The following is a 461373-nucleotide window of genomic DNA, read 5'->3' on the forward strand; positions in this document are numbered from 1 at the left end:
GCAAAGCTTGCTCTTCGACCACAGCTGATAGCTCGGTAATAGCGTCGGCCGTTATTTCAACTAGCTGTATTTCTGGAGTTGAAGCGGCATTCGTTTCCGTTGGCTCTGCCGAAGGGGGTAGGGGCCGGCCACCCCGCCGGTCCTGGCTGGGGCGGTCAGCCCGGCGGCCATCGCGGCGATTATCCTGGCGGCCGTTGCGGCGCTCCGATTGCCTGTTGGCAATGTCTGCCGGAGGAGTGGCTGCTTTTTCAGCACTCGCTACCGCGTCATCACCAATATCAATGCGCTCCTCCTCATCCAGCGCCACTTCGGGCACATACGCTGCCTTGGGGGGGGGTAGGGATACCAGTTGGCGCTGCACGTCGCGCAGCTCCTGGCGCACATCCACGCCTTGGCTGTTGAGGCGCTCCAGCCGCTCGGCCGTTTGGTCCAGGAAGATGCGGTGCTCAGGAGCACCCAGGTGCAGCGGTCGGTGGCCCAGCGACTGGCGCACTGCCGCCCATTCCTTGCGGAAGCGCCCAAAGTCGGCGTCGAAATAAGCCCGCGCAAATTTGTCCCAGATGTAGTCCTCAGCCACTTCCGAAGGGTGCAGCATATCGCTGGCGTAGAAGCGGTAGTCGCGCAGCTCATCCGTCAGCAGCTCATAAGCCGGAAAATAGCTAACCCCCGGCAACAGCTCGCTCAGGTAATGACAAGCCACGCGCAGCACCGACTTGCTCACCGCATTGAGGGGTAGGGTATCCTTAATATGACGCACGGGGCTCACCGTCAATACGATGCGCATCTCCGGGTTGAGGTGCCGTAACAGTGCGTGCACCTCCGCCAAGCCGTTCACAATCTCATCGGCGGTCAGCAGCTCCTTCTCAAATAGTGCCGCCGGCAGCTTGTGCAGGTTGCTGACCAACTCGCCGGTTTCGCGCAGGCGATAGGCCCAGGCAGTACCGAGGGTCAGCACTACGGTGTCGGCGGTGCGCACGAAATCACCCACGCGCTGCACCGTCTCCTGAATAAGCTGCAGCAGCTCAACCGGCGATTCAGCCCCAATAGTGCTATGAAAGTCGTAGCTCTGCCAGCGGCCGCGCGCTTCCACCACGTGCTGCTGCCAGTCTTGCTCTTCGCCCGCCGCCGCCCGTAGCAGCTGTGCCAGCGCTAAGGGCTGAAACACGGTCCCAAACGGGTTAACCAACGTTGTTACCTTATTCAGCCGTAGCCGCTCGCCGATGCTGTCGGCAAAACACGAGCCTACCGTGAGTATCCGCGCCGTGCGCGCCAATTGCCGCTCCTGCGGCGCAATAGTTAATTCAGTCCGAAACATGAATTGCAAAGGTAGGCCCAAAAAAAGACGCCCCACCTCGCGGCAGGGCGTCTTCCTAACAAACTGATAGTAAGCACCTAGGCAGCTACCACACGGAACTTAACCGTGTGCTTCACTTCCTTATGCAGGTTGAGGGTAGCAGTATAGTCGCCAGCGGTAGCCGGCTCCTGGTCGAAGCTCAGGCGCTTGCGGTCCACATCGATACCCTTGTTTTTCAGCGCTTCAGCCAATTGCAGGGTAGTTACGCGGCCGAAGATTTTGCCGGTTTCACCCACTTTAGCGGGCAGGTCAAATACCTGGTCGCCCACCTGGTCAGCAATAGCCTGAGCGTCGGCTTTCACCTTCTCCGCCTTGTGAGCTGCCTGGCGTACGTTCTCCGCTACGATTTTCTTAGCTGATTTGTCAGCCAGCATTGCCAAGCCCTGGGGCAACAGGTAGTTGCGGCCGTAGCCGGATTTTACTGTTACGAGGTCGTTCTTGTAGCCCAGCCCCTTAACGTCGTCTTTCAGAATGATTTCCATGTCAGATGTGAAATTATGAACTATAAGGTATGAATTATGAATCGCACCAAGGGCAGTTCTGATAACTCATACTTCATAATTCCTCATTCATAATTTATTTAAGGGCGTCGGTTACGTAGGGCATCAGGGCCAGGTGACGGGCTTTTGCCACGGCCTGGGCCACTTTGCGCTGGAATTTCAGGCTGGTGCCGGTGATGCGGCGGGGCAGCAAGCGGCCCTGCTCGTTCACGAACTTCAGCAGGAAGTTCGGGTCCTTGTAGTCCACGTACTTGATGCCGTTCTTCTTGAAGCGGCAGTACTTGTTGCGCGTGTCAACAGGCTTGTTGCCGTTGTTGCGGTCGTTGTTGCGGTTATTATTCTTCGTAGCCATCGTATTGCTTGCTAGAGGGTTACTGAGCTACCGCTTCGGCCGCCTGGGGCGCCTTCTGCTGGTTCATCTCACCATTGCGGCGGCGCTCGTTGTAGGTCACGGAATGCTTATCGAGCACCGTGGTCAAAAAGCGAATAATGCGCTCGTCGCGGCGGAAAGCCAGCTCGAGTACATCTACGATGTTACCTTCCCCGCTGTGATTGTAGGTCAGCGTGAAATAATAACCAGTGGATTTCTTTTGAATCGGGTAAGCCAGCTTGCGCAAGCCCCAGGCTTCAGTAGAAATGAGGTCGGCGCTATTTTCCTTAAGCACCTGCGAGAACTTCTCGACCGTCTCTTGCACCTGGCCCTCGTTCAGCACGGGGGTAAGGATGAAGACCGTCTCGTAATTTCTTACGTCCATTGACGGGGTTGATTTTAAAAGTGAAAAAATGAATTGGGGGGCAAAGGTACTAATTTTTCGTGATATTACCAAGCTTGCGTGTCAGTGCTATCATTAGGGTCGTTGGTGCCGATGGTACCCACTACCCCTCTACACTTGCCAGGACGCTAAAAATCTCAACTTATTTTTAAGGCAAAAAAACCAAAGCCATTGGTAGCAGGTTGGTCAAACAACCAATACCTTAGTAATAATCGACGTTAAAATAAGACCCTGGTTACCTGTTTGGTTTGCTTCCAAATAAGCGTGAGCACACTTAAAATGGCTTTCTGACCTTTGTCGCCCACGATTCCTAGACTACATTTGTGCCCCGGAAAGGGTACGCCCGCAATCCGTTTTTACCGGTTCGTTTGGATGATGAATAGCTTTGTATCACGCACCAGTTCTTGGGTGCTCGCACTATTTCTAGCCGTGGCGGGCCCGGCCCTGGCCCAGCAGGCAGTTGCTGTCGATAAACACGGAGTGGCACCGGGCGGCACTGCGGGGGCTACCCCCAGCATGGCCGCCGCACCGGCAGCCGCTGCGCCAGGTTCGGGTGGCGGCGATGCCGCTGCCATTGCCGCCGGCGATGCGCTGTTTAAAAACAACTGCGCCCAGTGCCACGCGGTCAATGAAAAGGTAGTTGGCCCGGCCCTTGGTGGTATCACTAAGCGCCGCTCCATCTCCTGGATTATTCCGTGGGTTCACAACTCGGCCAAGGTTATCGCCAGCGGCGACGACTACGCGGTGAAACTCTACAACGACAACGGAAAGCAGCAAATGCCTGCTTTCCCGCAGTTGACGGACAAGGATATTACCAGCATTATCGCCTGGGTTACTTCGCAGGAAGGTGGCGCAACCGCTACTGCTGGTGGAGTAACTGCTGGCAACGCGGCCGCAGTAGATGGTGGCAAAGTTGGTGATACAGCTGGTGCCGCTGGTGGCTACACCGACATGCTACTCATCGTGTTGGTTGTAGTGTTGATTGTCTTAGTAGTAACTCTTGCTATTATCGCCAACCTGATGAAGGATGTGCTCCAGGGTCGCAAAGACCTGGATGGCCGCGACATTGAGGTTCTGGAGCAACGTTTTGACTGGGCCAAGCTCTACCAATCACCCGCTTTGCGCGGAATAGTGGGGGTAGTATTCGCCTTGGTGCTACTCTATGTTGGGGTGCAAAGCGTGATGGCCGTTGGCCTCACGCAGGGCTACCAGCCCACGCAGCCTATTGCTTTCTCGCACAAGATTCACGCGGGTGAAAACCAGATAAACTGCGCTTACTGCCATACTTCGGTTTACAAAGGCAAGTCAGCTAACATTCCTTCGGCCAACATCTGTATGAACTGCCACTCGCAGATTAAGACGGAATCGCCCGAAATCAAGAAAATCTACCGCGCTATCGAGCGCAAGCAGCCGATTCAGTGGGTGCGTATTCACAACCTGCCTGACCTAGCTTACTTCAACCACTCGCAGCACACGCAGGTAGGTGGTATTCAGTGTCAGACGTGCCACGGCCCCATCCAAAATATGGAAGTGGTGTATCAATACTCGGCTCTTACGATGGGCTGGTGCATCAACTGCCACCGCGAAACGCCGCTCAACACGAAAGGCAACGCCTATTACGACAACCTCGTGAAACTGCACGATAAGTCAAACAATGCAGTTCCCTTCACCGTGTCATCGAACGGGGGCACTGAGTGCGCCAAGTGCCACTACTAAATTTTTCTTAGCCAAGCCTTTATAAAAGACATGAGCGGTTTGTCGGGGGGATAGCACTAGTAGTTGCTACCCCCCGACACTACCTCAACCTAAATGTCTCATTACTGATAAAATGAAATACTGGAAGGGAATTGAAGAGCTGGACAACTCACCGGAGTTTGTAAAAAATGCTTTTGCTGAGTTTCCCGACTTTCTGCCGGTGAAGGAAGGCCGCGCGGGTAGCGCTGATGACGCATCAGTGGCACCGCGCCGTGACTTTCTCAAGCTTATGGGCTTTAGCGTAGCTGCCGCTACATTGGCCGCGTGCGAAACGCCCGTTCACAAAGCAATTCCCTACCTCAATAAGCCGGAAGAAGTAGACCCTACTATTTCTAACTTTTACGCTTCGACTTATTTCACGGGCTCGGACTACAATGCTGTTTTGGTTAAAAACCGGGACGGCCGCCCCATCAAGCTGGAAGGCAACCCTGAGTCGCCCGTAACGCGCGGTGGTCTTTCAGCTCGTGCTCAGGCAGCAGTTTTGAATCTGTACGATGGTGGAAGGCTGCGGCAATTTGCTATTAAAGGCAAGGCGGCGGATTACGACCAACTCGACCAAGCAGTGCGGGCAGGCCTCGCTGGGACGACCGGCAAGATTGCGCTTGTTTCGCATACTATTATTAGCCCTGGCACCAAGCGCGCCATCGCAGCCTTGGCCGGACGTTACCGCAACGTCGAGCACATCATGTATGATGTGAACTCGGCTTCTGGTTTGATTCAGGCTAATGGGGGCGTACTTCCCGCGTATGATTTTAGCCGTGCCAACGTAATCGTTAGCTTAGGTGCCGACTTTCTGGGCACGTGGATATCGCCGGTTGAGTATTCCCGGCAGTATGTCACCAACCGGAAAATAAGCACTGAAAAGCGCACGATGTCGCGCCACTTTCAGTTTGAAACCGCACTTTCCCTAACGGGTTCGAATGCTGACGTACGGGTAGCAGTGAAGCCCTCGGAGATGGGCACTGTCGCGCTGGCTCTGTATAATGCGGTGGCTGGCGGTGGTGCTACCGCTGGCCTGTCGGCTCTTGCCCAAAAGCAGATAGCTCAGGCCGCAAAAGAACTGCAGGCTAACCGGGGTACCTCTTTGGTAGTAGCTGGCTCTAATGACCCTGCCGTGCAGGCTATCGTGGCGGCTACCAACCAAGCGCTTGGTAACGTTGGTACTACCATCGATTTGGCCGCGCCTTCGTTCGTTCGTCAGGGCGATGATATTCGGATGGCTCAGTTTATCGATGAGCTGAAAAGCGGTACTATCGGGGCAGTTATTTTTTACAATGCTAACCCCGTCTATAACCATCCGCGCGGAGCAGAAATTGAGGCGGCATTGCCTAAAGTCCCCCTTAGCATCTCGCTCAATGACCGCCTTGATGAAACTGGTTTCCTTTGTCAGTACCAGGCACCCGATAGCCACTGGCTGGAATCCTGGAACGACTATGAGCCGAAGCGTGGCACCTTAAGCTTAGCGCAGCCTGCAATTACTCCGCTATTCAAAACTCGCCAAGCTCAGGAAACTTTCCTGCGTTGGGCTGGCTCGAATGAGTCGTACTATAACTTTCTCAAAGATGGATGGCGCACCATATTAGGTGCCAATGCCGGATTCCAGGGTGCTTGGGATAAGGCAGTGCATGATGGCGTAGCTATGGGTTCGGCGCTCATTACGACTCCGTTCACGGGGCGCGCAATGAGCGTATCTGAAGCTACCGGTAGCATTGGTAGCGGAGTTAAGAGTGGTATCGAAGCTGTCCTCTACGAAAAAGTTGGTATTGGTCAGGGTGGGGTAGAGGCTAATAACCCTTTCTTGCACGAACTGCCCGACCCAATTTCTAAAGCCACTTGGGGTAACTACGTTGCTGTGCCTCGCAAAATGGCAGAGGAGCAGAAGTGGAGTCAGGGTGATGTTGTTAAAGTAACAGCCAACGGTAAAAGTATCGAATTGCCGGTGTTAGTACAGCCCGGCCAGGCAGAAGGTACGGTGAGCATAGCGCTGGGCTATGGTCGTACCAGAGCTGGTAAAGTAGGCGACTCAGTTGGTGCAAATGCCTTTATCCTGGCTCAGTCAACTTCTAACGGGATAGTGTATAGCACTATCGTTACGCTCGAAAAGACGGGTGCTACCAACCCGATTGCTCAGACTCAGACTCATCACACCATCATGGACCGCCATGAAGTGGTGCAGGAGAATACGCTGGCTAAGTATCGCGAGGACCCCAAAGAGGTAACCGAATATGAGCTTATCGCTACCCCCGACGGATTGGAGAAGCCTAACAAGGTTTCCCTGTGGCAAGACTATCAGTATAATGACCATCACTGGGGGATGGCTATTGACCTTAACTCCTGCATCGGTTGCGGCTCGTGCGTGATTGGGTGTCAAGCAGAAAATAACATCGCGGTAGTAGGTAAGCAGCAGGTTATCAACCGCCGCGAAATGCACTGGATGCGCATTGACCGCTACTATAGCTCGGCGCATCACGAAGATGAGTTCGAGAAGAATGGTAAGCTGAAAACGTACGCGGCAATGGAAGACCCTGCTGATAATCCGCAGGTAATTTTCCAGCCCATGATGTGCCAGCACTGCAACCATGCTCCGTGCGAAACAGTGTGCCCGGTACTTGCTACTACTCACAGCTCGGAAGGTCTGAACCAAATGACCTATAACCGTTGCGTAGGTACCCGTTATTGCGCCAACAACTGCCCATATAAGGTGCGTCGCTTCAACTGGTTTTCTTACTATTCCAACGAGAAGTTCGAAGATGTAAACGGCCATATGTTCACCGACATCGGCCGTATGGTGCTCAATCCCGACGTTACCGTCCGCGCTCGCGGGGTGATGGAGAAGTGTTCGCTTTGTGTGCAGCGGATTCAATTGGGTAAGCTAGAAGCCAAGAAACAAAAGCGTCGTCCAAAAGATGGGGAAATAGTTACCGCCTGCGCGCAGTCTTGCCCCACCGAGGCTATCCTTTTTGGTGATATGCGCGACCCCAGCAGCCGCTTGAGTCAATTGCTACGGCGTGAGGATGGGGAGCGGGCCTTCCATGTGCTCGACTCTATCAATGTGCAGCCCAACATCACGTACCTGACCAAGATTCGGAATGGTGCGGCTGAATTCTTTCCCAACGAGAAGGCAGAGGAAAGCGTGTAAGAAAAGTTTTTTGTCAGTAATAAGTTAAGTCACTAATATTCATCATTATGCAGCACGTATCACCAGTACGCGAACCGCTCGTAACGGGTGGCAAAACGTACCACGACGTCACTCAGGATATCTGCTACCAAGTAGAAGCTGCGCCGAACATCCGGTGGATGGGCGCATTAGGTGTTGCGTTGGTCCTGCTTGGAGTATTTTTCTATTCAGTTTACCGTACGCTTTGGTATGGTATCGGTGAGTGGGGATTGAACAAGACTATTGGTTGGGCCTGGGACATTACAAACTTCGTGTGGTGGGTAGGAATCGGCCACGCAGGTACGCTCATCTCGGCTGTGTTGCTCCTGTTTCGCCAGAAATGGCGCTCGTCCATTAACCGGGCCGCAGAAGCTATGACGATTTTCGCCGTAATATGCGCTGCTATGTTCCCAGTGCTCCACATGGGGCGTCCTTGGTTGGCTTTTTACGTGTTTCCGCTTCAGAATACACTTGGTTCGCTGTGGACAAATTTTAACTCGCCCCTGTTGTGGGACGTGTTCGCTATTTCTACTTATTTCACTGTATCACTGGTTTTCTGGTACACGGGCTTGGTGCCAGACTTCGCTACTATCCGCGACCGTGCTAAGGGGAAAATTGCAAAATTTAGCTACTCCATGCTCAGCATGGGCTGGACAGGTTCGGCCAAACATTGGTCGCGCTACGAAACAGTATCACTGATTCTAGCAGGTGTGTCAACTCCACTAGTACTATCGGTGCACACTATCGTATCGATGGACTTTGCAACTTCAATAGTTCCAGGCTGGCACACCACAATATTTCCTCCTTACTTCGTTGCGGGTGCTATTTTCTCGGGCTTTGCGATGGTGTTGACCCTGATGCTAATTACTCGAGTAGTCTTTAAGCTGGAGGATTATATCACCTTGGAGCACATTGCCCTCATGAATAAAATCATGATGGTTACGGGCTCAATTGTAGGGGTAGCGTATATCACCGAGTTTTTTATTGCTTGGTATTCGCAGGTTGAGTATGAGCAATACGCCTTCATCAATCGCGCTACCGGACCATACTGGTGGGCTTACGCCTGCATGATGAGTTGCAATGTGCTTTCGCCACAGGTAGTATGGTTCCGCCGGGTGCGCTACAGCATTACGTTCACGTTCATTCTATCTATTATTGTTAATATTGGGATGTGGTTCGAGCGTTTCGTAATCATCGTGACTTCTCTACACCGTGACTACCTACCCTCTTCTTGGGCAATGTTCTCCCCTACCCGCATTGATGTTGGTATTTATGTAGGAACCATTGGCTTGTTCTTCACGCTATTCCTGCTGTTCGCCAAGTTCTTCCCGGTTATCAATATGGCAGAAATTAAAGCCATATTGAAATACACCGTGAATGATGGACCGACTTATGGTGGCGCAAACGTAGGAGGTGGCCGCTCAGGCACTCATGCTTCCCCTGCGCCATATGCTACCCCCGGTGTTCCCGCTTCTGCCCCAGTAAACTACGACAAGCAAAATGACTAGCCCCGCTATTACCGCTGCGCCAGTTGCCACTGTCTCGGCCCCTACCACTTCCACCAAGCGCTTTGCCCTCGGAGTTTTCGAAGATGAAGAAGTATTGTTGCATGCCGTTGATAACGTGCGCGCAGCCGGTGTAAAAATTTACGAGGTTTTCTCGCCCTTTCCTATTCATGGGATTGATGATGCCTTAGGAATTGAACGCTCACGCTTGCCAATCGCAGCCTTTTTCTATGGTTTGTGCGGGCTGTCATTCGCGCTCTGGATGCAGATTTATATGCTGGGATTTGACTGGCCGATGATTATTGGTGGTAAGCCTGCTATTTCATTGCCAGCTTGGATTCCGGTTAGCTTTGAGTTGACGGTATTTTTTACCTGTCACGGAATGGTAATTACCTTTTATACCATCTCTAAGCTCTACCCGCGTTTTAAAACGCCCATGCTGGATGTCCGCTCTACTGACGATAAATTCGTAATGGCCATTGAGTTGGATGAGAACAGTTCGCAATTGCCAAAACTGACCCAGTTGCTCCGCGAGAATGGCGCAAGTGAAGTCAATCAAAAGGAAATGACCAAATTCTAATGATGTCGCTTTCCCTCAAATACGGGCTGTCTGTGGCCTCCTTAGCACTTAGCCTAGGACTGGTTTCTTGTTCGCCTGAAGCTAATGACCCTGGTGTAGAATACGCACCTGAGATGTACGAGTCGATTCCTTACGAGCCACTACGGCAAATAAGTTACAACAAGGTTAATTCCTTTGGAATTAATGAGCGTACCCCGGCTCTTGGCACTGTGCCTAGGGGTAAGCTTGCCTATTTCGACCACATTCCAAAGGACAGTGTTGATTTGGCATCGCGTGTCCTTCACAATCCCTACGCTTATACCAAAGCTAATATAGAAGAGGGTCAAACGCTCTTCACACGCTATTGCCAACACTGTCATGGTGAAAAGGGTAATGGTCAGGGGCCAGTGGGAATGAAATTCAAGGGTGTTCCCAACTATTCCGCCGGAGCATACAAGACGATGAATGATGGCCACATCTATCACGTCATCGAATGGGGGCGTAACCGCATGATGCCACACGGCTCACAGGTTAATCCAGAAGAGCGTTGGAAAATCGCGATGTACGTACACGTACTTCAAATCAATAATGACCCTGCCGACCTGCCTAAGGTCGTGAAGGTTACTGGCCCAGCTTCGGTAACGGATGATACGATGGGTGACGCTTCCGCTATGACGGATGGTAGCAACCAAAAAGCTGAGGGTAAGGCTGGCTCGCACACTATGTCTAACGCCCCCGGCCAAGGCACCAAAGCCCGCAACGGCTCTATGTAATTTATGGCAACTCTGATTCATCATCACGAACCCGCCGCCGTTGAGCAGCTTGAATTGAGCCCTAGGACTCAACGAACATTCTTTACTATTATCGGAGTAGGAGTACTATTGTTGATAATCGGTATTGTAGCGGCAATGCTGCAAGTTGGTCAACACCATGAAGTAGTAGCAGTCCACACGGGTTTTGTGCCTGGGGAAACGCATTCAGTGCTGGTTCGCCGCATAGTAGTTAGTCTTTGGCATAGCAACCTATTTTTTGTGGGTGTGTCAGCTATTGGAACCGTTTTTATGGCCATCCAGTACGTAGCATACGCAGGCTGGTCAGTGGTTGTAAAGCGCATCAACGAAGCGCTTGCCGTCTGGCTGATTCCTGGGGGAATCATTATGGTGTTGCTCTTCATCTTGGGACGCCACGATATATTTCAGTGGACGCACGATGGAGTAATGACCAAGGGTTCACCCGTCTACGATAAGATTATTGCTGGTAAGTCAGGTTTCCTTTCCTTCTGGTTCTACCTGATTCGAATGGTCTCTTACCTCACCATCTGGGCGGTTTTTTCCTGGCGCCTGCGTCAATTGTCTTTGCAAGAGGACCTGTATGGTGGCACTCGTTACTTCCATGCCAGTATCAATACCTCAGCACTATTCATAGTGCTGTATGCTGTTACATCCTCTATGTCAGCTTGGGACTGGGTTATGTCAGTTGACGTTCACTGGTTTAGTACTATGTTTGGCTGGTATGTATTTGCTTCCTGGTGGGTATCAGGTATTGCTGCTACCGCGCTGATAGCCATCTTCCTAAAGCAAGCAGGTTACTTGCGTTTCATGAATGCAAACCACTTTCATGACCTAGGCAAGTTGATATTTGGCTTTAGCATTTTTTGGACGTATGTATGGTTCTCGCAATTCATGCTTATCTGGTATGCAAACCTGCCCGAAGAAGCAGTTTATTTCAATCAGCGTTTGGGAGGGTTTGAAGGGCGTTATACCTGGATATTTTACTTTAACCTGGTAATAAACTTCGCTTTCCCCTTTTTGGTTCTAATGACCCGCGACGCTAAGCGGCAAATGATTATTATGAAAATCGTTTGCATAGCCATACTAGTTGGACACTGGTCGGACTTTTATTTAATGCTTATGCCGGGCACTTTGAAAGGCGACAACGGGTTTCTCATAGAGATTGGTATCGCGATGATTTTTCTCGGTACTTTCCTAATTCTGCTTACTCGCCGCCTCTGTGAAGCGTCGCTCATTCCCGTCAACCACCCCTTTGTTGAGGAGAGCGTTCACCACACTACCTAATAAGAGCTGAGATTTTTTAGAACTTAGCGCTTGAGCGACGGTTTCAAGTGAGTACTAAGTTCTGGCTTCTACTTATATCAAATGACTACCCTAACCATTCTGCTGGTCCTGGCATTGTTGCTGGTTGTTTTTGGCCTGCTATTTCGCCTCCAGATATTAACTGCTATCTTCTCTGGCTCATACGTGCGCCAGATTGGTACCAGCAATCGGGTTAATGCCTTCCTAATGTTGGTGTTTATGGTGGTCGGTGGGGCTGCGTTTTTCTGGTCATTCTCCGAAAACTATGGGAAGATGAACCCACCCATTGCTTCAGTGCATGGGCACGCAATGGAGCGGATGTTCTGGACTACGATGATTATCATAGGTATTGCTTTTGTGCTTACGCACGTTGCGCTTTTTACTTATGCTTATCGGTATCAGTATAAAGAGGGTCGCCGCGCATATTTCTTTTCGCATAACAATAAACTTGAAGTTATCTGGACTATCATTCCTGCTATCGTAATGGCGGCCTTGATATTCTCGGGTTGGAAGGCTTGGACTCGCATCACTGGTCCGGCACCAAAAGACGCCGTTGTGCTTGAGGTGATGGGGAAACAGTTCAACTGGTTAGTTCGTTATCCTGGTCGCGATATGAAACTGGGGGTAGTGAATTATCGTCTTATCGATGCATCTAACGATTTTGGGTTTGATTTGAGTGATAAAGCAGCGCTTGATGACTTTACCGCTTCTGAAATCCACGTCCCGAAAGGGCATCCAGTACTAATAAAAATTCGTTCGCGCGACGTATTGCACGCCGTGTATATGCCGCAGTTCCGCGTGCAGATGTACGCGGTGCCAGGTATGCCCACTCGCTTCTGGTTTACGCCTACTACAACTACGGACGAGATGCGCGCCAGGCTTGGCAATCCGAATTTTAACTACGAGCTTGCTTGTAATCAAATTTGCGGTCAGGGGCACTTCGCTATGAAGTTCAATATCGTAGTTGACGAACCTGACGATTACGTAGCTTGGTACGCCGCTCAAACGCCTGTTTCTAAAAATGCTGACCTTATGGCTTCTTTCAAGCAAATGAGTAAGCAAACCGGGCTTGGTCAAGGAAATAGCAAAGGCGCTAGGGCTAGTTCTATTGAAGAAACTGGTGAAACTCCTGCTCCGCCGCTGGCTGCTCAGTCATCGCTTTAAGCTGTACTTCTAAGTAATTCTACCATAATATGGCTACTAATCTTCCAGCTTCTACGCAGGCTCAGGGCGGGATAGGTACCGCTGCGGGACCTCATACCGAGCACGACGAGCACCTGCACGACCACGAGCATCACGACCAGCATTGGCTGTGGAAATACGTTTTCAGCCAAGACCACAAAATCATAGCCCGGCAATTTCTGATTTCAGGAATGATGTGGGCTATCGTAGGCGGCTTGCTTTCCAGTCTCTTCCGCCTGCAATTGGGCTGGCCGCAAGCTACAATGAGTTGGTTGCAGCCTTTACTCGGCAAATGGGTAGAGGGAGGGAAGCTGGCTCCAGAGTTTTACCTGGCCCTCGTAACGATGCACGGCACTATTATGGTGTTCTTTGTGCTAACTGCTGGCTTGTCTGGTACTTTTTCTAACTTCCTTATTCCGCTGCAAGTTGGTGCCCGCGATATGGCTTCCGGGTTTATGAATATGCTCTCGTACTGGTTTTTCTTCGTATCGAGCATTATCATGTTTTCCTCCCTGTTTCTGGAAACTGGCCCAGCCTCCGCGGGCTGGACTATCTATCCTCCTCTGAGTGCATTGCCACAAGCCATTCCAGGCTCTGGTATGGGTATGACGATGTGGCTGGTGAGCATGGTATTCTTTATCATTTCACAATTGCTTGGCGGTGTTAACTACGTGACGACGGTTATTAACCTTCGCACTCGTGGAATGAGCATGAGTAAGCTGCCGCTTACTATTTGGGCTTTCTTTTTGACCGCAATCCTGGGTATTTTAGCGTTCCCAGTGTTATTTGCGGCCGCGCTGCTGCTGGTGTTTGACCGCTCGTTTGGCACCTCGTTCTTTCTTTCGGACATATATATTGCCGGCCAGGCATTGCATAATCAGGGTGGTTCGCCAGTACTGTTCCAGCACTTGTTCTGGTTCCTGGGTCACCCCGAAGTATATATTGTAATCATGCCTGCGATGGGTATGGTGTCGGAAATCTTGGCTACCAATGCTCGTAAGCCAATCTTCGGCTACCGTGCTATGATTGGCTCCCTGATTGGCATTTCCTTGCTGTCGTTCGTCGTGTGGGCTCACCATATGTTTGTGACGGGCATGAATCCTTTCCTGGGGTCAGTATTTATGTTCCTGACACTGATTATTGCGGTGCCTTCAGGGGTTAAGGTATTTAACTGGTTAGCTACGTTGTGGCGCGGCAATATTCGCTTCACGTCGGCAATGCTCTTCGCTATTGGTTTCGTGTCACTGTTTATTTCGGGTGGTTTGACGGGTATTATTCTTGGTAATGCTACGCTCGACATTCAGATGCACAACACATATTTCGTGGTGGCTCACTTCCACTTGGTAATGGGCTCGGCAGCATTCTTCGGGTTGTTTGCTGGTATTTATCACTGGTTCCCTAAAATGTTTGGCCGCATGATGGACGAGAAGCTTGGATACATCCACTTTTGGCTGACCTTCACGGGCGTTTACTTGGTGTTTATGCCAATGCACTACGTAGGTATTGCTGGTTTTCCGCGTCGTTATTACTCTTGGACGGGCTTTGATGCCTTCTCGCAGTTTGCTGACCTGAACAAGTTCATTTCAACTGCTGCGATTCTGGCCTTCCTGGCTCAGTTCATCTTCATCTTTAACTTCTTCTACAGCATTTTCCGCGGCCGTCGCGCTACGCAGAACCCGTGGAACTCGACTACGCTGGAGTGGACTACCCCCATTGTACCCGGTCACGGTAACTGGCCTGGTGAAATCCCAGCTGTTTATCGCTGGCCCTACGATTACAGCAAGCCCGGTGCAGAAGCTGACTTTATTCCGCAGAACGTACCGTATTCGCAAACACCTTCTTCCAACCTTCCCTACGAGCGGGAATTGGCTGAGTAGTTTACTGACCACCTATTTGCCTGAACGGGCCGCCGTACCACGGCGGCCCGTTCTTTTTGACCACTGATTAGCACATATTTTAACGGATTGCACGGATTTTGTGGGCGATTTTGGCGTTAGGTAATGATGAATACGATGAGCGAACCTGGATTTGTGCGGCGCTTCCGGTTTTGGAGCGTGCTGACGATTGTTAGTATCTACTTATTGATTTTGGTGGGTGGCATTGTCCGAGCTACTGGTTCAGGAATGGGTTGCCCTGACTGGCCCAAGTGCTTCGGGCAATGGGTACCGCCGACTGAGGTCAGCCAATTGCCTACCGATTATAAACAAGTGTACTTGGCGCAGCGGGTTGCTAAAAATCAGAAACTGGCTCGCACGCTGGCGAGCCTGGGATTTCGGCAGGTGGCGGGGGAGATTTTTGCTCACCCGACGCAGTACGTGGAAACCGATTTTAACGCGACCAAAACCTGGATTGAATACCTGAACCGATTGCTGGGGGCGCTCATTGGTATTTTCGTTTTTGTGAATGCGTTGGTAGCGTTGCCCTATTGGCGACGCGACCGGCCGGTATTCTGGCTGGCAGTAGCTGGCTGGCTGCTCACCGGGGTGCAGGGATGGCTGGGGTCATTGGTAGTTTCGACGAATCTGCTGCCCATTATGGTAACTATCCACATGGGGTTGGCGCTGCTTATCGTGGCCATCCTGCTCTACGCGGTGCAACGGGCACGCTGGGGGAAGGCCAATGACGAGATTGAAAATGCCCGATTAGCGAACCTAAGCCTGATTGGGCCGCACGAGGCTGCTACTGCCAATGCGAGCTTGCGCTGGCTACTAGGGGGCGTATTATTGCTCACGTTCACGCAGATTATCATGGGCACGCAGGTGCGGGAAGAGATTGACCGCATTGCCTCTGCTGCCGATTATGGCCGTCGTGACACCTGGGTGGCTGCTCTCGGGAGCATTTTTGAAGCGCACCGGACTCTATCAGCCATTGTGGTGCTGGCCAACGTGGTGGTGGGTTATCGGCTGTGGCAGCTGGCGATTCCGCGCTTGCAGCGGCTTGTTGCGGCCACCTGGCTGGTGCTGGCACTGGAGATGGTCGCGGGTATTACGCTCGCCTACCGGGCCTTGCCAGCATTTGTGCAGCCCATTCACCTGACGCTGGCTACCCTGCTCTTCGGCACGCAGTTTCTGACGCTGCTGGCTTTGCGGCCGCAGCGGGGGGTAGGGGACAGGCTGCCAGTTGCGCAGCCTTCGCAGCAAGCGCATTCATACCACGCCTAGCCTTGGTCGGGCGTACCTTTGGGGTAGTAATTATATCAGGTTAATGACGAAGGCCCGCGCCTATTTCCAGCTGCTCAAGTTTCGGCTTTCCTTCACAGTGGCATTTTCCAGTGCGCTGGGCTACTTGTTGGGCCTAGCTACGCCAAACTGGGGCCGGGCACTGCTGGTGCTGCTCGGTGGGTTGCTGGTGACCGGTGCCGCTAACATCATCAATCAGGTTTTCGAGAAAGACCTGGATAAGCTGATGCGCCGCACCGAAAACCGGCCGCTTCCTACTGGGCGCATCTCACCGGGCGAAGCCTGGGTATTTTGCGTGGTGCTGGCGGTGCTGGGGCTGGGGCTGCTGGCCTACTACTTCAATCCGCTGACGGCGGCCTTGTCGCTGTTTTCGCTCATCCTGTACGGTTTTATTTACACGCCCCTCAAAACGGTATCGCCGGTGTGCGTGGCTGTGGGGGCCATTCCGGGTGGCCTACCCCCCCTCATTGGCTGGGTAGCGGCAACGGGCTACGTGGGCGAGGCCGCGTGGGTGTTGTTCGGCATTCAGTTTATGTGGCAGTTTCCGCACTTCTGGGCCATTGCCTGGGTGGCCGACGACGACTACAAGCGGGCGGGCTTCAAGATGCTGCCTACCCCCGGCAACCGCGACCTCCGCACCGCTTTTCAGATAATGACCTACACCGTGCTGCTCATCCCGGTGTCGCTGCTGCCGCTGGTGCTGGGTATTTCAGGGCGCGTGTCGGCGGGGGTGGCGCTGGTTTGCGGCGTGCTCTTTACCCTGCTCACCGTGCGGCTCATGCGCACGCAGGACCGCAAGGCGGCGCTCAACATCATGTTTGCCTCGTTCCTGTATTTACCCATCGTACAAATCGCGCTTCTTTTAGACAAAGTTTGAGTGTTAGCTGTTGATTTCGTGTTGTATTTAATGCTGGGAAGCGCGGGTAGTAGCTGCGCTTCCCAGCATTAAATACAGCAACTACTATTAGATAATTAATTTACTATGAAAACCTCGGAAGCTACGTTTGCCGATAAGGAAATGGGCCTGGGCTGGCACCCCAAGCGCGTGTTGCTTATCCTGTTGATTTTCAGTATTGTGATGATGTTCGCGGCTTTTACCAGCGGCTACATCGTGCGGCGCGACGAGGGCAACTGGCGCGAATTTGACCTGCCCGTTAGCCTGCTCATAAATTCGATTATTATTGTACTTAGCAGCGCTGCCATGCAGTGGGCCTATTACTCGGCCAAACACGACGAGATAAAGCGCGCCAACCTGGGCCTGCTCCTGACGCTGGGGCTGGGGGTAGCGTTCTTGTTTGGCCAGCTGCATGCGTGGAGCGTGCTGGTAGCGGGCCACACATTCTTCGGGGGTGCCGATGCCAATCCGTCGGGCTCTTTCGTCTATGTGCTCATGGGTGTGCACGCTTTCCACTTAGTTACGGGACTCGTTTTTGTAGCAGTGGTACTCAAGCGAAGCCTTAACTATCAGGTGCATTCGCGCGCTACGCTCTCGATTGGCAACGCTACCTTATACTGGCACTTCCTGGGTGCGCTTTGGCTGTACCTGTATTTGTTCCTACTTTTGAACCATTAAACGGGAATCTGGCGTAAAGCCCGCTTGTCCATCTGTTGTCCGTTATGGCCCAATCTACCACTTTGCAGCCCACTGCTGCTCCTGCCGCCTACGCCGATGCGCCCCGCTCCGGCACCTGGGACGGCGGCAACGAACCCTTTAAGGCGAGCTACGGCAAGCTGATGATGTGGTTCTTTCTACTCTCGGACACCTTTACGTTCGGGGCTTTCCTGACGGCTTACGGCCTCATTCGCCACAAGCACGGCGTGTATGAGGGCACGGCCAAGGCGTTCCATTTCAGCACCGCCTACTGGCCTACCCCTGAGAAAGTATTCAATGCTTTCCCCGGCCTGCACGGCCTGGACCTGCCGCTGGCTTTCGTGGCGTTGATGACGATGATTCTCATCTTCAGCTCCGTGACGATGGTGCTGGCCGTTGAAGCCGGCCACCGCATGGACAAGGCCGATGTGCAGAAATGGCTCTTGTGGACCATCTTGTTTGGCTCTATGTTCCTCAGCAGTCAGGCCTGGGAGTGGAGTCACTTCATCGGCGGCCACGAAGAGGGCACCCTTATGGCAAACGGCACGGTGCTGCACGGGGCCAGTTTAACGGCCAATCAATACGGCCCGCCTCTATTTGCCGACTTGTTTTTCTTCATCACGGGCTTTCATGGCACGCACGTTTTCTCGGGCGTCTGCCTGTTGGTGTGGTGCTTTATCGCTACCACAAACGGCACGTTTGAGAAGCGCGGCCACTACGAGATGATTGAGAAAATCGGCCTCTACTGGCACTTCGTTGACTTGGTGTGGGTATTCGTTTTCACCTTCTTCTATCTCGTTTAAGGGTAAGTGAGCAACAGTAGATGAGTGGTGAGTAGAGGCGTAATTTGCTCGTCTGTTCACCTGCTTGCTGCCCGATACACTACTTCTTTATTTACTTACCCACCTACCAATCATGGCTAACCACGCGGAAGAACTTTCCCTTCACCCCGGCGAAATCGCCAAGCCAAACGTGGCCTGGATTTGGCGCACCTTCTGGGTCCTGGTTATTATCACGGCTGTAGAATTCGTCATTGCCTTCACCATGACCTCGCCCGGCCTGCGCACGCTGCGCAACAGCATCTTCATCGTGATGACGATTCTGAAAGCCTTCTTCATCGTGGGCGAGTTTATGCACCTCAAGCACGAGGCCAAAAGCCTCATTTGGACCATCCTCATTCCTACCGCGCTGCTCATCTGGCTGGTAGTAGCCCTCGTAACCGAAGGCTCGTACGTGGGCGAAGCGCTCTCGCACATGTTCAGCAACTAAGTATAGAATGCGACCACGCCAGACTATTTTGCTGGGCCTGCTTCTGCTGGTGCCGGTGCTGGCGTTCCTGTTTCTCTACGGCTTCGGCCGCAATCATTACGCGCTGCCAACCTACTTGCCCGAACGCGTGGACTCCGTCCGCACCTCGGCCGGGGGGTGGCAGCGCGATACTGTTTTTCATAGGGTTCGGCCGTTTCAGCTGCTGACGGCCGCCGGCCGCCAGCTCACGAGCGCCGAGCTGGGTAAGGGCCTGTACGTGGTGCAGTTCTACGCGCCGGGGGGGGTAGGGGAGCCGGCAAGCCGCGCGCTGGCCCGCATTCAGGAGCGCTTTCGGCCCGAGCCGCGGGTGCGGCTGGTCACGCTGGTTGCCTCCGGCGCAACCGCAGCCGCCACGGAGGCCAACTTGGAAAAGCTAAGTGAGCAGCGCGGCACCATTAACGGGAAGTGGTTTTTTGGCGCGGCCCCAGCCGACACGCTGCGGCGGCTGGCGCAGTATGAGTTTGGGCAAACCGCACTGCGGCCCGCGCATTATCCGTTTCGCCCGGCTACCGAGCCGGGGAACCTGCTGCCCGGTCAGCTGTTGTTAGTGGACGAAGCGCAGCATGTGCGCGGCTACTACGACGCGGCCGACAAGTATGAGGTCGAGCGGCTTATTACGGAGATTAACGTTTTGCTTTATACCTATGACGACCGCCACTGAGCAGCTGCATCCGCCCATGCTGGAGCCGGGCGACTACACCAAGTACAAGATTATCCTGGGGACGCTGGGGGCGGTGGTGCCGCTGCTGGTGGCCGTGATTTTCTATTACAAGACTATCTTCCGCATCGACGGCGCCGGCCCCTACCTGCACGCCCTGCCGGCCGTGAACGCGGTTCTAAACTCGCTGACGGCCGTGGCGCTGCTGATGGGCTACTACTTCATCCGGCACAAGAATGTGCTGGCGCACCGCGCCGCAATGGGCACCGCGTTCGCGCTGGGCGGGTTGTTTCTGATTTTCTACGTGGCCTACCACTCGCAGGTCGAGAGCACCCATTTTGGGGGGGTAGGCGCGGCGCGGGCGTTTTATTTTTTCCTGTTGCTGACCCACATCAGCCTAGCGGCGGTGACGGTGGCGCTGGTGCTCTTTACGCTGTACTTTGCCCTCACCGGGCAATACACCAAGCATAAGCGCATTGCCCGCTGGACCTTTCCGGTGTGGCTCTACGTTTCGGTGACGGGCGTTATCGTGTACTTGATGATTGCTCCGTATTATCCGGCCGGCTAGTGCCGCAACATTCTGACTACCTAACCGTTTTGCTTGTATGAAAAAGCTGATTTTTGGATTGCTGCTGAGCTTTGGACTGCTCTTTACGCTGCTGCCGGCTAAGGCGCAGTGCGTGATGTGCGCCAGCCAGGTGGAAGCCGCCCGGCAGGAGCGCGACGACTACGACGTGTCGGGCCTCAACAAAGGCATTGTGTACATGATGACCGCGCCCTACATCCTGATGGGGGCCGTGGGCTTCGTCTGGTACCGGCGCACGCACCCCAAGCGCCCCACCAAAATGTAGGCTCACCCCGCCCGCGGTGAAAGCCGCCGCTGCTGCCCCACCGGGCAGTGGCGGCGGCTTTCGCGTGCGCATAGGGGGTAGGAACCCGGCCCGCGTAGTAGCTTGCGGGGAGTGGGCGGCTTGGTTTTTGTCCGCTCCAGAGCGCGTTTGCATTCGTTTTCAGCCCTGTCCTTGTTACTTCCCGCCCGCCCTTCCTTCTTTCGCTTCTGGCCCCTGGCCTGCCTGTTGCTGGCCCTGGTGAGCTTTGGGGCCTGCTGGGTGGTCTATACGTATGGGCAGCTGAGCGGCACCAGCCCCATCTACCCCAACGCCGCGCGCCTGCAAAGCCTGGTGACGCAGGCCGCCGCCACGGCCGGCCGCGAAGCCGACCGCGTGGCCCTGGAGTGCCAGCCGCCCCACGCGCCCCAGTTCAGCCGCCTGCTGGCCGAGTGTTCCTACCCCACCTTCGTGGCCGAAGCGGGCAAGGTGGTGGGCTGGTCGGCGTCGGGGCCCGAGCCCACGGCCGCCGAGCTAGCCGACCTCACCCCCGAGCGCCTGTCGCAAACCGCGCTGGGCGAGTTTTTGGTGGTGCGCCGGGCGCTGGGACCGGTGGTGGTGCTCACGTACGTGCCGCTGGCGCGGCACTACGGCATCAGCAACCGCTATTTGCGGGAGGGGGCCGAGCCCGCGCTGCTGCAAGGGCTGCAGGTGCAGGTGCGGGCGGCGCGCGTGCTGCCCGGCGAAACCAAGGGGCTGATAGCGGCGCTGGTCGATGCGCGCGGGCACTACCTGTTTTCGGTGGTGCAGCTGCCGGGCAGCGTGGTGGCGGGGCGGCTGCTGCCGCTGCTGCTGCTGCTGCTGGGCATCGCCTTCTACACGGCGGGGTGGCTGGGCCTGGCCTGGCGCTGGTGGCAGCAGGGGCGGGTAGGGCTGGCGATGCTGGCGCTGGCGGGCACCCCGCTGGCCTTGCGCGCGGCGCTGCTCTACCTCAGCCTGCCCTATGCCTGGCTGGAGCTGCCGCTGTTCGACCCGCGCCTGTACGCCGTGTCGGGCCTGGCCCCGTCGCTGGGCGACCTGCTACTCAATGGCGTGCTGGCGCTGCTGCTGGCCGGCGCCGCAGTGGTGGTCAACCGCCACTACCGGCTGCCCTTGCGGGCGCAGCAGGCGCCAGGGGGCCGCTGGGGCATCCCGGCGCTGCTGGGGCTGGTAGCAACGGTGGTAGGGCTTTATAGTTACTACGCCAGCGCGTTCAGCAATACCCAGCTCAGCCTCGACATCACCCAGAGCATGCAGGTGAGCAGCTTCCGACTGGTGCTGGTGCTAGCCGTGCTGCTGCACACGGCGGCCTTCGTAACAGTCTTTTACCTATGCACGGTCCTGCTGGCACCCGACCTGCGCCGCCTGCCGCGCCGGCCGCTGCTGTGGGGCGGCCTGGTGTTGGCGGCCGCGCTGCTGGGGCTGGGGGCGCTGTTGCACCAGGTGCTGCTGCTGCTGCCGGGCATGGCCTGCGCCTATTTAACGCTGGTGCGGCTGGGTGAGCTGCACTACCGGCCGACCCAGGGGCCGCCGCGCTATTTGCTGCTGCTGCTGCTGCTGGGCTTGGCGTCGGCATTGGGGGCCACGGCGCTGTATGGGCAGTTTGAGCACCAATTGCTGCTCGATAAGCAGCGGCTGGCGGGCAATTTATTGGTCGATAATGATTTGCAGGGCGAATTCCTGCTGGGTCAGCGGCTGAAACAGCTCGCGGCCGACCCCGTGATTGCCCGCCTGCTCCTGAGCAAGCCCGTGCGCACCGAAACCCTGCGCCGCCGCATCGAGCGCCAATACCTGCGCACGTACTTCGACAAGTACGAGGAATCGGTGGACCTTTTTGACCCCGAGGGCGAGCCCGTGGGCGGCGAGGCCGACGATACGCTGACCTTCAACCAAACCCGCGCCGAGCTTTCGCGCACGGCCACCGCCACCGACCAGCCGGGCGTGTATTTGCTGAAATCGGACAACTCGTTTAGTTCGCGGCGCTACGTGGCGGTGGTGCCCATCGTGCTGCCCGCGCATGGCGGCCGCGGGCGGCCCACGCCGGCGGGCACCATCCTGCTCACGCTCAGCCTCAAGCAGCTGGCCAGCTACAGCGTGCTGCCCGAGCTGCTCGTGGACCAGAAGTTCTTTCAGCCCGGCCTGGCTACCGACCTCAGCTACGCGGGCTATGCGCAGGGCCGGCTGGTGTATAGCGCGGGTGATTTTGACTACGCCAACCTTCTGCCCCCCGCGCTGCTGCGCGACCCGCGCATCTACGAGGATGGCCTGGTCGTGAGCGATTTTCACCACCTGGCCATGCGCGATGCCAGCGGCCGGCGCATTGTGGTGGTCACGACGGCCACCTATTCGCTGGCCGACTGGTTTTCCAACTTCTCCTTTCAGCTGCTGCTCAACGTGCTGGTGTGGCTGCTGGCGGGCGGGGCCTACCTGCTGCGGCGGCGCGGCGGCTGGGGCGTGCGCTTCAATTTCAGCGCCCGCATTCAGCTGCTGCTCAACCTGGGCATTCTCATTCCGCTGCTGGTGGTGAGCGTGGCCACGGCCAGCCAGGTCATTTCGGGCTACCGCCGCGACCTGCGCCGCACCTACGAGCGCCGGGGCCACATTGCCCTCGAAAGCCTGCTGCGCCGCCGCGACCAGCTCAGCGACACCACCGCCCGGCCGGTGCTCACGGCGCTGGCCCGCAACGTGGCCGCCCTCACCGAAACCGACCTCAACCTCTACGACGCGCGCGGGCAGCTGCTGGTCAGCTCGCAGCCGCTCATCTTTGAGGCGGGCCTGCTGGGGCCGCTGCTCAATCCGCAGGCCGTGATTGACCTGCGCGAGCGCGGCCTGAGCCGCACGCTGCTCACCGAGCGGGCCGGCACGCTCTCGTTCAGCTCGCTCTACCTGCCGGTGCGGGCAGCCAGCGTCGATGGGCCGGCCGGGCCGGTGCTGGGCTACGTGGGCATCCCGTTTTTTGACTCGCAGAAGGAGCTGGATAGCAAGCTGACGGAGCTGTTTACGACCATTCTCAACATCTTCACGCTCATGTTTCTGGTGTTTCTGGGGCTGGCCTTCGTGGCCACGCGCCAGCTCACGGCCCCGCTCAAGCTGCTGACGCAGCGCCTGCGCCGCACCACCCTCACCGGCCGCAACGAGGTGCTCGACTACCGCAGCAGCGACGATGAAATTGGTCTGCTCGTGCGCGAATACAACGACATGCTGGGCAAGCTCGAAGCCAGCAAGCGCGAGCTGGCCGCCCAGGAAAAAGAAGCCGCCTGGCGCGAAATGGCCCGCCAGGTGGCCCATGAAATCAAGAACCCGCTCACGCCCATGAAGCTGAGCCTGCAATACCTGCAAAAGGCCATTGCCGAGCGCCGCCCCAACGCCGAGGCCCTGATTGGCCGCATTTCCCAAACGCTCATCACCCAGATTGACGTGCTTTCGGACATCGCCACCTCGTTCAGCACCTTCACCAACCTGCCCACCATGCGGCCCGCGCGCCTCGACATCACGGCCGTGCTGCGGCAGTGCGCCGAGCTGTTTCGGGAGCAGGATGGCGACGAGCACGGCGCGCTGGACCTGGCCCTACCCCCCGACGGCACCTACGTCGTCTTTGCCGACGAAAGCCTGCTGGTGCGCACCTTCAACAACCTGCTCCTGAATGCCAAGCAGGCCGTGCCGCCCGGCCGCGCGCCCCGCCAGCGCGTGGCCCTGCGCCCCGAAGGCCCCGGCCACGTGCTCCTCACCATCACCGACAACGGCGCGGGCATCCCGGAGGAAGTGCGCGAAAATATCTTCCGGCCCAACTTCACCACCAAAGCCACCGGCTCGGGCATTGGCCTGGCGGTGGCCCGGCGCGGCATCGAGAGCGCCGGCGGCCGCATCTGGTTCGAGACGGAAGTAGGGGTAGGGACCACGTTTTTTATCGAGCTGCCGCTGGCGGGGTAGGGGGGGTAGGCGCGTTGGGATAGGCGGGGGCGGGCTGCCGGCTTTTTGGCCGGCTGTCCGCTCGTCGGGCGCGCCGGTCGGGGTTGGCACGGGGGCGGGCTGCCGGCTTTTTGGCCGGCTGTCCGCTCGTCGTCAGAACGAGCAGCCCGAACGAGCCCCGGCGGCGCGAACGACGAGCGGACAGCCGGCCAAAAAGCCGGCAGCCGGCCCCGCCTATCCCAACGCCCCACAATTCTTCATGCTTAGCTCATCATCCTTAACTTGCATCCCGGTTCCGCTTGCTAACAACGTGTTAGCGGCGTGGCCCGTGGGCCTGGCAATCGCGGGGCTTTTCCTTTCTCTTTCTTGCCCTATGGCAGACCTTATTACCCAAGCCGTGCTGGCCAAAGCGCTGGCCGATGCGCTGGCCGCCATTCGCCAGGCGCGCCAGGCGCTGGCCCCTTACCTGGTGGCCCTCACCCCGGAGGAGCGCGCCAGCCTGCCCAAGATGGGCGACAAATCGGTGGCCTTCGTGACCAAAGCCGCCGAGTTTGCCCAGAGCCTGCCCACCCTCATGCCGCAGTATCTGGACGTGGCCGGCCTGGTCGTGGACGCGGGCGTGAACGCCGACCTGCTGCCCCTGTATCTGGAGCTGAACAGCTTCGCCACCGACGTGGACAGCACCCGCATGGAAGCGGGCTCCGAGGGCTACTCGTCGGCCCTGGTGGCGTATAGCGCCCTCAAAATCGCCGCCTCGCTCAACCAGCCAGGGGCGCAGGCCGCCGTGGCCGAGCTGGAGCCCCGCTTCGCCAGCCAGGGCAAGCGCAAAGCCGCCCCCGCGACCCTCGCGAAGTAGGGTGCGGGGCTTGCCCCCGCCCGTCGTTGAACGAAACCAATACGAATCGTTCAACGATGGGCGGGGGCAAGCCCCGCACCCTACTCCGCGACGGATACAACTGAGTTGAGTGCCTAAAAAGGGGAGTGAGTTGGGGTCCGACCCTAACTCACTCCCCTTTTTGGGCACTCGGGTTCGCTTTGTAGGCACTCGGGTTCGCTTTTTTGGCACTCGGGTTCACTTTTTGGGCACTCGGGTTCGCTTTGTGGGCACTCGGGTTCGCTAAAAGGGCACTCGGGTTCACTTTTAGGGTAGCTGGGTGCTCTTGGAGGGCACTGGGGCGGGCTGCCGGCTTTTGGGCCGGCTGTCCGCTCGCCGGGAGAACGAACGGCGCGCCCGACGAGCGGACAGCCGGCCAAAAAGCCGGCAGCCCGCCCCCGCGCCAACCCCAACCGGCGCGCCCGACGAGCGGACAGCCGGCCAAAAAGCCGGCAGCCCGCCCCACCCGCTCCCGCCGAGCCGGCGCGCCGCTCTACCTTGCGGGCATGAATGAATTAATACTCGGGGATAACCTGGAAGTGCTGCGCCACCTGCCCGCCGAATCGGTGGATTTAATTTACCTCGACCCGCCCTTTTTCTCCAACCGCACCTACGAAGTCATCTGGGGCGATGCCGGCGAGCGCCGCTCGTTTGAGGACCGCTGGAGCGGCGGCATCATGCAGTACATCGACTGGCTCAACGAGCGCGTGCGCGAGCTGCACCGCCTCCTCAAGCCCACCGGCTCGCTGTTTCTGCACTGCGACTGGCACGCCGATGCTTATATCAAGATTTTTATTCTGGATAAAATCTTTGGGGAGGAGAATTTTCGGGCTGAGATTGTGTGGCAACGAACCAATGCGCATTCGGACGCTAAAAACAAGCTGGGCGTATTGAATGATGCCATTTATTATTATGCGAAGTCTAGCAAAAACACCTACCATCCGGTTTATGGTGGTCATGCGGAATCGTATATCGCTAGTCATTACACAAACGACGACAACGACGGGCGGGGGCCTTACCAAACGGATAACATGACCAGTCCGAATGCCCGGCCGAATATGACTTATGAATGGCAGGGGTTCGCGCCGCCAGTATTAGGTTGGCGTTACAAGCGTGAGACTATGCAGCAGCTTCACGATGAAAGCCGCATTTATTACCCTCGCAAAAAAGATGGCACCTTTGATTTAAGCCGCCGCCCGCGTCTTAAGCGGTACCTGAATGAACAAAAAGGTACCATAATGGGGAATATGTGGCTAGACATTCCCGCGCTTAATTCTCAGGCCAAAGAGCGCATCGGCTACCCCACCCAAAAGCCGTTAGCCTTGCTGGAGCGCATCATTGCGATGGCCTCGAACGAGGGCGACGTGGTGCTGGACCCCTTCGTGGGCGGGGGCACGACGGTGGTCGCGGCCGAGCGGCTGAAGCGCCGCTGGCTGGGCATTGACCAGAGCGTGCAGGCCGTGAAGGTGACCGAGCTGCGCCTGAAGCTGGGCAGCGACCTGTTCAGCCAGGATTTCGCGGTGCGCCTGCACAAGTACGACGTGGAGGCCCTCAAAGCGCAGAACCCCTACGCCTTCGAGGGCTGGCTGGTGACGCAGTTTGGCGGCACGCCCAACGTGAAGCGGCGCGGCGACCTGGGCCTCGACGGCAGCAGCCGCGAGGGCCTACCCCTGCAAGTGAAGCAGAGCGAGGGCGTGGGCCGCAACGTGGTCGATAATTTCCGGGCCGCCGCTGAGCGCCACGACGCGGCGCTTTTTGCGCGGCAGCGCGCCAGCGGCGAGCCGGTGGGCTTCATTCTGGCCTTCAGCTTCGGCCGCGGCGCGGTGGAGGAAGTGGCCCGCCTGCGCACCAAGGAAGGCATCCGCATCGAACTGGTGCCCGTGAGCGCCATCGTGGAGCTGGCCCACAAGCCCCGCCTCACGGTGCAGGTGGAGGCGCTGGCCGCCGCCGGCGCGGGCACCAAGCGGGCCGTGCGCCTCACCGCCACCGGCGAGAGCCCCGCCGGCCTCGAATTCTACGCCTGGGATGCCCACTACGACCCCGCCCAGGGCTTCCGCCCCAGCATTTTGCTCGATAAGGCCGGCGTGCAAACGCTACAGCTCAAGCCCGGCGCGCACGTCATCGCCGTGCAGGTGGTGGACAATGACGGCCTGAGCGCGCTGGAAGTGGTGCGCCTGCACGTGAACGGGGAGGTAAAGGTGGGGTAGGGGCGGGGCTTGCCCCCGCCCGTCGTTGAACGACTTGCGCCTGTTTCGTTCAACGACGGGCGGGGGCAAGCCCCGCACCCTACTTCGCCCGTCGTTGAACGCCTTGCGCTTGTTTCGTTCAACGACGGGCGGGGGCAAGCCCCGCACCCTACTTCACCCGTCGTTGAACGACTTGCGCTTGTTTCGTTCAACGACGGGCGGGGGCAAGCCCCGCCCCTACTTCGCCCGTCGTTGAACGACTTGCGCTTGTTTCGTTCAACGACGGGCGGGGGCAAGCCCCGCACCCTACTTCGCCCGTCGTTGAACGACTTGCGCTTGTTTCGTTCAACGACGGGCGGGGGCAAGCCCCGCACCCTACTTCGGCCAGGCACCAAAATTGCCGCCCCTCGCGTTGTGCCGGCACTCTTGCCGAACTTTGCCTGATGACCCACTGCTACCGTTTTTGCGTTGCCCTCGTGGCCCTGCTGGCGGTGGCGTGGGGCGGCGGGCAGCGGGCGTGGGCGCAGGCCGTCCCTACCCCGCCGCCCGCCGCCAAGGTTGCCCCCGCCCTACCCCCCGCCCCCGAGCCGATGCCGCCCAGCACCCGGCGCTGCCGCTACGTGCGCCTGGCCCTGGGCCACGACACGACGAGCTTCGCGCTCAGCGACACGCTCACCATCGTGCCGGCCTCGGTGGCGGCCACCGGGCAGCCAGTGACCTACGATGCGCGGCGGGACCGCTACCAGCTGGTGCGGCCCGCCCCGCGCGATAGCCTGGGCGCGCCGCGCGCCGACTCGGTGCTGCTTTGCTACCGGGTGCTGCCGCTGCCGCTGCTGCGCGCCCGCTACCGCCGCCCGCGGGGCCTCATGGACACCCTCGATTTCCGGGACCGGCCCATGCTGCGGGTGGAAGACTTTTCGCAGAAAGAGCAGATTCTCAGCACGCCCGGCATCAGCAAAACGGGCAACCTGAGCCGGGGCATTTCCTTTGGCAACACGCAGAACGTGTTTGTGAACTCGGCGCTCAACTTGCAGCTGGAAGGGCAGCTGACGGAGAATATTCGCCTCACGGCGGCTATTTCGGACCAGAACGTGCCGTTCCAGCCCGAGGGCAATACGCAGACGCTTCAGCAGTTCGACAAAATATACATCACCCTCACCGGCCCGCAGTGGAACCTGACGGCCGGCGACGTGGTGCTGCGCAACAAGCCCGACTACTTTTTGCGGTATTATAAAAACATCCAGGGCGCGGCCATCGAGGCCAATTTGGGCGCGCCCGGCCCGCAGCCGCTGGCGGCCGGCACCACCACCAACAGCGTGAGCAACGCGCCGCCCTCCTCGTTCACGACCTACACCAACGGCGTGACCACCAACAGCGCCGCGCCGGCCGGCACCTACGTGGCCCCGTTGCGGCCGCCCACGGCCGCCGTGCCGGGCGGCCAGCCGCTGCCCGGCGCGCCGCCCGCCGGCCCCACCGGCACCGGCAGCGTGACGGTGCTCAACAAATTGGGCCAGATTCGGTCCTCGACGCTGGTGGCGGGGGGGGTAGCGAAGGGCAAGTTCGCCAGCATCGACCTCACCCCGATTGACAACGTGCAGGGGCCGTACCGCCTCACGGGGCCAAATGGTGAGCAGTTTATCATCGTGCTGGCCGGCTCGGAGCGCGTGTACCTCGATGGCCGCCTGCAAACGCGGGGCTTCGATTTTGACTACGTGGTGGATTATAACCTGGCGGAAATCACGTTCTCGCCCCGCCACCTCATCACGGCCAACTCGCGCCTGAAAGTTGATTTTGAATATTCTGACCTCAATTACTCGCGCTCGCTCTACACGCTGAGCCACTACCAGCAAATCGGGCGGCTGAACCTGCGCGGCAACTTCTACCAAGAGTCGGACAACCCCGACGCCACGGCCAACCTCACGCTCTCGTACCAGGACCGCCAGCTGCTGCGCGGGGCGGGCAACGTGTCGGTGGTGTCGGCACCGGGGGCCGACTCGGCGGCCTTCAACCGCACGATAGTGCAGTATCACCGCGTGGCCCAGCTCAACCCGACCACCGGCCTGCGCGAGTACGTGTACGTGTATGCAAACCGGGATTCCCTGAGTGGGGTGTACACGGTGCGCTTCACGCAGGTGGGGGCGGGGCTGGGCGACTATATTTTGAGCACGGCCAACGTGAACGCCAACGGCCGGGTGTATGCCTACGCGGGCCACAACCAGGGCGACTACCGGCCGGTGCGCCTGCTGCCTACCCCCTTGCTCAAGCAGATGGCCACGGCCGGGGCCACGTTTCAGCTCGACCCCACCGCGGCCGTGTTCGTGGACCTGGCCACCTCGCAACTCCAGCGCAACCGCTTCGACAGCACCGGCACGCGCACCCAAAGCGGCGGGGCCATGCGCGTGGGCTACACCGTGCAGGACCGCGCCCTCCCCACCTGGGCCCCGGCCGCGTTGCAGAAATACCGCCTGCGCTCGGCCCTCGACTACGAATACACGCAGGCCGGCTTTTCGCCGATTGACCGCTACCGCGACATCGAATTCGACCGCAACTGGAGCGCCCCCAGCACCGCCAACGCCACCACCACGGCCGCCCGCGAGGACAATATTTTCAACTTCGCGGTGGGCCTGAGCCGCGACGCCACCCACGCCATCAACTACCGCGTGAGCCGGCGCTACCGGCCCAGCGAGGTCAGCGGCGTGCAGCAGTGGCTGGACGTGGCCCAGCAGGTGGGCCGGCTGGACGTGCGCGGCTCGTTGTTCCTGCTCAATTCGCAGGCCGGGCGCTACCACTCCGACTGGGCGCGGGGCGAGGCCATCGTGCGCTACGGGGGGGGTAGGGTTATTCCGAGCTACACCTACCGGTTTGATAAAAACCGGGTCGTCTCGCCGCTGGGCGACACCATCCGGTCGGCCAATTATTTCGACGAGCACACCTTCGCCCTGCAAAGCCCCGACACCGGCCGCACGCGCTACGGCCTCAGCTACGGCTTCCGGCAGGACCGCACGCCCACCGCCGAGCAGAACAACCTGCGCGTGCATACCCAGGCGCAGACCCTGCAGGGCAACCTCAGCACTCGCCTCAGCAAAAACCAGGACCTGCGCATCGTGGCCACCTACCGCGACGTGAACCTGGTGAGCCAGCCCGACAGCGCCCGCCAGCGCAACATTCTGGGCAAGCTCGACCACTCGCTCAGCCTGCTCCAGAACCAGATTCGCTCCGAGCTGACATACAGCGTGCAAACCGGCCGCGAGCTGCGGCGCGACTTTTCTTTCGTGGCCGTGCCCGCCGGCCAGGGCACCCACTACTACGCTGGCGACCTCAACCACAACGGCGTGCAGGACAAGGACGAGTTTCTGGAAGCCCAAACCCCCGACGCGCAGTACCGCACCTACATCAAGGTGTATCTGCCCACCAACGACTACATCACCGCCTACCAGAACCGCCTCAGCTACCGCCTCACCGTGAACGCGCCCCGCGGCTGGCGCGAGGCCGGCAGCTGGCGCGCCGCCGTGGCGCGCCTCAGCAGCATCAGCAGCGTCACGGTGGACCGGCGCACCACCAGCCCGAGTCTTGGCAACCGGCTCAGCCCGTTCAGCTACGGCAAGGGCGATGACAAGCTGCTGGCGTTTAACCAGCTGCTGCGCAACACGCTGTATTTCAACCGGGCCAACCCGATTTTTGGGGCGGAGTTAACCGTGCAGCAAACCCAGCAGAAGACGTTGCTCACCGAGGGCTTCGACCTGCGCAACCTCCAGACCCAGAGTCTGCTGCTGCGCCGCACGCTGGCACAGTCGTTCACGGGCCGCTTCACCGTGGCCCGCGACATTCGGGAGGCCCAGGCCACGTATTCCATCGACCCGGCCAGCTCCGGCTACCGCAATTTCGACCTGCTCATCTACACCGTGCAGCCCGAAATCAGCTACCAGCCCAGCCCCGCGCTGCGCCTCACCGGCTCGCTGCTGCACACCGCCAAAGCCAACACCTGGGCCGCCCGCGTGAGCGACACCAACGGCACCTTCGACGACCTGGGCCTCGAAGCCCGCGTGAGCCAGGTGAGCAAGCGCACCATCACGGCCGCTACCCACGTCACGCGCGTCAGCTTCGCCGGCGACCAGTCTTCCGTGGTGGCCCTCGAAGTGTTGCAGGCCCTGCGCCCCGGCACCAACTACACCTGGAACCTCAACCTGGAGCAGCGCCTCACCAATGGCCTGAACATCAACGTGGCCTACGACGGCCGCAAAGCCAGCGGCAGCAACATCGTAAACACGGGCCGGATGCAGGTGGCGGTGTTGTTTTAGGGCTTTTTGACGCGCACGAGTTGATAACGCAGGCGGCCGCGCGTAAATATTTCGGTGGTATCGGTTTCGCCAGGCGGCACGCCAATAACCGAATGGATGGTATATAACTTTAGCGTATCCCGACCGAAAGAGGCAGATAATTGCTGTTGTTGCTCGGTGTACACATCAAAGTAGATGGCGTTACCGGGGTTCGGCCCAGTGAAGTCAGTTTGAACAGAATACTTGTGGAATGATAAACCTTTGACCAAGCCGCTGGTCGAAAATTGCGCGTGAACTGGTTGCTTAAGCGAATCTATTCCGTTGTACTGGCCGGTCATCAGCAAATTATTTACTCCCCGCTCAACCCCAACTTCAAGGTCAGGATTTTTACTTGGCATACCAGTACGGCGATAATCTATTTTGCTGACTATCCGATGCGTTTTGCTGTTGCGCGTTATGTAAAAAAGAGTAGTGTCAGTGGTAGTTATCTGAAAGGTAAGTTCGTTGGTCGTACCAGCTTCATTCCTGTAAAGCACCTTTACTTGCAGTGTGTCAGCCTGGGTGGTAGGCCGCAGCAAAAGCGTCAGGCTGCCACCTTCATGCAGGCCATACGAGGCTCCAATTTCTACGCTGTCTCTTTGGTCGGTAAATGGGCTGATTGCCAAAGAAGCTGGGCTTGCAACCTAGTCAAATGAAGCTTTGGGCGACCGGGTATGTGCTACCTCTTTCAGATAATCAGCACTCACCCAATACCCGCTGATAATAGGGCTGACTCGCTGAGCCACCGTGGGCGCTGCCGCAGGCGCAACGGCGGTAGTCGGGGGGAGTAGCAGCCGTCGCCGGTTGCGCCATGCCCGCCGTCTCGGCTGGTTTTTGCTGGCAAGCTGCGGCCAGCACAAGTAGCAGGCAAAAAGCAAGACTTCTCATAAGTGGAAGTACTCAGTGCTTAACCACTCGCAAGCCGATAGAGCCGAGGTGGTCGAAATTGTTGTCTGAGGTGTGCAGCTCAAAGCCTTAACTTAACTGAGCAATAGCATCCTTTATTCGACGCGCCTTAGCCAAAATTTCGTCCATTATTCGGTTCTCCTCTTCGGTAAAATGCAGTTTTGGCAACTGCAAAGGTCCTCGTGCTTCTTGCTCATCCAGAAAGCGCTTTACCCCATAAGCCCTGATATCTTCCGGGCGCAACGAGGTGCGGCCCTCGGCGCGCATCCGCTGAATAGGGTTGGGTGCAAAGCTCATAATATTTCTGTAATAAATTGATTAGTAAAACAACGCACTAAGTCTAGCGCAAGTTTACGCCACTTCAAATGAAATGAAGCGGTTGCTTACGAGGCGGTAATTGTCACAATGTTATTCCACCCTTATCTTACCCATCCGTTTATTCCCTCAGAATAGCGACGCAGGCCATGATTACCTTCTTTCTCAACGACCAACTCCTCCACACCGCCGAGCCGGCCGCCAGCGCCCTGCTCGATTTCGTACGCTACCACGAGCGCCTGATGGGCACCAAAATCGGCTGCCGCGAGGGTGACTGCGGGGCCTGCACCGTGCTGGTGGGCGAGCTGGCCGAAGGCGGCCAACGCATTGCCTACCAGAGCATGACGAGCTGCCTTACTCCCCTCGGCAACTGCCAGGGCAAGCACGTGGTCACGGTGGAGGGCATCAACCGGGCCGGCGGCCAGCTCACGCCGGTGCAGCGCGCCATCGTGGACCACCACGGCGCGCAGTGCGGCTTCTGCACCGTGGGCTTCGTGATGTCGCTAACCGGGCACAGCCTGGGCGAAAAGCCGGCCACCGAAGCCAGCACCCGCGCCGCCATCGACGGCAACATCTGCCGCTGCACCGGCTACAAGTCGCTGGAGCGCGCCGCCGCCGCCCTCACCGCCGAGCTGGCCGAGCGCCCCACCACCAACAGCGTAAAGTGGCTGAGCGAAAAGCAGTTCGTGCCCGCCTATTTCGAAGAAATGCCGGCCCGGCTGGCCGCCCTGCGCGCCGAAACGGCCACTACCGAAATAGCGCCTACCCCCTCCGCCAACGGCCACCCCGCATCGACCTCGCCCAGCGGCCACGCCCAGAGCCAGAACGGCCACGACCATTCGCCCATTCCGCCATTCACCCATCCGCTTCTGAGCGGCGGCACCGACCTGCTGGTGCAGCGTCTCGCTGAGCTGCGCCAGCAGCCCGTGCGCCTGCTCTTCGACCAAAGCGGCCGGCGCGGCGTGCGCCAGCAGGGCGGGCGCGTGGTGCTGGGTGCCGCCACCACGGCGGGCCAGCTGCTGGAATCGGAGCTGCTGCGCGGCTTGCTGCCGCGCCTGCCCGACTACCTCAAGCTGGTGTCGAGCACGCCCATCCGCAACATGGGCACGGTGGCCGGCAACTTCGTAAACGCCTCGCCCATTGGCGATTTAACGATATTATTCCTGGCCCTGGGCGCGGATGTGACGTTGGCCGACGCCAGGGGGGTAGGGCGGGTTTTGCCGCTGGCTAAGCTATACTTGGATTACAAAAAGCTGGCGAAAGCGGCCGACGAGCAGGTAACCGAAATCAGTTTCCCCGCCCCGCGGGCCGGCGATTTTTTCAACTTCGAGAAGGTATCCAAGCGCACGCACCTCGACATTGCCAGCGTGAACACCGCCGCCTGGCTGCGCCTCGAAAACGGCGTGATAACGGCCGCTCGCGTCTCGGCCGGGGGGGTAGGGCCGGTGCCGCTGCTGCTGCGCCGCACCAGCGACTACCTGCTGGGCCGCGCGCTGAGCGCCGAAACGGTGGCCGGGGTCAATGAGGTGATGCAGACGGAAATAAGCCCCATCGGCGACGTGCGCGGCACGGCGGCTTATAAGCGCCTGCTGCTGCGGCAGTTGCTGTTTGCGCATTTTCTGCGCTTCGCGCCGGAACTGACGCTGGCGGAGCTGCTGTAAAACGGAGTGGCACTCCGTTAATCGTCCGCGCCATTAGGGCGCAAAAATCTATTCTATTGCTTTGCCCGGTGCTCACGGAAACGGAGTGCCACTCCGTTTTACAAGCCAATGAACCACCTTGACCCCCAGCGCCACGTGCGCGGCGAATCGCAATACCTCGACGATGTGCCGGCGCAGCAGGGCACGCTCTACGCGGCCGTGTACGAGTCGCCGCTGGCCCACGGCGTGCTTAATAGCCTGGATTTGAGCGCTGCTAAAAAAGCGCCCGGCGTGGTGCGCATCTTCACCGCCGCCGACATTCCCGGCCGCAACCAGATTGGCGGCATCGTGCCCGATGAGCCGCTGCTGGCCGAGGGCCACATGCATTTTCGGGGGCAGCCGGTGGCGCTGGTGCTGGCCCGCACCGAGGCCCAGGCGCACGCGGCGCTCAAGCTCATTAGGGCCGATATTGAGCCGCTGCCCATCCTCACTGACCCGCGCCGGGCCGCCGCGCGGGGCGAGCTGATTGTGCCGCCGCGCACGTTTCGCATCGGCGACTCGGCCGGCGCGTTCGTGGGCTGCGCGCACGTGTTTGAGGGGGTAGCGGCGAGCGGCGGGCAGGAGCATTTGTACATTGAAACCCAGGGCGCTTATGCTTTTCCAACCGAGCTGGGCGGGGTAAAAATCATCTCCTCGACCCAGGGGCCGACGGCCGTGCAGCGCCACTGCGCCGTGGTGCTGGGGGTAGGGATGCACCAGATTGAGGTGGACGTGACGCGCCTCGGCGGCGGCTTTGGCGGTAAGGAAGACCAGGCCACGCCCTGGGCCTGCCTGGCCGCGCTGGGCGCTTTTCTGGTCAAAAAACCGGTGAAGCTCGTGCTCGACCGCATGGCCGACATGCGCATGACCGGCAAGCGCCACCCGTACTCGTCCGACTTCAAAATCGGGCTGAGCAAAGAGCTGAAAATCATCGCTTATGAGGTGACTTATTACCAGAATGCCGGCGCGGCGGCCGACCTCTCGCCGGCCGTACTGGAGCGCACGCTGTTCCACACCACCAACGCGTATTTTATCCCGAATGTGACGGCCACGGCCAACTCCTGCCGTACCAACCTGCTGCCCAACACGGCCTTTCGCGGCTTTGGCGGGCCGCAGGGCATGTTCGTCATCGAGTCGGCCATTACCAAAGCAGCTGAGGAACTGGGGGTAACACCGGCCGAGATTCAGCGGCGCAATTTGCTGCGCGAGGGCGACTTGTTTCCCTACCGCCAGCCGGCCGAACTGTGCCATGCTGCGCAAGCCTGGGACACGGCCGCCGAGCTGTTTGACCTGGCCGGGCAGCGGGCCGCAGTAGTCAGATTCAACCAAGAGAATCAGCTTTTTAAGAAAGGCCTGGCGGTAATGCCCATCTGCTTCGGCATCTCGTTTACCAAGACGTTTATGAACCAGACGCGGGCGCTGGTGCACATCTACACCGACGGCTCGGTAGGTATCAGCACCGGCGCGGTGGAGATGGGCCAAGGCGTGAACACCAAAATCGCGCAGGTGGCGGCCCGCACGCTGGGCATCTCGATTCATCGCATCAAAATCGAAACCACCAACACCACGCGCGTCGCCAACACCTCGCCCAGCGCTGCCAGCGCCACCGCCGACCTCAACGGCAAGGCCACCGAGCTGGCCTGCCAGGCTCTGCGCGAACGCCTGCTGCGCCACGCCAGCACCGAATTTACGGTTGATTACGAAGGTATTACCATCGAAAACGAGCAGGTGCTGGCCGCCGGCATTCCGGCCGAAACCACCTGGGAAAAGCTGGTGAGCAGCGCCTTCGTGCGGCGCGTGGCGCTCACCGAAAATGCCCATTACGCTACCCCCGGCGTGCATTTCGATGCCAGCACCGAAAGCGGCCACCCCTTCGCCTACCACGTGTATGGCACGGCCCTGACCACCGCCACCGTCGATTGCCTGCGCGGCACCTACACCATTGATGGCGTGCAGATTGCCCACGATTTTGGCCAGAGCTTCAGCCCCGCCATCGACCGCGGCCAAGTGGAGGGCGGCGTGGTGCAGGGCATCGGCTGGATGACCTTGGAAGAAGTGAGCTACAACGACGAAGGTCGCCTGCTCAGCAATTCGCTGAATAGCTACAAGATACCCGACCTGTATTCGGTGCCGCAGGTGTTCGACGTGCACTTCCTCGACACGCCCGGCCACCCCAACGCCATCCTGCGCTCCAAAGCCGTGGGCGAGCCGCCGCTCATGTACGGCATTGGTGCCTACTTCGCCCTGCGCGCCGCCGTGCGGGCTTTCCGCCCCAGCCTTTCCCTACCCCTCGTGGCACCCATGACGCCCGAGCGGGTGCTCGGCGGGCTATACCCGGCGTTTGTGGCAGCGCCGGCCGTCAGCAAGTAGCGCGAAGTTTTCACTTCGTGCGCGAGCAAAGCGAGCAGATGGAACCGCCCGGCGCGAACGACGATGCGCGCTTTGCTCGCGCACGAAGTGAAAACTTCGCGCTACTTGCTGCTAGCCCTTGGGTTTTTTGGGTGGTGCGGCTTGGGCGTTTAGAAGCCGCAACAGGTCGTCGGGGGTAGGAAGCTGGCGGGTGGGCCGGAGCCTGGCCGCGAACTGCCGCTGGTGGCTTTCCAGCAGGGCGCTTTGTTCGGCGGCGATGGCCGGGAGATATTCCAGGTGCTCGTTCACGATGTCCAGCTCGGGCAGGTCGGGGTCATACTTACCCAGGCCGGCGAAGTGGCCAGGCATTCGCTTGCGGGTGCCGGCGGCTTTTTCGGCCAGGGCGGCCAGCAGCATCTCGTAGCCCGGCGTGCCACCGATGTCTTCGGGCGGGCCGGCGCGGCGGCCCGCCGGGCAGCGGGCGGGGGGTAGGGGCTGGCCGGGGGGTAGGGGCGCGGTTTTTTCCAGCACCAGCTGGTGCTCCCAGTTGTCGCCCATGTCGTACACATAGCTGACTTTATTTTTCGGCTCCCGCAAAAACTCGCTTAGCGGCACCTGGCGCGGGTCGCGCCACCATTCACCGATAAAGTCTTCCTCGCCGGGCTGCACGGGTGGCGTGCCGGTCAGCAGCTGGCCGGGGCTGCCGCGCCCGGTGCTGAACTCGAACAAGTGGGAGTTTTCCCAGCCAAAAGCAATTTGCAGGGCAAAATGCAGCTCCCAAAACGTGAGCGTGTCGGGCAGCTCCAGCCGCCGCCACACGGCGGGGCTGGTGTCGGCCAGCGTTGCCTTGATGGTGAGTAAGTTAGCCATGCGGCGAAAGTAAGCCTGAAAGCCGGCCCCGGCCAGCGGCGCGGGCTAGGCGGCCGGCGCGGCGGCCTTGTCGGGCTGGGTGGGGGCAGGCGTAGGAGCAGGGCTAGGCGCAGGGGCAGGCGCGGCGTGGTCGGCCTCCGCTTTGGCGTTCTCCGCTTCAAGGGCTTTCTGCGCCTCGGCCCGGCGCAACTCCTGGCGCGACTTGGGCACGTCGCCTTTGCCGGCGGACCAGCCTTCGCGCTGGGTTTTGCGGTTGCCGTCGGTTTCCTCGGTTTGGTCGTGCAGCAGGATTTGCTGGGTCGGGAAGGGCAGGTCCACGCCGTTGGCGACGAGCTTGTTTTTGATGGCTTCGAGCACCTGGTCCTGGGCTTCCATGAAGTCGGCGCGGCGCGGCGGGTTTATCCACCAGCGGGCGCGGATGTTGACTGTGCTGCCGGCCAGGGCCACCACCAGGGCCTCCGGGGCGGGGTCGGCCATCACGCCCTTCACCTCGTGCATGGCTTCGAGTATCAGCTTGCGGGCGTTGGCGATATCGTCGCCGTAGCCGATGCCGACATCGTACTGCAAGCGGCGCTTTTCGTAGGCCGTGTTCACGGTTACGGCATTGATAAACAGCTCCGCGTTCGGAATAACTACCCGGCGGCCATCGTAGGTCATGATGGTCGTGGCGCGGGTCTGAATAGATTCCACGGTGCCTTCGTAGTCTTTATACTGTATCTGGTCGTTAATCTTGAACGGCTCCGTGAGCAGCAGCAGCACGCCGGCCAGGAAGTTCTGAAAAATATCCTTGAACGCGAAGCCGATGGCCACGCCGCCAATTCCGAGCGCGCTCACCAGGCTGGCCGGCGTGAAGCTGGGCACGATGATGGTAACCGTGACCAGAATACCCATGATGAGCGTGGCCACGTAGGCCAGACGGCTCAGCAGCACCCGCAGGCTCTGGCTGTCCTGGCGGTGCTGGGTCAGGCGCTCCACCAGCGAGCGCACCCCGCGGGCGGCGAACAGGAAGGCCACGAAGATAACAAAACCAAAAACCAGGTTGGGCAGCAGCGCCATAAACTCGCGGCCTATGTGGTTGATTTGCTGCCAGGCTATTGAAAAATCCATGCGGGAAGTAAAAGAGTAAAGCAGGAGCGCTACCGCCCCGCTATCCCCAACACGCAATTAGCCGGTTAAGGGTTGTCATTCTGAGGTTATTGGCTCGCCCTTACCCCCGCCGCCACCGAGCGGCATCCAGGCCCAGCGTCACGAGCAGCGCGTGGGGCAGGGTCACCACCGAAGCCACCAGCAGCGCCAGGCTGATGAGCACCGGCCCGCTCGCCGCCCGCGCCCATGCCAGGCCGTAGAGCACTGCCAGCGCCGCCACGCTAATGGCCAGCAGCGGGGCCGAGCGCCTCAAAAAAAAGCTCAGCCCGGCCCACAGCGAGTGCCCGGCCAGGGGGTAGCCCATCAGGGCGTTCATGCGCAGCACGTGCTGCAGGCTGTGCCAGAACACGAAGTACACGCCCGCCGACAACACCGGCGGCAGCGCCGCCAGCAAGAGGCCCAGCAGCAGCACTTCCCGCACATCAGTCAGCGCCAGCTGGCGCTGACTGGTCAAAAAATAGCTAACCCACAGCAGCGCGTGGCCGGCCAGCACCAGCGCGCCCAACCAGTGCGCCACCGCCAGCAAGGCCGCCGCGCTCACTGGCGCGGCCCCGGCCAGGGCCAGCAGGCCGTTGGTGAGGGCGCGCGTTTCGGCGGGCCAAAACCAGAGCGGCACCGCAAAGATGAGCCCACCCCGCAAAAGGCTGTGCGCCAGCCACTGCGCCCGGTAGCGCGCCGCCGCCGGCGCATCGCCCGAGCCCCAGTGCCAGGCCGACAAGCCAAAGAAAAACGCCACCGCCAGCGCCGGCTGCCACCACCACAGCAGCCCTACCCCCGCCGCCAGCCCCAGGTAGCCGCTTAAAAACACCGCCCAATAGCGCACCCGGTCGCGGGCCAGCGCGGGGTGGGTGGCGGGCACCACGTACTGGTCGCAGGCACCGTGGGCCACGCCCAGCAGCAGCAGCCCCAACAGCAGCACCGGCCCTAGCACCCAACTGGCCCAGCCGGGCAGCAGCCAGCCCACGGCCACGGCCACCAGCACCACCCCGTAGGAGTAGAGCTGGGGCCGCACCGTGGGCTGGCGCAGACTACCGGCCAAGCTAGGCCGTGGCATAGCCATCGAGCACCTTCTTCTCGTTGAGGCGCTCGTCGAGCAGGCGTTTGCCCACCAGGTAAGCCACTACCGAAATACCTACTTTATTGAACACGTCGAAGATGCTGAACGCGATGTGGATGTAGTTCAGGTCGATGCTTGTCATGGTCAGCATGTAGCCCAGCGGATACACGCCCCAGGTCGTAACGGTGGTGATGCCGATAAACTTGAAGCCCCAGCGCTCGGTGTCGTTGGCGCGCGCCGAGAATTTCTTGTATAGCCCATATAGCGCCACGATGGCCACCACGTAGCCCACCGTTGAGATAGCGCCCCATAGCAGCTTGCCGCTGGTGATAATCTCGCCGGCCGCCGTCAATTGCTGCTCCCCGATGTAGCCCGTCACCACCATAAACAAGTCGGCCAGCAGCATCACCAGGATGGCCGTAGCCGCTTCCTGGTACTGAATGCGCAGCATCGACGAAGCTTTCAGCAGCAGCAGGGGAGTAGTCACGGCCCAGTCCATGTAGCGATACTGCCCAATGGCCTGGTAGCTGTGGCGGATGAGGGCCGTCCGCGCCTCGGGTGAAGTCAAGTGGCTGAGGTCTTGCAGCATCCCGTGGTAAAACCGCGTGATGAGCAAATACGACACGCCCGCCACGATGGCGATGACCCCGCCATAAGCCCGCGAAATGCGGTGCTCGGGTGCCACACTCTGGTTGGTAAGAAAGCTAAAAATAACGTTGCCCAGAAAGCAGTAGGCCGCAAAAGTCATGAAGAAATAAGTAAGCATCGGTATGATGCCTACTTCCCCGGCGGTCGGAACGAATGAGTCAGCGAAGGTCATTGGAAAAGGAGTTAGAAAGTGAAAAACAAGCTGTTAAGCTGGCCCTTTCCTACGCATTAAGCTAATTAAGCGTTGGTAAATAACTGCTTCATAATGTGTTCATTATAAATGCACTTTGTGAATTAGCCCGACTATAAAAGAAGTTTAAATAATTGTTATTCAAGAAGATTTAAACTAAAATAAGCTTCTGGCCTGGCAAGCCGGCAGTAGTAGGAAGCTAAAGCAGGGCAATCAAATGCCGGAATTATGTACGATTGACGGCTAAATACCTCCGGCCTACCCCTACGCTTTACGGCGGCCTTGCAGGATGCGGTAAAAGGAGCGCGTCTCGATTTCCTCAATCGTGAGGCCGGTGGGCACGATGTCTTCTTCCGAAATGGCCCCGCAGTTCAGCGCGCGCAGGAAAAAATTGAGCAAGCCCTGACCAGTGGCGGCATCGTCGAAAATGTCGCCGGTGAGGGTCGAAATCGCGGCCCGGTCCACGAAGGTTTTGAGGCGGTGCACGGCGCTTTCGTAGGCGCTGAGGAAGAAATTGTAGGTGGCCGCGTAGCGCATGGGCAGCTGCGCGGGGTTCAGGTCCCAGCCCTGGTAAAAGCCGTTGATGAGCGAGTGTGTGGTGTGGTGGTAGGCCTGGCGCCAGCCGCTATGCACGGCCTCCTGGTTTTCGCGCAGCTGCGCAAAGCTCAGGTCATCGCCTCGGTGCGGACCAATGGGCATCACGTTGGTGGCCCCGTCGCTCAGCCAAATGCCGGTGCCGCCCAGCGCTACCTTGGTCATGTGGTGGGCAAAGTCGCACACCGGGTGCGCCATCGTCTGGTACCGGGCCGTGATGCCGGCCGAAGCCGTGTAGTCATACGTGCCAAAGTGCGCCGCGATGCAGCGCCCCTCGCTGGCCCGAACGATGCGCAGGAGCGGGTTGCGCCCCTCGTCGTCCATAATAATCTGGGTGGCTTCCACCATCGTTTCCATTTTCAAGATGCCGGGTGCCAGGTTGTTAGCCTTTTCCAGCAGCTCCAGCAGGCGCACCATCGTGGTCATCTGCTCGGGTATCGTCACCTTGGGCAGCATGATGACGAAGTTGGGGGGTAGGGCACCGCCAGTGGCTTCGAGCAGGGTGCTCAGGAAGATGTCGAGGGTGCGCACGCCGCGCGCCTTCAGGTCTTCGGTGAAGGGCTTGATGCGGATGCCGATGAAGGGCGATAAGGTAGTAGCAGCCATGCCTTTGGCCACTTCCTGGGCGGCCTGCACGGCGGTGGCGTCTTCCTCGGCATCGGGCCGGTTGCCGAAGCCATCCTCAAAATCGATGCGAAAATCTTCCACGGCCTCGGTTTTGAGCTTCTGCACTAGCTTGTTATACACGGTGTAGGCCAGCCAGGCGGGCTCCTGGCGGCGCTGGTCGGCGGGCAGCTTGTCGAGGTAGTCGGTGAGGTTGTGGATGTCGGTTGAGAGGGTAGGCAGGTGTTCGTGGCCGGCCAGGCTCAGCACCCGCGCCAACTCCACGAAGTTGGGCGCGTAGGTCTGCAGGTTGCGCAGCGCGATTTCGCCCATTCGCCCGCAGGTATCGGCCTTAAAAAGGTTGGCCCCGCCATAGACGGTGTGCACGGGCTGGCGGTCGGGCCGGTCGCCGGGGTAGGTTTTTTGGAACGCTAGATTGGCCTCGCCGAGCTGGTCGAGCAAAGCGGTTTTATCGGAGTCCTGAAGGCTGAGTTTCATGGGGTAGCAAAAGAGTTGAATAGATAAGTAGCGCGAAGTTTCCCCTTCGTGCGCGAGCGCAGCGAGCAGGCGGCACTGGGCGGCGCGCCCAACTATGCTCGCTGCGCTCGCGCACGAAGGGGAAACTTCGCGCTACGGCTCACGAGCCGCGGTAGGTGCTGTAGCCGAAGGGGTTAAGCAGCAGCGGCACGTGGTAATGCGCCGCATCGGCCACGGTGAAGCAGATTTCCACGAAGGGGTAAAAATGGATTAGCCCGTCGCGCTCAAAATATTCCTGGGTGAAAAATTTGAGCTTATACATGCCCGGAGCCAGGATTTTAGCCTTGGGCAGTAAATCCGGAATGCGGCCATCGGCATTGGTAGCGCCGCGCGCGATTTCGCGCCAGTCGCCGCCGGCCGGCTCAAATAGCGCGATGGTGACGCCCGCCGCCGGCCGGCCCTTGGTCGTGTCGAGAATGTGGGTGGTAAGTTGGCTCATGCAAGTAGTTTTTCGAGGCGAAGGTGCGTGATTTTGGCCTGCTCGCCCATCGCAACTTGGATTTCAGTGGCCGGCTCATTCGGCAGCCGGGCTTGCAGCAGCGCCAGCATCTCCGCCGCCGACTTACCCGTGGCGCACACGATAAAGATGTAGCCAAATTTTGCTTCGTAAGCCGCATTGCCCGCCGCCAGCGCCGCCAGCGTTTCATCCGAAGCCTGCCGCACCGCGCCCTGCTCGCCCGCCGCCCAGGTGGCCGTGCTGGCAAATTTCTCGCGCAGCGCGCCCACATCCCCGATTTTAGGATGGTGCAAAAAAGCCTCGCGCCAGTCGGCCTCGGCCAGGTTGTACCACGTGCGCCCGGCCGCTTCGTAAAGCGCCGTCGCCGAGGCGAAGGGAAACTGCTGGCTCAGGGTAGCGACCCAGGCAGTGGCCCCGCAGCAGGTAGCTAGCGCCTCGGCGCGGGCGGGGGGGGTAGGGCGTTGAGGTCAGCGAGGGGCATAAGCAGTAGCGCGGACTCTGCGAGTCCGCGCGTAGAACGATAATGAAAAGGCAGCGTGCAGGCTGTGCAATGCGCGGACTCGCAGCGTCCGCGCTACACCACCGTCGGAAACCGGTTCACATTCTTATAGTAGATATACACCGACGGCTCCTTGCCAATCGAAGCGGCCCACTGCTGGCAGAACGGCGCCATCCAGATGGAGTCGCCCTTCTGCACCGGGTACCACTGCTGGTCAAGCATATAGATGGCCTGGCCCTGCAAATAGAGCAGGCCGTGCTCCATGATGTGCGTCTCGACCATCGGCAGGTTGCCGCCGGGCTGGTAAGTGAAAATGTTGACGGCCATATCGAAACCCAGCTCATTGGGCAGTAATTCCTGGATGCGCAGTGCCTCGTCGTTCATGTAAATGGGCGCTTTGCTATCGTCCTTTTCGCCCCAATGCACACCCGGCACGGCGTGGCCCGCCAGCGGCTCATACACTTTGTGGAAGGTGAGAATCTGCGTGTTAGCTGTGGGGTTTTTGAAAACGTAGGACTGCCCCACGGGCACGTACACGAACTTGCCCACCGTCAGAATCCGGCTATCGTCGCCGATGGTGGCCTGCACCTGGCCCTGCACCACGTAGAAGAAAAGCTGGCTGGCCTCGGTGCGGCCCGTCAGCTGCCCGGCCTCGGTGAGTGTCACGAGCATCTGGCAAAGCCGCGCGCCCATCTGCTCATTAATGAGGACGTTGACGGTGCCGCCCGTCCAGCCGGGCACGTTGCTATTGATGTAGCCATCGGGCGCGATAATGGCGTGGTTGCGCCGGGTAACGGAGCGGGTGGTCGAGCCTAGTTGCATAAGGTGAGGTAAAGAAAGGGGGGTAGGAAAAGAGGTAAAAATCGTTTGTCATTGCGAGCGCAACGAAGTGGAGCGCGGCAATCTTTCCTTGGTCGTCCGTTTCACCAGTTTAGTAATCCTGACGTGAAGGAAAGATTGCCGCGCTCCACTTCGTTGCGCTCGCAATGACAAGATGGCTTAACTATGCGCGTCTTTTACTTCCAATAAAAATCGCTCGGCCACTGCCAGCGCCGCCGCCACGTCGGCCGCTTCCACATTCTCCAACGGGTTGTGGCTGATGCCTTTGTAGCAGCGAATAAACGCCATCGTGGCCGGTGCCACGGCCGATGCGGGCACCGCGTCGTGGCCCGCGCCGCTCACCAGGCCCACCACTTGGTGGCCGCCGGCCGCGATGGCCTGGCCCAGCAGACGGTTCAGCTCGCGGTCGCACCGCACGGGCGCGGTGGCTTGCACCAGCTGCCAGGTCAGCCCTACCCCCCGCCGGGCGGCCAAGGCTTCGGCCTGGCCCTGCAAGTCGGCGTAGGCCGCCGCGAGCTGGTCGGCGTCGGGGCTGCGCAGGTCGAGGCTGTGGATGACCTGGCCGGGGATGATATTGCTGGCCGCGTGCACCAGGCGCAGCTGGCCCACCGTGGCTACCAGCCCCCGGCCGTGGGCCAGCGCAAAGGCTTCGGTGGCCAGCACAAACTCGGCGGCGGCGGCCAGCGCATCCTGGCGCATGGCCATCGGCACGGTGCCGGCGTGGCCGGCCATGCCCAGCCAGGTCAGCTCCACGCGCTGCTGCCCAGCGATGGCCGTGACCAGCGCCACCGGCACGCCGCTTTCCCACAGCACCGGCCCCTGCTCGATGTGCAGCTCGAAGTAGCCGAGCCACTCGGCGGGGGGTAGAGCGTCGGCAGCGAGCGTAGCGGCGTTGCCGCCTATCTCAGCAATGGCCTGGGCCAGGGTAATGCCATCGGCATCGGTGCGCTGCAACAGCGCTGGGTCAAAGGCACCCGTCACCACTTTGCTACCCAGGTAGGTGGTGTGAAAACGCACGCCTTCCTCGTCGCTGAAAGCAATTAATTCCAGATGAAACGGTAAGTCAAGCCCTTGCTGAATAATGCTTTCCACCAAATTCAATCCCATCAGCACGCCCAGCGGCCCGTCGTATTTGCCGGCGTTCACCACCGTGTCGATGTGCGAGGCCAGCACGAACGTCTTAGCCCCCGGCCGCTGGCTGCGCAGCCGCCCGCGCAGGTTGCCGATGCCATCGAGGCGGGTTTCGAGGCCGGCGGCCTCAAACCAACTCTGCACCAAATCGCGGCCCTTTAGAAAAGCCGGCGTGCCAAACCGGCGCGTCAAGGTCGCGCCCGTGGCATCTTCGCTGATGGCGGCCAGCTCGTGGATACGGCTGAGAATGTGGGCGGTGCGGGTGGAATAGTCGGGCATTAGAACAAAATTTACTTCGCCTTCCACGCGTCACCTCACCCCCTAGCCCCCTCTCCTGCGGAGAGGGGGAACCAGTTTCTAGTTCTAATTTCTAGTCTAAAAACTACGCTAGAGCTAGTTCCCCCTCTCCGCAGGAGAGGGGGCTAGGGGGTGAGGTGACGCGTGAGGCGAAACCGCAAACATACGCGCTTACCGCGTCAGCATTTGCCCCCGGTTCAAATGCAAAAAATCGGGGTGCCGAAAAACTTCCTCGCCCGCCAGGAAAGTATGCGTGACCACGCCCGCCAGCTCGCGGCCCAGGTAAGGCGACACCTTGTGGCGGTGGTGCAGCAACTCCTCCGTCACCACAAATTTCTCCTCGGCGGCCAGCACCAGCAGGTCGGCGTCGTAGCCGCTGGTAATCTGGCCTTTGCGGTGGCTTTGGCCAATGAGCCGGGCGGGGTTCTGGCTCAGCCAGCGGGCCAGGTCGGGCAGGGTAGCGCCGCGCGGGCGGGCGGCGGTCCAGAGTACGGGTAGGGCCAGCTGCAGCGAAGCGATGCCGCCCCAGGCGGTAGCAAAGTCACCGCTGGCCAGCTGCTTGAGGTCGGGCGGGGCGGGCGAGTGGTCGGTGGCCACGAAGTCGATGAGGCCGCTTTGCAGCGCCTGCCACAGCTGCTCGTTGTTGGCCCGCTCCCGGATGGGCGGCGCGCACTTGAACTGCGTCTGGCCGTCGGCAATGTCTTCGGCGTTGAAAAACAGGTAGTGCTGGCCGGTTTCCACCGTCAGGGGCAGGCCGCTGGCCTTGGCCTCGGCGAGGAGGGGTAGGGAATTGGCCGACGACAAATGCACGATGTGGACCGGGCAGCGGTACTCGGCGCAGAGCCGAATCATCAAGTTAATGGCCTCATCCTCCCAGCTTTTGGGCCGTGAGGCCAGGTAGTTGGGGTAGGCGCGGGTGTCGCCTTTTTTCCACTCATCGTTATCCTCGCTCAGCTCGCAATGTACCAGCAGCGGCCGGCCGTGGCTGGCCAGTAGCGGCATCACTTTGCGCAAGTCGGCCTCCGTAGCATTGGGAAAATCATCGATGCCTGAGTGCGTCAAAAATGCCTTAAACCCCAGCACGCCGGCCGCGATAAGCGGTCCCACTTCGGCCGCGTTGCCGGGCACAATGCCGCCCCAGAAGCCCACGTTCGTGTGCAGCTGACCCTGCGTAGCGGCCTGTTTGAGGCGCAGATTTGCCACCGAAGTCGTAACCGGGGCCGAGTTCAACGGCATGTCAACCAGCGTGGTGAGGCCGCCGGCCAGCGCGGCGCGGGTGCCGGTGTCGAAGCCTTCCCACTCGGTGCGGCCCGGCTCGTTAAGGTGCACGTGCGGGTCGATGACGCCGGGCAAAATGGCCGCATCGCCGAGGTCGAACACGGGGCCGGCCACGGGCGCGTCGTGGGGCAGCACGGCGGCAATGCGGCCGTTTTGCAGCACCAGTTGCGCCGGGCGCTGGCCTTCGGGCGTGACGACGGCGGTGCTCTTTAAAAATAATGGAGCCATAGGGTAGCGACTGGCGACTATCTTGCCGCTCTTTTTTTGCCCCGCAATCTACACGCCGATGAGCTTTAAGCCCAGTTGATAGCGTGCCCAATGGCAGCAATAAACCCCGATGTCTCATGAATGCCGCTCAGCAAACTATCAGCGCGCTTTTGACTGAATTGGTGGCTGAGCAGCCAGACTATTACCTCATTCAGCCAGCCAGCGAGCTAGCCCTTGCCACGTTTGAGCAGCAGGCCATTGCCCAAGGGGTGCCGCCCGAGGTAACGCAGCAATTGGCAGATTTCTACCAGGTCGCCAATGCCTTTTCCTATGAGTTTTGCCTGGGATTCTTTTCGTGCGACGACGTAGTGCTTTTTGAGTGGTGGCCGCAAAAAGAGCTATGGCTGAGCTTATCTCATATGGATGTAATACGCTGGTCAGCAGGTAAGTTTTGCGTGGGCGATGCGAGTAACGTGTCGTATTCCCCCGCCGACGAATACGACACGCTACTCGATTTACTTATAGGTTGCGGCCGCTACATCAAAGAGACGGAAGCTGCGGCCCCGGAGGAAGACGACGATAGTTAGCCCTGATTTTTTCGAAAATAATCGCCCCTTTTCACGCAAAAAATGCCCATCAAACTCGCCGCCAACGCCTACGGTAAAAATGCCGTCAACCTCTCGCGCGTCATTCGTCACGCTGGCCACCACGAGTTTCGGCAGGTGTCGGTGAGCGTGCGGCTGACCGGCGACTTCGACGCCGCCCACACCCTGGGCGACAACGCCCACATTCTGCCCACTGATACCCAGAAAAACACCGTCTATGCGCTTGCCAAAGAGCATTTCACGGGCACCATCGAGGCGTTTGGGCTGGTGCTGGCGCGGCATTTCGTGTCGCGCAATCCGCAGGTGAGCCAGGCCCGCATCGAAATTCTGGAGCACGCCTGGCAGCGCATGCGCTTTGACGGCCAAGACCACCCGCACGCCTTCGTGGGCGGCAGCAACGAGAAGCGCCGCGCCGTGGTGGAGCTGCCCGCCGACGGCCCCGCCACCGTCTGGGCCGGCCTGAAAGGCCTGCTGCTGCTCAAAACTGCCGATTCAGGCTTCGTGGGCTACCCCAAAGACGAGTACACGGTGCTGCCCGAAACCACCGACCGCATCCTGGCCACCGAGTGCGAGGCCGAGTGGGAATACACCAGCGCCGACCTCGATTTTGAGGCGCTGTACGGGCAAATTCGCACCTCGCTGCTGCGCACGTTCTCCGAACACCAGAGCCTCTCGGTGCAGCACACGCTCTACGCCATCGGCGAAAAAATCCTGGAAGAAACCGCTGAGGTGAAGGAAATCAGCCTCATCATGCCCAACAAGCACCACATTCCCTTCAACCTGGAGCCCTTCGGCCAGCCGAATACGAATGAGGTTTTCGTGGCCACTGATGCGCCGTTTGGCTACATCACCGGCACGCTGGTGCGGGGGTAGGTAGTAGCGCGAACTTTGTAGTTCGTGTCCCCGCGCCATTGTAATCGTTCTGGGCCGCGAACTACAAAGTTCGCGCTACTATTTCGCTGCCTTCCTAAATGCCTACCCCTCCCCGCGACCTCCCCGCCTGGACCCTCGCCGCCGCCGCCCTGCGCGCCGGCCGGCCGGCCGCGCTGCTGTGCGTGGTGCGCAGCGAGGGCAGCAGCCCCGGCCGCCAGGGCTTCAAAATGGTGGTAACAGCCGAGGCCGTGGCCGGTTCCATCGGCGGCGGCATCATGGAGCACAAGTGGGTGGAGCTGGCCCGTCAGCGCCTGCGCGAGGCCGACCCTACCCCCCTGCTACGCCCCCAGGTTCACCGGCGCGAGGCGCCCGCCGACCGCTCGGGCCTGATGTGCGCCGGCGAGCAGGAAATCCTGCTGTGGCCCCTGCGCCCGCATGATTTGCCAGTGGTAGCGGCCATCGAAACAGCGCTGCAAAGCCTCAGCGGGGGCGCGTGGGAGGTGAGCGAAGTCACCGGCCTGCGCCTGCTGGCAGCCGCGCCGGCTGGCTTCTACGCCTACCACCCCGGCCCGGCCTGGGCCTACCGCGAGCAGTTGGGCTTCCGCGACCAGCTCACGATTGTGGGCGGCGGGCACGTCAGCCTGGCGCTGTCACAAATTGCTAGTAGTCTGCAATTCGAGATAACCGTGCTCGACAACCGCGCCGACCTGCCGACCCTCGACGCCAATCCCTACGCCCACCACCGCCGCCGCGTGCCCTACGAAACTCTGGCCCTACCCCCCGGCCCGCACCACTACGTAGTGGTCATGACCGTGGGCTACCGCACTGACGCCGTAGTCCTGCGCCGCCTGCTGGGAAAAAGCTTCGCTTACCTCGGCGTTATGGGCAGCGCCACCAAAGTAGCCGAGCTACGCCGGGTGCTGCTGGAAGAAGGCTTTAGCCTGGACGGCTTGCTCGGCCCCATCGGCGTGCCGATAAACAGCCGCCTGCCGGAGGAAATCGCGGTGAGCGTGGCGGCGGAGTTGATTCGGGTGCGGAATCAGTAGCGCGAAGTTTCCACTTCGTGCGCGAGCGCAGCGAGCAGGCGGCACTACGCGGCGCGCCCGACCATGCTCGCTGCGCTCGCGCACGAAGTGGAAACTTCGCGCTACAGCCCCACCAGCCGGCGCGCCGGGCCGATAATCGCCAGCTCGGCTTGGCCGGCGGGCTTTTGGGCGGCGTCGAGCTGGAGCTTGGCGGCGGCTTGCCAGCCGGGCGGCGGGGCCTGGCCCTGCCCCAGCTGCGTGAGGCGCTCGCTGAGCAGGTTGGCCACGATGCTGAGCTGGGCGGCCAGCGGCGAATATTCGGCCAGGCTGGGATTCAGCACAAACAAGGGGGGTAGGGCCTCGGTGGCGCGCTGCCAGCCGGTGAGCTGGCTTTGCAGGCTGGCCAGCTGGCGCCGGGCGGCCGGCGAGAGGGTAGGGGGCGCGGCCGGAAACTTGGGCACCGCGATGCTCAGCTCGGCCATCAGGCTATCGGCGGTGGCACCGAAGCGGCGGGCCACGTCCGACTCGGCCGGGGCGGCGTCCACGAGGCGGGTCAGCGGGGTTTCGGTGGTGTATTTAAAGCCCTGGAAATGACGCTTGTACTCTTTCACCGGTTCTATCACCGAGGCCAGGGTTTGCAGGGAGGGTAGGGCGGCCGGGTAGGGCGCGGCCAGCTGGCGCAGCAGCGCGGCCGGGGCGCGGCGGTGGCGCAGGCCCAGCGCCTCCAGCTCCTCGCTCACGAAGGCCAGGCGGCGGTACATATCGGGCACGTCCTGGCTCAGGGCGGCGGGGCTCCAGAGGCGCTCGGCCACGGCGGCGGCGCGGGGCCACACCCGGCTCTCGTAGATGACGCTGTCGGCAAATTCGCTCCACATTTCGGCCTCGCCGCCCAGCACCCGGCTTTGCAGCGAGTCCGGGATGCCTTGCAGCGGGTCGGCGGCGTAGTGGCTGGCAGCCGTGAAATAGAGGTCGATATAGTAGCCGTTGGCGCGCAGGGCCGGGTGGCGCTGGCTCACGGCCTCCAGCACGCCCTTGGGGCCGCGCCAGCTCTCAATCACGACCGGCGCGGGTAGGTCGGGACCCAGAATCTCATCCCAGCCTACCATCGTCTTGCCCAGCCGCTGTAAAATGGTCAGCATCCGGCGGTTGAAGTAGTTCTGGAGCAGGTGCTTATCCACTACCCCCTTCGCCGTGACGAAGCCTTTTTCCTTCATAAAGGCCGCAATGCGCGGGTTGCGGCGCCACTGCCGGCCATCGTTCTCATCGCCGCCGATGTGAAAATATTTATCGGGAAACAATCCGCTCATCTCCGTCAGCACCGAGTCGAGCATGGTGTAAGTTCCCTCGCGGGTAGGGTCGAGGGCGATGTTGAGCACGCCCCATTTAATGGGCACCGCCTTAATGGAATCGTTGGTGGCCAGGCGGGGGTAGGCGGCCAGCAGCGCGCCGGTGTGGCCCGGCATATCAAACTCGGGCACCACCCGAATGCCGTGCTGCGTGGCGTAGCGCACCACCTCGCGCACCTCGGCCTGAGTGTAGTAGCCGGTGGCCCCGCCCACGGTGTGCAGGCGCGGAAACAGCTTGCTCTCCACGCGCCAGCCCTGGTCGTCGCTCAGGTGCCAGTGCAGCACGTTGAGCTTCACGGCGGCCATGCCGTCGATATTGCGCTTGATAACGGCCACCGGCAAAAAGTGCCGCGCCGGGTCAATCAGCAGCCCGCGCCAGGCAAAGCGCGGCTGGTCATGGATGTCGCAAAACTGCGCCCGCCAGCCGTGCGGCGTGCGCTCCAGCACCTGCCGAAACGTGGCCAGCCCGCGCTGAATCCCCAGCGGGGAGGCTGCCGTGAGGCTCGCGCCAGTGGCCGTGATATGCAGGTGGTAGCTCTCGTCCTGTGAGCCGGCCGGGCCGGTAAGCTGGCGGCGCAGGGCCAGCAGCGGCGCGGTGGCAAAACGGTAGTGGCCGGCCTGCCAGGTAGCCTGCGCGGGCACCGGCAGCAGCGGGCGCTGGGCGTGGGCGGCGAAGCCGCAGAAAGCCAGTAAAATCTGAGCGCAGAGTTTCGCAAAGTTGGCAGAGTTTCGCAGGGGCGAACGGGAGAAAACTTTGCGAAACTCTGCCAACTTTGCGAAACTCTGCGTTATCATATTAGTCCCCTGGCCTTGAATTCCAGGTATTTATTTATCGTGTTCACCGTTAGCAATTGCGGCGGGGTAAGGAGCGCCTGAATGCCGTAGCGCTGCAATTCGAGCACAATCTGGCGCTTTTCCTGCTGAAATTTCTCGGCGATGGTTTGGTTATACACGTCGGCCGTGGTGTCGGCCGGCGCGTCGAGAAAGGTGCGCAGCTCGGTGTTTTCGAAGAAAACGACCAGCAGCAAATGCGCCTTGCTCAGGGCGCGCAGGTAGGGCAATTGCCGCTCCATTCCCTGCAAGGTCTCAAAGTTGGTGAACAAAATTAGTAAGCTGCGCTGCTTAATCTTGGCGCGCACCGTGGCGTAGAGGCGCTCGTAGTCGGTTTCGAGGTACTGCGTTTTCTGGCGATAAAGCACTTCCATGATGGTGCGCAAGTGGCCCGGCCGACGCTCGGCGGCCACCAGCGCGCCCGGCTTATTCGAGAACGTAATCAGCCCCGCCTTGTCGTGCTTGATGAGGGCAATGTTGCTCATGACCAGCGTGGCGTTGATGGCGTAGTCGAGCAGGCTCAGGCCCGCAAAGGGCATCCGCATCACCCGGCCCTTGTCGATGAGGCAGTACACTTGCTGGGCGCGCTCGTCCTGGAAGTGATTGACTACCAGCGTGTCGCTGCCCCCGCCGGCGCGCCGGGCGCTGGCCTTCCAGTTGATGGTGCGCGGGTCGTCGCCCGCCGCATAGGGCCGGATTTGCTCAAACTCCATGCTTTGCCCCACCCGCCGGATGCGCTTCACGCCCACCTCCGTCAGCCGGTTGTGAATGGCCAGCAGCTCATACTGCCGCATCTGCAAAAACGACGGGTACACCGGCACCACCCGCGCTTGGTCGAAGCGAAACCGCCGCCGCACCAGCCGCAGCGGCGACGCCGCGTACACGTTCAGCGCCCCAAACTCGTACTCGCCGCGCTTCACGGGCCGCAGCTGGTAGGTGATAACCTGCGTCTGCCCCGACGCGATGCTAGCCTCAAACAGCACGTCGCGCCGCTGAAACTGGTGCGGAATCTCATCAATCACTTCTGCCTGAATACCAAACCGATAGCGGCTTTCCAGAAAGAGCTTCACCTCATTGTCGTCGCCGTTCGAGAGCTTGTCGCCCAGCACCCGCCGCCCGAAGAGGGGGGTAGGGCTGCCCTTGGCCGGCGCGTAGAGCAGCGCCGCGTCGAGCAGCGTCAGCAGCCCCGCCGCGCTGAGCAGGAGTTCCATCGGCCCCAGCAGCCAGGGTAGGAAGAAGGCCACCACGAAGCCCGCGATGAGGGTGGCAAAGAGGTAGAAAAAGCGGCGGGTGAGGAAGAAGGACAAGAATTTTTAATTAAAAATGATAAATTAAAAATTAAAAATGGTTACTTAGACTGGTTTTGGGAGGAGATAATAATGGCTGCCAATATGCGCTTTAGCTCTTCAACATCGTTGAGCAACGAGTCGGCTAATTTAGACTCTACGCAGTCTGTATCGCGCAGCAGGCGCAGCCAGTAATGCGCTTCGCGGGCTTCTTTGTAGGCAATGCTGCATTTTGCCGTAAAGTCCCGGCGTGAAAATCCACCTACTGCTTCTTCCACATTCGCGCCTACTGAAGTGCCGCAACGCAGCAACTGGTCAGCCAGAGAACGAGGCTGTTTATTCTTCAGTAAGAATTTATAAAGCAGCACGGTACGCTTGGAAAACGCATAGCTTTTCGTCAAAATAACGTTCCCCTCCTTCATAAATCGCCTAATTTTTAATTTATCATTTTTAATTTTTAATTCAACTCCTACCGTGGCACCTCCACACTCTGCACAATGGCCCGCACCACCTCATCGGCCGTGCCGCCTTCCATCTCGCGCTCCGGCGTGAGCAGGACGCGGTGCCGCAGCACCGGCGCGGCCAGAAACTGCACGTCCTCGGGCGTCACGAAGTCGCGGCCGCGCAACGCCGCCAGGGCCTTCGCACCGTTGAGCAGCGCGATGCTGGCGCGGGGCGACGCGCCCAGGTACAGCGCCTTGTGCGCCCGCGTCTGGCCCACGATTTTGGCGATGTATTCGAGCACATTGGCCTCCACGCGCTGCCGGCCCACCTGCTGGCGCAACTCGGCCAGGTCGGTGGCGGAAAGCACCGCTTTCACCTTCTCCAGCGGCGTGCCGCCGAAGCCGCTGTGGTGGCCCTGCAAAATCTGGATTTCCTCGGCCAACGTGGGGTAGCCCACGTTCAGCTTGAACAGAAAACGGTCGAGCTGCGCCTCGGGCAGGCGGTAGGTACCTTCCTGTTCGATAGGGTTTTGCGTGGCCAGCACCACGAAGGGCGTCGTCATGCGGCGCGTGGTGCCGTCCTGGGTCACGGTGCGCTCCTCCATCACCTCAAACAGCGCCGATTGGGTCTTGGCCGGGGCGCGGTTGATTTCGTCAATCAAGACCACGCTGGCAAAAATGGGGCCGGGCCGAAACTCAAAATCGCCCTGCGCCGGCCGGAAAATGCTGGTGCCCAGCACGTCGGCCGGCATCAGGTCGGGCGTGAACTGGATGCGGCTGAATGGTACGTCGAGGGTGCGGGCCAGGAGCTTGGCGGTAAGCGTTTTGGCCACGCCCGGCACGCCCTCCAGCAGCACGTGGCCATCGGCGAGCAGGGCCGTGAGCAGCAGCTCCAGCAAGTCCTGCTGGCCCACGATTACCTGGCCAATCTGCTCGCGCACGGCCTGGGTGCGCTCCGTGAGTTGCGCTAGGTCGGTGCGCGGGGCAAAGGTTTCGGCCGGCGCATCGGGGGCCGGCCCGGCGGCTTCGGCCGCGAGGGGGGGGGTAGGACTGGTAGGGTCGGGTAGGTAATCAGGTTCCATAAAACGTGGCGAAGCCGGGGAGAATTAAGTAGCAAATAAGAGATGCTGCCCACCGCGCCCGGCCTTACCTTGCGGACCGGCAAGCGCGCGAAACAGCCGAAAAAGCGCGTAAAAAGGGCCTTAATTTAGCTTTAAAGACAGTTTATTAGTAAAATACAATTTATCGAAAAAGGCATTTCCCGGCACAGTGCAAAAGTACTTTTTCAGCGGCTTTCGCGCTTGAAATCCTGGATGGCGCGGCTCAAGATAAGCAGCTCGCGGTCCGTGACGGCGGGCGCGGTGCGGGCGAAGTTGATGAGCCGCACCAGCTCGTCCACCCGCGGCCGGGGCACGCCCGCCTTCTGGCTCAGGCGCTCGCGGAAGGCGTCGTCAGCCAGGTCGGGGGTAGGTTCCTGGAAGCGGGTGCGCAGAAAATCTAAAAAGAGGGCGGTTTTCTTCTCCGCAATGCGGGCGTGGTTGCGGCCCTGCTGGTAGAGGCCCGCCACGGTGCGCGTAAACAGCAGCGTAGTATTGGGCAAAGGCTTGAGGGTGGGAATGATACGCTGCCGCCGTCGCGCCTCCACCAGCACAAACAGCAGGCCCGTGGCCAGCAATAAGTAATAAGCCGTGCGCAGCGCCGGGTGGCCCATCACCACCCGTAGCACCGACTGCTCGCCGGCGCGGCCCTGCTTCTGGTACTCATCCCACCACACCGGCCGGCCAGCTGGCAGCGCCGAGAGCGCAGCCAGCGCAAAATCGGCGGTGCGGGGCCGCAGCAACCAGTAGTTTCCGAACGCCAGCGGCACCGAGCACAGGTAAAAATGCCCGCGCCCGTGGTCGAGGCGCAGCAGCACCGGCCGGCCCTGGGCATCGGCGGCGAGGGTAGCGCCCCGGTGCGCCCGCCGCTTGGTGAGGGCCAGCCGGTAGCTCGCCGCCGAGGCATTGAACCAGAACGGCGCGGCCGCCGCGCCCGCGCCCAGCAGGTGCAGCGCCACCGAGTCATGCCGCCCCAGGCCGGGGGCCAGCACGCGCGCCAGCGTCGAGTCGGCCGGGTAGGTGCGGAAACCCAGCGTGTCGGCCAGCGAGCCCGCGCGGCCGTTCGCCGGGAAATCCTCGGCCGCGATGAACACGTCGTGGCCCTGCGCCACGAAGCGCAGCAAGGCGTTCACTTCTAGTTTGCTAGCCGTAAATTCTTGATTAATAAATATATACTGCGCGTGGGTCGTGGCCAGGGGTAGGGCCTCCGCTTCGAGCGTAGTGGCGGCCGCGTCGTTGGCGGTATCTGTCGAGTCGTCGTCAAACGTGACGTTGGTGGGCCGGCCTTTGCGCAGCTGCGGCTCCTCGCTGCCCAGCAGCTGATTGAAGATGGGCAGGCGCACGTTGGCCACCGAGTCGGTGCCCAGCACCTCGGGCAGCACGTCATACAGCACGTAGGTGCCGTACGGAATCTTGTCCTTGCTGCTGAGCGTGGGCGACCAATCAAGCGGCTTGGGGCGGTAATATTCCAGCGCCACGTAGGCCCCGAACAGGGCCAGGATACAGAGCAGATACCAGCGAAAAGTAGTCAAGTGCGTAGCGGATTAACGGCCCAGTAATTCATCATAAATAGCTAAATACCCGGCCGCCGCCCGCGCCCAGCCAAACTGCCCGGCCTGCGCCCGCGCCGCCGCGGCCCGCGCGGGCGAGTGCCCGGCCAGCCCGGCGGCCAGCGCGCGGCGCATGGTTTCGGCCGAAAAATCGTCGAAGTAATACGCCGCGTCGCCGCCCACCTCGGGCAGCGAGGTGAGGCGGCTCAGAAAAACGGGCTTGCCCAGCTGCATGGCCTCCACCACCGGCAGGCCAAAACCCTCGGCCAACGAGGGCTGCAAATAGGCCGCGCAGTGCTGATAATACCAAGTTTTGTCGGCCTCACTGATGCCGGTGAGCACCGTGAGGCGGTCGGCCACGCCGGCCTGCGCGGCAGCGGCGCGCATAGCGGCCACGTAATCGGCCTCGGCAAAGCTGCCGGCAATAATCAGCTCATAGTCAGTGCCCGGCAGCAGCGCGAGCAGCGTGTGAAAGTTCTTCTTGCTGTTAATTGTGCCCAGCCCAAACAAAAAGGGCCGGCGCGGCGCGTAGGCCGGCGCGTGGCGGGGGGGTAGGGGTGCCAGCGCCTCCACGCCGCGCGGCACGTAGCGCAGCGGCTGGCGGCCCCGGTAGCCCAGCAGGTCGGCGTGGCGCAGCACGTCCTGGCGCACGAAGTCGGAGATAGTTACCAAATAGTCAGCTCGTTGCATATTGCGACGCACCATCGCCAGTTGCCGCACGTAGGTGCGCTCGTCGGGGTTTTCGTGCAAAAAATTGAGGTCGTGAATCGTTAAAACCACCTTCGTGAACGGGCTGGTGGGCACGTACCAGCTCAGCTGCGAGGTGGCGTGCCACAGCCGAAAGCCGTAGCTGGGCGGGTTCAGATACTTGTGAAAGCTGCGCTGCGTGAGGTAGCGCACGCCCGCGCTCCCCAGCCCGCCCACCTCGCCCGGCGGCACGTAGCAATAGAGCCGGTAGCGGTGGTTCTGCCGGATAAGCTCGTGGGCCAGCGGCACCACGAAGTGACTGAAGCCGCTGTTCCGGTCTTTGAGCGGCTCACAATCGAGTAAAATACGGGGCAACGGCATCGGGCAGAGCGGGGCAGAAAAATCAGGCGGGCTGCGGGCGGCCCGGTGCCGCGCGCGCGAGCTGCCCGGCCAGTTGCTGCTGGGCGGCCCGCGCCTCCTGGTAAAGGTCGGCCGAGAGAGGCAGCTCGCCATACCAGCTGTAGTCAAACTGCCGCGTGAGCTCGGCAAAAGCCGGGCGGGCGGCGGGGTGGGTGGCGGCCAGCTCGCGCAGGTAGGTCTGGTTGGTTTTGTCGGGCTGCCAGGCGATGAAGTCGCGGTCGGTGAGCTGCTTGAGCAGCTGCAGGTAGCCCAGGCGCAGCGCCAGGCGGCGGTTGCCGGTGGCCTCGGCCTGGGCAATGGCCTCGCCAAAATTCAGCTCGTGAATATTTTCCTGGCCCACCTCATAGGCGAGGGGTAGGCCGCGCGGCGCGCGGCCAAACGCGCGGGTAATATCCACCTGCAACAATTTCAGCACCGCGAACACCAGCACCGCCGCCAGCAGGCCGTAGAAAAATACGTCCCAGGCCACCCGGCCGCCCTTCGTGTCTTGCGTGCCGGCCAGCTGCCGCCACAGCCAGGCCAGCAGCCGCTGCCAGAAGCTGGGCGTCGTCGGCTCCTCGCGCACCTCCACGTACTGCAAGTCGTGCTGGCCTCGCAGCTCGCGCAGGCGGGCCGCCGCCGGGCGGCGCACCACGACCGGCGCGGCGGGGGGGGGTAGGGGCGCGGCCAGGCTGGTGTCGGCGCGCGGCTGGGCCAAGCGGTGCCACGCGGGCGGCCTTTGCGCCGGGGCGGGGCCGGCCGCCAGCAGCAGCACGGGCAAAAAGAACAGGGGTAGGCGGCGCATAAGCAAGCCGGAAGTCGGGAAGAAAGGGCGGGGCGGCGGTTAGTACTCGCCCTGCTCGTCGGGCTGGTAATGGCCCGATTGAGCCGTGGGCGCGGGCTGGCCCAACTGGCTCACCAGCAGGCTCGTGCCATAGCCCTCCCGCTTCTCCACGAGATTGAAATACTGAAAGACCAGCACCAGCAGCGGCAGAGAATACGTGAACATGATACCCACCGCATATAGGCACTGCGCCACCAGCCCCAGCACGTCGGAGCTCAGCCCCGGCAGCTGAAGCATCTTGCCAAACATGACAACATACTGCGGAATGGCAAACACAATGGCCAGCATCGATTGCAGAAACGTGGCCACCAGCAGCAGCCCAAACGTGGCCCACCAGTGCCCCTTAATCAGCTGAAAGCACCGGCCCACGCTCGCAAACAGGCCCCGGTCTTCGAGCCACAGCACCGGGAATAGCAGGCTCAGGGCAATGCTCGCGTAAATCAGCAGGCAATAAAAAATCGGGATGAGGATAAACCCGAACGCCAGCCTCGAACCGCTGCTTCCCAGCACTTTACCAGCACCCACCAGGCCGCCAATCACCAGCACCACGACCAGGGCCAGCACCACGTAGCCGCCGATGAACAGCCCCACCATGCTGAGCATCCGGCCCAGGCGGGCGCGCAGCTCGGCCCACACGTCGGTGGGCGTGACGGGGGTAGTGGCCGGCAGCCGCAGCCGCGCCCGCACGTAGGCATGCACCGTGCTTACGAGCAGCAGAAAGGCCAGTATCGCGCCCAGCACCGCTACTCCTAGCCCCAGCCCGCCGAGGCCCAGCGCGTTAAACGCGGCGAAAGGGTTGCCTGCCTTCGGCCCGGCCCCGGCCCGTTGGGCCGCCAGCGCGTCGCCCGACAGGTTAAACATGGTGTTGGTAAACATACCCAGGCCAATGCCCAGCAGCAGCGCGCCCGGCAATACAAAGTATACCAGGCACTTACCCAGGGAACGCCAGTGGGCCCCGATAAAGTCAAAGGCTGCCGAAATTTTGGCCCCAAAGTCGCGCTCCTGCCAAAAGTCGGCCGGCGTAGTGTAAGTGTTTTTCATAGGTGGTGGTTAAAGGTTAATTATTGCCCGTTAAGCGTTTGTCATTGCGAGCCTGCGAAGCAATCGCACCAGAACGAGTCGTTCGAATATCGTGCGGGTGCGATTGCTTCGCAGGCTCGCAATGACAGTTTTATTACTCACTACTCATTGCTCATTACCCACCACCCGCCGCGGGTAAATGCCAAAGTACCAGATGATAAACGCCGCCGAGCCGCCGATGATACTCAGGCTCAGGGCCACCGGCATCTCGGTGTGGCGCGTCACGAAGCTTTCCAGAAAAGCGGCCACTACGATAATCGGCACCAGGCCCAGCGCCAGCTTAATGGCGTCGCGCGCGGCGCGGGCCAGCGACTCGCGCCGCCCGTAGGTGCCCGGAAACAGCAGCCCGCCACCCAGAATAAACCCCGCCCCGCCGGCTAGCACAATGCTCGGAATTTCGAGCGTGCCGTGAATCCAGATGGTGAGCAGCGAGGGCAAAAGCACGTGCTGCTGGTAAAAAAAATACTGGAACGAGCCCAGCATCAGGCCGTTAAAAAAGAGCGAATACAACGTCCCTACCCCCAGCGTGAGGCCCCAGGCGAAGGTGCGCAGCGCCACGTATAGGTTGTTGCCCGCGATGCCCAGAAACATCACCCCCGAGCCGCCCGACTTATAAACGGCCATCGGGTCGCCGCGCCGGATGTTGGCCAGCGTCTGGTTCACGTAGTCGTCGCCGAGCACTACCCGGACAAAATCAGTATCATACGCCGCCGAGAGTGCGCCCAGCGCCGTGAACAGCACGAACAGGCCCATCGCCCAGGCCAGCGCCGCCTGGTGCCGGGCCACCACCAGCGGCACCTCCACGGCCCAGAAGTGGCCCAGGCGGCGCGGCTGCTCGGCCTGGTTGCGGTAGAGCGACTGGTGCAGCTTGCCAGCCAGCGTGTTGAGGTAGGCCGTGGTGGGCGAGGCGGGGTAGAAGGTCTGGGCGTAGGCCAGGTCGTCGGTGAGGGCCACGAAGCGGGCGGCCAGCTCGTCAGGATTGGTGGCCGGGCGCGCCTCGTACTGCTGCCAACGGGCCTGGTTTTGACGCAGAAAAGCGGCTTCGCGCATAAGTTAACTAAGATTAGGCCTTAAAGATAGGCCGCCGCCGCATAGCTACTTAGCCGGGCCGGTGTATTTTTCGGTCCGATATCCTTTGCCCCGGCTTTATGGCGACCATTCGCATTCACACCACCCAAAACGTGACCCTCGAATACGAGGTAGCCAGCCTCGGCGACCGCATCGTGGCCACGCTCATCGACTACTTCGTGCTCATTGCCTGGGGCGTGCTGTGGGCGGTGCTGGTCACCACACTGGCCTCGGGCAGCCACGAGAGCCGCCCCACCGACTGGAGCAGCGCCGTTGGCATAGCCGTTATCATTATCCTGGTGATTATTATCGCGCCCTACGTGCTCTATTTTTTGCTGAGCGAAATCTTCTTCAACGGCCAGACCATTGGCAAAAAAGCGCGCGACCTGCGCGTGGTGCGCCTCGACGGCACCGCGCCGCGCGTGGGCGACTACTTGTTGCGCTGGCTGCTGCGGCTGGTCGATTTTGGGTTTGGCGGCGGTATCGTGGCCGTGTTGGCCATCGCCGTCAGCGGCAAGGGGCAGCGCCTCGGCGACATGGCGGCCGGCACCAGCGTCATCAGCCTGCGGCCCCGGCCCGAGGTGTTGGCCAGCCTGTCCAGCCCGGCCGCACTGGCCGGCTACCAAGCCGTTTTTCCGCAGGCCGCCGACCTCAGCGACCACGACGTGACCCTGCTGCGCCAGCTGCTGGGCCGCTCCGTGCAGCAAGGCAACTATCTGCTGCTCAACGAAACGGCCACCAAAATAAAGCAGCTGCTCAGCATCCACACCGACCTGGCCGACGAGGCTTTTCTGCAAACCATTCTGCGCGACCACGCCTACCTCGTGGCGCAGGGGTAGGGCCGCTAACGCCGCACGCCGCGCTCCACGCCGACGGCCGTCACGACTACGCGGTCGGAGTAGGGGGGTAGGGGCGGTGCCGGCGGGGCCGGGGCCAACTCCCGCGCGTCCTTCATCTCAAAATGCACGGCCAGGTAAAACCGGGCCGTCGTCGGCTGGCCCCGGTACACGGCCGGAATCCAGCGGTCGGGCAGCTGCTGCAACGCGCGCCACACTTCCTGGTCACAGGCCGGCGACAGGCCATGCTCGATGATGTAGTGGCTGGTATGGCCATCGGGGTCCACGAGGTACGACAAGAGCACGTCGCCCTGCACCTGCTGCTGAAGCGCCGCAACGGGGTAGCGCAGCTGCTTTTGCAGCTCGTGCCGCCGGCCGGCGCGGCTGCCAATGGGGCCGGGTGCCCGGTCGGGGCGCACGAGCTGCCAGGCATCGCCCACCCGCAGCTCATAGCGGGCCGGGTCGGGCCGCCGGTAGCTGATGCGGCTCGAATCGTAATTCATGCGCAACTCCAGCTGGCCGGCCTCGTCAAAATAGTCCCACACGCCGGTGGGCTGGCCTTTCGTCAGCGTGCCGCGCTCAAGCGGGGCCGGGGCCGGCCGCTGAGCCAGCGCCGGGCCGGCGGCCAGCAGCGCCAGGGCCAGCAAAAAAGGCTGGTAGTTCATGCGGTATAGCCAAGTAAGAATGAAGGCCGCAAGATGCGAAGAAGTTTCGTGCAATCAAGGGGTCGTGGGCATTAGCTACCCCCGCCGCGGCGGTCGCATTATAACCTAGCGCACAGAGTGTAGTGGTGGCCGGCCGCACGTCGCGGCCGGCCAGCGCCTGGGTCGCGTCGAACTAACAGGCCAATACAAAAAAGCCGCCCCTTGCGGAACGGCTCCTAACTCTTAAAAAATGTATGGTACCCGAAGGCCCTACCCCGCCGCGATGGCCTTGCGGCGGCTGGGCTTGGTGGCGGGCTGGCGCTCCTCGCCCTGGGCCAGCAATTCTTCGTCGCGCTCGGCTTTCTTGGCAATCCAGCTCACGCTGTAGAGGTCCTTGCGGCGGTCGCGTAGGTTGCGCACCGCGCCGCTGGTGTTCAGGTCTTTGAGTAGGTCCAGGTCGAGGTCGGCGATGAGGGTCATCTCCGTGTTGGGGGTAGCCTCGGCCACGATGGCATCGTGCGGAAACGCGAAGTCGCTGGGGCTGAACACGGCCGACTGCGAGTACTGAATATCCATGTTCTCGACGCGCGGCAGGTTGCCCACCGAGCCCGTAATGGCCACGTAGCACTCGTTTTCGATGGCGCGGGCCTGGGCGCAGATGCGTACGCGCTGGTAGGAGTTCTTGGTGTCGGTCCAGAAGGGCACGAACAGGATTTTCATGCCTTCGTCGCTCAAAATGCGCGCCAGCTCCGGGAACTCCACATCGTAGCACACCAGGATGCCGATTTTGCCAAAATCGGTGTCGAAACATTTGATTTTGTCGCCGCCGCGCATGCCCCAGTAGCTGGCCTCGTCGGGCGTCACGTGCAGCTTATACTGCTCGTCCACGGTGCCGTCGCGCCGGCATAAGTAGCTGACGTTGTAGAGCATCCCATCCTCATACACTGGCATCGAGCCCGCGATTACGTTGATGTTGTGGCTCACGGCCAGCTCCATCATGCGCGTCTTGATGGGCTCGGTAAACGCCGCCATGCCCCGAATAGCTGCCGAAGCCGCCTTCTCGCCGGTGAGGGCCATCATGGGGGCGTTGAAAAACTCTGGAAACAGCACGCAGTCAGCCTTGTAGCCGCTCACGGTGTCCACAAAAAACTCAATTTGCTGGAAAAAGTCCTCCAGGCTGGCCGTAGCCCGCATCTGCCACTGCACGATGCCAATGCGCACGTTCGACTTCTGGTTGCCGATGAGCTTGTCAAATTCCTCGTCGTAGTACACGTTAATCCACTCCAGCAGCGTCGCATAAGCCTTTGACTCCGAGTCATAAGGCAAGTAGCCGCGGATGATTTTGCGCACGTGAAACTCGTTCGAGAGCTGAAAAGTCAGAATCGGGTCCACCAGCTCCTTGTTGCGCACTAGCTCCACGTACTTGGCGGGCGTCATCTCGCCCGCATAGGCGGCGTAGCCGGGGATGCGGCCGCCGGCCACCATCGCGCGCAGGTTCAGGTTCTCGCACAGCTCTTTGCGGGCGTCGTAGAGGCGGCGGCCCAGGCGCAGGCTGCGGTATTCGGGGTCCACGAATACGTCCACGCCGTAGAGCGTGTCGCCGTCGGCGTCGTGAGTATCGAACTTGCCGTTGCCGGTGATTTTGGCATACGTGTGCTTATCGCCAAACTTGGTGTAATCCACGATGATAGCCAGCGCCGCGGCCACCAGCCGGCCGTTGTCCTCAATACCAATCTGGCCCTCGGGAAACTTGCGGATGAGCGCCGCGAACTCGTCGGCTTTCCACGCGCCTTCCATATTAGAATATACCTTGTCCATGATTTCCTCAATGGCTTTGAAGTCGGCGCGGCGCAGCTGGCGCAGCACCAGCTTGTGGGCCGGCACGGCAGTGGGTGTCAGGAGCTCGTCGAGGGCCATTTTGCCGTTTTTCTTGGGGTGATGTGCGCCGCCGGATGCGGTTTTGCTGCTAGCAGAAGTAGCCATAAATAGAGGGAAATCAAACAAAAATAAGTGGCCGGCCACGGGGCCAGCCACTTATATAAACCGCAGTCAGGCTAAAAAAGATGCGTCGGCCCCGCGTGGGGCCAACGCCCTACCCCCCCTGCGGGGGCTAAACGCCGCTCATTTCGGGCACCTCCTCGTCGGTGCCGTGCACCACCAGCCGGCCCGCCGTGGCGGCCCGAATCTGGGCCACCGACACGCCCGGCGCGCGCTCGCGCAGCACAAAGCCGTCGGGCGTCACGTCGAGCACGGCCAGCTCGGTCACTATTTTCTTCACGCAGCGCAGGCCCGTAATGGGCAACGTGCAGTCGGGGAGCAGCTTGCTGGAGCCGTCACGGGCCACGTGCTGCATGGCCACGATGATATTCTTGGCCGAGGCCACGAGGTCCATCGCGCCACCCATGCCCTTCACCAGCTTGCCGGGAATCTTCCAGTTGGCGATGTCGCCGCGTTCGCTCACCTCCATCGCGCCCAAAATGGTCAGGTCCACGTGCTCGCCGCGAATCATGCCAAACGAGTCGGCCGACGAAAACAGGCTGGAGCCCGGCAGTGTCGTCACCGTCTGCTTGCCGGCGTTGATGAGGTCGGGGTCCACCTCCGCTTCGGTCGGAAATGGCCCCATGCCGAGCAAGCCGTTTTCGCTTTGCAACTCGACGTTAATACCTTGAGGAATATAGTTGGCCACCAGCGTCGGAATGCCGATGCCGAGGTTGACGTAGGAGTTGTTTTCTACTTCTTGCGCGATGCGCTTGGCGATGCCGTGTTTGTCGAGAGCCATAGGTGGGAATGAAGGGGGTAGGAATACTTATGCTGCTCAGCAAGTGAGCAGTGTAGCGCGAACTGGAAAGTTCGCGCTACTTGGCCAGCGCCGCGTACACGGCCTTGCGGAAGCGGGGCACCAGGTCGGGCGTGTTGTTATGCGGAAATTTCTGGGTGTAAAGCAGCACTACCAGGTGCTTTTTGGGGTCAACCCAGTAGTCGGTGCCGAACGCGCCGCCCCACTCGTAGCTGCCCACCGACTGCCCGGTTTGGGCCGCGCCGGCCGGCGTCACGATGCTGAAACCAAGGCCAAACTTGTTCAGCCCCTGGCTCACGTCGCCAATCTGGTTTTGCGTCATTAGGGCTACCGTGCTGGGTTTCAGCAGGCGGTGGCCGGCGTAGGTGCCGCCATTGAGCATCATTTGCAGGAAAACGGCGTAGTCGTCGATAGTTGACGACAGCCCGCCGCCGCCCGAAAAGTACGTGCCCGCCTGGTTCGGGAAGTCGGGCCGCAGCCCCAGCATACCGGTCGTTGGCATGGCCACGGTGTGGTGGGCCGCGTCTTCGCTATAAAGCGGCGCGAGGCGGCTTTGGCGGTCGGTGGGCAGGTAGAAATAGGTGTCGCGCATGCCCAGCGGCTCAAACACGCGGGCGCGCAGATATTGGTCGAGCGGCTGCCCGCTCAGCACCTCAATCAGGCGACCCAGCACGTCCACGCTCAGTCCGTAGGTGAAGCGCTCGCCGGGCTGGTGCATCAGCGGCTGCCGGGCCAGCGCGTCGATGGCCGGCCCCAGCGTGCCCGCCGGCGACCCTACCCCCGACGGAATGTGCGCCTTCGCATAAATAGCCCGCGCCTCGGCCGAGCCAATCACCGCGTAGCCAATGCCCGAAGTGTGCGTCAGCAGCTGCCGAATGGTAATCTCGCCGCGCGCCGGCACCGTCGTAAACGTCGAGTCCTTGGGGTTGAAGCTGGCCAGCACCTTCGGGTGCGCAAACGCCGGCAAATACTTGGCAATGGGGTCATCGAGCTGAAACTTGCCCTGGTCATACAGCTCCATCAGCCCCACGCTCGTGATGGCCTTGGTTTGCGAGGCAATGCGCTCGATGGCGTCGGGCCGCAACGGCGTCTTGGCCGCCGCGTCGGCGTAACCCAACGCCTTGCGGTACACCACCTTGCCATCGCGGGCCACCAGGGCAATGACGCCTGGCAGCCGGCCATCGTCCACGTAGCCTTGCAGCAGCTGGTCGAGTTGTTTGAGACCCTCCGCACTGACCCCCACGCTGGCGGGCGCCGCAGCCGGCAGCATCGCCGCAGCCGGCTGGCCCAGCGCTGGCCCAGCAGCGCCAAGCGCCAGCACCAAAACCAAGATAGTATTTCTCATTGCTGTTTTTTAATCCTTTAGGAAATTCAAAAAAGCGATACTGACTAAACGTCATTCCGAGCTTGCCGAGGAATCTCGCTCGTAATCGTTCGGGTTTCGTCCGACGACGCGAGCGAGATTCCTCGGCAAGCTCGGAATGACGGGCTGACGACTTCCTAAACAGCCTCGCCTACTAAATCCGACCAATCCGACCAATCCGAAAAATCCGTGGTTCAGACAAGTACCGTGCGCTGCTCGATGCGCTTCTCATACTGCTCCCCCTGAAAAATACGCTGCACGAAAATTCCCGGCGTGTGAATCTGGTTGGGGTCGAGCGCGCCCGCGGGAACCAATTCCTCCACCTCCGCCACGGTAATCTTGCCGGCCGTAGCCATCATCGGGTTGAAATTACGGGCCGTGCCCTTGTAAATGAGGTTGCCCGCCGTGTCGCCCTTCCAAGCTTTGACGAACGCAAAATCGGCGGTGAGGCCGGTTTCGAGCAGGTACATCTTGCCGTTGAACTCGCGGCTTTCCTTCCCTACTCCCACCTCCGTGCCGTAACCGGCCGGGGTGAAAAATGCCGGAATGCCCGCCCCGCCGGCCCGGCAGCGCTCGGCCAGCGTGCCCTGCGGAATCAGTTCCACCTCCAGCTCACCGGCTAATAATTGCCGCTCAAACTCGGCATTCTCGCCCACGTAGCTCGAAATCATCTTGCGCACCTGCCGCTTTTGCAAGAGCAGCCCAATGCCAAAATCATCGACGCCCGCGTTGTTCGAGATGCAGGTTAAGTCCTTCACGCCCAGGCGTAAAATCCCTTGAATGGCGTTTTCAGGGATGCCGCAGAGGCCAAAGCCGCCCAGCATCAGGGTCATGCCGTTGGCCAGGCCCGCGAGGGCGGCCCGGACATCGGGAACAGTCTTATCAATCATAGGTGAATATTTCGCGGGCGAAATCAGTGGGTGGGAAAAGCGGGCGGAAGATAGTCAAGGGGCAGGAGCTCGCCGATTTTCTCGAAGCTCCAGTAGCCCTCCGTGAGCAGCGCCAGCGGCTCGGTGGGCACGCCATTCGGCTCCACTTCGGCGGCCGGGGGCGGCCGCAAGTGCAACACCGATTCCTGGTAGCGGGGTAGGGGCCGGCCCGACACCGAGCCCGGCAGCCGGAAGTTAGGGTCGGGCCGCTCGCCATCGTAGGTCACGGCCAGCAGGTCGCGAAAGCGCAGCCACACCCGGCCGTTGGCGTCGGTGCGGCGCATGCTGTCGGGCGGCAGGTAGGGCTCGTAGAGAATCGAAACCAGGTGCGGCTCAGCCAGCTGCTTCCATATCGAGGGGGGTAGGCTATTCTGATTGAGGATGGCGCCCGAGGCCTGGCGGGCGCGCACCAGGCTGTCGGCGGCGGCCCAGCGGCGGTTGGGCAGGCGCTGCAAGCGTTGCAGCCGGAAGCCCTGCTGCACCACGTCGCCCACGTAGGCACTACGCAAAAAGTGCATAAACGACCCCTGATAGGCCCGCAGGCGGTTAGCGGCCCACCGCTTTTGTTGCTTGTTGGTACCAGTCAGCTCCTTGAAAACCACCTGGCTAAGCGTAGTAAGCATGGCCGACTGGTCGGCAAAATCGGCCCGGAAATACAGGTTGTAAAACGTGAGGCGGTAGCCCAGCGCCAGGTTATCGACCAGCAGCGGCTGCCGCGCCGCGCCGGCCGTGAGCGCCCGCGTAGTGGGGTCATAATCGACCTGCACATCGGTCGGGTTGCGCACCTGGCACTGGCGCGCGAAGCTGGACGTGCCCAGAAATAATTCCAGAAAGCGCTGGTAGTCATCGGCCAGCGCCGGCCGCGGCCGCACCACTACCTCGCCCAGCGCCTGCGCGGCGGGGGGTAGGGCCAGGTCAACGGTCAGCGGCGCGCTGCCCACCACCACCGACTGCTGCCGCAGCCGGTGGCCCAGGTACGTGGCGGCCACCTCGTAGCGGCCCGCCGGCACGGCTGGCAGCACATAATGCCCCTGCTCATTGGTCGTCGCGCCCAGCGTGGTATTCACCAGAAACACGCTGGCAAACGCCAGCGGCTGCCGCGTCACGGAGTCGCGCACCGTGCCGCTGAGGCTAGCTTGCGCCAACGCCAGCCCCGGCAGCAGCCAAAGTAGGAAAGCCCAAATGGCGCGCATATTTCAGTAGGAAAGCCCGGAATGAAAAGAGCTTTCCGCAAAAATAGGCGCATTCCCTACCCCCTGTTAGGTTAGTAGCACGAACTTTCCAGTTCGTGCGCGAGCAAAGCGAGCATCGTCGTGCGCACCGCGTGGTCCCGGCTGCTCGCTGCGCTCGCGCACGAACTGGAAAGTTCGCGCTACTGGTGGCCTACCGCAGTTGGGCGCGGCCCGTGGCCGGCGCGCTACGCGCCGGAGCGGGGGTAGGCGCGGCCGGCGCAGTAGTCAGCGGCTCGTAGTCGAGAGGCATAAACTCGCCGATTTTCTCGAAGCCCCAGTACTCGCCCAGCGCTACGGCTTCGGAATCGTGGAGCGAGCCGTTGGGCAAAATCTCGACCTGAGGAGCCAGCAGGCGCACCTTCGATACCTCGCGCTCGGTGGGGTAGGGCGTGCGCGAGTAGCCCAGCGGCGACATCGGCTGGCTGTAGGCCGGGTCGGGCGTTTCGCCAAAATAAGCCACCTGCAGGTCGCCCGTGAAGCGCAGATACACGTGCTGCCGGTCGGCCGATACCCGCCGAATGCTGTCGATGGGCCGCGCGCCGGGATACACCACGGCCGAGCTGCCGTCGGGCGTCAAGCGCACGAGCTGCGCCAAAAAGCCCTGCTTCTTCAAGTCGTTGCGGTACACGCTGCGCAAGAAGTGCGTGAATGAGCCCGCGTAGGCCCTGGCGCGGTTGGCGGCCCACTGCTGCCGCTGCTGGTCGTCCTGCGGCGTCATTTCCTCAAACACCGGCTGGCCGTCAAAGCTGCCGGCGCTGCCGTCGGGGGTAAAGCGGAAGCTCATGCCGTAGTATTTCAGGCGGTAGCCCAAGGCGTCGTTTTCCACCTCTACGAAGTTTTTGGCCGAGGCCACCAGCTCCTGCGTCGAGTCGTTAACGAACACCACCACGTTCTTCGGATTGGTGATGCGGCACTGCTGCGAAAACGCGGTTTGCCCCAGAAAAAGGCCCGAAAATTTGTCATAATCTTCCTGGCTGTGGGGGCTGGCCTGCACCATTACCTCGCCCAGCGCCGGCCCCGCCGCGCTCAGCAGCAGCGTCAGGCTCTGGGGCGCGGCCGCCTTGCCTATCGTAATGGATTGCTTGCTCAAATTGTAGCCTACGTAGGAGCCCACCAGCTCGTAGCTGCCCGCCGGTACCTTCGGAAATACGAATTCGCCCTGCTCGGTAGTAGTCGCGCCCAGCGTCGTATTGGCCAAAAACACGCTGGCAAACGCCAGCGGCTGGTGAGTGGCCGAGTCCTGCACCACGCCCGTCAGCTTGCCCTGCGCCAGGGCCAGCCCCGGCAGCAAGCAAAGTAAAAACGCCAGTATCTTCTGCATAAGTCAGTTAGTAGGGAAGAGGTCGCCTTCGCCGGCGAGCGAGGGGGTAGGGCAAGAAAAGTGCCTAAGCGCCCAGCGCCGCCCGCGTGGCCTGCGCATCGAGCGCCAGCTGGGCTGTGAGGGCAGGCAGGCCATCATACTTTTCTTCGCCCCGCAGCCAGGCAACGAACTCCAGCGTCAGTAATTGCCCGTATAGGTCACCGCTAAAGTCAAGTAGATTAACCTCAATGGTTTGCGCCAGACCTTCGCCAATGGTCGGCCGCACCCCAATGGCCAGCATGCCGGGGTGCCGGGTGCCCGCCGCCGTGGTCGCCCACACCGCATAAATGCCGATGGCCGGCACCAGCTTCAGCGGCTCGGGCACGGCCAGGTTGGCCGTGGGGTAGCCGATGGTGCGGCCCAGCTGCTGGCCCGTCACCACGCGCCCGGTGAGGGGGTAGTGATAACCCAGATAGGCCGTGGCAGTAGCCACATCGCCGGCCCGCAGCGCCCGCCGAATGCGCGTGCTGCTCACGCCCACCGCGTCCACGTCCTGCCGCGAAATTTCCTCCACCGTGAAGCCGTAGCGCGCCGCGTGCTGGCTGAGGTAGTCGAAGCCACCCTCCCGGTTTTTGCCGAAGCGGTGGTCGTAGCCAATCACCAAGTGCCTGGTGCCCACCGTTTTTACTAGCAATTCCTGAATGTATTCCTCCGAGGTCCACTGCGCAAACTCGCGGGTGAAGGGCATCACCAGCAGGTAGTCCACGCCGTGCTCGGCCAGCCGGGCCGCGCGCTCATCCAGGGTGTTGAGCAGCTGCAACTCCAGCAGCTCGGGATGCGAGGGCGGCGGCCCCAGCACCAGGCGCGGGTGCGGCCAATAGGTGACGACCACCGTGGGGCCGCCCACCGCGTCGGCTACCTGCCGCAGCCGCGCCAAAATGCGCTGGTGCCCCAGGTGCACCCCATCGAAGGTGCCGCTCGTCACCACGGCATTGGGCAGGCGCGGAAAGTCGGCGGGGTCAGTAATACAAATCACGGATTACGCGGATTTTAGACGGATTTCACGGATTTTGTAGACGGCGCGGGGGGCTCTGGCTTGGCCTACGCGGATTCGGCTGATTGTGCTGAATCTGGAGTGGCGGGCAAGCTGGAATTTTCGGCCTGCTGGGCGGCGAAATAGTCGAGGCCGGCGCGGGGTGCCGGGTGGCGCTCGCGCGGGCGGGGGGGGGTAGGGGCCGCGCCATCGGCGGCGGCGGCCTCGGGGCGGGGCGGGCGCAGGGCCTGCACCTCGGCCACGGTCCAGGCGTCGGCTAGTTTATAGTCGCCGATGCGGGTGCGCACCAGGCGCGTGAGGTGCGCGCCTACCCCCAGCGCCGCGCCCAGGTCGCGGGCCAGGCTGCGGATGTAGGTACCCTTCGAGCACACCACCCGAAAATCAATTTCCGGCAGCTCGATGCGCGTAATATCAAACGCCTTTATCTCCACCGTTTTGGGCTTGATTTCGGCTTCCTGGCCTTTGCGCGCCAGCTCGTAGGCGCGCTGGCCGTCCACTTTCACCGCCGAAAACAGCGGGGGTATCTGCTCAATTTTACCCAGAAAGGGTAGCACGGCGGCCCGGATTTCCGCCTCCGTCAGGTGCGCGTAGGGCAGCTCGGCGTCCACGGCCGTTTCGCGGTCGAAGCTGGGGGTAGTCTGGCCCAGGCGGAAGGTGCCTTCATACTCTTTTTCCTGGGCCTGAATCTGGTCTATGTCCTTGGTTTTTTTGCCGGTGCAGAGAATAAGCAAGCCGGTCGCCAGCGGGTCGAGGGTGCCGGCGTGGCCGATTTTGCGCGGGCGCAACGTGTTTTTCACCTTGCGCACGATATCAAATGAAGTCCAGGTCAGCGGCTTGTCGAGCAGCAGCACTTCGCCCGTTTCAAAGTCAAAGTCTGCCAGCTGTTTTTTCTCGCTCATCCTAAACCAGTTGCAGATTGAGGCCCAGCCCAATCATCACTAAAAGCAGTCCGCCCACGATGATGCGGTAGATGCCGAACGCCCGAAAGCCGTACTTCGCCACGAAGCCCACAAACAGCCGAATTGCCAGCAGCGCCACCACAAAGGCCACCACGTTGCCGAGCACCAGCAGCTTCACCTCCTGCCCCGAGAATAAGTGGCCCAGGTCAACACCCTGACTGTGAGCTTCTTTGTAATAATCGTACAAGTCCTTGGCCGCCGCCGCCGCCATCGTGGGCATGGCCAGGAAGAACGCAAACTCGGCCGCCGCCCGGCGCGTCAGCTTCTGCGTGAGGCCGCCGATAATGGTGGCCGCCGAGCGGCTCACGCCCGGCACCACGGCCAGGCACTGAAACCAGCCGATGACAAACGCCTCCTTGTAGCTCGGGTTCGTGACCGGGTGGCCGCCGTGCTGCGAGTCTTCCTGCGGATAGAGCTTATCAATGAATACCAGCACGATACCGCCCAGCAGCAGCATCACGGCCACCGTCGTCACCGACTCCAGCAGGGCGTCGATGTGCTTTTTGAGCAGCAGCCCCACCACCACGATGGGCAGAAAAGCCACCAGCAGTTTCAGGTAAAAATCAATATTCTGAAAAAATCGCTTCCAGTACACCACCAGCACCGACAGGATGGCCCCGAGCTGAATCACCACCAAAAAGAGTTTCACAAAAGGGGTAGCCGCGATGCCCAGCAGCTTGGAGGCGATAATCATGTGGCCAGTGCTCGATACGGGCAGAAATTCGGTGATTCCTTCCACAATCGCCAGCAGCAGCGCTTGCCAGTAAGTCATTTTTGGTGCTTGTTAGTTGTTGATTGTTAAGCGTTTGTCATTGCGAGCCTGCGAAGCAATCGCACCAGAACGAAGCCAGCGCCGGTCGTTCTGGTGCGATTGCTTCGCAGGCTCGCAATGACGGATAACACACTAAAACCTAGCTCGGCCGCTTATACGCCGGCTTGGCCGGGCGGGGGGGGGTAGGGGCCGCCGTGGGCGCGGCTGCCGGCGCGGCCGGCTTGAGGCCCGCCACGAAGGGCGCGGCGACCACTGGCTCAGCGGCGGGCACTAATTCGCCGGGATTGCTGCGCACCATAATGGCCGCAAACTCAATGAGAAAGCCCAAAAAAAGCAAAATCGGCCCCAGCGTGAGTCCCAGAAAGCCCTCGCCATAATCGGCCTTGTCGAGCATCATCGTGATGAAGCCCACGGCCAGCACGGCCAAGCCCGCCCACATCAGGCGGTAGTTGCGCGGCCCAAAGGCGAAGCGAATCGTTGGTTGCATAAGGTTCTGGTTCTTAGTTTTTGGTTCCTGGTTCCTGGTTTCTAGTCTGAACGACAACTAGGAACCAGAAACCAGGAACAAGGAACTCAATAAAGCTCGTCGAGCGACACGTTTAAGTATTTATTAACTGCCCAATACGAGCTGAAAAAGCCGATGGCCGTGCCCAGCCCCAGCACCCCCAGCAGCAGCAGGCCAATGAGGTAGTCGTCGCGCAGCAGGCGCAGCTGCGTGATTTCCAGATACGCATATTGCAGCAGCCCCAGCAGCACCAGCGCGGCCAGCAAGCCGCTGGCCAGGCCCTGCCAGGTGGCGCGCCGAATAAACGGCTGCCGGATAAAGAACCGCGTTGCGCCCACCAGTTGCATCGACCGGATAAGCAGCCGCTGCGAAAACATGGCTAGCTTAATGGTATTGTTAATCAAAATAACCACCACCAGCACCAGCACCGCCGCGAAGCCCAGCAGCAGCAGGCTCACCCGCGCCAGATTTTGGTTAATGCTGGTGAACAGGCTCTTCGGATACTGCACCTCAAACACGCCGCGCATCTGGCCCAGGCTGCGGCCCAGCCGGCGCAGGCTGGCCGTGTCGGTGTGGGTGGAGTTTATCTTAATAGCGTAGGCGTCGCGCAAAGGATTGTCATCCAAAAAGTTATGATAATCCTCGCCGGTGCTTTCGAGTAGTTGGCGGGCACCTTCTTCCTTGCTCACGAAGCGCACCTGGGCGCGGCCGTTGCGCACGGCTACATCGGGTTGGTTTTCCAGGTCTTGCTGCAGGCGCAGCAGCTCGGTTTCGGGCAGGTTGCGCTCCAGGTACACCTGCACCTCCAGGTTTTCGCGCACCGACTCGCCCAGCTTGTGGGCGTGCAGCAGCAGCAGGCCAAACAACCCAATCACCACCAGCGCCAGCGTCACGCTGAACACCACCAGCAGGGTAGGGTAGGAGCCAAGTTTCTTTTTGCGGGGCCGGGCCATAGAAGCGCAAAGGTACACGTAGCTTTAATTGGAATAACGCGCCTACCACCTGTCATTGTGAGCACAGCGAAGCAATCGCACCCGCCCGATACCCGAACGAGTCGTTCTACAATCGTTCTGGTGCGATTGCTTCGCTGTGCTCGCAATGACAAACGACGACCTGCAAATTCTACAAAGTCGTCCTTTTGTCCTCGTCCACCGTCAGCACCTCGCGGGCGCGCTGGGTGTCGCGCTGGCGGCGGCTGGGGTTTTCGCGGCCGAAAAGCTCACTCAGGTTGTTGAATTCTTTGGTATGCAGCAGCGAGATGCCGGCGCGCGGCTGGTTCACGGTGGTCACGATGTTGTCGCGCGGGGTGGTTTCGTAGCGCAGCTTTGCCCGGAACTTGCCGTCGGGCCGCAGGAAATATTCGAGGCTGAAATCGCCAATCAGCGACGACTGCGTGTAGGGTAGGCCGGTGGCCGGGTTGATGGTCGAGGTGTTGGCCGAGTTGCTGATGCCGCCCTCGCGGGTGAGGCGCAGGCGGCCGTTCAGGAACGAGTAGCTGAGGCGCACTTGCAGCGCCTGGAGCTGGTCGGCGGTGAGGCCGTTGATATTGAAGTCGATTTCGAGGTTCTGGTCAATCTGCGAAGTCAGCAGGCCGAGCTGCGACGAGATAATCTGGCCCAGGCTGTTCTGCACCGCGTTGCCCTGCCCCGTGAGCGAAACGCCGCTGAAATTACTGTTGTTGGTCGGCGACAATGTTCTGAAAACCAGCAAGCTGAATACCTGTCGGTTTAGCTCCTGCTCGTCGTTGCGCAGCAGCGCGATGAACGCGGCCAGGTCGTTTTGCAGCGAGCTGGGCGCGTCGTCAAACTCCAAAGCCAGCTTGATAACCGGCAGCAGCAACGGCCCGGTCAGGTTCATTACGGCCGTGACGGGCACCACCGCGCCGCTCGTGCCCGCGCCGGTGCTCGACAAAATCGGGGCCAGCGAGGTGCGTTGGGTGTAAGTAGCCGTCACGTTCATCTGGCCATCGAGCGGGTCGCCGTTCCAAGTAATAATGCCGCCCGGCCGCACCACAAACTCCTTGTTTACCAGTCCTTGCAGCGTGAAATTATACGCCCCGCGCACAATCTCGACCTGCCCATACATGTTAAAATCGCCCCGCGTGTCGATGTTCAAACGCAGCTGGCCGGTGGCAGTGCCCCGAATCACGTCGCCGGTGGCCTCGTCCAGCAAAATCTCCAGGTAGGCATCGGGCGTCACCGTCAGGTTCATGTTCAGCCGGATGCCCGAGAGGTCCACCTTGTCCTGCGCCGCCACCACGGCCGTCCGCCGCGTCTGGCGGCGCAGCATCGAGTCGGGCAGGTTGTGGTTCACAAATTTGATGTAGCTGGCCTGCTCCGCCTTGGCCGCGTTATCGAGGGGTAGGGCTAGGCGGGTGCCGGCCTCGGAAGTGGCCTGCACGTCCACCACCAGGTCGTCGGCGGGGCCGCGCACGGTGGCCGTGCCCGTGGCGTAGGCTGTGCCGAAATACAGGTCATTGTCGCGCCGCGTGGTGTGCAGCACCTGAAACTTGCGGAAGCTGGCATTCATGCTCAGCACCATGTTCTGAAAGCCCTGGTGCCGGATGAGGCCCGTCACGGTGCCCAGGTTGCCCTGCTGGTCACGCAGCTGCACATTGTTAAAGCTTATCGAGGTAGTAGTGAAGCTGATGCGGTCGGCAAACTTATACGTTGTGCCCAGGTAGCCGAAGGTGAAGCGGCCATCCGTGACATCGACCGCGCCGGCCAGGGTAGGGGCACCGAACATGCCGCCGAGCTGCAGCTGGCCCCGCCCGGTGCCGCCCAGGTTTTGCAGAATGCTCCCCAAAAACGGCTGGGCCAGCACCACCGGCGCGTCGTTCAGCTCGCCGGTCAGGTTGAGTTGCTGCGTCGCGGAGCCAGGCGCCAGGTAGCCCGTCACCGTCAGTACGCGCTGCTGCTGGCGGGCCACGTCGAGGTTCACGCGCAGCTGGCCGCTGGGGTTGTCCCAGTCGCCGCGCCCCGCCACCTGCCCGATGGGCGTGCCCTCGTACACGAGCGAATCGACGGCTAGCGTGCTATTGATAGCCAGCTGGTTATACACGCCGCTCACGGCCGCCTGCATGTTTAGCCGCCCGCCCAGCCGCTGCCCGATAACGGAGGTCAGCGCCGACAAATCGAAGTTGGTCACGTCGAGCTTGAGCGGCGGCTTGCGCGCATCGGGCGAGATAACTCCCTGCGCGCTAATGCGTTCGTTGCCGCTGGTGAGCGAGAAGTTCTGAATATCAAATTCCCTACCCCCCCCGCTGATGCGCACCGAGTTATCGGCCGCAATCGTGTATTCCTGGTCCAGCAGGTGCAGGCCGCTTTTGCGGAAAATGACTTGCACCGCATTAGGCAAAAACTCCAGCGCCCCGTTGATGGTGGCCCGGTTGGTGGTGCCCGTCTGCGCCAGCGAGGTCGAAAAATTGATACGCTGCTGGTCCCACACGCCTTCCACCACGAATTTCTCGGTACGGCCCAGCCCTGGCAGCAGCTGTTGCGCCGAGGTTACGCTGGCCTGCGCCAGCACTTCGGGCTGGTAAGGCAGCTTGGAAGTGGTGAAGTCAAACTCGGTGGCCACCGTATGCACCGGCCCGTACCAGATGCTGTCAAACTTGCCGCCAAGCTGCAAAATCGACGTTTCGCCCTGCCGGAACGAGCCGTCGAGGTGGCTGTGGTCGGCCAACTGCAAGTCGGGCATAAACAGGTTCAGCACGGGGTTAAGGTGCTTCATATTCACCTCCAGCTCAATGGCATAGGTGGGCTGATGCACCTGGCGCTTGCGCCGGTAGTAGTCGGCCGTGGCAGCGGCGTTACTCTCAAAATTGAGCCGGTACTCGTGCCACAGCGTCTGCAAGTCGCGCGAGACCGTGGCAAACTCAAAGGCACCGTTGGCCACCACATCCACCAGCTCCGAGCGCAGACTCACCGCGCGCTGGCCGCGGCGGCTGCGGGTGCTCAGCACGTCGAGCGTGTCGAGGTCGAGGCGCTGGCCGCGCAGCGCAAAGTGCGAGCCGCGCAGCTGCACGGTGCCCAGCAGCGAGTCAAGCTGGGTGCCGCGCAGGTTCACGCGGGCCGTAGTGCTCAGGGTCAGCGGCACGCTCAACAGGCCCAGCGTGCCCAGGTTGGCGTGGGCCACGTTGGCCAGCACGTCGATGTGCTGGTGCTTGGGGTCGAGGTTGAAATCGCCGTTGGCGGTGAGGCGCACGGCCGGGTCGGCGGCGGTTACTTTCCCCTTAAAGCCCTGCCCGGCAAAGTCGCCGTCGAGGCTCAGGTTGTGGTAGCGGTAGCCGGCCAGCCAAATGGCGGGCACCGTCACCACGGCGTGGCCCTTGGCCACGGGCGGCTGAAAGCCGGTCCCCTGCACCTTGCCACTCAGCGTCACGTCGCGGATAAACGACTCATCACCAATGAATTTGCCCACGTTGAAGGCCGTGCTGCGAATAGTACCTTCATACACGGCGTGGTCAAAGTCGCTCTTGGTTTTCAGGTTCACGTCGGTCGAAACCGCGCCCAGCGCCGTGTCGAAGTTGGCCTTGCCCACGAAGTCGTTGTAGAAACCCAGGAACTGCCCGTCCAGCTTTATCAACCCCAGCCGCTGCACTATCTTATTAGCCGAAGGGTCCAGGAAGCGGCGCAAATCGGCGGCATCCACCTGCGAAGGTTTCAGACGCAGGTCAAGGAAGCTTTCGCGCCAGTGGGGCAGATTGTCAGCGTGAGCGCGGGTAGCAAAAATGTGCGTGCGCTGGCCGTAGCGCAGGTCCAGGTTCTTAATCTGGAAGTCGCGCACGTAGCCTTTCGCATCGCCCGAGATGAAAACGGAATCTTTCAGCGCCGCTAAATCGGGAGCAAATTTGGCAATGTCGTCGCTATAGAGCCGGGTGCCGCGCAGTCGGGCTACTACCCGCATCGAGTCATTAAAATCCGAAAAATTGTCGAAGCGCCGGTATTCAAACCGCACGAAATTTTGCAGCACCGAGCGCCCCACCCGCAGTTTCAGCCCCCCAAACTCCCAGAAGTGCCGCTGAAAAATAATGTGCGCTGTCAGTTCCTGAATGCGCGTGTGCGAGGGCGTGTCCACGAGGCGCAGGTTCGTCACCTGCACGGCCGTGGTGTCGCCGTGGGTGGTCAGGTTGGAGATGTCGGCGTAGATGCTGTCGGCCCGGATGTGGCCGTAATCGACGCTGCGGCCGTAGTGCGGCTTGCGGGGCTCATCCACCAAATCACGCACGAAGCTGCCGTTGCGAATCGCCACGTCATGCAGCTGAAAATCAAATGGCTGGGAGGTTGTGCGAGTCGTGTCGGGCGGCCCGCTCAGCCGCCTGATGGCCGCCAGAAACTGGTCCAAAGTGGTCGAATCGGGCTGCCCCGCCACGGTGCGCAGCACGAAGCGCGGCTCGGTGAGCGTGAGCGTGCCCACGTGCAGGTGCCGCGGGTCAAATATTGAAAACAGCTTAATGTCCGCATCGGCCCTACCCACCCCAAACAGCTCGCCGCCGCGCCGGTCCAGCACCCGCACGCCCTCCAGCAGCACGTGCGAAAAGGGCCGCACATCGACGCTGCCAATCGTCACGGACTGGCCCAGTTTCGTGCTCAGCACGTCGGCAATCTCGTGCGCCACCCGCGTTTGCACGCTCGGCACGCGCAGCGCCAGCAGCGCCCCGCCCACCACCAGCACCAGCACCACGGCCAGCCCAAGCAAGATTCGGAACAGAATACGAAGGACGCGACGCACGAAAAAGGGCGAAAGCAGGTTAAAAAAAACGCCCAGGCGAGCCGGTACTAACGCAAAGGTGCAGCTTTTCGCGCGTACCAGTCGGCCCAACGTAGCCCACGGCCCGTGGGTTCGCCCGACCTTTGCGGAGGCTTCGCCAATTGAAAATAAAGAATTTCAGACCTGATATTCTGCATTAACTCATGTTGTTACAAAATGAGTCGCAAAAAAGAACGTCATTCCGAGCTTGCCGAGGAATCTCGTTCGCACCGTTGCGGTAGTAACCCAATGATGCAAGCAAGATTCCTCGGCAAGCTCGGAATGACGTTCTTTTTTGCGGTTCACAACCAATGATTTCTCATTCCGAATTCTAAATTCAAAAAATGACCCTTCTCGCCATCGAATCGAGCTGCGACGACACCGGCGCGGCGGTGTTCCAAAACGGCCAGCTGCTGAGCAACGTGGTGGCCGGCCAGGCCGTGCACGAGCAGTATGGGGGGGTAGTGCCCGAGCTGGCCTCGCGCGCGCACCAGCAGCATTTGCTACCCGTCGTCACGGCCGCGCTGCGCCGGGCGGGCATCACGAAGGATGACCTCGACGCCGTGGCCGTGACCCAGGGGCCGGGCCTGCTTGGCTCCTTATTAGTAGGAAATTTATTTGCCAAGAGCCTGGCGCTGGCGCTGGGCAAGCCGCTGCTGGCCGTGAACCACATGCGGGCGCACATTCTGGCGCATTTCATCCGCGAGCCCAAGCCGGTTTTCCCGTTTCTGTGCCTCACCGTGAGCGGCGGCCACACGCAGCTGGTGGTGGTGCGCGGCGCGGCCGAGATGGAAATTCTGGGCCAGACCATCGACGACGCGGCCGGCGAGGCGTTCGACAAAACGGCCAAGCTGCTCGGCCTGCCCTACCCCGGCGGCCCGCGCCTCGACAAGCTGGCCCAAACCGGCAACCCGCGCCGCTTCGACTTTCCGTTGGGCGCGCTCGATGGCTACAATTTCTCCTTCAGCGGCTTGAAAACATCGGTGCTCTATTTTCTGAAAAAGGAAACCGCCGCCTACCCCCCCTTTATCGCAGAAAACCTGGCCGACCTCTGCGCCAGCATCCAGCACACCATCGTGCAAACGCTGCTGCGCCAGCTCAAAAAAGCGGCCCAGGCCACCGGCCTGCGGCAAGTGGCGCTGGCCGGGGGGGTAGCGGCCAACTCGGGCCTGCGCCAGGGCCTGCAAGCGCTGGCCGAAACCGAAGGTTGGGAAGTATTTATTCCTGACTTCGAATTCTGCACCGACAACGCGGCGATGGTGGGCCAGGCGGCCATTTTTCAATACGAAGCCGGCGACTTCGCCAGCCAGCTCACTAGCCCTGACCCACGCCTGAAACTGACGTAAACAGTGTAAGATAAGCTTTAGCTTGCCGTATCATTGACCAAATAGATGCCAAAACGGCAAGCTGAAGCTTATCCTACACGCGCAATACCTTTACGCCCGCGCCGATTAAATCCGCGTAATCTGCAGTAATCTGCGATTTATGAAAGACAAGACCCCCGCCAACGTCAACATCAAAAACCGCCGCGCCAGCCATGAATACACCTTCCTGGCCAAGTACGACGCGGGCATGATGCTGCAAGGAACCGAGATAAAGAGCGTGCGCGCCGCCGAAGTCAACCTCCAGGACGGCTACTGCACCTTCGACCACAAAGGCGACCTGTGGGTGCACAGCGTGCGCATAGCCCCCTACACGCCAGGTACTTACAACAACCATGACGCCATGCGCGCCCGCAAGCTGCTGCTCAACAAGCGTGAGCTGCGGCAGCTGGCCGGCAAAATGGATACCGGCCTCACCATCATCCCGTTGCGCCTCTTCGTAACGGACCGCGGCTTTGCGAAACTCGAAATCGCGCTGGCCCAGGGTAAAAAGCTCTTTGATAAGCGCGAAGACCTCAAGGCCAAAGACCAGAAGCGCGAAATGGAGCGCTTCCGGTGAGGAGAATTAAAATTGTCCGTCATTGCGAGCTTGCGAAGCAATCGCACCTAAACGATGGACGAACGGACGCGAACGTGCCGATGCGATTGCTTCGCAAGCTCGCAATGACAGACGTTTACTTTTCAGGTACGCTAGTTAAAGCTATGCCCTTTAGGGCAAGACTTTAGTTGCTACTCACTTTTGCCGGTCTTGTTCAGGCAAGGCTGTTTAATTTTTGATTGTCAGTTAGTTACTGCTATTTGCTCAATGACCGACGCCAGCGTTTAGCCAGCAGAATTTCATTCTAAAGCGACCCACTTTCAGTGGCTTCTTTCAGTCGGCTTTAGCCGAAACCGCCGAATTCCATTCGCTTTCAAACCTATGGACTTACAGTCCATAGTCGTTTAGTCTATTTCATCTTACTGATTTTGAACCACGGTATTTGCGCGCTCAGCGCCGTTCCGGTTCGCGCCGAGCCCACCGACCGCGCCGAGCTGGTCACCGAATTATTGTTTGGCGAGTGCTACACGGTGCTGCAAACCCAGGGCAACTGGCTGCGCATCGAAGCCGCCGCCGATACTTATCTGGGCTGGATTGACCTCAAGCAGCACCGGCCCGTGAGCGCCGCCTACTTCGCCGCCTGGCGCGGCCAGGACCACCCGCGCGTGCTCGACGTAGTGCAAGTGGTGTCGAGCGCCGACCGCCGCCAACCCATTACGCTGGGCTGCCGCCTACCCTTTTTCGACGGCATGACGTTGCGGCTGGGTGATGATAACCCGCTGTTTTTCAACGGTGCGGCTACCAACTTGGCGCAGTCGTGCCTGCCCGAGCGCCAGCTGGTGCTGCTGCGCAAGATGGGCCAGCATTTCCTGCAAGCGCCCTACGTGTGGGGGGGTAAGAATATTTTTGGCATCGACTGCTCGGGGCTGATGCAGACGCTGTTTGGCCTCATTGGCGTGCAGTTGCCGCGTGATGCCCGCCAGCAGATTACGCTGGGTGAGCCCGTCGATTTTGTGACCCAGGCTCAGCTCGGCGACCTGGCTTTTTTCGATAATGCCGACGGTGCCATCGTCCACGTGGGCATGGTTTTCGACGACGGCCTCATCCTGCACGCCTCGGGCGAAGTGCGCCTCGACCCGCTCGACCACCACGGCATCTTCAACCGCGAGCGCCAGAAATACGGCCACAAGCTGCGCCTAATCAAGCGGTTGTTGTAGCGCGAAGTTTCCACTTCGTGCGCGAACGCAGCGAGCAGGCGGCACCACGCGGGGCGAACGACGATGTTCGCTGCGCTCGCGCACGAACTGGAAAGTCCGTGCTACTTACCACCCAACCGGCTGCTCGCCGTGCTTCTCCAACCACGCATTGGCCTGGCTGAAAGGCTTGGAGCCGAAAAAGCCGCGGTCGGCGGAGTAGGGCGAAGGGTGGGCGGCCTTCAAAATCAGGTGCTTACTGGCGTCAATCAGTTCTTCTTTCTTCTGCGCATAGGCTCCCCACAAGATAAAAACCACGTGCGGCCGGCCCGCCGACACCCGCCGGATAACTTCATCCGTGAATTCTTCCCAGCCTTTTTTCTGGTGCGAGCCGGGGGTAGCGGCCCGCACCGTGAGGGTAGCATTCAGCAGTAAAACGCCCTGCTGAGCCCAGCGGTCGAGGTTGCCGTTGGCGGGCGCGGGCGTGCCGGGCAGGTCATCTTGCAGCTCTTTAAAAATATTTTGCAGCGACGGCGGGGTGCGCACGCCCTCATTCACCGAAAAAGCCAAGCCGTGGGCCTGATTTTTGCCGTGGTAAGGGTCTTGTCCCAGGATAACCACTTTCACTTCCTCAAATGGGCACGCGTCGAAGGCATGAAAGATTTGCGAGCCCAGCGGGTACACGGTGGTGGTGGCATATTCGCCCCGCACCCAGGCCGTGAGCTTTTGAAAATAGGGTTTTTCAAATTCGGCGGCGAGCACCGGCCGCCAGCTTTCGGCAATTTTGACCATGAGAAAGAAAAGTAGGAAATGGAAAAAAGTAGCTAACAACTAAACCACGAAGCCTCGCGTTGAGGCCTCAAAACCAAACTCGCGGGGCCACTGTTGCCCCGCGAACGTAATTTCGCCGGCCGCCGCTATGCCAACTACCACTACGCAAGGCGTAACCGTTACGGTTACGACCAATTACCTGCCCGATTACTCCAGCCCCGCTCAGGAGCACTTCGTATTTGCTTATCGCATTGATATTCGAAATGATAGCGAGTTTACCATCAAGCTTTTGCGGCGGCACTGGTACATTTCCGATGTCAATACCGGCCAGCGCGAAGTGGAGGGCGAGGGCGTGGTAGGCCGCCAGCCCGTGCTGGAGCCCGGCGAGGCCCACCAGTATATGAGCGGTTGCAACTTAAAGTCGGGGGTAGGGAAAATGCGCGGCACCTACCTTATGGAGCGCGTGGCCAACGGCGAGCATTTTCGGGTCAATATTCCCGAATTTACTCTCATGGTGCCGTTTCGGATGAACTAGGAGTTGGTGCCTGGTGCGTAGTGCCTGGTGCTTGGGTCGTTCAATCGAACCATAATCCCAAGCACCAGGCACTACGCACCAGGCACCAAATCTATGCACCAACTACTCGCTTACCTTCGCCACTGGCTGTTGCGCTCGGGCAATGCTCATGGGCTGCATTCGCCCTTCGTGTTTGGGCTCTACACTACCGTTATTCGCCACGACGGCGAATTTCGCGCCTACCCCCTCGTTGAGAAGCGAAGGCAGGAGCTGCTGGCCAGCGACCAGGTGCTGGAAGTTACTGATTTCGGGGCCGGCTCGCAGGTGGCCGGGGCCGGCGGGCGCCGCCGGGCGGTGCGCGACATTGCGCGCCACGCGGCCAAGTCACCGCGCCTGGCGCAGCTGCTGTTTCGGCTGGTCAACCACTTTCAGCCCGCCACTATTTTAGAGCTGGGCACCTCGCTGGGCCTCACCACGGCCTACCTGGCGCTGGCCAGCTCGCGCAGTCAGGTCATCACTTTCGAGGGCTGTCCCAACACGGCCGCCGTGGCCCGCGAAACGTTTGAGCAGCTGAAAATCAAGAACGTGCGCCTAGTGGAAGGCAACCTCGACCAGACGCTACCCGCCACGCTGGCCGACTTGGATAAGCCGCTCGATTTCGTGTTTTTCGACGGCAACCACCGCTACGAGCCTACGCTACGCTACTTCGAAGCGTGCTTGGCTAAGGCCCACGAAAACAGCGTGTTCGTGCTGGATGATATCCATTGGTCGGCCGAGATGGAGCAGGCGTGGGCCGCCATTAAGGCTCATCCGGCCGTGACGGTGACGGTCGATTTATTCTACGTGGGGCTGGTATTTTTCAGAAAGCAGCCCCGCCAGGATTTCTGGCTGCGGTATTGACCACAAGTGCTTGGTAGCATCGGTGGAAGCTGAAATAGCACTTTGTGTTACGCATCCAGCCCGTTAAGCTCAATGTCGCCGCTGGGGCGCACAGCCTCGCGCACGCGGGTGAGGCGTTGAAGCAGGGCTTCGAGTTGGTCGAGGGGCAGCATGTTGGCCCCGTCGGAGAGGGCGGTGGCGGGGGTCGGGTGCGTTTCGATGAACAGGCCGTCAGCGCCCACGGCGATGGCGGCCTTGGCGATGGTTTCGATGAGGGCGGGCTGGCCACCCGTCACGCCGCTGGCCTGGTTGGGCTGCTGCAAGGAGTGCGTCACGTCCATCACCACGGGCACGCCGAAGCTGCGCATGGTGGGCAGGTTGCGGAAGTCCACTACTAAGTCGCTGTAGCCAAACGAGTTGCCGCGGTCGGTAAGGATGACGTGCGGGTTGCCGGCACCCTGCACCTTGTCCAGTGCCCAGCGCATGGCCTCGCCATTGAGAAACTGGCCCTTCTTGATATTCACCACCTTGCCGGTTTTGGCGGCGGCTACCAGCAGCTCGGTCTGGCGGCAGAGGAAGGCCGGAATTTGCAGCACGTCCACGTACTCGGCGGCCAGCGCGGCCTCATCCGATTCGTGAATATCCGTGACGGTAGGCACGCCGATTTCGCGCCCCACTTTTTGCAGAATGCGCAGCGCCGTTTCGTCGCCAATGCCCGTGAACGAGTCGAGCCGCGAGCGGTTGGCCTTGCGGTATGAGCCCTTGAAAATGTAGGGAATCTGGAGTTTATCGGTGATGTGCTTGATGCGTTCGGCAATGCGCAGGGCCATGTCTTCGCCCTCGATAACGCAGGGCCCGGCCATCAAAAAAAACTGGCCCGAGTTGGTGTTGCGGAAGTGGGGTAGGGCCTGGGCGAGGGAGGTGAGCATGGGTAGATGAGTAGTTAAAAAAAGAACGTCATGCTGAGCTTGTCGAAGCATCTCGCTCGCATCGTTGGACGATTAAATTAGTGTTGCAAGCGAGATGCTTCGGCAAGCTCAGCATGACGTTCTTTTTAAGTTAAAAGATTAGTAACAGGTTTTCGCAGGCAAATAAACAGCTCGCGGCCGGCGCGGGCCGTCAGCGAGTTATACGCCGTTTCGAAATGCACGAACTCAAAATACGGCGCGAAATAAGCCCGGTATTCTTCGCGGCTGCCGCCGAAGGGCGGCTCGGCGGCGTTGGGAAACTCAGTGTCGAAGAGCAGGCCCACTAGCTTGCCGCCGGGCCGCAGCAGCGCGGCGCACTGCCGGGCGTAGGCGGGGCGCAGGCTCGGGTCGAGGGCGCAGAAAAACGTTTGTTCGATGAGCAGGTCAAAGGTTTTGGTGGGGGGTAGGGCGAAGAAATCGGCTAGCCAGAGGTTTTCTTTGGGAAAGTCGGGCACGCGGGCGGCCAGCGCCGCCAGGGGCTCGGGGGCCAGGTCGGCTACCACCACATTGCGGAAGCCCAGGCGGTGCAAATATTCGGCCTCGTAGGCCCGGCCGGCCCCCGGAATCAGGATGCGGGGCTGCTGAGCTACAGGCAGTTGGTCGAAGTAGGCGCGCAGGGGAGGGGTAGGGCGGCCAGCGTCCCAGCTGGCGCGGCCGGGGGTGGCGTAGCGGGCCTGCCAATAGGCCGCATCGAAGGGCGGGAAAACCGTTTGCACAGGAGCCAAGTATAAAGAGAGCCGCAGCCGATTGGAAATTTCGCCTATTTTTACCCGCGGCAAAGGTAAGTAGCGACCAGGCCGGCCCTGGTTAGCAGCTTTGCATTCTGCCACTTCATCCACTCAGCCCCCCTTTTTTATGGAGCCTAAACAGGAATATCCCGAACCCCGTCAAAACAACAGCCGCGTACTTTTGTGGGTCGCCCTCGTGCTCGTGCTGCTGGGCATCAACGGGGTGCTATTTTACCTGAATTCGCAGAAAAAGACTGAAAATGAGCAGCTTACCACGCAAGTGCAAGCGAAAGACACCAAGCTGCAAGCGCAGATAAAGGAGTACGAAGATTTGAAATCCAGCTATGAGCGCCAGAGCCAGGACCTGCAAAAGCTGGGCCTGAGCAACGACTCGCTCAATGCCCGCATTTCCGGCATCAATGCCGATTTGCTGAAGCTGCGCTCGTTTAAGGCGGGTTCGTTTTCGCTGGCGCAACAGCAGATTTTCAAGCAGCGCGCCCTCAATCTGGAGAGTCAGCTCAAGAAAAAGGATGAGCAGATTGCCGATTTGAAAAAGTCGAACGAAAATCTGTACACCGAGACTACGACCCTGAAGGAGCGGCAAAACAAGCTGACCGATACCATCAGCACCATCGCCAAATCTAACCGCGACCTGAGCGATAAAGTGACGACGGCCTCGCGCGTGCAGGCCAGCAACATTCACGTGAGCGTGCTCAACAAGCGCGACAAGGAGAAGGACGACGCCAAGGAGGAGTTTAAGGCCCGCAAGGTGGACCGCGTGAAGGTGACGTTCAGCCTGGGCCGCAACGACGTGACGCCCAAGGACACCAAAACCATTTACATGCGCATTCTGGAGCCCGACGGCGCAGCCCTCTACAACCTGAGCACGGGCGGCGGCACCTTCACCGTGGATGGCCAGGAAGCTTTCTACACCATGAAGCAGGACGTGGTGTTTGACAACACCAAGCAGGCGCTCAACTTCGTGTATGCCAAGGGCAGCGACTACAAAATCGGCCAGCACACGGTCGAGCTGTACGAAGGTGGCGCGTTGATGGGCAAGACTACTTTCACGCTGAAATAAAGCGCGTTAGTAGTTTAGTTGTACTAATAAAGAACGTCATGCTGAGCTTGTCGAAGCATCTCGCTCGCCCAGTTTGGTTGCTAACCTGACGGCGCTGGCAAGATGCTTCGACAAGCTCAGCATGACGTTCTTTTTTAACCGTTTCGTATTCCTGACAAGCCCCTACCCCCTATTATGCCCGCCCAAGCGCTGTTGAGCTGGAGCGGCGGCAAAGACTCGGCCCTGGCCCTGCACCACGCCCGGCGCGACCCGCGCTATCACGTAGCGCATCTGCTCACGAGCGTGAACGCCCACTACGAGCGCGTGTCGATGCACGGCGTGCGGGTGGCACTGCTCGAAGCGCAGGCGGCACGCATTGGCCTGTCCCTCACCCAGTTGCGCCTGCCCGAAACGCCCTCGATGGTGGAGTACGACCAGGCGCAGCAAGCAACGCTGGCCGGCCTGCGGGCGCAGGGCGTGGAGGCTGCTTTTTACGGTGATATTTTTCTGGAAGACCTGCGGGCCTACCGCGAGCAGCAGCTGACGCGGGCGGGGCTGCGCGGCGAGTTTCCGCTGTGGCAGCGGCCGGGTGCCGAGTTGTTGCGCGAGTTTCTGGACTTGGGTTTTCAAGCGATAACCGTGTGCGTGAACGAGCGCTGGCTCGACGCCAGCTTCTGCGGCCGGCTGCTCGATGCCGATTTTTTGCGCGACCTGCCGCCCGGTGTGGACCCCTGCGGCGAAAACGGCGAATACCACAGCTTTGTGTTCGACGCGCCGTATTTCAGCGCGCCCATTCCGTTTGAGAAAGGCGAACTGGTGCGCCGCTTATATGCGCCGGTTGCGGATAGCCCGGCCTTCTGGTACCAGGATTTATTAGCAGTGTAGGGTAGGCTTTAGCTTGCCGTGAAGGGAAATGTGCGGTAAGCTTTAGCTTGCCGTTTTTTAAAAGCAAAAGCCAAATTTGCGGGCTGCTTCACGGCAAGCTAAAGCTTACCGCACATCTGCTACCCTACATTTCGGGCGACTTTGCAGCCCTTCCTTTCATTTCTCCTTCGCTTGCTCACTAAAAAATACCTGTGGCTGCTGCTGTTGCTGTCGGCCCCGCTGCTGGCCCCGGCCCAGCGCCGCCCGGCTGCTCGGCCGCACTTGCGCCACGCGGCCCCTACCCCCCCTAAAAAGGCCGAAGCGGGGCAGGCACCCGCATTTTTGCGCTACCTGCACTCAAGCTGGGTCGATAGCCTGATGCGCGTGCTCACGCCCCGGCAGCGGGTGGCGCAGCTTTTCATGCTGGCCGCATATTCCAACAAACCCGCTATTTACCAGGACTCGATTTCGACGCTGATACGCGACTATGGCATTGGCGGGCTGATATATTTTCAGGGTGGGCCGGTGCGGCAAACGCGGCTGCTGAACCGTTTTCAGCGCGAAAGCCGAGTGCCGCTGCTGGTGGCGATGGATGGCGAGTGGGGCGCGGGCATGCGCCTCGACAGCGTGCTGAAATTCCCGTACCAGATGACGTTGGGCGCGGCCCCGGTGGCCGACTCGCTGCTGATTTATGACATGGGCCGCGAGGTGGCGCGGCAGTTTCGGCGGCTGGGCATGCAAGTCAATTTTGCGCCCGTGGTGGATGTTAATAACAACCCTAATAACCCGGTAATCGGCTTCCGCTCGTGGGGCGAAAACCCGGCCGCCGTGGCGCGCCTGAGCCGCCTCTACATGCGCGGGATGCAGCACGCGGGCGTGCTGGCCGTGGCCAAGCACTTTCCCGGCCACGGCGACGTGGATGCTGACTCGCACCTGGGCCTGCCGGTGGTGCGCGTGGACCGCCAGCGCCTCGATACGCTGGAGCTGCCGCCCTTCAAAAGCATGATTGCCAACGGAATAGGCGGCATAATGGTGGCTCACCTCAACGTGTCGGCCCTCGATACCGTGCGCGGCCCCAGCACCTTGTCGAAGCCCATCGTGACGGGCTTGCTGCGCCAGCAGCTGGGTTTTCGGGGGGTAGTGTTTACCGATGCCATGAACATGAAGGGCCTCACCAACCTGGTGCCGCCCGGCGAGGCCGAGGTGCGCGCGCTGCTGGCCGGCAACGACGTGCTGGAGTTCAGCAAAAACGTGCCGCTGGCCCTCACCAGCGTGCTGGCCGCCGTAGACAGCGGGCGCATTTCGCAGGCGCGCATTGATGAAAGCTGCCGGCGCGTGCTGGCGCTCAAGCAGTGGGCCGGCCTGCGCCATTACCAACCCATCGCGGAGCAAAACCTGTTTGCCGACCTCAACCCGCCGCACGCCCGCTACCTGGCCCACCGCCTCACCGCGCGCAGCCTCACGCTGCTGCGCAACCAGCGGGATTTCCTGCCCTTGCAGCGCCTCGATACGTTGCGCCTCGCAACCCTGGTGCTGGGCGGCGAGCCGGCCGACACCACGGAATTTCAGCGCGCCGTGACGGATTACGACGCCCAGGTGGCGCACTTTCACCTGCCGGCCGCGCCTACCCTCGATGAGCTGACCGACATGCGCGCCCGGCTTTTTGGCTACGATGTGGTGCTGGTGGCGCTGCAAAACCTGGGCCGCCTGCCCGCCACCAACTTCGGCATCGCGCCCGAGGCCAACGTGCTGCTACGCGAGCTGACCAAGCCCGGCCAGCGGGTGATTCTGAGCATCTTCGGCTCGGCCTATGCAGCGGCCAAGGTGCGCGACTTTGACCGGGCCAGCGCCGTGGTCATGGCTTACCAGGAAAGCCCCGACGCGCAGCAGCTGGCGGCGCAGCTCATTTTTGGAGGGGTAGGGGCCGTTGGTAAATTGCCCGTGACCGCGGCGAATAGCCTGCCCGCTGGCTTCGGCCTGACAACCCAGCCCGGCCTACGCCTGGCCTATGCCCACCCTGAGGATACGGGCATGAACAACCGCCTGGAGGCGCGGGTGGACAGCATTATGCGGCAGGCGCTGGCGGCCGGGGCCACGCCCGGCGGGCAGGTGCTCATTGCCCGGCGCGGGGTAGTGGTGCTACGCAAAAGCTACGGCTACCAGCAATACGCCGGGGCTGGGCCAGCCCCTACCCCCCCGCCAGCGGGGAAAGCTGCCTTACTAGCCGCAAGCAGCATGGCCAGCGAGCCCGGCGCGCAAGCCGCCAGCGTGGCGGCCGCGCCCCGCGCGCTGCCCGCCGCCGGTCCCCGGCCAGTGCAAAACACCGACCTCTACGACCTCGCCTCGCTCACCAAAGTGCTGGCCGCCACGCCCGCGCTGCTTAAGCTGCAGGAGCAGGGCAAATTCAGCCCTAATAGCACGCTAGGGCAGTTTTTTCCCTTCCTGAAAAAGACCAATAAGGCTAGCTTGAAGCTGCGCGACGTGCTGGCCCACCAGGCCGGCCTGCCCGCCTGGATTCCGTTCTGGAAAGCCTTTGCCAAGGCTGATGGCAGCCTGCGGCGGCGCTGGTTTCGGGCCGATTCGTCGCGGCGCTTTCCGCTGCCGGTGGCGCGCGGGCTGTGGGGAAGTCGTCGGCTGCCCCAGTATATCTACCAAAAAATCGGGGCCGCGCCGCTCAACGCCAAGCCGGGTTACGTGTATTCGGATTTGTCTTTTTACCTCTACCCCGAACTGGTGCGGCGGCGCACGGGGCAGCCTTTTGAGCAGTTTTTGGCGAAGGAAGTGTACCGGCCGCTGGGCTCGGGGCTGCACTTTCAGCCGCTGCACCACGCGCCATTGCGCCGCATCGTGCCCACGGAGTACGACTCGCTTTTTCGGCACCAGCTGCTGCACGGCTTCGTCGATGACGAGGGCGCGGCGCTGCTGGGCGGCATCTCGGGCCACGCGGGCCTTTTTGGCTCCGCCAACGACGTGGCGCAGCTGGCGCAGGCCTACGCCTGGGGCGGGCGTTACGGCGGCCAGCAGCTTTTCAGCCGGGAAATTCTGGCTGACTGGACGCGCCAGCAGTCGGCCGGCAACCGGCGCGCGCTGGCCTTTGACCGGCCCGCCAGCCCGGCCGCCGGCAACACCGCGCCGGGCGCTTCGGCGGGCAGCTTCGGGCATTCGGGCTTCACGGGCACGTATTTCTGGGTTGACCCCGAACGGGAATTGGTGGTCATCGTGCTCACCAACCGCGTCAATCCCTCGCGGCGCAACAATAAGCTGAGTGAACTGAATGTGCGGACCCAGATTCAGCAGGTGGCGATTGAAGCGCTGCGATAGGGGTAGGAATTTTTCGCGCAGTCGTTCGGGCTTCGTTCAACGAGGCGAGCGAGATTCCTCGGCAAGCTCGCAAGGACGTTCTTTCTGGCAGTTTACTTCATAACGAGTATAATACCCTGCAACACTGCGCGAAAAATTCCTACCCCCTCGCCTGCTCGGCCATCAGCCAACTCATGGCCTCAGCTTCGGTGATGCACTGGTTCATGCGGAAGGGCTCGTGGTGGGCATAGTCAGTAGGCTCGGGCACGAGGCCATCCTGCTGAAACTCCTGGCGCAGGCCGGGGGCCATAAAATATACCAGGCGCACGGGTGCGCCCAGCTCGCGCACCGCCTGGTCGTAGTAGGTATTAAGCAACCAAGCTAGGGTAGGGTCCGCGCTGCGGCCACGCCGCCGGATGTCGAGCAGCCAATAGTGGGCCTCGAAGTGCCGGGCGGCGGCCAGCAGGTCGACGTAGTCACGAAGGGCTTCGGCCTCCATAACGGGGCGGAGCCAGCGGCCCACCAATACCCGAAAATCGGGCTGATAGCTTATTTCAAGGTGTTCGGAAGCGGCGTACTGGTCGGGCATGAAAACGGTATTCCTGGTGGACCAGGCAGGTGCTTTTTAGCTGGCCTAACGAATGGCGCGCGCGAAGTGTTCGGTTGGCTTTAAAAGAAGCGTGGGGGGTAGGGCCGGGCAGCCCCTGGCCCCTATCTTCCGGACACTATCTTAATTCCTACCCTACCCCCCGCTTATGCTCGGACTAATGATGCAAACGCCCCTGCGCATCGCGGGGCTGATTGAACACGCCGCCAAATGGCACGGCACCACCGAAATCGTGTCGCGCCTGCCCGAGGGCGGCCCGCTGCACCGCTACACCTACGCCGCCGCCCACCAGCGCGCCAAGCAGCTGGCCAATGCTCTCAGGCGCCTGGGTATAAAAGAAGGCGACCGGGTGGGCACGCTGGCTTGGAATACGCACCGGCATTTCGAACTGTACTACGGCATCTCGGGCCTCGCGGCGGTGTGCCACACCATCAATCCGCGGCTGTTTTTTGAGCAGTTGGTGTACATTATCAACCACGCCCAGGACCGGCTGCTGTTCTTCGATAGCACCTTCCTACCCCTCGTTAATAAGCTGGCGCCGCACTGCCCTACCGTTGAGAAATGGATTCTGATGACCGGCCCCGAACACCTGCCCGCCGACTCGGCCCTGCCCGGCTTGGCCAGCTACGAAAGTCTGCTGGCTGCTGAAAGCACTGATTTTGAGTGGCCGGTCTTCGATGAAAACACGGCTTCGTCGCTCTGCTACACCTCCGGCACCACCGACGAGCCCAAGGGCGTGCTCTACTCGCACCGCTCCACGCTGCTGCACAGCTACGCCGCCTCGCTGCCCGACTGCTTCAATTGCGGCGCGCGCGACGTGATTTTGCCCGTCGTGCCCATGTTCCACGTCAATGCCTGGGGCGTGCCCTACCTGGCGGCGCTCAACGGCTGCAAGCTGGTGCTGCCCGGCCCCGCGCTCGACGCGGCCAGCTTATATGAATTATTTGAAAGCGAGAAGGTTACGTTCTCGGCTGGCGTGCCCACCATCTGGTTTGGGCTGCTGACCTACATGCGCGAGGGCCAGCGCCGGTTTTCCACGCTGCGCAAGATGATAGTGGGCGGCGCGTCGTGCCCGCCGGCCCTGCTGCGGGCCTTCGACGAAGAGCTGGGGGTAGAGATTCGGCACGCCTGGGGCATGTCCGAAACCTCGCCGCTGGGCACTGTTAGCACCCTCAAGGCCAGCCAGCTGGAGCTGCCTGAGGAGGCGCGGTTCTTCTATAAAATCAAGCAGGGCCGCGTCATTTTTGGCATCGACATGGAAATCGTGGACGGCGAGGGCCAGCCGCTGCCGCACGACGGCGTGGCCTTTGGCGACCTGCTGGTGCGCGGGCCGTTTGTGGTGAGTGACTATTTCGGCTCGCCTACCCCCGGCCAGCTCACCGCCGATGGCTGGTTTCGCACCGGCGATGTGGGCACCATCGACCCCGAAGGCTTCCTCAACATCACCGACCGCTCGAAGGACGTGATAAAGTCGGGCGGCGAATGGATTTCGAGCATTGACCTCGAAAACCTGGCCATCGCCCACCCCGGCATCGCCGAGGCCGCCGTTATTGGCGTGCCGCACCCCAAGTGGAGCGAGCGCCCACTGCTGGTAGCCGTGCGCAAGCCCGGCCACGAGGTAACCGGCGAAGAATTACTGGCCTTTTTGGACGGTAAAATCGCCCCCTGGTGGCGGCCCGACGCCGTGGAATTCGTGGCTTCCCTACCCCACACTGCCACCGGCAAGCTGCTCAAAACGCAGCTGCGCAAGGACTTTGCGGGCTACGAGTTGAAGGGCTGAGAAGAGTAAACTGGTGCCAGAAGAACGTCATTCCGAGCTTGCCGAGGAATCTCGCTCGCGCCGTTCGGGTATCGTTCAACGGTGCGAGCGAGATTCCTCGGCAAGCTCGGAATGACGTTCTGTTTGCCCGATTGTTTTTGCCCGATTATTAAAAATAAAAAGCCCCGCTGGCGTCAACCAGCGGGGCTTTTTTATAAAATCCGAAACCCTACTGCCGCTCCTGCAAATAAGGCGCGAGCACCTCGTAGGCTTTCTTGGCGCGGGCCTCGTCGTGGACTTGAGCCGCCGCCTGGTACACGCTCTGCAGGGTGAGCAGGTAGCCGCGCTGCGAGTCGTCAAACAGCGCGCCGTCGTGGGTCTGGTAGTAGCTCAGGATGTTGATGCTGCGGGTCGTGAGCTTGTCCAGGATGGCGTTGGCCTTGTCCTTTTCGCCCACGGCGTAGAGCACCGGCACCAGCTGCGGCGTGTAGTAGTCGAAGGGCACCGCGCTGTCGGGCATCACGGCCAGGCATTTGTTGGCTACTTCCTTGGCCTTGGCCAGGTCGCCGGCGGCCACGTAGGCATTGGCGAGGCGGGCAAATTTATCGCGGTAGTTGGCCGGGAAACGCAGGTTGTTTTCGTCGTAGAACACGCTGGCGTTGTCGAGGCCGCGGTACCGGAATTTGTTCATCAGGTCATCATAGCAGATGGATTTCTCCACGTAGCCCTCGTCGGCGCGGCGGTCGTAGTGCGGGTCGCGTAGCGGCAGCAGGCGGTAGGCCATGCCTTCGAGCTGGAAGTAGGGCTGCAGGTTCATGTAGTCTGCCGGGGCCACCGTGGAGCTGAAATAAATGGGCCGCTTCCAGTTGTTGGTGGCAATCATGTCCAGAATCACCAGGTTTTTCTTCTCGATGGCGCGCTTGCCCATGCTCCATTCCAGGTGGCTCACAAGCTGGTGCTGGCGGTCTTTCGGGATGATACCCAGCGCTTTCACCGCCGTCGTATCCACGTTCAAATAAAACTTGGGGGTAGGGAAGGTCATGGTCGAGTAGTTGCCTTCGGTGTATTTCAGCAGCGGGCTACCCTGGCCCACGAGGCTGATGAACTGCTTGAGGTCGAGGCTGTCCACGGCCGGGTTGGGCGAGAAGGGCAGCATGTCGTTGTTGCCTTGCGCGTAGGTCGCGTCGCTCATCGAGATGGGCACCGGCTGCGAGAGGTAGGCGCGGCGCTTCATCTGCTGAATGTACCAGTCGGTGTTCAGGTACGAGAGCACGGCCACGCGCACGTCGGTGCGCACGCCTTCCACCTCCTGAATGTACCAGAGCGGGAAAGTGTCGTTGTCGCCGTTGGTGAACAGGATGGCGTTCGGCGCGCAGCTATTGAGCAGGTTGCGGGCCGAGTCCACCGAGTTGAAGCGGTCGGTGCGGTTGTGGTCGTCCCAGCCCTGCGCCACCAGAATCGTCGGCGAAATCAGGCCCAGCAAGATGGCCACGGTGGCGCGGGTATTCTCGGCCCGAAGTACCGAGGCCAGTACCTGGCCCAGCCCAATCACGCCCAGGCCAATCCAGATGGCAAACGCAAACGTGGCCCCGCAGAAGGTGTAGTCACGCTCGCGCGGCTCCAGCGGCGGCTGGTTGAGGTACACCACAATAGCGATGCCCGTGAACAGGAACAGCAGGCCCACGATAAGCGCGTCGTGCCCGCGCCGCCGAATCTGCACAAACAAGCCAATAAGGCCCAGAATGAAGGGAATGGCGTAAAAATTATTGTGCGCGAAGCTGCCGCCGATGCGGTCGGGCAGCGTGCTCTTGGGCGGGCTGAAGGGCGTCACCACGCCCGCCTGCTGCACATCGGACTCGCGCCCGATGTAGTTCCAGCCGAAATAGCGCCAGAACATGTGCCCAATCTGGTACTGGAACAGGAAGCCCAGGTTCTGGCCCATCGTGGGCTTCACGCCCTCCTGCAAGTCAGGTACCCACTTCTTATACTCCTGAATATGAGCCGGTTCGTAGCTGTAGATGCGGGGTAAGAGCATCTTGTCGGCGTCGTTGTAGCCGGGCTCCTGGGCGCGGGGCAGGATTTCGACGTAGCGGCCATCCTGGCGCTTGTAGCGCGGGGCGCCTTCCTCGTAGTGGTCGGGCTGGGCGTTGAACTGCGGGCCGTAGAGCAAGGGCCGCGAGCCGTACTGCTCGCGCTTGAGGTAGCTCACGAAGCTCAGCACGTCCTCGGGGTCGTTCTCGTTGATGGTGGGGTGAAACGACGAGCGAATCGGCACAATCAGATAAGTCGAGTAGCCGATGAGGATAAAGGTGAAGCACAGCATGGCCGTGTTCAGCAGCTGGCTGCGGCGCTGGTACGAGAGCCGAAAGCCCAGCCAAATCAGCGCCACGAACAGTAGCAGGAAGATAACCAGGCCCGAATCGAAGGGTAGGCCCAGCGTATTGACGAAGAACACCTCAAACCAGCCCGCCAGCGTGGGCAGGCCCGGAATGATGCCTACCAGCACCGAACTCACAATGATGAGACTGATTACCAGCGTAATAATACCGCCCACCACCGTAGGGTTGGCCGAGCGGCGGTAGTAGTAGATGAACGCCAGCGCCGGCACGGCCAGTAAATTCAGCAAGTGCACCCCGATGCTGAGGCCGATGACGTAGGCAATGAGGATGAGCCACTTATCGGAGTCGGCGTCGCGGGCGTGCTCCTCCCACTTCATCATTATCCAGACCACGGCGGCCGTGCACAGCGATGACATGGCGTACACCTCGCCTTCCTCGGCATTGAACCAGAACGAGTCGGAAAACGCGAACGAGAGCGCGCCCACTACCCCCGCGCCCAGAATGAGCAGCGTTTGGTAGCTGGTCGGCTCGGGCGTTTCGGTCTCAAACTCGGTGCGGGCCACCAACAACTTGCGCCCCATGCGGGTAATAATCCAGAACAGGAACAGCACCGTAAACGCGCTGCTAAGCCCCGACAAGGCATTTACCAGCACTGGCACCTTGGTTACATCGCCGAAGCTAAGCAAGGACATCAACCGGCCCAAAATGAGGAAGGTCGGCGCGCCCGGCGGGTGCGGCACCAGCAGCTTGTAGGAGCAGGCAATGAACTCGCCGCAGTCCCAGAAAGAGGCCGTGGGCTCCAGCGTGAGCATAAAGACGACAGCAGCGATGGCAAATACCACCCAGCCGACTAGGTTATTCAACCGTTGAAAAGAACGCATACGGGACAAAAAGGGCCGGTCGCCACTGCCAGAAGCAGCCGCCAGCCAACCAGAGGGAAATTCCGTTATAGCTAAACCATTGCCATTCGGCAAGAAGCCCCCAAAAGTAGGCAACAACCGCCGAGGGTTGCGTGGAGGGGGTAGGGCTGACGCATAAAAACGTCTGTCATTGCGAGCGTAACGAAGTGAAGCGCGGCAATCTTTCCTGCTTGTTGGGCTGGTAACCCAAATAACAAGGAAAGATTGCCGCGCTTCACTTCGTTACGCTCGCAATGACAACTGAAGTTTTACAGCAGCGTGAGCCGATTGGTGCTCACGGCCTTGTCGTTCACCAGCAGCGAGCAGAAATACAGCCCGGCCGGCAAGCCGGTTACATCGAGGGGTAGGCCGCTGGCGGCGGTGGCAAGCGGCAGCGGCAACAGGCGCACCTCGCGGCCCAGCACATTGCTCAGGCGCAGCTTGTAGTCGGGCCCAACCTGGGCCGAAAGCTGCACCGTGAGCTGCCCGCGAGCCGGGTTCGGAAACAGGCTCAAGGTCGGGTTAAAGCCCTGGAGCGGCATGGGAGTCAGCACTGAGTGCAGGGCGCGGGTGCCACGCAACGCGGCATAAATATTTGTTTTAGTAATAGTAGCGACCGGCATCGCCACGTAGCTGCCCAGCATAGGCAGAGTCCAAGCGGTATGCGCGCTCTCGCCCATAGTGGGGTAGGCCTCCGAAGTCCAGCCCAGGTCAGAATGACCGCTGGTGTGCTGGCGCTGTGGCAGGAAAGCGAGGGAGCTGCCCGGTGTGCGCTGGGCGGCAAAAGCAGTGGCCCCAACGGCCGCCGGCAGCAAGGCCAGGGCGGCTAAAGCCAGTGATAAAATACGAGTAGCAAGGCGCATGGGGAGGAAAAGTAGGGGGCGCAGCCGCAAAGGCCGTGCAAGTTAGCAGAATATCCGCAGGTTACCTACAAATACAAGCGACGTGCCGAAGTATAAGTTTCTGAGAGTCTGAGTAAAGTCTGCCAAAGCAGCGCTTTACCGGACGAAAGGGGGGTAGGAGCGTGAGAAAATGCGGTACCTGGCGATAAATATATTTTTCGCTCTGGAAAGAAGCGCAAAAAAGAACGTCATTCCGAGCTTGCCGAGGAATCTCGCTCGCGTCGTTGAACGCGGCCCGAACGATTACGGGCAAGATTCCTCGGCAAGCTCGGAATGACGTTCTTTTTTGCGCTTCTTTCCAGAGCGAATACTATCAGCCAACCGTTACCGTACCCGCACCACGCCCGCGCCGCTCACCGAGCGGTACTCGCCGTTATACATGGCCTCGGCGCTGACCGGGCCGAGCTTGAAGGTGCCCTTGCTCACGGCGCGGGCCAGGTAGGCAAAGAGTTTGACCTGGGGCGTGGCGGTGGTGAAGATGTTGAGGCGGTCGTCGCGCACGTCGAGGTAGTCGGGTTGGGCTAGGTTGGCTAGCGCGGGCAGGTCGCGCTGCACGCCGAGGCGCGGGTTTTCGATTTCCAGGCCCGCGGGCAGCAGGTCGGTGATGGCTACGTTCTTGACCTCGCCGGCCGCGTCGCCGCTTTGCAGCGCGATGACGACCAGCACCAGGTCGTTTTGCTGGAAGGTGCTTTGCGACAAGGTTTTACCGTCGCGGGTGGCGAAGTAGCGGCGCACTTTCAGGTAGTGGTCCTCCTCGGGCACGCGGCCGGTGACGCTCACGCCCTGCGCCTGCCAGAAGTAGTAGAGCGCCCCCGCGCCGCTCGGCTGCACGCGCACGGTGCGGTTGGCCACGTTGTTCACCGTCAGGTCTTTGCCTGAGAATTTGCCGATTAGCTTGCCGTCAGCCAGCAGGTCGGCCACGGCCGTGCTGGCCTGGGCGCGGCGGGCTATTTTGCCCAATGCCAGCAGGGAGAAGGCCCGCTCCTGGGTGTTGAGGTAGGGCGCGTCGTGGACCTGGCGGCTCAGTTGCCGGGCCAGGGCGTTGACCTGCGGGTTGGTGGGGTCGGCGCTCAGCAAGGCATTGAGGGCCAGCGCTTCATCGCGGATGGGCGAGGCGAACGAGCCGCCCAGCTCCCGCTGCGCGCGCTCCGGGGTGAATTGCCGGGGTAGGGTTTCCTGGAACGCCCGCTGCTGGCCGCCCAGCGCGTAGGTGCAGGCCAGCAGGAAGCGCGCGTCGGGCGTGAGCAGCGGCCGGTTGGCCTTGTAGTAGTTCAGGGCCACGGCATCCTGGCGGCCGGCCAGGGCCAGCACGTAGAGCGAGTAGGCGATTTCGCGCGGGGCGATGACCCGCTCGCGGGCCAGGTTATTCGCGTCGAAATACTGGTACTTCTCCGTCTCGCGCTTCTTGAGGCGCAACTGCAAGTAAAGCAGCGTTTTATCTAAAATGCCCTGGTTCACGGCGAAGCCGGCTTGCTTGGCTTCGAGCAGAAAATGCGCGGCGTAGGCAGTGGCCCACCAGTTGTCGTAGTCGCCGCCCGGCCAGTAGCTGAGGCTGCCGTTGTAGAGCTGCATACTCTCGGTTTTGCGGATGGCCTCCTGCACGTTATAGTTCGGGTTGTAGCGCTGGGCCTTGGCCGCCGCGCCGGTTTGCTGCCGCAGCGTGGCCGCTAAATCGCCGAAATACAGCTGCGGAAACGCCGCCGACACGGTTTGCTCCAGGCAGCCGTAGGGATAATTGAGCAGATAATTCAGGCTGCCGGCAAACTGCGTGAGCGGCGAGCGGCTTAGCACCAGCTTGCTACGCAACGTGCTGGGTAGGAAGTCGGTCCGCAGATTGAGCGTGGCCGGCGCGGCGGCCGTGGCCTCCCCGCTGCCCGTGCGCGAAGCCAGCGGCGCGGCCGGGCGGACGGGGATTTCGGTAGTTTCGGTATTGATGATTTTCTCCGTTTCCTTGGACTTTACAAAAACAGTCACTTTGCCATTACCAATCTGTTGCAAGGCATTTATATGAAATGCTATCCTTTGCTCAGTATTTGGTTTGAGAGTAATTATGCGGACTACGGGTAGCACATCCTTGGTGCCGGGGGTAGCTGCTTCACGAGAATAAATAGGACCGCTGACTTCGTTGCCTACAATTACTTGCAGCGGCTTACCCGTCGTATTCGTCAGCGTCACCGGCACGTCAACTGTATCACCTGGCGACATAAACCGGGGTAGGGCGGTGCTGATAACCACCGGGTCGGCCACTTTCATCGTCTGCTCGGCGTTGGCAAAAGCGTCGTCTTTATAGGCCACGGCCATCACGCGCAGCGCCCCGCTGAACTGCGGCACCCGCACCCGGTAGCGCACCCGGCCGGCGGCATCGGCGGTGAGAATACCGCTCCACTTCGCCACCAGCTGCACGCGGCGGCTCGGCACGGGCGAGGTGCGGCGGGCCAGCTCGGCCGCGTCGCCGCCCGAACTACTCGTACTGCTGGTGCCCAGCTCGGGCAGCAAGAACGGATAGACATCGAAGGCACTCACTTCGAGCGCCCGCTTCTGGTAGAAGTAGCCGTAGGGGTCGGGCGTCTGGTAGTTTTTGCGCTGCAAAATGCCCTCGTCCACCACCGCCAGCGTCACCTGGGCGCGCGGAGCCGTGCGCACCTCAATGGTCTGGAAGGTTTGGGAGCGGCTGAGCGCGGCCACCGCCAGGGTGAGGGGTAGGTGGGTGCCGGGCTTCTCCACGGTCAGCGGCACGAAGCCCCGCGCCACGGTAAGGGGTAGGCCATTGTCGGTAATGGGCCGGATGGCGGTGGCCGTCACGTACACGTTGGGCACGTGCCCGGCGCGGATGGGCACGCTCACCCGCGCCGATTTCTGGTCGGTATCCACGTAAAAATGGTCGAACACGTGGTCGCGCTCCACCGTCACCAGCACCCGGCCGGCGAAGGGCGTTTTGAGCAGCAGCTGCGCCGTTTCGCCCGGCTCGTACTTCGGCTTGTCGGCCTCAATGGTCACCTGGCCCTCGGTGCTCACCTCGAAGGCGTTGCCGGCCGTGTCGCCGCTGCCGTAGGCGTAAAAGTGCGTCGCCACGTAGCTGGCCGCGCCCGGCCGGCTCACCCGCACCTCGTACTCGCCCGAGTAAGTAGGGGTGAAGCTGAAGCCCGTCCCTACCCCCACGTTCAGCGTCTGCGCGCTCAGCGTCTGCTCGCGCTGCTGCGAATTATAGACGTAGCGCCCGCCCTGGCGCTCCAGCACGGTTTCCCAGAGCAGCCGCACCACGCGCACCTGCGCCGCCGCCGTGGTGGGCCGCCCGCCCGGCGTGAGCGCCGCCAGCTTTATCGGCAGCGCCTGCCGCGTGCTCACCAATTCGGGCAGGTTCTGGATGCCAAACATCGCCGCCTGCGTTTGCACCGCGAAGGTGGCCAGGCGGTTCACCGGCCGGCCGGTTTCGTCAAAAATCGTGGCGAACGCTACCCCCTCCAACGTGCCCAGGTCGCGGGCATCGGGCAACTCGTAGGCGGCGGTGCCGCGCCCGGCGGCGTCGGTTTCGCCCTGCCGCACCTCCTTCTGGAAGCGCGCCGCGATGCCGGTCGGCGGCGTGCTGCCACCGTAATTAGTGCGCTGCGGCCGCTCGCCGGTGCTGAGGTCGAAGTTGTAATCGGGGTAATTCTTGGGCGAAAACTTCTTCTCTTTCAGCGAAAACTCGACCTCAAACTTGCGGCCGGCGGCCGGCGGGCCAAACAGGTTTTGGGCCAGAATATTCGCCGTCACGGTCTGGCCCGGCCCCAGCACGGCGGGCGCGGCGGTCACGGTCACCTTCAGCCGGTCGGGGATAAACTCTTCTACACTTATTGATTTCGAGCTGAGCAGCACGTCGTTGCCGGTCAATACTTCCAGCGAGTAGAGGCCCGTCATGGCCGTAGCCGGCAGGATAAAGCGCGAGGCGACCGCGCCGGCCGCGTTCAGCTTTTCGCCCAGGCTGGCGTATTCCTGGCCGGTGGGCAGCAGCAGGCGCACCTTCACGGGCAGGCCGGCGGGGGGCGTCGCCCAATCATCGGCGCGCACCACGGTATTCGTGTAAATGGTGTCGCCGGGCCGGTACAAATCGCGGTCGCCGTACAAAAATGCCTGGTAGTGCGCCGCGTTGCTGGTGAGCCCGCCCACCTCGAAGCGCGAGGTTTCCACCTGGCTGTTTTTCAGATTGATAAACGAAAAATCGCTGCCGCTGGTGGCCGTTACTAGGCCCAGTTTCAGCGGCGAACCCAGCACGCTGTCGAGCCGCGCCACGCCCTGGCCGTTGCTGGTGGCCGTGCCCATGAGCTGGTTATTGGTCGAGATGAAGCGTACCGTGGCCCCGCCCACCGGCCGCGCCGTGCGCAGCGAGTTTAGAAACACCACCGCGTTGCCGCCTACCCCTTGCTTGGCGATGAGTCCCAAATCGGTGAGCGCCACCAGCTTGTCCTGGCGCAGCCATTGGCGCTCGGTGTCCTGCACCCGCACCACGTACAGGCCCTTGAGCGGCGCGCTGAATTCCAGCTCTTTAAGACTGAGATTTAGCAAGCGCTGGCCATTCACTTTACTGAGGCCGGCCGTGGCGTAGCGCCGGGTAAAGAGCACGTCGCCCCGGTTTTCGAGGTCGTAGTAGCGGTAGCTGCGGTCCACGTACTCGCCGTTTTCATCGCGCCCGCCGCCTTCTTCGTCGTTGTCGTAGCCGTACTGCTTTTCGCCGCGCAGCAAATCCTGAATATTGCTGGCGTACACCTTCGCCACCGTCACCTGCACGTTTTCCACCTCGTTCAGCCGCAACGCTAGGTTACGGTTACCATTGGCCTGCAAGTACATGGCCTTGTCGGCGCTGGCAAACTCAATGCTCGGTTGGCTGTCGCCGAAGCTTACGGCCTGGTCAAATTTCTCGGTTAATTGCCCGCCCAACGCCCCGCGCACGCCGGGGTTCAGGGTTATTTGGTAGGTCTTGCCCACCTCGAAGCCGCCGCGCAGCAACAGTCCGCTTTCCAGCGCCTCGATTTCGTAGGGCACGGCGGGCGTCACCTTTAATAGGGGCTGAATGTCGGCCACCGACACGGGCTGGTTGGTGAGCAGCGTTACCACGGCTTTGCCGTCGAGCACCTGGCCGGTCAGCTCGCGCACTTGCAGGGTTTGCTGGTCGGGCACCGCGACCTCGGCCGTTAGCGGGGCGGTGGTGGCCTGGCTGCCGGCCAGCGCCTTCAGCCCCGCCGCTATCTCGAATTGCAGCGGCTGGTCGGGCTTGAGTTCCTGGTTGATGGTGAGGCCCAGCGTTTTATCGGGCTCGGCGGCGGTGAGCGTGAAGGCCACCGGCCTACCCCCCTGGCTGAGGCGCAGGCGCGGCCGCAGGTCCGCTGGCCGCACGGGGTAGTTGAACAGCACATTGGCGCGCATTTCGGCGGTGCCCGCCGCCCGGCTGCTGCGCCCGTAAAACACCTGCGCTCCGCCTAGCTGCAAAAACGGCGTGTGAAATTTCGCCCGGCTCAAGGTCAATTTTTGCTTGCCCGAAGGCAGCGTAGCCGGCCGCAGACTGGCTGAAAACGCGGTGCTCGGCCGAAACGGCTCCAGCGGCGAAAACACCAGCTCACGCCCGTCGTTCAGCCACTTAAACTTGCCCCGAATGGCCGGCTCAAACTGCACGTAGCGCGTGGTGTCCCAGCGCCCCGCCTGGCCGGCCGGCACCACCGGCTCGTCGAAGTTGAACACCAAATTCTGGTACGGGTCAATCTCCTCGCCGGCCGCCTGCGCGGCCGTATCCTGCTCCGTATCAGCTTTTTTAGAACAGGAAAACGCGGCGCATAAGCTCAGCAGCAAGAGCAGGGGTAGGGGGCGTAGGCGCATAGCGAAGGAAGAGAGTGAGCGGCGCGTGAAAGGTAGCTCACCGCCCACGCTAATGCACTATTTCCAAGCAGGCATTCATTGCTGGTAGGCAAAATGAGACTTGGCAGGCTAGCTCTACGGCCCGGCGCAGGGCCAGCTTATACTGGCGCTTGCGCAGGGTACGGGCCCGGTGGTTGGGCTTAAGACTTCCCAGGGGCTTTTCGGGGGGCGGTATGCTAAGTAGAAAGAGCTGATTAGCCATTCGCTCGCCCCCAAGTTGGGCCCAAAAAGCATCGTAGTCAAAGCAATTGCCCGCGCCCTGGCTCAGTTGCTCGGCCGTGCTGACGCCCACCGCGTACTGCACGCCCAGCGCGGCGGCCAGCCCATAAGCGGCATGCACGAGCAAAGCAGCCGGCGTAATGTCGAGTAGGGTTTTGGTGGCGTGTTTATAGAGGATGGGTAGGTGCGTGCCTTGCACTTGGCTAAAGAGCAGGGCTTGCCCCCCGCCAGCGCCTACCAGCTGGCCAGGAACAATCACAAACGACACTACTTGCGTATATACCTCATTGACCCGCAGGCTTAGCGATAGTTCACCTTCGAAACCCACCAGAGCGGGGTAGGAAAGCACAATGGTGAAGGTGTCAGCCCCGCGCTGTTCTTGCCAAAGGATAGGTTTAGACGCCACCAGCCCGAAAAAATCCGTGCCGACGGTAGCCATCAGAAAATCATAATGGTTGAGAATAGCGGCCAGCCGCTCGCGCCGCGAAAAGCTGGCCGCCGTGTAGCGCGACAAATACTTATGTGTAAAGCGCGGTTGCCGCTCCAACAGTTGCTCCAGATGCAGCGTAGCGGCTAATTGCTTGATACGCTGAAAGCCGCCATAATCCAGCATGGTTTGGAGGCTCCGTAACGAGTGCTTAATCGTCAGTAAGCCAGGCTGATTGAGAATGTGGCGCAAAATGGCCGGCAACTGCTCCACAAAAAGGAAGGAGGTAGGGAATATTGATAAAAGGCGAATGACTACCGCCGGCTAAAGATAGAGATTAGATGAATAATTTGGATTAAAAAAAGACACTCCTGCTACTAATTATTTTATAAATTTTTGATAATGAGAAAGTTACTCTTTTAGTGTTAGATTAACCTGGCACTTACGCAAAGCGTCTGTCATTGCGAGCGAAGCGCGGCAATCGCCCCAGAACGATATGCGCACGACTCGTTCGGGTGCGATTGCTTCGCTTTGCTCGCAATGACAAACGTCTTTTGCGTAAGTCCTATACCCTAGAGCGGTTCCCAAGTCGGCGTACAGCTTGGCTGGTGCGGGCTGCCAGCTTTTCGCCGGCTGTCCACTCTTCAAAAGAACGAGCGGCGCGAACGACAAGCGGATAGCCGGCGAAAAGCCGACAGCCCGTCCCGTACACCGCCTTGGGAACTGCTCTAAATCATCGGCTAAGTCAACCCCAGAATAGCTCGGCCTACCCCATGTAGCTTGGCGTCTGCTCAGGGGTTAGGCTCATCAGAGCAGGTTACTTTTGCCCTACAGTCGGCAAATAAATCATGCTTTCTCATCCCCACGAAGTCTTCCTCGAAGTGGCCCAGCGCCTGAGCTTCACCAAGGCCGGGCAGGCGCTATTTATCAGCCAGTCGGCGGTGAGTAAGCAAATAAAGGCGCTGGAAGAGCACTACCAAACCGGCCTCTTCGAGCGCCTCGGCGGCAGCGTGCAGCTGACCCCGGCCGGCCAGAAGTTATATCAAAAGCTTTTGCAAGCCAAGCAGTTGCAGCAGGAATTGCAGCAGGAGATGAGCGAGCTGAGCCCGGCTTTCGCGCCGGCCGTGCATCTGCTCATCGGGGCCAGCACCACTATTTCGCTCTACGTGCTGCCGCCCGTGGTGGCGGCCTACCTACGCCAGCACCCACAACACCAACTCAGCCTCAAAAACCGGAATAGTGATAATATTCTGAAAGCCCTGCTCGACCACGAAATCGAGCTGGGCATTATCGAAGGCATTCATAAAGTTAGCAACGTGACCTACACGCCGCTGCTCACCGATGCCGTGGTGGCGGTGTGCGCCGCCGACAACCCGCTGGCCGGCCGTGAGCTGGTAGTCAGCGACTTGCTGAGCGTGCCACTGGCCCTGCGCGAGGTGGGCTCCGGCACGCTGGCCGTGCTGGAAGAGGCGCTGGCGCGGCACCACATCCGGCTGGCCGCCCTACCCGTGCGGGTGCGCCTGGGCGGCACCGAGGCGCTGAAGAATTTCGTGCGGGTCGAGACGACTTGCCTGGCCTTCCTACCTCGCCAAGCAGTAGTGAAAGAGCTAGCCAGTGGCGAGTTAAGAGAAGTGATAATCAAAGATTTGCCTCTAAAAAGGCAGTTCAGCTTTATTCAGCGGCGGGGTACGGAAAACAACGGCCCTTACCGCGATTTTCTGCGCTTCACCCAGCGCTACTATTCCGGCAAGGAATAGGCTATGCGAAAATCCCATTTCGCAAAGGCATAGCAACTGGTGGTTGGCCACCGGACCTTTGCCACATGAACTCCGTCGCCACCCTACCCCTCTCGCGCATTCAAGCCTTGCACTGCGCCCAGTGCGGCGCTGAATACTCGGCTTTCCAGCTACAGGCTGTGTCGGCTTGCTGCCAGCAGCCACTCGTGGCCGCTTACGACCTGCATGAGCCGTTGAGCCGCAAGGCTGGTATCAACCTGGCCGACAGCTCGATGTGGCGCTATGGCGCGCTCTTACCCCTGCTCGATGAGGCCAACAAGGTAACCCTGGGCGAGGGCATGACGCCCCTGCTGGCCCTACCCCGGCTGGCAGCTCACTACGGCCTCAACAACTTGCTGCTCAAGGATGAAGGCCAGAACCCGACCGGCTCCTTCAAGGCGCGCGGCCTGAGCATGGCTATTTCCAAGGCCAAGGAGCTGGGCACCACCGGCTGCATCATCCCCACGGCCGGCAACGCGGGGGTGGCGATGGCCGCCTACTGCGCCCGCGGCGGCCTGGCCGCCACCGTAGTGATGCCGCGCCACACGCCGGAGGCATTCAAGGAAGAATGCTATTGGTACGGCGCGCGGGTGGAGCTGGTAGATGGCCTCATCAGCGACTGCGGAGCCCGCGTGCGCCAGCTCAACGCCGGCGGCGAATTGCTCGATATCTCGACCCTCAAGGAGCCCTACCGCCTCGAAGGCAAGAAAACGATGGGCTACGAAATCGCGGAGCAGCTCAACTGGCAGCTGCCCGACGTGCTGCTCTACCCCGCTGGCGGCGGCACCGGCCTCATCGGTATCTGGAAGGCGTTTCAGGAAATGAAAGCCCTGGGCTGGCTCGCGCCCGAAACCCAGCTGCCGCGCATGGTGGCTGTGCAGGCCGAAAACTGCTGCCCACTGCTCGAAACCTACCTCGGCCGCCAGCCCAACTGCCACAACTATCAGGGCCGCCCCACGCTGGCCAACGGCCTGGCCGTGCCGCACCCCCTGGGCGAGCCGCAGATGCTGCAAGTGCTCCGCGAGTCGCACGGCACGGTAGTGGCTGTCAGCGAGGAAGATATGCTGGAAGGGATGCGCGAGCTGGGCCGCCACGAGGGCCTGTTCGTGGCTCCTGAGGGCGCGGCCGTCTGGATGGCCGCCCGCCAATTGCTGGCCGCCGGCTGGCTGCGCGCCGACGAGCGCATCCTGCTTTTAAACACTGGCAATGGCCAGAAATACATGAGTAACGTGGCTGGGCGGGCGGGAGGGTAATTGCCCCCGACCTTTGCGCCATGCGCATTCTGCACGTTCTGTCCGCCAACTTTTTCGCTGGCTCGGTGGCCTACGCCGTGGCCCTGGCCGAGGCCCACCACCGTGAGGGTCATCAGGTGTGGCTGGCCTCCGACGCGGCAGTTTTACCCACGGTGGCGGCGCAGGTGCAGCTGCCCATCAGCCAGCGCAAATACGGCCAGCGACTGCGCAATATTCAGGCCCTGCGCCAATTGGTAACAACCCACCAAATTGACGTGGTGCACGCCCACTCGCGGGCCGCGAGCTGGGTTAGCTACTTCGCTCTCAAGGGCTTGCTGGTGCCGCTGGTAAGCACCGTGCACGGCCGCCAGCACCTGCATACATCTACTTCGCTGTTTGATATTTATGGCCAGAAGGTCATCGCCATCTGCGAAAACCTGGCCGAGCACCTACGGGAAGAGGTGCAGATGGACCCGGCCAAAATTGTAATGGTGCCGAATGGAGTGGCGTTCACGCCAACGATTACAGCGGAGTCCCGTGAGGTAAGCCGCCTGGCCTTCATCGGCCGCTTCAACGGCCCGAAAGGCGAGCGCGCCGCCGCGCTGCTCCAGCACGTTTTCCCGCCGCTGCTGGCGGAGTTTTCGCAGCTGCGCGTGGCCCTTATTGGGGGGGAAATGGAGCAGCTGCCCGCAGCCGGTAAAACGGCCCTCGCGCAGCTGCAAAGCCAATATGGCGAGCGGTTGGAAGTCATTGGCTTTACGGATGACGTGGCGGGCTGGCTCCTGAAAACCGACCTCGTTATTGGGGCCGGGCGGGTGGTGATGGAGGCCCTGGGCGCGGGCCGCGCCGTGCTGGCGCTGGGCGAGGCGCTGTACGTGGGGCCGGTTACGCTGGAAAACTACGCTGAGGCGGCTGCCTCCAACTTCGGCGACATCTCGGCTCGATTAGGGGGGGTAGGGAAATTTGACCCCGCGCCGGTGCTGGCTGATGCGCGGGCCTTTCTGGCGCGGCCGCACCGGGTAGCGCCGGCCCTGGCGGCGCAAGTGCGCCACGACTACGACCTGGCCCGCGTGGCGGCGCGGGTGCTAGGCGTGTACGAATCGGCGCGCATGGCGCGGGCCGTGCCAGAGTTTATTCCGGTGCTCATGTACCACAAAATTCCCGACGCGCCCATCGCCACCAAGCACCAGATTTTCGTCACGAAGGAAAATTTTGCGAAGCATCTGGCGTATTTCAAAAGCCACGCTATCACACCGATAACCTTCCGCGACTACCAGGATTTTGCCAGCGGCCGGCGGCCGCTGGCCGAGTTTCCCAAGCGGCCCATCGTGCTGACATTTGACGACGGCTACACCGATAACTACACCAACCTGCTGCCGCTCATGCAACAGTACGGCTACCGGGGCGTGCTCTACCTGCTCGGCGATTTTGAGGTGCGCCACAACCAGTGGGACCTCGCCGTGGACCCCACCGAGCCCCGTGCCGATATCATGAACGAAGCCCAGAAGCGCGCTTTCGTGGCCGCTGGCTGGGAAATCGGCGCGCACACCCAAACTCACCCGCGCCTGGCCGCCCTACCCCCCGCCGAAGCCGCCGCCGAAATCAGCCAGAGCAAAGCCGAATTGGAACGCCGGTTAGGAATTGAAATCCAGTCTTTTGCCTATCCCTACGGCGACTTTAGTCCCGAAACCAAGCGCCTCGTGGCCGAGGCCGGCTTTCGCTTCGCCGTGGCCACAGACAGCGGCGGCCTGCACCTGGAAGACGACCGTCTGCAAATCTTCCGCATCAATATGTTTCCGCACGAAACGGGGGGTAGCCTGTTCAAGAAAACCGCGCCCTGGTACCGCCGCTACTACCGCTGGAAACGGGGGAGGTAAGGCCGGGAATGATTCGTCAGGCGGCCACGTAGCCGGGTACGTCCGCCAGGCGATAGTACACGGGCAGGCCCCGCGCCAGGGCCAGGCGCACGTCTTCGTCGGCTCCGGCCGAGGCCCCTTTGAGGCGCAGTATGGCTTCGCAATGGGCCAGCAGCCGGTGGGCGGCGGGGTAGAGAATTTCCTCGTAGGCTGCATCGCCGGGCCGGGCCGAGCCCGCCAGCCGCAGCAGCGGCAGGGCCAGCCACTCGCCGATGACGGGCAGGTGGCCGGCGCGGAACAGGGGTAGGGCGGCGGCTTCGAGGCGAGCGAGGTTGGCCGCCATGCGGGCGGGGTCGTCGTGGGTGCCGCTGCGGTAGGGTCCGGCAATCAGAATGAGCATTTGGGAAATGACGTAAGTAGTTGAAAATAAGTTATTTTTCTAATTGCAGTAAGCGCAGGTGCTGCAAGAGAATAATCGTTTTGCCGTCCTGGATTTCGCCGCTCGCCACCATTGCCAGAGCTTGAGTTAATGGCAGTTCCAGCACCTCAATCTCCTCTTCGTCAATGCCGCCGCCAGCCCGCCGCTCGGTGGCGGCCGAATACTCGGCCAGGTAAAAAAACAGCCGCTCCGTTACCGAGCCGGGGCTCATGTAGGCTTCCAGCACGCGGCGCACGGCGGTGAGACGGTAGCCGGTTTCCTCCTGCGTTTCGCGCACGATGGCCGCGTCGGGGTGCTCCTGGTCGAGCAGGCCGGCGCAGGTTTCAATGAGCATTCCCGACGGATTACCGTTGACGAAGGTGGGTAGGCGAAACTGCCGGGTCAGGATAACCGTGTCGGCCGCCGGGTTGTGTAGCAGGATGGTGGCCCCATTGCCCCGGTCGTAGGCTTCGCGGGAGTGGGTTTCCCACGCGCCGTTTTTGCGTTGATAATCAAAAGTGATTTTGCGCAGGGTATACCAGTCATCGGCTAAAACTGTCTGTTCCCGCAGGCGAATTCGTTCGTTCATGCTTGAAAAATTGTTCGTTTGGGTTCTAATGAGTTTCTTTGTGTTCTTTTAACGCAAGGTAGGCTTTCCGCATGAATTTCCAACTCCGTAAGCACTACATTCTGACCACTTTGGAGCAGCAGCGCAGCCTGAGCGTGGCCGTCGTGGCCGCGCACCTGGGCACCACGCCCATCACCGTGCGCCGCGATTTGGCCGAGCTGGAAAGCCAGGGGCTAGTGGTGCGCACGCACGGCGGGGCCGTGCTGCCGAGCGTGGCCCGGCACCCGGTCGCCTTCGCCCGCAAAGCCGCCGTCAACCTGCCGCAGAAAGCGCACATCTGCCAGCTGGCTGCCCGGCAGGTGGCCGAGGGCGACACCATTTTTATGGACTGCGGCAGCACCACGTTTCCCTTGTGCGCCCTGATTCGGCATTTGCGCATCCGCGTGATTACCAATTCGCTACCTGTGCTGTTTGAGCTGGTCGGCTCGGCCGCGCAGGTGGTCATCGCCGGGGGCGAGGTGGATGCCGGGCGGCAGGCCGTGCACGGCGCGCTGGCCGCGGAGCACCTGCGCCGCTACACCTTCGACCAGGCTTTTCTGGGTGTCGATGGCCTGTCGCTGAGCCGGGGCCTGAGCGCCAACGGCGAGCCCGAAGCCAGTATCAGCCAAGCCGTGCTGGCCGGAGCCCGCCGCGCGTTCCTGCTCTGCGATTCCAGCAAGCTGGAGCAGGATAAGTACCTGCAATTTGCCCCGCTCAGCGCCATTCATACCCTCATCACCGATGCGCAGGCCGACCCGGCCATACTGGCCCGCTACGAAGAAGCCGGCCTGCGCGTCCTGCGCTGAGCGGCCACCAAACGTAGCGGCTGGCAGGGCAGGCTGGTTTGAAAGCGGTAGTCAGCGCGGCGCGTTATCCCCAACGAACAACCAAAAACGACTAATGAAACTACCGCAGCGCGAACACCCAGGTGTAGGCCACCGTGGCGTATAAGAATATCATCGTCAGCTGGTTAGGAATACCGAGCATGGCCAGCGCCACGGCCGCCGCGCCGACGGCGGCCAGCGCCCAGCCGGCCCAGCGCGAGTAGCCGTGCTGCTTGGGTTGCCCGTGCCCGGCCAGCCGCTCGGTGCCCACCAGCGGAAACAACAGCCCCAGCGCCACCAGCGCCAGCGTGCCCAGGCCCGGCACGGGGGCTCCTAACAACATTCCTAATCCAGCCGCCAGTCCTACCCCCAGCAAGGCCAGGAAGTGGGTCGAGTGCAGCGTCTGGGCCGGGCTGAGGGCGTAGCGCCCGTAGCGGTTCAGGCGCAGCAACGAATTGAAAATGGGGTCTTTGAACCAGCTCAAATAAGCAAAAACCAGGTAGAAGGGCAGCAGCCAGGGCACGAAGCGCGCCACCACGTAGGCACCCAGCAGCAGCCCGCGCCGCAGCCCCGCGCTCAAGGAATTGACCCAATACATGAAGCGCATAAACGTGCGATATACCCAGTGGCGGGCCTTGAGGGCCTCCACCAGCCCGGCGCGGGCAAAGTCGGAAGTAGGGTCGAGGCGCAGGGCTTCGCGGAAGTGGTCGAGGGCCTCTCCGGAGCGGTTGGTTTCGAGGGCTACCCAGCCGGCCTGGGCTTGGATGCTGCTGCTTTCGGCCCCGCGGCCCAGGGCGGCGCGGGCGGCGGCGCGGGCTTCCTGGCCCCGGCCCTGGCGGGCCAGGGCGCGGGCCTCCAGGCCGTGCAGGTCGGCGTGCTCGCTGTCGAAGCCCAGGCCGGTGCGGGCGGCTTGCAGGGCCGCCTGCCACTGGCCGCTTTCCAGGCGCAATTGGCCCAGCAAGTGGTAGTAGTTGGCATCGGCGGGGTCGAGGGCCAGCGCCTGGTTGATGGCCGCCAGCGCCGCCGCCGGCCGGTGCTGCCGGTGCTGCACCAGCGCCAGCACGTAGAAGGCAAAGTCATACTCCGGGGCCAGGTGAATGGCCAGCTCGGCTTCTTCCTGGGCCTGGGGTAGGCGTTGCGCGTCTTCCAGCAGGCACAGGGCCAGCAGGGAGTGCGCCACCGGCTCGTGCGGGTCGAGGCGCAGCTGTTGGCGCAGCTCATCGGCGGCCTGGGGTAGGCGGTTTTGCTGCATCAGCAGCTGCACGCGGGGCAGCCAGTCGGTAGAGTAGTTCACGGGGACAAATTACTGAGCAGCTTAGTCTTGCTGGTCTTTAATGAACGCGGCTTTAGCGCGGGCAAGCATAGTTCTGCTTATAAAGAAGATAGGGATAATCGACAAGAGTGGTGGTATGCCGAGCCGCAGATATTAGGTAGCTGAAGAAGCAAGCTACCAGCAGGTCCCAGTCAGCTATCAAGTTCCCGTATTGCGCTGGGCGGACAGCTCATGCTGAAAAATGGGGTCTTGCCGAGTCAGCCACCATGCTGGCTCAGCAGCTCTTCAATCACCACGAAGGCGGCCAACGTTTTGCCCAGCGCAAAAATAAGCCTCGGCGAGGCCCGGTTATAGGGCAGGGGCGGTGGGGCGGTAGCGCAGGCCCTCGCGGTATAATTCTTCGGCGGCTTGCGCTTGGCTGGCCTAGTATAGCAGTCCGCTCAGGTGCTGACGCAACGGCAGGTTGTCGGGCGAAAATTGCAAAACGGTAAGCAGCGGTTGCAGCGTGGCGTTGGACATAAAATCGGGGAAGTACAAAAGCTGGTCAGTGAAAGTACGGCTGGCCGCCACTAGTTCAGCCCCGGTAGCGGACTGGAATGGCCGCGCCGTTGGCCACTATCAGCCCGACTAACTTCATTTTTTTGAACGGCCTACCCCCGCGCCCCTACCCCCGCGGCCGGGCGCGGGGGTAGGGGACAAAATTAACCCCAGGAGAATCGGTTGGCTCCTTCTGGCCGGAGTAGGGTTCGCGACGGACATTTGTCAAAATATTTAGCGAAAAAAAACGATGAACTACCGACTATTTGGCACCCGTACCGGGCTGCGCGTGAGTGAATTGGTATTGGGCACCGGCCTGTTTGGCAACACGACCGGCCTCGGGGCCAGCCCCGAGGCGGCGCGCGATATTCTGCGCGCCTACGTCGAGGCCGGGGGCAACTTCTTCGACACCTCCGACGCCTACCAGCACGGCGCGGCCGAGCGTCAGCTGGGCGAGTTTATCGCGCCCAACCGGGGCGACTTCGTGCTGGCTTCCAAGTACACCCGCACGGCGGCGGCCGCGCCCGCCCTGGCCCCGCTCGGCAACCACCGTAAGGCCATGCGCCAAGCCGTAGAGGCCAGCCTCCAGCGCCTGGGCACCGACTACCTCGACATATACCTGGCCCACCTGCCCGACGAAGTGACCCCGGTGGAAGAAATAGTGCGCGGCTTTGAGGACCTGACGCGGGCCGGCAAAATCCTCTACGGCGGCCTGTCCAACTTCCCGGCCTGGCGGGTCGCCACTGCCGCCACCATCGCCGAGCTGCGCGGCTGGGCTCCGCTCACGGCGCTGCAAGTCGAATACAATCTGGTGCAGCGCGAGGCCGAGCGCGAGCTGTTGCCAATGGCCGAAGGTTTTGGCCTGGGCGTGATGGGCTACTCCACGCTGGCGGGCGGCGTGCTCACTGGCAAGTACCAGCGTGGCGAAACCGGCCGCGCTACCATCATCCAGGGCGGGCCGCCCGCCGCCTCGCCCCACGTCGATGCCGTGCTCGATACCCTGCTGGCCTTGGCCGAAGAGCTGGCCGCCCCGGCCGGGCAGGTCGCCACGGCCTGGGTCAGCGCTAAGGGCGTGTTTCCCATCGCTGGCCCCCGCACGCACGCCCAGCTGGCCGACTACCTGGCCGCCACCGCGCTCACCCTGAGCCCGGCCCAAATCGAGCGCCTCGATGCCGCTTCGGCCGTGCCCCGCGGCTACCCGCACGACCTGCTGGCCCAGCAGCGCGGCGCGCTCACCGGCAACCGGGCTGACCAGGTAACCTGGCCCGCCCGGACCGTTAAGTAACGGCGGGAGCTGACTCGGGCACCAGCCCCAATACGCGGTGTAACTGCGCTTTGTGGGTTTCTCCCCATTCGCCCAAGGCAGCAATCAGGGGTAGGAACGACTCGCCGAAGGCAGTGAGATGGTACTCCACGCGGGGCGGCAGCTCGGCAAAAATCGTCCTGGTCACCAGCTCATGGGCTTCCAACTCCCTGAGCTGCGCGTAGAGAACGCGCCGGGCCGCGCCGGGTAGTTTCTGCTGAAGCTGGTAGGGCCGCCGCACGCCCTGGCTGATGAGGTAGAGCAGGCTGATTTTCCACTTGCCGCCCACTACCTCCCGTACCAAATTCAGTCCGCAATGCAGCGAAATGGGAATTTTGCGTGGAGGCATAAAATAGTAAAATTTAAGGTAAAATGATAAATAACTTACTCTTCCTTAACCGCCGCCTGCCCAACCGGGCACACGTCCAGCATCACGCACCGGCCGCAGGCAGGCCGATGATAGAAGCAGCATTTCTGCCCGTGAAACATCAGCGCCTCGTGGTGGTCATAGACCTGCTGCGCCGTCCAATCCGGGGGTAGGAGGGCGGCCAGCAGGGCGTGGGCCGGCCCTTCGCCCACCTTCGGGCCGATGAGACCCAGGCGCTGCGCCACCCGGTGGTGGTGGCTATCGACGGGCATAGCTGGCAGGCGCAAGGTGCTGAAGAGCAGCGTGGCGGCGCTGGTTTTGGGCCCTACCCCCGTAATGCTTTCGAGCCAGGCGCGGGCCTCCGGGATGGGCCGGTCGGCCAGGAAATCGAGCGAGCAGGGCGGCAGGTTTTCGTCGCCGCAGCGGCGGCTGATTTCGTGCAGCACGGCCTGAATGCGCGGGGCCTTTTGCTCGGGCCAGGTGCAGGCGCTCAGGGCGCGCTGCACGTCGAGGGTAGGGGCGTCGCGCACGGCCTCCCAGGTCGGGAACGTGGCGCGCAGCTGCTGGTAAGCGCGGTGCGAGTCGGCGTTCTTGGTGCGGTGCGAAAGCAAGGCACTTATCAGCTCGCTCAGCGGGTCTTTATCGCTGAAAAACAGGAAGGGCGCGCCGTACTCGGCGCATAGTCGCTGGTGAGCCAGCAGCGCCAGCGCCTGGCGGGCAGCAAAATCGGTAGCGGGCGCGGCAGCGGGGGTAGGCATAAAAAAGGGTACTGCCAATCCTGGGTTCAGGTTGGCCGTACCCTTGAAAATTGGTTGCTGAGTGGTATATGGGTCGAATAGTTTTTAGCCCGCAGAGGACGCCGAGGTTTTCGCAGAAGACGCAGAAGCAGACGACCCCTCTTAAACTATCCGTTTAGTCGGTCATCGAAACGCTAGCGGTAGCCCGTGCTGTTGTAGAGCGCGATGGCCTGGCGCTGGGCTGAGGACTGCTTGCCTTGGAGCACCAGCGGCACGATGAGCACCGGAATGGCCGCGTAGAACAGCGGCGAAATGCCGGGGCTGGTAGGTTGCAGCGATTGCAACAGGCCGGCTACTAGCAGGCCGCCGCCCACCACGTATGCCCCCACCACGAAGGTTTGGTAGCGCCGGGCCTGGGACAGCAGCTCCTGCGCGCCCGCATTGTCGGTGGTGGCCAGGGCCAGATTGCGCGAGTTCAGGTTTTGAATCGGGCCGTTGTCTTTCGAAAAATACTCGGTTTTGGTGGTGCGGTAGCCGTTGCCGTAGGGGTAGCCACCAAAGCCGCCGTAGCCCATGCCGCCATAGCCCATGCCGGGCATGCCGTAGCCGCCGGGCGCATAGCTGGTGCTATACGTGGCATAAAGGCTGATGCGGCCGGTTTTTTCGCGGCGCAGCGTGGCCTCGCGCGACGAGCCGGGCAGGGTCGTGCGCACGAAGTGACCCGTCTCGTTTTCGTAGAAGCCCACCTCGCTCAGCTCCACGCGGCGCTGGCCATCGAGCAGCAGGAAATTGCGCCCGAACAGCGGCTGCTTGACCTGCACATCGTACACATTGTACACGGCCCCGTTCTTGAGGCCCACCTGGTAGCGGGCCGGCTGCGTCGAGCCGCCCATGATGTAGGGCCGGTTGAAGGGCGAAGTGCCACCGGGCGCGGGCTGGGCCGCCGGGGCGGGCTGGGGCTGTGCGGCGGGGGTAGTGGCTATCTGAGCCGGCTGGGTCGCCCGCGTCGAGTCGGGGGGGGTAGGCGTGGCGGCCGCGGCGGGCGCAGCCGTCGGCACTGGTTCGAGCTGCCGGGGCGCTGGCGCTGCCTGGCGAGGGGCAGGCGCGGGCGCCACGGGGGCGCCGCCCAGCTGCCGGGGAGCTTCCTGCGCCAGCACCGGCGCCCAGGCGGCGCTCAGCCCCAGGCCTAGCACCACAACGAACAAGAATTTCATGCGGGCAAATAAAAGCGATTTTGGCCAATCGCGGCCACTGCGCAGCTAACGCCGCTACCCCCCGCGAAAGTGCCCACGCCACTGGCCAGCTTTTGGGCGCGGTTAAGGGCACGCGGTCAGTAAGTTAAGTTGGCGAGCCTACTTACTTCAATAATTTTTCGAGCAAGCTCAGGCTGTCGGCCAGGTCGTCGCCGGAGGCAAAGTCTAGGGGCTTCAGAATGTAGCCGCTCACGCCCAGGCGCTCGGCCTCGGCGCGGTCGAGGTCCATGCTCGACGTGGTGGTCACGAACACCGGCAGGTGCGCCAGCTGGGGCGTGCCGCGCAACACTTCCAGAAACTCGACGCCGTTCATGCGGGGCATGTTCAGGTCAAGCAAAATGACTTCGGGCAGCGGGTCGATAGCGGGGGTTCCGAAGCGGCCCAGCAGCATATCCAGGGCTTCTTCGCCGTTGAAAGCGGTGAGCAGCTGGTGCGGCACGTTGAAGCGCTCGAAGGACTTTTGCGCCGTCATCGTGTCAAAAACATCATCTTCTATCAGCAATACGGAGCGCATGGGGGGGTAGGGAAAAGGTGAGCGTGGGCAGCTTCGGCGGCGGCAGGCGCGGGGCCGGAGAGCATGGCGAATCAGGAGAAAGCGGTTTCCGGAACGGCAGCCGCCGTAGGTTCTTTCAGCCAGGTGAAGATAAAAGTTGCGCCCTGGCCCAGCGCCGACTCAACGCGGACGGTGCCCTGTTGGTCTTCAACCAGCTTCTTTACGATGCTTAGACCAATACCGGTGCTTTCGGCGGTATCACGGTCACGTAGGGTCTGGAAGAGCAGAAATATTTTATGGTGGTGCTCGGGCGCAATGCCGGGGCCATTGTCCTGAATCCGAAACTCATAGTGCGTCCCCAGGTCCTGGCCCGTAACGGTAATCTGGCCCTGGCCCTCGCCGGCGTAATATTTTACGGCATTGCTGAGCAGGTTGGTAAATACCTGCTGCAAGCTCAGGCGGTCGGCCACGAAGGTAGGCAGGCCGGGGGCCAGCGTCAGGGCAAAGCCGGGCGGCACCACCAGGTCGGCCACCTCGCGCACCAGCTGGGCCACGTCCACGGGTTCGAGCGCACGCTCGGCGCGGCTGGCGCGGGCGTAGGTCAGCAGCCCGTCAATGAGGTCGTCGAGGCGGCTGAGGCGGCCCTTGAGCTGGTCGAGGTAGGTGCGCAGCCGCGGCGACAGCTCCTCGGGCAGCTCTTCTTCTATCCATTGCACGATGGTGCGCAGGCCGCGCAGGGGGGCCTTGAGGTCGTGCGAGGCCACGTAGGCAAACTGGTCAAGCTCCTTGTTGCGGTTTTCGAGCGCTCCGAAGGCCGTGTCCAGGGCCTGGGTCATCTGGTTGAGCAGCGTGGCCAGTGAGGCCAGGCGGTCGTGCTGCTGGCCGGGGTCCGTGATTTTGACCTGGTAATCGCCCTGCACCACCTGCCGAGCCAGGTATTCCATCGCCCGAATGCGGCGGGCCATGTCGAGGTTGGTGCGCGTGAGTTGGAGGCGCAGGTCGTCGTTGGCGTGTAGTTCGCCCGCGATTTTGCGAAACAGCCACAGCACGATAATGACCGCTAGCATAGCCGACACCACCACGGCCGACGGGGCCAGCTTCTGAAACAGGGTTTGCTGGCGGTTGCGGGCGCGCAGCAGCTCATCTTCGTGCCGCCGCAGCCGCAGCAGCACCCCTTTGAGCGTGCGCAGCGGCCTTTGCTCGCGCAGCAGCAGCGACTGGGCGGCCGGGGGGGTAGGGGCAAAATCGCGGTAGATAGCCAGCTCGCGCAGCTGCCCGGCCACAAAATGGCGCAGCGTGTCGGCGCGGGCGTGCTGCCCGGCATCGTCGGCTACCAGGTCGTGCAGCACGTTGGCCTCGGTCTGCATCAGGGCCGCGTTGCGGCGGTAGGAGTTCAGGAAGGAGGTGTCGGCCAGCAGCAGGTAGTTGCGCACGCCCCCTTGGGCGTCGCGCACGCTGATGCGCAGGTCACTGGTTTGCTGCAACACCCGGTAGGAGTGCTCCACCAGCTGCGTGTAGCGGCTCAGCTGCTGCATCACCACGTAGGAAATAATGGAGGTCGCCATCAGCACCGTGAGGGCAATGGTAAATCCAAGTAAAATCTTGGTATTAAGCCGAATAGCCAATGCGGGTGGGAAAAGTTGCGGTAATTCTCAGGTTCGTGAACAGAGTTAAAGGTGGAGAATTAAAAGTCAAGCGTATGGTATTTTAACTTTTAGCTCTCCACTTTTAACTCTGTCCACGAACTTCAAACCTCAGTAAGATAAATTTTACGTGAATTAATTGCACGCGCCAAGTCCGGCAAAGGTACGCCAACGGCCCGGCCAGCCTGCCAAGTGCGCCGGCTCTTGGCAGGCGCACTACCCTGGCCCAGTACCTTCGCGCCATGTTTGCTGCCCGCCCTACCCCCCCCGACCGCATCACCAGCATGCACAACCCGCGCATCAGGGATGTGCTGCGCTTGCAGGAAAAATCGGCCGAGCGCCGCCGCCAGGGCCTCACGCTGGTGGAGGGCTACCGCGAGCTGACCAATGCCCGCCAGGCCGGCTGGGCCGTGGCCACGCTGCTGGTGTGCGAAGAGCTAGCCGGCCCCGCTATTACGCAGCTCCTCCTCACGCCCGCGCAGCAAGTGCCGCGCCCCTACGAATACCTGCTCGTGAGCGCCGCCGTGTTTGCCAGGCTGGCCGTGCGCGAGCGCTCCGATGGCGTGCTGGCCGTGCTGCACACCCCGCGCCGCACGCTGGCCGACCTCGCTCTACCCCCCCAGCCGCTGGTCATCGTGCTCGAAGCCGTGGAGAAGCCCGGCAACCTCGGCGCCATCCTGCGCACCGCCGACGCCGCGCCCGCCCACGCCGTGCTGGTCGGCGACCCGCGCACCGACCTCTACAATCCCAACGTCATCCGGGCCAGCCTGGGCGGCATTTTCACGGTGCCCACCGTGGCCGCGCCGATGGTCGAAATCCTGGCTTTTCTCGCAGAGAAAGGCATCCGCACCTTCGCCGCCGCCCTCGCCGACGGGGCCAAAGACTACACTGCCAGCGATTTCAGCGGCCCCACGGCGCTAGTGCTCGGCACCGAGGCCGACGGCCTCACGCTCGCCACCCGCGCCGCCTGCGACGAAACCGTCATCATCCCCATGCGCGGCGTGCTCGACTCGCTCAACGTGAGCGTGGCCGCCGCCGTGCTTACCTTCGAGGCCGTGCGCCAGCGGAGGGGTAGGGATTAGTAAACCGTCAGTGTAAAGCCCAGCTCTTTAGCTAGTTGGCGAACTTCTTCGGCTTGCGCATCGGCCACCACGCTCAGCGGGTAGGCATCGCTGTCCAGCGCCAGCAGCACCAGCGCCAGGCCCAGCGGCTCCAGCGCATCCTGCAAAGCGTCGAGCTGCTCGGGGCCGCTGGTGGTGCGGGCAGCGGCCAGGCGCAGGCACCCGGCGCGACCCTGCTGCGCCAGAATGTCATTCAGCCCCTCAGCGGTTTCAGCAATTGGGTCCTGCGCGTCGCTTTCCCACAACAGGTCCTCACTCAGCAGCGCGTCGATAAGAGCCACGTCGCGCAGTTCCTGGGGGGGTAGGGCGGCCTCCATGCCCCGCTCGGTCAACTCTTCGGCATACTTCGTCTGGTAGCCGGCCGGGTCGCTAAGCGCTAAAGCCAGCCGCTCACTAACGCGCTGGTCAGCAGCCGCATCGGCAAGCGTAAAAAGCTTAATAAATTGAGTTAAGGCCAACGTATCCATAAAAAAGAACTCAAAAACAAAGTAAAAAAGAAATAAAAAAGGCGCGACCAAAGCCGCGCCTTTCTCAAAATTAAACTGACGTCCGAATCCGCGAAATCGCGAAAATCCGCGATTTATTCGGCCGTTTTGGCGTAACGCAGCCGCTCGTTCTCATCAAGCAGAATCTTGCGCATCCGCACCGACTTGGGCGTCACTTCCAGGTATTCGTCCTTCTGGATATACTCCATCGCTTCTTCCAGCGAAAACTGGCGCTTGGGGACGATTTTGGCGTTGTCATCCGTGCCCGAGGCCCGCATATTGGTCAATTTCTTGCCCTTCTGAATGTTGATGGTCAGGTCGTTAGGCCGCGTGTGCTCGCCAATAACCTGGCCGGCGTACACTTCCTCACCGGGGTCCACGAAGAACGAGCCGCGGTCCTGCATCTTGTCGATGGTGTAAGCCGTGCCGGGGCCGGTTTCCAGCGAAATCAGCGAACCCGCGATGCGGCCCGGAATCGGACCTTTGTGCTCCTCATAGTCCATGAAGCGGTGGTTCATGATGGCCTCGCCGCCGGTGGCCGTCAGCACGTTGTTACGCAAGCCAATGAGGCCGCGGCTCGGAATGCTGAATTCCAGGTGCTGCAAGTCGCCCTTGGGCTCCATGATGGTCATTTCGCCCTTGCGCATGCTCACCAGCTCGATAACCTTGCCGGCCGATTCCTCGGGCACGTCCACCACCAGCAGCTCGATGGGCTCCAGGCGCTTGCCTTTCTCATCTTCCTTGAACAGCACCTGGGGCTGGCCCACCTGCAGCTCGTAGCCTTCGCGGCGCATGGTTTCAATCAGCACCGACAAGTGCAGAATGCCGCGGCCAAACACGAGGAAGGTGTCCTCCTTATCGGTCGCCTCCACGCGCAGGGCGAGGTTTTTCTCGGTTTCCTTAAACAAACGGTCGCGCAAGTGACGCGAGGTCACGAATTTACCTTCCTTGCCGAAAAACGGCGAGTTGTTGATGGTGAACAGCATGTTCATCGTCGGCTCGTCGATGCTGATGCGCTCCAGCTGCTCGGGGTTTTCGAAGTCGGCCAGCGTATCGCCGATGTCGAAGCCTTCGATGCCCGACACGGCGCAGATTTCGCCGCTGCTCACCTGGTCCACCTTCACGCGGCCCAGTCCTTCAAACACGTGCAGCTCGCGGATTTTTACCTTTCTGATGCTGCCATCAGCCTTCATCAGGCTCATGTTGGCACCTTCTTTCAGGGTGCCGCGGTGCACGCGGCCAATGGCGATGCGGCCTACGAACGCCGAGTAATCGAGCGACGTAATCTGCATCTGGGGCGTGCCTTCCAGCACCGGCGCGGGCGGAATGGACGACAGCACCGCGTCGAGCAGCGGAATGAGGTTGTCGGTCCTTTCTTTCCAATCGGTGCTCATCCAGCCCTGCTTCGAGGAGCCGTACAGCGTCACGAAATCAAGCTGGTCTTCGCTAGCCCCTAGGTTGAACATGAGGTCGAAAACCTGCTCGTGCACCTCATCGGGGCGGCAGTTTTCCTTGTCCACCTTGTTCACCACCACGATGGGTTTCAGGCCCAGGTCGATGGCTTTGCCCAACACGAAGCGGGTCTGCGGCATGGCACCTTCGAAGGCATCCACGAGCAGCAAAACGCCGTCGGCCAGCTTCAACACGCGCTCTACCTCGCCGCCGAAGTCGGCGTGACCAGGCGTGTCGATGATGTTGATTTTCACGCCATTATAGCGTACTGACACGTTCTTCGAGACGATAGTAATGCCACGCTCGCGCTCCAGGGGGTTGTCGTCGAGGATGAGGTCGTCGAAGTGCTGGTGCGCGTCGAAAATCTTAGAGGCGTGGATAATCTTATCCACCAAAGTCGTCTTGCCGTGGTCAACGTGGGCAATGATGGCGATATTCCGAATGTTCTGGCTCATACGTAAGTTTTTGCGGCCGCAAAGGTACGGATTTTCAACTAGAAAACCGAGTTGCGTTTTTATTATCCTGAAAACCAACACCGCGCGGCCGCTCAGCGTTCCGCCGAAAGCGGGGGGTAGGACGGTTGTAAGGCCCACCGCCCGGCCGCGTCTAACCCAGCAGCATCCGAACGCCCCGGCTTTTTCGTTTGTTGAGCTATCACACAACCACCTGCTTATCCCTACCCCCCATGCGCCTTTCCATGCTTTCCCTGTTGCTGAGCGTCGCCGCCCTGTCGCCCGCCTGCTCGCAAAGCCACGCCGACCAGGGCAAAACCGTAGCTGCCGTGCCCGCCGGCCCCCACGGCGCTTCCGTAACCACCGATAAATACCCGCAGCCCCAGCCCGTCACGGGCAAGCCCGGCGAGTTTCCGGTGGTTAAAACCGATGCCGAGTGGAAAAAACAGCTCACGCCCGACCAATATTACATCCTGCGCGAAGAGGGCACCGAGCGGCCCTTCACCGGCAAATACCACGACAACCACGCGGCCGGCACCTACTACTGCGCCGCCGACCACAGCCTATTGTTTTCCAGCGACACCAAGTTCGATTCGGGCACCGGCTGGCCCAGCTTTTGGGCACCGGCCACCAACGCCAGCCTCAAGGTAAAATCGGATAAAACCTTCGGCATGAGCCGCGACGAGATTGTGTGCGACAAGTGCGGCGGTCACCTCGGCCACGTGTTCGACGACGGCCCCCAGCCCACCGGCGAGCGCTACTGCATGGACGGCAACGCGCTGGTGTTTGAGCCCAAAAAATAGCGACGGCCAACCGCCCGGCGCGGAATCCGTTTAAGCAAGGCGGCCCACCACGGGCCGCTTTTTTGCTGATACTCATGCTCTTCCGCCTCACCTGCCGCGCTGTGGCCCTGGCCCTACCCCCTCTGCTGCTGGCCGCGTGCTCGGCCACCGAGCGCACCGCCGAAAACGCCGCCCCCCGCTCCGTGCCCACCGAAGTAGTGACCGACGCCGACCGCCGCGCCATCTACAACGCGAACGCGCCGGCCGGTGCCGCCTCCCGCGCCGCCGTGCCCGACGCTACCCCTAATACCCAGCGCCTCGGCGAGCAGGCGTCCGACATCAACCGCCTCAAGCGGCCCGAAACGCTCAACACCAACGACGCCAACATCACCACCAATGAAACCCGGATGCGGCGCATCGACCAGTCGATTCCCGATACGCTACGCCGCCCGTAGCCGTCAAGTAGCGCGAACTTTCCAGTTCGTGCGCGAGCACAGCGAGCAAGTGGGGCCGCGCGGCGCGAACGACCATGCTCGCTGTGCTCGCGCACGAACTGGAAAGTTCGCGCTACTTGACGGCTACGGGCAACTAAAAAAGCCGGCCCATTTCCAATATTGGAAACGGGCCGGCTTTTTAGAATATTACTGATTATCTACACGTTGTCCACGGCTACGCTGTCATTGGTCGTGCCGGCCGGCGTGCTGAGCTCCGGCGCGGCGGCGGACTGGCGCTTGGGGCGGCCGGGGCCGGGGCGGCTGGTCGATTTGCTGGTGGAGCCAACCGGGCGGCCGGCACCTTTGTGGGGCGCGGCGGCGGGGGTAGGAGCCGTGGCTTTGCTGGTTTTGCGCGCCGAACTGTCTTTGTTAACCGCCGGCTTTCTGGCGCTGCTGCGGGCCGGGGCCGGCTCGGTGGCGACGTTGGCTTCGGGAGTGGGGGTAGGGGCTTCCGGCATGGCGGCGTCATAGTGGCGCACGATGTTGTGCAGCGCCTGCTCAAACATGCGCTCCGTATCGCCATCGAGGCGGCGGGTGGCGTCCTTCACCACTTCTTTCAGCTTGGCCTTCGTTTCTTTGCGGATGCGCGTGACCACCTCCTTCATGCGCGTGTCCAACTCCTTTTGCAGCTGCTTGGCGGCCGCCTTCAGGGTCTGTTTCTGGCTGGCTTTTTTCTCGGCGCGCTCGTCAGTCAGGCCTTTGGTCGCCTTCGCTGCCCGCTTGCTGGCTTTTTGAGATTTGCGCTCCTCTTTTTCCAGTGGGGTACGCTTCAATTTAGAGGCGGCGGCTTCGGGCGAAGGCGTAGCGTTTTTCTTGGCCATGAGTAAAAGAAGTTAGTAGGTGTGAAAAAGGTGAAAGAGTGAAAGTTAAAGCCGCTCACCGCTCGCAATTAATTACGCTTCGCACAAACGGTAGCGCGCCCGTTTTGTTAGCATATCTCCATTTTCCCACCGCTAGTAATTCCCAATAAATAGGGTTTCAATCGGCGGTTTCTACAAGTTTCAGCCAAGCTACTGATAATTTTCGCAATTCCTTCGTTTTCAGCAGCGAAATAATTAGCAGCCAGTTCATTTTCCTAATGACCTTACTCCCTCAGCGCTACACGGTTACGGCCGCTTTGCCCTACGCCAACGGCCCCGTGCACATTGGCCATTTAGCGGGCGTTTATTTGCCCGCCGACATTTACGTGCGCTACCTACGCGCCCAAAACCGCGACGTAAAATTTATCTGCGGCTCCGACGAGCACGGCGTGCCCATCACTATTCGGGCGCAGAAAGAAGGCGTTACGCCGCAGCAAATAGTCGATAAATACCACAAGATAATCGGCGATTCTTTCCGCGATTTCAACGTGTCGTTCGACGTGTATTCGCGCACTTCCTCGAAAACGCACGCTGAGGTTTCAAGCGAATTTTTTGAGAAATTAAATGCCGACGGCAAATTCATCGAGCAAACCACGCAGCAGCTCTACGACGAGCAGGCGGGCCAGTTTCTGGCTGACCGCTACGTGGTGGGCACCTGCCCCAACTGCGGCAACGAGAACGCCTACGGCGACCAGTGCGAGCGCTGCGGCACCTCGCTCAGCCCGACCGAATTAATTAATCCACGCTCCATGCTCAGCGGCAACACGCCGGTGCTGCGCGACACGCGCCACTGGTTTTTGCCCCTGAACGAGTACGAGCCCTGGCTGCGCGAATGGATAATTGAGGGCCACAAAAACGACTGGAAAACTAACGTTTACGGCCAGTGCAAATCCTGGATTGACCAGGGCCTGCACGCCCGCGCCGTGACCCGCGACCTCGACTGGGGCGTACCCGTGCCGGTGCCCGGCGCCGAAGGTAAAGTGCTGTACGTCTGGTTCGATGCGCCCATCGGCTACATCTCGGCCACCAAGGAAGGCTTCCCCGACGAGTGGGAGAAATACTGGAAAGACCCGGCGACCAAGCTGGTGCATTTTATTGGCAAGGATAACATCGTTTTCCACTGCATTATTTTCCCGGTAATGCTGAAGGCGCACGGCGAATTTATTCTGCCCGATAACGTGCCGGCCAATGAATTTCTAAACCTGGAAGGCGACAAAATCAGCACCTCGCGCAATTGGGCGGTGTGGCTGCACGAATATTTGCAGGATTTCCCCGGCCAGGCCGACGTGCTGCGCTACGTGCTCTGCGCCAACGCCCCCGAAACCAAGGATAACGACTTCACCTGGAAGGACTTCCAGGCGCGCAACAACAACGAGCTGGTTGCTACCCTCGGTAATTTCGTGAACCGCGCTGCCGTGCTCACCCAGAAGTTTTTTGACGGCCAAGTGCCGGTGCGCGGCGAATTATCGGAAGTGGACGAAGAGGTATTTCGGCAGCTGGCCGAATTTCCGGCGCGCGTCGGCGACCTCATCGAAAATTACCGCTTTCGCGACGCGCTGGCGGAGGTGATGAGCCTGGCGCGCCTCGGCAATAAATACCTCGCCGATACGCAGCCCTGGCACCTTATCAAAACCGACGCGGTCCGCACCGGCACGGTGCTGCACGTGGCGCTGCAAGTGGCGGCCGCGCTGGTTCCATTGCTCACGCCCTTCCTGCCCGAATCGGCCGAAAAGCTGGCGAAAATGCTGAATTTTGAGCCCGGCGACTGGCCGAGCGCGGCCCGCGCCGAGCAGTTGCCGGCCGGCCATCAATTGCAGGAACCCGCGCTGTTATTTGCCAAAATTGACGATGCCGTGGTGCAAACGCAAGTGCAGAAATTGCTCGATACCAAGCAGGCCAACGCGCTGGCCGCTACCCCCGTCGCGCCGGCCAAAGAGAACGTGAGCTTCGACGAATTCGGCAAAATGGATTTGCGAGTGGGAACCATCGTGGCCGCCGAAAAAATCGCCAAAACCAAGAAATTACTCAAGCTCACCATCGAAGTTGGCCTGGAGCAGCGCACCATCGTGAGCGGCATCGCCGAGTCGTTTATTCCCGAGGCGCTGATTGGCCAGCAGGCGATGGTACTGTTGAATTTAGCGCCCCGCGAAATTAAAGGAATTCAAAGCCAGGGCATGTTATTGCTGGCCGAAAGTGCCGACGGTAGCCTGGCGCTGATGCAGCCCGGCAGCGCCGTGCGCAACGGCAGCCCGGTTTTGTAATTAATAACGAGTTAAAAGAGAACGTCATGCTGAGCCTGCCGAAGCATCTCGCTCACATCGTTGGACTAACCCGAACGATGCGAGCGAGATGCTTCGGCAGGCTCAGCATGACGTTCTCTTTATGATACTATCTACTTCACATTCACCACGTTCATCGCGCGCTCCAAACCCAGACTGCCGAAGGCCAGCACGGCCTCGCCAGCCTTTTCAATCCGCGTAGGCAGGTCAATGCGCTCATCGGCCGAGAAGGGGTCGAGGACGTAATCGACCTGCCTACCCTTCGGAAAATTGGCATCAACGCCGAAGCGCAGCCGGGCGTACATGTCATTGCCCAGCGTGGCCTGAATATCCTTAAGGCCGTTGTGGCCGCCGGCTGAGCCCTGGCCTTTTAGGCGCAGCTTGCCAAAGGGGAGGGCCAGGTCGTCGGTGACGACCAGCATATTTTCGGCCGTAATTTTCAGCGTGCTCAACCAGTGCGCGGCGGCCTTGCCACTGAGATTCATAAACGTGGTGGGCTTCACCAGCACGTAGCGGTGGCCTTTGTTCTTGAATTCGGTGGTGAAAGCGTGGCGGCCCAGCTCAAAGCGCGGTGCCTCGAATTTAGCGGCCAAATAATCGGCTACCATGAAGCCAATATTATGGCGCGTATCGGCATATTCGGGGCCGATATTACCCAGGCAAAGTACTAAGAAAATCACGGATTACGCGGATTTAAACGGATTTCACGGATTTTGTGGACGAGATAAATTCCCTGGCTGTACGACCAGGCTTCAGGCAATTCGTCTCTATTTACCTCTACTTAACAAAAAAGAAAGCCACCCCAAAAAGGTGGCTTTCCGGTACGAATTGACGGTGCCGTTCACAAAATCCGTGAAATCCGCTAAAATCCGCGTAATCCGTGGTTCTATTTGGTCGCGGCTATTTCGCCTTTCAGGGCGCGCGGGATGGTGACGGTGGCAATCGGGGCCTGGTCGCTGGTGAGGATGACGTAGTTGGTGGGCTTCACCGCGCCTACTTTCACCGACTTGCCCAGCTCCAGGGTGCTGATGTCCACTTCCACGTAGTCGGGCAGGTTTTCGGGCGTAGCCTTCACCTTTACTTTACGGATTTTGCTGGCTAGCTTGCCACCGGCCAATACGCCCGGCGATACGCCGACGTACTTCACGGGGATGTCCATTTTCACTTCTTTGCCGTCGGCAATTTCCAGGAAGTCAACGTGCAGCAGCATTTCGTTAACGGGGTGGAACTGAGCTTCCTGCACGATGGCGCGGTACGTGGCGCCCTCTACGTTCAGGTCCACGATGTGGGCTTCGGGGGTATATAGCAACTCGCGAAACAGGATGGCGGGCACCGCGAAATGCACCGTTTCCTGGCCGCCGTACAGCACGCACGGCACCTGCGCGTCGAGGCGCAGCGCCTTAGCGTCCGTCTTGCCGAGATTCGCTCTTTTAAACCCTACAATCTCCAGGCTTTTCATAAAAGAAGTTGATTTGGAATGAATTGACCGCTCGGCAACCCTTGCCGAAACGGGCCGCAAAGGTAGGCATTTTTAGGCAAATTTGCCAGGGCTGCCGCGAGATTAGGCTGGTGCCGGCCGAAGCCAACGGCGGCGGCCTTACGGGGACTATTCCAGTATCTTGTAGCACTTTTCAGCCTACCCATACCCCTTCCCCACCTCATGACCAAAATTTTCGCCCTCACCTGGCTGGTGCTGCTGTGCGGCGGCTCCCTGCTAGCCCAAACTCCCGCCCCGGCCCCGGCCGATTATGCCCCACAGCACTACACCAAGCAGGAAGTGTACGTGACCATGCGCGATGGCGTGAAGCTCTTCACGGCCATTTACACGCCCAAAGACGCGAGCGCCGGGAAGAAATATCCGATACTGATGCAGCGCACCTGCTACAGCATCGCGCCCTACGGCGTGGGCCACTACCCGGCCCGCCTCGGCCCGTCCGAAACGATGATGAAGCAGGGCTACATATTTGTGTATCAGGACGTGCGGGGTCGCTGGAAAAGCCAGGGCACCTGGACCAACATGACGCCCGAAATCGACCACAAAAAGGGTAAAAAAGAAGTGGACGAGGGCTCCGACACCTACGACACCATCGACTGGCTGGTGAAAAAAGTGGCCAGCAACAACGGCCGCGTGGGGCAGTGGGGCATTTCTTACCCCGGCTTCTACACGGCGGCCGGCATCCTGTCGAACCACCCGGCGCTGAAAGCGTCGTCGCCCCAGGCCCCGGTGTCGGACTTCTTCTTTGATGACTTCCACCACAACGGCGCGTTTTTGGAATCGTACCTGTTTGCCTACCCCGTGTTTGGCTTGCAGAAGCAGGACACGACCAGCAAGGCTTGGTACGGGGCGCAAAATATCAAGGCGGGCACGCAGGATGGCTACCAGTTTTTGCTGGACCTGGGGCCGCTGAAAAATGTGGATAAGTACTACGCCAACAATTTTTTCTGGCAGGAAACCATCAACCATCCCAATTACGATGACTTCTGGCAGAAGCGCGCCCTACCCCCCCACTACACGGCCGGCGTGAAACCCGCCGTGATGACGGTGGGCGGCTGGTTTGACGCCGAGGACCTGCGCGGCCCGCTCACCATCTACAAAACCATTGAGAAGAAGAGCCCCGGCACCTACAACACGCTGGTAATGGGGCCGTTCGGGCACGGACGCTGGTCGCGCGAAACCGGCCACACCATGCACAGCAACGTGTATTTTGGCGACAGCATCGCCACGTTTTACCAGCGCAATATTGAGGCGAAATTCTTCGAGCATTTCCTGAAAGGCTCAGGTGATAAAAACTCGGGCCTGCCCGAAGCCTACCTGTTCGACACCGGCAAAAAGCAGTGGGAAACCTTCGATAAGTGGCCCGCCGCCACCGCCACCCACCAAAAGCTGTACCTGAGCGCCAACGGTAAGCTGGACCAGCAAGCCGCCGCGCCCGGCACCATGAGCTTCGTGAGCGACCCGCTGAAACCCGTGCCCTACACCGAGGACAACACGACCACGATGGGCTTCACGCCGCACAACTACATGAGTGAGGACCAGCGCTTTGCCGGCCGCCGGCCCGACGTGCTGGTGTACCAGACCGACGTGCTGACCGACGACGTGACGCTGGGCGGCGAAATTATGGCCAACTTGAAAGTGGCCAGCACCGGCACCGACGCCGATTGGGTGGTGAAGCTCATCGACGTGTATCCGGCCGATGAGCCCAACAATGCCTACATGCCCAACAAGAACATCATCCTTAGCAACTACTGGCAAATGGTGCGCTCGGAGGTGATGCCGGCCCGCTTCCGCAACAGCTTTGAGAAGCCCGAGGCAATGGTGCCCAACCAGAAAACTGACGTGGATTTCCGGCTGCAAGACGTGTTGCACACCTTCAAAAAAGGCCACCGCATCATGGTGCAGGTGCAGAGCACGTGGTTCCCGTTCATTGCCCGCAACCCGCAAACCTTCGTGCCTAACCCGTATAAAGCCAGCGAAAGCGACTACGTGAAAGCCACGCACAGCGTGTACGGCGACAGCTTTCTGGACGTGGAAGTGCTGCCGGCGGGCAAGTAAGCCGCCGCTGATATAGTCGCAAAAAAGGACGTGTCATGCTGAGCTTGTCGAAGCATCTCTACCGCGCCGTTCGAGTTTCGTTCGGTAGAGATGCTTCGACAAGCTCAGCATGACACGTCCTTTTTGTAAACAGATGCCTAGCCAAACAGCGAGCTTATGCTCTCGTGCGTGACCACATTGCGGATGGCGGCGGCGAAGAGCGGGGCCAGCGAAATTACCCGCACTTTATCGTTCTCCTCGCGTTGCGGAATGGTGTCGGTCGTAATCAGCTCCGTTAGCACCGAGGCGCGGAGGCGGGCGTGGGCCGGGCCGCTGAGCAGCGGGTGCGTGATAACGGCGCGCACCGAGTTGGCCCCGCGCTCCATCACCAGCTCGGCGGCCTTGCAGATGGTGCCGGCGGTGTCCACCATGTCATCCACGAAAACCACGTCCATGCCCTTCACGTCGCCGATTATCTGCATGGAGGCAATTTCGTTGGCCCGCAGGCGCATCTTGTCACACACCACGATTTCGGCCCCGAATTTCTTGGCGAAGGCGCGCGTGCGCACTACCCCTCCCACATCGGGCGAAGCGAACAGTAGGTTTTTCAGGTTCAACGACTGAATGTAAGGAGCCGTGACGGTGGCCCCGTCGAGGTGGTCCACCGGAATGTCAAAAAAGCCCTGAATCTGGCCGGCGTGCAGGTCGCAGGTCATCAGGCGGTCGGTGCCCACGCTCTGAATGATGTTGGCCACCACCTTGGCCCCGATGCTCACGCGCGGCTTGTCCTTGCGGTCCTGGCGGGCGTAGCCCATGTAGGGCATCACAATGTTGACCTTGTGGGCCGAGGCGCGCTTGCAGGCGTCCACCATCAGCATCAGCTCCATCAGGTGTTCGGAGGGGGGGTAGGTGCTCTGGATGAGGAACACCTCGCAGCCGCGCACGCTCTCGTCGAAGCTGGGACCCAGCTCGCTGTCGGCGAAGCGCTGGATGGTGAGGTCGCCCAGGGGCTGGCCGTAGGCTTCGGCAATTTTGCGGCCCAGCTCCTGCGAGGCGCTGCCGGCGAATAGTTTAACGTGCGGGTCCATACAAGAAAGTGCGGTAAGCGTTAGCTCGCCGGGTAGAGGGTGAGGTAAGCGTTAGTTCGCCGGCTTACGGTTTAAGATAAAAATCAAGGCCCCAAACGGCAAGCTAAAGCTTACCGCACGGGCAGCGCCATAAAGCGAAAGGCGCCGGCCCGCTCCCAAAAGGGAGAAGCCAGCGCCTCGAAATCGGTCAAAAAGCAAGGTCGTCGGTGTTCGGTCGGGACTACTCAGGTCGCGGGCTTTCGGGGGAAAATCCCCCCGCAGATTGGCAGGCCGGTAGTCCATAGAGTTACGCGCAGGTTTCCGAATCAGCCCGCAAGGTAAACCTGCTTTCGCCAAACCGGGTTGGCGGCGGTGCCGTTGGCCCGGATATTCGCTGAAAAGCGCGGCCGCGTCGCCCGCCGCCGCCAGCGTGCCAGCCAGGTCATAAGAGATTTAGGCAGAAAGCATTAGCGCAGGTCGGCCAACGCCACGGCGTCCATGTCGGTGTATTCGAGGTTTTCGCCGGCCATGCCCCAGATGAAGGCGTAGGCCGCGCTGCCGCAGCCGGTGTGAATGGACCACGGCGGCGACAGAATCGCCTGTTCGTTGCTCACCCACAGCGGGCGCGTCTCCTGCGGCTCGCCCAGCATATGCAGCACGCGCTGGCCCTGGGGCAGGTTGAAGTAGAGGTAGGCTTCCATGCGCCGGTCGTGGACGTGCGAAGGCATGGTGTTCCACACCGAGCCGGGCTTGAGCTGCGTGAGGCCCATCACGAGCTGACAGCTGGGCAGGCCCTCGTTGAAAATGTACTTGTAGATGGTGCGCGCGTTGGCCGTTTCCTGGCTGCCCATTTCCACGGGCGTAGCCTCGGCCTGGGTGCGGCGCGCGGTCGGATATTCCTTATGAGCCGGGGCAGAGAGCAGGTAAAACTTGGCCGGATTGGCCGCGTCGGTGCTCTCAAAAAATACTTGCTGGCTGCCTTTGCCCACGTAGAGGCAGTCCTGCGTGCCCAGCTCGTAGGTGGTGCCATCGACCACGATGCGGCCCGGCCCGCCCACGTTGAGCGCGCCCAGCTCGCGGCGCTCCAGAAAATAATTGGCCTTCAGCCCGTCGGGGCAGGGTAGGGGCAGCGGCGCGGCGGTGGGCATGGCTCCGCCCACTATCATGCGGTCGTAGTGGGTGTAAGTCAGCTCGATAGCGCCGGGCGTGAAGATATTCTCAATCAGAAAATGCGCGCGCAGGCCGGCCGTGTTCAGGCTGGCGGTTTCGCGGGGGCCAATGGCAAAGCGGGAATTCATAAATCGCAGATTTAACGGATTTAACGGCTGGCGCAGATACGCCTGCTACGCCGGCTGGCTAGCACCTTTTACTTCAGGCAGTTTGATAACCAGCTAATGAGTAGTTAAATTGACTTTTTAATTACATACAGGGAGCCGTTTGCTTCTGCGTCTTCTGCGGAAACCTCTGCGTCTTCTGCGGGCTAAAAACTCCTGACACTGTATGCCAATTCAATTAATCATTACTTATCGTCCCATCCAGCCGCCATCGACAGTGAGGATGGTGCCGTGTACGTAGTCGCTGGCGGCCGAGGCCAGGAACACGATGGGGCCTTTGAAATCGGCGGGCTGACCCCAGCGGCCGGCCGGAATGCGGCTCAGAATGGCGGCCGAGCGGTTTTCGTCCTGGCGCAGGGCCTCGGTGTTGTCGGTGGCGACGTAGCCGGGGGCGATGGCATTTACGTTCACGCCGCGGCCGGCCCACTCGTTGGCCAGGGCCTTCACCAGGCTCCCTACCCCCCCCTTGCTGGCCGCATAGCCCGGCACGTTGATGCCGCCCTGAAAGGTGAGCAGCGAGGCCGTGAAAATGATTTTGCCCCGGCCGCGCGCCAGCATCTGGCCGCCCACGGCGCGGGCCAGCCGAAAAGGCGCGTCAAGGTTGATGCTGAGTACGTTGTCCCAGTCCTCATCTGAATGTTCGGCGGCCGGCGCGCGCCGGATAGTGCCGGCATTATTAACCAGAATATCAATCGCCGGGAAGTCGGCCAGCACTTGCCTGGTGAACGCGTCGGCCGAAGGGCGCTGGCTGAAATCGGCCTGGTAGGCGAAAAACTGCCGACCCAGTGCCCGCACCTGCCGGCCGGTGTCGCCGCCATCGGCGGCCAGCGTGGCCGACACGCCGATGATATCGGCCCCCGCCTCGGCCAGGCCCAGCGCCAGCGCCTGCCCAATGCCCCGGTTGCAGCCCGTGACAAGGGCAGTCTGGCCCGTTAAATCAAAGGGTTGTTGCATAAAAATCGGTAGTGAACGCGCTAAAGGTAGGGCAGTAGTTTGGCGGCATCTACGATAAGTAGCGCGAACTTTCCAGTTCGTGCGCGAGCGAAGCGAGCAGGCGGGACCGGGCGGCGCGAACGACCATGCTCGCTTTGCTCGCGCACGAACTGGAAAGTTCGCGCTACTGCCGATAGCGCACAGACGGTTTTCAGTGGAATATTAAATTTATATAAATTATTGATAATCAACTCGTAATTGGTTCGCTCCGCCCGCAGGGGGTAGGGCGTCTTCCGCGCCGGCCGCCACCGGCTCGCGGCTCGCCCGGTGCTGCTTGGCATATTCGGACGGGGCCATGCCGTAGATTTTCTGGAAGGTTTTGCGGAAGTACTTGGCATCTTCTACCCCCACCTGAAAGGCCACTTCCGAGATGCGCAGCTGGGTGTGGGTCAGCAGTTGGGCCGCCCGCTTCATGCGCACGTCGCGGATAAACTCGACCGCCGTCTGGCCCGTGATGCTCTTGATGCGGCGGTAAAAAACCGACTGGCTCATGGCCACTTCGCGCGCCAGGCCCTGCACGCTAAACTCGGGGTCGTCGAGGTGCTGCTCCACCACGCGCATGGCCTGCTCCAGGAAGTCGCGGTCGGCATCGGCGATAACTATCTCGGTGGGTTCCAGCAGTATCTGGCGCTGGTAATAGGTGCGCAGCTGGTGGCGGTTGCGCAGCAGCGCGGTCGCCTTGGCTTGCAGCACCAGCGGGTTGAAGGGCTTGCTCACGTAGGCATCGGCCCCGGTTTCGAGGCCCTCCACCTCGTGCAAGGCAGCGGTGCGGGCCGTGAGCAGCAGCACCGGAATGTGGGCCGTTTTGGGGTGCTGCTTGAGTTGGCGGCACAGCTCCAGGCCGTCGCTGCGCGGCATCATCACATCGCTGATAATGAGGTCGGGGAGCTGAGCCAGGGCCTGCGCCCAGCCCGCCAGGCCATCGGCGGCGCTGGTCACCTCAAAATCGGCCTGAAAGAGCTGCTGCAAGTACTGGCTCACCTCGTCGTTGTCTTCCACCACCAGCAGGCGCGGGCGGGTGCCCAGCGCGGTGGGCGCGGCCCACTGGGCCAGGGCTTCGGCGCTGGGTGGGGGGGTAGGGTCTTGCAAATCAAGGTTTTCGGCGTCGGGGAGCAGGTCGGTGGGCCGCAGGTGGGCCTGCCCAAACGGCAGCCGCAGCCGGAACGTGGTGCCCGCGCCCACCCGGCTCGCCACCTGCACCGTGCCCGCGTGGCGCTCGGCAAACTGCTTGACCAGCGACAGCCCGATGCCGGTGCCCGTCATGCGCAGCGTGTCGGTGTGCGAGGCTTGGTAATAAGGGTCAAAAATGTGGGACAGCTCGTCGGGCTTAATCCCTACCCCCTCGTCAAAGACGCTTACCTCCAGGTAGTTGCCGGTGAGCTGGCCATCCTGAAAAACGGCCTCGCCACCGGGATTGCCTACCACCGTGGCCGCCAGCCCCAGCCGCCCGCCCTCGGGCGTGTACTTGAAAGCATTGGCCAGCAGGTTGGTGAGAATAATCTCCAGCTTGCTGCGGTCAAAGTAGAGCTGCACCGGCTCGGCGGGCACGTCGAGGGTGTAGTCGAGGCGGCGCTCCTCGGCTTTGAGCCTGAATACCTGGTAGATATCGCTGATGAAATGCAGCGCGTCGCCGTAGCTGGCGCGCAGCGGCACGTTGCCGGCCTCCACCTTGCGGAAGTCGAGCAGCTGGTTCACCAGGTCGAGCAGCTTGCGGGTTTGCTTGTGCATCAGCAAGAGCTTGTTGCGCAGGTTATTGACCGGGGCCGGGCTACCGATTATCTCCTCCATCGGCCCCAAAATCAGCGTGAGCGGGGTGCGCAGCTCGTGGCTCACATTGGTGAAAAAGCCCAGCTTGAGGTCGGTCAATTCCTTCTCCTTTTCAGCCTGAAAATGCTCCAGCGCCAGCTTGTTCTTTAGCTCCTGCTGGGCCATCTCGAAGCGCCGGTACAGCACGATGGAGCCCAGCAGCGCGCTGAGGTACAGCAGGTAAGCCCACGGCGACTTGTACCACGGGGCCAGCACGTCGAAGGCCATCGTGGCGGGCCGTTGCGACCACGCGCCCTCGCCGTTGCTGGCCTTCACCTCCAGGGTGTAGTGGCCGGGCGGCAGGTTGGCAAAGCTGGCGGTGCGCTGGCCGGGGCCGGGGTCCACCCAGTCGTGGTTGTAGCCCAGCAGGCGATACAAGTAGCGGTTCTTCTGCGGATTAGCGAAGCTGAGGGCCACGAATTCAACCGAAAAATCGTTCTCCGCCGCCCGAATAGTCACCGTCTGGGGCTGCGACAGGGCTTTTTCGAGCAGCACGCGGCCGTTCAGCTTTTCGCCCACGCTCACCGGCCGGTTCATCACGCGCAGGCCCGTTAGCTGCACCACGGGGGGGTAGGGATTAGGCTGAATGGCCGAGGGCTGGAAGTAATTAATGCCATTGATGCCCCCGAAATATAGCGTGCCATCCTGGGCACGGGTGGCCGAGGCAATCTTAAATGAGTTGCTTTGCAGGCCATCGGCCACGCCGTAGCGCAGGTATTGGCGGGTGCCGGGCGAGTAGCGGTAGAGGCCGGTGCCGCCAATCCAGAGGTTGCCCGCATCGTCGGCCAGCAGGCTTTCTACATCGCTCTCCGGCAAGTATTTAGCTAGTGGCTGAATGATTTCCCGGCCCTGCGCGTCGGTGCCGAGCCGGTGCAGCCCGCCGCCGATGGTGCCAATCCAGAGCATGCCCTGCTCGCCCAGCAGCAGCGGCCACACGTAGTTCACGCGCAGGCCGTCTGCCCGGCCCGGCGCGTAGCGAAAATGCCGCAGCACGGCCAGCGAATCGGGGGTAGGGCGCAGTTTGAGCAGGCCCGCGTCGCGGGTGCTGGCCCACAGCACGTCGCGCCCGCGGTCGTAAAGCAAAAAGGTAAAATTGTTGCTGGGCAGGCGGCTGTTGCGCCGGTCCACGGTGCCCAGGTAGTGCCCGTCGGGACTGAAGCGCAGCAGGCCCGCCGAAAACGTGGCCACCCAGAGCGTGCCGCGGCCATCCTGGGCCAGGTGCTCGACGCTGGTGGTGCTGAGGTCGGGGCCGCCGGGCAGGCGCAGGAAGGTGGTCAGCTTTTCGCGGCCGCCGGTGCGCGTGAGGGCCACCAGGCCGTTGTTGCGGGTGCCAAACCACAGCGTGCCGTTGGCCGCCTGAAAGATGGTGGCCACGTCCACGCCCGGCGCCGCGTCGGCCTGCTGGCTGAGGTAGGTGCGGTAGGTGTGGCGCGCTAAGTCGTAGCTGCTCACCCCATTGCGAGTGCCAAACCACAGCAGCCCCGTGGCTTCCTCCTTATAAATGGTATTAATATAGTTATTGGAAAGGGCCGCCGGACCCGTAAGCTGCCGCCGCAGCCGCCCAAAGGCCTTCTGGCGCAGGTCCACCTTGTTGAGGCCGCCGGCCGAGGCGCAGAGCCACATTATCTGATTGCGGTCCTCAAAAAGCTGGTGCACCCGCTCCGAGTTAATGCTGTACGGCTCGCCATCCTGGGGCAGGAAGAGGGTAGGACGGGCCGCCTGCACGGGCGGGGCGCTGCCCGTCACGGTGCCGGCTTCCCACACGTAGAGGCCGTAGAGCGTGCCCGCCCACAGCCGGCCAAACGAGTCGAGCCGCAGCGATTGCAGCACGGGGCACTGCTGGGGCAGCGGGTGGGCGGCCAGCTCGCGCACGGTGCGGCGGTTGGCGGCGGCCACCCACAGCACCTGGCGGTCGGTGCCCACCCACAGGTCGCCGCGCCGGTCGAGGCACAGCGTCCGAATGGGGGTAGGAGTCAGCTCGGTAGCCTGGGTCTTGAACGTGCTTTCAGTGGAGCGAATCACTACCAGGCCGGCCTCCAGCGTGCCCACCCACACCTTGCCCTCGGCATCAATAACCAGGCTCGTGATGTGGGCCGACGCGGCCTGGCCGGCCACGGGCAGCGGCAGCTGGCGCAGGCTCCGCAACTGGCCCCGCGCATCGAAGGCCAGCACAAACAGGCCGTGCTGGGCCGTGCCCACCCACAGCCGGCCCTGGCCGTCGAAGGCCAGCGCGGCCACGTCGCTCTGGGCCAGCAGGCGCGCCGGGGCGCGGTCGGCGGCCGGCACCAAGTGCTCGTCGTAGCTCACGAACGCGTCGTGGCGGGCGTCGTAGAGGCTGAGGCCCGCGTGCTCGGCGCCCACCCACAGCCGGCCATCAGGCCCCACCAGCAGCACCTCAATGCGGTTGCCCGACAGGCCGTTGAGCGGGTTAACGGGCAGCGTATATTGCTTGAGGCCGTAGCCGTCGTAGCGGTTCAGGCCGCGGTTGGTGCCAATCCAGATGAAGCCGGCCGGGTCTTGCGCCACGGCCATCGCGTCGCTGTGCGACAGGCCCTGGTCCACGCCGATGTGCTCGAAGCGGAACTCGCTGGGCGCGGCGTCCTGGGCGCGAGCCAGCGGGGCCAGCAGCAGCAGCCACAGCCCGGCCGCCGCCCGCAAATAGCCGAAAAATGCCGTCACGGTAAAAATAAAAAAGGGTGGGGTAGGGAAGAAGCAACGCCGCCCAGCCTACAGCGTAGCCAGCCAGCACTCTAAGGTAAGCCGCTGGTAGTAGCAGCGCTACCCCCGCCGCCCGGCCGGGACCCGACGCGCCACTGTTTCGCGGGGACAGTCAATTTCGTCCCCCTTTTCAGCGAAAATACCCCCTCTCGCCGCTGAGAACGGCCGGTACTTTTGTCTGGTAAGGTGGCTGCGCTGGCGCGGCTGCTGGCCCCTGACTTAGCGGCTTCGCTACGCTCGCCCTCTTTTCTCCCATCCCAGCCATGCCCCTCGTGCGGTACCTTTTTCTTTTACTGCTGCTCGGCGGTCTGGGCCGGTGCCCGGCGCGGGCCCAGGCCCAGTCGGCCCCTACCCCCCGCCACACGTTCACCCTCGGCCAGCGCCAGTTTTTGCTCGATGGCAAGCCGCTGCAGCTCATCTCGGGCGAGCTGCACTACCCCCGCATTCCGCGCGAGGCCTGGCGCAGCCGCCTGAAAATGGCGAAGGCGATGGGGCTGAATACCATCGGCACCTACGTTTTCTGGAACACGCACGAGCCCCAGCCGGGCCAGTATGATTTCACGGGGAATAACGACGTGGCGGCCTTCGTGAAGATGGCCCAGGAAGAAGGGCTGTGGGTGATTTTGCGGCCCAGTCCCTACGTGTGCGCCGAGTGGGAATTTGGCGGCTACCCCTACTGGCTCCAGAACGTGCCCGGCCTGAAAGTGCGCAGCGACGAGCTGCAGTACATCGCCGCCTATCGGCGCTACCTGCTGGCCGTGGGCCGGCAGCTGGCCCCGCTGCAAGTCAACCACGGCGGCCCCATCTTGATGGTGCAGGTGGAGAACGAGTACGGCTCCTACGGCGCGGACAAAGCGTACTTAGCGGAGAACAAAAAGATGTTCGAGGAGGCCGGCTTCGATGGGCTGCTCTACACCTGCGACCCAGCCGCCGACGTGGCCAAGGGCCACCTGCCCGGCCTGTTGCCCGCCGTGAACGGCGTGGACAAGCCCGCCCGCATCCGCGAATTGGTGAACGCCAACCACGACGGGCACGGCCCCTACTTCGTGGCCGAATGGTACCCGGCCTGGTTCGACTGGTGGGGCACCAAGCACCACCGGGTGCCGGCCGAGAAGTACACTCCCAGCCTCGACTCGGTGCTGCGGGCAGGTATCTCGCTCAATATGTACATGTTTCACGGCGGCACCACGCGGGGCTTCATGAACGGGGCCAATTTCAAGGGCGACACCTCGCACTACGAGCCGCAGGTGAGCAGCTACGACTACGACGCGCCCCTCGACGAGGCCGGCAACCCCACGGCCAAATTCCGCGCCTTCCGCGAAGTGATTGCCAAATACCGGCCGGCCGGCGCGCCCGCCCTACCCCCCGTGCCCGCCGCCAAGCCTAGCGCCGCCCTGCCCACCGTGCAGCTCACGCGGGCCGTGCGCCTGCTCGACCGCCTACCCCCGCCCGTGGCCAGCGCCCGGCCGCTCACCTTCGAAGACCTCAAGCAGGCTTACGGCTTCGTGCTCTACCGCACCACCGTAGCCAATGCCCGCGCCGGCGAGCAGCTGCTGAAGCTGCGCGACCTGCGCGACTACGCCGTGGTGCTGGTGAACGGCCAGTGCGTGGGCACCCTCGACCGCCGCGAGCGCCAGGACAGTCTGCGGCTCAAGCTGCCCGCTGGCAAGGTGCAGCTGGATATTTTAGTGGAAAACCTCGGCCGCATCAACTTCGGCGAGTATATGCTTCAGAACACGAAGGGCATTACCAAAAGCGTGACGCTCGGCGGCAAGGAGCTGACGGGCTGGCAGCACTACGGCCTACCCTTCGCCCAGGCCCCGGCCGTGGCGGCCGGAGCCGCCGCGCCCACGGCGGGCAGCGGCCCGGCCCTGCGCACGGGCACCTTTACCCTCACTAGGCCCCTCGATTCGTACCTCGATATGCGGCAGTGGGGCAAGGGCGTGGTGTGGATAAATGGCCACAACCTGGGCCGCTACTGGGGCATCGGCCCGCAGCAGACCATCTACGTGCCGGCCGAGTGGCTGCGCAAGGGCCAGAACGAGGTGACAGTGCTGGAGCTACTCAAGCCCCGGCAGGCTACCCTCACCAGCCTCGACCACGCCATTCTCAACGAGCTGCGGCCCAGCGCGGCTATCTCGCTTAATGACTAATGCTATACAGTCAGCGTCGCCCTCCGCGTCAACCTAACCCCCTCTCCTGCGGAGAGGGGGGACTAGCCCTAGCTTAGTTTTATAGTGTAAATCAAGTAGTTAATCTAGAGCTAAAACTAGAAACTAGTTCCCCCTCTCCGCAGGAGAGGGGGCTAGGGGGTGAGGTTGACACGGAGGGCGACGCTGACTGCATAACATCGCTTAATGAGTAGCGCCGCTGCGAGCGACCACGCTGACGCTTAAAGTCTTTTGCCAGGGGTAGGGAGCCGGATTTTATCCCCCTTTTAGGCTAAAAAGGCCCCCATTTCCGGCCGGCCGGCCGGGTACTTTTACTTCCGGGTTTCCCGGCCCATCTTCTTGATTGCCAGGCGACAACTCTGCTGTTTTTTCTTCTTCCCACCCAAGCCGGCCGTAGCTGGCCCCTACCCCCCTTGCTTATGCAAGCCAAATCTTTACTCTTATGCGGAGCCTTACTGCCGCTGGCAGTGGCCGCCGCCCCGGCTGCGCCGGCAGTGGCGGCCCCTACCCCCCGCGCCGCGCGGCACGCCGCCGGCCCCATCACCGGCACCATCACGGACGAGAAGGGCCAGCCGCTGCCCGGCGTGACGATACTGATAAAGGGCACCGGAACCGGGGCCACCACCGACCAGGATGGCCACTTCACGCTGGGCCTGCCCAGCGGGCCGCCCACCGCTAGCACCCTGCTGGTCATCTCCTTCGTGGGCTTCGAGAAGCAGGAAGTGATGGTGACTGACGGGCAGGGTAGTATCAACATCAAGCTGCTGCCCAGCTCTCAGGCGCTGGATGAGGCCGTGGTTATCGGCTACGGCACCCAAGAAAAGCGCAACCTCACCAACGCCGTGACCACGGTGCAGGGCTCGGAGCTGGCGAAGCTGACGGTGAGCGACGTGGGCTCGGCCCTGCAGGGCAAGGCGGCGGGCGTGTCGGTGGTCAGCTCCGGCTCGGAGCCGGGCAGCCAGCCCCAGATTTTGATTCGCGGCATCTCGACCATCAACGGCAACAACCCGCTGTACGTGGTGGACGGCTTGCCAGTGAACGACATCAATTATTTGAACCCCAAAGATATAGCTAATTTGGTGGTACTCAAGGACGCCGCTTCGGCGGCTATCTACGGCTCGCGGGCGGCCAACGGGGTCATTTTGATTACGACCAAGGCCGGGTCGTCGGGCGTGCCCGTGATTACGGTGGATGCCACCACTGGTATCTCAAACCCCACGCGGATACCCAACATGGCCTCGGCCAGCGAATACGCCAACATTATGAACACCGCGGCGGCCAACTCGGGCTTGCCCGCCGTGTATGCCAACCCCAATCAGTTTACCCAAACCACCGACTGGTGGAAGGAGATTTCGCAGCCGGGCCTCACCCAGAACTACGCCGTGGGCCTCTCGGGCGGCAGCGACAAGGTGACGTACTCCACGGGCGTGAGCTATTATAAGGAGCGCGGCCTGGTGCGCGGCTCCGACTTCGACCGCTTCGTGCTGCGCCTCAAAACGCAGTACCAGGCCGCCAAGCACCTGCGGGTAGGCCAGGATTTGAACCTCTCCATGACCAACCAGCACTACCAGAACAGCGGCTCGCTGTTTCGGGATGCTTATAACGACGACCCCATCACGTCGGCCAGGATGGACCGCAACTCGGGCAACCTCTACGATAACTACGGGGCTTCGCCCACCGACATCAACAACCCGCTGGCCGTGGTGGAGCGCAACGACGACCGCCGCAACCAGTACTACTTCGTGGGCAGCGTGTTTGCCAACTACGAGATTGTGCCCGGCCTGCTGCTGGAAACGCGCTTCGGCACCAACACCAACTTTTACCAGCGCAACTCCTTCTCGCCCAACTACCAGATTGACGCCAACGAGCGCAACCCGCTCAACTCGGTGACCCAGGAAAGCAACACGAATATTTACTGGAACAACACCAACACGCTTACTTACAACCACGCTTTCGGCGACCATCACCTCACGGCCCTGGCCGCCGTGACGATGGAGAAGTTCGACAACCGCACCGAGTCGGCCTCGGGCCAGGCCATTCCTAGCAACGACCCCAGCCTGCGCTACCTCGACGCGGCCACGGCCAACTACAACGCCGGCGGCAACCGCTACGTCAACACCATTGCCTCGCTCATCGGGCGCATCAACTACGACTACAAGGGCAAGTACCTGCTGGCGGCCAGCGTGCGCCGCGACGCGGCCTCGGTATTTCCCGAAAACAACCGCTGGGGCACGTTCCCCTCGCTGTCGGCGGGTTAGCTGGTTTCGGAAGAAGAATTTCTGAAAAACCAGAATATTCTGAACTTCCTGAAGGTGCGCGCCAGCGTGGGCCGGGTAGGCAACCAGAACATCCCGAACACGGCCTACATCGGCACGCTGGGCAAGACCTACTACGTAACCGGCGCTGACCGCACGAACCAGCTGGCGGTGGTGCTCAACAACGTGCCCAATGTCAATGTGAAATGGGAAACAGTGGAGGACTACGACCTGGGCACGGACCTCGGCTTTTTGAATAACAAGCTGACGGCCACCTTCGACTTCTTCCGGCGCAACACCTACGACATGCTCATGGCGCAGTCCATCCCCGGCAGCGCGGGCTACGGCTACAACAGCCCCATCACCAACGTGGGCAGCATGCACAGCCAGGGCTTCGACTTCTCGGTGGGCTACGCCCAGAACTCGGGTAAGTTCACCTACGGCATCAGCGCGAACGCGACCCGCGCCATCAGCCGCATCGACCAGCTGGCCAACGGGCAGGCCATCTACTCGGGCAATACGCCCATCTTCGGGCGGCCCAGCAAAACTGAGGAGGGCGGCTACGTAGGCGCTTTCTACGGCTACCAGAACCTGGGCGTATTCCAGAACCAGGGCGATATTGACAACTACAAGTCGGCCAACGGCACCCTGATTCAGCCCAATGCCAAGCCCGGCGACTTCCGCTTCGCGGACCTCAACGGCGACGGCGTGATTGATTCCAACGACCAGAAGTACATCGGCAACCCGCAACCCAAGCTGACCTTCGGCCTGAACCTGACGGCCGCCTACGCCGGCTTCGACCTGCAAGCTTCCCTGGTGGGGAGCCTCGGCAACGACCTGGTGAACGCCAACAAAGGCTGGTGGTATTCGGGCAGCTACAACTACAACAAGATTGCCGGCCTGGAAAACGTGGCCTGGCACGGCGAAGGCACCTCCAACTCGGTGCCGCGCATCACGGCCAACGACAACAACCAAAACCTGACCCGCTTCAGCAACTTCTACGTGGAGAATGGCTCGTACGCCCGCCTGCGTAACCTCCAGCTGGGCTACACCTTCCGCAAGGAATGGCTGAGCTACGTGCGCATGAGCAACCTGCGCATCTACGTGAGCGCCCAGAACCTGCTGACCTTCACCAAGTACACCGGCACCGACCCCGAGGTGGGCTACGGCCGCTCCTACACCGATGCCTCCTCGGCCCTCAACAAGGGCGTGGACCTGGGCAACTACCCCACCGCCCGCACCTACCTGGCCGGCCTCAACATCGCTTTCTAGCCTATCCCACCCATCACTATCATGAAAAAGTACTGCCTCTATCTGACCCTGACCCTGGGCCTGAGCCTGCAAAGCTGCAAGGATTTTCTGACCCAACTACCCAACGGCCAGCAGACTACCGCTAATTTTTATACCAACGCCGACCAGTGCAAAGCTGCCGTCATGGGCTGCTACTCGCTCTCGGACCAGAGCGACTGGTGGATGATTGACCGCTCGCGGATGTTCGGGGATGTCGGCTCGGATGATGCCTGGAAGGGCAACTCCATCGCCGGCGACCAGCACGAGCTGGGCGACTTCTCCCGCTTCTTCTGGCTGCCTAATAACGAGTGGTTCGACAACCGCTACACCTTTATTTTTCAGGCCATTGGCAACTGCAACTCGGCATTGGTAGGCATTGGCGGCGCCAACATCGACGCCACGCTGAAGCAGCAGCTGCTGGGCGAGCTGAAGTTTATCCGGGCCTACAACTACTTCGAGCTGGTGAAGGGCTACGGCGGCGTGCCGCTGGTGCTGACCCCGATAGCGCCGAGCGATGCGGTGTCGCAGCCGCGGGCTTCAACGGCCGACTGCTACGCCCAGATTATCAAAGACTTGCAGGATGCTGCCGCCGCGCTGCCCGAGCGAAGCGCGCAGGCCAGCACCGACCTGGGCCGGGCCACCAAGGGCTCAGCCAATGCCTACCTGGCCAAAGCCTACCTCTACACCGAGCAATGGATGCTCTGCCAGCAGGCCGCCGAAACGGTGATGAATTCCGGCCAGTACAGCCTGGGCGATTTCGACAAGGTGTGGAACGTAAACAACCCGAACGGGGTAGAGTCCATTTTTGAAATCAACTACAACGCCGACCAGACCTTTGCCCTGGGCACCGCGCTCACGGTGGTGATGCGCAGCCGCGCCGACAACGGCTGGGGCTTTGACACGCCCAGCAGCAACCTGGAAAACGCCTTCAAGCAGGAAAATGACCCCCGCCTGAAGTGGACCATTATCAAGCAGGGCGACAACGTGGGGCCGAAAACGCCTTCGTTTGACTACTCGAACTACGATACCGACCTGGCGCAAAACGAGTCGGGCCGCATCAGCCGCAAGATGTTCGTGCAACTAGCCGACCGCCCCGCCAACGAGGAAAACCACTCGCCCCTCAACCGCATCGAGCTGCGCTACGCCGACCTGCTGCTAATGCACGCCGAGGCGTCGTCGAAGCTCGGGCAGGATGCCAAAGCCCTGTCGTCGCTGAACCTGGTGCGCGCCCGCGCCAACCGCCTGCAGCCCGGCACGGTGCTGCCCCGCACCTCCAGCGGCCCGGCCCTGCTCAGCCAAATTTGGCTGGAGCGCCGCCTGGAACTGGCAATGGAAGGCCACCGCTACTACGACCTGGTGCGCCAGCACCGCCTGGTGCCAGTGATTCAGGCTTTCAACACCAGCCAGGCCACCAGCACCGACCCCTACGACAAGGGCAAGGTGAAGGACCAGATTTCGGATAAGAACAACCTCTTCCCGATTCCGACCCCGCAGCTTCAGCTCTCGAACGGAGCTATCGCGCAGAATCCGGGGTATTAGAAAAGGGGCAACCAGCAACGAAGTCCGGGGGGGTAGGCGTAGCCTTACCGCCCCGGACTTCGCTTAGTAAGAGGGGGGTAGGAAATTATGGCTAGACTAATGCACCTATTTGTAGTTCAACGCACTGCTTTACTCACGCTGCTGGTGGCTGCCTCGCTGGCCCGCGCGCAAACCGCGCCTACCCCCGTGGTCGTGCGCATTGACCCCACCCGACCTCAGCAGACCATCGCCAACTTCGCGGCTTCCGATGCCTGGGCAGCGCAGTTTGTGGGCCAGTGGCCCGCGGCCAAGCGCGACGCCATTGCCGACTTGCTATTCAGCACTGCGGCCGGGCCGGGCGGGCAGCCCCAGGGAATTGGCCTTTCCATGTGGCGCTTCAACCTGGGGGCGGGCAGCGCCGAGCAGGGCGCGGGTAGCGGCATCAAGGACGAGTGGCGGCGGGCCGAGTCGTTTATGAAGCCCGACGGCAGCTATGACTTTACCCGACTGGCCGGGCAGCGGTGGTTTTTGCAGGCCGCGCAGCGGCGGGGCGTGCGGCAGTTTCTGGGCTTTCTCAACAGCCCGCCCGTGTCGCTGACCATCAACGGCAAAGCCCACGCCGACAAGGACCAGACCAACCTGGACCCGGCCAACTACGCGGCCCTGGGCACCTACTGCGCCACGGTAGTAGCCGGCGTGCGGCAGGCCACCGGCATCACCTTCGACTACCTCAGCCCCGTCAACGAGCCGCAGTGGGACTGGAGCGGCGACGGCCAGGAGGGCAGCCCTTTTCGCAACGCCGAACTGGCCGGGGTAGCCAGGGCCTTGAGCGCCGCCTTGGTGGCGAAAAAGCTGCCTACCCAGGTGTTAGTGACGGAAGCCGGCAAGCTTACGTATCTCACCGAAACGGCCGACAAGCCTGGGCGGGGCGACCAGCTGGGCGCGTTCTTCGGCAATAAAGTGGCCCCGACCTACCTCGGCAGCACGCCGCAAGTGGCACCAATCATCGCCGGGCACAGCTACTTCACCACCTCGCCTGCCGCGCTGGCGGTGGCCGTGCGCCGGCAGCTGGCGGCGCGGGTGGCGGCCGTGCCGGGCCTCACCTACTGGCAGAGCGAGTACTGCATTCTGGGCGGTAACGAGGGCGAAATCAACGGTGGTCCGCGCGATTTGGGCATGGCCCCGGCCCTGTACCTGGCCCGCGTTATCCACGCCGACCTGGCCGTGGGCAACGCGGCGGCCTGGCAGTGGTGGCTGGCCATTTCGCCCTACGATTATAAAGACGGCCTCGTGTACGTGGACCAGAATAAGACCGACGGCAACTACTACCCCAGCAAAATGCTCTGGGCGCTGGGCAACTACAGCCGCTTCGTGCGGCCGGGGGCCGTGCGCCTCACCGCCGCCCTGGCCGACTCGGCCGGCGGCAACCAGCCGCTAGTATCGGCCTACCGCAGCCCCAATGGCAAGCAGCTGATAACCATTGTGGTGAACGACCACGACGCGCCCGCCAGCGTGCGCCTGGAGCTGGCCGGCCGGCAGCGGCTGGGGGCCGGCCGGGCATACATCACGTCGGCAATGGCCAGCCTGCAGCCAGGGCCGGCGTTGGCTGCTGGTCAGCCGTTGGTCGTGGCCCCACGCTCCATTACTACCTTGGTGAGCGAGCTGCGCTAAGCCGGGGCAACATGCTGGCCGTGAATATTTTGAAAGGATGTCGGCGGCCTGCAAGTGCAGCGCACGGGCGACAAGCTGACCTTCGTGGCCGGCGAGGTGAGCGGCGAGTTCAACACCGCCCAGGGCCACTTCAGCAGCTACCGCCTGCGCAACGAGCCGGTAATCAGCCAGTATCCCGAGCCGTACTTCTGGCGCGCGCCCACCGACAATGACTTTGGCAACCAGATGCCCCAGCGGCTGGGCGCGTGGCGCACGGCCCACGCCCAGCGCCAGGTGCAGCGCGTGGCCGTGCGCGCGCAGTCGGCCGCCGGCCTACCCATCACGGTCGAGTACCTGCTCACCAGCCTCGGCGTGCCCTACACCGTGAGCTACCTCATCGCCCCCGACGGCGCGGTGCAAGTCACGGCCGCCCTCGATATGCGCGGTAAAGAACTGCCCGAGCTGCCCCGTTTCGGCATGCGCCTCGAGCTGCCCGGCCGCTTCGACCAGCTGAGCTACTATGGCCGCGGCCCCCTCGAAAATTACAGCGACCGCCACACCGCCGCCTTCCTGGGCCAGTACCGCGACACCGTGCGCCACCAGTTTGCCAACACCTACATCCGGCCCCAGGAGGGCGGCTACCACACCGATACGCGCTGGCTCACGCTCACCACGCCCACCGGCCAGGGCCTGCGCGTGGAAGGCGCTCAGCCACTGAGCTTCAGCGCCCTCGACGTGCCCACCGAGGGGCTGGACCCAGGCCTCACCAAGAAGCAGCAGCACACCAGCGACGTGCGCCACCACCACGACCGCGTGTACCTGAGCGTGGACCTGGCCCAGCGCGGCGTGGGCGGCGACAACAGTTGGGGCGCCCTGCCCCACGACCAGTACCGCCTGCTGGCCAAGCAGTACAGCTACAGCTATACCTTGCGGCTGGTTGATGGAAAGACCATGCAGCCGTAGAGCCGCTATCTTGAGACTTACCCAAAAGCCATCTGTCATTGCGAGCGAAGCGCGGCAATCGCATCCGAACGACACCCACGCCAGTCGTTCCGCCATCGTTCTGGTGCGATTGCCGCGCTTCGCTCGCAGTGACAGATGGCTTTTGGGTAAGTAAAATATCTTTTAACAACGTGTTGTTCTACAGAGCTTAAAAAAGTATTGTATGCCTGTGAATCAGTCTGTAAAACTGCTGCTGGCCACGGCCGGCTACCTGGCTGGGCAGCCAGCCTGGGCGCAGCGCACCGCCGTGGCGCCGCTCGCGCCCCTACCCCCGGTAGTGCGGCCGATGTCATCCACTGCGCAATTATTGGGAGTGCCGGTCGATACCCAACTCCCACGCGAGGCGCGGACAACTATGTTCCAGGAACGCCTGACCGCCCGGCACTCTTCACCAGAACCCATCTACCTGCTAAGCTCTCATTTTATTATCAGTGAACTGGTCAGCATCAACCCGCGGGATATTGCTGATATACATGTGTATAGAGGGGCTAATGCGCCCGCGCAGTGGCGGAGCCTGACCGAACACGGCCTTATCGACATTACCCTCAAGCCCGGTGTCAAGCTAAAGCTTAAAAGCGAGTCGCTGGCCGCCATTCGCCGGCAAGCCAAGGTATCCGGCGCGGTTAGTTTTCAGCTGAATGGCCTGCGTCTGGAGGACCCCTCACTGCGGATAGGCGCGGCCATAGCGGGGCTCGACGTGTTGCACAGCGACGGGGCAACAGTCATTAATATCCGCTTAGCGCCACCTGAGCCATCGCCGCCCCGCCACGACCCACCCGGCACCATCTATATCCGCGGCGTGGCTAGCCGGTAACTTATATAAGATAATACTTGTTACTCGTGCCGTTCGATTGCTGGTAATTAAGCTGTTAGCGAGTGCGCTAAGTGCCCACGGCCAAGCCGTAGTGGGCCTGGGCTGTGCTCGCAATAATGTGAGCGGAGCGGGCTTTCGCAAAAACCCGGTCGTGACCCAGGGCCTCGGTGGCGCAATGCGCTGACCTGAAGCAGAATAGCTAGCGGCTGAGCGACCTCAGCCCTACCCCCCTCGGCAGCTGGGAGCCCAGCTACGACACCGAGCGCTGGCGGCAGGTGGGCATCCTCAGCCTATTCGTGCAGCGCACGGGCCAGGGCGACGGTGAAACCCTCGAAGCGGTGCCGCCGCAGCCGGTTTCCATCCTCGACTGGCAGCCGGCGGCTCCCAAAGCCAGGTAAGATTAGGCTAAGTTTCGACGCAAAAACGCCCCTTTCAACGAGTTGTGAAAGGGGCGTTTTTTAATTGGGTTGCCTTCGGGAGGCGGTCGTTGTCCGACCAGGGCTCGAACCTGGACTCTCCTGAATCAAAATCAGACGTGTTGCCAGTTACACCATCGGACAATTTCCCGGTGGGCGGTGTGCCGTTCGGGGCTGCAAAGGTACTAAAAGAATGATACGAGGCAAGCGGACCGATAATTTTTTTTGAAAAAAGTGTCGGGGCTGAAACCAGTTGCTCTCGGCCGTGCGGGCGGGGGTAGGGGCCAGATTCACCTTAGCTACAGCTTTGAAAAGCCCGGTCTGAGGCGTACTTTTGCACCCTCAAAAGATAGTAACTTAGTAAAACCCAGTAAAAACCAAGCAAATGGCGAATTCGGGCAAAATCACCCAGGTTATCGGCCCCGTGGTGGACGTGAGCTTCGCGGGCGAAGGCGACCTCCCCAACATCTTCGACGCCCTGGAGGTAACCAAGGAAAACGGCCAGGTAGTGGTGCTGGAGTGCCAGCAGCACCTGGGCGAAGACCGGGTGCGCACCATCGCGATGGACTCGACCGAGGGCATGACCCGTGGGGCCGAAGTGCGTAACCTGGGCCGCCCCATCACGATGCCCACCGGCGACGGCGTGAAAGGCCGCCTGTTCAACGTTATTGGTGAGGCGATTGACGGTATTCCGCAGCCCAAAAGCGCTGGTGGCCTCTCCATTCACCGCCACGCCCCGGCGTTTGAAGAATTGGCTACTTCGTCGGAAGTATTCTTCACCGGCATCAAGGTAATCGACCTGCTCGCTCCGTATGTAAAGGGTGGTAAGATTGGCCTGTTTGGCGGGGCCGGCGTGGGCAAAACCGTTCTCATTCAGGAGCTTATCAACAACGTAGCCAAGGCGTATTCGGGCCTGTCGGTGTTTGCGGGGGTAGGCGAGCGCACCCGCGAGGGCAACGACCTGCTGCGTGAATTCATCGAAGCCAACATCATCCGCTACGGCGAGGCCTTCAAGCACTCGATGGAAGAGGGCGGCTGGGACCTAAGCAAAGTGGACATGGCCGAGATGGAAAAGTCGCAGGCTACCCTCGTGTTTGGCCAGATGAACGAGCCGCCCGGAGCCCGCGCCCGCGTGGCGCTGTCGGGCCTGACTATCGCCGAAAGCTTCCGCGATGGCGACGGCACCGGGGCCGGCCGCGATATTCTGTTCTTTATCGACAACATTTTCCGCTTCACGCAGGCGGGTTCGGAAGTATCGGCGCTGCTGGGCCGGATGCCGTCGGCCGTGGGCTACCAGCCTACGCTGGCCACCGAAATGGGCTCGATGCAGGAGCGCATTACCTCGACCAAGCGCGGCTCAATTACCTCGGTGCAAGCCGTGTACGTGCCCGCCGACGACCTGACCGACCCGGCCCCGGCCAACACGTTTGCCCACCTGGATGCCACTACGGTACTGAGCCGCAAAATTGCTGAGCTGGGTATCTACCCCGCCGTGGACCCGCTCGACTCGACTTCGCGCATCCTGGATGCGACCATCCTCGGCGCTGAGCACTACAACACCGCCCAGCGCGTGAAGGAGATTTTGCAGCGCTACAAAGAGCTGCAAGACATTATCGCCATTCTGGGTATGGACGAGCTTTCGGAAGAGGACAAGCAGACCGTGAACCGCGCCCGCCGCGTGCAGCGCTTCCTGTCGCAGCCCTTCTTCGTGGCCGAGCAGTTCACCGGCCTCAAAGGCGTGCTCGTTGACATCAAGGACACCATCCGCGGCTTCAACGAAATCATCGACGGCAAGTATGACCACCTGCCCGAGTCGGCCTTCAACCTGGTTGGCAACATCGAAGATGCCGTAGCCAAGGGCGAACGCCTGATGGCAGAAGCCAAATAAGTTGAGAGTTGAGAGTTAAGAGTTAAGAGTTGTTGTTCAGCTTTTAACTCTTAACTCTCAACTCTTAACTCTTAACTTAAAAGAGTTATGCATTTAGAAATCATCACCCCCGACCGGAAAGTATATGAGGGCGAGGTAACCGCGGTGCGGTTTCCGGGCACCGATGGCTCGTTTGAGGTGCTTAATAACCACGCGCCGCTGATTGCAGCGCTGCGTGAGGGCGACGTGACGGTGACGGGCGCGGGCGGCGGCACGTTTCACATCAGCGGCGGCATCGTGGAGGTGCTGCGCAATCAAGTGACTGTGCTGGCTGAGTCGGCTTCGGCCTAACGCTTAATGCAGTGGCATACGGAAGCGCCCGCGCTGGCTTTGGCCGGCGCGGGCGCTTTTTTGTGGCGAGTTAGGTGAAAATTGGCTGAGTGCGGCTATATCTTGGAGTGCCGGGCGCACTAGTTGGGCCAGGTATTTACACGTTTAAACCACCCGCGTTATGCGCTTTTTTACCTTGGGCTGGCTGTGGCTGGCAGTTGGACTGTTGAGTTTTGGGCCGGGGCCGGGCTTTTGGACCCGCTACCAGGCGCTGATGCGCCAAAACAAAGTCAAAGAGGCCAGGGCCGTGGTGGCGCAGTGGGAAAAAGCCCAGCCGCAGGACCCTGATGTGTACGTGGCGAAGTTTAACCTTATTCTGAGCGACGCGCAGGCGCTGGTTGTTTCGACCGGCAAGCCAGCTGCTGGGGGAGATTATGTCAGCATCAACGACCCCAAAACCGACAAAGCAGTTGGCAGTATTGGGGAAGGCGGCTACAACCCTTTGAAGGTGCAGGAAGCGATAGCGGTGCTGCGCAAGGGCCTGGCGTTGGCACCCGACCGGCTTGATATCCGGTTTGGGTTGGCAAAGGCGGCCGAATTTATGGACGACGCGCCGCAGCAGTACCAGATTCTGAGTGCGGCGCTGGCGTGGCGGCAATCGGCCGCTGGCAAGCCCTGGCGCTGGCGCGCTGGTGGCCCGCTGCCAGCACCGGAAGACGCTTTTGTGGCGAGCAGTATAGAAGAATATATGGTGCCTTATTGGCAGCGTGGCACCGCCGAAAGCGGCCAAAGCGCTTTGGCGCTGGCTGAGCTGCTGCTGAAATATTATTCGCAAAGCTCATTGGGCTATTTCAACAAGGGCAATTATTACGCTTTCGCTAAGAACGACGCGGAAGCGTATAGGTGGTACGCGCAGGCCGATAAACTGAATCCTGCTGACCCGCAAAACATCAATAATCTGCTGATTATCAGTCTTAGTCTCAAGAACAAAGCCGCCGCCCAAGGTTACCTGGCCCGCCTCTGCAAGTACCCCGATTTTCAAAAGGACTGCCAGCAGCACACCGACGAATTAAAGAAACTGTAACTACTACCCGCTACCCGCCGCGCTATGCCGCAAACTTCTGAAACCAATATTTATTCGCCCCACCAGCGCTTTGTGCTGCTCATCGTTACGCTGGTGATGCTGGGCGCGCTGGCCTTGTTTGGGCTGCTGCAATACCTGACGGCCTTTCTGGGCGCGGGCATTTTATATGTGGTGCTGCGGCCGTGGTTTACGGCGCTGGTGCATCGGCACCACTGGAACCGCACCTTCGTGACGGTGCTGCTGCTGGTGTTCGCGGTGGTGGTGCTGGTGATTCCGTTTTTCGCCCTGTCGTCGCTGCTCATCGACCGCGTGACCGAGCTGGCCAGGCACCCCGACCAGCTGCTGGCCGCCGCGCAGGGCGTGGAGCGCAAAGTGGGAATGCAGGTGACGCAGCAGGACCAGGTGCGCCAACTGCTGCAACAAGGCGCGGCCCGCGTGAGCCAGTGGCTGCCCACGCTGGCCAGCAGCGTGCTCAACGTCATCGTCATCGTGGGCCTCATGCTGTTCACGCTCTACTATCTCTTCACGCAGGAAGAAGCCTTTTTGGCCGGGCTGCACCGCTACCTGCCCTTCCGCGAAAAGACGATGGAAGAGCTGAGCGAGTCGCTGCGCAACAACGTGAATGCCAACGTGCTGGGCTCGGGCCTGGTGGCGCTGGTGCAGGGCCTGCTCACGGGCGCGACGCTCTGGATATTCGGGGTTCCTACCCCCCTGTTCTGGACGGTTATCGCTTTTTTCGTGGCCTTTATTCCGGTGCTGGGCACGCCGCTGGTGTGGGGGCCGGCGGCCATCTACCAGTTCACGCAGGGCCACCCCGGCCAGGCCATTGGTATTGTGCTAGTTGGCAGCGTCATTATTATCAATATTGACAACCTGCTGCGCATCTGGCTGGCCAAATATATGGGCAATATTCACCCTTGGGTAACGCTGGTGGGCCTCACGCTGGGCGTCGAGATTTTTGGCATCGTGGGCCTGGTCATCGGGCCGCTGCTGCTGTCCTATCTCATTGTGCTGATGCAGGTGTTTGCCCGCGAAAACGCGGCCCTGCGCCACTTGCTGCCCGAGGGCGCGGTAGCCAAAGCTGAGCGCGACATGGAGGTGGAAACGCGGATAAAAGAGGCCGCCAGCGAGGTGCGGCGCACCCAGTAGGGTCGCGGCATCAACGGCCCCGGCGCTACCTTCGCCTGCTATATGGACCTGACCTCAATTCACCCCAAAGTCACCCCGATTTACCAGACCTCGGTTTTCAAGTTTGGCTCCCTGGCCGAGCTGGAAACCTACTATACTACCCCCGACCACGGCGGCATGTATGGCTACTCGCGCTCCGAGCACCCCAACTCCGACGAGTTGGTGGCCGAGGTGGCCAAGCTCGAAGGCGCGGCCGGCGGGGGGGTAGCAACCGGCGCGGGCCTGGCCGGCCTGCTGGCCGCCGTGCTGGCCACCTGCCAGGCCGGCGACCATGTGCTGTGCCCCGCCGAGCTCTACGGCGGCTCGGTGGTGCTGCTCTCGAATGAGCTGGCCCGCCTGGGCATCGAAACGAGCTACGTGCCGCTGGCCGACCTATACGACGTGGCCCGCCACCGCCGGCCGAACACCAAACTGGTGCTGGCCGAAGTGCTCAGCAACCCGCTGCTGGTGGTGCTCGACGGCCCGCGCCTGGCCCAGGCCTGCCAGGCCGAAGGCATTTTGCTGCTGATTGACAGCTCGTTCACCTCCCCCATTTTAACGCAGCCGCTGAGCTGGGGAGCCGATATGGTGTGGCACTCGGCCACCAAATACCTGGCCGGACACTCCGACGTGACGGCCGGCGTGGTGGTGGCCCGCGACCCGGCCATCGGCAAGCGCCTGCGCCAAGTAGCTACCAACCTCGGCCTCATGCTGGCCCCGCTCGACAGCTGGCTGGCCGTGCGCGGCCTCAAAACCCTGCGCCTGCGCATGCGCCAGCACTCCGAAAACGCCATGACGCTGGCCCGGTTCCTGGCCGACAGCCCGGCCGTGGCCCAGGTATTCTATCCTGGTCTGGAGAATCATCCTGGCCACGACCTGGCCGCGCACCAGCTGCTGGGCGGTCTCTACGGCGGTATGATGTCCATTCGGCTAGCCGACGACTCGGCGGCGGCCGTCGATGCGTTCATCCAAAAAACCAAGCTCTTCCCGCTGGCCCCGTCGCTGGCGGGCGTGCAGTCGTCGTGCTCCTACCCGGCGGCTACTTCGCACCGGGCCCTCACACCGGCCCAGCGCGCGGCGCTGGGCATCACGCCCGGCGTACTGCGCCTGAGCGTGGGCATTGAGGAAGTAGCCGACCTGCTCGTTGATTTGGAGCACGCGCTGGGCGAAGGCGAAGGCAGTCACTAAGCACCCGGCTTTTTTGCGGAATTTATACGCATTGCGGTAGGGTGCGGGGCTTGCCCCCGCCCGTCGTTGAACAAAACCAATGCGAGTCGTTCAACGACGGGCGGGGACAAGCCCCGCACCCTACTTCTTGTTCGCAAGCTGGGTTGAAGGCGATTAAAGAGCGCTCATAAATAGCATATTCCGTAGGTTTTATAACGCGTGAACAGTACCTTTCGCACGCGTTATGAATAACCCGCCCATCTATGTTGAAGCCCGTATCCGGTGCCCGCTGGAGGCCCTGTGGCAGCACACCCAGCAGCCCGAGCTGCACCAGCAATGGGACCTGCGCTTCACCGAAATAACTTACCTGCCCCGGCCCTCGGAGGCCGCGCCGCAACAGTTTCTGTACGCTACGCGCATCGGCTTCGGGCTAGGCGTGGCGGGTAGGGGCGAGAGCCTGGGCACCCGCGAGAAGAACGGCGAGCGCACCTCCATCCTCAAGTTTTGGTCTGATGAATGGGTGTCGCTCATTCGCGAGGGCGCCGGCTTCTGGAAATACGTGCCGACCGACGACGGCCTGCGGTTTTTCACGAAATATGATTATCAGACGCGCTTCGGGGGGCTAGGGCAGTGGCTCGACCGGCTGGCATTTCGGCCGCTCATCGGCTGGGCCACGGCCTGGAGCTTCGATTGCCTGCGGCTGTGGCTCGAAACCGGCCAGCGCCCTGCCATCTCGCGCCGGCTGGCCCTGGCCGACTGGCTCACGCGGGCCACGCTAGGCGCGGTGTGGGTGTATCAGGGCGTGGTGCCCAAGCTGCTTTTTCCCGACACCGGCGAGCTGCGCATCTTGCAGGGCGTGGGCTTTTCGGCCGGCGCGGCGCACCGCGTGGCGGCGGGGGTAGGGGTGGGCGAAATCCTGTTTGGCCTGCTGTTCTGGCTGTTGCCCGCGCGGCGGCTGCGGCCGGTGTACTGGCTGCACCTCATGGGCCTGCTGGTGCTGGGCGCGGGCGCGCTGTTCAGCCAGCCGGCCGTGTTCGTGGCCCCCTTCAACCCGCTCACTCTCAACGCGTCCCTGATGGCGATGGCCGCCGTGCGTCTGCTGCTCCCCGACGACCTGCTACCCCGCGCCGCCCGCTGCCTGCGCCGCCCGCCTGCGGTAGAACGCACGGCCGCCCCGCCGCGCCCCACGCCGCAAGTGGCCTAAAACCTTGTTCCCTGCTCCTTGCTAACTGTTCATTACCAATGCCTTCCATCTACCAACAGCAGTTGGGTGCCGATTTTCAAAAGCTGCACCCGCGTATTCAGGAGCGACTGGCCTTTAGCAGCCACGACAACCGGGCTTTCGTGGGCGAAGGCACGATGGAGCGGGTCTGGCACGGGCCGTTTTACACGCAGCCGTTTTTGCGCATCGGGCTGCTGCGCAACATTATGTTTCCCGATGCCGGCCGCAACGTGCCGTTTCGCATCGAAAACTACGCCTACCGCGACCCGCTGGGCCGCGAAACCGTGACCTGGATTCGGCGCTTCACCTTCCCGCGCCACGTGCGCTGCTTCGACGCCACCATGATTCGCAGCGTCGAGCGCGACCGCATCGTGGATTACCTGGGCACGCATCAGCACCTGGCCGTGGATATTGACCTGGCCGTGACCGCGCGCGGCGGCCTGCGCCTGCGCTCGGGCGAGCAGCGCTTTTACGAGGGTCGCTTCACGTTCAAATTTCCGATGCTGCTCTCGGGCCTGGCCGACGTGGAGGAATGGTACGACGACGCGGCCGGCTGCTACCGCATTCAGGTGGAGGTGCGCAACAAGCTGTTTGGCAAGCTCTTCGGCTACCACGGCTCCTTCCAGCCCGCGTGGCGCGAGGTAATGCCCGAGGCCATTCCGACTTACGCCCTGCCCGTGCGTCATGAAGGCCGGGAATAGGGGTAGGGGGTAGGGAGGGTGCAAGAAGCAATCAGCTGATTATAAAATTACCAGAACGTCATTCCGAGCTTGCCGAGGAATCTCGCTCGGGCCGTCCGGGCCTCGTTCAACGAACCGAGCGAGATTCCTCGGCAAGCTCGGAATGACGTTCTGGTAATTTCTCTACTTTCTAAACAGCATCAGTTGTCAGAAAAGCCAATTCTCACTTCAATAAGCTATGAATCTCCAACTTACTTCGGCCCAGCGCCGCGTCGAGCTGGCCCGGCCCTGGGTGCTGCTGGCTGGCTACCTTGGGCTGGCGCTGGCCGGCTGGTGGTGGCTGGCCGTGCCGCTGGCGGTGGTGATGTGCCTGGCCGCCTTCGTGCAGATGCACGACGCCATGCACAACTCGCTGGGCCTGAGTAAAATGGCCAATAAGCGCGTGCTCACCCTCAGTGGCCTGCTCATTCTGAAAAGCGGCCACGGCCTGCAAGTGACCCACCTGCGCCACCACGGCCGCTGCCTCACCGAGGCCGACCCCGAGGGCGCGCCCGCCACCTGGAGCTTCGGCCGGGTGCTGTGGCAAGGTCCCTGGCACACGCTGATGCTGCGGCGCGAATCATTGCGCATCGCGCCCAATACCCGGCATATTCAGCTGCTCGAAACCGGCCTCACGCTGGCGCTGCTGGTGGGTTTTGGGGCACTGTACTTTCTTACTGGTTCGCTGGTAGGGCTGGTGTACTGGGGCGTGGCGTTTTTTATGAGCGCGACTATGCCCATCTGGGCTTCTTACGTGCCGCACCACGTGTCGGCGCGCAACCCGGCGGCGCGCGCCGCCGGCGCGCTGGCCCAGGCCTGGACGCCCATCACGGCCTCGTTTGCCTTCCACCACCTGCACCACCACTACCCGCGCGTGCCCACTGCGCTGCTCTCCCGCGCCGCCGCCGAGCTGCCCCCGCCGCCCGAAGAAGCGCACCATCACTAGGCGCGCAGCGGCCGGCGTGCCGACCTTTGCCCCCATGCACACGCTTGAAGAACTACGCGCCGGTAAGCTGGCGGGCCTGCGCCGCCTCAGCCTGGCCGCGGACCTCACCGAATTTCCCGAGGAGATATTTGGCCTGGCCGATACGCTCGAAATCCTCGATTTATCGGGCAACCGGCTTTCGTCCCTACCCCCCGATTTTTATCGGCTGCACCGGCTGCGCATTCTGTTTTGCGCTGATAATCAGTTCACCGCCGTGCCCGAGGTACTGGGCCAGTGTCCGCAGTTGAGCATGGTGGCCTTCAAGGCCAATAAAATTCGCACGCTGCCGGCCGCCGCGCTGCCGCCCAACCTGCGCTGGCTCATTCTGACGGATAACCAGCTCGACGCCCTACCCCCCGAAATTGGCCGGTGCGGGCAGCTGCAAAAGCTGCTGCTGGCCGGCAACCAGTTGCGGCACCTGCCCGCCGAGCTGGCCTACTGCACGCAGCTGGGCCTGCTGCGCATAGCCGCCAACCAGCTCGAAGAGTTGCCCGCCTGGCTCCTCATGATGCCCAACCTAGCCTGGCTGGCCTACGCCGCCAATCCATTTTGCGCGGCGGCTGAGGCGGCTGTGGTGGCGCGCCACCCCATCGGCCGCATTGCCTGGCCCGAGCTGGCCGTGGAGCAGCAACTGGGCGAAGGTGCCTCGGGCGTCATTTACCGCGCGCGTTGGCAGCGGCCCGCCGCGTCGGCTACGGAGGTGGCCGTCAAGCTCTTCAAAGGAGCCGTGACGAGCGACGGCCTGCCCCACAGCGAGATGGCGGCCTGCATCGGCGCGGGCCAGCACCCCAATCTGATTGCGGTTGAAGGCAAAATCAGCCAGCACCCGGCCAGGGCCGAAGGGCTGGTATTGGAGCTGATTGACCCGGCCTACGGCAACCTGGCCGGCCCGCCCAGCCTCGACACCTGCACCCGCGATGTGTACGCGCCCGGTACCATATTTACGCTGGCGGCGGCCCTGCGCCTGGCTCACGGCATGGCGGCGGCAGCGGCGCATTTGCACGCGCAGGGCATTTTGCACGGTGATTTTTACGCCCACAATATCCTGGCTACTCCGGCCGGCGACGCGCTGCTGGGCGACTTTGGCGCCGCCAGCTTCTTCAACGAAGCCGCCCCGCCCGCCCGCAGCTTGCAGCGCCTCGAAGCCCGCGCCTTCGGCTGCCTGCTCGAAGAGCTGCTGGCCCACTGCCCGGCCGGCGACGCCGCCGCGCTGGCCGCGCTGGCCGACTTGCAGCGCCGCTGCACGCAGCCCACGGTGGCCGCGCGGCCGCTGTTTGCGGAGATTGAGCGGGAACTGGCAAGCATAGGGTAAGCTTTAGCCTACCAAGGGATGTGCGGTAAGCTCTAGCTTGCCGTTTTAGCGGTTGCGAACTACTGGTGGCAGGCTAAAGCCTACCCTACGCTGCGCACGGCAAGCTGAAGCTTACCGCACATTCGTTACACTATCTCGCGCAGGGCTTTGGCTACGCGGCGCAGCTCGTCGTCGCCCAGCGCGGTGCCGCTAGGCAGGCACAGGCCGCGGGCGAAAAGGCCCGCGCACACCGCGCCGCCGTACATGGGCGCGTTGGCAAAGAGCGGCTGCAGGTGCATGGGTTTCCAGAGCGGGCGGCTCTCGATATTATGCGTTTCGAGGTGCTGGCGTACGCTTTCGGGGGTAGCGGCGGTGGCTTCCGGGTCGAGCAGGAGGGTCGTGAGCCAGCGGTTGCTGAGGCTGCCGGCGGGCTCGGGACTCGGGGCCAGCGCCAGGCCGGGCAGGCCGGCAAGGTGCTCGCGGTACCAGTTGAAAATCTCGCGGCGACGCTTCACGCGGTCGGGCAGCAATTCCATCTGGCCCCGGCCAATGCCGGCCAACAGGTTGGATAAGCGGTAGTTATAGCCCACCTCCGAGTGCTGATAGTGCGGGGCCGGGTCCTTGGCCTGGGTAGCCAGAAAGCGCGCCCGCGCCGCCAGCTCACGGTCGTGGGTGACGAGCGCGCCGCCGCCGCTGGTCGTCAGTATCTTATTGCCATTAAATGAAAACACGCCTACCCGCCCAAAGCCGCCCAGCGGCTGCTGCTGCCAACTGGAACCCAGCGCCTCGGCCGCGTCCTCCAGGATGGGAATATCGAACTCGGTGGCCAAGGCCAGGATTTCGGCCAGCTTGGCGGGCATGCCATAGAGATGCACCAGCAGCAGCGCCTTCGGCTTTTTGCCCTGCCTGATGCGGTCCACGATGGCTTCGCGCAGGCGCGCGGGGCACAGGTTCCAGGTTTCGGCCTCGCTATCCACAAACACGGGGGTAGCGCCGCAGTACAGAATGGCGTTGGCCGTGGCTACGAACGTGAAAGATGGGCACAGCACCTCATCGCCCGGCCCCACGCCCAGCAGCAGCAGGCCCAGGTGTAGCGCGGCCGTGCCCGAATTCAGCGCCACGCAGTAGGGCACGCCCACCGCCGCGCAAATGTCGGCCTCGAAGCCAGCCAGGTTCGGTCCCACGGGGGCTACCCAGTTGTCTTCCACCGCTTTGTGCAGATAGTTCAGCTCGTGGCGGCCCAGGTGCGGGGGCGAAAGGTAAATACGGTCCAAATCAATGCGCAATTAACAATGAGCAAGTAGCAAGAAACAGCAAGTCCTGGAGCAAAATAATTGCTCACTGTTCCTGGCTAATTATTTTCGCCGGTACGCCCACGGCGGTGCAGCCGGCTGGCAAATGTCGCACCACTACGGCACCGGCGCCCACGGTAGTGCGCGCGCCCACCCGCACCTGGTGGATAACGGTCGCGTTGGTGCCCAGGTAAACGCCGGTTTCGAGGTGAGCGCCGCCACCCACGTTGGCGTGCGGCATCAGCGAACAAAAGTCTTCGAGCACTGCATCGTGGCCCACCGTGCAGCCCAGGTTGAGCAGCACGAAGCGGCCCAGCGTGATATCGCAGGTCAGAATGCAGCCGCGCTGAATGAGGCAGCCCGCGCCGAGGCTAATGCGCTGGTGCGCGCGCAAGGCCACCTGCGGGTGCACCAGCGCCGGAAACGACAGCCGCGCCGACGTGAGCCGGCCCACCACAGCGGCCCGCCCGGTGCTGCTGCCCAAGGCTACGGCCACGGCCAGGGGGGTAGGGGCCGCGGCGAGGTCGGCCACGGTGCCGAGGTAGGGCAGGCCCGATACGGTGGGGGTAGCCGGCACCTTGTCGTCGTAAAAACCCTGCAAATCCCAGTTGCTGCCCGCTTCGTTGAGCTGGGCCACCAGCACGGCTATTTCGCGGCCCAGGCCGCCCGCGCCCACGATAACCAGGGGCCGGGGCGAGCCAGTAGAGGCGTTTAGGTTGTTATCGTCTTGAAATTCTGAGAAAAATAACTGGGTCACGGGGAATTATGAATTACAAATGCTGAATTCTAAATTAGAAATCGAAATTTACCCGTGCTAATTCATAATTCAGCATTTATAACTCATGATTCCCTACGCCGCCAGCATAGTTTCGCCGTGCTGACTGGTGTCGAGGCCGCGGGTTTCATTCTCGGCATTTACCCGGATGGGCACGATAAAGTTAGTAACCCGGTACAAAATCCAGGAGCCGCCGAAGGTAAACACGCCCACCACCACCAGCGTGAGCAGGTGGTAGTAGAGCAGGGTAGGCCCGCCGCCCGTAAACAGGCCGCCTTTCTGGGCGAACAGCGCCGTGGCCAGCATCCCCACCATGCCGCCCACCCCGTGGCACGGAAACACGTCGAGCGTATCGTCGAGGGTAGTGCGGTTTTTTAGAATAACGGCGGCGAAGCTCACGCTCGACGCCAGAATGCCGATGGCAATGGCCGGCCCGTAGGCCACGTAGCCCGCCGCCGGCGTAATGGCCACCAGCCCCACCACCGCGCCCACGGCAGCGCCCATCGCGGAGGGCCGCTGCCCGCGCGCGGCTTCCAGCACCATCCAGGTGAGCATGGCGGCGGCCGAGGCAAAATGCGTGGTCACGAACGCCTGCACGGCCTGGGCATTGGCCCCCATTGCCGAGCCGGCATTGAAGCCAAACCAGCCAAACCACAGCAGCCCGGTGCCCAGAATCACGAACGGAATGTTGACCGGCGCGTGGGCGTGGCCGTCGAGGTGCGAGCGGCGGCGGCCAATGGCCAGCGCCCCGGCCAGCGCCGCGAAACCCGCCGAAATATGCACCACCGTGCCGCCCGCAAAGTCGAGCACGCCCCACTTAAACAGGAAGCCATCGGGGTGCCAGGCCCAGTGCGCCAGCGGGCAGTAGATAAACAGGCTGAAAAAGCAGATAAAAATGAGGTAGCCCCAAAACCGGATGCGCTCGGCAAAACCACCGGTAATGAGCGCCGGCGTGATGATGGCAAACTTGAGCTGAAACGCCGCGAACAGCACCAGCGGCAGCCCCGCGCCCAGCGTAGGGTGGGGCGCGGTGCCCACATTATTAAACATGAAAAACGTGCGCGGGTCCCCAATTACCCCGCCAATGTCATCGCCAAACGCCAGCGAAAAACCCACCACGTACCACAGCAACGAAATGACACCCAGCGAGATAAAGCTTTGCAGCATCGTGGAAATAATGTTGCCCCGGTTGACCATGCCGCCGTAGAAAAATGCTAGCCCCGGCGTCATCAGCAGCACCAGCGCCGTCGAAACCAGCATCCAAGCAATGTCGGCGGCTTGCAGCGAGTTGGGGGCGGCATCGGGGTGGTGATGGGGTAGGAAAGCAGCGCCGAGCGCCAGCACCGCCAGCACCACCAGCGAAGGACGGGCAAGTAGTTGTTTGCGCGACATACGGAAATAATTTAGCTTAATGACCCCTGCGAAGTTAGGGGGCGATGTCGGATTTTAGTTATTTTCCGTCAAAATGGCCTCTAGTTTTAGGGCAGCTTCTAAGAAAATAGAGAAAATAATTTTTGAACCCTATTCAATCTTAACCCATTAATTTTTCTGATAACGAAGAGTAAAGACCCGTAACAACCTCGCTGGCCGCTAGCAAGTATGTAGTAGCCGGGGCGTCGCCTCCTGCTTTCACAAACCGCGCGTTCCTACCTCTACTCATGACACACAAAGAAAAATGGCTGCTTTTCGCGCCCGCTGGGCTGCTCGCTATCGGGGCGGGGGCAAGCTTGGTTGACTGGGCCGGCAGCCTGAAAGCGAAGGGCCGGCCGGCGGGCACCTGGGTGCCCGCCGGCACGGCAGCGCTGGTGGTGCTCAATGCGGGCATGAGCCTCTTTGGCCATGCCGTAGTGGAAAAAACCCTGTACGAGCTGCGCGAAAAAGCCCCTGGTGATGCGGCCGGCAACTAACGCCTACCCCCTCACCAGTCCGTAGCGCACAAAAAAAAGCCCTGGCCGGAGCCAGGGCTTTTTTGAAAAAGTGAGCAAGACTACTGGCTCTTTTTATCCATTTTCTTGGTGTCTTTGCGCAGCTTGCGGCTGGCTTTTTGCGAGCCGTGCTTGATTTTGTGGCCGGCTTTCGAAACTACGTTGCCAGCGGCATCAACCGTGTTTTCGAGGGCCGCGCCGACGTTGGTCTTACCGGTTTTGGTGACGGTCTTCTTGGTGCCGTTGTCGCGAACCTTTGTTTCGGTTTCGGGAGTCTGGGCGAAAGCGGCAGTGGCGAAGGCGCAGGTAACTGCCAGCAGGAATACTTTTTTCATGGCGTTGAGGGGAAAGATATTTTCGAGGTCTTTTACGCGGCAGCCCAACCTGGGTTGTCACTAAAAGATACGAACTGCTTTTCAAAGCCCGTGCCAAAGTCAATTATTCCCCGAAATCATCCTATCAGTTAGGGCAGCAGCAGCGACGAATCGCCATAGCTCAGGAAGCGGTAGCGGTGGGCCAGCGCATGGTCGTACACCGCGCGCCAGCCCGGCCCCAGCAGGGCAGCCACCAGCAGCAGCAGCGTGCTTTCGGGCTGATGAAAGTTGGTAATCAGCCCCTGCACTAGCCGAAAGCGATAGCCCGGCGCAATCAGCAGCCGCGTGCTGGCCTCGATGGCGGCCGAGCCCGATGCCTCCAGGTGCGCCAGCAGCGCGTACAACGCCGTCTCAGCCGAAATTTCGGCTTCGCCGACAGCCAGCGGCTGGTAGGGCTGCCATTGGTCCACTTGCAGCGCGGCGGGGGGGGTAGGGCTGCGCACCAGCGCCGCGCCCAGCCAGTAGAGGCTTTCCAGGGTGCGTAAACTGGTGGTGCCCACCGCGATAACCGGCCGCGGCCGGTGCGCCAGCAGCTGCCGCAGCAGCTTAGCCGACACAATTATCGGCTCGGCGTGCATAGCATGGTCGGCCATCGTATCGGCTTTCACCGGCTGAAAAGTGCCGGCCCCCACGTGCAGCGTTAGCTGGCCGGTGGCGATGCCGCGCCGGCCCAGTTCGGCCAGCAGTGCGGGGGTGAAGTGCAGGCCGGCGGTGGGCGCGGCCACCGCCCCCTCGTGGGCGGCGTACACGGTCTGGTAGCGCACGGCGTCGGCCGCCGTGTCCGTCCGGTGCAGGTAGGGGGGTAGGGGCAGGTGCCCGGCCGCCCGCAGCACCTCAGCAAAGGGTAGCGAAGCGGGTTCCCAGCGGAAATCAAGCAGGCTTTCGCCGCCCGTTTCGGTGGCCTGGCGCTCGGCCCACAGCGTGGCCGGCTGGCCCGCGAAGCGGAATTCCAGGCTTACCGGGCCGCTTTTCCAGCGGCGGCCATTGCCCACCAGGCAGCGCCAGGTGCAGGCCGCCGTTTGCTGCAAGGCCGGCTCCAAGGCCCGGTGCGGGGCCACGGGCTCCAGGCAAAACAGCTCGACCGCGCCGCCCGTGGGCCGCTGGGCCAGCAGCCGCGCCCGCACCACGCGCGTGTCGTTGAAAATCAATAAGCTATCGGCCGGCAGCTCATCGGGCAGGTCCCGGAAAGTCTTGTCCGAAATAACGCCCGCGCGGCTTACCAGCAGGCGGCTGGCGGCGCGGTCGGCCAGCGGCTCGGGCGCGATGCGCCCGGCCGGCAGGTCGTAGTGAAAATCCTGGATGCGAAGCTGGTGCGGGTCGGGGGGGGTAGGCATAGTAGTACAGAGTAGCGCGAACTTTGCAGTTCGCGTCCCCGCGCAGTTTGGTTAGCTCACACGGCGCGGGGACGCGAACTACAAAGTTCGCGCTACGGAGCGCTACCGGCGCATAAGCTGGATTGGGTGCTATTTGCGGCGGCAAATTTCTATTTGGCTTATGCTCTCATTTTTTCTGGCGTTGCTGCTCGTCGCGCCACCCACCCGGCCCGCTCACTCCTACGCCGACGCCACGCGCCGCCGCATCGCCACCGCCCAGGACGAGCGCCGAACGGCCGTTTTGCTGCCTTTTCTGCAAGATAAAACCCCCGCTTACCGCGCCGCCGCCGCCGAGGCCCTCGCCTCGGTGCAGGATAAAAAAGCCACGCCCGCGCTCCTACCCCTGCTCCACGATGCCAACGCCGCCGTGCGCCGCGCGGCGGCCTACGCCCTGGGCCAGAGTGGCGACAGCACCGCCGTGCCCGCCTTGGCCCAGCGCCTGGCCCAGCCCGAAGCCAGCGCCCCCGCCCGCCGCGCCGCCTACGAGGCGCTGGGCCGCTGCGTCACCCGGCGCACGGTCAGTCAGATTTGGGAAATAAAGCCACCCGGCCCCGATTCGGCCGCCGCGCCCGGCCGGGCCTGGGCGCTGTACCGGGCCACGCTGCGCGGCCTCGCCACGCCCGAGGCCGTGCGCCAAACCACGGCGTTGCTGGCGCAAGGGGGGGTAGGGCTGGCCCCGGCGCGGGCCGGCGCGTCGGCCGCCCTGGCGCGGGTGCGCGGCCAGGATTCGACGCTGGCGCAAGTGGCGCTGCCGGTGCTGCTAAAAGTGGTGGCGAATGACCCCGATTATTTCGTGCGCGAAAACTGCGCGTCGGCGCTGGGCCGGGTGGCGCGACCAGCGGCGTATGAAGCGCTGATAAAAACAGCGGGCTCGGATGTTGACCACCGGCCACGCATCGCAGCACTGCGGGCGCTGCCGGCCCGGCCCGCCATTGGCGTAGTCGCCAGCATCGACCAGGGCCTGCTGCGGCCGCTGCCCCAGGAGTCGCTGACGGCAGCGGAATGGCTGCTGCGCGTGCCCACTGACAGCCTGTGGGCCAAGGCCGATTTCCTGGCCTACGTGCAGCGCGCGCCGCACTGGCGCACCCGCGCCACACTGCTGCAAGCGGCGCTGCACCACGCCCAAGCCGCCCGCCGCCCCGTGCTGGCCGATACCATCCGCGCTCGCTATCAGCATACTACCAATCAATACGAGAAAGCCGCGCTGCTCACCGCGCTTAGTGAAGACCCCGCGCAGTTCGATTTTCTAGCGAAAGAAGCCGCGCTGACCACCGGCCCGCCCGTGGTGCCTGGCACGGCGCTGGCGGCGCTGGTGAGCCTGCGCGGCAACAAGAATTTTCCCGCCGCCCGGCAGGCCGATTTCACGGCTGCCCTGCGGCGGGCGCTGGCCGGCGGCGACGTGGCCCAGCTCGCTACCGCCGCCGAGGCGCTGGCCAACCCCGCGCTCGTCCCTACCCCCCAGCCCGAAGACCAAGCCGCCCTGCGCCAGGCCCAAAGCAAGCGCACGCTGCCCCGCGAAATCGAGGCCTGGCTGGGTTTGCAGCAAGCTTTGGACAAGCTCACAAAAGCCCCCAAACCGACGCCCGCGCCGGTGGGGCCGGCGGGCCAGCACCCCATCGACTGGGCGCTGGTGCAGCGCATTCCGGTGGGCCAGCGCGTGCAAATAGCAACCACCAAGGGCGTTATCATCTTAGAATTGAAAGTAGTGGAAGCGCCCGGCTCGGTGGCCAGCTTCGTGAGTTTGGTTACTAAACACTTCTACGACGGGCTGTATTTCCACCGCGTGGTGCCCGATTTCGTGGCCCAGGGCGGCGACCCGCGCGGCGATGGCTCGGGCAGCACGCCGTATAATCTGCGCTCCGAATTTTCGCAGCTCACCTACGGGGCGGGCGCGGTGGGCCTGGCCTCGGCCGGCAAGGACACGGAAAGCTGCCAGTTCTTTTTCACCCATCAGCCGACCCCTCATCTCGACGGCCGCTACACCATCTTCGCCCAGGTGGTGCAGGGCCTGGCCGTGGTGCAGCAGCTTGAAATCGGCGACAAAATGCTGCGCGTCGAGCTGCTGCCCGCCGGGCGCTAAAGGTAACATTCTCTACTTTTGCCCCGCCATTTATCTCACTTATCTCACCGCTCTTTCGCCGTGCCCCTTCCTACCCCCCCCATTTCGCTCAGCAACGTTGATTTTTATGTGGACCACCTGCGCACGCTGGCGGCGTTGTATCTGCCGCGCCTGGCGGCGGCCGTGCTGGTGCTGGTGGTGGGCTGGTGGATTATCAGCTGGCTGAGCCGGCTGGTGGAGGAGGCCACTTCGCGGCTCGATGTGTCGCTCAGCTCGTTTCTGACCAGCATGTTCAGCATCTTGCTCAAGGTGCTGCTGCTCATCTCGGCTGCGGGCATGGTCGGGTTTCAGACTACCTCGTTCGTGGCCATTCTGGGCGCGGCGGGCCTGGCGGTGGGCCTGGCCTTGCAGGGCACGCTGGCCAATTTCGCGGGCGGCGTGCTGATTCTGGTTTTCAAGCCCTTCACCGTGGGCGATGTTATTGAGAGCCAGGGCAAAAGCGGCACCGTGCGGGCCATCCAGATTTTCAATACCATCCTGCTCACTTCGCAGGGCGACACCGTGATTTTGCCCAATGGCGCGACCTCCAACGGCGTCCTGGTCAACAAAGTCAACCCCCAGCAGGCGCTGGTCGAAGTGCCGCTCGACCTGCCCAGCACCACCGACCTCGACGGGCTGCGCCACCGGGTGCTCCCGCTCCTTCAGGCGCTGCCCGATGTGCTCCCTACCCCCCCGCCAGAGGTTGACATCACCACCCTCGCGCCGGGCGCGAATATGACGTTGACCTTCCAGGCGCACACCACGCCGGCCAAGGTAGATGCGGTGCGCAAGGCCATGATAGAGGCGCTACAGCAGTTTTTTGCCCAGGAAAGCGAGAAGAAGTAGGGTGCGGGGCCTTGCCCCCGCCCGGCGTTGAACGAATACGCTACGAATCGTTCAACGCCGGGCGGGGGCAAGCCCCGCACCCTACGCCGGCACTACCACCACTTTCTTCGTCTCGAAAAACGCTTCCTCAAAAAACTCGCTCAGGTCCACAACCCGCGCCACGAGGCCGCTTTCGGCGATTTCTTCTTCTAAATCGCCGCCTTTTAGGTAATATAACCCAGCGCCTTTGGCGGGCTTGGCCTTGTAGCGGTGGGCTATCCAGGGGTGGAAGGTGGCCAGGCGGGCCACGGCGCGGCTCACCACGAAGTCGAATTTTTCGCGCACGTCCTCGGCGCGGATTTGGGCGGCCGTCACGTTGGTCAGGCCCAGGTCGGCGGCCATAAACTGCACGGCGCGAATCTTTTTGCCAATGCTATCGACGAGGTGAAAATTTACCTCGGGAAACATGATGGCCAGCGGCAGGCCGGGCAGGCCGCCGCCGGTGCCCACGTCGAGCACTGCGCTGCCGGCCGGAAACTGCACCACCTTGGACAGGGCCAGCGAGTGCAACAGGTGGCGCTCCACGAGGTTGTCGGCGTCGGGGCGGGCCACCAGGTTTATTTGTGCGTTCCACGCTTTGAACTCGGTTTCGAGGCGCGCAAACTGGGCCAGCTGCTGCTTGGTGAGGGTAGGGAAGTACTTGGTGAGGAGCGACATGCGGAGTGGCAGGGGTGGTAGGAAAATAAATAAGAACGTCATGCTGAGCTTGCCGAAGCATCTCGCTCGCATCGTTGGAGTTCTTAGCCAACGATGCGAGCGAGATGCTTCGGCAAGCTCAGCATGACGTTCTTTTTGTCATGCCGACGGCAAAATTAAATAAACTCCTTCTTGTCCTTCACCATGTCATAGAGCAGTTCGCGGGCGCGGTGTAGCTGCGCTTTCACGGTGCCGAGGGGCGCTTTTAGCTCAGTGGCGATTTCCTCGTAGCTCAGCTCATCAAAATAGCGCAGGCTCACCAGGCGCTGGTATTTATCGGGCAGGCGCGACACGACGTGGCGCATAATTTCGATTTTCTGGTTCTTAATCGTCGTGTCGGCCGGGTTGAGGTCGTTGTCCCGGAATTCGAGCTGAATCTCGTCGCCGTCGCCCATCTTCACGGCCGAGTCAATGCTCATGGTCTTGATTTTATTCTTGCGAATAAAATCGATGCAGTTGTTGGTGGCGATGCGGAACAGCCAGGTGCTGAACGCAAATTCGGGGTTGAATTTATGCAGGTTCTTAAACGCCTTGGCGAAGGCTTCGATGGTGAGGTCCTCGGCGTCGTCGGGGTTGCGCACCATCTTGAGCACCACGTGAAACACGGGCTTTTTGTAGATGTGCATCAGCTCGGCGTAGGCCTTTTCGTCGCCGTGGTCCACGGCGGCCCGAATCAGCTTGAAGTCGTGCTTGGCCTTGGTCGAGAACTGTTTTTGAACGTCAGCGGGGTTTACTTCCATTGGAGCGGGCGGCGCAGAAAAAGGGACAAGCCCCAGGCGCAATAAAGAGCAAAGTAGAGAAAGTCGAGCGCCGGCAGCAGCAACGGCGGGAAAGTGGCGCGCAACCGGCGTGCCAGCGGTACATAAGCGGCCCAAAGCAGCAATGTTCGCGCCAACCAGATTATTGCCAAAGATACCAAGTTTTCGCGGTTCCATCCAACTGCCAAAACGGCCGGTGTCAGCAGGTAAAAAAGCGCGTTGCTGCCCACGAAAAGGCCAATTCGGCGGCGGTCCGCCGCCCGGTAGCGGCTGCCGGCCGAGAGGTGCCGGCGCTTCTGCCGCCACCAGGCGGCCCAGGTTTCGGCGGGCTGGCTCAGGGTGTGGGCGGGCGCGTCGGCCACCACGGCGGCGCGCCCGCCGACGGCCACCGCATCCTGCACCAGCAGGTCGTCGTCGCCGCTCAAGCGCCGCATGTGGCTGGCAAAACCCTTGGTGCTGTGAAAGGTGCTTTTGGTATAGGCCAGGTTGCGCCCCACTCCCATGTAGGGCTTGCCCGCCCAGGCAAAGCTCAAATATTGGCCCGCCGTGAGCAGCGTTTCGTAGCGAATAAGCTGGTTGAGCAGCCCCGGTAATTCGGCGTAGCCTGAGTAGCCGAGCACGATAGCAGCCCCGTTTTTTTGGGCAAAGCCGCGCTGCATCAGGCGCAGCCAGTCGGGGCCGGCGGGCCGGCAGTCGGCGTCGGTGAAAAGCAGCCGCTCGTAGCGCGCCGCCTTGATGCCCAGCGTGAGGGCGTATTTTTTGGGCGCGAAGCCGGCCGGCGTGTGCGCCACCGTCACGAGCCGGAAGCGGCCGGGGTAATACTGGCTCAGCTGCTGGGCGTAGAGGTAGGTGTCGTCCTGGCTGCGGTCGTCAATCAGGACTAGCTCAAAACCAGGGGGGTAGGCCTGGCGCAGCAGCAGCGGCACCAGCTCGCGCAGGTTGTCCAGCTCGTTGTGGGCGCACACGATAATCGATACCGGCTCGGCATCGGGGCCAGGCTCATCGACCGCCGCCTCCGGGGGCCGCCGCGTGAATGGCCGGAAATACCGCAGCCCAAACCACAGCTGCACCGCCAGCAGTGGCATCAGCAAAAGCGCGGGGGGTAGGAAAGTGAAAGAAGGGAAGGACACGGAACTGGTCCGCAAAGGTAAGTCGGCGGTAATTTTGGCAGAATGAAGTTTGACCTCCTGGCCCGCGACCCGGCCACCAAAGCCCGCGCCGGCCGCCTCACCACGGCGCACGGCACCATCGAAACGCCCATTTTTATGCCCGTCGGCACGGCCGGCACCGTGAAAGCCGTGGGCCAGCGCGAACTGAAAAACGACGTGCAGGCCCAGATTATCCTCGGCAATACCTACCACCTCTACTTGCGCCCCGGCCTGGAGGTGCTGCAAGCCGCCGGCGGCCTGCACCAATTCAACGGCTGGGTCGGTCCCATTCTCACCGATAGCGGTGGCTACCAGGTGTTTTCGCTCAGCAACACCCGCAAGATTAAGGAAGAAGGCGTCACGTTTCGCTCGCACATCGACGGCAGCAAGCACCTGTTTTCGCCCGAAGGCGTGATGGATATTCAGCGCCGCATCGGGGCCGATATCGTCATGGCCTTTGACGAATGCACGCCCTGGCCCTGCGAATACGACTACGCCCGCCGCTCCCTGGACATGACGCACCGCTGGCTCCGGCGCTGCATCCAGCGCTTGGACAGCACCGAGCCTCTCTACGGCTACGAGCAGACGCTGTTCCCCATCGTGCAGGGCAGCACCTTCAAGGATTTGCGCGTGCAGTCGGCCGAGTTTATTGCCGCGCAGGGCCGGGCCGGCAACGCCATCGGCGGCCTCAGCGTGGGCGAGCCCGCCGAGCTGATGTACGAGATGACCGAGCTGGTCTGCGACATTCTGCCCGCCGACAAGCCGCGCTACTTGATGGGGGTAGGGACGCCGGCCAACATCTTGGAAAACATCGCGTTGGGCGTCGATATGTTCGACTGCGTGCTGCCCACCCGCAACGCCCGCAACGGAATGCTCTTCACCACGCAAGGCATCATCAACGTGGGCAGTAAGAAGTGGGCCGACGATTTTTCGCCTATTGATGAAGAATTGGGCGGGCACGTCAGCACGTTTTACACCAAGGCTTATTTGCGGCACCTCATTCACTCCAAAGAAATACTGGGCGCGCAAATTGCCTCGCAGCACAATCTTACTTTTTACCTGTGGCTGGTGAAAGAGGCGCGCAAGCAAATCGTGGCCGGCACGTTTGGGGAGTGGAAAAAGGGCATGGTGGAGAAGTTGATGACTAGGTTGTAAATCGCTTGTTATAGAAGACGCTTGTCATTGCGAGCTTGCGAAGCAATCGCACCAGAACGAGCCAATAGAACGACTACAATCCATGCCTTTTGTCATTGCGAGTCCCGCAAAGCAATCGCACCCGAACGAAATCGCATGAATGCCTATTGCGTCTATATTCTCACCAATCCTTATCACACCGTGCTTTACGTCGGTGTGACAAATAACTTGGTGCGTCGGGTAAGCGAGCATAAAACTGGCGCAGTGGAAGGATTTACCAAGAAATACAATGTGAGTAAACTGGTTTATTTTGAAACGTCACCCAGCATCATGCAAGCCATTGAACGTGAAAAGCAGTTGAAAGCTGGCTCGCGGGCGAAAAAGCTGGCACTGATAGAAGAAATGAATCCTGCATGGCGCGACTTACTAGAAGAATAAGCGGGCGGCGCGGGTATCGTTCGGGTGCGATTGCTTCGCAGGCTCGCAATGACAGACGACTTTGTAAAGATAAAATTTGTTAAATGCGCATCCTCGACAAATACATCATCAGCAAGTTTCTCACCGCGTTCTTTTTCACGGTGATAATGCTCGTGTCGGTGATTTGCGTGATTGACTACACGGAAAAAAACGACGACTTCCTGCACCACAACCTCACGTTCTGGCACGTTTTCACGCACTATTATATTTATCTGTTTCCGTATTTTGCCAATTTATTGGCCCCGATTACTATTTTCATCGCGGTGGTGTTCGTGACCTCGCGGCTGGCGGCGCGCACCGAGCTGGTGGCCATGCTGGCCAGCGGCATGAGCTTCGAGCGGTTGCTGCTGCCCTACACGATGGGCGCGAGCGTTATCGGCCTGCTCACGTTTGGGCTCATCAGCTGGGTTATTCCGAAGGGTACCAAGGAGATAGTGAAGTTTGAGAACCTGCACGTGCAGGAGCCCTGGAAGTACGAAGGCCGCAACATTCACGTCAAAATCGGGCCGCGCAGCTACGTATATCTGGAGAGTTACGACGCCGACCGCAACATCGGCTACCGCTTCGCCCTCGAAACCATCGACAGCACGGTGCTGCGCCGCCGCCTCACGGCCGACGCCATCACCTGGGATTCGACCAAGCAGGCCTGGAAAATGACCACCCAAACGGTGCGCACCTTCCGTGGCCAAACCGGCGAATCGCTGCAATCCCTCCCGGCCCGCGACACTACCCTCAACCTCTACCCCAAGGACTTCGCCAGCACCTACCGCCTGGCCGAAACCCTGACTTCACCCCAGCTCAACGACCTGATAAAGACCAAAATAATGCGCGGGGCCAACGACACGGCGCAATTCCTGAGCGTGAAATACGAGCGCTACGCCTACCCATTCGACACCATTATTCTGACCCTCATCGGGGTGGTGCTGAGCGCCCGCAAGAGCCGCGCCGGCGTGGGCGGGCAAATCGCGCTGGGCTTCGTGCTGGCCTTTATTTTCATCATCTTCGTGATGCTGTCCCGCAATCTGGCCTCCGTCGGCAGCGTGCCGCCCATGCTGGCGGCCTGGATTCCGGGCCTGGTCTTTTCAGTTATCGGGCTTTTCCTATATCGCGTGGTGCCGAAGTAAAATTGTCTGTCATGGCGAGCGTAACGAAGTGGAGCGCGGCAATCTTTCCTGGTCGTTCGCTTCACTGAGGTGGTAATCCTGACGTGAAGGAAAGATTGCCGCGCTCCACTTCGTTGCACTCGCCATGAAAAAATAGAATTATGCTCAAAGACTACCTCAAGCTGCATTTTATCGTCCTGCTGTGGGGCTTCACGGCCATTTTGGGCAAGCTGCTGACGGTGCCGCCGGTCGAGCTGGTGTTTTGGCGCACGCTGCTGGCCAGCACCGGGCTGGCGGGGCTGCTGCTGGCGCGCCGCCTGGGCTGGCGCGTGGCCCCGGCCGAGGCGCTGAAATTGCTGGGGGTAGGGGCGCTGGTGGCCGCGCACTGGATTACGTTTTTCCTGGCCGCGCGCTTGTCGTCAGTAAGCGTGTGCCTGGCCGGCCTGGCCACGCTGGCCCTCTGGACCTCGCTGCTGGAGCCGCTGCTGCTGTGGCGGCGGGTGCGGCCCTACGAGGTGGGCCTGGGCCTGCTGGCCATGCTGGGGCTGTATTTGATTTCGCAGGCCGAGTTCAACCAGCTCACCGGCCTGCTGGTGGCGGTGGCTTCGGCGGGCCTGTCGGCGCTGTTTAGCGTGCTCAATTCGCAGCTGGTGAAGCGCCACGCGCCGGTGCGGCTCACGTTTTATGAGATGCTGGGCGCGTGCGGGAGCATCGTGCTGTTCTTCCCAATTTACAGCCGCTACTTCACGCAGGGGGTAGGGCTGCGGCTGGCCTGGCACGGCCTCGACTGGCTGTGGCTGCTGCTGCTGGCCGGCGTCTGCACGGTGTACGCTTTCTCGTCGTCGGTGGAGCTGATGAAGCGGCTTTCGGCCTTCGTCGTCAACCTCACCATCAACCTGGAGCCGGTTTACGGCATCGTGCTGGCGCAGGCGCTGTTTGTGCTGCGCGTGCCGGGCTTTGGGCAGGAAAAGATGGCGGGCGGCTTCTACGCCGGCACGGTGCTCATCCTGGCCAGCGTGCTCGTGCATCCCGTGCTCGACCGCTGGAACCAGCGCCGCGCCCGCAAGCGGCAGGCCGTTGAGGCGGTTGCTTAAGAATTAGCTGGTTTTTAGTATTTTGTCATTGCGAGCCTGCGAAGCAATCGCACCCGCACGATAGCCGCACGTCGTCGTGCGGGTGCGATTGCTTCGCAGGCTCGCCATGACAAACGGCGCTTATAAAACTCCGCGCCACACCAGATACTGCGTCGGCCACACCAAAACCGGCGCCTCGCCTACCCCCTCAAAAAGCCCGTACACCGCCGAGCCCGAGCCCGACAGGCTGGCATAAGTAGCGCCCGCCGCGTAGAGCCGCTGCTTGATATCGGTCAAAACCGGGTGGGTAGGGGCCAGTGATTTTTCAAAATCATTGCCCACGGTGGCGCGCCAGGTGGGCATGGGCTGGGCCAGCGCCGCCCGCAGGGGGTAGGCCGGGGCCTGGGGCACGATGCCCGCAAACGCCTGCGCCGTGCTGATGTGCAGCCCCGGATATACCACCACGCACGCCGTGCCGCTGACGCTCAGCGCAATCGGCTCAAAAATATCGCCCTTGCCGCGCGCCAGCCGGGGCGTGTTTTCGATAAAAAAAGCGCAGTCGGCCCCCAGGTGTCGGGCGTAGTTTTCGAGCTGCTCGGTGGTCAGATTCAGCCCAAACACCTCGCCGATGGCCCGCAGCGCAAACGCCGCGTCGGCCGAGCCGCCGCCCAGCCCCGCGCCGATGGGCACTATTTTGTGCAGCTGCATCTGGGCGGCCGGCAGGTCGGGGAAATCAGCTTTGAGTAGGTCGTAGGCCTTGAGGCACAGGTTAGTAGCCGCCTCGCCGGGAATGGGCCGGCCGGTGAGCGTGAGGTCGGAGGCGGCCTGGCCCTTGGGGGCGGGCAGCACTTCGAGCACGTCGGTCCAGGGCAGGGGTAGGAACACGGTTTCGAGTTCGTGGTAGCCATCGGGCCGCCGCGCCGTCACGTAGAGGCCTAGGTTGAGCTTGGCGTTGGGGAAGGTGAGCACGATTGAATTATAAATTATGAATTAGAAATTATGAATTGAACTTGCAGGGGTTTTCAACTCATCATCGTCTTATTTCGCATCAGGCACAAAGAAACAGCCGATACAACCCGTGTCCAATTCATGATTTCTAATTCATAATTCCCAAAAAAGATGTACCGTGGCAAACGCCTGCTCGACCTGGCCGTGGCCCTGCCGCTGGCGGTGCTCACGGCCCCGCTGCTGGGGCTGGGCGCGGCGCTGGCCGCCGCGCAAAACGGCGGCAGCTGGCTGTTTCGGCAGGCGCGGCCGGGGCTGGGCGGGCGGCTGTTCACGCTCTACAAGCTGCAAACCATGACCAGCGCCCGCGACCCCGCCACTGGCCAGCTGCTGCCCGATGCCCAGCGCCTACCCCCCCTGGGGCGCTGGCTGCGCGCCACGTCGCTCGACGAACTGCCCCAGCTCTGGAACATCGTGCGCGGCGACATGAGCCTGGTGGGTCCGCGCCCGCTGCTGCCCCACTACCTGCCGCTGTACTCGCCGCCGCAGGCGCGCCGCCACCTCGTGCGGCCCGGCCTCACGGGCTGGGCGCAGGTGAATGGCCGCAACGCCATTGGCTGGGAAGAAAAATTTGCCTACGACGTCTGGTACGTCGAGCACGCGAGCTTAGGATTCGACTTGGTTGTCCTGTGGCGGACGCTGGGGCGGGTGCTGCGCCGCCGCGGCATCGCGGCGGCTGGGGCGGCGACGATGCCGCCGTTTCGGGGCAGTGAGGCTGGCGCACTCGCTGAAAAGCAGGTAAATCCGGTCGATGGTCATGGCTCCGGCGGGCTAGGGTAGCGTTAGCTTATCACCAGTGCCGGCCGGCCGCGCGCGGCCGGGCTCCTCCAGATAAGCGACGGCAGTGCGGCGTGCGCGCTTGCGCAATGGCCGCTGGCCCGCCCGGAGGCCGCCAGTTAGTGGTTTGTACATAGCTGAAAAGAAGGGCGGAGGTTTGCGGCAAAGGTCTGGCCGTGAGAGTAATTTACGCAAGCGTATAAATACGCTATTTCGGGCCCCGGCCAGTGGGAGCTGCGGCCCTACCCCCCTTGCCAGCCGCCAACCCTAAATGATGCCCGCCGCAAGCAACGCAAGCAGGACGACTTCGGTGCGGAACAGCTTCAAAACCTGGTTTCTTTGCACGGCGGGCTAGCCCCGGCACTTCATCTCTTCTCCTTCCCTTTTTAGTTAACTACTTTTTATGAAAAATTTACTGCTTCCGGTGCTGTTGTGGCTCGTGGGCGTAGTGCCGACGCTGGCACAGGCGGCCAATGGGCCGCAGGTGCGCGCGCTCGCACCCTTCCACGCCATTACGGTGGGTACCGGAATTGAGTTGCTGCTCACCACCGGCCACGCGCAGCAGGTCGAGGTAAGCGCGAACACGGCCGATTTTCGCGACCATATCCTCACCACGGTGGTCAGCGGCGTGCTTTCCATTCACTACGAAAACCCCGACGACCGGGGCTACAGCAGCGCCAAGCGCGAACGGACTAGCAAGCAGCTGCGCGTGGCCGTAACGGCCGACCAGCTCACGGCCCTCACGGCGGGCAGCGGAGCGCAGGTGCGGGCGTCGGGTAATTTTGCTACCCCCGACTTTCAGCTCGATGTGTCGTCGGGGGCCAGCTGCCAGGCCAGCGACCTGGCGGTGGGCGTGCTCGTGGTGCGCCAAAGCAGCGGCAGCACCGTCACGCTCAGCGGCCGCGCCCCGCGCTTCGACCTGCGCGTGGCCAGCGGCTCCACTTTCGAAGGCGAAAATCTGCAAACCGACCGCGGCCAAATTGAGGCGGCCAACGGCAGCACGGTGCGCCTGGCCGTGCGCGAATCGTTGATGGCCGAAGCGAGCAGCGGCGCCAGTATTCGCTACCTCGGCTCGCCGGAGGTGACCAAAGAAGTGAGCGGCGGCGGCAGTGTAGGGCGGTAGGGAATACTAATGAGCATCATGCTGACGCAGGAAGCATCTCTACCGCGTAAGTAATTCCAACGTTTGAGTTTAGTTGCCCGGTAGAGATGCTTCCTTTGTCAGCATGACGCTCATTAGTAACGACTCGTAATTACCCATTACTTCCCCAGCGCGAACACCGTGGGGCGCTTGTGCAGCGGCGGCAGCTCGGGCAGCTGCCGCCAGGTGGCCACGGACAGCGTGCGCAGAAACTCGGTGGGGGCGGTGAGGTCGGCGGCCACGCACAGGCGGGTGGCGGGCTGAAGGTGCGCGAGCAAGTCGGCCAGCAGCTGGTCGTTGCGATAGGGCGTCTCGATAAAGAGTTGGCTCTGGTCGCGTTGGGCGGCTTCTTTCTCCAGGGTTTTGAGGGCCGCAATGCGGGCCGCCTTCTCGATGGGCAGGTAGCCGTGGAAGGCAAACCGCTGCCCGTTCAGCCCCGAGCCCATGAGCGCCAGCAGGATGGACGACGGCCCCACCAGCGGCCGCACCACCAGCCCCAGCCGGTGCGCCTCCTGGGCCAGCGCCGCGCCGGGGTCGGCAATGCCGGGGCAGCCCGCCTCCGAAAGCACGCCAGCCGCCAGGTTTTGCTGCACCAGCGGCACCAGCGCGGCCTTCACCTGGGCGGGCGTGCTATCCTTGTCAATCAGCTCGAAGCGAATGTCTTCAATGACGCGGTGCGGCGCTACTTCCTTCACGAAGCGGCGCGCCGTGCGCAGGTTTTCGACCAGGAAGTAGGGCAGCCGGGCCACGGCCGCCACCACCTGCGGCGGCAGCACCTGGGCTGCCGTGCCCTCAGCCAGGGGGGTAGGGATGAGGTAGAGCATTTGTTGAAGCGATAATATAAAATACTGGCAAATAGGCAGCCTAGAGATTATGCGGGGGGTAGGGCTGGCGCAGCAGCTAGTCGGTTGGGCGCAGGGTCATCACCAATAACAAAAAAATAACCGCGCCATTACCCAGCCCGGCAAGCCACAAACCCAGGCGCAGCGTGCGCGTGCCGCGCCGCGCAAATGGCGCGCGAATGGGAGCCAGCAGCAGCGGCGAGCCGTAGTAAGGAGCCAGCCGGCTGGCGCGCACGGCCCGGTAGTGGGCGGGGCCGGGATTATCGACCCGCAGCAGATACGTGAAGCGGGCGAGCGGCAGCGAATCGAAGCGGGCATCGGTGCGGGCCACGAAGTTCTGGTAGCGCCAATTGCGCTCGCCGGGCGTGAGGTTATTACCCAGGTCGGCCCGGTAAGAATAGCTCAGCCACGCGGGGGGCGTCAGGCGAAAAAGGCTCGTGTCGGTAGCGTTGGCCAACAAGGGACAGGCAAAATCGTAGGTGGCGAAATAGTTGATGGTGCCTCCCTTCTGCCGGTCAGCGTGCAAGGCGGGATAGCGACCCAAGTGCAGCTGGTCGACGTAAAAAGGACCGTGCAGCCGAAAAAATACCGCATTGCCCGGCTGGGCCAGCTCCCGCACGCTTTGCAGGTCGCGCACCTCGCCCAGCCGGTAGCGCAGGTAGTTGCGCAGGCTCCAGCCCAGCAGCACCAGCACCAGCCACAGTAGCAAGAGGGGTAAGCAGCGTGATTCGCCCCTGGCGTTGGCGGCCAGCAACGCCCAGGGCCGCCACAGCCACCAGCACACCCCAAACGCAGCCAGCGCCGGCACGCCCAGGCTCCACCAGTGGCCCAGTAGCCACGGCCGCCCGGCCGCCGTAGCGCCCGCGTAGCCCACCGTAAAAATGCCCAACGCCTGGCTATAGGGCACTAATAGGCCCCGCCACCGCACGGGCAACGTACCGCGCCAGGAGGTAAAAAAGGCCGGACCCGTCATTTTCAGAGCTGGCCCACGAAGTTTTTCACCAACTCAAACACCTCCGCCGGCTTCTCGGCGTGCAGCCAGTGGCCCGCGTCGGGCACGGTCACCACCTGCGAATTGGGAAACAGCGCCGGGATGCCGTGTAGCTTGTCGTCGGGGGTGATGTAGTCTGACTTGCCGCCGCGCACGAACAGCGCCGGCTTGAGAAAAGGCTGGGCCGAAGTTATCGCCTCGCCCACATCAGCCAGGCGGGCCACCAGCCCCGGCAGGTTGATGCGCCAGGCAAAGGAATTATCCGCGCGCCGGTACAGATTTTTCAGCAAAAACTGCCGCACGCCCACCTGCGGAACGTGGGGCAGCAGCGCCGCCTCGGCCTGCTGGCGGCTCTGGATGGCGCCCAGGTCCACGGCTTGCAGGCCGGCCACGATGTCTTCCTGGTGCTCCATGTTGGAAAAGCGCGGCGCAATGTCCATCACGATAAGCTGGGCCAGGCGCTGGGGGTAGGCCAGGGCCAGCGTCATGGCCACCTTGCCACCCATGCTGTGGCCCAGCACCGTGAGGCGGGAGGGGGGTAGGGCCAGGTGGTCGAGCAGCTCAGCCACATCCTGCGCCATGAGCGCGTAGCTGTGCTCGGGCGAGTGAAACGAGCGCCCGTGGTTGCGCAAATCGGCGCTCACGACGCGCAGGCCGGCCTCATCGGCCCAGCGCCGGGCCAGGGTTTGCCAGTTGTCGAGGGTGCCAAACAGGCCGTGCAGAATCACCAGCGGCGGGGCCGCCGCGTCGCCTTGGTCGAGGTAGTGCAACATCATGTCAAGTATCAGTTAGCCAGGAATAAGCAGGCTGTTTAAGAAGCAGAAAAAATTAATAGAACGTCCTTCCGAGCTTGCCGAGGAATCTCGCCCGCATCGTGGAACGAGGCCCGGACGATTACGGGCGAGATTCCCCGGCAAGCTCGGAAGGACGGGCTGACGACTTGCCGAATAGCGTTAGGGCAAACGCAGCGGATGGCTCGCTAAACGTCACACCCACGCCCAAATGCGCCGCCGCTCCTGCACCACCACGCCGAAGTGGCGCAGGTAGCGCACCAGCGGCTGCATGTCGCTGAGCACGAGGCTGGTGAGCAGGATGTCGCCCTGGGGCAGGGGTAGGCGCAGGTACTCGTAGCGCCGCCAGAACACGCCCGGCCAGCGGCAGCGGCTCCACTCCACGGGCGCGGGGCCGGGCCAGCCGTGCCGGGCCGGGTCGTAGGCCAATATATCATCGAGAGCCACTTGCAGATGGCCGCCAGTGGGGTCAAAAATGAGCGTGGTAGCCGCGTTGAGGGTGTAGTAGCGCAGGTGCAGCAGCAGTGCTGGGGCGGCCAGTGCCAGCACCGCCAGCAGCAGCACCCAGGCCAGGCCGCGCTCCACGGGGGTAGGGGCCAGCAGGCCGGGGCCGGCGGCGGCCAGCGCCGTGCCCACCGTCAGCAGCGGCCACGTGAGCAGCGCCAGCTGCCGGGCCGGGGTAGGGCGGTAATACGTAGATTTCCTGCCAAAAAACGCCAGCGCCCAGCGCGCCAGCCCCAGCAGCACAACCAAAGTAATGGCGGTTTCGAGTAAGGAGCGGAGCGCGTTCATTGCCCCAAAATACGGGCATAGACCGTCCCGAAGGCCCGCCCCACCGCCGGATAGCTGAATTTGGCCACGGCCCGCGCCCGCAGCGCCGCCGCGTCGAAGCGGCCGGCCGGGGCAGTGAGCACGGCGCGCAGGGCCTCGGCCAGGGCCGCTTCGTCGGCGGGCGGCACCAGCAGGCCGGCCTGGTCGTCGGGCAGTAAAAGCTCGGGCACGCCGTTCACGCGGGTGGCCACGGCGGGCAGGCCACTGGCTTGGGCCTCAATGAGCACGCAGGGCAGGTTTTCATAATTGGAGAACAGCACGAAGCAGCTGGCCCGCCGCATCTCCGCCGCCACCTGGGCCGAGGTGAGCTTGCCCAAAAACTCCACCGTGCCATCGGCCAGCAGGCCCAGGTCAGCGGCCAGCTGGTGCATCCGGGCCTCGGCCGGGCCGTAGCCAGCAATGCGCAAGTGCAGGCCGGGTAGGGGGGGGTAGGCGGCCCGCAGCCGGGCCACGGTGCGCAGCAGGCCGCTCAGGTTTTTGGCCCTTTCATTAAAAGCCGCCACGTTGAGCAGCCCGTAGCGGGTAGCGGGGTCAGTAGGCGGGTGAAATAGCTCAGTATCAACCACGTTGGGAATAACCCGCGTATGGGCATTAACGCCGCCCAGCGCCGCCAGCGCCCGCCGCAGGTCGTCCGATACCGGCGTGTAGGCCGCCGCCTGCCGCACCAGAAAGCCCGCCAGCCAGCGCCGCAATCGGCCCAGCCGCTCCACATTGCCGGGCTGAAAAGCTGTCAAGTGCTCGGTTATCAAATAAGGAATGCCGTGCCACCGGCGCAGCCACCACGCCAGCGCGGCGGGCCGAAATAGGATGTGCGTATGCACCACGCTGGGCCGCGCCCCGGCCCAGTGCCGGCGCACCGCCCGCAGCCCACGCCGCTGGCACTCCAGCCACAGCCCCAGCTTCAGCAGCCGGTCGAGGGGGGGTAGGCTGGTGGGGCGGGCGCGGTAGTAGTAGCGCCAGGTGGGCACCGGCCCGCACAGGTCGTGGTCCTCCGCAATAAGGGTAGGGAGCGGGCCGCGCGCCACGGCCGCAAACACCACCGCCGACGCCGCCGGCCCGCCGCCGGGGCCGCCGTGCGCCGCGATAGCCGCCACGTGCCGCGCCACAAAGTCCCCGTCCTGGTCGTCGTAGCGGTGCGGGTACCACTTGGGCAGGTGCAGAATTCTCACGGATTGCCGGCGGTTTGTGAATAAATGGAGACTACTATGTGGAAAACTGCCTTCCACCACCAAAAGTAAAGCCCGCCCTGGGTAGGGCGGGCTTTACAGCGCAAGCAGCGAATTCCCTACCCCTCTAAAACAGGTACCGCACGCCCAACTGCCCCTGCCAGCGCGAGGCCAGCTGGTCGATGGAGTAGGTGGCGGGGTTGCTGAAGGTGAAGGCCGGCCGGTTGAAGGTAGAAGAGTAGGTGCCCGACACGTTGCCGGCGGCATCGGCAAAAGCCACCTGCGTGAGGCCGGTGCCCAGCGTCGAGTTAAACGTGTTGGGCACGAAATACTGGCGGCCCCAGCTGCTGTTGATAAAGTTGCCGAAGTTGATGATATCAAACGAAAGCTGGATGCTGTGGCCGGTGGGCGTCACGCCCGCCTCGTTGGGCGTGAGCTTGCCGAGTTTGGCTTCCACCATCAGGCGCACATCGGCCTGGTTGTTCCAGGGCGTGCGGGCGGCGTTGCGCTCGGCATACTGGCCGCGGCGGGTGCTCAGATACGGGTCGTTGCTGATAAAGCTATTGAGGGCGGCGTACTGCGGGCCGTTATTTTCGGCCACGTAGGCGGCCGCGCTGCTGGCCCGCGACACGAGCACGATGTCATTGGCCGAGCCAGGGATGTAGGCCAGCTGCACGTTTTGCTGGCCGTTGCCCAGGAAGTTGTTGTTATAGACCCAGGTGTAGGGCGCGCCGCTCTGGTAGGTCAGCACCGAGGTCAGGTAGCCCGTGAAGCGCCCGTCGTTGGTCGATTTGTGCAGGTTGAGGCTGGCTACCACGCGGTGGCGCAGGTCGAAGTTGGAGTACGACAGGGCCGGGTTGTTCACGTTCAGGGCCGGGTTTAATTCCCAGTTGCTCTGCGGCGAGTTGCGAATGCCGTTGCTGATGTCGTAGCTCTTGCCGTAGGTGTAGGCCACGTTCACGTCGAGCAGCGTGTTCAAAGTCTGGCCCACCGAGCCGGTCAGCTGGTAGCGGTAGCCCTGGTGGGTGTTGGTCAGGAAAAAGGCGTTCGAGAAGCTGCTATTCACCTTGGTGCCGCCGTAGGGCGCGGCCACGTAGCGGGGGCTTAGGTTGGGGCCGTTGGCGCCGGTGCTGTTGAGCTGCGGACCGCCGTTGAAATACGTCACGTTGTCGGCCAGGTTGATGTTCTCAAACTTCACGTCCTCCAGGGTTTTCGTGTACAGACCCTCCACCGAAAAGCGGGTGCCCGAAGCCAGCTTCACGTCCAGGGCCAGGTTCGAGCGCCACACCTGCGGCATCTTGAAGTTGTTGTCAATCAGGTTCACCTCCGTCGTGCTCTGCGACGAGGCCGGCAGCTGGGCGTAGATGTTGTTGGGGTTCTGGTTGAGGTAATACTTGCCGGCCGTGGCGGCGGTAGTCTGAATGTTGTTTAAATCTACCGAGTTGAAATTCACGCCGTTGTTGTAGTAAGCGTAGCCAAACCAGGCAAACGGCACCCGGCCCGTAAAGATGCCCGAGCCGCCGCGCACCACCACCGAGCCATTGCCGTTCACATCATAGTTGAAGCCCAGGCGCGGCGACACCTGTGGCTTGCCCAAGTAGCCGTTGTTGAGGTCCTGCCAGGCCGTGTGCGAGTAGGTTTGGTTCAGGGTGCGCTGGTCGTTGGCGGGGTTGTTCACCAGGCCCGAGTTCAGGGACGGCTTGGTGGGTAGGGAGGCAATGTCGATGCGGATGCCGGGCGTGATTTTCAGGCGGTCCGTCACGTTCCACTCGTCCTGCAGATAGGCGCTGTAAAAGTTGATATTGAACGCCGCCGACGGGTTATTATAGTTGTAGTCGTATGAGTTATCGGCCTTGTTATACGTGCCGCGAATACGGCTCGGCAGGTCGTTCAAAAAGTCGCTGGGGCTGTTGTACTCAATGCGGCCATTCCAGGAGTTGATGAAGCCGTAGTCGATGTGGTAAAACTCGTTGTGCGTGCCCAGCGTGAGGGCGTGCGAGCCGGCGTAGAAAGTCACGTTATCCGTTACTTCAAACGTTTTCTGGCGCTGGTTGAAAATGCTGGCCTCGCGGTCCGAGCCGAGCAAAATCTGGTTGCTACCCCCCCCGTAATTCTTGGTGGGGTCGGTGCTCACGTTGTTAATCTGCACCGCCGGAAACAGGTTGGCCTGCCCGCCAATCAGGTTGCGATAATCGTGAATGTTGGTGTAGCCCAGGATGAGGTTGTTGGCCAACTGGTTCGAGAAGTTTGACTTTACCTCCAGCACCGTCGAGTTCTGGATGTTGTTCTGCGTAAAGTCCTGCGAGCCAAACTTAAACAAGCTGCCCGAGCGCTCCAGGTTGGTCGCTTCGGCCTTGATGAAATTGTGGCGCAGTGCAATGCTCGTCTTGTCGTTCAGGTTCCAGTCGAGGCGGCCAAAAATCTTGTTGCTGTTGGCGTAGATGTTATAAGCACCGTAATCGCCCACGTTGTAGCTAGCGGTGCCGAGTGTGCCATCGGCGTTCTTAATGGTGTAGCTGTTGAGCTTGGCCGCGATTTGCTGGGCCAGGTCCACCGTCACGGGCGAGCCGGGCGTGCCGGCGGCGTAGAACTGCGGCTCGGTGCGGCGGGCAACCTCAGCATTCACGAAGAAAAACAGCTTGTTCTGAATAATCGGCCCACCCAGGCGGAAGCCCGTCTGGTAGTCATGGTACGACGAGCCGATTTTCGAATTGGTGCCGTCGATGCTCTTGCCCGTAATGGCCTGGTTGCGGCCGTAGCCGTAAATGGAGCCGTGGAAGTCGTTGGTGCCCGAGCGCGTCACGGCGTTTATCGAGCCGCCCGTGAAGTTGCCCAGCTTCACGTCATACGGTGCCACCGAAGCCTGAATTTCCTGGATGGCATCGAGCGAAATCGGGTTCGAGCGGGCCGAGCCGCCGGGCAGGCCGCTGGTGCCGCCCTGCCCGCCCAGCGAGGGCGAAAAACCGATGGCGTCGTTGTTTACGGCCCCGTCGAGGGTGATGTTGTTGTAGCGGAACGAGCTGCCCGCGAACGAGTTGTTCGAGTTGCGCGGGTCGAGGCGGGTAAAGTCCTGGATGCTGCGCGAGATGGTGGGCAGCTGCTGCAACTGCTCGCGGCCGATGTTGGTGCCCGCGCCGGTTTTGGTGGCCTGCGTGCTGCCCACCACCACTACCTCGTTCAGGGCCTGGGCCTCGGCCGCCAGCTCAAAGTTGAGGCGCGTGGTGTTGCCCAGCGTCAGGAATACGTTGTTGATTACCTGCTCCTTATAGCCTACGTAAGTTACCGTTACGGTGTAGGGGCCGCCGGGCGCCAGGTTCGGGATGGTGAAGCGGCCGTCGGTTTCGGTGGCGGTGCCGCGCTTGCTGCCGGTCGGCACGTGGGTGGCCACCACCGTCACGCCAATCAGGTCTTCCTTTTTATCTGAAATGACCTTGCCGCTCAGGGAGGAGGTCGTGACCTGCGCCGAGGCCAGCTTGGCCAGCAGCAGCAGGATAAACAAGATTGCCAACCGCGTAGCGGTCCGGCTCAACGTAAGAGTGCGCATAGAAAGGGGGTTAGGCCAATGCTGCCGCAAAGGTCCCCCGGCTTCTTCACCTGCCAGTCAGGTTGTCGGTTATCAAATCGTTGGTAATCAGCAAGCGACGTAACACTGACGTAACGTTGCGCTGGCTAGCCCGGCCGGCTAGCGCGGTTTCCAAGCTAGGGTGTCTGCGGGCTGCCAGCTTTTGGGCCGGCCGGCATTTACCGTTACTTTTGGCGGCTTGCACCCACACTTCTTAATTAGTGTAGCGTGGCATCCGCCCGGCCCTACCCCCCCTCATCGGGCCGGGTCGCTGGTTGGGCCAAATGTGCCCGTTTGGGTGGTCTGGCCCTTATTTCTTCGTCCTACTTATTCTGGCTGGCGCAGCTAGCTCCCTGATACTCATGCTACTTTCCATGACCGGCTTCGGCCAGGCCCACCGCGACACCGACCGCTACACCGCCACGGCCGAGCTGCGCTCGCTCAATTCCAAAACCCTCGACCTCACGCTGCGCCTACCCCGCTTTCTGCAGGCCCACGAGTTAGAGATTCGCCAGCAAATCACCAAAGCCCTGCTGCGCGGCAAGGTCAATTTTAACCTCGATTTCAGCCGCCCGGCCAGCACCGCCGCCGCGCCGGTCCTCAACCTCGTGGCGCTCAAAGCCGCTTTTCACGAGTTGCAGCGCATCGCCCAAAGCCTGGGCCTGCCCGTGGGCGAAGCGACGCTGCTGGCGGCCCTGCGCCTGCCCGGCGTGGTGCCTACCCCCTCCGAAGCGGCCCAAGCCGCCCAGACCGAGGCCGGCGCCGACGAGCCCACCTGGGCCGAGCTGCAGCCGCTGCTCACCGAAGCGCTGGCCGCCATGCAACAGTTTCGCCAGGATGAGGGCCAGACCTTGCAGCAGGAAATTCTGGGCTACGTGGCCACCATCCGGCAGCAGCTGGCGGCCGTGGAGCTGCACGACCCCCAGCGCGTGGCCAACGTGCGCCAGCGCCTGGCCGCCCACCTCGCCGACCTCACGCAGCACGAGCAGTTCAACGCCACGCGCTTCGAGCAGGAAGTTCTGTATTATATCGAGAAGCTCGACATTGCCGAAGAGAAAGTGCGCCTGGCCGCTCACCTTGATTACTTCGAGCTGGCTACCCGGCAGCCCGACGAGGCCGTGGGCAAGAAGCTGGGCTTCCTAGCCCAGGAAATCGGCCGGGAAATCAACACGATAGGGTCAAAAGCCAATGATGCCACGGTGCAGCATCTGGTAATAGGGATGAAGGAGGAGTTGGAAAAAGTCAAAGAACAACTCAACAATATTCTCTAGGAAAACTAAAAGTGCAAGTTGATTTCGTGAGATTTTCAATAAAAATCACTGTATCTTTCCGCGCCAAAACTGTAATTTTCCGATAAAACCACAAATATTTACACACCTGAAACATCTTGGTTTCATTAATTTATTCTTTAATAAACAACTGATAACTTAGTAATTTTCAGTAGGTTGAATAAATTTAATAATTATCAGAAAGGCCCCTAAGCTACTTTTTTTTAAAGTTGGTCGAGTTAAACAAAAGCTGGATTCCGGGTGTAACTTAGATGCCCAGAAGGCGCTGACAGACCAAAATCTCTTTACCATTTTTATCATACTCTTATGAAGACATTAGTACTTTCATTGCTGACTTGCTGCGCGAGCCTGCTGATGGCAGCCCGCCCGGCCGCAGAGATTGAGTTGATAAAGAAGCGGGTGCTGAGTGAGCGCGTCGAAGTGCTCATTCCGAAAGGCTTTGAGGTGATGACCGAGCAGCAGATGGACTTCACCTATGCGCACGCCAGCAGCCGCCCAAGTGTAGTTTTCACGAACAACAACTTAGTGTCACTGGCCTTCAACTACTCCGATAACGAGGCTGACCAGGACATGGTGGAAGTGTACGAAACCAATTTCGCCAAAGCCTACCACAAGCAGTATAAGCAAGCTACTTTCTTCAGCGAAGGCGTGAAGGAGGTGAGCAGCCGCAAGGTGGGCTTTATCGAGTATATGAAGCCGGAAATGGGCCACGAGGTGTACACGCTCGTGTTTTTCACCGACGTGCAAGGAAAGCTGCTCATCTGCACCTTCAACTGCGCCGACCGCCAGAAGCCCGAATGGGAGCCCCTGGCTAAAAAGATTATGGCCTCGCTGAAAGCCAATAGCTAACCGCCCAAGCAGCCCCGCGTGAACGATTATTTGTGACGAATAGGTTATGAATGGCCGCGCCATCCTGCGAAAGCAGTCCGGCGCAGGTCGAATTAGAAAATTAGTCTATTTTTACGAATAAGATTATTTTATGGGTTGAGCCCCGGCCGATTATCGGCCGGGGTTTTTTATTGGGGCTGGCCGGGCACCCTGGACATCCAGAAAGTCGCGGGCCAGACCGTAGGCCCCGGCAAAGCCCGCCAGCGACAGCGCGGCCGGCCGGTCGTTCACATCGTGGTAGGCGAGGCTGCCGCCGCGGGTGTACATAAAAAAAGCCGGCACCCCGGCTTCCGAAAACGGAAAGTGGTCGGAGTTGGCGGCCGGGCCGCGGGCCGTGAGGCGCGGCAGGTAGCGGCGGGCCTCGTTGAGCGCCGCGAGCTGGCGAAACGCCGCCTCGTACACCCGGCCGTTCACGACGGTCGCGCCTTCTTCGCCGGTGCCCAGCAGGTCAAGATTAAGCAGAAACTTGATGCGCGCCAGCGGCACCAGCGGGTGCCGCACGAAGTAGCTGGAACCCACCAGCCCCGCTTCCTCGGCCCCAAACAGCAGAAACGCGACTGAGTAGGCGGGCCGGTTTTCGGGCCGGGTGTAGTGCGCGGCCAGCTCCAGCAGCAGTGCCACGCCGCTGGCGTTGTCATTGGCACCGGGAAAATAGGTTTTGCTGCCCATCATGCCCAAGTGGTCGTAGTGCGCCGACACCACCAGAAAGCTATCGGGCCGGGCGCTGCCGCGCACCACGGCCGCGAGGTTTTGGGTGGGGTAGGCGTGGAGGAGCTGGGCGTCGAGCTGCCAGTGAACCAAGTTTTTACCTTGTGGCCAGCGGCTAGCGAGTACTTCAAGCCGGGGCTCCGATGCCTGACTGCTTGCTAAAGAGGCCGTTAGTTTCGAAACGAGTACGATTTGCGCGGTTGAATCCAGATGCTGCCGCAACGCTGGCGCTGCTTGCGCTAGCTGGGCCTGGTCGCGGCTGGTAAGCAGCAGCGTGCCACGTAAGGGCCGACGTACCCACGCCGCCGCCGTGTCAGCATTAGAAAAAATAAGCGTATCAAGCGGCCACAAGGAAGAAAACGACAGCTTGATGCTGCCCGAATTAGGGGCCGCGATAAAATCAACTCCTGGCTGAAGCGTTTCCCCTCTAGCCAAGCCTTTCGCATTGGTTACTGCCAGCTCCATCTTCCCCGGAAACGTGTTCACATCCAGCGTAAAGGGCTGGGTATAATTGGGGGCGAGCGGCTGCAGGCCCAGCTCACGCAGGCGGCCGCGCAGGTAGGCGGCGGCCAAGTGCTCACCCTGTTGCACGTAGCCGCGGCCGCGCATGGCCGGGGAAGCCAGCACTTCGATGGTGCGGCGGGCGCGGGCCAGGTCGGGCGCGGTGGGCTGCGCGTGGAGGGGTAGGGCCAGCAGCAGCGCGCCCACGGCCAGCGCCGCCGGCTGCTGCCGCTTCAGCAGCGGGAGCAGCAGCACCAGGCCGGCCCCAATGGTGTCGCTCAGCAGGTCGCTCCATTCGGCGTGGCGGCCCTGGTGCATCACGTATTGCAGCACTTCGATGCTGGCGCCAAATGCGATGCAGCCCACCAGCACCACGCCCGCGGCCCGGCCCCGCAGCCCCGGCTGGTGACGCGCCCACAGCCAGGCCAGGCCGGCCAGCACGGCAAACACGCCCGCGTGCGCCGCCGTGTCGAACGAAAGCAGCTTCCAGGCGGGCGTAACGGGCATGTCCCGCGCCGGGGTGAGCGTGAGCAGCAGCATGACGGAAATCCAGAGCAGCGTCAGGATGCCGTAAAAACGGGGGGTAAGGAAATTCATAGCCAGGCGGAATTACGGAAAGAACGTCATGCGCAGCTGGCGTTCGCCCCGCGCAGCATCGCGCGCGGGGCGAACGCCAGCTGCGCATGACGTTCAAAAAAGGTAGGCTCAGAAAGGGCTACTCGCCAATCAATTCGCCGTAGGCGGCGGCGGCGAGCAGGCCCGCGATTTCGCCCTGGTCCTTGATTTTCATCCTGATAAGCCAGCCCTCGCCGTAGGGGTCGGAATTGACGGTTTCGGGAGCGTCGGCGAGCTTGCTGTTCACTTCCAGCACCGTGCCGCTAATGGGACTAAACAGGTCCGAAACGGTTTTTACGGCCTCCACCGTGCCAAACACGTCGTGCTGGGCAACGTCCTTGTCAACCGTGTCAATGTCCACGTACACGATGTCGCCCAGCTCGCGCTGCGCGTGGTCGGTGATGCCGATGGTGGCCGTGTCGCCGTCCACACGTAGCCATTCGTGGTCTTTCGTGTAGTGCAGGGTGCCGGGAATATTCATGGGTAAAGGAATGTAGGGTAAGCTTTAGCTTGCCGGGTTGAGGAAGTGAGGCAAAAATACGGCGGCGCGCCCGTGTGGTGCTCCTGGCAAGCTAAAGCTTACCCTACACACGGACTATTGCAGGCTGTAGCGCAGCTGCACGCCGCCCTCAGTGGTGGCGTTGCGGAAGGCATTGCTCACGCGCGGCTGGGTGATGGTCTGGGTGAAATAGAACTGGAGGTTGAGGCGCGTGTTGAGCAGATAATCGATGGTGGGGCGCAGCTGCACTTGCAGCGAGCCGTTGGTAATCTGGCTGGTAGAGGTGCCGGGGTCGCCCACGACGGCCGCCGTGCCGAGTATGGTGCCCGAGCCCAGCGCCGCCGGCACGGGGTCAACCGAGCCCAGGATGCTGCGCTGAATAGTGGCATTGTCGCGGATGCTCATATCGAGGCGGGCCGTGAGGTTGTTCTTGAGCGTGCGCTGCTCGCCGCCCACCCGGAAGGGCAGCTTGAGGCCCTTGGCGGCGTAGCCCAGGCCAATAATCAGCTCGGTAGTATGCAGCTCGGTTACCTGGGCGTTGGTCACGTTCAGGGCCACGGCGCGACTGGTGTTATACTGCACCCGGCCGGTTACGTTGTTCACGGTCTGAAAGTTAATCCCAATGAAGGGGGTAAGGCTTTCCACGATGCTCACCTGCCCGATAACGTAGTACGGCACGTATTGCCCGGTCGCGTTCAGCACGTAGGGGAAGGGATTATTAGTGCGGCCAAACTCGGGCTCGGCGGCATACTGCGTCGAGGTGGTGTAGCCGCCCATCGTGTAGAGCGATGAGTAGGCGTGGTTGATGGTGAACGAGCGGAAGACGGCGCGAATGGCCGGTAAATCCGAAAAACCATTGTACTGGATGGTCCAGTTAGGCAGCGGAATCACGCCAAACGGGTTGAATTTCGCCGCCACGTAGCCATCCGACGACTTGCCGTGGTAGGCATCCAGGAAGCTCTGAATCAGCACATCCTGCGAGTTATAGCTGTAGAGGCCCACCGTCTGATTGGTCTGAATCTGGGGGGTAGTAGCCGTGGCCGGCGTGGTCACAGTCTGCGGGGTGGGGGAAACGGGGTTGGCCGCCTGCAATTTCTGCTGCACGAAGCGCCGGTTCTGCACGAAGCGGTCGAAGGCCTTGCTGGTTTCGCCATTGGCCCCCAGGTCACCAAACAGCGTGTTGATGGTAATGGTCGTGGCGCTGTACGAGCCCGTGCCCAGCGCCTGGGTAGCGGCCAGGTAGTTGGGGTCGGTAGCAGGCACATTGAGTGGCACCAGCGTGCCATATTGCTGGTAATACGTATTCGTCGTGTCAATCTGGCGGCGGTAGTAAGCCTCGCTGTTGCGCACTTTCTGCCGCCGCAGGTCGAGCTGAATATTGAAGCCGCGGAACGGCTCCAGGGTGGTGCGGGCCGTCAGGTTTTCGGTCAGGATGTTGGAAATTGGCGTGTTCAGATATTGGCTCTGGCTGGTGTACCAACCGCGCGAATTAGCGTAGCCATACAGCTCGCTGGGCTGGTACTGCTTGCCGATGATGAACGGCAGGCCCGGCGCCAGGCCGCCGAAGCGGTTGTCAAGCCCCAGCAGCTGGGTGGTGGGCAGGTAGCCCGGCAGCAGCGTGCCGTTGGAGCGGGCATAGGTAAAGTTGATGGCGCGGGCCGTCATCACGGCCCGCAGCACGGCCTTCACGAAGCGCAGGGGGTCTTTTTTAGCGGTGTCGGGCGCGATGGGCTTGGGCCGGCCGAGGGGGGTAGGGCTGTTGGGGTCGGCCTGGGCCGGCCGGGGCGGGTTGGCCGGCGGCGCGTTATTAATAATATTGAGAAACTTGACCTTGTTGTAGAGCTTCACCAGGTCAATCTTGCCGTTGGCGCTCAGCTCGGCGTTGTTCTGAATGGTGTTGCCCAGGCGCAGCACCGAGTCAGGAGGGAAAAATTTGGGGTCGGGGTTAGCGACTTTTAAAGCCGTCGAAGCCGCCTGCCAGGTGTAGTGCGCCGAGTAGCGCCCATCGGCCGAAATCCAGTCGGTGAGCGGGAATTTATCCAGCGGCAGGCGGTAGGTAATGGCGGCCGTCTGGTTGAAGTTGGTGGTGCGGCCGCCGCGCTTGAGGTTGTCCCACTGCTGGCTCCGGTTGGCAATGGCCTGGTCGCCGTTGCCGATGCTCTGGCCCGCGCCCTCGTCAATCACGCCGCGGTTGGTGGCGGTGTAGTCGAAGATGAGCGCCTTGGTGATGTCCCACTTCAGGTCGTAAATGCGGCTGATGTAGAACGACTTATAGAATACGCCCGCGATGCCCGCCGTGGTGGGCAGCGTGCCGGGGTCGGTCACGCGCTGCAAAAAGCGCTCGTTGTAGCGCCGGTCGAGGTCGGTGCGAAACGAGAAGCGCGAAGGCAGTGGCGTGAAGTTAATCTGCTGAAAAATCTTGAGATACGGGTTATCCAGCGCCTTCCAGCTGGCCAGGGGCTTGTAGTTGCGCGGGGTGGTCTGATACAAGTAGGCCAGCGCGGCTGTGTACGACTGCGTGTAGTCGCGGGCCGTGTTGACGTCGGTGTGCAGGCGCTCGGTGATGGCATAGCTCACGGCCACGTTCTCAATGTCCCAGGGGTGGGTTTTGGTCTGGGTAGGGCTGCGCTCCTTGCGCATGTTCAGCACCGAAATGCTGCGCGTCGTGGTGCGGTCCACCACCAGCTTCTGGTATTCGGCCGCCGCGCCGGGGTTGTTCTGAAATTTTAGCAGGCTCTGGCTCAGCTTGGTGTCGGGGTCGAGCGGGTCATACTGGGGCGTGATGGTCTGGCGGCCCAGCTGCAGCAGCACCGGCACCTTCAGGTGCGCCTGGGAGGGTAGGAACTTCTCGGCGGCCACCGTCGCGTTGAGGTCGCCGCGCAGCACGTCGCTGGTCGAGCGCTGCTGAGCCTTGTCCTGCAGCCCGCCAAAGCCCACGCCGATAAACGAGCCCGTGGCCGTGATGTTGGCCAGGTCGGCCAGCTTCACGTTCAGGCGGGCGTTGGCCGCCCAGCCGCCCTGGCTGTCAAAGTCAAACACCCGAAACTCGTCGGCCCACAGCGTCACGCTCTTGTCGCTGGCATCCCGGTCCGTCGCATTCGCGGCCGGGTTCAGCACCCCAATCATGCAGCCCTGCACCTGCGAAAAGTCGGGGTTGCCCAGAATGGTGATGACTCCGCCGTGGGCCGTTTTGTACGTATAAGGAATGGTGTAGCTGACCCCCGGCACCCCATTCACGAGGGCTAGGTTGCGCGCCGCCTTGGCGTCGATAAAATCCTGAAATGCCACGTCCACGTTGTTGGCCACAGGCCACACGTCCAGCTGCGCGGTAGCTCCCGGCTTGGTAATGGCCAGCGGCAGCGAATACTCATAGTAGTTCTGGGTGTAGTCGGTGCCGATGCGCAAAAAGGCGCGCACGGTGCTGTCGGCCACGATGTCGGCGCTGTTACTCTCCGCGTGCAGATACATGCGCAGGCGCTTGTAGCGCAGCAGGTTGGTGCTGAGGTTTTTGTAAGCCGCCTTGCCATAACCGTCGTGCAGGTGCGTCACACTTAGGCGCAGGCTCTGCTCGTTTTGCTGGCGCGACACGGCCGTGGAGCCATACTCGATGTCGCGGGTAATATTGGGCGGCACGACGTACGGAATAGCGGAGGTAGTGCTGGAGCTGACCGCCGACGGGCCGTTTTCCTCCACGCTCACCGTCGAGATGCTGAAGGCGTCGGCGTCGGTGACCGCGCCTGGGTTAGGGCCGGCCTTAGGGTCGGCGATAACGCTCGCGAATTGGCGCCACTGGTTGGCCACGAACTGCGGCTGCACCATGCGCAGCACCACCGGCTGCTGCCAGTTGGTCATGTACATCCGCACGAAGCGAATGTTCTTGAAATTCGTAATGGCTCCCTCCGTGCGCGAAGGCTGCCGGATGGGCACCCGGAACTGGTACCACGTCACATTCTCGGGGGTGCCGGCCCCGTTGGCCGTGATGGGGTTGGTTATCTTATCGGTGATGTAGTTCTGACCCACCGTGAACTGGTTCGGCTGGAGCGAAATCTTGTACTCGTAGTATTGCTCGGTGGTCTGAATCGTGTTGTCGCGGTTCAGGTCTTCCTTGTCGGGGTAGGCCGTGGAGCTGAGCTGCGAGTTTTCGGGCGAGTTATTCTCGTAGTTGTCGTAGTTCTTGTAGCGGCCCAGAATCTGGGTGTTGGCCACGTCGTAGCTCGGGTCGAGGTGGTGGCGGAAGTCGTCGTTCGATGGGTCAGCCAGCGCCCCGTAGCCCGGAATGTTATTGAAAAACACCTGCTCATCCGCATCGGCCAGGCCGTCGAGGCCCACGTCCTGGCTGGCCCGCGCGCCGGGGGTAGCGTTGAAGGCGTCGAGCAGAAACTGCTGGGTCGTCACGCGGCCATAAGGAGTTTTAAGGGTCCCGGTGGTGTCGCCCGGCACCGGCAGGCCGTTCTCAAACTCGTGCTGACCCTGGTCGCGCAGCACGTCCTCGCTGATATTGCCCAGGTTGATAAACAGGTCGCCGCCAGTGATTTTGGCGTCGTCGAAAGGCACCGGGTTGTTCGGGTCCAGGTTGGTCGGGTCCGAGTTCAGCGCGGCGGCCAGGCCATTTTTTCCCTTAATGAACGGGTCCATCAGCCAGAACTCCAGGTACTCCACGTTGGCATTGTCGAAGTCCGTATCGAACGTAATGCCCCGCGAAATGCCGCCATACTTACTATCGGGCAGGCCCGCGAGCGGTGTAAAGTGCTTGCCGTCAGCGGTCGCGATATTGGGCGTGTAGTTATACGGCCCGCGCTCACCAGGGAAATACGCCATGTCAAACGTGTACTCGTAGCCGTTGCCCGTCGCGCCCAGGTCTTTGTTCGGAAACACCTCGTTGCGCGGAATGCCCCGCTCGTAGTGGTTGGCCAGCGTCGAGGTCGAAATACTCGTCGGCACGCTGGGGCCGCCCGTGTAGTAGCTCTGGTCCACGGTGTACCAGGATAGCTTGGCACGCTGGTAGCCGTTGGCCAGGCCATTAATCGTGCTGCCCGCGATGGGACTCGGGGTCGCGGCCAGGCGCCACGCCGGAATGGCCGCCAAGCCGCCCAGCGTGTAGGGCGTGCGCGCGTTTTCAAAGTCGTCGAGGTAGCTCACGCCGTTTTCGCCGTTTCCCAGCTGCGCCTGCCCCGCGATGAGCTTGGCCACCTCGCCGCTAAAGGCAATGGTTGAGGTTTCCTTGGTCGAGAGGAAGGGTAGGCGGTCCACCAGCTTGGTCAGCACCCGGCTTTCCTTGCGCAGGCTCACGTCGGCCCCCAGAACGGTGTTGTTGGCCGGCTCGTCGCCGATGTTCACCCGGTTGATGCCAGGAGCCTGGTTTTCCAGAATGTGCATGGCCGTGGCCCCCAGCAGCACGTCCTTGCTCAGGGCGTAGTCGAAGCGCGCGCCCAGCAGCTTGCGCGGCTGCACCTGCACCAGGGCGTTTTTCTCAAAATCGACCCGCAGCTCATTGGCCGAGTTGAGGTAGGCCGGATTCAGAATCTTGACCTTGGCCTGGTCATAAAATACCTGGTAATCTACGCCTTCCGTCAGCAGCGTCGAGCCCGAATACACCTTCACCGAGCCCTGCGCCACCCCAATGCCGGGCAGGCTGATTTCGTCGGTGCTGGTGCCCTGGTAGCGGCCCCGCAGGTAAAACTTATCCTTGGTCTGAATCTGCTGGGCGTCGCTCTGGGTCTGGTTATAAAGCTCCTGGTACACGTATTTCTGCACCAGCGTCTGCTCCGTGGCGGCAAACTGATTTTGCAGATACGTGCCAAACGGCTGAATGCTGGGGAAGATAATCTTGCCCTGGTCGGGGTCGATGGTGATGCCAGGGAAAAAGTCGAAGTTGCCGTCCGGGTTGCGGTCGTTGTTGGCATTCACCCGGTCCAGCCCCAGCACCTGAATCAGCGGAATATTCCGAATATTCTGCCCTTCCTTCAGCGAAATCAAATCGACGCCCGTGATGTCGTCCTTGTAAATAATCTGGAGTTGAAAATTGTCGCGGTTAATCTGCGACGAGTTCAGAGGATAGATGTTTTTCATCATCAAATCCCAGGTTGGCGTGTTGTGCGTCAGCAGGTTCGGGTTGTCCGGGTTCACGTTCGGGTCCGCCACCACGCCCACGCCGGGGTTGGTGGCCTTCAGCATTTTGAGGTAGATAACGTCGCTCTGGTTGGCGTTGCTGCCGTACTCAGTCTGGGTTTCGCCCACCGTGTAAGACTTGCCGTTGTAGAGATATTCGTAGCTCACGGCCAGCACCTGGTCGGGCAGCAGGGCCGTGTTCAGGTTCACGTAGCCGAGCTGGGCGTTGAAGCTATACTCAGAGGGGGTAAGCTTGCGGGCCCGCATCCGCTCATAGTCAATGCCTTTCGTCAGCGATACCGCGCCGCTGGGCGTCGTCAGGTTGCCCAAAAACGTTTCCACCTGCAGGTTGTCGCGGGTGCTGCCGGGGGCAGTCAGGGTTTGGTAAACGTAGTTGGCCTGGTTGCGGGCCGGCGTAGAGGCCGTGGCCACGCTGGCGGCGTTGTAAAACTGCGGCCGGTAGAGGCGCGCCAGGCGCGGCTCGCCAATGTCCATCAGCGACACCACGTTGCGCAGGTTGTCGGTGGTGCGGTTGTCGTTGGTCACCCACACTTCGAGGCGCCGAATCTCGAAGCCGCTCTGCACCGTGGGCAGTCCGCGCAGCGCCTGGTCGTACTTATCCCGGAAAAACTGCGCCAGGAAATAGTGCCGGTCCTTCTCGTACTGGCTCGATTTCAGCTCAAACGTGCGGCTCTGCGCGCCGTTGGTCACCCGCACCTCATCCTGCGAGCCGCGCAGGGTAGCGGCCACCGCCGTCACGCCCAGCCGCCCAAACTGCAACTGCGTCTTGATGCCAAACAGGTTCGAGCCGCCCGTTATCAGCGAGTTGTTCAGGGGCATGCTCACGTTGCCCAGGTCCAGCTTGCGCAGGATGTCGGTGGGTTGCCCGGCGTAGTCAAACTTCATCTGGTTGTCGAAGTCGAACGCCGCCTTGGTGTCGTAGTTGAAGGTGAGCTTGAGCTTGGTGCCGACCTGGCCGCTCAGGCTCAGGTTCATGTTTTGGTCAAAAATGAAGTCACCCACGCTCTGCTGGCGCAGCGTGAGGGCGGGGTTGCGGTTCACGTTGTACTTGGCCCCGAACTTAAACGTGAGCGAGCCCGCGGGCCGAATGTCGATGTACGAGCCGCCAAAAATGCGGTCAGCAATGGGACCAAGGTAGATTTTCGGAATCAAACGCTGGGCCTGCGCGCTGCCGGGCGCGGCCGGCGCGCCGGCCACGCCGCCCATCGCCTTCTGCCGGTAGTAGTCGTTGATGGCCTGCCGCTCCTGGAACTTCAGCAGGTCTTGCTGCGAGATGATGGTGGGGTTGCGGTAGTCAATCTGGCCGCCCACCGTTTCGCGCACATTGTAGTTCTTGAGGCTGTCGTCGGGCGTCACCTGCAACTTCACGTTCTTGGGCAGGGGTAGGATGAGCGACGAGCGCCGCCCGCGCGGCGAAAACCGGCTGCCCTGGCGGTCGCGCACGGTGCGCAGGCGCGGCCGGCGGCTGGGCCGGTAGCGGCCCGTGTCGCCGGGCGCGGTCTGGCTCGGCAAGCCTTGCATCGTCAACCCCAGCCGGCTCACCCACGTACTCCACGCGGCCGGGTAGCGGCGGCCCGCCGCGCCGGCCGGTGCCCACGCGGCCGCCAGCAGCACCGACGCCGACACGGCGGCCGCGAGCAGCACGCCCGGCCAGGTAAATTTAGAACCAACAGACAGTAGAGGCTTCAAGCAGATAGCAGGTGCGGCCGCCAGGCGGCGGCCAACTTAAAGAGTAAGTTCTTGTGGAATTTGGTTGCTTTCGGAATAGTCGTTTGTCATTGCGAGCATGTTGCGCATCAAGCAAGGACGAAGCAATCGCACCAGAACGACACCCGAACGACTCGTTCTGGTGCGATTGCTTCGTCCTTGCTTGATGCGCAACATGCTCGCAATGACAAACGCCCTAATCGGCAATCATGAAAGGCTAGTTTAATGCGACTTCAAGGCGTATTTAATCAATTCCTCCACGCTTAGCTCGTGGCCGTGCTTCTGCTGAATCTGGTCCAGATTCTTTTCTGCGGCGGCTCGGGCAAAGCCTAGCATTACCAGCGCCTGCAACGCCTCCTGGCGCTGGGTATTGTGCTGGCGCGCCAGCGGCACGGTATCTACCCCAGCTTTGGCCAGCAGCTCGTCTTTGCGCAGCTTGTCGCGCAGGTCCAGAATGACGCGCGCGGCCGTCTTCGGCCCTACCCCCTTAATGCTCTGGATAGCCCGCACGTCCTCGTTCACGATGGCCTGCCGGATTTCGCCTACCCCCATGCTGCTCACCATGTTGATGCCCGTGCCTGGCCCAATGCCCGACACCGATATCAGGTGCAGAAACAGCGCCTTCTCGCTGGGGTCCAGAAATCCGTAGAGTGTTTGTCCATCTTCCTTGATGTGCTGGTAGGTATACACCTTCACCTTGTCGTTTTCGCCCGGCAGCTTGGAGTAGGTCGCCAGCGAAATCTTTACTTCGTAGCCCACGCCATTCGTGTCGATAATGGCCTGAGTAGGGTCTTTATAAGCGAGTTTACCGTCGAGGTAAGCAATCATAAGCGCGGCGCAAGCACTAAAAATTTCCGCTGGGCGGGTTTGCTTGCTACTTCAAATCTACTCCGCTTCTGCCCAACTGAAAAGTCCTTTTACTTTACCGCACGGCCTTTTTGGGCCTCAGCACCCCGCATTTGCGTAAACCTCCCGCCTAACTTTTTTCATCAGGAAGCCATTTGTGCTCGCCGCCGCCCGCGCCCTACCCCCGGCAGGCAACTCATAATCCGCCGAACCCCGGATTTTGGCCCACGTGCCGCCCTAAGAAATCGTCGTCCCGCCGGCTGATGATACCGGCCGGGTGCAGTTACCGGCTTCGTTTAGGTGCCGGGCCATAAAAAACACGGGCAGCTTATTCAGGAGAACAAGCTGCCCGTGTTTTCAGGCCGCGCTATTGTTTTCTTCTGCTACTCGATGCTGAGTTGCTGGCGGGTTATCACGTCGCTGCCGCGCAATATGTAAACAAAGTAAATTCCAGGTAGTAGCTTGTTAACTTTCAGGTTAATAGTTGCTGCGTTCGTACTATTTTGCTCCAGGCACAATTGGCCTTTGCTGTCGAAGAGACGCATTGTTGTTGGCCGAGAGGTATCGGCATTATCTAAATCCACATACAAACTTTCGTGGACTGGGTTAGGATAGATGGACGCTGTAACCGAAGCTGATGCAGTAGGCTGGAGTGCCGCTGTAATCGTAGGCTGGGGGGCAGCAATCCGCTGGTTCTCGCAGCCGGCCCCGTGCTCGATAACTACGTTGAGGGTAGAAGACAGCGTGCCCGCGCCCGCACAAGTGCCCGCTACCGTCACCGTCACCGGAATCTGCGTAACGGAAGGGTCACTGGGCAGGGTGTAGGTGATTTGGGCCTGGTCGTTGAATTGCAGCTGGGCCTGCCGGTTGATGGTCCAGCGGTAGTTGGTACCCAGGTTCAGGCCCGAGGCGGTGAAGGTGGCGGGCAGGCCACCGCAGCCGCCGTAGATGCCAATGTACACTTGGCTCGCCCCTACCGTGAGGGCAAGGCTGGGTAGGGGTAGCTCGCAGCTCCCACCAGTAATCAAGGTAGCCTGGATGGTAGCCTGGCCACCCGCCCCGCTCAGTGCCTGTACGGAGAAGGAGTTACCCGTGCCACTATTCGGTGTTACGATGCCGCTCGGCGACACGCTCCACCGCACTTGTGCATTGGCCGGTAAGTTGCTGACGGTGTACGTAGCCGGGGCACCGGGGCAGAGCTGCGTGGGGCCGCTGATGGTGGAAGTGACCGCGCTACACTCGGCGTTGGCGTCGCAAACTGAGTTAGTGTTGCCATTGAAGGGCCGTTCCATCTCATTGTATATCCACTGCGCGAAGCGACCAGTAAAGAAGGGGTGCGGGTAATTGTTAGTATTAGCGCCAATGAAAGAATCATAGTCGCTGCCTTCCGCAATAAACGTCACAGGCTGTGGAGCAGGATTGCTGGTGGCAAGTCCATTTACGTAGCTAGCTTGAGCATTGGCGCTAGTCAGCGGAACATCAAGGGCGCTGGCCGACGGTACAAAACAAAAAGTATTCGCTAACTGGACATTTTTAGCGTAGCCCACTACTACTGGAATAGGTAGAGAAGCTATTGGAACGAATATCAGCAAGCCTCCATATGAACTGCCCGTCTTTAAAGGAATCTGACCTTTAATATACTGTACTCCGCCTGGTAATCCATCCCAGGCAACGGGAATATTGCTGGGAGATTGAAAAGCCAGATTAGAGAAATAAAATTTCTTTGTAAAAATCAATACCCGTATCTGAAACCAGATACGCAGGCTACTAATGCGTTGTACCTGTCCGGCAGGGGGTAGGGCATTAGTAATAATCTCGGTATGCACCCCTATACTAGTTAATCCTGTAGTGGCGTAACCCTCGCCCTCGATGCGCGTCAATTCGGCATAAGGAGAAAGCGTGGTTTTACCGCATTGTGAGCCCAGGCTAGTAGCTACGAAGCGGTAAGGGAAAGACTGCCCGCTAGCGGGCGTTATCATGGAGCGGTATTCATTAGCCAAAAATGAATTATACTCATAGCCATACGTCGAATTGGAGGCATTTGAGCCGCGCTGTACGGTGGCCCGAACCAGCAGCAACTGCTTCGTGGCGGGCTCATCTAGCAAGCGGTTGCCCTCCATCAGTTCAGGAAAAATATCGCTGCCACTTAATAAATGAGGAATGCCGCTGGAATTAATTAAATTAATAGTTTGCCCCAGCCACGTAGAGGCGCCCTCGCGCGTCAAGGCCTGAATGCCCAGCGGGGTATTAGCACCCCGGTGCGGGCTGTCGTGGGTCACGAGCAAGCGAGTGTTCGTGCTGCCCGGCTGTGCTTTCTCCATCTCAGCCAAGCCATAGCGGGCTACCAGACCGCCCATCGAAATACCCAAAACTACATTTTGCTGGCCGCTGGCTGTGCCGCCTAGTTTTTGTTGATTAACATACCTCACGACATCCTCAAACAAGGCTGCATTACGACGAATGTCATCCGTGCCGTTGTTGTAGTCAATGAATATTAGGTCGTATGCGGCAGAACTTGAAGAGCTATAATTATCAGCACCGAATTCATCTCGAACGCTAATGTTATTATTAATCGTATTGATACTTCTTAAGAAAGTTTTTACACTATAATTATCTTGAACATCCGGGGCAATGGTTGAAGGGTCGTATCCCTCCACTACAATTAGGGGTTTAGTAATTTGCCGCCTTGATAACCCGCCATACACAATTGTCACCTTACCGCCAGAGTGCGCTGAGGTTGGATTAAAGGTAACATCTAATGCACCTGCAGGATATACCCAGCCATTGGTACCATAGGCTCCCTGCGGCGTAGGACCCTTTTGTGCCAAGCTTTGGTTTGCTGGGTCAACTGCCAGCACCTGCAAATCAAACTGGCTTTCGTAGGTGCCAGGGCCTACGGTAGCCGTGCCGGCGTAGCTAATCTTAATTTTCACGCGGTATGTGCCAGCTGAACCATACTGAATAGCAAGCGCTGAGTTCCACGTCGCTGCCCGGTAGCCCTGCCCATCACCGAAATCGAGTTAGAGTCCCTGTACGCTACCGCCGCCGCTCTGAATATGCAACTGCTGCGTGAAGATGAATGATACGCTGGCGGTAGGCGAGGAACTGTAGGCGGGTGCGGCCGCAAACATCGTATGCACTACATAAGGGTTTTGGCTACGGCCTGCTACGTCAAATAATTGACCGTTTTGCGCTCGTAGTAGCCCAGCTTGAATGGCATTGGGCCGAAGCGTAGCATAATCAAGCCGCTCTATCAGTAGGGGAATCGCACCGGAAGCATTCTTTTGCTGCGTTAACCGGGTATTGATGTCCGAGAGGGCAGGCAAATCGTCGCTTCCCTTCAGTGTACCGCTGACTACCGTAGCGAACAACTGGCGCCAAACGGGCAGGGAAGTGCGTGCGGAGTCAGACAGCGTGCCATTGAACAAGCGTAGAGGCATAAACCGATAGCCATAGTCTTCCAGATAAGGCGTAGGCAATTGGCTTTTGTCGAGCGGGGCAAAGAGGTTGGATAGGTATTGGCGAGCCGAGTCGGTGGGCTGCGTTTGGGCCACGCCGTGCGTGGTGCTGGCCAGCCAGAGTAGTGTCAGGAGAAAGTAGAAATGTTTCATGGAAAAGAAAGAAAGGGGTTAAATTTTATAGTCGAAGCGACCCTGCGTGACCTTAAGCGTGTCATTTCTTCCTCGTTGCACGGCACTAAACCAGAACGTGCCGGCGATGATGCCTGCCTTTTCGTCTACCCGCGTCAGTACTATTTGGCCAGCTAAGTAAGTAAGATTAGAGCCGCAAAAGCTGGCAGAGCCACCCTCATAACAACCATCAGCTTCAGTTAAGGGTGGTTTGTTCAGGGGTATTGCCATTGTGAAGGTGTTCTTCAGGGGAGTAATTGGGCCACAATACAAATTCATATAGGTATCTGGCGAGCCAATACGATAGGCCGCGATGTTTACCTGAGCCCCACCAGGAGAATTGATACCGGGGTCGTAAAGAGCGACAGAATTAGGCAAACCGTCGTTGCCGCTGGGCGTCCAGGGCTGGCCATTGACGAGGCAGCCGAAGGTATTGGCCCCGGTCTGGGTAGCGGGGGGGAGCTGGCTCACCGGGTCGGGATTGCTTTTTTTGCACTGGCTCAGGCCCAGCAGGGCGGCCAGCAGCAGGGGGGTAGGGGGTAGGCGCATGGGGGAGAGGGGGTTAAGGTTCAGGAAATGTGCAGAAAGATAAATCAACTTCCTGCTAAACTTAGGAATTATTTTTTTATGTCCTTAATTACTTCTGACTTTATAAGCTAAGCTATTGGGGGTTGATAACTAGGAGGTAGGCACCACGCTGCCCTAGTAGCCGGGGATAACAGTTGGACCCGCCGCTACAGCCGCCGCCGTGCGGGCATTGTAATCCTGCATACTTAGCAAGGGATGGGTGCCGTACACATGAGCCGAATAGAGCGTAGCGTAGAGGTAGCGAAAGCCGTCGGGCGAGGTGCGGCTGCTATCGGTGAGGGTGCCGTTGAACACATCGAGCGGCACCAGGGGCAAGGCATCTTCGGCGAGAAAGCCGGTGGGTACCTGACTTTTGTCGAGAGGGGCAAAGAGGTTGTCGAGTGTAGCGCGGGTCGGGTCGCTGACCTGCGCCAGCAGTTGGGTAGGAATCCATAAACCAAGCCATAGAAAGAGGTACAGTTTTTTCATAGTGAAGAGGGAAAAGGAAAAAAGGTGAAAAATTAAAACTTGCCATCAAAACGACCCTTCGTAATCTTGATGGTATCACAGCTAGGTTGAGAAAAGGTATATTCTACTGTCCCCGAGACAATGCCACTGCTTAGGTCCAAGCGAGTTATAGTGAGTTGTCCCTTAACGGTGGCTCCTTGATTGACCGTGTAGTAGTTGCATGGACTAGATAGATTACCATCAGCATAGAGAGCAGTATAAGGGCTAGGAAGAGCCGGACTACCAAGGGCAGTGAAAGAATAAGTACCCGGTTTATTTAGTTGGTCACCCCCAAACCCGATGTATTGAGCCTGCTTCGCGCCGGTGGAGTAACGATACATTGTGACATCTAGATTGCCTCCGTGATAGGTGGGGTCATAACTGACCAAAAAATTAGGATGCCCATTGAACCCACTAGGCGTCCAGGGCTGGCCATTGAGGAGGCAGCCGAAGGTGCCCGCGCCGGTTTGGGTAGCTGGGGGTAGCTGGTCCTCGGGCTTGGAGGGGGTAGGGTCGTTTTTGCACTTGCTGCACTGGGTGAGCAAGGTTAAGGCCAGGTAAAGGGGTAGGCGGGTAAAACAGGCAGGAGATGAACGCATAGCAGAAAAGAGGTTAAAGGGTCTGGAAATGTACAGACCTAAAATGGAAAATCAAGCAAGTTGAAGAATTAAGTTTTTATGTCTAAAGTATGCGATTACTTCGGCGGGTTAGTGCTGGCGCTATTCCGATGGAGGAAAGCATTAATCTTCTTGTGATTAGCTAGTATAAGTTGCGGAATAGCTGGCACCCATTCCGGTTAAAAATAAAAATAAATAATTTTTTAAGATTCAGTTAGTGGCAGTGACCATGTGAATTTGCTTAGGGAAACGGGCGGTCAGTTGCCAGAGCGCGTCGTTTCGATTCCCTTTCTAAACCATTGGATGGTGTTTAGGCTGGCGCCGGCTGTGGCATTGGCCGTGCGGGTGTTATAGTCTTGCAGGCTAAGCAAGGGCTGCGTCCCATATACGCGAGCCGAATAGAGCGTGGCGTAGAGGTAGCGAAAGCCGTCGGGCGAGGTGCGGCTACTATCGGTGAGGGTATCGTTGAATATGTCAAGCGGCACCAAGGGGCAAGGCGTCTTCAGCGAGAAAGCCGGTTGGGACCTGACTTTTGTCGAGCGGGGCAAAGATGTTATCGAGCGTAGCGCGAGTGGGGTCGCTCACCTGCGCCATTAGTTGGGTCGAAACCCACAAAATTAGCCACAAGCAGAAGTACAGTTTTTTCATATTAGAAAGGAAAAGGAAAAGGAAAAGGGGAAAATTAGAGTTTGCTGTCAAATCGGCCTTGTGTCACTTTAATAGTATCACAGCCCGGTTGAGACAAGGTGAAATTGAACGTACCCGAAATGATGCCTTGGACTTTATCTAAGCGCGTAATTGTAAACTGACCCGTTGCTTTAGTACCTGGACTACTTAAGTATTCATCACATGGACTGACCTTGTTTCCATCAGAGAAGTAAGGCGTACGAGATGAAGCAGATGAACTATAAGTTGTCAGTAAGTAATTACCTGTCTGATTAATTTGGTCGCCTCCAAAACCAACGGATTGTTTGATAGTAGTACCGTTAGTATTTCGATAGGCAGTAACGGCAAGATTCCCGCCATGATAGTTTGGGTCGTAAGTAACCAGGAAGTTGGGCATAGCAAACAGGCCACCACCACTCGGGGTCCAAGGCTGGCCATTGAGCAGGCAGCCAAACGTGCCGGCCCCGGTCTGGGTAGCGGGGGGGAGCTGGTCCTCGGGCTTGGCGGGGGTAGGGTTCTTATGCTTGCACTGGCTCAGGCCCAGCAGGGCGGCCAGCAGTAGGGGGGTAGGGGGTAGGCGCATAGGAGAGAGGGGATTAAAGGTTCACGAAATGTACAGAAATACAATGAGAAAGTCAAGCAGCTTGGGTAATATATTTTTTGTACTTGATTACTGCTAATTTTAGGAGCTTAAATTTTTAGTGATTGTTTGGAATTCTGAACTGCTAAATCCCATTGGGTCCGCGCCGGCCAGCGACCCGGCCCGCTCCGCTGCCGCTCGGCCAACAAAAAAGCCTGGTCGGCAGACCAGGCTTTCAAGTAGTTGGGGGGGTAGGGAACCGAGTTTCAGCGCAGACTCGCAGCGTCCGCGCTACCGTCTCACAGCGCCTTGCCGTCGCGCTGCGCATCGACCACCGCGATGGCGGTCATGTTCACGATGTCGCGCACGCTGGCCCCGAGCTGCAGGATGTGCACCGGCTTGCGCATCCCCATCAGCACCGGGCCGATAACCTCAGCCCCGCCGATTTCCTGCATCACCTTGTAGGCAATGTTGCCCGACTCTACGTTGGGAAAAATCAGGGTGTTGGCGCCTTGCTCGGCCAGGGGCGAGAAGCCGTAGTTTTCTTGCAGCAGCTGGGGGCTCAGGGCCACGTTGGCCTGCATTTCGCCGTCGAGGAGCAGGTCGGGGTAGCGGGCTTTGGCCAGCTCGGTGGCGCGGCGGGTTTTGTCGGGCAGCGTGCCGCCGCCCGGCGAGCCAAAGTTGGAGTAGCTGATAACGGCCACCCGCGGCTCGGTGTCGAAAAAGCGCACGGCCTTGGCCGTGAGGCCGATAATCTCGACCATCTCCTCGGCCGTGGGGTCGATGTTCACGGTGGTATCGGCGAAGAAAAACGGCCCGCGCTTGTGCTGAATAATGTACATCGACGACACCCGGCGCACGCCCTCGGCTGGCCCGATTACCTGCAGCGACGGCATCAGGCTCTTGCCGTAGTCCTTGGTGAGGCCCGTGATGCAGGCATCGGCCGCGCCGGTTTCGACCATCATGGCCGCGAAGTAGTTGCGCTCGCGCAGCAGGCGCCGGCCCTCGTAGAGCGTGATGCCCCGGCGCTGACGCTTCTGGTACAGCAGCTCGGCGTAGGCGTTGCGCTGCTCGTCAGCTTTCAGAATATCAATAATCTCGCAACCATCCAGGTCGAGGTTATTGGCCTGGGCGATGGCGTGAATGCGGTCGGGCGCGCCCAGCAGGATGGGGAGCGCGATGCCCTCCTCGCGCACCAGCTGCGCGGCCTTCAGCACTTTGTAGTTGTCGGCCTCGGCAAACACCACCCGGCGTGGGTTGGCGCGGGCCGCCGAGGTAATGCGGTTCATGAGCTTCTGGTCGAGGCCCAGGCGCTGGCGCAGCTGGTCGTCGTAGGCGACCCAGTCGGTGATGGGCAGGCGCGCTACCCCGCTCTCCATCGCCGCCCGCGCCACGGCCGGACTGATGGCCGTTATCAAGCGCGGGTCCAGCGGCTTGGGAATGAGGTAGGTGCGCCCAAACGCCAGCGTGTTGTCGCCGTAGGCATTGTTCACCATATCGGGCACGGGCTCCTTGCTCAGTTCGGCCAGGGCGCGCACGGCAGCCAGCTTCATCGCCTCGTTGATTTCGGTGGCCCGCACGTCCAGCGCGCCCCGAAAAATATAGGGAAAGCCCAGCACGTTGTTCACTTGGTTGGGATGGTCTGAGCGGCCCGTCGCCATAATGAGGTCGGGCCGGGTACTCATGGCCAGCTCGTACTCAATCTCGGGGTTAGGATTGGCCAGCGCAAACACAATTGGGTCATCGGCCATGCTCACCAGCAGCCCGGCGGGCAGCACGTTGGCCGCCGACAGGCCCAGGAACACGTCGGCACCTTGCAGCGCTTCGGCCAGGGTAGTGACCGGCCGCTCGGTGGCAAACTGCATCTGCATATCGGCCAGGTCCGTGCGGGCCGGGTTGATAACGCCGTCTTTATCAAAGACTACCAGGTTTTCCTTGTTCAGGCCCAGCGCCAGATACAGCCGGATGCACGACACGGCCGCCGCGCCCGCGCCGCTCACCACCAGCTGAATATCCTCGATGCGCTTGCCCACGATTTCCAGCGCATTGAGCAGCGCCGCCGCCGTGATGATGGCCGTGCCGTGCTGGTCGTCGTGCATCAGCGGAATATTCATCTTCTCCCGCAGCTCCGTCTCGATGCGGAAGCACTCCGGGGCCTTGATATCCTCCAGGTTGATGCCGCCAAACGTGGGTTCCAGCGCCTTCACGATGCGGATAAACTCGTCGGGGTCGGTGGCGTCAATCTCAATATCGAAGCAATCAATGCCCGCGAACTTCTTGAACAACACGCCCTTACCTTCCATCACCGGCTTGCTGGCGGCCGGCCCGATGTTGCCCAGCCCCAGCACCGCCGTGCCGTTGCTAATCACGGCCACCAGGTTGCCCTTGGCGGTGTAGCGGTACACGTCGTCGGGGTTGGCCGCGATGGCCAGGCACGGCTCGGCCACGCCCGGCGAGTAGGCCAGCGCCAGGTCGAGCTGGGTGCTCACGGGCTTGGTGGGCACCACTTCAATCTTGCCGGCGGGGGCCTGCGAATGGTAGTTGAGCGCGTCTTGGCGGTTGATTTTGAGCATGGGAATTTAAGAAGGGTAGGGCAGCTGTGAGTCTGCAAGTTCCGGCTAAAATGCCGGATTGGTGCCGTCTGAACGGTTTCCAGAGAGATGCACCTGAAACTGACGGGGCGGGCTGCCGGCTTTTCGCCGGCTGTCCGCTCATCGTGCGCGCCGCTCGTTTTGGTAAAGAGCGGCGCGCACGATGAGCGGACAGCCGGCGAAAAGCCGGCAGCCCGCCCCATATGCCAAGCCAAAAACTACCCCACCTGCACCACCAGCTTCTGGCCCAGCTTCACATCATCCGATTTCAGGTGGTTGAGCCGGCGCAGCTCCTGCACGCTCACCTTGAAGCGCCGCGAAATATTGTAGAGCGTGTCGCCCGGCTGCACGGTGTGCGTGCTGAAATTGGGCTCAGGCCGCGCCTCGCGCGCCAGGTGGGGGGTAGGGCGGGTGGCCACCGCATCGGGCACCGGCCCGCCAAAGCGCAGCTTTTGGCCCGCCGCCACCGTTTCGGTCGGGAGCTGGTTCCAGGCCTGCACCTGCACCACCGTTACGCCGCGGGTGCGGGCCAGCCGGGTCAGGTTGTCGCCGGCGCGCACCGTGTACAGCTCCGCCGCTGGGGTAGGGGGTAGGCCGGCCGTCTTGGTAGCAGCTACTTCGTCCGTCACTTCGCGGGAAGTATTGGTAGCCAACGCTTTGCTATGCCGATGGCGAACGGGGGTAGGGGCCACGCTGTCGGTGTCGGCCACTTGCTCAGCAGCAGCAGCCGCGGTTGCGGTGCGGGCTGCCAGAGCGGCCGCTTGCTGCTGAGCCTTCTCCGTAGCGGCGGCCTTCACCAGCGCCGCTGCCCGGAAAATGGCCTGCCGCTGCTGCGCCACCACGCGGGCGGCCTGCTGTCTCTGCACGCGCAGCAGCTCCTGTCCTTGCGCGGTTTCGCGCTGGGCGGCGGCCTGAGCCTCGCGGGCGTAGCGTTGGTTGGACGCTGCCAGGGCCTGGGTGGCGCTATCCGCCGCTGCCGCCGCGTGGCGCGGGGTCAGCAGGGGCGGCGTAGCGGCGGCCACTACCAGTGCCTTGGGCGCGGCGGGGGGGGGTAGGGGCACCAACACCACCAGTTCGCGGCCGGCTTTGAGGGCCGTCGTGTGCTTGGGCAGCTCGTTCCAGCGGCGCATCTGGGCCGGGCTAACGTCAAATTTTTCGGCCACGCTGGCCACCGTCTGGCCCCGGCGCACGGTGTAATATACCCGGCGATAGCGCGGTTTATTCCCCTTAGTAGCTGATTGCGAGTCATTAGCGGCCACCGATTCGCTCGTGGGCCACGGCGCTACCCCTCCCAGCTGGGCCAGGCGGGGCGGCAAGGGCTGCGGCAGGTCGGCCAGCGGCTGGCAGTAGGCCAGCAGTGTGGCGCGGTCCACGTCGCCCAGGTGTTCGCGGGCGGCGGTGGGGTAGCGCAACACATAGGGCCGGTAGCCGGCGGGCAGGCTACCGTGGCGCACCTCGGGGTTGTAGTGGTTCATGGCCAGCGAGTCGTCGTAGCCCAGGGCGCGGCTCAGGCGGCGCAGGTCCAGGGCCTGGCCGCGCACCCCCAGCGTGTCGAGCGGCTCGTAGGCCTGGTAGCGCAGGTTGGGGTCGTTGAGGCCATGCTCGGGCGCATACTTCATGGCGTACATGATGGCCGTGAAGGTGGGCACGTAGTTGCGTGTTTCAGCGGGCAGGTAGGGGTAGAGGTCCCAGAAGCTCTTTTTGCCCGTTTTGCGCATCACGCGGCGCATATTGCCCGCGCCCCAGTTGTAGGCCGCCAGCACTAATTCCCAGTCGTGAAACTCGCCGTAGAGGTAGCGCAAGTGCTTGCAGGCGGCCTCGGTTGCCTTGTCGGGGTGCATGCGCTCGTCCACCCATTCGTCGCGTTTCAGGCGCAGGTCGCTGGCCGTGGGCGGCATAAACTGCCACAGGCCCACCGCGCCCACCGGCGACTTGGCCGTGGGTATCAGCGCCGACTCTACCACCGACAAATACTTCAGCTCAACCGGCAAGTTGTACTGGGTCAGGTATTTCTCAAAAATCGGAAAGTAAAACTGCTCGCGCTCCAGCACCCGCTGCGTGTAGCCGCGCTGCCGCTCCGTAAACAGCCGCACGTAGGCCAGCACCGCCGCGTTGAACTGATGCGGCGCGGCAGTTTCGATGCAGCCCATGCGGTCGCCCACCAGCTCATAAAGCGTGGCGGGCGTTTGCAGCCACACCAGGCGAGCCGAATCCACGGCGGGCTCCGTCAGCGGCACCACGGCCAGCGAGTCGATGGTGGTGGCCGGCAACTCCACCACCTGGCGCACCGTGTCGGCTACGGCCGGCGCGGGGGGGGTAGGGGCTTGCTCTTCGTGCTTATGCCGTGCCCGCTGCGCCATTGCCGGGGCCGCGCCCAGCACCAGAGCCAGCAGCAACAGCCGCCGCGCCAAACGCGGCTTACGCGAACCAGCAGGAGACGCGGGCAGTTGGTGCAAAGCTTTCATTGGGCTAAGGTAAATGACAATTACTGAACTACCTAACCAAAGCGGGGCGCGAACGAACCCGGCCCCACGGCCTCGCTCGTTCGCGCCCCGCGCTTTGCTAAAGAGCCTGGCTAATCTAGTTGTCTGCCTCCGCTACCATCAGCGTGTTGGCAAAAGCCAGTAAATCAGCCTCCCGGAATGCGCCGCTTAGTATCTGCACGCCGATGGGCATGCCGTCATTATCGACCCCCGCCGGTATCGAAATGGCGGGCACTCCGGCCAGCGAAGCCTGCACCGTAAAAATATCAGCCAGGTACATCGACACCGGGTCTTGCTTCTCGCCAATCTTAAACGCGGTGGTGGGGGTAGTGGGCAGCACCAGGAAATCGTACTGCCGCAACAGTTCATCGGTCTTTTCCTTGATGAGCCGGCGCACGCGCTGCGCCTTGGTGTAGTACGCGTCGTAGTAGCTGGCACTCAACACAAAGGTGCCCAGCATGATACGCCGCTTCACTTCGGGCCCAAAGCCCTGCGCCCGTGTCTTCTTGTAAAGCGATTCCAGGTCCGTCACGTCGGGCGCGCGGAAGCCGTACTTCACCCCATCAAAGCGCGACAAATTGGAACTGGCTTCGGCCGTGGTGAGGATATAATAGGTCGGAATCATCTCCTCCAGCAGTGGAAAATCTACCGCCTCCACCACGTGGCCGTGGCCGCGCAGGGTAGTGAGAGTTTGTTCCAAAGCCTCATGCACTTCGGGCTGCAAGCCCGGCCGGTTAATCGCATTTGCCACGTAGCCTATGCGATACTGCGCCGCCGGCGCTAGCAGCGCCGTGTATAACGGCACGGGTTCCTGGCTGGCCGTGCTATCATAGCCATCTGCGCCGGCCATCACTTCGAGCAGCCGCGCGGCATCCTCAACCGAGTGCGTTACCGGCCCAATCTGGTCAAACGACGAGGCAAAGGCCACCAACCCATAGCGCGAAATGCGCGAATAGGTAGGTTTCAGCCCGATAACGCCGCAAAAAGCGGCCGGCTGCCGCACCGAGCCACCCGTGTCGGAGCCAATGGAAGCCAGGCACATATCGGCCTGCACCGCCACCGCCGACCCGCCGCTACTGCCGCCCGGCACCCGGCTGGGGTCCTGGGCATTGCGCACCGGGCCAAAAGCGGAGTTCTCGTTCGAGCCGCCCATCGCAAACTCGTCGCAGTTCTGCCGGCCGATAAAAATGGCGTCCTCCGCCAGCAGCCGCTGCACGGCCGTGCCGGTAAACAGCGACTTGAAGCCATCCAGGATGCGGCTGCTGCTTTGCAGCGAGTGGCCCTGGTAGGCCAGCACGTCCTTGAGGCCGATGACCATGCCGGCCAGCTTCCCGGCCGTGCCCTGGGCCAGCTTTTCGTCAACGGCAAGGGCCTGCTGACGGGCTTCGTCGGCCCACACTTCTAAAAAAACATTCAACTCAGCGTTGCGCTGCGCAATGTTATCGAGGTAATACTCAACGAGCTGGCGGCAGGACGTAGTGCCCGCCGCCAGCTCGCGCTGAATTTCCGAAAGGGAAGCAAACAGAGGTTTCAAATCTTAAACGTCGGTTGATGGCTGGTCGATGCGGGGCCGCGTACCCGGCACGCCCTCCGTGGTGGGCGGAATGGGAGTGCTCTGGTGATGAGTAGGCTGGCTCGCCATCGGCAAATCTACGGCACCGGGTGCAGTATAGTCAGCTATCGGGGCCACGTAGTCGCCCGACATAGGGGCGGGGGGCATATGCGACGGCTGGTAAGAAGCCTGCTGCTGGTCGTAGCCCTGGTTGGGCTGGTTAGGATTGTAGCCTTGGTTGGGGTTATAACCCGGATTTGGGTTGTAGCCCGTATTCGGGTTGTACTGCTGATTAGGATTCTGATTGGGCTGGCCGGCGCGCTCAAACTCATTGCGAATTTCACTGCTGGCATCCTTAAACTCCCGAATGCCCTTGCCCAGGCCACGGGCCAGCTCCGGAATCTTATTGGCACCAAAGAAAATCAGGATGACGACCATAATCAGAATCAGCTCGGAGCCGCCGATGTCGCCTAGAAAAAGCAAGGAAGAATTCATAATTGAAAAAATAAAAACGATGAATAGAAGGTATTAGTCGCTTAGCTAGCGGGCGTGTTATTCGGGTTGTAAGGCTGGTTGGGGTTGTAAGGAGCCTGGGGCATCTGGCCCTGGGCTGGCGGCCCGTATTGCTGCGGCTGCTGGGGATAGCTACCCTGGTTGTTATAGGGCGGCTGCTGCTGGGCATAGCCGTTGGTCTGTTGCGGGTAGCCGTTAGGGTTATAGCCGGGCTGCTGGTTGTAGTTCGGGTTGGCCGGCTGCTCGGGGTTGCTGGCATCTTTGAATTCGCGCACCCCCTGGCCTACCCCCTTGAAAAGCTCAGGAATCCGCTTGGCTCCGAAGAATAATACCAGAATAAAGATGATGAATATGATTGTTCGGGGGTTGCCCAAAAACAGAAAAAGCGTGGTTAGTAGCATGAGTGGGCCGGCCGCGAAGCCGTGTAGGGTGTGAAAACGAAGATACGTAAAAGCCGGGGCTTTGGACGGTAAAGGTACCGGATAACGCAGAAGGCAGCCCGAGCCAGTCTAGCGGATTAGGTAGGCTATGAATCCTGAAAATCAAAATTTGCTCTCGTTCGCTGAGTGTTAACCCTGAGCGTCAGCTAGTTTATGCGAAAATTAAGAGAGCAGAATGACCAATTCGCCGAAAACAAGTAGGAGATAACCGATAGATGATGCACCTTTGTAGTGGTTAGCAGCCTTAACCGAGGTAGTGTTGCATTTGCAGCCTGCCAAGGCAGAGGAAGTTGGCTAAGTTTGTTTTCATAGCTCAGAAAGGCATCGAACATTGTTCGATGCTTTTTTTTGGCTACGCGCGCCGCATTCCGCGCCGCACCTCTACGCCATAGACCGCCGCCACGAAGAGCAGGGGTAGGGCCAGCCCCAGGGCGTAGCCAGCGACACTGCCGGCCGGCAACCTGTGCCCCGCAGCCTGGCCCAGCACCACCAAGGCCACCGCCGCCAGCAGCCACCCCAGCAGCCGCCCCACGGGGTAGGGCACCGGGAAATGCCGCTCGCCCAGCCACCAGCACAGCGCCGCCATCATAAAGTAGCACGCCAGCGTGGCCCAGGCACTACCCAGATAGCCCATAATTGGAATAAGAGCAATGTTCAGGGCAACGGTGAGAACCGCGCCCGCCGCCCCGATATACGTGCCAAAATACGTCTTGTCGGTCAGCTTGAACCACACCGACAGGTTGTAGTACACGCCCAGAAACAGGTTGGCCAGTAGCAGGATGGGTACTACCCCCAGGCCCTGCAGGTATTCGGGACGCCGCAAAAAAAGCGGACCTATCCAACTCAGATTCAGACTGATGCCAACAAAAATGAACGTGCAGCACAGCGTAAACCACTTGAGCACCAGCGCGAAGGTGGCCGGCGAGTTCTTCTCGGTGCTTTGGGCGAAGAAAAAAGGCTCGGCGGCGTAGCGAAACGCTTGAATTATCAGCGACATGAAGATGCTGAGCTTGTAGCAAGCCCCATACACGCCCACCGCGCCCAGCCGGCTTACGCTGGGGTAGAAGCCCTCGGGCAGGTAAGTGGGCAGCAAGATGCGGTCGAGTGTTTCGTTGACCATGCCGGCCAGGCCCATCAACATGAGGGGTAGGGCATAGGCCAGCAGCGGGCGCAGAAAGCCCAGTTGCGGCCAGCGAAAGCGAAAGTCGAGCAGCTCGTGGGCCAGCAGCAGCAGCGTCAGCGCCGAAGCCGCCAGGTTGCTCAAAAACACGTACCCTACCCCCAGGCTAGGGTCGTAAACGGCCTGCACCAGCGGCCGCAGACCCGCCAGCACGCTGCCGGGCTCACTCCGCGATACGGCTGGGCACAACACTACGAAAAACAGGTTCAACCCTACGTATAACAGAATGTTAGTGAGGCGGATAGCGGCAAATCTGCGCGCCTTGTTTTCCAGGCGCAGCCGGGCAAATGGCAGCGCCGCCACCGCATCGAGTCCCAGTATCAACGCTATCCAAATGGCGTATTCGTAGTGGCCCGGCGGCAGCCGCAGCAGCGCCAGCAGCGGCTGAGCCAGCAGCGCCATCAGCACCGTAAGGACCACGCTGGTCAGCAGCAGCAGGCTCAGCGTGCGGTTGTATAGCTCGCGGCGGTCCTCACCGGGCCGGTTGGCAAAGCGGAAAAACGTAGTTTCGAGGCCGTAGGTAAATACCACGTTCAGGAACGAAACATAGGCATACAGCCCAGTCACAATTCCGTACTCAGCCGCCGCGAAATGGCCTGTGTAGATAGGCACCAGCAAGTAGCTGAGCACCCGCCCCACAATACTGCTGACCCCGTAGATAGCCGTTTGCGAGGCCAGCTTTTTCGCAATACTCATCTGGTTGAATTACAAATTTAGAATTATGAATTAAAAATTGATGCTCAAGTACTTACTCCGAAATACTTGGCATTAATTTTTAATTTTCAATCCATAATTTTTAATTACCCCTGAAGCTAGCCGGGCGCTTTTCCAGAAACGCGGCCGTGCCCTCCTTAAAGTCGGCCGTGCCGAAGGCCTGGCCAAAGGCCTCCGCCTCGGCTGTGTAGCCCGCCTCGCCGCCCTCGTCAAAATAGGTATTTACGCAGGCAATTGTGAGCCCCACAGCAACGGGAGCTTTGCTCAAAATTTTGAGTAGCAAACTTTTACAAAAATCTAGCAACTCGGTTTGCGGCACTACGTGGTTGGCCAGGCCCAGGCGCAGGGCTTCGTCGGCTTTCACCTGGTCGGCCGTGAGCAGCAGTTCCAGCGCTTTGCCCTTGCCCACGAGCTGCACCAGGCGCTGCGTGCCGCCATAGCCGGGCAGCAGGCCCAGGTTCACTTCGGGCTGCCCAAAGCGGGCGTTTTCCGAAGCTACCCGCAGGTGGCAGGCCATTGCCAGCTCGCAGCCTCCTCCCAGCGCAAAGCCGTTGACGGCCGCCACGACGGGCTTGGGGCTCGTTTCGTAGCGCCGAAACACGGCCTGGCCCCGCGCGGAGGCGTCTTGCGCGCCTGGCCCGCTCAGCGCTGCCAGCTCGGCGATGTCGGCCCCAGCTACGAATGCTTTTTCGCCGCTGCCAGTGAGCAAAATGCCGCGCACGGCCTCGTCGGCCCGCGCGTGCTCGATGGCCTCGCCAAGCTCGCCAATCGTGGCCGCGTTGAGGGCGTTGAGTTTGGTTGGGCGGTTCACGGTGATGGTCAGAATGCCAGTGGCGGCATCCAGGTCATACAGCAGGTTATCGAAAGAAGCAGTCATCTGCGAAACAACGAAAGAAGCGGGGGTAGGGAAAACAGAGCCCAAAGGTACGTGCCGGCATCAGGCGATAGATTCAGCTGCTCAATGAGTGAGTTGAGGGCTAAAAAGCGGGTATTGGGCTAATTTTTGCAAAATTAACCGGGTATCGTGCAAAACTTTGTGATTACCAATTACATCGGCTTACTTGCGTTGCCATTGGCAAACAGTGGTTTATAGCTAGTAAGCGTTGGTTGTCTAGAAATTTTCCCTCACCCTTTTCCCCTTCTTACTTGTATGGGTTTTGTTTCTGAATTCAAAGAGTTCATTTCCAAGGGCAATGTGCTCGACCTGGCCGTTGGTGTTATCATTGGCGCGGCCTTTGGCAAAATCGTGTCGTCGCTGACCGACGACATCATTATGCCCATCGTGGGTATGGGCCTGGGGCACGTTGATTTTTCCAATATCGTAGCCGGCCCCCTGAAAATCGGTTTGTTTATCAACGCTATCATCAACTTCTTGATTATTGCCTTGATTATCTTCTTCATCGTGAAGGGGGCCAACAGCATAAATAAAAAACCCGAGCCGGTGGTGGTGGTTAACGACCCTCCCGCGCCTTCAAAAGAAGAAGTGCTGCTAACGCAAATCCGCGACGCGCTGCGTAGCCGCGTCTAAGCCGCGCCGCGAGCGGCCGTTGTCGCTACGTTCGGTGCGCACTGCCCGGCCCGGAAATTATTTCGGGCCGGGCAGTGTATTTTGGCTGCTATGTGGCTTGCTGCCCGCTCATTTCTCTCGCCTCTATTTGCCATTCCCGCGTGAAAAAACTTGTTATCGCCGCGCTGTTAACCGGGTCCGCCTGGCTGCTGACTCTGCCAGCCGCGCTGGCCCAAACCACTGCGCCCAACTTTCCGACTCCCGGCAGCCCGGCCCGGCCCGCGCCTACCCCCCCCATCAACGCCGACCGTGCCCGCCGCCAGCAGCAGATGAGCCCTGAAGATGCCGCCCGCGACCAGCAATTACAAGTGCTGGAGGCGCGCACTGGCAACACCAGCCTGGGCGCTGAGCGCGGCGGCCCTTACCGGCAACTCGATAAAAACGGCGGCTCCTTCACGGTGCGCAAGTTTCGGGCGTTGCGGGGGCAGGAGCAGGAGCGGGGCGTATCGCGCCGGGTGCCAATGGGCGCGCGCACCACGGGCAAGCCTCTGGTGCATGACCACGGCCGAAAGAAAAAATTCCTCTTCTTCTAAATCACGGATTACGCAGATTTTAGCGGATTTCACGGATTTTGTGGACGATTTCTGACGGTGACTGGGAGCCGTCTTTATGTCAGCATACTACGCATAGAATAGGAGTTGGCTGAATTCAGCCCAACTAAAAAGGCTGCCCAAAAGGGCAGCCTTTTTTACGTCCACAAAATCCGTGAAATCCGCTAAAATCTGCGTAATCCGTGATTAAAGTTTGCGCTTGATTTCCTGCTCCTCGAAGCCCTCAATGTTGTCACCTTCTTGCAGGTCGTTGAAGTTTTTGACTGAGATACCGCATTCGTAGCCTTGGCGCACTTCCGAGACGTCGTCTTTGAAGCGCTTGAGGTCCTGTATCTCGCCCGTGTACTGCACGATACCGTTGCGCACTACCCGCACGCGGGTTTTGCGGTTAAACGAGCCATCCGTTACCATACAGCCGCCGATAGTACCAACCTTGGTGATGTTGAATACCTGGCGAACTTCGGCGTTGGCCACCACAATTTCGTGCACCGTGGGGGCGAGCATGCCCTCCATAGCGTCTTTCACTTCATTGATGGCGTTGTAGATAATCGAGTACAGGCGCACGTCAATCTGTTCCTGCTCGGCTAGGCGGCGGGCACTCTGCGAGGGCCGAACCTGGAAGCCGACGATAATGGCATCGGAAGCCGAAGCCAGCAGCACATCGCTTTCCGAGATGGCACCCACGCCCTTGCTCAGGATATTCACCTTCACTTCAGGAGTAGAAAGCTTCAGCAGCGAGTCGGAAAGTGCTTCCACCGAGCCGTCCACGTCACCTTTTACCAGAATGTTCAGCTCCTTAAACGAACCGATAGCCAGGCGGCGACCAATCTCATCAAGGGTGATGTGCTTCTTGGTGCGAATGGTTTGCTCACGTGCCAACTGCTGGCGCTGAGTGGCCAGTTCGCGGGCTTCACGCTCCGTTTCCATCACCTGAATGCGGTCACCGGCCTGCGGAGCGCCAGTGAGGCCCAGCACCTGCACGGGGGTAGCGGGGCCCGCCAGCTTCTTCTTTTTGCCGCGGTAGTCGGTCATGGCTTTCACGCGGCCGTAGTGCGGGCCAGCCAGCACAATGTCACCCACGTTCAGCGTACCAGTCTGCACCAGCACGGTAGTCACGTAGCCACGGCCTTTGTCCAACTCGGCTTCGATTACCGTGCCCACCGCGTTGCGGTTAGGATTGGCTTGCAAATCAAGTAGTTCAGCTTCAAGTAGTACCTTCTCAAGCAGCTCATCCACGCCGATGCCCGACTTGGCCGATACTTCCTGGCTCTGGTACTTGCCACCCCACTCTTCCACCAGGATATTCATCTGCGAAAGCTCTTCGCGGATTTTCTCAGGGTTGGCCGTGGGCTTATCTACTTTATTAAGAGCGATGATAATCGGTACCCCCGCCGCCTGGGCGTGGTTGATGGCTTCCCGAGTCTGGGGCATCACCGAGTCGTCGGCCGCAATCACGATAATGGCGATGTCCGTCACCTTGGCACCACGGGCCCGCATGGCCGTAAAGGCTTCGTGACCAGGCGTATCCAGGAACGTAATGGGGTTGCCCGACTTGGTTTTTACTTCGTAGGCACCAATGTGCTGCGTAATACCGCCAGCTTCGCCTTTAGCTACGCTCGCTTCGCGGATGTAGTCCAGCAGCGACGTTTTGCCGTGGTCCACGTGGCCCATGATGGTCACGATGGGCGCGCGGGGTAGCAAGTCTTCGGGCGCATCACTCATGTCGATGGGCTCCTCGTCTTCCTCTGCCGACAGAAATTCTACGTCATAGCCAAACTCGTCGGCAATCACCGTAATGGCTTCGGCATCGAGGCGCTGGTTGATGGAAACGAACATCCCCATACCCAGGCACACCTTGATAACCTCGTTCACGTTCACATCCATCAGCGACGCAAGGTCGTTGGCCGAAATGAACTCGGTGAGCTTGAGGGTTTTGGCATCTAGCTCGTTCTGAGCACGCAGGGCTTCGCGCTCTTCGGCCGCCATGCCCCGCTTGTCGCGGCGATACTTGGCGCGGTTGGCGGCGGCATTGGTTTTGCCACCGCTCAGCTTGGCCAGCGTCGCCTTGATTTGCTCCTGAATCTGCTTATCGTTCTGCTCGGCTGTCAGCGGTACCTGAGGGGTAACGGGGCGGTTGTTGCTCTGGCCGGGGCGGTTGCCGCCGGGGCCCGGACGATTGCCACCTTGGCCGGGACCACCGGGGCGGTTGCCACCGGGGCCACCACTCGGGCGATTGCCCTGGTAGCCACCACCTTGGCCGGTGCTAGTACTGGTGCCCGTAGTGTTGCCACCGCCGGGTTGCCCAGGGGCAGGCAAGCGCTGGCGTTTCTTCTGGTTGTTGGTGCCCACGCCGCTCTTGCGCACGTCGGACGATGCCACGGGGCGCGGCCCACGGCCACCGGGCCCACGACGGCTGGAGTCAACCGGCAGCTGAATCTTGCCCAAAACCGTCAGGCCTTTCAGCTGGTCAGCCTTGGCCGTGATAGTGCCTTCCTCTGTTGCCGGAGCTTCTGGGGCCGCCGGAGCTTCTGGAGTAGCTGGTGCTACTGGCGTTGCTACGACCGCCGGAGCCGCTGCCGCAACGGGTGCTGGCGCGCTGGGAGCCGGTGCGGCCGCCGGAGCACTCGCAACAGGTGCTGGCGTGCTAGGAGCTGGTACCAGCTTGGCTTCGGCCACCGGATTGGGTGCTACCGGAGCCGCTGCTACTGGCGCTGGTATCGGTCGGGGAGCTGGGGTAGGCGCGGGTGCCGCTGCTGCCGGAGCCGGAGCAGCCGGGCGGGCCGGAATAACGCGGCCCTTGCTATCTAACTCGATTTTGCCCAGCACCTTAAGGCCGGGAGCCTTGGGCGCTTCGGAAGAAATAGCGGGTTGGGCGGCGACTGGGGGGGTAGGGGCCACAGGGGCAGCAGCCGGAGCCGCTACTACCGGGGCAGGCGCTACCGCCACCACCGGCGCAGGCGTTGCCACCGGAGCCGGCGCGGGCGCTACTACTACGGGAGCAGCCACTGGAGCAGGAGCAGGCTTAGCCACCGGCGCGGGAGCCGCTACGAGAGCAGGCTTGGCCGCAGCGGCCTGGGACTGAGCGTTTAGCTCACTTTGACGACGGGCCTGGGTGTGGCGCTCGGCATCCTGCTTATCCTGAGCCGAAGCCGCGAATTCTTTCTCCAACAGGCTCACCTGCTCACCAGTGAGCTTGGTTGTGGGCTTGTTTTCTATCGCAATCCCTTTGCGGGAAAGGGCCTCGACAGCCCGGTCGATGCCAATGTTCAGGTCTTTGGCTGCCTGTAAGAGCCGTTTCGGGGTTGCTTCCGCCATTCTAATAAGTCGCGAACGAATACGTTCAGGGTGCAAAGGTAAAGATTAATTCTGGCCAGCAGGCTATAAGTCAAGCCTACTGGCCTGATTTAATAACTTACCTGCTGGCGATTGCCCCCGGCCCTCATTGGGCGGCCGGGGCGCTGTCGGTGTTGGCGTCGGTGGCTGGGGTGGCCGCCTTAGCGTCGGCGTCGGCAGCGGGGGTAGGTTCCGTATCGTCGGCCGGGAGGCTGGCCGCGGCTACGGGGGCACTGCCGGCGTCTTCGGGCAAGTTGTCGTCGTCGGCAAATTCCTGGCGGATAACGCGGTACACATCATCTACCGTTTCTTCCTCCAACTCGGTGCGGCGCACGATGTCGTCCTTTTTCACGGCTAATACGGCGCGGCCGGTGTCGAGGCCGATTTTCTTCAGCTCGGCAATTACCCAGCCTTCGATTTCATCGGTAAACTCGTCGAGCGCGATATCTTCTTCGTAGTCAGTAGCTTCGCGAAACACGTCGATTTCCATTCCCACCAGCCGCGAGGCCAGCTTGATGTTGGCACCGCCCCGGCCAATGGCCAGGCTAACTTGGTCAGGTTTCATGAACACGGAAACCCGGCCCGTTTGTTCACTGATTTTCATCGAGCCAACCTTAGCCGGCGACAAGGCCCGCGAAATGAACAACTCCAGGTTATCGGTGTAGTTGATGATGTCGATGTTCTCGTTCATCAGTTCGCGCACCACGGGGTGAATGCGGCTGCCCTTCATGCCCACGCAGGCACCTACCGGGTCAATGCGCTCGTCGTAGCTTTCCACGGCCACTTTGGCGCGCTCGCCGGGCTCACGCACCACGTTTTTGATGCTGATGAGGCCGTCGAAAATCTCGGGCACTTCCTGCTCAAACAAGCGCTCCAGAAAAGCCGGCGCGGCGCGGCTCAGAATCACTTTAGGTGAGCCGTTTACCACGTCCACGCGGTGCACCACGGCGCGCACGGTGTCGCCCTTGCGGTAGCGGTCCTTCGGGATTTGCTCGCTCTTGGGCAGCACCAGCTCGTTCTCGTCCTTATCCAGAATGAGCGCCTCGCGGCTCCACACCTGGTACACTTCGCCGGTGATAATCTCGCCCACCAGGTCCTTGTATTTCTGGTACAGGTTGTCGCGCTCCATGTCCTTCACCCGCTGAATCAGCGTCTGGCGGGCCAGCAGCACGGCGCGGCGGCCAAAATCCTCAATCTTAATCGGTTCGGCCACCGATTCGCCAATTTCGAAGTCGGGCTCAATCCCTTGGGCCTCGGCCAGCGGAATCTTGTCAAAATCCCAGATATCCTCCGAGTCATCGTCCACGATTTCGCGGTTACGCCATATTTCGAGGTCGCCGTTGTCGGGGTTGATAATCACGTCGAAGTTGGAGTCGTCCTCAAACTTCTTGCGAATCATCGTCCGAAACACGTCATCCAGAATGGACATCATCGTGGGCCGGTCGATGTTGCGGCTCTTGGCAAACTCCTGGAAGTTCTCGATGAGCAGCCGCGCGTTCATATCGGCCGCGGCGGCCGCGACTTCCTGGGGGCTGGGGGTTACTTTTTTAGCCATGATTTTTAGGTTCTTAGTTCCTCTTCAAAAATCGTTTGTCATTGTGAGCGCAGCGCTCGCAATGACAAATGATTTCTAATTAAAACTTACTTAAAAGAGATAACAACGGTGGCCTGCTGAATGTCCCCGAAAGGAATAAAGACGGCCGGGAGCGTGGTTTTTTTGGTTCTGACTTTCACAACTTCTTCCAGCTCAATGCCTTCGGACGTGACGGCGGTGAGCGGGCCGGTTTTCTCGGTGCCGTCCTGCAGCTTCAGCGCGAGGCTGCGGCCGATGTGGCGGTTGTACTGGCGCGGGTCGGTGAGGGGCTGGTCGGCCCCCGGCGAAGTCACTTCGAGCGAGTAGGCCGCCTCTTCGCCGTAGGCCTCTTCGAGGCCGCGGTTGAGGCGGCGCGTCACCTGGGCGCACTCCTGAATGCCGAGGCCGTTAGGCCCGTCGAGGGTAACCGTAATCTTGGGCATCACCGAGTCCGACACGGTGAGGCCGACCACGTATAAGCCGCTGTCGCCCAAAGAGTCGGCGAGCAATTGCTGAATGCGGGTTTGGTCAAATTGAGCCATGACGGGCGGGGTAGGGGGCAAAAAAAGAGGGGACTGCGCGTCCCCTCTTTTCAGATTGAATACCAAATTCTGGCGCAAAGATACGGCTTTTTCCGGCTCAGTGCAAAAAGGCTCAATAGCCCACGGCCGCGTCGTCGCCGCGCGGGTCGGCACCGCCTTCGAGCTGCCCGTTGGGCAGCACCCGAATGAGGTCGAGGCGGCCCCAGGCGTTGCGCGGCTTGGGGTTAAAGCCCTTTTGCTGAAGCGTTTGCTCGGCGGCGGGCGTAAGCGCGCCGGCTTCTACGTCGAGCTGGTCGGGCAGCCACTGGTGATGCAGGCGCGGGGCGGCGGCCGTCTGCTCGGCGTTGGCCCCGTAGTCCACCACGGCCAAAATACTTTGCAACACGGTGGTAATGATAGTGCTACCCCCCGGCGAGCCGGTGACGAGCGCCAGCTTGCCACCTTTGGCCAGGATGGTGGGCGTCATGCTGCTGAGCATGCGCTTGCCGGGCGCGATGGCGTTGGCGGTGCCGCCCACCAGGCCGTACATGTTGGGCACGCCAGCTTTCGAGCTGAAGTCATCCATCTCATTATTAAGCAGAAAGCCCGCGCCGGCCACCACCACTTTGCTGCCGTAGGCCCCGTTGAGGGTAGTGGTGCAGCTCACGGCGTTGCCCTGGGCATCCACGATGTCGTAGTGGGTGGTCTGGTCGCTTTCGTAGCGCGGCAGGCCGGGGCCGGCCGTGATGTCGGCGCTGGGCGTGGCCTGGCCGTCGGGGCGCAGGGTGCTGCTGCGCTGCTTATTATAAGATTTCTCCAACAGCTGGACCACCGGCACCTTGCCAAAGTCAGGGTCACCGAGGTAGGTGGCGCGGTCGGCGTAGGCGCGGCGCTCGGCCTCCGTAATAAGCGCCACGGCGGCCGGCGTGTGGTAGCCGAGCTTGGCCAAGTCGTGGGGTTCCAGCATTTGCAGAATTTGCAGCAGCGCTACCCCCCCGCTGCTGGGCGGTGGCATCGTAATCACGTCGTAGCCCCGGTAGGTGCCGCGCAGCGGGTCGCGCCATTTAGGCTGGTAGCCGTCGAGGTCCTTTTGCGTAACCAAGCCGTCGCCTTTTTTTATTTCCGCCAAAATCAGCTCAGCGGTGCGGCCCTGGTAGAAGCCCGCCCGCCCCTGGCTTTGCACGCGCTGGAGCACGGCCGCCAGCTCGGGCTGCTTGAGCGTATCGCCCTTTTGCCAGGGGGTAGGGCGAACAAATACGGGTGGCGAACCGGGGTTGTATTTAATAAAATCGGCCTGCGTGCGGTTGAGGCCGGCGGCTTCCTTGTCGGTGAGGGCCACGCCGTGGGCGGCTAGGCGCACGGCCGGCGCTACGAGCTTGGCCCAGGGGAGCTTGCCCAGCTTTTTGTGTAGGGCCTCCATGCCGGCCACGGTGCCGGGCGTGCCCACGGCCAGCGCGCCGGCGGTGCTACGGCCGGGCACCACGTTGCCGCTGGCATCGAGGTACATGTCGCGGCTGGCGGCGGCGGGCGCAGTTTCGCGGAAGTCAAGCGTGCCAGCCGGGCCGGCGTGGTCACGGTACACGATGAAGCCGCCACCGCCCACGTTGCCGGCCACCGGCAGCACCACGGCCAGCGCAAACTGCACAGCCACGGCCGCATCGTAAGCATTGCCGCCCTGCTCCATAATGTCGCGGCCTACCCTAGAGGCTATCGGGTGGGCCGACACCACCAGCGCGTGGCGCGCCACCACGGGCGCGGCGGCCGGCGGCAGTTGGTCTTTGGCCAGAGCGGAGGGGGTAGGGCGACTTGGGCGGGCGGGCGCGGCTCGCTGGCCCAGGGCCGGGCCGGCCAGCGCGGTCAGCAGCAGGGCCGCCGCCGAAAAACGAGAAATCGTGTGCATGGCCGCAAAGTAGGCATAAAGCCCCGGCAACCGGGTAGTTGGCTACCTTTGGGCCACTCACCTTGCCCTTTTTCCATGTCTGCCAATACGCTCGCCGCCGCTCCCGCTCCCACGCTGGCCCTCACGCAGGAAGATTCCTGGCTCCAGCCCTACGAACCCATTTTGCTGGCCCGCCAGCAGCGCCTGGCCGACCGCCTGGCCGCCATCACCAAGGAATATAGTTCGCTGAGCAAATTTGCCACCGCTCACCAGCGGCTGGGCCTGCATTATGATACGCGCCGCCGCGGCTACGTGGTGCGCGAGTGGGCGCCCGGTGCCGAATCGGTGAGCCTGGTCGGCGACTTCAATTTCTGGAATCGGGAGGCCGATTATCTGCAAAAAGACGACGCGACGGGCATTTGGGAAGGCTTTATTGCGGATGATACCAACGGCCGCCGCCCCGCCGCCGGCACGCGCTACAAGCTGCACGTGACCGCCCACGGCCAGGGCAAGGACCGCCTGCCCGCCTACCTGCGCCGCGCCGTGCAAGATGAGGATTCTAAAGATTATTCGGCCCAAATCTGGGTGCCCGAAACCCCGTTTAAGTGGACCGACCAGACCTTTCGCATCGCCAACGCCACCAAGGGCCAGCCGCTCATCTACGAGGCGCACGTGGGCATGGCCCAGGAGGAGGGTAGGGTCGGCACCTACCGCGAGTTTGCCGACCACATTCTGCCGCGCATTCAGGCCGATGGCTACAATACCATCCAGCTGATGGCCGTGCTGGAGCATCCGTACTACGGCTCGTTTGGCTACCATGTGGCCAATTTTTTCGCGCCCAGCTCGCGCTTCGGCACGCCCGAGGACTTGAAATACCTCCTGAACGAGGCCCACCAGCGCGGCCTCGCGGTGCTGCTCGACCTAGTGCATTCGCACGCCGTGAAGAACGAGGCCGAGGGCCTGGCCGACTTCGACGGCTCGGGCAACCTGTATTTTCACCAGGGCGAGCGCGGCAACCACCCCGGCTGGGACAGCAAGCTGTTCGACTACGGCCGGCCCGAGGTGCAGCAATTTCTGCTCAGCAACCTGCGCTACTGGCTCGAAGAGTTTCATTTTGACGGGTTTAGGTTCGATGGCGTCACGTCCATGCTCTACCACCACCACGGCGAGGGCCACGCCTTTGGGGGCTACGACAGCTACTTCGGCCCCGAGGCCGACAACGACGCCATTCTGTACCTGATGCTGGCCAGCACGCTGGTGCGCGAGGTGAAAAAATCGGCCCTGCTCATCGCCGAAGACATGAGCGGCCTACCCGGCCTGTGCCGTCCCATCGCCGAGGGGGGGGTAGGGTTCGACTACCGCCTGGCGATGGGCCTGCCCGATTTCTGGATTAAAAACCTCAAGCACCAGCGCGATGAAGACTGGGACCTCGGCGAGCTGTGGCACCAGCTCACCAACCGCCGGGCGGGCGAAAAAACCGTGGCCTACGCCGAAAGCCACGACCAGGCGCTGGTAGGCGATAAAACGCTCAGCCACTGGCTCTATGACGCGGCTATCTACACCAACATGGGCGTGCTCGACGGCGACCCGCGGGTGGCCCGCGCCACGGCGCTGCACAAGCTCATGCGGCTGCTCACGCTCAGCGCGGGCGGCGAGGCCTACCTCAACTTTATGGGCAATGAGTTTGGCCACCCCGAATGGGTCGATTTTCCGCGCGCCGGCAACGACTGGAGCTACCACTTCGCCCGCCGCCAGTGGAGCCTGGCCGACAACCCCGACCTGCGCTTCTCACAGCTGCTGGCCTTCGACCACGCCATGCTGCAAGTGGCCCGCGAGCGCCAGCTGCTCACCAAAGGCCCCGCCACGCTGCTCAACCTCGATTATGAGAACCGCGTCCTCACCTTTGAGCGCGCCGGCCTGGTATTCGTGTTCAGCTTCAACGTGAGCGAAAGCTTTTCCGACTACGGTATTCCGGTGCCGGCCGCGGGCCGCTACCGCCTGCTGCTCAGCACCGACCGCCCCGAATTCGGCGGCTTCGCCCGGCTCGATGCAAAGGTGATTTACGACACCTTCGGCGGCGGCGGCACGGCCGAAGCGCCGCGCCTGCGCCTCTACGTGCCCAGCCGCACGGCCCTGGTGCTGGCGAGGGGGTAGGGATTAATAACTATAGGACTTACGCACTTGGTGGTAACTTGAGAAAAAGCCTAGCCCAATGGTGACGCAAGCAACCTACATCGAGTACCTGCTCAGTACGCCCCGCAATTATACGTGCACGCACCTTGCCGAGCACTTGCCGCAGGTGAGCCACGACCAAGTGAACCGGTTTTTGCGCCGCAGCTCGTTCTCACCCACGCAGTTGCGGGAGTTGGTGCTACCCTTGTTGAGTGACTCGCCCGAGGCCTTTTTGTTCGTCGACGACAGTGTGCAGGACAAGCGCTACAGCCGTTTTATCGAGGTGGCCAAGCGCCAGTACTCCGGCGCCGCCCACGGCTTGGTGACCGGCATCTGCTTGGTCAACCTGGTGCACAGCAGTGGGGAGGCCGGTGATTTTCTGCCCCTGGACTACCGCGTGTACGCCCCGCAGCAGGATGCGCTGAGCAAGAACGAGCATTTCCAGGCCATGTTCGCCCACGTGGTGGCCGAAGACAAAATCCAGGCCCGCACCCTCTTGTTCGATGCCTGGTACAGCGGCAGCGAGAACCTGAAGCGCATTCACCGCGCCGGTTGGACGTTTTTCACGACCCTGAAAAGCAACCGGTTGGTGAGTGCGAACAAGGAGACGGGCTATCAAGCCCTGGACGCAGTGGACCCGCCGCCGGGCGGGTGGAGCACGGGGTTGGAAGTGCGCTTAAAGCAGGTGCCGTTTGCGGTGCGTTTGTTCAAGCTGGTCGCCGCCAACGGCGACATTGAATGGGTCGTGACCAATAACTTCGCCTTCACCCTGACCCAGCAACTCGTCGAAGTCACGACCCGCACGCGCTGGCAGGTGGAAGAGTTTCACCGCAGCTTCAAGCAGCTCACCGGGGCTGAAAAATGCCAGTGCCGCCGTGCCCAGGCCCAGCGCAACCACTTGGCTTGTTGCTACCTGGCCTGGGTGTCCTTGCGCCAGTTTGCCCGCCAAACCGCCCAAACCCTGTACCAAGCCCATCAGCAGCAGTGGGCTCCTTATCTGCGCCAGTTGCTAGCCAAACCCCTCATTCCAGCGCTAATACCGACGAGTGCGTAAGTCCTAAACTAATAACAAGTGACTAATGACCCTTAAATTTATTAGGGGTGTATAGCTCAGGGAGTCAGCTGTTTAAGGTGGGTGCGTGGGGTCAGGTGTTTGCGTTTCAGCTGGCGGTATGCACGGGCTGCCGGCTTTTTGCCCGGTAGCCCGTTGTGCTCAGGCTTTATACCAACCTGTAAATTTCATGCGCCGTTTTACGCGCTCAGTACACGACCCAAAATCCTTGCAATCAGGTTATTGTGTGCTGCTTTGGGCCACGTAGGGGCGGTCGCCCTTCCACTTTACTTTTCAAGTACGCTAGTTAAAGCTATGCCCTTTAGGGCAAGACTTTAGTTGCTACTCACTTTTGCCGGTCTTGTTCAGGCAAGGCTGTTTAATTTTTGATTGTCAGTTAGTTATTGCTATTTGCTCAATGACCGACGCCAGCGTTTAGCCAGCAGAATTTTATTCTAAAGCGACCCACTTTCAGTGGCTTCTTTCAGTCGGCTTTAGCCGAAACCGCCGAATTCCATTCGCTTTCAAACCTATGGACTTACAGTCCATAGTCGTTTAGTTCTACTTTGGAGAGATGCCAGGTTTTGCCGTGGTCGTCGTTGCCCTGGTAAAAAAGGTAGGTCCGCCCGTCGTCATCCCGGAAAATGGCGGGGTGGCCCGACTCGCTGGAATTCCAGCTGCCGGGCGGCCCATTGCGCAAAAAGGGCTCATTGGAGAGGCGGGTCCAGCGCACGCCATCGCGGCTGCGGGCCACGCCAATCTGCTGGGGCTCATTATTATACGCGCCGGCGTAGAACATGTAGAGCCACTTGCCGCGCTTCAGGCACGAGGCTCCTTCCAGGCATTTTTTCTCCCACGGCAGCCGGGGCCGCAGAATGGCCGAGTCGGCCAGCTGCTGCCAGGCAGCGCGCCCAAAATCCGTTTGCAAGCCGGTGGTCGCGGCCACGCCCTGCATCTGAATCTGATAGGAAGGGTCGCGGGTGGCGAAGTACAGGAAGTAGCGGTCTTTAAAAGCCACCACTTCCGCGTCGATGGCGCGGCCGACCGTCCAGGCCCCGGTGGGGTGGAAAATGGGGTTGGAAGCGTCGCGCTCAAATTGCAGGCCGTCAGCCGATATGGCGTGGCAAATAGCGTCTTTGGGGCCGGTGCCGTAGGTCTGGTAAAACAAGTGCATGCGCCCGTCCTTAATCAGCGCGCCGGGCGCGCAGAGGCCCTTTTTCTCGTACTCTTTCTCGGGAGCAATATCGCCGACTTTCGTCCAGTGCGTCAGGTCGGTGGAGGCGGCAATGCCAATGCCCCAGCCCTGCTCCTTGGTTTCGGGCTCAGAATAGTAAAGCAGGTAGCGGCCTTGAAAACGCACCACGCTGGGGTCTTTAGCGATGGGCCGGCCCTGGCGGGTGGTGTCGCTGTAGTACATCGCCGGGTGCGTTTGGGCCGCGGCCGGGCCCGCCAGGGTCAGCAGGAGAAGGAGGGGTAGTAAGCGGTTGAGCATAGTGATGGCAAGATGATTTTAGGATGCTAAACTATGAGCCTGTTTAGCAATTCAGACAAACAAAACAGAACGTCATGCTGACGCCAGGAAGCATCTCTACCGCTTCAGCCGCGCCGTTCAACGAAGCGGTAGAGATGCTTCCTGGCGTCAGCATGACGTTCTTATCAGGTCTTTTCTAAAGTCCCAAACAGCCGCTACTTCAACGCCGCCGCCGGATACGCCGTTTCGGGCGGCCCCAGAAAGCTGGGGGGTAGGGGCCGCGTGCTGAGCACCAGCTTGTCGATGACCACGCCGGGGTCAATCATCCAGATTTTCAGCACCTGGCGGCCGGGCGCGGTCACGCGGGCCTCACTCTGGCCCAAGGCTGCCGTGCGCAGGATATTGCCCGCCCACACCTTGCTGTATTCTTCCGATTCGAGGTCCACGATGCGCGGCTTTTCATCATTCAAGGCAATGGCGTAGCGCAGGCCCCGGCCGGCGTGAATGGGGTGGGTGGGCCGGCAAAAGGCCGTGATGGCCACCGCGCCGGGGGTGAACAGCTGCAAATCGTACTCCAGCCGCGGGGCCTGGCGCAGGGCGGCGGCCGTGGTGTCGAGGCTGGGCGCGGTGGCCGGCAGGGGCGTCACGGCATCACCCTGGCGGCCCAGGCCCGGCACCACCCGCCAGGCGGCGGCCGCGCCCGGCTGGGCGCGCGAAAAGTGCGCGGCTTCGATGGCCACGGCCCCGTTTTCCTCGATAAACCCTTGAAAACCAAATAGTTCGGCCGGGCGCTCGGCGCTGACGTTAATCGTTCGGCTACCCCCCGCGCCGCGCACGGCTACAGTGCCCGCCAGCGTGGCCCCGGCCGGCGCGCGGTTCCAATCTACGCTTACCCACACGCGGGCGTCGTCGGCCGTGGTGCCGCTGGTTTGGCTGAGCTGAATCCAGGGGGCGCTGGTGCTGGCCTGCCAGGCCAGCGGTTGACTGCCCGTATCGAACACGTCGATAAAGTGCCGCTCGGTAGTCCCGACCAGGAAGGGGGGTAGGGCGGCCTGGTCGGCGACCACGGCCGCGGAGCCTTCCACCGCCACGCCCAGGCCCGCGCCCGCGCCGGGCGCCACGTGGCCCACGGGCGGCATTTGGTAGGCGGCCCGGTCGCGGGGCTGGTACGACATAATGTGGTTCCACTTACCGTTGGCTACCTGGGTGTTATAAATCTCCGTCTCCTGCTTAATCTGGGCGAAGGCGGCTTCGGCTTCGGCCGCGTAGCGGTTGGCGCTGGCGCGGCCCTGGGCAGCGTAGAGGCGGCTGCGCTCGGCCTGCAAGGTCTTGATATTCATCAGGCTGGCGGCGCGCACGGGGTAGGCCACCAGCTCGTAAAAAGCATCCTTCAGGCGAGGCTCGGTCTGGTCGTAGAGGGCGTTGGTTTGCCGCACCAGCTGGGCCAGGGCGTCGAGCCGCTGCTGGGCTTCGTCGCCGTAGGCCACCGCGCTGAAGCCGGTTTGGGCGGGCTGCAACATCTCGGGCCGCACCACTGAGTTGAGGCGGTAGTACGTATCGAGCACCTGCCCGATGGCCGGCCCGCGCGCCGCGCCGAAGGTGCGGCCGGCCCACGCCCGCAGGTAATCGAGCTGCTTGAAATCGCGGAATTGCTCCACGTCCCAGGCCAGGCGCATAAAAAACTCGGTGTCGATTTCGGCGGGCTTGAGGTCGCCCACGTTCACCAGCCACACGGTACGAGCCTGGTAGTCATAGGCTTTGGTCATTTCTTCCCACACCAAAGCGGGCGCGGTGGTGCTCAGCCAGAGGTAGTCTTCGGGCTCGCCCCAATACGAGAGGTGGTAGTACACGCCGCTGCCGCCGCTGCGCTTTTGCTCGGCGGGCGTCGAGAGCTGCCGGATGTAGCCGTGGTTATCATCCACCCACATCAGGCTCACGTCGTCGGGCACTTTCAGGCCGTTGCGGTACAGGTTCAGCACTTCCTTATAGGGCACGAACACCTGCGGCACCTTCGTCACGTCGGGGTTGACGTGCTGGGCCAGCATCTGGCGCTGGTCGGCAAATACCTGTTCGAGCACCTTGATTTTGGCCGCCGTGGTGTTTTCGCCGGGCATCTCGCTGTCGTTGAGGCCGCGCATCCCCACGGTGTAGAGGTTTTCGTACTTCCCATTTTCGATAACGCGCTGGTCCCAGAAGTGGTAGATGTGGTCGCGGTTGTGGGCGTAGTTCCACGGCCCCAGCGCTTTTTCATCGTACTCGTAGGTGTTGCGCAGCATGGGTTCGTGGTGCGAAGACCCCATCACGATGGCGTACTGGTCGGCCACCACCTTGTTGCCGGGGTAAAAATTGAACGGTTTGGTGGAGGGGTGCATGGCCGGCCACAGGTAGTTGGCCCGCAGGCGTAGCAGCAGCTCGCACACCTTGGCGTAGGTTTTCGGGCCGATGTCGTTGGTCGCCGGCTCGAAGGTTTTGGCGGCCCAGGGTTGCAGGCCCCAGTCCTCATCATTCAAGAAAACGCCCCGGTATTTCACCGCCGGCGAAGCCTGCTGGTGCGCGCCCGCCCGCACCCACAGCGCCGCCTGCGGGGCCGGCCGCACGTCGGCCCACCACTGCCAGGGCGACACGCCCAGCGCCTCCGCCAGCGTGAAGGCCGCGTAGGCCGTGGCGCGCCGGTCGCTACCCACCAGCACCAGCCCGTGCTTCACGCCCCGCACGGGGGTTTCCACCGTCAGCACGGCGTAGGCTTCCCACTGGCCCCGCAGGGCGGCCACGTCAATCTTGTGTGTCGCTACCAGCTTGTCAATCAACGGACTCTGGCCCAGCGTGCCCATAAACACCGCGTAGTCGGCCGCGCCGGGCGGCTGGGTCGATACGGTGGGCTTGGTGCCCGCCACGCTGGCCACGTCGCTGGCCAGGCACCGCGCGGCAATCCGCACCACTTCCGCGTCGGCCGCCGCCACAAAAATGGGGGCGGCCTGGCCTGCCTGCGCTAAGCGGAAGGCCGTTTTGTCGCCCGTGAGCGTGACCACGATGGGGGCCATTGGCGTGGCGCGCGCTACGCCGGGGCCGGCAATGGTTAATAATAGGGCTAAACCATTGCTGATTAGTAGCTTGCTGCCCGTCCGCCGGGCTGCCGTGGCTAGTTGGCGCAAGCCTTTTGCGGGGTGTTGGGGCGGAAAAGGATTAGGTAAGAGCATCCGTTGGAACAACAGGCAGTGGAAGATGAGGGGGTGAGGTGGGAGTAGGGGGCAGTCGCCCTTCGCGGGGCACCTCACCCCCTAACCCCCTCTCCCGTGGAGAGGGGGAACTAGCTCTAGTCTTAGTCTTCTAAAAGACAGTTGATTAGAGCTAGAGCTAGAGCTAAAAGCTAGTCCCCCCTCTCCACGGGAGAGGGGGCTAGGGGGTGAGGTGCCCGTCCGCGCCGGGCAACCCTACCCCCCAACTACTCAATACCCCGGATTCTGCTTAATTCCCCCACCGGGCTGCCCCAGCGTGCGGTCAACTTCTGGTTGCGGAATGGGCCGGAGCACGTGGAAGGGCTTAATATTAGCCGCTGCCGCCGAGCCGTAGGTGCCGCTCGGGTTGGTGCGGGACATTATGGGGGGCACGTCGGCTTTCACGCGGGCTAGGAGCTGGCCGGTGCGCACCAGGTCGGGCCAGCGGGTGTTTTCACCGGCCAGCTCGCGGGTGCGCTCATCCAGCAGAAAGTCGAGGCTTACCTGGCCGGCGGTGATGTCCATCTGGGCCTTTTTGCCGGGGGCGGCGGCCCGCTCGCGCACCACGTTGAGGTAGGTGGCGGCCTGCGCGCTGTTGCCCAGGTAGAAGTACGCCTCGGCGGCGATGAGGTAGGTTTCGGCCAGCCGGTACACGATGAAGGGCCGGGGCGAGGGGTTATTAACGCCCGTGCGGTTCACGGCGTCGTACTTGTTCATGGTGGGGAAGTACTCCGTAGTGTACTGGCTGGGCGTGATGACCTTGTAGGGAGCCGGCAGGCGCGTGGCGATGCGGGCCAGCTGGGCGGCCGTCAGCTCACGGCCGGGGTACCAGGTGGCCGTGTCGCCTACCACGGCCTTGGTGCTGCCGCCGTTGTTGCCGGGCGTGTTCACGTAGTAAACCGTTGTCCACCACTTATTGTATCGTGTGTCAGTGGTGCGCAGGCTGGCCCCGCTTTCGCCGGGCAGCACAAACGTGTTCAGCACGTAGGGCGTGGGGCAGAAGCGGGCAAAGGGCCGGCCGTTCTTGATGTCGCGCGACATATTGGGCAGGAGGTCGTAGCGGCTGCGAAACAGAAACAGCGACGCATTATTGGCCGTGAAGTTGTTGGGGTCGGTCTGCGAAAAAGTCGCATCGCCGTTGAACTGCACGTTGAACAGCACTTCCGGACCATTTTCGTTACCCTCGGCATGCACGCGGGCCGGGTCGGCTTCCAGGGCTACGCCGTAGCGGCCCTGGTTGTCAATCAGCTCTTTAGCATACTGGGCGGCGCTGGCGTAGTCGCCGGCCTGCTTGGCCGTAGAGGTGGCGCGGGTCAGGTACACCTTGGCCAGCAGGTGCAGGGCGGTGGCGCGCGTCACCCGGCCCGGCTGCGCGGGCTTGTCGGCAATGGTAGCCAGCGCGTCGGTCAGGTCCTTAATAATCTGGGTATACACGTCGGCCACCGGCGCGCGGGTGAGGTCCTTGGTGGGCGAGTCCACGAACGTAATCATCAGAGGCACGTCGCCCCACTGCTGCACCAGCACGAAATAATACTGCGCACGCAACAGCTTGGTTTCGGCCACTATCTGCGTCACGCGGGCCGGGGCAATTCCTTGCACGGTGGCGGCGTATTGCAGCACGCCGTTGGCATCGTTGATGTAGCGGTACAGGTTGTTCCAGACCCCGGCCACCGCACCGGCGTTGGAGGGCGTGAGCAGGCTAGGGTTGTACTCGTCCAGGCCGTCGATGGTGGCTATGCCCCGCATAAACTCGTCTACGCCAGTCGAGGTCATGAACAAATACAGGTCGCTGCCAAATATGTAGCGAAAACCGGAGTATGTGCCCGTCAGGCCCGCCTCTACCCCCTGCGGAGTGCCCAGGAAGGAAGGGGTCAGAATGGAGGTCGGGTTCTCGTTCAGAATATCTTTTTTACAGCCGCTGGCGGCGGCTAACGCGGTCAGACCGAGGGTTAACAGAACATATTTTTTCATCTCGAAGGGTGGGATTTCACTGGAAGAATCGGGCGCGACGCAGGCACGACGCGAGCGGCAGCTGCTTAAAAGCCAAGGTTAACGCCCACGATGTAGGACCGGGTAACCGGGTAGTTTACCCCCGCGTAGTTGAGGCTGGCATTGGAGTAGGAAAGCGCGTCGGGGTCAATGGCTTTGTTGTCCTTAAAAAACTTGACCGGCGACCAGATGTAGGGGTTCTGCACCTGAATGTAGATGCGGGCCGAACTCATCAGCGCGGCCTTGGCCCAGGCCGCCGGAATGGTGTAGCCCAGGTCAATGCTGCGCACCTTGATGAACGTGCCGCTCTGGTAAGCCAGTGAGTTGGAATAAGGGGGGTAGTCGCCGTTGCCCTGGCGCGGCTGCGGAAAGGCGTTGGTTGGGTTGGTCGGCGTCCAGTAATCGAGGTTCACCTGGTTGCGCCGGCCCTCAAACGTGGTGAAGAACGTGCCGCCGGTCAGCAGCGGGTCCAGGATGGTGGCCCCCACGCGGGTCAGGCCCACGGCCGTGATGTCGAAGCCCCGGTAGTGAAAGTGCTGCGTCATGCCGGCCTCAAACTTGGGCTGGCGCGAGCCGATAATCTGGCGGTCGCTGGCGTCAATCTTGCCGTCGCCGTTCACGTCCTCAATCTTAATCTGGCCCACCTTGCTGCCGTAGGCGGCGGCCTGCGCGGCCTCATTGGCCTGCCAGATGCCGGCTTGCTTATAGTCGTAGAACACGAACAACGGCTGGCCGATAAAGCGCTGGTTGCCAATGTCGCTCACGCCGCTACCGTCCGAGTTGGTGCCCAGGCCCAGCGACAGAATGCGCTCGCGGTTCATGGTGAAGTTCCAGTCGGTGCTCCACTCAAAGCCGCTCTTCGTGCGCACGTTCACGGTGGTCAGCGATATTTCCAGGCCCCGGTTCTGGGTCTGGCCCTTGTTGCGCGTAAAGGACGTGTAGCCGCTGGCCCCCGGCAGCGCATCGGGCAGCAGCAAGTCGCTGGTGCGCTGCTGATACACTTCCACGCTCCCCGTGATGCGGTTGTTGAGCACGCCAAAGTCCACGCCGAAGTTGGCGGTCGTGGTGTATTCCCAGCCCAGATTCGGGTTCGGAATGGCGGCCGGCACCACGCCCACCGCCCCCAGCGACCCGTAATTGTAATAGCCATTGCCCAGGCTGGATTGCAGCAGCCCCAGGGTCTGGTAGGGGTTCACGGCGGTGCTGCCCACCCGGCCCAGGCTGGCCCGCAGCTTGAGGTTGCTCACCCAGGTAGCGGGTTTCATAAAGTCCTCATTCACCACGTTCCAGGCCAGGGCCGCCGACGGGAAAGCCTTGTATTTATTGCCGGGCGCGAGGCGCGACGAGCCGTCGGCGCGCACCGTGATGGTGGCCAGGTAGCGGGTATCAAACGAGTAATTCACACGGGCCATGTAGGACACAATATCCCACTGGTTGGCCGTGCTGGTGGTGGAGGTCGGCGTGCCCGCCCCCAGGTTGTTGTCGAGCTGGTAGTTGGTAGGCAGGTTCTGCGACACGGCCCCAAACTCGCTGTAGCTATACTGCTGCGCGCTGTACAAGCCCGTGAAATTAATTTCGTGCTTGCCAAAAGTCTTGTTATAAGTCAACAAGTTTTCAGCCAGCAGATTAAACGCCAAATTCTGGGAGCGGCTAGCCTGGTTCACGCCCGCGATGCGCTGCGGCGTCTGCGAAGCGTAGTAGCTGCCGTTGTTTTCCGAGCGCACGTCCAGGCCCAGGTTCAGGCGGTAATTCAGGCCGGGCAGAATAGTAACTTGCCCGTACAGGCTATTAAAAGTGCGCAGCCGCTGGCGGCTGTCCTTGTGGGCATCCGGCACGTAGAGCGTGAGGGGATTAGGCAGGGCCGTGTCAGTATTAGGGAACAGCACCGGCAAGCCATCAGGGCCGTAGGGCGAGGCCAAGGGGCTGGTAGTCAGCACGTAGTTAATAACGTTGACGTTCGGGTCCGCCTCGTTGGTATACGTGTTCAAAGTGTTGATGCCCATCTTAATACGCTTACCAATCTGCTGGTCGAGGGTAGCGCGCAGCGAGTAGCGCTGAATGCGCTGCACGGGCACGATGCCCGTTTCGTCGTAGTAGCCCAGCGAGGCCGAGTACTTGGTTTGCTCCGTGCCGCCGCTCAGGCTCAGTGAGTGGTTCTGGATGTGGCCCTTCTGGTAAATCAAATCCTGGTAATCCGTCGTATTTCCGGCCGCGTAGTTGGCCCGCTCATCCGCTGTCAGGAAAGAAGCCGTGGTAGTCGGATTGTAGGCCGGGTTTTGCGCCAGAAAGCTCTGGAGGCGAAAGTTGTAGTACTGCTGCCCGTTTTGCAGGTCGAAGCGCCCGTACACGTCTTTCTGACCGTAGTAGCCGCTATAGGTAACCCTGGCAGCCCCCGTTTTGCCGCGCCGGGTCGAGATGAGAATAACCCCGTTGGCCCCCCGCGCCCCATAAATGGCCGTGGACGAAGCATCCTTCAGCACTTCGAGCGAAGAAATATCGTCGGGGTTCAGGTCGTTGAGGCTACCGTCGTAGGGTACGCCATCCACCACCAGCAGCGGGTCGTTGGAACCCGAGACGGAGCGGTTGCCCCGGATGCGGATGATTGGCGACTGCCCCGGCGAGCTGCTGGCGCTCGAAATCGTGACGCCCGCCGCCCGGCCTTGCAGGGCCTGGCCCACGTTGGCCACCGGCACGTCGTGCAGATGCTCATCGGTCACGGTCGAGATGGCCCCCGTCACCTGGCTTTTCTTCTGGGTGCCGTAGCCTACCACCTGCACCTCATCGAGCGCCTGCGGGTTCTCGTCGAGCACCACGGTCATGAGCTCCCTGGTAGCCGCCCGCTCCTGCGACGTAAAGCCTACGAAGCTGAACACCAGCACGCTACCCTCGGGCACGCTGAACGCAAACCGGCCCGTCGCGTCGGTGCCGGTTGCCAGGCTGGAGCCTTTCACAATGACCGTCACGCCGGGCAATCCCTCGCCGGTGGCCTGCGTCACCTGGCCGGTAACGGGAATGGTAGCCGCCGCCCGCGGGGTAGCGAGCGAGAGGCCGGCCAACGTAGCGGGCGGCGCTACCGGCAGCCCCGGCGCTGACTCGGGCAAGATAACGTAGAGCGCATCGGTCACCTTTTTGTATTCTAAGTGACTTTCTGCCAGGATGTAATGCAGCTCTTCCTGCCAGGTGGCGAAGGTCGGCCGGGTTTTAGGCAAGGTTTTTCCCTCCACTAACTGGTCGAGGTAAAAAAAGGTGACGCCCTGCGTGGCTTCCAGCTCCCGCAGCTCGCTCTTGAGCGATTGCGCCGCTAGCGGGGGGGTAGTAACCTGGGTTGCCCCGCCGGCCTGCGGGGGGGCCAAAAGGGCATACTGGCCCTGCGCCTGCGTTGGCCGGGCCTGCACGCCCAGCACGCCCATAGTGACGGTAAAGTTGTGCATGTGGGAAGTAAAAGAAGGATAAAAAAAAGATAAACAAGCAGTTAGCTGCCATCAGGGCTTGCCTTCGCCGGCAGGCGCAGGGGTAGGAGGCGCACGTTCTGGCCGCTGCGCTCGGCGCGCATCCCCAGCGACTCGGCCAGGGTTTGCAGCAGGATATCCGTGTTTTGGCTGGGTAAGGAGCCCGTCACCGTTTGGCGCAACAGCACCGGGTCGGCCACCGTGATGTTCAGCCCGTAGGTATCGTGGAGCAGGTAGATAATATCTGATAGCGGCGTATGGTCAAAGTGCAGCGTGCCGCCTACCCAGGCCGAGTAGCGGGCTGCTACCACGGCACTTTTCCGCAAACGGTGGCCCTGGGCACTGACTTCCACCAGTTCATTGGGAGCCATCAGCGCGGCTTCGTGCCCCAACAAGGTTGGGTAGTCCACCAGCACCCGGCCCGAGTTCAGGGTCACGCGGTTAAGTCCGTTTGAGCGGTTGAGGACGTTAAACGTGGTGCCCAGCACGGCTACTTCCAGCCGGCCGGCGTGGACGATAAACTTGGCATTGCCCCCCGCCTGCCGGATGGCCTGCCCCGGCACGCGGCTCAAGTGGCGAACCTGAAAGTAAGCTTCGCCCTCCAGCCATACTTCGCGCGGCACCTGGGCATTCCAGGTAGCGGCGGTGGTCAGGCGCGAATTGCCGTTGAGCACCACCACCGAGCCATCGGGCAGGCGCACCGTGCGCCGCTGGCCTGCCCCGGTGGCATAGCGCACCGGAGCTAGCCCGTAGGGCGGCCACAGCCAGTAGCCTACCCCCAGCATTATCAATAAAGTCAATAAGCTCGCCAGCAGGTGTTTGCGCCGCCGCGTCCGTAGCTGCGGCGCGGCGGCTGGCCGCCGCATGGCCCGGTGCAGGCGCTGCACATCCGCTTCGATTTGCTGGCTGGCTACCGGCCGCGCCTGGGCCTGGCCCAGCGCCACCACCAGCTGCCGCGCCCGCTCGGCCGCGGGCTGCTGCGGCGGGTGCGCGGCCAGCCAGCCTTGCCAAAACTGCGCGGCGGCCGCATCCGTGCCGGTGGCATACGCCTGAAAGGAGTCATCCAGCACAAAATCCTCCGCCTGAAAGCTAGTGTAGTCGAGGGCTATGCAGAGGGGGTAGGGTGGGAGGGGGTAGTCAGGCTGTTCTCCTACCACGACGCGCTCGGGCAGTTGTACCCACGCGCCGGAAAAAATTTGAGAAATTTTTTCCGGCGGCTATTTTCCGCCGGTGGTATCAGGTGGCAATAGCGCGAACTTTCCCAGCGCGCGCGAGCACCGCGAACAGGCGGCACCACACGATGCGAACGACGATGCTCGCTGCGCTCGCGCACGAACTGGAAAGTTCGCGCTACTGCCTAGCCGCGCGCCAGGAATAACTGGATGAGCATGAAGACCGTCAGCAACGCTTTCAAAGCCTTGATAGCGCGGTAGATAAGGTTGCGCACCGATTGGGCGGTCAGGTTCATTACCTCCGAAGTCTTCTCGTAAGAGAAGTTATCGAAATATTTGAGATACAGCACTTCCCGCTGCCGGCTGGGTAGGGCGTTCAGCAGGGCCAGCAATTGCGCACGTTGCGCGTGGTTGAACTGCTCGGCAAGCAAAAAATCCTCCGGGGAGTAATCTACCTCAAATTCTTCTTCATAGTATAACCGCTGGCGAATATTGCGGCGCTGGCTGCTCTTAAGCGTGTCGCTAATGCCATAGCGCAGAGCCTTAAACAGATAGGGCTTCACGGCCGCCACCGAAGCCAGGGTGGCGCGGCGCTCCCAGAGCTTCTGAAACACTTCCTGGATGCTGTCGCGCACGAGTTCCTCTTCGCCCACCAGCCGCATCCCGTAGTTGTAAAGCGCCGGGTATTGCTCCCGAAACAGCGCGGTAAACGCCCGCTCATCCCCTTGCCGAATGGCAGCCCACAGTGGTAGAGTTGACAAGTAAGGAGCGATTAATGCCTAGTTGGATAATACTTTTTCTTTTTAAAAAAGGTGACGATTTCGCGCTGCTAGTTAGCTAAAAAAGCCAACTTATAGGGCGTTTCGTCTCTAAAGAAAATAAGGGGGGTAGAAAAAGTGAAATCGGATAATTCGTTGGTTAGGCGCATGTTAGCTGCCTGGGCATGCTGCTTCTGGTAGGCTTTGGTTTTAGAATCTTTGATGAGCCGGGCGAATTCGGCCAGCTCCTCCGGGCGGTAGGGCGTTAGGTCGGTATGGTAGAGGTCATGCTGCCACACGGTGGGCTCGGGGCCGCCCGGCCGGTGCCCCCAGGGCAGGTGGGTCTGCGTTTTGCCGTTGACCAGGCCCCAGCCCAGCGCGCCCACTTTGTGCTCGTACAGCACGGGCAGCACGGTTTCCACCACCGAGCCGCGCGGCCGGTTTAGCCACTCGGTGCAAATCATCGGCCGGCGCAATTGCGCGAATTTGGCCACGGCTTGCTGCATACTTTCGGCCTTCCCGTAGTTGTGAAACGTGGTGATGTCAGCGTTCGCCTCAATCAGCCGGGCCAGCGCCGCGTTGTCCGACCAGTAGCCGATGCTAATGGGCTGCACCGGGTTCACGGCGCGCGCCCAGCGAAACACGCCGCGCACCAGCGGCAGGCTCTTGGCCCCCAGGCCGCCATTGGTCGGCTCGTTGTATAAATCCCACACAAACAGCCGCTTATCGGTGCGAAAGGCTCCCATTACGTCCGTCACGTACTTTTCCAGCTGGGGGTAGGAAGTCGTGTCGGCCACCATCGTGTGGCCGGGGCTCGGCGACCACGCCCAGGCGTACCAGCCGATAACCGGCTCGGGCTGCACCCCGATTTTGGGGTCCACCTGGTCGTTGAATACGCAGTCATCAAACAAGGCTGGCATCACCTTAATGTGGTGCTTATCGGCAATGGCCAGGAACCGGCCGAAGGTTTGCTTGAAATAAGCCGGGTCATCAGCCCACACGGCGTATTGCAGCACCACCCGCGCGCAGTTGAAGCCGGTTTTGGCCGCCAGCGCCAGCTCACGGTCAATGACCGCGGGCGAAAAGCTGGTTTTGTCCCACATCGCCGTGTAGTTAATAGCGTTCGCCGGGATGTAATTGAAGCCGCAGGGCCAGGGCTGCTGATTATACCAGGCCCAGGCCTTGGCGGTGGGCCATTGCCCGGCGGCAGCCGGCGGCGGGGCCACTGCCTGCGCCCCGGCCGGCAGTGCGCCGCCGCTCACCAAAAGCACGGCCAGCAGCCCACCGAGGCAGGCCCTTCGCCCGCGGCCGAGGGGGTAGGGAAGATTTGTAAGAACCGATGACGAAAGTTTCGACCAGCGTTTTTTGAGCAGCGTGAGCATTGGGCGGGTGGGATAAAAGGAGAGAAAGAGTAGTGGCAGTTGTGAGGGTAGCGCGGACTGCAAAGTCCGCGCTACCCTCACAATACCAGCGGGTTAAGTTCCGATGCCACTAGCTCCCCGGCGGGCAGGTGCCGGAGCCATTTGGCGTGGTCGTTGTGCTGCCATTTGTGGGCCGGCGCTACCACGCGGGCCCCGTCGGCGACGTAGATAATGGTCATCACCTCGCGCATCTGGGCCGACGCGTTGCCCGGTGCCTGGTGAATAGTGTTGCCGTAGTGCCAGGTAGCGTCGCCGGCCCGCATAGTGGCTGCCTGCGCAATCGGGAAGCCCTGCGCCCGCACGTAGTCCTCATAGGCCGCCGCCGAATCGTCCGAGATTTCGTAGTCGAACACCTCGCCCTGGTGGTGCGAGCCCGAGGCGAAGGTGAGCATCCCCATCGCCACGTCGATATCCACCAGCGGCATCCACATGGTGATGGTGTTGGTCGTGTCCACGGGCCAGTAATACTGGTCCTGGTGCCAGGGGGTAGGGCCGCCGCCGGGCTCTTTGAACAGGGCCTGGTCGTGGTAGATGCGGACGTTTTCGACCCCCAGCAGGTCGGCCGCTAGTTGCGCGAAGCGCCGGGCCAGCACGAACCGACGCACGTCCTCGTCGGCGCGCCACAGGTTCATAATCTGCAAAAAAGCCTTGCCGTAGGTATCGCGCGCCGCCAGCGGCCGGGCCTCGGTGTTGTAGCGGTCGGCGGCCTGCTCAATCACGGCGCGGTAGGCGGCCACCTCGGCCGGCGACAGCACGCCGCGGGTGAGCGTGTGGCCCAGGGTCCGAAATTCCTGAATCTGAGCGGCGGCTAAGGGCTCTATTTCGGCTAGAGTGGGAAGCTTATCGAAGGGAATATTCATAATCAACGAATCGTGTGGGTTTTGTGAAGACAAAGCACCGTCAATTCTTTCCCCAAAAAAATAATTTTATTGGCTACTTTTTGGTTTATATTATCCTACTGCTCCATTCTTGTCCCACTTTCTCACCCATATAAACTCATGCTCAAAGCTGCTTACGAAGCCATCGCCCCCAACCGGGCCTCGTCCTTTTCGGTGCGCACCTTTGAGGAAGAGGCCTTTACGGCCCCCTATCACTACCACCCCGAGTACGAATTGACGCTGATTGTGCAGGGCACCGGCCAGCGCTACGTGGGCAGCCACGTGGCCGACTACGGCCCTGGTGATTTGGTGCTGTTAGGGGCGCAAGTGCCGCACTGCTGGAAAACCGGCCCCGACCCGGTCGGGGGCCAGCAAGCCGTGTCGGTGGTGGTGCAATTCACCCACGAGTGCCTGGGCGAGTCGTTTTTTGGCAAGCCCGAGGTGCAGGCCATTGCCCAACTGCTGCGGCGCAGCGCCAGCGGCCTCCACTTTCCCGATGCCGGCCAGCACCTGCGGGCCGCCCTGCGCCAACTGGGCCAGGAGCCGGACCCTTTTCGCCGCTTGCTGCTGCTACTGAGCCTATTGCAGGAACTGGCCGCCACCCCGGCCTACGAAGTGCTGGATGCGCAGCAACAGACCGGCACCCTCGCGCCCGCCGAGCGCGAGCGCTTTCACCGGGTAATGGCTTATATAGTCGAGCGTTTCCAGGATAACATCACTCTGGCGCAGGCGGCGGGGGTAGCAAACCTGACGCCCAATGCTTTCTGCAAGTATTTTAAGGCCTTAACCCGCAAAACCTTTATCGAAACCGTCATCGAATACCGCTTGCAGTACGCCACGCAGCAGCTGGTAAGCACCAGCAAGCCCGTGGCGGAAGTTTGCTACGACAGCGGCTTTCGGGATGTCTCGTACTTCAACAAGCTCTTCAAAGCCCAGTTGCAGCGCAGTCCGTTGCAATACCGGCGCGCGTTTCAGCAAGGTTTATACTCTTGATAATAACTATACATTGCCGGCAAATCATCGGGCAGGTTTGGCCGCTGACTTTCGCGCCGGTTTATAAAATGTGTCCTCCTGGCCGACTGTCTGCGCTAAAGACGCCCAAAATCCGGGCGTCTTTAAATAGAGGACCCAACCCACGACTTGCCGGAACTATACAGCTAAGCCTTAAAGCACTGGGCTGCTGACTACTAGCCAGCAGCCCAGTGCTTACCACGGACTGATACCCGTTTCCGGCGCGTTGTCATCGCTGAAAAACTGGCTGGTGGGGCCATCGGGGCCGAGCACGGCGGCTTTCACGACGCGGGCGGCGGCATCGGGCACGCTGCCGGGGCCGCTGTGGTGGTTGAAATCGGTGGCGGTGTAGCCGGGGTCCACGGCGTTCACCTTGAAAGGCGTGTCGCGCAGCTCGTAGGCCAGCATAATCGTGTAGGCGTTCAGCGCCGCTTTTGATGGCTGGTACGCAGCGCCTTTCACCTGGTAATACTTCCAGGAAGGGTCGTTGTGCAGCGTGAGCGAGCCCAGGCCCGAAGTGACGTTGACAATCCGGGGCGCGGGCGACTGCCGCAGCAGGTCGATGAATGCCTGCGTCACTTCAATCACGCCAAACAGGTTCGTCCCGAATACCTCTTTAATCATGCCGATGCTACTGGTGAGGGCCGGCTGCGACATAGCGCCCAGAATGCCGGCGTTGTTGATAAGCACGTCCAGCACGTTGGTTTTCCGGCCCAGCGCCTGCCGGGCGGCGGCTATCGAAGCGCCGTCCGTTACGTCAATTTCGAGCGGCTCGACCTGCGTGAGTCCTTCCGATTTCAACTGGTCAACGGCCTGCTGGCCCTTGGCCAGGTCGCGGCTGCCCAGGTACACGTAATAGCCCTGCTGGAGCAGCTGCCGGGCCGTTTCCAGGCCAATGCTTTTGTTGGCCCCGGTGATGAGTGCTCTTTTCATTAAGAATACTAATTGAACAGTAAAAAAATGCCGGGCACCTTTGGCGCGGCAAACGTGCTGCCCCTTTATTGAGCGCTATTCAGCTGCTGAAACAGCGCATCCAGTTCGGGCCGGGAAGCCTGGCTAGCTTTGGCCGAGAACCCGTAGGCGATTTCCAGGTGGCCCGCCGCTAGCTGCCACATTACATCATCGGCGTATTCGGCCAGGGGCACGCCGTGCGAATGGTCGGTGCCGCCCAATTCGGTGTGCACGGCCGGCGGAATAATCTCGATAACCTGGGCCGGAGAGCCGGCTAGTTGCTGGCGCAGTGACTGCGTGAAGGAATGCAGCGCCGCCTTGGTGGCGCTATACACGGGCACCCGCGCCAGCGGCACAAAACCCAGGCCCGACGACACGTTGATGATAACCGGGGCGGCCGCCCGCCGCGCGTGCCAGTAGCCAATCAACAGCAGCGCTAAGTGAATGGGAGCCTCCAGATTGATAGCGATTTCGGCGGCCGTGTCGGCCCAGCTTTCGCTGGTTTCCACCACGTCCACCGTCCGCTGAATGCCCGCGTTGTTGAGCAGCACGTTCACCTCGGGGCACTCGGCGGTGGCCCACTCCACCAGGCGCTGGCGCTCGGCGGCCTGCGCCACGTCGCAGACCAGCGTACGCAGGCCGGGCAGGCGCTCGGCGGCGGCTTGCAGCTTGGCGGCATCGCGGCCACAAATAAGCACGGTGTTGCCCGCCGCGTGCAGGCGTTCGGCCAGGGCCAGGCCGATGCCCGAGCCAGCGCCGGTAAGCAGAATAGTTTGCTGGGTAAGATTCACAATTGAAAGAAAAAGGAGTAGTAGCGCCCCTGGGCCGCAAGCGGCGCGGCCCAGCACCAACGGGTGCGGGGGTAGGGCAAAGGTCGGCCCGCTCTGCGCCTCCTGAATGGTGAAGGTTTCAGAACCTGGCGCGCCGCCCGGTTTAGAAGCTAAGCTACCAGCCTGGCACTGCCTGCTTCTGCGCCCTCTACGCAAGCCTCCGCGCCCTCTGCGGGCTAAAAAATCCAGCATTCACAAGCTTCATCCCCAGCAAACCCAAGCGTATGACTACTCCCGCTTGCGGCCGACGCTGAGGCGGTACACCGTTTCGGTGAGGCGCTTGGCGCGGGCGGCGGGGTTTTTGGCGCCTTTGAGGTAGCGCACGTAGGAGCGCTGCTCAAGCTTGGTCAGGCTTTTGAAGAACTTGAAGGCGGCCTCATCTTCGGCCAGGCCGGCGGTCAGGTCCTCGGGCAAGGTTATCACGCGCTCGCTCAGGTCGTGGCTGAGCTGCACGCGCAACACGTCGCCCAGGGTTTTGCCCACGGCGCGGCGCACCTCGCGCGGAATGCTCAGGCCGTGGTAGCCATCGCCGAGGGGTAGCAGCTCGCCCTGGTAGGGAAAGCCCTCAATGGTCGTTCGCACGAGCAGCTCCTCCGGGGTGCCGTACACGTCGGCTACCGAAAAGGGCACTACTACAAATACGTCGCCCGTGTGCGGGTCAGCTTCCAGCACCGCGTCAAATTCCTGTTCAAATTCTGTCATCGCTCGCAAAATTAACTCAGGTTGGCGGCCGGGCGCGGCCGGGCCGCGTGCAGCGCCTGGGCAATGGCCGTGGCATCGGCGGCGGGCACGGTGTGCACGGTGGCGGCGGGCAGGTCGAGCTCGTGGCGTAGGCGCTGGGTCAGGGCCGGGGTTTCGGCCAGCACCACGTCGGCCCGGCGCAGGGCCTGGCGCTGCAAGTCGGCCATCCAGCCCGTGGCCGTGTCGAGCGATTCATCGGCCCCGGCGGCCAGGGTAGTCACGTGCAGCACCAGCGGCCAGCCCGTGCGCTGGCGCAGCTCTTGGGCGGCCAGCCAGGTGGGCCAGGCCGGCGCATAAATAGCGGCGTAGGGCGCTTCGGCCAGTGCCACCGGCACCGCGAAACGGGCGTATTGAATAATTCTGAAATTCAAATCGGGGACCTCATACCGCGGGGCCACCGGGCGCGTCGGCAGGCCGGCCCCGGCCGCGTGGCCGGTCGGCGGGGGGGTAGGGACTACGGGGGCGGCCGGTTCGGGCTGTTGCAAAGCTGCCAGCGCCCCGGCCCAATTTGCCCGAGGCGCGCTAAAGTCGTCTGCCACAGCGGCGGCATCTTCAAAGCTGGCTAATAAAGCGGGTACTTCCGCCGTGGCCAGCTCAAAATGGGCCAGCTCTTCGGCTTTGCCGGGCAGCAGGTTGGCTTCCAGGTCGGCCCCCTGGGTCAGCGACTCAGCAGATTCATACAGAGCAGAGGGGGTAGGGACAACCAACGGCCCCGCAGCCTGGGCCAGGCTATCGGTTTGAGCTTCCCCAACAGGCACCGACCCTACCCCAGACAACACTAGCAACGAAGCCGAATTGGCTGGTGGGGCAACAGTTGCCCCCTGGTAGGGCGCGGCGGGCGCGGCAGCGGTGCCCGGCCAGATGGGGGAGGGTAGGGGCTGGCCGGCGCGCTGGCTCAACCCAGCTAAGCTCAAATTGCCCAACCGCAGCACCCGCACTGCCGACCAGGCCAGGGAGGCCGGGGCCGCAAGCGCTCCTTCCTTGGCTGCTGCATGAGCTTCGCTCCCGGCCGGGGCCTTGGCGGCTGGCTCGGGCACGGCAGGCATGGCTGGGGGTAGGGCGCTTGGCTCGCTGGACGGCACCTCGTCGGGCGGCGGGGTGGGGGTAGGGGCGGGGGTAAAAACGGGGGCAAGCGGCAGGTATTCTTCCGCGCTCAGCACATCGGGGTGGGCAGCCTGCGGCACCATCACTAGAATAGACTCAACCGCAGGGTCGGGGGCCTGCGTGGCCTCGACCAGGGCGCGCACGGCCGGTGTAGTTTCATCCCAGGCCAGCACGAGCACGGCAATAGAAGGAGCAGAATCGGCGGCAGGCAAAGACATTGGCAAAAATTAACTTTGCGAATAACGGGATGACTACCCCCCGCTCAACTGTTGAGGCTATAAAAAATAATCGTAACCTACGGTATTGAGCCCGCGTTTTCGGCATTTCGTTTGCGCCAGGGTCCTCATCTAAAACGTAACTTGCGGGCTTAAAGCCATGCTAACCGGCTCCGGCCGGTGGTTTTTTACCTGCTCCACTGGATTTTCTTTCGCTGCTTCTCGCTGTTTAGTTTATATGGTTACCAATTCTGCTCAGGATAACAACTACATGGTCAACGACCTGGCGGCCCAGGCCCACCAGGAACACCTGCCCGGCCCCGTGCGGCAGGCCGAGCAAACCGACGACCATCTCTTCACCTTTACCACCGAAAACGGCTCGCGCCTGCTGCTGCACGTGCTTTCGGACAAGATTCTGCGCTTTCGCTATCTTACGCCCGAAAGCGCTAGTGAGCCCGATTTTAGCTACGCCGTGCCCGACCCGGCCACCGAGCACACCACGCGCCCGGCGGTGCCTACCTTCCTGGAATTCAAGGAGAAGAGCGACCACTACCGCCTCACCACGGCTCGCCTCATCTGCATTGTGTGGAAGGATGCGCTGCGCACCCGCGTGCTCGACCGCTCGGGCAACATCCTGAGCGACGACGAAAAAGGCTTTCACTGGCACCACGACTACGAAACCGGCAACGACATCGTGAAGATGAGCCACCAGGTGCCCAGCGGCGTGTGCTACTACGGCCTCGGCGACAAGCCCGCCAACATGAACCTGCGCGGCCAGCGCTTCCTGAACTGGGGCTCCGACACTTACGGCTACACCAAGGGCTCGGACCCGCTGTATAAGAACATTCCGTTCTTTCACGTGCTGCACCAGCGCATCGCGCATGGCATTTTCTTCGATAATACGTTCAAGGCGTTTTTCGATTTTGCGGCCGAGCGGGCCGACGTCACCAGCTTCTGGGCCGAGGGCGGCGAGATGAATTATTATTTTATCTACGGCCCTACCCTGCTCGAAGTCACCGAAGAATATACCCGCCTCACCTGCCCGCCGCCCCTACCCCCCCTCTGGACGCTGGGCTACCACCAGTGCAAGTGGAGCTACTTCCCGGCGAGCAACGTGCAGGCCATTGCCCAGGGCCTGCGTGAGCGCCGCATTCCGTGCGATGCGATATACCTCGACATCGACTACATGGACGGCTACCGCTGCTTTACCTGGCACCCGCAGCACTTCCCCGAGCCCAAGCGCCTGGTGGCCGAGCTGGCCGCCGACGGCTTCAAAACGGTGGTCATTATCGACCCCGGCATCAAGATTGACCCCGAGTACCCGGTGTACCAGGAGGGTATCAAGAACGACTACTTCTGCCGCCGCGCCGATGGCCCGCTTATGAAGGGCTCGGTGTGGCCCGGCCAGTGCAATTTCCCCGACTACACCCGCCCCGAGGTGCGCGAGTGGTGGGCCGGCCTGTTTGAGGGCCTGGTAAAGGACATTGGCGTGAAGGGCGTGTGGAACGACATGAATGAGCCCGCCGTGTTTGAGAAAGGCACCTTCCCCGACGACGTGCGTTTTGGCTACGACGGCCAGCCCGGCTCGCACCGCAAGGCGCACAATATCTATGGCATGCAGATGGCCCGCGCTACCAACGAGGGCGTCAAGCGCTTCAGCTACCCCAACCGGCCGTTTACCATCACGCGCAGCACCTACGCGGGCGGCCAGCGCTATTCGTCGGGCTGGACCGGCGACAACATCGCCAGCTGGGAGCACCTGTGGCTGGCCAATATCCAGAGCCAGCGCCTGAGCATCAGCGGTTTCAGCTTTATTGGCTCCGACATCGGCGGCTTCATCGACACGCCCGACGGCGAGCTGTATTCGCGCTGGATTGCGCTCGGGGCCTTCCACCCGTTTTTTCGCACCCACAGCAGCGGCGACCACGGCGACCAGGAGCCCTGGAGCTTCGGCGAACCCTACACCAGCTTGGCGCGGCACTTCATCGAACTGCGCTACATGCTGCTGCCCTACATGTACACCACGTTCTGGCAGTATAGCACCCACGGCACGCCCATGCTGCGCCCGCTGCCCTTCCTTGACCAGGACGACCCGCAGACCTACCTGCGCATGGCCGAGTTTGCGCTTGGCGACAACCTGCTGGTGTGCCCCATCACGCAGGCCGGCGTGGATGGCCGCTGGATGTACCTGCCCCGCGGCGACTGGTACTACTACTGGACCGACGAATTTAAGTCGGGCGGGGCCGAAACCTGGGCCTCGGCCGACCTCACCCGCATCCCGCTCTTCGTGCGGGCTGGTGCGGTGGTGCCCATGCAGCCGGTGCTGCAATACGTGGGTGAAAAGCCCGTGGAGCAGCTCACCCTGCACGTATACTACAAAAACGGCAGCGCCGAAAGCGTGCTCTACGACGACGGCGGCGAGGGCTACGGCTACCAGCAAGGTCACCAAACTACCCGGCGCTTCACGGTGGCGGGCGCGGCGGCCGGGCTCATCCTCACCCAGCACGTCGAGGGCGACTACCAGCCCGCCTACACCACCTACCGCGTGGTGTTGCACGGCCTGCGTACTCCCCCCACCACGGCCGTAGTCGATGCGGAGACGCTAACGCTCGGTGTATACCCCGCCACCGAAACCACCGTGGCCGCGCCGGCCGTGGTAGTAGGGGTAGGGTTTGGGGAGTTGAGGATTGAGCTGGAAGCGCCGGTAGCGGAGGAGCCGGCGTAGAACTAGTTGAAGCTAAAATAAAGGAAGGCACCCTAACATGAGTTGGGGTGCCTTTCTCTATTTTGTGGCTCGAAAGTCTCAGAGCGTCACATCGAAGTGCCCGTTGGTAATGTGTATCAGCTTGCCTGTTGTGGCCTCGCGGGTAGTGTAGCTGAAGGTTCCAGCGGCCACGTGCGCCACTGTGTCATAGCGGGTTATGCTGACAGTACCCACGGCTGCGCTATCAGTATAGTAGTAAGACCTGGGTAAAAGCGGCCCACTGGCGGGCGCGGGCGGAGTACTGGTATAGGTGGCGTAATTACCCGAGGGCTTCCAATAGGGCGTTTCCTTGCCAAGCTGGTAAGTGCCAGGGGTACGAGCATTTAGGAGTAAAATTGTTAGCTCATCATAGCTGGTTCTTGCCTGGATTGCCAAGCCACCCTTTCGATTGTAGTGGCCAGACTCTAGTGCTTTGGGAGGAGTAATAAAGAGGACAGGTGCGATATAAGGGGTGAAAAATCTTCCCTCAATCTGGCAAGAAAAAGTGTTGGGACCCGCGGGGGTAAGGTCTTCTTTGCGGCAGGCTACTACGAACAGTAAGATGCTTGAGAAAAATAGTTTATTCATAATAATGACAAGCGAGGTGTTAAATATGCCTTTGCAACTACAAAGCACCTAGCTGGGCTACTATTTGCCAACCCAATAGTTGTGGGTAACGGACTTTAAAAAACAGTACGGCTAACTCGTAAGAATCAATAAGAGAAACAGTTGAGAGAAAAAAATAGGACGCCAGGATATTTTGTTCGGGCCAGCTGAAGCTGCCCGTAGCACCTGACTACCGCCCAACCGGATTAGTCATTGCCGACCGGCCCCGACTTGCGCGGCCCGCCCCTCTCGGCCGCGCCGACGGCTCAGGGAAGCTCCTTTGCCACGTCCCCGGCACTCAGCACGCGCGGGTCAGCATACGTGCGCTTGATTTCGGCCTCGCTGTTGTTCTTGAACAACATTTCGCCCCACGACATAAACCAGACGTAGGGCTGCTGCGCCAGCTGGGTGGGGGTAGGGAGCACGCTGTGTTCGGACAAGCCCAGCGGCTTGCCGGCGGCCAGCCGCTGCATGGCCGCGTACCAGCGCTGCGGATACACTGCGGCGGCGCTGTCTTTGCGCGGGTAGATGTCCGTGCCCAGCAAATCCACTTTGTCGCGGCCGGGGAAGAACGTTTCGACGCCCGGTGTGGGTTTGTCGGGCGTCCAGGCCCAGAGAATGTTGTTTAGGTGGTGATGCTCAGTGTAATACGTGTAGAGCTGATTCCAGAGCGCGGCCGCGCCGCGCGGCCCTGGCCGGCCGCCCCACCAGAACCAGCCGCCGTTCATCTCGTGGTAGGGCCGGAAAATGATGGGAATCTTAGCCGCTTGCAACTGCTGCAAGTAGCCGGCCAGCCGGTCCATCTGGGCCGCCCACTTCTGGTAGAGCGGCGTGCCCGGCGTGAGCAGCTCCCGCCACTGCGCATCGGTGAGCTGGCTGATAATGCCGCCCTGGAAGGGGGTAGGCTCGCCCAGCGCCGGGTTGGCCTGGTGGTAGCTGAGCACGATAATGGCCCCGCGCTGGTGCTGCTTCGCTATTTCGGCCACCAGCAGCGGCCGGTACTTGATGTTGTCGATGTCGTGGGTCGAGTCGGCAAAGCCAAAGTCGCCGCCCCAAATGGCCGGGTACTCGCCCGTGAGGCGATGTACCTCATCCGTATTTACCGACATGCGCCCCAGCACGTTGTGCATTCCCGACAAGGTATGCTTGCCGCGCAGGCGGTATAGGTACGTCAGCAGCCGGCGCGCCTCGGGCGTGGCGTGCGGGTTGATGGGGCGCGGCTTGGGCGGGCCGGCAACGAGCGTGAGCGGCCCGCTCAGGCCCAGCAGGCACAGGAAAAGAAGGCGGAGATGACGCATGGGGCAGGGGCAACGATTCTGCGCAATATTAACCTGCCGGGGTGGCCAAAACGTAATAGAATACCAGCGTTCTTTTCCAATCCCTACCCCTCCGTGCCCGACCAACCCGAATCCAAAACCGCCATTATCGCCGCGCTGGCGGCCAACCTGGGCATTGCCGTTATCAAGTTTGTGGCGGCGTGGTTCACGGGCTCGTCGGCGATGCTCTCGGAGGGCATTCACTCGCTCGTGGACACGGCCAACGAGTGGCTGCTGCTGCTGGGGCTGCGCGCCAGCCGGCGGCCGGCCAGCGTGCGGCGGCCGTTTGGCTACGGGCGCGAGCTGTATTTCTGGGCCTTCATGGTGGCGGTGTTCATCTTCACCATCGGCGGCGGGCTATCGCTCTACGAGGGCTACGAGCACCTGCGCCACCCCGCGCCGCTGGGCAGCCCCACCTGGAACTACGTGGTGCTGGCCGCGGCCTTTTGCCTGGATGGCAGCTCGTTTCTGGTGGCGCGGCGCGCCTTCAACGCGCAGCGGGGCCAGCAGCCGTTCTGGGCCGCTTTCCGTGCCAGCAAGGACCCGTCGATTTTCGTCGTGCTCTTCGAGGATGCGTCCGACCTGCTAGGCCTGCTCATCGCCTTTTTGGGCGTTTTCCTGAGTCATTGGCTGAATATGCCCGTGCTGGATGGGGTAGCGTCGCTGCTCATTGGGGTGCTGCTGCTGGTAGTGGCCGTGCTGCTGCTGCGCGAAACCAAGAGCCTGCTGCTGGGCGAGCCCGCCGAAGATGCCCTGCTCCGGCACGTGACGGACCTGGCCTGCGCCGAAAAAATGATTGTGCGCACCGCGCCGCCGCTCTCGTCCTACCTCAGCCCGCACGAGATACTGGTGGTGCTGCCCGTCGAGTTCGTGCCCGACCTGCCCGCCGCCCAGCTCACTGAAGTAGTGGCGCAGCTCTGCGACGCCATCAAGGCCGCCTACCCCGACGTGCAGCACGTGTTTATTCAGCCCGCGGCACTGGGCGGGGCCGCATAGGCGCTTCGCGGAAATGGAGGGGGGTAGGGGGCTGAGCTTAGCGGTGGCGCGGAGATTTCGGCCAATGGCCGGTTCGCTCGAAGCGCGGCCAATAAATTAGTGGCTGTGAAAAGGAGCGCAAACGATTGCGAACACTCCCGGTTAGGGCCGGGCAGAAAGCTGTGCTTACTATTGTCCCCGGCAATGCCCGCCCCAGCTCGGGGCGGGCGTGCCGGCCTGGCCGCGCTCTTTGCGGCCAGGTAGCAAAACCTTCCAAAAGCCCACCGCAGACATGACCAAAATCAACGTAGCGAACCCCGTAGTAGAGCTCGACGGCGACGAGATGACGCGCATCATCTGGAAATTTATCAAAGACAAGCTCATTCTGCCTTATCTGGAACTCGACATCAAGTACTATGACCTGGGTATCGAGCACCGCGACGAAACCAACGACCAGGTAACCATCGACTCGGCCAACGCCATCAAGCAATACGGCGTGGGCATCAAGTGCGCCACCATCACCCCCGACGAGGAGCGCGTGAAGGAGTTCGGTCTCAAGCAGATGTGGAAGTCGCCCAACGGCACCATCCGCAATATTCTGGATGGCACCGTGTTCCGCGAGCCGATTGTGATGCGCAACGTGCCGCGCCTGGTGCCCAACTGGACGGCCCCGATTTGTATTGGCCGCCACGCCTTCGGCGACCAGTACCGCGCCACCGACTTCCTGACCAAGGGCAAGGGTAAGCTCACCATCACTTTCCAGCCCGAAGACGGCGGCGAAACCCAGTCGTTTGAGGTATTCAACTTCAAAAGTGACGGCGTGGCGCTGGCCATGTACAACACCGACGAGTCGATTCGCGGCTTCGCGCACGCCTGCTTCAACCAGGCCCTGATGAAAGGCTGGCCGCTGTACCTGAGCACTAAGAACACGATTCTCAAGAAGTACGATGGCCGCTTCAAGGATATTTTCCAGGAGATTTACGAGCAGGACTACACGGAGAAATTCAAGGCCGCTGGCATCACCTACGAGCACCGCCTCATCGACGACATGGTGGCCTCGGCCCTGAAGTGGCACGGCAACTTCGTGTGGGCCTGCAAAAACTACGACGGCGACGTGCAGAGCGACACCGTGGCCCAGGGCTTCGGCTCGCTCGGCCTGATGACCTCCGTGCTGGTGACGCCCGACGGCGGCACGATGGAGGCCGAAGCCGCCCACGGCACCGTGACGCGCCACTACCGCGACCACCAGAACGGCAAGCCCACTAGCACCAACCCCATCGCCAGCATCTTCGCCTGGACGCGCGGCCTCGAATTTCGGGGCATTCTGGATAAGAACCAGGAACTCATCGACTTCTGCAAAGCCCTCGAAGCCGTGTGCATCGAAACCGTGGAAAGCGGCAAAATGACCAAGGACCTCGCCGTGTGCATTCACGGCAACAAGGTGCAGCACGGCCGCGACTACCTCTATACGGAGGAATTTTTGGAGGCGCTGGATGAGAATTTGAAGAAAAAGCTGAGTAAGTAAGCCCGTTAGCTTCGCACTACTAAAAGCCTTCGTTGCCCTGCGCAACGGAGGCTTTTCAGTTTTATGTCAGGTAAGATGAGTAATGATGGGGTAAACAATGGCTGAATAAGTACTACCCCAACGATAACTAAAAAATCCCGAAAGGCTTAATTTTGGCGTATTTCCGCCGCATGATTTTCGCCTACATCCGAGTAAGTACCGACAAGCAGACCAACGAAAACCAACGTTTCGAGCTAAATCGCTTCGCCGCACAGCGCCAGATTGATGCCTGGACCGAGGAAACCATCAGCGCCCTTAAGAAGCTGGAACACCGCAAGCTAAGCGGCCTGCTGGCCCAGATGCGACGCGGCGACGTGCTGCTGGTTACCGAGCTCTCCCGCGTGGGCCGCAACCTGATGCAGATAATGAGCATCCTCAACCAGTGCATGGAGCGCGACATCCAGGTGTTCACTACCAAGGAAGGCTACGAGTTGGGCAACAACATCAATGCTAAAATCCTGGCCTTCGCCTTCGGCCTCTCCGCCGAGATTGAGCGCAACCTCATTTCGCAACGCACCAAAGAAGCCCTGGCCCGCAAAAAAGCCGAGGGTGTAATCCTTGGCCGCCCCAAAGGCAGCAAGTCGAAGCGCAAGAAGCTCACCGGCAAGGACGAGGAAATTCAGCGGCTGCTGGATAAGAAAATTTCCGTCAGCGGCATCGGCCGGCTGCTGGGAGTGCATCGGCTCACGGTGGCAGCGCACATCGAAAATCATCTGGCCGCACCTGCTGCCAAAGCAGTTGGCTAACTTTGTTGGAATCATCCGCTTTTAGTTATACCCCCTTGCCCCGGCCCTACCTCCTTCAACTGGCTTCGGCCGATACCCCGCAGTACCTGGAATTCGTGCCCGCGCTCACAGAGGCGTACAACGCGCTTTGGGCGGCTGAGCTGCCAACTTCGCTGTTGGTAGATGTCGCCCACTGCGCTTTTCTGGCCCCCGGCCACTTGGTAGCTTTGGCTTGTCTGGTTGATTTTTACCAACTGCGGGGCATTGAAGTAAGCATGAGTTTGAGCGAAAACGAAGCCCATGACTACTTAGCGCGCATCCGTTTTTTCGACTATTGGCAGTCCGGTTTTGACCGGCGGCGCTATACCCCTAATCAGCTCGATACCAATTTGTGTCTGTGGCAGGTAGATGGCCAAATGATTGATGCCTACGCCCACCAAGCTAAAGCCTATTTCGCGCAAAATTTTCTGCCCGACAAAAATCTGGACGTACTTCATACTAGCTTGGCCGAGTTGTTCAACAACATCTGCGACCATGCCCAGTCGCCGGTGCAAGGGTATTGCTTCACGCAGTATTACCCAAAGCGCCAGCAACTGGTGACGGCCGTTTGCGACTTTGGCATGGGCATTCCTGCCTCCATCAACCGGCTTTGGCAGGCAAAAGGGCGGCGCGGCCTACCCGATGCCGATGCCCTGCGAGCGGCGCTCCGCCGAAGGGTTACCACCCAGTCTACACCTCGCAACCGGGGTTTCGGGCTTGACAGCCTAGCGACCAGCACTCGCTCTATGCAAGGTGAACTGACTTTTGTTTCTAACTTTGCCCTGCTGGAACAGTTGGCTACTGGCGAGATAGTTACCAAAAATCCTTCTTGCTTCTTTCCTGGCACGCTCATCGTAGTTACTCTAAATACCGCTACCCTCCCCGCCGTAGAGGAGGAATCAGAGGTCGATGAATTCAGTTTTTAACTTCCTCCGCTATGCTCACTTCCTCACCTCCCACGCTAGTTCTTACTGCCCTCACGGCCGGGACCTCTACCAACGCCGAAGGCAGTAAGCTCTTCGCCGCGCTGGCTCCCTACGTGGCACAGGCAGCAGTAGTGCGGCTTTCGCTGCTGGATGCTTCGCCTATGTCCACTTCATTTCTCAATTCTTCCTTTGGCGAGCTAATTGACGATTTTGGGCTAGCTGCAGTGCGCAGCTCGGTGAAGCTGGTGGATTACCTGCCTTCTCACGCGGCGCGCATCAAGCAGTATATTGATGACTTTAAGCCAGTCGCGCTCTGCTAGCGCGCAGCTGGTTACAAAGTGAGAACTGGTCTAAGGCCGGTTTTTTTGTTCGCATTCAAGCGTAATCCTGGGCCATTCTAAAGGCAGCAAGTTAAAGCACCAGAAGCTCACCAGTAAGGACGAGGAAATTCAGTAGCTGCTGGCTGATAAAATCTCCGTCAGTGACATTAGCCGGCTGCTGGGGGTAGCGGCTCACAGTAGCAGCGCATATCAAGTAACATAACACCTACCAACAACAAGGGGCACAGCAGTTTTCTGCCGCGCCCCCTTGTCAATATGTTACTATAAAGATACTACGCTAAGTTATTCGAGGCAGCCTTGGCTGTCAGGAACTCGCGATTCAAGATAGCGATATTTTCGAGCGAGATGCCTACCGGGCACTCGGCCGCGCACGAGCCGATGTTGGTGCAGGCGCCGAAGCCTTCAATGTCCATCTGGGCCACCATATTTTCGACGCGGGTTTCGCGCTCCACCTGGCCCTGGGGCAGCAGCGCAAGCTGCGACACCTTGGCCGATACGAATAGCATGGCCGACGCATTTTTGCAAGCTGCCACGCACGCGCCGCAGCCGATGCAGGTAGCGGCTTCGAAAGCACGGTCCGAAATCTCTTTCGGAATCGGAATCTCGTTGCCGTCGGGCGTGCCGCCGGTGTTCACGCTCACGTAGCCACCGGCTTGAATGATGCGGTCGAAGGCCGAGCGGTCCACGCTCAGGTCTTTGTTTACCGGGAACGCGTTGGCGCGCCAGGGCTCGACGGTGATGGTGTCGCCATCCGAGAACTTGCGCATGTGCAGCTGGCAGGTGGTCGTGCCCTTCTCAGGGCCATGCGAGCGGCCATTGATGAACAGGTCGCACGAGCCGCAAATGCCCTCGCGGCAGTCGTGGTCGAAGGCCACCGGGTCCTGGCCTTTGTGCAACAGGTCCTCGTTGAGCACGTCGAGCATTTCCAGAAACGACATATCGGGCGATATGTCGTTCACCTTGTAGTCCACAATCCGGCCCTCGGTCTGGCGGTTGGGCTGCCGCCACACGCGCAGCGTCAGGTTCATGGGTTTAGCGTTGGGGTTACTTCCAGCCATTGTAGTAAAACGTCATGCTGAGCTTGCCGAAGCATCTCGCTCGCGTCGTTGTGATGGTAATTAATTACTTCTGCACGCCAGATGCTTCGCTGTGCTCAGCATGACAACCGGATTATTTGTAGCTGCGTTGCGTAAGCTTCACATTTTCGAACACCAGCTCTTCCTTATTAAGACGCTCGGGCTGATTGTCGCCTACGTACTCCCAGGCCGCCACGTAGGCGTACTCGTCGTCGCGGCGCAGGGCCTCGCCTTCCTCCGTGGCATATTCCTCGCGGAAGTGGCCGCCGCAGCTTTCGTTGCGGTCCAGGGCGTCATCTACCATCAGCTCGCCGAGCTCCAGGAAGTCGGCTACGCGGCCGGCTTTTTCCAGCGCCTGGTTCATTTCCTCGCCCGAGCCTACCACTTTTACATCCTGCCAGAACTCTTTGCGCAGCTTAGCGATTTCGGCTTTGGCGTAGCGCAGGCCTTCGGCGTTACGAGCCATACCGCAATACTCCCACATAAGGTGGCCGAGCTTTTTGTGGAACTCGTCAGGCGTGCGGTTGCCCTTGATGCTAAGCAATTGCTCCACGCGGGCCTGCACGCCGGCCTTGGCCTCGGCGAAAGCCGGGTGGTCAGTAGTAACCGGCTTGGGGGGGGTAGCCGCCAACTGGTCACCAATGGTAGCCGGAATCACGAAGTAGCCATCGGCCAGGCCCTGCATCAGGGCCGAAGCGCCGAGGCGGTTGGCACCGTGGTCCGAGAAGTTGCACTCGCCCGCGGCGTAGAGGCCGGGAATGGTGGTTTGCAGATTGTAATCTACCCACAGGCCGCCCATCGTGTAGTGCACAGCTGGGTAAATGCGCATCGGCCGCTCGTAAGGGTTTTCGTCGGTAATCTTCTCGTACATCTCGAAGAGGTTGCCGTACTTCTGACTCACTGCCTCGGCGCTGGTGCGCTTGATAACGTCGGCAAAGTCGAGGTACACGGCCAGGCCCGTCGAGCCTACCCCCTTTCCTTCGTCGCACATCTGCTTGGCGTTGCGCGAGGCTACGTCGCGCGGCACTAGGTTACCGAAAGCCGGATACTTGCGCTCCAGGAAGTAGTCGCGGTCATCTTCCTGGACGTCCTGCGGCTTGATTTCATTGTTGCGCACGCGCTCGGCCAGCTCCTTGGTCTTGGGCACCCACACGCGGCCGTCGTTGCGCAGCGACTCCGACATCAGCGTCAGCTTCGACTGGTAGTCGCCCGATACTGGGATGCAGGTGGGGTGAATTTGGGTAAAGCAAGGGTTGGCGAAATACGCGCCCTTCTTGTGGGCCCGCCACGCCGCCGAGGCGTTGCAATACATAGCATTGGTACTCAGGTAGTACACGTTGCCATAGCCGCCGGTGGCCAGCACCACGGCGTGGCCGGCGTGAGTTTGCACCTCGCCCGTGATGAGGTTGCGGGTCACGATGCCGCGCGCCTGGCCGTCTACTACCACCACATCGAGCAGCTCCGAGCGGGTGTACATTTTCACCTTGCCGTAGGCAATCTGCCGGCTCAGGGCCGAATAGGCACCCAGCAAGAGCTGCTGCCCGGTCTGGCCGCGGGCGTAGAACGTGCGGCTCACCTGCGCCCCCCCGAAGGAGCGGTTAGCCAGCAACCCGCCGTATTCGCGGGCGAAGGGCACGCCCTGGGCCACGCACTGGTCAATAATACTGACCGACACCTGGGCCAAGCGGTACACGTTGGCCTCGCGGGCACGGTAATCGCCGCCTTTAATAGTGTCGTAGAACAGGCGGAACACCGAGTCGCCGTCGTTCTGGTAGTTCTTGGCGGCGTTGATGCCGCCCTGCGCCGCGATGGAGTGCGCCCGGCGCGGCGAGTCGTGGTAGGTAAACGCTTTCACGTTGTAGCCCAGCTCGGCCAGCGAGGCGGCAGCGGCTGCACCGGCCAGGCCGGTGCCCACTACAATCACGTCGTACTTGCGCTTGTTGGCGGGGTTAACGAGCTTGACGTTGAACTTATGCTTGTCCCATTTCTCGGCCAGGGGGCCTTCGGGCGCTTTGGAATTCAAAACCATAGTGGATAGGCTAAGAAACTAATGTTAGTTGAACGCCAGCACCAACTGGTGCAGCACGGCCGGCGCGCTGCTCACCAGCGCTCCTTTCTCGTTGGTAAACAAGAGGAAGTAGAGCGGCATCGAAGCAAAACCAGCTGATACAATGACAGCGAACGCGTAGCCAAAGTTTTTAATCAGCGGCATGTATTTGCGGTGGTTGAGGCCCAACGTCTGGAAGCCCGAGCGGAAGCCGTGCCACAGGTGGTAGCCCAGGCTGGCCTGCGCCGCCACGTACAGCGCCACGTACCACCACTGATGAAACGACGACACCACCAGGCGGTACAGGTCGTCGTTGTGGTTGATGTCCGGGTCGATGGTGCCGAAGCGGGCGCGCCAGAAGAAATTGTACAGATGAACAATCAGAAACACCAGAATAATAGAGCCCAGAATACCCATGTTGCGCGAGGTCCACTCCGAGTTTTGCTTGGCCTCCCACTGCACGTAGCCGTGCGAGCGGGCGCTTTTGTTGCGGCGCGTCAGCATCAGGGCTTCGTAGATGTGGAAGCCGAAGCCCAGCACCAGGCCCCATTCGATGGTGCGAATGACCGGGTTGGTGCCCATGAAATGAGAGTAGGTGTTAAAGGCTACCCCGTCGTCGTGCTTGAAAAGCTGGAGGTTGCCCACGAGGTGCACGACCAGGAAAGTGCAGAGAAAGAGCCCCGTCAGGGACATAATAATCTTGCGCCCAATGCTGCTGGTGAAGGTTTTTGTAAACCAATTCATAGAAATCGTAGCCAAAAAGAAGGTCTCTATTATTGCCCAAAGGTAGGGCCGGTGGTGCCTCAGCCCAAGGCGGCCGGCGCACATAAGCCTTATTTAGAACCGTTAAACCCAGGTGACGACAAACGGCCAGTCGCCGTGAATCAATCCGACCCGAAAGCCGTTAACCAGATTACTGCGTACTTTCCACAACCAAAAGCCCGAAAAAAAGGTTGGGCCGTGGCGTAAAAGGGGCAATAAAGGGTGTTTTTGCGGGTTGTAAGCTGTTACTCAACATTGGTAGATTATGCGACTTTTTTTATCTTCTGGGAAGAATAGCGGGCGCGCGACCTGGCTGGTAGCCTTGCTGCTCATGGGCCTGGGTTGGCTGCGGCCGCAGGTGGCACAAGCCACGCACCTGCGCGCCGGCGACATTCAATCCAGAGTGGATAGTATCACTGGTAATCCGAATCACCTTTTTTTTCGGATGACGATTTATCAGGATAAAACATCGTCGGTGGACCAAACACTGGCTTCCACAACCATTTTCTTCGGTGACGGTACAGAGTTGAATGGTAATGACAAGGATGCTTCCGGCCGGCCCCTTATGACCCGCACGGAGGACCTTACCCGCTCAACGGCGGATACGAAAGTATATCTGTTTGACTTTGACCACTTCTTCTCAGGAGCAGGCAAATACCCAGTCAGCTTTATTGGCGAAAATCGGAATGCTGACATCAAGAATATGGTGAATTCGGTCAATACGACGTTCTATATTGAGTCTGACGTCACGATTGACCCGATTTATGGCCTCAACCACTCACCTGTGCTAAAAGCCCCGGCGCTGGACCGGGCGGGGGTGTCGCAAGTGTTCCTGCACAACCCCGCGGGATACGATGCCGATGGTGACTCGTTGGCGTACAAGCTGATTCCTTGCCAGCAAGTAGTGGGCGGCGTAGCAGCAGCCGAGGCTAATAATAATAAGCCTCTCCCGGTGCAATGTCAAAACTATGTGTATCCTGATAACCAGAGTCTGTTTGCGGGTGCCAAGCAAGTAACCTACAACGGCGTGCCTGCCGGTGACCCAACGAAAAACGCGATTATCGTGCAGGATGTATACACCGGGCAAATAACCTGGAATGCCCCGGCGCTGGCGGGTATTTATAATATTGCTTTTAAAGTGGAGGAGTGGCGCCGCATCAATGGCTTTTACCGGCAGATTGGTTTTGTAATTCGCGATATGCAGATTATCGTGTCGCCCACCAACAACCTGCCCCCTACCCTCACGGTGCCGCCCGACGTGTGCGTGGTGGCTAACCAGACCGTGACCCTAAAGGTGTCGGCCACCGATGGTTCGGGCCCTGGCTCGCAGGCCCCTACCCCCGTTACGTTGTTTGCCTACAGCGGCATTTTGCCGCCGGCCACCTTTGTGCAGACCAACACGGGCACCACCGTAGCGGGCACGTTCACCTGGACGCCCGATTGCAGCAAGGTTTCCAATCAGCCCTATCTGGTGGTATTTAAGGCGCAGGACAGCCCGCCCAACGCGAACGTTTCGACGCCTATTCTTATCGACGAAAAGACCGTGCGCATTACGGTGGTGGGGCCACCGCCGCAGAACGTGCGCGCCGTGTCAAGCTCCTCGGCGGCCGGGCTGGTGAGCTTGCTGAGCTGGGACCGCTACAGCTGCCCGAATGCGAAAAACCTGCTGATTTTCCGGCGCGAAGGCTGCTACCCCTACACGCCCGGTCCCTGCGACACGGGCCTGCCCGCCAGCGCCGGCTACACGCAGATTGGGTCCGTGGACCCCACGGTTACCACTTTTGTCGATGACAACGCCGGCAAGGGCCTGAGCCGGGGCAAAACGTATAGCTACCGCATATACGCCACGTTCCCGCTGCCCTCGGGCGGCCTCAGCATCGTGTCGAACGAGGCTTGCTTGTCGTTTAATGGCCGCTCAGCCATGCTCACCAACGTGGACGTGAACACGACCAATGCCACCACCGGCCAGATTACGGTGAAGTGGACCCGCCCGCGCGCCGACAACGGCGGCACGTTTGGCACGCCTTCGGGCTACCGCCTCAGCCGCAGCGTGGGTGCGGGGCCGCTGGTCCTGGCCACAACCATCACCAACCTCACCGACACCACCTACGTGGACCGCGGCCTGAACACGGTGGCCAACCAGTACACCTACACGCTGGTGTTCTTCAACACGGATAATTCGACGGGCACGGCGGTGGAAAAAACCGAAACCTCGCCCACCGCCACCAGCGTGCGCACCAGCCTGGTGCCCGACGGCCTGGCCAAAACCATCACCGTGAACTGGGCCTACAACGTGCCTTGGGACAACAGCAAGCAGCCCACGATTATCTACCGGCAGGACACGCCCACCGGCACCTTCAACCAGATTGCGAGCGTAACGCCCAGCGCCACCAGCGGCACCTACGTGGATAAGGGCCTGCAAACCGGCCAGCAGTACTGCTACTACGTGCAGACTACGGGCCAGTACGCGGGCATATCTTACCTGCTTAACCTGCTCAATAACAGTCAACAGGTATGCACTACCCTCCAGGCTACGCCCTGCACGCCGGTGCTGAGCGTACAGGCGATTAATTGCGATAGTCTGGCCAACCTGCCGTCCTACCCCTCCCCCGGCCAGCGCTACCAGAACAACCTGCGCTGGACGGTCGGCAACACGCCCGCCGGCTGCGCCACCAACGCCGTGTACTACCGCATTTTCCGCGGCGACACCCAGGCCGGGCCTTTCGTGCTGATTGACTCCACGGCCCAGCTTAGCTACCTGGACCGCAACCTGAGCCGGCCCACCAGCTGCTACCAGGTGCAGGGCGTGGCATCGAGCGGCCAGCGCAGCGCGCTCAGCAACATTGCCTGCCAGAGCGACTGCGTGTTCTTCCTGCTGCCTAACATCTTCACACCCAACGGCGACAACGTGAACGAGGTGTTCCGGCCCAAGACGTCGAGCCCGGTGGCGAGCACGCACATCCAGATTTTCAACCGCTGGGGCGTGAAAGTGTACGAGAGCAGCGCCGACCCCTACATCAACTGGACGGGCGGCGGCGTATCGGGCGAAAGCACCACCAGCGGCCTAGTGTCGAACGGCATCTACTACTACCTGGCCGAGGTGCAGTTTGCCGACGCGGCCAACACCAAGCGCACCTACAAAGGCTGGGTAGAGGTGTCGCGCTAGCGCCTACCCCCCCGCCAACCAGTGAAGCCGCCCCTAGCCGGGGCGGCTTTTTTGGCTTTATTTTGCCGGACCCCGCCGTTGGTGCGGGCTGGTTTTCTGGTTTAAAACAATCGCATCTTGACCCCTACCCCCCCCTCCGAAGCCGTAGTGACGGCCCTTGTATTTCCTGGCCAGGGCTCGCAGTTTCCGGGCATGGCCCGCGAGCTTTTTGAGCAAAACGAGGCCGCCCGCGCCCTGCTCACTCAGGCCAATGATATCCTGGGTTTTGACCTGACCAAGCTCCTATTTGAGGGCAGCGAGGAAGACCTGCGCCGCACCGACGTGACGCAGCCGGCCGTGTTCGTGCACTCGGTGGCGCAGTTCGTGGCCCGGCCCGACTGGCAGCCCGCAATGGTGGCCGGCCACTCGCTGGGCGAGTTTTCGGCGCTGGTAGCGGCTGGCGTGCTCACCTTCGCCGATGCGCTGCCGCTGGTGGCGCGCCGCGCCCAGGCCATGCAGGCCGCCTGCCAGGAGCAGCCCGGCACGATGGCCGCCATTCTGGGCCTGCCCGACGAGGCCGTGGAGCAAGGCTGCCAGCAGGTGAGCGCCAGCGGCGACGTGGTGGTGGCCGCCAACTACAATTGTCCCGGCCAGCTCGTTATCTCCGGCTCCACGGCCGGCATCGCCAAAGCCTGCGAGGTGCTGAAAGCCGCCGGGGCCAAGCGCGCCCTACCCCTGCCAGTGGGCGGAGCCTTCCACTCGCCCCTGATGCAGTCGGCGCAGGCCGCCCTGGCCGAAGCCATCGAGCGCACGACTTTTCACGAGGCCCGCTGCCCGGTGTACCAGAATGTGGATGCCGCCCCGCACCGCGACCCAGCCGAAATCAAAGCCAACCTACTCGCTCAGCTTACCGCCCCCGTGCGCTGGACCCAGAGCGTGCAGGCCATGTTCCGCGACGGCGCGACGCACTTCGTGGAGTGCGGCCCCGGCAAAGTGCTGCAAGGCCTAGTGAAAAAAATCGAGCCCACCGCCACGATTGGGTGAAATGGGGAGGGGTGAGACAATGAGGAGGTAAGAACGTCATTCCGAGCTTGCCGAGGAATCTCGCCCGCGTCGTTGCACGATACCCGAACGATGCGAGCGAGATTCCTCGGCAAGCTCGGAATGACGTTCTTACCCCCTCAACATTTCACTATCTAACCATCTCAGCACTTCGCCACCGCCAACTCGTCCGGGCACTCAGCTAGCAGCTCAGTAATCGTGCGGTGCAGCTGCGGATGCAACAGTTGCGGCGCAAGCTCGGCCAGCGGCACGAGGGCAAAGCGGCGGGCAGGCAGCGCCGGGTGCGGCACCGTGAGGCTGGGGGTAGCAATTATTTCCTGGCCAAAAAGCAGGATGTCCACATCCAGCGTGCGAGCACCCCAATGCACCTGGCGCTCGCGGCCCTGCTGCTGCTCGGCGGCCAGGCAGGCGGCCAGTAGGATAGGGCCGTCCAGTTCGGTTTCGACGGCCAGCACCTGGTTGAGAAAAGCCGGCTGGTCTTCCACGCCCCAGGCTGCCGTTTCGTAGAGCGATGACGCGGCCATAATGCTGCCGGCCGTGGCCGCCAGGTCGGCGCGGGCCTGCTCCAGGCGCGCGGCCCGGTCACCGAGGTTGCTGCCCAGCAGCAGGTAAGCCAGCTTTTTCAATGATGATAGGACTTACGCAAAAGACGTCTGTCATTGCGAGCATGTTGCGCATTAAGCAAGGTCGCGGCAATCGCCCCAGAACGACTGGCGCGGGTGTCGTTCTGGTGCGATTGCTTCGCTTTGCTCGCCATGACAGACGATTTGCGTAAGTCCTATATGAATTAGAGATTATGAATTCAGGGAGATGTAAGCTCAGCAGTTTCGCCGAAATAATTTCAACAGAATTTAGGCAAATCACCAGCTGCGCTCTACGCACCTCCACGGGAACCTGACGTTGCAGGCAATTTGCGTAAGTCCTACTCAATTCATAATTCATAATTTCTAATTCATAATTGAAAAAAACTCCGCCGTGCGCTCGGCGATGAGCTGCGCCGGAGGGGGTAGGGCCGGGCCGGCCCACGGGTGAGCACCGCCAAACATGTGCCCCGCGCCGGGCACTACCAGCACCTCAGCGGCAGGCTGACCGGCGTGCAGCTGGTGCAGAGCCGCCAGCGGCACCGTCTCGTCCTGGTCGCCGTGGATGAGCAGCACCGGCTGGCGCAGGCCGGGCATCAGGGCCGGCAGGTCGAGGCGGGCGCGGTTTTGGAAGAAATTTTCGGCAATCTGGTAGTACATCGGCAGTTGCTGGCCGGTGCGCATATTGGGCACGTAGAGCACGCCGTCGCGCTGCCACTTTTCGACTACTTCGGCGGGCCAGCGTGGGTGCAGGTCGGCCACGGCGGCCCAGGTGGCCACGGCCGCCACGCGCGAGTCTTCGGCGGCTTTGAGGAGCACCAGCGCGCCGCCCCGGCTGTGGCCCACCAGGCCAAGGCGGCGCAGGTCGAGCTGGGCGGCGGGCAGGGGGGTAGTGCCCGGCGTGTGCAGGGCGTCGAGCAGCTGGCCGAGGTCGTCGAGCTCCAGGCTGAAATTATTTTTCCCGAAAGCTTCCAGGTCCTCCAAATCGCCGGTGCCGCCCACCACCACGCCGTTGTGCGAGAGGTTGAGCTTGACGAAAACGAAGCCTTTATTGGCAAAAAACTCGGCCAGCAGCCCGAAGTGGCCCCAATCCTTGAACCCCTTGAACCCGTGCACGAACACCACGATGGGCTGGGGCTGGCCGGTGGGCTGGTAGGTGGCATCGGCGGCAAAAGGGCGGCCGTGCGCGCGGCCAACCAGCGTGAACTCGACAGTACGGAGCATGCGGCTAAGGTAGTGAGTGCGGCCCGGCCGCCGTAATATTGCGCCCGCATGGCAAACCCGCTCGACCAGATTCAGGCTCCTATCACCGCGGAAATGGCGGAGTTCGAAGTCAAGTTTCGGCAGTCGATGCAGACCAAGGTGCTGCTGCTGGACAAGATAATGGGCTACATCGTGCGCCGCAAAGGCAAGCAGGTGCGCCCCATGTTCGTGTTCCTCACGGCCCGCGCCAGCGCCGCCGACCCGGCCAGCCCCTTGCCCGAAGCCGTGTTTCGGGGCGCGGCGCTCATCGAGCTGCTGCACACCGCCACGCTGGTGCACGACGATGTGGTGGACGAGAGCAATTACCGCCGGGGTTTCTTCTCTATCAACGCGCTGTGGAAGAATAAGATAGCTGTGTTAGTAGGAGATTATCTGCTCAGTCGTGGCCTGCTGCTTTCGCTTGAAAACGACGACTTCGACCTGCTCAAAATTGTGAGCAACGCCGTGAAGGAATTGAGCGAAGGTGAGCTGCTGCAAATCGAAAAGGCCCGCAGCCTCGACATCACGGAGGACGTGTATTTCGATATTATTCGCCAAAAAACGGCTTCGCTCATCGCCTCCTGCACGGCCGTGGGCGCGGCGGCGGCCGGGGCCGACAAGGCCACTATCGAAAAAGCCCGGCTTTTTGGCGAGAAAGTCGGCATGGCGTTTCAAATAAAAGACGACCTGTTTGACTACGGTACGGCCGAAATCGGCAAGCCGGTGGGCATCGATATCAAGGAAAAAAAGATGACCCTACCCCTCATCTACGCCTTGCAGCAGGCCAGCTGGCTCGACAAGCGCCGCGTTATCTACAACGTGAAAAACAACGCCGGCCACCGCGACCGCGTGCAGCAGGTTATCGACTTCGTGAAGCAGTCGGGTGGCCTCGACTACGCGATTAAAACGATGGAGCGCTACCGCGACGAGGCGCTGGAGATTCTGCACGAGTTCCCCGAGTCAGCGGCCAGAAATTCGCTGGAAATGCTGATTAACTACACGATAGAGCGCGAGAAGTAGCGCGAAGTTTCCACTTCGTGCGCGAGCGTAGCGAGCAGGCGGAACCGCGCGGCACGAACGACCATGCTCGCTACGCTCGCACACGAAGTGGAAACTTCGCGCTACTTGAGCACCAGCATCGGGTCGGGGCATAATTCCGCCCAATAATTCTGTTCGCTAACTGCGGCTACCCCCGGAAAATCGCCCTGGCGGCCCTGCATGTCGGCCATGAGCTGGCAGTGCAGGTGCGGCGGCCAGTCGCCGTTTTCGGGGTAGGGGCCGACGTGGGCGAAGACCTGGCCGGCGGCCAATGCTTGGCCCACGGCCAGCGGCGGCAGGTCGGTGCGCGTGAGGTGGCCGTAGAGGCTGTAGAAGGTAACGTCTTCTAGCTCATGCTGTAAGATGATGGTCGAACCGTAGTCGCCGAAGTGGTTATTATCGGCCAGACTGTGCACGGTGGCAGGCAGCGGCGCCGCCACCGGCGTGCCGGCCGGCACCCACACATCCACGCCCAGGTGCAGGGAGCGCGGCTCGGTGGCGTCGTCAAAATGTGGACTGCGGCGGTAGATGACCCGGTTTTCGAGGTAGCCGCCGATGCCGGCGGTGGCGTGCTGCTCGGCCAGCATATCGCGTACCAGCGCATCAAAAACCGCCGTGTCGCGCAGGCGCTCGGGGTGGGTCAGGCGCGGGTTGGCGGCCGTGAAATCGAGCGGGGCTATACCAGCGCTGGATAGGGGGTAGGCGGGCAGCACCGGCCGGAAACTGGCCCGGTGGCGGGTGAGCAAGTCAGAAAGTGGAGTCATGGCGAAACGAAGCTAGCGCCGGCCGGTTAATCCCTACCCCCTCAAAAATCGGTAACCTAAACTTCACGTGCCGCAGCTGGCGTAAATTTGTCGCCTTACCCAACTCTACCCTATGTCGTCTTATTTGACGCTCACCGTCGTCGCCCTCACCCAGGAAACCCCGGATACCGTTACCATTCACCTCCAGCGGCCCGATGGCCAGACCGTGCCCAGCAAGCCGGGCCAGTTTTTGACGCTGCTCGTGCCCTGCGGCCCTGGCGGCGGCCGGCCCGAGCGCCGGGCCTACTCGCTCAGCAGCACGCCCGCCGAAGCCCCGCGCCTGTCCGTCACCGTGAAGCGCGTGACGGGCGGCTTGGTGAGCAATCATTTGCTTGATAACGTGAAAGTTGGCCAGCAATACGAAGTGCTACCCCCCCTCGGCAACTTCGTGGTGCAGCCCAGCCCCAAGGCGGCCCGCTCGCTGGTGCTCATCGGGGCCGGCTCGGGCATTACGCCGCTCATGAGTATGCTCAAGGCCGTGCTGGCCCAGGAGCCGCAGAGCCATGTTCTGCTTATTTATGGCAACCGCAACGAGAATACGGTTATTTTCAAGCAGCAGCTCGATGCCCTCGAAGCCGGCAGCCGCGGCCGCCTGCAAGTGGAGCATGTGTACAGCCAGCCGCTGCATGCCACCGGCCCGCATCAACATACCGGCCGCCTCAACCGCACCACTATTTTGCGCATTATGGAGCAGCGGCACCAGTTTCCGGCACCGCAGGCCGAGTATTATATCTGCGGCCCCGAGGGCCTGATGACCGAAGCCCAGGCCGCCCTGGAGCTGCTGAACGTGCCCAGCAGCCGCGTGCGCCGCGAGAGCTTCGTGGCCGCTGCCGACGCGGCCGAAGCCGGCGACGCGCACGGCGACTCGCTGGCCGGCGCCAATGACGGCCCCGTGACCGAGCGCACCGTCACCATTCAGTACGAGGGTAGCGAATACAAGCTGGTGGTGCCCGCCAAAACGACCATTCTCGACGCCGCGCTCGACCAGGATATCGACCTGCCTTATTCGTGCCAGGCGGGCGTGTGCACGGCGTGCCGCGGCAAGTGCCTCAGCGGCAAGGTGCACCTCGATGAGCGCGAAGGTCTGTCGGATGCCGAGCTGGCCAAAGGATATATTCTAACGTGCGTTGCCCACCCGCTGACGGCCGACGTGGTAATTGAAATTTGTTGATAACCAAGCAGTAGGAGGGGGTAGGGAGCTTTCTTAAGGAGGAATTAATCAAACCGCACAAGCTGCTGGTCATTAAATTACGTAACTTGTGTTCTATGGTGATTCCTGAGCTTGATACCTTGGCGGCCTCGCCGGCCACCGACACTGCCCGCCCACCCCGCCACTACTTGCCCGAAGATTTTCAGGTGACCGACTGGGCCATGCTGGAGCCATTCTTTCAAGAATTGCAGCACCGCCCCGTGCGCGACGCCGCCACCTTGGAGCGCTGGCTGCTCGACCGCTCGGAACTGGAATCGGTGCTGAGCGAAGACCTGGCCTGGCGCTACATCCGCATGACCTGCGACACCCAGGACGAAGGCCGCGCCGAGGCGTTTCAGTTTTTTGTGCAGGAAGTGGAGCCGCAAGTAGCCCCCTACGACCATGCCCTCAACGAAAAGCTGCTGGCCAGCCCCTACCTCAGCGAGCTGAGCCCGGAGCGCTACGGCGTGTTTCTGCGCTCGGTGCGCCGGGCTTCGGAGATTTACCGCGAGGAAAATATTGCCCTCAAAACCGATATTTCGACCAAGCAGCAGCAGTATGCGGCCACCGTGGGTGCCATGACCGTGCTGCTCGACGGCGAGGAGCTGACGCTGCCCCGCGCCGCCGACCGCCTCAAAAGCCTGAGCCGCCCGGTGCGCGAGCAGGCCTGGCGCGCCATTCAGGAGCGGCGCTTGCGCGATAGCAAGCCGCTCGACCAGCTCTTTACCGAGCTCGTGGGCCTGCGCCATCAGGTGGCGCTGAACGCGGGTTTTGCCAACTTTCGCGATTACATGTTTGCCGCGCTGGGGCGCTTCGACTACACGGCTGAGGATTGTTTCGACTTCCACTCGGCCATCGGGGCCACGGTGGTGCCGCTCATCAACGAGTTTGATGAAGCCCGCCGCCACGACCTCAAACTGCCCGCCCTGCGGCCCTGGGACCTCGACGTGGACCCCAGCGGCCAGCCGCCGCTACGCCCGTTTCAGATCGGGGCCGAGCTGCTTGAAAAGACCATTGCCGTCTTCCATCAGCTCGACCCTTTTCTGGGCGATTGCCTGCGCACCATGCGCCAGATGGGCCACCTCGACCTCGAAAGCCGCAAGGGCAAAGCGCCCGGCGGCTACAACTACCCGCTGGACGAAACCGGCGTGCCGTTTATTTTTATGAATGCCACTTCGTCGCTGCGCGATGTGGTGACGATGCTGCACGAAGGCGGCCACGCTGTGCATTCGTTTCTGACCCGCCGCCTACCCCTCTCGGCCGACAAGCACCCGCCGAGCGAAGTGGCCGAGCTGGCTTCGATGAGCATGGAATTAATGAGCATGGACCATTGGGACGTGTTTTTTCAGGACCCCGCCGAGCTGCGCCGCGCCAAGAAAACCCACCTCGAAGGCGTGCTCGAAACCTTCCCCTGGGTCGCCACCATCGACAAGTTTCAGCACTGGATTTACGAAAACCCGGACCACACCGAAGCCGAGCGGCACAAGCGCTGGACCGAGATTTTCCAGAATTTCAACCAGCGCACCGTGAGCTGGAGTGGCCTGGAGCAGTTCCGGCCCACGCTCTGGCAAAAGCAGCTGCACCTCTACGAAGTGCCGTTTTACTACATCGAGTACGCGATGGCGCAGCTCGGGGCCATTGCCGTGTGGCGCAATTATCGGCAGGACCCCGCCGCCGCGCTGGCCGGCTACCAGCGGGCGCTGTCGCTGGGCTACACCGTGCCCATTGGCGAGGTGTATGCAGCAGCCGGCATCCGCTTCGACTTCAGCACCGAGTATTTGCGCCAGCTAGCCGACTTCGTGCGCGAAGAGATGGCGGCGCTGTAGTCTTTTAAGTTACGAAATTTGTCATTGCGAGCGCAACGAAGTGGAGCGCGGCAATCTTTCCTAAGCGTAGAGGTACCAACTCTAACGTGAAGGAAAGATTGCCGCGCTCCACTTCGTTGCGCTCGCAATAACAAATATTTTAATTGTTTTCTATGCTCACCATTCCCGTACTAAATTCCTCGCGGCACCCGCTGCCCGAATACCAGACGGCGCACGCCGCCGGCCTTGACCTGCGGGCCGACCTGCCCGATGGCCCGCTCACGCTGGGCCCTTTGGAAAGAGGGCTGGTGCCAACGGGCCTCAGCCTAGCACTACCCCCCGGCTACGAGGCGCAGGTGCGCCCCCGCAGCGGCCTGGCCTACAAGCACGGTATCGGCATCGTCAACAGTCCCGGCACTATCGATGCCGACTATCGGGGCGAGATTAAGGTGCTGCTGGTCAACCTCTCCAACGAAGTATTCACCGTGCGCGACGGCGAGCGCATTGCCCAGTTGGTAGTGGCCCGCCACGAAACCATCGAATGGCAGCCCGTCGAAACGCTGAGCGAAACTGCCCGTGGCGCGGGCGGCTACGGCAGCACCGGAAAGTGAGTTAAGAGTGAAGAGTTATATAAACGAGTAACAGCTCGTAATTTACAACTTTTCCCTCTTCTCTCTACTGCGCCTGCACCGTGCCGGCGGCGCGCTGGCGGGCGATGATTTGGAGGTTGCCGCCGGCGGCGTTGAGCTTTTGGCTCAGCTCGCGAATTTTGTCGCCGGTGCCTTCGAAGCTGTGGATGGGGAGGGCAGCGCGGGCCGTGAGGTTGGCTAGCTTCTGGAACGAGGCACCCATAGCGCCCGCGTCGTTGCGCTGAATGTGGCCATTGAGCTCGTCAAGTTCGGCCACGACGAGCCGCACGGAGGGAATGTCGGTGCCGCGCAGGTGCTGGAGCCAGTTGCCCACTTGCTGCTGGCCCGAGGCAGGGTCTTGCATAAAGCCGTTGTTGATGGTAGCGAACAAGGCCTGAATGCTGGATTCGATTTCGGAGATGAAGTTCATAAGGCAAAAGTAAGAAGTCGCTGGTCTAACGCCGCCGGGCGGCCAGTAGTTATGCCGGGCAACGTTATTCGCGGACCCTACCCCACCTTTGCGGCCCCAAGCTTCTGCTGCCGCCCATGAACCTCATCACCCTCGCCGACCTAGAGCAGGCGCAGCAGCGGCTGCGCGGCCTGGCCCGGCGCACGCCGCTCTTGCCCTTCGACCTGCCCGAGCTGGGCGGCGAGCACGTCTATCTCAAGCCTGAAAGCTTGCAACCCATTGGCTCGTTCAAGATTCGCGGGGCTGGCAACCGCCTCATGGCCCTCACGGAGGCCGAGCGGGCGCGCGGCGTGCTGGCCTACAGCAGCGGCAACCACGCCCAGGGCGTGGCCTACGCGGCGCGGCAGCTGGGCCTGCGCGCCACCATCATTATGCCCACCAACGCGCCGCGGGTAAAAATCGACGCTACCCGTGCCCTGGGGGCCGAAGTCATCCTCTACGACCCGGCCCACGAAAAGCGCGAGGCCGTGGCCGCCCGCCTGCTGGCCGGGGCCGCCGCGCCGCCGGTGCTGGTGCCGCCCTTCGATGATGCTTACGTGATAGCCGGCCAGGGCACCGTGGGCCTGGAAATATTCGAAGACCTGCCGACCGTGGACCTCGTGTTGGCACCCGTGGGCGGGGGCGGCCTGCTGGGGGGGGTAGGGGCCGCGCTAAAACTGCTGAAGCCCGGCGTGAAAATAATCGGCGTAGAGCCTGAGTTCGCCGCCGATGCCCAGGCTTCCCTGCGGGCGGGCCGGGTGGTGGAGTGGCCCGCCGCCGATACTAACCGCACGCTGGCCGATGGCGTGCGCACCTTGTCCGTGAGTGAATTAACGTTTGCCCACTTGCGCCAATACGCCGACGATATTGTGACCGTGAGCGAGGCCGAGCTGCGCGCCGCCGCCCGCCGCCTGCTGCTCGAAGCCCGCCTGGTGGTGGAGCCCACCGCCGCCCTGCCGCTGGCCGCGCTGCTGCGCCACCGCGCCGCCCTACCCCCCAGCCGGCACACGGTGCTCATCCTCACCGGCGGCAACGCCGACCCAGCCACGCTGGCGGAGCTACTGGGAAGCCAGTAGCTTTGCCTTGTAGATACGATTGATAGCTTACTTTTCTGGATGGGTTAGAAAATTCAGTCGAACTACTTGAAAACGAGATACTAATTGAAGAGAATGTGTTGTGCTTTTCCTTTCGGGTGGCAGGTAAGTACCCGTTAGCAAATACTTTATCCTATGTTCAGGTACGCCCTCTAATTTGGGCCAATGAAAGGAAAGGAGCGGAATAAGATTCTAATCTTATGGGGCGTTGGAGCCCGTTTAACATGACAATCCCCGCTCTTTTTTAGGGTCACTTTGGACAGTTCCAGTAGGCCACCGAGCCTGTATCAGGATAGTAAAAGACACCCTAGAAGTCCTTTTTTACTACTTTTTCTCCACTCTTTTACTGCTGTACTTAATGGTTATCGCCTCTTCGTTACCCGTTGTCGGCCTGGACGTGAGCAAAGCCACGCTGGCCGTCTGTTATCAAGTAAATGACCAGATTAAGCACCTGGAAGTCAGCAATACCAAAGCGGGCTTTCAGCAGCTAGTGAAGGCGTGCGGCGGGCAGTACCAGTTTGTGATGGAAGCCACGGGCACCTATAATCTGGCCCTGGCTTACTACCTGCATGAACAGGGCGGACAGGTGGCCGTGCTCAATCCGCTGGTAATTAGACGCTTCATTCAACTGCACTTAGGTAAGGGCAAAAGCGAGCGCAAAGATGCGCAGTGGTTGTTGCGCTATGGTCAGCAACAGCCGTTGAAAGTCTGGCAGCCGGACGAAGCGGTCCTGGTCGAGTGCCGGCACCTAGAACAGGTCAATGAGCAGTTACTCAAGCAAAAAGTGATGATTAGCAACTCGTTGGAAGCCTTACAGCACCAACCTATTGTGAGCAAACTCGCTTTGAAACGGCTTCAGCAGCTGCTCAAGACCTTAACGCAGCAAGTGGAAGCGGTAGAGGCCGAACTACTGGCCCTGTTAGAACGGCGCTTTGCGCAGGAAATGACGCTGTTGTGCTCCATTCCTGGCATTGGGCGCAAAACAGCGGGCATGCTACTGCTCTTTGTCGGCGGCTTCACTCACTTCGATAACTACCGGCAAGTCATTGCCTTAGCCGGTCTCTCCCCCCGCGAGCATACCTCGGGCACGAGTATCCGCGGGAAGGTGCGCATCACCAAAATGGGTGGGGGGCTGATTCGCGGCAAGCTCTTTATGTGCAGCTTTTCGGCCAAGAAAACGAACGTGGCTTGTGCGGCCCTTTTTGACCGCCTAGTGGCCAAAGGCAAGAACAAGAAACTAGCCCTGATTGCCGTCTGCAACAAACTCCTCAAGCAGGCCTTTGCTATTATCAAATCGGGTGTGCCCTACCAAGCTGATTTTTGCTCGAAACTGGCCCAGGCCTCTTAAATTCTAACACAGTTCATGGTAAATCAGACGGTCATGCCGAGCTTGTCGAAGCATCTCTACTGCGTAACTCACTCTAAACGTTGAGATTACTCTCGTGGTAGAGATGCTTCGACAAGCTCAGCATGACGTTCTTTTATAGCAAATTAATTAGCAACGGGTACCTAACCTAGTAGAATGCATAACTAATTTTACTCTGCAACAGCATGAGTTGCACTTGGATAAGCTGCATTTGGAGGGCTCGGCTATTAACCAAGTGGGGCGGCCTGCGTTATGGCAGGTAGCTTATCAACTAGGTCGTTACTTTGGCATGAAAACCCTGCGTATCGAAGGTGGCCGCCGCACGACTGGCCGGTATAGCGGGAAACTGCCAACGCCTTTTATCATTACCATTCCCGACGCCTAATTAGTATCCTTATGGCAACTATCGTTTTAGCAGGCTGGCGCGTAGGCTTACAGAAAATAGCCTTGACCAAACTGCAGCAAGAGCTGCTTCAACTGCCGCTGAAAGAAGCAAAGGAAAATGTTGACCTCTTGCTTGAAGGCGAAAAAAACTTGTTGCGCGCCGGCCGCCCCATAACGTTGAATGTGGCAGATGGGGTAGTGGGCGAATTTATCAATCGCGCTAACAGCTTAGGCGCGCTCGTGGGGTTTATGATAACAGATATTTCCAGCCAACCAACCAATAATTCGGCCGTTGTAATTCAGCAAGCCGCTTAGTCTCCAGACTTTTATCTTTCTACCCTGACTTTTTCTTAACCAACACCCCATGAAAATAATTGTCCCGATGGCTGGCATGGGTAAGCGCATGCGCCCGCACACGCTCACCGTACCCAAACCCCTGATTCCGATTGCCGGCAAGCCCATTGTGCAGCGCCTTGTTGAAGACATTGCCCGCGTGTGCGGCGAGCCCGTGACGGAAGTTGCCTTCATCATCGGCCGCTTTGGGGCGGCCGTGGAAAAAAGCCTCGTGGCCATTGCCGAGTCGGTGGGTGCCAAAGGCTCGATTTACTACCAGGATGAGCCGCTGGGCACCGCCCACGCCATCTTGTGCGCCAAGGAGTCGCTAAGCGGCCCGCTCGTGGTGGCCTTCGCCGACACGCTGTTCAAGGCTGATTTCACGCTCGATAGCTCGGTGCCCGGCACCATCTGGGTGCAGAAAGTGGCCGACCCCAAGCCCTTTGGCGTGGTGAAGCTCAACGAGAAAGGCCAGATTACGGAATTCGTGGAGAAGCCCGAAACCTTCGTGTCGGACCTCGCCATTATCGGCATCTACTACTTCCAGGACGGCGCTTACCTGCGCGAGGAGCTGCAATATTTGCTCGATAACGACATCAAGGACAAAGGCGAGTATCAACTCACCAACGCCCTCGAAAACATGAAGAACAAGGGCACCATCTTCGTGCCCGGCCATGTAACCGAGTGGCTCGACTGCGGCAACAAGGACGCCACCGTGTTCACCAATCAGCGCTACCTCGAATACCTCAAGGAGCGCGGCGAAAAGCTGGTGGCCGACTCGGCCAAAATCACCAACTCGGTCATTATCGAGCCGGTGTATATTGGCGAGAACGCCGTGATTACCAACTCGGTAGTCGGCCCGCACGTGTCGCTGAGCGCCAACGCGGTGGTCGAAGACTCGCGCTTGGCCAACTCCATCGTGCAAACGGCCGCCACCGTGCGCCACGCCAACGTGGCCAACTCCATGATTGGCAACAGCGCCAGCGTCAGCGGCCAGCCTGCCGACCTGAGCGTGGGTGACTTTAATACGCTGCGCGTGTGATAAGTTAAGCCCTGCGTGCGTTACCGAACGGCGCGGCCCCCACGGTGGGGCCGCGCCGTTCGCGCGTAAATCCGCGTACATTCGCCCGTAGGTTTTTGGTTTATTTATTGTGTTTAGGTGTGCTATGCTTATACGTTCGTTCGCGGTTAGTTTATTGCTGGTAGGAGGGCTGGCCACGGCTGGCCGGGCGCAGGGCGTCGAGCCCGCCGGGGGGGGTAGGGCGGCCCCGGAAGTTGCCCCCGCTAAGCTCACGCGCAAGGAGCGCCGCGAGCTGGCCCAGAGTCTCGAAATTGAGGCCAAAAAGCAGGCGTCCCGCCCGCCGCTCTCGGCCAGAGAACGCGAGCTGAGCGAGGCGCTTTATATCGATGGCGTAAAATATGTCATCCTGGAAGACTACCCCAAGGCTCTGGAGCGGCTGCTGAAAGCCTACACGCTGATGCCCGAAAACGCGGCCGTCAACTACAAGCTGGCCGAGGCTAACCTGCTGAGCGGCAACCTGCGCGACGCCACCGGCTACGCCGAAGCCGCCGTGAAGCTTGATGATAAAAATCCGTACTATTATCTGCTGCTGGCCCAGACGCAGGCCAGCCAGAAGCAGTACGAAGCCGCTACCGCCACCTACGCCAGCCTGGTGAAGGAGGTGCCCAACTCGGGCAGCTACCTCTTTCAGCTCGCCGACCTCTACCTGGCTCAGAACAAGCTGCCTGAAGCCCTAGCGACCCTCGATAAAGCCCAGCAGCAATTCGGTAGTCTCGACGAGATTTCCTTTAAGAAGCAGCAGATATATCTGCGCCAGAACAACCTGCCGCTGGCCCTGAAAGAGGGCGAAAGCCTCATCGCGGCCAACCCTACCGAGCCGCGCTTCGTGCTGGCCCAGGCCGAGATGTACGCCGCTAATAACCGCCTGCCCGATGCCCTGCGCGTGGCCGCCCAGGCCCTACGCCTCGACCCTGGCAACCCCTCGGCCCACCTCATTCTGGCCGACGTGTATCGCCAGGAAAACCAGCCTGCCGAGGTCGAAAAGCACCTGCGGCTGGCCTTCGATAGCCCGGCGCTCGAAATTGACCAGGAAGTGCGCATTCTGGTAGGCTATATCAAGCAGCTGCCCGACCCCAAAATCGCGCCTCTGGCCCTCGACCTGGCCGCCGCTGCCGTGCGCAACCACCCGCGCGAGGCCAAGGCCTACAGCGTGGCCGCCGACGTGCAAATGCAGACCGGCCACAAAAAAGAAGCCCGTAATACCTACCTCAAAGCTCTCAAATACGACAAGTCCAAGTTTCAGCTCTGGCAGCAGGTGGTGCTGCTCGATGCCGAGCTGAACCAGACCGACTCGCTGCTGGTGCACAGCGACCAGGGCCTGGAGTTGTTTCCCAACCAGGCACCGTTGTGGTTTTACAAGGGGGTAGGGCACCTGCAAAAAAAGCAGCCCCAGCAGGCGGTGCAGGCCCTGGAGCACGGCCGCCGCCTGGCCGCCGGCAACGTGGAGCAGCAGAGCCAGTTCGACTCGCAGCTCGGCGATGCTTACCAGGAAATGAAGGAGTACGCCAAGTCGGACGCCGCCTACGACGCAGTGCTCACCACCGACCCCAACAACTACGCGGTGCTCAACAACTACAGCTATTACCTGAGCCTGCGCGGCGAAAAGCTCGACAAGGCCAAGGAGATGGCGGGCCGCACGGTGGCCAAATTTCCCGACAACGACACCTACCTCGATACCTACTCCTGGGTGCTCTACAAGCAGAAGGACTACGCCGGCGCGCGCTCAAATCTGGAGAAAGCCGCCAAGGCCACCAAGGACGCAAGCATCCTGGAGCACTACGGCGACGTATTGTGGCAGCTCGGCGACCACGCCGGGGCCGTGGCGGCCTGGCAGCGCGCCCGCAAAGCCGGGCCGGGTGCCTCGCCGCTGCTCGACCGTAAAATAAAAGACCAAAAATTGTATGAATAAATCTGCGCTGCTCCTGGCCGGGCTGGCCCTAGCGGGCTGCCACCGCGTGCCCACTACCAAAGGTTCGATTGGGGCCAATACTTCGACCCCCGTGGCGGCTACTGTCGTGACGCCGGCTGGCGTGAAAGCCACTAATACCAGCTTTCAGTACCTGAATGGGCACGGCAAAGTACATTTCAAAGCCAAGGACACGGAGCAATCGGCCAACTTCGCGCTGCGCGTGCGGCGCGACTCGGCCATCTGGCTCTCGGGCTCGTTGCTGGGCATTGAGGGGGTAAGGGCGCTGCTCACACCCGATTCGGTGCGGGTAGTGAACCGCTTGAAAAAGACCTACTTCGCCGGCGACTACGCCTACCTGAGCCAGCTGCTGAACGTGCCCGTGACCTACCGCCAGATGCAGGACATCCTGCTCGGCGACTACCAGGCGGCCCCCAAGGGCGCGCTGCCCGTCCTCAAAACGGAGGGCGACAACCAGTCCGTCACTTACCCGCAGGCCCCGCTCATCATCGAGCAGCTGCTGAGCCTGAGCACTGGCCGCCTCCAGCAGCTGAAAGTGAGCGAAAGCGCCGCCCAGCGCAGCCTCACGGTGGGCTACGCCGACTTTCAGAAGCCCAGCGGGGCCGACCTGCCCTTCGCCTATTCCACCACCGTGCTGGGCCAGCAGGGCGGCACCGAAAGCACCACCGCCACCCTCAACTATCAAAAAGTCGAAGTCGGCTCGGGGCATCTTGATTTCCCGTTTAGCGTACCGAAGGGCTACGCCAAGCAGACGAAGGTGAAAAAGTAGGGGGTAGGGTTTCGAGCCATTTCTTTGACGTCGAAGCCATAGGATAAAAGTAAACCTGAGTATGCCGGGCTGTTGGTAAAGTAATTCATTCGACTTATTCAACGTGAAAAACCTTCTAATCCTTGCTTTGGCAATACTGACTACTACGTTCGCCACGAGCTGCGGTAAATCAGACACCACTGCTACTCTGAGAGCAGTAGACTCGGCCAAGGTTGAAGTGCTCACGAAGAGTTTTGATAACTGGTACCGCTACACGTACTATAATGTACTGCTGTCCCGCGATTTTAAGGGATTGGACACGGCTGGCCAGTTGCTATCGAAAAGGGCTTTTTTAAGTCAACTCGTTACTGGGAAGGTGCTGGCGCTGGCCCTTGGTACCGACCACAAGCAGCCGGTTTACCAATTGGGCAGCTATCCTGGCAACTCTGACCCAGCTATCCGGACCACTAGTAAGCAATTGGCGGAAGAAGAGCTAAGTAACTATAATCGGGAAGGCCAACGGATGCCTGATTATAAATTCGTTGATTTGAATGGAGTTACCTATACCCAAGCCAGTACTAAGGGGAAAATAGTGGTGCTGAAATTTTGGTACATTGGGTGCATTGCCTGTGTTGATGAATTTCCGGAAATTAATGCACTTGTGGATAAATACCAGCAGAATAAAGACGTGCTATTCGTGAGTTTGGCGATGAACGAGGCGAAGAGCTTACGTAAATTTCTGAAAGGCCAGGAAGTAAAATTTTCTGTAGTGCCGGCCAGCAAATCCTATTTGGTCGATACGCTGCAGGTCAGGGAATATCCCACGCATTTTATCCTGGGCAGAGATGGCAGAATTGCTAAAGTCACCACTAAAGCCAGTGACTTGGCCGTTGCCTTACAGAAAGAAATTCAATCTCACTGAGTATCCGTCACTCGCCGTCCAGCAAAGATTCTGGGCTTGGCCTAGGGCGTAGTAAAGCCGAGGCCCACGGCTAAGCCCCAGATTCGTGCGTTATTTTGTGGGGCGGTGGCTTGCCCGCCGCGCTCGGCTTTGGTTGTGACCTTTTTTCTATCCTTTTTTACGCGGCGCATGGGGCCGGCTCTGCTGTTGCTGGGGCTGCTGGCGGGGCCGGCCCTGGCCCAGCGCCACCGCCCGGCCAAAAAAACCAGTCACGCGGCGAAGTCCCGCCGCGCGCCGCGCCGGGCCGCCGCGCGTCATACCCCCCGACCGCACGGCAAGAGCAAGGCGCAGCTGGAGGGCGAGCGCCAAGCCAACCTGGCGCGCATCCAGGAGGCGGGTAAAGTGTTGACTCAGACCACCCAGAAGAAGCAAGTGTCGCTGGGCCAGCTCAACGTTATCAAGGAAAAGCTGACGGTGAAGCAGGGCCAGATTCAGCACATCTCGACCCAGCTGCAAGGCATCGAAACCAACGTGCATCAGACCGTGCGGCAGGTGCTGAGCACCCAGGAGCAGCTGGCGCGCCTCAAGGCCGAGTATGGCCGGCTGCTCTACACGGCCGCCAAAACGAGCGGCGGCTACAACCAGCTCCTGTTCCTGTTCGCCGCCGAGTCGTTCAACCAATTCGTGCTGCGGCTGCGCTACGTGCGCCAGTACACCGAGGAGCGCCAGCGCCAGGCCCTGCGCATCCTGGGCGCGCAGCAGCAGCTGAGCCACGAGCTGGATGGCCTCACGCAGCAGCGCCAGCGCCAGAAAAGCTTGCTCACCAATCAATTAGTAGAAAGCCGCAACCTGCAAGGCCTGAAAGTGGAGCAGGACGAAGTGGTGCAGCAGCTGAGCCAGCAGGAGCAGGGCCTGCGCCAGGAATTGGTTCAGCGCCAGCAGGCCGTGGCCCGCCTCGACGACCTCATTGCCCAGCGCGTGCGCGAAGAAATAGCCCGCGCCGCCCGCGAGGCCCGCCTCGCCGCCGTGGCCGCCCGCCGCCGCGCCGCCCGCGCCGAAGCCGCTGCCAGCCGCCGCCACTCCGCCACTACCCGCCGCGACGACCCTACCCCCCCAGCGCCGCCGAAGACGATGCCAGCGCCGCCGCCAACCCCGAAAGCGACGCGGAAGAAACCAGCGCTGACCGCCACGCCAGCCGCGTGGCCCTCACGCCCGAAACGGCCCTGCTCTCGTTGGGCTTTGCCGGCAACCGGGGGCGGCTGCCCTGGCCGGTGGCCCGCGGCTTCGTGGCCCAGCACTTTGGCCGGCACCCGCACCCGGTGCTGCACCACGTCATGGTCGATAACCGGGGCGTTGATATTCAGACCAATAATGGCGAGCCAGTGCGCTCCGTGTTCGCGGGCCGGGTGCTCACCGTGGCCCAGGTGCCAGGCATGAACACCATCGTCATGATTCAACACGGCGAATACTTCACGGTGTATGCCAAGCTGCGCTCGGTGAGCGTGCACGAGGGCCAGCAAGTGAGCGCCCGCGAAGAAATCGGCACGGCCGCCCTCGATTCGGAAGGCACCGCGCAGGTGCAGTTTCAAGTGTGGCGCAACTCGGCTAATCTGAACCCGGAGAGCTGGTTGGGCAGGAAATAGGGAGTAAAAAACGGTTAGTCAGGGCTAAAAAAGAACGTCATGCTGAGCTTGTCGAAGCATCTCGTTCGGGGTAGTAATCAATGCCGTTGCAACGATTGATTTACTACCCCACGCGAGATGCTTCGACAAGCTCAGCATGACGTTCTTTTAGGTATCGTTCAGGTGCGATTGCCGCGCTCCACTTCGTTGCGCTCGCAATGACAAACAGCTACTACAGCTCCATAATATCCTCGTTCCAAAGGGTAGGCTCGGCTTCGATAAATTCGCGCATCAGCTCCACGCACTCGGGCGAATTGAGAATTTCGACCTCCACGCCGTGCGCCTGCAGAAACTCCAGCGACTCGCCGAAAGTCTGAGCCTCGCCCACCACCACTTTCGGAATTTTGAACTGCACGATGGTGCCGGCGCACATGTAGCAGGGCATCAGCGTGGTATAGAGCACGGTGTCGCGGTAGGTGCGCTGGCGGCCGGCGTTGCGCAGAGCGTCCATCTCGCCGTGGGCGATGGGGTCGAGGTCCTGCACGCGCTTGTTGTGGCCGCGGCCCACGATATCATCTCCGCGCCGCAGCACCGAGCCAATCGGGATGCCGCCCTCGCGGCGGCCCTGCCGCGCCTCGTCGATAGCGGCTTGCATGAAAATGTCCATTTTTTTAGTTATTGATTGGTGGGTAGTGGGTACTAAAGAACGTCATTCCGAGCTTGCCGAGGAATCTCGCCCGCATAGTTGAACGAAGCCCTAACGACTGCGAGCGAGATTCCTCGGCAAGCTCGGAATGACGTTCTTTAGTATCCACTACCCCAAACTTACCGCACCACTTCCACCCAGCCCTTAATCAAGGCCGAGCCATCGGGCGGCGTGAGCAGGTAGTAATAGACGCCGGCGGCCACGCCCGCGCCGTCCCAGGTGTTTTGGTAGGCGGCGTTTTCGTACACCTGCTGGCCCCAACGCGAGAACACCTGCAGGCGCGGCGGGCAGCCGCCGATGCGCGGGGCAAACCGGTCGTTCTGGCCGTCGCCATTGGGCGTGAATACGTTGGGAATCAACATGCTCTCCACTACTATGGGGGGTAGGGCCAGGGCGTCGCCGCAATGTTTCTGGTTGAAGCTTAGCGTCACGTGCGGCCGGTAGGTGCCGGCTTTCAGGTAGGTATGCGTCACGTCGAAGCCCGTCACCACCGTCGTGCTGTCATCGCCAAAATTCCACGTCAGCACCGCGTCGAGGGGTAGGGAGGCGGGGTCCTGATAAAAACGCACGGTGTACGGTGCGATTGCCGGTATCGCAAAGCCTGCATCATAAACGGTGGCGCATTGCGCCAACTCTGCCCTGACAAGCAGCACCGCTGGGGCCAGCAGCGTAATGCGCCGCGTGCTCACCACCGGGCAGGCCGTGCCCGCGTTCACGGTGTAGGTAAGCAAGAACGTGCCCGGCGCGGCCGGCGGTGTAAATAAGTTGCCTGCCGAAAGGCCCGGCCCCGCCCACGTGCCGCCCGCCGGCGTGGCCCGCAGCCGGAACGCCCGCGTGCTGCCAGGGCACAGCACCGTATCAGCGGATACCGCCACGGTGGCCGTGCCCAGCACCTCAATGGTGCTGCTGGCCTGGCTGCCCCCAGTGCCGCAGGCCAACGCCGGCGCGATGGTGTACGTGAGCCGCTGCGCCCCCACCAGGGCGGCGCTCGGGGTGAAAACGAAGCCGGCCGCCACCGAGCCGCTCACGCCCGGCCCGCTCCAGGTGCCGCCGCCCGGCGTGCCGTTGGTGAGCGGCACGGGGCCGTTGTTGGCGCACACGGTGGGGAGGGCGGCCGCCACGGCTTGCGCCGTGCCGCTCACCGTCACGGTCAGCTGGGCCGCCACGGTGCAGGCCGAGGTGGCGCCCGGCACCGTGTAGGTAAGCTGCTGAATGCCGGCCAGGGCGGGGGTAGGCGTGAAGACGAAGCCCGTTGCTGCCGAGCCGGTTACGCCCGGCCCGGTCCAGGTGCCGCCGCCCGGCGTGCCGCTCAGCCGCACGGGCGGCGAGTTGTCGCACACGGCCTGGCTGGGGCCCACGGCCGCCACGGTGGGCTCAAAATTCAGCTTGAAGGCGGCGTTGTTGCAGGGCGTGTCGTAGCCGGGCAGCGGCACGCCGCCGTTGACGGGCGAGTACGAGTTTGCCCCCGGCGGCACCGGAAAACCGTTGCGATTAAAGCACGAGCACACGGCCGCGTACACGATGCCGCGCGGGTCGAAGCGCGAGGTGCCGCCATCCACGTGGTCGCCTTCTGAGAAGGGGGTAGGGTCGCCGTAGTAGGTGGCGTAGCTCAGGGCGGTGAGGCCGGGCGCGAACTGGGCCAGGTAAAAATCGGAGCCCTGGCCCGGCGTGTCGGGCGTGGTGCGCACGGCATTGGCCGTGGTGGGCATCCCGTCGGTGTAGCCGTTGTTGGAGATGTAGCCGCTGTAATTATAGGCCTGCTGATTGACCGAGCCGCCCCAGCCGCAGGCGTACACCCGGTCGCACTGGTCCACCAAAAAGGCGGTGGGCGAAATATCAATCGTGCTGCGCCCGCTGCCAAACACCGTGCTCAGCAGCATCTTATCCAAATCAGGACTCAGCTTTTGGATAAACTGCCGGCTGCCCGCGTTGCGGTACACGCCCGCTGAAACCGGCCAGGTGCCCAGCGTCTGGCCCAGAATATACACCCCGCCATCGCCCCCCAGCTGCGCGAAAAATGCCTGGTCATAGGCGCTGGTGCCCAGGTAGGTAGCGCGCTGCACGGTGCTGCCATTGGCCGCGATGCGGGCCACGAAGCCATCAACGCTGCCCTGCGCCTGCGCCTGGTAGCCGCCCGCCGTGGCCGGGAAATTGGTGCTGAGCGTGCCGCCCGCCACGTAGGCGTTGCCGCTGGCGTCGAGCTGCACCGAATAAGCCGCGTCGGCGGCGCTGCCGCCCAGGTAGCCGCTCCACACCAGGCTGTTCAGCGCGGGCGAAAGCTTGACCACCACCGCGTCGCAGGTGCCGCCCCGGAAGCTGGTGCCAAAGCTGCCGCTCGTCACCGGAAAGTTGGTTGAGCTGGTCACCGACGCCACGTACACGTTGCCCGCCGCGTCGGTCAGGATGTCGCCGCGCAGCGCGTCGCCGTAGTTTTGCGGCAGCTGCCGGGTGGCCGAAAGCGGGTTGTAGGCCGCCATGCCGTCGTTGCCGCTGCCGCCCAGGTAGGTCGAGGCCAGCAGCGAACGGCCGTCGGCGCTCAGGCGCGAAATCACCAAGTCCGTGCCGTTGCTCACCCGGTAAATGGGCGCGGGCGCGTAGCCAAACGGGTCCACCGACTGCCCGCCCGCGAAGCCGCGCTGCAACGCGCCGCTGGTAGTGGGGTAGTTGGTCGAAGACGTGCTGCCCAGCACCAACAGCTCGCCCTGCGCGTTCACCACCAGGCTGCTCGGAAAGTCGGCGCGATTGCCGCCCAAATAAGTGGCCCACACCCGCGCCGCCGCCCCATTCGCCGCCGGGTTATATTTAATAAGTGCAATGTCGATGATGCCGCCAAACGTGGTCTGAAACGCGCCCGCCGTGACGGGGTAGCTCGGAATGGCCACCATATCATCCAGCACAATACCGCCCGAGTACAGGTTGCCCGCCGCGTCATACGTCGCCGTGAAACCCCAGTTGCTGCCCTTGGCTCCCGAGTAGGTCGAAAACACCACCGTGGGGTCAATCACCAGCGGCCGGCCGTGGTCATACGCCCCCAGCGCGAACGACACCCGCGCCGTCTCCGCGTCCAGGCGGTAGCGGCAGCCCACCGGCTGCCGCGCCCCGGTGGCCGGGTCCAGCTGGTAGGCGTGGGGTAGCAGCTCGGTCAATTCGCCCACCGACGTGCCCACGTGCAGCTGCCCATCGGCGCTGAGCGTGAGGCTCGTAGCGCCTTCGTAAACTAATTGTACCTGACCCGCATCGGCTCCGGTCGCCACTTCAAAATCATACTCTAAGTGCTGGGTCGCGTTCTCATAAAAGCGGGCGGCCACGCCGGGCCACGGTGCTTCGTAGCGCACTTGCCGGTAGCTGGGCACGGCCTGCGCCCACTGGGCGGGGTCGGCACCGTGCAGGAAGTTGCGCACCTCGCCGGTGGCCTGGCTGGGCAGCAGGGGGGTAGCGCTATCGGCCCCCGCGAAGCGCACCCGCAACTGGTGGCCGCGCACCGGCGCGGCGGCCTCGGCGGGGGTAGGGGCCACCGCGGCGGCGCGGGCGCTGGCCTTCGCCGAGGCTTTGGCCGAGGCGCTGTTGCCGTTTTCCAAGTGCGGGTGCGCGATGGGCTCCAGCAAGATGTAGCGCAGGCCGCCCGGCTCCAGGCACAGGTGGCCGCCCGGCACGGCCGCCGCGTAGCGCACGGCGGCGGGCCACTGGCCCCGGTTGGCCACAAATTCCAGGCTGGGGGCCGCTTCGGGCAGGGCCACGGGCGTGGCGGGCCGGCCGGCGGGCAGGTGCTGGCCGTGCGCAACTGCGTTCAAGGCCACTAAGTAGAGACTAGCGTAAAACTTTTTCCACATAAAATAGGCCGTAAGCAATGTAGTTGTAAAGCTAAGCCCTGGCGGCCTATGCTGCAACTGGTCTGCCGCGGCCGGGCGCGGCGGGCGTATTTTTGCCGGGCCGGGGGCCAGTTGGCGCGCCGCCGGCCCTTTGTGCGTCGCTTGCTGTCCTACCGTTTTACCCTGCTGGTGCTGCTGGGCTTGCTGCTGAGCGTGGCTGCCGAGCGGGTGCCGGCCGGCCAGCTGGCGCTGGCCCCGCTGCTGGCCCTCACGGTGCCGCTGTGGCTGGCGCTCACGGCGGGGGTAGGGCTGGGCTGGGCGCTGCGCGGCCGGCGCATCGCGCTGCTGCCGCTGGCGGCGCTGGCGCTCGCCTGGCCGCAGGTGCAGCGCGGCCTGCCGCTTCATTTAACAGGTAATAATTATCAGTTAGCAAGCAATAATCAGAAACCAGGAACCAGCGACCAGAAACCAGGAACCACCCTCCGCCTGCTCTCGGCCAACGTGCGGATTTTCAACGTGTACGCGCAGCTGCGCAAGCCCGACCCGGCGGCCCCAGCCAAGGCTATCGAGTGGCTGGCCGCCAGCCCCGCCGACGTGCTGTGCCTCCAGGAGTTTTACAATGAGCCGGCCGGCACGAAATCCGCCGACGGCGACTTGTTTCGGGTGGGGGAGAAGCTGGGGGTGGACGTTGGCCGGCAGGTTTTTATCTCCAAAAGCCTGACCAACAGTATTGGGGCCGAATTTGGCCTGGCCATTTTTTCGCGGCTGCCCATCGTGGGGCGGGGCGAAATCGCGTTCGGCCGCCTCAGCCAGAATCATGCGATGTGGGTGGATGTGGCCGGCCCCGGCCCGCACGATACGGTGCGGATTTTCAACGCCCACCTCCAGAGCATGAGCCTCGATGAGCGCGACATCGTGACGGCCGGCTCCAGCCAGGCTGGCTTCAAAACCAAGGGTAGGGGCCTGCTCGGGCGCTTTGTGCGCGGCGCGGCGGCCCGCGCCTGGCAGGCCGATACGCTGCTGGCCCACATCGCCCGCTCGCCCTACCCCGTGCTGCTGGCCGGCGACCTCAACGACGTGCCCTATTCCTATGCCTACAACGCGCTGGCTGGCCCGCTCCAAAATGCCTGGGCGACAGTGGGTTTCGGGCCGGGCAACACCTACCACGGCCGCCTACCCCCCCTGCTGCGCATCGACCAGCAGTTTGCCGGCCCGCGCTGGCGGGTGCTGGCCTGCCGCATTCACGACGAAATCCCGTATTCCGACCATTTTCCGGTGGAAGGATTATACCAATTGAAGTAGCGCGAAGTTTCCACTTCGTGCGCGAGCAAAGCGAGTAGGCGGGGCCGGACGGCGCGCACGGTACTGCTCGCTTTGCTCGCGCACGAAGTGGAAACTTCGCGCTACTTGCCCAACTTTGCCGGACCTTTGCCGTTGGCCACGGCCCGCTTATCAACCATCGGAAAAACTGATAGCTGATACTTGATGCCTGATGCCTGATAACTGAAAAAATGCTGACCCTCTATAATACGCTGACCCGTAAAAAGGAATCTTTCGAACCGCTGCACCCGCCGCTGGTGGGCCTCTACCTCTGCGGCCCTACCGTGTATAACGATGCCCACTTGGGCAACGCGCGCGGCCCTATCGTGTTCGACGTGCTCACGCGCTACCTGCGCTATTTGGGCTACCAGGTGCGCTACGTGCGCAACATCACCGACGTGGGTCACCTCGTGGGCGATGGCGACGAGGGCGAGGACAAGCTGGCCAAAGCCGCCCGCGCCCAGCAGCTGGAGCCCATGCAAGTGGCGCAGCACTACACCGTGCGCTACCGCCAGGCGATGGCCGCGCTGGGCTGCTTACCCCCCGACATTGAGCCGCAGGCCAGCGGCCACATCACCGAGCAAATAGCTCTTATTGAGGAGATAATCGGCCGCGGCCTGGCCTATGAGATTAATGGCTCGGTGTATTTCGACGTGCCTAAGTACAACGCCGAGGGCCTGAACTACGGCCGCCTTTCGGGCCGCGTGGTGGAAGAATTGCTGGCGGGCACCCGCGCCGAGCTGGCCGGGCAGGCCGAAAAGCGCTCGCCCCAGGACTTCGCGCTCTGGAAAAACGCCGCGCCCGAGCACCTCATGCGCTGGCCCTCGCCCTGGGGCCTGGGCTTCCCCGGCTGGCACCTCGAATGCTCGGCCATGAGCCGCAAGTACCTCGGCGCTGCGTTCGACATTCACGGTGGCGGGCTCGATTTGATGTTTCCGCACCACGAATGCGAAATCGCGCAGAACGAGGCCAGCGACACGCCCGGCACCGGCGCGCGCTTCTGGCTCCACAACAACATGCTGACCGTGAACGGCCAGAAGATGAGCAAGTCGCTGGGCAACTTCATCACCCTCAACGAGTTTTTTCAGGGGGGTAGCGCGGCGCTCTCGCAGGCCTACTCGCCCATGACGCTGCGCTTCTTCTTCCTGCAAGCCCACTATCGCTCGCCCATCGACCTCAGCGACGATGCCCTGCAAGCCGCCCGCAAAGGCTACCGCAAGCTCATGAATGGGTTGCGGCTTTTGGACAGTGAAAAGTTAAGAGTTCAGAGTGAAGAGTTTGAAATTGACGAGCAAAAGCTAGCCGCTAACAGCCAGCAGCTGATAGCTTTAAGCCAAAAGCCGTTCGAGTTTCTGAACGATGACCTGAACACGCCGCGCGCGCTGGCCGCGCTTTTCGACCTGCTCAAGCGCTTTAACACGCTGGCCACTACCCCCGCCGCGCTGGCTGAAGTCAGCCCCGAGGCCGTGGCGGAGGCCGCCGCGGCCTACCGCGCCGTGGTGGTCGATATTCTGGGCTTGCGCGACGAGCCCCGCGCCAGCGCCGAAGAATTATTGGCGCTCGCGCTGGGTTTCTACCAGGAAGCCAAATCGGCGAAAGCCTACGACAAGGTGGACCAAATTCGCAGCGCCCTCAAAACCCAGGGCATCGTGATTAAGGATACCAAAACCGGCGTCGAGTGGGCGTATAGCGAAGAGTAGTTTATACTTGTTAGGAAATGAGATGCCCCGAGAACGTCCTTCCGAGCTTGCCGAGGAATCTCGCGTGCCGTCGTCCAGGCTGCGTTCCACGACGCGGGCGAGATTCCTCGGCAAGTTCGGAAGGACGTTCTTTTTCGCAATTCATTCCACGAAGAATACTTTAATCCTGCGAGATACCGCGTGAAAAACATCCTTCCCCGCCTGGGCCTGCTGGCCGCCGCGGCCACCCTGCTCACGGCCTGCCCCTCCGAAAAGCCGGCCGAAACCGCTACCCCCCCCGCCGCGACCCAAACCCACCCGACCCCGGTTTTCAACGCCGACTCGGCCTACGCGTTCACGGCCAAGCAGGTGGCCTTCGGGCCGCGCGTGCCCAACTCGAAGGCGCACGTGGCCTGCGGCAACTATTTGGCGGCCACCCTCAAGCGTTTTGGACTGACCGTGCGCGAGCAGCCGTTCGAGGCCATGACCTTTGACGGCACCCAGATTAAGGGCCGCAACATCATCGCGCAGTATCAGCCCAGGGCGGCGCGGCGCGTGGCCCTGTTCGCGCACTGGGACACCCGGCCCTTCGCCGACGCCGACAAGGGAGCCAAGAAAAACAAGCCGATGGACGGCGCCAGCGACGGAGCCAGCGCCGTGGCCACGGCCCTCGAAATAGCGCGCGTGCTCAGCCTCCAGCCCGATAGCCTGGCCCCGAATGTGGGGGTAGATATTATGCTGATGGATGCCGAAGACTGGGGGTATGAGACTGGCACGCAGGCTGATATCAAGGACCAGCTCGACGAAACCAACGGCAACTCGTCGTGGTGCCTGGGCTCGCAATACTGGGCCAAGCACCTGGTGCCCGCCGGCTACAAGGCCGAATACGGCATCCTGTTCGACATGGTGGGGGCCAAGGACGGCCACTTCACCCGCGAAGGCACCTCGCTGAACAAAGCCCGCTCCGTGGTGGATAAAATCTGGAACACGGCCGCCAAGCTGGGTTACTCCGACTACTTTCTGTTCAAGGATACGGGGGCCATTCTCGACGACCACGTGTATGCCAACGAGGCGGGTGTGCCCACGGTGGACATCTACGACCACCCGGCTTTCGGCGAAGAATACTTCCCCGCCTACCACCACACCACGGCCGACAACATGAGCATTATCGACCGCAAAACCCTGAAAGCCGTGGGCCAAACGGTGCTGCAAGTGCTGTATCAGGAGTAGTGGGTAATGGGTACCAAAGAACGTCATTCCGAGCTTGCCGAGGAATCTCGCTCGCATCGTCCGGGCTTCGTTTTACGATGCGAGCGAGATTCCTCGGCAAGCTTGGAATGACGTTCTTTAGTACTCACTAACCATTACCCACTACTGCCCATCTCCTTGGTTACTTGCTCGGCCTGCTTCACGTAGCGCTGGATGTGGGTAACCAGGGCTTCCAGCACGTCGGTGAGGCGCAGGCGCAGCCAGGGGTAGAGCGGGTTGGGAATGCGCACCGCCCCGGCATCGACCTGGCGGGCCAGCAGCAGCAGGCGCAGCAGCTCGTCGAGTTGGCGGTTGAAGGCTTCGACTACGGTGCCGGTGAGGCGCACGCCAGTGGGCGCGAACTGCTTGGGGCGGCGCAACAGATTGTCTCCCAGGCCATTGTTGCGCTGGGCCGTCGCGGTGAAATAGCGGCCCAGCCAGCCGCTGCGCACCCGCGCGCCGGCCGTGGAGCCGCTGGCCTGCGCCAGGCGCAGGCACACCTTGAGGCTGGGCAGGTAGTAGCCACCCACGATATTGAGGTGCTCCAGGCACTGGGCCGCGCTCCACTTGTCATACGCGGGCCGGCGGTTAAGCTGCTCCGAATTGAGCGGCCGCAACCGTTGGTAGGATAGCACCCGCAGGGCCAGCACCTGATTGGTGAGCCGGTCGAAAAACTCGGTGGTATCGCGTGCGGAAGCACTCATAGTAAGATAAACAGCAGCCAACGCGCTAGGTTTGAGTTGTAATATTACGGCGCAGGGTGGGAACCGACCCCACCCGCTCATCGTCTTTCCTCTTGCATTTATGCAAAATCATGCTTCTGCCCTACCTCGCTTCGCGTGCGTGCTCGGGCTGCTGATGAACATAGCCGGGGGCGCGGCCGCGCGGGCTGTTCTCGACCCTGGCGGGAAAATGGGGAGCCTGGTAACCTTCGGCACATAAGCGCCAACTGCGAGTGGCGGCGACGATTTTACGCAGACGCTTTTCTGCCTGGTGTCCACTACCGAGCGCAGGCCTATCTATATAATTTTCTTTTGGCCGACTGCGTTCAACGACTTGGTTTTCTGCGTCACTGACCAGTGCGCTACGGCCCTTGCCTTCTTCGCCGTGCCGCTTGGCGGCCCGCCGCGCTAGGAATACAGTATTAATATAATAAAATTATATATAATTTAAATCAAAAAATTGAACCTGTTCAGGGTTTTGCCAGAACAGTATTAGAACGGGGTAGAGACGCAAAATTTTGCGTCTCTACCCCGTTCAATCGAAGCCCCAAACAGCCTCATTAAATAGGAACGCCTAATTGCTCGTTGATTCGTCTCGTCCGGCGTTGCGGCGTGGGGCGGTGTCATCGGCATTTTGGGGCTTGTCGCCGTCGGCGGGGCGAAAGTCCTCGCGTTTTTCCTGGCCGTAGTTCCGGGCTTTCTCCTGGTCTGTAAAGTTGTCGTGTCCGGGGCCGCGGGCACCGGGGTTCTGGTCGTCGTAGGAGCCGCCTTTGGAGCCGTAGCCCTGGCTCGTATTGCCCTCTTTCGAGCCGGCGGCGCCGAAGCCGTTGCGCGAGTCGCCGGTGTTGGGGTTGCCGGGCTGGGCTTCTTCGCTGCGCTCGTGACCATAGCCATAGCCGGGGTTTTGCGGGGCGTCGGGTGAGTTGACGGGCGCGGGCGCGCCCTGGCCGGCGGGCGCGGTGCCGCCGGGCTGCTGGTCGTGGCTACGGCCGCCCTGGCTGCCCTGGTTGTCATAGCCGCCGCGCGAGGAATGCTGGTCTTCCTGCTGGTTGCGGCCGCCGGGGCCGCCGGCCACATGGTTGTCGGGAGTACTGGCGGGCAGCCCTACCCCCGAGGTGTGGCCGTAGTCGGCGGCATAAGCCGAGCCCACGGTGGGCGAGCCGTTATCGTTCTGAAACGCCGCTACTTCGCCCGTTTTGCCGGGCAGGTTGCGGTTGTCCATTGGGTTGCCCCGGCCGTCGATTGCCGGCGGGCGGTTGGTAGTAGTATCGTTAAAATTCATGGTCGGCGGCGTGGGTGTGTCGCGCACGGCGTGGCCCTGCTGGCTGGGGCGCTCGTCGCGGCCATCGTAGGCGCGGTAGGCATTGTCCTGCATGCCCGGCTCCGAGGCGCCTTGGCCATAATATTTCTCCTCGGTGGCTTCGGCGCTGGGGCGCTCAGCGGCCGTGTCAAACTCGCGATATTGGTTGCCGTAGCCGCCGTGGGTGCCGCCCAGGTCTCCCTGCACGCCAAAAGCGCCCCGGTTGGCATCGCTGGCCTGGTTGTCGGCGCGGTTGCGGTCCTGGAAGCTGCCCTGCACGTCGTTGCCGAAGTTGCCGCCATAAATGTCGGACTGTTTCGAGTCGGTGGGCGGGGCGGGAGCGGCTTCTACGTCGGCAGGGTTGGCCTCGCGGTTATCTTGCTCGCCGCCGGGCTCCACCGCGCCTTTACCGGCGTCCATCTCACTATCAAACAGCTCTTTGCTGCTGGGCGGGGGGGTAGGGACCGGCTCGCCCGACTGCATGGCCGGCGTGGCGGGCTGCAACGAGCTGTTGGCGTTGGTGTTGCGGGCGTCGGCGCCCATCTTGGTGGTTTCGTCGGCGGGCAGGCTGGGGTGGTTGCCGGCGATTTCGTTGGGCTGGTCGTTGAGGCTGGGCATGACAAAAGGCTGAAGATGGTGAAGGGTGGTAAAGGCTGGTCGCTCCTCCTCAGCTATACGCCCCAGCGCGCCCGGCGTTGGGCTGGCCCGGCCCGGCTCAAAAAAATGCCGGCCCCGCGCCTTGGTCCGGCCGGGGCCAGGCTTACATTTGGCAACGCCATCTCTTTGCCTAATAAGCAAAGTTTTACTCCACATTATGCAACGCCGCCAATTCCTTCAGCACGGTACCCAAGCCGCCCTCGCCTCGGCTCTGCTGCCGCTCGCTGCCACCGCCGCCACCGGCACCGCAGTCCCTACCCCCCCGCCCGCGGCCGATGCTGCGCCGGCTGCCGCGCCCGTGGCCGGCTCTTTCGCCCTCAGCGAAACGAGCATCAGCGACTTGCAGGCCCAGCTAGCCAGCGGCAAAGTCACTAGCCGCAGCCTGTGCCAGCAGTATCTGGCTCGCATTGCGGCCATCGACAAGGCTGGCCCTGGCCTGAACGCCATTATTGAGCTGAATCCCGACGCGCTCAGCATTGCCGATGGGCTCGATAAGGAGCGCAAAGCTGGCAAGCTGCGCGGCCCCATGCACGGCATTCCGGTGCTTATAAAGGATAATATTGACACCGGCGACAAGATGCAGACCACCGCCGGCGCGCTGGCAATGGTGGGGCACCACGCCGCTCAGGACTCGCACGTGGCCAAGCAATTGCGCCAGGCCGGGGCCGTTATTCTGGGGAAAACCAACCTGAGCGAGTGGGCCAATTTTCGCTCCACGCACTCGGCCAGCGGCTGGAGCAGCCGCGGCGGCCAGACCCACAACCCCAACGTGCTGGACCGCACGCCCAGCGGCAGCAGCGCCGGCTCGGGCGCGGCGGCTTCGGCCAGCCTGTGCGCGGTGGCCGTGGGCACCGAAACCAACGGCTCCATCGTGTCGCCGTCGTCGGTCAATGGCCTGGTGGGCCTCAAGCCCACCGTGGGCCTGGTGAGCCGCACGGGCATTATTCCTATCTCGGCCACCCAGGACACAGCCGGCCCGATGGCCCGCTGCGTGCGCGACGCGGCCGTGCTGCTGGGCGCGATGGCCGGCCCCGACCCCGCCGATGCCGTGACGGTTTCGGCCAATAATCCGGCGAAAGCCGCCGACTATACGCGCCTGCTGCGCCCCGACGCGCTCAAAGGCCAGAAGCTGGGGGTAGAAAAAAGCCACCTCGCCAACCAGGCCATCGGCGGCGAGCTGCTGCGCAAAGCCGTGGCTGACCTCAAGGCCCAGGGCGCCACGGTGGTGGAAGTGGACGTGCGCACTCCCACCCAGCCCATCGGCGAGGCCGAGTTCGACGTGTTGCTCTACGAGTTCAAGGATGGCCTGAATAAATACCTGGCCAACACCAAAGCCCCCATGAAAACCCTGGCCGACGTGATTGCCTTTAACAAGGCCCACGCCGCCCAGGCCATGCCCTTTTTCCAGCAGGAAATTCTGGAACAAGCTGAAAAAACCGATGGCCTGGCCAGCGAGAAGTACAAAGCCGCGCTGCGCAAAGTGGTCGATATTTCCCGTGCCGCGCTCGATGAGGCCCTGAAAACCGACGGTGGCCTGGCGGGCATCTTGGGCATCACGACCGGACCGGCTGCCTGCATCGACCTCGTAAATGGCGAGTATAACACTGGTCCCGGCTACGCGGGCGCGGCGGCGATGGCGGGCTACCCCCATCTCACGCTGCCGATGGGCTACGTGCACGGCCTGCCCATTGGGTTGTCGTTCGTGGGCGCTCCTTATAAGGAAGCCGAATTGCTGGCGCTCGGCTACGCGTATGAGCAGGCGACCAAGCACCGGAAAGCCCCGGAGTTTAAGGCGGTGATTGGGTAGTAGCGCGAATTTTCCAGTTCGTGCGCGAGCGCAGTGAACAGCTTGCGTGCGGGTCGTCCGGTCCCGCCTGCTCGCTACGCTCGCGCACGAACTGGAAAGTTCGCGCTACTAACCTAAAATATCTTGCCTGGGTTCAGAATCCCGTGCGGGTCAAATACTTGCTTGATGCCGCGCATCAGGTTCAGGTTGGTTTCGGCCAGGGCAATGTGCATAAACGGCTTCTGCACCAGCCCGATGCCGTGCTCGCCCGAAATGGTGCCGCCGAGCTGCACGCAGAGCTGGAAAATCTCCGAGATAGGCTGGCGCAGGCCCACGTTCCACTGCTCGTCGGTGAGGTCGCCGCGGATGATGTTGACGTGCAGATTGCCGTCGCCGGCGTGGCCGTAGCACACGCTTTTGAAGCCGTAGCGCGCGCCAATTTCCTTCACGCCTTTGAGGAGGGTAGGGAGCTCGGCGCGCGGCACCACGGTGTCTTCCTCCTTATACACGGAGTTATAGCGCACCGAATTGCCGATGTTACGCCTAATTTTCCAGAGGTCGTCTTTCTGCCCAGCGGTGTCGGCCAGCAGAATTTCGCCCACGTCGTAGCGTTCCAATACGCCATAAACCTGCTCGGCTTCCTTATAGAGCTCGTCGAGGTCCTGGCCATCGAGCTCGATGAGCAGGTGGGCCGTGATATCCTCGGGCAGCGTGAGCGGAATTTTCAAATAATCCGAAGACCAGGCGATGGCCTCGCGCTCCATAAACTCCATGCCCGAGGGGATGATGCCGGCCCGGAACACCGCCGAAACGGCCTCCGCCGCCTGCGCCTCCCGGCGGAAGGGCACCAGCATCAGGATGTTATGCTGGGGGTAGGGCAGGAGCCGGAACACCGCTTTGGTAATAATACCCAGCGTGCCCTCCGAGCCCACCATGAGCTGCGTGAGGTTGTAGCCGGTGGCGTTTTTGAGGGTGTTGGCCCCGGTCCAGATAATGTCGCCCGTGGGCAGCACTACTTGCAGATTAAGCACGTAGTCGCGGGTGGTGCCGTATTTCACGGCCTTGGGGCCGCCGCTGCTCTGGCTGAGGTTGCCGCCCAAAAAGCACGAGCCCTTGCTGGCCGGGTCGGGGGGGTAGAAGAGGCCGACTTCCTTCACCGCGTTCTGGAATGCCTCCGTCACCACGCCCGGCTCCACGGTGGCTTGCAGGTTGCGCTCGTCAATTTTGATAATCTTATTGAAGCGCTCCATGCTGAGCACCACGCCGTTATGAATGGGCAGCGCACCGCCGCTGAGGCCGGTGCCGGCCCCGCGCGCCGTCACGGGCACCCGGTGTTCATGGCAGAGCTTCATAATGGCGCTGACCTCCTCCACGGTGGCCGGGCGCAGCACCACATCGGGCGCGAAATGCAAGTCCTCGGTGTGGTCGCGGCCGTAGGCGTCGTACTGCTGAGCCTCGGCGGTGGCCGCCGTGAGCACGTGCGCCGGAGTCACGATTTGCTCGAAAGAGGATACCAGCGCGGGGGTAAGGGCGTTGAAGGGCATGAGTGAAAAAACGCGGCCGGGGGCCGCCGGGCTATATTTGCCAGTAATGCAGTGTGAAAGAACGAAGGTACGGCCGAGGCGAAAAGCGCGCTCAGCCGCCGGCCGGCCGGCTGGCCACGGAGTTGGGCGGGGCTATTACGGCCTGGTAATCTTGCTGTTGCTGCTGGGCAGCAGCTGCCAGCGCAAGCTCAACCAGCACAACGGCCGCTACTACTCGGCCCGCGATATGGTGCGCCTCAAGCGCGGCGAGCGGGTAGCGCGGCCCAGCACAAGCAAAACCAAAGTGCGCACCGCCACGCCCAGCGGCAGCACCACCACCAAAACCGTGGTGAAGCGCCCGTTCCGCACCGGCAACGCCACCGGCGTGCTGGCCAATGTGATTGAGAATGCGCGTGGCTACCAGGGCACGCCCTACCTCTTCGGGGGCACTACCCGCATGGGCATCGACTGCTCGGCGCTGCTCCAGCTCTCGTTTGCCGACGCGGGCGTGACCATCCCGCGCTCCTCCAATGAACAAGCCGCCTGGGGCGACCCCGTTAAGCCGACCGAGCTGCGGCCCGGTGATTTTTTATTTTTTGGGGCCTCGCCCGGCTCGCAGGTCATTACCCACGTGGGCATGGTGACGGTGGTCGATGCCGAGGGGGTAGAGTTTATTCACGCCTCTACTTCGCTGGGCGTCATTGAGAACAGCTTCGAGGCCGACTATTACCTCAGTCGGTTCATTCGGGCGGTGCGGCCGCGGCTGTGAGAATAAAATGAGGAACTGATGAGGAAATATGGTCTGTAAACAGCTAACTTTTAGGTTGTTAATATTATCGTAACGCGCGGTTTTCAAAGGAGCGGCTTACCTTTGTGTGCCCATCCGCCGCGCTTTTTTCTCACTTTTTCTTCTTTTTATGAAGTTACTGTACCTACGACACGCTTTTGTGCTGGTAGCCCTGTTACTGTCGGCCCACCTGGGCTGGAGCCAGGGTGCTACCACGGCCGCCATGAGCGGCACCATTACCGACAGCAAGGGGCAGCCGCTACCCGGCGCTACCATAGTGGCGGTGCACACGCCGACCAACACCACTTACGGCAACTCCACGAACGCCGACGGCCGCTTCAACATCCAGAACATGCGGGTAGGCGGCCCCTACACCATTAAGGTGTCGTTCGTGGGCTACCAGGATTATACGCGTACGGGTATCAACCTGACGCTGGCTGAGAACTTTCGCCTCGATGCCAAGCTAGGGGAAGCTTCGACGCAGCTGACGGAAGTGACGATAACCGGCCGCCAGAACCCGGTTATCAACGCCGACCGCACGGGCGCGGCCACCACCATTCAGCGTGCCCAGATTGAGCAGCTGCCGACCATCAACCGCTCGTTCTCGGACTACACGCGCCTTACCCCCCAGGCCAACGGCCAGGGTGGCTTTGGCAGCCGCGACGGCCGCAACAACAACATCACCATCGACGGGGCGCTGTTCAACAACGCTTTTGGCTTGTCGGGCACCATTGGCGGACAGGCCAACGCCCAGCCGATTTCGCTCGATGCCATCGACCAGATTCAGGTGAGCATCGCGCCCTACGACGTGCGCCAGGGCTCTTTCACCGGGGCCAACGTGAACGCCGTAACCCGCTCGGGCACCAACAAGGTGTCGGCTTCGGTCTATGGTTTTTACCGCGACCAGAAGTACGTGGGCAAGCAGATTGGCGACGTGAACAACCCGGTGCCAACCTTCAACCTCAAAAACTTCGGCTTCCGCATTGGCGGGCCCATCATCAAGGATAAGCTGTTTTTCTTTCTGAACGCCGAGCGCGAGCTGCGCACCGACCCGCCTTCCGGCAACTACGCGGCCGCTACCCAGGCTAACCCCGCCAACGGCCAAACGGTGTCGCAGGCATCGAATGCGGACCTGACGACGCTTAGTAACTTTCTGACGACCAAGTACAACTACAATCCCGGTGCCTACCAGGGTTACTCGTTGGCCCAGAACAGTGATAAGATTACGGCCAAAATCGACTGGAACATCAGCTCGAACCACCGCTTCAACATCAAGTATAACTACCTCAAGTCGTACCGCGATGTGCCGCCCAGCCCCTCGGGCTCCATCAGCAACCGGGCGCAGACGATATACGGCCTACCCTTCTACGGTTCGTACTACCGCATCAACAACAACCTCAACTCGTTCATTGCCGAGTTGAACAGCTCGTTCGGGTCGAAGTTTTCCAACAACCTGACCGCTGGCTACATAGCCAATCGGGACACCCGCGAGGCGGGCGGTGGCGGCGCAATTCCGCAGTTTCCGCTGGTGGATATCGGCAACGCTTCGGGCCTGAGCGCCGTGGGTGCCCGGGTTACGGCGCCGCAAACGCTCACCTCGTTTGGCTACGAGCCCTTCTCGGCGTTCAACATCCTAAACACCGACACTTATCAGATTGGCGACAACTTCACTGCCTTCCTGGGCGAGCACAACCTGACGGTAGGTACTTACAACGAGCTGTACAAGTTTACCAACGGCTTCGCGCCGCAGTACTACGGCGCGTACGTATATAACTCACTGCAAGACTTCTACGCTTCGGCGGCCACCGCCGACGCGCCGTATGGCTACAACTACGCCACCGGCGGCACGCCTACCCCCCGCCTCGCGTCTGATGGCCTGCGCTCGGCCCAGCGCTACCAGCTGCGCTACTCGGCGCTGCCTGATGGCTCTTTCCCGTTTGCCGTGACCAACGCGGCGCAGATTGGCCTCTACGTGCAGGATGAGTGGACGCCGAAGAGCAATTTCAAGCTGACCTACGGCCTCCGTGGCGACTTGCCCATCATCTACTCCACTATTCAGCAGAACACCGCGCTGGCCAACCTGACGTTCCGCGACGGAATTCAGATTAATACCAGCCAGACGCCCAAGCGCGCGGTGCTGTTTTCGCCCCGCGTGGGTTTCAACTGGGACGTGAACAACGACCGCAAAACGCAGCTGCGCGGCGGCACGGGTATCTTCACGGGCCGCGTGCCCTACGTGTACCTCTCGAACCAGGCCAGCAACAACGGGGTGCAGTTTGGCTCGATTGACTTGCAGGGTGCGGCCGCTTCGCCCTACACCTTCAGCGGCGACGTGAACAAGTACCGCACGCAGCTGGCGGCGGGCGGGGCCAACACCTCGTACAACATCGCCGTGACGTCGCACGACTTCAAGTTTCCGCAGGTGTGGCGCACCAACCTGGCCGTTGACCACGAGATTGGCGGGGGCATTGTCGCCACCATCGAAGGCTTGTATTCGAAGGATGTGAACGCGGTGTACTTCCAGAACATCGACCTGCCCGTTTCGACGCAGCGCGCAGTGGGTGCGGACAACCGCCCCATTTTCTACACGTCCAACGGCAATGGCGGGGTAAACACCAGCCCGTACAACCGTCTCTACGGCCAAACGACCGATGGCAAGGCTAGCACCGCCACGGTGGCCAATCCGGCTATCACCGACGCCATTCTACTCAATAATACCAACAAGGGGTACTCCTACAGCTTCACGACGCAGTTGCAGAAAACGTTCAGCAACGGCTTCTACGCGATGGCGGCCTACACCTACTCCGATGCCAAGTCGGTGAACGACGGCGGTACCATCTCGCAGTCGGCCTGGGCCGGCCGCCCCGTGTCGGGCGACCCCAACTCGGAATCGCTCGGCTACTCGACCTACCTGGTGTCGCACCGCGTTATCGGCTCGCTCTCGTACCGCTTCAACTACATCGGCCACCTCGGCACTACCCTCTCGCTGTTCTATAACGGCGCGCCCTATGGCCGCTATTCGTACACCTACGGCGGCGACATGAACGGCGACGGTGTATCGGGCAATGACCTGATGTACATCCCGCGCAACGCCAGCGAAATCAACCTGGTGGACCGCAATTTTACGAACAGCGTAACGAAAGCTACTTACTATACTTATACCGCCGCCCAGCAGGCCATTGACCTGGAAAAATATATTCAGGCCGACCCCTACCTGCGTGCGCACCAGGGCCAGTATGCCGAGCGCAACGGCGCTTCGCAGCCTTGGCAGAACCAGGTGGACGTGCGCGTGTTGCAAGACATTTTCACCAACATCGGCGAAAATCGCAACGCCTTGCAATTCAGCATCGACATCTTCAACGTGGGCAACCTGATTAACCGCAACTGGGGCGCCGCGCAGTTCCAGTACACGGCCCAGCCGCTGGCCTTCGCGGGCTACAATGCCCAGGGCGCGCCCACGTTCAATTTTCAGTACATCAATAACCCGTCGCAGACGGCTACCGGTGCAACTACCCCGACGCTGCTCACTACCCCCTTCCGCACCGACGTAACGAGCCTGGCCTCGCGCTGGCAGGCCCAGGTTGGCCTACGCTACCTGTTCAACTAAAAAGCGAAGGCATTTATATAAAGCTCAGGGCCCTAAAAAAAAGGGGGGTAGGAAGCATTCCTACCCCCCTTTTTTTTAGGGCCCTGAGCTTTATTAGCATCAGTCAACTAAAAATTCATCCGGCGGGCGACAAAACTATAACTTTAAGTACTCGTGCAGAAGTAAACGGGTATAAAAAAAACGTCATTCCGAGCTTGCCGAGGAATCTCGCTCGGGCCGTTCGGGCTTCGTGCAGCGACGCACGCGAGATTCCTCGGCAAGCTCGGAATGACGTTTTTTTTATACCCGTTTACTTTTGACTGACTACGCAAATCACTAGTAGTACTCTGCGCACCTCTGCGGAAACCTGACGTTGAAGGCAATTTGCGTAAGTCCTAAACTTATTTTTGAATAGGCTGGGTATTGCTGTTGTAACGCGCAGATTTCTATTAACTAGCGCTGATGTGGTTAGTGTGAAAAAAAGGCGATTTTAATGACGTTAAGGTGAGGAAATGAAAATTCGCTGCGAACTGCCGTGTAACTTTGGGGCATATTGGCAATTGCGAGCCTTTTCACTTTTCTTCATTTTATGAGAAATTTACCTTTACGCCACCTTACGCTGCTTGTGCTGCTGCTGTTGACGGCCCATCTGGGCTGGGGGCAGGGAGCTACTACCGCCGCCATTAACGGCTCCGTAACCGACAGTAAGGGGGAGCCCCTGCCCGGTGCCACCGTGCTGGCTATTCACACGCCAACCGGCACGCAATACGGGGTAGGGACCAACGCCGACGGCCGCTACAACATCCAGGGAATGCGCGTAGGCGGCCCTTACACGATAAAAGTATCGTTCGTGGGCTACCAGGATGCCACCCGCACCAACATCGTGCTGTCGCTGAACGCGAACCTGCGCCTTGACTTTCCGCTCAGCACCTCCAGCACCGAACTGGGCAACGTGGTAGTAACCGGTCGCCCCGACCCCACCATCAACGCCGGCCGCACCGGGGCCGCCACCAACGTGAGCCGCGAGCAGATTATGGAGCTGCCCACGCTGAGCCGCAGCCTCACCGACTTCACCCGCCTTACCCCCCAGGCGGGCGGCGGCGGCAGCTCGTCGTTTGGCGGTGCCAATAACCGCTACAACAACATCACCATCGACGGCGCCGTGAACAACGACGTGTTTGGTCTGGCAGCATCGGGCACGCCCGGCGGGCAGGCAAGCACCAACCCCATCGCCCTCGACGCCATCGACCAGATTCAGGTGGTGCTGGCACCCTACGACGTAACGCTGGGTAACTTCACCGGGGCCGGCGTGAACGCCGTAACCCGTTCGGGTACCAACGACCTGTCGGCCTCCATCTATGGGTTTGGCCGCAACCAGAACACGATTGGCCGCAGCGTAACCGACCGCACGACGGCGGATAAGTTTTCTAACTACCAGACGGGTTTCCGCGTGGGCGGTGCCCTGGTGAAGGACAAGGCGTTCTTCTTCCTCAACGCCGAGATTGCCCGCGTAAACACGCCCCTGGCCTACCTGCCCGGCACCTCCGACTCGCGGGCCAGCCTGGATGTCATCAGCCGCATTACCGCGGCCTCGTTGAAGCCCACGGCCGATGGTGGTTTCTACAATGCCTACGACCCCGGCACGATTGGCAACGTAAACCGCCTCACGGAGAGCAACAAAATCTTTGCCCGCCTGGACTTCAACCTCTCGGAAAACAACACCCTGACGCTGCGCCACAACTTCGTGAAGGCGTTTGATGACAACATCACCCGCACGGGCACCAACGTGCGCTTCAGCAACAACGCCTACCGCTTCAGCAACATCACCAACAGCACGGTAGCCGAGCTCAACAGCCGCTTTGCGGGAGGCTTCTCCAACAAGCTGATTCTGACCTATACCGCCATCCGCGACTCGCGCGATGTGGTGGGCGCAGCCGGCCCGGCCTACCAGGTTTCGGAAGGCGGCGTGACCTATAGCCTCGGCCAGGAGCGCAGCTCGGTTGCCAACCAGCTCGACCAGGATATCGTGGAAATTACGGATAACCTGACCAAGGCATTCGGCAAGCACACCATCACGCTGGGCACGCACAACGAAGGCTTTAAATTCCGCAACCTGTTCCTCAACAACGGGGCGGGCTACTACACGTTCTCTTCGCTGGCCAACTTTGAGGCCGGCAAGGCCACGCAGGTGCAGGCCAGCTACCCCACCGCCAGCGGCGGGGAGGCAAAGTTCAAAGCTGCTCAGCTGGGCTTCTACGCTCAGGATGAATACACGCCCATCGAAAACCTGCGCCTGACCCTGGGCATGCGCATCGACGTGCCCGTGTTCATTGACAAGCCAGGCAACAACGAGGGGGTAGCCACGCAGTTTGGCCAGCAGTACCACACCAGCAACACCCCCAACGGCCAGGTGCTCTACTCGCCCCGCCTGGGCTTCAACTGGGATGTGAACAACGACAGCAAAGTGCAGCTGCGCGGTGGCACGGGCATCTTCTCGGGTCGCGTGCCCTTCGTGTGGATTTCGAACAGCTACACCAACAACGGCCTCATTCAGGGCTCGGTGAGCCAGAACTCTACCGGCTCCGGGGCCAACACGCAGTACCTGCCGGTGTACACGGGTATCGGCGACATCGCTACCAAGTTCAACCCCGTGGCGACCACCCAAATCAACCTGGTGAGCGACAACTTCAAGCTGCCCCAGGTGTGGCGCTCGAACCTGGCCGTGGACTTCCGCCTGCCCGGCGACGTGGTGGCGACCCTGGAAGGTATCTACTCGAAGACCCTCAACGACATCTACTATAAGGACATAAACCTGACTGACCCGGTAGGCCGTCTGGCCGGCCCCGACCAGCGCCCGATATACGCGGCTACTACGGCGTTGCGCCGCGTTAACCAGAGCTACACCAACGTGTACCTACTCGATAACACCAACAAAGGCTACCGCTACAATGCTACCTTCCAGCTGCAAAAGCGGTTTGTGGGCGGGCTCAACACGATGGTGGCCTACACCTACGGCGTATCGAAGGAAATCAATAGCGGCATCAACAGCACGGCTTCATCCAACTTTGGCTTCAACCAGGTAGCGTATAACCCCAACAACCCGGAGCTGGGCTACTCGCGCAACGACCAGCGCCACCGCGTTATCGCCAGCACGGGCTACACCTTCCGCTACGCGAACGACCATCTGGCCACTACCATCAGCTTGTTCTACGAAGGCCTGTCGGGCCAGCCGCTGACCTACATCTACGGCCAGAGCACCGACCTGAACCGCGACGGCAACAACAGCAACGACCTGCTCTACGTGCCCACTGACGTGCGCGACCCCAACCAGATTCGCCTGGTGGCTACCGAAGGCCGCGACCTGGCCACGGTGCAGACGCAGCTCGAAAACTTCATCAACAACGACCCTTACCTGAGCAGCCACCGCGGCCAGGTAGTAGAGCGCTTCGGCGCCCGCCTGCCCTGGACGCACGAGGTTGACCTGCGCGTGTCTCAGGATATCGCCTTCATGGGCGGCAACAAGCGCAACGTGCTGCAAATCACGTTCGATATCTTCAACGTGGGCAACCTGCTCAACAACAACTGGGGCCGCCAGTACGTGGTGTCGAACAACGCCGTGGAGCTGCTGAAAGTAGAATCGACGAACGTGAACGCGCAGCCGACCTTCTCCTTGCCCTCGGCCTACGGCAACAGCGGCCGGTCCTACGACTTTGCCGCGTTTGGCTCGCGCTGGCAGGGGCAGCTGGGCGTGCGCTACAGCTTCAACTAGTATTTGCCACCTGGCGCAAAAAAAAGAGCGGGGAATTTTCCCCACTCTTTTTTTTGCGCCTGATTTCGGGGCAGTTGCGAAGAATGTTGGCCGGAATGCTTGCGCAAGCCAACTGCTGCCGTACTTTTGCAAAACCAAAACGCAAATGGCGGCTTGGTAATTACTAAACGGGGGATTAGCTCAGCTGGCTAGAGCGCTTGCATGGCATGCAAGAGGTCATCGGTTCGACTCCGATATTCTCCACCCTAAAAAAGGCCGCTACGATAATCGTAGCGGCCTTTTTTGTTTTGATGGGGAAAATCAGTCGCTTTCCAGCGCTTCCGGTGCCGCGTCCTCTACTGAAACCGGCGGATGCTCCATCGCGCCGGAAGCGGCTTTAAGCAGCTTGATTTCATAGCCGGGAAACTCCGGGTCGAGGTAGTGCAGCTGGTCGCGCAGGGCTTGGCGCAGCTCGATGGCCGGCCGCAGGCAGTAAGTAGCGAACTCTTCTTCCGTGACGCGGGATAAGTCGGGAAAAAGGAGCTTGAGCAGGCCCGCCGACAAGCGCAGAATGGCCCGCACGTCGCGGAAGTCGCGCGAGCCAATTAGGTGCTGGCGCTGTTCCACAAACTCGTCGTATTCCAGCCGAAAGCGCAGGGCGTGAAATATCTCACCCAGGTAATCCGCTTTCAGGCCCACGCCTTTCGAGAGGGTATCAACGCTCATGCGGGGCAGTTCCCAGCCGGGGAGCAGGCCGTGAATGCGGTCGAGCAGGGCGGTTTCTTGCAGCAGGGCGGGCATTTCGCTGAACAGGTTGCTGGCGTGCGTAGGTTGGCCGTTGCTGCCAATCTGCACGTTGGCCAGGAACACGGCCCCGGCATCGGCCGCCACGGTGAATTTGCCCTTGGAGTACTTGCCCTGTTCCAGGTAGCCCTTGAGCTTGGCTACCGTCACGTCGGGATTGGTGAAGGAGAGCGTTTGAGCCTCATCGAACACTACTAAATCAAACTGCGTGAAGAGGCCCGGAATGCCCGACGTTTCGTTGTAAAACAGCACGGCCGGCGACACCGCGCCGCCCTCAATGAGGCGCGAGTAGCGCGAGAACTGCCCGAACAAAAACGACTTGCCGGTGCCCTTGGGAGCCAGCTCAAACAGATTGACCCGGCGCTGCACGAACGGAATAAGGCGCGTAAGCAGGGCCAGGCGCTTTTTAGGGTCGGTGTATCCTTTACCCTCGGCGTGGTAGCCGAGCGAGTTGATGAGCAGCTGCGTCCACTGCTCCCGGTCGAAGGCCCCGCGCTTGGCTACGTAGGCATCCACATCGATGCGGTCAGCCTGCAGGGGCTTGAAATCGGTGAGCCAGACCTCGCCGCCCTTTTTCTCGTTGCGGCGGTACTGGTAGCTGGCCAGGCCCCACATCCCGCCCTTCAGCAGGCGCGGGTACTTATCGAGCAGGTAGCCCTCTACCTGCACCTTCTGGTTGCCCAGGCTCCCCGATTCGAGGGCAGCCTGGTCGCGCTCCAGGTTCACGCGCGGGCTCACGTATTCGAGCACCAGCACGAGGTCGCCGGTGCGTAGGCGCTGCTTGAGGTCTTCCACCTCGTCTTTGGTCGGAATGTACTTGCGCACGAAATCAATCACTTTCTGGCGCCCCTCGTCGGTCCAGTCGCCGCCTTTGAGCTGGCGGTCAATCAGCCATTCGCCCACGAACACGGGGATGCTTTGCTCATTCAAGCCCGAGCCGCTGTAGAGACTTTTATCAATGCAGGCCGACTCGAAAGTATCAGACTAAATCGGCTACTACGTCCCGAAAATAGCCATCCGTTGGATGGATTACCAATTGCCGGTCCAGAAGAGAGTTAAATTCTTCGCAGGAGGTTTCGGGCAACAGGGTACAAGCAGAACAGGCGGCTAGGTTCAAGCCGCCTACTCCTTGTCCTTGTTCATCAGTGTGCCAGCAGATAGGGTCGGTGGCGCAGTCGGTGGCGCGGCGTAAAGCCGACTGAACAAGGCCGGGTATGCGGCCCGTGCGACCCAGCGATACTAAGCCGCCGTAAGAACCTTCGGAGCCAGCGATGGTGTAAATCAGTAAGCCCTGCATTGTTGGCCCCACGTAAAGTCGCTCTTGCAAAGAAGTTGCTGGGTAGCCGCACTGAAACTCCAACTCTTTTATAAGCAAGTGGCTAAGCGTATGCAGTAGCACGAAGCGGGCAGTAGCGCGACGGGCGGCACCGGGCGAACCTGCTGATAAGGCTCCTTGATTGGCTAGTAAATAATCAAGTCGTTTTAATACAGCAGGCTTGGTTTCCCAGTCGCGTAGCTGTTTAGAGTCGAGGGTAAAAAACAGACCTTCGCCATAACTCTCTACGCCTAATAAGGTATGCGTGCGCAGATTATAGCGGGTGGTGAAACGTCGCCGAATGCTAAGTGGACTACTAGCTTCATCCTGAGCCAGATAAGCATCCCGGTCAAGGGGTTGCTGTCGGGTGTAAGATGTTTGCACAGCTGTCATTTTTAGTCGGTCAAGCTGCCAGGCAGCTCCGAGGCCAGTTATAGTGCTCAAATCAAGGGACCGCAGTTGCAGCGCATGGTTGTCAGCCTGCGCGGCTTCGGTGGTGAGGTAGCGATATTCGGTATGGCGATAATCCTCCTCGCCGGGCAAGCTCGGTTCTGGTACGGGCGGTAGGGGGCAAGCAGCAGCGGGCAACGCAAAATCGGTTGCTACCAACTCTTTAAATTCGTCAGCGCTTAAATCAATACCGTGTTTGACGTGCAGCCGCTTCAGTATTTTATCAGGTAGAGTGTCATCTTCATGCTTTTCCTTTAGTTCAGCTAGTATTGCTGGAGTCAATCCCTGGGGTGGTTGCGAACCGCTTGGGGCTTGGGCCTCTACGACGGGCTGGCTACCCGGTAGATATAGGCTCTGCACGATGTGCGGATAATAAACACTATTGCTGGCTCGTAGTACGGGTTTCATGGGTACCCCTTTGCGCGGGAACTCTACACCGTAGTCTTCCATATCCTTTTCCAGGACGCGCAGGCTAAACAGCCCCGCCAGCGTGGCACTGCCTACGCGCCGGGTGGTGCCGTCAGGTTGGCGCTGGCGGGCTTCTATCGTAATGCCTTTCAAGTCGTTGAGGCGGCCCGAAGTGCGGTAGTATAATTCCGTGCCTTTGGGTAGCTCGTGTTGCATAGCCAGGTTAATCTTGCCATTTTCTTCGGGCTCCTCGGGGGGCGCTTCGCTATCAAAGCTTTCCGCATCAGGGGCCGCGCTACGAAGATGGCGCAAGGCCCACTGCGGCCACGGCACATCGGCCAGGCTGCCCGCCGGGGAAGTCATCACAAAGCGCACCTGCTCAAGCGTTTGCCAGCGGGCGGGGCCGCTCAGCTTGTCGCTGTGGTAGCAGTAGTCGCAACGGGGCGCTTCATCGAAGCGGCTCACCTCGTAGGGCCTTTTGCGGCTGGCAGTCAGGTACCACTGGTTGCGCCAATTAGTATGGTGGTCGAAGCGGGCGCAGTTGGGGCAGTACATCCACTTCGGAAAGAAATCGACTGACACGCGGGGGCGGCTGGTGGCCCCCGCAAAGGGCAGCGGCGGGTTGAACGGCATCCGGGCCAGGCGGCGCAGGTCGGGGAACAGGCAGCGCAGGCGGGCCAGCAGGCGAAAATCGTTGAGGCGGTTTTCCTCGCGGTTTACCCGGGGGTTTTTGCCGCGTAAGTAAGGCCACTCGTTGGCCGGCAGGATGCGCAGCGCCCCCAGGCGGGACTCAATCAGGGAGCCCACGCCGCCGTAGGCGCTGCACAGCTTGCGCGTTTGGAGAGAATCGGTAGCAGACATCACGTAAAAATTAACTTAGTAAGACTGTTAGAGGGTGGGCATCACGGGAGCCGTGGCGGTGGGTTCCACCTCCACCTTAATACCTAGTGTCGTTTCCGTATCTACTTCACGCATAGAGGTAGGTAGGTTCCAGTAGTTGGGCTGCTCGGGAGTGCCAGGCTCTTTGGATAGCAGCGGCGTATTATGCCGCTTGTTTTTGTAATGCAAGGGCTTATCAATAGCTTGAGCGGCTTGTTTCTTGACTTCCCAGTCGTGCGCCAACACTCGTAACCGCTCTTGCAGATTGGCTGATAAGGCCGGGTCTTCGGTAAGCTGTTCGGCTAGTAGCTCACCGAGCGACGTGGCCATTTCCAACTCGAAGGCGCTGGCCGGCTGACCCTTATAGTGGCGCACCCAGGTTACCAGCAGGCTGTTGAGCATCCGGTCCAGGGTTTGGGGCGTAAACGGGGTGAGACTAAGCGGCTCGACGTACTTGTAATAGGATTGGTTGAAGCCGGTATATTGCTCAAAGATGGACTTTTCGCGGGCGCGATTGGCATCTAATAGCGAAAATACCAGCCCTTTGTCGTTGCGGGCCACCCGCGAACTGGCCTGAATGTACTCGGCGCTGTTGCGCGGCTGCCCGCATAGCACCATCAGATTAAGCCGCCCGATGTCAATGCCCACCGACAGCATATTGCTGGCTAGCACCAAATCGACCCCGGCCGCCACGCGGCGCTGCTCGCTACCGGGGGCGTTCAGGCGGAGCGGCTCGCCTAGCTCGTGCAAAGCGTCTTTGATTTTATTGCTTTCTACCCGGCTGGTTAGTTCGCGGGTGCGGCTCATCAGGCCGTAGTAGGGCCACTGGCGGCCGGGGCCATCAAGGTTCCAATGCTGGTGCGCGGCTTGAAGCAGCCCAAAAACCTCGGAGCTGACTTTGTTGTACATTTTGCCCACGTCACGCAAGCTATTGTAGTACAACACCAGGGTCCAATAGCGGTCAAGCTTATCAAGGGCCACACTTTCCGAAGGTGCCGCCGCCCGCAGCGCCTGCCAGGCCTCGGTGCGGGCCAGCAGCAGCAGCGACACCAGTTGCAGCTGCATATCCAGGTTCGTTTTGCCGGTAGCCATGATGCCGACGTGGCGACGCTGGCTATCAGAGGTGTTATAGGCAAAAAATGAGTCGTCGTAGCGGATGCCGGCGGGCGGAAACACTGCCACGGGCCGGTCGTAAAGCGCCCGTACCTGGGCGGTGGTATTGCGCGTGGTAGCCGTGGAGGCAATGATTTTCGGCGGCTTTTGCCCCACCGGGTCAGTGCATAGTTCCTTTACCAAACGCTCAAACAGTCCCGTCAGTGAGCCAAGCGGGCCACTTAGTAAGTGTAACTCATCCTGAATGATGAGGCCAGGCGGCGCAGTAGCCGTTTGCCGGAAAAACTGGCCCGCTTCCGCTTTGTGGGGCAGCATGGCAAACTTATCGACCGTCGCGAAAAGCAGCGTCGGCGGGTGTTTGTATAGCTCCTCGTCCACTACGCTTACTGGCACTGGGTGCCGCGCCTGCCGGGCAGCATCCAACTGCCCGAAATGGCAGCGCTCGTTCAGACACGTCAGGTGGCCGCTGGCATCAAGGCCGGTGGTGTAGCGGCCGTGGCGGATGCTGATGCTTTCGCAGCCGCACCAAGGGCAGGCCGCTACCTGAAAAACGTTCTTCCGAAAAGCGGGCTTGCGGTGGTACTCGTCATCGCTCTTCTTAGGCGGCTTGCTCAGTTGGTCGTTGGCTTGCCGAATTTCTTCCAGCAACTCCTGGTAGGCCTCGCCCGCCTCGGCTCGCGTGTTGGGCGTAGTGGCTTGGCCCACCCATAGGCCCAGCGTAAGCGGCTCGCGCCCTAGTACTTTTTTGCCGGCTGCATCGCGCCAGTTAACCCGCAGAAAATCAAGGGCGCACAGCAAGCGGCTGGCGCGCTCCGATTGCTGGGTAGTGAGCAGCCGCAGCGTGTAGCGCATTAGCACTGCCACGCCCTGCTGCCCCCGTGGCCCCCCGTGCCAGCGCCGCCAGATGATGCTAAGCGCCGTAACGGCCAGGTAAGCCTCCGTTTTACCGCCCCCGGTCGGAAACCAGATTAAATCAACCAACTCCCGGTCGGATAGCGCCGCCTCGGCTGGTTGTTTGTCAGTTGCTGACCGCTCCTCGTTTACCGTAACGGAGTTGAGAGAGAGCAGTAGAAAGGCCAATTGAAAAGGCCGGTAGCGGAACGGCTCGTGCTGGCCGGGCTTGTCGCGCTGCCGCCGCCCTAGGTGCTGTCGGAATCCCTCCAAACTCTGGTAATCGGTGTGGGCGTAGTGCGTGGCAAAGTCGGCGTAGGGTTTGGGTTCGCCAGCATAGGCTGGGTCATCCGATACTATCATTTGCAGCAGCATGGCCGTATTAGCCAGCCGGAAAGCATCTAGCACCCGCTGGTCGCGGCCCAGCAACTGCACCGCGTGACGCATTCGGATTAGTGCTTGGCGCTGCGCCTGGAGCAGCGGGGTATAGCAGGAGGCATCGGCGGGGTTTTGCGCCGCGTCAGTGGCCTGGCGTTCCGTCCAGCCCGCGTACTCATCCAGAAAAGCGTTGAGCAAAGCGGTGAGACGGCTGGTTGGGTACTCCTGCGCGTCCCAGTGCGACAAATGGCGTAGCGTCAGCACCGTGGTTAGCTCTTGCTGGCGAGTGGCACTGGCCCCGGCGGGCAGACGCAGGTGGTTGCTTACCCCCGGCACGTTCACGGTGGGGAAAAAGGTGGAGCGTAAGGTAGTGGGCGGCGAGTCCTTGTTCCCTTCCCAGGTAGCCGCCGCTCCGTGCCCGATGCCGTAGGCAAAGCAGTCGCGGTATTGATAATTCAAAATGGCAGCCTCCTCATCACCCGCCGTAAAACGGTTGAAATCGGGCTTGTAGGGCAATAGTGGGCTGTTATCGGGCAGGCTGGCCGCCACGCTCACCTGGAACCGGCACTTGCCGTTCAAGTCCTCGTTAGCGTTACTGAACTGCTTGGCCGGGTGGCGCTCGACGGCATTATGCACCAGCAGCTTCACGTAGCGCCGGGCCGGCTCGTTATGCTTGGCATTGGCGGTCACTACGTAGGTTTTCACCCAACACGCCAGCCCGGCCGGGCCGGCATTGCCAGCCTCGTAGCGCTGCTCGGGCAGTGGTAGGTCGGCCTCAAAAAGCCAGCTAAAAGGTACGCGCTGCCAGAGGCGGGTGCTGGGTCGCAGCAGCTTTTCGAGGGCGGCCACGCCGGGGCGGCCGTGCAGGTCGTGGGTGCGGCTGCCCAGGCGGTCCACCTCGGCGTAGTCGAGGGTACGGGTGCGGCGGCTCCGGCCTTCGGGTGCGGCCAGCAAGGACAGGGTGCCCGTGGCTTCGTCGTAGGCCAGCTTGCGGCGCAATGTTTCGGAGAGGGCTGGCTGCAAGCGCCCCCATTCGTTGCTGGATAAGGCCACAGCCAGTTGGTCGGTGCCCGGCTGCCACGGCCGGTAGCTGGCCCCGCTCACCACCACTTGGAGCCGGGTGGCAGTGGCCGGCACGCAGCACGTCAGGCCCAGGTTGCTAGGAAAGTAGTGGTTGGCCGCCGCGTACTCGTCGCGGGCTTCGGCGGCTTCGGTGGGGGGCACTGCCGGGCCTGCGCCGGGGGCGGTGCCCGCCTCCGCATGAATTTCGGCTCCGTTGCCTGGCCCCTCAGCTTCGTCGTCCGCTGGCGCATCGGTCAGAGTGTTGCGGGTATATTGGTCGTCGTCCGCGCCGGGGTCTTCTTCGGCAGCCCGGTCAGGGAAAAGAATGCCCGTGTAATACCGCTGCAAGGGAAAGTCGTCTATCACTTCCTGCGCGGGGTCGCCCACGTAGGTGTCGCTGCCCGGCCCCAGCAAGGAGTGTTCGAGGCGGGTAGAAAAGAAGTCGCGGGTAGCATTGGCGGTCATAAACAGCAGAGCAATAAAAGAAAGGCTTACTTTGAACTCCCTGGTTTTTGGTTGATTTCTTTAATCGTGCGCTCTACGGCGCTAAGCAACACCAGCTCTACTGTGTCAGGGTCGAGCTTGCCCAGTAGGTTGCCCTTCGCGCCAGTCAGGCGGAAGCGCAACACCTCGTCGCTCAAACCTTTGCCCAGCGCGATGCTAAGTTGCTGAAATTTGGTGCGGCAGTATTTCACTTCTTCAGCCTCGCCCGGAGCCAGCAGCCGGCACCCCAGCAACTCGTGGCGCTCGGCCAGGTACAGGAGCGCCGGCAGGGTAGTAGGGTCGCCCGGAAAGCGGCGGCGGCCATCCAGGTAGTTGTGCAGCGTTTGGGAGTTTACATCCAGGCCGCCTTGCCGCTGTAGGGCATCGTACAGTGCCTTGGTCGAGGAATAGCACCGGGCCAGTTGTTGCAGCGCCTGCTGCCATATGGCCGAGGCGGTATCAATGCGCTTAACCAAGCCGTTGCGGTCGTTTTGCCGCAGAATCTGGTCAATTAGCTTGGGCTGGTCGTTTTCATAGATAATAACCTGGTCGCCAGCTACTAGCTCATCGACCTGGCAGGGGGTTAGCTCTGGGGCAGCGGTGGGGTCGAGGTTGCTTACTTCGCGCCGCAGTACCCGCGTATGCCCATCCAACTCGGTTCGGTAGCTATCGGTGCAGGCCACTGTGTAGAGCTGTCCGCTGGCGCGGCTGCGCTGCCGCTCGCTGGCGTAGCGCGTTTCGCCCACCGTGTACAGTTCCGCGAAATAATCCTGTTGGCTTTGACTAATGGCAGCTAATCCCGCGCCAGACGGGCGCACGGGCGCGACTTCCCGTGGCATTAGTTGCTCGTAAGTTTGGCCTAGCACGGCCGTACGGCCTCCCGCCTGGCGTTGGGCCAGTTCCTGCTGGTGCAGGCTCTCCTGGGTACGGGCGTACAGTCCGTCTTCCACCTCGGCCAGTAGTACCAGGTGTACGGAGCCGGGCGACTGCTGCAATTCAGCCAGTTGGTCGCGGTTAAACAGAAAAGGCACCAGGAGCACGGTATTAGCTGTAAAGGAGCTTTTGCGCAGGCGCAGGCGCACATTGTCGGGGCCACCCAGCAGCGGCAGCACCGTTACGCCGCGCTCGGTGCGCCACACCGCTTGCACGGCGGCTAGGCTCTCCCGGTCAGCCACTACCACAACCGGCTGCCCATCTTCACTGGCCTCGGCGGCCAACTCCCGCAGCTGGTCATACTTGGGGCTGTACTCCTGAAAATACGCCAGTAGGTTGGCAAATGCTGCTTCCAGGGCTTGGCGGGTGGGCTTCAAGTCGCGCCAACGGTTGGCATCGTCAAAGGCTTCCTCCAGTTCTTCGCCGTCCAGGCAATCCGTAATTTTGCGACTTAGCTCCGCTAGGTAGCTGCGGCTGGTGGCACTGGCCTTGCTGGGCGGCAGGGCATAGCGCAGGCACCGATGCAGCAGGTGCCACACCAGCGGCAGGCACACGGCTAGGGGCACCGTTGGGCTGGTTTGGGTCAGCGCGGTCAGAATATCCCGAATTACCACTACGCGGGCAGCCAAGCCGGTAGTTTCGGGCGGTAGGGGTGGCTCGGCGGCCACCGTCAGGCGCACGGGGTCGGGGGCGGTATGGGGGCCACGGGCTTCCGAGCGCGACCACGGCCACACCACGCAGCCCGGCGTTTCGCCCACGCCCAGGTCGGTGCCCCAAAACGTGAGGCTGGTCCACTGGTTTTGCTCGTAAGCCCGCACCAACTGCGCCACCTTCAACGAGTTGCCTACGGCTGCTTTGCCTACTACGCTTAGGTGCCAACTGGTAATGCCCGCCTTTTTACGTCGCAGTTCCAGCGCCTCATTCAAAGAGGCTACCACGTGTAAAGAAGCTGCGAAAGGCAGGTTCCACCGCTCTTTGGCCGTGCCTCGCCGTCCCCAGCAGGTAGGTGCCCCCGCCAGGCAGTCTAGTACCTCTTCCTCGTAGCGGCTGTAGGCCACGCCCGCTGGCACCAGCAAAATAGTATGCCCGCCCCGCGGCCGGGGCAAACTATCCGGGTCGGCCATGCGAAATACGCGCTGCGCCAAGCGAGTGCCTACCAGTAGCTTATCCAGCCATTCCTGGTAGTGGATGTAGCGAAACCCCGCCCGCTTATCGTCTAACAAACCCGCAAACTCAAAGGGGGCTACCAGCTTGCGGCAATGCACTGCCGACACCGAGCGGCTGCGGTTGTCGCTTATCCGCTTCAGGCTGACCTTGCCTGCCGCATCGGGCCGAGCCTGCACCAGCCAGACTGCCTCTTCGTGAAACACGTGGTCAGCGGCTTGTAACAGTGGCAGGCTGCCATGACCAATAGGCGGCTCGTGGCCAGCCAGCCAAGCAGCGGCCGTGGCCGCCCGTAACCCCACGCTCAAGTCGTCGGTGTGCGAAGGCAAGGCTACAAATAATGGTCGCCCCGGCTTTTGGCGCTGTCGCACTAGTAATCCCGCATTCAACCACTCAAATGCTGATAGGGCCAGCGCGTCAATTTCCCAGCTGTGGCGCAGAGGCTCTACCAGCTGCTTTTGCAAGCCTGCGGTGTAGTGGTCAGACATAGTATCAGGTAGAAGTCAGTTCGATACGGTAAATGTAGAACCCAACGGCGATAGCTAGTAGCTGGACTTCAATAGCTGTACTGATTTCATTGTTTCAAAATATTCCTTACCCCGCCCGCCGGGTTTTTCACGTCGCCCACGTAGCGCGGAATGACGTGGATGCTGGCGTGGCCCATGCGCTGCCCGGCCGCCGCCCCGATGTTGAGGCCCACCGTGAAGCCGGCCGGGGCGTAGCGGTTGGTAAGCATCCGCTGGGCCTGGCCGGCCAGCAGCCAGCAATCGTTTTGCTCGGCCAGGGGCAGGTCGAAGAAGTTGGCGATGTGGGCCTTTGGCAGTATCAGGGCGTGGCCCTGGCTGACGGGGTAGCCATCGAGCACGGCGTAGCTGCGGGTAGTTTCGGTAAGCAGGCGCAGCCTGGGGCTGGGCTGGCAAAAGGGGCAATCCGAAGCCGGGTGCGGGGCCTGGGGGTAGGGCTGGTACTCGTAAAACTCGGTGTTTTCGTTGGCGAAAATGGAGGCAAACGGCAGCGTAACGGCGCACTGGTACACCGGCTTTTTGTGCAGATAGTGCTGCCGGAAACCATCCTGCGCAATGTCGCGCCGCACGGCGAAGTAGGCGCAGCCGGTGGGCTTAAGCAGCCGGGCGATGTCCATGAGCACGGCCGTTTGCTCGTCGGCAAATAGCACGTTGAGCACGTAGAAGCACACGATGGTATCGAAGCGGCGGGCGGGCGCGGTGGGAAAATAGTGCGGGTCGTAGCCCTGCGCGTCGAAGCCCCGGCCGCGCAAAAACTCCACGTCGCGCCCGTAGCCGCAACCATAATCCAGCACGCTGCCGCGCAGTAGCCCGCGCCCGTGCAGCATCCGCACGGGCAGCGAAGGCGCGTCGCGCTCCTTGGCGGTGAGGTGGCTGTGGGGGTTGGCCGGGCTGGTCATCGGTATTGGAAGGGGTGGGGAAAGCCCAGGTTCTGAGCGGTTTGCAGTTGCGGCAGCACCTGCCGCGCTAGCCGTTCCCGAAACCAGGCGTAGGGTTGCGCCCGCAAGGCGCTCAGGCTTTGGGCGAAAAATACGTGGTAGTCTTCCAATAGCTTTTCGTGCCCCTGCGCCGCGTGAAACTGGAAGCCCGCGAATTGCAGCCGGGCGTAAGCCTCAAAGTACAAATCAAACGAAGGCAGCCAGTCGTTTTTGGCTGAGTTCACCGCTTTGGGCGTGGGAATGATGTTCCAAAGCTGGTCGTGGGCCACGAACGACCAGGGTAGAAAATGGTCGAGGCTCACGTTGCCCACCGTCAGCACCTGCCCCGAGTAGATGCACGTCAGGCCCGGCGTGGCGGTCAGGTATTCCTTCCAGAATTTGCCCGCCGTGCTCAGCACCCGCACGGCGGGCTTTTCCAGCTTCTCACTCAGGCCGATGACGTTCGGGTTGTGCTTTTGCAGGAAGCGCACCAAATGCCACTGCGCGAAGCCGCGCAAAATGCCCCGGTGCCGCCGCAGATACGCCGCCCAGGCCGGCCGCACCTCAAGGGCATCACCCACGAACTGATACGGTGCCCGGCTGCTTTGGCCGGCCAGCTCCGCCACGCGGGCGTTCACCTGCTGGTCGGGCAAGCCCCGCGTTTCGAGCGCGAAAAACGGCCGAATAAACCGATACGGCACCCAGTGCAATAGCACGTACATACGCTTGTGCAGTTGCGCCAGCGCATCCGCGCCCAGCTTATTCAACTGCACGAACAGGCTGGGCGCGGTGGGCCGGTTGTCCACCGCCAATTGCTGCGATACAAAATCCGCAATCGGCCGAAACCCGTCTTGCTTGCCAAACGAGAGCTTGAAATAATCGAGTGGGTACCACACCCCCGCCACCATCCGCAACGATAGTTCCCGTAGCGGCAGCCGGTTGCTCTCGCTTTCGCCTAACCCGTCAAGAATTGCCAGCAGCCAGTAGAATTTATAGGAGTTGGTTGTGTCCGCGAAAACGGCCGTGAGCCTGGCAATGTCTAGCTGGTCGTCGTCGGGGAGGTGCATAGGGCGGCTATTGGCACGGCTGACGCATGGCCATTACGGAGACGGTTGAAGTGGCAGCAGCTTGGTTGTTATTGTTTTGTACGCACACGTAGAAACGGCGTAGCGGGACCGTCAGCATGATAGGCCGGGATTCGCTAGTAGGGTTTCCGAGTGGCGCGTGTAACATAGTTTGACTAGCTGGAACTGCTAACCCTTTAGACTGAAACCAGCGTTGCGCTGCCGCCTCATCGGTAGTTAAAAAGTAAACACACTTGGTGCTTGAGGTAGGCGGCGAATTGGCGTTTCCCCACGAACTTGCCGCCGAGGTCAAGGCCGCAATTGGACCGCCGCCGCTGAACGCCAAAGCCATTCCTGCAACGCTTTTGAAGGTTACTGACCCCTGCGATTCGTCCCTAATATCAATCTTAAATACAATTCCAAGTGCGTCTTCCGGTAAATCAACGGGAACTACGGCACGGGAGCTTCCCGTACAGAATTGACAGGTGAGCTTGTCAGTAACGCTTGGTAGTGCGGTGTCGAGTACATAGTCGCAGCCCGGTTTGTTTTCCTTCCACTGCTTCAAAGAGCCGGGTATGGGCTGGCCTTGAGCATCGTAGGCCACTATCTTTTTTTTGTTCTCGTCGCGTGGTGTCCGGTCGTACCAAAGCGTCCAGAAGCCAACCGGAATGTATTTGCCATTGACAAGCAGCTCCTTACCCTCGTCGGCATCGTTTAAAGAAGGCCAATAAACAGTTTTGGTCATTCCTATCGCAGCCTTTGTAATCTTGTCAATGCGAATGTACCGGATGCGCCTAGTGTCGGTCAGCACTATCAACGAGTCCTTTATTAAGGCGTTGGTATCATCGTAGAAAGCGAAGAGGTATTTAAAGGATGCTGTTGGCGGGAGAGTGCTACGGACCTGTCGCATCCAATCCAGTGGGGTAGTTGCTTTCCGGGAAGACGTTTCTTGCGCATTGGCAACTTGCCCCAGCAGGTTAAGCACCAAAAAACACAAGCTGATTTTCAAGTAAAGGTTACGGTGCATAGAAGGTGATTTTGTGGGTGATATGCTTCTTTTGTAAAAAAAGACAGACAAATATAGCTACGCCTGCCCCCAGCTCAAATGCTGCTCCAGCGCCCACAGAAACGCGCTTTTGCCGGTGCCGTAGGAGCCGATGAGCGTGAAGGCCCGCAGCCCGGTTTCGTAGTCGGCCAGCACCTGGGCCACGATGCGGCGGGTGTTGGCGGTCGGGTGGTAGGTGAGGGCGCGGCCGGCATCGCGCACGATGTTGATGGACGGGCTAAACGGCGGCGGGGACGAGGGCATAGTAGTCGCGCAGAATCTGGTATTTGTCGGCCGGCTTGGTGCGGAACTGTAGTTCGCGCACCCCCGCCTGGTCGTTGAAGGTAAGGTAATCGTGCTGGGCCGTGAGCTGCTCCACCTTGCGGCGCAGGCCGGCGCGGTTCATCGCAAACACGGCGCAGGGCATTCCGGGGTCGTTTTCGAGGGTGTCGAGGCTGATGGAAAGGCCCAGCTCGGGCGCATCGAGCAGGGCGTAGAGCAGCCAGGCGGCCGGCACATCGGGGCGCTCGGTGGGGGTAATCACGTACACCGGGGTTTCGGTTTTGCCCTGCTCCGTGCGGCGGCCAAAGGCCGACACCAGCTCCAGCTCGGCCAGAATGCCGGCGAAGCTTTCCTCGCGGTCGCGGGGGCTGTCGCTGCCGCCGGTAGCCGGGCGGTAGTAGAGGCGCAGGAAAACCGCGAAGTCGTCGGCTACCGTTTTCGGGTTCACCGGGAAGTTGTCTTCGCGGCCCTTTTGCTCCACGTAGCGTACATAATCGTCGCGGGTAAACTCAATCTTACGCTTGCGCAGCTCATTGAACACCAGCGAGTAGGTAGAGGCAAACTGCGTGCGCACCAGCTGGTAGTGCAGCAGCCAGAGCGTGGCGCTGTCTTCCAAAAACGGGTCGCAGCCGGGGGCCGCCTCCGTATCGCCAAACAGCAGGTGCGCCAGCTCGTTGGGCTGCTCGGCGGCCTCCTCCAGCAGCCCGAAGGCCCGCAGCCAGAACCGGATGGCCCGCACCATATTATTGCCCACCCCGAGCACTACCGGCGCATCATCGGCCGAGAAGGAGCGCCCGGCTTGCAGGTAATCGTAGCCTTTCTTGAGCCACAGCAGGCGGCACTGAAAGCTGTCGTGCCCGCTAAACGTGTACTTTACTACTGGTTGCATTCCTGATTGTCTGCCCAAGCCCCGCCGGGGAGTCTTCCCGGCCAAACGGCTAGGTAAATGTAGCTGCTTCGCCGCCCTGGCACCAAGCCAAAAGCAGCGGGAAGCGCCTAAGCAGGTGAGTCGGATAAAATAGAAAAATGAGTAGTTGACAGGTGAGTAAGGCTAAGCAGGTGTTTCACTACCAAATGTTTAGCGTGCCTTTTCGCCTCCCGGCGCGCGGCTGGGTAACCAATGCGGTAGGCCTGGTAACCAAGAGGATAGCTAAGTAATAATTTATGCCAAATTACTGGGTGTATGAAAAGTCATCGGTTCGATTCCAATAGCACTTCCGTTGCCATCGAGAGCGTCCGCAGGCCCTGGCTTGCGGACGCTTTCGGCGTTTTGGGGGGGTAGGGGCGGGCAGTGGTCTTCATCCGGCGTTCAAGCTAAGGAGGGAACTTTGCTTCATCTTCACCTTTCCAAACCCTTTCAGTATGACTACCCTCCGTACGCGCGTTTTGTGGCTGGGGCTGCTTGCCGCCGCTGGCACCACCGCTGCCTCGGCGCAGCAAGCGCCGGCCGCCGCTACCCCCGCGTCGATGCCCAATTCGAGCCGCGCGCTCGTGTACAAAGCCGGCCCGCCCGAGCAGCGCGCCGCTAAAATGAGCCAGGAGCTGGCCCGGCAGCTGGGCCTGGACGCCGCGACGACGGCCAAGGTGCAGGCCGCCGCGCTCACCCGCGACCAGAAAATCGACGCCATTCAGAACGGCACGACCAGCAACAAGGACAAGAATACGGCCCTGCAAGCCAACGCCACCGAGTTTAAGACCGCCCTGCAAGGCATCCTGACGCCCGCGCAGTACGCGCAGTATTCGACCCACGGCGGCAAGCACGGGGGCAGTAAAAAGGCGGCCCAGGCCCAGCCAGCTACTACGCCCGCGCAGTAAGGCGGCTTAGCTGAAAAGGAGGGGGTAGGGCCGGCTGGTCCTACCCCCTCCTTTTTTAGAAAATGAGCACCAGCGTGCCGCCGATAATGAGGGCCGCGCCCAGCGCCACCTTCAGCGTGAGGGTTTCACCCAGAAAAACGACCGATAGCAGGATGGCCAGCGCCACGCTCAGCTTATCGACCGGGGCCACCTGCGAGACCTTGCCCAGCTGCAAGGCCCGGAAGTAGCACAGCCACGACAGCCCCGTGGCCACGCCCGAGAGCACCAGAAACAGCCAGGTGCGCGGCTGAAGGGTGAAAATATCGGCCGGGTTATCGCGGGCAAGCACGATGCCCCAGGCCACCACCAGAATCACGACCGTGCGGATGGCCGTCGCCAAATCGGAGCTCACGCCCTTGATGCCGACCTTGGCCAGCACCGCCGTGAGCGCCGCGAACACGGCCGAAAGCAGGGCATAAGTCCACCACATTTTTGAGTTGTATTTTATTAAAAATGTAAAAGAACGTCATGCTGAGCTTGCCGAAGCATCTCGCGTGGGATAGTAATCAAGACTGTTGAATGATTAAGTTAGTGCCGCGAGCGAGATGCTTCGGCAAGCTCAGCATGACGTTCTTTTTTTACTCGTAACTCATTCAAATTTACCCCTGGCAAAACTGGCAGGTGCCGGACAGCAGAAAATCGCGGCGCTGGGCCTGGAAGCCGCCGGGCAATTGCACGGCCGGAATGGCGACCTGGCTTAGGCAGTAGGTGTGGCTGCACACGCCGCACTTGAAATGCACGTGGTTGTCGAAGTGAGCCTCGGCCGAGCACTCGATGGAGCAGGCGGCGTAGCGCAGCACGTCGGTGTCGTCGATGACGCGGTGGATGAGGCCCTGCTGCTCGAAGCTCTTGAGCGTGCGGTAGAGGGTAATGCGGTCAGTATCGGTGCCGATTTCCTGCTCAATCTCGGCCCCGGTGAGGGCGTAGCCTTTGCCGGAGACAGCTTTGAGCACGGCGCGGCGCACGGGCGTTTGGCGCAGGCCGTGGCGCAGCAGCGTTTGGGTGAGGCGGTCGGGAGGGGTCGGGAGGGTGGTAGAAGACGACGACATGGGCCAAACTTACGAAATGATGGGAAGCTGCCGGGCGGCGGGCGGCCTGCTTCGACGTGTACCTTTGCGAGATAGCGGCCCGCGGCCAGATTCTCGCGGCCCGCTACTTCCGAACAACTAACCAAACTTGTGGTAGAATCGTTAGCCCGCCGGGTAATTACTGCCCTCAGTCAGCGTCCGTGGTGGGTGGCGGCGCTCACGCTGGTGCTGGCGCTGCCGGCGCTGCTGCTGCACCTGGGCTGGCAGCCGCTGCTGGTCGATGAGCCCATTCGGGCGCTGGTAGCGCTGGAAATGCACTACTCGGGTCACTTTTTTTCGCCCACGCTCCAGGGCTTTCCCTACTATAATAAGCCGCCGCTGTTCAACTGGCTGCTGGTGGCGCTGTTTCGGCTCACGGGGCGGCAGGATGAGTTTATTCTGCGCCTACCCACCATCGCGGCGCTGTTGTTCTACACCACGGCTCTGTGGCGGGTGCTGCGCCCGCAATTGGGTAGCCGCCTGGCGTTTACGGTGGCGCTGGCCTTTGCCACCACCGGGCGGGTGCTGTTCTACGATTCCTTTCTGGGGCTGATTGACCTTTGGCACGCGGCTTTCACGTGGCTGGCCTTCATGGCCGTGTGGTACCTGGGCCAGCGCGGGCAGTGGACGCGGCTGTTTGTGCTCACCTACGCGCTCACGGCAGTGGGCTTTTTGCTGAAAGGGCTGCCGTCGGTGGTGTTTCAGGGCATTGCGCTGCTCGTGTACTGCCTCGATACCCGGCAGTGGCGGCGCTTATTTAGTTGGCAGCACGTGCTGGGGGTAGGGGTGATGCTGGCCATTCTGGGAACGTACTTCCTGCTTTACAGCCGCCACAACTCGCTCGAAGTAGCTCTCGAAACGCTGTGGTCGCAGTCGAGTCAGCGCACGGTGGCGGCCCAGCCCCTGGCCGATTCTGTCCGGTACATGCTGCTGTTTCCCTTCGATTTTATCAAGCACTTCCTGCCCTGGACGCTGCTGGTGGCCTGCCTGCTGGTGCCGGGCGCGCGCCGCTGGATAATGGCGCAGCCCTTTTTGCGCTACAACGCGCTGCTGTTTCTGGCCATTTTGCCGGTCTATTGGCTGTCGCCGGCCACCATTCCGCGCTACCTGTTTATGCTGGTGCCGCTGGGCCTCACGGTCGTTATTCCGCTCTACAAGCACCAGCGCGCGGCCGGTGCCCGCGTGGTGGGCTGGCTCGATGCCGCACTGCTGGCGCTGCTGCTCGTGAGCACGGCCGCGCTGCTGGGGCCGCTCGCGTTGCGGACCGCCGAGGGGGTAGGGCTGGTTTCGGCGGCGCAGGTGACGTTTTTGCGCGGCGTGCCGGCCTCGTGGCCGCTCAGCCTGGGGCTGTTTGCGGTGCTGGCGCTGGGCACGTATTTATTCTGGAAATTAGTGGATTATCGCCTGCTGGTGCTGGGCTACTACCTGCTGGTGCTGCGGCTGGCGTTCGACGTGTTCATCTTCCCGGCCCGGATGGCGACCTCGGCCGAAGTGCCCTACCGCACCGCCGCCGAGCGCATTGGCCGCGAAACCAGGGGTAGGCCGCTGCTGCTGCTGCCCGGCACCCCGCTCGACAATGTGGAGGCCTTCTACATTGCCCGCGGCCGCGGCCAAACCCTGCGCACCGCCACCCACCCGCCCCACCCCGACACGCTATATCTGGGCGACGAGTACTGGCTCAGCGCCCTGCGCTACCGCACCCTCGACACGATGCGGGTGGACCGCAACATCCACTTCCGGCTGGTGCAGGTTTTATAGGGCTTACGCAAATCATTTGTCATTGCGAGCGAAGCGCGGCAATCGCACCAGAACGATGGATGAACGACTGGCGTGGATGTCGTTCGGGTGCGATTGCTTCGCGTTGCTCGCAATGACAAATAATTCTAAATTTTAAATTAAACCCCCATGCCTACCCCCCCCTGGCGGCGCTACGCGGCCCTGCTGCTCAAGCTGGCCTTCATGGCCGGGGCGCTGTGGCTGGTGGCGCGCCACCTGGATTTGCCCGCGCTGGGCCGCACCCTGCGGCAGGCGCGGCCGGGCTGGCTGGCGCTGGCGGCGGGACTGTTCACGCTTTCGAAACTGATTTCGTCGGTGCGGCTGAACACGTTTTTTCGCACCGTCGATATTCAGCTCACCGAGCGCTACAACCTGCGCCTGTACTGGCTGGGTATGTTCTACAACCTGTTTTTGCCCGGCGGCATTGGCGGCGACGGCTACAAGGTGTACCTGCTGGGCCGCGAGTTTCCAGGGCGGCGGGGGCTCATCTTTCGGGCGTTGCTGCTGGATAGGCTCAGTGGGATGGTGGCGCTGTTGGTGCTGCTGCTGATACTGCTGGCCGCCGTGCCGCCCGCCGAGCTGCGCCCGGCCGGCGCGCTGGCCCTACCCCCCTGGTGGCGGGCGGTGCCGCTGGCGCTGGTGCCGCTGGGCCTGGGCCTGAGCTACGCGCTGGGCCGGCAGCTGTTTAGCGAGTTTCGGCGGGCGTTTGGGCGCACCTCCTGGGAGGCGCTGGGCGTGCAGGGCGCGCAGGTACTGTGCGCCTGGGCGCTGCTGGCGGCCCTGGGCGCGGCCGGCGGGCCGGTGCTGCCCTACCTGTTGGTATTTCTGGCGTCCAGCATCGCGGCGGTGCTGCCGCTCACGGTGGGCGGCCTGGGCGCCCGCGAGCTGACGTTTCTGTATGGCGCGAAGTTGTTCGCGCTGAGTACGCCGGTAGCGGTGAGCGTGAGCGTATTATTCTACGTTATCACGGCACTGGTATCGCTGGTGGGCGCGGCGGTGAAGGCGGAGCGGTAGCGCGACAACGCGGCCGTTGCGGCAGGTGGGGGGCAGCCTGGCTGCTTGTTTCGATGGGCTGACCCCTGCCTGTTGACATGTAAGGCCGCGTGGCTACGGCAAAGCCTTTTGTGCCACGTAGTTGCCCAACTGCGTGCCCAGCACCTGACCTTTCAGTGAGGAATCGCGGAAGTGGTAGCCGGCATACACCCGCGACAGGGCGTTCTCGTCGCTGGCCTGGCTGAAGCTGGTGTAGCTGCGGGTTTTACCGGCGTTGTTGGTGATGGAGAACGAGGCGGCATCGGCACCAAAAAAGCCTTTGAGCACGGTGGCGGCGGCGGCCCCGGCCGCAGCGTGGGCCGAGGGGTAGTCGGCATCGGGCGGGTTGGGGAAGGCGAAGGGCAGCCAGGCCGCATCGGGCGCGGTGTCGGGGTTGCCATCGGTGGCCGCCTGGCGAATGGCCGTGACGGGCCGCCAGTGCATATAGAAAGACTTGGCGTCGCCCACGGCCACGTAGGTATCGGCCAGAGACATTTGCAGCAGGGCCAGCAGGCGCACGGTGGCGTAGGTATCGGCGTTTTGGGCGGTCAGCATGGCGCGGGCAACGCGGTTCCACTGCAAGCCCGAGTTATCGAGCCAAAACAGCGCGCTGGCCGACTGGTCGGCCGTGCGCACGGTGCTGGTAGCCCCGCCAATGCTTTTTACCTCGTTAAAATTGGTCGTGTAGTCGGCCGAGGTCAGCACCGGGGGCGGCCCTGGGCGGAACTGATTCGCCGCAGCCAGCACAAAAGGCTTCACGCTTTTCCAGCCGTCCAGGGCGTAGTAGCCATTGAAGGGCGGCCCGTCGAAGGGCGGCGTGTACTGGTAGCTGCCGGGGGTAGGGTTGATAGTAATCGGTATCTGGGCGTTGTCGGACCCGTCGTTCGCCCGCTTCGCCAGAATGGCCTTGGCCGCCGCCTGGCCCAGGGCCACACCTTTGGTTTTGGCATCGCTGGTGCCGATTTTGCCCAGCATCGCTTGGTAGAGCGAGTCGGCGTAGGCCTGCTCGGTGGGTAGCACCGCCATCAGCGCATCGTGGGCGGCGGCGCACACGGCCGCATCGGGCGAAGCATCGGGTACTAGCGGGCCGTGCAGGGCGTAGGGCGTGTTTTTCTGCTGAATATTATTCAGCGCATCATACATGGCCAAGCTCACGATGGCGTAGGCCCGCGCCTCCACGTGGGGCAACACGAAGAACCCAGTGGTAGGGTTGGTCATGCGCGTGACGGCCACGGTACTGGCCTGGTTCCAGGCCAGTACCGTGGCGCGCCCCGCCGTGGGGTCGGCCGCCTCGACGGTAGTTTTCTGGCACGAAGCGGCCAGCAGCACGCACCCAAGCAGCACGGCCCCGCGCTGCGCAAGCAGCCGGAAGAAGTAAGTTGTTTTCATGAGGTAAGAGATTGAAATGTAATAATCTATGCAAAATGCTCACATTGAAAAAAGGCCCGCTTGCTCGCCCGCACGTTGCCTTCACCGGTCAAGCGAACCCTTTTTCAGCACGCTAAAAAGTCTGTCTCTATAGCTTAAGTAGGGTAGGGTAGCAAATCGCCTTTCAGCGCCCGGCGTATAGCCGCGTCTCGTGGCGGTCTTGGCCAAGCTGCTGCGTGAGCCAGGCCGTAGCCTGAGTGGCGTGCGCGGGGTCGTGCAACGCCAGCTGCAAAGCCTGGGAGAGCTGCCGGCCGGTGCGCTGGCGGCAGCGGCGCGAGCCCTTGCCCAGGTCGAGGCAGAGCCGCGGCAGCCGCTCTTCGTACACGAGCTGGTCCTGGCCATTGTAGAAACGCACGATAGTATAGTCGTGGGTCTTGCGGTTGATTTCGGTGTTCCAATAGCCCGGCAGGTCGGTGCTGGCTACGGCCTGCGCCTGCGCACTATGGGCGGCCAGGAAAAACAGTGACTAACAGGCCAGGCGCAAAAAAAAGCGGCACGTTTTCATAGGACAGAAAGAGAGAGACAGGAGAAAAAAGGAAGCTAGTCGGCAGCGGGCGCGGCAGGCGGGGGGCGGGTTTTCATGGCTTAGTGAGGGGTTGAAGTAGCGGGCGTTTTAACTAATGCAAAGCAAGTGGGTGCCGCGCCGGCCGGCATTTGCGGGGGTTGCAAATGCGAGTGCGGTCGTGACGCGGGCATTTGCGGAGGTTGCAAATGCGTTTGCCGACGTGTCAAGTGCGGTATTTGCGGGCTGAGTAGGGGGGTAGGGCGGAAATAAACGGTACCTTCGGCTAGCCTATTTGCTTAGCCAGCAGCTCTATGGCGGGCTATGGGTGCCAGCTGGGTCGTATCTTCAGGAGTGCCTCACGGCCAGGCATATCCACGCACTTTCCTATGAAAACCTCCGGCTTACTCTGCCTGCTCATGGGGTGCTGCCTGCTACTGGCTGGCCCGGCGGCTGGTGCCGCCGGAGGTAGCCGCCCGGCGCTCGTGTCGGTCTCGCCCGATAGTGCCCTGCTGCACCTCACGGCCGCCCAGGTAAGCTCCGCCGCCACGCAGCGCCTCGACGCCCGCGTGCGCTGGCGCTACCACCCCGGCTGGCCACCCGGCTGGGCCAGCCCCGCTACCCCCGACCAAAGCTGGCTGCTGGCCGACCCCAACTTTCTGGTGGGCCAGGAGCCGCCCGGCTGGCGCGGCACGGGCTGCTTCCGCCTGCGCTTCACCCTTGACTCGACTTTGCTGGGCCAGGTGCTGGGCCTGGCCATCATGCAGCAAGGAGCTTCGGAAATTTACCTCGATGGGCAGCTGCTGGGCCGCTATGGTACCGTGGGCACCTCGGCCCAGACGACGTGGGGCTTTAGTCCGCGCTACCGCACCCTGCCCTTTATGCTGCGCACGGCCGGCCCGCACCTGCTGGCCGTGCGCTACGCCCGGTTTGGGGCGTGGCCGCTGCCCTACGGCGGCTTTAGGGTGAGTGTGGGCCCGGCTAGCCGCCTACTAGCCGACCAGGTACTGCTAATGCGCGCGTACTCGCTGCATTTAATAGTCGTCACCGGTACGGGGCTGTTGGCGCTGCTGCACTTCTTCCTATTCCTGTTTTACCGGCCGCTGCGAGTTAACCTCTATTTTAGCCTCTACGCGAGCGTGCTCATGGGCACTGCCCTGGTCGTGTACTTCCGCGGCACGGAGATGAACGTGCAGCTGCTGTGGGGGCTTCAGCTGGGCTTCGAGGTGGCGCAGTCCGTCAATACGGTGCTGCTGCTGGCCTTCCTGTACTCGGTGTGCGAGGGCCGCTTGCCCTGGCGCTGGCTGGGCCTATTGGGGCTGCTGCGGCTGGTGCAAGCGGCCTTGTGGCTGGCGCACCCCACGGGCCAGGCCGATGAGTGGCCCCGGCACCCGCTGCTACTGCTGGCCTTTCTGCTACCCTGGCTCAACATGCTGTGGGTGCTGAGCCGCGCCCTGCGGCGGCGGCAGCCCGGCATTGGGCTGGTGGCGCTGGGCGTGCTGGCCACCATTCTGGTGCAGGTGTTTGCTTCCTACGATGTCTTTCACGTGTGGCATGCTGCGTACTGGCTGGGTCAGATGCTCGTCATTCAGCTGGGCTTCCTGCTGCTGCCCATCTGCATGTCGGTGTACCTGGCCCGCGACTTTGCTACCACCCGCCGCCACCTGGAGGTGCAGCTGCGGCAGGTGGAGCAGCTTTCGGCCCAAACTTTGGCCCAGGAAACCGAGCGGCGCCAGCTCATCAGCGCCCAAAACGAGCGCCTGGAAGCTACCGTGCACGCCCGCACTGAGGAAATCAGCCACCAAAACCTCGTGCTGGCCACCCAGCGCGACGAGCTGGCCGCCCAGCGCGACGAGCTGGCCGCCCAGCGCGACGAGCTGGCCGCCCAGGCCGAGCGCCTGCGCACCCTGGACCACGCCAAGACGCGCTTCTTCACCAACATCACCCACGAGTTTCGTACGCCGCTCACGCTCATGCTGGGGCCCGCCGCCCAAATTGCGGCCGACACCCACGAGCCGGCCACCCGCCAGCAAGCCGCCCTGGTGCAGCGCAACGCCCAGCGCCTGCTGCACCTCATCAACCAGCTGCTCGACCTGAGCCGCCTCGAAGCCGGCCAGCAGCCGCTGCATCCCGCCCCCGGCGAGGTCGTGGGCTTCGTGCGCGGGTTGGTGGGCTCGTTTGAGTCGCTGGCCCAGCAGCGCGGCATTGGGTACTCATTTGCCACCGACTGGCCTACCCTGCTCGTGGCGTTTGATGCTGACCAGCTGGAAAAAGTAGTACTCAATCTGCTCTCCAATGCCTTTAAGTTTACGCCCAGCGCGGGCGAGGTGGCCGTGCGCCTGCACTGGGCGGAGGCCGAAATGGACTCGCCGGCCCAGCTGGAGCTAACCGTGCGCGACACCGGCTGCGGCATCGCGGCGGCCCAGCTGCCGCACGTCTTCGACCGCTTTTACCAGGCCGATGCCTCTGACACCCGCGAGCACGAAGGCTCCGGCATCGGCTTGGCTCTCACCAAGGAACTGGTGGAGCTGCACGGTGGCACCATCGTGCTGCACAGCGAGCCGGGTAGGGGCACTACCGCCGTCGTGCGCCTGCCGCTGCCGCTCGCCCCCGATGCACCCCTACCCCCCCTGCCCCGCCCCGACGCGCCCGCGGCGGCGGCGGAACTGCTGCCTACCCCCCTCGCGGAGGCCGCCCCGCCCGAAGCGCCGCTGGTGCTGGTCATAGAGGATAATGCTGACATGCGGGCCTACCTGCGCACCGTGCTCGCGGCCGACTACCAGCTGCTGGAAGCCCCTAACGGCGAAGTCGGCCTGGCCCTGGCCCGCGAGCACCTGCCCGACTTGGTGCTGAGTGATGCTATGATGCCCCGCCTCGATGGCTACGGCGTGTGCCGCGCCCTCAAGCTCGACGAGCGCACCAGCCACATTCCGCTAGTGCTGCTCACCGCCAAGGCCGACCTGCCCAGCCGCCTCCAAGGCCTCGATATCGGGGCCGATGCCTACCTCACCAAGCCATTTCGGCGAGAAGAATTGCTGGCCCAGCTGCGCAACCTCGTGCTGGGCCGCCAGCAGCTGCAAGCCGCCTACCGCCGCAGCCTGGCCGAGCCTACCCCCCCGCGCCCGCCCACGATGGAGGAAGCCTTCCTGACGCGGGTGCGGCAGGCCGTGGAGGCCGCCCTCGATGATGAGACCCTGGGCGTAGAAACCCTGAGCCACGAGCTGGCCCTGAGCCGCACCCAGCTGCACCGCAAGCTCAAGGCCCTCACCGGCCAGGCCCCCGGCGACTTCATTCGGCTGGTGCGCCTCAACCGGGCCCACGCGCTGCTGGCCGGCGGCACGGCCACCGTGGCCGAGGCCGCCTACCAGGTGGGCTACGGCAACCCGGCCAATTTCTCCACCAGCTTCTCACGCCACTTCGGCTACGCCCCCAGCGAAACCCGCCGCCGGGTGGCTGTTATACTCATCACGAAGTGAATTGCGAAAATCAGGCGAAAGTGGAGCGACACTAGTTTGTGTCTCGTAGTTGCTGACGCTTATTTTTCAACGACGAGACACAAACTAGTGTCGCTCCACTTTCGCAACCCACTTCGGGACGAGTGTAAGTAGCGCTTGCTCGGGAATTGTGGCAAGGAATAAGAAAATGGGCCGATTACTTTATGGCGAAGGCGGCAGTGTCGCTGGTCGGAGGGCGGCTGAAAGCAGCACATCAACTAGCGTCGCGGCAGTGTCGCCTTGGCCAGCGCCAGCGCGTAGTTGCGCTGCACGTAGGGCCGCAGCGGCTGCTGGTGGTGTAGTTGCTCAATGGCCTCGCGTTCGCGGCAGCGGCTGAATTTTACCTGGTTGGTCCAGATAACAACCAGTAATCCGATATCAATACCCACGACAAGGCCGCCCAGAATTTGGTGTCCCCGGCGTGGGTCACGCAGGTTGGTGGTACCGCTCGCTATCCCGGAAGAAGCTACTACGCCAAGCGAGGCAAACCGCCGCGAATGCTTGAAAAGCTGATGTAACACGGCGGCGCTGTCAACCGGCGCGGGCCGCTCAGCGGTGGCCTGGGGGGTAGGCGGCCCTTGCTGAGCCGCAGCTTGCTGAGCAGGCCAAGCAAGTAACAGCGTGGCGATAACTAGCAGTGGCTTCATAACCTAAAAATTGCAGTGTTTGAGAAATCTAATGCCCAAACGTAATGCGTCCTTTATGAATAAAAAATGAACTCCGAAAACGGTCCTACACCGCCGCGTAGCTCACCAACTCGCCACCCAGCTCGCGCAGTATTTCCCGCGCCTCGCTGCCGCGCCAAAACTCGTATTCCGGCACCCGCATCAGCGGCGAGCCAGCGCGCTCACTCAGACCGGGGTGGCTCATGAATTCTGCTACGTCGGCCTGCCGGAACGCGGCCCCTACCCCCCGCCGGAAGCCCGACGCGCTGGCCGGCTCGGTCGAAAACGTGCTCACCAGCGCGCCGGGGGTAGCGAAGCCGCGCAGCGCCGGGCGGCTGCTGAGCGCAAAGGCTTGCAGCACCAGCCCGCGGCCATCGAGCCGGCCAGCGGCCGTGAGGCGGCGCACCCGGCGCACGCCTAGCTCGCGCAAAATACCCAGCAGCGCCGGCCCAAGCAGCGGGTATTGGTGCAGGTGCTGGTGACTGTCGGCGTGCGAGGGGGGTAGGCCGGTGGCGGTCAGCCGGCGCAGCTGGGCCGCGATTTCGGTCTTCAAGTCCGCCCGCCGCACCTGACCGCGCAGGTAGCGCTGCCACAGCTGGCTGGATTTATAAAACTGCCCATTTTTATCAACCAAGGAGGGCACGGCCGCGGCAGCGCTCAGCGGCTGGCCGGCGTTCAGGGTCAGGTGCAGGCCCACGGAGAGGGTAGGGGAGGTCAGCTTTTGCAGCGCGCGCAGGTCGGCGTCGCTGGCGAAGTTGGTCATCACGGTGGTGCTGCTTATTTGCCCGGCCGCGCCCAGTTCCAGAATGGCCTCGGTGGCGGGTGCGTCCCAGCCAAAGTCGTCGCAGTTGATGATGAGCTTTTTTTGCATGATAAAAGTAATGTCATTGCGAGCGCAACGAAGTGGAGCGCGGCAATCGTCCCAGAACGATATCCGAACGACTCGTTCTGGGGCGACTGCTGCGCTCCACTTCGTTGCGCTCGCAATGACAAACGATTTGGTATGTCCTACCCTCCCGCCGTAGCCAAATGCCGCACCACATACGGCTTGCGCGAGCGCCGCGAGTAGTAATTATACATCCCAATCTCGGCCAGCACCCCGAAGCAGAGCAGGAAAATGCCCGCCATGAGCAGAAACAGGCTGAAGATAAATTCGAGGGGGTAGCGGGCTTCGATATTTAGCCCGAAGAAGACGGAGCGGATGAGAAACTGCCCCGCCAGCACGCCCCCCACCAGCAGGTTGAGCAGGCCCGCCAGGCCAAACAACCGGAACGGCTTGCGCGAGTGCACAATGAAAAAGCGCAGGATAAACAGGTCCAGAATGACGTAGAAGAGCTTGCTAATCTTGTAGTTGCTCTGGCCAAACTGCCGCTCGTGAATCTCAATCGGAAACTCGCAGTAGCGCAGGTTCTTGCGCGCCACCAGCGCCCCCAAAAAGCGGTGCGCGTCGCCGAGCATCTCCACATTCTTCACCAAATAGCTGCGATACGCCTTATACGTAGCCCCAAAATAGCGCAGCTGGACCCCCGAAAGCCGCCGGATAATGCCGTGCGCCGTGGTGGCCAGCGCGGTGGCAATCGGCCCTTCAGGGCGCTTGGCCTTGGCGCCGCCCACCATGTCGTAGCCCTCATTGATGAGGCTCATAAACTGCGGAATGTAGGCCGGGTCGTGCTGCAGGTCGCCGTCCATCGCGATGATGACTTCGCCGCGCGCCTGAGCAAAGCCGGCACGCAGGCTCAGCGTCTGGCCGTAGTTGCCGGCCAGGTCGATGGCCACCAGGTGGCGGTCGTGGGTGGCCAGCTCGCGCATGAGCTGCCAGCTGCGGTCGGTGCTGCCGTCGTTCACCAATATTAATTCGTAGTCGTAGCCGTGCTCCTGCATCACGGCGGCCACCCGGCTCACGAGCTGAGCCACGGTATCGACCTCGTTATACAAAGGTGCCACCACCGAAATGAGGCCGGCGAAGGCGGTGTTGCTGGTGGGGGTGGCGAGCGGCGGCATGAGCAAAAGGGGAAACCACAAAGGTACTGGCGCGGGCGCGGGGGGTAGGCGCCGCGCAAAATGGAGCGATAAGCTCAACGGGTGAATGATTCCGCGCCAACCCCGGTTAAGCCAGTCGTAACTTTGCTGTATGCAATATCTGGAAGGCCGGCGGTACGTGGTGCTGGCGATTTTTACGCTGGTGGGGCTGCTGTTCGCAAGTCGGCTGTTTTACTTGCAAGTGCTGGACGACTCGTATAAGACGGCGGCCGACCGCAACACCTTGCAACGGCAGGTGCAGGTGCCGTACCGCGGCCTCATCTACGACCGCCACGACTCGCTGCTCGTCACCAACACGCCCGTTTACGACCTCATGGTGGTGCCGCGCGAGGTGAAGCACCTCGACTCGGCCAAGTTTTGCCAGCTCATGCAGCTGCCTTTGGAGGACCTGCGCCTGGGTCTGCGCGCCGCCAAGGTCTATTCGCGGGTGCGGCCTTCGCCGGTTATTCAAAACCTGAGCACGCCCGAACTGGCGGCCATCAACGACAACCTGATTAATTTTCCGGGCTTCCGGGTGCAGGCGCGCATGGCCCGCGCCTACCGCACCCAAAACCTGGCCCACGCCCTGGGCTACGTGGGCTCCATCACGCCTAAGCTGCTCGAAGCGCCCAAATACGCCCACTACTCGCCGGGCGAAAACGTGGGCATTTCGGGCCTGGAATCTTATTACGAGCCCACCTTGATGGGCCGGCGTGGCGTGCAGTATCGGCTCGTGAACGTGCGCGGCATCGATAAAGGGTCGTTTCGGGGTGGCGAGTTCGACACGCTCTCGCAGGCCGGGCAGGACCTGCACCTGAGCATCGACGCGGGCCTGCAGGCGTATGGCGAGAAGCTGCTGGGTGGCCGGCGCGGCTCCATCGTGGCCATTGACCCCAAGACGGGCGAAATCCTGTGCTTCGTGTCGGCCCCGCGCTTCGAGCCCCAGATGCTGACCGGCAAGGGCATGGGCAACCGCTACATGGACCTGCTCAAAAACCCTGACCGCCCGCTCTTCGACCGCCCCCTGATGGCCACCTACCCCCCCGGCTCGGTCTTTAAGCTGGTGAACGAGCTGGTGGCCTTGCAGCTGGGGGTAGTGACGCCGAGCACCGGCTTCCCGTGCGACCAGCACCTCATTCACTGCACCCACCGCCACGAATACCCGAGCAACGTGGGCATTGCCATCAAGCAGAGCTGCAACCCGTATTTCTACCAGGTGATGCGCGCGGCGGTGCTGCGCGGGCAGTCGCCCAATAAGTTTGAGGATGCCCGCCTGGGCCTCGGCCAATGGCAGAAAATGGTGAAAACATTCGGCCTGGGCGAGCGGCTGGGGGTCGATATGGGCCACGAAAAGCGCGGCCTCATCCCCTCGCCCGAATTCTACGACAAGCTGCGCGGCTACCACCACTGGAACTTCAAAACGGTGTATTCGCTCAGCATCGGGCAGGGCGAAATCGGCCTCACGGGCCTGCAAATGGCTAATGTGCTGGCCACTATTGCCAACCGGGGCTACTACTACGCGCCGCACTTCGTGCGCAGCATTGGCAGCACCGGGCAGCCGCTGCCGCAGTTTCGCGAGCGCCACTACACGGCCGTCGATACGGCGCTGTTCAAGTACCTCATCCCCGGCATGCAGGCCGTGGTGGATGGGCGCGGTGGCACCGGCGAGTTTGCTAGCCTGGCGCAGTACGGCATCTCGGTGGCCGGCAAAACCGGCACCGTGCAAAACGCCCACGGCCCCGACCACTCCACCTTCGCCGCCTTTGCCCCCGCCAACAACCCCAAAATCGCCATCGCCGTGTTCATCGAAAACTCGGGCTTTGGCGGCACCGCCGCCGCCCCCTGCGCCGGCCTGATGATGGAGCGCTACCTGCGCGGCAAAGTGGCCCCCAACCGCAAGCGCTGGGAAGACTGGATTATGTACGGCGACCTCAATAAGCGCCGCCACTAGCAGTAGCGCGCACGCTGCGAGTCCGCGCGTGGTAGTACCCAAACCGTTACTACGCGCGGACTCGCAGAGTCCACGCTACTGCCCGACCTTTGCGGAAAGTTTTCTGAATGTCCCCTGCTACCCCCCGTTCTTCGCACAGCATTGACTGGCCGCTGCTGTTCCTTTACTTGGTGCTGGTGGGCCTGGGCTGGGTGGCCGTTTACGCGGCCAGCTACTCGCCCGAAGCGCCGGCGCACCCTTTTTCCGCGCTTAGCTTTTCGGAGCTGATGACCTTCAACTGGTTCAAGCAGCTCATCTGGATGGGCACGGCGGTGGTGCTCATTGTGGTGCTGCTAGTGGTTGATTACAAGGCGTATGACACGCTGGCTTACCCCCTGTATGGCGGCATGATAGTGCTGCTGCTGATTACGCTGGTCGTGGCGCGGCCCATCGCGGGCTCGCGCTCGTGGCTGGAGTTTGGGCCGGTGCGCCTGCAACCAGCCGAGTTTGCCAAGTTTACGACGGCGCTGGCGGCCTCACGCTTCATGGCCGGCATCAACCTGCGCAACCAGAACTGGCGCGACCAGGCCGTGCTGGCCGGCCTTACGCTGCTGCCGGTGGCCCTTATTCTGGCCTCTAATGAAACGGGGCAGGCGCTGGTGTTCGGGGCCTTGCTGCTAGCGTATTTCCGCGAGGGCATGTCGCCGATTATTCTGCTGCTGCTGGCGGCCGGCGGCATCATTTTGCTGCTGGCGCTGCTGGTGCCGAAGGTGTGGCTGGTAGGCGGCTTCACGGTGGTGCTGGGAATAGCATTTTTGCTGAACTCGCGGTTGTGGCGGCACCATTTGCCGCTGAGCCTCGGTGCCTGGGTGCTGGTAATCGGGATGGTGTTCGGCGTCGATTTCTTCTTCAATAAAGTGTTGCAGCCCCACCAGCGGCAGCGCATCGAGATGCTCATCAACCCCGGCAAGGACCCGCTGGGCAAGGGCTGGAACGTGACGCAGAGCAAAATCGCGCTCGGCTCGGGCGGCTGGTTTGGCAAAGGCTTCCTCAAAGGCACCCAAACCAAGTTCGACTTCGTGCCCGAGCAGAGCACCGACTTCATCTTCTGCACCGTGGGCGAGGAGTGGGGCTGGGCCGGCTGCTTCGTGGTTATTGGCCTGTACCTCACGCTCTTGTGGCGCATTTTGATAGTAGCTGAGCGCCAGAAATCCGTATTCGGCCGCACCTACGGCTATTGCGCGGCCAGCATTCTGTTCGTGCATTTCACCGTGAACCTGGGCATGACGATGGGCCTGATGCCGGTGGTGGGCATTCCGCTGCCGTTTTTCAGCTACGGCGGCTCGTCGCTGTGGTCGTTCACCATCCTGCTCTTCGCCCTAATGGCCCTCGATGCCCACCGCAAGCAGGACTTGGTGCGGTAGCGGTGAAATGGTGATTTAGTGAGTAAGCTCGTTTTGGGGAAAGTGGTTTAGTATCCATCATTTTACCACTGTTGAGTCGCTTATCTTGGCGGCATGAAAAACATCCTTCTTCTGTGCGCCTGTCTCTGGGCGCTGGCCACGCCGCTGCGCGTCGTAGCGGGGCCGCCCGCCGATATTGTGGTAGTGCGAATTGTGGAAGGCCGCTCCGTTACTGCCATTATTACGCGCGGGGATGGTAAAAGTGAAAAAGTTGAATTTGACCGAGGTGCTTCTGATGAAAATTTAACGCAAAGCAGTGAGGGGTATTACAAGCTTTTCCACCAACTCTATCAGGAAGGATACTCGCTGCAAAGCACGTTCAGCACCTCGAATAATCTTGGTAGCGGCTTCATCACGCTGCTCTTCGTCAAAGCGCCCTAGCTGCTGAAGCCGCAAAGCTGCGCCCGCGCCTAGCTTGCGCCCCTAATGCCGCGCCGCACTATTCCCTACCCCCCTCGCCCCGGCCAAACCTGGCCCAGCGTAGCTGTGGCGGGCCTGCTCACGGCCCTGTGCCTGGCGCTGCCCACCGCCAACGCCACTGGCGATGCCTGGTACTACGCCGCCTGTGCCCGCTGGAGCCAGGAGCTGTGGCAGCCGCATCACTTGCTGTATAATGCCATCGGCTGGCTGTGGCTACGGGTGGTGGGGGCGGCCGGCCCCGCGCCGGCCGGGCTGGCGGCCCTATCATGGTTGCAGGCTTTAAACGCGCTGGCTTACGGCAGCTGCCTGCTGGCGCTGGGCCGACTGCTGCCTTGGGCGGGGGTAGCCCGCGTCGCCGTGCCGGCCTGGCTGCTACTGGTCGGCAGCTGCTTCGGCATGCTGCGCTTCGCCACGGAGAACGAGACGTATATCCAGCCGCTGCTGCTGGCGCTGCTGTCCAGCCTGGCCTGGGCGCAATCCCTTCAAAACGAGAAGCAAGCCTGGCGCTGGCTGCTGCTGGCCGGGCTGCTGGCGGCGCTGGCCTGCCTGGTGCATCAGCTAATGGTGTGGTGGTGGCTGGGGCTGCTGCTGGGGCTGCGGCCCTGGCGCGGCCGGCCCGCGCTGGCCGCGGCGGCCTGCTACGCGGTGCCGGCGCTGCTGGTGCCGCTGGCCTACGCGTGGGCCGCGCCGGGGGGGGTAGGGGGAGTGGTGCGCTTCGCTCTGCACGACTACCTCACCGGTAATGCGCGAGTTGAGCTGGGCGGTAAAAGTCTGCTGCTCACGGCTATCAGCCTGGTGCGAACGGTGGTGCAGGTGCATGGCAATATGCTGCCGCTGCTGCGCCATTGGCCGCTCTTGCTGGGCGGCATCGGCATAATCAGCCTGGCGCTGGGCACGTATGGCGCGCTCGGCGCTCGAGCTACGTGGCGCAAGCCTACCCGCGAACCTGCGCCGATTCCGCCCCCTATCCCCCCCTTACTCACTCAATCACTTGCTCACTCAATCCCTCAATCACTTCGCCGGACGCACGCGCTCATTGGGGCACTGCACCTGGGCTTTGCGGCGCAGGCGGCCGGTAATGCGGAGTTTATGGTGATGCTGCCCGCGCTGGCGGCGGTGGCGCTGGCCGGCGGCTGGCTGGTGGCCTGGCCGCCGCGCCGGGTGGCGGCCGCAGGCGTGGCGCTGCTGAGTTGGAACCTAGCCTTCGGGCTGCTGCCGGCGCACCGGCTCGACTACACCGGCACCGGGCCGGCGCTGCGGGCGCGGGTGCTGGGCCAGCCCGGCGCGTGGTTTTTGCTGCGCGACCCCAATCTGCTGCGCAACCAACTTCAGTATTATACCGGCCAGCCCGACGCGGCCCCGCGCATCATGGGCCTGGCGCGGCCCGATACGGCAGCTTTCCATCAGTGGCTCGTGGCTCGCCTGGCGGCCGGCGACACCGTTTATACCGATGCGCTGGGCGGCTACCGGCCTTTTGACCGCGCTCAGCTCACGCAAGGCGACGCGGCGGCCCGGCTGCTGGCCGGGTTTTCGGCCGCGCGGGTCGATTCTTTTCCCACCTTTTTTGGCCCGTGCTACCTCACGCGGCTGGGCTCGGTGGGGGTAGCAAATGCCCTCATTAGCCAGCCCAGGCTCAGGGCCAGCGCCGCCGTGAAGGCCGGGGCCAGCAGGTAGCCCATGCGCGCCAGGTCGCCCGAGAGCAGCATGTGCACCGCTACCACCACCAGCAACGTGGCTTCGGGCCAGCCTAGCACCGGGGCCAGCGCCCGCCGCCCCGCCGACCGCGCCAGGGCCGCCAGCACCGGCAGCCAGAACAACCCGAAAATACTGAACAGCTCAAATACGCCTTTCGCCGAAAAGCCCCGCCGCAACGAATACGTAATGTTTTCGAGGTGCGAAAAAGCGTTCTGCACGCTCGCCAACGCGGGCGCGCCGGCCGCTTTATCCACCCACAGGTGCACCGCCGCCAGGGCCGCCACGCCCAGCGCCAGCGCCGCCGCCTGCCCGCGCCAGCCCAGCGCCCGCCGCCCAAACCACCCTAGCCAGGGCAGCAAAAACACGAACGATTCCTTGGCCAGCGGCCCCAGCAGCAGCGCCACCACCACCGCCCAGCCCGCACCAGGGCCGCGCCGCCCGGCATAGTAGCCCAGCCCAAACACCAGCAGATACAGGCTATCGGTGAGGGGCAGGCCCGCCGTGTAGCCCGCCCAGCGGCTGCTGAGCACCGCCAGCAGCGCCACGCTCGCCGCGCCTTCGCCCGCGCCCGCCAGCCGCGCGCCCCGGTAGAAGCAGGCCCCCGCCGCACTCAGCAGCAGGCAGTTGATTAAATAAAAAGCCAGCCGGAGCGGCCACTCGCCGGCCGGCCGGGGCGGGCCGTTGGGAGTGCCGAGCCTGGCCAGGGGCCGGGCCAGCGCGCCGGCCGCCAGGGGCACCAGCACGCGGTAGCGCCGCGTCACGCTCACGCTATCGAAGCGGCCGCTGGCCAGGCGCAAGTAGCTGCGCGTGTCAAGCGAGTGCGAAAAATCATAGTGCCGGTACATGGGGAAGGCCGCGTTGAGCAGCACGCCCAACGCCAGCGCCCAAGGTAGCAGCCAGCTTCTGCACGTATCAAGTATCATTCAACAATTATCAGTTGCTGTTACGCAACGGGGAGTAGCGCGAACTTTGTAGTTCGCGTCCCCGCGCCGTTAAAGCCAGTAGAACGGCGCGGGGACGCGAACTACAAAGTTCGCGCTACTGCCCGTTGCCATCTCGAATAAGGTAGTGCGTAACAGCAAGTATCAGGTAGCCGGCGTGGCCGATGCGATACTTTCCTTCCGCGCGCTAGCTGCCGGCAAACTTGCGTTCCAGCAGCTTGAGTAGCTTGCCCATGTGCTCCTCCTTGCGGCTCCAGTCGTAGCGCGGGGCCAACTCCTGCTGCACGTAGGCCAGGGCCGCGCCGGCATCGGGCAGCGTGTCTAGGTGCTGAATGGCGGCGTGGTATTCCATATTCTCCCCGTTAAATAGCTCATTAATAAAGCTAAAGCGCTGGTTGATGGAGATGGCTTCACGCAGGCTGCCCACCTTGGGCGCGCCGCGCTCGACCAGCGACGTGGCCGGGCCGTGGGCCGCGTCGCGCAGCGTGTCGGCCAGGTGCGGCGTGGCTGGCTGAGTGGCTTTCAGCTTCTCATACAGCGGGGCTTCGGCCGGCGGCGGGGGGGTAGGGGCCGCGGCGGGCTCGGCCATCACCGGCGGCAGCGGCCGGGCGGGGGCCGGGGCTGGCTCGGCCACTACCGGCGCGGCTGGTTTGGACGGCGCGGGGGCGGCCGGCGCGGTCGCCGGAGTAGCTGCCGGCGCGACGGGAGCCGCCGCCTGAGCTGGCGCGGGCGGACTGGCTGGCGTGGCCGGCTTGGCCGGGCCATCATCCCAAAGGTCGGCTTCGGTGAGCGGTAGCAAGGCGCTGAACTCGCTCACGAGTGGCGGCAGGGCGGGCAATTCTTTGGCGTGCGCAGCCTGGTAAAGGTCAAAGCTTTGGCGCAAAAACTCGCGGCTCAGCGGGGCGCTGCCGGTGGGCAGGCTATTCACGAAGCCCTCAAAAAAAGGCTTGGCTTGGTCGAAGTAGCGCAGGTGGTCGCGCAGGGCGGCCAGCGGCACGTTATCGTCGGCTTCGGCCGGGTTGGGGGGGGGTAGGAGCAGGCGCTCGAAGGCCGTGGCGGGGGCGGTGGACAGCACCAGCGTGTTGGCCACGGCCTGGGCCAGCAGCGGCTCCAGGGCCGCCCGGTCGAGGCGAATGTGGCGCGAGAGCACGTTCATAAACTGCCCTAACGCGGCGCGCACCGGCGTGGCTTCGAAGTCGAAGAACGGGCTGCGCAACTGGCTGGCTTCCTGCTGCCAGCGGCCCAGCAGCTGCCGCAGCACCAGCAGGTTGACCTGCCGCACGGGCGTGAAGGTGAGCAGCGCCGGGCCATCGAGGGTAGCCTCGGGCTGGGGGCCAAAAAACTGCTGGCTGAGCCGGCTGGCCAGCCGGCGGCCGTATTGCTCGCACTTGGCGAGGCTATATTTGTCGGGCATAGCGTGGGCCGGCCGGTGGGCCGGTTTCGTGCGCCAAGTTAGCCACAAAATGCCCCTACTGACTATTGCGGGCCTGCCCGGTCCTCCGCTCGACGTGCCCGCCGGCCGCACCGTGCTGGCCGCTATCCATGCGGCCGGTCACGACTGGTGGCACGCCTGCGGGGCCAAGGGCCGCTGCACCACCTGCCGGGTGCGGGTGCTGGCCGGCGCCGAATTCCTTACCCCCCCCACCGTGCCCGAGCTGCGCTACCGCGCCGCCGGCCGCCTCGAGGAGGCTGAGCGCCTGGCCTGCCAGGCGAGGGTTAGTTGAGAGTTAAAAGTTAAGAGGTAAGAGTTATGAGGTCGGCTGGCTAGGCCGGGTATCGGCGGGCGGTGCCGTACTTTGTAGGGAGTGCCGGAGCCAGAAGTTGACTGCTAAATTGCCACAGCGCTTAGCAGCCAACTCTTAACTCCTAACTCTTAACTCTTAACTCTTAACTCTTAACTCAACTTGTTCACCGAGCCCCGCCGCCTGTCCGATTTTCCGCGTCACCGGGGCTGGCTGGAAGTCGTGTGCGGCTCCATGTTTTCGGGTAAAACCGAGGAGCTGATTCGCCGCCTCACCCGCGCCCGCATTGCGCGGCAGCGGGTCGAGATTTTCAAGCCCGCCCTTGACACCCGCTACCACGCCCAGGATGTGGTGAGCCACAACCAGAATAGTATCCGCTCCACGCCCGTGCAGTCGCCGGCCGAAATCCTGCTGCTGGCCGGCGGCAGCACCGACGTGGTGGGCATCGACGAGGCGCAGTTCTTCGACGAAAGCCTGGTAGAAGTGTGCAAGCAGCTGGCCGACAGCGGCATTCGCGTCATCGTGGCGGGCCTGGATATGGACTACCGCGGCCGGCCGTTTGGGCCTATGCCGGCGCTGCTGGCCACCGCCGAGTTCGTGACCAAGGTGCATGCCGTGTGCGTGTGCTGCGGCGAGCTGGCCGCGTATTCCTACCGCATTGCGGCCAGCGAAAAACAGGTGCTGCTGGGCGAAACCGACAGCTACGAAGCCCGCTGCCGCCCCTGCTTCCTGGCCGGGCCCGCCGCCAAGAGCTGGCACGATGAGCACGTAGCCACCAACCGCGCCCAACAATGAGAAGGGCTCGCTCACCGTTGAGCCTCACGCGCTTCTCATTATTCACTGCTAACTAACTTCTTATGCCCCGTTTTTCCGCCTGGTTTTTAGTAGTGGCACTGTTGACCGCCGTGCGGGCCTGGGGCCAGGGCGCGGCCTACGGCGACTGGGAGCTGCACCTGCCCGCCCGCCGCCCGCAGGGCCTGGCCGAGGCCGGCAACCGCCTCTACGTGCGGGCCGAGTCGTCGTTTTATTTCTACGATAAAAGTCTTAACAGTACGCAATTATTGTCGCGCCGCGATGGCCTCAGCGATGTGGGCGTGGCGGCCCTGGCCTTCGACTCAGCTTCGGCGCAGCTGGTGATTGTGTACAACAACGGCAATATCGACCTGCTGGGCGCTAATGGCTCGGTGCGCAACATCACCGACCTGCTGCGCAAGGAAAGCCAGACCGCCAAAACCATCTACCAGGTGCAGGTCTATAACGGACTGGCCTACATCGGCACCACCCTGGGCGTGGTGGTGCTCGACCTGGCCAAACACGAAGTGCGCGACACGTACAGCGCCATTGGGCCGGGCGGCCAAACGATTACGTCCTACGCCACGGTGGTGCTGCACGATACCATCTATGCCGCCACGTCGGTGGGGATTCTGCGTGGCCGCGTCAACCCGACCGTGAACCTGCTCGATTACCGCAGCTGGACGGCAGAAGTGCCGTTTAGCGTCAATACTAACGTAGTTTATTCTCATCCAGTGCAGCTGACAGCTTACCGGGGGCACCTGGTAATGGCGGCTTGGTTTCGGGGAATCGATTACCTGGCGGGGGTAGGGCCGGCCCGCGCGTGGCACTATTCGCCAAATAGCTATGGTGACGTGGCCTTGCGGCTGCACGTAAGCACGGGGCAGCTGCTGGTCTCGTTTAAGAACAGTCCGCTCCGGCGCTTCGACGCGGCCACCGGCTACGTGGTGGACGTGCTGCCGGCAACGGCCGTGGGCACTGACGTGAGAGATGCCGCGCGCGACACCGATGGCACCTACTACGTGGCCAGCTACGATAAAGGCCTGTTGCGCTTCGCCCCCGGCACCACCACGGCCCCCGAAGTTATCCTCCCCAACGCGCCCGAAACTATTTTTTCCTATGGTCTGCTAGCCAACGCAGCTAATAACACCGTGGATGTATTCAGCGGGGGCTATTCGGGCGACAGCGGGTTGCCGAATACGGGGGTTATTAAACCGGCGAGTGAAAACGGCTTTTATGAATATAAGAACCAGCAGTGGACTAATTATACGCCTACTGCCTACCCCTCGCCCACCGACTACCCTAACCTGCTTGACCTCTCGCACGGCACTCGCACGCTCGATGGCACGCTCTACATTGCCAGCTACGGCAATGGCTTGCTCGAATGGAAGGGGGTAGGGCAGTTTCGGCAGTTTACCTACAACACTCCCGGCTCGCCGCTCCGCAGCAGTCTGCCCACAACGGACCCTAACTACCCCAACTTCGTGCGCGTCACTGACGTGGCCGCCGACCCCGGCAGCAACCGCGTGTGGGTCGTGAATCGCCACCAAATGGCCGGCGTGCCGGGCCTGTTCCGCTTCCGGCCCGCCAACGCCACCTGGCTGGTCGTGCCGGCGTTCACTGGCTTCGAAAACCTCGACCGCGTGACGGTCGATAACTTCGGCAACCCTTGGGCCACGCGGTCGCGGGCGCAGGGGGTAGGCGGCCTGGTAGCCTATGACACGACCAGCCAGAAGCCGTTTTATTTTAATGCCACCGGTCCCGATGATAAAACCGGCTTGCCTAGCAATTCGCTCTATGCCGTGGTGCGCGACCGCAACGGGGCCATTTGGGTGGGCACGGCGACGGGAGTAGCCGTTTACAACGACCCTAGCCAGCTGGTGAGCGCGGCGGCGGCGGGCACCGCGCCCCCCGATTTCAACCGGCCCTTCGCCCAGAGCGGCAGCGGCTTGTATCCGACGCTCTACAGCGAAACCGTGCGCTGCATCGCCATCGACGGGGCCAACCGCAAGTGGTTTGGCACGCCCAATGGCCTGTGGCTCTTCAACGAAGCCGCCACCGAGGCGTTGCTGCACTTCACCACCGCCAACAGCCCGCTGCCCAGCAACAGCATCGTGGACGTGGCCGTGAACGATAAAACCGGCGAAGTCTTCGTGGCCACCGATGCCGGCGTGGTTAGCTACCAGGGCTCGGCCAGCGTCACGGACGGCGCGCCGAGCTGCGCCCAGGTATCGCCCAACCCGGTGCGGCCCGAGTTTGCGGGCACCGTGGGCATCAGCGGCGTGGCCAACAACGCCCAGGTGCGCATCACCGACATCGCGGGCCACCTCGTGTACAGCACTCACGCCGCCGGCGGCACCGTCACCTGGAACCTCGCCGACACCGCCGGCCGCCGCGTGCGCTCGGGCGTATATCTGGTGCTCACCTCCGACGCCAACGGCAAAAATACCTGCGTGAGCAAAGTGGCGGTGCTTAGCAACTGAGGAGGAGCTGCAACGTTTGTCATTGCGAGCAAAGCGAAGCAATCGCACCCGAACGACACCCGTGCCAGTCGTTCGTTCATCGTTCTGATGCGATTGCTTCGCTTTGCTCGCAATGACAAACGTTGCAGTTCCTCACCTACCAAGCCATGCTAATCAAAACCCGCGGCATCGTCCTGAGCTACCTCAAATACCGCGAAAGCAGCATCATCACCCGCGTTTATACCGAGCAGCGCGGCGTGCAGAGCTACCTCGTCAACGGCGTGCGGCGGGCCAAGCCGCCGGGGCGCATCGCGCTGTTTCAGCCCCTCACCTTGCTAGAGCTGGTGGCCTACGTGCCGCGGCAGGGGGGTAGCCTCACCCGGCTGGCCGAGTTTCGTTGCGCCGAGCCATACCGGTCCCTACCCTACGAGATGCGCAAAAGCAGTGTGGCGCTTTTCCTGAGCGAGGTGCTGAGCAAGTCGGTGCGCGAGGAAGAAGAAAACCCGGCCCTGTTCCGCTTCTTGCACGATTCCATCCTGACCTTCGACCAGCAGGACGTGGGCGTGGAAAACTTCGCGCTACTATTCTTACTGCATCTGGCTGGCTACCTGGGCTTTGGTGCTCAAACCGGGGCCGAAATCACCGACCAGGTGGCAATGGCCGGGGCCGCGCCCACCGGCAGCGGCTTCAGCAGCGGCCCGGCCACGCTGCGCCTGCGCGAGTTCGAGCACTATTTCGATGAGCTGCTGCGCACCTCCGCCAGCAATTCTATCCCCAACGGCCAAGTGCGCCGCGAGCTGCTGGCCGTGCTCATCCGCTACTACCAGCTCCACATCGAGGGCCTGGGCGAAATAAAATCCCTCGAAATCCTGAGCGACGTGCTGGGTGGGTAAAATGGGTAATAAGTAATGGGAGTAGTGTCTTTCAAAAATATATAAAGGCACTACTCCCATTGCCTATTACTCATTTCACTCCCACCAGTTCCACATCAAACCGCAACGGCGCGTTGGGCGGAATGTCGCCGCCCGCGCCGCGCTCGCCGTAGGCCAGCGGCGACGGGATGAGCAGCATTGCCTTGCTGCCCTTGGGTAGGGCCGCGATGCCCTGGTCCCAGCCCTTAATTACCTGGCCCGCACCGAGCAGAAAGTCAAACGGCGTGCCGCCGTGCTTGGCCGACGAGTCAAACTCTTGGCCGGTGGCCAGCACCGTGCCGCGGTACGTCACGCTCACTGTCTGGCCCTTTTTGGGGGGTAGGCCCTTGCCGCGCGTCGTAATCACGTACCAGGTGCCGCCGGGCGTTTTCTTGGCTCTGGCCGTCAGCTTATTCTTTTTAAGATAGGCCTGAATGGCAACGTCATCCTTCACCAGCTGCTTGGCGGCGTGGGCTTTAACCAGGCGCTCCTGCTCGGCTATCAGCGCCTGCTGCTTGGCCTGCATCTGCTCAGGCGTGAGCAATGCCTTGGCCACTATTGTCACGCGCAGGGCATTGCCCGCCCGCTGAATAAACGGTGGCACCGGCTGCCGCAGCGACTTGGCAAACACCGTGTCGGCGTTGAAGCGGAAGATGGCGCTGTCGCCGGGCAGCACCTGGCTCACGGCCTCTTCGATGCTGCCTTTGGGCAGGGTAGGGCCCAGCGGGACGGGCACCGGCTCGGGCCGCATCTGGCGCGTATCCATCAGCACCGAGTCGCGGTCGGTGCGGTACTGAATGTACACCAGCAGCACCTGGCCCACGCGGCTGGCGTAGGGCGCGTCGCCGGCTGGGGCCAGGGGCCGGGGCGCGTAGTGCCCCGCCGCATCGCGCCGAAACAGCTTATACTCCGTGCCGCTGGGGCTGCGCTCGAAGCCGGGGGTAGGGGCGGCCTGCGCCCACAGGCGAGCCGGGCTGGCCAGGGCCGCCAGCAGCATAAAAGTCAGAAAGTACTTCATAATAAGTAAGGCGTGGCCTTATAGAAGCTGTTTAGGGAATAAGAAAAAGTCGTTAAAACGTCATTCCGAGCTTGCCGAGGAATCTCGCTCGTGTCGTGGAACGAAGCCTGAACAATGCGAGCGAGATTCCTCGGCAAGCTCGGAATGACGTTCTAATGACTTTTTCTTATTCCCTGAACAGACTCCTGAAAATAAAACCGCCACACCAAAGCGGTGTGGCGGAATATATAGTATTTTAAATAATTAAGTCGGCTAGCGGCCGGCCGGAGGGGCCATCGAGGTGGGGCCGCCGGCTGGCGTGTCCTGCACATTCGTTAGCTCCACGTCGAAGCGCAGGGGCGAGTTGGCCGGGATGGCGGGCGGCGAGCCCTGCTTGCCATAGGCCAGCGACGAGGGGATAAGGATAGTCGCCTTGCTGCCCTTGTTGAGTTGTTGCAAAGCATCGTCCCAGCCCGGAATCACCTGGCCGCGGCCCAGCGCGAATGAGAATGGCTGGCCACCGTGCTTGGCGCTGGAGTCAAACTCCTTGCCGTCGAGCAATGCACCGCGGTATTGCACGGTCACCATCTGGCCAGGCTTGGCATTGGGGCCGGTGCCAGCTTGCGTGGTAATAACGTACACGCCGCTCGGGGTTTTCTTGGCGTTGGTGAGGTTGTTCTTCTTCAGGTAGTCCTGGAGAATCACCTCGTCGGCCTTGTCCTGAGTGGCGGCGTAAGTGCGCATCTGCTTCTGCTGCTCGGCCATCATCTTCTGCTGGTCAGCCATGGCTTCGGCCATTGCCGCCTCGCGGGGCTGCAAGGCTACGGCCTTCACGGTCAGCAGGATAAAGTTGCCTTTCTTCTTGAGGTAGGCGGGGGCCAACTGGTGCGCATTGCGCTTATACAGCGTATCGGCGTTGAAGCGGAACACGCCGCTGTCGCCGGGCTGAAGCAGCGAGAACGCCTCGGGCTCGGCGCCCAGCTGCTTGGCCGTCAGGGCTTCCAGCGGAATGCGCACCGGAATCCCGAACTGCCGCTCACGCGACTTCATCATCACCGAGTCGCCCGACGTGCGGTACTCGATGTGGGCCGACATCACCTTGCCTACCCGGTCTTTGTAGCCGGGGTCTTCGCCGCCCGTCACCTCGCGCGGCTCGTACTTGCCGTTCACGTCTTTGTAAATCTTGTACTCCATGCCCGACTTGGTTTTGGCAAAGTCGCCTCCACCTTTATTGCACGACGACAGGAAGGAAGCTACGCTGAGCACGCTGGCCGCCAGGGCCAGCTGCCGGGCCGCGCGGGGCCGGAAGGAAAACTGCATGAAAACAGAAAGTTGGAATAAAGACGAATTTGGCCCCAAAGTTAGGCCACGGGCGGCGCAACCGCCACGGGCGCGGCGGACGTGCTCACGAGCTGCGCCTGATACTGCGGCAACACGCTCAGAAAGCGCGCCACGGTGGCATCCAGCGGCTCGTTGCTGATGCCGCCCGACGCGTTATGGTGCCCGCCTCCCTGAAAGTGGTCGCGCGAAAAGTCGCTTACCGAAAAATCGCCCACCGAGCGGAAGGAAATTTTCACCGCCGAGCCCCGGTCAATGAAAACCGCCGCCAGCACGATGCCCTCAATGCTGAGCGCGTAGTTGACCAGCCCTTCGGTATCCCCGGTTTTGCTCTCGTATTCACGCAATTCCTGCTGCGTCACGGCGATATAGGCGGTGTTGAACTCGCGGTTTACCACCAGTTTATCCTTCAGGATGTAGCCCAGAAAGCGCAGCCGGATTTCGGAGTGCGAGTCGTAGATGCGGCGGTGTACCGAGGCCAAATCAATATTGGCGCTCAGCAACTCCGCGATGATGAGGTGCACGTTGCGCGAGGTGCTGGGGTGCCGAAACGAGCCCGTATCGGTCATAATGCCCGCGTAGAGCGCCTCGCCCATGCCCTGGTCAATAAGGTCCTGGTCGCCCAAGGCCCGGATAATCTCAAAAATCAGCTCGGCCGTGGCCGCCGCCTTGGGGTCCGAAAAGCTGACATCGGCAAAGTCCTCGGGCCGCTGGTGGTGGTCGATGAGCACTTTGGTGCCCGGCGCCCGGCGCACGTACTCGCCCAGCTCGTTGATGCGGCCCAGGCAGTTGAAGTCGAGGCAAAATAGCAGCTCGGCCCGGTTCACCAGGTCGCGCACCTGCCGGTCGTTCTGGCGCGGGTCATAAATAACTACCTCGTCATTGCCCTGCATCCAGTTGAGGAAGGCGGGGTAGTCGGAAGGCGTTACGACGGTCACGGAATGCCCTTTTTTCTTCAGGTACGTGGCCCAGGCCAGCGACGAGCCCAGCGCGTCGGCGTCGGGCTTGTGGTGCGTGGTGATAAAAATCTGCCGGGGCTGGGCCAGCAGATTCTGCAACTCGGATACGGAAGGAAACATCGACAACGTGAATGACCTACGAATGCACTTGAAAAAGCGCCCGGCAATTGGCTTAGCGCAAATTGGCCGACAAAGGTCGGCATGAATTGGCAATCAACAATCAACTCCCCCGCGTTGGTTCGGTCCGAAGGGGGTAGGGCCACCGCCCGCCTTACTCGCCGCCCGCCCTACCTTTGCCTCACCAATCCCATAATTTTTTTAAGACAAAACAGCATGGCAACCAATCGCACCTTCACCATGATTAAGCCCGACGCCGTGGCTGACCAGCACATCGGCGGCATCCTGAGCATGATGGAACAGGGCGGCTTCCGCATCGTGGAGCTTCAGAAAGTAACCCTCACGCCCGAGCGCGCCGGCCAGTTCTACGCCGTGCATAAGGAGCGTCCTTTCTATAACGACCTCGTGAAATACATGTCGAGCGGCCCCATCGTGGCGGCCATCCTCGAAAAAGACAACGCTGTAGCCGACTTCCGCACCCTCATCGGTGCCACCAACCCGGCCAACGCCGAGGCCGGCACCATCCGCAAGAAGTACGCGAAAAGCATCGAAGCCAACGCCGTGCATGGCTCCGACTCGGACGAGAACGCCCAAATCGAAGGCGAGTTCTTCTTCAAGAAGTAATTGGTAAGTAGCTCGGACTACAAAGTCCGAGCTACTCGTCGCCTTGAAACCAAAAAACCCGCTCTGCACAATGCAGAGCGGCTTTTTATTTATACCCAAAGGAGACTTTTTTTGTGCTAATCTTGTATTGCCGAGCTTAGCTGGCACGCCCAAAACCAATGCGGCCCGGCCCTTTGGGCTCGCTCACGAAGGTAGCATCTTCACGGTTATAGATGTCAGCCAGCGTCATAGCTTCGGTCACGGGAACGGTTTGGCCCAGCGCGGTGGCCAGCGCCTGGGCTTTATCCTGCGCCAGCGGCTCGAAGGCGTAGGAGGCAATGAGCCGGCCTTTGCGCAGCAGCGCTTTGTCGATGCGCGTCAGGTCGGCGTTGAAGGTACAAATAATCTGAATGTGAAAGCCATCCGACAGTAGCCCATCGCTGAGGTTCAGTAGGTTGCTCACTGCGTTGCTACCCGTGGCGTCGCGCTTGGTGAGCAGCTCTTCGGCATCCTCGATGAGCAGGATGGAGTTGGTATTGTCGTGCAGCAGGTTGATAAACTCGGGGTCGGCGATGCGCAGCGCCAGGTTGGGCGGAATGAACAGCTTGGGCTTATCAGTGAGGCCGCACAGGTGACGGATGTAGCTGGTTTTACCGGTGCCGGGCGGGCCGTGCAGAATCACCAGGCCCTTATCATCCGGCTTTCGCAGGCGCTTCACGATGGCCTCGTGCACCGGCAGCAGGTCGTCGTTGTAATTGGTGGCGAGGTCCATCGCCGGAATTTTGAGGGGTAGGGGCGAGAAATCCAGGTCGCTACCCATTAGCCGTAGCACCTGAATGCGCTGGCGCTCCGCCTCCCCGTTTTCCAGCTGCGCGACCAATGCCGCCCGTAGCTGGGCCAGCACGGTGGCATCGGTGTTGGGCGAATAATACAGCGTAGCACCTTGGTCGCCGTAGCTTCCGCCTATGCTGAAGGAAAGCAGCGTGCGCGGCGCGGGCGATAGCGCGTAAAACTGCCATTCCGGTGTTTTATCCGTTTCCTCAATAAATATGGACTGATAAACTGTTATCTGGTTAATATCGTAGGTTTCGCTCAGGATGGTAAGCACTGTTTTACGGGCTTCGGCCGTTGCCAGCTGGTAGATTTCGCGCCGTGGCAGCTCGCCAAACATCGCGTAAAACCAACTGGTGGGCTGAAAGGCACCCTGCGGACTGAAACTCTCAGACAGGTCGGGGTTGGCCGCCAGGGGCGGGGTAGGCGTCATAACTAAGGGATAATCGGACATTAAGCCGCAAATACCGGCTCCGAATATTCAGTATTCTTGGCCAGCTGCGGCTCGTGCTTGTGCTTGAAAATGAATATGAACAATACAGCAATCACCAGCGCGTAGGCCGCGAAGGCCAGCCAGATGCCGTGCCAGTCCTTGTTGCCGCCGGCGTCGGTGAAGTAATTCTGGATAACGAGGCCGCTTATCGAGCTGCCCAGCACCGCGCCAAAGCCGTTGGTCATCATCATAAACAGGCCCTGGGCGCTGGCCCGAATGCTGGGCTGGGTCTGGGTTTCGACAAACAGCGAGCCCGAAATATTGAAGAAGTCGAAGGCCATGCCATACACGATGCACGACATAATAATCATCCAGAGGCCGCCGCCGGGGTTGCCGTAGGCCAGCAGCCCAAAGCGCAACACCCAGGCCACCATGCTAAACAGCATGACTTGCTTGATGCCAAAGCGCCGCAGAAAGAACGGAATAGCCAAGATAAACAGCGTTTCCGAAATCTGCGAAATCGACATAATAAAGGCCGGGTGCCGCACCGTGAGCGTGTCGCGGTAGGCCGGCACTTTGTCGAAATCGTGCAAAAAGGTGTCGCCGTAGGCGTTGGTGAGCTGCAAGGCCGCGCCCAGCAGCAGCGCAAAGGCGAAAAAGGTGGCCAGCTTGCGGTCGCGCAGCAGCGCAAACGACTTGAGGCCCAGCGCATCAACCAGCGAGCGGCTCGACGTGCCCTTGGCGGGCGGCGGGCACTTGGGCAAAGTGAAGGCATAGAAGCCCAGCAGCAGCGCGGCCCCGGCGGCTACGTAAAACTGGCTGGCCGACTTCTCGAAGCCCAGAAACGTGACGGCCCACATGGCCGCAATGAAGCCGACCGTGCCCCACACCCGAATGGGGGGGTAGTCCTTCACCACGTCCAGGCCCTGGCTTTTAAGGGCCGAATACGACACGGCGATGGATAGCGACAGCGTGGGCATGTAAAAAATCATATTCAGCAGGATGACCCAGAAGAACACGCCGGGGTCCGTTACGAACGGAATGGTGCACAGCGTGATACCACCCAGCAGGTGCAGCACGCCGTAGAGCTTCTCGGCATTCACCCACTTATCGGCCACAATGCCCATGAGCGAGGGCATGAAAATGGAGGCTATGCCCATCGTGGAAAAGATGGCCCCAAACTGCGAGCCCGACCAGTGCTTGGTCTGAAACCAGTACGCGCCAATCGTAATCAGCCAGGCGCCCCAGATGAAAAACTGGAGGAAGCTCAGAAAAGTAAGTCGCAGCTTGATGCTCATGCAGAAACAGAATAAAACGGGAGTGGGTGGGATAAAAGGTCAGGAGCAGGTTTAGCCGCTAAAGATACACGTCCGCCCCGCCATAAAACGAAGAAGCCCGCCTGCACGGGGCAGACGGGCTTTTCAACAGGCTAATAGTAGCAGCGGGCCTTACTTGGCCGCCGCGTAGTTTTTGTTTACCTGGTCCCAGTTGATGAGGTTGAAAAAGGCCGCTACGTAGTCGGGGCGCTTGTTCTGGTACTTGAGGTAGTAGGCGTGCTCCCACACGTCGAGGCCCAGAATGGGGAAGCCTTTGCAGCCGGCATCGGGCATCAGCGGGTTGTCCTGGTTGGGCGTCGAGCAGATGGTTACCGAGCCGTCGGCCTGCTTGCACAGCCACGCCCAGCCCGAGCCAAAGCGCGTGGTAGCAGCCTTACTGAATTCGGTTTTGAAGTTATCGTAGCTGCCAAAAGCCTTGGTGATGGCATCGCCGACGGCACCGGTGGGCTGGCCGCCGCCGTTGGCGCTCAGGATGGTCCACCACAGCGAGTGGTTCCAGTGGCCGCCGCCGTTGTTGCGCACGGCGGGGGTAGCCGAGGCAATGTTGTGCATGATTTCCTCCAGGCTCTGGTTCTCCATAGGCGTGCCCGCAATGGCCGCGTTGAGGTTAGTCACGTAGGCCTGGTGGTGCTTGGTATGGTGAATTTCCATCGTCTGCGCGTCAAACGTAGGTTCGAGGGCGTCGTAGGAATACGGCAGCTTGGGCAGTTCAAAAGCCATGATGCGGGTGTTTTAAGTGAAAAAGATGAATGTTAGTACTATAACCCCCAACTAGCCGCCGAGGTTGTGTGCGGCAAGCTTTAGCTTGCCGTGAGTAGCGTAGGGTAAGCTTTAACTTGCTGTGGGAGAAAAGTTGCCAGCCGGCCAATGCTAAAACGGCAAGCTAAAGCTTACCGCACATTCCCCGGCAGGCTAAAGCCTACCCTACGCTGCCTCCCCGCTTATCCTGAAAAAAAGCCTGCATGAGCGCCGTGCACGCATCGGCGCACACGCCCGCCCGCACTTTGGTGCGCGGGTGCAACAGCCCCAGGCTATGGCGCTGGTAGCCGGTTTTGGGTTCGGCCGCGCCAAACACTACCCCCCCCAACTGGGCCCAGGCGCTGGCACCGGCGCACATCACGCAGGGCTCCACGGTCACGTAGAGCGTGCAGTGAGTCAAGTACTTATTGCCCAAATAATTGGCGGCGGCCGTGAGGGCCAACATTTCGGCGTGGGCCGTCACGTCGCGCAGCTGCTCGGTCTGGTTGTAGCCCCTCCCGATTATCACCCCATCCAGCACCACCACCGCTCCAATCGGGATTTCGCCCGCTGCCCGTGCCCGCCGCGCCTCCGCCAGCGCCTGGCGCATGAAGTACTCGTCGGTGAGTAGGGGGGGGGTAGGAACGTTTGTCATTGCGAGCGCAACGAAGTGGAGCGCGGCAATCTCTCCTTCACGTAAGAGTTACCATCCCAGCGAGTAGGAAAGATTGCCGCGCTCCACTTCGTTGCGCTCGCAATGACAAATGATTTATACTGATTTCACTTCAAATTAATATCGCCCAGCGCGGCCTGGGCCACCGGGCGCCACTGCGCCTGCTCCTCGGCCGGGGCCGAAAAGGAGAAAATATACAGCTGCTCGCCTTGCACGGCATACTCAATATACTCGTACTTGCGCACGGGTGCCAGCGCCCCGGCCGAGCGGCGGCTATCGCTGAGCGTGGAAACGAATTCCAGCGCCACGAACTCGCGGCCATTCACCTTGCGCACTTCCTGGGTCAAAAACTCCACCTTCGTGTAAAGACGCTGCACGCTGGCTTTATACATGGGCAGCAGGATGTTATAATCGGGCCCAAACGTGGTAGGCCGCGCCGATACACTGTAATCGACCCGCCCGCTGGGGTTGCTGAACACGGCCAGCGGCTTGCGTGGCGACGGAAACTTGGCCGCAATGGCGGCGTCGGGCAGCGGCGCAAAGCCCTGCGGCACCGCCACCGACAAGCCGGGCACCAGCTTCACCGTCGTCAACTTGGGCCTGGGGCCAAAGCTGGTGAGGGCAAGCACGGCGAGAAGGGGTAGGGTTTTCATAAGCAGGGCAAAAATAGGGGGTAGAAACCGGGTAGCGATAATCGGTAAAAACATCAGAACGTCATGCTCATCTGGCGTCCGCTTGCCGAAGCATCTCGCTCGCGCCGCTGGGGTTAGTAATCCAATGGTGCGAACGAGATGCTTCGGCAAGCGGACGCCAGATGAGCATGACGTTCTTTATTACCTTAAAAAAACAAGAAGATATCTAGCGGCGCACCACCGTGGGGTACTTAATACGCACCTTCTTCCAATACACGTAGTTGCCAGTTTTGGCCTCCACCAGGTAGGTGCCGGCCTGGATGTGGCCCAGGTCCACGGGCTCGCCGGTATTGCTCTGCGGGTCCAGCTCCTGCTGGTACACCACCTTGTTTTTGTAGTCCGTCATCACCAGCGTGCCAGGCTTGGTAAACTGCTGCGTGAAGCTGAGCATCACATTATTAGAATTGGGCCGGGGAAAAATATCGATGCCCGACAGCGTTTCCACGCGCTTGATGGGGCCGTCGAGCGTCACGGCCGGCACTTCGCCCTTGCTCTTGATTTCGGTGCCGCCGTCGTACTTGTTTTTGGTCTTGACTTTGGTTTGGGCCTGGGCCGCGCCGGCCGTGAGCAAAGCGGCCGCCAGGGCCAGTGCAGAGAGGAATTTCATGGTCGAAAAGAAGAAAAAACGGGACAAAAGAACGTCGTCCCTACCCCCTCTTGCATACTCCGTACCAAACCGGCCATTTTATCACCGCGCCCCCGCCAGTACCTTCGCACCTAGTAACCCTTCCCTCGGACCACTCGCACATGCCCGCCCCGCCAGCCAGCTAGCCGTGCAGCGACGTATCCGTTAAATCCGTTAAATCCGCGGTTTATGTTAAGAACGCACACCAACGGCGAACTCCGCCTCGAACACGTCGGCCAAACCGTCACCCTCGTCGGCTGGGTGCAGCGCACCCGCGACAAAGGCGGCATCCTCTGGATTGACCTGCGCGACCGCTACGGCATTACGCAACTGGCGCTGGAAGAGGGGGTAGAGAGCGACGCCGTGCGCGAAACCGCCCGTACCCTGGGCCGCGAATTCGTCATCAGCGTGACCGGCAAAGTAGCCGAGCGCTACTCCAAAAACGCGCACATCCCGACCGGCGAAATCGAAATCCGGGTGGATAAAATCGACGTGCTCAACCCCGCCAAGCTGCCGCCCTTCCTCATTGAGGATGAGACCGATGGCGGCGACGAGCTGCGCATGAAATACCGCTACCTCGACCTGCGCCGCACGCCCGTGCGCAACAACCTGATGCTGCGCCACCGCATGGCCCAGGCTGTGCGCCGCTACCTCGACGGCCAGGATTTTATCGAAGTCGAAACCCCGGTGCTCATTAAAAGCACGCCCGAAGGCGCGCGCGATTTCGTGGTGCCCTCGCGCATGAACCCCGGCGAGTTCTACGCCCTGCCGCAGAGTCCGCAGACGTTCAAGCAGCTGCTCATGGTGTCGGGCTTCGACCGCTACTTTCAGATTGTCAAGTGCTTCCGCGACGAAGACCTGCGCGCCGACCGCCAGCCCGAGTTCACGCAGATTGACTGCGAAATGGCCTTCGTGACCCAGGAAGACATCCTGAATACCTTCGAGGGCCTGGTGCGCTACCTGTTCAAGGAAATCAAAAACCTCGATTTTCCCACCGTGCCCCGCATGGAATACGCCGACGCCCTGCGCCGCTTCGGCAACGACAAGCCCGACGTGCGCTTCGCCATGGAGTTCGTGGAATTGGATGGGGTAGTAAAGGGTCACGGCTTCCCCGTATTCGACCAGGCCGAGCTGGTGGTGGGCATCAATGCCGCCACCTGCGCCGCCTACACCCGCAAGCAACTCGACGAGCTGACCGCCTTCGTGAAGCGCCCGCAGCTCGGGGCCACCGGCCTCGTGTACGCCCGCGTCGAAGCCGGGGGGGTAGTAAAATCGTCGGTGGATAAGTTCTATTCGCAGGAGGAATTGCAGCGGTGGGCCGCCGCCTTCCAGGCCAACGAGGGCGACCTGCTGCTCCTGCTGGCCGGCCCGGCCGACAAAACCCGTAAAGCGCTCAGCGAGTTGCGCCTCGAAATGGGCCAGCGCCTCGGCCTGCGTGACAAGGACACGTTTGCCCCGCTGTGGGTCGTCAACTTCCCGCTGCTCGAATACAGCGAGGAGGAGGGCCGCCACTTCGCCATGCACCACCCCTTCACCTCGCCCAAGCCCGAGGACCTGCACCTGCTCGACAACCCCGCCACCATCGGCCAGGCCCGCGCCAACGCCTACGACCTGGTAATCAACGGCGTAGAGGTCGGCGGCGGCTCCATCCGCATCCACGACCGCGCCGTGCAGGCCCGCATGTTCTCGCTGCTCGGCTTCACCCCCGAGGAGGCCCAGGCCCAGTTCGGCTTCCTGCTCGATGCCTTCGAGTACGGCGCGCCGCCCCACGGCGGCATCGCCTTCGGCTTCGACCGTCTCTGCTCGCTCTTTGGCGGGGCCGATTCTATCCGCGATTTCATCGCCTTTCCGAAGAATAATTCGGGTAGGGACGTGATGATTGACTCGCCCTCGCCGATTGCGAATGCGCAGTTGAAGGAGTTGAGTATTAAGACGGATGTGGTGGAGAAGTAGGGGTTGAATTTGTTAGAAACAGAAAAGGGGGCGACTGATATACCAGTCGCCCCCTTTTGCTTTGGTTGCGTGGCGACTACAGGTAACTCAACGTGCTAATAATAAAGAAGAAGGTCCACGCTAACCAAAGAATTGGGGTTTTATATTTAACAGGTTTTTTCCTGAAATAAGCTATGCTATTCATAACTCCTAAAGTGAGAAGCGGTAATAATAGGAAAGCAACAGCTCTGCCTAAAATTGCGACTCCTAATGATATAGGGTCATTACCGCCAGCTACGAATGGATGAAACAGAAATTGAATTATAATATTTATAACAATTGACAGCCAGAACATTATAAAAAGCGTTGTTTTACTTGCTGTCTGCATCTTGATGTATATAGAAAGGTATCGGTGAGAGGAGGTAATATCCTAACAAATCTGGTAGTCAGAATCTTGTTTCTTATTTGCGTTCTTGCAGTGAATCTATCACAAATAAATTCTCCACATGCCCTTCCGCCTCGACCGCACCGCCCACTACGCCGGCACCCACGCAGAAAACGCCCGCTACCACGCCACGCACCAGCCGCCTACCCCCGCCGAGCGCCTACGGGCCGCCGCTTACCTCAACAGCGTGGCTTACGGCTACGACCTGGACACAACCCGCCCAAGCTAGACCGCACCGCGTTTTCAACGCGAAAATACGTATAACGGCGGCTCGTGCTGCTAAAAAAGCTGCGGGCTTGCCAGGCAGTTGCGAGCCACGGCTAGCCATTGTTTTCCGGCCGGGCGCTATTTTTGGTGGATTACCCATCGTAGCCACCCCATGTTTACCATTGACGACCTGGAAAGCCTCGTGCCCCGCAAGATATTCGACCGGGGCGAAGCTTACTACCTGGAATATGATGCCGTGGGCCGCATCAAGCAAAAGGGTAATGTCTTCAAGGCCAAAGTAGAAGGTACCGAAACCTACCGCGTGGAGCTGACCGTGAACCTCAGCGGCCCGCCTACTATCTGGTGCGACTGCCCCTACGACTACGGCGACGTGTGCAAGCACGGCATCGCCCTCGGCCTGGCCGTGCTCGACCTGGTAGGAGACGGCGAGCCGGAGCCGGCCCCGCCGCCGGTTCCCGCGCCCCGTGCCGCCAATGCCGCGCCGCCTACCCCCCAGCAACTGCGCGACGCTCTGCAACTGGCTTTCGACCGCACCAGTGATAAGCAAAAGCTCGCTTACCTCGGCCAGCTCCTCTATCAGCAGCCGAATTTGATTCCGGGTTTTTTGGATGCGTTCGACCTCAGCCTACCCCTGCTACTGGCCCCCAAGCCCCAGCCGCGCCCGGCCGCGAAGCCCCCAGCCGAAAAGGCGAAGCCCAAGTTGCGCCCGGCCGCCCGGCGCACATTCGTGCAAGTGGGCCAGGATATCCTGCGCACCGGCTACCCCCCCGATTTGCTACCCCACCTGTTGCGCCACGACTGGCGAACCGTGACGGAAGCCGATGCTCCCAAGCTGACCGTGCTGCTGATGGAAGCTGCCCGCCAGCAACCTGAACCCACACTCGATGCCGTGATGGAGCGCATCGAGAGCTACCTCGCCGCCACGCAGCGCAGCCCCAATTTACACGCTCACGTGGTCGTTTGGCTCGTGATGCTAAGTTCCGTGTCCGTTATTACGGCGCAAGTGCGGCTGTTTGCTTCGGAGCTGTGGAAGCAATACGGCCGCCGCGTCGAGCTGCGCGCCGCGCTCACCCAAGCCGGTTTCGCGCCGCTGTCCACCGACGAGCAGGAAGCCGCACTGCGCCAGAAAAAGGCCGCCGCGCGGGCCAAAGCCGACCCCAGCGCTACCCCGCCCCAGCGGCCGGGCCGCCCGTCACGGCCTAAAAAATAGCGGCGGCCCCCGAGCTAATCGGGAGCCGCCGCTAAAATCAAGATAAAGATTTTGGCTAAAAATTCCGCTCGCCCGTCTCGCGCTTACCTAACATCACGGAGCCGACCATCGCGGCCAATAGAAGGATGGAGGCCAGCTCGAAGGGTAGGGAATATTCCTTGAACAGCACCAGACCCAGGCGGTTGACCATGCCCACCTGCGAATCGAAAGTCGCCGGGTTGTAGCCGGTGGGATGCACGTTGTGCAGCGCCGCCACCATGATGAGCAGCAGCGAGCCGCCCGCGATGGCGGCAGCAATTTTGGCCAGCGCAGGCTTATGCGGCTCCGTTTCCTGGTTGAGATTCAGGAACATAATCACGAACAGGAACAGCACCATAATGGCCCCGGCATACACGATGATGTTCACAGCCGCCAGAAACTGCGCGTTTAGCAGCAGGTAGTGAGCCGACAGCGTGAAGAACGTGAGAATGAGGAACAGCACGCTGTACACCGGGTTCTTGGTCAGCACCACGCCCAACGCACTCAGCAGGGCAACGAACGACAGGAAGAGGAAAAGGGACATATAATGTGCGGTAAGCTTTAGCTTGCCGACCGTTAGAATTCTGAATTGAACACGGTAAGCTAAAGCTTACCGCACAGTCTTATGCTAGTTGCGTTCGCAGCTTTTCAGCCTGCTCGGGCGTGAGCTGAATGCCGCGCTTCGAGCGGTTGTCGGGCGACGCGGGCTCTACCAGGCGGTCCTTACCGTAGATAAACTCGTCGCGCTCGTAGCGCGGCGGCGCCATCTTATCGGCCTGCAAATAGACGGCAGCTTTCGGGCAAGCCTCTTCGCAAAGGCCGCAGAAGATGCAGCGCAGCATATTAATCTCATAGCTGACGGCATATTTCTCCTCGCGGTAGAGATTTTGCTCGCCTTTCTTGCGCTCGCCGGCCACCATCGTAATGGCTTCAGCGGGGCAGGCCACAGCGCACAGGCCGCAGGCTGTGCAGCGCTCGCGGCCCTGTTCATCGCGCTTCAGCACATGCAGGCCCCGGAAAACGGGCGAGAATGCCCTGGTTTCTTCGGGGTAGCGAATGGTAATTTGCTTCTTGGTAGCAGCGCGGAAAAAGTGCTGCATCGTGATGGTAAGACCCTGAAAAATGGCCGGCAGGTAAGCACGCTCAGCGAGCGTCATCGGCTTCTTTTCTAGTTTCTTAGCGCGGTTGCTTAAGGATTGCATAAGGGATAGGTTCTAAGCAGCTTGCAGCGGCGGCTTCGGCAGCACAATGTTCTCCAACACCCGAACCCGTTGGTCCAGATGATAAATTTCTTCAATCTTATCCGCCAGCCGCATCACGGAAACCCGAAGCTCACCGATTGCTGCGTTGTTTTCCGCTGTTTGGGTTTCCAGGCGGTCCAGACGCTCGTTGGTTTTGTCTAAACGCTCGTTGGTCTTATCTAGGCGCTCGTTGTTATCAACGCGCATCTGATGCACCTCAGCCAGCAGCTCAGCCATTATCTCAATCAAGCGGTCGTCAGCAGCCATAGCTCAAAAATACGTTAGCGAACAGCGACTGTTAGGTCGGGGATGATGCCCGTCGTGATAAGCACCCCGGTTAGCAGAATATTGAAGATGGCGAGTGGGATAAGGATGGTCCAGCCCAGGCGCATGAGTTGGTCGTAGCGGAAGCGGGGTAGCGTCCAGCGCACCCACATGAAGAAGAAAATACCGGTGAATATCTTGGCGAACATGGCCACCACGCCCATCAGCACAAATATGTTGTGCGCCCAATCGACTGAAAGGCCGGCTTTCGTTTGCAGGAAATCGAGAAACTCGTACTGAAACGGGTAATTGAAGCCCCCAAAATAGAGCACCGACATAATGGCCGTCGCCACGAACACGTTCACGTATTCCGAAAATAAATACAAGCCCATCTTCATGGAGCTATACTCGGTGTGGTAGCCGCCCACCAATTCGGTTTCGCACTCGGGCAAGTCGAAGGGCGTGCGGTTGGTTTCGGCGAACGCGCAAACGAGAAAGATGATGAAGCCCAGCGGCTGCTTAAATACGTTCCAGGCAAAAATGTCGCCCCAGTGCCAGCCAGTGGCACTGCTTTGCTGCAAAGTGATGGTGCTTAGCGAGAGCGACCCCGACATCATGAGCACTGCAATCAGGGCCAGGCCCATTGCCAGTTCGTAGCTAATGTTCTGAGAGGCAGCGCGAATAGCACCCAGCAGCGAGAACTTGTTGTTGGAAGCCCAGCCGCCAATCATGATGCCGTACACGCCCAGCGACACGATGCCAAACACGTACAGCATTCCAATGTTGCTGTCGATGCCCCGCAAATGCACGACGGTATCGCCAAACTTGAGGGAGTTGCCAAACGGGATAACCGCCGACGACATCAACGCCGTAACCATAGCCAGGCAGGGGCCGAAAATGAACAGTGCCTTGTTGGCCCCAGCCGGGAAGAATTCTTCCTTCGTAAACAGCTTCACGGCATCGGCCAGCGGTTGCGCGAGGCCCCAGGGGCCGGCCCGGTCCGGCCCCACGCGGTCTTGCAAAAAGGCCGCAATCACGCGCTCGGCGTAGGTACAGTAGGTAGCAATCAGCAGCGAAACGCCGAATATTACCAGCACCACGATGCCTTGCCACCCCAAAGAAAAATTCGGCCAGCCAATAGATTCCAAAGACATTTTAATTAGCTGTTAGCTTTTTTAAAAAAGAAGTAAACGATAGCAAAAAGCCAATAACTAGAAACTTGTGCCGCTCAGGCCACCTAGCTTTAGTGGTGGATTTTGCTCCAACTCGCGCACGGTGCTTTCGGGCAAATCGGCAATTACCTGCGGGTTGATAACCGGCAGCTCGTAATGGTTAGCCGAAATAACCGACGAGCGGTCTATGTGCGCCGGGCCTTCAATTACCCAGTCCGCAGTCTCTTTCTTCTCAAAGCGGCACTCGTTGCAAATCCACTCTTTCACTTCGCCATACTCATCCTTGCGGGCAGTCACGCGTAGCACGTCCTTGCCTTTATACCAGAGCGTTACATGGCCGTTGCACTTCTCGTGGCTGCAGTCGCGGTGGGCGTTCACGGGTTTAGTGAACCACACGCGCTGCTTAAAGCGGAAAGTCTTGTCCGTGAGGGCGCCCACCGGGCACACATCAATGACATTGCCGCTGAAGTCGTTGGAAATCGTATTCTCAATATAAGTACCAATTTCGGAGGCATCACCGCGGCCCAGCACGCCATGCACCCGGTCGTCGGTAATCTGGTTGGCCGTGTACACGCAGCGGTAGCACAGGATGCAGCGCGTCATGTGCAGCTGCACGTAGGGACCAATATCGATTTTCTCGAACGTGCGGCGCTCTTCCTCGTAGCGCGTAGTGCTCACGCCGTGCTCAAAGGCAAAATTTTGCAGGTCGCACTCGCCGGCCTGGTCGCACACCGGGCAATCGAGCGGGTGGTTGATGAGCAGCATCTCCACGATGCCCTTGCGCACGTCGAGTACCTGCTGGCTGGTCGTATTCTCGACTACCATGCCGTCCTGCACCGGCGTTATGCACGAGGCCACGAGCTTGGGCATGGGGCGCGGGTCCTTGGTCGAGCCGGCCGCCACGCGCACCAGGCAGGCGCGGCATTTGCCGCCGCTGCCCTTCAGGGGCGTATAGTAGCACATAGCGGGCGGCACGATGCCGCCCCCGATTTGGCGGGCCGCGTTGAGAATGGTCGTGCCGTCGGGCACTTCTACCTCAATTCCGTCGAAGGTTATTTTAGCCATTAGGTCAGAAATTATCGGAAGTAGGCCAAAGGTATTTCCCGCAGAGGTCGCAGAAGATGACGCAAAGGTCCGCAGAATTCTGTTGATTATTAATTGAAATTAAGCCAGCACCAGATTGCTCCGATAGTAAGCGCCCGGCGCGGTAGCCTCCTTGGGATGCGTTACGTACCACTCAAACTCGTCGCGGAAATGGCGCACGGCGGCGGCAACCGGCCAGGCGGCGGCCTCGCCCAGCGGGCAAATAGTATTGCCTTCAATCTGCTTGGCTACGCTCACGATAAGGTCAATGTCGCGCATCGAGCCGTGGCCGTGTGCGAGGCGGTGCAGCACTTTTTCGAGCCAGCCGGTGCCCTCACGGCAGGGCGAGCACTGCCCGCAGCTTTCGTGGTGGTAGAAGCGCGCGAAGTTCCAGGTGTTCTTGACAATGGACGTGGTTTCATCCATCGCGATGAAGCCGCCCGAGCCCAGCATGGTGCCCGTAATGAAGCCCCCGTCGCTGAGCGACTCGTAGGTCATTAGCCGGTCCTCGCCGGCTGCCGTTTTGAGAATCAGTTCCTTAGGTAGAATCGGTACCGACGAACCACCGGCTACGACAGCTTTTAGCTCCCTACCCTTCCAAATGCCGCCGCAGTATTCATCGGAGTAAATAAATTCTTCCACCGGTACGCCTAGCTCCAACTCGTAGATACCCGGCTTGTTGAGGTGGCCGCAGGCTGAAAAGAGTTTAGTGCCGGTGCTTTTCCCTACCCCTATCTTAGCGTACTCCTCGCCGCCCATGTTCAGGATGGGTACTACCGACGCGATGCTTTCCACGTTGTTGACCACCGTGGGCCGGGCGTACAAGCCCTGCACGGCCGGAAATGGCGGCTTGTTGCGCGGGTTACCGCGCTTGCCTTCCAGGGATTCCAGCAGTGCGGTTTCTTCGCCGCAGATATAAGCGCCGCCACCCGGATGCACGTGCAAATCAAGCGAATAACCCGAGCCTAAGATATTTTCGCCCAAAAAGCCCGCGGCATACGCCTCGGCAATTGCCTTCTCCAGAATGCGCATCACGTATAAAAGCTCACCCCGGATGTAGATGTAGCTGGTGCGCGCCCCGAGGGCGTAGCTGCCCGCAATCATGCCCTCAATGAGCAGATGCGGCAGCTTCGCCATGAGGTAGCGGTCCTTGAACGTGCCCGGCTCCGACTCGTCGGCGTTGCAGACGAGGTAGCGCGGCACACCCTCCGGCTTGGCCAGGAAGCTCCACTTGAGGCCGGTAGGGAAGCCCGCGCCACCGCGCCCGCGCAGGCCCGACTTCTTCACCTCTTCCACCACTTCCTCGGGCGTCATTTTCAGAGCCTTCTCCAAAGCGCGGTAGCCACCATGCTTGCGATATACAGCGAGGGTTTCGATACCCTCGACGTTAACGTGTTCGGTTAATAGCTTGCGTCCCATATTCCTAGCGATTTTCTAAGCGTTCAAAGCGATTTCCAATGCCGACAATGGCTCGTTCTAAGCGGTCAGCCTGTTGCCGGTCAGCTTCCAGCAGTAACTCAAAGCGGCGGTTGAATTCCTGCTGCCGCTGGTCAAAGCGGCGATTGAATTCCTGCTGTTGTTGCAGTAGTAATTCGGCCGTGCGGTTAACAGCTTTGCTTAGTTGATGAATAGCTGCCACCAGCGGTAGGTCCTTATCCTGCTCAGCCATAGTGGTAAGTAATTAATTGTTTTGCAGTGAATTAGGCAGGTCGCCCTCCCAGGGCAGAATTGGCCGGTGCACCAAGCTCTTTAATTCGCTTAGCATGGCCTGCACGTTCTCTTCCGTATCAAGCGACTCATAATACTTCTCGCGCACCTGCACCACGGGCGCGAAGCCGCAGGCGGCCAGGCATTCCACTTCTTTCAGGGTAAAAAGCCCATCAGCAGATGTTTCGCCCACTTTTGCGCCGGTGATACGCTCCAAGTGCGCGGTCAGCTCATCGGAGCCGCGCAACATGCAAGGGCCGGTGCGGCAGATTTCCAGCACGTGCTTACCCACCGGCTTGAGGTTGAACATCGTGTAAAAAGTGCTTACCTCGTACACCTCAATCGGCGTCAAACCCAGGGTTTCGGCTACCAGGTCCTGCACCTCGGGGCTCACCCAGCCGCCGAACTCCGCCTGCGCGATGTGCAAAATTGGCAGCAAAGTCGACTTCTTGCGGTCGTCGGGGTAGTGCGTGAGCAAACGCTTGATTTCGGCCTGCGCGGCGGGTGAAAACTGAGGCTTGATGGCGGTATTCGGCTCCATATCAGATACTTTCAACTAAAAGCTAGGCGTCCAGCTCGCCGGCAATCACATTCATGGAAGACAAAATCACGATGGCATCCGAAAGGCTCGTGCCCACTACCATCTCCGAATAAGCCTGGTAGTAAATAAAGCATGGCCGACGAAAATGCAGGCGGTAGGGCGTGCGCCCGCCATCCGAAATGAGGTAGAAACCTAATTCACCGTTGCCGCCTTCCACCGATTGGTACACTTCACCCACGGGCGCGTCAATCTCACCCATGATGATTTTGAAGTGATAAATCAGGGCTTCCATGTTTTTGTACACGGCTTCCTTGGCGGGCAGGTAATAGTGCGGCGCGTCAGCGTGGAACGGGCCGTCGGGCAGGCGGTCAAGGGCCTGATTGATAATGCGCAGGCTCTGCCAGATTTCCTCGTTGCGCACGATAAAGCGGTCGTAGGTATCGCCGTTAGTGCCCACCGGAATGTCGAACTCGAAGTCTTCATACGAAGAGTAAGGGTTCATCACCCGCACGTCGTAGTCCACGCCCGCAGCCCGCAGGTTGGGGCCGGTGAAGCCGTAGTTCAATGCTTTTTCCGCTGTGATGGGTCCCACGTTTACCACGCGGTCCATGAAAATGCGATTGCGGTTGAACATGGCCTCAAACTCCTTCATCACGGTCGGGAATTCCTTGAGCCAGGTGCGGAGCTTTTGGATGGCCACGGGCGAAAAATCGCGCTCCATGCCGCCTACCCGGCCCATATTGGTGGTGAGGCGCGAACCGCAGACTTCCTCGTAAATCTCGTAAATCTTCTCGCGCTCCTGGAACACATAGAGGAAGCCGGTGAAAGCGCCGGTGTCCACACCCAGGATGGAGTTGCAGATAAGGTGGTCAGCAATGCGAGCCAACTCCATCATAATCACGCGCATATATTGCGCACGCTTAGGCACCGTGATGCCGAGCAGCTTCTCTACCGTCAGGTGCCAGCCCATGTTGTTGATGGGCGACGAGCAGTAGTTCATGCGGTCGGTGAGCGGCGTAATCTGGTAGAACGGCCGGCGCTCCGCGATTTTCTCAAACGCCCGGTGGATGTAGCCGATAGTTGGCACGCCCGAGATAATGCGCTCGCCATCCATTTGCAGGATGTTCTGGAAAATACCGTGGGTAGCAGGGTGCGTCGGCCCTAGGTTAAGGGTCGTAAGCTCCTGCGAAAAGTCGTTCAGCGTCGGCACGAGCTGACCGCCCTGCTGCTCCTGCGCTTCTTCTACTATTTTGTGGGTGCCTGCCAGGGCGTCGTTTACTGCCATTGTGCTTGGTGCTTAGTTGTTGGTGCTTGGTGCGTGGGTCTTATTGTCGGGTCATTGAACAACCCAAGCACCGAGCACTAGGCACTAAAAGGTTAGCGACCAAAAAAGAGGTCGGTTTTGTCTTCGCGAGTGCCGTCTTCGAGCGGATATTGCCGACGCATGGGGAAGTAGTCCATATCCTCCACATTCAGAATGCGGCGCAGATTGGGATGGCCCGTGAAGATGACACCGTAAAAATCGTAGGCCTCCCGCTCCATCCAGTTGGCGGCGGCGTAGATATCCGATAGGGTAGGCACTACCGGGTCAGCTACCGGGAAGAAAATCTTAATTCGCAGCCGAATATTGTGTACCAAGCTGTGTAGGTGGTAAATCATACCGAGCTCCTGGTTCAGGTTTTCCGGGTAATTAATCCCGCACATCGTGGTGAGGAAGTGAAACTTGAGGGTTTCATCCTGCTGCAAGCCGGCTACGGTGTGGTGGATGTGTTCGCGCTTGGTGGTCACCGTCAGCAAGCCGTAGGGCTCGTGCACATCCGTAAACGTAGCCTCACCAAAGAGACTGTGAAGCAGCGCCAGCACCCGCGCGTTTTGCTGCGCGGTAGGGTCCTGGGCGGCGGCAGTTTCCTGAGCGGCGGTCGATTCTTCTTTGGTCGGGTCAGGCATTTCTGGGCCTTGTATTAAGAACGTGATGCTGAGCTTGCCGAAGCATCTCTATTACGCTGTTCGTGAATCGTTCAACAAGGCGGGAGAGATGCTTCGATAAGCTCAGCACCACCGCCTTTTTTAGTTATTTAATATTATAAGATGCCAGCAGGGCCTGGTACTCGGGCGCGTTGCGGCGGCGGATGCTCTCGTTTCTGGCCAGGTCCTGCACGCGCATCAGGCCGTCGAGCACCTGCTCGGGGCGGGGCGGGCAGCCGGGGATGTACACATCGACCGGAATAATGCGGTCGATGCCTTGCAGCACTGAGTAGCTATCAAAAATGCCGCCCGAGCAGGCGCAGGCACCCATCGCCAGCACCCAGCGGGGCTCGGCCATTTGCTCATACACCTGCTTCACGATGGGTGCCATCTTCTTGGCGATGGTGCCCATCACCATCAGCAGGTCGGCCTGCCGGGGCGAGAAGCTGGGGCGTTCGGAGCCGAAACGCGAGATGTCGTAGTGCGAACCCATCGTAGCCATGAACTCGATGCCGCAGCAGGAGGTAGCGAAGGGTAGGGGCCAAAGCGAGTTGGCACGGGCAATGCCCACGACCTTCTCCAGCGAAGTAGCGAAGAAGCCCGCGCCCTCAATGCCCTCGGGGGCCGGCACGGATTTGATTTCGGGAACGCGGGTATCAACCATTTTTCAAGTATCAATTAACAGGTAGTACTTAGCAAATCAATCAGCAAATTACCAAAAGCTAAGCGGTGCCGCCCTAGCTAACTGGCACTGGAGGAATGATAATTATCAAGCAGCCTGCCCAACCTCGGCAGCCCGATTTTGCAACACCGGTTTGGCCGTGAAAGTTTGGCTGGGAACCGCTTCGTTCCAGCGCAGAATGCCCTTCTTAATGACGTAGCCAAAACCGGCCATCAGCAAAGTCATGAAGATAATCATCTCCACGAAGCCCGCCGTGCCAAGCTGGCGGAAGTTTACGGCCCAGGGATACATAAAAATCACTTCCACATCGAACAGCACGAACAGGATGGCCGTGAGAAAATACTTGACCGAGATGGGCGTGCGGGCGTTGCCCACACTCTCGATGCCACACTCGAAGGAGGCATCCTTCACGCGGCTGTGGCGGTTAGGCCCCACCAGGTGTGAGACTATCATGGCGAAGGCCACGAAGGCCACGGCCAGGCCAAACTGAATGAGAATGGGCAGGCAGTCGCTGGGCTGGTAATCGGAGTTTATGGCGAGTAGCATATCGGTCAGCTAGTTAGGTAGCGGGCGCACGGGCGCGGACAGGCAAAGGTACACCCGCGCCGGGCTGGTCTAAAACGAAATGTGGCCCACCGCCGCTTAGCGTGGGGTTTCGGTGGCGGGTGGGGGGGTAGGGAGGGCGTTGGGGTCGCCCATCGGCTGGCCATTCATGGCTCCGTCGAGGTTGCCACCGTTGAAGTAGTTTTCGGTGAAAATGCGGTAGCGGTCAAACACGGCGCGCACCGAGCGCACCAGTACGTACTCGCCGCGCGGCCCCTCGGGCACGGTCACGCCCGAGGCGTAGCCGTTCCAGATAGCGTTGTCGGTTTTGGTATCGATGAGCGTCACCATCAGCGTGCCATCGAGCAGCAGCAGGCGGGTAGGCTGATAGGTATGACGCTGCTCATCAGGAGTTTCTTCATTTTCGGCGTCGTTTTCCTTCACCCAGCGCGTAATATCTTCCTGCACGAAGCCGGGGAAGCGTATGTCGCCCTCAAACAGCTTAAAGCTCACCATTAAATCGGGGTTGCGGCGCGAGAAGCGGTAGCCTTGCAGGCGCATCCGCTGCTTCACGGCATCGCGCAGCGACTCGCTGAGGCGGGTGCTGTCGGCAGTGAGGCCGTTGCCGCTTAAAAAACCATAGGTGCGGTAGTGCCGAAAGCGCCCCCGGTAGCTATAGCTCGACTCAATGCGGGCCTCGCGGGAGGCGAAGCAGCCCGACAGCAATAAAAGGCCGAACAGGCAGATAATCTGGAAAGTAGCAGTTGGTTTCATGAGAGTAGGGTAGGGAATTCTTTGAACTCTCTAAGCTACGTCCAGAAACCTGGTTGGCAACTAGCGCTCAGCTTATTACGGCGCGCGCTTCGCCAGCCGGGGTGGGAGGAGTTATATTTGACCTTTCCCAAAAAGGCCCGCCCGATGGAACAGACCCTTGCCCGCCCGCCCCACTACTCGGCGGAAGAATATTTTGCGCTGGAAGAAAAAAGTCTGGTGCGCCACGAATTTTTTGAGGGCGAGGTCTTTGCGATGGCCGGAGCCAGCATTGCGCACAACACCATTGCCGGCAATGTCTACATGGCCTGCCGGCAGGCCCTGCGTGGCAAAAAATGCCGGGTGCAGATGGAGGCCGTGCGGCTGGCCGTGGAGGAAAACCGCCACTATGCCTACCCCGACGTGATGGTAAGCTGCGACCCGCACGACCAGCGCGAAAGCCAGCAGCTACATAGCCCGCTGCTCATCGTGGAAGTGCTCTCGCCCTCCACCGAAGCCTACGACCGGGGCCTGAAATTCAACCAGTATAAGAAGCTACCAAGCCTGCGCCACTACCTACTGGTGTCGCAAAAAACCTGGCTCGTGGAGTGGTACCAGTTCACGGAACACGGCATGTGGAGCCACACTGCCCTAGCCGAAACCGCCAATGCCGTGGTGATTCCCGAGTTGAACCTAACGCTAACGCTCGTGCAGATTTACGAAGAGGCGGGCGTAGCGCCGATGAAAGTCGGCTTCGCGGCAGAAGAGGATTAGCGACCGAGTTATCCTTATTTTTGGCCTCATGGGACACGCCGAAAGCCAGCCGCACTACTATACAATAGAGGAGTATCTCTCTTTGGAAAAAATTGACGACATGCGCCACGAGTTTTTCGAGGGCGAAATCTTCGCGATGGCTGGCGGCACTAGTATGCACAATGACCTCGTGCAAAACTTCGTGCTGGCCCTGCGGCCGAAGCTGCGCGGGTCGGCGTGCCGGCTCAAGGTAGAAACAATGCGCTTGGCCGTGCGCCCGCCGCACTTCTACACCTACCCCGACATGATGGTAAGCTGCCACGCCGACGACCAGTCTGCCAAGCAGCAGTACCAGCACCCGGTCCTCATCGCGGAAGTACTCTCGCCCTCCACCGAAGCCTACGACCGCGGCGTGAAATTCAACCAGTACAAGCAACTGCCCTCCCTACGCCACTATTTGCTGGTGTCGCAGCAAATCTGGCTCGTGGAGTGGTTCCGCAAAAACGAGCACGGCGGCTGGGACTACACGGTGCTGGCCGAAGCCGATGATGCCCTGGCTATCCCCGAGTTGGGCGTAACACTGACCCTGACCGAAGTGTACGCGGAAACGGGCATTGTGCCCATGCGCGTGAGCCCCGCGCCGGCCGCTGAAACGCACCCGTCGCTAAGCGAGGGGTAGGGTAAGGTAATTGAGCCATCGATGGGTGTAGCTTGGTGAATGACCAGCATTTAAATCCATCTGCCGGAACCAAAATTAAATTGCTAAGCCACAGTTCATATTATATATACAAAATGTTTAGCTGTCTATCGAAACCAAAGTAACATAGTAAAGCAGCATGTAAGTGAGTTGCGTCAGTCTATTTTTTTGCCAAACACATGTTACGCTTGATATGCTATCTAAAAGGAAATTCTCTTTTCTTTTTTCCAGCACAAAATATTCCTTTTTTTATTAAATAGTCTTTTAATTCTAAAACTAATTTTACATTCTGCTCAACAACTTGAATTGTCTGGTTGTCGTTAGTTTCAATTAGCAAACCGTGCCAGCTTTTAAAGCCATTCTGGTAAACTGTGTCAAAGTATTGCCTTATGTCGCTTGAGTAAATTGTTTGCTTGTTGAAAAAATCAATAAATGTTATTGTGTCGTCATTAGTGTTAATTAGAACTTTGTTTATTGCTAAAAGTTGACTTAAAATTAAAAAAACCATCAAATAAAAAGAATAATCATAAAATAGATAAGATAAAGAGACTTAAATTCAAAATGTATTATATTTATGGTAAAAATAACATGTTCATTTTTTGGGTCTTTTAGGAAATGATTTATTAAAATATATATAACGAAAAAATTCAGAAATAACGCAAATATCCGCCCGATGAAATTTGCTGAATTTGTCGAAAGTTTTAACATGTTATTATACGTAACATACTGAGTAAGTAGTTGTCGGCAAATAATCGTCATTTTTTCAATAGTTGTTTACCTTTGCTTTATGCTATACATATTAAATCTTCCCGAGGAAGAAAAAAAGACACTTGAAGCAGACAAACAAAACAGCAAGAAATCGTATTTCCGAGAACACTTTCAATGTATTTTACTCAGTTCAGCCGGTTTTGAGGTAAAAGAATTGGCCTTAATTTACAAAACACGGACACGAACAATTTACGACTGGCTACACCGCTACGAGCAGGAGGGTTTTCTCGGGTTAAAAATAAAAGCGGGTCGCGGGTTAAAAGCACCGTTAAAAGATTTAATGCCGGAGCAAGTTGACGACCTCAAAGAACAAATAAAGCTAAATCCGCAAAGTTTGCGGGAAACAGCTACTCTTTTAAGTGAAAAATTTGGATTCCCGATGACCAAATCAACGCTTAAGAATTAGTTAAAAAAACTGAAGTATACCTGGCATCGCCTGCGTAAATGGCTCAAGCCAAAGCAAGACGAGGCGGAATATGCGCGTCTTGCCACCGAACTCAAAGAGCTCTTAAAGCTTGAAAGTCAGCAGTATCTTCAGGTCTATTTCAGTGATGAGAGCGGTTTTTGCCTGACGCCATCCGTGCCTTACGGCTGGCAACCGGTCGGGCAACACACGGCTATTGTAGCGCAAAAAAGTCAAAGAGCGGAATGTGTTTGGTCTTCTTTCTCGGGACAACAAATTTGAAGGGTAGAAACCTTTGGCACCATGAATGCAGAACTTTTAGCGACTTGTATTGATGATTTCGTCACTATAATAACTCAAAAAACAGTTATTATAATGGATAATGCGCCTTTTCATCATGCTAATTTTATTACTGGCAAAATGAAAGAATGGCAGGAAAAAGACCTGTATATCTGGTTTTTGCCAAAGTATAGCCCCCACTTAAACTTGATAGAAACACTTTAGCGAAAAATTAAATACGAATGGTTGAAACCACATCATTTCGCTAATTGGCAATCTTTAAATGATGCCCTAGACGAAATTTTTGATAATTTAGGTTCCAAATACAAAATATGTTTTACTTAAATTTGTGTCGATTATTTGCCGACAACTACTTACTAACCCTAACGAGTGGGAAAGATTGCCGCGCTCCACTTCGTTGCACTCGCAATGACAAAATGTTGATAAGAGTCGCGTACTTTTCAGCGATGAAAACAACTACCCGATTCCTCCTACTAGCCGCCGCTCTGCTCGCAGCCGGCAGCGCCCAGGCCCAGCGCCTGCCCAAAGCCCAGCACGAGCTGCTGGCTACCCCCACCACCGTGGCCTGGGGCTACTACGACGCGGCTGCTACCCCTGTGCTGCGCATCAAATCTGGCGAGACGGTTCAGGTGCATACCTTGCTGACTTCCAGCCCCACGCGCCTCGAAGGCGCGGGCGTGGCCCCGGCGCAGGTCGAGCAGTCGCTGCGTGATATTTACGACAAAGTGACCAACAAAGGGCCGGGCGGACACATTCTAACCGGGCCCATTTTTGTGGAAGGCGCGGAGCCGGGCGACGTGTTGGAGGTGCGCATCAAGGCTATTGAGCTGGCCATTCCGTATGCTTACAACGGGTTTGGGCCGAAGAGCGGGTTTATTCCCGAGGACTTCGGCTACGCCAAGATGAAAATTATTCCCTTGGATAAGAAGCGGATGATAGCGGATTTTGCGCCGGGTATTGAGATTCCGTTGCACCCGTTTTTCGGTAGCATGGGGGTAGCGCCGCCGGCCGCCGCCGGCCGCGTGAACAGCGCGCCGCCCGGCATTTTTGGCGGCAACCTGGATAATAAAGACCTTGTGGTGGGCACTACCCTCTTCCTGCCGGTGCATGCGCCGGGCGCGCTCTTTTTCGTGGGCGATGGCCACGCCGGCCAGGGCAACGGCGAGGTGGACATCACCGCGCTGGAAACGTCGCTGGTGGGCAACCTGGAGTTTATCGTGCACAAAGACATGCACTTAACCGTGCCCCGCGCCGAAACCCCGACCCAATATATCAGCATGGGCCTCAACGAAGACCTGACGCTGGCCGCCAAGCAGGCCGTGCGCGAAATGATTGATTTCCTGATGAAAACCAAAGGCATGACCAAAGATGACGCCTATATGCTGTGCAGCGTGGCCGGCGACCTCAACGTGACGCAGGTAGTGGACGGCACCCGCGGCGCACACATGCTGATGCCCAAGGATATTTTTGAGAAGGCAAAGAAGTAATTGCCTCAAAAGAGAACGTCATTCCTCGGCAAGCTCGGAATGACGTTCTCTTTATACCTTGGCACCAACTACTTTCTTTCCAAAAACTTCCCGATGTTGTCGTTCAGAAACTTGGCATCGGCGGGGTTGCTGGCCGCGCCGGCGGTGTGGCCCCACAAGGACGGGATGGGCAGCAGCGTGACGCCCGGAATAAATGCCGCCTCGTAGCGCGCATCGCCCACCGGGAAGTACATATCCGTCTCCGAAGGCATGTACAGAATCGGCGTTTTGATGCTGCGCAGGGCCTTTTCTACATCGCCGCCGAAGCCGGGGGTAGTGCCCACGTCGTGGTATTCCCAGGTGCGCATCTGGGCGATGAGGTCGTTGGCATCGGCCCCCGGAATGAAGTGGGTGCGGAAGTTATGGAGCACCTGCTCGAAGGTGGTGCCGGGCTTTTCATAGGAGCGCCACAGCTCCCTGCGCCACCATTCCTGCGAAAAGAGCCAGCCGGTCCAGACCACGGAAAAGGCTTCGATGCCCTTGGTAGGCGGTGCGGTGTAGTCGCCGTTTTTGAAGGCCTCGTCGGCGGTGAGGGCGGCAATCTGGCCTTCGAGGCGCACCACGCCGTGCGGATAGGTCTTGGCCGTGCCCGAAGTCGCCACGATGCGGTCGGCGAAGGTAGGGTAGCTCACGGCCCACTGAAAGGCCTGCTGCGAGCCCATCGAGAAGCCGATGAGGGCACGCAAATGCGTTATCTTCAATTCCTTGGTCAATAGCTCATGCACCGCCTGCACGTTGTCGCGGATGGTCATCACCGGGAAGCGCGGGCCGTGAAACGGCTCGGGCGTGTTGCTGGGCGACGACGACTTGCCGTTGCCAAACAGCTCCGTCGTGACCAGAAACAGCTTGGTGGTATCCAGGCACTTGCCGGGGCCGATGAGCCACTCGTAGCCCCGGTATCCGGCCATGTAGTGCGAGGGCAGCAGCACGGCATTGTCGCGCTTGGCATTGAGGTGGCCGTAGGTGCCGTAGCCCACCAGGGCCTTGGGCAGCACCGTGCCGCCTTCGGTTTTGAAGTTGGTGAGGGTGTAGAAATAGTGCGGCACCTTGGTTGCCGGTTTGGTTTGGGCCTGCGCAGCGAGGGCGGCAAGCAGGAAAAGGAGGGGTAGGAGCAGGCGCATAAGGGGGTAGGGCTGAAAGTAGCGCGAAGTTTCCACTTCGTGCGCGAGCAAAGCGAGCAGAGGGAACCACGCGGAATTGAATGGCACTTCGCGGCGCGAACGACCGTGCTCGCTACGCTCGCGCACGAAGTGGAAACTTCGTGCTACTGCGCCAGTATCTGCTTTAGCTCGGCCGGGCTCACCGTGAGCAGGCCCACTTTGGGCAGGCGCTCGGTCAGGATGCGCCAGTTGGGCTCCTGCCGAAAAATGGGTTTCAGCAGGGCCAGCGCGGCGGGCACCTGCTGCTTATTGGCCAGCGTGATGGCGTGCCAGTACTTCATTTCCAGGTTTTGGGGAAACATCTTTTCGGCGGCCTGGTACTCGGCGATGGCTTTGGGCATGTCGTTTTTTTCCACGGCCAGGTCGCCGGCGTTCATGTGGTCGTAGGCACGGTGCAGCTTCAGCAGGCGGCGCAGTTCGGGCAGGGGGGCGGCGCTGTCGTCCACGCGCAGGTCCACGAGGCGGTCGGCCCAGGGGCCTTCGGTGGTGGTGCCGCGCACCATGAGCAGCGCGGCCGACTGGCGGCCCCGGATGTCGCCGCCGGCCGCCTGGGCCGCATCGAGAGCCGCCAGCACGCGCTCGGCGAGGGGTAGGGCGGCGCTGGCTTCGTAGGCTTTGGCCATCGCGCCCCACACGGTGTTATTCAGCATCATATTGGCCTGCACCGAAAACTGGTTGCCCTGCTGCTGGCCGGCCATGTCCACGCACTTTTTGCCGGTGAAGGTGGCCACGTGGCCCTGGTTATCCAGGATGGCCACCTGGCGCACGTCGCGGCCTTCGTCGGCGGCCAGCAACTCATCCAGCGCCTGCTGGGCGGTTTTTCCGCTTTTCAATAGGGCCAATCCTCTCAGGCCAAATGACTTATTAGTAAACGACTGCGTGGCCACCACCCCCACGCCGGCCTCGGCCCAGCTCACACTGGTGCCCACCGAAAACCAGTGGCTCTGCACGGCCACGGCCATTTCGCCGGTTTTGGGGTCGCGGGCCACGATGCTGAACGTGTGGGCCAGCGGGTCGGTGGCCGAGTAAACGGACTGCGCGCGCGCGGCCGGGCGGCCCAGCAGCGTCAGCAGCGTGAGGAGGGGTAGGAGTTTGCGAAGCATAAATTGGAAGAAAAGCGAATGTAGCAGCCAATCCGCGTTTCTCAGCCAAGAATCAGCCGTCAGGTAATTTTGGAGGGGGTAGGCTGGCCGCCTAGTGCCCCACCGCCAGGCGCTCACCTCTACATCTCTTCTTTCACACCCGATTTAATCAGCCACCAGTTGACGGGGTAGGCCGTGACGAAACCCGCCAGCATGGCCAGCTGCATCATGAACCAGAACACCGGGTCGTTGGCCCGCAGCTCGTGCTTGAAAATGCCGAAGGTGACGATGGCCATCCAGCCGTACATACCAATTTGCCAGGCAGTTAGCGAGAGGGCATCGGCCTTCACGGCGGCCCGCAGCCCCTCGGCCGGACCCAGGTGCCGCATGGGCGCGATGGCGTAGTACTGAAACACGATGCCGATGAGAAAGGCCGCGCCGAAGTCGAGCACCCAGGCCCCGAAAATGGCCCGCCCAAACAGCACCAGCGGCACGAAATACACGAACGTTTCCACCAGCAGGTCGCCCAGGCTACAGCCGCTGCCGCAGTGCAGGGCACCCACCACCACGCTTTGCCAGAAGGGTTTTTGGGGACCCATAGCCGGCTGGCCGCCCGGCTTTTCAGCCATTGGCCCATCCGGCATGTCTGGCATAGCGGGCTGCTTGTCGTGGGCTGGCCGGGCCATTGGGCGGCCCAGCCGGTAGTAGGCCCACAGGCCCAGCGGCCCCGCATAGAGCGGCGTCAGCACCCACACGTAGTTCATAATCCACATGCGCTGCCGATGCCCGGTCAAAATATCAAGGGCCACGATGGCCACGCACAACAGCGCGACAACCAAGGAAATAACGGCGATAGTAAGGAGCATAGTGCCAGGTGCGCGGCCTAAGCGTGCGCCGCGGTTTCTGATACGCAGCGCGGACGGGCGCGGCGGCCTGGCCGGCAAATACGCCAAAAAACTATGCGGGGCCGGCCCAGATTCTGCACCGTCGGCGTGCGGCTACGCCAGCAGCTCGTAGCCCACGCCGCGCACGTTCACGATGAGTACCTGCTCAATCAAAAACGACTATTGCTACGTGCCTGGAAGTCGTGCGCAGCCAGGTGCTCCCGCGCTACCTGCTGCTGAGCTTCACCTACCAGCTGCGCAGCTTCGGCAAGTGATAATGTGACTTAGAAGGGGTAGCCGATGGCCAGGTTCAGGCGGCCGCTTTTGTCGTCGGGCGTGCCGTAGTTGGCGCGCAGCGGGATGGCATAGTCGAAGCGAATGACGAAAAATTGCACGTCGATGCGCAGGCCTACCCCCGTGCCCACGGCCAGTTGCTTGAGGGCCTGGCTAGCCACGAACTGCCCGCCCGGCCGCTGCGGGTCATTGTTCACGAGCCAGATATTGCCCGCGTCCATAAAAATCGCGCCTTTCACGTAGGGAAACAGGTCCTGGCGATACTCGATATTACCCTCCAGGCGCAGGTCGCCCACCTGGTCGTAGTAGCTGTTCACGATGTCGGTGCCGGTGGGCTTATAGGAGCCCGGCCCAATCTGGCGTGCCGCGAAAGCCCGGATGGAGTTGGGGCCGCCGATGCCATACTGCCGCAAATACGGTAGCGAGCCACCACCCGAATTGCCGTAGGGCAGGCCTACCCCTATCTGCAAGCGCCCCACGAGGCGGTCGCCCGACGTTGACTTGGGGCTGATGCGGTAGTACTCACGCAGCTCCAGGTCGAACTTGGCGTATTGGGCAAATGGCTGGCCCGCAATGGTATACTTCTCGGTAGCGGTTTTGCTGCCCACCACCGCGCCGCTGACGGCGTTGGCGATGTTGCCGCTCACCTCGGCCATGCCCTGAAAGAAAATCTGCTGCCGACGTTTTTCCAACACCTGCTGGTTGTAGGTATAGCGATACGAAGAAGCCAGGATGAACTGCGACTGATAGGCTTGGCGCAGAAAGGGCTTAGCCTTCAGCACTGAATCGAACGCCGCGGTGCTGGTGAAGGCGTTGTACTCAACGTCAATTAGCTTGATTTCCTGCTCGTTGGTAATCTTGGTTTTCCAGCTGTAGCCGTAGTTGGCCGTGTAGCTGGTGGTGCTGAAGTAGCCCGAGCGCGCCACGTACCGAATACCCGCCCCGAAATTGGTGCGCGGCTGAAAGTCAGAATTGACTAGGCGCGGGTTCAGAAACGGCAGCTGCGGCACGATAAGCCGGGGCACAATCAGCTTGGCGTCAAGGCCAAACTCGGTCGAGATGAGGCCCGTGTTGTTGCGGCTTTCGGCCCCGGCGGGCGCGCGGGTCTGGGTTTCGTACGAGGCTACCCCGTTGATAAGCAGCTGCTCGGCCCCGCGCAGCGCCGAGCGGTTGCGGAACGTAATGTTCAGGCCCGGCCCCGTAAAGCCGTTGCTCTTGCTCACCAGCTGCACTTCGGCCCGCAGGCTTTTCTTCTTGAGCTGCGTCATCCGAATGTCGGAATCGAGGCGCGCCCGCCCGGCCGAATCGCCGGCCGCCGAGGGCGAAAACTTGATTTCGACGAAGCGAAACGTGCCCAGGCTCATCAGGCGCGAGAGCGTCTGGTCGCGGCGGCGCTGCCGAAATAGGCTATCCGGGTACAGGAACACGGCCCGCGTAATGGCCCGCGCCTTAAACATGGTTTCGTCGGGGTAGTACAGAAACTTCTGGTAGTGAATTGGTTTCCGCTTCACCGTGTCGGTTAGGATATAGTCGGTGTTCAGGCTCACCGTTTTTAGCCAGTAGGGCTGGGTAGCCTTGGCAGGCGCTTCGGCCTTCACTTTGTAATGCACATTCACCTGGCCGTCGAGCGTGCTGTCAACCTGAAACAGAATGTAGTTAGGGTTGAAATAATAATAGCCTTTGTTCTTGAGAGCCAGGTCGATGCGCACCCGCTCGTTGGTCAGCACGTCGAGGTCATACGGGTCACCCACCTGGAGCAGGCTCTCGGGCTGGGTAGCCCGGATGGCCGCGTCGATGAGCGTGTCGCGGGCCGGAAAGTGAATTTCCTTAATTAAATATTGCTGGCCAGGCGTGGCGGTGTAGTTGACCTGCGCCGTTTTGTCCTTGGTCACCACCTCGCTGCTGACCGCACCCTTGAAATAGCCCCGGTTATTGAGGCGGTTGACCATCAAATCGCGGGTGGCGCCAATCTTCACCTGGCTCAGCACCACCGGTGCCTCGCCCAGCTTGCCAGCCAGAAAGTGCCCGATGCCCTTGGTTTTGCCTACCCCCAGGTGCCAGAAGAATATCTTGGGCCGCAGCCCCAGAAACGAGAAGTTGGGCTGGGGCCGCAGCACGCTCGTGAGCTCGGTTTGCAAGGCGCTGGCGTTGCTGAGCTTGGTGGGCGATTTGATGGTCACCTTGCTCCCCGTGTACAGCTTCTGGCCCGCTGGCACGTAGCGCAGCCCCGAGCAGCCGACTAAAAATAAATTAAAAATTAAAAATGATAAATTAAAAATTCTCCACTGGGAGGCCCGCGGGCGCACCCATCCTGCCCGGCTGAGTATGCGGTTCGTCAACTCGTTTGGTATCGGTAAATCGTTGTGCCTCATGCTAATAAAAATTACCTCTCGATAATTTTTAAGTTATCATTTTTAATTTTTACTTTTCTTCGTCGTGTCCACGCGCACTGCGCCGTTGGCGGCGGCCGTCGAGTCGGCCAGGTGCTGGTCGCGGCGCTTCTGCTCCTCGGCGTCCAGCTTATCCTGCTTGCGGTTCTGGCGGCTCTTGTCTTTCACCTCGCGGCTCACCTTCGCAAACAGCTCCTGGAAATTGTTGTACTCGCGCTGATACACCAGCGAAGCGCCGGTGCGCACGATGGCCCCGTCGATGTCTTCGTAAGAGTTCTGCCGGAAGGCCCGCAGGCGCAGGCGGCCATCGGCCAGCAGCGTGTATTCGAGGCTGATATCGCCCGCGAAGTTGCTGGCCGCGCTGCTACCCTGGGTGGCCTGCGTGCCATTGCCGCCGCTCAGCGGCACGTCGGTGCCCAGGCGCACGGTGAGGCGGTTGTTGAGCAGCTGGCGGCGCACGGCCACGTTGAGGTCGGTGCGGCCCTGGGCCGAGCCGCTGCTGTAGTCGGCCTGGTTGGTCACGCCCAGGTCGAGGCCCAGGCCCGCCAAATATTTGCCGGTCAGGTTCTGCAACTGGTCGGTCAGCACCTGGCTCACCGAGCCGCGCAGCTGGCTGGCCACGATGCTCTCGCCGGCCGTCGTCGCAAACGGGTTTTGCTGCACGAAGCGCCCTAGCACGAGCAGCGAGAACACCTGCTTGCTCATGTCCGAGGTATTGTTGGGTAGGCGCAGCTGCGCCAGTCGGGCTTCCACCTCGCCGCCGAGGGCACCCTTCTGGTCATCGGGCAGCGTAATGTCAAAGCCAATGGTCGGTTTGCTCAGCTGGTCCGTAACCTTGAGCAGTACATTGAAGGGTAGGGCATTGCGCGACAACGTAGTCGCCGTGGGGTCGTTGCTGCCCTGGCCGGCCAGCAGGTCCGACGGCGCTGCCTTCACCTTATAAATAGCGGTAATATTGAGGTCGGCATTATACGGGTCGCCGTTCCAGCTCACCGACGAGCCGCGGGCAATAATAAACTCCCTGGTTACCAGGCCGTAGAGCGAGAGCTTATACTTGCCCCGGCGCACATCGAGGCGGCCGGTCAGGGTGAGGTTGCCGCTCGCGTCGAGGGTAGTGGTGAGGGTGCCCGCGGCCCGCACGCGCAGGTTGTCGCCGCTCACCGGGTCCACGATAAACGTGAAGGGCGTGTCGTCATTAATGGTAATGCGCGCCGTTATGTCGTAGCCAATGGCGCTGGTATTGGCCGAGTCGGCGACCGCTTTTTTGGCCCGCAGCGAGTCGGGTAGGCTAAAGTCAACGAATTGCACGATGCCTTCGCGGGCCACCACACTGGGGTCAGCAGATGGGTTTTCCACCGTCAGGTCCGAACCCTTAGCCACCGTGGCCACCACATTGATTTTTATCAGCGACAGCGGCCCGGTCAGGCGCGTGTCCGAGTCCACCACCAGGCGGCCGTAGTAGAGTGTGTTGTTTTGGCTGCGCTTGCTCTTCACGGCCAGGAACTTGTCGGTCGTCACGCGCAGGTCGAAGGCATAGTTCAGCAGGTCGGGCGTCAGCAAGTAGCCGTTAGCCACCGCCTTGTTGCCTGCCGAGTCCAGCACCGTGAAGTTGTTGAAGGCGATGCCTTTCTCGTCAAACGTCACGGGCTGGCTCACCAGCCGGAACGGCGCGCCAAGCTGCGGCACCACAAAGCCGGCATCGGCCGACGTCATGAGCGTGCCGCGCACCTTGGGCGCGCTGGTCGTGCCGGCCAGCGTCAGCTGCCCGCTCAAGAAGCCCTTGCCCTGGCTCAGCTGCCCGGCCGAGAACGGCTCGGCTGTTTTCAGATTGAGCCGCGCCACGTCCACCACGAAATCGAGGGGGGTAGCGCCGGTGGTGCGGTAGGCACCCTTCACGGTTACATCGTTGCCGCCGCCGCCGGTGAGGCGGGCCGTCACGTCGTAGCGGTCGGCCACGGGGTTGTTGGCTTGCAGCGCCAGGTCGCCCAGCACCACTTTGCTATACAGCAAGTCCTTGATGGTCAGGTTGGCCGTGAATGCCTGCTTCTTCGTGCCCAGGCCCCGCACCACGGCCTCCCCGTTGAGCTTGCCGCCCAGCGTGGAATCGGGTTGGCCAATGGCCTTGCTCACGATGCCCAGGTCGAATTGCTCGAAGCGCACGGCCAGCGGCGAAGTGTTCAGGGCCGGGTTCTGGCTCTGCACCACCAGGGCCGACGAGCCGTTGCTCAAGCGCAGCGCATTCGCCACGATGGTGCCATCGGCGTTGTAGCGCACGTAGTTGCCCGCGCCGGCCGTCCACTTGTCGTAGTTGATAATCTGGTCAGGAGCCGCCACAAACTGGTAGGCATCATGCCCGTTTTGCTCCAGTGCCTCCACCGTGCCGGCCAGCGCCAGCCGTTCGCGGTTGCTGCTATCGCCCAGGATGGCCGCGCGGGCGTGGATGAGGTTGTTGGCCAGAAAGCCCACTACGCTAGGCCGGCGCAGGTGCAGCGACGTATCCTGCGCGGCCTGAGCCAGGTGCAGGTCGTAGTTGAGCTGCTGCGCGTTCGAACCCACGTTAAGCCGCAGCGAATCGAGCTTATAATTCTGATAGCGAATAACCGGAATGCTGGTCTGGGCCGTGAGGCGGGCGGCGGCGCGGCTGTAGTCGCCGGCCAGCGTGAAGGGCGAAATGCGCTTCAATCCCTTCACCAGCTTGGTCAGCAGGGTAGTCTTTTTCACCTGCAGCGAGTAGGTGAAGTGCCGGTCCGCGCTCGCATTCTTAAAAGGCTTAACGCCGTCGAGCTTGAAGTAGCGGCTCACGTGCTGCTGCAATTCCGTGGCCAGGTCGCCGAGATGCACGTTGCCATCGAGGTTCACGTCGGCCACGTTCGAGCGGAACGTAACGGCCGTGCGCGTGGCGTTCTGCACGATGCGCCCACGCACCGAATCCAATGCAATCGGCAAGCTGTCTTTAATAATAACCAGCTTGCTGCCGCTAAACGTGCCGTTAATCGTATTCAGCCCCGAGCCACTGATGCTGGCCTGCAAGTCGCCCTGAATGCGCAGGTCGCCGCCGGTGTAGAAGCCGAGCTTGGTTAGGTTCACGCCGCGCAGGTTCAGTGAGGTCACCTGGTAGGTCGGGTTGTTGGCGTCGCGCAGGTTCACCACCGCGTTCAAATCCAGGTTGAGATTAGGGTCGCTCTTGCTGCTGGCCGCGATGGTGTATTTGCCCCGGTCAATACCCACCGAAGTAGTCACGCCGTGGTAGGTATAGCCGTTATAGCGCGCACTCTGAATGTTGGCCGACAGCTTGCCCACCAACGTGTTAGGGTCCTGCAAGTTACCCACCGCGTCAATGCGCCCCGTGCCCGTAATCGTGCCAATGGTCGGGTTTTTCAGCAGCTTGCCCGCGTCGAAGTCTTGCACCGCAAAAGTGCCCACCAGCGGCTGCTGCCCATTGGCCTGCTTGGCCCCCAGCTTACCATTAAATGCCACGTTGCCATACGTCGAGCGCAGCTTCAGATTAGTATCAAACGCCAGCGTCGTGGGCCGGCCCTTAAAGGTGCCGCTCAGCGAGAGGGTAGGGGGTAGGCTGATATTGCCGGGCACCGTGCCTTTGGGCAGCACGCTCAGCAAGTCGGCGCGGGTAGTGCTGAAGCGTTGAATATCCAGGTCCACGAACAGCCGCCCATCCACGTTGGGCAGGCCCACCAGGTGCGCCCGCCGCGCCTGCACCACCGTGTTGCGCAGCCCCACGAAGTCAAAATTTCGAATCAGCAAATCGCCCAGCCGGCCGGTCACCAGCCCGCTCAGCAGCACGCTCTGGTCCGGGCCGGTGGTAAAGGGGGGGGTAGTAGCCAGGCCCGGCACCAGGTACAAAATGTCGCGGAAGCCCAGCCGCGTATCGCGCAGGTCGCCGGCCAGGCCCAGGTTGGGCAGGTCGTCGGCAATGCCGCCCAGGCTTTTGTAATGGATGGCCAGGCTGCGCTTGATGCGCGAGTTGGGCGTAATCAGCTCCAGGCTATCCAGCTTGATATCAGTCGAATCATATACTACGTTGGCCCGCGCCGACGTAATGGCGAAGCCGCTCTGGTCCTTGCCCGCCAGGTTGTCCAGCTTCACCGTCGTCAGGTTTTCGGTGAAGTTTAAATCCCGCGTGTTCAGCACCAAATTCGTGAAGTGCAGGTGGCTGTAGTCGAGCGCCGGGTAGCGGCTCTTCACCTTGGGGTCGTTAAAATTATCGAAGTTCACGGCCAGCCCGCTCACATCCGACTGCCCCAGCGTTACGCGCCAGGCCAGGGGGGTAGGGGCGGCTTTCTGGGCCGCATCGTTCACCTTGCGCACGGCCTCGGCGGGGTTGATAGCGCGCTGCGCCACCGGCACATCCTTGTTCTGGGCGTAGGCAAAAGTGGTGTTTTTCAGCGTCAGTTTGTCGAGGTCAATGCGTTCTTTGGCCAGGTCAATGTTCTTGGCCGTGACATCAGCCAGCCCAATGTGGGTATCGATAAACTGCGCCGACGGCTCATTCTTATACACAAACCCCACGTCCTCCAGCGTCGCCTTGTTCAGGCCAAAAGTCAAATCCAGCGGCTTGGTCGGTTCGGGGCTGGCCAGTTCGGGCGCGGTTTTGCTCTGCGCCATCCTAATAAAGCTGTGCCGCAGCGCCGCATTATCTACCTTATAAATGGAGTGGGTCACGTCCACCTCATCCATATTCACCAGCAGGTCGCCAATTTTGGCGCGCAGGTCGGAACCTGCTACCTGGTCATTCTGCGTAAACAATAAATTATTGACGTGCAGCTTGCCAATGTTGTATTTCAGGCTGGAGCTAGTCGTATCTACCGGCGCGGTAGGACTACTGAACGCCTTGATAATGAAGTCATAGTTAGTAACGCTGTCGGGCTCGGTGCGCGTCAGGCGCACGCGGCCGTTCTCCAGCTCCACGTCCTTGATATTGACCTGGCTGTGCAGCAGCGCGAAAATATCGATGCTCACGCCCAGGTGGCCCACGCTCAGCAGCGTGTCGCGCTGCTGGTCGGCCAGGTACACGTTGTCGAAATTAATAGCGTGCCGAAAGTCAGTCCGAAAAGTGCCTATGCGCACCTCCGTTTTGAGCTTATCGCGCAGGTAGCCTTCGGCCCGACGCGCCACAAAGTCCTGACCCGCTGGGAATTGCAAAAACACGACAACGCCAATCACGAGCAGCAGTACCAGCGCGATTAACCCCAAAATCACGTACAGAAAGCGGCGTAAGTAGACTGGCACAGGCAGAAAATGCGTGAGTGAAGCCGGGCAAGGCTCGGTAAATAAACAAAACTAAGTCCTTCCAAACGGAAAAACGAGGGCGCGGGTTGGCCGGCAGTCGCGCAAGCGGACCCTTGCGAGCTTCACGCCAACGCGGGGGGTAGGGCTTTTGATATAGCCAGGATAGGCCGTGGCTGCCCCGCAAAACCGCCGCCGGCCGTTACTTTGCCTCATGCAGCCCACCTCCGCCCCCGATTACCGCCCCCTCATTCGCCAGGCTTTTGCCGAGATGGAAAAAGTGGTGGTGGGCCAGCGGGCACTAGTCAGCCGCCTGCTCATCGGCGTGTTCACCGGCGGCCATATTCTGCTCGAAGGCGTGCCCGGCCTGGCCAAAACCCTCACCGTGAGCACGTTGGCCCAGGTGCTGCACCTGCATTTCCAGCGCGTGCAGTTCACGCCCGACCTGCTGCCCTCCGACCTCGTGGGCACCATGATTTACAACCAGAACCAGTCGGTATTCGAGGTCAAGAAAGGCCCCATCTTCGCTAACCTCGTGCTGGCTGACGAAATTAACCGCTCGCCCGCCAAGGTCCAGAGCGCCCTGCTCGAAGCCATGCAGGAAAACCAGGTCACCATCGGCGACCAGACCTATCAGCTCGACCGGCCTTTCCTGGTACTGGCCACGCAAAACCCAGTGGAACAAGAAGGTACCTACCCCCTGCCCGAGGCGCAGGTGGACCGCTTCATGCTGAAAGTGCACGTCGATTACCTCAAAAAAGCCGACGAGCTGGAGGTGATGCGCCGCATGGCCAACATGGGTTTCCAGGGCAACGTGCAGCCCGTGCTCACCAGGGAAGATATTTTTGGCATTCGCGACCAGATAAACCAGATTACGATTTCCGACACGCTCGAAAAATACCTCATCGAGCTGGTGTTTGCCACCCGCCGCCCCGCCGACTACGACCTGCCTGAGTTTGCGCAGGCCGTGCAGTTTGGGGCCAGCCCGCGCGCCAGCATCGCCCTGCACCGCGCCGCCCGCGCCGTGGCCTACCTCGACGGCCGCGACTACGTGCTGCCCGAAGACATCAAGGACGTAGCCCAGGATGTGCTAAATCATCGAATATTAATGACCTACGAGGCTGAGGCCGACGGCATCCGCACCCACGACCTCATCGAAGCGATTCTGCGCAAGGTGCCGATTTCGTAGGGGGCGCGTTAGTTGGATTTATTGTCCAGCCGGGCAAAAAATTTCAGCCCCATCAGCACCGGGCTCACAACCAGAAGCAGCAAGCCCAGCAGGCTCAGCCACCCGAAAAAGCCACTGATTCGGTAATTGCCCAAATAGCTCATTTGGGCTATGTTACCGCCTAGCTGTAGTACGAGGCCGGTTACGAAAATCAGGAAAAGCTTCACAAAGGAGGGTAGCCATTTCATAGCTGGTAGCTGAGGATTGGTAAGAGTAGCAATACTACGCACTAATAAGTCGCCGGCTTGTTTCGAGCAGAAAGCGACTGCTGGGCAAGCGGTTCCTACGGAAAGTAGGGTGAGCCGGGTCGCGGCTATCGCGCCGGGCTTTTTAGTTTGGCGATGTTCCTACCCCCTCCAGAATACCCCGCATCCAGCCAGCCAGCACCACCCGGTCAAACTCGGCCCGTGCCAGCACCCGGCCGCGCGCGCCGGCTTGCGCGGTGCCGGCAGGGTCGGCCAGCACCGCTCGCAGCCGCGCCGCCAGGGCAGCCGCGTCGCCGGCCGGCACGTACCAGCCGCAGCCGTTTTCTTCTACAAGTTCCTTGGTCCAGCCCGCATTAGTCACCACCACCGGCGTGCCCACGGCTAGCGCGTCGTAGAGTTTGGCCGGCGAGTTGGTATCGAGCACCGGCAGGCCCAGAAACGATACCAACGCCACATCAGCCAGCGCAAACCAACTGAAAACGGCGTGGCGCGGCTGCCCGCCCACCAGCCGGATGCGCCCCGGCCAGCGCGCCGCCGCCGCCGCCACCAGCGGCTCAAAAAAGCCGTGGCCCAGAAAAAGAAATGTCGCGGCCGGGTCGGCGGCTACCAGCGCCTCAGCGGCGGCTACCACTGTGGGCATGTCGTTGGCCCGCCCAAAGGTGCCGGCATACAGCACCACCCGTTGGCCCACCAGCCCCTGCGCCCGGCGTAGTTCGGCCACTAAGGGGGGGGTAGGGCGGGCTGCCAGGTCGAGGTCGGTGCCGTTGAGCAGGGTAGTAATTTTACGCGCTTCGATGCCCAGCCCGGCTACGTAAGTACTCATATCGGGTGAAAGCGGCACGATATGCGCGGCGCTTTGGTAGAGCCGCTTCTCTAGGGCAAACAGCTGTTGCCGGGCCAGCGCCGTGGGCACCGCCCCCATCGCCACCGGAAACGAGGGCCACAAATCCTGCACCTCAAACACCCACGGCACCCGCCAGTGCCGCGCCACTCGCGCCGCCGCCCAGGCCGCCGTCAGCGGCGTGCTGATGCCCCACACCACGTCGGGCCGCGCCAGGCGGCGACCCGCGCGCACCGCCCAGGCCGCGTACTGCGCAAACGCCAGCGCCCGCCGCGCTGGCCCCATCTTGTTGTCGTACGGGATGTTAGCTTCAAGCAGCTCCACGCCCGGCGGCACCCAGGGCCACTCATGCGTCAGCTGTTGGGGCCGCCAGGCGGGGGTAGTGAGCAGCGTCACGCGGTGGTGCCGCGCAATCTCCGCCAGCAGCGCGTAGTGCCGGCTGGTAGCCGGGCAATCGGGGCTAGTGTGATACTGGCTGAAAACCGCGAGGTGCATTCCTGTTTAATTATGAATTATGAATTAGAAATTATGAATTGGTGCCGAAGCCCTTCAGGAAATCGTCAGGTGCTAGACGCGCATGGCGGCCTATCATTCTGATAACCTGGCCTGCCAGACTAATTAATAATTCATAATTATTTTTTTGGTCGGTAGTGCGAGTCGTTGAGCAGGCGCTGAGCGTCCTTCTGCGCCATGAGCTGCGCCAGCGTTACGTCGGAATGCTCGCTCATGTACTTGCGCACGATTTGCAGGCCTACCCACTGGCCCACGCGGCCGGGGCAGGTGCGGTCAATTTCGGGCACATTGGGCCGCTCCCCCACGTATTTCTGAACCATGAAGGGGGTAGTCGTATAGAGCAGATTATTCTCCAAAAAATGCCCCCAGATGCGCGCCTCGTTGAACCGCACGTTTTTCAGCTCCTTGCCTGTGTAGCCAATGAGCAGCGAGTCGGGCGTGCAGGGCAGCACCTGGCCCGCGAAATACAGCCGCTTGCCCTGGTCCACCATCTGGTCGAGCATCGAAGTGGCCGTCAGCTGGTGCTTGTTGTATTTGCTCGACACGGCCAGCGCCAGGGTGGGTAGCACGTTGGCCGGGCGGTAGCGACGCAGCATATACTGCGGCAGGTCGGGCCGGTAGCTGGCCTGCGGCCCCGCAAACCAGTCGAGGCTGATAACCAGCAGGTTATCATTGATAAAAATATCTTTTCCCATTAGCCCACTCACGTAGGTGGCCGCCACGGCCGGCGCCTTAAAATCGGGGAAATAATACTTGACGCGCCCAAACATGGCCGCCATATTCTGGCGCAGTGCCGCCGAGTCGGCAAAGGCCTTGGCGGTTTGCTGGCTCAGCTTTTGCAGGGCCGGGTTGGTGGCGAGTTGCGCCAGCGCCGTGGCCAGCGTATCGGGCGGGGCCTGGCCTGCCTGCAAATAATATTGCGCGAAAACTGGGTTGGCACGCATAAACTGCAACCCTTCGGCCGAATTTTTAATCTGGAAAAAAGACCTTTCGAGGTGGCGCAGGGGTAGGGCCACGGCGGGCGCGCCACTAGCGGGGTCGGGGCGGCAGCCGCCTTCTTCGGCGTCGCGCTGGCAGCCGGCCAGCAGCCCCGCGGCGGCCAGGCTCAGCGCCATGATAAATGCAGATACTTTCAAGCTAAAGCTATTTTTGCACAAAATTACACTTTCCCCACGCGGGGCCACGTTCCGCCAGTACTCAATTCAATACCTCCACACCTATTTATGAAGAAATTAGTGCTTACCCTCGCCGCGCTAGCTGTAGCCCCCGTCGCCTTCGCTCAGGTCGAAATCGGCCTCAAGGTATCGCCTTCCATCTCTTTTCTGCGCACCAGTTCGCCTTCGACCACTAATTTCCAAGGTGATGGCAGCAAGCTTAGCTTCGGCGGCGGCGTGTTCGTGGATTATTTCTTTGGGCAGAACTATGCCTTCAATACGGGGCTGTTTCTGACCGGTAAGGGCGGTAATATCTCTTATACTGAAACAGCTGTTATTCCTCCTAATTCTGGCGGGGTCACAGGTACTCATCCGACTGTATCGCAGAAAATCGCCATTCAGTACCTCGAAATCCCCGCTACCCTTAAGCTTTTTACCAACGAGATATCGCCCGCTACCCGCGTGTATTTCCAGGTAGGTGGCTCCGTTGCCTTCCCGGTTGCCACCCGCATCAACGGCGATAAATTTTACACCGACCCCTACAACGGTAACTCCCAAACCGAAGCTTCCAGCCACGTTTTTGCGGTCGATGCCAACCTTATCGGCGGCCTGGGCGTCGAATATCAGCTCGGCCAAAGCACCAAATTGCTGGCGGGCCTCAGCTACCACCACGGGCTGGTTGACCTCGACCACTACTTCGAGAAAAACCGGGGCTTCAGCGACGTAAGCATCAAAAACAGCGTGGTTGCGCTGGACCTGGGCTTGAAATTCTAGACCACGGATTCGGCGGATTTTTCGGATTAGTCGGATTTTGTGGACGTAAAAAGGGCCGCCCTATGGGCGGCCCTTTCTTGTGTTTGGCAGCTAGATGCCGTCCACAAAATCCGACTAATCCGAAAAATCCGTCGAATCCGTGGTTTAGACATCCTCCACTACTACCTCGCGGTCCTGGGCGCGCGCCATCGCGGCGGCGGCCGAGTGCAGCTCAATCTGCTCGCCGTGCTCATCCTCAATGCGGAAATCGGTGAGGCCGAGGGCAGTGTCTTTCATCACCTTCACCCACTTGTAGTACTTCAAGTACCACTTCATCTGCTTGCTTACCAAGCCTTTGGTATAGTAGGCGTGCAGGAATGGGTGTACGTAGAGAGTGAGACCATTCTGGTTTTGGTTCACCATTAGGTCGTCGATGCTGTTGTCGATTTCGTCCGTCACCTGGATGGACGCCGAAATCTTGCCCGTGCCGCCGCAAGTGGGGCACACCTCGCCGGTCACGATGGTTTCGGCCGGGCGCACCCGCTGCCGGGTTATCTGCATCAGGCCAAACTTAGTGAGCGGCAAGATGGTAAACTTGGCCTTATCCTGCTTCATGATGTGGTACACCGTGTCCTCCACCTTCTTGCGGCTCTCAGCGGCGCGCATGTCGATGAAGTCAATCACAATGATGCCGCCCATGTCGCGCAGACGCAGCTGACGGGCTACTTCCTTAGCCGCCAGCAAGTTAATCATCAAAGCCGTAGCCTCCTGGTCATTCTCCTGGTTGCTCTTCGAGCCCGAGTTCACGTCAATCACGTGCAAGGCCTCGGTGTGCTCAATGACGAGGTAGCCGCCGCCCGGCACGCTCACCGTCTTGCCAAACAGCGTCTTGAGTTGCTTTTCAATGCCCAGGTGCTCAAACACCTTGGCCTTGTTATTGTGCAGCTTCACGAGCCCGATTTTATCCGGCGCTATTTTCTGCACGTACTCCTTCATCTCCTCAAAGCGGCCCGGCGTATCCACGACAATCGAGTCAAACGACTCGTTGAGCATGTCGCGCAGCATCGAAGATGTGCGGCCGAGCTCACCCAGCATCTTATCGCGGGGCTGGCCTTTGCGCAGGTTTTCGTAGAGCGAATTCCAGTTATCCACCATGCTCTGCATGTCGCGGTCTAGCTCCGCTACCTCGTGGCCCTCGGCTACGGTGCGGATGATGACGCCGAAGCCTTCGGGCTTAATGCTGGCAATGAGACGCTTGAGCCGGTCACGCTCCGTCTTGCTCACTATTTTCTTCGATACCGAGATGGTATTCGTGAATGGCATCAGCACGAGGTAGCGGCCGGCCATTGAAATGTCGGTGCTTACGCGCGGGCCTTTCGTCGAAATCGGCTCTTTTACTACCTGCACCAGCAGGTTCTGGCCCTTTTTGAATACGCTGTCGGCCTTGCCGACCTTTTCCAGCGCGGGTTCCAGCTTAAAATTTTCCAGGCCAGCGCTTTGGACCTGGTGCTTCATCACGCTTCCCACCCATTTATTAAGGGACGGAAATTGTTCGCCCAAGTCGCCGTAGTGCAGAAAGGCATCCTTTTCGGAGCCAATATCCACAAAGGCCGCGTTGAGGCCAGGCATCACCTTGCGCACGGTACCCAGGAAGATGTCACCTACCGCGTAGTTGGTGTCGTTACGGTCGAAGTGGTATTCAATCAGCCGTTTATCCTGGAGCAAGGCAATCCGCTCCCCTTCGGAGGTCGAATTGATAATTAATTCATTGCTCAACGTAGTAGATTAGTTAAAGTAGCCAGCCCGACCCCGAACAGGGGGGTAGAATGCCCCGAAACCGGCAAAAGGGAAGCCAGGACCACGTATGTCCTAGCTTCCCCTCGCGAGCCACGGCTACTGCTCAAAAGAGGGCAGTCCGGCACACCACGATAGTCGTCCGCGTGGCGGAGGCTACGTGAGAGATAGATAAGCAACTGGCGCATTAGCACCCAGCTGCCTACCTCTTACTCCGCACTAAGTCAGAAGATTACTTCTTCTTGTGACGGTTTTTGCGCAGGCGCTTTTTGCGCTTGTGGGTGGCAATCTTATGGCGTTTACGTTTCTTACCGCAGGGCATTGTCGTGGTGAGTTAAAGGGTAGATATTAAGAGTTCTGAGAACGGGTCACTGGTCTGCGTAAAAGTAACGCTGCTTTGGTCAGTTACCTGCGCACAGGGGTTAGTTTCGGATTTTAGCCAGCTCCTCCTCTACCGATGCAGCCAGGGCCGGGTCGTTGCTGAGGCTCTTGGCTTTTTGGAAGGCCGCGCGGGCCGCCGGACCCCGATTTGTGCGGGCCAGCGATACCCCAAGGTAAAACTGACCTTCCACGTTCTTGGGGTTAACCTGCACCAGCTGCGAAAAGCGCTCTATTGCTTTGTCGTACTGGTTGCTTTGAATAGCCAGAATGCCCAGGTTGTAGAGAACTTTCTCATTCTTAGGGTCTTGCTCCAGCACTTCACGCAGCAGGCCAATTCCTTTCACGGGGTTGTCGCTGCTCATGTAAGCCATGCCGAGGTTGGTCTTGGCATCCAGGTTATTGGGATTGGCGGCCAAAACCTTGTCGTATAGCTCCCGCGACTTGTCGCCGAGCATTTTCTTGCGCTCGGCCGATGCCGCGAAGCTATATGCCTGAAAATAAGCATCAGCCGCTTGTTGCCAGGCTTTCTCGCTTGGTTGCGCCGTAGCCACCGTAGATAAGTAGTAGCCTGCGCTGTCGAAACGCTGCACCGTAGTGTAGCGCGCGGCCAGCAGAGTAGCCACTTGGCTGCGGTCGGCCGCCGAGGCCGTGCGGTACTGCACCAATAGCGTATTAAGCGCCTGGCGCTGGGCCGCAGTAGCCTGGGTATGAGGCGCATTGGCCGTAGCACCAGTTTCCTCAGCTATGGTGCCGGTTTCGGCCGAGCGTGGACCCGAGGAGGCATCGGTTTTTGAGCCGTTGGTGGCCATGCCGCCGCCGTCACGCGTGGCGGTTTTGGCGGCATCCTGCCGAAGCTCAGCCTTGCCTTCCTTGGGTTTCACGATGCCCTTGGGCAGCGCGTACAACCCGCCCGCCAGCGCCAGGGCGCCAGCCAGCAGCCACAGTTGGTGCGTACTGGTTTGGGAAGTGGAAGCCATCCTGAAAGTAGCCAGGGGTAGCAAGCAATGAGGTGATAAGGAAGGAGTTGGGGTAGGCCTTAACAGCCAGCCCGTCCGCCCTTATCACCTCACTGCTCTGCTACTGCAAAGTTCTTAACGACTAAGCCTTGGCTTTTTTGGTGCCTTTGGCAGCCTTCTTAGGGGCTTTCTCCGAAGACTCACCGGTAATTTTCTTGCTGGCCTTAATCTTGGCAACAAAAGTTTTGCTCGGCTTGAAGCTTGGGATGAAATGCTCGTCGATGATGAGCGACGTGTTTTTAGAGATGTTACGGGCTACTTTGCGAGCCCGCTTTTTGTTTACGAACGAGCCGAAGCCGCGCACGTAAATGTTGTGGCCTTCGGTCATCGAATCCTTCACTACTTTGAAGAATGCTTCGACGGTCGTCAGCACATCGGCTTTCTCAATGCCGGTTTTTTGCGAGATTTCGGAAATTACCTCAGCTTTGGTCACGTTGGTAAGGGGGGTACTAAAAGTGAAAAAAAATCGGGCAGACAATCAACCGTTTTCGACGTAATTCCTTGCCCGGTAAGAAGTTCGCCATTCGAAACGGAGCGCAAAGGTACTCCTTAAATTTTGTTTGGCCAATGGAAACTTCCAAGTTTCTCTTTGGCCAAAATATTATTACTCATTATTTTGTCTAAAACTGCATCCACTACCGCCCCGGTTCCCTCCAATCCTTTCCTGGCCCCGGCGCTGCTGGCTTGGTACCCGCGGCACCGGCGCGATTTGCCTTGGCGCGGCACTCGCGACCCCTACGCTATTTGGCTCTCCGAAGTTATTTTGCAGCAAACCCGTGTGGCGCAAGGCTTGCCGTATTACCTTGATTTTCTGGCCTCCTACCCCACCGTGCAAGACCTGGCCATCGCGCCCGAGCAGGAGGTGCTGCGCCACTGGCAGGGCCTGGGCTACTATTCCCGCGCCCGCAATATGCACCACACCGCCCAGCAGGTGGTGGCCGATTTTGGGGGCGCTTTTCCGGCCACTTATGCCGGCTTGCGCCAGCTCAAGGGGGTAGGGCCTTACACGGCGGCGGCCGTCGCATCTTTTGCCTTCGATGAGGCAGTTGCGGTGCTCGATGGCAACGTATTTCGAGTGTTGGCGCGCGTTTTTGGTCTGCATTCCGACATCGCGGTGCCTAGCTCGCGCCGGGAATTTCAGGCGCTGGCCGACCTGCACCTACCCCCCGCCCACGCGGCCGAGTTCAATCAGGCCATCATGGAATTCGGGGCTTTGCAATGCACGCCGGCCAAGCCCGACTGCCTGTTCTGCCCGCTACAAAGCCAGTGCTGGGCCTTTCAGCACGGGCAGGTGGCGCTGCTACCCGTCAAGAGCAAGGCGAAGGCGGCGCGCACCCGCTACTTCCACTACCTAGTGCTAAGCCACGGCGAACAACTGTATCTAAAGGTGCGCCCGGCCGGCGATATCTGGCAGGGTCTTTACGACTTTGCCCTCGCCGAAACCGACAGCGCTGAGCTAGCTGCCGCCGAGGTGCTGCGCCACGTGGAAGCCCTTGGTGGACAGTTTGATACCCGCCGCGTGGCCGAAGACCGCCCGGCCCCGGCCCTGCGCCACATCCTGAGCCACCAGAAGCTGGAGGCGCGCTTCCACGCCGTAGCGCTAGCCGCCGCGCTGCCCGCCGCTACGCTGCGCGATACGGGCTTGCAAGCCTACTCCGCAGCCGAAATTGAGGCTCTGCCGAAACCCGTCTTAATCAGTAAGTACTTGGCTGGTAATGAGTGATTAATAAGGGGTAGGGATGCTGCCTGCATTTAACCCTACCCCCTTTGTTTTGGCTGAACAAGGTCAGCTATTTTTGTTAGTTATTTTTACTAAAATAATTTGCAATATTGAAAAATTATTCGTACTTTTAACACGTCAATGGTAGCTGTGGTTGGCTGCCGAATAAGTTATTAAAACGTAAGATTATGGCTGGCGTAAACAAAGTGATTTTGGTGGGTAACCTGGGCAAAGACCCTGAGGTACGTCATTTGGAAGGCGGCACCAGCGTGGCGCATTTCACCCTGGCCACCAACGAGTATTACAAGGACAAGCAAGGTGCCCGCGTTGAGCGCACCGAGTGGCATAACATCTCGGCGTGGCGCGGCCTGGCCGAGTTGGCCGAGAAATACCTGAAAAAAGGCAGCCAGGTGTATATCGAAGGCAAGCTCCGCACCCGCCAGTACCAGGACAAGGACCAGCAGACGCGCTACATCACCGAGATTATCGCGGAGGAAATTTCGCTGCTGGGCGGCCGGCCGGGTGGTAGCGGTGCCAACGCCGCCAGCCCTACCCCCGCCGAAAACGTGAGCCTGCGTCTGGAGCCGGAACTGGACCAACTTCCTTTCTGACCACTGACTAGCGCGGATTTCACGGATTTTGTGCATGGTGCACGTTTGCCTTGTCGGTAAGCGTTGATTTAAAAAGCCGCCTAAATGGGCGGTTTTTTAATTTATAAATAGTTGATGATGCGAGCCGTAGCGACTAAATCGTCCACGAAATTCGTGAAATCAGCTAAAATTCGCGCTAATCAGTGGTCTATCTTTGAGCTTCTTCTGTTACCAGCTAGTATGAGTGCTTCCCGATTTTGGGTTTGGGCCGTGGCGTTGGGTGGGGCGGCCGGGTCGCTGGCCGCCTGCTCGTCGGCCCCCGACTACACCCCCAAGCCCAAGGGCTACAACCGCATCGACCTGCCGCCGCATCGGTACCGCGCCCTGCCGGCCGGCCACCCCTACACCTTCCAGTACTCGCAGTACGCCAAGGTGTTACGCGACTCGTCGTATATGGCGCAGCCCGACTGGCTGAATATTTACTACCCCCAGCTGCACGCCAATGTGCAGATTACCTACACCAATGTGGTGCGCAACCGCCAGCTCTACAATAAGATGATGGAGGACGCGCGCAAGCTCACCGGCAAGCACCAGATTAAGGCCACCTCTATCGAGGAGAAAATTCTGCGCACGCCCAATGGGATGCGCGCTTCGGTGTTTGAGTTGGAAGGCGAGGTGCCGAGCCAGTTTCAGTTTTATACTACTGATAGCACCAAGCATTTCTTTCGGGCGGCGCTATATTTCCGCACGGCCACGGCCAACGACTCGCTGGCTCCGGTGATTGAGTACGTGAAGTACGATATGATTCAGATGCTTAATACGTTGCGATATAAGTAATTTGCTCAAAAGAACGTCATGCTGAGCCTGCCGAAGCATCTCGCTCGCATCGTTAGAATAGTACTTCAACGATGTGAGCGAGATGCTTCGGCAGGCTCAGCATGACATTCTTTTGGGTCATTCGATACGCTGGTTTTATTCTAGAAAATGAGTAACTTTTTTCAAACCAGGCTGGAAAATTTGCGGGGGGTAGGGACGCAACGAGGGCAGCTGCTGGGCAAGGAGCTGGGCCTGTTTACGTACGGCGACCTGATTCAGCGATACCCCTTTCGCTACCTCGACCGCACGCAGTTCTATAACATTGTGGACCTGCACGATGAGCTATCTTATGTGCAGGTGAAGGGAATTTTGAGGGGTAGGGAAGTAATAGGGGAGGGGCCCAAAAAGCGCCTCGTAGCTAAGGTGGGCGACGCCAGCGGCGAGCTGGAAGTAGTGTGGTTTAAGGGCGTGAATTACCTGGAAAAGGTCATCAAAAACCACCAGGAATATATTGTATTTGGCAAGCCGACGATGTTCAACGGCCGGCCCCAGATGGCGCACCCCGACTTGGAGGAGGTAAGCGAGCAGAAGCCCGGCCAGAGCTTTTTGCAGCCGGTGTACAACACCAGCGAGAAGCTCAAAAACTACCACCGCATCGACAGCAAGGCGATAATGCGGATGGTGGGCGACCTGCTCAAAATCGCCCTACCCCACGTAACGGAGACGTTGTCGCCCGACCTCATTCAGCAGTATGCGCTGCTCGATAAGGCCACGGCGTTGCAGCAGATTCACTTCCCGCAAAGTCCGGAGCTGCTGGAAAAGGCGCGGTTCCGGCTCAAGTTTGAGGAGCTTTTCTACATTCAGCTCAAACTGCTGCGCCAGAAAGACCAGCGCAAGGTGACGCTGGCGGGCCAGATTTTTAGTGAAGTGCCCACGTTGGTCCATTTCTATAAAAATATCATGCCTTTTGACCTTACGGGGGCGCAAAAACGCGTTATTCACGAGATTTACAAGGACTTCTGCAACGGCCAGCAGATGAACCGCTTGCTGCAAGGCGACGTGGGCTCGGGCAAAACCATCGTGGCCTTTATCTCAATGCTGATGGCCGCCGACAACGGTGCCCAGAGCTGCCTGATGGCGCCCACCGAAATTCTGGCCGACCAGCACTACCAGGGCCTGAAAGTGTATGCCGACCTGCTAGGGCTGAATCTGGGCAAGCTCACAGGCAGCACGCGCACCGCCCAGCGGCGCGTGCTGCACGAGCAGCTGCGCAACGGCGAAATGCAGATGCTGGTGGGCACCCACGCGCTGCTTGAAGACGTGGTGCAATTCCGCAACCTGGGCCTGACCATCATGGATGAGCAGCACCGCTTTGGCGTGGCGCAGCGCTCCAAATTGTGGCAGAAAAACCCCTACGTGATTCCGCACGTGCTGGTGATGACGGCCACGCCCATCCCGCGCACGCTGGCCATGACGCTCTACGGCGACCTCGACGTGAGCGTGATTGACGAGCTGCCCGCCGGCCGCAAACCCATCGTGACGGTGCACCGCTACGATGCTAACCGCCTGAAAGTGTTTCAGTTCGTGCGCGACCAAGTGGCGCTGGGCCGGCAGGTATATATCGTGTATCCGCTCATCGAGGAGAGCGAAACGCTGGACTACAAAGACCTCACCGATGGCTACGAGAGTGTGAGCCGCGCCTTTCCCGACCTGCAAATCAGCATCATGCACGGCCGCATGAAAGCCGAGGAAAAGGACTTTGAAATGGCGCGCTTCGTGAAGCAGGAAACCCAGATAATGGTGGCCACCACTGTTATCGAAGTGGGCGTGAACGTGCCCAACGCCTCCGTGATGATAATTGAGAGCGCCGAGCGCTTTGGCCTGTCGCAGCTGCACCAGCTGCGGGGGAGGGTAGGGCGCGGTGCCGACCAAAGCTACTGCATCCTGATGACGAGCTACAAGCTGAGCAAAGACAGCCGCACCCGCCTCGAAACGATGGTGCGCACCAACAACGGCTTCGAAATCGCCGACATCGACCTCAAGCTGCGCGGCCCCGGCGACCTCATGGGCACCCAGCAAAGCGGCGTGCTCGATTTGCTAATTGCCGACCTGGCCAAGGATGGCCGCATCCTCACGGAGAGCCGGGCCGCCGCCCAGGCCATTCTCCACGACGACCCGGAGCTGGCGCGGCCCGAGCATGGTAATATTCGAAGGCATATCGAAAGCCTGCCAGCTACGGCCGTGAACTGGAGCCGTATCAGCTGACTTGGAATTATACCTAAAAATGCAGGTATAAAAAAAGCGGCTTCTTGCTAAGAAACCGCTTGGTACCATTAAAACCAGGTAGTAGGCTGGCCTGCCTCTCGTTGGCTGACGGGGGTAGCCCTGGCGGGCCGCTCGTTGAGGTAGCGCGCCAAGGTCATAGTGGTAGTATCGGAGGCAAAAATAACTATGGGTGATGTAGCAAGGCCAGCGGTAGCAGCGGGGGTAGTCAGCTGCATATAGCGACCAGCTACGATAAGCGCGAAAAGTGAACCGATTTTAAGGAATGATTTCATAAGGTGCGGGTGGCGGCACGTACCACCTCGAATCAGGTGCCGGTTAGTAGTTTCTTATTAAATATGCAAAAAGAGAGAGTTGGGTGGGAACGGAAGAAGTAGCAATAAAGAATATTATTTTTCAGGGTTCGCCCCTTGAACGATTGGGCAAAATAATAGTTGCACCAGACGCTCAAAAGACAGTAAATAATAACTTCACCGGGTAAAGTTACGCTTGTTTTGCCCAGCGACTGAGCTACAAGCGCGAAGTGCCTGCCGGCCAACTAGCCTGGGCGAGGGTATTTTTGGGCTTTCGGGATTATAGGCATCCCTTTTAGTTACCATTCAGTTTATGCGTTTTTCAATTGGCATAGCCCTTCTGGCCCTGAGCAGTGTGGGGGGGGTAGTGTTGCCGGCTCAGGCACAAAAAACCAAGTCGGCCCCGTTTAGCTACCTGCCCGAGCAGGGCGAAGACCGATACAACCAGCGCGTGCCGCAGAAAACCCTGGCGCTGGCCGATGGCAGCGGCTTCGTAATTCTGGCCCACCAAAGTGGCAGCGCCTACGCCGTAGAGCGCTACGATGCCGACCTCAAGCGGCAGTGGAGCACTACCCTTCCCGTGGTGCCCGGCGAAACGATTGAGGCCTTCGGCCGCAACGCCGAGCAGGTCTGGGTAGTGGTGCATCACGCCGACGAAAGCGGCCAAAACCTGACGGTGCTGCCCGTGGGTCTGGGGAGTGGGCAAAAGGGCGCGCCCGTGGTGCTGCTAACCGCCGGCACCCGCGACCGCCGTCCCGGCGTGCGCCTCTCGCCCGATGGCAGCCGCCTGCTGGCCTTTAGCTACGCCACCCGCGACGAGCAGGTGCGTAGCATGCAAGGCACGCTCTACGACCAGAAACTGAACAAGATTCTGGAGCGCACCTACGATTTTCGCGACCAGGGCGACTTCTTCTCGCCCAATATCCTGCTTGCCAACGATGGCACGCAGTACGTGACGCTGCTCGGCGATGGCATGAAAAAGCTGACTGCCCGCCGCTACCCCCCTACCCCCGACCGGGTGGGCGTAGCCACCGTCGTTCCGGTAATGGGCATTCCGGTGGGCGGCACGTTTGGCGGCCAGCCCATCACTATCCGCGATGCGAAGTTCACACTCCAGCCCGACGGCCAACTCTACGCCGTGGCGCTCTGCGCCAACTACAACACCGGCGACCTGAGCGGCCTCAAAGTCGTGCGCTTCGATTTTGCAGCCAGCCAGCTCAAGCTGGCGGAGGAATTACCCTTCGCCCCGGCTTTTCTGGCGGAGGTAAGCAAAGCCACTGGGGCCGAAGCCAAGCGACTGGCCGACGTTTACTTAGGCGATATGTTCCTGACGGAGAGTAAAAACCTGGTAGTCATTGCTGAGCGTCATTTTGAGGAAGGCGGCCCAGAACTGCCGGTACACGCCCGCGAGCTGTACCTGTTTGGCTACAGCCCCTTCCTTACCCCCACCTGGCACCTCATTGTGGCCAAAGACCAGGTAGCGCCGCCCATCGATAGCTACACTGGCATCGGTTACCGGGCCGCCGTTTTTGGCGATGACCTACAGCTTTTAACGCTTGAAGCCATCAACGGCAAGTCGGACCTCTACCTGCGCCACGTGCAGGTGCCGACCGGCGTCATCAGTGCCCCGCAACGCCTCAAGCTCAACGTGGCCAACGACCAGCAGCTTGCTTACGTCAAGGACTTCACGACGTGGCTCGGCCCCAAAACGATTATCGGTGTAAGCCGCCCGAGCAAAAAATCAGCGGCCTTGCAGCTGAACGAAGTCAAACTCAAATAAATCACGGATTACGCGGATTTTAGCGGATTTCACGGATTTTGTGGACGGGTTTTCAGTAAAAAAGGCCACCCAATTGGGTGGCCTTTTTTAGTTTGATTCGGGGTAGTAAACTGGCTTTAGGTCCGTCCACAAAATCCGTGAAATCCGCTAAAATCCGCGTAATCCGTGATTTTAGTAGCAGTATTCGTTGGCTTCGATGAGCTTGGCGGCCACGCGGCGGCGGGCGTCTTTCACATTGAAGAGGTCGGGCTTGGTGAAGCGCTTGAGGCCCATGCTCATCAGGCGCTGCTCGTCGCCTTCGGTCATGCTGGCGATGGCTTCGCGGCCCGATTTCTCCACCAGGTCGATGGCGTCGGAGAGGTACACGCGGGCCATGTCTAGCTGCTGGGCCAGAGCATCTTCGCCTTTGGCGGCGATTTCCTTCTCTACGCGCAGCAGCACGCTTTCGGCGGTGTAGGTTTTGATGGCCATGTCGGCGATGTTCATCAGCACCTCCTGCTCTTTGGCGAGCGAGTTCATGTACTTCTGCACGGCAGTGCCGGCCACCATCAGGATAGCCTTCTTCATGTTAGCGATGGCCTTCTTCTCGCTGGCGAAAGCCGAGTCGTCGCTTTCGCCCATGCTCGGAATGCTCATCAACTCCTGCTGCACGGCCTGGGCCGGACCCATGAGGTCGATTTCGCCCTTCAGGCCCTTCTTCAAAATCATATCGACGGCCAGCATTCGGTTGATTTCGTTGGTACCTTCGAAAATCCGATTAATGCGCGAGTCGCGGTAATTGCGGTCCATCGGGTAGTCGGCCGAGAAGCCGTAGCCGCCGTAAATCTGCACGCCCTCATCGGTCACGTAGTCAAGTACTTCCGAGCCTTCTACCTTCAAAATGGCGCACTCCACGGCAAACTCGCGGGCCGCGCCCAGCAAAGCTTCGTTGGTGCCCAAGCCGCTGGCCAGCAGCTCTTGCTCCTTGCGGTAAATGTCTTCGCCGGCGCGGTAAATAGCCGATTCCACGGCGTACATTCGAATGGCCTGCTGCGCCAGCTTGTAGCGAATCGCGCCAAACTTCGAGATGGGCAGCTTGAACTGCACGCGCTCGTTGGCATACTTCACGCTCTGCGTAGCCGTCGCTTTCGCGCCGCCCAGGCAGGCCGCTGCCAGCTTAACACGCCCGATATTCAGCACGTTAAACGCGATGAGGTGGCCTTTGCCAATCTCGCCCAGCACGTTTTCCTTAGGCACTTGCGCATCGGTCAAGAACACCTGGCGCGTCGAAGAGCCGCGGATACCCATCTTGTGCTCCTCGTTGCCGAGGCTCAGGCCGGGCGTGTTCTTGTCCACGATGAAGCCCGTGAACTGCTCGCCATCAATCTTAGCGAACACGATAAACACGTCGGCAAAGCCAGCGTTGGTAATCCACATTTTCTGGCCGTTCAGCACATAATGCGTGCCTTCGGCGTTGAGCACGGCCTTGGTCTTCGCGCCCAGCGCGTCCGAACCTGAGCCTGGTTCCGTCAGGCAGTACGCGCCCATCAGGGTGCCGTCGGTGAGGCCGGGAATGTATTTCTGCTTCTGCGCATCGGTGCCGAAATACAGAATCGGCAGCAGGGCAATGCCCGTGTGCGCCGCGAAGGCCACCGGAAACGAGTTGCCGCCGCCTACCCCCTCCGTCACGCGCAACGCGGTCGGGAAGTCCATGTCCAGCCCGCCAAACTGCTCCGGCACGCTCACCCCAAACAGGCCAAGCTGACCGGCTTTCTCCATCAGGCCGTGCATGAGGCCCTCCTCGTGGTTGTCGAGGCGCTCCAGCAGCGGATGCACCTCGGCGGCCAGGAAGTCCAGGCAGGTCTGGTACATCATATTCTGCTCCTCCGTAAAATCGGCGGGCGTGAAAACGTCTTGAGCCTCAGTAGGCTTGATGATGAATTCGCCGCCCTTCACGACGGCTTTGTTCGATACTTCCATGATGCTGAGTGGGTGAGCGTTAAAAGACAAAGTATTAGGCAAGCCGAGTAGTTTAGCAACAACGGCCCGGCGGTTTAGGGTTGCAAGATAAGCGAAAAATGTTAGGCGTGCCGAGTAGTTTGGGGAAACAAAACCCCGAAATGTGCGGGGTTTTGTTTTGACAGAAGCGGCCGACTGTTAAAACGGCCCGTGCCACGCATCCACCAATGGCCCGACATTGATAGCCGTTATTTCGGGTTGCTCTTGCAGCCATTGCCGCACGGCTTCGCGGTGGGCCCCGGTAGCGGTGCGGCGTTGTCCGGCACAGGCGAAGAAATCCGTGATGCCGCCGCCAATATGTAGCTGATTGGCTTCAATCATCTCAATCAGCTTATCACTGAAAGCAAATTCAGCCGCTTGTGTATTTGAAATGTCTAGGTCGAATTTTACTAAAAAACCCATTTCCTGAAACTCCCGCAGCCGAAGTTTCTTGCGAAGGCGCTTGGTCATTGCTTATCGTTAATCACAACTTCGGTTAACCCCCCCCCCCTAATTTTATTATACTTATTCTATTTGAACACGTATTTTAAAGAAAATACAATACCCAATAAAAGGGCTACAGCTAAGGCAAATTTTAACAATCCTAACACCACTATTTTTAATATGAAGAACATCCTATTGAATTCATCATCAGAAAAAACAAATTTAGCTAAAAACCAAATAATATATAAAAATATTATCAATACCGTAAACACAGTTTCCATACGGAAAATTTAAATCTTGTTTTTCATTATTGCGCAATTTCATGCAGAATAATAAATTGTATCATCGACAAAGGTGCAAATTCGTTAATTAATAATACACAAGTTCTCATTGATACCCGTAAGCAACACCCTGCTTAAGACTCGTAGGACCTTGACCCATTTGGCCAACATTGCCAAAAGATGCACGCTGAGTATTCTGGCTTTGTATAAGAATGATATGCGCGCCCAATTTAGCAGCTTGTTTTTTTAGCTTCTCGGTAGCGCGAGCGTCAATATTTGCTTGATTGGAAAAGGTTGACCCACCTGTTGCTTTCGCCTTGACCTCACCCTTACGCACAAGCCCGCTTACGTCAGATTCGAGGGTAGTAACAATCACTTTCTGCCAATCCTGTTCGCCCTCGATTATTATTCTTTCTGTTATGGTCTGCACCCTGCCACTAGCAAAATCAATTTCTTTGATTTGATTTCTACTCAACGTATTTATAACAGTCTCATTTGGATAAGTAAACGAGATGCTTTGTTCGCCAACAGTCACCACTTTAACTGAAAGTGTTTCGTTGTTCACTTTAACGATTTTATCAAGCTTGACATCTTGGGCAAAACAGTTAAAACTGGCAAATACTAGGAATAAGGAAGAGAGATGGTTTTTCATGTCGAAGTGATATTGTAATGCAACGAAAAATTTGTTTTCTAATCCTGCGGAAGCTTGATAAAGAAAAAGCCCGACTCATCATTGCAAGGATAAAATGATTTAATCTCTTTTGAATTACCTTTTCTTACTACAGTATATTTGTTGTCTCGAAAAATAAACCGGCATATTAAGTTTCTATTATCTTTTGATTTGTGCCAATCAATTTCTGATAAGTTTCGCAATGCTTTGAACATTATCATCATTGGTGCAGTAAAAAGTCCAAACTCAAACGAAGAAGCCTTGTATCCATTTGTCTTATATTCATTATTTATAAATTTATTAATAATTTCATTATGACGCAACACAATATGAACAAAAGCCTCTGGCGGAACTGTGTACTCTATATGCGGTTGGCCATAAAAATGGGGCTTAGTTATAATGGACAGTGAATCTTCGGTGAGTATTTTGCCGATTACCTTAATGAATAATTTTGTGTTATGATATTCTCCGCGAATACAAAATTTATTGTATTCTTCGGGATAATCGTTACCTGCTTTAAAAACACTACTAATCAACCTTCTAGATAGTAAGCTAAAGGATTCGTATTTAATATAAGCAGGAATACTTTGTTTCGAAAAATTATAATATTTCTTATATATTTTAACTATATGATTTAATTCATCTTTAGTCGTAGTTCCTCTGCTTAACCCTAGAATTATTTTTCTGTGGGCCTGAAGGCATTCCATATTTTTACTTTTCTTTGTCCTTAGAATGCGCAAAAGAACGATATTTTTGCGACTTGTTCATTATCCAGTAGAAATTTACGGCCAAACGCAGTATATCAATCACCCCGTTTGGCCGTAAATTTCTTAGCTACTTCAGCAGCTCATATATCCCCGCGACGCCCTGGCCGCCGCCGACGCAGGCGGTGACGAGGCCGTACTTCTGGCCCCGGTCGCGCAGCTCGTCGAAGAGCTGGATGCTGAGCTTAGCTCCCGAGCAGCCCAGCGGGTGACCGAGCGCGATGGCCCCGCCGTTCACGTTCAGCTTCTCGGGGTTGATGCCCAGCTCGCGCACCACGGCCAGCGACTGCGAGGCGAAGGCTTCGTTCAGCTCGATTAAGTCCATGTCGGCCAGCTTCATGCCGGCTTGGCGCAGGGCTTTGGGCACGGCCGCAATTGGTCCCATGCCCATGATGCGCGGGTCCACGCCCTCGGTGGCGTAAGTGACCATGCGGGCGATGGGCTCCAGGTTCAACTCTTTCACTATGCGCTCGCTCATCACGAGCACGAAAGCCGCGCCGTCGGAGGTTTGGGAGGAGTTGCCAGCCGTGACGCTACCCCCCTGCGCAAACACGGGCCGCAGCTTGGCCAACGCTTCGATAGAGGTATCGGCGCGCGGGCCTTCGTCGGTATCCACTACGTAGGAGCGGTTTTTCTTCTTACCGCTGGCCTGGTCGAGGTAAGTTTCCTCCACCGTGATGGGCACGATGCTCTTGGCAAACTTGCCTTCCTTGATGGCTTTAATGGCCTTCTGGTGCGAGTTGTAGGAAAACTCGTCCTGGTCCTGGCGGCTGATTTTGTAGTCGTTGGCCACAGCTTCGGCGGTGAGGCCCATGCCCATGTAGTAGTCGGGGTGCTCGTTGGCGAGCTTGTAGTTGGGCACGGTTTTCCAGCCCACGGTGGGCACCATGCTCATGCTTTCGGTGCCACCCGCGATGATGCACTCGGCCATGCCGGCTGTGATTTTGCCCACCGCCATCGCAATGGTTTCGACGCCCGAGCCGCAGTAGCGGTTCACGATGAGGCCCGGCACGTTGATGGGCAGCGCCAGCAGCGAGATGAGGCGGCCCATTTGCAGGCCCTGCTCGGCCTCGGGCACGGCGTTGCCCACAATCACGTCATCGACGCGGCTGGGGTCCAGGGCGGGCACTGATTTCACGAGGTGCTTGATAACCTCGGCCGCGAGGTCGTCGGGGCGGGTGAAACGGAAGACGCCACGCGGCGCTTTGCCAACGGCCGTGCGAAAGCCGGCCACGATATATGCGGTATTAGCCATGATATTTTTAAATTTTTGAGCGCAAGGTTTCGCTAGGTTAGGCGAGGTTTCGCAAGGTTAAAAAAGGTGGGTTTCGTCAGTAGATTTTGCGAAACCTTTTTTAACCTTGCGAAACCTTGCGCTTTAATTGCGAAGGGGTTTACCAGTGGTCAGAATCGACTGAATCCGCTCCAGTGTCTTGCGCTCGCCGCAGAGACTCAGGAACGCCTCGCGCTCCAAATCCAGCAGATATTGCTCAGAAACTTCGGTGGGCGAACTCAAATCCCCGCCACACATGACATAAGCCAACTTATTGGCAATCAGCTCATCGTGCGTCGAAATATACTTGCCCTGCTGCATGGCGTACACGCCGGTGCGGAACATGGCAATGGCTCCCTTGCCGTGGACCTTGATGTTGGTTTTCTGGCTGGGCTGCGAGTAGCCGGCGTCGGCCAACTCCAGAGCGGCGGCCTTGGCCTGGGCGATTACCCGGTTCGGGTTCACCACCACCTCGTCGCCCCGGCGCAGAAATCCCAGGTCGAACGCCTCGGCGGCCGAGGTCGAAACCTTGGCCGTGCTGATGGTCATGTAGGTGTTGCGCAGCAGGTTGAATTCGGGCTCGCCGTCCTCGTACTTGAGGGCGGTGCGCAACGTCATTTCCTTGGTGCCGCCGCCGCCCGGTATCAGGCCCACGCCAAACTCGACGAGGCCAATGTACGACTCGGCCGAAGCTACTACCTTGTCGCAGTGCAGGTTGAGTTCGCAGCCGCCGCCCAGTGTGAGGCCGTGCGGCGTGCCCACCACCGGAATGCTGCTGTAACGCATCCGCATCATGGCCTGCTGAAACTGCTGAATCATCATATTCAGCTCGTCAAACTCCTGTTCCAGCGCCTGCATATACACGAGGCCCAGGTTGGCGCCGGCCGAGAAATTCGGCGCGTCGTTGCCCACCACGAGGCCGCGATAGCCGGCTTCGGCCATCTCTACCCCCTTCAAAAGCCCCTGAATCACGTCGGTGCCCAGCGAGTTCATCTTGGAGTGGAATTCCACGTTCAGAATCCCGTCGCCGAGGTCGATAACCGACGCGCCGGCGTTTTTCCACAGCACTTTGCCGCTGGCCCGCAGGTTATCGAGAATAATGAAATTCTCCACGCCCGCTACTGGCTGGTACTGCTTGCTCTCCTTGTCGTAAAACTTCCGCGCACCGTTTTCTACCTTGTAAAAGGTCTGATTGCCAGCGGCCAGCATTTCTTCTACCCACGGGGCCACGGTGCGGCCGGCCGCTTTCGCCAGCCCTACCCCCTCCGCTACGCCCAACGCGTCCCAGGTTTCAAACGGCCCCAGCTCCCAGCCGAAACCGGCGCGCAAAGCGTCATCAATCTTGTATAGCTGGTCCGCGATTTCAGGCACGCGGTTGCTCACGTAGGCAAATAGGCTGCCGAAGCTCAGGCGGTAAAACTCGCCCGCTTTATCCTTACCCCCCACCAAAACCTTGAAGCGGTCGGCGAGCTTTTCGATGGTTTTGGTCAGCTCCAGCGTGGCAAACTTCACCTTCTGCGAAGGCTTGTATTCCAGCGTGCTGAGGTCCAGGGCGTGAATTTCGGATTTGCCATCCGCGCCTTTCACTTTCTTATAAAAGCCCTGGCCGGTTTTGTCGCCCAGCCATTTGTTCTCACCCATTTTCTTCACGAAATCAGGCAGCACGAACACATCTTTGGCCTCGTCGTCGGGCAGGCCCTGGGCCAGGCCATTCGCCACGTTAATGGTTGTGTCCAAGCCAACTACGTCGGAAGTGCGCAACGTGGCCGACTTGGCGTGGCCGATAACCGGGCCGGTAAGCTTGTCGGTTTCTTCCACCGTCAGGCCCAGCTTCTGCATGGTCTGCATGGCGTCGAGCAGGGCAAAAACGCCCACGCGGTTGGCGATGAAGCCGGGCGTGTCTTTGGCCAAAACTACCGTTTTGCCCAGGTACAAGTCGCCGTAATGCAGCAGAAAATCGACCACTTCCGGCTTGGTGTCGGGGGTAGGGATGATTTCGAGCAGCTTCAAATAGCGCGGCGGGTTGAAGAAGTGCGTACCGGCGAAGTTCTCCTTAAAATCCTCCGAGCGGCCCTCAGCCAGCAGGTGAATCGGGATGCCGCTGGTGTTGCTGGTAATGAGCGTACCCTTCTTTCGAAACTGCTCTACGCGCTCGTAAAGGCTCTTTTTGATGTCGAGCCGCTCCACGACCACCTCAATTACCCAATCGCAGGACGCGATTTCCTTGAGGTTATCATCGAAGTTGCCGGTCTTGATGCGGCTCACTTCGCTTTTGCGATAGAGCGGCGACGGATTGGCCACCACGGCGGCCTGCAAGGCGCTGTTAACGATGCGATTGCGTACGGCGGGCGCATCCAGTTTCAGTCCTTTTTTCTCCTCGTCGGGCGTCAATTCCTTGGGCGCGATGTCGAGCAACAGCACCGGCACGCCGATGTTGGCGAAGTGGCAGGCAATGCGCGAACCCATCACGCCGGAGCCCAGCACGGCAACTTTCTTGATTGTGCGTTTCATATAGAAGTAGCGCGGACTTTGTAGTCCGCGTTGGGTGGGGTAGTATATCTGTTAATCAAGCGCAGCGCGGACCACAAAATCCGCGCTACTTCAGGCCGCCGCTTCCGTGCGCAGCGGCTTCAGCTCAAAATCGTCAAAAAGCGTTTTGCCCTCAATCATGCTCGTAATCTGGCTCGCCACTTTGAAGAAAGTATCGAGCTGGCTCTGCGGGATTTTGTCGCGCACTTTCAGGTTGAAATGCCGCACCGTCTGGCGCGAAACTTCCTTCTTTTCCAGCCCCAGCTCAGTCAAAAAAATGCGCACCGAGCGTTTGTCCTGGGTGTCAGCCTGCTTATAAATCAGGCCCTTTTCCTCCATGCTGCGCAAAATGCGCGTGAGCGAGCGGGTTTCGAGGCCCAGCAGCGGCGCTATTTTGGTGGCCGGCGTGCCCAGCTCCTGGTCTATATTCAGCAGCACAAAGCCGATGCTCGTGGTGATGTCATAGCGGGCGGCCTGCGTGTTGTACATGCGCGAAATCGCGTGCCAGGCCACTTTAATGTTGTAATCGACGGTTTCTTCAGGTTTCATATCGCAGCGAAAGTGCGGTAAACATACGAAGAAATTTGTTAGGCTTGCATACTACTTGCAGCAGCTTAGGGTAGGCTTTAGCCTGCTGCCGGCCGGCCAAACGTGGAAGTATTGCCGGTAGGCTTAAGCCTACCCCCCGCTACTTATACAAGCCCTCAATAGCCGCCTTATTATTCTCCGTAATAATCTTACGCTTCACCTTCATCGTGGGCGTCATCTCGCCGCTTTCTACCGTCCATTGCTCAGGTAAAAGCACCGATTTCTTGACCTGCTCCCACTGAGCAAAGCCTTGGTTGTATTTCGAAACCAGGTCGTGGTAGAACTTAACTACCTGCTCGTGTTGCACCAACTCGGCGTGTGAGCTGGCCGCAATGCCGTTTTTGTTCGCCCATTTTTTCAACTCGTCAAACGCCGGAATGATGAGCGCGCCGGCAAACTTCTGGTCGGCCCCGACCACCATCATCTGCTCGATGAACGGGTCCTCTTTCATCTTGTTTTCAATGACTTGCGGGGCAATGTACTTGCCGCCGCTGGTCTTGAACATCTCCTTTTTGCGGTCAGTTATTTTCAGAAAGCGGCCGTTCACAAACTCGCCGATGTCGCCGGTATGAAACCAACCATCCGCATCAATAGCCTCGGCCGTTTGCTCGGGCTTGTTGTAGTAGCCCAGCATCACGGAAGCTGATTTGGTCAGAATTTCGCCGTCGGCGGCAATTTTCACCTCCATGTTCTCGATGAGTGGGCCCACCGCGCCAATCATGTTGTTTGCGCGCTCGTAGCCATTCACCGCAATCACGGGCGAGGTTTCGGTGAGGCCGTAGCCTTCCATCACCCGAATGCCCGCCGCCCAGAACACCCGCGCCAAGCGCGGCTGCAACGCGCCGCCGCCGCTCACGATGCAGCGCAGATTGCCGCCCAAGGCTTCGCGCCACTTGTTGAAGATGAGTTTGTTAGCCAGTGCCAATTCGGTGTTATACACGAAGCCCTGGTCTTTTTGGGTGTCATATTTCAGGCCTAAATCCAGGGCCCAGAAGAAGAGCTTGTGCTTGATGCCGGTTTGCTCGTGGCCCTTGGCCACTATCTTGTCGTAGATTTTTTCGAGCAGGCGCGGCACGGTGGTGAAGATGCTGGGCTTAACTTCACGCAGGTTGTCGGCGATGGTTTCCATGCTCTCGGCGTAGTAGATGCTCACGCCGTGAATCATGTACAAATACGTCACCATGCGCTCGAAGATGTGGCACAGGGGTAGGAAACTCAGGGCTTTGTCTTCGGCGCCCACGGGCACGGCCGACGACGAGTCGCGGCAATTGCTCAGGAGGTTATCGTGGCTGAGCATCACGCCCTTGGGCTGGCCAGTGGTGCCGCTGGTGTAGATAAGCGTGAGCAGGTCGTGGGGACGCACTGCGGCTTTCAGCGGCTCCAGGTCGGCGGGGTTGCCCTGGCGGCCCAGCGCCAATAGCTCGTCGAAGTGGCGCGCGCCGTCAACTTTATCGAAGGTGAAGACATTAGTGGCCGGAATATCAAGCCCCGCCGTGGCCTCCTTCACCTTGTCATACAAGTGCTTATCGGCCACGAAGATGGCTTTGACGCCCGCATCGGTGAAAATATATTTGTAGTCCTCAACCGTGATGCTGGGATACATCGGTACGCTGGTGCCGCCAATCTGGGCAATGCCAAAGTCGGCCAGCAGCCACTCGGGCCGGTTCATGCTGATAATGGCGACTTTATCATCCTTTTTGAGGCCCAGCTTCAGCAGGCCCAGGCTCACCAGGTTGGTCTGTTCCTGCACCTGCTGGCTGCTCAGAGGCACGTAGCGGCCGTCAATCTTGGCGGCGAGAGCATCAGACTTAGGAAATTTTTCGAGTTGATTGGCGAGAATGTCGAAGGAGCGGCGGACGTCCATAAGGTGGGGTAGGGGCAGGCGGCGTGGAAATAAGGGACTAAAGAAACAGGATTTTCTCCGAAAAACTGCCGCAGGCTATAATCGAACGTGCCTAAAAAGCCAATTGGGAGCGGACAAGGCGTAAATTTGGTCGCGCCCCGTGGCGCTTGCTGCATGAATCTGGCCCTTTTTTTTGACCCGCTGCCCGACGAGCTGACTGGCCCTACCCCCGCCCCGACCACCGTAGCGGCCTACGCCACGCGCTTTGCCGAAGACTTTCCGGACTGGCGCACGGCCGACTTGGCGCTCATTGGCCTCGACGAGTGGCGCGGCACGGCGGCCGGGCCGCCTCCGGCCGGCCAGCATGGCGCCAACCGCGTGCGCGAACGCTTTTATCAGCTCCAGCGCGGCACCAGCCCGCTCCGCCTCGTGGATTTGGGCAACCTGCGCCCCGGCCTCAGCCTGGAAGACACCTACCAGCGCCTGCGCGAGATTGTGCGGACTCTGCTCGAAGTCAACACTCTACCCCTGCTGCTGGGCGGCGGCCACGACCTCGACTACGGGCAGTTTCTGGCCTACGAGCCGCAGCATGAGGCCGTGCCCGCCATCAATTTCGCGGTGGTCGATTCGCGGCCTGATATGGCCATGCCCGGCCCGTATGCCGCGCCCGAAGACAGCCATCTGCGCCGCGTGCTCACGCACACGCCCAACTTCGTGTTTAGCTGCGCCCACCTGGCGCACCAGCAGTACCTGACGCCGCCCGAGGTGCTGGCCGCCTTCGAAAAGCTGTACTTCGAAACCATGAGCGTGGGCGAGCTGCGCACCGACCGCCGCCTGGCCGAGCCCGTGCTGCGTCAGGCAAATTTTCTGAGTGTCGATATTGCCGCCATTCGCTGGCAGGATGCGCCGGGCTACTACCCGGCCAGCCCGTTTGGCCTCAGCAATGAGGATGCCGCTCAGCTCTGCTGGTACGCGGGTCATAATGAGCAGCTTACTTCCATTGGCTTGTATGGCTACCGGCCCGACCACGACCCGCACGGGCTGGCTGCCGCCACGCTGGCCACCATGCTCTGGTACTTTATGGAAGGCTACTACCACCGCAAGCCCGAAACCGGTTTTGGCACCTACCGCTTCCTCACCTACACGCTGGTGCTGCCCGGCAACGGCCGCGATGAGCCCAACGAACTGGTATTTTACAAGTCGCGCCGGGCCGACACCGACAAGTGGTGGATGGAAGTCGAAAGCCTCGCCGACCAGGCCGTAAAGCGCATTGTTCCTTGCACCCATCAGGACTACCTGCACGCCGCCCAGGGCGACCTGCCCCAGCGCTGGATTCGGACCCAGGCATTATTAGGGTAGTTTCTGATTTTTATAACTTCCTGATTCGTAATTTCTTGTTTCGATTTCGCACTTTTTCTATAAATAACTTATAATTAGCAAAAAAATGAATATATTAACTAGAATTTATGAACCAGGAACCAGAAACTTATAAAAACCAGGAGCTAAAAACCTACACTCGCAGCCAGTTAGCCCTGCGCAATGGCCAGGACCGCGACGAAATCTGGGTGGCGTATCAGGGCAATATCTACGATGTTGGCCGCTCGCGGCTCTGGCAGCGCGGCAACCACTACGAGCACTGGGCCGGCCAGGACCTCACCCGCGAGCTGGACGAAGACGCGCCGCACATCGCCACCGTTTTTGATAAATTTCAGATAATCGGCAAGCTCGCGTAGGGTAAGCTTCAGCAAATGTGCGGTAAGCTTTAGCTTGCCGTGCGTTGCCATCTTCCTGCCGATAACCCGGCAGCTAAAGCTTACCCTGCACGCCTAAAGCTTACCCTACATTCGCCCCATGACCACCGAAACTACCTCTGCCTACAACAACCTCGAAACGCTACCCACCGCTGCCCTGCTGGCGGGCCTGAACCAACTCGACCAGACCGTGCCGCTGGCTGTGCAAAAGGCTCTACCCCAAGTCGAAGCGCTGGTGGAGGCCGTGGTGGCGCGGCTGCGCGCCGGAGGCCGGCTATTCTACATTGGGGCTGGCACGAGCGGCCGGCTGGGGGTAGTAGATGCCTCCGAGTGCCCGCCCACGTTTGGGGTGCCGGCCGGGCGGGTAGTCGGCATCATGGCCGGCGGCGACGGGGCCATTCGGCAAGCCGTAGAAGGCGCTGAGGATAATGCTACGCAGGCCTGGGCTGATTTACAGCAGTTTAACGCCAATGAGAAGGACGTGCTGGTGGGCATAGCCGCTTCGGGCCGCACGCCCTACGTGATAGGCGGCCTGCAAGCGGCGCGCGCCGCTGGCCTCGCCACCGGCTGCGTGGTCTGCAACGCCGGCTCGGCCGTCGCGGCGGCCTGCGAGTTTCCGGTGGAGGTAGTTACCGGCCCCGAGTTCATCACGGGCAGCACGCGCCTGAAAGCGGGCACGGCGCAAAAACTGGTGCTCAACATGCTGACTACGGCCACTTTTATTCGGCTGGGCCGCGTGAAAGGTAACAAAATGGTGGACATGCAGCTCAGCAATGATAAGCTCGTGGAGCGCGGCCAGCGCATGTTGATGGACGAGCTGGCCATTCCGGCCGCCGAAGCGGCCGACTTGCTGCGCCAGCACGGCTCGGTGCGGGCCGCTCTGGCCGCCGCAAGGTGAACTTCGCGTTCCTGGTTGGTAGTTTCTAGTTGCTGGTTTGAACGACAACTAGAAACCAGCAACCAGGAACCAGCAACTAAAGAGAAGGCCATGCACACCATCGAACCCCATTACAATTGGATTGAGCAGTATTCAGCTGCCGAAGACCCGCGCTCGCCGCTCTTCGGTGCCGAATATAGCCTCGATACGTATAGCAATACTATTTACGGCTACTACATTCATCCTCAGTGGGATAGTATCGAATCGGATACACTGTTTTTCAAGATTCTGTGGGTCGATTACGATGATGGGGGTGCCATTCTGGAGTTTATCGGCGAATGGAACGACGCTATTGAGAACGACATCATGCAGCTCAAGCGCAGCATCCTGGATGTGCTGGTGCACGAAGGCATCCGGCGGTTCATTCTCATTGGCGAAAACGTATTCAATTTCCACGGCTCCGACGATAGCTATTATGAGGAGTGGTTTGAGGATGTGGAAGATGGCTGGATTGCGGGCGTCAACTTTCAGGACCACGTGCGCCGCGAAATGGGGCAATATAACCTCGACCACTACATCAATTTTGGGGGCACGCTCGACGATTTGCCCTGGCGCACTTACGAGCCGCGCCGCCTGTTCGAAGAAGTCGATGGTCTGTTGCGGCGGCGGCTTGGCTAAGTAGCCTCCCCACCCACCAAGGGGCGGCGCAAGGGGGGTAGGGACCCACAAAGAAGGGATGCAGAAGCCGGCATGTGCCGGCTTCTGCATCCCTTCTTTGCGCAGAATAGTAAGCGCTACTATTCCTTTTTCTTGTTCTTGTGGCCTTTAGGAGAGGCTACTTCCCCATCGTCCTTTTGTGAGCCTGCCGCATCGGTAATGATACGGTTCTGCTCGGCTACGGAGCCTTTATATACTTCGGGGCCATTTTGCTTGCGCAGCTTGCGCCGACGCTTCAGTTCGGCTTTGCTCATCGGAGCCTGTTCCGGAGATGTTTGCTTGATAGTTAGGGGCAAGGCTGACGACGATGTAAGCGGGGCGGCTTCAACCGCTGAGGCGCCAGCCAGCAGGGCTACGAAAAGAATGTTTTTCATGGTAATCGGTGAAGGTATGCGGAAAGATAGGGGAGATTTTGCACTCTTAGTACGTTGGCTTGACTAATTTTGATGCAAAACGTACTTTGAATAATACAGTAAGTGGAGTTTGGCAAGCGGCTGATGCCATAAATGCCTGCTCTACGGTTTCAAAATACATGCCAGCAATTTTCTGCCCATCAAGCACCTAAAAAAAGCTCTGTCCGTGAAGGCAGAGCTTTTTTTAGGTGCTTGATAATAACCAGCGTGGTTATTATCAAGCTGTTACTTAGGGTCTTTCGCGTCAGCAGCGTCGCCGATAGCTTCGCCTTTCTTGTCGGCCGAGTCGCGAACGACATCTGCCTTAGCTTCCATAGCGTCAGCTTTGGCTTCGCCTTCAGCTTTCACCGCGTTGCCTTGAGCTTCCATAGCATCTTCTTTTTTGCTGTCGCACGAGGCGAGCGACAGTGACATGGCAGCAACGGCGAGAAACAGTACTTTTTTCATGGTGTTAGGTTGGAAAGGGTTTTTTGATAGTTTCCACCCTTAATACTTAGCTACTGCGGAGGTAACCCAATACTTCATCAAAAACTTACTTTTTCCGAAAAGCCAGCCCGATGGGCACTCCCTTGAAGTCAAAATGCTCGCGCATGCGGTTTTCGAGGTAGCGGGCGTAGGAATCAGGGATATACTGCGGCAGGTTGCAGAAAAAGGCAAACACCGGGTTGTGCGTGGGCAGCTGGGTAGCGTACTTGATGCGCACCATCTTGCCTTTCTGAATGGGCGGTGGGTATTTCTCAATCTCCTTCAGCATCACGTCGTTGAGCTGCGAAGTCGGGATTTTCTTGCGCTTGTTCGCATACACTTCCATGATGACTTCCAGCGCTTTATGCACCCGCTGCTTGTTGAGCACCGACACGAACAAAACGGGGGGGTAGGCGATGGGCGCGATTTTCTCCATGATTTTGGCTTCAAAATCGCGGGCCGTATTCGTCTCCTTGCCCTCGATTAAGTCCCACTTATTCACCAGAATAACGATTCCCTTGCGATTCTTGTCGGCCAAGGCGATAATGCTCACGTCCTGGGCTTCGATGCTGCGGCTGGCGTCGAGCATAACCACGCACACGTCGCTGGCCTCCATCGCGCGCAGGGTGCGCATGTTGGAGTAAAACTCGACGTCCTCGTTCACGCGCGCCTTGCGGCGCAAGCCGGCCGTATCGACCAGCATAAACTCGTGGCCGAAAGCGCTGTACTTGGCTTCAATCGAGTCGCGGGTGGTGCCGGCAATGTCGGTCACGATGCTGCGCTCTTCGCCCAGCAACAGGTTGACAAACGACGACTTACCCACGTTGGGGCGGCCCAGCACGGCAATGCGGGGTAGGCCGGCGTTGGGCTCTTCCTCGCCCACTTCCTCGAAGTGGCTGACCACGGCATCCAGCAATTCGCCGGTGCCCGAGCCATTCGCTGAGCTAATGGCAAATACTTCCGTATTGCCGAGGCCCAGCGCGTAAAATTCGCCCGAGCCTTGGGCACGTAAGTTGGTATCGGCCTTATTGGCAACCAGGTAGATTGGCTTTTTGCCGATGTAGCGGCGCAGCACTTCGGCAAATTCTTCGTCGAGGCCCTGCACACCGGCGTCGGCATCGACCATGAACAGGATAACGTCGGCCTCGTCAATGGCCAGCTTCACCTGGCGGTTGATTTCGCTCTCGAAAATATCGTCCGAGTTGTGGACGTAGCCGCCCGTGTCAATGACGGTAAAGTTGTGGCCAATCCAGTCGCCGTAGCCGTAGTGGCGGTCGCGGGTTACCCCGCTTTGGTTGTCCATAATGGCCTGGCGGCGGCCCACCAAGCGGTTGAACAGGGTGGACTTGCCCACGTTGGGGCGGCCCACTATTGCAATGGTATTCATGTAGTTGGCTCCAGCCGCCGGCCCGACCAATGGCGCGGCAGTACCCGGAGTAGTTAGGGGTTAAAATGGTCGAATTTTATAAGCGTAAGTCTGAAACGTTCGTCATTGCGAGCGCAGCGCGGCAATCGTATCCGCACGATAGGCGAACGACTGGCGTGCGTATCGGCTTGGTGCGATTGCTTCGCTTTGCTCGCAATGACAAAAGCGGTGGTTGCTACTGATACCCGAATCGGCTCAACGCCTTGGCATCGGTGCGCCAGTTCGCGTTCACTTTCACGAACAATTCCAGGAACACTTTTTTCTGAAAAAACTTCTCCATTTCCTCGCGGGCCCAGGTACCGACTTTCTTCAGAGCCTCGCCCTTGGCCCCAATGATGATGCCCTTCTGACTGTCGCGCTCCACGTAAATGACGCCGCGAATGCGGATAATGTCGTCGTCTTCCTTGAACTCTTCGATGGCGACCTCGCAGCTGTAAGGCACCTCTTTTTTGTAGAGCTTGAAGATTTTTTCGCGCACCATTTCGGCAGCGAAAAAGCGCTCGGGCTTGTCGGTAAGCTCGTCCTTGGGGTAGTAGGGCGGGTGAATGGGCAGGCTTTCGAGGGCCAGCTGCAACACGCGCTCGGTGCCGAAGGCGTTGAGGGCCGAGATGGGCAGCACGTCGGTGGCATTGGGCAGCTGCTCTTTCCAGTAGGCGAGCTTGGCTTCCACGTCGGCCTGGTTGGCCTGGTCTATCTTATTGACCAGGATGTAGATAGGCGTGTCCTCCGTTTTGCGCAGGCGCTCAATCACGGGCTCCTCGTCGTACTTTTCGTAGATGTCGGTGACGAACAGAATCACGTCGGCATCTTCCAAAGACGAATACACGAAGGCCATCATGGCGTTGTGCAGCTCATATTTGGGCTGGATAATACCGGGCGTGTCGGAGTAGATGAGCTGAAAATCGTCGCCGTTGAGAATACCCAGAATGCGATGGCGCGTGGTCTGGGCCTTGCTCGTTACAATGCTCAGGCGCTCGCCCACCAGCGCATTCATCAGCGTAGATTTGCCCACGTTGGGCTTGCCAATGATGCTGACAAAGCCGGCACGGTGAGGCTTAGGTTCAGGATTCACAGTAGATAATTGTAAGGATAGTTTTGAAAATCAGCCTGCAAAGGTACGAAATTTTTAGTGGCCAGCCGCTGGTGGAATTGGAACAAAGCAGCCGGTCGGCGTGAGGATGCCGTATCCATTCGGCACTCTTTCCGACAAGGAAAGGGAGAGCTGGTTCCAGGTTTTGGCTATATAGCTCCAACAGTTGGCGTAGGGTTTACTCGCTGCTTGTCGAAATAAAGAGCTAGGGCAAGAAGCACCCGCAGAGGACAGAACCGCTTGCGCGAAAAGTCAATTCGATTTACGGAAACCATCAGTAAACCCAGGGGCAGCCGCTAGGACCTTTGTGCTGAACAAACACCCTCAGATTTTCTGCCATGTTTTTAGGTCATTTCGGAGTTGGTTTTGCCGCCAAGCCCCTGCAACCGCGCGTATCGTTGGGTACCCTGTTTCTGGCGGCGCAACTAGCTGATTTGCTGTGGCCCACGCTGCTGCTGCTGGGCGTAGAGCGCGTAGAAATAAAGCCCGGTCTGATGGCCGCTTCGCCCTTTGATTTTGTGTATTATCCCTTTTCGCATAGTCTGTTGGCGCAGTTGCTGCTTGGTTTGGCGCTGGGCCTGGGTTATGGCCTGCTGCGGCATAACTGGCGCGGGGCGCTGCTGGTGGGCCTGCTGGTGCCCAGCCACTGGCTACTCGACCTGCTCATGCACCGCCCCGACCTGCCCTTCTATCCTGGTCATTCGCCCGAGGTGGGTTTGGGACTCTGGAACTACCTGCCCGCCACGCTGCTCCTGGAACTGGGAGCGCTGCTGGCCGGCCTCTGGGTGTACGTGCGCCGCACCCGGCCCCGTACCCGCGCCGGCCGCTACGGCCTGTGGATACTGGTGGGCCTGCTGGTGGCTTCTTATCTGGGGAGTGAGCTTGGCCCGGCCCCGGCCAGTGTGGCGGCCATCGCCTGGGGCGGCCAACTGCTGTGGCTATTCGTGGGTCTGGGATATTGGGTCGATGCCAACCGGGAACTGGTGAGCTAGTTGGGGAGGGGGGCTACCTCATAAGTCCCGCCCGCTGCTGCCGAAAGGCACCGGGCGTCTGGCCCGTCCAGCGCCGAAAGGAGCGCACGAATACGCTCGGCTCAGCGAAGCCCAATAAGAAAGCGATGTCGGTGGTGCTGTGGTGATTTTCGCGCAGGTGGCGCTCGGCCAGCTCGCGACGTACCTCGTCGAGCAGCTGCTGGTAGCTGTGGCCGGCTTGGCGCAAGTGCAACTGCAAGGTGCGGGGGGCAAGGCACAGGGCATCGGCCACGGTGGACAGGGTAGGGACTGCTCCCTTGAGCAGACGCACCAGTTCGGCTCGCACGCGGTCGGGCAGGCTGGCAGGCTGGTGTAGGCGAGCCAGCAGAGCGGCAGCGTGCGGCTCCATCATGGCCAGTAGTTGTGGGTCAGCGTTGAGCACGGGCAGGTCGAGCACGGCGGCCGGCAGGCGCAGGGCTGAGTCGGGGGTTCCGAATTGAATCGGCGCGGGCGCAAACACACGGGCGTGCTCGTGGCTGGCGGCCGGCGCGGGGTAAGCCAGGCGCACGGCCTCGGGTACCAGGGGCTGGCCGCTCAGCATCCGCAGGATGCGCAGGCACACCAGCAGTTCGGAGTTGAGCACAAAATGGGGATAAATAATGGCCGGGCTGGTAATTTCTATTACCAGCTCAATGCTGGCCCCCAGGCGGCGCAGGCTGGTGCGGGTGCCGTTGCACACGATATCCTGGTAGCAGCAGAGCTGCTGCATAGCGGTCCCCAGAGTAGGGCTGTGCATGAGCACATAGGATAGTATCCCGAAGGCGGCGGGGTTGGTTTGCTCGGCCAGATGTAAGTCGAGATAGGGGTCGGCGGTGGCCTCAATAGCGAGTTGCCACAGGCGCTGCATGGCTGCGATGGGCAGGCGGGCATCGGGATGATGAAGCTGGCTGGCATCAAGGGGCACGGCCCGGCACAAGGCGGCCGGGTCGGCCCCGCGCTGGGCGGCGGCGTGTAGCAGCAGGGCAGCCGAGGCAGCCGATAAGGTGGCGGTAGGGGGCATAAGCGGATGTAGCCTCGCAGGGCGCGGCCGAAAATACGGGCCGCCATTCGAACCACCCGCCCGTAATTTTGTATGATAGTAACTCCTGCTTTATTTATGCCTACCCCCACCCGCCGCATTGGCGTCCTGCTGGTAAACCTCGGCACGCCCGACTCGCCCCAAACCAGCGACGTGCGCCGCTACCTCAACGAATTTCTCACTGATGGTCGCGTCGTGGATATGCCGGCGGCCGTGCGCTACCCCCTGTTTCAGGGCCTGGTGGTGCCGTTGCGCGCCCCGAAATCGGCCAAAATTTACCGGCAGCTCTGGGATGCCGAGCGCGGCTCGCCGCTGCTTTTTCATGGCCTCGACCTGAAAGCCGCCGTGCAGCAAGCGCTGGGCGAGGACTACGTGGTGGCCTTCGGCATGCGCTACCAGAAGCCCAGCATCGAGACGGCGCTGGAAGAGCTGCGCAAAGCGGCCGTGAACCGCATCATCGTCCTGCCCCTCTTTCCGCAGTACGCGGCGGCCAGCACCGGCTCGGTGCAGGAAAAGGTGATGGACATTGTAAAAGACTGGTGGATAGTGCCCAGCATTAACTTTATCAGCCAGTTTGCTACGGAGCCGGGCTTTATTGCCAGCATTGTGGCGCGGGGCCGCGCCGCAATGGCCGAGCGCTCGTTCGACCATGTAGTATTGAGTTACCACGGCATTCCGGAGCGGCACGTGAAAAAAGGCGACCCCACCAACTACTGCCAGTTTGGGGCCTGCTGCAACTCGCTAACGCCGGCCAACCAGTATTGCTACCGGGCGCAGTGCTTTGCCACCTCGCGGCTGGTGGCGGCGGGCCTGGGCCTGCGCGACGACCAGTACACCGTAACCTTCCAGAGCCGCCTGCAAAGCCGCTTGCGCGACCCCTGGCTGAAGCCTTACACCGACGAGGTGCTCAAGGAATTTCCGGCCAGAGGCATTAAGAGCGTACTGGCCTTTTCGCCGGCCTTTGTTGCCGACTGCCTCGAAACGACCATCGAAGTAGGCACGGAATTCCGGGAATTATTCGAAGAAAACGGCGGCGAACACTGGCAGCTGGTGCCCTCGCTAAACTCGGAGCCGCAGTGGGTAACGGCCGTGGCCGAAATGATAAAGGCAAGTTAATAATCTCGTAATCAGCGAAGAGCCCGGCCACTTCTGTCGTTCAACGACGGAGGTAGCCGGGCTCTTCGCTGCGTAGATGCTATCCGCTAGCTGCTCAGCCCCAGCTTCTCCCGCATTTCTTCCTCAAACTCGGGTGGCAGCATGAAGTCGATGAAGGGGGGGTAGGCATGCACCGTTTCGCGGCTGAGGGCCGTGACGAAAACGCTGTTGCCCTCGATATCGAGATGCACGGCGGCCATTGGCAGCAGAATGCGCTGCTCGGTGTGGGGCCGCGGCGCGGGCACGCCGGGCAGGCCGCCCACCAGCACCACATCGAGGTACAGAATGCGCTGCGATACCGGGTCGGCCAGTAGTTCATTCACAGTGCCGAGCGACTGGCCATCGCTGCCGCGCACGGTCCAGCCGCGTGGGTCGGGGTCGCTGGCCACCAACTCGAAAGTAGGAAGGTCGCGCAGGCGGCGCAAAACGGGGCTACTCATGGGGGGTAGGGATTACAAAACGTCCTTGGCAGGGTAGCTCATCGTGTTGAGCAACGTAGTAAGCTGCGTGAGGTAGGCGCGGTTTTGAGCCTGCTCGTCGGGCGTGGCATCTCGGCCCGAAAGCTGGTTGGCTTGCAGGCTGAGCGCGCTGACCTCCGTTTGCAGGTTGGGGTAGCCTTTTTGCTGCACGGCCAGCAGCAGGTTGGCGGCAGCCACCAGGCCGGGGCGCAGGCCGGCCCGTGGGTCGCCGTCGGCGAGGCGGGCGGTGGCGCTGGTGTAGTTATCGCGCTGCTCTCTGATGGCCGCGTCGTCGCGCAGGTCGGCGCGGTCGGCCAGCTGCGTGAGCTTAGGGCTAAGGTTCAAGAGCATCGTGCGTGCCTCGCTGGCAAGGCCGGCTGCCACCGAGTCAGGGACTGGTGGGGAGGGAGCACTGGCACCAGCACTATTCTGAGCCAGGCTGTCGATAGGCACGAGGGGCGTCCCTATCTCCGTTTGGTGGGGCATTGGCTCATCGGCCTTATTGAGGCGCAGGTAGGCATAAGCGGCCGCAGCCAGCAGCAGCACGGCCAGCGCAACAACCAGCCAGGGGCTAGGGGATGATTTTTTGGGTTGAATGCGTAATTCGGCCATAAACGAAAGGGAGGGGGTAGGGTAGCCTCTTTTACGCGGCCGGGCCGCTGGCAGTTAGGGGTAGGGCTCTGCAAAGTACAGCTTCTCGCCTATGTTTACACCAAGTATCTACCCTTGCTCCCATTCTTTATGGCCTACACCACCCGCCTGCTGGCCCAGCTAACCGCCGACGGCTTGCTACCCCCCGCCCAGGCCGCCAGCATTGCCGACGACGAGCGCACCCGGCCCTTCTCGCTGCACTACGAGTTGCGGGCGCTGCTTTACTTGGGCAGCGTGCTGCTGGTGGGCGGCCTGGGCGTGCTCATCTATGAAAACCGCGATAGCCTGGGCCAGGAAGCCATTACGGCCCTCATTGCTCTGCTGATGGCGGGTATCTTTGCCTACGCGGCGCGGCACCGGCCGGCCTTTACCTGGGGCGAGGCCCCGCGCACCTCCATCGCGGCCGACTACCTGCTGCTGCTCGGCTGCCTCCTGTTTTTGGTGCTCGAAGGTTACGTGCAATACGCCTACGGCGTATTTGGCACCCGCTATGGGCTGGTGACGCTGCTGCCGGCCGCGTTGTTTTTCGGGCTAGCCTACCGCTACGACCACCGGGGCGTACTCAGCATGGCCGTCACGGCGCTGGCCGCCTGGGTCGGGGTGAGCGTGGCCCCGCTGGCGGTGTTCCAGAACGCCGATTATTTTCAGGCCGCCCTCAGCCGGCCGGCGCTGGGGCTGGGCCTGGTGCTGGTGGCCGCCGGGCTGGCCTCGGAGCGCTGGCGGCTAAAGGCGCATTTTGCTTATACATATCTGCTGCTGGGTAGCAATCTAGCCTTGCTGGCGGCTACCAACTTGTTTTTTGAGCGCACGGGGCTAGCGGCGTTCGGCTGCTGGCTGCTGGTGCTGGGCATTTGCGCGGGGTTGTTCTGGTATGCCCGGCGCACGCAGTCGTATTTATTTCTGCTGCTGGCCGTGGGCTACGGCTACGTGGTGGGCACGGCGGGCCTGTATCGGTTGCTGGCAGTAGGGCAGTTGGAGGATTTGCTGTTTGGCTTGGGTACGCTCTACTTTCCGCTCACGCTGGGCGCGCTGGTGTTGTTTTTTGTCAAAATTAAAAAAATCCTCCGCCTCAAATGAGTTGGTACGCCTACCCCCTAGCTTGGGCCGAACACGATGCCCTGCGCCAAGCCGCCCGGCGCTGGCAGCGCCGCGGCCTGCTAACGGCCGCCCAGCAAGCCGCCATTGAAACCGCGTACCCGGTGGGCTACGAGCGGCCAGTATTGTTTTTGCGCATCGGCCTCTTCGGGGCCGCGCTCTTCGGAATTAGCAGCCTGCTAGGGATGGTAGGCTTGATGACGGGGCTGGAGGTCAGTCCGCTGCTCTACGGCGTGCTGGCGCTGGTCGGGTGCCTGGCCGGCCTGGAGCTGGTCATCCGAAATTCCCGTCACTACCGCTCGGGTCTCGATAACGCGCTGCTGTACTGCGCGCTGCTGGCCTGGGGTTTTCTGGTGGCGTATGGGCTGCGCGATTTGCTATCCGACTCGCTCGGCAGCTCCAACCTCTGGCTGTGGCTGCTGCCCGTGCTGCTGGCCCTATTAGCCGCCTTACTGCGCTACGCCGACCCGGTAGTGGCCGCCGCCACGTTCGTAACGGCCTTAGCCCTACTGGCTAATGGCCTGCTGCAAAGCAGCACCGGCCGCTTGCTTCTACCCTTCGCCGTGATGACGGCCAGCGGCGCGCTGCTGCTGGCACTGCGCGGGCTGCCGGCGCGGGCCGATTATTTCTACTACCGCTCGGCCGGACTGGTGCTGCGCACGCTGGGCCTGGCCGTGTTCTACCTGGCCGGCAACTACCTAGTGGTGCGCGAGGGCAACGCCGAACTGCTGGGCGGAGGTAGCCCCTCAGCCGAGATTCCGCTGGCCTTCCTGTTCTGGCTGTTCACGGCGGTTATTCCCTTGTTATATATAACCCTGGGCCTGCGCCGCCACGACCGGTTACTATTGAATATGGGCCTGCTGGCGGTGGCGTTTTCCCTCTTCACGCTGCGCACGTACCACGCGCTGTTGCCGCCGGCGGTAGCGTCGGCTATCGGCGGAGCGGTACTGCTGGCCGTGGCCCTGGCCGCGCTGCGCTACCTGCGCGCGCCGCGCCACGGCCTCACCGCCGCCGCCGATGAAGACGCGGACCCCCACTTCAAGCTCGAAACCTTCATCACCGCCGAAACTGCTCACGCGCCCGCCGCGCCCGAAGCCGGCTTCCAGTTTGGCGGCGGCCACTCGGGCGGCGGCGGGGCCGAGGGGCAGTTTTAAGGGGCCGGTAGGCGAGGCTGAACATTTTTGCGCCGCGTCCCGTTATATTTGCATTGGTCTGACCCCGGATTATTTTGGAAGTAGGACCCCTTGGGGCCGCCGCGAGGTGGCCCCCTTTTTTTATAGCATCTGAATGCCAAGCGATGATTCGGAAGGCTTTTTCAATAGATTAATCGGGTCCAGGCGAGCAAAGTATTGGCTCGCCCCTTTATCCCGAATAAAATTACTGGGCGCAACCGCCTGCTTGGCAAAATAAGCCGCTACATCAGCAAGCTGGTGTAAGTAAGAGCGATGCGAATCACGAAAAACCGGCTCTTCAATCACGTACTGAAGCGCAGCTACCCCCGCCTCAGAAGGCCGTTGTAGCGCCTGCACCAAATGCGTCAGCTTCGCGCCGTCCGTATTATCGCACAAGACCAAGCCGGTAGTAGGCGGCTGAGAGCTGGCTAGGGTTTCGTCAAAAAGATGATAAAGCGCTGCCCACACTTCTGTGAAAGCAGAGCTATTAGTGCGTTGGCGTTTGTCCAAGCCCACCGTTAGTAGGCGTAAATAAGGGCTGGCCGCGCACCATTCCAAGCATTCGAGCAGAATGCGTAGCCGGTCATTGGCTGAGATGCGCGCCGCAATAGCAGTACGGTTGCTCAGAAAGACCGAGGCATGTATTTCTTCCGAAACCGGCAGCCCGTAGCGGCGCGCCAAACGCTGCCGAAAAGCAAGCAGGTTATTCGTGAAAACGGTCCAATCGCTGGCATCCAGTAGCAAGCCAGCTAAAAAGAAGTAAGCGCTGGGGCTCTTGGAAGAGATACCGGGGTCGCCGCTCTCATCCACGTAAAGAAGTTGCATAAGCCGGCAAAGAAAGCATTTTTGACTTTTTATTCGCTGGAATAGAAAAAACCGGCCAGTGTAAAAGCGGCCCGTCGGGACTTCGCCCGCCCCACGCCCGAAACCTTCCGCCCCGCTTGCGCGGTTAGCTTGTTTATGCCTGATAATTCCGCTCTGCAAATGGCCGCCCCGGCCCACGACGAAATAGACCACCTCGACCCGCGCCAGTTTATCGTTATCAAAAACGCGCGCGTCCACAACCTCAAAAACCTGAGCGTGGCGCTGCCCCGCAATAAGTTTATCGTCGTCACAGGCCTCTCGGGCTCGGGCAAGTCGAGCTTGGCTTTTGATACCTTGTACGCTGAGGGCCAGCGCATGTACGTGGAGAGCCTGAGCAGCTACGCCCGCCAGTTTCTGGGCCGCATGGACAAGCCCGACGTGGACTACATCCGGGGCATTTCGCCGGCCATCGCCATTGAGCAGAAGGTTAGTATCAAGAACAACCGCTCCACGGTGGGCACGAGCACCGAGATTTACGACTACCTCAAGCTGCTGTTTGCGCGCGTGGGCCGCACGTATTCGCCCGTGAGTGGGCAGCAGGTGCGCAAGGATTCGGTGGCGGACGTGGTGGATTTTCTCTTTTCCCTACCCCCCGATACCCGCGTTACCATCCTGGCCCCGCTGCTGCGCACCGAGCCCGGCCGGCCCATGAGCAAGGAGTTGGATTTGCTGCTGCAAAAAGGCTACGGCCGCGTGGTACTGGCCGATGGCCAAAATGCTTTCATCGAGGACCTTATCGGCGAAGGCAAGCCCGAAGTAGCGGGCGATATCTTCATCCTGATTGACCGTGCCGTGGTGCAGCCCGGCGATGAAGACCTGCAATTCCGCCTCTCCGACTCGGTGCAAACGGCCTTCTTTGAAGGCCACGGCACTTGCGTAGTGAAGCTGGACAACGAGACGCGCACGTTCTCCGATAAATTCGAGCTGGACGGGCTAATCTTTGAGGAGCCGAGCGTTAACTTCTTCTCCTTCAACAACTCCTACGGCGCGTGCCACACCTGCGAGGGCTTCGGCTCGGTGCTGGGTATTGACGAGGATTTGGTGGTGCCGGATAAAAGCATGACGGTGTACGAAGGTGCCATTGCGCCCTGGCGCACCGAAAAGCAGGGCGAGTGGCTGAAGCCGCTGCTCAAGCACGGCATTCGGTTCGACTTCCCTATTCACCGGCCTTATAATGAGTTAAGCGAGGCCGAGCAGCGCTTGCTGTGGACTGGTAACAAGCACTTTGAGGGCCTGGACGCCTATTTCAAATGGGTGAGCGAGCAGACCCACAAAATCCAGTACCGGGTGCTGCAAAGCCGCTACCGGGGCCGCACCACCTGCCCCGATTGCCGCGGCACCCGCCTGCGTAAAGACGCGCAATACGTCCGCATTGATGGCCGCAGCATTACCGATTTGGTCCTCCTACCCATCTCGGCAGCGCTGACCTTCTTCCAGACCCTGAGCCTCAGCGAGCACGAGATGGCCGTGGCCGACCGCCTGCTGGCTGAAATCACGAACCGCCTCGGCTACCTGGATAGGGTAGGGCTGGGATACCTGACCCTCAATCGCTTAAGCAACACGCTGAGCGGCGGCGAGAGTCAGCGCATTTCGCTGGCTACGTCGCTGGGTTCGGCGCTGGTGGGCTCCATGTACGTGCTCGATGAGCCGAGCATCGGCCTGCACCCGAAGGATGCCGAGCAGCTCATTGGCGTGCTGCGCTCGCTGCAAGCGCTGGGCAATACGGTGGTGGTGGTGGAGCACGAAGAGAAGATGATGGCCGCCGCCGACCAGGTAATTGACATTGGCCCCGAGGCGGGCAGTGGCGGCGGCCACCTGATGTTTCAGGGCACGTTCGCGGAGTTGATGCGGGACACCGAGACCTATACCGGCAAGTACCTGAGCGGCCTGCTGGAGGTGCCGGTGCCCACCACGCGCCGCCCCTGGCGCAACGCGCTGGAGCTGACCGGCGCGCGCGAAAACAACCTCAAGAACGTGAGCGTCAAGATTCCGCTGGGCGTGATGACGGTGGTCACGGGCGTGTCGGGTTCGGGCAAGAGCACGCTCATCCGGCGCATCCTGGCCCCGGCGTTGATGAAGATGCTGGGCGGCGGCGCGGGCGAAACTACCGGCAAATTCGACCGGCTGCTGGGCGTGAACGGCCAGGTGACGCACGTCGAGTTCGTGGACCAGAACCCCATCGGCAAGTCGTCGCGCTCGAACCCGGTGACCTACGTGAAGGCTTACGATACCATTCGGACGCTATTTTCGGACCAGCCGCTGGCCAAGGCGCGAGGCTATAAGCCCTCGCACTTCTCGTTCAACGTGGAGGGCGGGCGCTGCGAAGTGTGCCAGGGCGAGGGCCAGGTCAAAATCGAGATGCAGTTCATGGCCGACATCTACCTGACCTGCGAAAGCTGCGGCGGCCACAAGTTCAAGCAGGATGTGCTGGAAGTCAAGTTCCAGGATAAGAACATCTACGAAGTACTGGACTTGACGGTGGAAGACGCCGTGGAGTTCTTCAAAGGCCAGCCCAAAGTGGCCGAGCGCCTGCAACCGCTGCTCAACGTGGGCCTGGGTTACATCCGCCTGGGGCAGTCGGCCAACACGCTCAGCGGCGGCGAGGCGCAGCGCGTGAAGCTGGCCAGCTTCCTCACCAAAGGCGCTACCCTTCAGCAGGATAAGATACTATTCATCTTCGATGAGCCGAGCACGGGCCTGCACTTCCACGATATTGCTAAGCTGCTTTCGGCCCTAAACGCGCTGGTGGAGCAGGGCAATTCGGTGCTCATCATCGAGCACAACGTGGATATCATCAAGTGCGCCGACTGGCTCATTGACCTCGGCCCCGAGGGCGGCCTCAACGGCGGCCACCTGCTCTTCGAGGGCACGCCCGAGCAGCTGGTCAAGCTTAAAGATACCAACCACACGGCGCGGTTCCTGGCCGAAAAGGTAGGGTAGGGATGTTAACTTGTAAAAAATAACTACGCCATGACCAAAGAAGCGCAGAAACAGGAAGTGCTAGCCGCCATTAGCCGGGTAGAAGATGAAAGCTTATTGCTGAAAATCAGGGACTTACTGGTGGCTGCGGAAGCGCAGGCGCGGGGAGCGGCCAAGCCGCGGGCTTATCCTGGCTTCGGCGGGCCAGCGGGCCGAGTGCTGGCGGCGGCCATTGAGCAGTATGAGCGCGAGCATAGCGAGCAACCATGAAGCTTTTGCTTGATACGCACGCGCTTATCTGGTTTATGAACGACAGCCCGAGGCTGCCGCGCTCTTTGGTACGGCAGTTTCTGGACGTATCGGTTACGCTGTGCATCAGCCGGATTTCCCTGCTGGAAATCGCTATTAAATCTCAGTTGGCCAAAGATGATTTTCCGCTCATTTTTGACCACTGGTTGCAACGCTTTCAATTATTTGACTTCGAGGTACTTGAGATAACCGATGCGCACCTGGTTGCGCTCAGTCAACTACCTTTGGTCAAAGACCACCGCGACCCGTTTGACCGCCTGCTTATCGCGCAAGCCTTAACGGAAAACCTGACCCTGATAAGCCGCGATGGCAAGTTCGGCGAGTACGCGGGCCTGAAACTACAATGGGTGTAATAAGCTGAAAATGAAACCCAAATACCTCGCCCTCGCGGCCGTTGTCCTACTACTAGGCTGGTTTATATTCGACTCGCTGAGCCAGCCGGGGGTAGGGGATTTGAAAGGCGGTTTTCGAGAGGCGGCCACTTACCGCAACGAAAACAACACCGGCCCCATCGTGCGCGTGTACGCCGTGACGGTGGCCGACACGCTCTGGCAACAGATGCGGCAGTACGGCGACTTCATGCCGTATACTAAATACGGCAATACCAAGGTGTATTTCTTCCGGCAGGGCCAGCCGGTGCCAAAAGAAGTGCGACCCGGTGAGGTGAATTTTGACCCGGAATTTAACCCGAATTGCCTGGCAAAGTACGAGAAGGAAGTGATGGGCAACGTCACATTTCAGCGCTATCCTGGCCGCTAGCCCTTACGCCACCACAGCGGGCCGGATGCCCGCCACAAACGCCCGAATAGCCGCATCGCGCCCCTCAGCCGGCGTGCTTTGCAAAAGCCGAATAAACGCGCTGCCGATAATGGCCCCGGTGGTGTGCCGGCTGGCCGCCGCGAAGCTCGCCGCGTCGCTGATGCCGAAGCCCACCAGGGTCGGGTTGCGCAAGCCCAGCCCCTTGGTGCGGCTGAGGTAGGCGTCCACGTCGGCGTTCATGTCGGTTTGTGCGCCGGTGGTGCCGGCGGCGGCCACCAGGTAAATGAAGCCATCGGCTAAGCCATCGAGCTGGCGCACGCGGGCCGCACTGGTTTGCGGCGTCACCAGAAACACGTTTTTCAGGCCGTATTTGGTGAACAGCGGCTGGTACTCGCGCTCAAATACTTCGAGGGGTAGGTCGGGCAGAATCACGCCATCCACGCCCACGGCCTGGCACTGCTGGCAAAACTTCTCTACCCCAAACTGCACCACCGGATTGAGGTAGCCCATGAGTAGAATAGGCACCGTAATACCTTGCTGGCGAATATCTTGTAGCTGCTCGAAAAGCGTGGCCACGGTCATGCCATTGTCCAGGGCCTGCTGGTTGCTGCGCTGAATGGTTTCGCCGTCAGCCACCGGGTCGGAGTAGGGCATCCCGATTTCCACGAGGTCGGCCCCGGCGTCTTGCAAGGCTTGCAGAATGGACACCGTGTCGTTCAAAGCCGGAAAGCCGGCGGTGAAATAGACGTTGAGCACATCGGCGGTTTTGTGCTGGAATAGTTGAGTGAGGCGGTTCATGGGGGGGTAGGGAGTTTCTTCGCACAGAGTTCACGGAGTTACGCAGAGAAAAACTCTTCTAACTCCGTGAACTCCGTGCGAAATTTTATTAAGAATATTCCTCCAAATGCTTGGTGTACGTAGCCAAATCCTTATCGCCGCGCCCCGAGAGGCAGACCACTACCACGTCGTCCTTCCTGGCCCCGATGAGGGGTAGGCAGGCCAGCGCGTGCGCCGTTTCCAGGGCCGGGATAATGCCCTCCAGCCGGCTTAGCTGGAACGCCGCATCAAGCGCCGCCTTATCGGTAATAGACAAAAATTCCGCCCTACCCGTGGCAAACAGCTGCGCGTGCTGCGGCCCGATGCCAGGGTAGTCCAGCCCCGCCGAAATGGAGTACGGTTCCGTCACCTGGCCATCCGCCGTCTGCATCAGTATCGTGCTGGCTCCGTGCAGGATACCCGGCTTGCCCAGCGCCGTAGTGGCCGCCGAGTGGCCGGTAGTCACGCCCTGGCCGGCCGCTTCGGCGGCAATCAGACGCACGCCGGGCTCGTCGAGGTAATAGTAAAACGCGCCCGCCGCGTTGGAGCCGCCGCCCACGCAGGCCAGCACGAAATCGGGATTTGGCCGGCCGGTTTGCTGGATAAGCTGGCTCCTCGTTTCGGCGGAGATGACGGACTGGAATTGCGCCACCATGTCGGGGTAGGGATGCGGCCCCACCACCGAGCCGATGATGTAGTGCGTGTCGGTGGGGTTCGAAATCCAGTGGCGCATGGCCTCGTTGGTGGCGTCTTTCAGGGTTTGGCTGCCGCTGGTGGCGGGTACCACCTTGGCCCCCAGCATGCGCATGCGGTCCACGTTGGGCTTCTGGCGCTCAATATCGATGGCACCCATGTACACAATGCACTCCAGGCCTTTAAGGGCGCACACGGTGGCGGTGGCCACGCCGTGCTGGCCGGCCCCGGTTTCGGCCACAATACGCTTCTTGCCCAAGCGCTGAGCCACCAGAATCTGGCCGATGGTATTATTGATTTTATGCGCCCCGGTGTGACACAAATCCTCCCGCTTGAGGTAAATGGTCGTCCCAATCTCAGCCGAGAGCCGTTGGGCCAGAAACAGGGGGGTAGGGCGCCCCGCAAAGTCGCGCAACAGCTGCTTATACTCCTGCTGAAACTCGGGGTCCTCGATGATACGCAGATAGTTATCGCGCAGCTCTTCCACGTTGGGATAAAGCATTTCGGGCACGTAGGCCCCGCCAAACGGGCCATAATAGCCGCTGGTATCAACGCGGTAGGGGGAAGGGGCAGTAGTGGTCATAGGTAATAAGTAATGGGCAATGGATAAGGAAGCACGCGCTCAAAAGCATCTTGTTAGCATGTGCTGGCCATCAGAACAAAAGCTGTCAGCTATCAGCTAAAAGCTCAATAATCAGCGTGCTGGGTGTGCAGGCGGGCCAGCAGCTGGCCGGTGGCCTCCACGTCTTTCAGGCCGGGGGCCACTTCCAACAGGCTGTTGAAATCATAGCCAGCCAGCCGGGGATGATGAAAATGCAGCAGCTCGGCGGCATTGGCCGGCCCCAGGCCGCCGCTCAGCAGGAAGGGGGTAGGGCCGTGGTAATGAGCCAGAATTCGCCAGTCAAACGCCTGGCCATTGCCGCCCCGCTGTGCGCCTTTGGTGTCAAATAAAAACAGCTCGCATACCGGCTCATACGCCGCTAAAGTGCTGAAATCAAACTGTTCATCCACGGAGAAAGCCTTAATAATTCGTAGGCCTTGTGCGTGCGCCGCGCGGCAGTAGGCGGGCGTTTCGTGGCCGTGCAGCTGCGCATAATCGAGGCCGTAGCGGGTGGCCGTGGCCAGTAGCTCGGGCAGCGGCGCATCCACGAATACCCCCACCTTACCAATAGAGTCGGGTAGGCCGCGCAGCACCTCGGCCGAAAGGTTTTCGGCCACGAACCGTGGTGATTTATCGTAGAAAATAAACCCCAGCAAATCAGGGTGAAAATCGGCGACGGCCAGAATATTGGCTGCCTCGCGCATACCGCAGATTTTGACTTTCATAAGCGCTTAAGAAACTGAAACCGGCCCGGATAGTTCGGCCACCAGGTCCGCCAGGGCCGCCGCCGGGTCGGGCGTTTTCATAAACGTTTCGCCGATGAGAAAGCCCTGGTAGCCCGCCTCTCGCAAACTCCGAATGGTGGCCGCGTATTGCAAGCCGCTCTCTGCCACTTTTACGAAGTCATTGGGAATCAGCGCTGCCAGCCGCGCCGACGTTTCCACATCGGTCGCAAACGTGGCCAGATTGCGATTGTTCACGCCCACCAGGCTAATGCTGTTAACCAAGTGGCTGCGGATTTCGGCTTCGTCGTGCACCTCCAGTAGTACTTCCAGCCCTAGCTCGTGGGCGAGCTTGCTAAACTGTACTACTTCAGCCGGCGTGAGGCAGCTGGCAATGAGCAGGATAAGGTCGGCCCCCAGTGCCCGCGCCTCCGTTATCTGGTATTCGCTGATAATAAAGTCTTTGCGCAGAATCGCCGTAGTCGGGCAGGCTACCCGCGCCGCCCGCAGGTCATCGGCAGTGCCACCAAAAAACGGCTCGTCCGTGAGCACCGAGAGCACCGCCGCGCCCGCCGCCGCGTAGCCGGCCGTGGTCGCGCCTGCCTCGGCCGTGCCATTAATAACGCCCTTGGAAGGTGAGCGCCGCTTGAACTCAGCAATGATGCCCGACGAGCCGGATGCCGTGAGTGCTGCCCGCGCCGAGAGCACTGGCCGCGTGAAGGGGGGTAGGGCTTTCAGGGCCGCTATGGGTATTTCGGCCTCGCGGCGCGCTACTTCCTGGCGCTTTTCAGCAATGATTTTATCGAGGATGGTCACAGGTTAGCGTTTAGGTAGTTTACGTAAGCCGTCTGTCATTGCGAGCAGCGCGAAGCAATCACAAACAATGTTTATGATAAAAAGCTATTCGGCTAGCTCAACTCCAGTAGTTTCTCAAAAGCCTGCCGGGCGCGGCCGCTGTCCAGTGATTCGGCGGCCATTGCCAGGCCTTCGGCAGCGTTGGCGGCGCGGCCGGCGGTGCGCAGGGCCAGTGCGGCATTGGCCAGCACGGCGTAGCGGTGGGCTTCGGGCGCTTCGTTACGTAATACGTTGAGAAAAATGTGCGCTGCCTCCGCCACCGTGTCGCCGCCAAACAGCGCCTCCGGCGTAACCTGCGGCAAACCCAAGTCACTGGGCGACAGCAGTTCCTCGCTGTGCCGGCCAATAAGCTTCACCGGCCCGGTCAGCGACACCTCGTCGTAGCCATCCAGGCTGTGCACGATGAGAAATTCCTTACCCGCCTCCTGCTGATGCAGGTAGGCATACAGACGCGCCAGCTCCAGGCTGAACACGCCCACCAGCTGCAAGCGCGGCCGAGCCGGATTCACCAACGGCCCCAGCATGTTAAAAAACGTCTTCACGCCCAACTCTTTGCGCAGCGGGGCCACGTTCTTGAGGGCCGGGTGAAACAGCGGCGCGTGCAAAAAGCAGATGTTAGCCTCATCCAACTGCCGCTTCAGCGCGTCATTATCGGCCGTAAACTTCACGCCCAGGTGCTCCAGCACGGTGCTGCTACCGCTGATAGATGACACACCGTGGTTGCCGTGCTTGGCTACCGGCTGGCCCGCGCCCGCCACCACAAAGGCCGCTAAGGTGGAGATATTGAACGTATTACGCCCATCGCCGCCGGTGCCGCACACGTCCATCGCGTCGTAGCCGCCCAAGTCCACGGGCCGGCACAGCTCCAGCAGCGCGTTGCGGAAGCCGGCCAGCTCCTCCACCGTCACGCTACGCATGAGGTACACGGTGAGAAAAGCGGCAATCTGAGCCGGATTATAGCGACCCTGCGCAATGCCCAGCACCACGCGGTGCGCCTCGTCCTGAGGCAGCGTGCGGTAGGCAAAGAGGTGGTTAAGCGTGTCTTTCAAAATTCAAGAGGAAATAAATTGCCTGTCATTGCAAGGAGGAACGACGAAGCAATCTTTCCCTTTCGTTAGCAGACGATAATAATAATTGACCATGCGGGAAGGAAAGATTGCTTCGTCGTTCCTCCTCGCAATGACAGGTGATTTTAACTATTGACCCAGTTGGCCAGCATCGTTTTGCCATGCTCCGTGAGCACCGACTCGGGGTGAAACTGCACGCCCAGCACGTCGTAGTCGCGGTGAGCCAGGGCCAGCACCTGGCCGTTTTCATCGAGGGCCGTGATGCGCAGCTCGGCCGGCACGCCCTCGGGGGCCAAAGTCCAGGAGTGGTAGCGGCCCACGCGGACGTTATCCGGCACATCGTTAAAGAGCCGGTTATCAGCGGCTTCGGGGGTTTGGTGCAGCGTGTGGGCCACGCCGTGGTGCACATCGCCGAGGTTGGCCAGCTGGCCGCCAAAAGCCTCGCCGATGGCCTGGTGGCCCAGACATACGCCCAGGATGTGCTTGGTCGGCGCGTAGCGCTTTATCAGCTCGGGCATAATGCCGGCCTCGCTCGGCAAGCCGGGGCCAGGCGAGAGCAAAATGTGTGAATATTTTTCCACCTCGTCGAGGCTGATTTTATCGTTGCGAAACACGTCCACTTCCTGCCCCAATTCGCGCAGCATATACACGAGATTATAAGTGAAGGAATCGTAGTTGTCGAGAACTAGAATAGGCATTTTTTTACTAAAATTAATTTCTTTGAACGTCATGCTTATCTGTCGTCCGCTTGCCGAAGCATCTCGCTCGCATCATTGAACGATTTGATTAATACCCCATGCGAGATGCTTCGGCTTCGCTCAGCATGACCGCCTTTTTGGCCATTAAGTCACACCTTCTCCGCCTGCTGCATGGCGGCGCGCAGCGCCCCCAGCTTATTGTGTACTTCCTGCAACTCGCTGGCGGGTACTGATTTGGCTACTACCCCCGCGCCAGCCTGGAAGTACAGCGTATTGTCTTTACTCAAAAAAGTGCGAATCATAATGGCGTGGTTGAAGTCGCCGCCAAAGTCCAGCGCCCCGATGCAGCCGCCATAAAAGCCGCGCTGGGTGCTTTCGTACTCGTCAATGAGCTGGATGGCGCGGTACTTAGGCGCGCCCGAGAGCGTGCCGGCCGGGAAGGTTTCGCCCACCACGTCGAGCGGCTCGGTGGCCGGCCCAAGCTGACCCACCACCTTGGAAACCAGGTGGATAACGTGTGAGTAATACTGAATTTCCTTGAAACGCTCCACGGCTACCACGTCGCAGCGGCGGCTGAGGTCGTTGCGGGCCAGGTCCACGAGCATCACGTGCTCGGCGGTTTCCTTGGGGTCGTCGAGGAGCTGCTGGGCCAGGTGGGCATCGGCCGCGTCGTCGCCGGTGCGGCGGAAGGTACCCGCGATGGGATAAAGCACCGCTTGGCCTTTGCTGATAACTATCTGCGATTCAGGCGAGGAGCCGAACAGCTTGTAGCTGCCGTAGTCGAAAAAGAACAGGTAGGGTGATGGATTGAGCGAGCGCAAGGCCCGATACACATTGAACTCATCGCCCTGAAAACCCTGCTGAAAGCGCCGCGACAGTACCATCTGAAACACGTCGCCGCGCTGGCAGTGGTACTGGCCGAGGCGAATCAGCTCCAAAAATTGCTCATCGGTGGCGTTCGACGTTTCCGGGCCTGTGAGCTGAAAGCCGTGGGTAGCGAAGTTGCGGTTCTGGATAATCGTCTCGATGTAGTCGAGCGTATCGGCGGCCGGCTCCTCGCCTTCGGCTACGTATTGATGCTCAAATAAATACAGTTCATCCTTGAAGTGGTTGATGACAATAACGTAGCGAAACGCCTGGTACACGATGGCCGGCACCGTGCTAGCTCCCGGCTTGTCGCGCAGCTCCACATCCTCAAAATACCGCACGGCCTCATACGCCATGTGCCCGAATAACCCGTTGGTAATGAACGGCAACCCCGACGGCGCGGCTGGCTGGAAGCTCTCCCGAAATGCCCGCAAATGCGCCAGCGCCTGGCGCGGGTCGGCCAGCGTAGCGGTATGGGCCGGCTGGCCGGGGTGCTGGGTGGTCAGTTGGTTTTTATCCAGCTCAAAGCGCGCTACGGGGCTGAAGCAGAGGTAGGAAAAACTGTTACTATTGCCATGATAGTCAGAACTTTCGAGCAGCAGCGTGCCCACAAACTGGTCGCGCAGCCGCAAATACAAGCTCACCGGCGTGAGCGTATCAGCCAGCAGGCGGCGGTGGCGGCTGTGGACGATGGTGGCGGGAGAAGTAGCGGTAGCGGCCGGCATGGCGAGGAAAGACGGGGGTAGGGGACAACAAAAAAGCCCGCTGCGGTGAGCAGCGGGCTTGGAGAATCTCTAAGGGGTTCAACCAACTTATAATGCCTAATGCTCAGCCTCTTGGGAAGGTTGAGGGCCACCAGCTTTGCGAAACGGTTGCGACGAAGGTCATTGGTTGGGGTCGGTTTGCGGGGGCAAAGGAACGACGATTTTTTGTAAAAGCAAATTTCCGTCGTGAAAATATCTGCGAAAAGTTACCGCAGATGTTGCGGAAGAGACGCGCAGGTTCGCAGAGGCTAATCCACGCTGGCCAGCCGGGTTTCCTCCGGTCCCAGCTCTACCAAACCTTGCTTGTAGAGTGAGCCAAGGGCTTTTTTGAAGACTTTTTTGCTCATGCCGAGGCGGCGGTACACGTCGTCGGCCAGGCTCTTGTCGCCGAGGGGTAGGCGGCCGTCGGGGCGCTGTTTGAGGGCGGCTAGCACGAGGGCGGCGGCACTTTCCACCTCGTCGTAGCCGGCCTGGCCGAGGCGCACGTCGAGCTTGCCATCGGGCCGAACCAGGCGCAGGTGGCCGGGCAGCAGCTCGCCAATGCGCAGCGGCCGGAATACTTCATTGGAATAAAGCAGGCCGGCGTGCGTGCCATTCACAATGACCGAGTAGCCGAGCGGCGTTTCTTCGGCAATGAGCACCTGCACGGCCTCGCCCACCGCGCCCACGAATGGCTCGGGGCTCAGAAAGCGCTGCCACTTGGCCGAGGCCACGAGGCGGTCGGTGGCCTCGTCAAGGTACACGTACACCAGCACGCGGTCGCCCACGCGCACGTCCTGGCGCTGGTTGGCGTGGGGTAGGAGCAGGTCTTTTTCAAGGCCCCAGTCGAGGAAGGCACCGGGCGCGCCCACGTCGCGCACGGTGAGCGCGGCAAAGCTATCGACCACCGCCAGCGGCTCTAACGTGGTGGCAATGAGGCGGTCCTCTGAATCGCGGTACACGAATACGCGAATGATATCGCCCACGTGCGCGCCCACCGGGCGGTATTTCTCGGGCAGCAGCAGGTCGCCGTCGTCGCTGGTCAGGTAGAAGCCGATGCTGACTTCGCGGACTATTTCGAGGTCGTTAAAATCGCCGAGACGCATAGTAAAGAAGAGCGGCACACGCCATGAGTGAAGGGGCCGCGAAGGTAGGGCCGCTTGGCGCGGACCGGCGCAGCAAGCCAAAACCAGGATTTTTTAGCATCCTCGGGGGAATTGTTGGTTTGTACGGAAAAATACTATAAAATTCGCATGAAATCAGTTAAATTTGATAAAATAAACTTTATTGTCTCCGTGAGGATTATATTTTCTTTGCCTTATGACTAGTCGTTTTACATCCTGCTTCCTGGTGCTTATGGGTTGCTCAGCTGGCTTTGCGCAGGCCCAGGGTTCCTCCCGTTTGACCCTGGCTTCGTCCGGGCCGCTGCCCGCTGGCAGTGCGTCCCTGGCTGCGGTTGCGGCCCCTACCCCCGGCCTCCCGTTCAAGGCTGATTCCATCTTCGTGAACCCCGAGGTGCGGCCCCAGTTTGCGGGGGGAGAGACTGGCCTGCGCGAGTATCTGATGAAAAGCCTGCGCTATCCCGAGCAGGCGTTGCGTCAGCACGTGAGCGGCAAGGTGTATGTGCGCTTCATCCTCAGTGCCACCGGCCACATTACCGACGCCACCGTGTTGCGCGGCCCCGGCTCGGGCCTCAACGAAGAGGGCTTGCGCCTGGTGTGGCTGATGCCGGCCTGGCAGCCCGCCCGCCAGCAGGGGCAGGCCGTGCGGGTGTCGTGCACGCTGCCCATCACGTTTCAGGAGTAACGGCCTGCCTACCCCCCTCACTGCGTGCTATACTGCACCACGCTGGGCTGGCCGAAGCTGAAATCGCTGAAATTATACGAGTCGCGGTTGGTTTCGAACAGCCGCAGGCCATTGGCACTGAGCTGGCCGTGGGGGTAGTAGCCCAGCAAAAACTGAAAAGTGCGCAACACCGTGAGCTCATTGCGCAGGCGCAGGCCCAGGCCAAAGCCCGTGTAGGGCGCATCGCCGCCGAAGGGCGAGCCGCCGCCGATGCGCTCGTTCACCACCGCCATATCGGCAAAGGCCAGGATGGCCACCCGGAAGCCCAGCAGCGAGAGCGGCGTATAGACGGTGCCCTCGTAGTTGGCCAGAAAGCGGCTGGTGGCCAGTATTTGCCCCGTGGGCCGGAAGCCGCGCACGCCGTCGGGGTTGCTGTTGACGCCGCTCAGCAGCACTTCGGCGGGGTAGCGATTGAAGCCCGCCGTGACGCGGGCGTTCAGCAGGTGGCGGCTCTGGTAGTTGCCCACCTGGTAGCGGCGCGTGAAATACAGCACCTGCCCACTGAGCAAGCCCTGCTCCCAGCCGCCATCGTTGATGCGCTGAAACGTGCCAAAATCCAGGCTGCCGTAGAGGTAGCCCTGGCGCTCGGAGTAGCCGGCCCCCGCGATGCGCGCGTCGATGTAGCGGCGCGGGCCCACGGTATTCCGCTCATAGCCAGTGGTGAGGCTGAGCAGCGTGCCGGCCGGCACGTCCTCGGTGCGGCCAAAGCCGAAAAGGTATTTATCCTTATAATAACGCCGCACCGAGTAGCCCACCGAGCCCAGAAAGATGGTGCGGGTGCGGTCGTCGGGGGTATTGGCGGGGTTGGTGGTGTGGTGCTCGTTGACGATGCTGCCCGCCACGATGAGGCGGCCGGGGTTTTCGTAGCCCAGGTCGTAGGAGCGCAGGCGCAGGGCGCGGCCCACCCACAGCGTTTGGCTGGTGTAGGAGCGTATCTGAAAATTAGGCTGCTCGCCCGGCAGCGGGGGCGCGTCGCGCGGCAGCACCAGGCGAATGTTGAACACGTCGGACGTGAACGCGCCCGCCCAGCGGGCGCTGGGCGAGTAGAAATCACGCCGCACGGACACCCCGCCCGAGTGCGACTCAAACTCATTGAAATAATGCCCCTCGGCATACACAAAGTTGCGGAATGGCACCCGGTAGCCCCCCTCGTAGCCCCAGGTCTGGGGCAGGTCGCGGCCGAACTGATAGCGGTTGCTGAGCTGATGACCCAGGCCCAGGAAGTTCTGGTCGCCGGCCGTCACCACGGCCTGGTTCAGCCCGCCGCGCAGCTCGTAGCCGCCCGTGAGACTGAACACGTCGGTAGTATATACCAGAATATCCACGCTGTCGCGGGTCGCGGTCGCCTCATTCACCAGCACGCGGGCGTCCAGAATTTCGTCGGTCTGGCGCAGCAGGCGCTCGCTTTCGGCCAGCGCCTGGGGCAGCAGCGGCTGGCCCGGCCGAAACAGCAGCACCTGCCGAATGCGCGAGCGCGCCGTGCGGATGTGCACGGCATTGCCCGACTTTTCCAGGAAGGTGCGCGGCTGGCGCAAGGAGTCATTCAGGCTGTAGCCGAAGGCATCGAAGGGCGTGATGGTGACGTGGCGCACAATCTTGAAGTTGTGCTGGTCGAACTGCCGGTTGAGCAGCACCGCGTCAAGGCCATGCTCTTCCTGGCGGGGCTTGGTGAGGCGAAAAAAAGCCGCCAGCGCCCGGCCCGCGATGGTTTTGCGGCGCGTGTAGCGCTCCAGGCTCAGGCGCAAGCGGTCTTCGTCGAAACGGCGACCCAGCGAGTCGGCAGGCACCGGCTCGGCGCTTTTGGCGGCGTGCAGCGAATCGGGCGGCACGGCCACGCGCGGCGTAAACTGCTGGGCGCGCACCCGGCCCGGCCCGCCCAGCAGCAAGCCCAGCACCAACAAGCACAGGAGAAAAATACTACGCGACATGGGGCACGGCGGCACTATGCGCAAGTTACGCCGGGCGGCGCGCGGCAGCGCCCGGTTTATGCGCCTGGCTCAACGCCAAATCTTCTTGCCAAGGTATGTTGCCGGCCGAGGGGGGTAGGAAAAATAAAGTACTAAATGCCGCGCGACGCGCCGCGGACGGAGAAACTTTTTCTAAAAAAATTAGCTTATCAAAAGCTTGCCAATTTCACTGGCTGGCGCTACTTTTACCCCCGTCAAACGACCTTTTGCCGATGAACGAGCGCATTCAGGAGAAGCTAAGCATCTTAGCCGACGCCGCCAAGTACGACGTGTCGTGCAGCAGCAGCGGCGGCAAGCGCAAAAACGAGCAAAAAGGCCTCGGCAACGCCGAGGGCATGGGCATCTGCCACAGCTTTACGGAGGATGGCCGCTGCGTGAGTCTGCTCAAGATTTTGCTCACCAACCACTGCATCTTCGACTGCGCCTACTGCGTGTCGCGCCGCTCGAACGACGTGAAGCGCGCCGCCTTCACCGTGGACGAAGTAGTAGATTTGACCATAAATTTCTATCGCCGCAATTACATCGAGGGTTTGTTCCTGAGCAGCGGCATTTTCAGCTCGCCCGACTACACGATGGAGCGCCTGGTGCGCATCGTAAAAAAGCTGCGCACCGAACACAACTTCAACGGCTACATCCACGTCAAAACCATCCCCGGTGCCTCGCCCGAGCTGATTCAGGAAGCCGGCCTCTACGCCGACCGCCTGAGCGTGAATATTGAATTGCCCTCGGAGCTGGCTTTGCAAAACCTGGCCCCGGAGAAAAACTACGCCGAGATTCTGACCCCGATGGCCCAGATTCGGGACGGCATTATTCAGCATAAAGAGGAGAAGGCGCTGTTCAAAAAGGTGCCGCAATTTGCCACCGCCGGCCAGAGCACGCAGCTCATTGTGGGCGCGAGCGATGAGAATGATTTACAGATAATCAAGCTCTCCGACTCGCTCTACCAGGGCTACGGCCTCAAGCGGGTGTACTACTCGGGCTACGTGCCCATTACGGACGATGCGCGCCTGCCGCAGGTGACCCAGCCGCCGCTCGTGCGCGAGCACCGCCTCTACCAAACCGACTGGCTGATGCGCTTTTACGGCTTCGAGGCCGACGAGATTCTGGACCCCGCGCACCCGTACCTCGACCTCGAAATTGACCCTAAGCTAGCCTGGGCGCTACGCAACCGCCACCTCTTTCCGGTGGATGTGAACGTGGCCGACCGCGCCCTGCTGCTGCGCGTGCCGGGGGTAGGGGCGCGCTCTGTCGAGCGCATCGTGCAGGCCCGGCGCTTCGCCTCGCTCACGGCCGAAAACCTGGGCCAGTTTGGCGTGGTGATGAAGCGGGCGCGGCACTTTCTCACGGCGCGAGGCCTGGCCCCGGCCGCGCTGGGCGAGCTGGATTCGCAGCAGGTGCGCCGTCAGATTCTGTTCGGCGGCAAGGCCACCCGCTCGGCCCTGGTCACGCAGCAATTGGACTTGTTCGCCCAGGTAGGGTAAGGATTGCCGTGGTTGGCAAGGCTATTGATGGGTAAAGAGTTGGTTTAGTAAGGCTTTTGCCGTAGTTAAATCCGTAGTTACCAGTGATAAAACTGCCCGACCGCAGTGGTCGGGAAAATCTGCTATAAAATCATGCAAATTACTCATCGCGCTCCGGCCGTCGCGTCGGCCCCCGCCTCGCTCGCCGCCGAACCTTTCCTGGCGCTTATCGGCCCTACCCCCTTTGGGGGTGACAAGGCCCCGCGGCTCTCGTGCTGCTGCCGCCTCTCCGAGTTGCTGCCGCTGGTGCGCCAGCTGCACGATGCCGCCCGCGCCGCCCAGCAAGCCGCCGAGCAGCCCAGCGTAGCCGCCTAGCCCATGCCGTCGTCGCTGACGCCACTGCGCCGGCCGGCCGCCGGGGGGGTAGGGCCGGTGGCCCCGCGCCCGCCCGCGCCCGAGCTGCATAATCCGCCCGCCGACTACACCTACGACGGCTCGTTTGAAGGTCTGCTCACGGTGCTGTTTCGGGTGTACGAGCGGAAGTCGGCCCCTAACAGCATCCAGCCCGAAGGCGCGGCGCAGGGCGGCTTGTTTGCCCAGGCCGTGGCCATCGACACCGACGAAACGCTGGCCGCCCGCACCTGGGATGGCCTGTCGCGCTTCATGCCCGAGGCGGCGCGCGCCCGGCTCTACCACGTTTTTTTGAGCGAAGACCCCGAGCGCGAGTTGCTCATTTTCCGCTACGCGGATATGGCCCTGCGGGCGGGCCGCGACATCTCCGAAAACTACGCCGACGCCACCGTGCGCCGGATGCAGCGCCTGGCCCAGCAGCTCTTCCGCGAAAAGCACCGCATGGAAGCCTTCGTGCGCTTTGAGAAGGCCCAGGATGAGCTATTTCACGCCACCATTGAGCCCGATTTTGACGTGTTGCCGCTCATTGCCAGCCATTTCACCAAGCGCTACGCCGACCAGCGCTGGCTGATTTTTGACAAGAAGCGCCGCTACGGCTTGTATTACGATTTGCGCCAAACCACCATCGTGGAGTTCGAAACCGGCCGCCCTACCCCCCGCCGCGGCGAGGTATCGGCCACGGTGCTCGACGAGCGTGAGCCGCTGTTCAAAATCCTCTGGCAGGCATATTTCGACCACGTAAACATTCCCGAGCGCAAAAATCTCAAGCTGCACCAGCGCCAGATGCCGCGCCGCTACTGGAAATACCTGAGCGAAAAACAGCCCCGCGAGCGCCGCTTTGAACCCATCAAGAACAAGCGCCCGCCCGCGCAGTAGCGCGAGCTTTGTAGTTCGCGTCTTGGAACGACAATCGTTGTGACGGCGCGGAGACGCGAACTACAAAGTTCGCGCTACTGGTGTTGCGGCCTCTAACTTGCGGCCCAAACGCTATTTCTTGAGTGAATGAATACGACGCTGATTTTTGGGGCCTCGGGCCAATTGGGACAGTGCCTAGCGCACGTGGCAAAAGAGCAACATATGACCGGCCTGGTCTTCCCGCCCGAGGCGCAGGCCAATATAGTAGACCCCAACGGCTTGCGCACGTTGTTTGAGCAGCATCGCCCGGCCTACGCCATCAACTGCGCCGCCTACACGGCCGTGGACAAGGCCGAGGACGAGCTGGACCTGGCCCGCCGGGTCAACCGCGACGGCGTGGAAAACCTGGCGCGGCTGTGCGGCGAGTTTGGCACTACGCTCATCCAGATTTCGACCGATTTCGTGTTTGCCGGCACCGGCAACCAGCCGCTGGTCGAAACCGACGAGGCCGCGCCCATCAGCGTCTATGGCCTCACCAAGCTGGAGGGCGAGCAGGTGATTCCGCCCCTCACCAGCCAGTATTTCATCCTGCGCACCAGCTGGCTCTACTCGGAGTTTGCCAACAACTTCGTGAAAACCATGCTCAAGCTGGGCCGCGAGCGCGAGGAATTGAAGATTATCTGGGACCAGCTCGGCACGCCCACCTACGCCATCGACCTGGCCGGCTGCATCCTGCACATCATTGAGAGCCAGAGCACTGCCTACGGCACTTACCACTACAGCAACGAGGGCGTGACCTCGTGGTACGACTTCGCCACGGCCATTTTCGAGCTGAGCGGCACGGCGGTGAAAACCCTACCCATCCGCACCGCCGAGTACCCGACCAAAGCCACGCGGCCCGCCTTTTCGGTCATGGATAAGAGCAAGGTGAAGCAGGCGTTGGGGGTAACAATCCCGCACTGGCGCGTGAGCTTACAGACTTGCTTGGGGCGGTTAGGGTAGCTAATGTTTTTGAATTTCTTCGTCATGGCCAACCACTATTTTCGGCTCAATGGTACTGATTTTGGAATTGGGAGTGTGCAATTACTATTGCCAGTGACTGAGCAACTGCTTACACTGAAAATAACGGGTAGCGAAGAGGTGACAGAAGCGATTATCACTGATGAAGCTCAGGCTTTCAACTGGATTCTCTACCCACCAATGATATACTTTACAGACGTTCCCTACGCGCTGGTTAATGGGATAAAAACGTTGACTATCTCTGAGGAATTATCGGATAATTATGACATTGCGCTCTACTTGATGATGCACGACGATTTAACTGGTACGCTGTCGATAACCGCAGATAATATAATAACTTTTAGCGGGACCGCGCAACTAGACGGAGCCGATTTGCCACTGGAAATTTTTTGCGTAGCGACTTCCTGAAAATAGTATTTTCGGCCGGCACCTATCACCTATAAAACCAGTGCAGCGCCAGCGTTACTTTCCTGATTTTTGCCAATTCAGAAATAAAATCACGATATGAAGATTGCTAAAGTCATCGGGTACACATTAATAGCATTAGGTCTCATTGCTCGAATATCCATTCCAGGGATGCGTGACATTGGTGCTATCATGTCTGTTATAGGCGGACTAACTGTAGCCGCAACAATAGCAGCGGTATCTGCGGGTACTCGGCGAGGTAATCGCTAAGTTTATCGGGAAATGTGCTTCTAATCTTCCCGCCCATAAAACCGGTGCAACGCCAGCGCCAGCACCACAAACGCGCCGCCCACGGCGCACACGCCGGACCAGCCAAAGTGCGTCCAGGCCAAGCCGCCGACCACTGAGCCGAGGGAGCCGCCCGTGAAATAACCCGTCATGTACACCGTATTGAGGCGGCTGCGGGCCTCGGGGCGCAGCGAGAAGATGAGCGTCTGGTTGGAGATATGGACCGACTGCACGCCCACGTCGAGCAGCAAAATGCCCAGTATCAGCCCGGCCAGGTAGCCCCCACCTACCCCCAGCAGCAGGTACGAAGCCAGCGCCAGCACCAGCCCCGCCGTGATGGCGTAGCTCGACCCGCGCCGGTCGGCCAGGCCGCCGGCCAGCGGCGCGGCCAGCGCGCCGGCGGCCCCCACCAGCCCAAAAAAGCCCGCTACGTCGCTGCCGTAGCCATAGGCGGGGCTGCCGAGGTAGAAAACCAGTGTCGTCCAGAACACGCTGAACGCGGCGAAAATGCTACCCCCCACCAGCGCCGAGCGCCGCAGCGGCGGTAGCTCGCGCGCCAGCGTCCCCAGCGAGCGCATCAGCGAGGCGTAGGTGCCCGTAAAGTTGGGCCGGTCCTGCGGCAGCCGCCAGGCCAGCAGGCCCGTGAGCGCCAGCATGAGGCCCGCCGCGCCGGCAAATACCAGCCGCCAGCCCAGGTGCGCGCCCGCGTAGCCGCTCACCGTGCGCGAGAGCAAAATCCCAATTAGCAGCCCGCTCATGATGCGCCCCACGATGCGGCCGCGGTCAGCCTCGGGGGCCAGGTGCGCCGCCATCGGCAGCAGCAGCTGCGGCACCGACGAGCAGATGCCGATAAGCACGCTCGCCACCGCCAGTAGCCCGAAGGTGGGGGCCAGCGCCGCGCCGCTCAGGTACACGGCCGCGCCCACCAGCAGCCAGAGAATGAGGCGTTTGCGCTCCAGCATATCGCCCAACGGCACGGCCAGCAGAATGCCCAACGTGTAGCCGATTTGGGTGGCCGTGGCTATCAGGCTGGCCTGGCTGTCGGAGACGCCGAACGTGTGCCCAATGGCGGCCAGCAGTGGTTGGTTGTAATAAATATTGGCCACCACCAGCCCGCAGGTGAGGGCCATGAGCCAGACCAGGGCGGCATCGAGGCGGCGAGGGGGGGTAGCGATAGCAGGCGCAGTAAGTAACTCAGACATGCAGGGTAAGCGAACGAATCGGGATAGCAATAGCGGCGAAATAGCGTGGGTTAACTCTGAACCACCCGCCAGGGTTATGCTCCAGCTGCGCAACCTGCCCGCCCGGCCCGCGTTTGCCAAGTATGAGCCGAGGATTTGTAAAAGAGGATGATGCCCAAACGCCGCCCATCGTGCCGCCGCGCGCCGCCCTGCCGCCCGGCACCCCTAACTACGTGACGCCCAGCGGTCTGGAGCAGCTCCGCGCCGAGCTGGCCGTGCTCGAAGCCACCCGCCCCGCCGCCGAAGCCGACCACACCAACGACACCGACCGCACCCACCGCCTGTCGCTGCTCAACGGCCGTCTCGCGCTCCTTACCGAGCGCCTGGCCAGCGCCCGCGTGGTGGACCCCGCCACCCAGCCGCCGGGCGAAGTGCGCTTTGGGGCCACTGTCACGTTGCGCACGGTGCAGGGGGGTAGGGCCGGTTTCGAGCGCACTCTCACCCTCGTGGGCGTCGATGAGGCCGATGTCGCGCAGGGCAAAGTAGGCTTTGTGGCGCCCATCGCGCGGGCGGTGCAGGGCGCGCGGCTGGGTCAGGTCGTAGCCCTGCGTCTCGGTCCAGCCACGGAAGAGGTGGAAGTAATGAGTATTAGCTATTAATAGGGGGTAGGGACTACGTGTTAGGAATCGGCTGTGCATGGCGCGCGTCGCAACATGCGCGCTATGACAGCATAAGAGGTAACTTTTTTAGTGAGTAATGACTTACTAACTTAGCGTTGCCGGGGCGGTGTCGCTTAGGTTAGCTGCGGCCGCGTTATTTTTTATTCCTCACCAAATCCCTACCCTTCATCATGGTTGAAACTCTCGAAAAATCCACCACCGTGGTGGCCCGTCCCAAGTTTAAGTCGCACTACGACAACTTCATCGGTGGCAAATGGGTCGCCCCCGTCAAGGGTCAGTACTTCGATAATCCGTCGCCCATTGATGGCAAGGCGTTCTGCAAAGTGGCCCGAAGCACCAAAGAAGACATCGAACTAGCCCTCGATGCGGCTCACGAAGCCTTCAAAACCTGGAGCAAGGCCTCGCCGACCGTGCGCAGCGGCGTATTGCTGAAAATCGCCGACATCATGGAGGCTAATCTGCCCTACCTGGCGGCGGTCGAGACGATAGAAAACGGCAAGGCCATCCGCGAAACGATGGCCGCCGACCTGCCGCTGGCCATCGACCACTTCCGCTACTTCGCGGGCGTCATTCGGGCCGAAGAAGGCTCGGCTACTGAGCTGAATGATAATACGTTATCGTTAGTAATTCAGGAGCCGCTGGGCGTAGTGGGGCAGATTATTCCCTGGAATTTCCCCATATTAATGGCGACCTGGAAAATCGCGCCCGCCCTGGCCGCCGGCTGCTGCGTGGTGGTGAAGCCCGCCGAGCAAACCCCGGCTAGCATCATGGTGCTCATGGAGTTGCTGCAAGAAGTGATTCCGCCCGGCGTGCTCAACGTGGTGAACGGCTTCGGCCTGGAAGCCGGCAAGCCGCTGGCCAGCAACAAGCGCGTGCAGAAAGTCGCCTTCACCGGCGAAACGACCACCGGCCGCCTCATCCTGCAATATGCCGCCGAAAACATCATTCCCGTGACGATGGAGCTGGGCGGCAAGTCGCCCAACATCTTCTGCAAGAGCGTAATGGACCACGACGATGATTTCCTCGACAAGTGCATTGAGGGCGCGGTGATGTTTGCGCTCAATCAGGGTGAAATCTGCACCTGCCCCTCGCGCCTGCTGGTGCATGAGGATATCTACGACGAGTTCATTGCCCGCGTCATTGCCCGCGTGAAAGCCATCAAGCTGGGTAACCCAATGGATACCAACACGATGATGGGCGCGCAAGCCTCCAACGACCAGTTTGAGAAAATCCTGAGCTACCTCGAAATCGGCAAGGCCGAAGGCGCGGAAGTGCTGGTGGGCGGCGAGGCCTACACCCAGGAAGACGGCGCGCTGGCCGAGGGCTATTACATCCAGCCCACCATCTTCCGGGGCCACAACAAGATGCGGATTTTCCAGGAGGAAATCTTCGGCCCGGTGCTGTCCGTCACTACCTTCAAGGATAGCGAAGAGGCCATTGCCATTGCCAACGACACGCTCTACGGCCTCGGGGCCGGCCTCTGGACCCGCGACGCCCACGAGCTATACATGATGCCCCGCGCCATCCAGGCCGGCCGCGTGTGGGTGAATTGCTACCACGACTACCCCGCCGGCGCGCCCTTCGGCGGCTATAAAGCCTCGGGCTTCGGCCGCGAAAACCATAAAATGATGCTGGCCCATTATCGCCAGACCAAGAACATGCTGATTAGCTACAGCCAGCAAAAGCTGGGCTTCTTTTAAGGGATTTAGTTGTAAATTAATCAACCAAAAAAGAACGTCATGCTGAGCTTGCCGAAGCATCTCTATCGTATAAGTAATCCTAACGTTTGGAATTAGTTACGCGGTAGAGATGCTTCGACAAGCTCAGCATGACGCTCTTCTTGGTCACTGGTCAGCTTCTAAATAGCTTCAGTATCATCCATTCACCCATTGTTCAAAAATGCCAACCCCCCGCGTCCTCGTCACCCTTGCCGCCGAAGCCACCATTGACCTGCTGCGCGGGGAAAATGGCCCGCTCATGTTTCACCAAAGCGGCGGCTGCTGCGACGGCTCGTCGCCGATGTGCTTTCAGAAAGGGGAGTTTCGGGTGGGCGGCAGCGACGTGTGGCTGGGCCAGATTCATGGCTGCGACTTCTTTATGAGCGCCAGCCAGTTTGAATACTGGCAGCACACCCAACTAACCGTGGACGTGACGAAGGGTAGGGGCGCGAGCTTTTCCTTGGAAATTCCGCTGGGCGTGCGGTTTTTGATTCGCTCCCGACTTTTTACCCAGGAAGAAAGCCAGCATATGCAGCCGGTGCTCAACGGCGAAGAATATTTGGAAAAGGTCTGAAATCAGCTATTTGCACAAATAAAAAAAGGCCCGACGAGCAATCGCCGGGCCTTTCATCTGCATCGTATTCGGCGTTATTTTTTTTCCTGCACGGGCAAGTCTTCGAGCTGGGCGAGGCTGATTTTCCAGTTGCCATCGCTGGCTTTCTTCCACAGAAAGACGTAGTTGCCGGAGCCCGCGCCGGTTTCCTTCTCGGTGGCGGTGGGCAGCACGTCCACCGTGAACGTGCCGGCCTCGTAGGCCATGCCGGCATCGCTGCCGGTGCTGAGGCTGTTGGTTTTGAGGTTGGAAATCGTAGTAATAGTCGGGGTCACCCATTTATTGGTTACCTCATCCTTGCCGCTAAAATGGGTTTCGCCCTGCAAAAATTGCACATCGTCGGCCAGCATATCCGTGACCTGGCTCGCCTGTTTGGCATTCCAGGCGCTCACAAATTTCTGGTCGAGGTCAGCCACGTTGGCAGCCGTGCCGCTGGCGGCGGGTGCGTCGGTCGTGGCGGTGGGGGTAGCAACGGAGCCAGGTGCCTCGGTGGTGGCAGGCTGCTTGCCGTTGCCGGAGCAGGCAGTGAGCAGCGCCGCCGCGCAGCCCAAAAGTAGAAAACGTTTCATGAGGAGTTTTGGGAGAAGAATAAGAAGAGAATGCAGGTTGTCAGGTGCGAAGGCTTGGGTAAAAGGGTGCTTATTTATGCTCTCTTAATTGCCTGGCCGCCCGGTTAAAGAAGTTTCAAAATGCAAGCAATGCCGCTGGCTGCCGCATTCCGCGCCCACAAAACCGGAATGCGGCAGCTCGAATCTACCAGCTTTTGCGACGCACTTGCGAGAAGGAGTAGGGTGCGCCGGCCTGGTCGAAGCCGGGGTTGGGGAAGTAGCCGGCGGCCACGGCCAGGTCGGCCACCGCGGGCTCGGTTCCCTTGGCCAGATTGGCGTCGGCCCGGTGCTCGGCAGCGAGGCGGCGCTCAGCGGCGACGCGGGCGGCCGCGGCATTAGTAGCGTGGGCACGGGCGGCGACGGCATGTTCCGTAGCCGCCGTTGCTGCTGCCTGGGTCGCGGCCGTGCGTTGGCTGGCCATCGCACGCGCCGAAGCAGCGGCCTGGGCATCGGCGGCGGCCTGCTGGCGGTCGGCGGCTTGCTGGGCGGCGGCGGCATCAGCGGCTTTGCGTTTGTTATCAGTGTGTTTGCCAATGGCATAACCCGCCCCAGCCCCGGCCAGGCCGCCCAGTAGGGCTCCTACCTTGCGGTTGCGCCCATTGATAAGGAGGCCTCCTAAAATCCCGGCTGCCCCGCCAATCGTAGCGTTCTTAGCCTGGGGGCTCCAGCCCTGGCGTGGCTGAGTCTGAGCCTGCGCTTGGTAGCTGGGAAATAAGCCCAGCAGCAGTGCCGGAATGAGGAGTAGCCAACTGAAACGTTTCATAAGGGCAGCAGGTTGATAATGAATAAATTATGAAGACCTGTGAGCTATTCTCAGGTAACTCACTGCAAGTACGTGACCAGCCGCCGAACGGTTGGTATTGCGTTTGGCTGGCTCGGGAGCGGCTCACATTTCCCGCACCAGCACGCGCACGTCCACGGTGCGGCCGTGGTCGTCGGCGCACGAAATTTTGACTTCGCCCGGCTTGGGCCGGAAAAATACCCGCGCCGTAGCCGGCGCGGCGCGCAAAAACCGGTCGTTCACATACCAATACACCTGGCGCACCTCGCCGGCTGCCGCGCAGCTGAGCAGCAATTGCTGCTTTTCGGCGGCGTTGAGCACGTATTCGGCGTGGGCGGCGGGTGAGGTAATGGCCAGCAGCGGCGCGGCTTCCGGCCCGGCCGTGCCGGCCGCCCCGATGCCGCGCACCAGGCGACACGCCGGGTTGTGGGGGGGTAGGCGGCGCGTGGGCAGCCCCTGGCTCTCGCGGAAAGCCAGCACCTCGGGCCGCATATTAGGGAACAGCGTGCGGCGGTAGCCGCTGGCCGGCGCGCAGGCGCGGCAGTAGCTGTAGCGGCCATCGGCCGAGGTCAGCACCTCCTGCTGGTGCTGGCAGCGCTGGCCACCCGACACGCCGGGCAGGTAATAATCGAGCAGTTGCGTGGGGCAGTTGTCGCCGGGCACCAAGCCCGTTTCGGCGCAGACTAGCCGAAAGTCGAGGCTGGCTGGCGGCGCAAACCAGTCGCCCGCGCCGTTGTAGGCCAAGGCATTAAACAGGTCAAACAGCAGCGGCGAAGCCACATCGGCCCCCGTCAGCGCCGGGCTGCCCTGCCCGCTAAAATTCCCTACCCACACCCCGATGGTGTACTGGCGGTTGTAGCCCAGGCTCCAGGCGTCGCGGCGGCCGTAGCTGGTGCCGGTTTTCCAGGCAATGCGCGGCAGGTGGCGGCCGGCAGCGGCATCTACTGGCAGGTCGGGGCGGGTGCGCTGGGCCAGGATGTCGGTGAGCAGGTAGGCAGCGGCGGGGGAGATGAGCGAAATGCCCGGCCGGGGCGCCTCACGGGAGAGGGGGATAGCCCCAAAGGGGTCCCGTGAGGTGAACGCCAGCGCCGACCACTTCCCCCCATTCGCCAGCGCCGAATACAGTCCCGTCAGTTCTTCCAGCGTAACGCCGCAGCCGCCCAAAATGGTGCTCAGGCCCAGCCGGGGCGCGTCGCGCGTCACCTGCCGGAAACCCGCTTTGCGCAGCGTGCCGGTGAGCTTTTCCACGCCCACTTCGGCCAGCACCCGCACCGCCGGAATGTTGAGCGAATAGGTCAGCGCCCGCTCCATCGTCACTTCGCCCTGGCATTGCTTGTCGAAGTTTTCGGGCCGGAAGCCCTGGAAGTTGGTCGGCACGTCGGGCAGCACTGTTTTGGGCGTGAGCAGGCCGCGGTCGAAGGCCAGGCCGTAGAGCAGCGGCTTGAGCGTGGAGCCCGGCGAACGCACCGCCCGCACGCCATCGACTTGGCCCAGCGCGCTATTGTCCTGAAAATCGACCGAGCCCACGTAGGCTTCCACGGCGTGGGTCTGGTTGTTCACGACCAGCACGGCGGCCTGCGAAATGCCCAGCGTGGCCAGCCGCCGCACGTAGTTGCGGGCCAGATTTTCAGCCTTGGCCTGGGTGGCGGGCCGTAACGTGCTGTGAAGTAGCGCCGCGCCCGGCTGGCTTTGCACCAGCCGCCGCGCCAGGTGCGGCGCGAGGGTAGGGGCGGGGTGGCGATGGGCATCAAGCGGCTCCAGCAGCGCATCGGCTAGGTCCTGGGCCGGAAAGAGCTTTTGGCGCTGAAAATACCGCAGCCAGCGATTGCGCTCCCGCACAATCTGCGCGTTGTCCCTACCCAGCACCAGCCCGGCCGGCCGGTTCGGAATAATGGCCAGCGTCACGGTCTGAGCTAGCGATAAATAATCGGGCGGCTGCTGAAAATACAGCAGCGCCGCCGACTTCACCCCCTCAATATTGGAGCCGTAGGGCACCAGGTTAAGGTATAATTGCAAAATCTCGACCTTGCTCAAATGGGCCTCCAACTGCACGGCGCGCAGCATTTCGAGCAGCTTATTCCCGAAAGTCCGCTGCTTTGGCTCTAGCAGCCGCGCCACTTGCATAGTAATAGTGCTGGCACCCGTGGTGCGGCCGTGGCCCAGCAGGTTGCGCCCCGCCGCCTGCGCGATGGCCACCGGGTTCACCCCAAAATGGTAGCGAAAATACCGGTCTTCCTTGGCAATAATGGCCGCTTGCAGCGCTGGGGTTATCTCGGGCAGCTCGGTTTTCATCCGCCACTTTTGGGTGGGGTTGAGGTAGGCGTGCAGCACGGTGCCATCCTGGGCCAGCACCAGCGGCGAGTACTGCGGCGGGGGGGGTAGGGGCCAGCAGCGGTCGGCCAGAAAGGCGAACACCAGCAGCGCGGCCAGCCCAAAGGCACTGCGAACGAGCAAGCGGTGGCGCATGGAGCGAATGTAGCGCGAACTTTCCAGTTCGTGCGTGAGCGTAGCGAGCAGGCGGCACCGGGCGGCGCGCATGACGATGCTCACTTTGCTCACGCACGAACTGGAAAGTTCGCGCTACTGCACGTATTTAATTTCCTGCAAGGCAAAGCGCTGCACCGCGCCGGCTATTTCCACGGCCAGGCGGCCGTCGGGCTCCACGCCCACAATCTGGCCGCGTACGCGGCGGCCGGCCACCTCATACTCGTGCCACTCCTGGTAGCGGTAGAGGGCGGCCAGGTAGGCCCGGCGCAGCTCGCCTACCCCCCCGGCACGCAGCTGGAGGTAGCGCTTCTCCAGGCACTCCAGCAGGCGGGCGGCCAGCTCTTCGCGCTGGAAGTAGCGGCCCGTGAGCGCGCCCAGCGACGTGGCGGTGGGTAGGGCGAAGTGACGCTGGTTCACATTCAGGCCAATGCCGACGATGCTGGACTGAATTTTTGCCCCGCTCAGGCTGTTCTCAATGAGAATGCCGCCAAACTTCTGCGAGCCGAAATACAGGTCGTTGGGCCATTTAAGCCTTAGTTGTGGCGCGGCTTGCAGCAGCGCCGTTGCCCAGTCGAACACCGCCAGCGCCACGGCCTGGCTCAGCAAAAACTGCTGGCCCGCGTCGAGAAAGGTGGGTAGCCAGACGACGGATAATGTCAGATTTTCGCCAGGGGCGGCCTGCCATTGGTTGCCCCGCTGGCCGCGGCCGGCAAACTGGTCGTCCGTTATGACGGTACAGCCTTCGCTGGCCCGGTTTTCGCGCAACAGGTGCTGCGCTTCCGAGTTAGTAGAAGGGCAGGCGGGCAGCCAAATGAGCTGCTGGCCCGTGAATAAGGTATTGGGGCTGATGACCACGCCGGTTAGCAGTCGTATATTAGCTAGGTAAACAACGCAAACTTACTCTATGAAGAGCACTCAGGTCCGGCAGGATTCGGACACATTGGCAGACGTAGCCGTACGTGGCCTCCAAGACCGCAAAGGAATGGACATCGTGGTCCTCAACTTGAAAGAGCTGAAAAACGCGGTGGCCGATTATTTTATCATCTGCTCGGCCTCGTCCGACACGCAGCTCGACGCCCTGGCCCGCTCGGTGGAAGAGGAAGTAGAAAAAGTGACGGGGCAAGCGCCCTGGCAGAGCGAAGGTCGCACCAATCGCGAATGGATTCTGTTGGATTACGTGGACGTTGTAGTGCATGTGTTCTTGCGCGACCGTCGGCAGTTTTACGCGCTGGAGGAGCTGTGGGGCGATGCCGAAATTACGCATATCGAAGATACTGCCGACGTAGTGCGGCGCTAAAGCATCGGGCCGTCGGCTGCGTCTAGTGGTAGTATTACTCCAACCTTGCCCGTCCGGCGCGGTTGCCTTTGACTTAGTACAACTAAAGTAATTTTTATTATGTCTGATACGACGCCCAAACGCCGCAAGCCGACGCTGCCTAACCCCTCGCCCCGGCCAGGAGTGCAGCTCTGGGTGATGGCAGGGCTGCTGGTGCTTTTCACCGGCATGTTCTATTTTACGAGCTATAATTCAGCCGTTAAAATCAATCAGCAGCGCTTCGAGCAGATGCTGGCCGCTGGCGACGTGCGCGACATCACGCTCGTGGTCAACAAGCAGCAGGTGGAAGTCGGCCTAACGCCGCAAGCGCTGCAAAAGCCTGAGTATCAGCGCGACCTTGCCACGCGCCGCGGGCCTTTCGCAACCGGCGACCGCGATGCTTCCCAATACTACTTTCCGGTGTTTGACGCCAAGTTCTTTCAGGAGCAGCTGGATAAGCTACAGGCCAGCAAGCCAGCCGACCAGCGCATCCGCATGGAACCCGTGGAGCGCATGGGCTTGGCTGACTTCATCAGCGGCTACGGGCTCATCATTGCCAGCATCGTGTTGTTTGTGTTCCTCATGCGCCGCATGAGCAGCGCGGGCGGCCCTGGCGGCCAGATTTTCAACATCGGCAAAAGCCGCGCGGCCCTTTTCGAAGGCGGTGATAAAGTGAAGATTACGTTTATGGACGTAGCCGGCCTCGAAGAAGCCAAGGAAGAGGTGCAGGAAATTGTGGAGTTCCTCAAAAACCCCAGCAAATTCACCATCCTGGGCGGTAAAATACCGAAAGGCGCGTTGCTCGTAGGCCCTCCCGGCACCGGCAAAACCTTGCTGGCCAAGGCCGTAGCAGGCGAAGCCGACGTGCCATTCTTCTCGCTGTCGGGCTCCGACTTTGTGGAGATGTTTGTGGGGGTAGGCGCGGCCCGCGTGCGTGACCTTTTCAAGCAAGCTAAGGCCAAGGCACCCTGCATCATCTTTATTGATGAGATTGACGCCGTGGGCCGTTCGCGTAGCAAGGGCTCGATGCCCGGTGGCAACGACGAGCGCGAAAACACCCTGAACTCGCTGCTCGTGGAGATGGACGGCTTCGGCACCGATTCGGGCGTTATCATCCTGGCCGCCACCAACCGTCCCGATACGCTGGACTCGGCGCTGCTGCGCCCCGGCCGCTTCGACCGCCAGATTAGTATTGACAAGCCCGATATCAACGGCCGCACCGAGATTTTTACGGTGCACTTGAAGCCGCTGACCCTCGGCCCCGACGTGGATGCCCGGAAGCTGTCGGCCCAAACGCCGGGCTTCGCCGGCGCGGAGATTGCCAACGTCTGCAACGAGGCCGCCCTCATCGCGGCCCGTCGCGACAAGAAATTCATCACCAACCAGGATTTCACCGACGCCATTGACCGCGTAATTGGGGGCTTGGAGAAGAAGAACAAAATCATCAGCCCCGGTGAAAAGCGCATCGTGGCTTACCACGAAGCCGGCCACGCCATTACCGGCTGGTTTTTGGAACACTGCGACCCGTTGGTGAAGGTGTCTATTGTGCCGCGCGGGGTAGCTGCCCTAGGCTATGCGCAGTATTTGCCCAAGGAGCAATTCCTGTATAATACTGAGCAGCTGATAGATGAGATGTGCATGGCCCTGGGTGGCCGCGCCGCTGAGGAGCTGGTATTCGGTAAAATATCGACCGGCGCGCTAAGCGACCTGGAGCGCATCACTAAGATGGCCTATTCCATCGTGACGATGTACGGCATGAACAGCAAGCTTGGTAACGTGTCATTCTATGACTCTAAGGGTCAGAACGAATACGGTTTCTCGAAGCCCTATTCGGAAGCCACTGCGCAGATGATTGACGAAGAAGTTCGTACCATTATCGAGCAGGCTTATATCCGCACCAAAGAGCTGCTGACCGAGCGCCGCCACGAGCTGGAGGTTATCGCTAAGGAGCTGTTGGAAAAGGAAGTGTTGTTGCAAGATGACCTGGAGCGCCTCGTGGGCAAGCGCCCCTTTGGCGGCCAGACCAACTACCAGGCGCACATGGCCGGCACCGACCGCTCGGAAACCGCCAGCGACTTGCATCGCGAGCATCCCGACGCCCTCACTGAAGACCTGCCCGAGTTGAAGCTGCCCGGCTTGCCGGAAGCTGAAACAGTATAGCTTCCCTGAAAACCTACCGAAAGGCCAGCCGCGAGGCTGGCCTTTTTTGTGGCACCTACCTTTGTGCCCATGTCTTCCTCGCGCGATACAATGCTGGACCGCATTCGCACGGCCCTGGCGGCCGGCCCGGCGCTCCTACCCCCCATGCCCGATTGGGTCGCGCCCGTGCATCCGCCGCTGCCAGCGGCCGACCTGGCCGAGGTATTCGCAGAGAATTTTCAGCGCATTGGGGGCGAGTTTTTTTATTGCGAAAGCCTGGCCCAATTTGGCGCCACGCTGCGCGGCTGGCTGGCCGAGCGCCTATTCCCCGGCCAGCAGTTCTACGTGTGGGAGCCTGCGCTACAGGCGTTGTTGACGCAGGTTGAAGTACCTTTTCAGGCTACAGAGGCCGATTTTATAGCCCAAGCGGCGGCAGGAATGACCTCGTGCGAGGCGTTGGTGGCGCGCACAGGCAGCCTCGTGGTGACGCCGGCCACGGCCAGCGGGCGGCGGCTCAGCATCTACCCCGACCAGCACCTGGTGCTGGCCCGGCCCGGCCAGGTAGTAGCCGAAATCGGCGACGCGCTGCGCGTGGTGCAGGCGCGCTACGGCCCCGAATTACCCTCGATGCTCTCGCTCACCACCGGCCCCAGCCGCACCGCCGACATCGAAAAAACCCTGGTGCTGGGGGCGCACGGTCCGCGCCGCCTTAGTTTGTTTTTAGTAGAAGATGACGCCGAAATTGCTGCCTGAGCTGCCGTCGCTGGCGCTGGCCCCTGGCCAGCGCGTGTATTTTGCCTCCGATTTCCACCTCGGCGTGCCCGATGCCGCCACCTCGCGCGAACGTGAGCGCCGCATTGTGCGCTGGCTCGACGAGGCCGCCAAAGACGCGGCGGCTATTTATTTGCTGGGTGATGTGTTCGACTTTTGGTTTGAGTATAAACACGCTATTCCGCGCGGATTCAGCCGCTTGCAGGGCAAGCTGGCCGAGCTGACCGATGGCGGCCTGCCCATCACGCTTTTCACCGGCAACCACGATATGTGGATGTTTGGCTACTTCACCCAAGAAATGGGCATCCAGATTTTGCGCGAGCCGGTGTCGCAACGCATGGGAAATCAGCTTTTTCACATCGGCCACGGCGACGGTCTGGGGCCCGGCGACTTCGCCTACAAGCGCCTAGTGAAACCCCTCTTCAGCTCGCGCTTCACGCAGTGGCTCTTCGCGCGCCTGCATCCCAACCTGGGCATTGGCCTGGCCAGTCACCTGAGCCGCCGCTCGCGCCTGCAAAACGGCGCGGCCGACGCCCGGTATTTCGGCGAAGACGAGTGGCTGCTCGTATACTGCCGCGAGGTCGAAAAGCGCCAGCACCACGATTACTACGTGTTTGGCCACCGCCACCTGCCCCTCGATGTGGCGGTAGGCCCCGGCAGCCGCTATATCAACCTCGGCGAATGGGTCAATTATTGTTCCTACGGTGTATATGATGGGCAGGAAATGGTTTTGCGCGAGTTTAAGGAGCACCTCACCCCCTAGCCTCCTCCCCAAAAGAGAGGGGGAGCTGGTTGCTAGCTCTAAACCCAAGTTGCAGAGACTGAAAATTAGAACCAGAGCTAGTTCCCCCTCTCCACGGGAGAGGGGGCTAGCCCCAAAGGGGTTCCGTGAGGTGACCCGGTGGGCCTTCTTCCTTCTTGCCGCGCAACTCGCGCAAGCTCAGGTGCCCAGCGCGGCTTCGGTGGCGCCCGCCGCCCGCGTGGCGCCGGTCGAAACGGCCTCTACCCCCCCCGGCCAGGCCCTAGGCCCCCCCGTGCCCACGCCGGCCGCCGGCACCTGGCAGCTCACCAAAGTACTGACCTTGCCCAATCCCGGCGCGGCCTCGCTCGACCGGCGCGGCACGCTCTACTTGGCCGACCAGGACAACAACCTGCGCCAGCTGGCCCGCGATGGCCAGCTGCTCAACACCTACTCGCCGGCCCAGCCCGGCCACATTGCCGTCATTGAGGCCTGGAACCAGAATAGCCTGCTGGTTTTTTACGACGACCGGCAGCAGGTGCTGCTGCTCGACCGTTTTCTGGCGCCGCTGAGCGAAATCAGGCTGGCCGACTACATCGATGGGACCGTGCGCACGGCCACGCTGGCCCCCGACGGCCTGCTCTGGCTGCTCGATGAGAGCGCCCTCACGCTGCGCGAATTTGACCCGCAGGCCCTGCGCGTGGTGCAAAGCACGCCGCTCGACCTCATCATCGGCCACAGCCGGCCCGACTTCCGCTTCATGCGCCAATACCAGAACAATGTGTACCTGGTGGACCACACCAGTGGCATTTTTGTGTTTGATAACCTCGGCAACTACCGCAAGAAGCTGCCCTTCACGGGCCTGGATTTCATCGCGTTCCGGGGTGATGAGCTGGTGTACCTGGCGCAGGGGCAGCTGCACTTCTTTCACCTCTATAACCTCACTGAGCGCACCCAGGCCCTACCCCCCGACCTTGATGCAACGACCGTGCGCCAAGTGCTGCTGAGCGACCAGTCAGCCTACTTTCTTACGGCCCAGGGACTTCGCATCTATCAGCTATAAAAGGTGAGTCGAAGGTCTGATTTGGAAAGGACCGTGCCCACGATAAGGAGCAGCTTGCGAATGGAACAGCAGGGGTTAAGTTATTAATTGTAACGAAGTTGCATAAATAGAGAAATGTGCTGGGAGGCGTAACCAGGCTGCCGGGCGGCCGTTAGGATAGGGGAGTTTTCCACCATTTCCCCTTCCTTTTCCATGAAAGCATTAATGTTTCACGGCCCTCGCAATGTGAGCGTCGATACCGTAGATGACCCTACCCTGAAGGATTCGCGCGATGCCATCATCCGCGTTACGAGCACGGCCATATGCGGCTCCGACCTGCATATCTACAACGGTTCGCTGCCTACCGCGCCAATGGTGCTCGGCCACGAGTTTATGGGCATCGTGGAGGAAGTGGGCAAGAGCGTGGGCAACCTCAAGCGCGGCGACCGCGTGGTGGTGCCGTTCCCAATTGCCTGTGGCCACTGTTTCTTCTGCAACCACGAGCTGCCTGGTCAATGCGACAACTCCAACCCCGACCACTATGGCCCCGAAGGCGGCTTGCTGACCCAGAAGGGCGGCGCGATTTTCGGCTATACTGACCTTTATGGCGGCTACGAAGGCGGCCAGGCCGAGTTCGTGCGCGTGCCCTACGCCGATTTTGGTCCGCGCAAAGTGCCTGATTTCCTGACTGATGAGCAAGTACTGTTTCTGACTGATATTTTCCCGACCGGCTACTCGGGCATTGATTGGGCCGAAGTACGAGGCGGCGAATTTATCGCTATTTTTGGGGCTGGGCCAGTAGGTATTATGGCTGCCAAAAGCGCGTGGCTGCGCGGCGCGGCTCGCGTGGTCATCATTGATACCCAGCAATATCGCCTCACTAAAGCCAAGGAAACCACGCGCTGCGAAACCATCTTGTGGGAAAGCCACGACCAGGTAGTGGCGCAAATCCGCGACATGAGCGAGGGCCGCGGGGCCGACGTGTGCGTCGATTGCGTGGGCTTCGAGCCCGACCGCAACCTGCTCGACCGCGCTAAGGCCGTCATCAACCTCGAAAAAGGCTCGCCCAAAGTCATTGAAACCTGCATGAGCGCCGTGCGGCGTGGCGGCGTGGTGTCGGTGCTCGGCGTGTACGTAACGACCAACGACAATTTCCCGGTGGGGCAGTTTTTCGACAAAGGCATCAAGCTGGTGGGCGGTCAGGCCCCGGTTCACAAGCACATTGACAAGCTGTTGCAGCACATTATCAAAGGCGAAGTAGTGCTGGATGATATCATCTCGCACCGCCTACCCCTCTCGCAGGCGGCGCATGGCTACGACATCTTCCGCCACAAAAAAGATAATTGCGTGAAAGTGGTGCTGCGGCCGGGCGAGTAGGTTTCTGCGTTATTCTTTGAAAAATGCCTCGGCCGGATTGGTCGGGGCATTTTTCGTGGGGTAGGGATGATGAAGCCGGCGAAAACGGCAGCCGTTCGCAGCGCGTACTTTTACCAAAAACCCGGCCCGATGAAAAACGCTATTACTACCCTGCGCATCCAGAATTTCAAGTCTATCAAAGAAGTGACGATGACCCCGCGCCGGGTTAATATTATCATTGGCGAGCCAAACGTGGGAAAGTCGAATATTCTGGAGGCGATTAGTTTGCTGGGGGGAATGTTTTTTGATGATTTAGAAGGTCAGTTTATGAAAGGCCAAATACGTTACGAGGTTATTCGTAATCTATTTTATGATAATGACTGGTCACAGGAAATAACAGTGATTGGAGAGGGCGTGGGAGCTACGCGGATGCGAAAGGCTGGGGAGCAGATACAAGTGGTGTTTGGTAATGGAGAAATGCGGCGGCTTCCGCGTCGTGGCAAGGAAGGTGAAATGAACGAAGTAATGGAAGGAGTTTTTGCCGCAATAACTTCAGAAGAGGTGAAAAGGCAAGAAGGCATAAACCACTCGCTGGTAAGTTTTGAATACTGTAACCACTGGAAAAGCTTCGTTACCAATGATGGTGGATTAAATCTTAAAGAATGGAGCCACCCGAAGATGGTCGTTTCCGTCAAAAAGTATACTTTCCAGAAGTATATTACACATGGCAATGCCTACGACGAATCATATTTACGGCCGCCCTTCGGGAGTAATTTGATGGAAGTAATTCAATCTAGTCCATCGGCCTTTCGCAAAGAAGTAGCGAGCTTCTTTACTAAATTCGGTCTAAACCTAGCCCTACGAATAGAGCAGCGGGAATTAGAAATTCAAAAAAACCTGGATGGCTTCGTTTATAATTATCCCTACTCCCTAACTGCTGACACCCTCCAACGCCTCATCTTTTACCTCGCTGCAATCGAAAGTAACGACGACGCGGTATTACTTTTTGAGGAGCCGGAGGCACATTCCTACCCTACCTATGTGGCGCAGTTGGGCCAGCATATTGTAGAAAGCCGAAACAATCAGTTTTTTATTGTTACGCATAGTCCGTATCTCGTCACGGAAATTCTGGAGGAGATGTTGACGGATGACGAGTTGAAACCCGAATTAGCTATTTTCGCCGCTTATTATGAGAATTACCAAACTAAGGTTAATCAATTAAGCGACGAAGAAATAATGGCGGTGCGGGCAGATGGATTGGACGTGTTTTTCAATATGCGGCGCTTTGTGCCCGAGGCCGGGGGAGAGTAGCTTATGCCGTTGCCTCACCCGCTGTTTGTGCCGGAGTGCTACGCCGATACGGCGCTTATGCTCACGCTATTGCGCGAAAATGCCGCTAATGAAAAAGAGCTGGCCCGGTATGTCAACCATCAGCATGGCATTGGCAATGTGGGGCGGGTGATGGAAGCCGAGGGGACTGGCCGCCGGGTAGTGGGGCTGGTTGACTTGGATAAAAAATTTCACGAGCAGCCGTATTTGGCGCAGTTCCGGTTGCTGGCGGGCAGCTTAGAGCGCAACGCGCAGTCGCACGCGCTGCTTCGGCATCCGGCTCGGCCCACGCAGTACTTGCTGGCGCTTAATCCGGCTTTTGAAACGTGGCTGGCCGACCGGGCGGCCGAACTCGGAACTACGCTGGCGGCCTGTGGCTTGCCGGATGATTCTAAAGCCTTCAAAACCCATAGCCGGATGCATGGGCTGAAACGGCACGGCCCGTTGCGGCAGCTACTGAATACGATTGCTACCGCCCGCCATCCAGCCTACGCCGCGCCGGCCAGCTTTATCGCGGCCATTATGCACCTTGAGGGTCCGTTGCCCTAGCTTATTGCCCCGACCTGTTCGCTTCCCGAAATGGTTATCTTTGTTAGATTCCCACTTTCGTGCGGCCCTTTGGGTGGCTGCCTTTTTTATATAGATTATGGCTTGTGCCTCCTGTTCATCCGGCGGCGGCTGCTCTACCAGCAAGGTAGGCGGCTGCGGCTCCAAAGGCGGCTGCTCCTCGGGCGGCTGCACCCGGCTCAATGTATTCGACTGGCTCGCCGACGTCGATATGCCCAGCGATTTCCGGGGCTTCGACTGCGTGGAAATTCGCTTTAAAGGCGGCCGGAAAGAGTTTTTTCGCAACGATAAGCGCCTACCCCTCGTCACGGGCGATGCCGTGGTGGTGGAGGCGGCCGGCTCGGGCTGGCACTTGGGCCACGTGAGCCTCAAGGGCGAGCTGGTGCGCCTGCAAATGCGCAAGAAGAAGGTGCCTACCGACTCGCGCGACATTCGCCCCATTCTGCGCGTGGCTACCCCCGACGATGAGGAGCGCTGGCAGGCCGTGCGCGACCTCGAAAACGGCACCATGTTTCGCGCCCGCGCCGTCGTCGATGAGCTGCGCCTCAAGATGAAGCTCTCCGACGTGGAGTATCAGGCCGACCGCACGCGGGCGCTGTTCTACTATTCAGCTGAGGATAGGGTTGATTTTCGGGAGCTGATTCGGCGGCTGGCCGACGAATTTCGGGTGCGCGTGGAGATGCGCCAGATATCGCTGCGGCAGGAGGCCGGCCGCATCGGCGGCATCGGCGTGTGCGGCCGCGAGCTGTGTTGCTCCACCTGGCTCACCGACTTCAAGGCCGTGAGCACCACCGCCGCGCGCTACCAGAATCTCAGCCTCAACCCCCAGAAGCTGGCCGGCCAGTGCGGCCGGCTCAAGTGCTGCCTCAACTACGAGCTCGACGCCTATCTCGATGCGCTCAAGGATATTCCGCAGGTGCAGCGGCCGTTGCAGCTGGCCAATGGGGAGGCGTTTTTGCAGAAAACCGACATCTTCCGCAAGCGCATGTGGTTTGCCTTTCGGGGCGATAATAACTGGGTGATGGTGAGCGCCGAACGCGTGCGCGAAGTGCTCGAACTAAACAAGCAAGGCGAGAAGCCCGACACCCTGCTACCCCCCCGCCAGGAGGCCGAAGTGGCCCCCGCCGTTTCGACCCTGATGGAAGGCGAGCTCGACCGCCTCGACGACCAGATAAAAGCCGGCAACAAGCGCGGCAAGCGCAAGCGCAAGGAGCGCGGCGACTACCCCACCAGCGCTGAAGCCAGCGCTGCTACCCCCCCCGAAACCCGTGAACCGCGCGAAGGGCGTGAGCTTCGCGAAAGTCGGGAGCCCCGCGAAGGCCGCGAGCCCCGCCGCCGCGAGCGCTCCGAGCGCCCCGAAGGTGGCCGCCCCCGCCCCGAAGGCGGCACCCGCCCGCCGCGCCCCGAGAACCAGCCTACCCCCGCCACCACCGGCGAAGTGCCCGCCGCGCCTGCGCCCGAGGGCCAGGCCGAGCCGCGCGGCCGCCGCGGCGCAGCAGCCCGCCCCCTCAACCGCCGGGGCGGCCGCAACCGCGAAGGCGGCGATGCCAACAGCACTCCGCGCGACCCGGCCCAGGAGCCCCGGCCGCGTCGCAACGAGCCCGCCGCGGGTAGCCCTACCCCCCGCCCGCCCCGCGAAGGCGGCGACCAGTCCAGTCCTGGAGGCAGTGCCGGCCGCAACCGGGGCCGCCGGGGCGGCAGTGGCCGCCGCAGTGGCGAAGGCGGCAACGCCGCTGCCCCTACCCCCCCAGCGCAACCTAACCTATGCAACGCTTGCTTTTTTGTGACTGGCGGCCGGCCCGCCGGGGCTGGCTGGCCCTGCTGCCGCTGGCCGTGGGCCTCAGCGCCTGTGACCCGAATACGGTGTACGAGGAAAATGTGGACTTGAAATCGCCTTCCGGCGACCCTTATGTGTGGGACGTGCAGCAGCGCCCCACCTTCTCGTTTGCCATTACCGATACCGCCGCTCGCTACAACGTGTACTTCAACGTGCGCAATGCCTCCGGCTACGGGTTCTACAACCTCTACCTCAAGCACACGCTCACTGGCCCCAGCGGCCGGCCCGTCGGGCCGGCGCTGTTGCACCAGCTGGTGCTGATGAACCCCAAAACCGGGCAGCCGCTGGGGGCCGGCGCGGGCGATATTTTCGACCACCAGTTTCTGGCCCTGCCGAATCAGCATTTTGCCAAGCCCGGTACCTATAAGCTGACGCTGGAGCAGTATATGCGCCAAAATCAGCTCCCCGGCATTATGTCGGTGGGCGTGCGCGTGGCGAAGGAAGGCAAGAAGTAATGAGAGTAATAGGTAATGGGAGTAATGTCATTTAGCTTTCTTGAATGACATTACTCCCATTACTCTTTTTCCAGCTCCCGCCACACTACGTTTAGGCCCTCGGCCCACACGGGATGGGCAATAACCATGTCCCGGAGCTGCTGGTAGCGCAGGCGGCCGGCCATCGCGATTTGCAGCATGGTCATGATTTCGCCGGCTTCGGGGCCTAAGATGGCGGCACCCAGAATGCGGTCGTCGGAGCCGACCAGCACTTTCCAGAAGCCGGTTGTCTGGCTTGTTTGCTGGGCGCGGCTCAAGATGCGCACCGGGATTTGACTTACGCGGTAGTCGATTTTCTGGTCTTTCGCCTGAGTCTCGCTCAGGCCGATGCGGCCCAGGGCGGGGTCGGTGAAAACGCAGTAGGGTAGGGGGCGTTGCTTGGCCGAGCGGCGCGGACCCTGGTGCAGCAGATTGTCGCGCACCACCCGGAAATCGTCGTAGCTCAGGTGCGTAAACTGCGGCCCGCCATGCACGTCGCCCAGCGCAAAAACGCCCTTCACGTTAGTTTCGAGCCGGCTATTGACCTGGATGTAGCCTTTTTCATCGGTTTTGATGCCTGTCGTTTCCAGGCCCAGGTGGTCGGTTTTGGGCTGGCGGCCAGTGGCCACCAGCAGGTGGCTGCCGTGCAGGTGGCGCGCGCCCTGGCGGGTGGCAATGGTGAGTGTGTACTGGCCGGCCGCGTCGCGGGCCACGCCGCGGGTTTCGGCGTTCATCAGAAACTCCACGCCTTCGTCTTCAAGGGCTTTTTGCAGCGCCTCGCACACGTC

General features: G+C 60.8%; 358 protein-coding genes, 2 tRNA genes and 13 pseudogenes (2 of these 373 only partly in view). 165 read left to right on the plus strand and 208 right to left on the minus strand.

Translation table 11 applies throughout. From position 1 onward, the window contains the following. The 4 genes from A0257_17485 to A0257_17500 form a co-directional block, all read right to left on the minus strand. Nucleotides 1-1315, minus strand: partial view of a hypothetical protein gene (locus tag A0257_17485; GenBank protein ID AMR28717.1) — the 5' portion only. It extends 824 nt beyond the left edge of the window; only the first 1315 of its 2139 coding nucleotides appear in the window; its start codon is at nt 1313-1315; the stop codon falls past the left edge of the window. Nucleotides 1316-1392: 77 nt separating this feature from the next. Then, nucleotides 1393-1836 carry a 50S ribosomal protein L9 gene (locus A0257_17490; GenBank protein AMR28718.1) on the minus strand — a complete coding sequence of 148 codons (444 nt, stop codon included), beginning with the start codon at nt 1834-1836 and terminating at the stop codon, nt 1393-1395. Between the two features lie 94 nt (nt 1837-1930). Continuing rightward, nucleotides 1931-2206 (minus strand): 30S ribosomal protein S18, encoded by a 276-nt coding sequence (locus tag A0257_17495; GenBank protein ID AMR28719.1) that lies wholly within the window; start codon nt 2204-2206, stop codon nt 1931-1933. A gap of 19 nt (nt 2207-2225) precedes the next feature. Beyond that, nucleotides 2226-2609, minus strand: coding sequence for a 30S ribosomal protein S6 (locus tag A0257_17500; protein ID AMR28720.1), 384 nt, complete (start codon nt 2607-2609; stop codon nt 2226-2228). Nucleotides 2610-3056: 447 nt separating this feature from the next. On the opposite strand from A0257_17500, the gene A0257_17505 reads away from it, so the two are divergent. From A0257_17505 to A0257_17600, 20 genes and pseudogenes are all read left to right on the plus strand, one after another. After that, entirely contained in the window at nt 3057-4343 is a 1287-nt protein-coding gene (locus tag A0257_17505) for a cytochrome C (GenBank protein ID AMR28721.1), read from the plus strand. Between the two features lie 100 nt (nt 4344-4443). Further along, nucleotides 4444-7521 (plus strand): molybdopterin oxidoreductase, encoded by a 3078-nt coding sequence (locus A0257_17510; GenBank protein ID AMR28722.1) that lies wholly within the window; start codon nt 4444-4446, stop codon nt 7519-7521. Between the two features lie 158 nt (nt 7522-7679). Then, nucleotides 7680-9047, plus strand: a complete 1368-nt coding sequence (locus tag A0257_17515; GenBank protein ID AMR29825.1) for a hydrogenase — start codon at nt 7680-7682, stop codon at nt 9045-9047. Continuing rightward, a complete protein-coding gene (locus A0257_17520; GenBank protein ID AMR28723.1) occupies nt 9040-9624 on the plus strand; it encodes a quinol:cytochrome C oxidoreductase in 585 nt (194 codons plus the stop codon). The genes A0257_17515 and A0257_17520 overlap by 8 nt, the downstream gene beginning before the upstream one ends. 2 nt (nt 9625-9626) lie before the next feature. Continuing rightward, nucleotides 9627-10376: a cytochrome c class I gene (locus A0257_17525; protein ID AMR29826.1), complete on the plus strand. Its 750-nt coding sequence runs from the start codon at nt 9627-9629 to the stop codon at nt 10374-10376. A gap of 3 nt (nt 10377-10379) precedes the next feature. Further along, nucleotides 10380-11678 (plus strand): quinol:cytochrome C oxidoreductase, encoded by a 1299-nt coding sequence (locus A0257_17530; protein ID AMR28724.1) that lies wholly within the window; start codon nt 10380-10382, stop codon nt 11676-11678. An 81-nt stretch (nt 11679-11759) separates the two neighbouring features. Then, nucleotides 11760-12761: pseudogene (locus tag A0257_17535) on the plus strand (cytochrome C oxidase subunit II). Between the two features lie 170 nt (nt 12762-12931). Then, complete coding sequence (locus tag A0257_17540) at nt 12932-14755, plus strand: cytochrome c oxidase subunit I (protein ID AMR29827.1); 1824 nt, start codon at nt 12932-12934, stop codon at nt 14753-14755. Nucleotides 14756-14890: 135 nt separating this feature from the next. Beyond that, nucleotides 14891-15958: pseudogene (locus A0257_17545) on the plus strand (cytochrome oxidase assembly protein). 124 nt (nt 15959-16082) lie between these two features. After that, the gene (locus A0257_17550) at nt 16083-16934 is read left to right on the plus strand and encodes a protoheme IX farnesyltransferase (protein ID AMR28725.1); all 852 of its coding nucleotides are present in this window, start codon (nt 16083-16085) and stop codon (nt 16932-16934) included. A 105-nt stretch (nt 16935-17039) separates the two neighbouring features. Beyond that, nucleotides 17040-17630 carry a cytochrome oxidase subunit III gene (locus A0257_17555; GenBank protein ID AMR28726.1) on the plus strand — a complete coding sequence of 197 codons (591 nt, stop codon included), beginning with the start codon at nt 17040-17042 and terminating at the stop codon, nt 17628-17630. A gap of 62 nt (nt 17631-17692) precedes the next feature. Further along, nucleotides 17693-18451: a cytochrome oxidase subunit III gene (locus A0257_17560; protein ID AMR29828.1), complete on the plus strand. Its 759-nt coding sequence runs from the start codon at nt 17693-17695 to the stop codon at nt 18449-18451. Between the two features lie 112 nt (nt 18452-18563). Further along, a complete protein-coding gene (locus tag A0257_17565) occupies nt 18564-18917 on the plus strand; it encodes a hypothetical protein (GenBank protein AMR28727.1) in 354 nt (117 codons plus the stop codon). A 28-nt stretch (nt 18918-18945) separates the two neighbouring features. Beyond that, entirely contained in the window at nt 18946-19617 is a 672-nt protein-coding gene (locus A0257_17570) for a hypothetical protein (protein ID AMR28728.1), read from the plus strand. Between the two features lie 16 nt (nt 19618-19633). Then, nucleotides 19634-20182, plus strand: coding sequence for a hypothetical protein (locus A0257_17575; protein ID AMR29829.1), 549 nt, complete (start codon nt 19634-19636; stop codon nt 20180-20182). Nucleotides 20183-20219: 37 nt separating this feature from the next. Further along, nucleotides 20220-20465, plus strand: a complete 246-nt coding sequence (locus tag A0257_17580) for a hypothetical protein (protein ID AMR28729.1) — start codon at nt 20220-20222, stop codon at nt 20463-20465. Nucleotides 20466-20636: 171 nt separating this feature from the next. Further along, entirely contained in the window at nt 20637-24410 is a 3774-nt protein-coding gene (locus A0257_17585) for a hypothetical protein (GenBank protein ID AMR28730.1), read from the plus strand. Nucleotides 24411-24762: 352 nt separating this feature from the next. Then, nucleotides 24763-25245: a hypothetical protein gene (locus tag A0257_17590; protein ID AMR28731.1), complete on the plus strand. Its 483-nt coding sequence runs from the start codon at nt 24763-24765 to the stop codon at nt 25243-25245. A 524-nt stretch (nt 25246-25769) separates the two neighbouring features. Continuing rightward, the gene (locus A0257_17595) at nt 25770-27470 is read left to right on the plus strand and encodes a hypothetical protein (GenBank protein ID AMR28732.1); all 1701 of its coding nucleotides are present in this window, start codon (nt 25770-25772) and stop codon (nt 27468-27470) included. Nucleotides 27471-27892: 422 nt separating this feature from the next. Further along, complete coding sequence (locus tag A0257_17600) at nt 27893-31747, plus strand: hypothetical protein (protein ID AMR28733.1); 3855 nt, start codon at nt 27893-27895, stop codon at nt 31745-31747. Here A0257_17600 and A0257_17605 read toward each other — a convergent pair. Together A0257_17605 and A0257_17610 are read right to left on the minus strand one after the other, a co-directional pair. Continuing rightward, the gene (locus A0257_17605) at nt 31744-32391 is read right to left on the minus strand and encodes a hypothetical protein (GenBank protein AMR28734.1); all 648 of its coding nucleotides are present in this window, start codon (nt 32389-32391) and stop codon (nt 31744-31746) included. The two genes, A0257_17600 and A0257_17605, sit on opposite strands and share 4 nt — an antisense overlap. A gap of 349 nt (nt 32392-32740) precedes the next feature. Next, the gene (locus A0257_17610) at nt 32741-32938 is read right to left on the minus strand and encodes a hypothetical protein (protein AMR29830.1); all 198 of its coding nucleotides are present in this window, start codon (nt 32936-32938) and stop codon (nt 32741-32743) included. 197 nt (nt 32939-33135) lie between these two features. Between A0257_17610 and A0257_17615 the strand changes: the two genes are divergently transcribed. Continuing rightward, nucleotides 33136-34647 carry a hypothetical protein gene (locus tag A0257_17615; protein ID AMR28735.1) on the plus strand — a complete coding sequence of 504 codons (1512 nt, stop codon included), beginning with the start codon at nt 33136-33138 and terminating at the stop codon, nt 34645-34647. A 108-nt stretch (nt 34648-34755) separates the two neighbouring features. Continuing rightward, complete coding sequence (locus tag A0257_17620; protein AMR28736.1) at nt 34756-37035, plus strand: xanthine dehydrogenase; 2280 nt, start codon at nt 34756-34758, stop codon at nt 37033-37035. A 111-nt stretch (nt 37036-37146) separates the two neighbouring features. Here the strand turns inward: A0257_17620 and A0257_17625 are convergent, their stop codons facing one another. The 10 genes and pseudogenes from A0257_17625 to A0257_17670 form a co-directional block, all read right to left on the minus strand. After that, nucleotides 37147-37884 carry a hypothetical protein gene (locus A0257_17625; GenBank protein AMR28737.1) on the minus strand — a complete coding sequence of 246 codons (738 nt, stop codon included), beginning with the start codon at nt 37882-37884 and terminating at the stop codon, nt 37147-37149. A gap of 45 nt (nt 37885-37929) precedes the next feature. Beyond that, a complete protein-coding gene (locus A0257_17630) occupies nt 37930-38991 on the minus strand; it encodes a mechanosensitive ion channel protein MscS (GenBank protein AMR28738.1) in 1062 nt (353 codons plus the stop codon). A gap of 100 nt (nt 38992-39091) precedes the next feature. Beyond that, a complete protein-coding gene (locus A0257_17635) occupies nt 39092-40069 on the minus strand; it encodes a hypothetical protein (GenBank protein ID AMR28739.1) in 978 nt (325 codons plus the stop codon). A 1-nt stretch (nt 40070) separates the two neighbouring features. Next, nucleotides 40071-40835 carry a hypothetical protein gene (locus A0257_17640; protein AMR28740.1) on the minus strand — a complete coding sequence of 255 codons (765 nt, stop codon included), beginning with the start codon at nt 40833-40835 and terminating at the stop codon, nt 40071-40073. A 354-nt stretch (nt 40836-41189) separates the two neighbouring features. Further along, nucleotides 41190-42620 carry a phosphoenolpyruvate kinase gene (locus A0257_17645; protein ID AMR28741.1) on the minus strand — a complete coding sequence of 477 codons (1431 nt, stop codon included), beginning with the start codon at nt 42618-42620 and terminating at the stop codon, nt 41190-41192. Between the two features lie 139 nt (nt 42621-42759). Further along, entirely contained in the window at nt 42760-43098 is a 339-nt protein-coding gene (locus tag A0257_17650) for a hydroxyisourate hydrolase (protein ID AMR28742.1), read from the minus strand. Continuing rightward, nucleotides 43095-43597 (minus strand): annotated as a pseudogene (locus tag A0257_17655) (OHCU decarboxylase). Before A0257_17655 ends, A0257_17650 begins: the two are co-directional and overlap by 4 nt. A gap of 93 nt (nt 43598-43690) precedes the next feature. Then, nucleotides 43691-44437 carry a cupin gene (locus A0257_17660; GenBank protein AMR28743.1) on the minus strand — a complete coding sequence of 249 codons (747 nt, stop codon included), beginning with the start codon at nt 44435-44437 and terminating at the stop codon, nt 43691-43693. A gap of 177 nt (nt 44438-44614) precedes the next feature. Next, nucleotides 44615-45865, minus strand: a complete 1251-nt coding sequence (locus tag A0257_17665) for a Zn-dependent hydrolase (protein AMR28744.1) — start codon at nt 45863-45865, stop codon at nt 44615-44617. Nucleotides 45866-46054: 189 nt separating this feature from the next. Then, nucleotides 46055-47389 carry an allantoinase gene (locus tag A0257_17670; protein ID AMR28745.1) on the minus strand — a complete coding sequence of 445 codons (1335 nt, stop codon included), beginning with the start codon at nt 47387-47389 and terminating at the stop codon, nt 46055-46057. A gap of 116 nt (nt 47390-47505) precedes the next feature. Here A0257_17670 and A0257_17675 point away from each other — a divergent pair, with 116 nt between their 5' ends. The 3 genes from A0257_17675 (at nt 47506) to A0257_17685 (ending at nt 49892) form a co-directional block, all read left to right on the plus strand. Continuing rightward, entirely contained in the window at nt 47506-47955 is a 450-nt protein-coding gene (locus A0257_17675; GenBank protein ID AMR28746.1) for a hypothetical protein, read from the plus strand. A 42-nt stretch (nt 47956-47997) separates the two neighbouring features. Beyond that, complete coding sequence (locus A0257_17680) at nt 47998-48846, plus strand: urate oxidase (protein AMR28747.1); 849 nt, start codon at nt 47998-48000, stop codon at nt 48844-48846. Between the two features lie 98 nt (nt 48847-48944). Next, entirely contained in the window at nt 48945-49892 is a 948-nt protein-coding gene (locus A0257_17685; GenBank protein AMR28748.1) for a hypothetical protein, read from the plus strand. Nucleotides 49893-49993: 101 nt separating this feature from the next. Here the strand turns inward: A0257_17685 and A0257_17690 are convergent, their stop codons facing one another. The 9 genes from A0257_17690 to A0257_17730 all read right to left on the minus strand — a co-directional run bounded on the left by A0257_17690 (nt 49994) and on the right by A0257_17730 (nt 60484). Continuing rightward, nucleotides 49994-52012 carry a hypothetical protein gene (locus A0257_17690; GenBank protein AMR28749.1) on the minus strand — a complete coding sequence of 673 codons (2019 nt, stop codon included), beginning with the start codon at nt 52010-52012 and terminating at the stop codon, nt 49994-49996. After that, nucleotides 52009-53355 (minus strand): cell division protein FtsB, encoded by a 1347-nt coding sequence (locus A0257_17695; GenBank protein ID AMR28750.1) that lies wholly within the window; start codon nt 53353-53355, stop codon nt 52009-52011. The genes A0257_17690 and A0257_17695 overlap by 4 nt, the downstream gene beginning before the upstream one ends. A gap of 41 nt (nt 53356-53396) precedes the next feature. After that, nucleotides 53397-53756: a four helix bundle protein gene (locus A0257_17700; protein AMR28751.1), complete on the minus strand. Its 360-nt coding sequence runs from the start codon at nt 53754-53756 to the stop codon at nt 53397-53399. Between the two features lie 47 nt (nt 53757-53803). Then, nucleotides 53804-54718: a magnesium chelatase gene (locus A0257_17705; GenBank protein AMR29831.1), complete on the minus strand. Its 915-nt coding sequence runs from the start codon at nt 54716-54718 to the stop codon at nt 53804-53806. 344 nt (nt 54719-55062) lie between these two features. Then, nucleotides 55063-56406 (minus strand): hypothetical protein, encoded by a 1344-nt coding sequence (locus A0257_17710; protein AMR28752.1) that lies wholly within the window; start codon nt 56404-56406, stop codon nt 55063-55065. A 12-nt stretch (nt 56407-56418) separates the two neighbouring features. Next, nucleotides 56419-57492 carry a hypothetical protein gene (locus tag A0257_17715; protein AMR28753.1) on the minus strand — a complete coding sequence of 358 codons (1074 nt, stop codon included), beginning with the start codon at nt 57490-57492 and terminating at the stop codon, nt 56419-56421. Nucleotides 57493-57514: 22 nt separating this feature from the next. Continuing rightward, nucleotides 57515-58315 carry a hypothetical protein gene (locus A0257_17720; protein AMR28754.1) on the minus strand — a complete coding sequence of 267 codons (801 nt, stop codon included), beginning with the start codon at nt 58313-58315 and terminating at the stop codon, nt 57515-57517. A 39-nt stretch (nt 58316-58354) separates the two neighbouring features. Then, the gene (locus A0257_17725) at nt 58355-59395 is read right to left on the minus strand and encodes a hypothetical protein (protein AMR28755.1); all 1041 of its coding nucleotides are present in this window, start codon (nt 59393-59395) and stop codon (nt 58355-58357) included. Nucleotides 59396-59539: 144 nt separating this feature from the next. Beyond that, nucleotides 59540-60484, minus strand: coding sequence for a hypothetical protein (locus tag A0257_17730; protein AMR28756.1), 945 nt, complete (start codon nt 60482-60484; stop codon nt 59540-59542). Between the two features lie 98 nt (nt 60485-60582). Here A0257_17730 and A0257_17735 point away from each other — a divergent pair, with 98 nt between their 5' ends. Beyond that, on the plus strand, nt 60583-61341 hold the full coding sequence (locus tag A0257_17735; protein ID AMR28757.1) for a hypothetical protein: 759 nt from the start codon (nt 60583-60585) through the stop codon (nt 61339-61341). A 5-nt stretch (nt 61342-61346) separates the two neighbouring features. On the opposite strand, the gene A0257_17740 is transcribed toward A0257_17735, so the two are convergent. The 13 genes and pseudogenes from A0257_17740 to A0257_17800 all read right to left on the minus strand — a co-directional run bounded on the left by A0257_17740 (nt 61347) and on the right by A0257_17800 (nt 78593). Next, nucleotides 61347-62003: a hypothetical protein gene (locus A0257_17740; protein ID AMR28758.1), complete on the minus strand. Its 657-nt coding sequence runs from the start codon at nt 62001-62003 to the stop codon at nt 61347-61349. A gap of 249 nt (nt 62004-62252) precedes the next feature. Next, nucleotides 62253-63899, minus strand: coding sequence for a hydrolase (locus A0257_17745; GenBank protein ID AMR29832.1), 1647 nt, complete (start codon nt 63897-63899; stop codon nt 62253-62255). 193 nt (nt 63900-64092) lie between these two features. Next, entirely contained in the window at nt 64093-64761 is a 669-nt protein-coding gene (locus A0257_17750) for a succinyl-CoA--3-ketoacid-CoA transferase (GenBank protein AMR28759.1), read from the minus strand. Nucleotides 64762-64837: 76 nt separating this feature from the next. Next, nucleotides 64838-66124 carry a serine hydrolase gene (locus A0257_17755; protein AMR28760.1) on the minus strand — a complete coding sequence of 429 codons (1287 nt, stop codon included), beginning with the start codon at nt 66122-66124 and terminating at the stop codon, nt 64838-64840. A gap of 212 nt (nt 66125-66336) precedes the next feature. Further along, the gene (locus tag A0257_17760; GenBank protein AMR28761.1) at nt 66337-67032 is read right to left on the minus strand and encodes a succinyl-CoA--3-ketoacid-CoA transferase; all 696 of its coding nucleotides are present in this window, start codon (nt 67030-67032) and stop codon (nt 66337-66339) included. A gap of 23 nt (nt 67033-67055) precedes the next feature. Continuing rightward, the gene (locus A0257_17765; GenBank protein ID AMR28762.1) at nt 67056-68264 is read right to left on the minus strand and encodes a hypothetical protein; all 1209 of its coding nucleotides are present in this window, start codon (nt 68262-68264) and stop codon (nt 67056-67058) included. 190 nt (nt 68265-68454) lie between these two features. Beyond that, nucleotides 68455-69594, minus strand: a complete 1140-nt coding sequence (locus tag A0257_17770; GenBank protein ID AMR28763.1) for a hypothetical protein — start codon at nt 69592-69594, stop codon at nt 68455-68457. Nucleotides 69595-69688: 94 nt separating this feature from the next. Then, nucleotides 69689-70636 (minus strand): riboflavin biosynthesis protein RibF, encoded by a 948-nt coding sequence (locus A0257_17775; protein AMR29833.1) that lies wholly within the window; start codon nt 70634-70636, stop codon nt 69689-69691. Between the two features lie 242 nt (nt 70637-70878). Then, nucleotides 70879-71556 (minus strand): annotated as a pseudogene (locus A0257_17780) (tRNA pseudouridine(55) synthase). 1 nt (nt 71557) lies between these two features. Continuing rightward, on the minus strand, nt 71558-72388 hold the full coding sequence (locus tag A0257_17785; GenBank protein ID AMR28764.1) for a UDP-diphosphatase: 831 nt from the start codon (nt 72386-72388) through the stop codon (nt 71558-71560). A gap of 289 nt (nt 72389-72677) precedes the next feature. After that, nucleotides 72678-72875, minus strand: a pseudogene (locus tag A0257_17790) (hypothetical protein). Nucleotides 72876-72961: 86 nt separating this feature from the next. After that, entirely contained in the window at nt 72962-73846 is an 885-nt protein-coding gene (locus A0257_17795) for a cell division protein (GenBank protein AMR28765.1), read from the minus strand. A gap of 169 nt (nt 73847-74015) precedes the next feature. Continuing rightward, complete coding sequence (locus A0257_17800; protein AMR28766.1) at nt 74016-78593, minus strand: hypothetical protein; 4578 nt, start codon at nt 78591-78593, stop codon at nt 74016-74018. Between the two features lie 395 nt (nt 78594-78988). Between A0257_17800 and A0257_17805 the strand changes: the two genes are divergently transcribed. The 3 genes from A0257_17805 (at nt 78989) to A0257_17815 (ending at nt 81781) form a co-directional block, all read left to right on the plus strand. After that, nucleotides 78989-79990 (plus strand): N(6)-L-threonylcarbamoyladenine synthase TsaD, encoded by a 1002-nt coding sequence (locus tag A0257_17805; protein ID AMR28767.1) that lies wholly within the window; start codon nt 78989-78991, stop codon nt 79988-79990. A gap of 139 nt (nt 79991-80129) precedes the next feature. Next, complete coding sequence (locus A0257_17810) at nt 80130-80585, plus strand: SsrA-binding protein (protein ID AMR28768.1); 456 nt, start codon at nt 80130-80132, stop codon at nt 80583-80585. 419 nt (nt 80586-81004) lie between these two features. Further along, nucleotides 81005-81781, plus strand: a complete 777-nt coding sequence (locus tag A0257_17815; GenBank protein AMR29834.1) for a hypothetical protein — start codon at nt 81005-81007, stop codon at nt 81779-81781. 105 nt (nt 81782-81886) lie between these two features. On the opposite strand, the gene A0257_17820 is transcribed toward A0257_17815, so the two are convergent. Then, the gene (locus tag A0257_17820; protein ID AMR28769.1) at nt 81887-82549 is read right to left on the minus strand and encodes a uracil-DNA glycosylase; all 663 of its coding nucleotides are present in this window, start codon (nt 82547-82549) and stop codon (nt 81887-81889) included. Nucleotides 82550-82676: 127 nt separating this feature from the next. On the opposite strand from A0257_17820, the gene A0257_17825 reads away from it, so the two are divergent. Together A0257_17825 and A0257_17830 are read left to right on the plus strand one after the other, a co-directional pair. Continuing rightward, nucleotides 82677-83063, plus strand: coding sequence for a Co2+/Mg2+ efflux protein ApaG (locus tag A0257_17825; protein ID AMR28770.1), 387 nt, complete (start codon nt 82677-82679; stop codon nt 83061-83063). Nucleotides 83064-83156: 93 nt separating this feature from the next. Next, entirely contained in the window at nt 83157-83942 is a 786-nt protein-coding gene (locus A0257_17830; GenBank protein ID AMR28771.1) for an SAM-dependent methyltransferase, read from the plus strand. Between the two features lie 47 nt (nt 83943-83989). Here the strand turns inward: A0257_17830 and A0257_17835 are convergent, their stop codons facing one another. Continuing rightward, complete coding sequence (locus A0257_17835; protein AMR28772.1) at nt 83990-84850, minus strand: 3-deoxy-8-phosphooctulonate synthase; 861 nt, start codon at nt 84848-84850, stop codon at nt 83990-83992. 125 nt (nt 84851-84975) lie between these two features. Continuing rightward, nucleotides 84976-85605 carry an SAM-dependent methyltransferase gene (locus A0257_17840; protein ID AMR29835.1) on the minus strand — a complete coding sequence of 210 codons (630 nt, stop codon included), beginning with the start codon at nt 85603-85605 and terminating at the stop codon, nt 84976-84978. A gap of 139 nt (nt 85606-85744) precedes the next feature. Between A0257_17840 and A0257_17845 the strand changes: the two genes are divergently transcribed. The 3 genes from A0257_17845 (at nt 85745) to A0257_17855 (ending at nt 90862) form a co-directional block, all read left to right on the plus strand. Continuing rightward, nucleotides 85745-86698: a hypothetical protein gene (locus A0257_17845; protein AMR28773.1), complete on the plus strand. Its 954-nt coding sequence runs from the start codon at nt 85745-85747 to the stop codon at nt 86696-86698. A 174-nt stretch (nt 86699-86872) separates the two neighbouring features. Further along, a complete protein-coding gene (locus A0257_17850; GenBank protein ID AMR28774.1) occupies nt 86873-87562 on the plus strand; it encodes an ATP-binding protein in 690 nt (229 codons plus the stop codon). Between the two features lie 363 nt (nt 87563-87925). Continuing rightward, a complete protein-coding gene (locus tag A0257_17855) occupies nt 87926-90862 on the plus strand; it encodes a serine hydrolase (GenBank protein AMR29836.1) in 2937 nt (978 codons plus the stop codon). 139 nt (nt 90863-91001) lie between these two features. Here A0257_17855 and A0257_17860 read toward each other — a convergent pair whose 3' ends face one another. Further along, on the minus strand, nt 91002-91430 hold the full coding sequence (locus A0257_17860) for a hypothetical protein (protein ID AMR28775.1): 429 nt from the start codon (nt 91428-91430) through the stop codon (nt 91002-91004). 166 nt (nt 91431-91596) lie between these two features. Between A0257_17860 and A0257_17865 the strand changes: the two genes are divergently transcribed. Further along, the gene (locus A0257_17865; GenBank protein ID AMR28776.1) at nt 91597-93228 is read left to right on the plus strand and encodes a long-chain fatty acid--CoA ligase; all 1632 of its coding nucleotides are present in this window, start codon (nt 91597-91599) and stop codon (nt 93226-93228) included. 208 nt (nt 93229-93436) lie between these two features. Here the strand turns inward: A0257_17865 and A0257_17870 are convergent, their stop codons facing one another. The 4 genes from A0257_17870 to A0257_17885 all read right to left on the minus strand — a co-directional run bounded on the left by A0257_17870 (nt 93437) and on the right by A0257_17885 (nt 104152). Beyond that, nucleotides 93437-96427 (minus strand): glycosyltransferase, encoded by a 2991-nt coding sequence (locus A0257_17870; GenBank protein ID AMR28777.1) that lies wholly within the window; start codon nt 96425-96427, stop codon nt 93437-93439. Nucleotides 96428-96714: 287 nt separating this feature from the next. Continuing rightward, nucleotides 96715-97308 (minus strand): hypothetical protein, encoded by a 594-nt coding sequence (locus A0257_17875; GenBank protein AMR28778.1) that lies wholly within the window; start codon nt 97306-97308, stop codon nt 96715-96717. Between the two features lie 363 nt (nt 97309-97671). Beyond that, nucleotides 97672-103194, minus strand: a complete 5523-nt coding sequence (locus tag A0257_17880) for a hypothetical protein (GenBank protein AMR28779.1) — start codon at nt 103192-103194, stop codon at nt 97672-97674. Between the two features lie 49 nt (nt 103195-103243). Beyond that, nucleotides 103244-104152 (minus strand): hypothetical protein, encoded by a 909-nt coding sequence (locus tag A0257_17885; protein AMR28780.1) that lies wholly within the window; start codon nt 104150-104152, stop codon nt 103244-103246. A 575-nt stretch (nt 104153-104727) separates the two neighbouring features. On the opposite strand from A0257_17885, the gene A0257_17890 reads away from it, so the two are divergent. From A0257_17890 to A0257_17900, 3 genes are all read left to right on the plus strand, one after another. Next, nucleotides 104728-105636, plus strand: a complete 909-nt coding sequence (locus A0257_17890; GenBank protein AMR28781.1) for a LysR family transcriptional regulator — start codon at nt 104728-104730, stop codon at nt 105634-105636. A gap of 65 nt (nt 105637-105701) precedes the next feature. Continuing rightward, nucleotides 105702-106907, plus strand: coding sequence for a threonine synthase (locus A0257_17895; GenBank protein AMR28782.1), 1206 nt, complete (start codon nt 105702-105704; stop codon nt 106905-106907). Between the two features lie 20 nt (nt 106908-106927). Continuing rightward, a complete protein-coding gene (locus tag A0257_17900; GenBank protein AMR28783.1) occupies nt 106928-108763 on the plus strand; it encodes a hypothetical protein in 1836 nt (611 codons plus the stop codon). A 16-nt stretch (nt 108764-108779) separates the two neighbouring features. Here the strand turns inward: A0257_17900 and A0257_17905 are convergent, their stop codons facing one another. Together A0257_17905 and A0257_17910 are read right to left on the minus strand one after the other, a co-directional pair. Then, nucleotides 108780-109142 carry an NUDIX hydrolase gene (locus A0257_17905; protein AMR28784.1) on the minus strand — a complete coding sequence of 121 codons (363 nt, stop codon included), beginning with the start codon at nt 109140-109142 and terminating at the stop codon, nt 108780-108782. 31 nt (nt 109143-109173) lie between these two features. Further along, on the minus strand, nt 109174-109749 hold the full coding sequence (locus tag A0257_17910) for a GDP-mannose pyrophosphatase (protein AMR28785.1): 576 nt from the start codon (nt 109747-109749) through the stop codon (nt 109174-109176). 71 nt (nt 109750-109820) lie between these two features. On the opposite strand from A0257_17910, the gene A0257_17915 reads away from it, so the two are divergent. Next, nucleotides 109821-110573 carry a DeoR family transcriptional regulator gene (locus tag A0257_17915; GenBank protein AMR28786.1) on the plus strand — a complete coding sequence of 251 codons (753 nt, stop codon included), beginning with the start codon at nt 109821-109823 and terminating at the stop codon, nt 110571-110573. Between the two features lie 100 nt (nt 110574-110673). Here the strand turns inward: A0257_17915 and A0257_17920 are convergent, their stop codons facing one another. After that, a complete protein-coding gene (locus A0257_17920; GenBank protein AMR28787.1) occupies nt 110674-111885 on the minus strand; it encodes a hypothetical protein in 1212 nt (403 codons plus the stop codon). 766 nt (nt 111886-112651) lie between these two features. Here A0257_17920 and A0257_17925 point away from each other — a divergent pair. Then, on the plus strand, nt 112652-113686 hold the full coding sequence (locus A0257_17925; GenBank protein AMR28788.1) for an oxidoreductase: 1035 nt from the start codon (nt 112652-112654) through the stop codon (nt 113684-113686). Here the strand turns inward: A0257_17925 and A0257_17930 are convergent. From A0257_17930 to A0257_17950, 5 genes are all read right to left on the minus strand, one after another. Continuing rightward, nucleotides 113679-114053, minus strand: coding sequence for an HxlR family transcriptional regulator (locus tag A0257_17930; GenBank protein AMR28789.1), 375 nt, complete (start codon nt 114051-114053; stop codon nt 113679-113681). The genes A0257_17925 and A0257_17930 overlap by 8 nt on opposite strands. Before the next feature lie 35 nt (nt 114054-114088). Then, nucleotides 114089-114829: a Fe-S cluster assembly protein HesB gene (locus A0257_17935; protein AMR29837.1), complete on the minus strand. Its 741-nt coding sequence runs from the start codon at nt 114827-114829 to the stop codon at nt 114089-114091. Nucleotides 114830-115002: 173 nt separating this feature from the next. Beyond that, nucleotides 115003-116022 (minus strand): hypothetical protein, encoded by a 1020-nt coding sequence (locus A0257_17940; protein ID AMR28790.1) that lies wholly within the window; start codon nt 116020-116022, stop codon nt 115003-115005. 142 nt (nt 116023-116164) lie between these two features. Next, on the minus strand, nt 116165-116575 hold the full coding sequence (locus A0257_17945) for a hypothetical protein (protein ID AMR28791.1): 411 nt from the start codon (nt 116573-116575) through the stop codon (nt 116165-116167). A 71-nt stretch (nt 116576-116646) separates the two neighbouring features. Then, nucleotides 116647-118179 carry a hypothetical protein gene (locus A0257_17950; GenBank protein AMR28792.1) on the minus strand — a complete coding sequence of 511 codons (1533 nt, stop codon included), beginning with the start codon at nt 118177-118179 and terminating at the stop codon, nt 116647-116649. 260 nt (nt 118180-118439) lie between these two features. Here A0257_17950 and A0257_17955 point away from each other — a divergent pair, with 260 nt between their 5' ends. Beyond that, a complete protein-coding gene (locus A0257_17955; protein AMR28793.1) occupies nt 118440-119279 on the plus strand; it encodes an rRNA methyltransferase in 840 nt (279 codons plus the stop codon). Here A0257_17955 and A0257_17960 read toward each other — a convergent pair. Together A0257_17960 and A0257_17965 are read right to left on the minus strand one after the other, a co-directional pair. Beyond that, complete coding sequence (locus A0257_17960; GenBank protein ID AMR28794.1) at nt 119276-119836, minus strand: hypothetical protein; 561 nt, start codon at nt 119834-119836, stop codon at nt 119276-119278. The genes A0257_17955 and A0257_17960 overlap by 4 nt on opposite strands. A 62-nt stretch (nt 119837-119898) precedes the next feature. Then, nucleotides 119899-121710, minus strand: a complete 1812-nt coding sequence (locus A0257_17965) for a GTP-binding protein TypA (protein ID AMR28795.1) — start codon at nt 121708-121710, stop codon at nt 119899-119901. A 230-nt stretch (nt 121711-121940) separates the two neighbouring features. On the opposite strand from A0257_17965, the gene A0257_17970 reads away from it, so the two are divergent. Together A0257_17970 and A0257_17975 are read left to right on the plus strand one after the other, a co-directional pair. After that, a complete protein-coding gene (locus A0257_17970) occupies nt 121941-122510 on the plus strand; it encodes a peptide-methionine (R)-S-oxide reductase (protein ID AMR28796.1) in 570 nt (189 codons plus the stop codon). Nucleotides 122511-122584: 74 nt separating this feature from the next. Beyond that, the gene (locus tag A0257_17975; protein ID AMR28797.1) at nt 122585-122944 is read left to right on the plus strand and encodes a hypothetical protein; all 360 of its coding nucleotides are present in this window, start codon (nt 122585-122587) and stop codon (nt 122942-122944) included. A gap of 197 nt (nt 122945-123141) precedes the next feature. Here the strand turns inward: A0257_17975 and A0257_17980 are convergent, their stop codons facing one another. Beyond that, on the minus strand, nt 123142-123804 hold the full coding sequence (locus A0257_17980; protein ID AMR28798.1) for a hypothetical protein: 663 nt from the start codon (nt 123802-123804) through the stop codon (nt 123142-123144). Nucleotides 123805-124061: 257 nt separating this feature from the next. Here A0257_17980 and A0257_17985 point away from each other — a divergent pair, with 257 nt between their 5' ends. Next, nucleotides 124062-126104: a methionine--tRNA ligase gene (locus tag A0257_17985; protein ID AMR28799.1), complete on the plus strand. Its 2043-nt coding sequence runs from the start codon at nt 124062-124064 to the stop codon at nt 126102-126104. 131 nt (nt 126105-126235) lie between these two features. Here the strand turns inward: A0257_17985 and A0257_17990 are convergent, their stop codons facing one another. Further along, entirely contained in the window at nt 126236-126802 is a 567-nt protein-coding gene (locus tag A0257_17990; protein ID AMR28800.1) for an aminoacyl-tRNA hydrolase, read from the minus strand. Between the two features lie 206 nt (nt 126803-127008). After that, nucleotides 127009-127581, minus strand: a complete 573-nt coding sequence (locus A0257_17995; GenBank protein AMR28801.1) for a 50S ribosomal protein L25/general stress protein Ctc — start codon at nt 127579-127581, stop codon at nt 127009-127011. A gap of 201 nt (nt 127582-127782) precedes the next feature. Here A0257_17995 and A0257_18000 point away from each other — a divergent pair, with 201 nt between their 5' ends. After that, entirely contained in the window at nt 127783-129675 is a 1893-nt protein-coding gene (locus A0257_18000) for an X-Pro dipeptidyl-peptidase (GenBank protein AMR28802.1), read from the plus strand. A gap of 137 nt (nt 129676-129812) precedes the next feature. On the opposite strand, the gene A0257_18005 is transcribed toward A0257_18000, so the two are convergent. The 4 genes and pseudogenes from A0257_18005 to A0257_18020 form a co-directional block, all read right to left on the minus strand. Continuing rightward, nucleotides 129813-130742 carry a ribose-phosphate pyrophosphokinase gene (locus A0257_18005; GenBank protein ID AMR28803.1) on the minus strand — a complete coding sequence of 310 codons (930 nt, stop codon included), beginning with the start codon at nt 130740-130742 and terminating at the stop codon, nt 129813-129815. A gap of 446 nt (nt 130743-131188) precedes the next feature. Next, nucleotides 131189-132019, minus strand: coding sequence for a 5-keto-4-deoxyuronate isomerase (locus tag A0257_18010; protein ID AMR28804.1), 831 nt, complete (start codon nt 132017-132019; stop codon nt 131189-131191). Between the two features lie 225 nt (nt 132020-132244). Then, on the minus strand, nt 132245-133009 hold the full coding sequence (locus tag A0257_18015) for a 2-deoxy-D-gluconate 3-dehydrogenase (GenBank protein ID AMR28805.1): 765 nt from the start codon (nt 133007-133009) through the stop codon (nt 132245-132247). 303 nt (nt 133010-133312) lie between these two features. Next, a pseudogene (locus A0257_18020) lies at nt 133313-137512 on the minus strand (hybrid sensor histidine kinase/response regulator). A 353-nt stretch (nt 137513-137865) separates the two neighbouring features. Here A0257_18020 and A0257_18025 point away from each other — a divergent pair. From A0257_18025 to A0257_18055, 7 genes are all read left to right on the plus strand, one after another. Further along, on the plus strand, nt 137866-139725 hold the full coding sequence (locus A0257_18025; GenBank protein ID AMR29838.1) for a beta-galactosidase: 1860 nt from the start codon (nt 137866-137868) through the stop codon (nt 139723-139725). Between the two features lie 437 nt (nt 139726-140162). Continuing rightward, the gene (locus A0257_18030; protein AMR28806.1) at nt 140163-142001 is read left to right on the plus strand and encodes a hypothetical protein; all 1839 of its coding nucleotides are present in this window, start codon (nt 140163-140165) and stop codon (nt 141999-142001) included. A gap of 54 nt (nt 142002-142055) precedes the next feature. Next, entirely contained in the window at nt 142056-143270 is a 1215-nt protein-coding gene (locus A0257_18035; protein AMR28807.1) for a hypothetical protein, read from the plus strand. A gap of 21 nt (nt 143271-143291) precedes the next feature. Further along, nucleotides 143292-144827 carry a hypothetical protein gene (locus A0257_18040; GenBank protein ID AMR28808.1) on the plus strand — a complete coding sequence of 512 codons (1536 nt, stop codon included), beginning with the start codon at nt 143292-143294 and terminating at the stop codon, nt 144825-144827. Between the two features lie 99 nt (nt 144828-144926). Continuing rightward, nucleotides 144927-146477: a xylanase gene (locus tag A0257_18045; protein AMR28809.1), complete on the plus strand. Its 1551-nt coding sequence runs from the start codon at nt 144927-144929 to the stop codon at nt 146475-146477. Nucleotides 146478-146531: 54 nt separating this feature from the next. Next, entirely contained in the window at nt 146532-147419 is an 888-nt protein-coding gene (locus tag A0257_18050; protein ID AMR28810.1) for a hypothetical protein, read from the plus strand. Between the two features lie 202 nt (nt 147420-147621). Then, entirely contained in the window at nt 147622-148272 is a 651-nt protein-coding gene (locus tag A0257_18055; protein AMR28811.1) for a hypothetical protein, read from the plus strand. A 484-nt stretch (nt 148273-148756) separates the two neighbouring features. Here A0257_18055 and A0257_18060 read toward each other — a convergent pair. Then, nucleotides 148757-148832 (minus strand) — tRNA-Gln (locus A0257_18060). Between the two features lie 241 nt (nt 148833-149073). Between A0257_18060 and A0257_18065 the strand changes: the two genes are divergently transcribed. The 9 genes from A0257_18065 (at nt 149074) to A0257_18105 (ending at nt 158541) form a co-directional block, all read left to right on the plus strand. Beyond that, nucleotides 149074-150576: a F0F1 ATP synthase subunit beta gene (locus A0257_18065; GenBank protein AMR28812.1), complete on the plus strand. Its 1503-nt coding sequence runs from the start codon at nt 149074-149076 to the stop codon at nt 150574-150576. A gap of 87 nt (nt 150577-150663) precedes the next feature. Then, entirely contained in the window at nt 150664-150906 is a 243-nt protein-coding gene (locus tag A0257_18070) for a hypothetical protein (GenBank protein ID AMR28813.1), read from the plus strand. A 160-nt stretch (nt 150907-151066) separates the two neighbouring features. Continuing rightward, nucleotides 151067-151969 (plus strand): hypothetical protein, encoded by a 903-nt coding sequence (locus A0257_18075; GenBank protein ID AMR28814.1) that lies wholly within the window; start codon nt 151067-151069, stop codon nt 151967-151969. 24 nt (nt 151970-151993) lie between these two features. Then, a complete protein-coding gene (locus tag A0257_18080; GenBank protein AMR28815.1) occupies nt 151994-153118 on the plus strand; it encodes an AI-2E family transporter in 1125 nt (374 codons plus the stop codon). A 42-nt stretch (nt 153119-153160) separates the two neighbouring features. Then, nucleotides 153161-154324 carry a cystathionine beta-lyase gene (locus A0257_18085; GenBank protein AMR28816.1) on the plus strand — a complete coding sequence of 388 codons (1164 nt, stop codon included), beginning with the start codon at nt 153161-153163 and terminating at the stop codon, nt 154322-154324. A gap of 223 nt (nt 154325-154547) precedes the next feature. Then, nucleotides 154548-155507, plus strand: coding sequence for a hypothetical protein (locus tag A0257_18090; GenBank protein ID AMR28817.1), 960 nt, complete (start codon nt 154548-154550; stop codon nt 155505-155507). A gap of 38 nt (nt 155508-155545) precedes the next feature. Next, the gene (locus A0257_18095) at nt 155546-156226 is read left to right on the plus strand and encodes a hypothetical protein (GenBank protein ID AMR28818.1); all 681 of its coding nucleotides are present in this window, start codon (nt 155546-155548) and stop codon (nt 156224-156226) included. 217 nt (nt 156227-156443) lie between these two features. Continuing rightward, nucleotides 156444-157190, plus strand: coding sequence for a hypothetical protein (locus A0257_18100; protein AMR28819.1), 747 nt, complete (start codon nt 156444-156446; stop codon nt 157188-157190). Between the two features lie 34 nt (nt 157191-157224). Next, nucleotides 157225-158541: a protein kinase gene (locus tag A0257_18105; GenBank protein ID AMR28820.1), complete on the plus strand. Its 1317-nt coding sequence runs from the start codon at nt 157225-157227 to the stop codon at nt 158539-158541. Between the two features lie 125 nt (nt 158542-158666). On the opposite strand, the gene A0257_18110 is transcribed toward A0257_18105, so the two are convergent. The 3 genes from A0257_18110 to A0257_18120 all read right to left on the minus strand — a co-directional run bounded on the left by A0257_18110 (nt 158667) and on the right by A0257_18120 (nt 161979). Beyond that, nucleotides 158667-159800 carry a pyridoxal phosphate-dependent aminotransferase gene (locus A0257_18110; GenBank protein AMR29839.1) on the minus strand — a complete coding sequence of 378 codons (1134 nt, stop codon included), beginning with the start codon at nt 159798-159800 and terminating at the stop codon, nt 158667-158669. Between the two features lie 58 nt (nt 159801-159858). Next, nucleotides 159859-160569 (minus strand): hypothetical protein, encoded by a 711-nt coding sequence (locus tag A0257_18115; GenBank protein ID AMR28821.1) that lies wholly within the window; start codon nt 160567-160569, stop codon nt 159859-159861. Nucleotides 160570-160662: 93 nt separating this feature from the next. Then, nucleotides 160663-161979 carry an ammonia channel protein gene (locus tag A0257_18120; protein ID AMR28822.1) on the minus strand — a complete coding sequence of 439 codons (1317 nt, stop codon included), beginning with the start codon at nt 161977-161979 and terminating at the stop codon, nt 160663-160665. Between the two features lie 266 nt (nt 161980-162245). Here A0257_18120 and A0257_18125 point away from each other — a divergent pair, with 266 nt between their 5' ends. Further along, nucleotides 162246-162494, plus strand: a complete 249-nt coding sequence (locus tag A0257_18125) for a hypothetical protein (GenBank protein ID AMR28823.1) — start codon at nt 162246-162248, stop codon at nt 162492-162494. 80 nt (nt 162495-162574) lie between these two features. Here the strand turns inward: A0257_18125 and A0257_18130 are convergent, their stop codons facing one another. Then, a complete protein-coding gene (locus tag A0257_18130) occupies nt 162575-162895 on the minus strand; it encodes a hypothetical protein (GenBank protein AMR28824.1) in 321 nt (106 codons plus the stop codon). Nucleotides 162896-162975: 80 nt separating this feature from the next. Beyond that, nucleotides 162976-164220, minus strand: a complete 1245-nt coding sequence (locus A0257_18135) for an S-adenosylmethionine tRNA ribosyltransferase (GenBank protein ID AMR28825.1) — start codon at nt 164218-164220, stop codon at nt 162976-162978. A 1684-nt stretch (nt 164221-165904) separates the two neighbouring features. On the opposite strand from A0257_18135, the gene A0257_18140 reads away from it, so the two are divergent. Both A0257_18140 and A0257_18145 read left to right on the plus strand, forming a co-directional pair. Next, nucleotides 165905-166339: a hypothetical protein gene (locus A0257_18140; GenBank protein AMR29840.1), complete on the plus strand. Its 435-nt coding sequence runs from the start codon at nt 165905-165907 to the stop codon at nt 166337-166339. A 108-nt stretch (nt 166340-166447) separates the two neighbouring features. Further along, on the plus strand, nt 166448-167203 hold the full coding sequence (locus tag A0257_18145; protein ID AMR29841.1) for a hypothetical protein: 756 nt from the start codon (nt 166448-166450) through the stop codon (nt 167201-167203). A gap of 81 nt (nt 167204-167284) precedes the next feature. Here the strand turns inward: A0257_18145 and A0257_18150 are convergent, their stop codons facing one another. The 3 genes from A0257_18150 to A0257_18160 all read right to left on the minus strand — a co-directional run bounded on the left by A0257_18150 (nt 167285) and on the right by A0257_18160 (nt 169781). After that, nucleotides 167285-167899, minus strand: coding sequence for a 16S rRNA methyltransferase G (locus A0257_18150; GenBank protein AMR28826.1), 615 nt, complete (start codon nt 167897-167899; stop codon nt 167285-167287). 155 nt (nt 167900-168054) lie between these two features. Next, nucleotides 168055-168678, minus strand: coding sequence for an RNA polymerase subunit sigma-24 (locus A0257_18155; GenBank protein ID AMR28827.1), 624 nt, complete (start codon nt 168676-168678; stop codon nt 168055-168057). After that, nucleotides 168669-169781, minus strand: a complete 1113-nt coding sequence (locus A0257_18160; protein AMR28828.1) for a hypothetical protein — start codon at nt 169779-169781, stop codon at nt 168669-168671. The genes A0257_18155 and A0257_18160 overlap by 10 nt, the downstream gene beginning before the upstream one ends. Nucleotides 169782-169868: 87 nt before the next feature. Here A0257_18160 and tgt point away from each other — a divergent pair, with 87 nt between their 5' ends. From tgt to A0257_18180, 4 genes are all read left to right on the plus strand, one after another. Further along, complete coding sequence (gene tgt, locus A0257_18165) at nt 169869-170999, plus strand: tRNA-guanine(34) transglycosylase (protein AMR28829.1); 1131 nt, start codon at nt 169869-169871, stop codon at nt 170997-170999. A gap of 135 nt (nt 171000-171134) precedes the next feature. After that, a complete protein-coding gene (locus A0257_18170) occupies nt 171135-171416 on the plus strand; it encodes an excinuclease ABC subunit C (GenBank protein ID AMR28830.1) in 282 nt (93 codons plus the stop codon). A gap of 83 nt (nt 171417-171499) precedes the next feature. Further along, nucleotides 171500-172579 carry a permease gene (locus A0257_18175; protein ID AMR28831.1) on the plus strand — a complete coding sequence of 360 codons (1080 nt, stop codon included), beginning with the start codon at nt 171500-171502 and terminating at the stop codon, nt 172577-172579. Nucleotides 172580-172719: 140 nt separating this feature from the next. Continuing rightward, complete coding sequence (locus tag A0257_18180) at nt 172720-173652, plus strand: hypothetical protein (protein ID AMR28832.1); 933 nt, start codon at nt 172720-172722, stop codon at nt 173650-173652. 120 nt (nt 173653-173772) lie between these two features. On the opposite strand, the gene A0257_18185 is transcribed toward A0257_18180, so the two are convergent. Continuing rightward, nucleotides 173773-174600: a 4-(cytidine 5'-diphospho)-2-C-methyl-D-erythritol kinase gene (locus tag A0257_18185; protein ID AMR28833.1), complete on the minus strand. Its 828-nt coding sequence runs from the start codon at nt 174598-174600 to the stop codon at nt 173773-173775. Between the two features lie 150 nt (nt 174601-174750). Here A0257_18185 and A0257_18190 point away from each other — a divergent pair, with 150 nt between their 5' ends. Together A0257_18190 and A0257_18195 are read left to right on the plus strand one after the other, a co-directional pair. Beyond that, nucleotides 174751-175416, plus strand: a complete 666-nt coding sequence (locus tag A0257_18190; GenBank protein AMR28834.1) for a UDP-galactose phosphate transferase — start codon at nt 174751-174753, stop codon at nt 175414-175416. A gap of 400 nt (nt 175417-175816) precedes the next feature. Then, nucleotides 175817-176536 carry a hypothetical protein gene (locus A0257_18195; protein AMR28835.1) on the plus strand — a complete coding sequence of 240 codons (720 nt, stop codon included), beginning with the start codon at nt 175817-175819 and terminating at the stop codon, nt 176534-176536. 137 nt (nt 176537-176673) lie between these two features. Here the strand turns inward: A0257_18195 and A0257_18200 are convergent, their stop codons facing one another. The 6 genes from A0257_18200 to A0257_18225 all read right to left on the minus strand — a co-directional run bounded on the left by A0257_18200 (nt 176674) and on the right by A0257_18225 (nt 184674). Further along, nucleotides 176674-177378, minus strand: a complete 705-nt coding sequence (locus A0257_18200; GenBank protein ID AMR28836.1) for an SAM-dependent methyltransferase — start codon at nt 177376-177378, stop codon at nt 176674-176676. Between the two features lie 76 nt (nt 177379-177454). Then, nucleotides 177455-178369, minus strand: a complete 915-nt coding sequence (locus tag A0257_18205) for a hypothetical protein (GenBank protein AMR28837.1) — start codon at nt 178367-178369, stop codon at nt 177455-177457. 2 nt (nt 178370-178371) lie between these two features. Further along, the gene (locus A0257_18210) at nt 178372-179163 is read right to left on the minus strand and encodes an alpha/beta hydrolase (GenBank protein ID AMR28838.1); all 792 of its coding nucleotides are present in this window, start codon (nt 179161-179163) and stop codon (nt 178372-178374) included. A gap of 210 nt (nt 179164-179373) precedes the next feature. Then, nucleotides 179374-179970: a hypothetical protein gene (locus tag A0257_18215; GenBank protein AMR28839.1), complete on the minus strand. Its 597-nt coding sequence runs from the start codon at nt 179968-179970 to the stop codon at nt 179374-179376. Beyond that, on the minus strand, nt 179967-181178 hold the full coding sequence (locus A0257_18220) for a hypothetical protein (protein ID AMR28840.1): 1212 nt from the start codon (nt 181176-181178) through the stop codon (nt 179967-179969). Before A0257_18220 ends, A0257_18215 begins: the two co-directional genes overlap by 4 nt. Nucleotides 181179-181302: 124 nt before the next feature. Beyond that, on the minus strand, nt 181303-184674 hold the full coding sequence (locus A0257_18225) for a hypothetical protein (GenBank protein ID AMR28841.1): 3372 nt from the start codon (nt 184672-184674) through the stop codon (nt 181303-181305). A gap of 425 nt (nt 184675-185099) precedes the next feature. Between A0257_18225 and A0257_18230 the strand changes: the two genes are divergently transcribed. Both A0257_18230 and A0257_18235 read left to right on the plus strand, forming a co-directional pair. Continuing rightward, nucleotides 185100-186008: a hypothetical protein gene (locus A0257_18230; protein AMR28842.1), complete on the plus strand. Its 909-nt coding sequence runs from the start codon at nt 185100-185102 to the stop codon at nt 186006-186008. Between the two features lie 372 nt (nt 186009-186380). Further along, nucleotides 186381-186875 (plus strand): hypothetical protein, encoded by a 495-nt coding sequence (locus tag A0257_18235; protein AMR28843.1) that lies wholly within the window; start codon nt 186381-186383, stop codon nt 186873-186875. A gap of 150 nt (nt 186876-187025) precedes the next feature. Here the strand turns inward: A0257_18235 and A0257_18240 are convergent, their stop codons facing one another. From A0257_18240 to A0257_18280, 9 genes are all read right to left on the minus strand, one after another. Continuing rightward, nucleotides 187026-188720 carry a hypothetical protein gene (locus A0257_18240; GenBank protein ID AMR28844.1) on the minus strand — a complete coding sequence of 565 codons (1695 nt, stop codon included), beginning with the start codon at nt 188718-188720 and terminating at the stop codon, nt 187026-187028. Nucleotides 188721-188838: 118 nt separating this feature from the next. Further along, nucleotides 188839-189219 carry a glycine cleavage system protein H gene (locus tag A0257_18245; GenBank protein AMR28845.1) on the minus strand — a complete coding sequence of 127 codons (381 nt, stop codon included), beginning with the start codon at nt 189217-189219 and terminating at the stop codon, nt 188839-188841. A 114-nt stretch (nt 189220-189333) separates the two neighbouring features. Further along, nucleotides 189334-197010 carry a cell surface protein SprA gene (locus A0257_18250; GenBank protein AMR28846.1) on the minus strand — a complete coding sequence of 2559 codons (7677 nt, stop codon included), beginning with the start codon at nt 197008-197010 and terminating at the stop codon, nt 189334-189336. 285 nt (nt 197011-197295) lie between these two features. Next, complete coding sequence (locus tag A0257_18255; GenBank protein ID AMR28847.1) at nt 197296-197901, minus strand: Holliday junction ATP-dependent DNA helicase RuvA; 606 nt, start codon at nt 197899-197901, stop codon at nt 197296-197298. 401 nt (nt 197902-198302) lie between these two features. After that, nucleotides 198303-200276 (minus strand): hypothetical protein, encoded by a 1974-nt coding sequence (locus tag A0257_18260; protein ID AMR28848.1) that lies wholly within the window; start codon nt 200274-200276, stop codon nt 198303-198305. 663 nt (nt 200277-200939) lie between these two features. Beyond that, a complete protein-coding gene (locus A0257_18265; protein AMR28849.1) occupies nt 200940-201530 on the minus strand; it encodes a hypothetical protein in 591 nt (196 codons plus the stop codon). Nucleotides 201531-201548: 18 nt separating this feature from the next. Then, nucleotides 201549-202097: a hypothetical protein gene (locus A0257_18270; protein ID AMR28850.1), complete on the minus strand. Its 549-nt coding sequence runs from the start codon at nt 202095-202097 to the stop codon at nt 201549-201551. 153 nt (nt 202098-202250) lie between these two features. Then, entirely contained in the window at nt 202251-202604 is a 354-nt protein-coding gene (locus A0257_18275) for a hypothetical protein (protein AMR28851.1), read from the minus strand. 892 nt (nt 202605-203496) lie between these two features. Beyond that, nucleotides 203497-203727 carry a hypothetical protein gene (locus A0257_18280; GenBank protein ID AMR28852.1) on the minus strand — a complete coding sequence of 77 codons (231 nt, stop codon included), beginning with the start codon at nt 203725-203727 and terminating at the stop codon, nt 203497-203499. A gap of 479 nt (nt 203728-204206) precedes the next feature. Here A0257_18280 and A0257_18285 point away from each other — a divergent pair, with 479 nt between their 5' ends. Beyond that, nucleotides 204207-204467, plus strand: coding sequence for a hypothetical protein (locus A0257_18285; GenBank protein AMR28853.1), 261 nt, complete (start codon nt 204207-204209; stop codon nt 204465-204467). A gap of 317 nt (nt 204468-204784) precedes the next feature. On the opposite strand, the gene A0257_18290 is transcribed toward A0257_18285, so the two are convergent. The 7 genes and pseudogenes from A0257_18290 to A0257_18320 all read right to left on the minus strand — a co-directional run bounded on the left by A0257_18290 (nt 204785) and on the right by A0257_18320 (nt 214835). Continuing rightward, entirely contained in the window at nt 204785-207058 is a 2274-nt protein-coding gene (locus tag A0257_18290) for a malic enzyme (GenBank protein ID AMR28854.1), read from the minus strand. A gap of 236 nt (nt 207059-207294) precedes the next feature. After that, entirely contained in the window at nt 207295-209472 is a 2178-nt protein-coding gene (locus tag A0257_18295; GenBank protein ID AMR28855.1) for a hypothetical protein, read from the minus strand. A 184-nt stretch (nt 209473-209656) separates the two neighbouring features. Beyond that, a complete protein-coding gene (gatA, locus tag A0257_18300) occupies nt 209657-211093 on the minus strand; it encodes an aspartyl/glutamyl-tRNA amidotransferase subunit A (protein AMR28856.1) in 1437 nt (478 codons plus the stop codon). Between the two features lie 333 nt (nt 211094-211426). Next, nucleotides 211427-211606: pseudogene (locus A0257_18305) on the minus strand (preprotein translocase subunit TatA). Nucleotides 211607-211647: 41 nt separating this feature from the next. After that, nucleotides 211648-212025, minus strand: coding sequence for a hypothetical protein (locus tag A0257_18310; protein AMR28857.1), 378 nt, complete (start codon nt 212023-212025; stop codon nt 211648-211650). 391 nt (nt 212026-212416) lie between these two features. Further along, a complete protein-coding gene (locus A0257_18315; GenBank protein AMR28858.1) occupies nt 212417-213940 on the minus strand; it encodes a polysaccharide biosynthesis protein in 1524 nt (507 codons plus the stop codon). A gap of 100 nt (nt 213941-214040) precedes the next feature. Continuing rightward, nucleotides 214041-214835: an enoyl-CoA hydratase gene (locus tag A0257_18320; protein ID AMR28859.1), complete on the minus strand. Its 795-nt coding sequence runs from the start codon at nt 214833-214835 to the stop codon at nt 214041-214043. A gap of 273 nt (nt 214836-215108) precedes the next feature. Here A0257_18320 and A0257_18325 point away from each other — a divergent pair, with 273 nt between their 5' ends. After that, nucleotides 215109-215486, plus strand: coding sequence for a mechanosensitive ion channel protein MscL (locus A0257_18325; protein ID AMR28860.1), 378 nt, complete (start codon nt 215109-215111; stop codon nt 215484-215486). A gap of 140 nt (nt 215487-215626) precedes the next feature. Next, the gene (locus A0257_18330) at nt 215627-216058 is read left to right on the plus strand and encodes a hypothetical protein (protein ID AMR28861.1); all 432 of its coding nucleotides are present in this window, start codon (nt 215627-215629) and stop codon (nt 216056-216058) included. A 204-nt stretch (nt 216059-216262) separates the two neighbouring features. Here A0257_18330 and A0257_18335 read toward each other — a convergent pair whose 3' ends face one another. The 4 genes and pseudogenes from A0257_18335 to A0257_18350 all read right to left on the minus strand — a co-directional run bounded on the left by A0257_18335 (nt 216263) and on the right by A0257_18350 (nt 223235). Beyond that, nucleotides 216263-219391: a translation initiation factor IF-2 gene (locus A0257_18335; GenBank protein AMR28862.1), complete on the minus strand. Its 3129-nt coding sequence runs from the start codon at nt 219389-219391 to the stop codon at nt 216263-216265. 286 nt (nt 219392-219677) lie between these two features. Further along, nucleotides 219678-220910: pseudogene (locus tag A0257_18340) on the minus strand (transcription termination/antitermination protein NusA). 140 nt (nt 220911-221050) lie between these two features. Further along, nucleotides 221051-221524, minus strand: coding sequence for a ribosome maturation factor (locus A0257_18345; GenBank protein ID AMR28863.1), 474 nt, complete (start codon nt 221522-221524; stop codon nt 221051-221053). Nucleotides 221525-221636: 112 nt separating this feature from the next. Then, complete coding sequence (locus tag A0257_18350) at nt 221637-223235, minus strand: gamma-glutamyltransferase (protein ID AMR29842.1); 1599 nt, start codon at nt 223233-223235, stop codon at nt 221637-221639. 243 nt (nt 223236-223478) lie between these two features. Here A0257_18350 and A0257_18355 point away from each other — a divergent pair, with 243 nt between their 5' ends. Further along, nucleotides 223479-225536: a 1,4-alpha-glucan branching protein gene (locus A0257_18355; protein AMR28864.1), complete on the plus strand. Its 2058-nt coding sequence runs from the start codon at nt 223479-223481 to the stop codon at nt 225534-225536. Nucleotides 225537-225708: 172 nt separating this feature from the next. Then, nucleotides 225709-226608 (plus strand): transposase, encoded by a 900-nt coding sequence (locus A0257_18360; GenBank protein ID AMR29843.1) that lies wholly within the window; start codon nt 225709-225711, stop codon nt 226606-226608. Between the two features lie 535 nt (nt 226609-227143). Here the strand turns inward: A0257_18360 and A0257_18365 are convergent. The 8 genes from A0257_18365 to A0257_18400 all read right to left on the minus strand — a co-directional run bounded on the left by A0257_18365 (nt 227144) and on the right by A0257_18400 (nt 240940). Beyond that, nucleotides 227144-228097 (minus strand): glycoside hydrolase, encoded by a 954-nt coding sequence (locus tag A0257_18365; protein AMR28865.1) that lies wholly within the window; start codon nt 228095-228097, stop codon nt 227144-227146. A gap of 194 nt (nt 228098-228291) precedes the next feature. Then, nucleotides 228292-231228, minus strand: a complete 2937-nt coding sequence (locus A0257_18370) for a hypothetical protein (protein ID AMR28866.1) — start codon at nt 231226-231228, stop codon at nt 228292-228294. 294 nt (nt 231229-231522) lie between these two features. Then, nucleotides 231523-233262 carry a hypothetical protein gene (locus A0257_18375; protein AMR28867.1) on the minus strand — a complete coding sequence of 580 codons (1740 nt, stop codon included), beginning with the start codon at nt 233260-233262 and terminating at the stop codon, nt 231523-231525. Nucleotides 233263-233327: 65 nt separating this feature from the next. Then, nucleotides 233328-236711, minus strand: coding sequence for a hypothetical protein (locus tag A0257_18380; GenBank protein AMR28868.1), 3384 nt, complete (start codon nt 236709-236711; stop codon nt 233328-233330). Between the two features lie 41 nt (nt 236712-236752). Then, the gene (locus A0257_18385; protein AMR28869.1) at nt 236753-237886 is read right to left on the minus strand and encodes a hypothetical protein; all 1134 of its coding nucleotides are present in this window, start codon (nt 237884-237886) and stop codon (nt 236753-236755) included. A gap of 200 nt (nt 237887-238086) precedes the next feature. After that, entirely contained in the window at nt 238087-238563 is a 477-nt protein-coding gene (locus tag A0257_18390) for a hypothetical protein (GenBank protein AMR28870.1), read from the minus strand. A gap of 167 nt (nt 238564-238730) precedes the next feature. Beyond that, nucleotides 238731-239924: a hypothetical protein gene (locus tag A0257_18395; GenBank protein ID AMR28871.1), complete on the minus strand. Its 1194-nt coding sequence runs from the start codon at nt 239922-239924 to the stop codon at nt 238731-238733. A gap of 194 nt (nt 239925-240118) precedes the next feature. After that, a complete protein-coding gene (locus A0257_18400; GenBank protein ID AMR28872.1) occupies nt 240119-240940 on the minus strand; it encodes a phytanoyl-CoA dioxygenase in 822 nt (273 codons plus the stop codon). 138 nt (nt 240941-241078) lie between these two features. Between A0257_18400 and A0257_18405 the strand changes: the two genes are divergently transcribed. After that, nucleotides 241079-241951, plus strand: coding sequence for a hypothetical protein (locus A0257_18405; GenBank protein AMR28873.1), 873 nt, complete (start codon nt 241079-241081; stop codon nt 241949-241951). Between the two features lie 213 nt (nt 241952-242164). On the opposite strand, the gene A0257_18410 is transcribed toward A0257_18405, so the two are convergent. From A0257_18410 to A0257_18425, 4 genes are all read right to left on the minus strand, one after another. Beyond that, entirely contained in the window at nt 242165-242902 is a 738-nt protein-coding gene (locus A0257_18410; protein AMR28874.1) for a short-chain dehydrogenase, read from the minus strand. 65 nt (nt 242903-242967) lie between these two features. Next, on the minus strand, nt 242968-243711 hold the full coding sequence (locus tag A0257_18415) for a short-chain dehydrogenase (GenBank protein ID AMR28875.1): 744 nt from the start codon (nt 243709-243711) through the stop codon (nt 242968-242970). A gap of 267 nt (nt 243712-243978) precedes the next feature. Further along, nucleotides 243979-244452 carry a hypothetical protein gene (locus tag A0257_18420; protein ID AMR28876.1) on the minus strand — a complete coding sequence of 158 codons (474 nt, stop codon included), beginning with the start codon at nt 244450-244452 and terminating at the stop codon, nt 243979-243981. Between the two features lie 11 nt (nt 244453-244463). Continuing rightward, the gene (locus A0257_18425) at nt 244464-245813 is read right to left on the minus strand and encodes a hypothetical protein (protein AMR28877.1); all 1350 of its coding nucleotides are present in this window, start codon (nt 245811-245813) and stop codon (nt 244464-244466) included. A gap of 235 nt (nt 245814-246048) precedes the next feature. On the opposite strand from A0257_18425, the gene A0257_18430 reads away from it, so the two are divergent. Beyond that, nucleotides 246049-248535 carry a glycosyl hydrolase gene (locus A0257_18430; protein AMR28878.1) on the plus strand — a complete coding sequence of 829 codons (2487 nt, stop codon included), beginning with the start codon at nt 246049-246051 and terminating at the stop codon, nt 248533-248535. 78 nt (nt 248536-248613) lie between these two features. On the opposite strand, the gene A0257_18435 is transcribed toward A0257_18430, so the two are convergent. Continuing rightward, complete coding sequence (locus tag A0257_18435; GenBank protein AMR28879.1) at nt 248614-249141, minus strand: hypothetical protein; 528 nt, start codon at nt 249139-249141, stop codon at nt 248614-248616. 284 nt (nt 249142-249425) lie between these two features. After that, nucleotides 249426-250457, minus strand: a complete 1032-nt coding sequence (locus A0257_18440) for a hypothetical protein (GenBank protein AMR28880.1) — start codon at nt 250455-250457, stop codon at nt 249426-249428. Between the two features lie 93 nt (nt 250458-250550). On the opposite strand from A0257_18440, the gene A0257_18445 reads away from it, so the two are divergent. The 5 genes from A0257_18445 (at nt 250551) to A0257_18465 (ending at nt 255024) form a co-directional block, all read left to right on the plus strand. Next, complete coding sequence (locus A0257_18445; GenBank protein AMR28881.1) at nt 250551-251471, plus strand: cation transporter; 921 nt, start codon at nt 250551-250553, stop codon at nt 251469-251471. 271 nt (nt 251472-251742) lie between these two features. Further along, complete coding sequence (locus A0257_18450; protein ID AMR28882.1) at nt 251743-252975, plus strand: isocitrate dehydrogenase; 1233 nt, start codon at nt 251743-251745, stop codon at nt 252973-252975. 170 nt (nt 252976-253145) lie between these two features. Then, nucleotides 253146-253760: an invertase gene (locus A0257_18455; GenBank protein ID AMR28883.1), complete on the plus strand. Its 615-nt coding sequence runs from the start codon at nt 253146-253148 to the stop codon at nt 253758-253760. A gap of 35 nt (nt 253761-253795) precedes the next feature. Then, nucleotides 253796-254704, plus strand: a complete 909-nt coding sequence (locus A0257_18460) for a hypothetical protein (protein AMR28884.1) — start codon at nt 253796-253798, stop codon at nt 254702-254704. Between the two features lie 11 nt (nt 254705-254715). Continuing rightward, nucleotides 254716-255024, plus strand: coding sequence for a hypothetical protein (locus A0257_18465; GenBank protein AMR28885.1), 309 nt, complete (start codon nt 254716-254718; stop codon nt 255022-255024). 293 nt (nt 255025-255317) lie between these two features. Here A0257_18465 and A0257_18470 read toward each other — a convergent pair whose 3' ends face one another. From A0257_18470 to A0257_18480, 3 genes and pseudogenes are all read right to left on the minus strand, one after another. Beyond that, complete coding sequence (locus A0257_18470; GenBank protein ID AMR28886.1) at nt 255318-256073, minus strand: fumarate reductase; 756 nt, start codon at nt 256071-256073, stop codon at nt 255318-255320. Between the two features lie 142 nt (nt 256074-256215). Continuing rightward, on the minus strand, nt 256216-258150 hold the full coding sequence (gene sdhA, locus A0257_18475) for a succinate dehydrogenase (protein AMR28887.1): 1935 nt from the start codon (nt 258148-258150) through the stop codon (nt 256216-256218). A gap of 105 nt (nt 258151-258255) precedes the next feature. Then, nucleotides 258256-258912, minus strand: a pseudogene (locus tag A0257_18480) (succinate dehydrogenase). A gap of 583 nt (nt 258913-259495) precedes the next feature. Here A0257_18480 and A0257_18485 point away from each other — a divergent pair. Continuing rightward, entirely contained in the window at nt 259496-262096 is a 2601-nt protein-coding gene (locus A0257_18485) for a hypothetical protein (GenBank protein ID AMR28888.1), read from the plus strand. 147 nt (nt 262097-262243) lie between these two features. Further along, nucleotides 262244-263119 (plus strand): malonyl CoA-acyl carrier protein transacylase, encoded by an 876-nt coding sequence (locus A0257_18490; protein AMR28889.1) that lies wholly within the window; start codon nt 262244-262246, stop codon nt 263117-263119. A 161-nt stretch (nt 263120-263280) separates the two neighbouring features. Here the strand turns inward: A0257_18490 and A0257_18495 are convergent, their stop codons facing one another. After that, a complete protein-coding gene (locus tag A0257_18495) occupies nt 263281-263763 on the minus strand; it encodes a 2-amino-4-hydroxy-6-hydroxymethyldihydropteridine pyrophosphokinase (protein AMR28890.1) in 483 nt (160 codons plus the stop codon). A gap of 321 nt (nt 263764-264084) precedes the next feature. Continuing rightward, nucleotides 264085-264942 (minus strand): dienelactone hydrolase, encoded by an 858-nt coding sequence (locus A0257_18500; protein ID AMR28891.1) that lies wholly within the window; start codon nt 264940-264942, stop codon nt 264085-264087. 48 nt (nt 264943-264990) lie between these two features. Here A0257_18500 and A0257_18505 point away from each other — a divergent pair, with 48 nt between their 5' ends. Further along, entirely contained in the window at nt 264991-265980 is a 990-nt protein-coding gene (locus A0257_18505) for a polyprenyl synthetase (protein ID AMR28892.1), read from the plus strand. 101 nt (nt 265981-266081) lie between these two features. Here A0257_18505 and A0257_18510 read toward each other — a convergent pair whose 3' ends face one another. Further along, nucleotides 266082-266762 carry a peptidase M23 gene (locus A0257_18510; GenBank protein ID AMR28893.1) on the minus strand — a complete coding sequence of 227 codons (681 nt, stop codon included), beginning with the start codon at nt 266760-266762 and terminating at the stop codon, nt 266082-266084. A gap of 112 nt (nt 266763-266874) precedes the next feature. Between A0257_18510 and A0257_18515 the strand changes: the two genes are divergently transcribed. From A0257_18515 to A0257_18525, 3 genes are all read left to right on the plus strand, one after another. After that, entirely contained in the window at nt 266875-267972 is a 1098-nt protein-coding gene (locus tag A0257_18515; protein AMR28894.1) for an oxidoreductase, read from the plus strand. Nucleotides 267973-268067: 95 nt separating this feature from the next. Further along, a complete protein-coding gene (locus A0257_18520; protein ID AMR28895.1) occupies nt 268068-269816 on the plus strand; it encodes an oligoendopeptidase F in 1749 nt (582 codons plus the stop codon). Nucleotides 269817-269968: 152 nt separating this feature from the next. Next, on the plus strand, nt 269969-270406 hold the full coding sequence (locus tag A0257_18525; protein AMR28896.1) for a deoxyuridine 5'-triphosphate nucleotidohydrolase: 438 nt from the start codon (nt 269969-269971) through the stop codon (nt 270404-270406). Nucleotides 270407-270470: 64 nt separating this feature from the next. On the opposite strand, the gene A0257_18530 is transcribed toward A0257_18525, so the two are convergent. Then, the gene (locus tag A0257_18530; protein AMR28897.1) at nt 270471-270854 is read right to left on the minus strand and encodes a hypothetical protein; all 384 of its coding nucleotides are present in this window, start codon (nt 270852-270854) and stop codon (nt 270471-270473) included. A 116-nt stretch (nt 270855-270970) separates the two neighbouring features. On the opposite strand from A0257_18530, the gene A0257_18535 reads away from it, so the two are divergent. The 9 genes from A0257_18535 to A0257_18575 all read left to right on the plus strand — a co-directional run bounded on the left by A0257_18535 (nt 270971) and on the right by A0257_18575 (nt 280349). After that, nucleotides 270971-271948: a threonine dehydratase gene (locus tag A0257_18535; GenBank protein ID AMR28898.1), complete on the plus strand. Its 978-nt coding sequence runs from the start codon at nt 270971-270973 to the stop codon at nt 271946-271948. 376 nt (nt 271949-272324) lie between these two features. Further along, nucleotides 272325-273314, plus strand: coding sequence for a hypothetical protein (locus A0257_18540; protein ID AMR28899.1), 990 nt, complete (start codon nt 272325-272327; stop codon nt 273312-273314). Between the two features lie 414 nt (nt 273315-273728). Further along, the gene (locus tag A0257_18545; protein AMR28900.1) at nt 273729-274031 is read left to right on the plus strand and encodes a hypothetical protein; all 303 of its coding nucleotides are present in this window, start codon (nt 273729-273731) and stop codon (nt 274029-274031) included. Nucleotides 274032-274080: 49 nt separating this feature from the next. Further along, nucleotides 274081-275091: a nucleotidyltransferase gene (locus A0257_18550; GenBank protein AMR28901.1), complete on the plus strand. Its 1011-nt coding sequence runs from the start codon at nt 274081-274083 to the stop codon at nt 275089-275091. Between the two features lie 271 nt (nt 275092-275362). Continuing rightward, nucleotides 275363-277039: a hypothetical protein gene (locus A0257_18555; GenBank protein ID AMR29844.1), complete on the plus strand. Its 1677-nt coding sequence runs from the start codon at nt 275363-275365 to the stop codon at nt 277037-277039. Further along, complete coding sequence (locus A0257_18560; GenBank protein ID AMR28902.1) at nt 277032-277826, plus strand: hypothetical protein; 795 nt, start codon at nt 277032-277034, stop codon at nt 277824-277826. Before A0257_18555 ends, A0257_18560 begins: the two co-directional genes overlap by 8 nt. Nucleotides 277827-277929: 103 nt before the next feature. Further along, on the plus strand, nt 277930-278727 hold the full coding sequence (locus A0257_18565) for a hypothetical protein (protein ID AMR28903.1): 798 nt from the start codon (nt 277930-277932) through the stop codon (nt 278725-278727). A gap of 129 nt (nt 278728-278856) precedes the next feature. Beyond that, the gene (locus tag A0257_18570; GenBank protein ID AMR28904.1) at nt 278857-280143 is read left to right on the plus strand and encodes a hypothetical protein; all 1287 of its coding nucleotides are present in this window, start codon (nt 278857-278859) and stop codon (nt 280141-280143) included. Continuing rightward, complete coding sequence (locus A0257_18575; GenBank protein AMR28905.1) at nt 280098-280349, plus strand: hypothetical protein; 252 nt, start codon at nt 280098-280100, stop codon at nt 280347-280349. The genes A0257_18570 and A0257_18575 overlap by 46 nt, the downstream gene beginning before the upstream one ends. Nucleotides 280350-280560: 211 nt before the next feature. Here the strand turns inward: A0257_18575 and A0257_18580 are convergent, their stop codons facing one another. Both A0257_18580 and A0257_18585 read right to left on the minus strand, forming a co-directional pair. After that, nucleotides 280561-280995, minus strand: a complete 435-nt coding sequence (locus A0257_18580) for a tRNA-specific adenosine deaminase (protein AMR28906.1) — start codon at nt 280993-280995, stop codon at nt 280561-280563. Nucleotides 280996-281153: 158 nt separating this feature from the next. Next, a complete protein-coding gene (locus A0257_18585; GenBank protein AMR28907.1) occupies nt 281154-284882 on the minus strand; it encodes a hypothetical protein in 3729 nt (1242 codons plus the stop codon). Nucleotides 284883-284912: 30 nt separating this feature from the next. On the opposite strand from A0257_18585, the gene A0257_18590 reads away from it, so the two are divergent. The 3 genes from A0257_18590 (at nt 284913) to A0257_18600 (ending at nt 289072) form a co-directional block, all read left to right on the plus strand. Continuing rightward, nucleotides 284913-286145: a hypothetical protein gene (locus tag A0257_18590; protein ID AMR28908.1), complete on the plus strand. Its 1233-nt coding sequence runs from the start codon at nt 284913-284915 to the stop codon at nt 286143-286145. A 209-nt stretch (nt 286146-286354) separates the two neighbouring features. Further along, complete coding sequence (locus tag A0257_18595) at nt 286355-287863, plus strand: cysteine--tRNA ligase (protein AMR28909.1); 1509 nt, start codon at nt 286355-286357, stop codon at nt 287861-287863. 180 nt (nt 287864-288043) lie between these two features. After that, nucleotides 288044-289072: a glutamine cyclotransferase gene (locus tag A0257_18600; GenBank protein AMR28910.1), complete on the plus strand. Its 1029-nt coding sequence runs from the start codon at nt 288044-288046 to the stop codon at nt 289070-289072. A 134-nt stretch (nt 289073-289206) separates the two neighbouring features. On the opposite strand, the gene A0257_18605 is transcribed toward A0257_18600, so the two are convergent. Further along, entirely contained in the window at nt 289207-289794 is a 588-nt protein-coding gene (locus A0257_18605; protein AMR28911.1) for a hypothetical protein, read from the minus strand. A gap of 592 nt (nt 289795-290386) precedes the next feature. Then, nucleotides 290387-291730: a hypothetical protein gene (locus A0257_18610; GenBank protein AMR28912.1), complete on the minus strand. Its 1344-nt coding sequence runs from the start codon at nt 291728-291730 to the stop codon at nt 290387-290389. Nucleotides 291731-291926: 196 nt separating this feature from the next. On the opposite strand from A0257_18610, the gene A0257_18615 reads away from it, so the two are divergent. Then, nucleotides 291927-293576, plus strand: a complete 1650-nt coding sequence (locus tag A0257_18615) for an amidase (protein ID AMR28913.1) — start codon at nt 291927-291929, stop codon at nt 293574-293576. Nucleotides 293577-293689: 113 nt separating this feature from the next. Here A0257_18615 and A0257_18620 read toward each other — a convergent pair whose 3' ends face one another. After that, nucleotides 293690-295099: a dehydrogenase gene (locus tag A0257_18620; protein AMR28914.1), complete on the minus strand. Its 1410-nt coding sequence runs from the start codon at nt 295097-295099 to the stop codon at nt 293690-293692. A gap of 151 nt (nt 295100-295250) precedes the next feature. Here A0257_18620 and A0257_18625 point away from each other — a divergent pair, with 151 nt between their 5' ends. From A0257_18625 to A0257_18640, 4 genes are all read left to right on the plus strand, one after another. After that, complete coding sequence (locus A0257_18625) at nt 295251-295847, plus strand: hypothetical protein (GenBank protein ID AMR28915.1); 597 nt, start codon at nt 295251-295253, stop codon at nt 295845-295847. Between the two features lie 148 nt (nt 295848-295995). Beyond that, nucleotides 295996-299472, plus strand: coding sequence for a hypothetical protein (locus A0257_18630; GenBank protein ID AMR28916.1), 3477 nt, complete (start codon nt 295996-295998; stop codon nt 299470-299472). 568 nt (nt 299473-300040) lie between these two features. Further along, nucleotides 300041-303220, plus strand: a complete 3180-nt coding sequence (locus A0257_18635; GenBank protein AMR28917.1) for a hypothetical protein — start codon at nt 300041-300043, stop codon at nt 303218-303220. Nucleotides 303221-303389: 169 nt separating this feature from the next. Beyond that, nucleotides 303390-303466, plus strand: a tRNA-Ala gene (locus A0257_18640). Nucleotides 303467-303520: 54 nt separating this feature from the next. Here A0257_18640 and A0257_18645 read toward each other — a convergent pair. The 9 genes from A0257_18645 to A0257_18685 all read right to left on the minus strand — a co-directional run bounded on the left by A0257_18645 (nt 303521) and on the right by A0257_18685 (nt 317800). Continuing rightward, a complete protein-coding gene (locus A0257_18645; protein ID AMR28918.1) occupies nt 303521-304933 on the minus strand; it encodes a hypothetical protein in 1413 nt (470 codons plus the stop codon). Between the two features lie 49 nt (nt 304934-304982). Next, nucleotides 304983-307037 carry a hypothetical protein gene (locus A0257_18650; protein AMR28919.1) on the minus strand — a complete coding sequence of 685 codons (2055 nt, stop codon included), beginning with the start codon at nt 307035-307037 and terminating at the stop codon, nt 304983-304985. 27 nt (nt 307038-307064) lie between these two features. Next, nucleotides 307065-310964 (minus strand): hypothetical protein, encoded by a 3900-nt coding sequence (locus A0257_18655; protein ID AMR28920.1) that lies wholly within the window; start codon nt 310962-310964, stop codon nt 307065-307067. Nucleotides 310965-310990: 26 nt separating this feature from the next. Next, the gene (locus tag A0257_18660) at nt 310991-313408 is read right to left on the minus strand and encodes a hypothetical protein (protein ID AMR28921.1); all 2418 of its coding nucleotides are present in this window, start codon (nt 313406-313408) and stop codon (nt 310991-310993) included. 245 nt (nt 313409-313653) lie between these two features. Next, complete coding sequence (locus A0257_18665; protein ID AMR28922.1) at nt 313654-314502, minus strand: HIT family protein; 849 nt, start codon at nt 314500-314502, stop codon at nt 313654-313656. After that, on the minus strand, nt 314499-315428 hold the full coding sequence (locus A0257_18670; protein AMR29845.1) for a hypothetical protein: 930 nt from the start codon (nt 315426-315428) through the stop codon (nt 314499-314501). The genes A0257_18665 and A0257_18670 overlap by 4 nt, the downstream gene beginning before the upstream one ends. Nucleotides 315429-315594: 166 nt before the next feature. Beyond that, on the minus strand, nt 315595-316611 hold the full coding sequence (locus A0257_18675; protein AMR28923.1) for a hypothetical protein: 1017 nt from the start codon (nt 316609-316611) through the stop codon (nt 315595-315597). Nucleotides 316612-316668: 57 nt separating this feature from the next. After that, entirely contained in the window at nt 316669-316893 is a 225-nt protein-coding gene (locus A0257_18680; protein AMR28924.1) for a hypothetical protein, read from the minus strand. Then, nucleotides 316868-317800, minus strand: a complete 933-nt coding sequence (locus A0257_18685) for a hypothetical protein (GenBank protein AMR28925.1) — start codon at nt 317798-317800, stop codon at nt 316868-316870. Before A0257_18685 ends, A0257_18680 begins: the two co-directional genes overlap by 26 nt. Before the next feature lie 473 nt (nt 317801-318273). On the opposite strand from A0257_18685, the gene A0257_18690 reads away from it, so the two are divergent. Further along, nucleotides 318274-318726 carry a hypothetical protein gene (locus A0257_18690; protein ID AMR28926.1) on the plus strand — a complete coding sequence of 151 codons (453 nt, stop codon included), beginning with the start codon at nt 318274-318276 and terminating at the stop codon, nt 318724-318726. A 55-nt stretch (nt 318727-318781) separates the two neighbouring features. On the opposite strand, the gene A0257_18695 is transcribed toward A0257_18690, so the two are convergent. Beyond that, nucleotides 318782-319195 carry a hypothetical protein gene (locus A0257_18695; protein ID AMR28927.1) on the minus strand — a complete coding sequence of 138 codons (414 nt, stop codon included), beginning with the start codon at nt 319193-319195 and terminating at the stop codon, nt 318782-318784. Between the two features lie 169 nt (nt 319196-319364). Continuing rightward, on the minus strand, nt 319365-319814 hold the full coding sequence (locus A0257_18700) for a hypothetical protein (GenBank protein ID AMR28928.1): 450 nt from the start codon (nt 319812-319814) through the stop codon (nt 319365-319367). Between the two features lie 186 nt (nt 319815-320000). Here A0257_18700 and A0257_18705 point away from each other — a divergent pair, with 186 nt between their 5' ends. Both A0257_18705 and A0257_18710 read left to right on the plus strand, forming a co-directional pair. Continuing rightward, entirely contained in the window at nt 320001-321590 is a 1590-nt protein-coding gene (locus A0257_18705; protein ID AMR28929.1) for a hypothetical protein, read from the plus strand. A gap of 147 nt (nt 321591-321737) precedes the next feature. Further along, the gene (locus tag A0257_18710) at nt 321738-322622 is read left to right on the plus strand and encodes a hypothetical protein (GenBank protein AMR28930.1); all 885 of its coding nucleotides are present in this window, start codon (nt 321738-321740) and stop codon (nt 322620-322622) included. A gap of 93 nt (nt 322623-322715) precedes the next feature. Here A0257_18710 and A0257_18715 read toward each other — a convergent pair whose 3' ends face one another. After that, nucleotides 322716-324029 carry a hypothetical protein gene (locus tag A0257_18715; GenBank protein AMR28931.1) on the minus strand — a complete coding sequence of 438 codons (1314 nt, stop codon included), beginning with the start codon at nt 324027-324029 and terminating at the stop codon, nt 322716-322718. A gap of 163 nt (nt 324030-324192) precedes the next feature. Continuing rightward, the gene (locus A0257_18720) at nt 324193-324423 is read right to left on the minus strand and encodes a hypothetical protein (GenBank protein ID AMR28932.1); all 231 of its coding nucleotides are present in this window, start codon (nt 324421-324423) and stop codon (nt 324193-324195) included. 536 nt (nt 324424-324959) lie between these two features. Between A0257_18720 and A0257_18725 the strand changes: the two genes are divergently transcribed. Further along, complete coding sequence (locus A0257_18725) at nt 324960-328046, plus strand: hypothetical protein (protein AMR28933.1); 3087 nt, start codon at nt 324960-324962, stop codon at nt 328044-328046. A gap of 236 nt (nt 328047-328282) precedes the next feature. Here the strand turns inward: A0257_18725 and A0257_18730 are convergent, their stop codons facing one another. From A0257_18730 to A0257_18740, 3 genes are all read right to left on the minus strand, one after another. Next, nucleotides 328283-328711 carry a hypothetical protein gene (locus tag A0257_18730; protein AMR28934.1) on the minus strand — a complete coding sequence of 143 codons (429 nt, stop codon included), beginning with the start codon at nt 328709-328711 and terminating at the stop codon, nt 328283-328285. Between the two features lie 85 nt (nt 328712-328796). After that, a complete protein-coding gene (locus A0257_18735; protein ID AMR28935.1) occupies nt 328797-329600 on the minus strand; it encodes a hypothetical protein in 804 nt (267 codons plus the stop codon). Nucleotides 329601-329737: 137 nt separating this feature from the next. Further along, nucleotides 329738-330730 (minus strand): hypothetical protein, encoded by a 993-nt coding sequence (locus tag A0257_18740; protein ID AMR28936.1) that lies wholly within the window; start codon nt 330728-330730, stop codon nt 329738-329740. A 130-nt stretch (nt 330731-330860) separates the two neighbouring features. Between A0257_18740 and A0257_18745 the strand changes: the two genes are divergently transcribed. From A0257_18745 to A0257_18760, 4 genes are all read left to right on the plus strand, one after another. Beyond that, the gene (locus tag A0257_18745) at nt 330861-332699 is read left to right on the plus strand and encodes a peptidoglycan glycosyltransferase (protein AMR28937.1); all 1839 of its coding nucleotides are present in this window, start codon (nt 330861-330863) and stop codon (nt 332697-332699) included. Between the two features lie 107 nt (nt 332700-332806). Next, nucleotides 332807-334102, plus strand: a complete 1296-nt coding sequence (locus A0257_18750) for a rod shape-determining protein RodA (protein AMR28938.1) — start codon at nt 332807-332809, stop codon at nt 334100-334102. Between the two features lie 93 nt (nt 334103-334195). Continuing rightward, nucleotides 334196-334522 (plus strand): hypothetical protein, encoded by a 327-nt coding sequence (locus tag A0257_18755; protein ID AMR28939.1) that lies wholly within the window; start codon nt 334196-334198, stop codon nt 334520-334522. Between the two features lie 45 nt (nt 334523-334567). Continuing rightward, nucleotides 334568-336235 (plus strand): hypothetical protein, encoded by a 1668-nt coding sequence (locus A0257_18760; GenBank protein AMR28940.1) that lies wholly within the window; start codon nt 334568-334570, stop codon nt 336233-336235. On the opposite strand, the gene A0257_18765 is transcribed toward A0257_18760, so the two are convergent. Further along, nucleotides 336136-337131 (minus strand): hypothetical protein, encoded by a 996-nt coding sequence (locus A0257_18765; GenBank protein AMR28941.1) that lies wholly within the window; start codon nt 337129-337131, stop codon nt 336136-336138. The genes A0257_18760 and A0257_18765 overlap by 100 nt on opposite strands. 253 nt (nt 337132-337384) lie before the next feature. Further along, nucleotides 337385-338611, minus strand: a complete 1227-nt coding sequence (locus tag A0257_18770) for a hypothetical protein (protein AMR28942.1) — start codon at nt 338609-338611, stop codon at nt 337385-337387. 49 nt (nt 338612-338660) lie between these two features. Between A0257_18770 and A0257_18775 the strand changes: the two genes are divergently transcribed. The 4 genes from A0257_18775 (at nt 338661) to A0257_18790 (ending at nt 343086) form a co-directional block, all read left to right on the plus strand. Further along, nucleotides 338661-338921 (plus strand): hypothetical protein, encoded by a 261-nt coding sequence (locus tag A0257_18775; GenBank protein ID AMR29846.1) that lies wholly within the window; start codon nt 338661-338663, stop codon nt 338919-338921. A gap of 180 nt (nt 338922-339101) precedes the next feature. Then, on the plus strand, nt 339102-339734 hold the full coding sequence (locus A0257_18780) for a thymidine kinase (protein AMR28943.1): 633 nt from the start codon (nt 339102-339104) through the stop codon (nt 339732-339734). A gap of 62 nt (nt 339735-339796) precedes the next feature. After that, on the plus strand, nt 339797-342214 hold the full coding sequence (locus A0257_18785) for a hypothetical protein (protein AMR28944.1): 2418 nt from the start codon (nt 339797-339799) through the stop codon (nt 342212-342214). 146 nt (nt 342215-342360) lie between these two features. After that, nucleotides 342361-343086, plus strand: coding sequence for a DNA repair protein RecO (locus tag A0257_18790; GenBank protein AMR29847.1), 726 nt, complete (start codon nt 342361-342363; stop codon nt 343084-343086). A gap of 70 nt (nt 343087-343156) precedes the next feature. On the opposite strand, the gene A0257_18795 is transcribed toward A0257_18790, so the two are convergent. The 3 genes from A0257_18795 to A0257_18805 all read right to left on the minus strand — a co-directional run bounded on the left by A0257_18795 (nt 343157) and on the right by A0257_18805 (nt 346518). Continuing rightward, entirely contained in the window at nt 343157-344122 is a 966-nt protein-coding gene (locus A0257_18795; GenBank protein ID AMR28945.1) for a hypothetical protein, read from the minus strand. Between the two features lie 252 nt (nt 344123-344374). Continuing rightward, complete coding sequence (locus A0257_18800) at nt 344375-345421, minus strand: hypothetical protein (GenBank protein AMR28946.1); 1047 nt, start codon at nt 345419-345421, stop codon at nt 344375-344377. Nucleotides 345422-345462: 41 nt separating this feature from the next. Continuing rightward, nucleotides 345463-346518 (minus strand): exopolyphosphatase, encoded by a 1056-nt coding sequence (locus A0257_18805; protein AMR28947.1) that lies wholly within the window; start codon nt 346516-346518, stop codon nt 345463-345465. A 213-nt stretch (nt 346519-346731) separates the two neighbouring features. Between A0257_18805 and A0257_18810 the strand changes: the two genes are divergently transcribed. Further along, the gene (locus A0257_18810) at nt 346732-347139 is read left to right on the plus strand and encodes a nucleoside-diphosphate kinase (protein ID AMR28948.1); all 408 of its coding nucleotides are present in this window, start codon (nt 346732-346734) and stop codon (nt 347137-347139) included. A 136-nt stretch (nt 347140-347275) separates the two neighbouring features. Here A0257_18810 and A0257_18815 read toward each other — a convergent pair whose 3' ends face one another. The 6 genes from A0257_18815 to A0257_18840 all read right to left on the minus strand — a co-directional run bounded on the left by A0257_18815 (nt 347276) and on the right by A0257_18840 (nt 352429). Next, nucleotides 347276-348382: a hypothetical protein gene (locus A0257_18815; GenBank protein AMR28949.1), complete on the minus strand. Its 1107-nt coding sequence runs from the start codon at nt 348380-348382 to the stop codon at nt 347276-347278. Between the two features lie 20 nt (nt 348383-348402). Next, nucleotides 348403-349680, minus strand: coding sequence for a nucleoside permease (locus A0257_18820; protein AMR28950.1), 1278 nt, complete (start codon nt 349678-349680; stop codon nt 348403-348405). 150 nt (nt 349681-349830) lie between these two features. Beyond that, nucleotides 349831-350439: a superoxide dismutase gene (locus tag A0257_18825; protein AMR28951.1), complete on the minus strand. Its 609-nt coding sequence runs from the start codon at nt 350437-350439 to the stop codon at nt 349831-349833. Between the two features lie 199 nt (nt 350440-350638). Beyond that, nucleotides 350639-351112: a tRNA-specific adenosine deaminase gene (locus tag A0257_18830; GenBank protein AMR28952.1), complete on the minus strand. Its 474-nt coding sequence runs from the start codon at nt 351110-351112 to the stop codon at nt 350639-350641. A 125-nt stretch (nt 351113-351237) separates the two neighbouring features. Further along, nucleotides 351238-351837: a hypothetical protein gene (locus A0257_18835; GenBank protein AMR28953.1), complete on the minus strand. Its 600-nt coding sequence runs from the start codon at nt 351835-351837 to the stop codon at nt 351238-351240. Nucleotides 351838-351988: 151 nt separating this feature from the next. Beyond that, the gene (locus A0257_18840; protein ID AMR28954.1) at nt 351989-352429 is read right to left on the minus strand and encodes a hypothetical protein; all 441 of its coding nucleotides are present in this window, start codon (nt 352427-352429) and stop codon (nt 351989-351991) included. A 207-nt stretch (nt 352430-352636) separates the two neighbouring features. Here A0257_18840 and A0257_18845 point away from each other — a divergent pair, with 207 nt between their 5' ends. From A0257_18845 to A0257_18855, 3 genes and pseudogenes are all read left to right on the plus strand, one after another. Then, a complete protein-coding gene (locus tag A0257_18845; GenBank protein ID AMR28955.1) occupies nt 352637-354400 on the plus strand; it encodes an aspartate--tRNA ligase in 1764 nt (587 codons plus the stop codon). A 485-nt stretch (nt 354401-354885) separates the two neighbouring features. Beyond that, nucleotides 354886-355088, plus strand: a pseudogene (locus tag A0257_18850) (hypothetical protein). A 115-nt stretch (nt 355089-355203) separates the two neighbouring features. Beyond that, entirely contained in the window at nt 355204-356262 is a 1059-nt protein-coding gene (locus tag A0257_18855; GenBank protein ID AMR28956.1) for a hypothetical protein, read from the plus strand. Nucleotides 356263-356317: 55 nt separating this feature from the next. Here A0257_18855 and A0257_18860 read toward each other — a convergent pair whose 3' ends face one another. The 13 genes and pseudogenes from A0257_18860 to A0257_18920 all read right to left on the minus strand — a co-directional run bounded on the left by A0257_18860 (nt 356318) and on the right by A0257_18920 (nt 366252). Then, nucleotides 356318-356824, minus strand: coding sequence for an NADH dehydrogenase (locus A0257_18860; protein AMR28957.1), 507 nt, complete (start codon nt 356822-356824; stop codon nt 356318-356320). A 79-nt stretch (nt 356825-356903) separates the two neighbouring features. After that, nucleotides 356904-357482: an NADH-quinone oxidoreductase subunit I gene (locus A0257_18865; GenBank protein ID AMR28958.1), complete on the minus strand. Its 579-nt coding sequence runs from the start codon at nt 357480-357482 to the stop codon at nt 356904-356906. Nucleotides 357483-357494: 12 nt separating this feature from the next. Beyond that, nucleotides 357495-357788: a hypothetical protein gene (locus A0257_18870; protein ID AMR28959.1), complete on the minus strand. Its 294-nt coding sequence runs from the start codon at nt 357786-357788 to the stop codon at nt 357495-357497. A gap of 14 nt (nt 357789-357802) precedes the next feature. Next, complete coding sequence (locus tag A0257_18875) at nt 357803-358939, minus strand: NADH:ubiquinone oxidoreductase subunit H (protein ID AMR28960.1); 1137 nt, start codon at nt 358937-358939, stop codon at nt 357803-357805. 57 nt (nt 358940-358996) lie between these two features. Beyond that, nucleotides 358997-360022, minus strand: coding sequence for an NADH dehydrogenase (locus tag A0257_18880; GenBank protein AMR28961.1), 1026 nt, complete (start codon nt 360020-360022; stop codon nt 358997-358999). 99 nt (nt 360023-360121) lie between these two features. Beyond that, complete coding sequence (locus A0257_18885) at nt 360122-361459, minus strand: NADH-quinone oxidoreductase subunit F (GenBank protein AMR28962.1); 1338 nt, start codon at nt 361457-361459, stop codon at nt 360122-360124. Between the two features lie 4 nt (nt 361460-361463). Beyond that, complete coding sequence (locus A0257_18890) at nt 361464-361709, minus strand: hypothetical protein (protein AMR28963.1); 246 nt, start codon at nt 361707-361709, stop codon at nt 361464-361466. A gap of 12 nt (nt 361710-361721) precedes the next feature. Further along, nucleotides 361722-362288 carry an NADH dehydrogenase gene (locus A0257_18895; GenBank protein ID AMR28964.1) on the minus strand — a complete coding sequence of 189 codons (567 nt, stop codon included), beginning with the start codon at nt 362286-362288 and terminating at the stop codon, nt 361722-361724. Between the two features lie 22 nt (nt 362289-362310). Beyond that, complete coding sequence (locus A0257_18900; GenBank protein ID AMR29848.1) at nt 362311-363498, minus strand: NADH dehydrogenase; 1188 nt, start codon at nt 363496-363498, stop codon at nt 362311-362313. Between the two features lie 167 nt (nt 363499-363665). Then, the gene (locus A0257_18905; protein ID AMR29849.1) at nt 363666-364151 is read right to left on the minus strand and encodes an NADH dehydrogenase; all 486 of its coding nucleotides are present in this window, start codon (nt 364149-364151) and stop codon (nt 363666-363668) included. Between the two features lie 208 nt (nt 364152-364359). Continuing rightward, complete coding sequence (locus tag A0257_18910; GenBank protein ID AMR28965.1) at nt 364360-364917, minus strand: NADH dehydrogenase; 558 nt, start codon at nt 364915-364917, stop codon at nt 364360-364362. A 186-nt stretch (nt 364918-365103) separates the two neighbouring features. Further along, nucleotides 365104-365469: pseudogene (locus tag A0257_18915) on the minus strand (NADH-quinone oxidoreductase subunit A). Nucleotides 365470-365577: 108 nt separating this feature from the next. Next, nucleotides 365578-366252 carry a hypothetical protein gene (locus A0257_18920; protein ID AMR28966.1) on the minus strand — a complete coding sequence of 225 codons (675 nt, stop codon included), beginning with the start codon at nt 366250-366252 and terminating at the stop codon, nt 365578-365580. A 144-nt stretch (nt 366253-366396) separates the two neighbouring features. On the opposite strand from A0257_18920, the gene A0257_18925 reads away from it, so the two are divergent. Together A0257_18925 and A0257_18930 are read left to right on the plus strand one after the other, a co-directional pair. Next, nucleotides 366397-367002 (plus strand): hypothetical protein, encoded by a 606-nt coding sequence (locus A0257_18925; GenBank protein ID AMR28967.1) that lies wholly within the window; start codon nt 366397-366399, stop codon nt 367000-367002. Nucleotides 367003-367030: 28 nt separating this feature from the next. After that, complete coding sequence (locus tag A0257_18930; protein ID AMR28968.1) at nt 367031-367660, plus strand: hypothetical protein; 630 nt, start codon at nt 367031-367033, stop codon at nt 367658-367660. 214 nt (nt 367661-367874) lie between these two features. On the opposite strand, the gene A0257_18935 is transcribed toward A0257_18930, so the two are convergent. Then, on the minus strand, nt 367875-368186 hold the full coding sequence (locus tag A0257_18935; protein AMR28969.1) for a hypothetical protein: 312 nt from the start codon (nt 368184-368186) through the stop codon (nt 367875-367877). Continuing rightward, complete coding sequence (locus A0257_18940) at nt 368186-368386, minus strand: hypothetical protein (protein ID AMR28970.1); 201 nt, start codon at nt 368384-368386, stop codon at nt 368186-368188. Before A0257_18940 ends, A0257_18935 begins: the two co-directional genes overlap by 1 nt. A gap of 79 nt (nt 368387-368465) precedes the next feature. Here A0257_18940 and A0257_18945 point away from each other — a divergent pair, with 79 nt between their 5' ends. Next, complete coding sequence (locus tag A0257_18945; protein AMR28971.1) at nt 368466-368852, plus strand: hypothetical protein; 387 nt, start codon at nt 368466-368468, stop codon at nt 368850-368852. Nucleotides 368853-369634: 782 nt separating this feature from the next. Further along, nucleotides 369635-370636 carry an acetamidase gene (locus A0257_18950; protein ID AMR29850.1) on the plus strand — a complete coding sequence of 334 codons (1002 nt, stop codon included), beginning with the start codon at nt 369635-369637 and terminating at the stop codon, nt 370634-370636. A 68-nt stretch (nt 370637-370704) separates the two neighbouring features. Here the strand turns inward: A0257_18950 and A0257_18955 are convergent, their stop codons facing one another. The 5 genes from A0257_18955 to A0257_18975 all read right to left on the minus strand — a co-directional run bounded on the left by A0257_18955 (nt 370705) and on the right by A0257_18975 (nt 381702). Continuing rightward, nucleotides 370705-371796 carry a homoserine acetyltransferase gene (locus A0257_18955; GenBank protein AMR29851.1) on the minus strand — a complete coding sequence of 364 codons (1092 nt, stop codon included), beginning with the start codon at nt 371794-371796 and terminating at the stop codon, nt 370705-370707. Nucleotides 371797-371939: 143 nt separating this feature from the next. Beyond that, nucleotides 371940-372938 (minus strand): Zn-dependent protease, encoded by a 999-nt coding sequence (locus A0257_18960; protein ID AMR28972.1) that lies wholly within the window; start codon nt 372936-372938, stop codon nt 371940-371942. Nucleotides 372939-373057: 119 nt separating this feature from the next. Continuing rightward, complete coding sequence (locus A0257_18965; GenBank protein ID AMR28973.1) at nt 373058-373783, minus strand: hypothetical protein; 726 nt, start codon at nt 373781-373783, stop codon at nt 373058-373060. Between the two features lie 302 nt (nt 373784-374085). Then, entirely contained in the window at nt 374086-376311 is a 2226-nt protein-coding gene (locus A0257_18970) for a hypothetical protein (GenBank protein AMR28974.1), read from the minus strand. Nucleotides 376312-376509: 198 nt separating this feature from the next. After that, nucleotides 376510-381702, minus strand: coding sequence for a hypothetical protein (locus tag A0257_18975; protein ID AMR28975.1), 5193 nt, complete (start codon nt 381700-381702; stop codon nt 376510-376512). 241 nt (nt 381703-381943) lie between these two features. On the opposite strand from A0257_18975, the gene A0257_18980 reads away from it, so the two are divergent. Next, nucleotides 381944-382918 carry an ATPase gene (locus tag A0257_18980; GenBank protein AMR28976.1) on the plus strand — a complete coding sequence of 325 codons (975 nt, stop codon included), beginning with the start codon at nt 381944-381946 and terminating at the stop codon, nt 382916-382918. 8 nt (nt 382919-382926) lie between these two features. On the opposite strand, the gene A0257_18985 is transcribed toward A0257_18980, so the two are convergent. The 3 genes from A0257_18985 to A0257_18995 all read right to left on the minus strand — a co-directional run bounded on the left by A0257_18985 (nt 382927) and on the right by A0257_18995 (nt 385632). Next, nucleotides 382927-383145 carry a hypothetical protein gene (locus A0257_18985; protein AMR28977.1) on the minus strand — a complete coding sequence of 73 codons (219 nt, stop codon included), beginning with the start codon at nt 383143-383145 and terminating at the stop codon, nt 382927-382929. A 142-nt stretch (nt 383146-383287) separates the two neighbouring features. After that, on the minus strand, nt 383288-384499 hold the full coding sequence (locus tag A0257_18990; GenBank protein ID AMR28978.1) for a glycosyltransferase WbuB: 1212 nt from the start codon (nt 384497-384499) through the stop codon (nt 383288-383290). Between the two features lie 137 nt (nt 384500-384636). Then, entirely contained in the window at nt 384637-385632 is a 996-nt protein-coding gene (locus A0257_18995) for a hypothetical protein (GenBank protein ID AMR28979.1), read from the minus strand. 108 nt (nt 385633-385740) lie between these two features. Between A0257_18995 and A0257_19000 the strand changes: the two genes are divergently transcribed. Further along, nucleotides 385741-386445, plus strand: coding sequence for a hypothetical protein (locus A0257_19000; GenBank protein ID AMR28980.1), 705 nt, complete (start codon nt 385741-385743; stop codon nt 386443-386445). A gap of 144 nt (nt 386446-386589) precedes the next feature. On the opposite strand, the gene A0257_19005 is transcribed toward A0257_19000, so the two are convergent. The 3 genes from A0257_19005 to A0257_19015 all read right to left on the minus strand — a co-directional run bounded on the left by A0257_19005 (nt 386590) and on the right by A0257_19015 (nt 390048). Further along, nucleotides 386590-388200, minus strand: a complete 1611-nt coding sequence (locus A0257_19005; GenBank protein ID AMR28981.1) for a ribonuclease G — start codon at nt 388198-388200, stop codon at nt 386590-386592. Between the two features lie 440 nt (nt 388201-388640). Next, a complete protein-coding gene (locus A0257_19010) occupies nt 388641-389576 on the minus strand; it encodes a hypothetical protein (protein AMR28982.1) in 936 nt (311 codons plus the stop codon). Between the two features lie 121 nt (nt 389577-389697). Next, nucleotides 389698-390048: an integration host factor subunit beta gene (locus tag A0257_19015; GenBank protein AMR29852.1), complete on the minus strand. Its 351-nt coding sequence runs from the start codon at nt 390046-390048 to the stop codon at nt 389698-389700. A 183-nt stretch (nt 390049-390231) separates the two neighbouring features. Between A0257_19015 and A0257_19020 the strand changes: the two genes are divergently transcribed. The 5 genes from A0257_19020 (at nt 390232) to A0257_19040 (ending at nt 397097) form a co-directional block, all read left to right on the plus strand. Next, nucleotides 390232-391338: an A/G-specific adenine glycosylase gene (locus A0257_19020; GenBank protein AMR29853.1), complete on the plus strand. Its 1107-nt coding sequence runs from the start codon at nt 390232-390234 to the stop codon at nt 391336-391338. A 185-nt stretch (nt 391339-391523) separates the two neighbouring features. Continuing rightward, nucleotides 391524-391946, plus strand: a complete 423-nt coding sequence (locus A0257_19025; protein ID AMR28983.1) for a single-stranded DNA-binding protein — start codon at nt 391524-391526, stop codon at nt 391944-391946. A 219-nt stretch (nt 391947-392165) separates the two neighbouring features. Next, the gene (locus tag A0257_19030; GenBank protein AMR28984.1) at nt 392166-392762 is read left to right on the plus strand and encodes a gliding motility lipoprotein GldD; all 597 of its coding nucleotides are present in this window, start codon (nt 392166-392168) and stop codon (nt 392760-392762) included. Nucleotides 392763-392909: 147 nt separating this feature from the next. Continuing rightward, nucleotides 392910-395006, plus strand: coding sequence for an ATP-dependent DNA helicase RecG (locus tag A0257_19035; protein ID AMR28985.1), 2097 nt, complete (start codon nt 392910-392912; stop codon nt 395004-395006). 624 nt (nt 395007-395630) lie between these two features. Next, entirely contained in the window at nt 395631-397097 is a 1467-nt protein-coding gene (locus A0257_19040) for a hypothetical protein (protein ID AMR28986.1), read from the plus strand. A 171-nt stretch (nt 397098-397268) separates the two neighbouring features. Here A0257_19040 and A0257_19045 read toward each other — a convergent pair whose 3' ends face one another. The 8 genes from A0257_19045 to A0257_19080 all read right to left on the minus strand — a co-directional run bounded on the left by A0257_19045 (nt 397269) and on the right by A0257_19080 (nt 407487). Next, the gene (locus A0257_19045) at nt 397269-399056 is read right to left on the minus strand and encodes an acyl-CoA dehydrogenase (GenBank protein AMR28987.1); all 1788 of its coding nucleotides are present in this window, start codon (nt 399054-399056) and stop codon (nt 397269-397271) included. A 177-nt stretch (nt 399057-399233) separates the two neighbouring features. Next, nucleotides 399234-399545, minus strand: a complete 312-nt coding sequence (locus tag A0257_19050) for a hypothetical protein (GenBank protein ID AMR28988.1) — start codon at nt 399543-399545, stop codon at nt 399234-399236. 59 nt (nt 399546-399604) lie between these two features. Then, nucleotides 399605-399799, minus strand: a complete 195-nt coding sequence (locus tag A0257_19055; protein AMR28989.1) for a hypothetical protein — start codon at nt 399797-399799, stop codon at nt 399605-399607. Nucleotides 399800-399905: 106 nt separating this feature from the next. Beyond that, a complete protein-coding gene (locus A0257_19060) occupies nt 399906-400451 on the minus strand; it encodes a hypothetical protein (GenBank protein ID AMR28990.1) in 546 nt (181 codons plus the stop codon). 852 nt (nt 400452-401303) lie between these two features. Then, on the minus strand, nt 401304-402488 hold the full coding sequence (locus tag A0257_19065) for an acetyl-CoA acetyltransferase (GenBank protein ID AMR28991.1): 1185 nt from the start codon (nt 402486-402488) through the stop codon (nt 401304-401306). 123 nt (nt 402489-402611) lie between these two features. Beyond that, the gene (locus A0257_19070) at nt 402612-405017 is read right to left on the minus strand and encodes a 3-hydroxyacyl-CoA dehydrogenase (GenBank protein AMR28992.1); all 2406 of its coding nucleotides are present in this window, start codon (nt 405015-405017) and stop codon (nt 402612-402614) included. Between the two features lie 90 nt (nt 405018-405107). Further along, on the minus strand, nt 405108-405584 hold the full coding sequence (locus tag A0257_19075; protein ID AMR28993.1) for a MarR family transcriptional regulator: 477 nt from the start codon (nt 405582-405584) through the stop codon (nt 405108-405110). Between the two features lie 139 nt (nt 405585-405723). Further along, a complete protein-coding gene (locus A0257_19080; protein AMR28994.1) occupies nt 405724-407487 on the minus strand; it encodes an AMP-dependent synthetase in 1764 nt (587 codons plus the stop codon). Between the two features lie 153 nt (nt 407488-407640). On the opposite strand from A0257_19080, the gene A0257_19085 reads away from it, so the two are divergent. From A0257_19085 to A0257_19100, 4 genes are all read left to right on the plus strand, one after another. Then, complete coding sequence (locus A0257_19085) at nt 407641-408825, plus strand: formiminoglutamase (protein ID AMR28995.1); 1185 nt, start codon at nt 407641-407643, stop codon at nt 408823-408825. A 107-nt stretch (nt 408826-408932) separates the two neighbouring features. Then, a complete protein-coding gene (locus A0257_19090; GenBank protein ID AMR28996.1) occupies nt 408933-409199 on the plus strand; it encodes a cytochrome b5 in 267 nt (88 codons plus the stop codon). Nucleotides 409200-409317: 118 nt separating this feature from the next. Beyond that, entirely contained in the window at nt 409318-410115 is a 798-nt protein-coding gene (locus tag A0257_19095; GenBank protein AMR28997.1) for an N-acetylmuramic acid 6-phosphate etherase, read from the plus strand. Nucleotides 410116-410205: 90 nt separating this feature from the next. Continuing rightward, on the plus strand, nt 410206-410772 hold the full coding sequence (locus tag A0257_19100; protein AMR28998.1) for a hypothetical protein: 567 nt from the start codon (nt 410206-410208) through the stop codon (nt 410770-410772). Nucleotides 410773-411449: 677 nt separating this feature from the next. Here A0257_19100 and A0257_19105 read toward each other — a convergent pair. The 3 genes from A0257_19105 to A0257_19115 all read right to left on the minus strand — a co-directional run bounded on the left by A0257_19105 (nt 411450) and on the right by A0257_19115 (nt 414187). Next, entirely contained in the window at nt 411450-411671 is a 222-nt protein-coding gene (locus tag A0257_19105; protein ID AMR28999.1) for a hypothetical protein, read from the minus strand. A gap of 85 nt (nt 411672-411756) precedes the next feature. After that, entirely contained in the window at nt 411757-413076 is a 1320-nt protein-coding gene (locus tag A0257_19110; protein AMR29000.1) for a ribosome biogenesis GTPase Der, read from the minus strand. Between the two features lie 214 nt (nt 413077-413290). Then, nucleotides 413291-414187, minus strand: a complete 897-nt coding sequence (locus A0257_19115) for a GTPase Era (GenBank protein ID AMR29001.1) — start codon at nt 414185-414187, stop codon at nt 413291-413293. 356 nt (nt 414188-414543) lie between these two features. Here A0257_19115 and A0257_19120 point away from each other — a divergent pair, with 356 nt between their 5' ends. Further along, nucleotides 414544-415197: a hypothetical protein gene (locus tag A0257_19120; protein ID AMR29002.1), complete on the plus strand. Its 654-nt coding sequence runs from the start codon at nt 414544-414546 to the stop codon at nt 415195-415197. A gap of 13 nt (nt 415198-415210) precedes the next feature. Here A0257_19120 and A0257_19125 read toward each other — a convergent pair whose 3' ends face one another. Then, entirely contained in the window at nt 415211-416236 is a 1026-nt protein-coding gene (locus A0257_19125; protein ID AMR29003.1) for an AraC family transcriptional regulator, read from the minus strand. Between the two features lie 72 nt (nt 416237-416308). Between A0257_19125 and A0257_19130 the strand changes: the two genes are divergently transcribed. Continuing rightward, the gene (locus A0257_19130; GenBank protein AMR29004.1) at nt 416309-417370 is read left to right on the plus strand and encodes a ferrochelatase; all 1062 of its coding nucleotides are present in this window, start codon (nt 416309-416311) and stop codon (nt 417368-417370) included. A gap of 86 nt (nt 417371-417456) precedes the next feature. Here the strand turns inward: A0257_19130 and A0257_19135 are convergent, their stop codons facing one another. Then, a complete protein-coding gene (locus A0257_19135) occupies nt 417457-417849 on the minus strand; it encodes a hypothetical protein (GenBank protein AMR29005.1) in 393 nt (130 codons plus the stop codon). Nucleotides 417850-417861: 12 nt separating this feature from the next. Further along, on the minus strand, nt 417862-418479 hold the full coding sequence (locus A0257_19140; GenBank protein ID AMR29006.1) for a hypothetical protein: 618 nt from the start codon (nt 418477-418479) through the stop codon (nt 417862-417864). A gap of 129 nt (nt 418480-418608) precedes the next feature. On the opposite strand from A0257_19140, the gene A0257_19145 reads away from it, so the two are divergent. Next, nucleotides 418609-419595: a hypothetical protein gene (locus A0257_19145; protein ID AMR29007.1), complete on the plus strand. Its 987-nt coding sequence runs from the start codon at nt 418609-418611 to the stop codon at nt 419593-419595. Next, a complete protein-coding gene (locus A0257_19150; GenBank protein ID AMR29008.1) occupies nt 419592-420767 on the plus strand; it encodes a hypothetical protein in 1176 nt (391 codons plus the stop codon). The genes A0257_19145 and A0257_19150 overlap by 4 nt, the downstream gene beginning before the upstream one ends. A 120-nt stretch (nt 420768-420887) precedes the next feature. Here the strand turns inward: A0257_19150 and A0257_19155 are convergent, their stop codons facing one another. Beyond that, nucleotides 420888-421610 carry a hypothetical protein gene (locus A0257_19155; protein ID AMR29009.1) on the minus strand — a complete coding sequence of 241 codons (723 nt, stop codon included), beginning with the start codon at nt 421608-421610 and terminating at the stop codon, nt 420888-420890. 135 nt (nt 421611-421745) lie between these two features. Between A0257_19155 and A0257_19160 the strand changes: the two genes are divergently transcribed. The 4 genes from A0257_19160 to A0257_19175 are packed head-to-tail and all read left to right on the plus strand — an operon-like array spanning nt 421746 to nt 425636. Further along, complete coding sequence (locus A0257_19160; GenBank protein ID AMR29010.1) at nt 421746-424589, plus strand: excinuclease ABC subunit A; 2844 nt, start codon at nt 421746-421748, stop codon at nt 424587-424589. Nucleotides 424590-424619: 30 nt separating this feature from the next. Beyond that, complete coding sequence (locus tag A0257_19165) at nt 424620-424838, plus strand: hypothetical protein (GenBank protein ID AMR29011.1); 219 nt, start codon at nt 424620-424622, stop codon at nt 424836-424838. 35 nt (nt 424839-424873) lie between these two features. Next, entirely contained in the window at nt 424874-425230 is a 357-nt protein-coding gene (locus A0257_19170; GenBank protein ID AMR29012.1) for a hypothetical protein, read from the plus strand. Nucleotides 425231-425240: 10 nt separating this feature from the next. After that, nucleotides 425241-425636 (plus strand): hypothetical protein, encoded by a 396-nt coding sequence (locus A0257_19175; GenBank protein ID AMR29013.1) that lies wholly within the window; start codon nt 425241-425243, stop codon nt 425634-425636. A gap of 3 nt (nt 425637-425639) precedes the next feature. On the opposite strand, the gene A0257_19180 is transcribed toward A0257_19175, so the two are convergent. From A0257_19180 to A0257_19215, 8 genes are all read right to left on the minus strand, one after another. Beyond that, nucleotides 425640-426434 carry a tryptophan synthase subunit alpha gene (locus tag A0257_19180; GenBank protein ID AMR29014.1) on the minus strand — a complete coding sequence of 265 codons (795 nt, stop codon included), beginning with the start codon at nt 426432-426434 and terminating at the stop codon, nt 425640-425642. An 88-nt stretch (nt 426435-426522) separates the two neighbouring features. Next, complete coding sequence (locus A0257_19185; protein ID AMR29015.1) at nt 426523-427728, minus strand: tryptophan synthase subunit beta; 1206 nt, start codon at nt 427726-427728, stop codon at nt 426523-426525. 104 nt (nt 427729-427832) lie between these two features. After that, nucleotides 427833-428471, minus strand: coding sequence for an N-(5'-phosphoribosyl)anthranilate isomerase (locus A0257_19190; protein AMR29016.1), 639 nt, complete (start codon nt 428469-428471; stop codon nt 427833-427835). A 6-nt stretch (nt 428472-428477) separates the two neighbouring features. Continuing rightward, entirely contained in the window at nt 428478-429284 is an 807-nt protein-coding gene (locus A0257_19195; protein AMR29017.1) for an indole-3-glycerol phosphate synthase, read from the minus strand. 92 nt (nt 429285-429376) lie between these two features. Continuing rightward, nucleotides 429377-430372, minus strand: coding sequence for an anthranilate phosphoribosyltransferase (locus tag A0257_19200; protein AMR29018.1), 996 nt, complete (start codon nt 430370-430372; stop codon nt 429377-429379). Between the two features lie 143 nt (nt 430373-430515). Next, entirely contained in the window at nt 430516-431088 is a 573-nt protein-coding gene (locus tag A0257_19205; GenBank protein ID AMR29854.1) for an anthranilate synthase component II, read from the minus strand. Nucleotides 431089-431237: 149 nt separating this feature from the next. Next, complete coding sequence (locus A0257_19210) at nt 431238-432680, minus strand: anthranilate synthase (protein ID AMR29019.1); 1443 nt, start codon at nt 432678-432680, stop codon at nt 431238-431240. A gap of 287 nt (nt 432681-432967) precedes the next feature. Beyond that, entirely contained in the window at nt 432968-433804 is an 837-nt protein-coding gene (locus A0257_19215) for a GntR family transcriptional regulator (protein ID AMR29020.1), read from the minus strand. 295 nt (nt 433805-434099) lie between these two features. Here A0257_19215 and A0257_19220 point away from each other — a divergent pair, with 295 nt between their 5' ends. Beyond that, complete coding sequence (locus tag A0257_19220) at nt 434100-434504, plus strand: hypothetical protein (GenBank protein ID AMR29021.1); 405 nt, start codon at nt 434100-434102, stop codon at nt 434502-434504. Nucleotides 434505-434521: 17 nt separating this feature from the next. Here the strand turns inward: A0257_19220 and A0257_19225 are convergent, their stop codons facing one another. Further along, nucleotides 434522-436471 (minus strand): hypothetical protein, encoded by a 1950-nt coding sequence (locus A0257_19225; protein AMR29022.1) that lies wholly within the window; start codon nt 436469-436471, stop codon nt 434522-434524. A gap of 251 nt (nt 436472-436722) precedes the next feature. On the opposite strand from A0257_19225, the gene A0257_19230 reads away from it, so the two are divergent. From A0257_19230 to A0257_19250, 5 genes are all read left to right on the plus strand, one after another. Continuing rightward, the gene (locus A0257_19230) at nt 436723-437991 is read left to right on the plus strand and encodes a radical SAM protein (GenBank protein AMR29023.1); all 1269 of its coding nucleotides are present in this window, start codon (nt 436723-436725) and stop codon (nt 437989-437991) included. 105 nt (nt 437992-438096) lie between these two features. Continuing rightward, nucleotides 438097-438345 (plus strand): hypothetical protein, encoded by a 249-nt coding sequence (locus tag A0257_19235; GenBank protein AMR29024.1) that lies wholly within the window; start codon nt 438097-438099, stop codon nt 438343-438345. Between the two features lie 57 nt (nt 438346-438402). Then, on the plus strand, nt 438403-439257 hold the full coding sequence (locus A0257_19240) for a DNA metabolism protein (protein AMR29855.1): 855 nt from the start codon (nt 438403-438405) through the stop codon (nt 439255-439257). A gap of 126 nt (nt 439258-439383) precedes the next feature. Further along, the gene (locus tag A0257_19245; GenBank protein AMR29025.1) at nt 439384-440238 is read left to right on the plus strand and encodes an NAD(P)-dependent oxidoreductase; all 855 of its coding nucleotides are present in this window, start codon (nt 439384-439386) and stop codon (nt 440236-440238) included. A gap of 3 nt (nt 440239-440241) precedes the next feature. Continuing rightward, the gene (locus A0257_19250; GenBank protein AMR29026.1) at nt 440242-440664 is read left to right on the plus strand and encodes a hypothetical protein; all 423 of its coding nucleotides are present in this window, start codon (nt 440242-440244) and stop codon (nt 440662-440664) included. A 287-nt stretch (nt 440665-440951) separates the two neighbouring features. Here the strand turns inward: A0257_19250 and A0257_19255 are convergent, their stop codons facing one another. Then, nucleotides 440952-442151 carry an MFS transporter permease gene (locus A0257_19255; GenBank protein ID AMR29027.1) on the minus strand — a complete coding sequence of 400 codons (1200 nt, stop codon included), beginning with the start codon at nt 442149-442151 and terminating at the stop codon, nt 440952-440954. A gap of 122 nt (nt 442152-442273) precedes the next feature. On the opposite strand from A0257_19255, the gene A0257_19260 reads away from it, so the two are divergent. The 3 genes from A0257_19260 (at nt 442274) to A0257_19270 (ending at nt 445102) form a co-directional block, all read left to right on the plus strand. Beyond that, complete coding sequence (locus tag A0257_19260; GenBank protein ID AMR29028.1) at nt 442274-442789, plus strand: transcription elongation factor GreAB; 516 nt, start codon at nt 442274-442276, stop codon at nt 442787-442789. 191 nt (nt 442790-442980) lie between these two features. After that, nucleotides 442981-444510 (plus strand): aldehyde dehydrogenase, encoded by a 1530-nt coding sequence (locus tag A0257_19265; GenBank protein AMR29029.1) that lies wholly within the window; start codon nt 442981-442983, stop codon nt 444508-444510. A 199-nt stretch (nt 444511-444709) separates the two neighbouring features. Beyond that, on the plus strand, nt 444710-445102 hold the full coding sequence (locus A0257_19270) for a UDP-glucose 4-epimerase (GenBank protein ID AMR29030.1): 393 nt from the start codon (nt 444710-444712) through the stop codon (nt 445100-445102). 74 nt (nt 445103-445176) lie between these two features. On the opposite strand, the pseudogene A0257_19275 reads toward A0257_19270, so the two are convergent. From A0257_19275 to A0257_19290, 4 genes and pseudogenes are all read right to left on the minus strand, one after another. Continuing rightward, a pseudogene (locus tag A0257_19275) lies at nt 445177-445587 on the minus strand (DUF4440 domain-containing protein). A 307-nt stretch (nt 445588-445894) separates the two neighbouring features. Continuing rightward, nucleotides 445895-446512 carry a hypothetical protein gene (locus A0257_19280; protein AMR29031.1) on the minus strand — a complete coding sequence of 206 codons (618 nt, stop codon included), beginning with the start codon at nt 446510-446512 and terminating at the stop codon, nt 445895-445897. A 123-nt stretch (nt 446513-446635) separates the two neighbouring features. Then, a complete protein-coding gene (locus tag A0257_19285; protein AMR29856.1) occupies nt 446636-448996 on the minus strand; it encodes a penicillin-binding protein 1C in 2361 nt (786 codons plus the stop codon). 114 nt (nt 448997-449110) lie between these two features. Further along, entirely contained in the window at nt 449111-449866 is a 756-nt protein-coding gene (locus A0257_19290) for a biotin--[acetyl-CoA-carboxylase] ligase (GenBank protein AMR29857.1), read from the minus strand. 55 nt (nt 449867-449921) lie between these two features. Between A0257_19290 and A0257_19295 the strand changes: the two genes are divergently transcribed. The 10 genes and pseudogenes from A0257_19295 (at nt 449922) to A0257_19340 (ending at nt 460567) form a co-directional block, all read left to right on the plus strand. Next, on the plus strand, nt 449922-450314 hold the full coding sequence (locus A0257_19295) for a ribosome silencing factor RsfS (protein ID AMR29032.1): 393 nt from the start codon (nt 449922-449924) through the stop codon (nt 450312-450314). Between the two features lie 99 nt (nt 450315-450413). Further along, nucleotides 450414-452492: a peptidase M41 gene (locus A0257_19300; GenBank protein AMR29033.1), complete on the plus strand. Its 2079-nt coding sequence runs from the start codon at nt 450414-450416 to the stop codon at nt 452490-452492. Between the two features lie 69 nt (nt 452493-452561). Beyond that, a complete protein-coding gene (locus tag A0257_19305; protein ID AMR29034.1) occupies nt 452562-453224 on the plus strand; it encodes a hypothetical protein in 663 nt (220 codons plus the stop codon). Continuing rightward, nucleotides 453202-454005, plus strand: coding sequence for a UDP-2,3-diacylglucosamine hydrolase (locus A0257_19310; GenBank protein AMR29035.1), 804 nt, complete (start codon nt 453202-453204; stop codon nt 454003-454005). The genes A0257_19305 and A0257_19310 overlap by 23 nt, the downstream gene beginning before the upstream one ends. A gap of 181 nt (nt 454006-454186) precedes the next feature. Then, nucleotides 454187-455044, plus strand: a complete 858-nt coding sequence (locus A0257_19315; protein AMR29036.1) for a hypothetical protein — start codon at nt 454187-454189, stop codon at nt 455042-455044. A 192-nt stretch (nt 455045-455236) separates the two neighbouring features. Then, nucleotides 455237-456400, plus strand: a complete 1164-nt coding sequence (locus A0257_19320; GenBank protein ID AMR29037.1) for a glutathione-dependent formaldehyde dehydrogenase — start codon at nt 455237-455239, stop codon at nt 456398-456400. Nucleotides 456401-456466: 66 nt separating this feature from the next. Beyond that, the gene (locus tag A0257_19325) at nt 456467-457690 is read left to right on the plus strand and encodes a hypothetical protein (protein AMR29038.1); all 1224 of its coding nucleotides are present in this window, start codon (nt 456467-456469) and stop codon (nt 457688-457690) included. A 3-nt stretch (nt 457691-457693) separates the two neighbouring features. Continuing rightward, nucleotides 457694-458257, plus strand: coding sequence for a hypothetical protein (locus A0257_19330; protein AMR29039.1), 564 nt, complete (start codon nt 457694-457696; stop codon nt 458255-458257). Between the two features lie 97 nt (nt 458258-458354). Beyond that, nucleotides 458355-459482: pseudogene (locus A0257_19335) on the plus strand (hypothetical protein). 557 nt (nt 459483-460039) lie between these two features. Further along, the gene (locus tag A0257_19340; protein AMR29858.1) at nt 460040-460567 is read left to right on the plus strand and encodes a gliding motility lipoprotein GldH; all 528 of its coding nucleotides are present in this window, start codon (nt 460040-460042) and stop codon (nt 460565-460567) included. A 59-nt stretch (nt 460568-460626) separates the two neighbouring features. Here the strand turns inward: A0257_19340 and A0257_19345 are convergent, their stop codons facing one another. Further along, nucleotides 460627-461373: the 3' portion of a hypothetical protein gene (locus A0257_19345; protein ID AMR29040.1), read on the minus strand. 654 nt of this gene lie beyond the right edge of the window; the window shows 747 of its 1401 coding nt (coding positions 655-1401); its start codon lies beyond the right edge, outside the window — the gene reads right to left on this strand; its stop codon occupies nt 460627-460629.

It is taken from the genome of Hymenobacter psoromatis (assembly GCA_001596155.1).
GTDB lineage: Bacteria > Bacteroidota > Bacteroidia > Cytophagales > Hymenobacteraceae > Hymenobacter.

Excerpts from the sequence above, each read along its gene's own strand:
- A0257_18865 (AMR28958.1), bottom strand. The coding sequence starts at position 357,482 with ATGCAATCCTTAAGCAACCGCGCTAAGAAACTAGAAAAGAAGCCGATG.
- A0257_19230 (AMR29023.1), top strand. The coding sequence starts at position 436,723 with ATGAACGAGCGCATTCAGGAGAAGCTAAGCATCTTAGCCGACGCCGCC.
- A0257_19085 (AMR28995.1), top strand. The coding sequence starts at position 407,641 with ATGAATCTGGCCCTTTTTTTTGACCCGCTGCCCGACGAGCTGACTGGC.
- A0257_19160 (AMR29010.1), top strand. The coding sequence starts at position 421,746 with ATGCCTGATAATTCCGCTCTGCAAATGGCCGCCCCGGCCCACGACGAA.
- A0257_18670 (AMR29845.1), bottom strand. The coding sequence starts at position 315,428 with ATGGTGGCGGGGGTGTGGTACCCACTCGATTATTTCAAGCTCTCGTTT.
- A0257_18775 (AMR29846.1), top strand. The coding sequence starts at position 338,661 with ATGCCCCTACTGACTATTGCGGGCCTGCCCGGTCCTCCGCTCGACGTG.
- A0257_19035 (AMR28985.1), top strand. The coding sequence starts at position 392,910 with ATGAGTAACTTTTTTCAAACCAGGCTGGAAAATTTGCGGGGGGTAGGG.
- A0257_18100 (AMR28819.1), top strand. The coding sequence starts at position 156,444 with ATGAATCTCCAACTTACTTCGGCCCAGCGCCGCGTCGAGCTGGCCCGG.
- A0257_18380 (AMR28868.1), bottom strand. The coding sequence starts at position 236,711 with ATGCACAACTTTACCGTCACTATGGGCGTGCTGGGCGTGCAGGCCCGG.
- A0257_18345 (AMR28863.1), bottom strand. The coding sequence starts at position 221,524 with ATGGCTCAATTTGACCAAACCCGCATTCAGCAATTGCTCGCCGACTCT.
- A0257_17810 (AMR28768.1), top strand. The coding sequence starts at position 80,130 with ATGAAAGACAAGACCCCCGCCAACGTCAACATCAAAAACCGCCGCGCC.
- A0257_18265 (AMR28849.1), bottom strand. The coding sequence starts at position 201,530 with ATGAAACATTTCTACTTTCTCCTGACACTACTCTGGCTGGCCAGCACC.
- A0257_18960 (AMR28972.1), bottom strand. The coding sequence starts at position 372,938 with ATGCTTCGCAAACTCCTACCCCTCCTCACGCTGCTGACGCTGCTGGGC.
- A0257_18825 (AMR28951.1), bottom strand. The coding sequence starts at position 350,439 with ATGGCTTTTGAACTGCCCAAGCTGCCGTATTCCTACGACGCCCTCGAA.
- A0257_17765 (AMR28762.1), bottom strand. The coding sequence starts at position 68,264 with ATGCGCGCCATTTGGGCTTTCCTACTTTGGCTGCTGCCGGGGCTGGCG.
- A0257_19000 (AMR28980.1), top strand. The coding sequence starts at position 385,741 with ATGAAGAAATTAGTGCTTACCCTCGCCGCGCTAGCTGTAGCCCCCGTC.
- A0257_17755 (AMR28760.1), bottom strand. The coding sequence starts at position 66,124 with ATGAGAAATACTATCTTGGTTTTGGTGCTGGCGCTTGGCGCTGCTGGG.
- A0257_17890 (AMR28781.1), top strand. The coding sequence starts at position 104,728 with ATGCTTTCTCATCCCCACGAAGTCTTCCTCGAAGTGGCCCAGCGCCTG.
- A0257_19325 (AMR29038.1), top strand. The coding sequence starts at position 456,467 with ATGATGAAGCCGGCGAAAACGGCAGCCGTTCGCAGCGCGTACTTTTAC.
- A0257_18805 (AMR28947.1), bottom strand. The coding sequence starts at position 346,518 with ATGTTTCCTTCCGTATCCGAGTTGCAGAATCTGCTGGCCCAGCCCCGG.
- A0257_17865 (AMR28776.1), top strand. The coding sequence starts at position 91,597 with ATGCTCGGACTAATGATGCAAACGCCCCTGCGCATCGCGGGGCTGATT.
- A0257_18910 (AMR28965.1), bottom strand. The coding sequence starts at position 364,917 with ATGGTTGATACCCGCGTTCCCGAAATCAAATCCGTGCCGGCCCCCGAG.
- A0257_17700 (AMR28751.1), bottom strand. The coding sequence starts at position 53,756 with ATGAAGGAGGGGAACGTTATTTTGACGAAAAGCTATGCGTTTTCCAAG.
- A0257_17965 (AMR28795.1), bottom strand. The coding sequence starts at position 121,710 with ATGAGCCAGAACATTCGGAATATCGCCATCATTGCCCACGTTGACCAC.
- A0257_18175 (AMR28831.1), top strand. The coding sequence starts at position 171,500 with ATGCGCATCCTCGACAAATACATCATCAGCAAGTTTCTCACCGCGTTC.
- A0257_18515 (AMR28894.1), top strand. The coding sequence starts at position 266,875 with ATGTCGTCTTATTTGACGCTCACCGTCGTCGCCCTCACCCAGGAAACC.
- A0257_17925 (AMR28788.1), top strand. The coding sequence starts at position 112,652 with ATGAACTACCGACTATTTGGCACCCGTACCGGGCTGCGCGTGAGTGAA.
- A0257_17675 (AMR28746.1), top strand. The coding sequence starts at position 47,506 with ATGAATGCCGCTCAGCAAACTATCAGCGCGCTTTTGACTGAATTGGTG.
- A0257_17975 (AMR28797.1), top strand. The coding sequence starts at position 122,585 with ATGCTCTTCCGCCTCACCTGCCGCGCTGTGGCCCTGGCCCTACCCCCT.
- A0257_19150 (AMR29008.1), top strand. The coding sequence starts at position 419,592 with ATGAGTTGGTACGCCTACCCCCTAGCTTGGGCCGAACACGATGCCCTG.
- A0257_18770 (AMR28942.1), bottom strand. The coding sequence starts at position 338,611 with ATGCCCGACAAATATAGCCTCGCCAAGTGCGAGCAATACGGCCGCCGG.
- A0257_17785 (AMR28764.1), bottom strand. The coding sequence starts at position 72,388 with ATGACTTACTGGCAAGCGCTGCTGCTGGCGATTGTGGAAGGAATCACC.
- A0257_18105 (AMR28820.1), top strand. The coding sequence starts at position 157,225 with ATGCACACGCTTGAAGAACTACGCGCCGGTAAGCTGGCGGGCCTGCGC.
- A0257_18715 (AMR28931.1), bottom strand. The coding sequence starts at position 324,029 with ATGAAAACAACTTACTTCTTCCGGCTGCTTGCGCAGCGCGGGGCCGTG.
- A0257_18785 (AMR28944.1), top strand. The coding sequence starts at position 339,797 with ATGCCCCGTTTTTCCGCCTGGTTTTTAGTAGTGGCACTGTTGACCGCC.
- A0257_17870 (AMR28777.1), bottom strand. The coding sequence starts at position 96,427 with ATGCGTTCTTTTCAACGGTTGAATAACCTAGTCGGCTGGGTGGTATTT.
- A0257_18405 (AMR28873.1), top strand. The coding sequence starts at position 241,079 with ATGCTCAAAGCTGCTTACGAAGCCATCGCCCCCAACCGGGCCTCGTCC.
- A0257_18030 (AMR28806.1), top strand. The coding sequence starts at position 140,163 with ATGCAAGCCAAATCTTTACTCTTATGCGGAGCCTTACTGCCGCTGGCA.
- A0257_18320 (AMR28859.1), bottom strand. The coding sequence starts at position 214,835 with ATGACTGCTTCTTTCGATAACCTGCTGTATGACCTGGATGCCGCCACT.
- A0257_18925 (AMR28967.1), top strand. The coding sequence starts at position 366,397 with ATGGAACAGACCCTTGCCCGCCCGCCCCACTACTCGGCGGAAGAATAT.
- A0257_18230 (AMR28842.1), top strand. The coding sequence starts at position 185,100 with ATGCTACTTTCCATGACCGGCTTCGGCCAGGCCCACCGCGACACCGAC.
- A0257_18205 (AMR28837.1), bottom strand. The coding sequence starts at position 178,369 with ATGACGGGTCCGGCCTTTTTTACCTCCTGGCGCGGTACGTTGCCCGTG.
- A0257_18355 (AMR28864.1), top strand. The coding sequence starts at position 223,479 with ATGTCTGCCAATACGCTCGCCGCCGCTCCCGCTCCCACGCTGGCCCTC.
- A0257_17620 (AMR28736.1), top strand. The coding sequence starts at position 34,756 with ATGAACCACCTTGACCCCCAGCGCCACGTGCGCGGCGAATCGCAATAC.
- A0257_18500 (AMR28891.1), bottom strand. The coding sequence starts at position 264,942 with ATGCTCCGTACTGTCGAGTTCACGCTGGTTGGCCGCGCGCACGGCCGC.
- A0257_18365 (AMR28865.1), bottom strand. The coding sequence starts at position 228,097 with ATGCTCAACCGCTTACTACCCCTCCTTCTCCTGCTGACCCTGGCGGGC.
- A0257_18080 (AMR28815.1), top strand. The coding sequence starts at position 151,994 with ATGCCGCAAACTTCTGAAACCAATATTTATTCGCCCCACCAGCGCTTT.
- A0257_18310 (AMR28857.1), bottom strand. The coding sequence starts at position 212,025 with ATGCTACTAACCACGCTTTTTCTGTTTTTGGGCAACCCCCGAACAATC.
- A0257_18005 (AMR28803.1), bottom strand. The coding sequence starts at position 130,742 with ATGGACCCGCACGTTAAACTATTCGCCGGCAGCGCCTCGCAGGAGCTG.
- A0257_17980 (AMR28798.1), bottom strand. The coding sequence starts at position 123,804 with ATGGCCAAGAAAAACGCTACGCCTTCGCCCGAAGCCGCCGCCTCTAAA.
- A0257_17515 (AMR29825.1), top strand. The coding sequence starts at position 7,680 with ATGGGCGCATTAGGTGTTGCGTTGGTCCTGCTTGGAGTATTTTTCTAT.
- A0257_18120 (AMR28822.1), bottom strand. The coding sequence starts at position 161,979 with ATGTCGCGCAAACAACTACTTGCCCGTCCTTCGCTGGTGGTGCTGGCG.
- A0257_18760 (AMR28940.1), top strand. The coding sequence starts at position 334,568 with ATGCCGCGCCGCACTATTCCCTACCCCCCTCGCCCCGGCCAAACCTGG.
- A0257_17995 (AMR28801.1), bottom strand. The coding sequence starts at position 127,581 with ATGAAAAGCCTGGAGATTGTAGGGTTTAAAAGAGCGAATCTCGGCAAG.
- A0257_17520 (AMR28723.1), top strand. The coding sequence starts at position 9,040 with ATGACTAGCCCCGCTATTACCGCTGCGCCAGTTGCCACTGTCTCGGCC.
- A0257_19075 (AMR28993.1), bottom strand. The coding sequence starts at position 405,584 with ATGAAACCTGAAGAAACCGTCGATTACAACATTAAAGTGGCCTGGCAC.
- A0257_17875 (AMR28778.1), bottom strand. The coding sequence starts at position 97,308 with ATGCGCCTTGCTACTCGTATTTTATCACTGGCTTTAGCCGCCCTGGCC.
- A0257_18710 (AMR28930.1), top strand. The coding sequence starts at position 321,738 with ATGCCTACCCCCCCCTGGCGGCGCTACGCGGCCCTGCTGCTCAAGCTG.
- A0257_17615 (AMR28735.1), top strand. The coding sequence starts at position 33,136 with ATGATTACCTTCTTTCTCAACGACCAACTCCTCCACACCGCCGAGCCG.
- A0257_18485 (AMR28888.1), top strand. The coding sequence starts at position 259,496 with ATGACCCGCACGGAGGACCTTACCCGCTCAACGGCGGATACGAAAGTA.
- A0257_17610 (AMR29830.1), bottom strand. The coding sequence starts at position 32,938 with ATGCGCGCCGAGGGCCGCACCTCGTTGCGCCCGGAAGATATCAGGGCT.
- A0257_17900 (AMR28783.1), top strand. The coding sequence starts at position 106,928 with ATGCGCATTCTGCACGTTCTGTCCGCCAACTTTTTCGCTGGCTCGGTG.
- A0257_19205 (AMR29854.1), bottom strand. The coding sequence starts at position 431,088 with ATGCCTATTCTAGTTCTCGACAACTACGATTCCTTCACTTATAATCTC.
- A0257_17640 (AMR28740.1), bottom strand. The coding sequence starts at position 40,835 with ATGACTTTTGCGGCCTACTGCTTTCTGGGCAACGTTATTTTTAGCTTT.
- A0257_18540 (AMR28899.1), top strand. The coding sequence starts at position 272,325 with ATGGTTATCGCCTCTTCGTTACCCGTTGTCGGCCTGGACGTGAGCAAA.
- A0257_18655 (AMR28920.1), bottom strand. The coding sequence starts at position 310,964 with ATGACCGCCAATGCTACCCGCGACTTCTTTTCTACCCGCCTCGAACAC.
- A0257_18040 (AMR28808.1), top strand. The coding sequence starts at position 143,292 with ATGAAAAAGTACTGCCTCTATCTGACCCTGACCCTGGGCCTGAGCCTG.
- A0257_18255 (AMR28847.1), bottom strand. The coding sequence starts at position 197,901 with ATGATTGCTTACCTCGACGGTAAACTCGCTTATAAAGACCCTACTCAG.
- A0257_18520 (AMR28895.1), top strand. The coding sequence starts at position 268,068 with ATGGTGATTCCTGAGCTTGATACCTTGGCGGCCTCGCCGGCCACCGAC.
- A0257_18315 (AMR28858.1), bottom strand. The coding sequence starts at position 213,940 with ATGAGTATTGCGAAAAAGCTGGCCTCGCAAACGGCTATCTACGGGGTC.
- A0257_19270 (AMR29030.1), top strand. The coding sequence starts at position 444,710 with ATGCCAACCCCCCGCGTCCTCGTCACCCTTGCCGCCGAAGCCACCATT.
- A0257_18695 (AMR28927.1), bottom strand. The coding sequence starts at position 319,195 with ATGTGGTGGACTTATGCCCTGCTTTCGGCCGTGTTCGCGGCGCTCACG.
- A0257_18675 (AMR28923.1), bottom strand. The coding sequence starts at position 316,611 with ATGCACCGTAACCTTTACTTGAAAATCAGCTTGTGTTTTTTGGTGCTT.
- A0257_18835 (AMR28953.1), bottom strand. The coding sequence starts at position 351,837 with ATGTTTTTACCGATTATCGCTACCCGGTTTCTACCCCCTATTTTTGCC.
- A0257_18605 (AMR28911.1), bottom strand. The coding sequence starts at position 289,794 with ATGAGTGCTTCCGCACGCGATACCACCGAGTTTTTCGACCGGCTCACC.
- A0257_17565 (AMR28727.1), top strand. The coding sequence starts at position 18,564 with ATGGCTAACCACGCGGAAGAACTTTCCCTTCACCCCGGCGAAATCGCC.
- A0257_17575 (AMR29829.1), top strand. The coding sequence starts at position 19,634 with ATGCTGGAGCCGGGCGACTACACCAAGTACAAGATTATCCTGGGGACG.
- A0257_19165 (AMR29011.1), top strand. The coding sequence starts at position 424,620 with ATGACCAAAGAAGCGCAGAAACAGGAAGTGCTAGCCGCCATTAGCCGG.
- A0257_18985 (AMR28977.1), bottom strand. The coding sequence starts at position 383,145 with ATGAAATGGCTACCCTCCTTTGTGAAGCTTTTCCTGATTTTCGTAACC.
- A0257_18590 (AMR28908.1), top strand. The coding sequence starts at position 284,913 with ATGCTGCAACTGGTCTGCCGCGGCCGGGCGCGGCGGGCGTATTTTTGC.
- A0257_18935 (AMR28969.1), bottom strand. The coding sequence starts at position 368,186 with ATGGTTTTTTTAATTTTAAGTCAACTTTTAGCAATAAACAAAGTTCTA.
- A0257_18820 (AMR28950.1), bottom strand. The coding sequence starts at position 349,680 with ATGAGCATCAAGCTGCGACTTACTTTTCTGAGCTTCCTCCAGTTTTTC.
- A0257_17490 (AMR28718.1), bottom strand. The coding sequence starts at position 1,836 with ATGGAAATCATTCTGAAAGACGACGTTAAGGGGCTGGGCTACAAGAAC.
- A0257_17715 (AMR28753.1), bottom strand. The coding sequence starts at position 57,492 with ATGCCGTTGCCCCGTATTTTACTCGATTGTGAGCCGCTCAAAGACCGG.
- A0257_18435 (AMR28879.1), bottom strand. The coding sequence starts at position 249,141 with ATGAATAAACTATTTTTCTCAAGCATCTTACTGTTCGTAGTAGCCTGC.
- A0257_17530 (AMR28724.1), top strand. The coding sequence starts at position 10,380 with ATGGCAACTCTGATTCATCATCACGAACCCGCCGCCGTTGAGCAGCTT.
- A0257_18135 (AMR28825.1), bottom strand. The coding sequence starts at position 164,220 with ATGCCTACCCCCCCCGACCCGCACCAGCTTCGCATCCAGGATTTTCAC.
- A0257_19265 (AMR29029.1), top strand. The coding sequence starts at position 442,981 with ATGGTTGAAACTCTCGAAAAATCCACCACCGTGGTGGCCCGTCCCAAG.
- A0257_18015 (AMR28805.1), bottom strand. The coding sequence starts at position 133,009 with ATGCAACAACCCTTTGATTTAACGGGCCAGACTGCCCTTGTCACGGGC.
- A0257_18170 (AMR28830.1), top strand. The coding sequence starts at position 171,135 with ATGAATGCCTATTGCGTCTATATTCTCACCAATCCTTATCACACCGTG.
- A0257_19090 (AMR28996.1), top strand. The coding sequence starts at position 408,933 with ATGAACCAGGAACCAGAAACTTATAAAAACCAGGAGCTAAAAACCTAC.
- A0257_19185 (AMR29015.1), bottom strand. The coding sequence starts at position 427,728 with ATGACCACTACTGCCCCTTCCCCCTACCGCGTTGATACCAGCGGCTAT.
- A0257_18090 (AMR28817.1), top strand. The coding sequence starts at position 154,548 with ATGAATAACCCGCCCATCTATGTTGAAGCCCGTATCCGGTGCCCGCTG.
- A0257_17670 (AMR28745.1), bottom strand. The coding sequence starts at position 47,389 with ATGGCTCCATTATTTTTAAAGAGCACCGCCGTCGTCACGCCCGAAGGC.
- A0257_17660 (AMR28743.1), bottom strand. The coding sequence starts at position 44,437 with ATGCAACTAGGCTCGACCACCCGCTCCGTTACCCGGCGCAACCACGCC.
- A0257_18875 (AMR28960.1), bottom strand. The coding sequence starts at position 358,939 with ATGTCTTTGGAATCTATTGGCTGGCCGAATTTTTCTTTGGGGTGGCAA.
- A0257_18155 (AMR28827.1), bottom strand. The coding sequence starts at position 168,678 with ATGGAAGTAAACCCCGCTGACGTTCAAAAACAGTTCTCGACCAAGGCC.
- A0257_18680 (AMR28924.1), bottom strand. The coding sequence starts at position 316,893 with ATGCCCTCGTCCCCGCCGCCGTTTAGCCCGTCCATCAACATCGTGCGC.
- A0257_17905 (AMR28784.1), bottom strand. The coding sequence starts at position 109,142 with ATGCTCATTCTGATTGCCGGACCCTACCGCAGCGGCACCCACGACGAC.
- A0257_18980 (AMR28976.1), top strand. The coding sequence starts at position 381,944 with ATGCAGCCCACCTCCGCCCCCGATTACCGCCCCCTCATTCGCCAGGCT.
- A0257_17720 (AMR28754.1), bottom strand. The coding sequence starts at position 58,315 with ATGCGCCGCCTACCCCTGTTCTTTTTGCCCGTGCTGCTGCTGGCGGCC.
- A0257_18235 (AMR28843.1), top strand. The coding sequence starts at position 186,381 with ATGGCAGCCCGCCCGGCCGCAGAGATTGAGTTGATAAAGAAGCGGGTG.
- A0257_18095 (AMR28818.1), top strand. The coding sequence starts at position 155,546 with ATGCCTTCCATCTACCAACAGCAGTTGGGTGCCGATTTTCAAAAGCTG.
- A0257_19100 (AMR28998.1), top strand. The coding sequence starts at position 410,206 with ATGCACACCATCGAACCCCATTACAATTGGATTGAGCAGTATTCAGCT.
- A0257_17910 (AMR28785.1), bottom strand. The coding sequence starts at position 109,749 with ATGAACGAACGAATTCGCCTGCGGGAACAGACAGTTTTAGCCGATGAC.
- A0257_18000 (AMR28802.1), top strand. The coding sequence starts at position 127,783 with ATGACCAAAATTTTCGCCCTCACCTGGCTGGTGCTGCTGTGCGGCGGC.
- A0257_18075 (AMR28814.1), top strand. The coding sequence starts at position 151,067 with ATGCGCTTTTTTACCTTGGGCTGGCTGTGGCTGGCAGTTGGACTGTTG.
- A0257_18425 (AMR28877.1), bottom strand. The coding sequence starts at position 245,813 with ATGTCTTTGCCTGCCGCCGATTCTGCTCCTTCTATTGCCGTGCTCGTG.
- A0257_18995 (AMR28979.1), bottom strand. The coding sequence starts at position 385,632 with ATGGCGCTGAGCCTGGCCGCCGCGGGGCTGCTGGCCGGCTGCCAGCGC.
- A0257_17590 (AMR28731.1), top strand. The coding sequence starts at position 24,763 with ATGGCAGACCTTATTACCCAAGCCGTGCTGGCCAAAGCGCTGGCCGAT.
- A0257_18885 (AMR28962.1), bottom strand. The coding sequence starts at position 361,459 with ATGGGACGCAAGCTATTAACCGAACACGTTAACGTCGAGGGTATCGAA.
- A0257_17820 (AMR28769.1), bottom strand. The coding sequence starts at position 82,549 with ATGGTCAAAATTGCCGAAAGCTGGCGGCCGGTGCTCGCCGCCGAATTT.
- A0257_19125 (AMR29003.1), bottom strand. The coding sequence starts at position 416,236 with ATGCCCCCTACCGCCACCTTATCGGCTGCCTCGGCTGCCCTGCTGCTA.
- A0257_17880 (AMR28779.1), bottom strand. The coding sequence starts at position 103,194 with ATGCGCCTACGCCCCCTACCCCTGCTCTTGCTGCTGAGCTTATGCGCC.
- tgt (AMR28829.1), top strand. The coding sequence starts at position 169,869 with ATGAAGTTTGACCTCCTGGCCCGCGACCCGGCCACCAAAGCCCGCGCC.
- A0257_17825 (AMR28770.1), top strand. The coding sequence starts at position 82,677 with ATGCCAACTACCACTACGCAAGGCGTAACCGTTACGGTTACGACCAAT.
- A0257_19010 (AMR28982.1), bottom strand. The coding sequence starts at position 389,576 with ATGGCTTCCACTTCCCAAACCAGTACGCACCAACTGTGGCTGCTGGCT.
- A0257_18085 (AMR28816.1), top strand. The coding sequence starts at position 153,161 with ATGGACCTGACCTCAATTCACCCCAAAGTCACCCCGATTTACCAGACC.
- A0257_18895 (AMR28964.1), bottom strand. The coding sequence starts at position 362,288 with ATGGAGCCGAATACCGCCATCAAGCCTCAGTTTTCACCCGCCGCGCAG.
- A0257_18615 (AMR28913.1), top strand. The coding sequence starts at position 291,927 with ATGCAACGCCGCCAATTCCTTCAGCACGGTACCCAAGCCGCCCTCGCC.
- A0257_19155 (AMR29009.1), bottom strand. The coding sequence starts at position 421,610 with ATGCAACTTCTTTACGTGGATGAGAGCGGCGACCCCGGTATCTCTTCC.
- A0257_18055 (AMR28811.1), top strand. The coding sequence starts at position 147,622 with ATGCCTGTGAATCAGTCTGTAAAACTGCTGCTGGCCACGGCCGGCTAC.
- A0257_18270 (AMR28850.1), bottom strand. The coding sequence starts at position 202,097 with ATGCGCCTACCCCCTACCCCCCTGCTGCTGGCCGCCCTGCTGGGCCTG.
- A0257_19250 (AMR29026.1), top strand. The coding sequence starts at position 440,242 with ATGTTTTTGAATTTCTTCGTCATGGCCAACCACTATTTTCGGCTCAAT.
- A0257_17845 (AMR28773.1), top strand. The coding sequence starts at position 85,745 with ATGGAGCCTAAACAGGAATATCCCGAACCCCGTCAAAACAACAGCCGC.
- A0257_17915 (AMR28786.1), top strand. The coding sequence starts at position 109,821 with ATGAATTTCCAACTCCGTAAGCACTACATTCTGACCACTTTGGAGCAG.
- A0257_18400 (AMR28872.1), bottom strand. The coding sequence starts at position 240,940 with ATGAATATTCCCTTCGATAAGCTTCCCACTCTAGCCGAAATAGAGCCC.
- A0257_17795 (AMR28765.1), bottom strand. The coding sequence starts at position 73,846 with ATGGCCCGGCCCCGCAAAAAGAAACTTGGCTCCTACCCTACCCTGCTG.
- A0257_19215 (AMR29020.1), bottom strand. The coding sequence starts at position 433,804 with ATGCGTCTCGGCGATTTTAACGACCTCGAAATAGTCCGCGAAGTCAGC.
- A0257_19095 (AMR28997.1), top strand. The coding sequence starts at position 409,318 with ATGACCACCGAAACTACCTCTGCCTACAACAACCTCGAAACGCTACCC.
- A0257_18465 (AMR28885.1), top strand. The coding sequence starts at position 254,716 with ATGCTCACTTCCTCACCTCCCACGCTAGTTCTTACTGCCCTCACGGCC.
- A0257_17580 (AMR28729.1), top strand. The coding sequence starts at position 20,220 with ATGAAAAAGCTGATTTTTGGATTGCTGCTGAGCTTTGGACTGCTCTTT.
- A0257_18215 (AMR28839.1), bottom strand. The coding sequence starts at position 179,970 with ATGAACGCGCTCCGCTCCTTACTCGAAACCGCCATTACTTTGGTTGTG.
- A0257_18505 (AMR28892.1), top strand. The coding sequence starts at position 264,991 with ATGGCAAACCCGCTCGACCAGATTCAGGCTCCTATCACCGCGGAAATG.
- A0257_18335 (AMR28862.1), bottom strand. The coding sequence starts at position 219,391 with ATGGCGGAAGCAACCCCGAAACGGCTCTTACAGGCAGCCAAAGACCTG.
- A0257_18730 (AMR28934.1), bottom strand. The coding sequence starts at position 328,711 with ATGAAGCCACTGCTAGTTATCGCCACGCTGTTACTTGCTTGGCCTGCT.
- A0257_18810 (AMR28948.1), top strand. The coding sequence starts at position 346,732 with ATGGCAACCAATCGCACCTTCACCATGATTAAGCCCGACGCCGTGGCT.
- A0257_18685 (AMR28925.1), bottom strand. The coding sequence starts at position 317,800 with ATGCAACCAGTAGTAAAGTACACGTTTAGCGGGCACGACAGCTTTCAG.
- A0257_18955 (AMR29851.1), bottom strand. The coding sequence starts at position 371,796 with ATGCGCCTGCTCCTACCCCTCCTTTTCCTGCTTGCCGCCCTCGCTGCG.
- A0257_18525 (AMR28896.1), top strand. The coding sequence starts at position 269,969 with ATGCTCACCATTCCCGTACTAAATTCCTCGCGGCACCCGCTGCCCGAA.
- A0257_17495 (AMR28719.1), bottom strand. The coding sequence starts at position 2,206 with ATGGCTACGAAGAATAATAACCGCAACAACGACCGCAACAACGGCAAC.
- A0257_18700 (AMR28928.1), bottom strand. The coding sequence starts at position 319,814 with ATGTCGTCGTCTTCTACCACCCTCCCGACCCCTCCCGACCGCCTCACC.
- A0257_18070 (AMR28813.1), top strand. The coding sequence starts at position 150,664 with ATGCATTTAGAAATCATCACCCCCGACCGGAAAGTATATGAGGGCGAG.
- A0257_17725 (AMR28755.1), bottom strand. The coding sequence starts at position 59,395 with ATGAAAAACACTTACACTACGCCGGCCGACTTTTGGCAGGAGCGCGAC.
- A0257_18945 (AMR28971.1), top strand. The coding sequence starts at position 368,466 with ATGCTATACATATTAAATCTTCCCGAGGAAGAAAAAAAGACACTTGAA.
- A0257_17930 (AMR28789.1), bottom strand. The coding sequence starts at position 114,053 with ATGCCTCCACGCAAAATTCCCATTTCGCTGCATTGCGGACTGAATTTG.
- A0257_18800 (AMR28946.1), bottom strand. The coding sequence starts at position 345,421 with ATGCAGTTTTCCTTCCGGCCCCGCGCGGCCCGGCAGCTGGCCCTGGCG.
- A0257_18815 (AMR28949.1), bottom strand. The coding sequence starts at position 348,382 with ATGACGCCTACCCCGCCCCTGGCGGCCAACCCCGACCTGTCTGAGAGT.
- A0257_19280 (AMR29031.1), bottom strand. The coding sequence starts at position 446,512 with ATGAAACGTTTCAGTTGGCTACTCCTCATTCCGGCACTGCTGCTGGGC.
- A0257_18635 (AMR28917.1), top strand. The coding sequence starts at position 300,041 with ATGAGAAATTTACCTTTACGCCACCTTACGCTGCTTGTGCTGCTGCTG.
- A0257_18830 (AMR28952.1), bottom strand. The coding sequence starts at position 351,112 with ATGACAAACGTTCCTACCCCCCCCCTACTCACCGACGAGTACTTCATG.
- A0257_19065 (AMR28991.1), bottom strand. The coding sequence starts at position 402,488 with ATGGCTAATACCGCATATATCGTGGCCGGCTTTCGCACGGCCGTTGGC.
- A0257_17625 (AMR28737.1), bottom strand. The coding sequence starts at position 37,884 with ATGGCTAACTTACTCACCATCAAGGCAACGCTGGCCGACACCAGCCCC.
- A0257_18845 (AMR28955.1), top strand. The coding sequence starts at position 352,637 with ATGTTAAGAACGCACACCAACGGCGAACTCCGCCTCGAACACGTCGGC.
- A0257_17750 (AMR28759.1), bottom strand. The coding sequence starts at position 64,761 with ATGGCTCTCGACAAACACGGCATCGCCAAGCGCATCGCGCAAGAAGTA.
- A0257_17955 (AMR28793.1), top strand. The coding sequence starts at position 118,440 with ATGTTTGCTGCCCGCCCTACCCCCCCCGACCGCATCACCAGCATGCAC.
- A0257_17860 (AMR28775.1), bottom strand. The coding sequence starts at position 91,430 with ATGCCCGACCAGTACGCCGCTTCCGAACACCTTGAAATAAGCTATCAG.
- A0257_19340 (AMR29858.1), top strand. The coding sequence starts at position 460,040 with ATGCAACGCTTGCTTTTTTGTGACTGGCGGCCGGCCCGCCGGGGCTGG.
- A0257_19040 (AMR28986.1), top strand. The coding sequence starts at position 395,631 with ATGCGTTTTTCAATTGGCATAGCCCTTCTGGCCCTGAGCAGTGTGGGG.
- A0257_19225 (AMR29022.1), bottom strand. The coding sequence starts at position 436,471 with ATGTCGCGTAGTATTTTTCTCCTGTGCTTGTTGGTGCTGGGCTTGCTG.
- A0257_19320 (AMR29037.1), top strand. The coding sequence starts at position 455,237 with ATGAAAGCATTAATGTTTCACGGCCCTCGCAATGTGAGCGTCGATACC.
- A0257_17630 (AMR28738.1), bottom strand. The coding sequence starts at position 38,991 with ATGGATTTTTCAATAGCCTGGCAGCAAATCAACCACATAGGCCGCGAG.
- sdhA (AMR28887.1), bottom strand. The coding sequence starts at position 258,150 with ATGGTTTTGAATTCCAAAGCGCCCGAAGGCCCCCTGGCCGAGAAATGG.
- A0257_18735 (AMR28935.1), bottom strand. The coding sequence starts at position 329,600 with ATGCAAAAAAAGCTCATCATCAACTGCGACGACTTTGGCTGGGACGCA.
- A0257_19330 (AMR29039.1), top strand. The coding sequence starts at position 457,694 with ATGCCGTTGCCTCACCCGCTGTTTGTGCCGGAGTGCTACGCCGATACG.
- A0257_18795 (AMR28945.1), bottom strand. The coding sequence starts at position 344,122 with ATGAAGTACTTTCTGACTTTTATGCTGCTGGCGGCCCTGGCCAGCCCG.
- A0257_18150 (AMR28826.1), bottom strand. The coding sequence starts at position 167,899 with ATGTCGCTCCTCACCAAGTACTTCCCTACCCTCACCAAGCAGCAGCTG.
- A0257_17500 (AMR28720.1), bottom strand. The coding sequence starts at position 2,609 with ATGGACGTAAGAAATTACGAGACGGTCTTCATCCTTACCCCCGTGCTG.
- A0257_18580 (AMR28906.1), bottom strand. The coding sequence starts at position 280,995 with ATGGACATTTTCATGCAAGCCGCTATCGACGAGGCGCGGCAGGGCCGC.
- A0257_18725 (AMR28933.1), top strand. The coding sequence starts at position 324,960 with ATGAAAACCTCCGGCTTACTCTGCCTGCTCATGGGGTGCTGCCTGCTA.
- A0257_18510 (AMR28893.1), bottom strand. The coding sequence starts at position 266,762 with ATGACTCCACTTTCTGACTTGCTCACCCGCCACCGGGCCAGTTTCCGG.
- A0257_17935 (AMR29837.1), bottom strand. The coding sequence starts at position 114,829 with ATGCCTACCCCCGCTGCCGCGCCCGCTACCGATTTTGCTGCCCGCCAG.
- A0257_19285 (AMR29856.1), bottom strand. The coding sequence starts at position 448,996 with ATGCGCCACCGCTTGCTCGTTCGCAGTGCCTTTGGGCTGGCCGCGCTG.
- A0257_19145 (AMR29007.1), top strand. The coding sequence starts at position 418,609 with ATGGCCTACACCACCCGCCTGCTGGCCCAGCTAACCGCCGACGGCTTG.
- A0257_19120 (AMR29002.1), top strand. The coding sequence starts at position 414,544 with ATGTTTTTAGGTCATTTCGGAGTTGGTTTTGCCGCCAAGCCCCTGCAA.
- A0257_18790 (AMR29847.1), top strand. The coding sequence starts at position 342,361 with ATGCTAATCAAAACCCGCGGCATCGTCCTGAGCTACCTCAAATACCGC.
- A0257_18430 (AMR28878.1), top strand. The coding sequence starts at position 246,049 with ATGGTTACCAATTCTGCTCAGGATAACAACTACATGGTCAACGACCTG.
- A0257_17850 (AMR28774.1), top strand. The coding sequence starts at position 86,873 with ATGCCCGCCCAAGCGCTGTTGAGCTGGAGCGGCGGCAAAGACTCGGCC.
- A0257_18740 (AMR28936.1), bottom strand. The coding sequence starts at position 330,730 with ATGCCGCCGCTCGCCACCCCCACCAGCAACACCGCCTTCGCCGGCCTC.
- A0257_18665 (AMR28922.1), bottom strand. The coding sequence starts at position 314,502 with ATGACCAGCCCGGCCAACCCCCACAGCCACCTCACCGCCAAGGAGCGC.
- A0257_18620 (AMR28914.1), bottom strand. The coding sequence starts at position 295,099 with ATGCCCTTCAACGCCCTTACCCCCGCGCTGGTATCCTCTTTCGAGCAA.
- A0257_19255 (AMR29027.1), bottom strand. The coding sequence starts at position 442,151 with ATGTCTGAGTTACTTACTGCGCCTGCTATCGCTACCCCCCCTCGCCGC.
- A0257_18275 (AMR28851.1), bottom strand. The coding sequence starts at position 202,604 with ATGAAAAAACTGTACCTCTTTCTATGGCTTGGTTTATGGATTCCTACC.
- A0257_19055 (AMR28989.1), bottom strand. The coding sequence starts at position 399,799 with ATGGAAACTGTGTTTACGGTATTGATAATATTTTTATATATTATTTGG.
- A0257_18125 (AMR28823.1), top strand. The coding sequence starts at position 162,246 with ATGACACACAAAGAAAAATGGCTGCTTTTCGCGCCCGCTGGGCTGCTC.
- A0257_19190 (AMR29016.1), bottom strand. The coding sequence starts at position 428,471 with ATGAAAGTCAAAATCTGCGGTATGCGCGAGGCAGCCAATATTCTGGCC.
- A0257_18195 (AMR28835.1), top strand. The coding sequence starts at position 175,817 with ATGAAAAATTTACTGCTTCCGGTGCTGTTGTGGCTCGTGGGCGTAGTG.
- A0257_17600 (AMR28733.1), top strand. The coding sequence starts at position 27,893 with ATGACCCACTGCTACCGTTTTTGCGTTGCCCTCGTGGCCCTGCTGGCG.
- A0257_18290 (AMR28854.1), bottom strand. The coding sequence starts at position 207,058 with ATGCTCAAAATCAACCGCCAAGACGCGCTCAACTACCATTCGCAGGCC.
- A0257_19175 (AMR29013.1), top strand. The coding sequence starts at position 425,241 with ATGAAACCCAAATACCTCGCCCTCGCGGCCGTTGTCCTACTACTAGGC.
- A0257_19295 (AMR29032.1), top strand. The coding sequence starts at position 449,922 with ATGAAGAGCACTCAGGTCCGGCAGGATTCGGACACATTGGCAGACGTA.
- A0257_18595 (AMR28909.1), top strand. The coding sequence starts at position 286,355 with ATGCTGACCCTCTATAATACGCTGACCCGTAAAAAGGAATCTTTCGAA.
- A0257_17940 (AMR28790.1), bottom strand. The coding sequence starts at position 116,022 with ATGAAATTCTTGTTCGTTGTGGTGCTAGGCCTGGGGCTGAGCGCCGCC.
- A0257_17680 (AMR28747.1), top strand. The coding sequence starts at position 47,998 with ATGCCCATCAAACTCGCCGCCAACGCCTACGGTAAAAATGCCGTCAAC.
- A0257_18550 (AMR28901.1), top strand. The coding sequence starts at position 274,081 with ATGAAAATAATTGTCCCGATGGCTGGCATGGGTAAGCGCATGCGCCCG.
- A0257_17650 (AMR28742.1), bottom strand. The coding sequence starts at position 43,098 with ATGAGCCAACTTACCACCCACATTCTCGACACGACCAAGGGCCGGCCG.
- A0257_19130 (AMR29004.1), top strand. The coding sequence starts at position 416,309 with ATGATAGTAACTCCTGCTTTATTTATGCCTACCCCCACCCGCCGCATT.
- A0257_19210 (AMR29019.1), bottom strand. The coding sequence starts at position 432,680 with ATGCCGGCCGCTACCGCTACTTCTCCCGCCACCATCGTCCACAGCCGC.
- A0257_18245 (AMR28845.1), bottom strand. The coding sequence starts at position 189,219 with ATGAATATTCCCGGCACCCTGCACTACACGAAAGACCACGAATGGCTA.
- A0257_18045 (AMR28809.1), top strand. The coding sequence starts at position 144,927 with ATGCACCTATTTGTAGTTCAACGCACTGCTTTACTCACGCTGCTGGTG.
- A0257_19045 (AMR28987.1), bottom strand. The coding sequence starts at position 399,056 with ATGGAAGTATCGAACAAAGCCGTCGTGAAGGGCGGCGAATTCATCATC.
- A0257_18860 (AMR28957.1), bottom strand. The coding sequence starts at position 356,824 with ATGTCCCTTTTCCTCTTCCTGTCGTTCGTTGCCCTGCTGAGTGCGTTG.
- A0257_19105 (AMR28999.1), bottom strand. The coding sequence starts at position 411,671 with ATGAAAAAAGTACTGTTTCTCGCCGTTGCTGCCATGTCACTGTCGCTC.
- A0257_19300 (AMR29033.1), top strand. The coding sequence starts at position 450,414 with ATGTCTGATACGACGCCCAAACGCCGCAAGCCGACGCTGCCTAACCCC.
- A0257_18325 (AMR28860.1), top strand. The coding sequence starts at position 215,109 with ATGGGTTTTGTTTCTGAATTCAAAGAGTTCATTTCCAAGGGCAATGTG.
- A0257_18650 (AMR28919.1), bottom strand. The coding sequence starts at position 307,037 with ATGTCTGCTACCGATTCTCTCCAAACGCGCAAGCTGTGCAGCGCCTAC.
- A0257_19260 (AMR29028.1), top strand. The coding sequence starts at position 442,274 with ATGAGCCGAGGATTTGTAAAAGAGGATGATGCCCAAACGCCGCCCATC.
- A0257_17690 (AMR28749.1), bottom strand. The coding sequence starts at position 52,012 with ATGATAACGCAGAGTTTCGCAAAGTTGGCAGAGTTTCGCAAAGTTTTC.
- A0257_19025 (AMR28983.1), top strand. The coding sequence starts at position 391,524 with ATGGCTGGCGTAAACAAAGTGATTTTGGTGGGTAACCTGGGCAAAGAC.
- A0257_18455 (AMR28883.1), top strand. The coding sequence starts at position 253,146 with ATGATTTTCGCCTACATCCGAGTAAGTACCGACAAGCAGACCAACGAA.
- A0257_18690 (AMR28926.1), top strand. The coding sequence starts at position 318,274 with ATGACTACCCTCCGTACGCGCGTTTTGTGGCTGGGGCTGCTTGCCGCC.
- A0257_19070 (AMR28992.1), bottom strand. The coding sequence starts at position 405,017 with ATGAAACGCACAATCAAGAAAGTTGCCGTGCTGGGCTCCGGCGTGATG.
- A0257_18920 (AMR28966.1), bottom strand. The coding sequence starts at position 366,252 with ATGAAACCAACTGCTACTTTCCAGATTATCTGCCTGTTCGGCCTTTTA.
- A0257_17645 (AMR28741.1), bottom strand. The coding sequence starts at position 42,620 with ATGAAACTCAGCCTTCAGGACTCCGATAAAACCGCTTTGCTCGACCAG.
- A0257_17740 (AMR28758.1), bottom strand. The coding sequence starts at position 62,003 with ATGAACTACCAGCCTTTTTTGCTGGCCCTGGCGCTGCTGGCCGCCGGC.
- A0257_17745 (AMR29832.1), bottom strand. The coding sequence starts at position 63,899 with ATGGCCCTCGACGAGCTCCTGACACCCACTGCCGTGCCGGCCCACAAG.
- A0257_18065 (AMR28812.1), top strand. The coding sequence starts at position 149,074 with ATGGCGAATTCGGGCAAAATCACCCAGGTTATCGGCCCCGTGGTGGAC.
- A0257_18375 (AMR28867.1), bottom strand. The coding sequence starts at position 233,262 with ATGAAAAAATATGTTCTGTTAACCCTCGGTCTGACCGCGTTAGCCGCC.
- A0257_17970 (AMR28796.1), top strand. The coding sequence starts at position 121,941 with ATGCGCCTTTCCATGCTTTCCCTGTTGCTGAGCGTCGCCGCCCTGTCG.
- A0257_17985 (AMR28799.1), top strand. The coding sequence starts at position 124,062 with ATGACCTTACTCCCTCAGCGCTACACGGTTACGGCCGCTTTGCCCTAC.
- A0257_19140 (AMR29006.1), bottom strand. The coding sequence starts at position 418,479 with ATGGCCGAATTACGCATTCAACCCAAAAAATCATCCCCTAGCCCCTGG.
- A0257_18855 (AMR28956.1), top strand. The coding sequence starts at position 355,204 with ATGTTTACCATTGACGACCTGGAAAGCCTCGTGCCCCGCAAGATATTC.
- A0257_18535 (AMR28898.1), top strand. The coding sequence starts at position 270,971 with ATGAACCTCATCACCCTCGCCGACCTAGAGCAGGCGCAGCAGCGGCTG.
- A0257_18260 (AMR28848.1), bottom strand. The coding sequence starts at position 200,276 with ATGGGCGGTCTGGTAGCCCGCTATGGCTTGGCTGAGATGGAGAAAGCA.
- A0257_18560 (AMR28902.1), top strand. The coding sequence starts at position 277,032 with ATGAATAAATCTGCGCTGCTCCTGGCCGGGCTGGCCCTAGCGGGCTGC.
- A0257_18870 (AMR28959.1), bottom strand. The coding sequence starts at position 357,788 with ATGGCTGCTGACGACCGCTTGATTGAGATAATGGCTGAGCTGCTGGCT.
- A0257_19135 (AMR29005.1), bottom strand. The coding sequence starts at position 417,849 with ATGAGTAGCCCCGTTTTGCGCCGCCTGCGCGACCTTCCTACTTTCGAG.
- A0257_18180 (AMR28832.1), top strand. The coding sequence starts at position 172,720 with ATGCTCAAAGACTACCTCAAGCTGCATTTTATCGTCCTGCTGTGGGGC.
- A0257_17805 (AMR28767.1), top strand. The coding sequence starts at position 78,989 with ATGACCCTTCTCGCCATCGAATCGAGCTGCGACGACACCGGCGCGGCG.
- A0257_17685 (AMR28748.1), top strand. The coding sequence starts at position 48,945 with ATGCCTACCCCTCCCCGCGACCTCCCCGCCTGGACCCTCGCCGCCGCC.
- A0257_19030 (AMR28984.1), top strand. The coding sequence starts at position 392,166 with ATGAGTGCTTCCCGATTTTGGGTTTGGGCCGTGGCGTTGGGTGGGGCG.
- A0257_19310 (AMR29035.1), top strand. The coding sequence starts at position 453,202 with ATGACGCCGAAATTGCTGCCTGAGCTGCCGTCGCTGGCGCTGGCCCCT.
- A0257_18990 (AMR28978.1), bottom strand. The coding sequence starts at position 384,499 with ATGCACCTCGCGGTTTTCAGCCAGTATCACACTAGCCCCGATTGCCCG.
- A0257_17735 (AMR28757.1), top strand. The coding sequence starts at position 60,583 with ATGGCGACCATTCGCATTCACACCACCCAAAACGTGACCCTCGAATAC.
- A0257_18470 (AMR28886.1), bottom strand. The coding sequence starts at position 256,073 with ATGAACCTGACGCTGCGCGTGTGGCGGCAGCCCAACCGCCAGACCGAG.
- A0257_18210 (AMR28838.1), bottom strand. The coding sequence starts at position 179,163 with ATGATGTTGCACTACCTCGACCAAGGCGACGCGGCGGCCCCGCCGCTG.
- A0257_19060 (AMR28990.1), bottom strand. The coding sequence starts at position 400,451 with ATGAAAAACCATCTCTCTTCCTTATTCCTAGTATTTGCCAGTTTTAAC.
- A0257_18890 (AMR28963.1), bottom strand. The coding sequence starts at position 361,709 with ATGGCTGAGCAGGATAAGGACCTACCGCTGGTGGCAGCTATTCATCAA.
- A0257_19170 (AMR29012.1), top strand. The coding sequence starts at position 424,874 with ATGAACGACAGCCCGAGGCTGCCGCGCTCTTTGGTACGGCAGTTTCTG.
- A0257_18410 (AMR28874.1), bottom strand. The coding sequence starts at position 242,902 with ATGAAAAGAGCACTCATCACCGGGGCCAACAAAAGCATTGGCCTGGAA.
- A0257_17760 (AMR28761.1), bottom strand. The coding sequence starts at position 67,032 with ATGATTGATAAGACTGTTCCCGATGTCCGGGCCGCCCTCGCGGGCCTG.
- A0257_18610 (AMR28912.1), bottom strand. The coding sequence starts at position 291,730 with ATGCCCAGCCTCAACGACCAGCCCAACGAAATCGCCGGCAACCACCCC.
- A0257_17830 (AMR28771.1), top strand. The coding sequence starts at position 83,157 with ATGCACCAACTACTCGCTTACCTTCGCCACTGGCTGTTGCGCTCGGGC.
- A0257_18930 (AMR28968.1), top strand. The coding sequence starts at position 367,031 with ATGGGACACGCCGAAAGCCAGCCGCACTACTATACAATAGAGGAGTAT.
- A0257_17835 (AMR28772.1), bottom strand. The coding sequence starts at position 84,850 with ATGCTCACCTCCCTCGCCCAGGCCCTACCCCACTTCCGCAACACCAAC.
- A0257_18450 (AMR28882.1), top strand. The coding sequence starts at position 251,743 with ATGACCAAAATCAACGTAGCGAACCCCGTAGTAGAGCTCGACGGCGAC.
- A0257_18530 (AMR28897.1), bottom strand. The coding sequence starts at position 270,854 with ATGAACTTCATCTCCGAAATCGAATCCAGCATTCAGGCCTTGTTCGCT.
- A0257_19180 (AMR29014.1), bottom strand. The coding sequence starts at position 426,434 with ATGAACCGCCTCACTCAACTATTCCAGCACAAAACCGCCGATGTGCTC.
- A0257_18880 (AMR28961.1), bottom strand. The coding sequence starts at position 360,022 with ATGGCTAAAATAACCTTCGACGGAATTGAGGTAGAAGTGCCCGACGGC.
- A0257_19080 (AMR28994.1), bottom strand. The coding sequence starts at position 407,487 with ATGGACGTCCGCCGCTCCTTCGACATTCTCGCCAATCAACTCGAAAAA.
- A0257_18390 (AMR28870.1), bottom strand. The coding sequence starts at position 238,563 with ATGCGGCTGGTGGGCGAAGAGGAACTCGTGCGCGACAGCATCCAGGAA.
- A0257_18420 (AMR28876.1), bottom strand. The coding sequence starts at position 244,452 with ATGACAGAATTTGAACAGGAATTTGACGCGGTGCTGGAAGCTGACCCG.
- A0257_18940 (AMR28970.1), bottom strand. The coding sequence starts at position 368,386 with ATGTTAAAACTTTCGACAAATTCAGCAAATTTCATCGGGCGGATATTT.
- A0257_17550 (AMR28725.1), top strand. The coding sequence starts at position 16,083 with ATGACGAAGGCCCGCGCCTATTTCCAGCTGCTCAAGTTTCGGCTTTCC.
- A0257_18200 (AMR28836.1), bottom strand. The coding sequence starts at position 177,378 with ATGCTCTACCTCATCCCTACCCCCCTGGCTGAGGGCACGGCAGCCCAG.
- A0257_18840 (AMR28954.1), bottom strand. The coding sequence starts at position 352,429 with ATGAAATTCCTCTCTGCACTGGCCCTGGCGGCCGCTTTGCTCACGGCC.
- A0257_18160 (AMR28828.1), bottom strand. The coding sequence starts at position 169,781 with ATGCCACTGCTGGCGGTGCAGCTGTGGTTTGGGCTGCGGTATTTCCGG.
- A0257_17525 (AMR29826.1), top strand. The coding sequence starts at position 9,627 with ATGTCGCTTTCCCTCAAATACGGGCTGTCTGTGGCCTCCTTAGCACTT.
- A0257_17595 (AMR28732.1), top strand. The coding sequence starts at position 25,770 with ATGAATGAATTAATACTCGGGGATAACCTGGAAGTGCTGCGCCACCTG.
- A0257_19305 (AMR29034.1), top strand. The coding sequence starts at position 452,562 with ATGTCTTCCTCGCGCGATACAATGCTGGACCGCATTCGCACGGCCCTG.
- A0257_18750 (AMR28938.1), top strand. The coding sequence starts at position 332,807 with ATGTCCCCTGCTACCCCCCGTTCTTCGCACAGCATTGACTGGCCGCTG.
- A0257_17555 (AMR28726.1), top strand. The coding sequence starts at position 17,040 with ATGAAAACCTCGGAAGCTACGTTTGCCGATAAGGAAATGGGCCTGGGC.
- A0257_18240 (AMR28844.1), bottom strand. The coding sequence starts at position 188,720 with ATGAATTTCCTTACCCCCCGTTTTTACGGCATCCTGACGCTGCTCTGG.
- A0257_17730 (AMR28756.1), bottom strand. The coding sequence starts at position 60,484 with ATGCGCGAAGCCGCTTTTCTGCGTCAAAACCAGGCCCGTTGGCAGCAG.
- A0257_17945 (AMR28791.1), bottom strand. The coding sequence starts at position 116,575 with ATGCGCTCCGTATTGCTGATAGAAGATGATGTTTTTGACACGATGACG.
- A0257_19110 (AMR29000.1), bottom strand. The coding sequence starts at position 413,076 with ATGAATACCATTGCAATAGTGGGCCGCCCCAACGTGGGCAAGTCCACC.
- A0257_19245 (AMR29025.1), top strand. The coding sequence starts at position 439,384 with ATGAATACGACGCTGATTTTTGGGGCCTCGGGCCAATTGGGACAGTGC.
- A0257_18545 (AMR28900.1), top strand. The coding sequence starts at position 273,729 with ATGGCAACTATCGTTTTAGCAGGCTGGCGCGTAGGCTTACAGAAAATA.
- A0257_18440 (AMR28880.1), bottom strand. The coding sequence starts at position 250,457 with ATGCGTCATCTCCGCCTTCTTTTCCTGTGCCTGCTGGGCCTGAGCGGG.
- A0257_18745 (AMR28937.1), top strand. The coding sequence starts at position 330,861 with ATGCAATATCTGGAAGGCCGGCGGTACGTGGTGCTGGCGATTTTTACG.
- A0257_18755 (AMR28939.1), top strand. The coding sequence starts at position 334,196 with ATGAAAAACATCCTTCTTCTGTGCGCCTGTCTCTGGGCGCTGGCCACG.
- A0257_17665 (AMR28744.1), bottom strand. The coding sequence starts at position 45,865 with ATGCCCGACTATTCCACCCGCACCGCCCACATTCTCAGCCGTATCCAC.
- A0257_17895 (AMR28782.1), top strand. The coding sequence starts at position 105,702 with ATGAACTCCGTCGCCACCCTACCCCTCTCGCGCATTCAAGCCTTGCAC.
- A0257_19050 (AMR28988.1), bottom strand. The coding sequence starts at position 399,545 with ATGACCAAGCGCCTTCGCAAGAAACTTCGGCTGCGGGAGTTTCAGGAA.
- A0257_18190 (AMR28834.1), top strand. The coding sequence starts at position 174,751 with ATGTACCGTGGCAAACGCCTGCTCGACCTGGCCGTGGCCCTGCCGCTG.
- A0257_18965 (AMR28973.1), bottom strand. The coding sequence starts at position 373,783 with ATGCTCCTTACTATCGCCGTTATTTCCTTGGTTGTCGCGCTGTTGTGC.
- A0257_18630 (AMR28916.1), top strand. The coding sequence starts at position 295,996 with ATGAAGTTACTGTACCTACGACACGCTTTTGTGCTGGTAGCCCTGTTA.
- A0257_18010 (AMR28804.1), bottom strand. The coding sequence starts at position 132,019 with ATGAATTCCCGCTTTGCCATTGGCCCCCGCGAAACCGCCAGCCTGAAC.